Annotated in this window: 381 protein-coding genes, 11 tRNA genes, 1 other RNA gene and 35 pseudogenes (2 of these 428 running past the window's edge); 191 read left to right on the top strand and 237 right to left on the bottom strand. The window is 59.7% G+C overall.

Annotated features, from left to right (window positions below; translation table 11 throughout):
* The 3 genes and pseudogenes from AABM54_RS10905 to AABM54_RS10895 all read right to left on the bottom strand — a co-directional run.
* A pseudogene (locus AABM54_RS10905) lies at positions 1-15914 on the bottom strand (amino acid adenylation domain-containing protein) (its annotated part extends 247 nt beyond the left edge of the window); the annotation flags it as partial.
* A 75-nt stretch (positions 15915-15989) separates the two neighbouring features.
* A pseudogene (locus AABM54_RS10900) lies at positions 15990-19109 on the bottom strand (amino acid adenylation domain-containing protein); the annotation flags it as partial.
* Positions 19110-19587: 478 nt separating this feature from the next.
* Positions 19588-21291 (bottom strand): cyclic peptide export ABC transporter, encoded by a 1704-nt coding sequence (locus tag AABM54_RS10895; protein ID WP_347905412.1) that lies wholly within the window; start codon positions 21289-21291, stop codon positions 19588-19590.
* A gap of 638 nt (positions 21292-21929) precedes the next feature.
* Between AABM54_RS10895 and AABM54_RS10890 the strand changes: the two genes are divergently transcribed.
* From AABM54_RS10890 to AABM54_RS10875, 4 genes are all read left to right on the top strand, one after another.
* Positions 21930-22736 carry a helix-turn-helix transcriptional regulator gene (locus tag AABM54_RS10890; RefSeq protein ID WP_347905410.1) on the top strand — a complete coding sequence of 269 codons (807 nt, stop codon included), beginning with the start codon at positions 21930-21932 and terminating at the stop codon, positions 22734-22736.
* Between the two features lie 304 nt (positions 22737-23040).
* A complete protein-coding gene (locus AABM54_RS10885; RefSeq protein ID WP_347905408.1) occupies positions 23041-23427 on the top strand; it encodes a hypothetical protein in 387 nt (128 codons plus the stop codon).
* Entirely contained in the window at positions 23424-23843 is a 420-nt protein-coding gene (locus AABM54_RS10880; RefSeq protein WP_347905406.1) for a hypothetical protein, read from the top strand. Before AABM54_RS10885 ends, AABM54_RS10880 begins: the two co-directional genes overlap by 4 nt.
* Before the next feature lie 131 nt (positions 23844-23974).
* Complete coding sequence (locus AABM54_RS10875) at positions 23975-25120, top strand: hypothetical protein (RefSeq protein ID WP_347905405.1); 1146 nt, start codon at positions 23975-23977, stop codon at positions 25118-25120.
* 44 nt (positions 25121-25164) lie between these two features.
* Here AABM54_RS10875 and AABM54_RS10870 read toward each other — a convergent pair whose 3' ends face one another.
* From AABM54_RS10870 to AABM54_RS10850, 5 genes and pseudogenes are all read right to left on the bottom strand, one after another.
* Positions 25165-26001, bottom strand: a complete 837-nt coding sequence (locus tag AABM54_RS10870; RefSeq protein WP_347905404.1) for a VanW family protein — start codon at positions 25999-26001, stop codon at positions 25165-25167.
* Positions 26002-26425: 424 nt separating this feature from the next.
* Positions 26426-27010: a hypothetical protein gene (locus AABM54_RS10865; protein WP_347905403.1), complete on the bottom strand. Its 585-nt coding sequence runs from the start codon at positions 27008-27010 to the stop codon at positions 26426-26428.
* A 127-nt stretch (positions 27011-27137) separates the two neighbouring features.
* Positions 27138-28217 (bottom strand): lipocalin-like domain-containing protein, encoded by a 1080-nt coding sequence (locus tag AABM54_RS10860; RefSeq protein ID WP_347905402.1) that lies wholly within the window; start codon positions 28215-28217, stop codon positions 27138-27140.
* Positions 28207-30688 (bottom strand): annotated as a pseudogene (locus AABM54_RS10855) (FtsX-like permease family protein). Before AABM54_RS10855 ends, AABM54_RS10860 begins: the two are co-directional and overlap by 11 nt.
* A gap of 1 nt (position 30689) precedes the next feature.
* The gene (locus tag AABM54_RS10850; RefSeq protein WP_347905401.1) at positions 30690-31358 is read right to left on the bottom strand and encodes an ABC transporter ATP-binding protein; all 669 of its coding nucleotides are present in this window, start codon (positions 31356-31358) and stop codon (positions 30690-30692) included.
* Positions 31359-31485: 127 nt separating this feature from the next.
* Between AABM54_RS10850 and AABM54_RS10845 the strand changes: the two genes are divergently transcribed.
* The gene (locus AABM54_RS10845; RefSeq protein WP_347905400.1) at positions 31486-33384 is read left to right on the top strand and encodes a hypothetical protein; all 1899 of its coding nucleotides are present in this window, start codon (positions 31486-31488) and stop codon (positions 33382-33384) included.
* 9 nt (positions 33385-33393) lie between these two features.
* Here the strand turns inward: AABM54_RS10845 and AABM54_RS10840 are convergent, their stop codons facing one another.
* Positions 33394-35097, bottom strand: coding sequence for a sulfatase-like hydrolase/transferase (locus AABM54_RS10840; RefSeq protein WP_347906167.1), 1704 nt, complete (start codon positions 35095-35097; stop codon positions 33394-33396).
* 391 nt (positions 35098-35488) lie between these two features.
* On the opposite strand from AABM54_RS10840, the gene AABM54_RS10835 reads away from it, so the two are divergent.
* From AABM54_RS10835 to AABM54_RS10745, 19 genes and pseudogenes are all read left to right on the top strand, one after another.
* Positions 35489-36841, top strand: coding sequence for a UDP-glucose/GDP-mannose dehydrogenase family protein (locus AABM54_RS10835; RefSeq protein ID WP_347905399.1), 1353 nt, complete (start codon positions 35489-35491; stop codon positions 36839-36841).
* The gene (locus AABM54_RS10830) at positions 36838-37920 is read left to right on the top strand and encodes an NAD-dependent epimerase (protein ID WP_347905398.1); all 1083 of its coding nucleotides are present in this window, start codon (positions 36838-36840) and stop codon (positions 37918-37920) included. The genes AABM54_RS10835 and AABM54_RS10830 overlap by 4 nt, the downstream gene beginning before the upstream one ends.
* Positions 37917-38663, top strand: coding sequence for a sugar transferase (locus AABM54_RS10825; RefSeq protein WP_347905397.1), 747 nt, complete (start codon positions 37917-37919; stop codon positions 38661-38663). The genes AABM54_RS10830 and AABM54_RS10825 overlap by 4 nt, the downstream gene beginning before the upstream one ends.
* Position 38664: 1 nt before the next feature.
* Positions 38665-39312 carry a CpsD/CapB family tyrosine-protein kinase gene (locus AABM54_RS10820; RefSeq protein WP_347905396.1) on the top strand — a complete coding sequence of 216 codons (648 nt, stop codon included), beginning with the start codon at positions 38665-38667 and terminating at the stop codon, positions 39310-39312.
* A gap of 23 nt (positions 39313-39335) precedes the next feature.
* The gene (locus AABM54_RS10815; RefSeq protein ID WP_347905395.1) at positions 39336-40361 is read left to right on the top strand and encodes a polysaccharide biosynthesis/export family protein; all 1026 of its coding nucleotides are present in this window, start codon (positions 39336-39338) and stop codon (positions 40359-40361) included.
* Positions 40362-40381: 20 nt separating this feature from the next.
* Complete coding sequence (locus tag AABM54_RS10810) at positions 40382-41974, top strand: Wzz/FepE/Etk N-terminal domain-containing protein (protein ID WP_347905393.1); 1593 nt, start codon at positions 40382-40384, stop codon at positions 41972-41974.
* Positions 41959-43059 (top strand): glycosyltransferase family 4 protein, encoded by a 1101-nt coding sequence (locus AABM54_RS10805; protein ID WP_347905392.1) that lies wholly within the window; start codon positions 41959-41961, stop codon positions 43057-43059. The genes AABM54_RS10810 and AABM54_RS10805 overlap by 16 nt, the downstream gene beginning before the upstream one ends.
* Positions 43056-44426: an O-antigen ligase family protein gene (locus AABM54_RS10800; RefSeq protein ID WP_347905390.1), complete on the top strand. Its 1371-nt coding sequence runs from the start codon at positions 43056-43058 to the stop codon at positions 44424-44426. Before AABM54_RS10805 ends, AABM54_RS10800 begins: the two co-directional genes overlap by 4 nt.
* Positions 44423-45391 (top strand): glycosyltransferase, encoded by a 969-nt coding sequence (locus AABM54_RS10795; RefSeq protein WP_347905389.1) that lies wholly within the window; start codon positions 44423-44425, stop codon positions 45389-45391. The genes AABM54_RS10800 and AABM54_RS10795 overlap by 4 nt, the downstream gene beginning before the upstream one ends.
* Positions 45384-46520, top strand: a complete 1137-nt coding sequence (locus AABM54_RS10790; protein ID WP_347905388.1) for a glycosyltransferase family 2 protein — start codon at positions 45384-45386, stop codon at positions 46518-46520. The genes AABM54_RS10795 and AABM54_RS10790 overlap by 8 nt, the downstream gene beginning before the upstream one ends.
* Positions 46521-46529: 9 nt before the next feature.
* A complete protein-coding gene (locus AABM54_RS10785; protein ID WP_347905387.1) occupies positions 46530-47531 on the top strand; it encodes a polysaccharide deacetylase family protein in 1002 nt (333 codons plus the stop codon).
* The gene (locus AABM54_RS10780; RefSeq protein WP_347905385.1) at positions 47531-48835 is read left to right on the top strand and encodes a lipopolysaccharide biosynthesis protein; all 1305 of its coding nucleotides are present in this window, start codon (positions 47531-47533) and stop codon (positions 48833-48835) included. Before AABM54_RS10785 ends, AABM54_RS10780 begins: the two co-directional genes overlap by 1 nt.
* Positions 48832-50769, top strand: coding sequence for a hypothetical protein (locus tag AABM54_RS10775; protein WP_347905383.1), 1938 nt, complete (start codon positions 48832-48834; stop codon positions 50767-50769). The genes AABM54_RS10780 and AABM54_RS10775 overlap by 4 nt, the downstream gene beginning before the upstream one ends.
* Before the next feature lie 99 nt (positions 50770-50868).
* Positions 50869-51558: an N-acetyltransferase gene (locus AABM54_RS10770; RefSeq protein WP_347905382.1), complete on the top strand. Its 690-nt coding sequence runs from the start codon at positions 50869-50871 to the stop codon at positions 51556-51558.
* Positions 51559-51563: 5 nt separating this feature from the next.
* Complete coding sequence (locus AABM54_RS10765; protein ID WP_347905381.1) at positions 51564-52769, top strand: GNAT family N-acetyltransferase; 1206 nt, start codon at positions 51564-51566, stop codon at positions 52767-52769.
* Positions 52741-53532, top strand: coding sequence for a ChbG/HpnK family deacetylase (locus tag AABM54_RS10760; RefSeq protein ID WP_347905380.1), 792 nt, complete (start codon positions 52741-52743; stop codon positions 53530-53532). Before AABM54_RS10765 ends, AABM54_RS10760 begins: the two co-directional genes overlap by 29 nt.
* An 87-nt stretch (positions 53533-53619) precedes the next feature.
* A pseudogene (locus AABM54_RS10755) lies at positions 53620-54307 on the top strand (N-acetyltransferase).
* 292 nt (positions 54308-54599) lie between these two features.
* A complete protein-coding gene (locus AABM54_RS10750) occupies positions 54600-55634 on the top strand; it encodes a hypothetical protein (protein ID WP_347905378.1) in 1035 nt (344 codons plus the stop codon).
* A gap of 44 nt (positions 55635-55678) precedes the next feature.
* Positions 55679-56287: a hypothetical protein gene (locus AABM54_RS10745; RefSeq protein ID WP_347905377.1), complete on the top strand. Its 609-nt coding sequence runs from the start codon at positions 55679-55681 to the stop codon at positions 56285-56287.
* Between the two features lie 61 nt (positions 56288-56348).
* Here the strand turns inward: AABM54_RS10745 and AABM54_RS10740 are convergent, their stop codons facing one another.
* The gene (locus AABM54_RS10740) at positions 56349-57047 is read right to left on the bottom strand and encodes an alpha/beta hydrolase (protein WP_347905375.1); all 699 of its coding nucleotides are present in this window, start codon (positions 57045-57047) and stop codon (positions 56349-56351) included.
* Between the two features lie 353 nt (positions 57048-57400).
* Between AABM54_RS10740 and AABM54_RS10735 the strand changes: the two genes are divergently transcribed.
* The 13 genes and pseudogenes from AABM54_RS10735 (at position 57401) to AABM54_RS10675 (ending at position 69933) form a co-directional block, all read left to right on the top strand.
* Positions 57401-57589: a DUF1843 domain-containing protein gene (locus tag AABM54_RS10735; protein WP_347905373.1), complete on the top strand. Its 189-nt coding sequence runs from the start codon at positions 57401-57403 to the stop codon at positions 57587-57589.
* Between the two features lie 35 nt (positions 57590-57624).
* Positions 57625-58257, top strand: coding sequence for a DUF1842 domain-containing protein (locus tag AABM54_RS10730; RefSeq protein WP_347905371.1), 633 nt, complete (start codon positions 57625-57627; stop codon positions 58255-58257).
* 54 nt (positions 58258-58311) lie between these two features.
* The gene (locus tag AABM54_RS10725) at positions 58312-58893 is read left to right on the top strand and encodes a DUF1842 domain-containing protein (RefSeq protein ID WP_347905370.1); all 582 of its coding nucleotides are present in this window, start codon (positions 58312-58314) and stop codon (positions 58891-58893) included.
* 145 nt (positions 58894-59038) lie between these two features.
* Positions 59039-60499, top strand: coding sequence for a GDL motif peptide-associated radical SAM/SPASM maturase (locus AABM54_RS10720; protein WP_347905368.1), 1461 nt, complete (start codon positions 59039-59041; stop codon positions 60497-60499).
* Between the two features lie 186 nt (positions 60500-60685).
* The gene (locus AABM54_RS10715; RefSeq protein ID WP_347905366.1) at positions 60686-61099 is read left to right on the top strand and encodes a VOC family protein; all 414 of its coding nucleotides are present in this window, start codon (positions 60686-60688) and stop codon (positions 61097-61099) included.
* A 266-nt stretch (positions 61100-61365) separates the two neighbouring features.
* Complete coding sequence (locus AABM54_RS10710) at positions 61366-61515, top strand: hypothetical protein (protein ID WP_347905365.1); 150 nt, start codon at positions 61366-61368, stop codon at positions 61513-61515.
* A 56-nt stretch (positions 61516-61571) separates the two neighbouring features.
* Positions 61572-62811 (top strand): annotated as a pseudogene (locus AABM54_RS10705) (MFS transporter).
* 71 nt (positions 62812-62882) lie between these two features.
* Complete coding sequence (locus AABM54_RS10700) at positions 62883-63380, top strand: sigma-70 family RNA polymerase sigma factor (RefSeq protein ID WP_347905364.1); 498 nt, start codon at positions 62883-62885, stop codon at positions 63378-63380.
* Positions 63381-64353, top strand: a pseudogene (locus AABM54_RS10695) (FecR domain-containing protein).
* A gap of 85 nt (positions 64354-64438) precedes the next feature.
* A complete protein-coding gene (locus tag AABM54_RS10690) occupies positions 64439-66868 on the top strand; it encodes a TonB-dependent receptor (protein WP_347905362.1) in 2430 nt (809 codons plus the stop codon).
* A gap of 61 nt (positions 66869-66929) precedes the next feature.
* Complete coding sequence (locus AABM54_RS10685) at positions 66930-68126, top strand: ABC transporter substrate-binding protein (protein ID WP_347905360.1); 1197 nt, start codon at positions 66930-66932, stop codon at positions 68124-68126.
* A complete protein-coding gene (locus AABM54_RS10680) occupies positions 68123-69184 on the top strand; it encodes an iron ABC transporter permease (protein WP_347905359.1) in 1062 nt (353 codons plus the stop codon). Before AABM54_RS10685 ends, AABM54_RS10680 begins: the two co-directional genes overlap by 4 nt.
* Positions 69178-69933, top strand: a complete 756-nt coding sequence (locus AABM54_RS10675; RefSeq protein ID WP_347905358.1) for an ABC transporter ATP-binding protein — start codon at positions 69178-69180, stop codon at positions 69931-69933. Before AABM54_RS10680 ends, AABM54_RS10675 begins: the two co-directional genes overlap by 7 nt.
* Positions 69934-69983: 50 nt before the next feature.
* On the opposite strand, the gene AABM54_RS10670 is transcribed toward AABM54_RS10675, so the two are convergent.
* Positions 69984-70157: a hypothetical protein gene (locus AABM54_RS10670; RefSeq protein WP_347906316.1), complete on the bottom strand. Its 174-nt coding sequence runs from the start codon at positions 70155-70157 to the stop codon at positions 69984-69986.
* Positions 70158-70356: 199 nt separating this feature from the next.
* Between AABM54_RS10670 and AABM54_RS10665 the strand changes: the two genes are divergently transcribed.
* From AABM54_RS10665 to AABM54_RS10655, 3 genes are read left to right on the top strand one after another with little or no spacing between them, the layout of a single operon-like run.
* Entirely contained in the window at positions 70357-71373 is a 1017-nt protein-coding gene (locus AABM54_RS10665; RefSeq protein WP_347905357.1) for an iron ABC transporter substrate-binding protein, read from the top strand.
* Positions 71374-71376: 3 nt separating this feature from the next.
* On the top strand, positions 71377-72972 hold the full coding sequence (locus tag AABM54_RS10660; RefSeq protein ID WP_347905356.1) for an iron ABC transporter permease: 1596 nt from the start codon (positions 71377-71379) through the stop codon (positions 72970-72972).
* Complete coding sequence (locus AABM54_RS10655; RefSeq protein ID WP_347905355.1) at positions 72969-74066, top strand: ABC transporter ATP-binding protein; 1098 nt, start codon at positions 72969-72971, stop codon at positions 74064-74066. Before AABM54_RS10660 ends, AABM54_RS10655 begins: the two co-directional genes overlap by 4 nt.
* Positions 74067-74082: 16 nt before the next feature.
* Here the strand turns inward: AABM54_RS10655 and rtcA are convergent, their stop codons facing one another.
* The 5 genes and pseudogenes from rtcA to AABM54_RS10630 form a co-directional block, all read right to left on the bottom strand.
* Positions 74083-75111 carry an RNA 3'-terminal phosphate cyclase gene (gene rtcA / locus AABM54_RS10650; RefSeq protein WP_347905354.1) on the bottom strand — a complete coding sequence of 343 codons (1029 nt, stop codon included), beginning with the start codon at positions 75109-75111 and terminating at the stop codon, positions 74083-74085.
* A gap of 212 nt (positions 75112-75323) precedes the next feature.
* On the bottom strand, positions 75324-75563 hold the full coding sequence (locus AABM54_RS10645) for a hypothetical protein (protein ID WP_347905352.1): 240 nt from the start codon (positions 75561-75563) through the stop codon (positions 75324-75326).
* 19 nt (positions 75564-75582) lie between these two features.
* Positions 75583-76662: a PBS lyase gene (locus AABM54_RS10640; protein ID WP_347905350.1), complete on the bottom strand. Its 1080-nt coding sequence runs from the start codon at positions 76660-76662 to the stop codon at positions 75583-75585.
* Between the two features lie 4 nt (positions 76663-76666).
* A pseudogene (locus AABM54_RS10635) lies at positions 76667-77897 on the bottom strand (RtcB family protein).
* Positions 77898-78599: 702 nt separating this feature from the next.
* Positions 78600-80151 (bottom strand): annotated as a pseudogene (locus AABM54_RS10630) (RNA-binding protein).
* 203 nt (positions 80152-80354) lie between these two features.
* Here AABM54_RS10630 and rtcR point away from each other — a divergent pair.
* Positions 80355-81962 carry an RNA repair transcriptional activator RtcR gene (gene rtcR, locus AABM54_RS10625; protein WP_347905349.1) on the top strand — a complete coding sequence of 536 codons (1608 nt, stop codon included), beginning with the start codon at positions 80355-80357 and terminating at the stop codon, positions 81960-81962.
* Positions 81963-82023: 61 nt separating this feature from the next.
* On the top strand, positions 82024-82665 hold the full coding sequence (locus AABM54_RS10620; RefSeq protein WP_347905347.1) for a DUF3885 domain-containing protein: 642 nt from the start codon (positions 82024-82026) through the stop codon (positions 82663-82665).
* A 10-nt stretch (positions 82666-82675) separates the two neighbouring features.
* Here AABM54_RS10620 and AABM54_RS10615 read toward each other — a convergent pair.
* Positions 82676-84032: pseudogene (locus AABM54_RS10615) on the bottom strand (MATE family efflux transporter).
* 359 nt (positions 84033-84391) lie between these two features.
* On the opposite strand from AABM54_RS10615, the gene AABM54_RS10610 reads away from it, so the two are divergent.
* Positions 84392-85357 (top strand): class I SAM-dependent methyltransferase, encoded by a 966-nt coding sequence (locus AABM54_RS10610; RefSeq protein ID WP_347905346.1) that lies wholly within the window; start codon positions 84392-84394, stop codon positions 85355-85357.
* On the opposite strand, the gene thpR is transcribed toward AABM54_RS10610, so the two are convergent.
* Positions 85354-85905, bottom strand: a complete 552-nt coding sequence (gene thpR, locus AABM54_RS10605; protein ID WP_347905344.1) for an RNA 2',3'-cyclic phosphodiesterase — start codon at positions 85903-85905, stop codon at positions 85354-85356. The genes AABM54_RS10610 and thpR overlap by 4 nt on opposite strands.
* Positions 85906-86072: 167 nt before the next feature.
* On the opposite strand from thpR, the gene AABM54_RS10600 reads away from it, so the two are divergent.
* Positions 86073-86285: a DUF1059 domain-containing protein gene (locus tag AABM54_RS10600; protein ID WP_347905342.1), complete on the top strand. Its 213-nt coding sequence runs from the start codon at positions 86073-86075 to the stop codon at positions 86283-86285.
* A 61-nt stretch (positions 86286-86346) separates the two neighbouring features.
* On the opposite strand, the gene AABM54_RS10595 is transcribed toward AABM54_RS10600, so the two are convergent.
* Positions 86347-86919: a YceI family protein gene (locus AABM54_RS10595; protein ID WP_347905341.1), complete on the bottom strand. Its 573-nt coding sequence runs from the start codon at positions 86917-86919 to the stop codon at positions 86347-86349.
* A 137-nt stretch (positions 86920-87056) separates the two neighbouring features.
* Positions 87057-87956, bottom strand: coding sequence for a LysR family transcriptional regulator (locus tag AABM54_RS10590; protein ID WP_347905339.1), 900 nt, complete (start codon positions 87954-87956; stop codon positions 87057-87059).
* Between the two features lie 138 nt (positions 87957-88094).
* Between AABM54_RS10590 and AABM54_RS10585 the strand changes: the two genes are divergently transcribed.
* The 6 genes from AABM54_RS10585 to AABM54_RS10560 all read left to right on the top strand — a co-directional run bounded on the left by AABM54_RS10585 (position 88095) and on the right by AABM54_RS10560 (position 92991).
* Entirely contained in the window at positions 88095-89546 is a 1452-nt protein-coding gene (locus tag AABM54_RS10585) for an MFS transporter (protein ID WP_347905338.1), read from the top strand.
* 102 nt (positions 89547-89648) lie between these two features.
* On the top strand, positions 89649-90500 hold the full coding sequence (locus tag AABM54_RS10580) for a CAP domain-containing protein (protein ID WP_347905336.1): 852 nt from the start codon (positions 89649-89651) through the stop codon (positions 90498-90500).
* A gap of 97 nt (positions 90501-90597) precedes the next feature.
* The gene (locus AABM54_RS10575; RefSeq protein ID WP_347905334.1) at positions 90598-91158 is read left to right on the top strand and encodes an alpha-ketoglutarate-dependent dioxygenase AlkB; all 561 of its coding nucleotides are present in this window, start codon (positions 90598-90600) and stop codon (positions 91156-91158) included.
* A 60-nt stretch (positions 91159-91218) separates the two neighbouring features.
* Positions 91219-91719, top strand: coding sequence for a PaaI family thioesterase (locus AABM54_RS10570; protein WP_347905333.1), 501 nt, complete (start codon positions 91219-91221; stop codon positions 91717-91719).
* A gap of 36 nt (positions 91720-91755) precedes the next feature.
* Positions 91756-92154, top strand: coding sequence for a GFA family protein (locus AABM54_RS10565; protein ID WP_347905332.1), 399 nt, complete (start codon positions 91756-91758; stop codon positions 92152-92154).
* Between the two features lie 390 nt (positions 92155-92544).
* Entirely contained in the window at positions 92545-92991 is a 447-nt protein-coding gene (locus AABM54_RS10560) for a DUF3806 domain-containing protein (protein ID WP_347905330.1), read from the top strand.
* Between the two features lie 93 nt (positions 92992-93084).
* On the opposite strand, the gene AABM54_RS10555 is transcribed toward AABM54_RS10560, so the two are convergent.
* Positions 93085-93807 (bottom strand): GNAT family N-acetyltransferase, encoded by a 723-nt coding sequence (locus AABM54_RS10555; protein WP_347905328.1) that lies wholly within the window; start codon positions 93805-93807, stop codon positions 93085-93087.
* 219 nt (positions 93808-94026) lie between these two features.
* Here AABM54_RS10555 and AABM54_RS10550 point away from each other — a divergent pair, with 219 nt between their 5' ends.
* The 3 genes from AABM54_RS10550 to AABM54_RS10540 all read left to right on the top strand — a co-directional run bounded on the left by AABM54_RS10550 (position 94027) and on the right by AABM54_RS10540 (position 97538).
* Positions 94027-94737: a FadR/GntR family transcriptional regulator gene (locus AABM54_RS10550; RefSeq protein ID WP_347905327.1), complete on the top strand. Its 711-nt coding sequence runs from the start codon at positions 94027-94029 to the stop codon at positions 94735-94737.
* Between the two features lie 116 nt (positions 94738-94853).
* Positions 94854-96047, top strand: a complete 1194-nt coding sequence (gene lhgO / locus AABM54_RS10545; RefSeq protein ID WP_347905325.1) for an L-2-hydroxyglutarate oxidase — start codon at positions 94854-94856, stop codon at positions 96045-96047.
* A gap of 162 nt (positions 96048-96209) precedes the next feature.
* A complete protein-coding gene (locus AABM54_RS10540) occupies positions 96210-97538 on the top strand; it encodes an MFS transporter (RefSeq protein WP_347905323.1) in 1329 nt (442 codons plus the stop codon).
* A gap of 52 nt (positions 97539-97590) precedes the next feature.
* On the opposite strand, the gene AABM54_RS10535 is transcribed toward AABM54_RS10540, so the two are convergent.
* On the bottom strand, positions 97591-99162 hold the full coding sequence (locus AABM54_RS10535; protein WP_347905322.1) for a L,D-transpeptidase family protein: 1572 nt from the start codon (positions 99160-99162) through the stop codon (positions 97591-97593).
* A gap of 144 nt (positions 99163-99306) precedes the next feature.
* Between AABM54_RS10535 and AABM54_RS10530 the strand changes: the two genes are divergently transcribed.
* A complete protein-coding gene (locus AABM54_RS10530) occupies positions 99307-100020 on the top strand; it encodes a murein L,D-transpeptidase catalytic domain family protein (RefSeq protein ID WP_347905320.1) in 714 nt (237 codons plus the stop codon).
* Between the two features lie 2 nt (positions 100021-100022).
* Here the strand turns inward: AABM54_RS10530 and AABM54_RS10525 are convergent, their stop codons facing one another.
* Positions 100023-100634 (bottom strand): NAD(P)H-dependent oxidoreductase, encoded by a 612-nt coding sequence (locus tag AABM54_RS10525; protein ID WP_347905319.1) that lies wholly within the window; start codon positions 100632-100634, stop codon positions 100023-100025.
* 92 nt (positions 100635-100726) lie between these two features.
* Between AABM54_RS10525 and AABM54_RS10520 the strand changes: the two genes are divergently transcribed.
* Entirely contained in the window at positions 100727-101374 is a 648-nt protein-coding gene (locus AABM54_RS10520; protein ID WP_347905317.1) for a TetR/AcrR family transcriptional regulator, read from the top strand.
* Between the two features lie 112 nt (positions 101375-101486).
* On the top strand, positions 101487-102281 hold the full coding sequence (locus AABM54_RS10515; protein WP_347905316.1) for a Suppressor of fused protein (SUFU): 795 nt from the start codon (positions 101487-101489) through the stop codon (positions 102279-102281).
* Positions 102282-102377: 96 nt separating this feature from the next.
* Here the strand turns inward: AABM54_RS10515 and AABM54_RS10510 are convergent, their stop codons facing one another.
* From AABM54_RS10510 to AABM54_RS10490, 5 genes are all read right to left on the bottom strand, one after another.
* On the bottom strand, positions 102378-103013 hold the full coding sequence (locus tag AABM54_RS10510; protein WP_347905314.1) for a DUF6348 family protein: 636 nt from the start codon (positions 103011-103013) through the stop codon (positions 102378-102380).
* 315 nt (positions 103014-103328) lie between these two features.
* Positions 103329-103670 (bottom strand): DHCW motif cupin fold protein, encoded by a 342-nt coding sequence (locus tag AABM54_RS10505; RefSeq protein ID WP_347905313.1) that lies wholly within the window; start codon positions 103668-103670, stop codon positions 103329-103331.
* A gap of 221 nt (positions 103671-103891) precedes the next feature.
* The gene (locus AABM54_RS10500) at positions 103892-105238 is read right to left on the bottom strand and encodes a Wzz/FepE/Etk N-terminal domain-containing protein (protein ID WP_347905311.1); all 1347 of its coding nucleotides are present in this window, start codon (positions 105236-105238) and stop codon (positions 103892-103894) included.
* 763 nt (positions 105239-106001) lie between these two features.
* Positions 106002-106628: a LysE family translocator gene (locus AABM54_RS10495; protein WP_347905309.1), complete on the bottom strand. Its 627-nt coding sequence runs from the start codon at positions 106626-106628 to the stop codon at positions 106002-106004.
* A 1034-nt stretch (positions 106629-107662) separates the two neighbouring features.
* A complete protein-coding gene (locus AABM54_RS10490) occupies positions 107663-108097 on the bottom strand; it encodes a GNAT family N-acetyltransferase (RefSeq protein ID WP_347905307.1) in 435 nt (144 codons plus the stop codon).
* Here AABM54_RS10490 and AABM54_RS10485 point away from each other — a divergent pair.
* The 3 genes from AABM54_RS10485 to AABM54_RS10475 all read left to right on the top strand — a co-directional run bounded on the left by AABM54_RS10485 (position 108002) and on the right by AABM54_RS10475 (position 109057).
* On the top strand, positions 108002-108361 hold the full coding sequence (locus AABM54_RS10485) for a hypothetical protein (protein ID WP_347906314.1): 360 nt from the start codon (positions 108002-108004) through the stop codon (positions 108359-108361). The genes AABM54_RS10490 and AABM54_RS10485 overlap by 96 nt on opposite strands.
* A gap of 131 nt (positions 108362-108492) precedes the next feature.
* The gene (locus AABM54_RS10480; RefSeq protein ID WP_347905305.1) at positions 108493-108780 is read left to right on the top strand and encodes a type II toxin-antitoxin system Phd/YefM family antitoxin; all 288 of its coding nucleotides are present in this window, start codon (positions 108493-108495) and stop codon (positions 108778-108780) included.
* The gene (locus tag AABM54_RS10475; RefSeq protein WP_347906166.1) at positions 108776-109057 is read left to right on the top strand and encodes a type II toxin-antitoxin system RelE/ParE family toxin; all 282 of its coding nucleotides are present in this window, start codon (positions 108776-108778) and stop codon (positions 109055-109057) included. The genes AABM54_RS10480 and AABM54_RS10475 overlap by 5 nt, the downstream gene beginning before the upstream one ends.
* Here AABM54_RS10475 and AABM54_RS10470 read toward each other — a convergent pair.
* The 10 genes and pseudogenes from AABM54_RS10470 to thrS all read right to left on the bottom strand — a co-directional run bounded on the left by AABM54_RS10470 (position 109033) and on the right by thrS (position 117100).
* Positions 109033-109209 carry a hypothetical protein gene (locus AABM54_RS10470; RefSeq protein WP_347905303.1) on the bottom strand — a complete coding sequence of 59 codons (177 nt, stop codon included), beginning with the start codon at positions 109207-109209 and terminating at the stop codon, positions 109033-109035. The two genes, AABM54_RS10475 and AABM54_RS10470, sit on opposite strands and share 25 nt — an antisense overlap.
* Before the next feature lie 435 nt (positions 109210-109644).
* Positions 109645-109721: transfer RNA gene (locus AABM54_RS10465), tRNA-Pro, on the bottom strand.
* Between the two features lie 89 nt (positions 109722-109810).
* Entirely contained in the window at positions 109811-110167 is a 357-nt protein-coding gene (locus AABM54_RS10460; protein ID WP_003179985.1) for a MerR family transcriptional regulator, read from the bottom strand.
* Positions 110148-110450, bottom strand: coding sequence for an integration host factor subunit alpha (gene ihfA, locus AABM54_RS10455; RefSeq protein ID WP_002553164.1), 303 nt, complete (start codon positions 110448-110450; stop codon positions 110148-110150). Before ihfA ends, AABM54_RS10460 begins: the two co-directional genes overlap by 20 nt.
* Before the next feature lie 3 nt (positions 110451-110453).
* Positions 110454-112832 (bottom strand): phenylalanine--tRNA ligase subunit beta, encoded by a 2379-nt coding sequence (gene pheT / locus AABM54_RS10450; protein ID WP_347905301.1) that lies wholly within the window; start codon positions 112830-112832, stop codon positions 110454-110456.
* 26 nt (positions 112833-112858) lie between these two features.
* A pseudogene (gene pheS, locus AABM54_RS10445) lies at positions 112859-113876 on the bottom strand (phenylalanine--tRNA ligase subunit alpha).
* Between the two features lie 109 nt (positions 113877-113985).
* On the bottom strand, positions 113986-114342 hold the full coding sequence (gene rplT, locus AABM54_RS10440; RefSeq protein WP_007905879.1) for a 50S ribosomal protein L20: 357 nt from the start codon (positions 114340-114342) through the stop codon (positions 113986-113988).
* Positions 114343-114370: 28 nt separating this feature from the next.
* A complete protein-coding gene (gene rpmI, locus AABM54_RS10435) occupies positions 114371-114565 on the bottom strand; it encodes a 50S ribosomal protein L35 (protein WP_002553160.1) in 195 nt (64 codons plus the stop codon).
* A 60-nt stretch (positions 114566-114625) separates the two neighbouring features.
* On the bottom strand, positions 114626-115177 hold the full coding sequence (infC, locus tag AABM54_RS10430; protein ID WP_172435341.1) for a translation initiation factor IF-3: 552 nt from the start codon (positions 115175-115177) through the stop codon (positions 114626-114628).
* Positions 115177-117100: pseudogene (gene thrS / locus AABM54_RS10425) on the bottom strand (threonine--tRNA ligase). The gene infC and the pseudogene thrS overlap by 1 nt, the downstream one beginning before the upstream one ends.
* 388 nt (positions 117101-117488) lie before the next feature.
* On the opposite strand from thrS, the gene AABM54_RS10420 reads away from it, so the two are divergent.
* Together AABM54_RS10420 and AABM54_RS10415 are read left to right on the top strand one after the other, a co-directional pair.
* Positions 117489-117791 carry a hypothetical protein gene (locus AABM54_RS10420; protein WP_347905298.1) on the top strand — a complete coding sequence of 101 codons (303 nt, stop codon included), beginning with the start codon at positions 117489-117491 and terminating at the stop codon, positions 117789-117791.
* A 293-nt stretch (positions 117792-118084) separates the two neighbouring features.
* A complete protein-coding gene (locus tag AABM54_RS10415) occupies positions 118085-118297 on the top strand; it encodes a cold-shock protein (protein WP_003179963.1) in 213 nt (70 codons plus the stop codon).
* Between the two features lie 73 nt (positions 118298-118370).
* Here AABM54_RS10415 and AABM54_RS10410 read toward each other — a convergent pair whose 3' ends face one another.
* On the bottom strand, positions 118371-118685 hold the full coding sequence (locus AABM54_RS10410) for an I78 family peptidase inhibitor (protein ID WP_347905296.1): 315 nt from the start codon (positions 118683-118685) through the stop codon (positions 118371-118373).
* A 162-nt stretch (positions 118686-118847) separates the two neighbouring features.
* Positions 118848-119153, bottom strand: coding sequence for a hypothetical protein (locus AABM54_RS10405; RefSeq protein WP_347905295.1), 306 nt, complete (start codon positions 119151-119153; stop codon positions 118848-118850).
* Positions 119154-119309: 156 nt separating this feature from the next.
* Here AABM54_RS10405 and AABM54_RS10400 point away from each other — a divergent pair, with 156 nt between their 5' ends.
* The gene (locus AABM54_RS10400) at positions 119310-119522 is read left to right on the top strand and encodes a hypothetical protein (RefSeq protein ID WP_347905293.1); all 213 of its coding nucleotides are present in this window, start codon (positions 119310-119312) and stop codon (positions 119520-119522) included.
* Positions 119523-119559: 37 nt separating this feature from the next.
* On the opposite strand, the gene AABM54_RS10395 is transcribed toward AABM54_RS10400, so the two are convergent.
* The 8 genes from AABM54_RS10395 to AABM54_RS10360 all read right to left on the bottom strand — a co-directional run bounded on the left by AABM54_RS10395 (position 119560) and on the right by AABM54_RS10360 (position 127256).
* Entirely contained in the window at positions 119560-120588 is a 1029-nt protein-coding gene (locus AABM54_RS10395; RefSeq protein ID WP_347905292.1) for a nucleoside hydrolase, read from the bottom strand.
* A gap of 45 nt (positions 120589-120633) precedes the next feature.
* Positions 120634-121038 carry a D-ribose pyranase gene (gene rbsD / locus AABM54_RS10390; RefSeq protein ID WP_347905291.1) on the bottom strand — a complete coding sequence of 135 codons (405 nt, stop codon included), beginning with the start codon at positions 121036-121038 and terminating at the stop codon, positions 120634-120636.
* Positions 121035-121952 carry a ribokinase gene (rbsK, locus tag AABM54_RS10385; RefSeq protein ID WP_347905290.1) on the bottom strand — a complete coding sequence of 306 codons (918 nt, stop codon included), beginning with the start codon at positions 121950-121952 and terminating at the stop codon, positions 121035-121037. Before rbsK ends, rbsD begins: the two co-directional genes overlap by 4 nt.
* Before the next feature lie 40 nt (positions 121953-121992).
* Positions 121993-123012, bottom strand: coding sequence for a LacI family DNA-binding transcriptional regulator (locus AABM54_RS10380; protein ID WP_347905289.1), 1020 nt, complete (start codon positions 123010-123012; stop codon positions 121993-121995).
* A gap of 3 nt (positions 123013-123015) precedes the next feature.
* Positions 123016-123993 (bottom strand): ABC transporter permease, encoded by a 978-nt coding sequence (locus tag AABM54_RS10375; protein ID WP_347905287.1) that lies wholly within the window; start codon positions 123991-123993, stop codon positions 123016-123018.
* A complete protein-coding gene (locus tag AABM54_RS10370; protein ID WP_347905286.1) occupies positions 123990-125543 on the bottom strand; it encodes a sugar ABC transporter ATP-binding protein in 1554 nt (517 codons plus the stop codon). The genes AABM54_RS10375 and AABM54_RS10370 overlap by 4 nt, the downstream gene beginning before the upstream one ends.
* 62 nt (positions 125544-125605) lie before the next feature.
* Entirely contained in the window at positions 125606-126562 is a 957-nt protein-coding gene (locus AABM54_RS10365; RefSeq protein ID WP_347905285.1) for a sugar ABC transporter substrate-binding protein, read from the bottom strand.
* Positions 126563-126821: 259 nt separating this feature from the next.
* Positions 126822-127256: a hypothetical protein gene (locus AABM54_RS10360; protein WP_347905284.1), complete on the bottom strand. Its 435-nt coding sequence runs from the start codon at positions 127254-127256 to the stop codon at positions 126822-126824.
* A gap of 358 nt (positions 127257-127614) precedes the next feature.
* On the opposite strand from AABM54_RS10360, the gene AABM54_RS10355 reads away from it, so the two are divergent.
* The 3 genes from AABM54_RS10355 to AABM54_RS10345 all read left to right on the top strand — a co-directional run bounded on the left by AABM54_RS10355 (position 127615) and on the right by AABM54_RS10345 (position 129892).
* Positions 127615-128703, top strand: a complete 1089-nt coding sequence (locus tag AABM54_RS10355; RefSeq protein WP_347905283.1) for an asparaginase — start codon at positions 127615-127617, stop codon at positions 128701-128703.
* Between the two features lie 201 nt (positions 128704-128904).
* Positions 128905-129198, top strand: a complete 294-nt coding sequence (locus AABM54_RS10350; protein ID WP_347905282.1) for a DUF1654 domain-containing protein — start codon at positions 128905-128907, stop codon at positions 129196-129198.
* Between the two features lie 4 nt (positions 129199-129202).
* Positions 129203-129892, top strand: coding sequence for an endonuclease I family protein (locus AABM54_RS10345; RefSeq protein WP_347905280.1), 690 nt, complete (start codon positions 129203-129205; stop codon positions 129890-129892).
* An 80-nt stretch (positions 129893-129972) separates the two neighbouring features.
* Here the strand turns inward: AABM54_RS10345 and AABM54_RS10340 are convergent, their stop codons facing one another.
* The gene (locus AABM54_RS10340) at positions 129973-130884 is read right to left on the bottom strand and encodes a siderophore-interacting protein (RefSeq protein WP_347905279.1); all 912 of its coding nucleotides are present in this window, start codon (positions 130882-130884) and stop codon (positions 129973-129975) included.
* Between the two features lie 113 nt (positions 130885-130997).
* The gene (locus AABM54_RS10335) at positions 130998-131384 is read right to left on the bottom strand and encodes an SPOR domain-containing protein (protein WP_347905278.1); all 387 of its coding nucleotides are present in this window, start codon (positions 131382-131384) and stop codon (positions 130998-131000) included.
* 249 nt (positions 131385-131633) lie between these two features.
* On the opposite strand from AABM54_RS10335, the gene csrA reads away from it, so the two are divergent.
* On the top strand, positions 131634-131828 hold the full coding sequence (gene csrA, locus AABM54_RS10330; protein ID WP_347905277.1) for a carbon storage regulator CsrA: 195 nt from the start codon (positions 131634-131636) through the stop codon (positions 131826-131828).
* A gap of 214 nt (positions 131829-132042) precedes the next feature.
* Here csrA and AABM54_RS10325 read toward each other — a convergent pair whose 3' ends face one another.
* Positions 132043-132498, bottom strand: a complete 456-nt coding sequence (locus AABM54_RS10325) for a DUF2214 family protein (protein ID WP_347905276.1) — start codon at positions 132496-132498, stop codon at positions 132043-132045.
* Between the two features lie 175 nt (positions 132499-132673).
* Between AABM54_RS10325 and AABM54_RS10320 the strand changes: the two genes are divergently transcribed.
* Complete coding sequence (locus AABM54_RS10320; RefSeq protein ID WP_347905274.1) at positions 132674-133384, top strand: alpha/beta hydrolase; 711 nt, start codon at positions 132674-132676, stop codon at positions 133382-133384.
* A 48-nt stretch (positions 133385-133432) separates the two neighbouring features.
* On the top strand, positions 133433-133825 hold the full coding sequence (locus AABM54_RS10315) for a VOC family protein (RefSeq protein ID WP_347905273.1): 393 nt from the start codon (positions 133433-133435) through the stop codon (positions 133823-133825).
* 342 nt (positions 133826-134167) lie between these two features.
* Here AABM54_RS10315 and AABM54_RS10310 read toward each other — a convergent pair whose 3' ends face one another.
* Both AABM54_RS10310 and AABM54_RS10305 read right to left on the bottom strand, forming a co-directional pair.
* Entirely contained in the window at positions 134168-134719 is a 552-nt protein-coding gene (locus tag AABM54_RS10310) for a hypothetical protein (protein WP_347905271.1), read from the bottom strand.
* A 24-nt stretch (positions 134720-134743) separates the two neighbouring features.
* Positions 134744-134884 carry a hypothetical protein gene (locus tag AABM54_RS10305; RefSeq protein WP_347905269.1) on the bottom strand — a complete coding sequence of 47 codons (141 nt, stop codon included), beginning with the start codon at positions 134882-134884 and terminating at the stop codon, positions 134744-134746.
* A 496-nt stretch (positions 134885-135380) separates the two neighbouring features.
* Between AABM54_RS10305 and AABM54_RS10300 the strand changes: the two genes are divergently transcribed.
* Both AABM54_RS10300 and AABM54_RS10295 read left to right on the top strand, forming a co-directional pair.
* Entirely contained in the window at positions 135381-136127 is a 747-nt protein-coding gene (locus tag AABM54_RS10300; RefSeq protein WP_347905268.1) for a carbonic anhydrase, read from the top strand.
* Between the two features lie 296 nt (positions 136128-136423).
* Positions 136424-137023, top strand: coding sequence for a hypothetical protein (locus AABM54_RS10295; RefSeq protein ID WP_347905266.1), 600 nt, complete (start codon positions 136424-136426; stop codon positions 137021-137023).
* 111 nt (positions 137024-137134) lie between these two features.
* Here the strand turns inward: AABM54_RS10295 and AABM54_RS10290 are convergent, their stop codons facing one another.
* The 4 genes from AABM54_RS10290 to AABM54_RS10275 are packed head-to-tail and all read right to left on the bottom strand — an operon-like array spanning position 137135 to position 141359.
* Positions 137135-138259 carry an agmatine deiminase family protein gene (locus AABM54_RS10290; RefSeq protein ID WP_347905264.1) on the bottom strand — a complete coding sequence of 375 codons (1125 nt, stop codon included), beginning with the start codon at positions 138257-138259 and terminating at the stop codon, positions 137135-137137.
* A gap of 29 nt (positions 138260-138288) precedes the next feature.
* Entirely contained in the window at positions 138289-139392 is a 1104-nt protein-coding gene (locus AABM54_RS10285; protein WP_347905263.1) for an extracellular solute-binding protein, read from the bottom strand.
* A gap of 1 nt (position 139393) precedes the next feature.
* Positions 139394-140302, bottom strand: coding sequence for an N-carbamoylputrescine amidase (gene aguB / locus AABM54_RS10280; protein ID WP_347905261.1), 909 nt, complete (start codon positions 140300-140302; stop codon positions 139394-139396).
* Between the two features lie 4 nt (positions 140303-140306).
* Positions 140307-141359: an agmatine deiminase family protein gene (locus AABM54_RS10275; protein ID WP_347905259.1), complete on the bottom strand. Its 1053-nt coding sequence runs from the start codon at positions 141357-141359 to the stop codon at positions 140307-140309.
* Between the two features lie 147 nt (positions 141360-141506).
* Between AABM54_RS10275 and AABM54_RS10270 the strand changes: the two genes are divergently transcribed.
* The 4 genes from AABM54_RS10270 to AABM54_RS10255 all read left to right on the top strand — a co-directional run bounded on the left by AABM54_RS10270 (position 141507) and on the right by AABM54_RS10255 (position 144733).
* Positions 141507-142379: a LysR substrate-binding domain-containing protein gene (locus tag AABM54_RS10270; RefSeq protein ID WP_347905257.1), complete on the top strand. Its 873-nt coding sequence runs from the start codon at positions 141507-141509 to the stop codon at positions 142377-142379.
* A gap of 704 nt (positions 142380-143083) precedes the next feature.
* Complete coding sequence (locus AABM54_RS10265; protein ID WP_347905256.1) at positions 143084-143335, top strand: hypothetical protein; 252 nt, start codon at positions 143084-143086, stop codon at positions 143333-143335.
* 472 nt (positions 143336-143807) lie between these two features.
* The gene (locus tag AABM54_RS10260; protein ID WP_347905254.1) at positions 143808-144482 is read left to right on the top strand and encodes a DUF3313 domain-containing protein; all 675 of its coding nucleotides are present in this window, start codon (positions 143808-143810) and stop codon (positions 144480-144482) included.
* Positions 144483-144484: 2 nt separating this feature from the next.
* Positions 144485-144733, top strand: a complete 249-nt coding sequence (locus AABM54_RS10255; RefSeq protein WP_347905252.1) for a tyrosine-type recombinase/integrase — start codon at positions 144485-144487, stop codon at positions 144731-144733.
* A 113-nt stretch (positions 144734-144846) separates the two neighbouring features.
* Here the strand turns inward: AABM54_RS10255 and AABM54_RS10250 are convergent.
* A tRNA-Val gene (locus AABM54_RS10250) sits at positions 144847-144923 on the bottom strand.
* A 183-nt stretch (positions 144924-145106) separates the two neighbouring features.
* Between AABM54_RS10250 and AABM54_RS10245 the strand changes: the two genes are divergently transcribed.
* Positions 145107-146390, top strand: coding sequence for an FAD-binding oxidoreductase (locus tag AABM54_RS10245; RefSeq protein WP_347905251.1), 1284 nt, complete (start codon positions 145107-145109; stop codon positions 146388-146390).
* A 201-nt stretch (positions 146391-146591) separates the two neighbouring features.
* Here the strand turns inward: AABM54_RS10245 and AABM54_RS10240 are convergent.
* The 12 genes and pseudogenes from AABM54_RS10240 to truA form a co-directional block, all read right to left on the bottom strand.
* Positions 146592-146668: transfer RNA gene (locus AABM54_RS10240), tRNA-Asp, on the bottom strand.
* Between the two features lie 93 nt (positions 146669-146761).
* Positions 146762-146838, bottom strand: a tRNA-Asp gene (locus tag AABM54_RS10235).
* A 56-nt stretch (positions 146839-146894) separates the two neighbouring features.
* Positions 146895-146970: transfer RNA gene (locus AABM54_RS10230), tRNA-Val, on the bottom strand.
* A gap of 188 nt (positions 146971-147158) precedes the next feature.
* Positions 147159-147935 (bottom strand): SDR family oxidoreductase, encoded by a 777-nt coding sequence (locus AABM54_RS10225; RefSeq protein WP_347905249.1) that lies wholly within the window; start codon positions 147933-147935, stop codon positions 147159-147161.
* A pseudogene (locus AABM54_RS10220) lies at positions 147932-149144 on the bottom strand (O-succinylhomoserine sulfhydrylase). The gene AABM54_RS10225 and the pseudogene AABM54_RS10220 overlap by 4 nt, the downstream one beginning before the upstream one ends.
* 65 nt (positions 149145-149209) lie before the next feature.
* On the bottom strand, positions 149210-150715 hold the full coding sequence (gene purF / locus AABM54_RS10215; protein ID WP_347905247.1) for an amidophosphoribosyltransferase: 1506 nt from the start codon (positions 150713-150715) through the stop codon (positions 149210-149212).
* 41 nt (positions 150716-150756) lie between these two features.
* Entirely contained in the window at positions 150757-151317 is a 561-nt protein-coding gene (locus AABM54_RS10210) for a CvpA family protein (RefSeq protein WP_347905246.1), read from the bottom strand.
* A 98-nt stretch (positions 151318-151415) separates the two neighbouring features.
* Entirely contained in the window at positions 151416-152087 is a 672-nt protein-coding gene (locus AABM54_RS10205) for an SPOR domain-containing protein (protein WP_347905245.1), read from the bottom strand.
* Positions 152071-153378 carry a bifunctional tetrahydrofolate synthase/dihydrofolate synthase gene (folC, locus tag AABM54_RS10200; protein WP_347905244.1) on the bottom strand — a complete coding sequence of 436 codons (1308 nt, stop codon included), beginning with the start codon at positions 153376-153378 and terminating at the stop codon, positions 152071-152073. The genes AABM54_RS10205 and folC overlap by 17 nt, the downstream gene beginning before the upstream one ends.
* Positions 153375-154295 carry an acetyl-CoA carboxylase, carboxyltransferase subunit beta gene (accD, locus tag AABM54_RS10195; protein WP_347905242.1) on the bottom strand — a complete coding sequence of 307 codons (921 nt, stop codon included), beginning with the start codon at positions 154293-154295 and terminating at the stop codon, positions 153375-153377. Before accD ends, folC begins: the two co-directional genes overlap by 4 nt.
* 257 nt (positions 154296-154552) lie before the next feature.
* Positions 154553-155185: a phosphoribosylanthranilate isomerase gene (locus AABM54_RS10190; RefSeq protein WP_347905240.1), complete on the bottom strand. Its 633-nt coding sequence runs from the start codon at positions 155183-155185 to the stop codon at positions 154553-154555.
* Positions 155186-155248: 63 nt separating this feature from the next.
* Positions 155249-156073 (bottom strand): tRNA pseudouridine(38-40) synthase TruA, encoded by an 825-nt coding sequence (truA, locus tag AABM54_RS10185; RefSeq protein ID WP_347906165.1) that lies wholly within the window; start codon positions 156071-156073, stop codon positions 155249-155251.
* A 213-nt stretch (positions 156074-156286) separates the two neighbouring features.
* Here truA and AABM54_RS10180 point away from each other — a divergent pair.
* Positions 156287-156947, top strand: a pseudogene (locus AABM54_RS10180) (M24 family metallopeptidase).
* A gap of 141 nt (positions 156948-157088) precedes the next feature.
* Here the strand turns inward: AABM54_RS10180 and AABM54_RS10175 are convergent.
* The 7 genes and pseudogenes from AABM54_RS10175 to leuC all read right to left on the bottom strand — a co-directional run bounded on the left by AABM54_RS10175 (position 157089) and on the right by leuC (position 166604).
* Complete coding sequence (locus AABM54_RS10175; RefSeq protein WP_347905238.1) at positions 157089-159770, bottom strand: FimV/HubP family polar landmark protein; 2682 nt, start codon at positions 159768-159770, stop codon at positions 157089-157091.
* Positions 159771-159977: 207 nt separating this feature from the next.
* The gene (locus AABM54_RS10170; RefSeq protein WP_347905237.1) at positions 159978-160988 is read right to left on the bottom strand and encodes an aspartate-semialdehyde dehydrogenase; all 1011 of its coding nucleotides are present in this window, start codon (positions 160986-160988) and stop codon (positions 159978-159980) included.
* A gap of 242 nt (positions 160989-161230) precedes the next feature.
* Positions 161231-162343 carry an aspartate-semialdehyde dehydrogenase gene (gene asd / locus AABM54_RS10165; RefSeq protein ID WP_347905236.1) on the bottom strand — a complete coding sequence of 371 codons (1113 nt, stop codon included), beginning with the start codon at positions 162341-162343 and terminating at the stop codon, positions 161231-161233.
* Between the two features lie 111 nt (positions 162344-162454).
* The gene (gene leuB / locus AABM54_RS10160) at positions 162455-163537 is read right to left on the bottom strand and encodes a 3-isopropylmalate dehydrogenase (RefSeq protein WP_347905234.1); all 1083 of its coding nucleotides are present in this window, start codon (positions 163535-163537) and stop codon (positions 162455-162457) included.
* A 73-nt stretch (positions 163538-163610) separates the two neighbouring features.
* Complete coding sequence (locus AABM54_RS10155) at positions 163611-164378, bottom strand: class I SAM-dependent methyltransferase (protein ID WP_347905232.1); 768 nt, start codon at positions 164376-164378, stop codon at positions 163611-163613.
* Between the two features lie 147 nt (positions 164379-164525).
* Positions 164526-165170 (bottom strand): 3-isopropylmalate dehydratase small subunit, encoded by a 645-nt coding sequence (leuD, locus tag AABM54_RS10150; protein WP_347905231.1) that lies wholly within the window; start codon positions 165168-165170, stop codon positions 164526-164528.
* A 2-nt stretch (positions 165171-165172) separates the two neighbouring features.
* Positions 165173-166604, bottom strand: a pseudogene (gene leuC / locus AABM54_RS10145) (3-isopropylmalate dehydratase large subunit).
* Positions 166605-166752: 148 nt separating this feature from the next.
* On the opposite strand from leuC, the gene AABM54_RS10140 reads away from it, so the two are divergent.
* The 3 genes from AABM54_RS10140 (at position 166753) to AABM54_RS10130 (ending at position 172902) form a co-directional block, all read left to right on the top strand.
* Positions 166753-167643 (top strand): LysR family transcriptional regulator, encoded by an 891-nt coding sequence (locus AABM54_RS10140; protein WP_347905229.1) that lies wholly within the window; start codon positions 166753-166755, stop codon positions 167641-167643.
* A 69-nt stretch (positions 167644-167712) separates the two neighbouring features.
* Positions 167713-171003, top strand: a complete 3291-nt coding sequence (locus AABM54_RS10135) for an EAL domain-containing protein (RefSeq protein ID WP_347905227.1) — start codon at positions 167713-167715, stop codon at positions 171001-171003.
* 207 nt (positions 171004-171210) lie between these two features.
* Complete coding sequence (locus AABM54_RS10130) at positions 171211-172902, top strand: molecular chaperone HscC (protein WP_347905225.1); 1692 nt, start codon at positions 171211-171213, stop codon at positions 172900-172902.
* Here AABM54_RS10130 and AABM54_RS10125 read toward each other — a convergent pair.
* The 12 genes from AABM54_RS10125 to gltX form a co-directional block, all read right to left on the bottom strand.
* Entirely contained in the window at positions 172899-175580 is a 2682-nt protein-coding gene (locus AABM54_RS10125; protein WP_347905224.1) for a DUF805 domain-containing protein, read from the bottom strand. The genes AABM54_RS10130 and AABM54_RS10125 overlap by 4 nt on opposite strands.
* The gene (locus tag AABM54_RS10120; protein ID WP_347905223.1) at positions 175577-176272 is read right to left on the bottom strand and encodes a DUF1266 domain-containing protein; all 696 of its coding nucleotides are present in this window, start codon (positions 176270-176272) and stop codon (positions 175577-175579) included. Before AABM54_RS10120 ends, AABM54_RS10125 begins: the two co-directional genes overlap by 4 nt.
* Positions 176273-176435: 163 nt before the next feature.
* Positions 176436-176882 carry an Hsp20 family protein gene (locus AABM54_RS10115; RefSeq protein ID WP_347905221.1) on the bottom strand — a complete coding sequence of 149 codons (447 nt, stop codon included), beginning with the start codon at positions 176880-176882 and terminating at the stop codon, positions 176436-176438.
* 128 nt (positions 176883-177010) lie between these two features.
* Positions 177011-177970 (bottom strand): tRNA-dihydrouridine synthase, encoded by a 960-nt coding sequence (locus AABM54_RS10110; protein WP_347905219.1) that lies wholly within the window; start codon positions 177968-177970, stop codon positions 177011-177013.
* A 171-nt stretch (positions 177971-178141) separates the two neighbouring features.
* Entirely contained in the window at positions 178142-178579 is a 438-nt protein-coding gene (locus tag AABM54_RS10105; RefSeq protein WP_347905217.1) for a thioesterase family protein, read from the bottom strand.
* A 47-nt stretch (positions 178580-178626) separates the two neighbouring features.
* The gene (locus tag AABM54_RS10100) at positions 178627-179460 is read right to left on the bottom strand and encodes an alpha/beta fold hydrolase (protein ID WP_347905215.1); all 834 of its coding nucleotides are present in this window, start codon (positions 179458-179460) and stop codon (positions 178627-178629) included.
* Positions 179461-179489: 29 nt separating this feature from the next.
* Positions 179490-180029: a TetR/AcrR family transcriptional regulator gene (locus AABM54_RS10095; protein WP_347905213.1), complete on the bottom strand. Its 540-nt coding sequence runs from the start codon at positions 180027-180029 to the stop codon at positions 179490-179492.
* Between the two features lie 182 nt (positions 180030-180211).
* Positions 180212-180287 (bottom strand) — tRNA-Glu (locus AABM54_RS10090).
* A gap of 80 nt (positions 180288-180367) precedes the next feature.
* Positions 180368-180443 (bottom strand) — tRNA-Ala (locus tag AABM54_RS10085).
* A gap of 53 nt (positions 180444-180496) precedes the next feature.
* A tRNA-Glu gene (locus tag AABM54_RS10080) sits at positions 180497-180572 on the bottom strand.
* A gap of 80 nt (positions 180573-180652) precedes the next feature.
* A tRNA-Ala gene (locus AABM54_RS10075) sits at positions 180653-180728 on the bottom strand.
* A 191-nt stretch (positions 180729-180919) separates the two neighbouring features.
* Entirely contained in the window at positions 180920-182401 is a 1482-nt protein-coding gene (gene gltX, locus AABM54_RS10070; RefSeq protein ID WP_347905211.1) for a glutamate--tRNA ligase, read from the bottom strand.
* 232 nt (positions 182402-182633) lie between these two features.
* Between gltX and AABM54_RS10065 the strand changes: the two genes are divergently transcribed.
* Positions 182634-183680, top strand: coding sequence for an HlyD family secretion protein (locus AABM54_RS10065; protein WP_347905209.1), 1047 nt, complete (start codon positions 182634-182636; stop codon positions 183678-183680).
* Entirely contained in the window at positions 183670-185220 is a 1551-nt protein-coding gene (locus AABM54_RS10060) for an MDR family MFS transporter (RefSeq protein ID WP_347905207.1), read from the top strand. Before AABM54_RS10065 ends, AABM54_RS10060 begins: the two co-directional genes overlap by 11 nt.
* A 133-nt stretch (positions 185221-185353) precedes the next feature.
* Here the strand turns inward: AABM54_RS10060 and uvrB are convergent, their stop codons facing one another.
* Positions 185354-187369: an excinuclease ABC subunit UvrB gene (uvrB, locus tag AABM54_RS10055; protein ID WP_347905205.1), complete on the bottom strand. Its 2016-nt coding sequence runs from the start codon at positions 187367-187369 to the stop codon at positions 185354-185356.
* Between the two features lie 336 nt (positions 187370-187705).
* On the opposite strand from uvrB, the pseudogene AABM54_RS10050 reads away from it, so the two are divergent.
* A pseudogene (locus AABM54_RS10050) lies at positions 187706-188903 on the top strand (amino acid aminotransferase).
* Between the two features lie 132 nt (positions 188904-189035).
* The gene (locus AABM54_RS10045; protein ID WP_347905203.1) at positions 189036-189236 is read left to right on the top strand and encodes a hypothetical protein; all 201 of its coding nucleotides are present in this window, start codon (positions 189036-189038) and stop codon (positions 189234-189236) included.
* A 6-nt stretch (positions 189237-189242) separates the two neighbouring features.
* On the opposite strand, the gene AABM54_RS10040 is transcribed toward AABM54_RS10045, so the two are convergent.
* A complete protein-coding gene (locus AABM54_RS10040) occupies positions 189243-189476 on the bottom strand; it encodes a hypothetical protein (protein ID WP_347905201.1) in 234 nt (77 codons plus the stop codon).
* A gap of 232 nt (positions 189477-189708) precedes the next feature.
* Here AABM54_RS10040 and AABM54_RS10035 point away from each other — a divergent pair.
* Positions 189709-189784: transfer RNA gene (locus tag AABM54_RS10035), tRNA-Asn, on the top strand.
* Positions 189785-190707: 923 nt separating this feature from the next.
* Positions 190708-196269: a DUF5801 repeats-in-toxin domain-containing protein gene (locus AABM54_RS10030; RefSeq protein ID WP_347906163.1), complete on the top strand. Its 5562-nt coding sequence runs from the start codon at positions 190708-190710 to the stop codon at positions 196267-196269.
* Between the two features lie 121 nt (positions 196270-196390).
* Here AABM54_RS10030 and AABM54_RS10025 read toward each other — a convergent pair whose 3' ends face one another.
* The 4 genes and pseudogenes from AABM54_RS10025 to AABM54_RS10010 form a co-directional block, all read right to left on the bottom strand.
* Positions 196391-197092 (bottom strand): response regulator transcription factor, encoded by a 702-nt coding sequence (locus AABM54_RS10025; protein ID WP_347905200.1) that lies wholly within the window; start codon positions 197090-197092, stop codon positions 196391-196393.
* 770 nt (positions 197093-197862) lie between these two features.
* Positions 197863-199212 carry a TolC family outer membrane protein gene (locus tag AABM54_RS10020; protein ID WP_347905198.1) on the bottom strand — a complete coding sequence of 450 codons (1350 nt, stop codon included), beginning with the start codon at positions 199210-199212 and terminating at the stop codon, positions 197863-197865.
* Positions 199213-199250: 38 nt separating this feature from the next.
* Positions 199251-200576, bottom strand: coding sequence for an HlyD family type I secretion periplasmic adaptor subunit (locus tag AABM54_RS10015; protein ID WP_347905196.1), 1326 nt, complete (start codon positions 200574-200576; stop codon positions 199251-199253).
* Positions 200545-202327, bottom strand: a pseudogene (locus AABM54_RS10010) (type I secretion system permease/ATPase). The gene AABM54_RS10015 and the pseudogene AABM54_RS10010 overlap by 32 nt, the downstream one beginning before the upstream one ends.
* 120 nt (positions 202328-202447) lie before the next feature.
* Between AABM54_RS10010 and AABM54_RS10005 the strand changes: the two are divergent.
* Positions 202448-202677 (top strand): annotated as a pseudogene (locus AABM54_RS10005) (IS5/IS1182 family transposase); the annotation flags it as partial.
* Between the two features lie 117 nt (positions 202678-202794).
* Here AABM54_RS10005 and AABM54_RS10000 read toward each other — a convergent pair.
* Entirely contained in the window at positions 202795-204309 is a 1515-nt protein-coding gene (locus tag AABM54_RS10000) for a nucleobase:cation symporter-2 family protein (RefSeq protein ID WP_347905195.1), read from the bottom strand.
* Between the two features lie 218 nt (positions 204310-204527).
* On the opposite strand from AABM54_RS10000, the gene AABM54_RS09995 reads away from it, so the two are divergent.
* Entirely contained in the window at positions 204528-204983 is a 456-nt protein-coding gene (locus AABM54_RS09995; RefSeq protein ID WP_347905194.1) for a hypothetical protein, read from the top strand.
* Positions 204980-205432, top strand: a complete 453-nt coding sequence (locus AABM54_RS09990; protein ID WP_347905193.1) for a hypothetical protein — start codon at positions 204980-204982, stop codon at positions 205430-205432. The genes AABM54_RS09995 and AABM54_RS09990 overlap by 4 nt, the downstream gene beginning before the upstream one ends.
* Before the next feature lie 24 nt (positions 205433-205456).
* On the opposite strand, the gene AABM54_RS09985 is transcribed toward AABM54_RS09990, so the two are convergent.
* Positions 205457-206293 (bottom strand): arylamine N-acetyltransferase, encoded by an 837-nt coding sequence (locus AABM54_RS09985; protein WP_347905191.1) that lies wholly within the window; start codon positions 206291-206293, stop codon positions 205457-205459.
* A 214-nt stretch (positions 206294-206507) separates the two neighbouring features.
* On the opposite strand from AABM54_RS09985, the gene AABM54_RS09980 reads away from it, so the two are divergent.
* The gene (locus AABM54_RS09980; RefSeq protein ID WP_347905189.1) at positions 206508-207044 is read left to right on the top strand and encodes a GNAT family N-acetyltransferase; all 537 of its coding nucleotides are present in this window, start codon (positions 206508-206510) and stop codon (positions 207042-207044) included.
* A 22-nt stretch (positions 207045-207066) separates the two neighbouring features.
* Here AABM54_RS09980 and AABM54_RS09975 read toward each other — a convergent pair whose 3' ends face one another.
* Positions 207067-208638 (bottom strand): diguanylate cyclase, encoded by a 1572-nt coding sequence (locus AABM54_RS09975; protein WP_347905187.1) that lies wholly within the window; start codon positions 208636-208638, stop codon positions 207067-207069.
* A gap of 273 nt (positions 208639-208911) precedes the next feature.
* On the opposite strand from AABM54_RS09975, the gene AABM54_RS09970 reads away from it, so the two are divergent.
* Complete coding sequence (locus AABM54_RS09970) at positions 208912-209289, top strand: hypothetical protein (RefSeq protein ID WP_347905186.1); 378 nt, start codon at positions 208912-208914, stop codon at positions 209287-209289.
* 19 nt (positions 209290-209308) lie between these two features.
* On the opposite strand, the gene AABM54_RS09965 is transcribed toward AABM54_RS09970, so the two are convergent.
* From AABM54_RS09965 to AABM54_RS09955, 3 genes are all read right to left on the bottom strand, one after another.
* The gene (locus tag AABM54_RS09965; protein WP_347905184.1) at positions 209309-209974 is read right to left on the bottom strand and encodes a ribonuclease T2; all 666 of its coding nucleotides are present in this window, start codon (positions 209972-209974) and stop codon (positions 209309-209311) included.
* Positions 209975-210324: 350 nt separating this feature from the next.
* Positions 210325-210879 (bottom strand): hypothetical protein, encoded by a 555-nt coding sequence (locus tag AABM54_RS09960; protein WP_347905182.1) that lies wholly within the window; start codon positions 210877-210879, stop codon positions 210325-210327.
* An 18-nt stretch (positions 210880-210897) separates the two neighbouring features.
* Positions 210898-211296 carry a hypothetical protein gene (locus tag AABM54_RS09955; RefSeq protein ID WP_347905181.1) on the bottom strand — a complete coding sequence of 133 codons (399 nt, stop codon included), beginning with the start codon at positions 211294-211296 and terminating at the stop codon, positions 210898-210900.
* A gap of 406 nt (positions 211297-211702) precedes the next feature.
* Between AABM54_RS09955 and AABM54_RS09950 the strand changes: the two genes are divergently transcribed.
* Entirely contained in the window at positions 211703-212191 is a 489-nt protein-coding gene (locus AABM54_RS09950; protein ID WP_347905179.1) for a hypothetical protein, read from the top strand.
* 235 nt (positions 212192-212426) lie between these two features.
* Positions 212427-212897 carry an arsenate reductase ArsC gene (locus AABM54_RS09945; RefSeq protein ID WP_347905177.1) on the top strand — a complete coding sequence of 157 codons (471 nt, stop codon included), beginning with the start codon at positions 212427-212429 and terminating at the stop codon, positions 212895-212897.
* A 35-nt stretch (positions 212898-212932) separates the two neighbouring features.
* Here AABM54_RS09945 and AABM54_RS09940 read toward each other — a convergent pair whose 3' ends face one another.
* Positions 212933-213247 carry a plastocyanin/azurin family copper-binding protein gene (locus AABM54_RS09940; protein WP_347906162.1) on the bottom strand — a complete coding sequence of 105 codons (315 nt, stop codon included), beginning with the start codon at positions 213245-213247 and terminating at the stop codon, positions 212933-212935.
* Positions 213248-213262: 15 nt separating this feature from the next.
* Positions 213263-214231, bottom strand: coding sequence for a metallophosphoesterase (locus AABM54_RS09935; RefSeq protein WP_347905175.1), 969 nt, complete (start codon positions 214229-214231; stop codon positions 213263-213265).
* 151 nt (positions 214232-214382) lie between these two features.
* Between AABM54_RS09935 and AABM54_RS09930 the strand changes: the two genes are divergently transcribed.
* Entirely contained in the window at positions 214383-214895 is a 513-nt protein-coding gene (locus tag AABM54_RS09930; RefSeq protein WP_347905174.1) for a sigma-70 family RNA polymerase sigma factor, read from the top strand.
* Positions 214888-215631, top strand: coding sequence for an anti-sigma factor (locus tag AABM54_RS09925; RefSeq protein ID WP_347905172.1), 744 nt, complete (start codon positions 214888-214890; stop codon positions 215629-215631). The genes AABM54_RS09930 and AABM54_RS09925 overlap by 8 nt, the downstream gene beginning before the upstream one ends.
* A gap of 27 nt (positions 215632-215658) precedes the next feature.
* Here AABM54_RS09925 and AABM54_RS09920 read toward each other — a convergent pair whose 3' ends face one another.
* Positions 215659-216198, bottom strand: a complete 540-nt coding sequence (locus AABM54_RS09920) for a cysteine hydrolase family protein (protein ID WP_347905171.1) — start codon at positions 216196-216198, stop codon at positions 215659-215661.
* 231 nt (positions 216199-216429) lie between these two features.
* On the opposite strand from AABM54_RS09920, the gene AABM54_RS09915 reads away from it, so the two are divergent.
* On the top strand, positions 216430-216768 hold the full coding sequence (locus AABM54_RS09915; RefSeq protein ID WP_347905169.1) for a DUF6572 domain-containing protein: 339 nt from the start codon (positions 216430-216432) through the stop codon (positions 216766-216768).
* Between the two features lie 35 nt (positions 216769-216803).
* Here AABM54_RS09915 and AABM54_RS09910 read toward each other — a convergent pair whose 3' ends face one another.
* Together AABM54_RS09910 and AABM54_RS09905 are read right to left on the bottom strand one after the other, a co-directional pair.
* Positions 216804-217079 carry a hypothetical protein gene (locus AABM54_RS09910; protein ID WP_347905167.1) on the bottom strand — a complete coding sequence of 92 codons (276 nt, stop codon included), beginning with the start codon at positions 217077-217079 and terminating at the stop codon, positions 216804-216806.
* Positions 217080-217113: 34 nt separating this feature from the next.
* A complete protein-coding gene (locus AABM54_RS09905; RefSeq protein ID WP_347905166.1) occupies positions 217114-217401 on the bottom strand; it encodes a DUF6124 family protein in 288 nt (95 codons plus the stop codon).
* A gap of 628 nt (positions 217402-218029) precedes the next feature.
* Between AABM54_RS09905 and AABM54_RS09900 the strand changes: the two genes are divergently transcribed.
* The 5 genes and pseudogenes from AABM54_RS09900 to AABM54_RS09880 all read left to right on the top strand — a co-directional run bounded on the left by AABM54_RS09900 (position 218030) and on the right by AABM54_RS09880 (position 221273).
* Entirely contained in the window at positions 218030-218584 is a 555-nt protein-coding gene (locus AABM54_RS09900; protein ID WP_347905164.1) for a hypothetical protein, read from the top strand.
* Positions 218585-219010: 426 nt separating this feature from the next.
* Entirely contained in the window at positions 219011-219379 is a 369-nt protein-coding gene (locus tag AABM54_RS09895; protein WP_347905162.1) for a helix-turn-helix transcriptional regulator, read from the top strand.
* Positions 219380-219581: 202 nt separating this feature from the next.
* Positions 219582-220127 carry a PAAR domain-containing protein gene (locus tag AABM54_RS09890; protein WP_347905160.1) on the top strand — a complete coding sequence of 182 codons (546 nt, stop codon included), beginning with the start codon at positions 219582-219584 and terminating at the stop codon, positions 220125-220127.
* 10 nt (positions 220128-220137) lie between these two features.
* Positions 220138-220920, top strand: a pseudogene (locus AABM54_RS09885) (hypothetical protein).
* Positions 220905-221273, top strand: a complete 369-nt coding sequence (locus tag AABM54_RS09880) for a hypothetical protein (protein ID WP_347905159.1) — start codon at positions 220905-220907, stop codon at positions 221271-221273. The pseudogene AABM54_RS09885 and the gene AABM54_RS09880 overlap by 16 nt, the downstream one beginning before the upstream one ends.
* A 72-nt stretch (positions 221274-221345) precedes the next feature.
* Here the strand turns inward: AABM54_RS09880 and AABM54_RS09875 are convergent.
* Positions 221346-222140, bottom strand: a pseudogene (locus AABM54_RS09875) (DNA adenine methylase).
* A 304-nt stretch (positions 222141-222444) separates the two neighbouring features.
* On the opposite strand from AABM54_RS09875, the gene AABM54_RS09870 reads away from it, so the two are divergent.
* Complete coding sequence (locus AABM54_RS09870; protein WP_347905157.1) at positions 222445-222621, top strand: DUF3606 domain-containing protein; 177 nt, start codon at positions 222445-222447, stop codon at positions 222619-222621.
* Between the two features lie 58 nt (positions 222622-222679).
* On the opposite strand, the gene AABM54_RS09865 is transcribed toward AABM54_RS09870, so the two are convergent.
* Positions 222680-223027: a hypothetical protein gene (locus AABM54_RS09865; RefSeq protein WP_347905155.1), complete on the bottom strand. Its 348-nt coding sequence runs from the start codon at positions 223025-223027 to the stop codon at positions 222680-222682.
* 133 nt (positions 223028-223160) lie between these two features.
* Here AABM54_RS09865 and dusA point away from each other — a divergent pair, with 133 nt between their 5' ends.
* Entirely contained in the window at positions 223161-224162 is a 1002-nt protein-coding gene (gene dusA / locus AABM54_RS09860) for a tRNA dihydrouridine(20/20a) synthase DusA (RefSeq protein ID WP_347905152.1), read from the top strand.
* 177 nt (positions 224163-224339) lie between these two features.
* A complete protein-coding gene (tal, locus tag AABM54_RS09855; protein WP_347905146.1) occupies positions 224340-225266 on the top strand; it encodes a transaldolase in 927 nt (308 codons plus the stop codon).
* Between the two features lie 126 nt (positions 225267-225392).
* Here tal and rssC read toward each other — a convergent pair whose 3' ends face one another.
* Both rssC and rssB read right to left on the bottom strand, forming a co-directional pair.
* Positions 225393-225875: an anti-sigma factor antagonist RssC gene (gene rssC / locus AABM54_RS09850; RefSeq protein WP_347905144.1), complete on the bottom strand. Its 483-nt coding sequence runs from the start codon at positions 225873-225875 to the stop codon at positions 225393-225395.
* Positions 225875-227056, bottom strand: coding sequence for a two-component system response regulator RssB (rssB, locus tag AABM54_RS09845; protein ID WP_347905142.1), 1182 nt, complete (start codon positions 227054-227056; stop codon positions 225875-225877). Before rssB ends, rssC begins: the two co-directional genes overlap by 1 nt.
* 276 nt (positions 227057-227332) lie before the next feature.
* Between rssB and AABM54_RS09840 the strand changes: the two genes are divergently transcribed.
* Positions 227333-227632 (top strand): PilZ domain-containing protein, encoded by a 300-nt coding sequence (locus AABM54_RS09840; RefSeq protein ID WP_347905141.1) that lies wholly within the window; start codon positions 227333-227335, stop codon positions 227630-227632.
* Between the two features lie 60 nt (positions 227633-227692).
* On the opposite strand, the gene AABM54_RS09835 is transcribed toward AABM54_RS09840, so the two are convergent.
* Complete coding sequence (locus AABM54_RS09835; protein ID WP_347905140.1) at positions 227693-228382, bottom strand: VacJ family lipoprotein; 690 nt, start codon at positions 228380-228382, stop codon at positions 227693-227695.
* Between the two features lie 191 nt (positions 228383-228573).
* On the opposite strand from AABM54_RS09835, the gene AABM54_RS09830 reads away from it, so the two are divergent.
* Positions 228574-229194, top strand: a complete 621-nt coding sequence (locus AABM54_RS09830; RefSeq protein ID WP_347905139.1) for an HAD family phosphatase — start codon at positions 228574-228576, stop codon at positions 229192-229194.
* Between the two features lie 109 nt (positions 229195-229303).
* A complete protein-coding gene (locus AABM54_RS09825; protein ID WP_347905138.1) occupies positions 229304-229567 on the top strand; it encodes a DUF4404 family protein in 264 nt (87 codons plus the stop codon).
* 76 nt (positions 229568-229643) lie between these two features.
* On the opposite strand, the gene queF is transcribed toward AABM54_RS09825, so the two are convergent.
* Together queF and AABM54_RS09815 are read right to left on the bottom strand one after the other, a co-directional pair.
* Positions 229644-230474 (bottom strand): NADPH-dependent 7-cyano-7-deazaguanine reductase QueF, encoded by an 831-nt coding sequence (queF, locus tag AABM54_RS09820; protein ID WP_347905137.1) that lies wholly within the window; start codon positions 230472-230474, stop codon positions 229644-229646.
* Positions 230475-230535: 61 nt separating this feature from the next.
* Positions 230536-231090 (bottom strand): cupredoxin family protein, encoded by a 555-nt coding sequence (locus AABM54_RS09815; protein ID WP_347905136.1) that lies wholly within the window; start codon positions 231088-231090, stop codon positions 230536-230538.
* A 155-nt stretch (positions 231091-231245) separates the two neighbouring features.
* On the opposite strand from AABM54_RS09815, the gene AABM54_RS09810 reads away from it, so the two are divergent.
* The 3 genes from AABM54_RS09810 (at position 231246) to AABM54_RS09800 (ending at position 233943) form a co-directional block, all read left to right on the top strand.
* Positions 231246-231926 carry a heavy metal response regulator transcription factor gene (locus tag AABM54_RS09810; RefSeq protein ID WP_347905134.1) on the top strand — a complete coding sequence of 227 codons (681 nt, stop codon included), beginning with the start codon at positions 231246-231248 and terminating at the stop codon, positions 231924-231926.
* Positions 231926-233287: a heavy metal sensor histidine kinase gene (locus tag AABM54_RS09805; RefSeq protein WP_347905133.1), complete on the top strand. Its 1362-nt coding sequence runs from the start codon at positions 231926-231928 to the stop codon at positions 233285-233287. Before AABM54_RS09810 ends, AABM54_RS09805 begins: the two co-directional genes overlap by 1 nt.
* Before the next feature lie 209 nt (positions 233288-233496).
* On the top strand, positions 233497-233943 hold the full coding sequence (locus AABM54_RS09800; protein WP_347905132.1) for a hypothetical protein: 447 nt from the start codon (positions 233497-233499) through the stop codon (positions 233941-233943).
* A 96-nt stretch (positions 233944-234039) separates the two neighbouring features.
* Here AABM54_RS09800 and AABM54_RS09795 read toward each other — a convergent pair whose 3' ends face one another.
* From AABM54_RS09795 to AABM54_RS09785, 3 genes and pseudogenes are all read right to left on the bottom strand, one after another.
* Positions 234040-235284 carry a lipoprotein-releasing ABC transporter permease subunit gene (locus AABM54_RS09795; protein ID WP_347905131.1) on the bottom strand — a complete coding sequence of 415 codons (1245 nt, stop codon included), beginning with the start codon at positions 235282-235284 and terminating at the stop codon, positions 234040-234042.
* A gap of 63 nt (positions 235285-235347) precedes the next feature.
* Entirely contained in the window at positions 235348-236031 is a 684-nt protein-coding gene (gene lolD, locus AABM54_RS09790) for a lipoprotein-releasing ABC transporter ATP-binding protein LolD (RefSeq protein WP_347905130.1), read from the bottom strand.
* Between the two features lie 7 nt (positions 236032-236038).
* A pseudogene (locus tag AABM54_RS09785) lies at positions 236039-237290 on the bottom strand (lipoprotein-releasing ABC transporter permease subunit).
* 94 nt (positions 237291-237384) lie between these two features.
* Between AABM54_RS09785 and AABM54_RS09780 the strand changes: the two are divergent.
* Both AABM54_RS09780 and AABM54_RS09775 read left to right on the top strand, forming a co-directional pair.
* The gene (locus tag AABM54_RS09780) at positions 237385-237966 is read left to right on the top strand and encodes a PilZ domain-containing protein (RefSeq protein WP_347905129.1); all 582 of its coding nucleotides are present in this window, start codon (positions 237385-237387) and stop codon (positions 237964-237966) included.
* A gap of 13 nt (positions 237967-237979) precedes the next feature.
* Positions 237980-238702: a glycerophosphodiester phosphodiesterase gene (locus AABM54_RS09775; protein ID WP_347905128.1), complete on the top strand. Its 723-nt coding sequence runs from the start codon at positions 237980-237982 to the stop codon at positions 238700-238702.
* A gap of 42 nt (positions 238703-238744) precedes the next feature.
* On the opposite strand, the gene sthA is transcribed toward AABM54_RS09775, so the two are convergent.
* Both sthA and AABM54_RS09765 read right to left on the bottom strand, forming a co-directional pair.
* A complete protein-coding gene (gene sthA, locus AABM54_RS09770) occupies positions 238745-240139 on the bottom strand; it encodes a Si-specific NAD(P)(+) transhydrogenase (protein WP_347905127.1) in 1395 nt (464 codons plus the stop codon).
* Between the two features lie 211 nt (positions 240140-240350).
* Positions 240351-241334 carry an FAD:protein FMN transferase gene (locus AABM54_RS09765; RefSeq protein ID WP_347905126.1) on the bottom strand — a complete coding sequence of 328 codons (984 nt, stop codon included), beginning with the start codon at positions 241332-241334 and terminating at the stop codon, positions 240351-240353.
* 406 nt (positions 241335-241740) lie between these two features.
* On the opposite strand from AABM54_RS09765, the gene AABM54_RS09760 reads away from it, so the two are divergent.
* The gene (locus AABM54_RS09760; RefSeq protein WP_347905125.1) at positions 241741-243042 is read left to right on the top strand and encodes an MFS transporter; all 1302 of its coding nucleotides are present in this window, start codon (positions 241741-241743) and stop codon (positions 243040-243042) included.
* 183 nt (positions 243043-243225) lie between these two features.
* Here AABM54_RS09760 and AABM54_RS09755 read toward each other — a convergent pair whose 3' ends face one another.
* On the bottom strand, positions 243226-244689 hold the full coding sequence (locus AABM54_RS09755; protein WP_347905124.1) for a glyceraldehyde-3-phosphate dehydrogenase: 1464 nt from the start codon (positions 244687-244689) through the stop codon (positions 243226-243228).
* A gap of 363 nt (positions 244690-245052) precedes the next feature.
* On the opposite strand from AABM54_RS09755, the gene mfd reads away from it, so the two are divergent.
* Genes mfd through AABM54_RS09740 form a run of 3 tightly spaced genes read left to right on the top strand, consistent with a single transcriptional unit; the run spans position 245053 to position 251781 of the window.
* On the top strand, positions 245053-248502 hold the full coding sequence (mfd, locus tag AABM54_RS09750; RefSeq protein WP_347905123.1) for a transcription-repair coupling factor: 3450 nt from the start codon (positions 245053-245055) through the stop codon (positions 248500-248502).
* A gap of 10 nt (positions 248503-248512) precedes the next feature.
* The gene (locus AABM54_RS09745) at positions 248513-249079 is read left to right on the top strand and encodes a CsiV family protein (protein WP_347905122.1); all 567 of its coding nucleotides are present in this window, start codon (positions 248513-248515) and stop codon (positions 249077-249079) included.
* Between the two features lie 11 nt (positions 249080-249090).
* Complete coding sequence (locus AABM54_RS09740) at positions 249091-251781, top strand: DEAD/DEAH box helicase (protein ID WP_347905121.1); 2691 nt, start codon at positions 249091-249093, stop codon at positions 251779-251781.
* A 136-nt stretch (positions 251782-251917) separates the two neighbouring features.
* On the opposite strand, the gene AABM54_RS09735 is transcribed toward AABM54_RS09740, so the two are convergent.
* The 3 genes from AABM54_RS09735 to AABM54_RS09725 all read right to left on the bottom strand — a co-directional run bounded on the left by AABM54_RS09735 (position 251918) and on the right by AABM54_RS09725 (position 254583).
* Positions 251918-252655 carry an S-methyl-5'-thioinosine phosphorylase gene (locus tag AABM54_RS09735; protein ID WP_347905120.1) on the bottom strand — a complete coding sequence of 246 codons (738 nt, stop codon included), beginning with the start codon at positions 252653-252655 and terminating at the stop codon, positions 251918-251920.
* Between the two features lie 12 nt (positions 252656-252667).
* Positions 252668-253666 carry a beta-N-acetylhexosaminidase gene (gene nagZ, locus AABM54_RS09730; RefSeq protein WP_347906161.1) on the bottom strand — a complete coding sequence of 333 codons (999 nt, stop codon included), beginning with the start codon at positions 253664-253666 and terminating at the stop codon, positions 252668-252670.
* 209 nt (positions 253667-253875) lie between these two features.
* Complete coding sequence (locus AABM54_RS09725; RefSeq protein WP_347905119.1) at positions 253876-254583, bottom strand: TetR family transcriptional regulator; 708 nt, start codon at positions 254581-254583, stop codon at positions 253876-253878.
* 252 nt (positions 254584-254835) lie between these two features.
* Here AABM54_RS09725 and lexA point away from each other — a divergent pair, with 252 nt between their 5' ends.
* Both lexA and sulA read left to right on the top strand, forming a co-directional pair.
* Entirely contained in the window at positions 254836-255444 is a 609-nt protein-coding gene (lexA, locus tag AABM54_RS09720; protein WP_339544700.1) for a transcriptional repressor LexA, read from the top strand.
* Between the two features lie 10 nt (positions 255445-255454).
* A pseudogene (gene sulA / locus AABM54_RS09715) lies at positions 255455-255929 on the top strand (SOS-induced cell division inhibitor SulA).
* 105 nt (positions 255930-256034) lie between these two features.
* Here the strand turns inward: sulA and AABM54_RS09710 are convergent.
* From AABM54_RS09710 to AABM54_RS09670, 9 genes and pseudogenes are all read right to left on the bottom strand, one after another.
* On the bottom strand, positions 256035-256268 hold the full coding sequence (locus AABM54_RS09710) for a hypothetical protein (RefSeq protein WP_046041430.1): 234 nt from the start codon (positions 256266-256268) through the stop codon (positions 256035-256037).
* Positions 256269-256415: 147 nt separating this feature from the next.
* Complete coding sequence (locus AABM54_RS09705) at positions 256416-256973, bottom strand: LemA family protein (protein WP_347905118.1); 558 nt, start codon at positions 256971-256973, stop codon at positions 256416-256418.
* A 3-nt stretch (positions 256974-256976) separates the two neighbouring features.
* Positions 256977-258011 (bottom strand): hypothetical protein, encoded by a 1035-nt coding sequence (locus AABM54_RS09700; protein WP_347905117.1) that lies wholly within the window; start codon positions 258009-258011, stop codon positions 256977-256979.
* A 52-nt stretch (positions 258012-258063) separates the two neighbouring features.
* A complete protein-coding gene (locus tag AABM54_RS09695) occupies positions 258064-258585 on the bottom strand; it encodes a DUF6586 family protein (protein WP_347906160.1) in 522 nt (173 codons plus the stop codon).
* Between the two features lie 139 nt (positions 258586-258724).
* A complete protein-coding gene (gene topA, locus AABM54_RS09690; RefSeq protein WP_347905116.1) occupies positions 258725-261352 on the bottom strand; it encodes a type I DNA topoisomerase in 2628 nt (875 codons plus the stop codon).
* Between the two features lie 114 nt (positions 261353-261466).
* Positions 261467-261703: a DUF1653 domain-containing protein gene (locus tag AABM54_RS09685; protein ID WP_347905115.1), complete on the bottom strand. Its 237-nt coding sequence runs from the start codon at positions 261701-261703 to the stop codon at positions 261467-261469.
* A 98-nt stretch (positions 261704-261801) separates the two neighbouring features.
* The gene (gene fadA, locus AABM54_RS09680; RefSeq protein WP_347905114.1) at positions 261802-262977 is read right to left on the bottom strand and encodes an acetyl-CoA C-acyltransferase FadA; all 1176 of its coding nucleotides are present in this window, start codon (positions 262975-262977) and stop codon (positions 261802-261804) included.
* Between the two features lie 29 nt (positions 262978-263006).
* A pseudogene (gene fadB, locus AABM54_RS09675) lies at positions 263007-265155 on the bottom strand (fatty acid oxidation complex subunit alpha FadB).
* A gap of 550 nt (positions 265156-265705) precedes the next feature.
* Positions 265706-266143 carry a hypothetical protein gene (locus AABM54_RS09670; RefSeq protein ID WP_347905113.1) on the bottom strand — a complete coding sequence of 146 codons (438 nt, stop codon included), beginning with the start codon at positions 266141-266143 and terminating at the stop codon, positions 265706-265708.
* A 104-nt stretch (positions 266144-266247) separates the two neighbouring features.
* Between AABM54_RS09670 and AABM54_RS09665 the strand changes: the two are divergent.
* A pseudogene (locus AABM54_RS09665) lies at positions 266248-266686 on the top strand (universal stress protein).
* A 191-nt stretch (positions 266687-266877) separates the two neighbouring features.
* Here the strand turns inward: AABM54_RS09665 and AABM54_RS09660 are convergent.
* Positions 266878-268794 carry an ATP-binding cassette domain-containing protein gene (locus tag AABM54_RS09660; protein ID WP_347905111.1) on the bottom strand — a complete coding sequence of 639 codons (1917 nt, stop codon included), beginning with the start codon at positions 268792-268794 and terminating at the stop codon, positions 266878-266880.
* Between AABM54_RS09660 and AABM54_RS09655 the strand changes: the two genes are divergently transcribed.
* Both AABM54_RS09655 and AABM54_RS09650 read left to right on the top strand, forming a co-directional pair.
* Entirely contained in the window at positions 268793-268987 is a 195-nt protein-coding gene (locus AABM54_RS09655) for a hypothetical protein (protein ID WP_347905110.1), read from the top strand. The genes AABM54_RS09660 and AABM54_RS09655 overlap by 2 nt on opposite strands.
* Before the next feature lie 20 nt (positions 268988-269007).
* Positions 269008-270936 (top strand): transglycosylase SLT domain-containing protein, encoded by a 1929-nt coding sequence (locus AABM54_RS09650; RefSeq protein ID WP_347905109.1) that lies wholly within the window; start codon positions 269008-269010, stop codon positions 270934-270936.
* A gap of 126 nt (positions 270937-271062) precedes the next feature.
* On the opposite strand, the gene AABM54_RS09645 is transcribed toward AABM54_RS09650, so the two are convergent.
* Positions 271063-272856: an ABC transporter transmembrane domain-containing protein gene (locus AABM54_RS09645; protein ID WP_347906159.1), complete on the bottom strand. Its 1794-nt coding sequence runs from the start codon at positions 272854-272856 to the stop codon at positions 271063-271065.
* A 251-nt stretch (positions 272857-273107) separates the two neighbouring features.
* Here AABM54_RS09645 and AABM54_RS09640 point away from each other — a divergent pair, with 251 nt between their 5' ends.
* Positions 273108-273287, top strand: a complete 180-nt coding sequence (locus tag AABM54_RS09640) for a PA1571 family protein (RefSeq protein ID WP_347905108.1) — start codon at positions 273108-273110, stop codon at positions 273285-273287.
* Positions 273288-273378: 91 nt separating this feature from the next.
* Here the strand turns inward: AABM54_RS09640 and pdxB are convergent, their stop codons facing one another.
* A complete protein-coding gene (gene pdxB, locus AABM54_RS09635; RefSeq protein ID WP_347905107.1) occupies positions 273379-274521 on the bottom strand; it encodes a 4-phosphoerythronate dehydrogenase PdxB in 1143 nt (380 codons plus the stop codon).
* Positions 274522-274688: 167 nt separating this feature from the next.
* Here pdxB and AABM54_RS09630 point away from each other — a divergent pair, with 167 nt between their 5' ends.
* Positions 274689-276098 carry an MATE family efflux transporter gene (locus AABM54_RS09630; RefSeq protein ID WP_347905106.1) on the top strand — a complete coding sequence of 470 codons (1410 nt, stop codon included), beginning with the start codon at positions 274689-274691 and terminating at the stop codon, positions 276096-276098.
* 51 nt (positions 276099-276149) lie between these two features.
* On the opposite strand, the gene tusA is transcribed toward AABM54_RS09630, so the two are convergent.
* Together tusA and rlmM are read right to left on the bottom strand one after the other, a co-directional pair.
* Positions 276150-276401 (bottom strand): sulfurtransferase TusA, encoded by a 252-nt coding sequence (tusA, locus tag AABM54_RS09625; RefSeq protein WP_347905105.1) that lies wholly within the window; start codon positions 276399-276401, stop codon positions 276150-276152.
* Positions 276402-276632: 231 nt separating this feature from the next.
* On the bottom strand, positions 276633-277706 hold the full coding sequence (gene rlmM / locus AABM54_RS09620) for a 23S rRNA (cytidine(2498)-2'-O)-methyltransferase RlmM (RefSeq protein WP_347905104.1): 1074 nt from the start codon (positions 277704-277706) through the stop codon (positions 276633-276635).
* Positions 277707-277928: 222 nt separating this feature from the next.
* On the opposite strand from rlmM, the gene acnA reads away from it, so the two are divergent.
* From acnA to AABM54_RS09605, 3 genes are all read left to right on the top strand, one after another.
* Positions 277929-280679, top strand: coding sequence for an aconitate hydratase AcnA (gene acnA / locus AABM54_RS09615; RefSeq protein ID WP_347905103.1), 2751 nt, complete (start codon positions 277929-277931; stop codon positions 280677-280679).
* A gap of 151 nt (positions 280680-280830) precedes the next feature.
* Positions 280831-281622, top strand: coding sequence for a CPBP family intramembrane glutamic endopeptidase (locus AABM54_RS09610; protein ID WP_347905102.1), 792 nt, complete (start codon positions 280831-280833; stop codon positions 281620-281622).
* Between the two features lie 228 nt (positions 281623-281850).
* Positions 281851-283416 carry a PAS domain-containing methyl-accepting chemotaxis protein gene (locus AABM54_RS09605; RefSeq protein ID WP_347905101.1) on the top strand — a complete coding sequence of 522 codons (1566 nt, stop codon included), beginning with the start codon at positions 281851-281853 and terminating at the stop codon, positions 283414-283416.
* 171 nt (positions 283417-283587) lie between these two features.
* Here AABM54_RS09605 and AABM54_RS09600 read toward each other — a convergent pair whose 3' ends face one another.
* Positions 283588-284295 carry an alpha/beta family hydrolase gene (locus tag AABM54_RS09600; protein WP_347905100.1) on the bottom strand — a complete coding sequence of 236 codons (708 nt, stop codon included), beginning with the start codon at positions 284293-284295 and terminating at the stop codon, positions 283588-283590.
* Positions 284296-284395: 100 nt separating this feature from the next.
* On the opposite strand from AABM54_RS09600, the pseudogene ccoN (AABM54_RS09595) reads away from it, so the two are divergent.
* From ccoN (AABM54_RS09595) to ccoP (AABM54_RS09560), 8 genes and pseudogenes are all read left to right on the top strand, one after another.
* Positions 284396-285821: pseudogene (gene ccoN / locus AABM54_RS09595) on the top strand (cytochrome-c oxidase, cbb3-type subunit I).
* Positions 285822-285832: 11 nt separating this feature from the next.
* Entirely contained in the window at positions 285833-286441 is a 609-nt protein-coding gene (ccoO, locus tag AABM54_RS09590; RefSeq protein ID WP_347905099.1) for a cytochrome-c oxidase, cbb3-type subunit II, read from the top strand.
* 3 nt (positions 286442-286444) lie between these two features.
* Positions 286445-286669: a CcoQ/FixQ family Cbb3-type cytochrome c oxidase assembly chaperone gene (locus AABM54_RS09585; protein ID WP_347905098.1), complete on the top strand. Its 225-nt coding sequence runs from the start codon at positions 286445-286447 to the stop codon at positions 286667-286669.
* On the top strand, positions 286666-287619 hold the full coding sequence (ccoP, locus tag AABM54_RS09580) for a cytochrome-c oxidase, cbb3-type subunit III (RefSeq protein ID WP_347905097.1): 954 nt from the start codon (positions 286666-286668) through the stop codon (positions 287617-287619). The genes AABM54_RS09585 and ccoP (AABM54_RS09580) overlap by 4 nt, the downstream gene beginning before the upstream one ends.
* Before the next feature lie 482 nt (positions 287620-288101).
* Positions 288102-289544, top strand: coding sequence for a cytochrome-c oxidase, cbb3-type subunit I (gene ccoN / locus AABM54_RS09575; RefSeq protein WP_347905096.1), 1443 nt, complete (start codon positions 288102-288104; stop codon positions 289542-289544).
* The gene (gene ccoO, locus AABM54_RS09570; RefSeq protein WP_010456412.1) at positions 289544-290152 is read left to right on the top strand and encodes a cytochrome-c oxidase, cbb3-type subunit II; all 609 of its coding nucleotides are present in this window, start codon (positions 289544-289546) and stop codon (positions 290150-290152) included. Before ccoN (AABM54_RS09575) ends, ccoO (AABM54_RS09570) begins: the two co-directional genes overlap by 1 nt.
* 5 nt (positions 290153-290157) lie before the next feature.
* Positions 290158-290343 carry a CcoQ/FixQ family Cbb3-type cytochrome c oxidase assembly chaperone gene (locus tag AABM54_RS09565; RefSeq protein WP_003175465.1) on the top strand — a complete coding sequence of 62 codons (186 nt, stop codon included), beginning with the start codon at positions 290158-290160 and terminating at the stop codon, positions 290341-290343.
* Positions 290340-291317: a cytochrome-c oxidase, cbb3-type subunit III gene (ccoP, locus tag AABM54_RS09560; protein WP_347905095.1), complete on the top strand. Its 978-nt coding sequence runs from the start codon at positions 290340-290342 to the stop codon at positions 291315-291317. The genes AABM54_RS09565 and ccoP (AABM54_RS09560) overlap by 4 nt, the downstream gene beginning before the upstream one ends.
* Before the next feature lie 70 nt (positions 291318-291387).
* Here ccoP (AABM54_RS09560) and AABM54_RS09555 read toward each other — a convergent pair whose 3' ends face one another.
* Positions 291388-292398, bottom strand: a complete 1011-nt coding sequence (locus AABM54_RS09555; RefSeq protein ID WP_347905094.1) for a metallophosphoesterase — start codon at positions 292396-292398, stop codon at positions 291388-291390.
* A gap of 463 nt (positions 292399-292861) precedes the next feature.
* Between AABM54_RS09555 and ccoG the strand changes: the two genes are divergently transcribed.
* The 6 genes from ccoG (at position 292862) to hemN (ending at position 299937) form a co-directional block, all read left to right on the top strand.
* Positions 292862-294277, top strand: coding sequence for a cytochrome c oxidase accessory protein CcoG (gene ccoG, locus AABM54_RS09550; RefSeq protein WP_347905093.1), 1416 nt, complete (start codon positions 292862-292864; stop codon positions 294275-294277).
* An 11-nt stretch (positions 294278-294288) separates the two neighbouring features.
* Positions 294289-294828, top strand: a complete 540-nt coding sequence (locus AABM54_RS09545; RefSeq protein WP_347905091.1) for a FixH family protein — start codon at positions 294289-294291, stop codon at positions 294826-294828.
* A 212-nt stretch (positions 294829-295040) separates the two neighbouring features.
* The gene (locus tag AABM54_RS09540; protein WP_347905089.1) at positions 295041-297446 is read left to right on the top strand and encodes a heavy metal translocating P-type ATPase; all 2406 of its coding nucleotides are present in this window, start codon (positions 295041-295043) and stop codon (positions 297444-297446) included.
* A gap of 108 nt (positions 297447-297554) precedes the next feature.
* Complete coding sequence (gene ccoS / locus AABM54_RS09535; protein WP_347905087.1) at positions 297555-297785, top strand: cbb3-type cytochrome oxidase assembly protein CcoS; 231 nt, start codon at positions 297555-297557, stop codon at positions 297783-297785.
* Positions 297778-298461, top strand: coding sequence for a sulfite exporter TauE/SafE family protein (locus AABM54_RS09530; RefSeq protein WP_347905085.1), 684 nt, complete (start codon positions 297778-297780; stop codon positions 298459-298461). Before ccoS ends, AABM54_RS09530 begins: the two co-directional genes overlap by 8 nt.
* A 93-nt stretch (positions 298462-298554) precedes the next feature.
* The gene (gene hemN, locus AABM54_RS09525) at positions 298555-299937 is read left to right on the top strand and encodes an oxygen-independent coproporphyrinogen III oxidase (RefSeq protein ID WP_347905083.1); all 1383 of its coding nucleotides are present in this window, start codon (positions 298555-298557) and stop codon (positions 299935-299937) included.
* Here the strand turns inward: hemN and AABM54_RS09520 are convergent.
* Positions 299934-300413, bottom strand: a complete 480-nt coding sequence (locus tag AABM54_RS09520) for a hypothetical protein (RefSeq protein ID WP_347905081.1) — start codon at positions 300411-300413, stop codon at positions 299934-299936. The two genes, hemN and AABM54_RS09520, sit on opposite strands and share 4 nt — an antisense overlap.
* A gap of 154 nt (positions 300414-300567) precedes the next feature.
* On the opposite strand from AABM54_RS09520, the gene fnr reads away from it, so the two are divergent.
* Positions 300568-301302, top strand: coding sequence for a fumarate/nitrate reduction transcriptional regulator Fnr (gene fnr / locus AABM54_RS09515; RefSeq protein WP_347905079.1), 735 nt, complete (start codon positions 300568-300570; stop codon positions 301300-301302).
* A gap of 78 nt (positions 301303-301380) precedes the next feature.
* Positions 301381-301929 (top strand): adenine phosphoribosyltransferase, encoded by a 549-nt coding sequence (locus AABM54_RS09510; RefSeq protein ID WP_347905077.1) that lies wholly within the window; start codon positions 301381-301383, stop codon positions 301927-301929.
* Positions 301930-302066: 137 nt separating this feature from the next.
* Here AABM54_RS09510 and AABM54_RS09505 read toward each other — a convergent pair.
* From AABM54_RS09505 to dnaX, 4 genes and pseudogenes are all read right to left on the bottom strand, one after another.
* A pseudogene (locus AABM54_RS09505) lies at positions 302067-303216 on the bottom strand (acyl-CoA dehydrogenase family protein).
* Between the two features lie 188 nt (positions 303217-303404).
* Positions 303405-304007 (bottom strand): recombination mediator RecR, encoded by a 603-nt coding sequence (recR, locus tag AABM54_RS09500; RefSeq protein WP_347905075.1) that lies wholly within the window; start codon positions 304005-304007, stop codon positions 303405-303407.
* 165 nt (positions 304008-304172) lie between these two features.
* Entirely contained in the window at positions 304173-304511 is a 339-nt protein-coding gene (locus tag AABM54_RS09495) for a YbaB/EbfC family nucleoid-associated protein (protein WP_347905073.1), read from the bottom strand.
* Positions 304512-304577: 66 nt separating this feature from the next.
* A complete protein-coding gene (dnaX, locus tag AABM54_RS09490) occupies positions 304578-306683 on the bottom strand; it encodes a DNA polymerase III subunit gamma/tau (protein WP_347905071.1) in 2106 nt (701 codons plus the stop codon).
* Between the two features lie 288 nt (positions 306684-306971).
* On the opposite strand from dnaX, the gene AABM54_RS09485 reads away from it, so the two are divergent.
* A complete protein-coding gene (locus tag AABM54_RS09485; RefSeq protein ID WP_347905069.1) occupies positions 306972-307730 on the top strand; it encodes a transporter substrate-binding domain-containing protein in 759 nt (252 codons plus the stop codon).
* Here the strand turns inward: AABM54_RS09485 and AABM54_RS09480 are convergent.
* On the bottom strand, positions 307685-309421 hold the full coding sequence (locus AABM54_RS09480; RefSeq protein ID WP_347905067.1) for an EAL domain-containing protein: 1737 nt from the start codon (positions 309419-309421) through the stop codon (positions 307685-307687). The two genes, AABM54_RS09485 and AABM54_RS09480, sit on opposite strands and share 46 nt — an antisense overlap.
* A gap of 376 nt (positions 309422-309797) precedes the next feature.
* Between AABM54_RS09480 and AABM54_RS09475 the strand changes: the two genes are divergently transcribed.
* Positions 309798-310112, top strand: coding sequence for a helix-turn-helix transcriptional regulator (locus AABM54_RS09475; protein WP_347905065.1), 315 nt, complete (start codon positions 309798-309800; stop codon positions 310110-310112).
* Between the two features lie 155 nt (positions 310113-310267).
* Positions 310268-311176, top strand: coding sequence for a DUF2167 domain-containing protein (locus tag AABM54_RS09470; RefSeq protein WP_347905063.1), 909 nt, complete (start codon positions 310268-310270; stop codon positions 311174-311176).
* Between the two features lie 182 nt (positions 311177-311358).
* On the opposite strand, the gene ffs is transcribed toward AABM54_RS09470, so the two are convergent.
* From ffs to AABM54_RS09440, 6 genes are all read right to left on the bottom strand, one after another.
* Positions 311359-311455, bottom strand: an RNA gene (gene ffs, locus AABM54_RS09465) — signal recognition particle sRNA small type.
* A 111-nt stretch (positions 311456-311566) separates the two neighbouring features.
* Positions 311567-312733 (bottom strand): putative zinc-binding metallopeptidase, encoded by a 1167-nt coding sequence (locus AABM54_RS09460; RefSeq protein ID WP_347905061.1) that lies wholly within the window; start codon positions 312731-312733, stop codon positions 311567-311569.
* A 167-nt stretch (positions 312734-312900) separates the two neighbouring features.
* A complete protein-coding gene (gene ligA / locus AABM54_RS09455; protein ID WP_347905059.1) occupies positions 312901-315258 on the bottom strand; it encodes an NAD-dependent DNA ligase LigA in 2358 nt (785 codons plus the stop codon).
* A gap of 227 nt (positions 315259-315485) precedes the next feature.
* A complete protein-coding gene (gene zipA / locus AABM54_RS09450) occupies positions 315486-316337 on the bottom strand; it encodes a cell division protein ZipA (RefSeq protein ID WP_347905057.1) in 852 nt (283 codons plus the stop codon).
* Positions 316338-316594: 257 nt separating this feature from the next.
* Positions 316595-320083 carry a chromosome segregation protein SMC gene (smc, locus tag AABM54_RS09445; RefSeq protein ID WP_347905056.1) on the bottom strand — a complete coding sequence of 1163 codons (3489 nt, stop codon included), beginning with the start codon at positions 320081-320083 and terminating at the stop codon, positions 316595-316597.
* Between the two features lie 2 nt (positions 320084-320085).
* On the bottom strand, positions 320086-320745 hold the full coding sequence (locus tag AABM54_RS09440) for a GntR family transcriptional regulator (protein WP_347905054.1): 660 nt from the start codon (positions 320743-320745) through the stop codon (positions 320086-320088).
* A 266-nt stretch (positions 320746-321011) separates the two neighbouring features.
* On the opposite strand from AABM54_RS09440, the gene xdhA reads away from it, so the two are divergent.
* The 4 genes from xdhA to guaD all read left to right on the top strand — a co-directional run bounded on the left by xdhA (position 321012) and on the right by guaD (position 327116).
* Positions 321012-322481: a xanthine dehydrogenase small subunit gene (gene xdhA, locus AABM54_RS09435; RefSeq protein ID WP_347905052.1), complete on the top strand. Its 1470-nt coding sequence runs from the start codon at positions 321012-321014 to the stop codon at positions 322479-322481.
* Positions 322474-324873 (top strand): xanthine dehydrogenase molybdopterin binding subunit, encoded by a 2400-nt coding sequence (gene xdhB / locus AABM54_RS09430; protein ID WP_347905050.1) that lies wholly within the window; start codon positions 322474-322476, stop codon positions 324871-324873. The genes xdhA and xdhB overlap by 8 nt, the downstream gene beginning before the upstream one ends.
* A gap of 71 nt (positions 324874-324944) precedes the next feature.
* Positions 324945-325787 (top strand): xanthine dehydrogenase accessory protein XdhC, encoded by an 843-nt coding sequence (gene xdhC / locus AABM54_RS09425; protein ID WP_347905048.1) that lies wholly within the window; start codon positions 324945-324947, stop codon positions 325785-325787.
* 24 nt (positions 325788-325811) lie between these two features.
* A complete protein-coding gene (gene guaD / locus AABM54_RS09420) occupies positions 325812-327116 on the top strand; it encodes a guanine deaminase (RefSeq protein ID WP_347905046.1) in 1305 nt (434 codons plus the stop codon).
* A gap of 180 nt (positions 327117-327296) precedes the next feature.
* Here the strand turns inward: guaD and AABM54_RS09415 are convergent, their stop codons facing one another.
* On the bottom strand, positions 327297-328061 hold the full coding sequence (locus AABM54_RS09415) for a GntR family transcriptional regulator (protein ID WP_347905044.1): 765 nt from the start codon (positions 328059-328061) through the stop codon (positions 327297-327299).
* 398 nt (positions 328062-328459) lie between these two features.
* Between AABM54_RS09415 and AABM54_RS09410 the strand changes: the two genes are divergently transcribed.
* Positions 328460-329650 (top strand): benzoate/H(+) symporter BenE family transporter, encoded by a 1191-nt coding sequence (locus tag AABM54_RS09410; protein WP_347905042.1) that lies wholly within the window; start codon positions 328460-328462, stop codon positions 329648-329650.
* Between the two features lie 60 nt (positions 329651-329710).
* On the opposite strand, the gene AABM54_RS09405 is transcribed toward AABM54_RS09410, so the two are convergent.
* Positions 329711-330055 (bottom strand): YggL family protein, encoded by a 345-nt coding sequence (locus AABM54_RS09405; RefSeq protein WP_095082694.1) that lies wholly within the window; start codon positions 330053-330055, stop codon positions 329711-329713.
* 232 nt (positions 330056-330287) lie between these two features.
* Here AABM54_RS09405 and dacB point away from each other — a divergent pair, with 232 nt between their 5' ends.
* On the top strand, positions 330288-331748 hold the full coding sequence (gene dacB / locus AABM54_RS09400; RefSeq protein ID WP_347905040.1) for a D-alanyl-D-alanine carboxypeptidase/D-alanyl-D-alanine-endopeptidase: 1461 nt from the start codon (positions 330288-330290) through the stop codon (positions 331746-331748).
* 133 nt (positions 331749-331881) lie between these two features.
* Here the strand turns inward: dacB and AABM54_RS09395 are convergent, their stop codons facing one another.
* Both AABM54_RS09395 and rlmKL read right to left on the bottom strand, forming a co-directional pair.
* Positions 331882-334272 carry a diguanylate cyclase gene (locus AABM54_RS09395; protein ID WP_347905038.1) on the bottom strand — a complete coding sequence of 797 codons (2391 nt, stop codon included), beginning with the start codon at positions 334270-334272 and terminating at the stop codon, positions 331882-331884.
* Positions 334273-334409: 137 nt separating this feature from the next.
* The gene (gene rlmKL, locus AABM54_RS09390) at positions 334410-336680 is read right to left on the bottom strand and encodes a bifunctional 23S rRNA (guanine(2069)-N(7))-methyltransferase RlmK/23S rRNA (guanine(2445)-N(2))-methyltransferase RlmL (RefSeq protein WP_347905036.1); all 2271 of its coding nucleotides are present in this window, start codon (positions 336678-336680) and stop codon (positions 334410-334412) included.
* Positions 336681-337224: 544 nt separating this feature from the next.
* Here rlmKL and AABM54_RS09385 point away from each other — a divergent pair.
* Positions 337225-337440, top strand: a complete 216-nt coding sequence (locus AABM54_RS09385) for a ribosome modulation factor (RefSeq protein WP_003223300.1) — start codon at positions 337225-337227, stop codon at positions 337438-337440.
* Between the two features lie 291 nt (positions 337441-337731).
* Here the strand turns inward: AABM54_RS09385 and AABM54_RS09380 are convergent, their stop codons facing one another.
* Positions 337732-338751, bottom strand: a complete 1020-nt coding sequence (locus tag AABM54_RS09380) for a quinone-dependent dihydroorotate dehydrogenase (protein ID WP_347905032.1) — start codon at positions 338749-338751, stop codon at positions 337732-337734.
* 246 nt (positions 338752-338997) lie between these two features.
* On the opposite strand from AABM54_RS09380, the gene AABM54_RS09375 reads away from it, so the two are divergent.
* From AABM54_RS09375 to cobA, 8 genes and pseudogenes are all read left to right on the top strand, one after another.
* Complete coding sequence (locus AABM54_RS09375; RefSeq protein WP_347905030.1) at positions 338998-340209, top strand: CmpA/NrtA family ABC transporter substrate-binding protein; 1212 nt, start codon at positions 338998-339000, stop codon at positions 340207-340209.
* A gap of 15 nt (positions 340210-340224) precedes the next feature.
* Positions 340225-340800 carry an ANTAR domain-containing protein gene (locus AABM54_RS09370; protein WP_347905028.1) on the top strand — a complete coding sequence of 192 codons (576 nt, stop codon included), beginning with the start codon at positions 340225-340227 and terminating at the stop codon, positions 340798-340800.
* 374 nt (positions 340801-341174) lie between these two features.
* On the top strand, positions 341175-342386 hold the full coding sequence (locus AABM54_RS09365) for a nitrate/nitrite transporter (protein WP_347905026.1): 1212 nt from the start codon (positions 341175-341177) through the stop codon (positions 342384-342386).
* Between the two features lie 7 nt (positions 342387-342393).
* The gene (locus tag AABM54_RS09360; RefSeq protein ID WP_347905024.1) at positions 342394-344064 is read left to right on the top strand and encodes a bifunctional protein-serine/threonine kinase/phosphatase; all 1671 of its coding nucleotides are present in this window, start codon (positions 342394-342396) and stop codon (positions 344062-344064) included.
* Positions 344065-344587: 523 nt separating this feature from the next.
* The gene (gene nirB, locus AABM54_RS09355; protein ID WP_347905022.1) at positions 344588-347041 is read left to right on the top strand and encodes a nitrite reductase large subunit NirB; all 2454 of its coding nucleotides are present in this window, start codon (positions 344588-344590) and stop codon (positions 347039-347041) included.
* A complete protein-coding gene (gene nirD, locus AABM54_RS09350; protein ID WP_347905020.1) occupies positions 347038-347355 on the top strand; it encodes a nitrite reductase small subunit NirD in 318 nt (105 codons plus the stop codon). The genes nirB and nirD overlap by 4 nt, the downstream gene beginning before the upstream one ends.
* Positions 347355-350073 (top strand): annotated as a pseudogene (locus tag AABM54_RS09345) (molybdopterin-dependent oxidoreductase). Before nirD ends, AABM54_RS09345 begins: the two are co-directional and overlap by 1 nt.
* A 10-nt stretch (positions 350074-350083) precedes the next feature.
* Entirely contained in the window at positions 350084-350863 is a 780-nt protein-coding gene (gene cobA, locus AABM54_RS09340; protein WP_347905018.1) for a uroporphyrinogen-III C-methyltransferase, read from the top strand.
* Between the two features lie 75 nt (positions 350864-350938).
* Here the strand turns inward: cobA and AABM54_RS09335 are convergent, their stop codons facing one another.
* The 9 genes and pseudogenes from AABM54_RS09335 to ppsA all read right to left on the bottom strand — a co-directional run bounded on the left by AABM54_RS09335 (position 350939) and on the right by ppsA (position 359377).
* Positions 350939-351910 carry an OmpA family protein gene (locus AABM54_RS09335; RefSeq protein WP_347905016.1) on the bottom strand — a complete coding sequence of 324 codons (972 nt, stop codon included), beginning with the start codon at positions 351908-351910 and terminating at the stop codon, positions 350939-350941.
* Positions 351911-352017: 107 nt separating this feature from the next.
* Positions 352018-352608: an RNA polymerase sigma factor SigX gene (gene sigX, locus AABM54_RS09330; protein WP_015096065.1), complete on the bottom strand. Its 591-nt coding sequence runs from the start codon at positions 352606-352608 to the stop codon at positions 352018-352020.
* Between the two features lie 90 nt (positions 352609-352698).
* Positions 352699-353523, bottom strand: coding sequence for a mechanosensitive ion channel domain-containing protein (locus AABM54_RS09325; protein ID WP_008027407.1), 825 nt, complete (start codon positions 353521-353523; stop codon positions 352699-352701).
* Between the two features lie 2 nt (positions 353524-353525).
* Positions 353526-353771, bottom strand: coding sequence for a CrfX protein (locus AABM54_RS09320; RefSeq protein WP_347905013.1), 246 nt, complete (start codon positions 353769-353771; stop codon positions 353526-353528).
* A gap of 63 nt (positions 353772-353834) precedes the next feature.
* Positions 353835-354830 carry a zinc transporter ZntB gene (locus AABM54_RS09315; RefSeq protein WP_347905011.1) on the bottom strand — a complete coding sequence of 332 codons (996 nt, stop codon included), beginning with the start codon at positions 354828-354830 and terminating at the stop codon, positions 353835-353837.
* Positions 354831-354856: 26 nt separating this feature from the next.
* Positions 354857-355349, bottom strand: a pseudogene (rraA, locus tag AABM54_RS09310) (ribonuclease E activity regulator RraA).
* A gap of 102 nt (positions 355350-355451) precedes the next feature.
* A complete protein-coding gene (locus AABM54_RS09305; RefSeq protein WP_347905010.1) occupies positions 355452-355751 on the bottom strand; it encodes a Rieske (2Fe-2S) protein in 300 nt (99 codons plus the stop codon).
* Between the two features lie 99 nt (positions 355752-355850).
* Positions 355851-356840: an alpha/beta fold hydrolase gene (locus AABM54_RS09300; protein ID WP_347905008.1), complete on the bottom strand. Its 990-nt coding sequence runs from the start codon at positions 356838-356840 to the stop codon at positions 355851-355853.
* A 160-nt stretch (positions 356841-357000) separates the two neighbouring features.
* Positions 357001-359377 (bottom strand): annotated as a pseudogene (ppsA, locus tag AABM54_RS09295) (phosphoenolpyruvate synthase).
* Between the two features lie 334 nt (positions 359378-359711).
* On the opposite strand from ppsA, the gene AABM54_RS09290 reads away from it, so the two are divergent.
* Positions 359712-360530 (top strand): pyruvate, water dikinase regulatory protein, encoded by an 819-nt coding sequence (locus tag AABM54_RS09290; protein ID WP_347905006.1) that lies wholly within the window; start codon positions 359712-359714, stop codon positions 360528-360530.
* A gap of 166 nt (positions 360531-360696) precedes the next feature.
* On the opposite strand, the gene AABM54_RS09285 is transcribed toward AABM54_RS09290, so the two are convergent.
* Positions 360697-362115, bottom strand: a complete 1419-nt coding sequence (locus AABM54_RS09285) for a PLP-dependent aminotransferase family protein (RefSeq protein ID WP_347905004.1) — start codon at positions 362113-362115, stop codon at positions 360697-360699.
* A 144-nt stretch (positions 362116-362259) separates the two neighbouring features.
* Here AABM54_RS09285 and AABM54_RS09280 point away from each other — a divergent pair, with 144 nt between their 5' ends.
* Complete coding sequence (locus tag AABM54_RS09280; protein WP_347906158.1) at positions 362260-363147, top strand: EamA family transporter; 888 nt, start codon at positions 362260-362262, stop codon at positions 363145-363147.
* 135 nt (positions 363148-363282) lie between these two features.
* Here the strand turns inward: AABM54_RS09280 and prpD are convergent, their stop codons facing one another.
* From prpD to AABM54_RS09250, 6 genes are all read right to left on the bottom strand, one after another.
* Entirely contained in the window at positions 363283-364767 is a 1485-nt protein-coding gene (gene prpD, locus AABM54_RS09275; protein ID WP_347905002.1) for a 2-methylcitrate dehydratase, read from the bottom strand.
* A gap of 212 nt (positions 364768-364979) precedes the next feature.
* Positions 364980-366170, bottom strand: coding sequence for a 2-methylaconitate cis-trans isomerase PrpF (gene prpF, locus AABM54_RS09270; RefSeq protein WP_347905001.1), 1191 nt, complete (start codon positions 366168-366170; stop codon positions 364980-364982).
* Positions 366171-366223: 53 nt separating this feature from the next.
* Positions 366224-368818 carry a Fe/S-dependent 2-methylisocitrate dehydratase AcnD gene (gene acnD / locus AABM54_RS09265; protein ID WP_347904999.1) on the bottom strand — a complete coding sequence of 865 codons (2595 nt, stop codon included), beginning with the start codon at positions 368816-368818 and terminating at the stop codon, positions 366224-366226.
* Positions 368819-369023: 205 nt separating this feature from the next.
* The gene (gene prpC / locus AABM54_RS09260; protein WP_347904997.1) at positions 369024-370151 is read right to left on the bottom strand and encodes a 2-methylcitrate synthase; all 1128 of its coding nucleotides are present in this window, start codon (positions 370149-370151) and stop codon (positions 369024-369026) included.
* Between the two features lie 67 nt (positions 370152-370218).
* Positions 370219-371112 (bottom strand): methylisocitrate lyase, encoded by an 894-nt coding sequence (gene prpB / locus AABM54_RS09255; protein ID WP_347904995.1) that lies wholly within the window; start codon positions 371110-371112, stop codon positions 370219-370221.
* Positions 371109-371828: a GntR family transcriptional regulator gene (locus tag AABM54_RS09250; RefSeq protein WP_347906157.1), complete on the bottom strand. Its 720-nt coding sequence runs from the start codon at positions 371826-371828 to the stop codon at positions 371109-371111. The genes prpB and AABM54_RS09250 overlap by 4 nt, the downstream gene beginning before the upstream one ends.
* Before the next feature lie 273 nt (positions 371829-372101).
* On the opposite strand from AABM54_RS09250, the gene AABM54_RS09245 reads away from it, so the two are divergent.
* From AABM54_RS09245 to pabB, 4 genes are all read left to right on the top strand, one after another.
* Entirely contained in the window at positions 372102-372638 is a 537-nt protein-coding gene (locus AABM54_RS09245) for an ATP-dependent zinc protease (protein ID WP_347904994.1), read from the top strand.
* A 5-nt stretch (positions 372639-372643) separates the two neighbouring features.
* A complete protein-coding gene (locus AABM54_RS09240) occupies positions 372644-374176 on the top strand; it encodes an inactive transglutaminase family protein (protein WP_347904993.1) in 1533 nt (510 codons plus the stop codon).
* Positions 374176-375162: an alpha-L-glutamate ligase-like protein gene (locus AABM54_RS09235; protein ID WP_347904991.1), complete on the top strand. Its 987-nt coding sequence runs from the start codon at positions 374176-374178 to the stop codon at positions 375160-375162. The genes AABM54_RS09240 and AABM54_RS09235 overlap by 1 nt, the downstream gene beginning before the upstream one ends.
* A 222-nt stretch (positions 375163-375384) precedes the next feature.
* Complete coding sequence (pabB, locus tag AABM54_RS09230) at positions 375385-376728, top strand: aminodeoxychorismate synthase component I (protein ID WP_347904989.1); 1344 nt, start codon at positions 375385-375387, stop codon at positions 376726-376728.
* Between the two features lie 44 nt (positions 376729-376772).
* Here pabB and thrH read toward each other — a convergent pair whose 3' ends face one another.
* A complete protein-coding gene (gene thrH / locus AABM54_RS09225) occupies positions 376773-377390 on the bottom strand; it encodes a bifunctional phosphoserine phosphatase/homoserine phosphotransferase ThrH (RefSeq protein WP_347904988.1) in 618 nt (205 codons plus the stop codon).
* 161 nt (positions 377391-377551) lie between these two features.
* On the opposite strand from thrH, the gene AABM54_RS09220 reads away from it, so the two are divergent.
* The gene (locus AABM54_RS09220; protein WP_347904986.1) at positions 377552-378286 is read left to right on the top strand and encodes a phosphoadenylyl-sulfate reductase; all 735 of its coding nucleotides are present in this window, start codon (positions 377552-377554) and stop codon (positions 378284-378286) included.
* Between the two features lie 9 nt (positions 378287-378295).
* Here the strand turns inward: AABM54_RS09220 and AABM54_RS09215 are convergent, their stop codons facing one another.
* On the bottom strand, positions 378296-379219 hold the full coding sequence (locus AABM54_RS09215; RefSeq protein ID WP_347906156.1) for a LysR family transcriptional regulator: 924 nt from the start codon (positions 379217-379219) through the stop codon (positions 378296-378298).
* Positions 379220-379343: 124 nt separating this feature from the next.
* Here AABM54_RS09215 and AABM54_RS09210 point away from each other — a divergent pair, with 124 nt between their 5' ends.
* Positions 379344-380090, top strand: coding sequence for a 3-oxoacyl-ACP reductase family protein (locus AABM54_RS09210; protein ID WP_347904984.1), 747 nt, complete (start codon positions 379344-379346; stop codon positions 380088-380090).
* 79 nt (positions 380091-380169) lie between these two features.
* Here the strand turns inward: AABM54_RS09210 and AABM54_RS09205 are convergent, their stop codons facing one another.
* Positions 380170-380862: an HAD-IA family hydrolase gene (locus tag AABM54_RS09205; protein WP_347904982.1), complete on the bottom strand. Its 693-nt coding sequence runs from the start codon at positions 380860-380862 to the stop codon at positions 380170-380172.
* A 254-nt stretch (positions 380863-381116) separates the two neighbouring features.
* Here AABM54_RS09205 and AABM54_RS09200 point away from each other — a divergent pair, with 254 nt between their 5' ends.
* Both AABM54_RS09200 and AABM54_RS09195 read left to right on the top strand, forming a co-directional pair.
* Positions 381117-381371 (top strand): type II toxin-antitoxin system RelE/ParE family toxin, encoded by a 255-nt coding sequence (locus AABM54_RS09200; protein WP_347904981.1) that lies wholly within the window; start codon positions 381117-381119, stop codon positions 381369-381371.
* Positions 381352-381678, top strand: a complete 327-nt coding sequence (locus AABM54_RS09195) for a helix-turn-helix transcriptional regulator (RefSeq protein ID WP_347904979.1) — start codon at positions 381352-381354, stop codon at positions 381676-381678. The genes AABM54_RS09200 and AABM54_RS09195 overlap by 20 nt, the downstream gene beginning before the upstream one ends.
* 174 nt (positions 381679-381852) lie before the next feature.
* Here the strand turns inward: AABM54_RS09195 and AABM54_RS09190 are convergent, their stop codons facing one another.
* From AABM54_RS09190 to AABM54_RS09180, 3 genes are all read right to left on the bottom strand, one after another.
* Positions 381853-382224 carry a glycine zipper domain-containing protein gene (locus AABM54_RS09190; RefSeq protein WP_347904977.1) on the bottom strand — a complete coding sequence of 124 codons (372 nt, stop codon included), beginning with the start codon at positions 382222-382224 and terminating at the stop codon, positions 381853-381855.
* Between the two features lie 346 nt (positions 382225-382570).
* Positions 382571-382762 (bottom strand): hypothetical protein, encoded by a 192-nt coding sequence (locus tag AABM54_RS09185; RefSeq protein WP_347904976.1) that lies wholly within the window; start codon positions 382760-382762, stop codon positions 382571-382573.
* A 187-nt stretch (positions 382763-382949) separates the two neighbouring features.
* Positions 382950-383270: a YbjQ family protein gene (locus tag AABM54_RS09180; protein WP_347904975.1), complete on the bottom strand. Its 321-nt coding sequence runs from the start codon at positions 383268-383270 to the stop codon at positions 382950-382952.
* A 235-nt stretch (positions 383271-383505) separates the two neighbouring features.
* Here AABM54_RS09180 and AABM54_RS09175 point away from each other — a divergent pair, with 235 nt between their 5' ends.
* Together AABM54_RS09175 and AABM54_RS09170 are read left to right on the top strand one after the other, a co-directional pair.
* Positions 383506-383757: a hypothetical protein gene (locus tag AABM54_RS09175; RefSeq protein WP_347904974.1), complete on the top strand. Its 252-nt coding sequence runs from the start codon at positions 383506-383508 to the stop codon at positions 383755-383757.
* Positions 383758-383891: 134 nt separating this feature from the next.
* Positions 383892-385439 carry a sensor domain-containing diguanylate cyclase gene (locus AABM54_RS09170; protein ID WP_347904973.1) on the top strand — a complete coding sequence of 516 codons (1548 nt, stop codon included), beginning with the start codon at positions 383892-383894 and terminating at the stop codon, positions 385437-385439.
* A gap of 131 nt (positions 385440-385570) precedes the next feature.
* On the opposite strand, the gene AABM54_RS09165 is transcribed toward AABM54_RS09170, so the two are convergent.
* A complete protein-coding gene (locus AABM54_RS09165) occupies positions 385571-385906 on the bottom strand; it encodes a hypothetical protein (RefSeq protein ID WP_347904971.1) in 336 nt (111 codons plus the stop codon).
* 425 nt (positions 385907-386331) lie between these two features.
* On the opposite strand from AABM54_RS09165, the gene osmE reads away from it, so the two are divergent.
* Positions 386332-386685, top strand: coding sequence for an osmotically-inducible lipoprotein OsmE (osmE, locus tag AABM54_RS09160; RefSeq protein ID WP_347904969.1), 354 nt, complete (start codon positions 386332-386334; stop codon positions 386683-386685).
* A 440-nt stretch (positions 386686-387125) separates the two neighbouring features.
* On the opposite strand, the gene AABM54_RS09155 is transcribed toward osmE, so the two are convergent.
* On the bottom strand, positions 387126-388256 hold the full coding sequence (locus AABM54_RS09155; protein WP_347904967.1) for a hypothetical protein: 1131 nt from the start codon (positions 388254-388256) through the stop codon (positions 387126-387128).
* A 722-nt stretch (positions 388257-388978) separates the two neighbouring features.
* On the opposite strand from AABM54_RS09155, the gene AABM54_RS09150 reads away from it, so the two are divergent.
* The 3 genes and pseudogenes from AABM54_RS09150 to AABM54_RS09140 form a co-directional block, all read left to right on the top strand.
* On the top strand, positions 388979-389245 hold the full coding sequence (locus AABM54_RS09150) for a hypothetical protein (protein ID WP_347904966.1): 267 nt from the start codon (positions 388979-388981) through the stop codon (positions 389243-389245).
* A gap of 436 nt (positions 389246-389681) precedes the next feature.
* Positions 389682-390059: a c-type cytochrome gene (locus AABM54_RS09145; protein WP_347904964.1), complete on the top strand. Its 378-nt coding sequence runs from the start codon at positions 389682-389684 to the stop codon at positions 390057-390059.
* Between the two features lie 1952 nt (positions 390060-392011).
* Positions 392012-392124 (top strand): annotated as a pseudogene (locus AABM54_RS09140) (transposase); the annotation flags it as partial.
* A gap of 896 nt (positions 392125-393020) precedes the next feature.
* Here AABM54_RS09140 and AABM54_RS09135 read toward each other — a convergent pair.
* The 3 genes and pseudogenes from AABM54_RS09135 to AABM54_RS09125 form a co-directional block, all read right to left on the bottom strand.
* A pseudogene (locus tag AABM54_RS09135) lies at positions 393021-393158 on the bottom strand (recombinase family protein); the annotation flags it as partial.
* 209 nt (positions 393159-393367) lie between these two features.
* The gene (locus AABM54_RS09130; RefSeq protein ID WP_347904962.1) at positions 393368-393889 is read right to left on the bottom strand and encodes an AidA/PixA family protein; all 522 of its coding nucleotides are present in this window, start codon (positions 393887-393889) and stop codon (positions 393368-393370) included.
* 526 nt (positions 393890-394415) lie between these two features.
* Entirely contained in the window at positions 394416-395393 is a 978-nt protein-coding gene (locus AABM54_RS09125; protein WP_347906155.1) for a hypothetical protein, read from the bottom strand.
* Between AABM54_RS09125 and AABM54_RS09120 the strand changes: the two are divergent.
* The 5 genes and pseudogenes from AABM54_RS09120 to AABM54_RS09100 form a co-directional block, all read left to right on the top strand.
* Positions 395358-395945, top strand: a pseudogene (locus AABM54_RS09120) (bifunctional DNA primase/helicase); the annotation flags it as partial. The gene AABM54_RS09125 and the pseudogene AABM54_RS09120 overlap by 36 nt on opposite strands.
* Before the next feature lie 15 nt (positions 395946-395960).
* Entirely contained in the window at positions 395961-396254 is a 294-nt protein-coding gene (locus AABM54_RS09115; RefSeq protein ID WP_347904961.1) for a hypothetical protein, read from the top strand.
* A 66-nt stretch (positions 396255-396320) separates the two neighbouring features.
* Positions 396321-396569, top strand: coding sequence for a hypothetical protein (locus tag AABM54_RS09110; RefSeq protein WP_347904960.1), 249 nt, complete (start codon positions 396321-396323; stop codon positions 396567-396569).
* Positions 396570-396838: 269 nt separating this feature from the next.
* Positions 396839-398002 (top strand): DUF3596 domain-containing protein, encoded by a 1164-nt coding sequence (locus AABM54_RS09105; protein WP_347904959.1) that lies wholly within the window; start codon positions 396839-396841, stop codon positions 398000-398002.
* Between the two features lie 269 nt (positions 398003-398271).
* Positions 398272-399303, top strand: a complete 1032-nt coding sequence (locus AABM54_RS09100; RefSeq protein ID WP_347904958.1) for a DUF4062 domain-containing protein — start codon at positions 398272-398274, stop codon at positions 399301-399303.
* Positions 399304-399920: 617 nt separating this feature from the next.
* On the opposite strand, the gene AABM54_RS09095 is transcribed toward AABM54_RS09100, so the two are convergent.
* Positions 399921-400010 (bottom strand) — tRNA-Ser (locus tag AABM54_RS09095).
* 308 nt (positions 400011-400318) lie between these two features.
* Here AABM54_RS09095 and AABM54_RS09090 point away from each other — a divergent pair.
* The 3 genes from AABM54_RS09090 to AABM54_RS09080 all read left to right on the top strand — a co-directional run bounded on the left by AABM54_RS09090 (position 400319) and on the right by AABM54_RS09080 (position 403049).
* Positions 400319-401008, top strand: a complete 690-nt coding sequence (locus tag AABM54_RS09090; protein WP_347904956.1) for a crotonase/enoyl-CoA hydratase family protein — start codon at positions 400319-400321, stop codon at positions 401006-401008.
* A gap of 214 nt (positions 401009-401222) precedes the next feature.
* Complete coding sequence (locus AABM54_RS09085) at positions 401223-401945, top strand: 1-acylglycerol-3-phosphate O-acyltransferase (RefSeq protein ID WP_347904954.1); 723 nt, start codon at positions 401223-401225, stop codon at positions 401943-401945.
* 132 nt (positions 401946-402077) lie between these two features.
* Positions 402078-403049: a magnesium and cobalt transport protein CorA gene (locus AABM54_RS09080; protein ID WP_347904953.1), complete on the top strand. Its 972-nt coding sequence runs from the start codon at positions 402078-402080 to the stop codon at positions 403047-403049.
* Between the two features lie 163 nt (positions 403050-403212).
* On the opposite strand, the gene AABM54_RS09075 is transcribed toward AABM54_RS09080, so the two are convergent.
* The 3 genes from AABM54_RS09075 to AABM54_RS09065 all read right to left on the bottom strand — a co-directional run bounded on the left by AABM54_RS09075 (position 403213) and on the right by AABM54_RS09065 (position 407414).
* A complete protein-coding gene (locus AABM54_RS09075; RefSeq protein ID WP_347904952.1) occupies positions 403213-403941 on the bottom strand; it encodes an amidotransferase in 729 nt (242 codons plus the stop codon).
* A gap of 96 nt (positions 403942-404037) precedes the next feature.
* On the bottom strand, positions 404038-406182 hold the full coding sequence (locus tag AABM54_RS09070) for a 3-hydroxyacyl-CoA dehydrogenase NAD-binding domain-containing protein (protein ID WP_347904950.1): 2145 nt from the start codon (positions 406180-406182) through the stop codon (positions 404038-404040).
* 26 nt (positions 406183-406208) lie between these two features.
* Positions 406209-407414, bottom strand: coding sequence for an acetyl-CoA C-acetyltransferase (locus tag AABM54_RS09065; protein WP_347904947.1), 1206 nt, complete (start codon positions 407412-407414; stop codon positions 406209-406211).
* A gap of 601 nt (positions 407415-408015) precedes the next feature.
* Between AABM54_RS09065 and AABM54_RS09060 the strand changes: the two genes are divergently transcribed.
* Positions 408016-408828: a cytochrome c gene (locus AABM54_RS09060; protein WP_347904945.1), complete on the top strand. Its 813-nt coding sequence runs from the start codon at positions 408016-408018 to the stop codon at positions 408826-408828.
* A 151-nt stretch (positions 408829-408979) separates the two neighbouring features.
* Here AABM54_RS09060 and AABM54_RS09055 read toward each other — a convergent pair whose 3' ends face one another.
* From AABM54_RS09055 to AABM54_RS08990, 14 genes and pseudogenes are all read right to left on the bottom strand, one after another.
* Positions 408980-409783, bottom strand: coding sequence for a transglutaminase family protein (locus AABM54_RS09055; RefSeq protein ID WP_347904943.1), 804 nt, complete (start codon positions 409781-409783; stop codon positions 408980-408982).
* Positions 409780-410730, bottom strand: a complete 951-nt coding sequence (locus tag AABM54_RS09050) for an alpha-E domain-containing protein (protein ID WP_347904941.1) — start codon at positions 410728-410730, stop codon at positions 409780-409782. Before AABM54_RS09050 ends, AABM54_RS09055 begins: the two co-directional genes overlap by 4 nt.
* Positions 410731-410742: 12 nt before the next feature.
* Positions 410743-412152 carry a circularly permuted type 2 ATP-grasp protein gene (locus tag AABM54_RS09045; protein WP_347904940.1) on the bottom strand — a complete coding sequence of 470 codons (1410 nt, stop codon included), beginning with the start codon at positions 412150-412152 and terminating at the stop codon, positions 410743-410745.
* A gap of 479 nt (positions 412153-412631) precedes the next feature.
* Entirely contained in the window at positions 412632-412973 is a 342-nt protein-coding gene (locus tag AABM54_RS09040; protein ID WP_347904938.1) for a ribonuclease E inhibitor RraB, read from the bottom strand.
* A gap of 213 nt (positions 412974-413186) precedes the next feature.
* The gene (locus tag AABM54_RS09035; RefSeq protein ID WP_347904937.1) at positions 413187-413420 is read right to left on the bottom strand and encodes a hypothetical protein; all 234 of its coding nucleotides are present in this window, start codon (positions 413418-413420) and stop codon (positions 413187-413189) included.
* Positions 413421-413562: 142 nt separating this feature from the next.
* Positions 413563-414168, bottom strand: coding sequence for an START domain-containing protein (locus AABM54_RS09030; protein ID WP_347904936.1), 606 nt, complete (start codon positions 414166-414168; stop codon positions 413563-413565).
* A 41-nt stretch (positions 414169-414209) separates the two neighbouring features.
* Positions 414210-414464 (bottom strand): YkgJ family cysteine cluster protein, encoded by a 255-nt coding sequence (locus AABM54_RS09025; protein WP_347904935.1) that lies wholly within the window; start codon positions 414462-414464, stop codon positions 414210-414212.
* A 158-nt stretch (positions 414465-414622) separates the two neighbouring features.
* Positions 414623-415120: a translation initiation factor 2 gene (locus tag AABM54_RS09020; protein ID WP_347904934.1), complete on the bottom strand. Its 498-nt coding sequence runs from the start codon at positions 415118-415120 to the stop codon at positions 414623-414625.
* Between the two features lie 92 nt (positions 415121-415212).
* Positions 415213-416653: pseudogene (locus AABM54_RS09015) on the bottom strand (PLP-dependent aminotransferase family protein).
* A 200-nt stretch (positions 416654-416853) separates the two neighbouring features.
* Entirely contained in the window at positions 416854-417666 is an 813-nt protein-coding gene (locus AABM54_RS09010; protein WP_347904932.1) for an OmpA family protein, read from the bottom strand.
* Positions 417663-418019, bottom strand: a complete 357-nt coding sequence (locus AABM54_RS09005) for a DUF4398 domain-containing protein (protein ID WP_347904930.1) — start codon at positions 418017-418019, stop codon at positions 417663-417665. Before AABM54_RS09005 ends, AABM54_RS09010 begins: the two co-directional genes overlap by 4 nt.
* Positions 418020-418028: 9 nt before the next feature.
* The gene (locus AABM54_RS09000) at positions 418029-418841 is read right to left on the bottom strand and encodes a transporter substrate-binding domain-containing protein (protein ID WP_347904928.1); all 813 of its coding nucleotides are present in this window, start codon (positions 418839-418841) and stop codon (positions 418029-418031) included.
* An 81-nt stretch (positions 418842-418922) separates the two neighbouring features.
* Complete coding sequence (locus AABM54_RS08995; RefSeq protein WP_347904926.1) at positions 418923-419852, bottom strand: FAD-binding protein; 930 nt, start codon at positions 419850-419852, stop codon at positions 418923-418925.
* Positions 419853-419854: 2 nt separating this feature from the next.
* The gene (locus AABM54_RS08990; protein WP_347904925.1) at positions 419855-420604 is read right to left on the bottom strand and encodes an electron transfer flavoprotein subunit beta/FixA family protein; all 750 of its coding nucleotides are present in this window, start codon (positions 420602-420604) and stop codon (positions 419855-419857) included.
* A gap of 560 nt (positions 420605-421164) precedes the next feature.
* On the opposite strand from AABM54_RS08990, the gene AABM54_RS08985 reads away from it, so the two are divergent.
* Positions 421165-422829, top strand: coding sequence for an electron transfer flavoprotein-ubiquinone oxidoreductase (locus AABM54_RS08985; RefSeq protein ID WP_347904923.1), 1665 nt, complete (start codon positions 421165-421167; stop codon positions 422827-422829).
* A 183-nt stretch (positions 422830-423012) separates the two neighbouring features.
* On the opposite strand, the gene AABM54_RS08980 is transcribed toward AABM54_RS08985, so the two are convergent.
* A complete protein-coding gene (locus AABM54_RS08980) occupies positions 423013-423903 on the bottom strand; it encodes an AraC family transcriptional regulator (RefSeq protein WP_347904922.1) in 891 nt (296 codons plus the stop codon).
* 180 nt (positions 423904-424083) lie between these two features.
* Between AABM54_RS08980 and AABM54_RS08975 the strand changes: the two genes are divergently transcribed.
* A complete protein-coding gene (locus tag AABM54_RS08975; RefSeq protein ID WP_347904921.1) occupies positions 424084-425136 on the top strand; it encodes an NAD(P)-dependent alcohol dehydrogenase in 1053 nt (350 codons plus the stop codon).
* Between the two features lie 105 nt (positions 425137-425241).
* Here the strand turns inward: AABM54_RS08975 and AABM54_RS08970 are convergent, their stop codons facing one another.
* The 5 genes from AABM54_RS08970 to AABM54_RS08950 form a co-directional block, all read right to left on the bottom strand.
* On the bottom strand, positions 425242-426135 hold the full coding sequence (locus tag AABM54_RS08970) for a hypothetical protein (protein ID WP_347904920.1): 894 nt from the start codon (positions 426133-426135) through the stop codon (positions 425242-425244).
* An 80-nt stretch (positions 426136-426215) separates the two neighbouring features.
* A complete protein-coding gene (locus tag AABM54_RS08965) occupies positions 426216-426746 on the bottom strand; it encodes a hypothetical protein (RefSeq protein WP_347904919.1) in 531 nt (176 codons plus the stop codon).
* Positions 426743-427471, bottom strand: coding sequence for an alpha/beta hydrolase (locus tag AABM54_RS08960; protein ID WP_347904918.1), 729 nt, complete (start codon positions 427469-427471; stop codon positions 426743-426745). The genes AABM54_RS08965 and AABM54_RS08960 overlap by 4 nt, the downstream gene beginning before the upstream one ends.
* A 6-nt stretch (positions 427472-427477) precedes the next feature.
* Positions 427478-427972, bottom strand: a complete 495-nt coding sequence (locus AABM54_RS08955; protein ID WP_347904917.1) for a PAAR domain-containing protein — start codon at positions 427970-427972, stop codon at positions 427478-427480.
* A gap of 304 nt (positions 427973-428276) precedes the next feature.
* On the bottom strand, positions 428277-428759 hold the full coding sequence (locus tag AABM54_RS08950) for a GNAT family N-acetyltransferase (RefSeq protein ID WP_347904916.1): 483 nt from the start codon (positions 428757-428759) through the stop codon (positions 428277-428279).
* A 306-nt stretch (positions 428760-429065) separates the two neighbouring features.
* On the opposite strand from AABM54_RS08950, the gene AABM54_RS08945 reads away from it, so the two are divergent.
* Positions 429066-429938 (top strand): triacylglycerol lipase, encoded by an 873-nt coding sequence (locus tag AABM54_RS08945; RefSeq protein WP_347904915.1) that lies wholly within the window; start codon positions 429066-429068, stop codon positions 429936-429938.
* A gap of 219 nt (positions 429939-430157) precedes the next feature.
* Here AABM54_RS08945 and AABM54_RS08940 read toward each other — a convergent pair whose 3' ends face one another.
* From AABM54_RS08940 to AABM54_RS08925, 4 genes are all read right to left on the bottom strand, one after another.
* Positions 430158-430718: a DUF1285 domain-containing protein gene (locus AABM54_RS08940; protein ID WP_347904914.1), complete on the bottom strand. Its 561-nt coding sequence runs from the start codon at positions 430716-430718 to the stop codon at positions 430158-430160.
* Positions 430719-430735: 17 nt separating this feature from the next.
* Positions 430736-431341, bottom strand: coding sequence for a DUF4823 domain-containing protein (locus AABM54_RS08935; protein WP_347904913.1), 606 nt, complete (start codon positions 431339-431341; stop codon positions 430736-430738).
* A 245-nt stretch (positions 431342-431586) separates the two neighbouring features.
* The gene (locus AABM54_RS08930; protein ID WP_347904912.1) at positions 431587-432555 is read right to left on the bottom strand and encodes a radical SAM protein; all 969 of its coding nucleotides are present in this window, start codon (positions 432553-432555) and stop codon (positions 431587-431589) included.
* 140 nt (positions 432556-432695) lie between these two features.
* A complete protein-coding gene (locus tag AABM54_RS08925) occupies positions 432696-433334 on the bottom strand; it encodes a TetR/AcrR family transcriptional regulator (protein ID WP_019689364.1) in 639 nt (212 codons plus the stop codon).
* A 79-nt stretch (positions 433335-433413) separates the two neighbouring features.
* Here AABM54_RS08925 and AABM54_RS08920 point away from each other — a divergent pair, with 79 nt between their 5' ends.
* Positions 433414-434547, top strand: a complete 1134-nt coding sequence (locus AABM54_RS08920; protein ID WP_347904911.1) for an aminotransferase class V-fold PLP-dependent enzyme — start codon at positions 433414-433416, stop codon at positions 434545-434547.
* A 218-nt stretch (positions 434548-434765) separates the two neighbouring features.
* On the opposite strand, the gene AABM54_RS08915 is transcribed toward AABM54_RS08920, so the two are convergent.
* The 12 genes and pseudogenes from AABM54_RS08915 to AABM54_RS08860 form a co-directional block, all read right to left on the bottom strand.
* Positions 434766-435551: a TatD family hydrolase gene (locus tag AABM54_RS08915; RefSeq protein WP_347904910.1), complete on the bottom strand. Its 786-nt coding sequence runs from the start codon at positions 435549-435551 to the stop codon at positions 434766-434768.
* A 12-nt stretch (positions 435552-435563) separates the two neighbouring features.
* Entirely contained in the window at positions 435564-435920 is a 357-nt protein-coding gene (locus tag AABM54_RS08910) for a PilZ domain-containing protein (protein ID WP_347904909.1), read from the bottom strand.
* Positions 435921-435962: 42 nt separating this feature from the next.
* Positions 435963-436951 (bottom strand): annotated as a pseudogene (locus tag AABM54_RS08905) (DNA polymerase III subunit delta').
* Positions 436952-437052: 101 nt separating this feature from the next.
* Positions 437053-438156 carry an endolytic transglycosylase MltG gene (mltG, locus tag AABM54_RS08900; protein WP_347904908.1) on the bottom strand — a complete coding sequence of 368 codons (1104 nt, stop codon included), beginning with the start codon at positions 438154-438156 and terminating at the stop codon, positions 437053-437055.
* Between the two features lie 3 nt (positions 438157-438159).
* Positions 438160-438975, bottom strand: a complete 816-nt coding sequence (gene pabC, locus AABM54_RS08895) for an aminodeoxychorismate lyase (RefSeq protein WP_347904907.1) — start codon at positions 438973-438975, stop codon at positions 438160-438162.
* Complete coding sequence (gene fabF, locus AABM54_RS08890; protein ID WP_347904906.1) at positions 438975-440219, bottom strand: beta-ketoacyl-ACP synthase II; 1245 nt, start codon at positions 440217-440219, stop codon at positions 438975-438977. Before fabF ends, pabC begins: the two co-directional genes overlap by 1 nt.
* Before the next feature lie 109 nt (positions 440220-440328).
* Positions 440329-440565 (bottom strand): acyl carrier protein, encoded by a 237-nt coding sequence (gene acpP, locus AABM54_RS08885; protein ID WP_003175607.1) that lies wholly within the window; start codon positions 440563-440565, stop codon positions 440329-440331.
* 190 nt (positions 440566-440755) lie between these two features.
* Positions 440756-441499: a 3-oxoacyl-ACP reductase FabG gene (gene fabG, locus AABM54_RS08880; RefSeq protein WP_347904905.1), complete on the bottom strand. Its 744-nt coding sequence runs from the start codon at positions 441497-441499 to the stop codon at positions 440756-440758.
* Between the two features lie 16 nt (positions 441500-441515).
* Positions 441516-442454 carry an ACP S-malonyltransferase gene (gene fabD / locus AABM54_RS08875; RefSeq protein ID WP_347904904.1) on the bottom strand — a complete coding sequence of 313 codons (939 nt, stop codon included), beginning with the start codon at positions 442452-442454 and terminating at the stop codon, positions 441516-441518.
* Between the two features lie 125 nt (positions 442455-442579).
* On the bottom strand, positions 442580-443590 hold the full coding sequence (plsX, locus tag AABM54_RS08870) for a phosphate acyltransferase PlsX (RefSeq protein ID WP_347904903.1): 1011 nt from the start codon (positions 443588-443590) through the stop codon (positions 442580-442582).
* 4 nt (positions 443591-443594) lie between these two features.
* Positions 443595-443777, bottom strand: a complete 183-nt coding sequence (gene rpmF, locus AABM54_RS08865) for a 50S ribosomal protein L32 (protein ID WP_008375086.1) — start codon at positions 443775-443777, stop codon at positions 443595-443597.
* A gap of 13 nt (positions 443778-443790) precedes the next feature.
* Positions 443791-444318, bottom strand: a complete 528-nt coding sequence (locus AABM54_RS08860) for a YceD family protein (RefSeq protein ID WP_008152342.1) — start codon at positions 444316-444318, stop codon at positions 443791-443793.
* Positions 444319-444423: 105 nt separating this feature from the next.
* On the opposite strand from AABM54_RS08860, the gene AABM54_RS08855 reads away from it, so the two are divergent.
* A complete protein-coding gene (locus AABM54_RS08855; protein WP_347904902.1) occupies positions 444424-445002 on the top strand; it encodes a nucleoside triphosphate pyrophosphatase in 579 nt (192 codons plus the stop codon).
* 78 nt (positions 445003-445080) lie between these two features.
* Here AABM54_RS08855 and sppA read toward each other — a convergent pair whose 3' ends face one another.
* The 3 genes from sppA to rluC are packed head-to-tail and all read right to left on the bottom strand — an operon-like array spanning position 445081 to position 447706.
* A complete protein-coding gene (gene sppA, locus AABM54_RS08850; protein ID WP_347904901.1) occupies positions 445081-446070 on the bottom strand; it encodes a signal peptide peptidase SppA in 990 nt (329 codons plus the stop codon).
* 24 nt (positions 446071-446094) lie between these two features.
* The gene (locus AABM54_RS08845; RefSeq protein ID WP_347904900.1) at positions 446095-446757 is read right to left on the bottom strand and encodes an HAD-IA family hydrolase; all 663 of its coding nucleotides are present in this window, start codon (positions 446755-446757) and stop codon (positions 446095-446097) included.
* Positions 446744-447706 carry a 23S rRNA pseudouridine(955/2504/2580) synthase RluC gene (gene rluC, locus AABM54_RS08840; RefSeq protein ID WP_347904899.1) on the bottom strand — a complete coding sequence of 321 codons (963 nt, stop codon included), beginning with the start codon at positions 447704-447706 and terminating at the stop codon, positions 446744-446746. The genes AABM54_RS08845 and rluC overlap by 14 nt, the downstream gene beginning before the upstream one ends.
* Positions 447707-448446: 740 nt before the next feature.
* On the opposite strand from rluC, the pseudogene rne reads away from it, so the two are divergent.
* Positions 448447-450813 (top strand): annotated as a pseudogene (gene rne, locus AABM54_RS08835) (ribonuclease E); the annotation flags it as partial.
* A gap of 64 nt (positions 450814-450877) precedes the next feature.
* Entirely contained in the window at positions 450878-451627 is a 750-nt protein-coding gene (locus AABM54_RS08830; RefSeq protein WP_347904898.1) for a hypothetical protein, read from the top strand.
* 162 nt (positions 451628-451789) lie between these two features.
* Here the strand turns inward: AABM54_RS08830 and AABM54_RS08825 are convergent, their stop codons facing one another.
* The 12 genes and pseudogenes from AABM54_RS08825 to AABM54_RS08770 all read right to left on the bottom strand — a co-directional run.
* On the bottom strand, positions 451790-452380 hold the full coding sequence (locus AABM54_RS08825) for a nucleotidyltransferase family protein (protein ID WP_347904897.1): 591 nt from the start codon (positions 452378-452380) through the stop codon (positions 451790-451792).
* Positions 452377-453361, bottom strand: a pseudogene (locus AABM54_RS08820) (XdhC family protein). Before AABM54_RS08820 ends, AABM54_RS08825 begins: the two are co-directional and overlap by 4 nt.
* Positions 453361-455676 (bottom strand): xanthine dehydrogenase family protein molybdopterin-binding subunit, encoded by a 2316-nt coding sequence (locus tag AABM54_RS08815; protein WP_347904896.1) that lies wholly within the window; start codon positions 455674-455676, stop codon positions 453361-453363. Before AABM54_RS08815 ends, AABM54_RS08820 begins: the two are co-directional and overlap by 1 nt.
* Positions 455673-456143, bottom strand: a complete 471-nt coding sequence (locus AABM54_RS08810) for a (2Fe-2S)-binding protein (RefSeq protein ID WP_347906154.1) — start codon at positions 456141-456143, stop codon at positions 455673-455675. Before AABM54_RS08810 ends, AABM54_RS08815 begins: the two co-directional genes overlap by 4 nt.
* A 236-nt stretch (positions 456144-456379) precedes the next feature.
* Positions 456380-457399: a UDP-N-acetylmuramate dehydrogenase gene (gene murB / locus AABM54_RS08805; protein ID WP_347904895.1), complete on the bottom strand. Its 1020-nt coding sequence runs from the start codon at positions 457397-457399 to the stop codon at positions 456380-456382.
* Positions 457396-457860, bottom strand: a complete 465-nt coding sequence (locus AABM54_RS08800) for a low molecular weight protein-tyrosine-phosphatase (RefSeq protein WP_347904894.1) — start codon at positions 457858-457860, stop codon at positions 457396-457398. The genes murB and AABM54_RS08800 overlap by 4 nt, the downstream gene beginning before the upstream one ends.
* Positions 457860-458624, bottom strand: coding sequence for a 3-deoxy-manno-octulosonate cytidylyltransferase (gene kdsB / locus AABM54_RS08795; RefSeq protein WP_347904893.1), 765 nt, complete (start codon positions 458622-458624; stop codon positions 457860-457862). The genes AABM54_RS08800 and kdsB overlap by 1 nt, the downstream gene beginning before the upstream one ends.
* Positions 458621-458806, bottom strand: coding sequence for a Trm112 family protein (locus AABM54_RS08790; protein WP_087265487.1), 186 nt, complete (start codon positions 458804-458806; stop codon positions 458621-458623). Before AABM54_RS08790 ends, kdsB begins: the two co-directional genes overlap by 4 nt.
* 26 nt (positions 458807-458832) lie before the next feature.
* Positions 458833-459843: a tetraacyldisaccharide 4'-kinase gene (gene lpxK, locus AABM54_RS08785; RefSeq protein WP_347904892.1), complete on the bottom strand. Its 1011-nt coding sequence runs from the start codon at positions 459841-459843 to the stop codon at positions 458833-458835.
* A complete protein-coding gene (locus AABM54_RS08780; protein WP_347904891.1) occupies positions 459843-460271 on the bottom strand; it encodes a biopolymer transporter ExbD in 429 nt (142 codons plus the stop codon). The genes lpxK and AABM54_RS08780 overlap by 1 nt, the downstream gene beginning before the upstream one ends.
* Entirely contained in the window at positions 460268-460903 is a 636-nt protein-coding gene (locus tag AABM54_RS08775; RefSeq protein WP_347904890.1) for a MotA/TolQ/ExbB proton channel family protein, read from the bottom strand. Before AABM54_RS08775 ends, AABM54_RS08780 begins: the two co-directional genes overlap by 4 nt.
* 98 nt (positions 460904-461001) lie before the next feature.
* Positions 461002-461373, bottom strand: partial view of a DNA internalization-related competence protein ComEC/Rec2 gene (locus AABM54_RS08770; protein WP_347904889.1) — the 3' portion only. The gene runs 1866 nt beyond the window's last position; 372 of the gene's 2238 nt are visible here — the last part of the coding sequence; its start codon lies off the right edge, out of view; the stop codon is at positions 461002-461004.

Genomic DNA, 461373 nt, shown 5'->3' with positions numbered 1-461373 from the left:
CGAGCCAGGGTGGTTTCGGTTTCCCCCACCGGCGCTTCGTAGCCCCGGGCGATCACCGACTCTTGGCCCGGCGCTGGCAACGCCTTGCGATCCAGTTTGCCGTTGGGGCTCAGTGGCCATGCATCAAGATGCACGAACACCGATGGCACCATGTAGTCCGGCATCTGCTCCAGCAAGTGGCTGCGCAAGGTGTCGATGGCCACACTGTCTCCCGCTGTCCGGGTGGTGTAATACGCCACCAGACGCATGTCGCCCGGCATGTCCTCGCGGGCCAGCACCAGCGCTTCTTGCACCTCGGGGAACTGACTCAGGCACGCCTGGATTTCACCCGGTTCGATTCGCAAGCCACGGATTTTCACCTGATCATCGGTTCGTCCCAGGTACTCGAGGTTGCCGTCCGCGCGGTAGCGCACCCTGTCGCCGGTGCGGTACATCCGTGCCTGCGAATCCTGGCTGAACGGGTCGCTGATGAACCGCTCGGCCGTCAGTTGCGCCAACCCCACATAACCCCTCGCGACGCCGACGCCGCCGATATGCAGGTGCCCTGTCACGCCGATGGGCACCGGCACATCGTGGGCGTCCAGCACGTACAGCCGTGTGTTGGCAATCGGCCGGCCGATTGGCAACTGAACATCCGGTATCGTCGCGCCCGGTTCAAGGGTCCAGACCGTGCTGTCGACCGTAGCTTCGGTGGGGCCATAAACGTTGTGCAAACGCACCTGCGGCAAGCGTTCCTGAACCCGTCGGGCCAGCGCGGCGGTGAGTTCACCACCGCCGCAGAACACGTCGGTCAGGCTGACGCACTGACTGACTTCGTCCAGCTCCAGAAATTGTTGCAACATCGCCGGCACGAACTGAATCACCGTGATGCGCTGCTCACGGATCAACTGCGCCATATAGGCCGGTTCGCGGTGACCGTCAGGACGGGCCAGCACCAACCGCATCCCGGTGGTGAGCGACCAGAAGAACTCCCAGACCGAGGCATCAAAACTGAACGGGGTTTTCTGCAACAGCGCAGCGTCCTGCGTGCCCCCGCACACCTGGGAACTCCAGTGCACCAGGTTATTGACCCCGCGATGCTCGACCATCACGCCCTTCGGTGTGCCGGTCGAACCCGAGGTGTAGATCACGTAGGCCAGGTGCGAGGCGGTCAATCCCGGAACCTGCGGATTGCTGACGGATTGCGCCTGCCAGGTCGGGTGATCCAGATCGATCACTGGCACCGTGGTCTTATCCAGCAAATCATGAGTGGTCCCTTGCACCAACACCGCGACCGGCGCGCTGTCCTGCAACATGTAAGCAATGCGTTCGCGCGGATAGCCGGGGTCCAGCGGCACGTAAGCGCCGCCCGCCTTGAGAATCCCCAGCAAGCCGATCACCAGTTCCGGCCCGCGTTCGACGCAGATTGCTACCCGTGAATCCGGCTGAACCCCCAGTTCGCTCAAGTGATGCGCCAACTGGTTGGCACGTTTGTTGAGGTCGTGGTAGGTCAGGCGTTGTTCACCGAAAAGCACCGCAGACGCATCCGGCGTCCGCAAGACCTGCGCCTCGAACAGACCGTGAAGGGTCTGCTCAAGAGGGAAATCGACGTCGGTGACGTTGAAGTCCACCAGCAACTGATTGCGTTCCTGCGCAGGCAATACCGGCAACCCTTGCAACGACTGTTGCGGGTTGTGTTCGAGGGCTTCGAGCAGCCCCTCCAACGCGACCTGCATGTAGCCAATCACTCGTTGTGCGCCTATCTCGACGAGGGTCTGGGCGCCTAATCTGAAGTCGTCTCCCAGGTCATCCACCGACAGGATCAACGGGTAACTTGCGTTGCCGTCGCGGCCCAGTATTTCAATACCTTGCCAGGCCCGCTGCGCCTGATCACCGCTGGACTGCGCACCATGGCGATAGTTGAGCAAGGCATTGAACAACGGCGTCGGTGCCGCAACCCCACTGCACCGCTGCGCCAGCGTCAGCGGCGCATGCTCGTGAGCCAGCAAGGCACTCAAGCGCACGTGGGTCGCTTTGACCGCAGCCTGTACGTTGTGCTCGCCCGGATTGACCCGCAGCGGCAAGGTATTGATGAACATGCCCAGCGTGCGATCAGCCCCTTCACCGGCCTGCAAACGGCCCAGCAGTACCGTGCCGAAGACCACGTCGTCGCGGCCCGAGACACTTCCCAGCACGTGCGCCCAGGCCAGGTGATACAGGCTCGCCGCACTCACCCCCAATCGCCGGGCCTGCACGCGCAGGCGCCGACTGAACGAGGCATCCAGCAGGTGCTCGCGCTCCTCGTAAATGCCACTGCCGGACTGCACACCAAACGCCAGCGTCGGCTCGTCGATGTCCCCCAGCATCTCGCGGAAAAACGCCTCGTGCTCTTTCCGGTGGGTGCCCAAACGGGTTTGGGCCACGTAGTTGCGGTACGGCATCGGGGGCGCCAAGTGGTGCGCCTGCCCCAACACGTGCGCTTCGATTTCTGCGACCAGAACACCCATGGAAGTCGCATCGTTGACCAGGTGATGGAACACCAGCATGCCGACCCAGCGGTTGTTCCCTGGGTCCTGGGCATACACCATGAACATCATCGGTGCCTGACGCAGATCCAGACGGTAACGACGCGGGTCGAAGCGCTCACGCAACTGATCCACGGTATCGCCCGCCGCCGGGTCCAGCGCCACTTCCTGCATCGTTAGCTCAGCCTTGCGCCAGACCACTTGCATCGGCACTTCGAGACGGTCCCAAACCAGACTGGTGCGCAAGATGTCGTGCCGGGCAATCACCCCTTGCAACGCCCGAACAAACGCGTCCAACCGTTCACGGTTGTCAAAGGCGAACATCGCATGTTGCTGGTACGGGTCGCCCTGCTCTGCGGTGATGTGGTGGTAAAGGATGCCTTCCTGCAACGGCGCCAAGGGGTAGATGTCCTGCACGTTGGCCACACCACCGGGGACGGTGGCGACGATGCGGTCGATGGCGTCCTGATTCAGGTCTGCCAGGGGCAACAGGTCCGGGGTGATCCGTGTGCAACCGGGCGGGATCAGGTTCGCCGGAACCTGGATTTCCCGACCACTGCCCACCGCAGCGGCCAGTGCCGCCAGCGTCGGTTGGCTGAACAACACCCGCACGTCGGCGCTCAACCCGGCCTGGCGCATACACTCGATCAGGCTCACCGCCAGCAGCGAGTGCCCGCCCAGTTCAAAAAAGTGATCATGGCGCCCGACTCGCTCGACCTTGAGCACCTCGGCCCAGATCTGCGCCAGGGTGGTTTCGACCTCGCCTTGCGGCGCTTCGTAGCCACGACGGATCAACGCGTCAAGGTCCGGGTCCGGCAGGGCCTTGCGGTCCAGTTTTCCGTTGGCGGTCAGCGGCAAGTTGTCCAGCCTCACATAAGCCGAGGGCAGCATGTAGTCCGGCAATATCGCTTGCAGTTGAGCCCTGAGCTGCTCGATCTCCAACGGCGTGTGTTCGGTGAAATACGCCACCAGTCGGCCGTCACGTACCAGCACCACGGCTTCTTTCACCGCGTCCAGTGCCGCCAGTTTGGTTTCGATTTCCCCCAGTTCGATACGCACGCCACGGATTTTCACCTGATCGTCATTGCGCCCCAGGTACTCGATGGTGCCGTCCGCCAGCCAACGTGCCAAGTCGCCGGTGCGGTACATCCGCGCTTGCGGATCGCTGCTGAACGGGTCTTGGAGGAAACGCTCGGCGGTCAGTTCCGGACGGTTCAAATAACCCCGCGCCACGCCCGCGCCACCGACATACAACTCACCCGCCACGCCCACCGGTACCGGGCGCATCTGCTCGTCGAGCAGGTACACCTTGGCGTTGGCCATCGGCTTGCCGATGTGCAGCGTCTGTCCGACTTCGATGCGGCCCGAGGTCGCCACGACGGTGGCTTCGGTCGGGCCATAGTTGTTGATCAGCTCGAAACGCTGGGCCTTGCTGAACTGCCGCAGGCGATCACCGCCGACCAGCAGCGTGCGCAGGGTCGGGTGTTCCAGGTGATGACTGAAGGCATATTCAGCCACCGGGGTGGGCAGGAAACTCACGTCCAATGGTTGCGCGCGCCACCAATTCAGCAGCGCATCAATATCTTCATTGCCGTCATGTGCAGGCGGCAGGTGCAGAGTCGCGCCGACGCACAAGGCTGGCCAGACTTCCCAGGCCATGGCGTCGAAGCCGAAACCGGCCACGCTGGAAGTGTGGCTACCGTGATGCAGGTTGAAGGCATCGCAATGCCAATTCACCAGGTTTTCCAAAGTGTGATGTTCGACCATCACACCCTTGGGCAAACCGGTGGAGCCGGAGGTATAGATCACGTAGGCCAGGTGTGCGGGCGTCAACCCGGCAACTTGCGGATTCGTGATGGGTTGGTCTTGCCAACGGTTGCGGTCCAGCTCAATGACCGGCACTGCCAGCACCGGCAACCGCGCCAGCAAATCCTGCTGCGTCAGCACCGCCACCGGGCCGCTGTCGCTGAGCAAATAGCTCAGGCGTTCGGCCGGATGGGACGGATCAACCGGCACGTAGCACGCGCCGGACTTGAGAATCGCCAGCAGCCCGACCAACGTGTCCAGCCCGCGCCGGGCAACGATGGCCACCCGGTCATCCGGTTGCACACCCAGGTCGCGCAGGTAATGAGCCAGTTGATTCGCGCACTGGTTGAGTTCGCGATAAGTCAGGTGTTGCTCGCCCTGACAGACCGCAAGGGCATCAGGTATGCGCACGACCTGAGCCTCGAACACAGCGTGAACAGTCTCGCCGTGTGGGTAGTCGACACGCGTGGCGTTGAAATCCACCAGCAGTTGCCGACGTTCGGCCGGCGGCAGGATCGACAAGTGATTCAGCGCGACCTGAGGTGTCTGCTCCAGTGCGTCAATCAGGGAGGCCAACGCGGCCTGCATGTAACCGCACATGCGCTGTGCGCCCGCGTGGGGAACCGCCAGCACGGTCAGGCTGAACCCATTACCGAGGTCATCGACGCTCAACGTCAACGGGTAATTGGTGCGCTCGTCGCCGCCCAGCGACTCGATACCCTCCCACATGTCCTGGCCGTCTTGCGCCGGTTCGTCCACCACACTGTGCCGGTAATTGAGTAAGGCACTGAACAGCGGAGACGGTGCCGCCACGCCGCTGCAACGCTGCGCCAGGGCCAACGACGCATGTTCATGGCCCAGTAACGCGGTCAGCCGCGCATGTGTGGCCTTGACGCCTGCCTGCACGCCGGTCTCACCCAGATTGACACGCAACGGCAGGGTGTTGATGAACATGCCCAGTGCTCGGTCAGCCCCTTCGCCGCCCTGCATACGGCCCATCAGTACGGTGCCGAACACCACCTCCTGCCTGTTGGACACTTGGCTGAGCACCTGCGCCCACGCCAGGTGGAACACGCTCGCCGCGCTCACGCCCAATTGCCGGGCCTGCGCCCGTACACGCAGGTTCAGTGCGGCCGGTACAGGTTGGGTCGCTTCCTCGATATCGTTGCCATCGCCCTGCACATCCTGCAAACCGAACGGCAACGTCGGTTCGTCAATGTCACTGAGCATCTCGCGGAAGAACATTTCATGGTCCTGCTCGCTGACACCCAATCGGGCCTGCGCCACATAGTTGCGGTAAGGCACCGCGGGCCCCAGAGACTCTGCCTGATCGAACAGGTACGCACGCATCTCCTGGCCCACCACCTCCATGGTCGTGTGATCCAGCGCCATGTGATGGAACAACAGGACGGCGACCACACGCTGATTGGCCTGATCGCAAGCAAACATCATGCGAATCAACGGCGCCTGGGTCACCTCCAGACGGTAATGCCGGGCGTCAAAGCGTGCATGCAGTTGGCCGAGAATGTCGCCGGCCGCAGGGTCCAGCAGCACCTCCTGCACGGTCAGCTCGGCTTGGCACCAGACCACTTGCATCGGCTGCTGCAAACCTTCCCAGACCACCCCGGTACGCAGGATGTCGTGGCGCTCGATGACCTTTTGCAAGGCCTGGGCAAATGCCTGCAAACGCTCAAGGCTGTCGAAAGCCATTTTCGATTGCAGCAGGTACGGATCGCCCTGCTCTGCGGTGATGTGGTGGTAGAGGATGCCTTCTTGCAACGGCGCCAGCGGATAAATGTCCTGCACGTTTGCCGCGCCACCGGGGACGGTGGCGACGATGCGGTCGATGGCGTCCTGATTCAGGTCTGCCAGGGGCAGCAGGTCCGGGGTGATCCGTTCGCAGTCCGGCGTTATACGGTTAGCCGGTACGATGACCTCGCGATACCCACCGACCGCAGCCGCCAACGCCGCCAGTGTTGGCTGGCTGAACAACACCCGCACGTCCGCACTTAAACCAGCCTGACGCATGCGTTCGATCAGGCTCACCGCCAGCAGCGAGTGCCCGCCCAGTTCGAAGAAATGATCATGGCGCCCGACCCGCTCGACCTTGAGCACCTCGGCCCAGATCTGCGCCAGGGTGGTTTCGACCTCGCCTTGCGGCGCTTCGTAGCCACGGCTGAGCATTGACGCCTGATCCGGGGCAGGCAAAGCCTTGCGGTCCAGCTTGCCGTTGGCGGTCAGTGGCAAGAACTCCAGTTTTACGTAGGCCGACGGCAGCATGTAGTCCGGCAATGTTGCTTGCAGTTGGGTCCTTAGCTGCTCGATTTCCAACGGCGTGTGTTCGGTGAAGTACGCCACCAGTCGGCCGTCACGCACCATCACCACGGCTTCTTTCACCGACTCCAGTGCCGTCAGTTTGGCTTCGATTTCCCCCAGTTCGATGCGCATGCCACGGATTTTCACCTGATCGTCATTGCGCCCCAGGTACTCGATGTTGCCGTCCGCCAGCCAGCGCGCCAGATCACCGGTGCGGTACATCCGCGCTTGCGGATCGTCGCTGAACGGGTCCTTGAGAAAGTGCTCGGCAGTCATCTGCGGACGGTTCAAATAACCCCGCGCCACGCCCGCACCACCGACATACAACTCACCCGCCACGCCCACCGGCACCGGGCGCATCTGCTCGTCGAGCAGGTAGACCTTGGCGTTGGCCATCGGCTTGCCGATGTGCAGCGTCTGTCCAGCCTCGATGCGCCCGGAGGTTGCGACGACGGTGGCTTCGGTCGGGCCATAGTTGTTGATCAGCGCGAAACGCTGGGCCTTGCTGAACTGCCGCAGGCGATCACCGCCCACCAGCAACGTGCGCAGGGTCGGGTGTTCCAGATCCTGGCTGAAGGCATATTCGGCCACCGGGGTCGGCAGAAAACTCACGTCCAATGGTTGCGCGCGCCACCAATTCAGCAGCGCATCAATATCTTCATTGCCGTCATGTGCGGGCGGCAGGTGCAGGGTCGCGCCGACGCACAAGGCTGGCCAGACTTCCCAAGCCATGGCGTCGAAGCCGAAACCGGCCACGCTGGAGGTGTGGCTACCGTGATGCAGGTTGAAGACATCGCAATGCCAGTTCACCAGGTTTTCCAGGGTGCGGTGTTCAACCATCACGCCTTTGGGCAAACCGGTGGAGCCGGAGGTGTAGATCACGTAGGCCAGGTGTGCAGGCGTCAGCCCGGCAACCTGCGGATTCGTAATGGGTTGGTCTTGCCAGCGGTTGCGGTCCAGCTCAATGACCGGCACGTCCAGCACCGGCAACCGCGCCAGCAAATCCTGCTGCGTCAGCACCGCCACCGGACCGCTGTCGCTGAGCAAATAGCTCAGGCGCTCAGCCGGATGGGACGGATCAATCGGTACATAACACGCGCCGGACTTGAGAATCGCCAGCAGCCCGACCAACGTGTCCAGCCCACGCCGGGCAACAATCGCCACCCGATCATCCGGCTGCACACCCAGGTCGCGCAGGTGATGAGCCAACTGATTAGCCTGTTGGTTCAACTGCCCGTAGCTCAGGCTCTGCCCTTGATAAAACGCCGCCATTGCCTGCGGATGTTTGGCGGCTTGCGCCTCGACGCGCTGGTGAATGGTCAACCCTTGCGGATAGTCGACGTGGGTGGTGTTGAAGTCCACCAGCAGTTGCTGACGTTCGGCCAGTGGCAGGATCGACAAGTGATTCAGCGCGACCTGAGGTGTCTGCGCCAAGGCGTGCACCAAGTGCTCCAGCGCCGTGTGCATATAGCCGCAGATCCGCCGCGCACCAATGGACGAAACCGCCATGGCCGTCAGGCCAAAGTCTTCGCCCCGATCATCAACGCTCAACGTCAGCGGATAGTTGGTCCGCTCTTGCGCACTCAGCACCTCAATCCCTTGCCAGGCACTGCGATGTTCGGCCGAGTCGTGCGCAACCGCGCTATGCCGGTAATTGAGTAATGCGCTGAACAATGGCGCCGGCGCGGCCACCCCGCTGCAACGTTGCGCAAGAGCCAGTGAAGCATGCTCATGGCCCAACAACGCCGTGAGCCGTGCGTGTGTCGCTCTGACACCTGCCTCCACACCTGTTTCATCTATATCTACACGCAGCGGCAAGGTGTTGATGAACATCCCCAGGGCATGTTCGGCGCCTTCGCCGCCCTGCATCCGGCCCAGCAACACGGTGCCAAACACCACCGACGCCTTGCCCGACACACCGGCCAGTACCTGCGCCCACGCCAGGTGGAACAGGCTGGCGGCACTCACCCCCAACGTGCGGGCCTGGGCACGCAGACGCTGGCCCAAATCGCGCTGCACCGGTTGTGAGACTTCCTCGATGTCGCTGCCGTCGCCCTGCACATCCTGCAAACCGAACGGCAACGTCGGCTCATCGACATCGCCCAGCATCTCGCGGAAGAACGTTTCGTGTTCCTGCTCACTGATGCCCAGACGCGTCTGCGCGACATAGTTGCGGTACGCAACCGCCTCGCCCAGCCGCGCCTGCTGGCCGAGCAGAAAGGCCCGTATCTCATGTTGCAACACGTCCAGCGCGACATGGTCCATCACCAGGTGATGGAACAGCAGCATCGCGACCACCCGCTGACGGGCCTCGTCCCGGGCATGCACCAGCCGCATCAACGGTGCCTGGGTGATGTCCAGCCGATAATGCCGAGGATCAAAACGGGCATGCAGTTGGGCCAGCACATCACCCGCTTTCAGGTCCGGCTCGACCGCCTCTCGGCCCAGCGGGGCCTGACGCCAGACCACTTGCACCGGCTGATCGAGGTTTTCCCAAACCATGGCGGTCCGAAGAATGTCATGCCGCCCGATCACGGCTTGCAACGCCTGGGCAAAAGCCTCCAGACGCTGTTCATTATCGAAGGCGAACTGCACCTGCATCACGTAAGGGTCACCTTGTGTGACCGAAAGGTGGTGATAAAGGATGCCAGCCTGCAACGGTGCCAACGGGTAAATATCCTGCACATTGGCAGTGCCGCCGGGGACAGTGGCGACGATGCGGTCAATGGCCGCTTGATTCAGATCCGCCAGCGGCAACAGCTCCGGGGTGATCCTTTCACAGCCCGGCGGGATGAGGTTGGCCGGCACCCGGATTTCCCGGCCACTGCCGACTGCCGCCGCCAATGCCGCCAGCGTCGGCTGGCCAAACAGCACCCGCACATCCGCCGACAATCCGCCCCGACGCATGCGCTCGATCAGGCTGACGGCCAGCAACGAATGCCCACCCAACTCGAAGAAGTGGTCATGACGCCCCACCCGTTCGACCTTGAGCAACTCGGCCCAGATCTGCGCGAGCGTGGTTTCCACATCACCTTGCGGCGCTTCGTAACCGCGCATGATCATCGCGCCCAGACCCGGTGCCGGCAAGGCCTTGCGGTCCAGCTTGCCGTTGGGACTCAACGGCAACGCATCGAGATGGACGAACACCGACGGCACCATGTACTCCGGCAGATGCTCCAGCAGATGGCTGCGCAGCGTCTCGATATTGAGGGCTTCAGCCGAGGCCTGAGTGGTGTAATACGCCACCAGACGCTTATCGCCCGGCACGTCTTCACGGGCCAGCACTACCGCTTCCTTCACCTCGGGGAACTGGGTCAGGCGCGCCTGGATTTCACCCAGTTCGATGCGCAGACCACGGATCTTCACCTGATCGTCGTTTCGTCCCAGGTACTCGATGTTGCCGTCCGCAAGGTAACGCGCGACGTCGCCGGTGCGGTACATCCGCGCATTGTTCACGCTGCTGAACGGGTCATTCAAGAAGCGTTCGGCGGTCAGCTCCGGGCGGTGCAGGTAACCGCGCGCCACTTGCACGCCGCCGATGTACAGCTCACCGACCACGCCTTGCGGCACCGGCTGTAGCTGCCCGTCGAGCAGGTACAGGCGGGTGTTGGCAATCGGTTTGCCAATGGGCGTGTTGTCCGGGGTCAGCTCCAAAGGACCGGCGCAGTTCCAGGCCGTCACGTCCACTGCCGCTTCGGTCGGGCCGTACAGGTTATGCAATTCAGAACCCGGCAACTGAACCTTGAAACGCCGCACCAGACTGCCCGGCAACGCTTCGCCGCTGCACATCACCCGCTTCAGCCCGGCGCATTGGCTGACATCGCCATGGGCCAAGAACACGTCGAGCATCGACGGCACGAAGTGCAGCGTGGTGATCTGTTCTGCGTGAATCACCTCGCACAGGTACGCAGGGTCCTTGTGCCCTTCCGGGCGCGCCATCACCAGCCGTGCGCCGGTGAACAACGGCCAGAAGAATTCCCAGACCGACACGTCAAAACTGAACGGGGTCTTTTGCAGCACGGCATCGGCAGACGTCAGGCGGTATTCGTCCTGCATCCACAACAAGCGGTTGACCACCGCGCCATGCTCGTTGATCACGCCTTTCGGTTGACCGGTGGAACCAGAGGTGTAGATGACGTAGACCAGATGCGCCGGAGTCAGCGCCGGAACCTGCGGATTGCTGACGGATTGCGCCTGCCAGGTCGGGTGATCCAGATCGATCACCGGCACGGCCACCTCGCCCAGCAGTTCACGGGTCGTGCCTTGCACCAGCACCGCCGCCGGAGCGCTGTCATGCAGCATGTAGGCGATGCGTTCCAGCGGATACGCCGGGTCCAGCGGTACGTAACCGCCGCCCGCCTTGAGGATCGCCAGCAAGCCAACCACCATATCCAGCCCGCGTTCGACACAGATCGCCACCCGCGAATCCGGGCCGACGCCCTGCAGGCGCAGGTGATGGGCCAGTTGATTGGCGCGCTGATTGAGTTCGCGGTAGGTCAGGCGCTGCTCGCCCGCCAGCACGGCTGGCGCATCCGGCGTGCGTTGCACCTGACTCTCGAACAGACCATGAATCGTTTGATTGAGTGGGTAATCGACGTCGGTGGCGTTGAGGTCAAACACCAGATACCGACGTTCGGCAGCGGGAAGCATCGGCAAGCGGTTCAGTGCGACCGGCGAATCCTGTTCCAGCGCCTCGACCAGTGATTCCAGTGCGGTCTGCACATAGCCGCAGATCCGCTGCGCACCGATCCGGGCAACCGTCATGGCGTTCAGGTTGAACCCGTCGCCCAGGTCATCCACGTTCAGCGTCAGTGGATAGTTGGTCCGCTCTTCGGCACTCAGCAGCTCAATCCCATGCCAGGCGTGGTGGTGGTGAATCGTATCGGTCGCGCTGTGCCGGTAGTTGAGCAACGCACTGAACAACGGCGACGGCGCGACCACACCACTGCAACGTTGCGCCAGCACCAACGGGGCATGTTCATGCCCCAGCAATGCGGTGAGCCGCGCATGGATTGCCTCGACACCCGCCCGGGCGCCTTGAGCCCCTACATCGATGCGTAACGGCAAGGTATTGATAAACAAACCCAAGGCTTGCTCGGTGCCTTCACCGCCCTGCATCCGGCCCAGCATCACGGTGCCAAACACCACGTGCTCCTTGCCCGATACGCCGGCCAGTACCTGCGCCCACGCCAGATGGAACAGGCTGGCAGCACTCACCCCCAACACGCGTGCCTGGGCGCGCAAGCGCTGGCTCACATCAGCCGGCACCCGTTGCGTCGCTTCCTCGATACCGCTGCCGTCGCCCTGCACATCCTGCAAACCGAACGGCAGGGTCGGCTCATCGACATCGCCCAGCATCTCGCGAAAGAACATCTCGTGTTCCTGTTCGCTAATGCCTAGGCGGGTCTGTGCCACATAGTTACGATACGGAACCGCCTCTCCCAGCAACGACTGCTGACCCAGCAAACCGACGCCTATCTCGTGCTGTAAAACCTCCAGCGCGACATGGTCCATCACCATGTGGTGAAACAGCAGCACGGCGACTACCCGCTGATTGGCCTCGTCCCGGGCATGCACCAGGCGCATCAACGGCGCCTGGGTGATGTCCAGCCGATAATGCCGGGGATCAAAACGGGCGTGCAGTCGAGTCAACACATCACCCGCTTTCGGGTCCGACTCAACCGCCTCTCGCCCCAGTGGGGCCTGACGCCAGACCACTTGCACCGGCTCATCGAGGCTTTCCCAGGTCATCGCGGTCCGGAGAATGTCATGACGCTCGATGACGGCCTGCAACGCTTGGGCGAAAGCCTCCAGGCGCTCGTCATTGTCGAAGGCAAATTGCACCTGCAGCACGTAGGGGTCGCCTTGCGTAACCGACAAGTGGTGATAGAGGATGCCGGCCTGCAACGGTGCCAGCGGGTAGATATCCTGCACGTTGCCCACGCCACCGGGCACCGTCGCCACGATGCGGTCGATGGCTGCTTGATCCAGGTCTGCCAGCGGCAGCAGGTCCGGGGTAATGTGCGTGCAACCAAACGGTATGCGGTTGACCGGCACGTCTATCTCTCGACCACCGCCCACCGCTGCCGCCAAAGCGGCCAGCGTCGGCTGGCCAAACAGTACTCGCACATCCGCCGACAACCCGGCCTGACGCATGCGTTCGATCAGGCTCACCGCCAGCAACGAGTGCCCGCCCAGTTCAAAGAAATGGTCATGGCGCCCCACCCGCTCCACCTTGAGCACATCGGCCCAGATCTGCGCCAAGACTGTTTCCACTTCGCCCTGCGGTGCTTCGTAGCGACGAGTCATCAGCGCGTCCTGGTCCGGCGCCGGCAACGCCCTGCGATCCAGCTTGCCGTTGGGGCTCAGGGGCAGCGCGTCAAGGTGCACATAAGCAGCAGGCACCATGTGTTCCGGCAACTGCGCCAGCAGATGAGCGCGCAACGCTTCGATTGCCGGGATCTGGCCCGCGACCCGAGGGGTGAAGTACGCGACCAGGCGCTCATCCCGCGCCAGCACTACCGCCTCCCGCACCGCCGGGTGCGCCGCCAGAAGGGCTTCGATTTCGCCCAGTTCCAGGCGCACGCCTCGCAACTTCACCTGGAAGTCGTTGCGACCGAGAAATTCCAGGTTCCCGTCGGGGCGATAGCGCACCAGATCACCGGTGCGGTACAACCGGTCGCCAGCCACGAACGGACTGTCGATGAAGCGTTCCGCCGTCAATTGTGGCAAGCCCACATAGCCCCTCGTGACCCCGACGCCGCCGATATGCAGGTGTCCGCTCACACCCAGCGGCACCGGCGCGTCGTGGGCGTCCAGCACGTACAACCGTGTATTGGCAATCGGCCGGCCGATTGGCAACTGAACATCCGGTATCGTCGCGCCCGGTTCAAGGGTCCAGACCGTGCTGTCGACCGTAGCTTCGGTGGGGCCATAAACGTTGTGCAAACGCACCTGCGGCAAGCGTTCCTGAACCCGTCGGGCCAGCGCGGCGGTGAGTTCACCACCGCCACAGAACACGTCGGTCAGGCTGACGCACTGGCTGACTTCGTCCAGCTCCAGAAATTGTTGCAACATCGCCGGCACGAACTGAATCACCGTGATGCGCTGCTCACGGATCAACTGCGCCATATAGGCCGGTTCGCGGTGACCGTCAGGACGGGCCAGCACCAAGCGCATCCCGGTGGTGAGCGGCCAGAAGAACTCCCAGACCGAGGCATCGAAACTGAACGGGGTTTTCTGCAACAGCGCAGCGTCTTGCGTGCCCCCGCACACCTGGGAACTCCAGTGCACCAAGTTATTGACCCCGCGATGCTCGACCATCACGCCCTTCGGTGTGCCGGTCGAACCCGAGGTGTAGATCACGTAGGCCAGGTGCGAGACGGTCAATCCCGGAACCTGCGGATTGCTGACGGATTGCGCCTGCCAGGTCGGGTGATCCAGATCGATCACTGGCACCGTGGTCTTATCCAGCAAATCATGAGTGGTCCCTTGCACCAACACCGCGACCGGCGCGCTGTCCTGCAACATGTAAGCAATGCGTTCGCGCGGATAGCCGGGGTCCAGCGGCACGTAAGCGCCGCCCGCCTTGAGAATCCCCAGCAAGCCGATCACCAGTTCCGGCCCGCGTTCGACGCAGATTGCTACCCGTGAATCGGGCTTTACACCCAACTGACGCAGATGACGAGCCAGTTGATTGGCGCGTTCGTTGAGTTCGCGGTAGGTCAGTTGCTGTTCACCGGCCAGCAGTGCCACCGAGTCCGGGGTGCGTCGAACCTGCGCCTCGAACAACGCGTGAATCGTCTGGTCGCAGGGGTAATCCGTTTCGGTGGCATTAAGCTCAAACAGCACCTGCTGGCGCTCGGTCGCCACAAGAACCGGCACGCTGTGCAACGGTGTTTGCAGGCCATGTTCAAGGGTCTCGACCAACCCTTGCAGCGCGGTATGCAGGTAACCAAGGATCCGTTGCGCCCCGACGTCCCTGGGCGCAACGGCGCTCAACTTGAATCCTTCACCCAGGTCATCCACCGACACGATCAGCGGGTAGCTGACAACCTCCTCGCTGCCCAGCAGTTCAATGCCCTGCCAGGCCCGCAATGCGCCCCCCTCATCCGATACCCCGCCATGACGGTAGTTGAACAAGGTGTTGAACAGCGGCGTCGGCGCCGCGACACCGCTGCAACGCTGGGCCAACGCCAGGGAGGCATGTTCGTGGGCCAACAAGGCGTTCAATCGTGCGTGCGTGGCCTTCACCGCAGCTTGCACACTGTGTTCGCCCAGGTTGACCCGCAGGGGCAAGGTATTGATGAACATGCCCAGGGCGCGATCCGCCCCTTCACCGGCCTGCAAGCGCCCCAACAGCACGGTGCCGAAAACCACATCGTCGCGGCCCGCCAGGCAACCGACGACCCGAGCCCAGGCCAAGTGACACACACACGCGGCACTGACGCCCAGTTGCCGGGCCTGCCCCCGCAAGCGCTGGCTGAGCGAAGCCTCCAGCAGGGCGTGGCCTTCTTCATGATCGCCGTGATCGTGGTGCAGACCGAGCGCCAGCGTCGGCTCGTCGACATCGCTCAACTGTTGACGGAAAAACGCTTCGTGTTCCTCCTGGCTGACGCCCCACCGCGCCTGGGCCACGTAGTTGCGATACGGCACGGGTGGCGCCAGATCCTGCTCCCGGCCCTGCATGTGAGCCGCGACCTCCTCGATCAACACACCCAGCGATGTCGCATCGTTAACCAGATGATGGAACACCAGCATGCCGACCCAACGCGTGTTTGCCGGGTCTTCGGCATAGCAGACACGCATCATCGGTGCCCGGCGAATACCCAGGACGAAGTGACGCGGATCGAGACGCTCGCGCAACTGCTCGACGATATCCCCGGCCCCAGGCTCCAGTGCAATCGGATCAGCACTCAACCTGGCCTCGCGCCAGACCACTTGCATGGGCTGCGCGATCCCCTCCCAGACCAGGCTGGTACGCAGGATGTCGTGCCGCGAGACCACCGCTTGCAACGCCTGCACAAAAGCGTGCAGCCGAGCCTCATCCTCAAAGGCGAACAGTGCGTGTTGCTGATAGGGGTCGCTTTCTTCGGCACTCAGGTGGTGATAAAGCAGACCTTCCTGCAACGGCGCCAGCGGATAAATCTCCTGCACGTTAGCCGCACCGCCGGGCACCGTCGCCACGATGCAATCGATGGACGCCTGGTCCAGTTCTGCCAGTGACAGTTGATCCGGGGTAATGCGTGTGCAATCGACCGGGATGCGATTGGCCGGCACTTCGACTTCCGTGCCACCGTCGGTCGCGGCCGCCAGTGCCGCCAACGTTGGCTGAGTGAACAGCACACGCACGTCAGCACTCAGCCCGGCCCGACGCATGCGCTCGATCAGATTCACCGCCAACAGCGAGTGCCCGCCCAGCTCGAAAAAGTGGTCGTGACGCCCCACGCGCTCCACATTCAGCAGTTCGGCCCACAACCTGGCCAGCGTGATTTCCCTGATACCCACCGGGGCCTCGTATTCGCGGCAGACAAAAGCCTCGGCCTGCGGCATGGGCAGGGCTCTTCGATCAAGCTTGCCATTGGGCGACAACGGCAGTGTTTCGAGCCGCACATAGGCGGCGGGAATCATGTAGTCCGGCAACAAGCCTTGCAGGTAACGGCGTAATGCATCGACATCCGGCAACGCTTGGCCGGGGTACGCCGTAAAGTACGCCACCAATCGCTTGTCACCCGCGACCTCTTCGCGAACCACCACCGCCGCTTCGCGTACGCCTGGGTGCCGGGCCAACCGGGCTTCGACCTCGCCCGGTTCGACACGAAAACCACGGATCTTGATCTGGCCGTCGTTGCGCCCCAGGTACTCGATATCACCGTTGGCCTGGTAACACCCCAAGTCTCCGGACTGGTACAGACGCGCCGAACCTTCGCCGACAAACGGGTCGACGATGAAACGCTCGCGGGTCAGGTCTTCGCGGTTCAGGTAGCCACGGGCCACGCACGCACCGCCGATGTAGATCTCCCCGGCAACGCCTGGCGGGACCGGCTGAAGCTGCTCATCCAGCAGATGGATGCGGGTATTGGCCACTGGCTGCCCGATCGATGGCAGGACGGGCCACCCTGTCGCGTCGCCCGCAAGCGTCAGCGCCGTGGTCACGTGGGACTCGGTGGGGCCGTAGTGGTTATGCAGGCGACAACCTTGCAGACCCCGGAAGAAGGTGCGCATGGGTTCGGTGATGCGCAGTTGCTCACCGGCGGTAATCACATCGGCCAACGCACACGGCAATTGACTCAACTGCTCGTCACCGACCACCGTTTCCGTCAGCGCTTGCAGCGCGATGCACGGCAGATACAGGCGTTCGATGCGGTGCTCGCAGATATGCTGGAACAGGTGTCGGAAATTCAGCCGGATGTCGGCATGGATCATCGACAGTTCACCACCGGCACACAGGGTGCTGAACACCTCCTGGAACGCCACATCAAAACCCAGTGCGGCGAATTGCAGCGTGCGCTGTGCCCCTCGACCTTGTTGGGTCGCCTGATCAAGCTGCCATTGCATCAGATTGACCAGCGGCCCGTGAGGCATGGCCACACCCTTGGGCTGCCCCGTAGAACCCGAGGTGTAGATCACGTAGGCCAGGGCTGCGTGGGACAAACCGCCGACATCGGGATTGGAGCGTGACTGACGGCCGATTTCCTCGGCATCGCGTCCCTGGGCGTCGAGCAGCAGCACAGGGGCCGCCGTTTGGCTCAGGCGCTCAAGCAAGGCCTGTTGCGTCAGCAACACCGTGGGGGCGCTGTTTTCGATCATGTAGGTGAGTCGTTCGCTCGGGTACTCCGGGTCCAGCGGTACATAACCGGCACCCGCCTTGAGAATCCCGAGCAGGCCGACGACCATCTCAAGCCCACGCTCGACACAGATTGCCACCCGGTCATCGGGGCGAACCCCCATGGCCAACAGCCGATGAGCGACCTGGTTGGCGCGTGCATTCAATTCGCCGTAGCTCAGCGTCAGGCCGGCATACGTCACCGCCGTGGCATGAGGCCGGGCCGCGACCTGCGCCTCGATCAATTGATGAAGAGTCTGGTCGCCGGGGTAGGCCTTTTCGGTCGCGTTCCATTGACGCAGCCGCTCGGCTTCAGCAGGCGTCATCAGGGTGAAATGGCGGATAGACCCATCGGGGGCTTCCAGCCCCTGCTCCAGGACACCGGTAAAACGTTCGGCCAGCGACTCGATCTCGGTGCGCTCAAAGTACGCCTCGTTGTAGACGTAATGGGCCCATGCCTTGTCGTGGTAACTGTTGGTGCGCAAGTGCAGGGTCAGCGGCGTTTGCTCGTGGTTGTTCGAGACTTTCACCGAATGTGCCAGGGCCTGACCGTAGCGATAATCGTGGTCCTCCTGTTCATAAGAAACCGACAGATCAAACAGCTGCGCACGATCATCGCGCAGCAGCCCAAGGGCACGGTTCATCTCGCTCAAGGGGAAGCGCTGATGACGAAAGTCCTGCCTGAGCACATCGCGCACCGCACGAATCAGTTCGCCGAACGACAGGTCATTGCTGAAGCGCAATCGCACCGCACTGACCTGGGTGAACAACCCCAGGGTGGACTTGAACCCGGCGTTGGGACGATTGAGGATCGGCAGCCCCACCACCCACTCGTCGCGCTGCGTCGTGCGGGTGAAGTAGACATACAACGCGGCCAGCAACACGTGGAAAGGCGACGCCTGATACGTTTTCGCCAACTGCCCCATTCGCTCGTGCAGGACAACCGGAAACGGCCGCACGACAGTGCTGCTCGGTGCAATGCCATCGACATGGCGGTCTCGATAACGTGGCACCAACAAGGGCTCGGGGACCGTCTGGTACTTGTCCAGCCAGTAAGCCCGGTCGCGGGCGTAACGCGCAGAGTGGTGATAGCGGTGATCGTCGTGAATGAAATCGATATAAGACGCTGCCGACAGATCAGGCTCGCCTTCCTGTTCCAGTGCGCTATAGAGACTCCCCAGAGACTGCAGCATCTGGCCGAATCCCCACCCGTCGAGGATGAGGTGATGCGCCTGGGTACCCAGGAAGAAATGCTCGTCTTCAAGCTTGATCAGGAAAAAGCGGAACAAGGGGCCGGTATCCAGCGGATAGGGCAACGCCATCTGTTGCTGCATCAAGACCTGCGCGGCCGCCAGCGGATCGGGCTGCGTCGAGAAGTCGTGCAACGGAACCCGGACCGGTAGCGCGTGGGCAAAGGACTGTAGCGGTACGCCGTCGGGGCCGGAATCGGCCAGCAGCACGGTGCGCAAGGCGTCATGTTTTTCCACCAGCAACTCGACCGCATGCTGAATCACCGCAGGACACACATGCCCATTGATTTCAATGTATCCACCGATGTTGTAGAGCGGCGAGTCGCCACGGCTTACCTGATCGAGCCAGATATCGCGCTGGGCTGCGGTCAGGGAGAATGTCTGCGGGATCAGAAGCGTGTGATTCATGCCTTGTTCCCCCGAGCAGAATGACTGGCCTCTGAACGCTTCGAAATCAGGGCCGGACACGCCGACTTTTCACTACATGGATCGCTTGAAGAAGTCCCTTTCGCGATCACGTCGCCCACAACGGCTGCAGAAAAAAGTTCCATAAGATCCTTCTCGGTGATTTATTCGTGCGTTGCGCAAAGCACATCGACGTTGGCAGTTGATTCGAATTCAATGGGGTCATGCCGCGCGCCCTCCCCCCATCGGCGCGTACCTGCGCAACGGTCAGAAATGGCAAAACGGAATAACCCCGGTAGAGGTATCGACGAATTTAAACACCGGCCCTGCGGCCCGTATGACACCTGAAACCCGGACAGTAAAATCCAATGCCTTCGACTGCTCGGGCACCCAGGTCAGGAACGGATTTCAGGGCACTGCACATGACTGCGCCCGCGCCCCATCAGAAGTTGATGGGGCACGGGCGCAGGGGCGTTGAGGCTCAGGCGCGCTTGTCGCGCACGGCCAGTGTGACGTCGGAAACGATCTGGCCTTCCGACAATTTGATAATCCGGTCAGCCAACTGGAAGTACTGATCGTCGTGGGTAATGATCAAGACCGTTTTGCCGCGACGCTTGAGATCCGGCAGCAGCTCTTCGTAAAAGAAGCGCTTGAACGGTGGGTCCTGATCCGCCGCCCACTCGTCCAGCACATAGACCGAACGGTCCTCCATGTAGGCACAGACCAGCGCCAGGCGCTTTTGCTGACCATATGACAAGGCTTTGGTGGTCGAGAAGCCAAGCCCCTCGATATCAATCTTGTCCTCCAGCTCCAGGGTCGCAAGGTACTTGCGTGCCAGCACCGGACTGGCCTCGTCGCCTTCCGGGCCGATGAGCCGGTTGAACAGATGAAAGTCGCTGAAGACCGCCGAAAACAGGTCGCGGTAGTCGCTGCGCGACGCTTCGGTAATCGCTACGCCATCGAGCAATATCTGCCCCGCCTGGGCAACGTACAACCCGCAAAGCGCCTTCACCAGCGTGCTCTTGCCACTGCCGTTGCCGCCGACGATATAGATCAATTCCCCCGCACGAATGCTCAGGTCGATCGGCCCCAACGCAAAACCGCTGCGCTTATCGGCCTGCGATCCCTGATAGTTCATCACCACGCCTTTGAGTTCGATCTTGCCCCAGTGTTTTTTATGATCGAGGCGCAACACGTTGGCGGTTTCCGGCTCGTCGATATCCGGGTGATGATCGTTGATGAAGAACCCGAATTCGGCCAGGCGCTCAGCAGCAATGCGCCCTTGCGCCATGACCGGCATCGACCCGATCAGCAGGCCCAGCGGCCCCAATATGTACAACACGGTCAGCACGCTGGCGGTCATGACCTGGCTGTCGACCACCACCAGCAGCGGCAACGCGAACACGAGACAACCAATCAGCAGCGATTGAGTCATCAGCCCCACATTCTCGGCACACACGAACCACACACGCTCAATGAATTTGTAGCGCGCCACACGCGTCGAGGAGACCTGAATAGCCGCGCGACCGAACCAGCGACGACGAATGCCGTTGAGCTTCAACTCCTTCAAGCCAAACACCAGCGAATGGGTGTGTTCATTGAAGGCCGTGAACTCGTCACGTACACGATTAGTGAACTTCACGCCCCCCAGGAAAAAGAAGATGTACAACGCCACCCCCACTATCAACAAGCAGGCCGTGACGGCAAATACCATCCAGGACAAATAAGCCAGGTAGGCCAGACCGAAGATAAACACGGCCGATTCAACCAGCACCACCGGCGCCACCAGCAGCGTCATGTTCAGTTGGGGAATGTCGTTGGTCAGCAAGGTCAGGACGTTGGGGGGGCCGCGCCGGTCCACGTCTTCCAGCGACGAGGCCAGAATCTTTTGGCACAGGGCAATACGCAGACGGGTCATCAACTGCATGCTGGCATAGGCCGGAAAGAGGTTTGCACCATTGCGCAGAATCAATGCCGCCACACTCAGCCCAATAAACCAGTACAACGACTGCAAACGCGAGCCTTCTTCATAAATGGCCCGGTTGATCACATTGATCACCGAAATTGCCGCCACGCCACTGGCAATACCGGTCACGACCGTAAGGAACGCCAACCAGGGATGATGCTTCCAGAGCAGGCGCAAGACCGAGCCGGCCCTGGGCTTCTTCTCTTGCTCGTTATTCATTCATTCGTACCCTCAGAGGAACTCTGCGACCTGGCGTTTGGGTCGCGGCCTGTTACGCAAACCACGCCGTGCAAGCGTGCCAAGGCATCAAGTTTACGCAGTAGCCACGAGCCAACTGTCCCGGAAACCGGGTACAAAATGTGCGGGCATCCCAAACATCCCGGCCTCTCACGCCCACATTCCCCCTGAGGGATGCGGCGAACAACAGACGGGGCCCCAGTGAATCCCTTCCTCGGTGCCCTGACATTCGGTTCTGACGGTTACGTGTAGTAGTTTTCCAAAAGATCGCTAAGGAAACGCTTAAAGAGACGTAGGAAATCAACTACAGCGCGCTGACCACTATTTCCTTCTGACAGGCGCTACTCCCCATAAAGATAATGTTTATCAGGCCTATATCGGTGTAACTGAACGATTTTCCTGCCCCCCCAAACTCCCTGACCGCCAGAAGCGCCGGATTAATCACACCGGTTTCATGGCACGTTGTGTCCCCGGTTTCCGCTACAGACGTAGGGCAAATGCATCGGCTTAAATCAAATTCAGGGTGCCGAGTCACGTTCAAGGAGAACTGATTGCGCCCGGATTCAGACTGGCAACCGTTAACCGTTCGGCGATTTGTCTACATCAAGGATGATAGGGATATGAGTCTGACCAGCAGTATCGACAATATAGAAAGCCCGCACTTTTACTTCGAATTGGGGGAGTTGGTATCAAACACGGGCAAAGACCACTTTGCGGCAAACATGCTCCATCTGGTCGACAAACGAGTGCCGGTCAGCATGATCGACCTCAGTGAATGGACGCTGGACGAGCGCCAGGCAAGCATTCTGGATATCAAGCTGTTGGGCAGCGCCGGGTTAAAGGAAGAGGTGCCGGCGCCCTGCGTCTCAAGTCACCAGGACGATCACCCACTGCTCAAGCAAATACTTGAAATGGATGATTCACTGCTGATTCAAATGAATGCGCAAACCCACAGCAAACACACCAGAGACACGTCCCATCAGTGCAACCTGGTTTCACGCAAGTCCAATCGTCGCAACCTCATTTCGTTGTACCGTCCTCACACACAGCGTGCGTTTTCCCTGAGTGAGTTGTCGTTTTTGAAAAACCTCTCCGAGACCCTGCTGCCGCTCCTGGAGCGCCACGCCCAGATCAGCCGACAAACCACGCTGAAGAAGCTGGGAACCTGGGTGAAAGGACCGGTCGCGGCGCTCAAGCAGACACAGTTACAACGTGAGTTCTACGAGCGACTGTCGCTCAGCGACATCACCTTGTCGGCGAGAGAAAAAGAGGTCTGCCTGGGGCTGTTGACCGGGGGCACCGTGCCGGAAATGGCCGAAAAGCTCAGTGTGAAAAACAGCTCTATCGAAACCTACCTCAAACGCGCCGCAGCAAAGCTGGGGGTCAGCGGCCGGCATGGGCTGGCCAAGTGGATGGTCGGGGCCTAAGCCCCCGACTCGCGTCGCCCTTCACAGGCGGGCCGCTCAAACGCAGGCCCGCGTCTTTTTCGAGCGAGACGGGGCAATGCGCCAATTTCCCCTCTCCCTCGCTGCGCATCTCCATTCGTGCTAAAAAGCCCCCTCCTCGACAGACATCCCGCCTGGCACCCGATTTAAAACGATATGGACATCGGTTACTTCAACGAACACATAAAACCGCTGATACCCCACTTTGCCTTTGAGTACTCATCGTTTAGGGAGGGCGACTTGTGCAACGTGCGCTCACGCCACAGCACTTTGGGGCATCCCTAGAATGGCCGCCTCCTTGAAGTACGCTCTACAAGCCCTTCGCGTCCCAAGTGGCTGGACCATCACGATCAACAACCTGTTCGAGGTCGAACTCACGCCGCAAACAGCGGATTGGTTCAGCAGTTCTGTCCTGCTGGGCGGCGTCAGGCGCAGTACCGGTGACTGTTTCGACGCCAGGCTCGAACCAGAAGGCGACCCTGACGGTGAGTTCGTCGTTGATTTCCTGACCATCCGATATGACAAGGCGTGCAAGGTCATCAAGAACTCGGAGGTCTTTCTCGGCGAATTCAGGACCAGGAGCAAAGCTGAGTTCATTGAGAAAATCGAGTCTTACATGCTGGCGCGAAAAACCGCCCTGCAAGCCCTCGACCCACAGGCCCCGGCACAATGAAAGTCGTTTGCACGATAAACAACCTGAATGACCTCCAGGACCCGGACGTATCAGCCCGGCTCCGGTATTACATCCGCATGCCCGGCGGGGAGATCGACCTTGAACCGGGCAAAACGTACACGGTGTACGGCATAGAAATGTGGGACAACTGCCCCTGGTTCTATCTGTGCAATGCGCTCGACGACGAGTACCCCAAGCCCTATGCCGCAGACTTGTTCAAGGTCGTGGATGAGCGGTTCTCGACGTATTGGCGGCTCAGCTTCGATCAGGAAGCCCGTCGAGCGCCTGCAACCCGTTTTGTGTTCGATATCTGGGCCGATGACCCGTTGTTTTATGAACAACTCATCGACGGCGAACCTGGCCGTGTTTCGACTTTCGCTCGCTACCGCGCCCTGATGGAGAATGAGTACACGTGATCCCGAAAACCGGCTTGAAGTCGCCCTGGTCGGCTGCACGGTGGATCTGGAGCGGTTGCAAGGACGCCCATGCCCCTAATGCCCCTCCTCTTCACCATCGTCACTGATACCCCGACAAGGAATCGCCCCCAATGCTCATGATCAAGGTCGGTCTGCTGCTGCTTCAAATCACCGGCATGTTGATATTCGTCGGCAAGATCGCCCTGTACCGTAATGCGTTCAAATGGTTTCGCCGCAGCGAACCCTTGCGCTGTGCGACGGTGGAGCAACAACGCTTGCTGGCCAGGTACTACCCCAAGGAAACCTTTGACCGCAACGTGCATCGGCTGTCGGGCAGCTACCGTCGTGGCGGGACAATGCGTGAATGGCAAGGCATGGACCTGATCGGCGACCTGCCAGTGATGTTGCCTCCCCTGGCGAAGCCATTTCTGAAAGAGCACGGCGAGAACACCCTGGACGTGGTGTGCGGCAAGGAGCACGCCTATGTCATCCGCCTCAACGAAGGCTACGACATCGAGCGCTACGCGCAGCAGGTCGAAGACAACGAACGCCACTGGGCGCAGTGGGACTTTGGTGTTCCAGGGCCTCGGATCAATGGACAGAACATCGAGATTCTTGGCCAGCGCCGCAGCCGCAAAACCGAACGCCGCATTGACGTGTACGTCTTGTATTCCGATGTACCGGATACCCGACGCTTGCTGGGATCATTGGCCGTGGTGCTCGGCATGCTGCTGTTCTGGATGATGGCGACGAACTGGATTGAGGATAAAGGCTGGTTTGTACTCGGCACCCTGGTGGCCCTGCTGGGTTTTCTGCCGATCACCCTGGAAAAACATCACCGCCCGGAACCGATCAACCGCCTTCGCGGGATCTATAGCCAAGATCCCGAACTGACATACCCGGTGTTGATTGGCGACGAACAAGTCTGGGGCCTGCAACCCTACCGTCAACTGATGGCCGAGCACCTGCAAGCGGGCCAGGAGGTGACACTCGAGGCGACCGTCAAGGACAGGCGCATTGTCAGGATCGATGGCCTGCCCGACCCCTATATTGACTGGGACTACCGCCAGTACGAACCCTTGATCGGCAACGTACTGATGCTGACGGTCATGCTTGCATCACTGGCGCTCGGCCTCTACCACTACCCGTCAATGGAACGCACCCCGGCCCAGGCCTGGGTCATCTATTCAAGTGCCGGCTTGTGCGTTGCGTATGCCGTGAACCTGCTTCGCAGGCTGTGGCAGCGCCGGCACAGAATGCAACCTCAAGAGGATTGAGCGCGTTAACCCCGCGCTCAAATTCTGCCGAGCGGGTCATGCCGCTACCGCCCTACCGATTGCGGGTCATCCGCCAGTTGTTGATCGTCTACCGGGTACTTCACCACGACCCGGTTCTTGTACAACCGCTCACGCCGCACCAACTCGCTGTTCTGTCCCTTGCTGAGAACGTCGCGCCAGATTTCGTTCTCACGGAAAACCCGGCCGCTGTCCCGCACGAAACGGTGTTCGAGTTGATAGATGTGATAGCGAAAGTCCCTCGGCTGATCGCTCAGCAACTCACCTTCGAGTTGCTGCTCGCCGACATGCAGCTTCAGTTGGAAATGCCTGTCGGTCGGGTTGTGCAGCACCAGGTCAATGTAGTTATAGAAAATCGCCGCCCCGGACCCAAACGGCAGCACCCGGCCTTCATCGGGGAATGGATCGAAGCTGTGATTGGAGCGTTCGGTCACCACCAGCGGCGAGTGAATCGCCATCCAGTGAATCAGGTTGCTCAACTGACAGATCCCGCCGCCGACACCGCTGCGGGCTTCACCGAACGATAACTCCATGCCTTCGACAAACCCGCGCTTGCGCGTGGGCCGACCGACCAGGCGACAGAAAGAGAAGTACTCGCCCGGAGCAATGACCACCGCGTCGATGCTGCTCACGGCCAGTTTCAGGTTAATGACTTTGTTGTGCTGCAATGCCAGGTCGGAGTTACCGAGTTTCCTGATCAACTTGGAAGTGTGCTTGATGTAGCGGTAGGCCAATCGAGGTGCAGAGCCCGTCGGTTGCGCATACGTTCGGCTGGAGAACTTCCAGGCAAACTGTCGGAACATTCTTTTTTGCCGAACACGCAGCCAGTACAACATCGGGTGATAAAGCGAGAGTGGTTTCATCCGTTTCAAAACGGCCCGGATGGCCGCTTTCTTCCTTGTTCTGAAAAATGCCGCGCATCTTATCTGCAATACGCAGGATCGCTCAATGAAGTCTCATTGAAAGGAAAGGAAAGGGATGGGATGGGATGGGGCCAATACGCCGAACACCCATTGACCGGGTAAAAAGGTGTTCGCCCAGTGTTATGGCCTGGCAATCCATGCACCGGTAAAGAGCCCTCACACTGGGCGAACGAGAGGATATTAATAGAATGCGAACCATCTGTCCGCGCACAAAACCTGAATAATTCTGAACACAATATGTCTGCAAACAGGGTAGTTCATCTGAAACAGGCGAACTTTCATTCACTCACCAGATCGACCCATGAGTTCATCACCGTGTGCCAGCCAAGTTGGCACACGGTGAATCGCCGATTAGCGCCTTGAATCAACTTTCATGTTGAGTGGTGATTTCAAGAACATCGGTGTACGTCACCACGACACTCTGGCCGATTTTCAGATTTTTCAAATGGGCCTGAACTTCCGGTTTTTCCACGCTGACGGTCTTCTTCTCGCCAGCCGGGTTTTCAAATGTCAGCTGGTTCTTCTTCAGGTCGATACCGGTGATTTTCAGCTGGACCTGAACCTGACGGAAGGCTTCGCCACCCGGGTTCGGATTGTCCTTGGTCGCGCGAATTTCGCCGGTGCGTTCGGTCGCATCCGGCAGGCCTTTATCGACCGTGGTGTCGAGGTAGGCAGCAACCGAGTGGGTGACCTGAACGCTGACCTTGTCGCCCACCTTCAGGTTGCCCAGGTCCTTGGCCTTGTCGCTTAACTGGACATGCACCGGCTGGCCCTGTGCGCCCTCGAGCACGACTTGATGTTTGGCCGCGTCGACAGAAATGACTTTGGTGACCACTTGATCGGCTTCCACTGCGCGAGACAGCGGGATCTCGGCGGCATAGGCACTGAGGCTGGCAGCGGACAGCAGCGTAGCGAGCGAAATGGCTTTGGTCAGTGTATGAAGCTTCATAGCGGTACATTCCCTGTGTAATGAAATGAAGGTGCAGCGGCGACGCCCGACCGAGGCCGATTACGCCGCGTGCCGAAGGAGCATAGACGCTGATGACAACTTCACCCGCCACATTGCCCCTGACGACTCAATACCCGGTCATTTCCAGATAGCCCTGCCCCGCGTGGCTGCCACTGAACTGCACCGGGCCTTCCCAGTAAGGAATGCGCAAGTTCATCCACGCCGCGGGGTTCAGCGCCGCGCTTTGTATGTCCAGGCCCTGACCGGGGATTTTGATCGACCAGCGCGTCGGCAAGGTGCGTCCCGCCACCTCGGTCGAGGCCAGCGGCGTGAGACTGATCTCGTCGCTGGACAAGTGCTGCGGCACGCCTTGAGCATCGATCCAGGTGCCTGTGAGATAGGCACCGCCATCCTGTTGCCGAACCCGGAACAGCATGAGTTTGGTGCCGTCGTTCAGGTGCAGGGAAAACCAGTCCCAACCGGTTTGCGCAGCGCCCAGCGGTTGGCTGCTCCACTCCCGGTCCAGCCACGCGGGGCCGCTGACCTGATAGGTTTCGCCGTCGATTTGCAAGCTGCCCGAGGCCTGGAAAAACGGCTGGCTGTAGTAATAAGAAGCCTGCCCCTGCTCGGATTTCCGACTGTAGCCCTGATCGCCTTGCAGCACCGGCGCGCGATCCGAGGTGAGCTGCAACTGATAGGCGAAGCCCTTGCCGCTCGCGTGCAGGTGCATCCGGGCCAAGGGATTCGGGTTGCCGGACTCACTGACGAAGCGCCAGTCATCGATCCACGCGTCCAATGGCACCGCGCTGACCCCGGCCTGACCGACGCCACCCCGTGCGTAACGTTCGGCGGCGTGGTGAACGGTCGCGGACGTGACCGCCGCATGCCCCAGCCAGATCGTCTGGTTGCCCCAGCCGGGTTGCTCGGGAACCGCTTTGAGGGCATTACGAAACAACGTCCATTGCACACCGAATTCACGCCCCTGTCCATCCTTGAGGTTGGCGGTGACGTACCACCACTCAACGCGAAAACCCTCATGGGCGCCATGATCCTCGGGAAAACTGAAGACCCTGCCGGGCGTGACCTGGCTGAACGCTGCCGCCTGACTGCCCAGACCGGCAAATCCGTTTGGCTGATCCGCTGACTCATCGCAACCGGCCAGCGCCAATACCCACACCAGCAAGCCGATTGCCCTGTTAATCCTCATGAGCAAAGCTCCTCAGCAAATCCGCAGGTTGGGTTCGCGCCAGTTTGAACAGCGGCCACGCCGACGCCAGCAACGTCGCCAGCATCGCCAACCCCAACAGTTGCAGGAGTTGCAGCGCAAACACCCGCAACGGCAATTGCCAACCGAAAGCCTGAACGTTGATCACCGTGTTCAGGCACCAGGCCAGCGTGATGCCCAGCGGCACCGCGAGCACCAGCGTCAACACCGCCAGCAGCCAGGTCTGCCCCAGATTGAGCAACATCAGTTGCCGGCGACTCACGCCCAGCGCCCACAACGGCGCCAGTTGCCCGAGGCGGCTCTGGCTCTGGGTCAGCAGGCTGATAAACAGCGCCACACCGGCGACCCCAAGGGTCAGGCTGTTGAGGGCGGCGGTGGCCGCGAACGTGCGTTCGAAGACTTGAGTCGACCACCCCTTGAGTTGGCTCTGATCGACTATGCGGCTGTCGTCCAGGGCAAAACGTGCGTGCAACGCACTTACCAGTTGAGGTATCCGCTGTGGCGCCAGGCGCAGGTTGAAACGGTTCGGCGCCAGTGCTGGCCAGTGCTGCAACAGGTGTTGGCCATTGACCAGCAGATGCCCCTTGGGGTTGCCGTAGTCCGCGTAGATCCCGACGATCTGCGGCGACCACGCACCTGCAGGCGTCGGAATCGGCAGGTGATCGCCCAACCTGACCTTGAGCCTGCGGGCCAGTTGTTCGCTGATCATCAGCGTGTCGGCCGTGGCCAGTCGGTCCCAGGGCTTATCCCCCAGCGCTTCGAGCAACGGCCAATGTTGACGATAGTGCGGATGATCGATGATCCCGAACAGATCCACCGGCCAGCCTTGCAGGGTCATGGACGCCTGCCAGTTGGGCAGCACAGCGTTGATCTCTGCTTGCCGGGACAACCAGGCCCTGAAGCTCGGCGGCCTGTGTCGGACTCTGCGGATTGACGTACAACTCGGCGCTCAAGCGTTGGTCGAGCCAGTCGTTGAAGGTCTGGCGAAATCCGGAGGTCATGCTGCCGGCACCGATGTTCGCCGCCAACGCCAACAGCAACGCCATCAGCGCCAGGCTCAAGGCCGGCAACTGTTGGCGACAATCGGCCAGAAACCATTGCCCCAGCACCGAACGACTGCGCTGCAACACCCGGTTCAACAGGCCATTGAGCGCCACCGGCAGCGCCAATGCCGCGCCGAGCAACAGCGCCGCCATCAGCACAAAACCACTGGCCAGGCTGTCGCCCCAGCGCCACGCCATCACCGCGACCCCGGTGGCCAGCGCCGCCACCCAGGCCTGACGTCGCAACCACCGTGCATGCGCCTGATGCCACGCCTGTGGATTTGCCAAGGCCAGCAGCGGCAGCCGGGCCGCACGCAACAGGCTGTTGGCCCCGGCCAGCACCGCGCCGAACAGGCTCAGGCCAAGCCCACTGAGCCACCAGCCCGGGCTCAGGCTCAGGTGCCCCGCCACTTCTGCGCCATACAATCCTCGCAGGCTGGCCGCGACATCCGGCAGTAACAGGCTGGCCAGCAGATAACCGCTGACCACTCCGGCGACCCCACCAAGCAGCGCCAACCCGCCCAGCTCTACACTCAGGCAGGCAATCAGCATCCGCGCACTGACGCCGCAGGCACGCAAGGTCCTGAGCAGCCCGCGCCGCTGTTCCAGCGCCAAACCGATCGCGGCATGGACAATGAACAGGCCCACCACGAAGGACAGAAAACCCAGCGCGTCGAGGTTCAAGTGAAAACTTTCAGTCAGCCGCGCCAGGTTGTTTTCTTCACCGCTGCGCCTGAACTGCAACTGCCCCGCCCACTCACTGGGCAACGCCGGCTCGCGGGCGGCAAAGTCTTTGGGTAGCAACAGCCGCGACAGCTGGTCCGGCAACCCCAGCAGTTGTTGCGCCATGCCGATATCCACCAGCAACACGCCGGGCGCCATGTCCGCCTGGCTGCGAAGCGGCGGCAAGGCCTGGCCATTGAGGGTCTGCGGTTGATCACCGTCATGCAGCCCCAAGGCTTCAAGGGTTGGCGCGGCGATCCAGGTCACACCCGGCGGGCTGAAAAGCTCGACAATCTGCTGCATGCCCAAAGCGCGCCCGGCCACCGCGCTGCCGACCGGCAACGACAGCGGTTCGATCCCGATCACCTGCAAGCGCTGTTCGTCATGGCCCTTGAGCGACAACCGACCTTGCAGCATCGCAGACACCGGCCAGCCGGCACGGCGCAAATCGACGAATGCGGCTTGAGAAAAAGTCGCGCCCTGGATCGGACCGAGGCTGGCCTGGGGTTCACCGCCGATCAACTGGCTGGCGCGGGCGTAACTGTCCCGCGCGTGGCTGTTGAGAGCTTGCACACCGGTCAGCAGACTGGTGGCCAGCCACAACCCGGTCAGTACGCTGAAAAACTGCACCGGGTGGTGTCGCCAGTGGCTGAGCAAGGCGCGCAAGGTCTCCCGAAAAACCCGCACCTCAGCGCTCGTCCGCATCGGCCAGGCGCCCGCGGTGCAGCACCACTTTGTGCGCCAGCCGCGCCGCCACCCGAGGGCTGTGAGTCACCATCAACAAGCTGGTGGGGCTGTCGGCGAGCAATACCAGGAGCAAGTCCAGCACCTCGTCGCTGGTGCGCTCATCCAGGCTGCCGGTGGGTTCATCGGCCAAGAGCAATGGCGGCCGCGACGCCAAGGCCCGACCCAGCGCCACCCGTTGCTGCTGCCCACCGGAAAGCTGTTCCGGGTAGCGCCGCAGCAAATCCCCAAGGCCCAGGCGCTCCACCAATTGCGCTTGCCAAACCGGATCGAAGCGCCCGGCCAAACGCGCCTGAAACGCCAGGTTGTCCTCGACCCGCAGGCTGCTGATCAGATTGAATTGCTGGAACACCAAGCCAATGTCGGTGCGCCGCCAGTTCGCCCGTTGCCGTTCGTTCATCTGTTCCAGGCACTGGTCACCGATCCGAATGCTGCCGCGATCAACGTTGTCCAACCCGGCAATCAGGTGCAGCAAAGTACTTTTGCCGCTGCCTGACTCCCCCATCAGCGCCAGGCTGCTGCCCGACGCTAACTGCAAGTCAACGCCTTGCAACACCGTCAGGGGTCCCTGCGCAGTGGTGTAGCTCTTGAACACACCCGACACCTCAAGCATGGAAAACGCTCTTCTTATCGCCAATGCGACTGAGGATAGACTGCCTGCGCCTCAAGCAGTCACCCATGTGGCTTGTCGCGGCGGACAGGCCTGCGGTTAAATCGGTGAAACGGCCTGGACCTACCGCATGTCAACCGACCCTGGTTTCACCTCCTGCGACGACCTTCTCACCGCCCCCACGCCCTTTGACGGTGACGTGCTGGACCCGCAAATCGAGCATTTGCCGCTCCATCAGTTGCGCTGGGAAAACTTTCAGAAACTTTGCGCGCAGCTGATTCAGCATCACTACGAGCACATCACCCAAACCTTCGAATACGGCCGCTCCGGCCAGGCTCAGGAAGGCATCGACGTGACCTGGCGTTTGCCCCTGTCCAGCAAACGTCACGTGGCTCAGGTCAAGCGCTGGAAAAAAATCGGCGCGGCCGATATCGAAAATTGGGTCAGGGAATTCTGCGAAGGCGCGCTGGCCGACGACACCGAAATGTACCTGCTGTGCCTGTCGAACGACCTGCTGGACACCCAACTGGTCGAAGCCTGGGGAAGAGCCCAGCGCGTGCTGGAAGCCCGTGAAGTGCGCAGTGAAATCTGGCACAAGGAACACATCGAGACGCTGCTCAGGCATGCGCCGGACCTGGTCCGCACGTTTTTCTCCCAGGCGATCATGGAACGCTTCTGCCACCTGCCATCCATGCCTGAGCCGCAGCCTCATACTTATCGCGCGCACTTCAATGAGGTCGGCGACACCTTCGTCACCCTGGAGAACACCTCGGTACGTTTCGAACTCTGTGTCCCAACCCCCAACAACCTTAAACCGAGCGCCATCCTGACGTTTGGCCGGTCCGATCTCAACGGCATCATCCTGGGCCTGAACGGCGAAGAGCTGGTGTCATGGCTGCAATGGGCCGGCCATTATCGCAAGGGCGACAAGGTGCCTTTCTCCCACCCCAGTCACACCCGGCCACAGGCGTTTGTGCTCAACGCCCGCCAAGCGCGCCTGATCCTTGAAGCCCGCGAGCTGGAAGAGCTGATCTGGGTGTTGCAGCATGCCTGGGAACCCTATCGAAACGCCGTCGAAGCGCTCGACAGAAACTGGCAGATCCTGCGTTTCAAACGGCTGGAGCGTGACGCCGACGGCGTGTATGGGCTCTACAGCCTGTCCAAACCGCTGTGGCGGCTGATCATTGACTATGTGCGCGCCCACGACTACAGCCAGGGTGATTCGCCAGAGCATATTTTCGAAAACCCGGGCAATGGCGTTCTGAAGGTGTTCGTCCCCACGCGTACAGCCGAACTGGACCCCGGCTTTCACCTGATCACTTACGTGTACCTGGAGGGTGGTTTGACCGCCGGCCTGCATGAGGAAAACCTGACGCTGGGCTGGTCACCCGCGCGCATTGGTGGCGGTACGCCTCACTGGAGCCCGCGCAAACAATGGGACGCGGAGTTCACTCATCACTGGTTTGCCCATGTGCTGATTCCCCGCGTGCTGCGCTGGTATGAAAGCCAGGAATTCCAGCGGCTGTCGTGGCTGAACAAGGTCCGGCAAACGCTGTCAGGATCGGTGCCCCGGTATCAACTGGAAAACCACTTCTACTCCAGCGCACGGCTGCAATGCCGGGCACTGGAAGAGACCCTGACGCGAGAGCAGACCATCGCCTGCCTGCGCCAGATGCAGTCGCACTTTTACGTCGACAACCGCGAAGCGGCGATCGAGCCTGCGCTTGTCGTTGCGGTGCTCACCTGCATTGCAGAACTGGCCCAGGCGCTCCCCGAGTGTCACTACAGCTATGTGAAAAGCAACTTGAGCCTGGGGCAATCGCCCCTGATGGAAGGCATCGACCGGTTGCTCGCCAAACCCTCGAAGCTGAACACCGCCACCTGGCTGGAAATGGCACTACGCTCGCTGATCTGCTGCTGCGAAACCTCGGATTCCCTGACGGACGCTCAGTACCGCTGGCTCCGGCATCACCTTGAACCGCTGTGGGGGCGCATGCGTGAAGACCTGCTGTGCGACCAGTTCCGCTGAGCCCGGCGTTCACTGCCCAGCCGCCAACCCGGTTTGCGGCGCGGCCTCGGTGGGCGTCACGATGCTCGTGAGGTCGATATGCCGCCAGGCCGGCTTGGCGCCCAACCGTGCATTAAAACGGTAGTTGAAGGTGAACGCGTCATGCGTGGGCCGGCTCAGCGGCGTGCCGTAGACCGGTTCGATGTCCGTCACGGCGTAGCCCATCAACTGGAGCAGGGTCGGAAAGATGTTGTAGTGGCTGGAGCGATCCTTGTTCGCAGCCAGCGCTGCCTGCCAGTCGAGGGGCTGCAATGCGCGGCCCTGGATCACCACCAACGGCACCAGCCCCTCCTCTTCCACCGGGTCACCGCCACAGTGGGTGTTCAGTCCGGGGTTGCCGCGCTCGTGCAGGTCCTGGCCGTGATCGGAGGTGTAGATCAACGTGGCGTGGCTCAAGTCGGCCTTGGCGAACACCCTTGAAAAGAACTCTCCCACGTTCCACAGCAGGGTGTTTTTGTAGGCGTTGCGGTACAGCACCCAGTCATCTGGCTGACCGTTGAAACCGTCACGCTTGCCGGTGTCGGCGATCTCCAGGAACTGCCCACGCGGCAATACCGGACGGTAAACCATGAAGTCGTCGGGGTATTTATCGTGCACCGGGAAATGCGCGCCGACCTTATTGATCAGAATCAGCTCCGGCTGCCCGTCATTGAGCAACTCGATCAGTTTCTGTGCGGCCGCCATGTCGCGGTCTCGCACGCTGGTCTGGTCGAACTGGACGAACTCGTCGATGTCCTTGCGCTCAAGGTCGCTCATCAGATTCTGCAGGTTGCCGCCCGTACGCTGGGCATCGATGTACACCGTGCGCAGGCCAGCCTTTTTCGCGTACTGCCAGATCGACGGCTGGGTCGAGTTGATGCGTGTGTAATCGTTTCGAGTACCGCCGTAACGCAGGGTCACGTTAGTGTCGGCGCTGCAATTGGCAATCGAGGCCGCATAGCCATAGTTGAAAATATCCACGCCTGGACGTGGCTCTTTCAGGTTGCTGTGCACGCCGAATTCGGTGTTCAGGTCCAGGTAATTGCCGGACACGCTTTCATCGATGATCAACACAATGTCGTGATCGACCGCCACCCCGGCCCGCGCCAGGCTGACCGGCTCGCGGGCGCCCACGGTGTTGTGCAAGGCTTCGTAGGTAAACAGATTCAGATAGGCCAGCGGTGTGTACATGATCGGCAGCCCGCGCGCGCCCTCCCCGGCCCGCACGAACAGCACCGCGCTCAACAGCATGACGCCCAGCAACGGCGCCGCGACCAGCGCAAACCCTGGCAACGGCAGGCGTCGGCGAGGCTTGAGGCCAACCCCCAGCAGCAGCAAGAGGCCACTGACCATGGCGCTGAGAATGGCGGCCCGGTATTGGTAGGCGGCCTCTTGAATGAAACCGCCAGAATAGACCAGCGACACAAAACTGCTGTACGTCAGGTAGTCGGCGGTGACCCGGCCATAGACGTCAAAGAACACGGCCGAACAGAACATCGCCAGGGCAAACAGGTGGCGGACCAGGGCCTGGCGGATGCAAGCCGTCATCCATAACGCCACGACCAACGCTACGAACATCGCGCAGTACAACACCAACGGCACACCGATGCCCATCGCGGTGATGCGTTCAAGGTAGTCACCATGGTTTTTCAGCAGGTACAGAACCAGCAACAGTTCCTTGAGGTACTTGGTCATGGCGCCCTGACGCTCCCGATCATCAGCCGTTGGCGTGCCCATCAATGGCCACTTTTTGACACTAGCAGCCCGCGATCAAAGCGCAAGAAACATGAAAAAACCGTTAAAAGCGTCAAAAAACCGTTGACTCAAAACTGACACACCCAGCCCCCGTGAGGCCTTGTAATACGAGGCATGCGACCGTTTATCGCTTTCTTCAAAACCCCACCAACCTCTCAAAAGCGCACCAAAGCCGCTGCCTGACGGCGCTTGATGGCAAAGCGCCGGAATTCCGGCCCTTTCCCAACATGAAGAACATGTCAGTTTGCTGACACGGATTACCGAGGCTGGGCTATACCCATTTTGACAGTCTCAATTGAGTTACATCCACCGGTTTACGAGGCACGCCAATATGGACGTGAGCGTATTTGGTACGGGTTACGTTGGCTTGATACAAGCGGCGGCCTTGGCGGACGTTGGGCACCGGGTATTGTGTGTGGACATCGACCCCAACAAAATCCGGCAACTGCAACAGGCGGTCCCTCCGATCAGTGAACCGGGCCTTTCCGGCACGCTGGAAGAGAACATCAAGGACGGTCGCCTGCTGTTCACCACCCAGGCCAGTGATGCCGTCGCTCACGCCGAACTGATTTTCATCGCCGTCGGCACCCCCGCTGACGAGGACGGGTCGGCCGACCTCAGCCACGTCCTGGCGGTCACCCGGCAAATCGCCAGTTGCATGAACGCCGACCGGACACTGATCATCAAATCCACGGTTCCGGTCGGTACTGCCGATCAGGTCACTGCTGCTGCCCGCCATGAACTGGATCGGCGTGGCCTGGAGCAGCTCAACGTACGCGTGGTCTCCAACCCGGAGTTCCTCAAGGAAGGCAGTGCACTGGCCGATTGCATGCGCCCGGACCGGATCATCGTCGGCACCACTGACGAAGAAGCGCGCAATCAGTTGAGCGAACTCTACGCGCCGTTCTGCCGTAACCATGAAAAGCTGATGTTCATGGACAACCGCAGCGCCGAGCTGACCAAGTACGCAGCCAACGCCATGCTGGCGACCCGCATCAGTTTCATGAACGAACTGGCCAACCTCACTGAGTTGCTGGGTGCCGACATCGAGGCGGTGCGCAAAGGGATCGGCTCGGACCCGCGCATCGGTTATCACTTCATCTACCCCGGCTGTGGCTTCGGCGGCTCGTGTTTCCCCAAGGACCTGCGCGCCCTGCTGCACACCGCCGAACACAACGGCATGCCGCTGCGCCTGCTGCGCAGTGTCACCGACGTCAACGACAGCCAGCGGCACATCCTCTTCAGCAAACTGCGGGCGTATTTCCCGAACGGTTTTGCCGACAAGAAAATCGCCGTCTGGGGGCTGGCCTTCAAGCCCAACACCGACGACATGCGCGAAGCCCCGAGCCGCTACCTGATGGAAGCGCTGTGGCAGGAAGGCGCAACCGTGCATGCGTTCGACCCTGAAGCCATGTCCGAATGCCGGCGCCTCTACGGTTACCGGGATGACCTGCACCTGTGCGCGACGCGTGACGACACCCTGGAAGACGCCGACGCCCTGGTGATCTGCACCGAATGGAAAAACTTCCGGGTGGTCGATTTCGAGGTACTGGCCGACAAATTGCGCTCACGGGTGATCGTCGACGGCCGCAACCTCTACAACCCTGAGCACGTGGCCGCGGCCGGCCTGCACTACAGCGGCATCGGCCTGCGCAGGATTGCTCCCGAGGTCTCGACACAATGAAAATACTGGTCACCGGCGCGGCCGGCTTCATTGGCGCTCATTGTGTGTTGCGGCTGCTGCGCGACGGCCATCATGTGTGTGGGCTCGACAACTTCAACGATTACTACGACCCCCAGCTCAAGCACGACCGGGTGCGCTGGGTACAGGATCAAGCGGGGGATTTTGCGCTGGCACGGGTCGACCTGGCCGACAGCGTGGCAATCCATGAGCTGTTTGTGCGCGAGCAACCCGAAGTGGTCATCCACCTCGCCGCACAGGCCGGCGTGCGCTACTCGCTGGAAAACCCCAGGGCGTACCTGGACAGCAACCTCACGGGTTTCCTGAATATTCTCGAAAGCTGCCGCCACCATCCGGTGCGCCACCTGATCTATGCCTCGTCCAGTTCGGTCTACGGTGCCAACCAGCACACGCCTTACTCGGCCCATGACGGCGTGAACCATCCGCTGTCCCTGTACGCGGCCACCAAAAAAGCCAACGAGTTGATGGCCCACAGCTACAGCCACTTGTATGGCCTGCCCTGCACCGGCCTGCGATTTTTCACGGTGTACGGCCCTTGGGGACGCCCGGACATGTCCCCGATCCAGTTCGCCCGGGCAATCAGCGAGGGGCATCCGCTGAAGCTGTTCAACTACGGCGAACACCAGCGTGATTTCACCTACATCGACGACATCATCGAAAGCCTTGCACGCCTGCTCGAACGACCACCCAAAGTCGCACCGGCGTGGGACCGAGAACACCCGGACCCCTCGACCAGCATGGCGCCATGGAGGATCTACAACATCGGCGGCGAACGCCCGGTGGAACTCAAGGACTACGTGGCATTACTGGAAAAACACCTGGGGCGAAAAGCCCGGGTGGAGTTGCTGCCCTTGCAGCCGGGGGATGTTCTCAATACCTACGCCGATGTCCATGAGCTTGAACACGACACCGGCTTCCATCCCCAGGTCGAACTCGACGAAGGGCTCGGCCGCTTCATTGCCTGGTTCCGTGACTACTACCCGCTGTCCATCGCCCAGACGGCGCTCGCCAGTGAGTCGTTAGCGCACACAGAGCCAGTAAAACAGCGGAGAAGTCTATGACTGGTCATGAAAAAGGTGTGCCGCTGCAACACCTGCGCCGCGACAAACGCCTGGACCCCGAACATCGCATGCGCCTGGACACCGCGATCCACATGCAAGGACGTGGCTGGATCACCGGACGCGACGGCGGCCGTCCCTGGACGCTGTCGCGAACCAACCGGGTGGTTGCCTGTTTCGGTGCCCTGGTGTTGCTGGTGCTGTTATCGCCGGTGTTGCTGGGACTTGGCCTGGCCGTCAAGTTCAGCAGCCCGGGCCCGGTGATGTTTGTACAAAAACGCACCGGTTATCGCGGCCGCGCCTTTGGCATGTACAAGTTCCGCACCATGGTGGCCAACGCCGAGGAGCTCAAGGAGTCGCTGCGTCACCTGAACAAACACGGGGCCGACGCCATTGATTTCAAGATCGACAAGGACCCTCGAATCACCGGCATCGGCGGTTTCCTGCGCCGCAGCAGCCTCGATGAGCTGCCGAACCTGATCAACGTGGTCTGCGGCGACATGCGCCTGGTCGGCCCACGCCCAACTTCGTTCAACGCCTACCGGTACAAGGACAACCACCTGGCCCGCCTGAGCATCTACCCCGGCATGACCGGCCTGTGGCAGATCTCCGGACGCAGCAACATCGACTTCGACCAGCGCGTGGAGCTCGACCTGAGCTACATCGCGGAACAGAGCCTTCTGCTGGACCTGAAAATCCTGCTCAAGACCCCCTTCAAAGTTTTCAGCGGCCACGGAGCAAGTTGAGATGGACGGTTCAACCACCAAAAGCTTGACCATCGCAAACCCGAGCGAGACCAACCTGACCTCGACCGTGCTCGACTCGGACCTACGAACCTTGCTGCTGACCGCCGCCAACACGGACTCCGGCACCAGCACCAGTGCCCTGGCCCTGGCCCGGCAACTGTCCGAAATGAGCAGCGGCCCGGTGTTGTTGGTCGATGCGAGCTATTCGACCAACAACCTGAGCCAGCAACTGGGCCTGCAAAAGGAACGCGGGTTTTGCGACCTGCTGTTCAACACCGAAAGCCCGCCCTTGCTGCAGGACTGCATCGTGCAGGTTTCCAGCCTGCCCTTCCATGTGCTGCCCAACGGGCGTCATACCCACAACGTCGAGCGGCTGAACCCTGAAACATTACGCCCGCTGCTCAAGCAACTGGGGACGCAATACCGGTTTGTCGTGATCGACGGCGACGCTGTGTATTCGGCGGCCGACACCCTGGTCATCAGTACCCTGGTGGACGGCGTGGTGCTGGTGGTGCGCGCCGAAGAAACCCGCTGGGAAGTGGCGCAAGCCGCTACCCAACGGTTGACACAGGCAGGGGCAAAACCGGTGGGTTGCATCTTCAACCGACGCAAGTACTACATGCCAAAATGGCTCTATAACAACCTGTAAAACAGCAGCCAAAGGATGACGACATGAACGCGAAATGGTTTGCCCTGCTGTTGCTACCTCTCGCAGGTTGCTCCAACTACAACGAAACCCAAACCATGCCGGTGCAGATCCTCACGGCCCCCCCCGCCAATGCCCAGGCCACTGACATGCCCAGGGTCGAACAGACCCTGCGCCCCGGCGACAAACTGGATGTGATTTTCCATATCAGCACCAGCGGCTCGGCGGCTTACCGCGTTCAGCCTGGCGACCAGATCGGACTGAACTTCACGGCCGCCAGCCAGCTCAACGGCAACCAACTGGTGCTGCCGGACGGCACCATCCAACTGCCCGGCGCCAACACCTCAGTGAAAATTGCCGGTTTGACCAGCGAGGAGGCGCGCGATGAAATCCAGCGTGCCTATCAGCGCAAAATGCTGTTCCAGCCCAATCGCAACCAGTTGACCGTGCAGATCATCAGCCCGCTGACCAACGAGCAGAACCTCAAAAGCACATTGAATCACCCGGCCACCGGCATGAGCCGGGAGATCACCGTGGGCAACGACGGTTATGCGAGCTTCCCGGAAGTGGGGGCGGTTCCGCTGCAAGGCATGACCGTCAGCCAACTGGAAACCTTCCTCAACAAGCGTTACGAGCAACTGCCGGGACGAATGACCGTTGACGTGCTGCTCAAGTCCACGCAAGGCAACGAGGTCTATGTGCTGGGCGAAGTTGCCCAGCCCGGCGCCTACCCGGTTCGCCGGCCGATCTCGGTGCTCGAAGCCCTGACGCTGGCCCGTGGCGCCAACAACAAGGCCCGACTCGACTCGGTGGTGATCATGCGCCGTAACGGTAACCAGGTGGAGGCTCGTCACTATGACGTCGACGCCGCCTTGTCCGGCGATGCCAGCCAGATCGCCTACCTGCAACCCGAAGACATGCTGTTTGTCCCCAAGACCAGACTCGCCAGCGCCGGGGAACTGGCCAGGCAACTGGCGGATGTCGTGCTGTTCCAAGGCTTCGGCTACAGCTTCACCTATCAAGTCGACAACAAAAGCGGCAACAATAACTAACCTTATGCAGGTGCCCGACCATGAATCCAAAGGAAAACTACCTGCATGAATTCTTCAGGATCTTCTTCGCCAACAAGCAGTTGGTGAAGCGAGTCTTCCTGATCTTTGCAGTGATCACACTCTTGTTGCCACTGGTGCTCAAGCAGAGCTTCGACATCACTGCCCAAGTGATCGTGCAGTCGAAAAAGCTCTCTCAGGGCGATGCCACGACATCGCTGACCCAGGACAACGCGACATTCATTCCGCCCTCCCTGGCGGACATGGAAACCGAAGCCAATATCCTGCGTTCGCCAGCGCTGATTCGCCAGACCATCAGCCAGTTACGCGAAAAAGGCGAGTACACGCCGACACCGGGGCTGCTTGCCAGGCTGGTGACTGACCCGTTACGCAAGGTCGTCACCAACCCGCTACGCGAATACGTGATCAACCCCGTGCGCAAACTGGTGGGCCTGGAGGTCGACCCGGTACGTGACACCGCCCTGGACGAGTTCACGCAACTGGCCATCGACAACCTCAAGATCGAAACCCTGCCCGGTTCCAACGTGATTTCGATTGTCTATGCCTTTGGCGATCCGGTGCAGGGCACGCGATTCGTCGCGCAACTGTTGCAGAACTACCTGCAGAACCGTCAGGAGTTGCAGTCGATCGACCTGCCGCTGACGTTCTACGAACAGAAAAAGTCCCAGTATCAGGTGCGCCTTGATGGCCTTGAGGGCACGCGCCTGGCGCTGCTGGAGAGTATCGGCTCGTCCGATCCCAAGGAAGAAATCACCTTCCGCCTGAATGCCATCAACACCGAAGAGCAGGCTCTCAACCTGTTCCGCGATCGCTTTCTGCAAGGCCAGCGCTGGCTTGAGTACCTCAAGACCAACCTGGCCAATGCCAGCACTTCAAAACTCAACGACTACACCTTCCCCTTCACCTTCACCAATACGGTGGGCGACGTTGCCTATGAGGACCGGGAAATCAAGCAACTGGGCGAACAACTGACCACCCAGGTCAGCCGCTACATGAATGATCTGGCCGTGTTCCAGCCAGGCAGCGAACCGATGTTGCTGACGCGGGAACAAATCTCCCGAACCCGCCAGCAGTTCCTGAAAATCGTCAGCAACCGGATCCAGGAGCGTACCAACGACCTGGCGATCATCAGCTCGGTGATCGATCAGAAAACCGCGCGCATCGCCGATTACAAGAACCGCATCCACCAGTTGCAGGAAACCCAAAGCAAACTGCGGCAGATGGACACCGAGATCAACGCCCTGCACGCGGCCTTCTCCACCTACGCCCAGCGTTTTGCCGAAAGCAGCACCGCACGCCTGCTCGACAACGACCTGTCTAACGCACGGATCCTCAGCCCACCGTATGAGCCGACCGAACCCGCGTTCCCCAAACCGCTGCTGGTCATTCCGTTCGGCTTGTTCACTGGCCTGTTGCTGGCGATTGCCCTGGTCTACGTGCGTGAGTTCTTCGACCATCGCTTCAAACACCCGGCGCAAATCAGCCATGAACTGGGCCTGCCAGTACTGCTGGTGATCAACGACCAGAACACCGACAAACTTAACCCGCACCCGAACTGGTCAGTGCCAAGCTTCCTGTATTGGGTGCGCAATTGAACGGGCAACCCGCCTCTGCGCTGCCGATCATTCATCTGCTCAGCAGCGGCGGTTTCTACGGTGCCGAGCGGATGTTGCTGGACCATTGCCTGGCGACGCCGGGGCAGCATCAGGTGCTGTTCCTTGATGCCTCGCCAGCGTTGATCGCACGGTTCCGTGACGCCGGGGTTGATTGCCGTGGCTGCGCGAGCCTGAACGAGTTGTTGCAGTATTTGCATCAGCGGCGTAACGAGCGTCCACTGATCAACACCCACAACTTCAAGGGCCTGTTGTTTGGCTGGGTCGGCGCCACCTTGTTGCGCCTGCCGCTGGTGATTACCCAACACGGGTTTACCCCACGCAGTCGCAAGCAAAAGTTCTACACCTGGCTGAGCCTGCAACTGTGCCGCACGGCATCCGTGGACCGGGTGGTCTGCGTTGCCGAAAGCATTGCCGCGCTGTGTCGGCACGCCAGCGTGCGCTCGGAAAAACTGCAAGTGATCCCCAACGGCCTGCCGACTGCCAGTACGTCGTTTACCCACGTCACTGATCGTCAGCACTGGCTGGCCGGTTATGTCGGACGATTAAGCAGCGAGAAAGGTCCCGACCTGTTTCTCGATGCCCTGATTCCACTGTGTCATCAACACCCGCGACTACAGGCCGTCATGCTCGGGGACGGCCCTGAACGCGGCGCTTTAATGGCGCGAGTCAAAGCCGCCGGATTGCAGGAGCGCATCACCCTGCCGGGCTACCAGACCGACATGCGCCCCTGGTGGACCCGGCTTGATGCGCTGGTCATCAGCTCACGCACCGAGGGCACGCCGATGATTCTGCTGGAGGCGATGCAGGCTGGCGTGCCGGTGGTGGCGTTTGGCGTCGGTGGAATTCCCGATGTGCTGCAAGACCACCACAACGGCCTGCTCGCCGAACCCACCGACAGCACCGCGCTTGCGCGGCAAATCGAAACATTGCTGGACCAGCCACAACTGGTGCGCACCTTGACCGACAACGCCCGCCGCACCCAGCTCGATCGCTACGACCTGTCGGCCCTGGCTGAACGCTGGTCGCAGTTGTATGTCCGCACGGCACAGGAGGCACGCGCGTGATTTTCCCTCTGTCGGTGGTCGGTCTGCTGGGGCTGGTGTGCCTGATCCTGCTGGCCAGCCCGTGGCCTTACCTTGCCCCTGGAGTGGTGGTCGGGCTGGTCGGGTTGGCGGTGTTGTTCCGCCGCCCGGCCTGGGGCCTGCTGGGCATCGTCGCCCTTGTGCCGCTGGAAGGCCTGTTCAAGGACAGCACCCTGTCGGGTTCGAAACTCTTCGGCGCCGCGCTGGCGTTGATCCTGGCCCTGCAACTGGCCGTGCACAAATTGCCGGTTGATCGCCTGCACAGCAACCTGTGGCGATTTCTGACGTGGTTCATGGTCCTGTACTTCCTGAGCATGCTGATGACCGATGACCTGGGCATGTCCATGGGCCATTTGCGCGAGCTCAGCGTCGGTCTGGTGCTGTTCGTGATCACCTTGCTGATCGGCCGCGAGCTGAACCTGATGATGTTCTGTCGGTTGGCGACCCTGAGCGTAACCCTGACCTGCATCCTTGCGATGTTCTCCAGCAAGTACCAGGACCAGGGTCGCGCCTCTGGCCTGCTCGAAGACCCGAACGCTTTCGCCATGCTGATCGCCTTCGCCGTCCCGCTGGCGCTGCTGCTGGTACTCAAAAGCCCGAACCTGCTGCATCGGTTGTTCTGGGGGGGCTGCTGCCTGCTGTTGCTGGGCGGCATGACCAAAACCGAATCCCGTTCCGGGCTGGTGGTGCTGTTTATCAGCCTGGTTATCGGCGTTTACCACTACCGCGCACAACTGCCACGCATTCGTCCACGACACCTGGGGTTTGCCATGCTCGGGGCGGCTATCATCATTCCCCTGGCGATTTACGCGATGCCCGCCGGTTACATCGCGCGCATCCAGTCCTTGAGTGTGCTCAGTGCCGGTGCCAGTGGCCACAACGATGAATCCCTGGGACGCCGCGCCTCCTACATCGTGGTCGGCGGTCAGATGATCCGCGAGAACCCGTTGCTCGGCTCGGGCCCTGGCACCTTCCCACTGCATTACGCCACCACCGGTTACGCCAAGGCGTTCTCGGCCAACCGCAAGATCGGCGACCTGTACCGCCGCGCACACAACACCTACCTGGAAATCTTCACCGAGCTGGGCATTCCTGCGGGGCTGCTGTTTGTTGGCATGCTCGCGATGGCGCTGATGAACATCTTGCGCGCCCGCGCCGCCTGGTTGCAGCGCCATGACTGGGAGCAGGCCGACATGCTCACGCACCTGGGCATAGGACTGCTGTCGCTGACCCTGTTTTTGATGTTCCTCAGCGCCCCGGCCCAGAAGTACCTGTGGATCATGCTCGCCCTGTCCTGGGTATTGCGCCAGAAAGCCGAGCAAAGTCCGTTGTTGGAGGCCAGGCCATGAGCCGCGTCAGTATCGTGATCCCGATGTACAACGAGCACCGGCATATTGGCCGGACGCTGCAGGCCGCTCAGATGGCCGCGCGGTTCGCAGGGCTTGAATGTGAACTGATCGTGGTCGACAACGGCTCCCAGGATGAAGGCCCGCAGATCGCACGCCGCTTCGGTGCGCAAGTCCTGAGCCTGCCGGGCCTGCAAATCGGTGCGCTGCGCAATCGCGGCGCGGCCATCGCGACCGGCGAGTGGCTGGCCTTTCTGGATGCCGATATCGAGATGCCGCAAGACTGGCTGACGCTGCTGATCGACCTGGAAGCCCGCGGCGAGGCCGATGTCGCCGCCCTGGACCTGCACACCCCCGCCGAGGCGCCGTGGTTTGCTCACGCCTGGCAGCGCCGCACCTTGCGCCCGACCAGTCATGCATCACATCGGGTGCAATGGCTGACCACCGCCAACCTGCTGATGCGCCGTGAACGTTTTGTTCAGGCTGGCGGCTTCGACGAAAACCTGCGTACCAGTGAAGACAAGGACCTGACCATGCGCCTGGGCGAGGCCGGGGCGACCTTGCTGACGGTCAATGAAAGTGTCGCGTTGCATTGGGGCTACGAAGGCAGTTGGCGCGAGTGGCTGGGCAAGGAACTGTGGCGCCAGGGCAGCCATTTGCAACTGCTGCGCACCCACGGTGTGAGCCTGCGCCTGCTGCGTTTCCCGATGCTGTCGATCGGCGCCTGGGTGCTGGATTTCATGGCGATATCCGCGTTACTTGACGGTATGCCGCATGTTGCGCTGGTGATGCTGGTCGTCACCAGCCTGCCGGCGCTGGCCCTGAGCGTGCGCCAAAGCCTCAAACATCACGACCTCAAGCTGACGTTGCAACTCTGGGGGCTGCACTGGGTGCGCCTGCACCTGGCCGGGGCGGCCTTCATTCTCAGCCTGGGTCATTGGAATGCCAGGAGGCCTGCCCGTGGCTAAGTTTATTTTCTGGTTGTGCCTGTTGCTGCCGGTGTACGCCTACCTGGGTTACCCGCTGCTGCTGACGATCGCTTGGCCATTTTTTCCTCGACACCGACCAGCCCCCTTGCCTGCGCAACGGGTCAGCGTGGTGGTTGCCGCGCACAACGAGCAACGCAACATCGAGAACAAACTGCGCAATCTGCTGGCCCAGGACTATCACGCCGCCAGCTTGCAGATCATCGTCGCCAGCGACGGCTCCACCGATCAGACCGTGGCCCTGGCGCGTAGCTTCGACGACCCGCGCATCGAGGTGCTCGATCTGCCGCGCCAAGGCAAGAACAGCGTGCTCAACGCCGCAGTCAACCACTGCATAGGCGATATCCTGGTGTTTACCGATGCCGATGTTCACTGGATCGACGGCACCTTGCAGCGGCTGCTGGCGCCGTTTGCCGACCCTGAGGTCGGTGGTACCGTCGGCAACATGAACATCCCCGTCCCAGGCTCGGGCCTGAGCCTGGGCGAAAGCCTGTACCGCCACTACGAAGCCTGGCTGCGCCGGGTGGAAAGCCGCACCGGCTGCACGGTCTCGGCCGACGGTGCCTTGCAGGCGCTGCGCCGCGAGCTGTACCAACCGATTCCAGCCCTGGTCAACGACGACTTCTTTATCAACACCTGCGCCCCGGTCGCGGGCAAGCGCGTCGTCTATGTCGACGACGCCAAGGTGCTCGATCAAGGCGTGGACGAGGCCGACCGACAGTTCAGCCGCCGCCAGCGCGTCACCGTCGGCGGCCTGATCAGCCTGGCGGCCCGGCGTGAGCTGCTCAACCCGCTGCGCCATGGCCTGTATGCCATTGCATTGATCAGCCACAAGCTGATCCGCCGGCTGGCGCCGATACTGTTGCTGCCCTTGCTGGTGGCCAACCTCTGGCTGCTCGATGAGCATGGCTTCTACCGCCTGATCTTGGTCGCCCAGTTGCTCGGCTACGCCTTCGCCGTGGCCGGCCTGCTGGACGTGCGTCACCGCTTGCCCAAGCCGTTCCGCCTCGCCGCGTTCGTGCTGGTGACTCTGGCCGGCATCAGCGTCGGCCTGTGGCAGTTCCTGCGCGGGCACAGCTACAACCAATGGAACCCCGACCAGACTCGATGAGTGGCTGACATGCCGATCAAGACCAGTATCAAGCGTGCCAGCGGTTGGCTGTACCTGAACTCTCCCCTGGGCCGCCGTCAATTGCGTGGCGCCGGGGTGATCCTGATGTTGCACCGGGTGCTGGCCGACGACCGTGCGGCAGCACTGCCCCACCGCAATGAACTGTGCGTCGGCCCCCAGGCGTTCGACCACTTGCTGGGTTGGTTGAAACGCTATTTCGATTGCGTGTCGCTGATGGAGCTGTTGCAACCCGGCGCCCCGGCCTCAAGCCGCCCACGTGTGGCCCTGACTTTCGACGATGGCTGGCGCGACAACGCCTTGAACGCCTTCCCGTTGCTGCAAAAACATCAAGTGCCGGCGAGTATCTTTCTGTCCACGGACTTCATCGGCAGCCGCCAGCGCTTCTGGTGGGAAAGCCTGGGTGAAACCCTCTGGGGCAGCCACGGCGACGGCCCGCGCCAACACCTGGTCGAACAGCTGCAACGTGTCGAACGACCGTTGCCGACGACGTTTCTCGACGAGGTCGACGAACAACGCCGCAGCCTGGCATTGGCGCATTATCTTCAGCGTCTGAAGTCTCTGGCGCCCGACGTGCTCAGCGACCTCACCGACGCGTGTCCACAAGAGTCATTGCCCCAGGCGCTGGACTGGCAGCAAGTGCGCGCTCTGGAAGACTCCGGCCTGATCAGCTTCGGCCCCCACGGTGCCAGCCATGCGATCCTCACCGGCCTTGATGATGCGCGCCTGGAACAAGAACTGAGCCGCAGCCACGCGGCCTTGCAACTGGGCTGCCAGCAACCGCTGCCGGTCTATTGCTACCCCAACGGTGACCACGACCAACGGGTTCGCCAGCGCTTAGCCGCGCACCGTTATCCCTTCGCGCTGGGCACCGGCACCGGCCTCTACCGCGGCACCGGCGATCCACTGGCGTTGCCACGCTTCGGCGTCAGCCAGCGCAATGCCAGTCGCCCCGAGTTGCTGGCCTGGCGCATCAGCCAGGGGAGTCGCTGATGAACCGCAACCATTACCTCAAGCACCTGGCGTTGAGCATGGGCACCAAGCTTGCGATGATCGGCCTGCGTTTGCTGCGCAACGTATTGCTGGCGCGGATCCTCGGGCCTAGCGAGCGTGGGCTGTTCGCCCTGCTCAGCACACTGCCGGACCTGATCAGCGCGGCCACCAGCGGCGGGCTGAATTCGGCGGTCGGCTATCAGGCGGCGCAACAACGCCCGATGGGGCTGCTGCTCAGCCAAGTGCTGGTGTTCGGATGTCTGCTGGCTGCGTTGCTGACGCTGCTGGTCGTGGCGCTGGTACGCGAGTTCGGCAGTGAACTGGACATCACCACCCAACTCGGCTTGCTGGCCTGGCTGTTGCTGCTGGCCGTCCCGCTGACCGTGCTCAAGAGCGGCCTGTTGACCCTGCACAATGCCTCTGGCGGGGTGGTCGCGTTCAACGCCTTGCGGCTGATCGAATCGCTGGCACCACTGCTGTTGTTTCTGGCCCTGTTCTGGATGTGGAAAAGCGCCGCGCTGGAAGCGGCGCTGATCAGTTGGCTGGCGGGCATCAGCCTGGTGGTGCTGGCCGGTTGGGTCTGGCTGCGACGCGACAACCCGTTGCAGTTGCAATGGGACCGCGCCGGGCAAAACGAACTGCTGCGCTACAGTGCCCGCAGCCATCCGGACCTGCTGTTCCAGCAAGTCATCCTGCGTTCCGACTACTTGTTTATCGGCGCCCTGCTCGGCAGCACCGCGCTGGGTCATTACGCCATGGCCAGCGCCGCCGCCGAGTTGCTGCTGATCGTTCCGGAAGCGGTGACCACGCCCCTGATGAAACGCTTGCTGCAACAGGAACAGGGCATCGAGCGCCTGACCCCACTGGCCTTGCGCCTGACCGCCACGGTGATGCTGGGCGCCTGCCTGAGCATGGCGCTGATCGGTGAATGGCTGATCGTCACCCTGTTCGGCGTGGCCTATCAGCCCGCGTACCCGGCCTTGCTCGCGCTGCTGCCGGGGCTGTTGGGGTTGTGTTACGCGAGCATCCTGCGCCTGGACCTGCTGGGCAAAAACCGGCCCGGCAGTATTTCCTTGCTGATGGGCCTCGGGGCGCTGCTCAACCTCGCGCTGAACCTGCTGCTGATTCCTCCCTATGGCATCGTCGGGGCGGCGGCGGCCTCGTCCATTGCCTACCTGGCGGTGACCGTCGCGTTGCTGGTGTTGTATTGCCGACTCAGCGGTGTATCGGTCTGGCAAACCCTGATCGTCCTGCCCAGCGACCTGGCCCCGGTGCGCCAGATGCTCGCGCGAAAATCGGCATGAACAGCCTGACACGGCTGTTGACGCTCAGCCTGACTGCCAGCCTGGGGCTGAGCGTTCACGCCGCGCCGATGCGCTGGGCCGAGATTCGCGATGGCAGCCTCTACCTGCAACCCAGCCGTGCCGACACCCTGACGGTGAGCTGGGTGCCGGCGTGGCAGGCCGACGCCAACGAAGAACACCTGTACCTGCTCGACGGTCAGGGCGCATTACAAGGCGAACGGCTGATCAGTGCCGATGAAACCCGAGGCAGTCAAAGCTGGCCATTGGCGCCCAGCGCCGCCAGCTATCGGCTGGAGATACCCGGCTACAGTTTCCGCCGCTATCGGGTGCAACACGATGAGCAAACCGTCGCGCTGTTCGCCCCCGCCAAGGTTCACTTCAGCGCTGAAACCCACGACGGTGACGAGCTCTATTTCAAGATTGCTCCCGGTGAACACGCGGTGCTCGCCGGCAAATTCCATGGTGGGGTCGGCGCCCTGCAAGCGCAGCGCGTGGCCGATGGCAAATCACTCAGCCTGACGCTCAAGCCTTATCGCGGTTACTGGCAGTTCGATCAACTGGCGCTGCCCAGCGACGTGGTCGAGCAAGTCTGGCGCCTGCGCCTGCAAGGCAACGGCAAAGTGGCGTTCTGGCTCGACGGCACCGCGAATCTGTTCGCGCAAACGCCGCAGCAGCTCAAACCCTTGCGCCAGGACGACGGCCAGACCCGGCTCACCCTGCACAGCGAGGTCAAGGGCAACACGCCGGACCTGGGTCTCGCCCTGCCCTACGTGCTGCCGCCGCCCGCCAGTTTCCCGGTGCTCGATGCCCTTAAGCCCAAGGCCGGGAGCTATTACAGTTTTGTCGACGTGACGGCCAGAGAGCCCCACTACGAAGACCGTTTCCGTCAGCTCTATCAAGACCGTTTCGGCATCACCCAGGACATCACCCTGCTGGCCGGCACCCAGCGCAAGTCCGACCTGCGCCCCGACGCCATAAGCAACGCCGGCCTCGACGCCTGGCTCGCTGGCACCCGTGCCCTGGGCGGCAAGGGATTGCATTACATTGCCTTCGCCGATGAGCCGAACCTCAATTACCCGGACTTCGCCCAGTACCGCAGCCTCTTCACCAGCATGGCGCGTCAAGTGCGCAGCAACCCCGCCAACTTCAAGGCTGGCGTGCGCATCGCCATGCCGGCCAGTTCACGGCTGATCAACGGCCCTTTAGCCGATAACGCGTCAGACAAACGCGGCCTGGCATGGGCGAAGCGGTTGCTGGCCGAGTCCGGTGACAGCATCGATGCCCTGGCCTGGCACGATTGGATGATCCGCGACCTGCTCGCCACCCGGGTCTACCGCGACAGCGTGCGCCGCGCCGCCGAGCTGGTGGGCCTCGATTCGCAAGGCCGGCCACGCAAGGCGCTGTTGCTGGACCAGACCAATATCTCCAGCGGTTCGAGCCTGAGCCCCTACGATCAGGAAACCCATTTCGCCTCATTGTGGTGGGCGTCGGTGGCCATCAACTCGGCCCAGGACGGCCTGCTGGACATGCTCAACTGGTTCCAGGCAGCCGACGAAGCCGAATACCCCAAAGGCATGTTGCGGGTGCTGGGCGAGAACCGCTTCGAGCTCAAGCCCGTCGGACTGGCCCAGCAGTTCATTCAGCAGCACTGGCTGGACAAGGTCCTGCGCCTGGACAACGACGCATTCGAGGTCGATGTGCTGGCCATGTCGACGCTTCAGCAACGCAGCCTGCTGGGGGTGAACAAAGGCACGCGCCTGCAACACGTCAGCCTCAGCGGCGGCGATGCCGCGTGCCAACCGGGTAAAGGCACGCTGGTGTATTTCGGCGCCGACAGTCGCAGTCGGCCCGCCACCTTTCACTGTCAGCAGGGCCAACTGAGTTTTGAACTGCCCGGCGAGACCCTGTTTGCCCTGAGCTGGAGCGACTCATGAAACGCTCCACTGAACGCTTTGCCTTGCGGTCCGCTGGCCACGCCTTGCGTGAATCCGGCGTGGCTGCTCTTCCAGCGACCTGTCCCATCAGGAGGCACCATGAGCGCATTGCAGAAACTCAATGAGCACATCAAGCAAAAAGGCCTGCGTGCAACCTTCAACACGCTGTGGAAGCGCTATGTGTTTTTCCACTGGGAACTGCTCTGGATGGAGCGCGACCTGGTCAGCCCGGTGCCGCCGCATAACCTCAAGCCCTACCCGCCGCTGCGCCTGGAAACCATCACCACAAGCAACGTCGAGGCGTTCGGCAAGTACTTTGGCGATCGCATTGAAACCATGCGCGAACTGGCCGCCGAAGGTCATACCGGGCACATGTACCTGGACGATCAAGGGAACGCGGCGGCATTCATCTGGGGTAGCGCGCGCAACTACCATGACCGTCATTACTACGGCTGCTGGTTTGCGGTGAAGGCTGGCGAGTTTTTCGAATTCGGCGGCGAGCTGACGCGTGCCTACTGGGGCACCACGTTGTCGGTGGATTTGCAGCTCAACCTGTGGAAAGCCATGCAGGAACAAGGCTGCAACAAAGTGGTGGATGTCTGTGAGTTCCACAACATCCCGGCCCTCAAACTGCACATCCGCATGGGCTATCAGGAGCAAGGACGGATCATGAACGTATACGGGCTGTTCGGACGCTGGCGCTTCTACCGCGAAACCCGCTACAGCGGATCGCGGCTTGACGGGTTGCGCAAACCTGCGCAGCCACCTGTCACTGCACCGGCGGCCTGATCGTCATGGCCGTGCGATTTGAATGGCGGGCATCGCTGTGCGCCGAGGATTTTCCGGCGAACGCCTACGAGACCTTGCGCCTGGACGTGACGGACCACACGCCGTTCAACTCATTGGCCTGGCTCTGCGCGGCCGAACACGCGTTGACCGCAGACCAACGCTTGCAGGTGTTGCTGGCCTGGGAGGACGAGCGATTGAGCCTGTGCCTGCCACTGGTGGCGTCCCGCGAGCGCTTCGCCGGGCTGGCGTTTCGCGTGTTGCACCACCTCGGTTATCCCTTGGCTGATCGCATTGCATTGCTCAGTTCGCTGGACGCGGCGCACACCCGCCAGGCCCTGGGGGAGATCCGTCGACACATGCCCCACGCGCTGTTGCAACTCAACGAACTGTCGGAGCCCACCGGTGAAGAAAGTACCTTGGCCCAATGGATGCCCCTCAGCTCGACCGGCGAACGACGCCTCAGTTGTCGGGTGCCGGTGCACCTGATCAGCGACAGCGACCATCAGGAAGTCTGCGGTGATCCGCGCTACAAACTGCGCCGCGCACGCAAGCGTATTGCCGCGTGCGGTGCGCAAGTCAAACGCCTGACACCGGACGCGACGACCATGGGTCCGTTACTGCGTGCATTGAGCGAGGTTGAAGCGGTCAGCTGGAAAGGCGATGAAGGCGTCGGGATTTTTTCTGACGCCCGCCACCGACGATGGATCGAAGACGCCTTCACCGCCCTCGCTGGCCAAAACCTGGTGCGGGTGGTGGTGCTGGAGCTTGAGGGACGTTGCATCAGCTATCGCCTCGGGCTGCTGGAGCAGGGTCGGCTCTATGACTACAACCTGGCGTTTTTGCCGCAATACGCCGACCTGGGCAGCGGCCGGGTATTGCTCGAAGAGTGGATCCGCTGGGGGCTTGAAGAACACTGGCGATGGATCGACGCCTCGCGGGTCAGCCTGGAAAATTCCAGCCATCAACTGCATGAACGCATGACCGGCCAACTCGAACACTGGCGCTGGAGTTTCTATTCGTGGCGCCCTGGTGGCCTTTTTTTGGGGCTGGGCTTGCGGCTCTGGCATCACCTCAAACCACGACTGCAACGATGGCGCGCCCGACACCCGGGCCAACCGGCAGCCGTCGCGCCCGTGGCCGATGCCCGGAATGCGCCATCCACTTCCCGGCAGGAGGACGAACATGCCTCACCACGTCATAGTCAACGCTGACGACTTCGGCCTCAGCCCCAGCGAAAACGCCGTGATCCTGCGGGCGTTCCAGGCCGGGGTCATCAGTTCCGCCACCGCCATGGCCAATATGCCGGCGTTCGAAGCGGCCTGTGCGCTGGCACAACAGCCGTTGCTCAAAGGGCGAGTCGGCCTGCATTTCAACCTCACCTATGGCCGGCCGCTCAGCCAGGCAATCGTGCAACGCAGGACCTTCTGCAACAGCCAAGGTGAATTCGACTTGAACCTGCCCCGCCACCGCCTCTGGCTCAGCCGCGCCGACAGCGAGGCGGTGCGCCAGGAACTTTCGGCGCAGTGGCAACATTGCCTGGATCATGGCATGCGCCCCAGCCATCTGGACTCGCACCAACACGTCCACAACATCTGGCCCGTCGGTGAGATCGTTGCCCGGTTTGCCGCCCGGCAAGGCGTACCCGTACGCTTGGCGCGCAACCTGGGGCAAAACCTCAGCGTGCCCAAACGCCTGTTCAAAACCTTGCTCAATCGTCGACTGCGCAGCCTCGCCGGTGCCACCGCCGACTACGTCTGCACCCCGGTCGACCTGCGCAATGCCGCGCCGCCGACCGACGGTTTACTGGAGATCGTCGCCCACCCCAACAACCTCGGCGAGGACTTCGGGGATGCCTATCTGAACCACGGCGAATCCCTCAGCGCCCTGCTTGAAAGGCGTCTGGCCGGGGTATCCCGGGTGGCTTACAGCGCAGCGATCAGAGTGCCTGCAACGTCGGAGTCGGCCGTGCAGTAACCCCTCGTCAATTACCCCGCTGAGCAGCCCCGTGTGCACCGCTCACTTCGCTGCCCTCCGTACCGCCAAGCCCAATCAGGAGGCTTTATGAGCGTATTGCAGAAACTCCAGGACCGGATCAGGCAAAAAGGCTTGCGTCGTACTTTCCAGACCTTCTGGCAGCGCTATGTGTTTATCCACCGGGAACTGCTCTGGATGGAGCGCGACCTGCTCAGCCCGGTGCCCCCTCACACATTGCGACCGTACGAAGGGCTGCGTCAGGTCACCATCACCCCGGAGAACGCCGACGCATTCGCCAGACATTTTGGTGACCGGGTCGAAACCATGCGCGAACTGGCCGCCGAGGACTACACCGGTCACATGTACCTGGATGCGGAAGGCAACGCCGTAGCGTTCATCTGGGGCAGCAAACGCGACTATCACGACCGCCATTACTATGGCTGCTGGTTCCCGGTGAAGCCGGGCGAGTTCTTCGAATTCGGCGGTGAAATGGCCAGGCCCTACTTCGGCACGTGTCTGTCGGTGGATGTGCAGGTCAACCTCTGGGCGGCGATGCAGGCCCCAGGGGTGCGACAAGGTGGTGGACGTGTGCGAAACCGGCAACATCCCGGCCCTCAAGCTGCACATCCGCATGGGTTATCACGAACAGGGACGGGTCACTCACGTGTACGGGCTGTTCGGCCGCTGGCGGTTGTTTCGCGAAAGCCGCTACACCGGCTCGCGGCTCGAGCCGCTGCGTAAACCGGCTCCGGCTGTGGTCACCGCACCGTCCTGAATCCTCGACGCCGGCCCGCGCCCTGGACCTGAGCAGTCCAGGGCGCGGGCCGACACAGGTCCCTCTGAATCACGTCCCCCCACATCGCCGGTTGAGCAAGGGAACAATTCCCTTCATGCTACGCGCCCTCAAAAACCCCGATCATCAGGCCTTTCAGTCGTAGGTCTGCGCATTGAACGGCGGCTTGACTTGGTTTTCCCGGTACGCAAAAAGCGCCCTCTCCCACAGACCGCTTGATGGATCGCACCCGGTGCAGCACGTAATCCGTTTTTCTGAACAAGGATCGACATCAGTGAAATCCCCTCGTATGACCCGCCTCGGGCAACTGGCCCTGACGGGCGCGCTTCTGGCCTTGCTGAGTGGCTGTGAGGAATCACCTTCGGCCCCGCCGCCCTCCCAGGCGCCGTCAATCATCGAGTTTCCCAAAACCGGCAAGGACGGTTCGACTGTCGAGTATCGGGCCGAAATCTCGCAATTGCGCGAAACGAAAATGAGCCCTTATGGCGGCCAGTTCGCCAAGGAAGGCGCGATGGATTTTGGCCTGACACTCACGGCCCAACGCCTGCCGGATGGCCGGTGGATGCTGGAAGGTAAAATCCCCTACGTCGTGATCGCCGAAGCAGTCGGTCCCTTGATGTTCACGTTGGACACCCGCGAGCCGGTTGCCGAAATGGACGACACCGCCGACCTGGAACTCCAGCTCGTTCATCCTGGGCTGAAGTCTCCCGACCATCCGCTCAACGACACACTGAATGTACTCAAGACATTGACCCGGCAGTCCTTCCAGATTCGCCTCAAACCCGATGGAAGTTTCGACAGCCTGCACAACTACCCGCGCCTGGAGCAGTTGGACCCGTCGCTGAAAAAACTGAAGACAGACAAACGCGCGGACCGCGAGCAATACGTCGCCGAACTGCTCGATGTCCTTACCCCCCAAGACGCCGAGTTGATGTTCTGCCTGTTGTTTCCCAGCCGTGAGCAACGCCTGGTCGGGAACACCGCGAACTGGCAAGGCACCTGCCCCCTCAAAGGCGAGATGCGCCCAATGCCGTTTGATGCCACCGGGGTCATGGACTCAGCCCACGCCACCGTCCGCTATCACACCCGCGAAGGACGCCAAGATGGCGAGCACTATTACGGCTTTTCCTACTCGGCAACATTGAGCGACTGGATGGAGATGGCTGATTTCAACCTCAACCGTAGCGTCAGCACCTCCAGTGAACTCCGCGGGGCCGGGAAGACCATCACGACCCACTCTCGACGCTCCGGGGTTCAGTTACGCCGAATGGCCGAGCCTGCGCAAACCCCTCCCGCCGAACAGCCCTGAGCCTGTCGGATCAACGTTTTTTCCCCTCACGGAAGACCCACACCATGCTTCGCACCAAGGTTTCAGGATGGATATGGCTGTACTACGCGCTGAGTCTGATAGCGATAGGCGGGATCATCGCCAACCTCGGATACTATAGTTGGCAACTGATAAAACCGACGAACGCTGGCGGTATCATGTTTGCCGGGGGCTTCGATTTTCTAGTGGCTCTCATCCGCTGGGCAATCGCCGCCATCGGGCTGCTGCTGGCGATCGTGCTGCGGCTGCCAGGCTATCGGCTTGCGTGGATAGCGGCCGGCGTCTTTCCAGTGGTCATGGGCACCTGGTGGTACTTCAACTACCCGGACAATGCGCTGGGGAATTTGCTGCTCTCGCCAACGCCCGAGGACATCAGTCGCGACATACTGCTCGGGGCACTGTTGCTACTCAGCGTCATATTTATCCCCAAGCGCAAGAAACCGCCTTCGGGGGTTCGCCTTATCGTGCAGTTGAAGACAGTCGTCGCGGGCGTGTTCATCGCGCTGTTCCTGGGCTTGCCCTTGTACCTCGCGTTGCGCGAGCCCTTGCCCGACTGCGCCCACGACAAGGACGGTCGCCAGTTGACGATGTGCATTGGTGCCAATGCGTTACCCACCACTCTGGTGCCCGGTTAACGGCCAATATCCAAAAACGATCAGGCCCGGCGCAAGGCCGGGCCTGATTGATACCTGCGCGTTACGCCTTCACTGATTCCCTGGCCGCTTCATCAATGAGGGCAGCCACCTCAGGCGCTTTCGACGCCAGCGAGGCATGGCTCGCCGTCAAAGTAATAACCTTTCTGGCGTTCAACCGGGCAGACATCCGCTGCTGATTTTGCGGTGCAATCATCCGGTCCTCGCTGGAGATCTGATACCACGACGGTTTCTTCTTCCAGGCCGGGTTGCTGATCGTGTCGCCAAAGGTACTGGCCAGCGGTGCTTTCTGGGTGATGCCCATCACCTTCCCCTCGGCCTCGGGCAGATCCTGACAGAAGCTTGTGTGATACAGCTCAGGCTTGACCCACAGGTAACCATCGCTGTCCGGCAACAGGTTGGCCGCCGCTACCGGCAGATGCTCCTGCGTGATCCCGCCGGGACTCTCTCCGGCGTCCGGGGCAAATGCCGCGATGTACACCAGCCCCACTACATTGGGTTGGTCACCCGCCTCGGTAATCACCGCGCCACCATACGAGTGCCCGACCAGCAGCACCGGCCCCTGTTGCTGGGCGATCATCTTGCGCGTGCGTTCTGCGTCGTCTGCCAGCGAGGTCAGCGGCAGCTCCACCGCACGAATGGACGTGTGCCCCATCCGTACCAGCTCGCCAATCACCCTGCTCCAGTGTGCAGCCCCGCCCCAAAAACCATGTACCAATACAATCGTCGGTGTATCGCTCATCAGGTTGCTCCCAATATGACTGACAGGAAGTACGGACCACCTCTTTTTTCACCGCTTATAGTGTTTCAACCGCCGGTGATTTTACAGATAAAAATCAAACGATACCCCACTGGCAACTCAATTAGCTATAACAGCATCACTTCTTTATGAGGAATTAATTCTCACCGACATTCATAATAGCCAAACACACTATATAAACAGCCATTGAACACTTATCGAAATTGATAGCCCAACAACTAAAAAACATACGACGTTATTTGATCCGCCCATATTGCATAATTATTGATGACTGCTTAACTCCATGAACTGCTGACTCAAGCAGCGTTTTTTTTCATACCACGGAAGGGAACGTCATGAGCAATACGCCCCGCCACACCATGCCCCCTTATGGGACTGCTATTCAAAGCGCGATCTCGGCAGGCGACCTGCCGCAAATGAAAACCTTGCTGAAACAGCGCGAAGTTTCCGCCACAGAACCCAAAGAACTAAAAGCTGCTTACGAGGAGTTATCAGCGGTAGTCGCGCGTTTGGAAAAGCACTAACGCTGTATCCACTATCTATTGCAATGGAGGCAATTATGTCTGATTCCAATCAGCACGCTGTCGGTTTGTTCCCACTCTGCTATCGAATTGGCACTTCGGCTGCAGGTGCGCAAAACCTGGCACTCAATCTTTTGGTTTTCACACCCGAGCAAACGGTCAGCGGCACTGCTGCAATCACTCAGGCAACCAACCCGCCACTGGATGTACATTCCGATGTCTGGGGTGAATACACCTACCTGACCGTCATGAAACCCGGTGTCAGCAAAATCCTGATCACCGCTCAAGGTAACCAGGGCGGCTCAGGCTCGAACTCTGTCGTGAATTTCAAGTTGCATATGGTGGTCGGTAGCGACTGGAAAGAAGGCGTCGCCAACTACGAGTACTTCAATGGTCAGCGGTGGGTCAAGGTCAGTGCTCCCGCCCATCTCATCGAATCCGTGCCCTCCTACGCCCATTCACTGCCTTTGGAGCCCGGCCCGGTGATTCCGGCCTATTCGCCGATCATGCCGCTGTACGCCGCGCCGATTCAGAGTGCCATTGCCAGCGGTGACCTGGCCCAGATGAAAAGTCTGGCGAGCCTTGCCAAACAACAACTGGACCAGCAACCACAGCTACAGAGTGCGCTTGAGGCCGCCAAGGGTGAAATCAGCCGGCTGGAACGCCGCTAACCGGCAACTCAACCTGCCTGGCTTGTCCTGAATACAAATTAAGGGAGTTGCACCATGTCAATTGGACTTTTTCACACGCGCCTCAGCGTCACCAACTCGCTACTCGGCGCACCGGTTTTAACCCTGGATCTGCTGGTGGACACCGTCAACAAGAAAGTCAGCGGTGTGGCCAGCATTTTCCAAAGCACCTACCCACCGTTGAACTTCCGTGCCCGTGTATGGGGTGAGTACTCCGAGGCCAAACTGATCCCCGAGGCGGAAAACCACATCATCCTCACCCTGGATGGCAGCCCAAGCGGCCCTTACAGCCAAATCGCCCAAACCTTTGACCTGCGCGGCATCTTAGGTGCCGATTGGGCCAGCGGTTTTGCCAGCTACAAGTACTACGATCAGGACCACTGGACTACAGTGAAGCACGCAGCTGTCAGCCAGGCCCCGGCCCTGCACCCGGAGCATCCGCACCATCCTCACTTGCCGCTCTACGCCGTCGCGGTACAGCAAGCGCAAGCCAGCGGTGACCTGGCGCAACTCAAAGCCGTGGTGAGCCAGGGTGAACAGCAATTGGCCCACAGCGGTGCCTTGCGCAACGCGCTGGAGCAGCTGCACGCAGAAATCGCCCGTCTGGAAGCTCGCTAGCCCGTCATACCCGGGCTCGGCCCCCCATGGCCAGGCCCGGATTCTCTCAACACCCGAGGTCAATCCGATTGCGCCCTCGATGCCTGGAACGGCGCACACACTCCATGGATTGGTGCCGCGCCCAGCCTGCGCGCAAGGATTTCCCATGTCAGACAGTCTCCCCGCTCGCTACCTCAGTGAAAACGACCTCAAGCGCTACGTCCCCGTCCATGTGGTCTGGGAAATCACCCTGGCCTGTGACCTCAAATGCCTGCACTGCGGCTCACGCGCCGGCCATCGACGACCCGACGAGTTGAGTACCCAGGAATGCCTGGAGGTGATCGACTCACTGGCAGCCCTCGGCACCCGCGAAATCACCCTGATCGGTGGTGAAGCCTATTTGCGCAAGGACTGGACCCGACTCATCCAGGCCATCCATGACCACGGCATGTACTGCGCGATCCAGACCGGCGGACGCAACCTGACGCCTGCGAAGATGCAGGCCGCCGTGGACGCCGGACTCAATGGCGTGGGCGTCTCGCTCGATGGCCTGGCCCCGATGCACGACGCGGTACGCAACGTTCCCGGCTCGTTCGACAAGGCCGTGGACACCCTGCGGCGCGCCAAACAGGCCGGGCTGGCCATCAGCGTCAACACCCAGATTGGCGCCGCGACCCTGGCCGATTTGCCGGCGCTGATGGAGGTGATCATCGACGTCGGGGCCACGCACTGGCAGATCCAACTGACCGTCGCCATGGGCAATGCCGTGGATCACCCGGAACTGCTGCTGCAACCCTACCAATTGCTCGAAGTGATGCCCTTGCTTGCGCGCCTCTACCGCGAGGGCCTTGAACGCGGGTTGCTGATGAACGTGGGCAACAACATCGGCTACTACGGCCCTTATGAGCACATGTGGCGCGGCTTTGGTGACGAACGCGTGCACTGGACAGGCTGCGCGGCCGGGCAAACCGTGCTGGCGCTTGAAGCCGACGGCACAGTGAAAGGCTGCCCGTCATTGGCGACGGTCGGTTTCTCCGGAGGCAACGTGCGCAACATGAGCCTGCACGACATCTGGCACTACAGCGAAGGCATGCATTTTGGTCGCCTGCGAGGGGTCGATGACCTCTGGGGTTACTGCCGCAGTTGTTATTACAACGATGTCTGCCGTGGCGGTTGCACCTGGACCTCTCATTCCCTGCTCGGCAAGCCCGGCAATAATCCGTACTGCCATTACCGGGCGCTGGACCTGCAAAAACAGGGGCTGCGCGAGCGCATCCTCAAACTGGAGGACGCCGCGCCTGCCTCCTTCGCCGTCGGGCGTTTCGACCTGATCACCGAACGTATCGACACCGGCGAGAAGGTCACGAGCGTCAGCGACAGCGGGCAAGTGATCAAACTGGCCTGGCTGAACCAGGGCCAATCCTCTCCCGAGGAGGGACGGCTGCCTACGCAACTGGCGCTATGCCGTGGCTGCCTGCAATACATCCATGAACACGAAGTGATCTGCCCCCACTGCGCCGCCGATGTGGGCGAAAAAGAAGCCCTGCATCAGGCCGACCGTGCCCGGCAACTAGCCATCATGAACACCCTCAAGGGGTTGCTGGGGTTACCGCAAAACACGATGTAGTGCAGGCGCTAACCACGAGGGGCGCCCGGCGCACGCCCCTCGCACGGGACAAACGGTAGCGGCTCTCTGGCCGAGGCCAGCGATACTGAATGGGCGCTCCGCAGTGGCCGACCAACGCAACACGTCACACAATCATTCACCCGTCGTGGAGCGTAAACCCTGATCCCGGCGTTCCTGGAGTCAACCATGAAAATCAATCCCTACCTGATCTTCAACGGTGATTGCAAAGAGGCGTTCACCTTCTACGCGCAATGCCTGCACGGCACCATCGAAACCATGCTGACCTTCGGCGAAACACCTGCCCGCGACCACGTCCCGGAAGATTGCCGGGACCGAATCATCCATGTCCGCCTGCTCGTTGGAGACCAGGTGCTCATGGGCTCGGACACGACGCCCGAGCGCCCCTACAACGGCATCAGCGGCTGCTCGGTGTCGCTGAACGTCACCCGGATTGCCGAGGCCGAACGAATCTTCACCGCACTGGCAGACCGGGGCACGGTGCAAATGCCGCTGGAGGCAACCTTCTGGGCGGTACGCTTCGGCATGCTGGTGGACCGCTTTGGCGTGCCGTGGATGGTCAACTGCGAAACCGAGCAGTGAACTGACCTGCCTCGATGCATCGGGCTCTGGCCACCGGCCAGGGCCCGCCACCACTCCCTGCCCTGAACACGGGTTAGTAGCATTCTGCCTGCCCCGATGAGAAACTGCGCGCCCTCAACACGCTAAGGAACGGCATCATCAAAGCGCTCAGCTCCCTTCTCATACTCTCGGCCATTGCACTGTCCGGCTGCGGCACATTCATCGCACGGGCAAGCAGCTCGTACACCGGTTACGACTATTACAAGGGCACCCAGTCCAACATCGAATTGCTGACCACCCGAGGCGCCACCGGCTATGACGGCTACGCCACAATCTTCTGCTGGTTCTCCATTGTCTGCCCGGTCGTTGCCATCGCAACCCTCCCCGTCGACGCCGCGCTCGATACCGTATTGCTGCCCTACGACGCCATGAATTGAAACCGGCTCCAGCGGTGCTGCAGGCTTGATACCGCAAACCAGACCGAGGCTGTTCAATGTCCCATGCCGGTGCCGCTCAAGGTGAGCGAATCAGACTGCTGGTTTATCTGTTGTTTGCCATCCAACTGATCTCCATGGGTGCGATGGAAATGAGCGGCCCCTTCTGGCCGGTTCACTTGCATGAGCTGACTTCGGCACCCGGACTGTTCAGCTTTGCCAGCATTGCAGTGTATGTCGGGCCGATGCTGGGCATCATGCTGACCAGCCCATTCTGGGGGCGTATCGGCGACCGTTATGGTCATAAATGGATGATGGTCCGGGCCTTGGCGGGCCTGTCGCTGACCCAGCTCGGGCTGGCGTTTGCGACAGATGTCTGGACGATCCTGGTGTTGCGTTTCCTGCAGGGTGCCTGCGCTGGCTACATCGCGCCGGCACAGGCCTACGGGGTCAGCATCGAAGCACCGGCCCGCCGCGCGCGACTGTTCGCGATACTGCAAATTTCAACCAACGTCGGGGCCGTGCTGGGGGCGGTGCTGGGCGGGCTGATCCTCGATTACGCGACGTTTTTCTGGATCAACTTCATTGCCTCGCTGCTGTGCGCGCTGTGTACCGTGGTCGCGGCCTTGACCCTTCCGGATGTGCCGGCAGCCGCGAAAAAAGCTCCGGATGCACACGCCATGAGCAGCGCCCAACGTCGCTCAACGCTCTCCAGCCTGGCTCCCCTGCTGACCGTCATGGGCATCCTGCTGCTGGCTCGAATGCTCCCGCAAACCTCGTTTTCACTTTATCTTGGCACCCTGTTCGACGTCAGTAACGGGCTCGTCGGCCTGTGCTACGGCTTGCTGGCATTGGGGTTTATCGTCTCGGCAACCCTCTGGTCGAAGTACTTCGAATACTGCTCAGCGCCCCGAACCTTACAACGCATGACCTGGGTCGTGGGGGGATGTGTGGGAGTGACCGCGCTGACTACCGTCACCCGCGACCCGGTGCTGTTTGCCGGTGCTTATTTCATTTGGGGTGTTTTGCTGGGGGCGACCACGCCGGTGCTGATGGCCCTGATCTCCAGATCCGCCGACAGCAGCGAACAAGGGCCACGTACTGGGCATGGCGCAAAGTACCGCGCAGTTCGCCTCGATTGGCGGTATCGCAGTGGGCGGTTTGTTGAGCCAGCACGTTGGCCTGCAATACACCTATCTGTTCGTTTGCCTGGCGTACGTGGTCGCTTTGGCGGTACTGGTCGCGTTGCGCTACCGGATGAGCGTTGCGCAGCCTGGCCTGCAACCGTCCGATGATTGAACGCTTGCGCGGTCGGTTCGCTCTACACTAGCATTGGGAATACTTCTCAATTACAAACAATCGATCCCTCCATGAGCGATGCACACCACCTGCGCACTGTCGAAGCCCTCTATAGCGGCCATCACGGCTGGTTGTATGCGCGACTGCGCAAAAAGCTGGGCAACGCACTGGATGCGGCGGACTTGGCCCACGACACCTTTACCCGGATCCTCGCCTCACGGGTGGCGGTCATCGAAGAACCACGCGCCTATTTGAGTTGTGTGGCCAAGGGCATTCTTGTCAACTGGTACCAGCGCAAGGTACTGGAGCGCGCCTACCTCGAAGCCCTGGCGCTGATGCCCGAGCCCGAAGCCCCCTCGGCGGAAAAGCGTTACCTGATCCTGGAAACGCTGCACGAGATAGACGCCATGCTCGACACCCTTCCCGCCCCAGTAAAGCGGACCTTTCTGTTGTCACAGATCGCCGGGATGAAGTATGAGGACATTGCCGGGCAACTCGGGGTCTCGCTGATTACCGTCAAGCGCTACATGAAACAGGCATTCCTGCAATGCCTGGCGCTGGTGGAATAGATGTCCGCCGACCTTCGGGCACTCGACGAGGCCGCCGACTGGCTGATGCGCTTGAGCCAAAGCAATGTGAGCGAGGCTGACAAGGCCGAATGGGAACGCTGGCGCACCAGCAGCCCGGAACGGCACCGCGCCTGGGCGCGGGCGCAATTGTTACTCGGTAAATTGGGGGGGCTGCCGCCAGCACTGGCGATGTCAGCCCTGGATCGCCCCAGCAACCCGAGCCGTCGGGTCGCCGTGGCAAAACTCGCAACGTTGCTGGCGCTGCTCCCGACCGGTTGGGGGAGCTGGAAACTGCTCGAGTCGCAACACTGGACAGCCGATGTTCGCTCGGCGGTCGGCGAGCGTCGCGCCCTGACCCTGGCCGACGGCTCGCAGGTCACGCTGAACACCGACACGGCCATCGACATACGATTCGACACCGACCAGCGCCTGATCCAGCTGCGCCAGGGCGAAATCCTCGTGCAGACCGCACCGGACACCTCGCCCCGTGCCCGACCTTTTCGGGTCAGCACCCATGAAGGGCGGATGCAGGCGTTGGGCACCCGGTTTACCGTCCGCGAGTACGGCGCCCGCACCCAACTGGCCGTACTGGAAGGTGCCGTGCGGGTCGATCTGGCCAATGCAGGGCGCGAGGCACCGCTGATCGTCAACGCGGGGCAGCGCACGGACTTTTCCACCGAGCGCTTCGCACCGCTGTCCCCGGCAAACGCCTCCCTCAGTGCGTGGGGCCCAGGGCATGTTGATGGCCGACAACCTGCGCCTGATCGACTTCCTGGGTGAACTGGGGCGTTATCGCAAAGGGTTCGTGCGCTGCGACCCGGCGATCGCCGACCTGCGCATCTCCGGTGCCTTTCCCATCAGCGATACCGAGCGCACCCTGAAGATGCTGGTGCAAACCTATCCGGTGGTGGTCACCGGGCACTTGAACGGTTATTGGGTAATGCTCTCGGCGGCTGAACCCCGCGCAAAATAAATCTGTCCAGGGGTGATACTTTTTCCCATCTCGACTGGCTAGGGAAGGAAGCACTTCTCAACCTTGTCGAAAGAGTCATCACGCCATGTCTGTTGCTCGCCCCCTGCCTTCGGATCGCTCACTCAAACCGGCGTTGCGCCGTGCGCTGCTCAGCCTCGCCCTGACAGCCGCCAGCCCCTGCATCTGGGCGGCTGCGCCTGCGCAACTGGATACCGTTGCCCCGCGTACCTACCACATTGCACCCGGCCCTCTGGGTTCGACACTGTCGGGGTTTGCCATCGACGTCGGCATCGCGCTGTCGTTCCAACCCTCGCTGACAGAAGGCCTGACCAGCGCCGGGCTGTCCGGACGCTTCTCTGCACAAGAAGCCGTCAACCGATTACTGGCTGGCAGCGGCCTGGAACTGGTGGCCCGCCCCGACGGCAGTTACACCTTGGTCAAACGCCCCGCTGAAACGGCCGGCGGCCTGACCCTTTCCGAAACCACTGTCAGCGGCACCGACGGTCGCACCGACAGCCTGCCGGCGGTCTACAGCGGCGGTCAGGTGGCCCGTGGCGGGCGGCTGGGGTTACTGGGCAACAAAGACGTCATGGACGTGCCTTTCAACGTCAGCAACTACACCGCCACCCTGATCAAGGACCAACAGGCAGTCACTGTCGCCGATGTGCTGGAGCGCGACTCCTCGGTGCGTTCGACCGGGCAGACCGGGGGTGTCGTTGATTCGTTCTTCATTCGCGGGTTCCCGGTGGGCGAAGGCAACCTGGGGGAGTTGGCGTTCGACGGGGTCTACGGTGTGGCGCCCAACTACCGGGTATTCACCGAATATGCCGAGCGCGTTGAAGTGATCAAAGGTCCCGGTGCCCTGCTCTACGGCATGTCACCCAACAGCGGGGTCGGCGGCGTGATCAACATCGTTCCCAAGCGTTCGCTGGACGAAGACCTGACCCGTTTCACTGCCACCTACGCCACGGATTCGCAAGTCGGCGGGCACCTGGACCTCAGTCGGCGCTTCGGTGACGAACGCCAGTTCGGCGTGCGCATCAACGGCAGCACCCAGCAAGGTGACACCTCGATCGACAAGCAATCGAGGGATGTCGACATTGGCGCGATTTCCCTTGACTACCAGGGCGAGCGACTGCGCACCAGCCTGGACCTGATCAGTCAGCAAGAAGAGTTCGATGCGCCCTCGCGGCCATTCCTGATCGCCCGTGGCGTCGATGTCCCTTCGGCCGCCAATGGCAGCAAGAACGTGACCCAGGATTGGGGCTGGGCCGAAACCCGCGACAAGGCTGCACTGCTGAGCACCGAGTACGACCTGAACGAGACCGTGACCCTGTTTGCCCATGCCGGGGGCGGTAAATCGGACGTGGCGCGACTGTCCGACCAGACCCCGACCCTCCTCAACAGCGCGGGTGATACCTCGTCGATTCCGGGGTATTACAAATTCGAAGTCGAACGCTACACCGTCGATGCCGGCGCACGTGCCCGCTTCGATACCGGACCGGTCAGCCATGCCGCCACCGTGCAAGTCACCCGTTATCGCGACGAACTGTCCAGAGGCATACTGTCCGGCCCGGCGATCCTCTCGAACATCTATCACCCGGTGGATCGCCCCAAACCCTCCATCGCCACCCCGGATGCGTTGAAGGTGTCCGAAACCCAACTGTCCGGCGTGGCACTGGCCGACACCGTGTCGGTACTGGATGAACGCCTGCAAGTCACCTTGGGCCTGCGCAAGCAAGATATCCAGTCCGACAACTACAACGCGGCCGGTGCTGTCACCACCTCCTACGACAAGAGCGCGACAACGCCTTTATTTGGCGTGGTGGTCAAGCCCTGGGACCACGTGTCGTTCTACTACAACTACATCGAAGGCCTGAGCAAGGGCGATGTCGCCCCGTCCACGGCGTCCAACTCGGGGCAGATCTTTGCCCCGTACATCTCACGGCAACAGGAAGTCGGGGTAAAGGTCGACTACGGCACCTTCACCTCGACGCTGAGCCTGTTCCAGATCAAAAAGCCAAGCGGTGAACTGTCCGATGGCGTGTTCTCGGTCCAGGGCGAGCAGCGTAACCGCGGCGTCGAATTGAACCTGTTTGGTGAGATCGCCGAAGGCACCCGCCTGCTCGGCGGCATCACCCTGCTCGACGCCGAACTCACCAAAAGTGGTACGGCCGCCAACCGCGGCAACAAACCGGTGGGCGTGCCCGACACCCAGGCCAATCTGTGGGCCGAGTGGGACACGCCGTGGATCGAAGGCCTGACGCTGACCAGCGGCGCCATCTACACCGCCAGCCAATACGTCAACCAGGCCAATACCCAGGAACTCGACCCCTGGACCCGCATTGATGCCGGTGCCCGCTACACCACCACCCTCGACGGTCGGCCGACCACGTTGCGCGCCACCGTGCAGAACGTGTTCGACCGTGAGTCCTGGTCCGGGGTCGCCTCGTATGGCGCCTTCTCCCAAGGCTCGCCGCGCACCTTGCAACTGTCGGCCACCGTCGACTTCTGACCCCTCGGCGTGCGCAACGACGTGAGTCGTTGCCACGCTGCCCCAGGCCGAGATCTTTGCCATGGCATTTTTCCACCCGCGCCGCCGCGTACTCGCAACCCTGCTGTTTGGCGGGTTGCTTGGCGCAGTACTGTTTTGTTCCATCAGCCCGCGCCCTGTGCTTGCGGCCAGCGCAGACAACAACCCTGCGCTGACGCGTGTCACCGACCTGCTTGGCCGTGAGGTCAAGGTTCACCTGCCCGTCAGGCGCGTGATCCTGGGCGAAGGTCGCCAGTTGTACCTGGTCGCTGCGCTGGACACGCACAACCCGATCGAGCGGATTGTCGGTTGGCGCAAGGACTTGATCCAGTCCGACCCGGACACCTACAACGCCTACCTGCGGGCATTTCCCGACATCGCAAAAATCCCGGCATTCGGCGGTTTCGAAGACGGCACGTTCGACATCGAGCAAGCGATTTCCCAACAACCCGATGTGATCATCCTCAACATCGAGGCCCAACACGCCACCGAAGACGCCCGCTACATCGAGAAGCTCGACGCACTGGGAATTCCCGTGGTTTACGTCGACTTTCGCAACAACCCGATGCAGAACACTGAACCGACCGTGCGCCTGTTCGGCCAACTGTTTGGCAAGCCGCAACAGGCCGAAGCCTTCATCGCGTTTCGCAACGAGCAGATTCGTCGCGTCACCGAGGTCATTGCCGCCAACCAGCCACCGCGCCCAAAGGTGTTCATCGAACGCATCGGCGGCTACACCGACGATTGCTGCCTGAGTTTTGGCGATGAAAACTTCGGCCGGTTCGTCGACATGGCCGGTGGCGACAACATCGCCAAACACATCATTACCGGCACCTTCGGACAACTGAACCCGGAGCAGGTGATTGTCGCCAATCCCGATCAGGTGGTGGTCACCAGCGCCAACTGGGAGGCGTTCGCACCATCCGGTCACTGGGTCGGCCTCGGCCCCGGCGCCGACCTGGAAGAAGCTCAGCGCAAATTGCAGTGGTACACCCGGCGTGCGGCCTACAGCGGTATCAAGGCCCAGCGCGAGCATGAATTCCACGCGATCTGGCATCAGTTCTACAACAGCCCTTATCAGTTCGTGGCGATCCAGCAACTGGCCAAGTGGTTTCACCCCACGTTGTTCGCCGACCTTGATCCCGAAGCCGCATTGCGCGAACTGCATCAACGTTTCCTTCCCGTGCCTTACGAACCGGGTTACTTCGTCAGCCTGAAACCCTCGCAGGTCACACCATGAACACCCCGGATACGGCACACATTACCCAAGGCGATATTTACCGCCACCGCGTACTGCGAAAGCGCCTGGTGCTGGTGGCGCTGGTGCTGCTGTTGATATTCAGCGTGCTGCTCGACCTGGCGCTGGGACCGGCCCGCTACCGTTTGGGCGAAGTGCTCAATGCATTGTTGTCGCCGGACACGGCGGCAGCTCAGGTCCGTGTGGTGATGTGGGAGATCCGCCTGCCCGTGGCCCTCATGGCGGTGGCAGTCGGCGCCGCGCTGTCCCTGGCCGGCGCGCAGATGCAGACCATCCTCAACAACCCTTTGGCCAGCCCGTTCACCCTCGGCATTTCCGCCGCCGCCAGTTTCGGCGCGGCCCTGGGCCTCGCCTTCGGGGTGGCGCTGTTTCCACTGGCCGCGCAGTACATGGTGCCGATCAACGCGTTCATCATGGCGATGCTCTCGGCCCTGCTGATCCACTTCCTCAGCCTGCGCCGTGGCGTCACGGCCGAAACCATCGTCTTGCTGGGTATTGCGCTGGTGTTCACCTTCAATGGGTTGCTCGCGCTGGTGCAGTTTTTCGCCACCGAACAAGCGGTCGCCGCCGTGGTGTTCTGGACCATGGGCAGCCTGACGAAAGCCACCTGGCCCAAGCTCGCAGTGATTGGCGCCGTGATCCTGATCACCCTGCCGATCTTCGCCCACCGTGCCTGGGCCATGACCGCCCTGCGCCTGGGTGACGACAAGGCCGCGAGTTTCGGCATCAATGTGCGGCGCCTGCGATTTCAGACGCTGATCATGGTCAGCCTGCTTGCGTCATTTCCGGTAGCGTTCGTCGGCACCATCGGCTTCATCGGCCTGGTGGGGCCACACATCGCCCGGATGCTGATCGGCGAAGACCAGCGCTTCTTTCTGCCCGCGTCCCTGCTGACCGGGGCACTGATCCTCTCCGCCAGTTCGGTGGTCAGCAAGACATTAATTCCCGGGGCGATCTTCCCCATCGGTGTGGTCACCTCGCTGATCGGCGTGCCCTTTTTCATCGCATTGATTCTGGGTGGGAAGAAACAATCATGGTGACCCTTCAACTGAAGAACATCGGCGCCCATTACGGCAATCGCCCGATCCTGTCAGGCATCAGCACCGGGACCTTTACCGCCGGCCAGGTGATTGCAGTGGTAGGGCCGAACGCAGCGGGCAAATCCACCCTGTTCAAACGCATGGCCGGATTGCTCGAAGGGCCCGGCCGGGTGATCGTGCAGCACTCGCAAAAAGGCCCCGACGGCATTTGTTATATGCCTCAGGGCCTTAATGGCAGTGCCAGGCTGACGGTTTACGAATCGATCCTGCTGGCGCGCAAACAACAAAGCCCCGGCTGGGTGGTGCAGGATGACGAACTCCAGCAGGTGGATCAGGTACTCGATGCATTGGGGATCAGCATGCTGGCGTCACGCAATCTGAGTGAACTCAGCGGTGGCCAGCAACAACTGGTCTCCATTGCCCAGACCCTGGTGCGCGAACCGGAAGTCCTGCTGATGGACGAGCCAACCAGCGCATTGGACATGCACCGCCAGGTACAGGTGCTGAACTTCATGAAATCATTGGCCCGGCGTCGGCAGATCATTGTGTTTATCGCAATCCATGACTTGAATCAGGCTCTGCGGTTTGCCGATCAGGTGCTGGTGATCGCCAACGGCACCACTCAGGGCTGCGGCCCCAGTGAAGAGGTGATCACGGTCCAGATGTTGCGAGAGGTCTATCGAATCGAAACCCGGATCGAGACATGCTCCAGGGAACTGAGCCATATCCTGATCGACGATATCGTCTGAAGCATCCCGCACGCTAAAACCAGATGCGGGGAGTACTCCTCGCGGATGGTTTACAGGTCGTAACGCAGCACCAGGCCAAGGGTGCGAGGGGCGCCCACATCAATGATGTCGCCGCTGCGGTTGTGGGCGACGTATTCCTTGTCGAAGGCGATTTTCACAAAGCGGTACACGGCAACGTTTACGGCCCTGCCATTGTCCGACCCAAGCAATGCCGGGGCGAGCACCTGCGCCGTGTCGTTCGCCCAACGGAAATGACATTCGTTAACCGTTTATTTGACGTTTTTTTCTCATTCCCGGCTCTAAATTCCCCGGCAGAATTCGAATGCAAACAATTCGCATTGATTGCTCTGGTCTACGCTTAAGGCGCGGGCCTGCTTGCGGTGCGAACCCGTTGCCGAAAACCCTCCAGGAGCTGCAGACAGAATGATCACTCGTATCCCTTCTTTCCTCAAAAAGGCCCTGCTGGCCACTGCACTTGTCAGCGCCGGCCAGGCCTACGCGGCGCCAAGTGCCGACGGCATCGTGGTCTACAACGCGCAACACGAAAGCCTGACCAAGGCCTGGGTGGAGGGTTTCACTCGTGAGACCGGGATCAAGGTCACGGTTCGCAACGGTGATGACACCGAAATGGGCAACCAGATCGTGCAGGAAGGCGCGTCGTCCCCCGCCGATGTGTTCCTGACCGAAAACTCGCCGGCCATGGTGCTGGTGGACAACGCCGGCCTGTTCGCGCCAGTTGCCCCGACCACTCTGGAACAAGTCGGCTCGACCTATCGTCCGGCTCATGGCAAGTGGGTCGGCATCGCGGCGCGCTCCACAGTGTTCGTCTACAACAAAAGCAAGCTGACCGAAGCCGACCTGCCCAAATCCCTCCTCGACCTGGCGTCCCCAAGCTGGAAAGGTCGCTGGGCCGCCTCGCCTGCGGGCGCCGACTTCCAGGCCATCGTTGCCGCTGTACTGGAACTCAAAGGTGAAGCCGCCACCCTTGACTGGCTCAAGGCGATGAAGACCAATGCCTCCGTCTACCGGGGTAACAGCGCAGTGCTCAAAGCCGTCAATGCCGGCCAGGTCGACAGCGGCGTGATCTACCACTACTACAGCTTCGTCGACCAGTCCAAAACCGGCGAGAACAGCAAGAACACAGCCCTCTATTACTTCAAGCACAAAGACCCGGGCGCCTTTGTCAGCCTGTCCGGCGGTGGCGTGCTGGCGTCCAGCAAACACCAGGATGAAGCTCAGGCGTTCCTGAAGTGGGTCACTGGCAAAGAAGGCCAGGGCATTCTCAAGACCGGCAATTCGTTCGAGTACGCAGTGGGTGCAAACGCCACCTCCAACCCGAAACTGGTTCCGCTTCAACAATTGGACGCACCTGCGGTCGATGTCTCCAAGCTCAACAGTAAGAAGGCTGTCGAGCTGATGACTCAGGCCGGGCTGCTGTAATTGATGCCCGAACCAATCGCGGGAGTCGCTTCGGCGGTTCCCGTTCACCTGCGCAGGCGATCACGCGGCTCCTTTGGGAGCCGCAGCGGCGCGTGGGTGGTCGGATTATCGGTGCTGGTTTCACTGCTGGCGCTGTTGCCGCTGGTGTTCGTGATTGGCGTGTCCGTACAGACCGGATGGTCGACCCTCGTTGCGCTGGTCTTCCGGCCACGGGTTGCAGAATTGATGCTCAACACCGTGTTGCTGGTGCTGATCACGATACCGCTGTGCATCGCATTGGGTGTCGCGCTGGCCTGGTTGACCGAACGCACCAACCTGCCGGGACGTCGCGCCTGGTCATTGCTGGCAACCGCGCCGCTGGCGGTACCAGCCTTCGTTCACAGTTACGCCTGGGTCAGCCTGGTGCCACCGATTCATGGGTTGTTTGCCGGAGTGCTGGTCTCGGTGATCGCCTACTTCCCGTTCCTCTATTTACCGGTTGCCGCCACGTTGCGGCGCCTTGATCCGGCCATCGAAGATGTCGCCGAGTCGCTGGGGCTCAAGCCCTGGGCCGTGTTCTTCCGGGTTGTGTTGCCGCAATTGCGGCTGGCAATCTGCGGCGGCGCCTTGCTCGTCGGACTGCACCTGCTGGCCGAATATGGCCTGTACGCAATGATCCGTTTCGACACGTTCACCACCGCAATATTTGACCAGTTCAAATCCACCTTCAACGGCCCTGCCGCGCAAATGCTGGCCGGCGTACTTGCGCTGTGCTGCCTGGCGATGCTGACCCTTGAGTCGGCGGCCCGTGGCAAGGCGCGTTACGCGCGCGTGGGTTCTGGAAGTGCCCGCGAGCAGCGAACAGCGCGCCTGAGTCGCAAGGCTCGATGGGTGGCGCAACTGCTCATGGTCACGACCAGCGCATTGGCGCTTGGGGTGCCATTGATCACGCTCGGTAAATGGCTGATCGCGGGCGGCACGCACGTCTGGCAACTCGACGAGCTGCTACCCGCGCTGCAGCAGACGTTGTTGTTGGGCGCGGCCGGCGCGGCCCTCACCACGTGCGCGGCAATTCCGATCGCCTGGCTGTCGATCCGCTCACCGGGACGCCTGCCCCGCGTGCTCGAAAGCTGCAATTACATCACCAGTTCATTACCGGGCATCGTCGTGGCGCTGGCCTTGGTGACCATCACCATCCATTTTGCCCGGCCCATTTACCAGACCACCGTGACGGTGTTGCTGGCGTACCTGCTGATGTTTTTGCCCAGAGCCCTGGTCAGTTTGCGGGCCGGCATTGCCCAGGCCCCCGTCGAGCTGGAAAACATGGCCCGAAGCCTCGGTCGGTCACCCGCCCGTGCACTATGGCTGATCACCCTGCGTCTGGCGGCGCCGGGTGCCGCCGCTGGCGCAGCACTGGTGTTCCTGGCGATTACCAACGAACTGACAGCCACCCTGCTGCTCGCGCCCAACGGTACACGCACACTGACCACCGGGTTCTGGGCGATGACCAGCGAAATCGACTATGCCGCCGCGGCACCTTATGCGCTGATCATGATCCTGCTTTCGCTGCCACTGACCGGTCTTCTTTATCACCAATCCAAACGTACGGCAGGCCGATGAACGCTCTTGAACTGACCTCGATCTCCAAATCCTTTGGTTCGCAGCGGGCACTGGAAAATATCCATCTGTCCATCGCGACCGGCAGCCGCACCGCGATTGTCGGTCCTTCAGGGTCCGGTAAAACCACTCTGCTGCGGATGATCGCCGGCTTCGAACTGCCCGACTCGGGCAGCATCACACTCAACGGTCAGACCCTGGTCGACAACACGACAGAAGTACCGGCGCACCGACGGCTGATCGGCTACGTGCCGCAGGACGGCGCGCTGTTCCCACACATGACAGTGGCCGGCAACATCGGTTTCGGTCTTGCAGGCAACGCCGCCTCGAAACACGAACGGATTGCCGAACTCATGGACATGGTTGCGCTGCCCCCCGCCATGGGCCAGCGCTGGCCCCACGAACTGTCCGGTGGCCAACAACAGCGTGTAGCCCTGGCCCGCGCCCTGGCACAACGCCCGAGACTGATGCTGCTGGATGAACCCTTTTCCGCGCTGGACACCGGCCTGCGAGCCTCGATGCGCAAAATGGTCGCCAGGCTGCTCAGCGAGGCTGGCGTCACCACCATCCTGGTGACCCACGATCAGGCGGAAGCGCTGTCCTTTGCCGATCAATTGGCCGTCATGCGCCAGGGAAAACTAGTGCAGGCCGGTGCCCCCATGGACCTGTACCTGCAACCGCATGATGAAGAAACAGCGTTTTTCCTCGGTGACGCCGTGGTACTGCCGGCGTTGATCAAGGATGGTCGGGCCGCTTGCGACCTGGGGCACATCCACGTCAATGCCAGTTCGCCTGATGGTGCAGCGCGGATCATGTTGCGACCCGAGCAGCTCCACGTCTCCAGCCTGAACGTAAGTCACGCACCGACACAAGGGTGTTTCGGGGTGGTCACTGAACGGGACTTTGGGGGCAACACCTGCACCTTGACGGTGGAACTGACGGCGACTGATTCCACCCTCAACGGTTCTGCGGTCAACCGCTCGTTACTGGTCCGCAGTACCGGTATCAACGCCCCCGAACAAGGCAGCACGGTGCACATCAGCGCGGTGGGACATGCACATGCTTTTGCCCCGTCAACTCACCTATCACGCAGTTAAACGCCAGCCCGACTCATTACGCCAACGGACGGCACTCAACCTTCAACCTGTCGGGTCCTTCCTCACGGCATTCGATGGTGACCGGCAGAAAGCGCTCGATCACTGCGATGTTGCTGTGCAGGTGCTCGGTCATGCGCGGTGTGGTGAAACTTCCGCCACCTGCCAGCGCCATTGGCATCAACAGTTGATCGGCCAGGTGCTCGGCAACCGCCGCCTCCCCGCCGAGCCAGTCCCTGGCCTGATTGATCGCTTGATCCGCCACCGCTTCTGCACGGCGGCCTGACTGGCCGAATGCGCTGAACACTTCGGTCACATGCTCACAGACAAACTCCAGCAGCAGAACATTGCCCGGCCCACGCCCCTGATCAAGGTCCATGCGCTGCATTGAGTCTTGCGTCATCCCCAGCCGTTTGCCGACTTGCTGCAGTTCGCGCTCGGCCACATGAGGCGCGATTCCGGCGATCAGCGCCGTGGCGCGCTGTGTCAGCAAAGCACCCCGCTCCAGCAGATGCAGCGGCACAAGCCGAGATGGCTGGACAAGCACCTCCACTTCACCGCCCCCGGCCGGCACAAAGCCGTGACGCAACAACTGCAATTCGACCTTGGCCCCCATGCGCCGCAGTTGTGGCAGCCAGGCAAGCTCAAGAAAGTCAGCGGGCGGTGCCAAAGGATTGTGGGTGCCGCCGCAGACCCTCACTCGGCTGACCTCGGGCGCCAGCAGCAAGGCCGGCAACAGCGTCTGCAACACCAACGTGCAACTGCCGGCGGTACCAATGGCAAAGCTGAAGTCGCCACCGCGAATCGGCCCCGGTATGAATGACAAAACCTGCGAGCCCAACTCGGCGCCCTGCACGGTTGCCCCGCACACCTGAGCCGCCGCCAGCACGGCCGTCAGGTGCTGACGCAGCAACCCGGGGCGGCTGCGCCTGGCCCGAATATTCTTGATGCTCAATGGCCGTCCAGTGACCATCGACAGGCTCAACGCACTGCGTAACACCTGACCGCCGCCGATAGCGCCGTCCAGTTCAATAACATCCTGTTTCATGTCCATCCTTATGCGTAGTGCCTATGTGCTCCAGCTCTTCCAATACCCGCTCGCGCATCGCGCTGCTCAGCGGGTGGCGATCTTCTAATTCCATCGTTCTCTTTCCTTTCAATCCGTGGTGCTGGCAATCAATGCGCTGAGGGGCCACTGTTGCAGACTCCATCGATAACGCTCAACACCAACAGCAACTCCCTGTGCTCAATCCATCGCCCTTAACGCAGGCGCTTCATTGTGCCCGGACTCAATTCCCCGGCACCTTCCAATACTTGCAAACGTTGTAACAGCGCTTCGCGAAGAGCCCTGGGCGTCTGTGGATCGACCAAGGGATACCCGGCGTCGCACCAGCGGCCAATCCGTTCACGCCAATGGGCAACATCGGTAGTCGCCTGGTCACGGCGTCGGAGCAGGTACTCCACCTGACGCCAATACGGTTTGAGCCTCAGCAACGCCATTCGGCGATGATCCGGCAACTCATGCCATTGCGTCCTCCAATGACTCGTCCACGCTGGCCCAGGGTTGTTGTCGAAGCAGAACGACCGCACACCTGAAAACCTTGTCCGAAGGATCATCCAGTGCGTTGATCTGCTGCATCAAACCTCTTTCACCAAGGGCCTCAAGCGCCGGTATTCGAACATTCACCAACGGCGTTTCCAGCGCTTGCCGCAACAGGGCGTCCGCCTGCGGTTCATTCAGCTCTTTGGCCAATCCGATCACCCCAAGCCATTCACGCTTGGTGCTGGGGAGCGGTTCGGTGAGCCTCGCCAACAACACGCTCCGGCAATCGAGCTGCCAGCGCGGCGCCGCCCAACGGGCCAGGCAACGCATGGCCGCAGAAACATCCAGTAGCGCGACTCGCACGTGCTCACGCGGGTCTTCAACACGTGTCAGCAACGCTCGCAGTGCCTTGACCCGAACGCTGGAACCTGGCGCTTCAAAGGCGAGTTCCAACAACGCAACGGCCTTTTCTACGGGAAGTGCAGCGCAACCATCGACCGCCATCTGCCTCACCGTCATTTCACGATGAGTGAGTGCCACCGTCAGAAGTTCAACAGGATCCGCGACGCCTTCAAGCAACAACCTGAAGAGAAACCGTGCAACCTTTCCCTGAGAGGCAACAAAGGCTTTCACTACCTCCCCATGGGCCTGCGGCGCCTTCATTACATCGCGAACTCTGGCCAGCATTACCCCGTGATCAGCCCGTTGCTTGTGGGCCAGCGACATCAGCGGAGCCAGCACCTGTAAAAGCAGGCCAACGCGCTCTGGCATCAGGTAACTTTCCAGGCTGATCGCGGCCTGCTGCCGCACTTGGGGGACCCAGTCATTCAGCCGTTCGAGCAACGCGACCAAGGCATCGACCGATGCACAAACAGATAGCGCACGTACCGCGATCTCCCGCACGAAACCGTTACCAAACCGGCTGAGCACCACCCATCCGCTGCAATCACCAGAGGAGTGCAAGCTGGCACCGAGCCGCTCCAGTTGTCCGATTTCGTAGTCTGTCAGTGGGTAGGGACCACTTTGCAGACGCTCCAGCTCCTTCATGTACTTCATGGCTCTAACCCTTTACACACACCACCTGACGCAAGGTGTGCAGCACTTCCACCAACTCGCGCTGGGCGTGCATGACGTGGTCGATGTCCTTGTAGGCCATCGGTATTTCATCGATCACCGCTGCATCCTTGCGGCACTCCACGTGGGCGGTGGCGCGGATCTGGTCCTCGACGGTGAACATGCTTTTTGCCTTGGTGCGGCTCATGGTACGACCGGCGCCGTGGCTGCAGGAGCAGAACGACTCCTCATTACCCAGCCCGCGCACAATGAAACTCTTGGCCCCCATGGAGCCTGGAATAATCCCCAGCTCACCCTTCCTGGCTGACACCGCGCCTTTGCGGGTGACTAGCACGTCCTCACCAAAATGCCGCTCTTTCTGCACGTAGTTGTGGTGGCAGTTCACCGCCTCCAGCGCAACCTCGAACGGCTTGCTGATCATCTGGCGTGTCGCCTGAATCACCGCCTGCATCATCAACGCACGGTTCTGCCGGGCAAAATCCTGAGCCCAGCCCACCGCTTCGACGTAGTCATCGAAGTGCTGGCTGCCTTCTTCGAAGTAGGGCCAGGTCGCGGTCCGGCAGGTTGGCGATGTGCTGACGCATATCGTCCTGGGCCAGGTGAATGAACAGGTTGCCGATGGCGTTACCGACACCGCGAGACCCGCTGTGGAGCATGAACCAGACCCGGTTCGCCTCATCCAGACACACCTCGATGAAGTGGTTGCCGCTGCCGAGCGTGCCCAGGTGCTTGCGGTTGTTGGTGTTGATCAGCGCCGGGTACTTGTCCGTGATCGCCTTGAACCGTGGATCGAGCGCCGCCCAGGCCTGGTCAGCCTGTTGCGGGATATCCTCCCAGGCTCCCTTGTCCCGGCGACCACGGGCCAGCGTACGGCCATGAGGTACGGCTCTTTCGATGGCACTGCGCAGACCGTGCAGGTTGTCCGGCAGATCCGCGGCGGTCAGCGACGTGCACGCCGCGATCATGCCGCAACCGATGTCCACCCCGACAGCCGCCGGAATGATCGCGCCTACGGTCGGGATCACGCTGCCGATGGTCGAGCCCTTGCCCAGGTGTACATCGGGCATTACTGCCAGGTGCTTGAAGATGAACGGCATCTTCGCGGTGTTCATCAGTTGCTGTTTTGCTTCGTTTTCGACCGGAACGCCTTGCGTCCACATCTTGATCGGCTTGCCGTTGGCGACTTCGAGCAGTTGGAATGTTGTTTGTTCTTGCATGACTTCAGTTCTTTTCTGATGGCCGATCGTTCGGCGTTGTTCTTGAGCCTGCGGCGACAACAAAGGGTGAAACATGCATCGCGCTCTACCACTGAGCTACAGCCTTTCGGCTGACGGGATTCGAACCCGCGTCCACGTTGTCCTGTAGTTCCACCGGCATTCGCCGGGCAAAGCGTAAAAAGTGCAGGCCAAGGCCTGCTGGCAGCGACAAAAGAACAGGCACCCTGCTCTACCCGCTGAGCTACCCGTTACCGGGGCGGGGGTCGAACCCGCGACACGATGTAGTACCTGTGGCATTCGCTGCCTGCCCACCGAAGCGGGCCAAAAAGATGCGACGACAAGGGTGTGGTGAAACGTAGCTTTCGTATTCTGACCTTTGAACTACGGTCACTCTTTTCAGGGATGACCGGCAGGGAATCGAACCCTGCATCGCGAACCTGGAATGTAGTTCCACCGGCATTCGTCGCAAAACCGCATAAAAGGTGGCACGACAAAAGAAGTGACTGTTGCGCGTTACCGCGCACCGACTAATAGCCGGTCTATAAGATGTACAGCCACTGGCATTCGTGCCGTTCACATGTCCTGACAAGGGTTTGATGAGACGTCTCCAATGTAGTCCCGTCAGCATTCAGCACCTGTGAACATCAACTCTTGCGGCGCCCGCCGTGTCAGCGGCGGACGCATTACCTCATTCGTTCCCGATCAAAGCTCCATCGCCTCGATCGCTTTCACCCAATGCTGCGCCCCATAAGTACCCTCGGTGAACTGCTGGATCACATTGAACACCGCGTCGCTGAAACCGCCGACATTCAGAATGTCCTCACGGTCCGGCGCCTGGGTGGTTGCGCCGGGCTGCATATCGATGCACACCAGCCGCGCCTGCGGGTTGATCTGCTTGATTCGCTCCCATTGCCGCATTGTCTCGCTCGCCCCATGGCGTCGCACATCGATCCAGGACTCGTTATCCGAGACCAGGATCAGCGTATCGACCTTGGCCTTGGTATCCGCCAGTTTCGCCAGCGGTGCCGAACAGTTGGTCCCGCCACCACCGATGGCCGCCAGTTTCTGTGCATTGCTCATCACGCTGTCGCGAGGGTTGAGCTGGATGTTCACCACTTGCACTTCGAACGGCATCACCTTGGCTGCCGGCTGCTTGCGTAAAACCGCTGCGGCCACCAACGCCGCCACATCGATGCAACGGACCGCGCTGGTTGCGCCCTGCCGGTAACCGGTCACCGGGCTGTGCATCGAGCCCGAGACATCCGGGCACACCACCACCGAACCTTGCAGCATCGGCACGTTGGCCAATGACAGCTCCAACGCATCCTGCAACGCCTCACGCACCACCTGCGGCACGTCGTTGCCCGTCATCTGGTACGCCGCCAACAGCTGATAAGGATAAACCCGCGCCTTGGCGACTGCTTCTGCATCCGCCAGCCGCGCCGCGACAAACTCGGCACAACCTGGCACCAGGAACGCACCGTGGCGTGCCAGGGTGTTGAGGTTCATGCGCAGCGCCTGCCATCCCATGTTGTGTGCCTGCGCCGCCCATTGCTCCTTGCTCAGCGTTTCGTTGCTCAACAGTTGGAACGGCACCTGTGGCACGTCCTGACTGGCGCCGCTGCGAAACGCCAGCAACGAGCGTGTCAGTTCAGGCAAGGCCTGCACATCCACCGGTTTACCGATCAACCAGGCGAAAAACGCTTCACGCCAGGCTTCATTCGGCTTGGGGTGAACCATCTTCACCACATCGGCCAGCGAAGGCTGGTTACCGACCGAGGCCCTGCAACAACTGACGCTCGCTGGCGTTGTTCAACCAGTTCTGCACCAGGCGCTTGGGCTGCGAACCGAGGGACTTGCGCCCCGTCACACCACTGCGCAGGATCTGCACGAAGTTGCGCAACATCTTGCCATTGTCCACCACCTGCTCGAACACCTGAGGCACCAGCATCGAACGCTGGGCCGTCAAGGCCGCGAGCATCAGAGCCGGCATGTCCTTCATATGGCCTTTCTGCCGAGCATACAGAGCGGCCTTGGCGACATAACCGCTGTCGAGTTCCGCCACCCGCTTCAACACCTCTTCCAGCTGACTCTCGGCCGAGGCGTAAAAGGTCTGGTTCAGGCAACCGGTCACGGCCAATTGGGCCAGCTTGTGTTTGGCGGTGTAGGCATAGGCCGGAACCTGGGCCGCGTTCAGCGTGTCGCAGGCTGGCAGTGTTGCCTCTCGGGTGTTGAACAGCTTGAAGTTGGCCATCGTGGCGTCTCGCTCTGTTGTCTCGTTCGTTGCAATAGGTATTGCAGCCGACGTGCCAGGTTTTATTTTTCGAGCTGAATTATTTTTATCTTATTGATTTATATAGATATTTTTTAAATTTAGATTTCCTGAGAGTTAGGGCAAGACAGAGTGCTCGATATTTATCTATCCTTTGATATCGTTTTTTATCTTTAGGTATAAATATGCAGGCCAAGCGCACCGTCGCCATCGGTTTTATCGGCTCCACCCTCGATCGCGTCGGCAAAGGCGCCAATCGCTGGAGCCATTGGCGTCCGAGCGTGGGCCTGTGCCAACAGCCGGACGTGCTGATCAACCGCCTGGAGCTGATTCACGGTGTCGACGCACGGGACATCAGCCTGGCCGAGCGGATTCGCGAAGACATCCGCCAGGTCTCGCCGGAAACCGAAGTGCGCCTGCACCCCATGCCCCTGCGCAACCCCTGGGACTTCGAAGAGGTGTACGGCGCGCTGCATGACTTCACCACCGACTACCGTTTCGACACCGAACACGAGGACTACCTGGTTCACATCACCACCGGGACCCACGTGGCGCAGATCTGCTGGTTCCTGCTCACCGAAGCACGCTACCTGCCCGCAAGGCTGATTCAGACGTCCCCGGCGCGACGCAACAACGAAGAAGAGCGCGCCACCGGCACTCACGCACTGATCGATCTCGACCTGTCGCGCTACGACCGCATCGCCTCACGCTTCGCCCACAAACGCCTGGAGGGCCTGGCCTTTCTGAAAGCCGGGATCGTCACACTCAACGCTGCGTTCAATCGCTCCATCGAGCAGATCGAGCGGGTGGCCGTGCGCTCTCGGGCGCCCATGCTGTTGATCGGGCCGACCGGTGCCGGCAAGTCGTTTCTGGCCCGACGCATCTATGAACTCAAGCGCAGCCGCCATCAGATCCAGGGCCGCTTCGTCGAAGTCAACTGCGCCACCTTGCGCGGCGACGGCGCCATGTCCACGCTGTTCGGGCACATCAAAGGCGCCTTCACCGGCGCACAAAATGCCCGCGACGGCCTGCTGCGCGCAGCCGATGGCGGCATGCTGTTTCTTGATGAAATCGGCGAACTGGGCGCGGATGAACAGGCGATGCTGCTCAAGGCCATTGAAGAGAAGCGCTTCTTTCCTCTGGGCTCGGACACCGAGGTGGAGAGCGACTTCCTGATCATCGCCGGCACTCACCGCGACCTACGCAGCCGCGTAGCCGAAGGGCTGTTTCGCGAAGACCTGTACGCGCGTATCAACCTCTGGACTTTCGACCTGCCGGGCCTCGCCGGACGCCGCGAGGACATCGAGCCGAACATCGACTTCGAACTGGAACGCCATGCCCGCGAGCAAGGCCAACTGGTGCGTTTCAACCTGGAAGCGCGGCGCCGTTACCTGGCCTTCGCCAGCTCCAGCGAGGCAGTCTGGCTGGGTAACTTCCGCGAGCTGTCGGCCTCGATCACGCGCATGGCCACCCTGGCAGACAGTGGCCGCATCGATGAAGCGCAGACCCTGGAAGAAATCGACCGACTGCGCTACGCCTGGGGCCTGACACAACCGGAAGATGACCTGGATTCACTGCTGGGCGACAACGCCGAGATAGACCTGTTCGATCACCTGCAACTCAAGGCGGTGATCGACGTCTGCCGCGAGTCCGACAGCCTGTCCGATGCCGGGCGACGATTGTTTGGCGTATCCCGCCAGGCAAAGGCCCAACCCAATGACGCCGATCGTTTGCGCAAATACCTGGCACGCTTCGCTATTGACTGGAAGCAAGTGGCCGATACAAAACAATAGGATGCCGTGATCAACCGGTGCAGCCCCCACCAACGATTCAGAAGTGTGTTTAGAGGTCGAAGTGAGTTTCAGGAATCAGATTGAAGAAATCTTTCAAGGAAAGGCATTTGCAAGACCGCTTTTTTACTCCTACCCCGCAGGCTTGCGATTTGAGCTGTCCGAGTCGGGCACGGCCATTGAAATGTTCCTCCTGGCCCTGCAAAAGGCCCGACTGATATGCGATGACCTATTCCCCGAAGAGGGGTCGCTGGTGGTTTGCCTTCGCGGATACTCGGATGCCCTTCCCTCTGCCTACCGCCCCCTTTACTCGGAACTGAAAGCGGCGGGCATCAAGATCCCCAAGGACCGATGCTATTGGGTCGAGCCGGCACCTCGAGAGGAGTGGTTTGACGAAAACGTTCCTCAGTGCTGGTCGAGCGTGGCTTTCCACGCCCCCTTGTCGCAACTTCAGAACTTGCTCTGGTGCGCCATGGCACATGATTTCGGATACATCCAGCCACATCTGAGTTGCGCCATTTACCTGTTCAATCTGGAACAACAGGTAATGGCGCTCCCCTACGACGACCGTGGCATGGACGTGGTCGGCCCGAACCGGGAAGTGCTCTTGGGGCTGTATCAGAAGTACCCGCAGTACCTGCTGGACCATGACCGCCCCGAGATGGATGAAACCTTTGGAACACCAGCAGACGACCCTTCGTGCTGACAGCGACCACTCACACCAACCGCTGAATCTTCTGATGCTGCCAGACCAGTTTGTAGTAGGCGGTCTGCAACGCCAGCATGCTCAGGTAAGCCACCGGGAACGCCATCCACACCCCTTCAAGGCCAAAGCGCGCACTGAGCAGATACGCCACGGGCAGTTCGATCCCGAGGATGCAGAAAATCGAAATCGCCACCGGCATCAGCACCGTCCCGCTGGCGCGCATGATGCCACCCACCACCGCCTGAAACCCGAACACCAGCATGCTCCACAGCATGATCTGCAACAGGTATTCGGCCTGTATGCGGGCCGCCTGATCAGTGATGAACAGCCCCAAAAGCCAATGGGACAGCAGGTAGCCCAGCACCACCAGGCCACCGGTCAGCCCGACATTGATCAGCAACCCGGTGCGCAGGATCGGCCCGATGCGCTCCAGGCGTCCGGCACCAATGGCTTGCGCCCCGAGGATCGACGCCGTAATGGCGATCGACAGCGCCGGGAACTGCACGTAGTTGACGATCTGCGTCACCGCGCCGTAAGCCGCCGTGGCCCTGGGAGCCGTGCTGGTTGACCAGCGACAGAATCACCAACTCGGAGAGTGAAATCACCACCATCTGCAAGCCCGTGGGCAAACCGATGCGCAGCACTTTGCCGAGGATGCTCATGTCCAGCCGCATCGCCGCGAACAATGCCCGATCTGGCGCCAACACGTGCTGCCTGCGCAACAGGCGCCATGCCAGAAAAGCCATGGCCATGGCATTCCCCACCACGCCCGCAATTGCCGCACTTTGAATGCCCATGACCGGCAAGCCCAGCCAGCCACGAATCAACGCCGGCGTCAGTAACAGACCTGCACTCGCCGACACCAGCAATGCCAACAATGGCGACACCGTATCGCTCACGCCCCGCAACAACTGCGTGAACAGTACAAACACCAACAGCAGCGGCATGATCCACATCATCACCCGCGCATAGGCCACTGCATCCTCGAGCACATCCGCCGGCGTCCCTAACCCCACCAGCGCCTGGCGCGCAAACACGCTGCCGAGCACCGCCGCCACGACGCCAATGATCACCCCCAGCAACAAGGTCGCCCCGGCAATCGCCTTGACCATCCCCGGCTCGCGCGCGCCCCACGCTTGCCCGATCAACACCCCCGCGCCCGCGCCCAGCCCGATCACCAGTGCGATGAAGAAAAACACGATGGGGAACATCCCCGACACCGCCGCCAGCGCATGCGTGCCGAGCAGTTGGCCGATGTAGATGCTATTGAGCGTGCCCGACATGGACTGCAGGAAGTTGGAGAGCACCATGGGAGCCAGGAAGGCCAGATAGACCTTCCAGAGGGAGCGTTGGGCAGGATTTTGCATGAATGGAAACGGTCTCGGCAGGCGCAGGCGTATGGGAAAGGCTTCCAGGTGACGAAAAATCAACCATGCAGGCGCGAGGCGAAACAGGACCGCCTCTGATCATCCATTTCCCGAAGCTGGCGCAGACTATAACAGTGCGAAAAATCGTAGGGTGTGAAGTTATTTCAATAATGCCGAGGGCGAGTCGTCAAACATTTCACAGCGTTCGCTCCTTCGAATGAATTGACGCTGCCAATGGTACAGAAGTGGCTCAAGTGCCGACACCGACTCACTGCCTGTTTCAGCAATCGGCCTTCCCGACGCGCCAGCACCGCAATTGTGGTTAAAATGCCGCCCCTCGACACTGCTGGCCCTGCCCGATGAACCCTGACGCTCTCCACACCCTGCACGACCTTTTGCTGACAGCCCTGGCCAGCGCGCCGGAAGAAACCCGGCGCCTGTTTCATGGCCGTGGCCGACGCTGGCCGGGGCTGGAACAACTGACGGTCGACTGGATGCAAGGCGTGGTGCTGGTTGCGTTGTTCAAGGAGCCTGAACACGCGCAACTGGAAGCGTTGAAGCAGATGCTGATGGAGCTGACCGAGTCGCCCACCTGGGCAACATCCGGCGCCCATACGCTGTTGCTGCAACTGCGCTACCTGCCGCAAAGCACCACCGAATGGCTGCTGGGGGAAGCGATCGACGAATGGACGCTGACCGAAGGAGGCCTGCGTTATCGGGTGGACCTGGGCAAGAAGCAGAACAACGGCCTGTTTCTCGACATGCGCTATGGCCGCGACTGGGTGCGGGCCAATGCCCAGGGCAAACGCGTGCTGAACCTGTTCGCCTACACCTGCGGGTTCTCGGTGGCGGCCATCGAAGGGGGCGCCGAGCACGTGGTCAACCTGGACATGTCCCGTGCGGCGCTGAGCCGTGGTCGCGACAATCACCGACTCAATGGGCACGACCTTTCCAGGGTGACCTTCCTGGGCCATGACCTGTTCAAGTCCTGGGGCAAGGTGATCAACAGCGGCCCTTATGATCTGGTGATCATCGACCCGCCCTCGTTTCAGAAAGGCAGTTTTCTACTGACCAAGGACTACCAGCGCGTATTGCGCCGCCTGCCGGAGCTGCTCAGCAGCCATGGCACCGTGCTGGCCTGCATGAACGACCCGGCCTTCGGCCCGGACTTCCTCATCGATGGCGTGACGCGCGAAGCGCCCGGCCTGCGTTTCGTACAGCGCCTGGAAAACCCGCCCGAGTTCCCCGACACCGACCTCGAAAGCGGCCTGAAGGCCTTGGTGTTCACACTTGATGCGCAGCGGGAAAATGACGCTGACCACTAGGTGATCAGCGGCCACTGGGCCAACGCCCGATAACGGCCTTTATGCGATTCGAACAGACTGAAGTGGTTGGCTACCAGATGAAAATCCGGCGGGATTGCCGCTTCAGGAACCGGCGCCCGGTAGTTGCGCATCAAGGTCAAATGCGGCCGAAACTCCCGGGGCGTCTCCACAATCCCATAAGGCAGCAATGCCTGCTGCAAGGCATAAACCAATTGGCTTAATGCCTGCGGCGTCTGCTCCGGTGCCAGTAACAGGATGCCGGCGCGGCGCCATACATCGAGACGATCGAGAGGTACATTCAAGGCCTCGCCCGGCACTCGAACACCCGCGACGGCCGCGCAGATACCCGGAATCTGCGCCACCGCCACCGTCCCCAGAAACATCAGCGTCAAATGAAAATTGACCGCTGGCACTGCCCGCCCGTCACTCAACTCAAGCGCGCTGCGCCACCGGGCGATGGCACGTCGTTGCGCATCGCTGCACGGCAAGGCAAAAAACAAGCGCTTGAACGGCTCCCCCGGCTCGCGGGGCTCGCACCTATCGCTCATGCCTCGACCCTCCAGCGCATTGCGTTTTGAATCCCGCCAACGCCATCTTTGACCTCCCGGGCGACCTATACTTCAGGGATCATCCCGCTCGACACGCTGCCCACGTGCAGTGTGTCGAGCGGCCGTTCACCCAGGTGCAAGCCTGGCTTCGTTGCGAGGAGAACACCATGACGCGCAAATACATCGACTGCCGCGAATTCCCAAGCGACACCCATTGCTCTGTCGCCCTGTGCGCAGACTCTGAAAATGAACTGCTGGATGCCGCCGCGCAGCATGCAGTCTCCGTGCACAAGCACATCGATTCGCCGCAACTGCGGGAGCAACTCAAGACCCTGTTCCACGATGGCACACCCCCTCTTGAAGCTCCGCGGCTTGCGTGACACCGCCGCCCTGACCGCTTGCGGGACTCCGCGACAGAGTCCCGCGACGGACGCGTGAGCATTACCGTTCGGGAGCCACTACCCGGAACATGATGTTGATGTCGTTGGAAATAACCCCGAAATCTGCCCACTCGCCTTCACCGACCTTGAAGTCGGCGCGCTTGAGTATGAATTCACCCTTGAACACGCCGATACCGTTCTGGGGCTTCAGCGTGACCTGCGCCCTGACCACGCGGGTCATGCCCTTGAGCGTGAGCTTGCCGGTGACCGCATAACGGTTGTTGCCGAGCGCCGTCACGCGGGTCGATTCAAACCGCGCCACCGGGTAGACCGCCGTGTTGAACCAGGCCGGTTTTTGCAGCTCGCTGTTGGAGTCGCTGGAACCCACGTCGATACTATTGAGTTCAATGGTCAGTGTGGCATGGGCGGCAGTCGGGTTCGCCGAGTCAAAATCGAGCGCAGCCTCAAACGTGCCGAATGTGCCATACACCCTCGCCCCCATCTGGCCGTAGGTGAAACTGATCTGGCTGGCCGCCGCGTTCACTTGCGTGTACTCAACCCCGTGGGCGCCAGTCAAGGGGCCGACAGTGAGCACTGCGGCCAGTGCGATGGATTGCGCAAATCGATCGTTCATATGGCTCCCCGGTCAGGGCTCCGGCACATGAAATGAGGCTTGTCGGACCAAGCCCACCCATTGAAAGAAGTATGGGCGAAAGTCTGTCGCTGCAATCAATGAAATGAGGCATCGGTTATGGCCGCATGATCACAGCCTCAGCCCTCCTGTTGCGCGCACACCTCCCGCAGGCAGCCTCGCAACCAGCGATGTGCCAGGTCGGCATCCAGCCGTGGATGCCAGAGCATGGCGACGGTGAACGTCGGCAAGGAGAGCCCAAGTGCAAAGCTGTGCATCCCGGCACGCAGGTTCGCGGTGTGCCGTTCGGGGACACTGGCGATCAGGTCGGTGGTCCGCGCGAGTGCCAATGCAGTCGAAAAACCTGCAACGATCGTCACGATCTCCCGCTCAAGTTCGAGCGCCATCAGGGCCTCATCGATAGGCCCCTTGTCGAGCCCTCGCCGGGAAACGCTGATGTGCCTGCCGGCGGCGTAACGCGAGGGCGTGATCTCGCCCTGGCTCAGCGGGTGTCCCGCACGCACGACGCCGATGAAACGGTCCCGGAACAACGCCTGCGTGCGCACCTCCGGGCCGGCAGTCTTGCCCACGACCCCTGTCTCCAGATCGACGCTGCCGTCGCGCAGTGACGTGCTGTCTTTATCCGGCTTATGCACGAAGCGCAGCCGCACGCCTGGCGCCTCCTCGCTGATACGCGCAATGAGATCCGCGGCGAAGTTCTCCACGAAACCTTCGCTGGTGCGCAGCGTGAAGGTTCGGACCAGCCGCTTGAGATCAAGCGCTTGCACAGGACGCAGCACCGCTTCTGCGTCCTGCACCAGTTGACTGACCTGCTCGCGCAGTTCAAGCGCTCGCGGGGTCGGAACGAGGCCGCGTCCGGCTCTGACCAACAATGGGTCCCCCGTCGCCTCACGCAACCGTGCCAGTGCCCGGCTCATGGCCGATGGGCTCAGCCTGAGCCGCTGTGCTGCACGCGCAACACTGCCTTCGGCAAGCAACACATCAAGGGTGACCAGCAAATTCAAATCAGGCGTCGACATGCATCGCTCCCGGCACGGCATTATTGTGATACGGCGTTCAACGCACGAATTAAGTGCAAGTGGTGCGCCTTCCGCCATGTTAGGCGCGGGCGTAGATTTCTGACAGCTCCATTTCGGGAGCCGTCAGGAAGGGGCAAGATGAAACCGATCAACACAACACCCGATGAGGCAGTCTCCACACCACCCGCACTTTCGGCTCGCGGGGTGCTCGCCAGTCTGTCGCTGTCCATGTTGCTGTCCTCGTTGGGCACCAGCATCGCCAATGTGGGCCTGCCGACCCTGGCCCAGGCGTTCGATGTGTCTTTTCAGGCTGTCCAGTGGATCGTGCTGGCCTACCTTCTCGCCATCACCACGCTGATTGTCAGCGTCGGGCGGCTCGGCGACCTCACCGGCCGTCGGCGACTGCTGCTGGCCGGCATCTCGGTGTTCACCGTCGCCTCGGCCCTGTGTGGCTTCGCGCCCACGCTCGGATTACTGATTGCGGCTCGGGCGTTACAGGGGCTCGGCGCGGCGACCATGATGGCCCTCACCCTGGCCTTTGTCGGCGAGACCGTTGCGAAGGCAAAAACCGGGCGCGCCATGGGGTTGCTGGGGATGATGTCCGCAATCGGTACCGCCCTGGGCCCATCGCTCGGCGGGGTGCTGATCGCCGGGCTCGGTTGGCGAGCCCTCTTTCTCTTCACGGTGCCGCTGGGCGTTTTGGCGTTGCTGCTTGCGTATCGCTACCTGCCCACCGATTACCCAAAGCCGACGTCCCGCAGGGTCGGCTTCGATTTCACCGGTACGCTGTTGCTGGCCCTGACGCTCGCAGCTTATGCACTTGCCATGACGATGGGCCGAGGCCATTTCGGCCCCCTCAACATAGCCTTGCTGCTGGCGGCTTTCGTCGGTGCCGGCCTGTTCATCCTCGCCGAGGCGAAAGCCGTGTCGCCGCTGATTCAACTCACAACGCTCCGCGATCCAGTGCTGAGCGCAAGCCTGGCCATGAGCGCACTCGTTTCGACGGTGATGATGGCAACGCTGGTGGTCGGGCCCTTCTATCTAGACCATGCGCTCGGACTGGATCCCGCGCAGGTCGGGCTGACCTTATCGGTCGGGCCGTGTTTCGCTGCGCTGACGGGTATCCCCGCCGGTCGCCTGACAGACCGCTTTGGTGCCTGGCGCACGACCCTCGCCGGGCTTATCGCCGTGGCGCTCGGCTGCCTGTCGCTGGCGCTGCTGCCACAGCGTTTCGGGGCTTACGGCTACCTCGCCCCCATCGTGGTAATCACGGTTGGCTACGCACTGTTCCAGACAGCCAACAACACCGCCGTCATGGCCGATGTTCACCCTGGCCAGCGCGGTGTCATCGCCGGCATGCTCAACCTGTCACGTAACCTGGGGCTCATCACCGGTGCGTCCGCGTTGGGCGCAGTGTTTGTGCTTGCATCAGCGGCAAACGACATCACCACGGCACCCGCCGACGCAGTTGGCAGCGGTATGCGGATCACGTTCGCGGTGGCGTTGGTGCTAATCATCACGGCACTTGCCATCGCCCTGAGCAATCGAGCACTGGCTGCACGTCCACCGCTCACTGAAAACCTTTCATGACGCAGAAAAGACGCCACGCGGGTGGTTTTCCGCACGCTAAACATTAGTCTGCGCAGGGCCAAATCGCGCATCATGGGCGCAGTCAGTTCAAGGGAGACTTACATGTTTGTCAGATCATTGGTTAAGCGTCTGGGCGCGTTATCGCTGGGGCTGGCGCTCGCCGCCACGGCCATGGCAAGTGAGGAATCGCAACTGGTCGAGTCCATCAACGCCTACCGCAGCCAGGTCCAGCGCTGTGCAGGCCAGGCGTCTCACGAGTTGCCACCGCTGGCGTCCGACTCGCGCCTGATTTTATCCGCCGGCAACATTGGCGACTTGCAGCAGGCGATGGCGCGAGCGGCTTATCCGATGGTCAACGTGCAAGCGATCAGCCTCTCGGGGCCACGTGATGCCCAGTCAGCCATGAAGGCGGTGCAAGAGAGTTTTTGCCAGGTTGTACTGGACCCGCAATTCGTCGATGTCGGCGTCAGCCGGGAGGGCCGCGAATGGCGCATCGTGCTGGCGCGACCGCTATTGACTGCTCGCCTGGGCGACTGGCAGGCGGAAGGCCAGAAACTGCTCGACCTGATCAACACCGCCCGCTCGCAACCGCACCAATGCGGCAACCAAGCCTTTGCCGCCACCACACCGCTGGCCTGGAATGCCACGCTGGCGAGCGCGGCTCAAGGTCATGCCCGGGGCATGGCCAATAACAACTTCTTCGATCACAAAGACCGCGAGGGTCACACCCCCGGTGACCGGGCCGAACTGGCCGGCTACATCGCCCAGCAGATCGGCGAGAACATCGCCGCCGGGCAGGACACCGGGCGCAAGGTGATCGATGGCTGGCTGGCCAGCGCCGGCCACTGCGCCAACCTGATGAACCCGCAGTTTCGCGAACTGGGTGCGGCCTATGCGGTTGATCCAAAGAGCGATGCCGGGATTTACTGGACAGCGATGTTGGGTACGCAGTGAGTGCGTTTGCGACCGAGCAGTCGTCCGACGACATCCTTCAGCGTCCAGCCTGGCTAGACGTGTTTCTGAACCCATCCCAAGCAAGAGCAGCAACCACATGAATCCACCGTCGATCAGCCTGTTCCCTGACTTCATTTCAGTTCCACAACCGTTGTTCGACAGTCTGAAGGATTCGGTTCAATGGGACGAACGCATGCGGGCCAGGAAGACCGCGAGTTTCGGTGCGCCTTACGACTACTCGCAGATCACCTACCCTGCGATCCCGATGCCCGCCGCGCTGGATGAGCTCTGTTCACGCATCGAAGCACAACTGGGGTTTCGTCCGAACAATTGCCTGCTCAACTACTACCCGGACGGCCGCTCATCCATGGGGTTTCACTCGGACGCGAGGGAGCAGTTCGTTGAAGGCACAGGCGTCGCGATTGTTTCACTGGGCCACCCCCGCTCAATCCTGTATCGGCACAAGCAAGAGCACACTGCAGAGTTCGGCTACACACTCGCCAGCGGCTCGCTGCTCTACATGTCCGACGCCGTTCAAGAGCAATGGCTGCATGCGATTCCAAAAGAGCTGGATGCGGGAGAACGCATCAGTCTCTCCTTTCGATTGCTCAAGGATGAATCGCTGCAACAGCCTCTTGAACCCAAACCAAGCGAGTGATTTCAGCTCCCGGGTGAAATCCGTTAGGCTTGGGGTTTTATTTTCCAGGATGGACCCCGCATGCCCACGCTTGATACCTCACTGCAAGACGCCGCCGCGCCGGATGGCGTCTGTTACGGCTGCGGCGGCAGCAACCCACATGGATTGCACATCAAGAGCGCGTGGCACGAGGATGGGGTGCATGTCATGGCCGAGCATCTGCCAGATGCCAAGTATTGCGGCTGGCCCGATCTGGTGTACGGCGGGCTGATCGCGATGCTGGTCGATTGCCACTCGAACTGGACGGCAATGGCCTATCACTACCGAGCGGAACAGCGCACGGTTGGCAGCCTTCCGCGCATCGACTGCGTGACCGGCAACCTGGGCATCAAGTTCATCAAACCGACACCGATGGGTGTGCCGCTCACCTTGCGGGCGAAAGTCGAGGGTGAGGTTGGACGCAAGTGCCGCGTCATCTGCGAGGTGTACGCCGGCGACGTGCTCACTGCCATGGGCGATTCCATTTTTGTTCGCGTCGATACCGTGCAGTTGGCGGCGGCGGCGCATGGCCGTGAGGTTTGAGGTCTGATCACATCAAGTCAGAGGGAGCACGCGCACATGGACGGGCTTCACCACGGTAGCTGCCTGTGTGGCGCTGTAAAATATCGCGTATCAACGGAACTGAAAGCCGTTACCCATTGCCATTGCCGCATGTGCCAAAAGGGCCATGGCGCGGCGTTCGCAACTTACGCGAGTGCTCCCAGGTCAGCGGTTTCCATCATCACAAACGCGCAGGCGCTCAAGGGTTATGAGTCGTCAGAAGGCGTTACCCGTCAGTTCTGCTCCCACTGCGGATCGTCACTGTTCTGGTCTGATTCCAAGGGACCTTACTCGGAGTGGATTTCTATAGCCCTGGGTACGCTGGATACAGCGCTGCCGGCGCTAAAGCAGAAACACGCCTGCATTGACTCGAAAGCGTGCTGGTATGAACTCGGGGGGCAACAGGCTCTCGTGTAGGGAGGTGTGTTTAAAGCGGAGAAATGGTGGCAAGGGCACCAATCGCGATGGTCAAGATCAGAAAACCACCCAGAAAAACCGACATCTTCAACATTTGGCCTCCAAAATTATAAGTCTGCGGTCGCGGCGTCATTGTGAGGCGACAACTGAGTCGGTTACAGAAGCAGATAACGAAGAAAAATACGGATCAGTTAAGCAAGTCCGCACCGGCTCATCGCCACCCGACCTCAATGAGGGCCATCGGCTGCACTCAATCTAAAGCGGCCAACCGACCTCTGACTCCGGTCGCTGTTCTTGCGCTTTTCAGCGGAGAAACCAGAGAATGGCGCTTCTTCTCGAGAGCAAAAATCGAGAGCGCAGTCAGTCACTTTGTCAAAAAGGAGCCCCACCATGACGGATACCCAACCTGCAAAACCAGTCTACGAACCCATCCCAAGTGAACTGCTGACCAGTATGCAGCGCCTGAGGACACAGCTCGGCGAGCTGATTTCCAGCGAGTTCCCGGGAAAGTCGCTGACGGGTACGCCAGGCGATTTCACGCTGTTGCAGGACGTCGTGGATGCGCAGATCCTGGCTGATTCCGACATCAAGGCCTGGGAGGCCATGGGCATCGTGTTCGGTGATGCACTGAGCATCGAAATTCCGGGCCTCTCGTGGGTTCAGGTCACCGATGAGTATGGCGTCGACCCGGTCCTCAGGTATCAGGAGACGACGGTTCAGATCGGGGTAGCCACCATGCTGCTCAAACGGGTTGAACAAGGCGAAGAAATCAACATTAAACACATGGTCCACTGGCTCCAGGCGTTCATCGAGACCCGGGCACACGAGTATCAGTGAGACTTATGGGTTGGAGCGGTTTCGCTCCTGCCGCCCCCCTTTTTCACGTGATGCCTCCAGTGAACAGGGGCCGCGCGGGCCTAACCTCGCCAACTAGAGCAACCGTGGCATGCGCCCGGGGTTCAGCGTTGCAGCCTCGCCGAGACGCTCCTGCACAAACACTTTTGCATGGTGCGTCATCTGATCGAGGTGCCGGTCTCGCTTCTTCTCCGCATCCACCATCGCTCTTTTTCCGTGTTGCTGAAGCAGATACGTGTGAATCTGCTGCACCTCCAGCGAGCGGTAGATCGGGGCAACATCCAGCACGGCCAACAGACCGTCGGTGCCGTGATCGCGTGTATTCATGAGCACCTGAGGCCCGCGAGCGCCCACCACCTGAAACCCCATCGCCTCGAAATACGGCACCTTGCCGACCACGCAGGCCAGTTCAGCGTGCGGGTATCGACCGACCATTTTTTGCAGCATCGCACGCGCTACGCCCTGACGCCGGTGGCTGACATGCACGCCCATGTAAGCCACGGCGCACGCTTCAGGGTCATCCTTCACCGGCAAATACAGCAGGAAGCCGACAACCTGGTCAGGGTCCTGCGCATCCAGCGCCACGATTAACTCGACCGGGATGCCCTTGGAGCCATCCATGGCGTCCAGGTAGAGATGAACCTCGAACCCGATGCCGTACTGATACAGGTTGTACAGCGGATTGCTCGGCGCGATGGCGACCATGCTGATGTCGGTGACGTAGTCGACAACCATCTGCAATATCTGGCTTTTGATGGACTCGGGTGGTGGGGTTTCAAAGAGGGTGATGCTCGACATCGCGTTTCAGACTCCAGGGCTTAAGGCGTGCCCGCGACGTGAAGAATCGGCGCCGGGCGGGGCCATCATACCCCGTCTTCACACGTGCAACGTACGACGCGGTTTGTCTGCCGCCCTTCCCCCTGGCGTCACGCCGGGAGGGTTGGCGAAGCGCCTGTGTCTTGACAACCGAAAATCAGACCGACTATTGTCTGACAACCTGATCACCAAGGTTTTCTTATGTTTGAGCTTCAGCGCCCCGACTCTCTCGTAGTGCGTGTTGTCAGCGCCATTCGCGCCGAGATCGACTCCGGGCAGCTTGCTCCTGAGTCGCGCTTGCCGACCGAGCAACAGTTGGCGGAACAGTTGAACGTCAGCCGTTCAGTGATTCGCGAGGCCATCGCCCAGCTCAAGGCTGACGGTGTACTGATTGCTCGGCGCGGCCTTGGTTCGTTTATCTCCCAGACGCCCGCCGGGACGGTGTTCCGTTTCCCGAAGAAAGACGGCCGCCGGCCGGACCTGACGCAGATGTTCGAAATGCGCCTGTGGATCGAAACCCAGGCGGCCTCGATTGCCGCGCAGCGCCGAGACGAAGCCGACCTGCAACGCATGAAAGAAGCGTTGCAGGAAATGCACGACAAGCGCACCGACTTCGAAGCCGCAGCCCTGGCGGACGTTGAGTTTCACCGGGCCATCGCTGAAGCCACCAAGAATGACTACTTCGTGGCCTTTCATGACTTCCTGCGGAGTCAGTTGGCGGCTGCACGCAAAACCGCCTGGGAAAACTCGGCATCACGTTTTGTCGGGGGTTCGGCAGACGCCGCCCAGGAACATGAAACGTTGTACCAGGCCATCGTCGCGGGTGATCGCCATGCGGCGGCGGCCTGCGCCGACGCTCACTTGCGAGCATCGGCCAAACGCCTGCAACTCGAGCTTCCTGCCACCGACTAAACCCATCAACACCTGACACCCTGAAAGCGTGCTACTGCACGCACGCTTTTAACCGATTCATTAGTCTGACAACCTGATAACTAGACCGACAATCACTGATCCAAGGTAACCCCACAATGATTTATGACTTTTGCATCATCGGCGGCGGAATCGTCGGCCTTGCCACCGCGATGGAGTTACTCAAACGCCAGCCCAACGCATCACTGGTGATTCTGGAAAAGGAAAACGTCCTGGCCAAACACCAGACGGGTCATAACAGCGGCGTGATTCATGCCGGTATCTATTACGCGCCGGGCAGCCTCAAGGCTGACTTGTGCAAGCGCGGCGCCGAGGCGACCAAGCAGTTCTGCACCGAACACAAAATCAAGTTCGACGTCTGCGGCAAATTGCTCGTGGCCTCCACCGCCCTTGAGGTCGAGCGAATGGAGGCGCTGTATGCGCGCTCACAACTCAACGGCATGAAAGTCGAGCGTCTTGATGCTGATGAACTGCGTCGCCGCGAGCCGAACATCATCGGGCTCGGCGGTCTGTTTCTCAACGCCACCGGCATTGTCGATTACCGCGAAATATGTGAAACCATGGCCCGCGTCATCAGCCGCAGCGGCGGTGAGATCTGCCTGGAAAAGACCGTCACCGCTATCGAGGAAAACGGCGACAACGTGACGGTCAGCACCCATGACGGTGTCTGGCGCGCGAAGAAACTGGTGGTCTGCGCCGGCCTTCAATCCGATCGGCTGGCGACACTTGCCGGTGTCAAAATCGACCACCAGATCATTCCGTTTCGCGGCGAATACTTCCGCCTGCCCGCGTCGAAAAACAACATCGTCAATCACCTGATCTACCCCATCCCCGACCCGGAGCTGCCGTTTCTGGGCGTGCACCTGACCCGCATGATTGATGGCAGCGTCACCGTAGGCCCGAATGCCGTGCTGGGGCTGGGCCGTGAAAACTACAAGAAGTTTTCGGTCAACTGGCGAGATGTGGCCCAGTACGCAAGCTTCCCGGGCTTTTGGAAAACCATCTGGCAAAACCTCGGCTCCGGCAGCGTTGAAATGAAGAACTCATTGTTCAAATCCGGCTACCTGGAGCAATGCCGCAAGTATTGCCCGTCACTGAACATCGACGACCTGCTGCCGTATGAAGCGGGCATCCGCGCCCAGGCCGTGATGCGCGACGGCACCTTGGTCCACGATTTTCTGTTCGCCGAAACGCCCCGCATGCTTCACGTGTGTAACGCGCCCTCTCCCGCCGCCACTTCAGCCATCCCGATTGGCGCAATGATCGCCGACCGGATTTTCAAACCCCGCTAGCCCCGCCGCCAGCAATCGCTTGCGCTGCATCGGTGATGGCTGTTGGCAGACCGACGAACAGGCACAAGACAAGACAAGACAACACTCCATTCGCCCGACGGCGAATAGAGAGCACTACGCGTCACCTTGACAATAAATATAAAGACTTAAAGGAAGTACAAAATGACGGTAATTGAAAAGACCCAATCCTCAGCGGAAACCCCGGAACAAACCAAAAAACGCCTGCGTAAAGTGGCAGCGGCTACCATCTTTGGTTCCATGCTGGAGTGGTACGACTTCTACTTGTACGCCACGATGGCGGCGATCGTTTTTTCGAAAATCTTCTTTGATAACAGCGACCCGAAAACCGCGACGCTTCTGGCCTTTTCCACGTTCGCCATCGGGTTTATTGCCCGTCCGTTTGGCGGGGTGCTGTTCGGCTACCTGGGCGACAAGTTCGGCCGCAAACAAGTGCTGGTGGTGACGTTCTGCATGATGGGCGTGTGCACCACCCTGATCGGCCTGATCCCCAGCTACGCCTCGATCGGCATTTGGGCGCCGATTGTCCTCGTCGCCGTCAGGATCATTCAGGGGTTGGGGGCCGGGGCCGAATTGTCCGGGGCAGCCGTCACCTCCTACGAGCACGCCAGCGAAGGCAAACGCGGAAGCCAGGGCGCATGGCCTGCACTGGGCTTGAACCTGGGCCTGCTGCTTTCATCGTTGACGGTGTATCTGCTGACCATCAACGGCAATGACTTCCTGCTGGCAGGCGGATGGCGCATCCCGTTCATTTGCAGCATTGCGCTGGTCGGTGTCGGTCTGTGGGTACGCAACAGCATTCCCGAAACACCTGAGTTCAAAGAGCTGAGCAAGGAAACGAAAAAAGCCCAGGCGTCGCCGTTGAAAGCGTTGTTCAAAAACGACCTCAAAGGCTTGGCAGTCGTGTTCTTCGTGGCGGTTGGCTACAACGCGCTGAGCTACATTTTCAAAACCTTCTCGCTGGCCTACCTGACCCAGTTCAAAGGCGTTGATGTTCACGTCACGTCGCTGTCGGTCACGATCGCCAGCCTGGTCGCCATTGTGGCCGTGCCCTTCTTCGGCTGGCTGTGTGACAAATGGAGCAGCAAGACCGTACTGATGCTCGGCGGCGTGTTTTCCCTGCTGTTTGCCTACCCGTTCCTGGCGCTGCTCAACACCGGTGAAAGCCTGATGATCTACATCGCCATCGGCGTGGGCACCGGTATCCTTGCGCCCATGATGTTCGCTCCGCAGGGGTCCTTCCTGAGCCGCCAGTTCCCGACCCAGACCCGCTCTTCAGGCTTTGGCACCGGGCGCGAAATCGGTACGGCAATTGCCGGTGGCCTGGCACCGCTGGGTGCCTTGTCCCTGGTGTCCGCGTCCGCAACGCATTCCACCGATGGCGTGGTTATCATTCTGGCGATTGCGTCGGTACTGGTAGTGGTTTTCGCCTTGTGCGACCAGGGGCGCAAGCACTCGGCGTTCAAGAACTGACAGGCAACATGATGGGGGCATCAACTGCCCCCATTCACCCGCGGCCGGACACTCAGTGCCGAGTGCCCAACGCCGTCAGCAATGCGGCATCACGCCCATAAATGTCCGGGGCATAGAGCAACTGCCCCTGGCTATCGACCTGCACGGTCCAGTAAGTGAGGAGGATCGGCACCGGCGCCGCCAACCGGAATTCGTGCGTCAGCCCCGTGGCCAACAACACGTCGGTCCGTGCACGCTCGGCCGGGCTCAACAACAGATCCCGTAACTGCAACGCATGCTCGACCCTGACACAGCCGGAACTGAAGGCGCGCGGCCCCTTTTGGAACAGCGCCTGGCTGGGGGTGTCATGCAGGTAAACGGAGTACGGGTTAGGGAAGCGGATAGCCATCTGCCCCAGCGGGTTCTTCGGCCCGGCGTTTTGGCGCAGGAGGATGTTGCCAGGGTTTTCCCAATCGATCTCGTCCACCGCCAATGGATGGCCATCGCTATCGAGCACCTGCAAATTTTGTCTGTTGAGGAACGTCTGGTCCCGACGAATTTCCGGCAGTTTGTCCTCCCGCATAATGGTGGGCGGTACCGTCCAGGTCGGGTTCAGGGTCAACCGCGTGACCGAAGATTTCAGCATCGGCGTCTGCCGCTCCGCACGCCCCACCTGGGTGCGTGTCTGCCAGACCGGCCTGCCACCCTGATAAACCGTCAACTGCGCTGCCGCAATGTTGACCAGCAGGCTATCGGGCTCCAGATCCTGTGCCAGCCAACGAAAGCGTTCGAGGTTGATGCGCAACTGCTCGCGTCGTACTGCCGGGCTGACGTTCAACTCAGTCAAGGTGCCCGGCCCGATCACGCCATCCGCTTGCAGCGAATGGCTTTGCTGGAAGCTCTTCACCGCCCCCACCAGCTCTGTGTCGTACGTGTTGCCATCACGGGCAGAGACGCTCGTCAGGTATCCCTCGCTGAACAGTCGCTGTGCGAGTTCCGGAACGCGTTTGTCCTGCATGTCCGGGCGCAGCAAAGGACCACTGGCGAGGGTAGTCCACTGAGGCAGCACCCGCTGGCGCTGCTGGGAATAGAGGCGACGCAACGTCTGATACTGCTCCAGGTCAGGACGGGCCTGGGTAAAGGCCGATGCAATGTCCTGCAAGCCCGGCCCGGCAATCGCAAGCACCTCGGCGTTTCGATCATGCTGCAATTGCTGGGCATGCCACAACGGTTCGAAGCGGGCTTGCAGCAGGCGGCCATAACGCAGGTCCTGCAAGGCTTGCAGATAATGCTGACTGATCGTGATGTCGGTGCACGTCGCATTGCCTACGGCCGGGCCGGCGACCAGGTTGTAGCGCGCAGGGTCCAGGCCATCATCGGCCAACTGTTGGAATTGTGCCTGCAAGGCCGGTAAACGCCCGTCGACGGACCAGATCAGGACGTTGTTCTGTTGCAGGTAAAACGCCTGTAACAGCGTCTGAGCCGGCCCGTCGAGACGCGCGGCAAGGGTCGGGCAATCGACCGACAGTTGCATTAAAGCGGCCTGCACCGGGCTTGCCAGTTCGGCCAACTCATCCTGGCCGGTTGCGACCAATGGCGCAGCGAGCAGGCAAATGCTCAAGTAACATGCGTGTTTTTTGAACAACTGCTTTACTCCATTCGATGGCCGTCGTATTGACGGTCAACCTCTGCTGCAGGGGCGGCAAGTAATCTGGCCAGAGGACAATCAGGCCCGCCGGGGGAGCGACAGGACGTCGGGAGCCAAAACTACAGTGGGGACCCTTTACGCATGCTTACCTTTTTGCGCCGGCTCTGTCTGGCCGCCATGACCTTGGGTGCCATGTGCACGCCTGCGCTCGCCGCCAGCACCAACCAACAGACGTTGTACAACAGCCTCGCGCACGCCGCTCCGGAACTCAATCCCCAGGCACTAAAAAGTGCCCTCTCTGCCATGCAATGCGCCGTCAATGGTGGCGCCCGGCAAGCCCAGCACCTGGCGGTGATCGACTACTCCCAACCCTCCACGGAACGACGCCTGTGGATTTTCGACCTGCGCACGAAGTCTTTGGTGCTGCGTGACCTGGTCGCCCATGGGCAAAAGTCCGGGGAAAACTTCGCCACACAATTCTCCAATAACATGGGCAGCCACCAGTCCAGCCTGGGCCTGTTCCGCACCCAGGAAAGCTATGAGGGCAGCCACGGTTACTCGCTGCGCATGGACGGTCTGGAGCCAGGCTTCAATGACCGTGCCCGCGACCGTGACATTGTGATTCACGCCGCCGACTACGTGACCCCGTTGTGGAGTCAGCGCCAGGGCCGCATCGGACGCAGCCAGGGTTGCCCGGCCGTGCGGCCGCAAGTGGCGCGCAAAGTCATCGACAAACTCAAGGATGGCCAGTTCATGTTTTCCTGGTATCCCGACCAGCGCTGGCTTAAATCCTCCGCCTACCTCAACTGCCGACCCCATCAGGTCGCCAGCATCCTCAGCACCAACAACGGCTAACGTCAGGCGCGGTGTTGACAGGGCTGCGCCGTGAAGAGCGTGCGGCCCAAATCTCGCGCCGCGTTCAGATGACCCGCCGGGGCCCGGGTTTCCGACTCAAGCAGCAGCTCGGACGTCACGACGCTAGCGCCGCAGTAGTCGAAAACCCCATGGTCAATCTGCGTCTTCATGGCGGCGGCATAACCGTGCCGCTCATAGGTTTCCCCGTCAGCACCCCCAACGCCAACCAGGTGAACGTGCAGGTGATGCAGCTTCTTCACCAGTTTGGCATCCGAACTGAAATCAAACGCCCAGCCGTTGGCGAACACCCGATCGATCCATCCCTTCATGAGCGCCGGCATCGACCACCAGTAAACGGGATAGACCAGCACCAGGGCATCCGCCCGGTCGACCCTCGCCTGCTCGGCGGCGACATCGGCGGGAGGCGCCGTCTCCCTGTGGTGGACGGCGGTGTCGGCTGCGGTGAACCGCGGATCAAAACCCTCTGTGAAAAGGTCCGCGATTTCAAAAGAATGGGAAGGATTGGTCTGGACCAGCCCCTCAGCGATTTGCCCCGCGAGGCTATGGGTCAGGGAGCCGGGATCGTGATGAGCGACAACAATGAGTGCGTGCATGCCAAAGACTCCAGCGACGGTTTGAGGGCAACAGGCAAAGCCTATATACTCTTGGTAAGTTATGGTCAGTAAGTTACTTTCGGTATATTGCCATGTCAAGCATCGACACCAGAGCGTCAGACGACGCCGCGCCACCGCGCCGCCGCCTGTCGAGGGAAGACCGCCAACGTCAGTTGCTGGACGTCGCGTGGCGGCTGATCCGGGAAGAAGGCACGGAGGCGTTGACGCTGGGACGGCTCGCCGAGCAGGCGGGCGTGACAAAACCCGTTGTCTATGACCACTTCAACACGCGGCCCGGACTGCTGGCGGCGCTGTATCAGGAATTCGACGCACGCCAGACCGCGCTCATGGACGCCGCGCTTGAAACCAGCGAACCGACCCTGCCCAGCACGGCCATGGTGATCGCATCGTCTTATGTCACCTGCGTGCTGCTTCAGGGCAACGAGATACCCGGCGTGATCGCAGCGCTCGCCAGTTCGCCCGAACTGGAAAAAATCAAACGCGAGTACGAGGTCATCTTCCTGAACAAATGTCGGGTTGCCCTCTCCCCCTTCACCAGTGAAGGTGCCATCGCGCCCGCCGGCCTTCGGGCGATGCTCGGTGCCGCAGAGGCACTTTCCCATGCCGCCGCCACCGGAGAAATCACCCCCGGACAGGCGCAGGACGAACTCTTCGAAACGATCGTCGCCATGGTCGACAGAAGCGCACGTGACACGCCTGAGCTTGTTGCGGGCGGTTAGTTTAAGCAGTCCTAGTCGCCACCTGAGCACCCCGCGCAGAGCGGCACATTGTCCATCCAGAAACCCATCGGTTCGATCAGGTCAGAACACTTCCACGCAGCAAGGAATGCGAATGAACTTCTTCAAAAAACTGCTCCACGCATTGAAAAAACCCTCAAGCCCGGGCACCGGGCTTCCCGCTCAAACCGTGACTATTGATCCCGCTCACGCAGCGCGGGAAAGCACCCACGCCTGCCTGGATCATCATTGGCAATCCGTGGGTACGATGGAACAGGATGTCTTGGGATACGCCATCAGCCCAGCGTTTACAGGCGGCTCCGCCTGGCCCTCGACGCGCCAGGCTTATCGGGTTGTTCGACGCGGCGAATCCGTCATTCTCGCAACCGATGGCATGTCCGATCCGTTTGAGGATGCTGAAGGTTTGGGCAATGGTTTCGAGATGGAGTTGTTCCTTGAAACGCCAGATCTGCCGGCCGCGTTTCGAGGCACATTGGGAAACATAGGCCCTCTCCAAGACAGTTGGGCGTTTGAGCTGCTCGAACATGTCGGGAAAACGGTAGCAGAAGCCGGCGGCATCACGGCCCAACTGGACCAGTACGGTGCACTGTCTCTGGAGCTTCCCGGTTTCAGTCAGTCGAACCGGTTGAGCACCCAACTGCCCGCACAGTTTGTGACCGATGACGACGCTATCGGCGTACTGCTGGGTGGTCCCGCCCCCGACTTCCCTACCCGCCTGGATGACATGCCATTGTCCCCGGTCAGGCTGGTTCCGGTTCAGTTGCTAACGGCTTCGGAACTTGAATACATCCGCTGTGGAGGAGGCAAGGCGCGCTCCGATCTGGTCGCCAGGCTGGAGGCCGCTGGTGTTAAGCACTTGAGCAGCCTTAAACGCACGAGTCTCATCTAGCTGTTTAGCTGTGGAGATTTTCAAACATTGCCTCCCCCCCAACCTCCCGGACGGTTGATTCGGCGTGTCGCCCAAAAAGAAGATCAACACGGCCGGTCATGCAGCCACACAGACACAGAAGTGACGAAAGCTGTAAAAGCCGTCGGTCTCAGGCCATTGAATCTTCTGCAATGCGTCCACGCCGCGCGGCCAGACTTCATTATTCAGGAGCGCCTCGTAGGTGTAGGAGCCCTTGACGTTACCGCAGTACGTCCGGCACCAATTGACTCTGTCGCTGGTCGTTTCTCTTTCGAGAACCGTCTTGATCAAGCCAAATACCTCACTGGGGGGCGATACATCAACGCCCGCCGAGGATCTGATCCCGATGTTGCCGAAATAAGCGACGTACTTTTTTTCACCGATATAAAGATTCTCGATCAACACCTGATCATCGTCTGTCTTGCCCCAAAAGGCTGAGAGAAAGACATGAAGCGAGTTGTCCATGAAACGCCGTAATGCATCGCCAAAGGCTTCATCACCCTCTCCAAAACCCGCAAAGCACTCCTCAATGATCACGTTCGGCTCGATAAAAACCTGAATATCCAAACGCCCCAATGCCTCTCCTGGATACCAGTACGCCCGGATGGCAGGTAACCGTCCTTCCGGCAGGAGCCAGTCATCCTCCACACCGCAATCAAGACCATGTTCAGTCATGATATTGCGCAAGACATCCTGAGTATTTATTTCAGTCATTCGCACTCCGATTGCTTGCCGCATAACGTTCGATAGCCCAAACAGGCTGCCGGCAGCACGTTGTTAAACTGCTGCCGCCTCAAGAGCACAGGAAGTGCTCCGAAATCCGGGTCATGCGGATTTTAATATCTCGACCAGAGCGCAGAACGCTCTCTGGCTTACCGGCCAACAGCCATACATTGGATCATACGAATCCTCAGCGGTGAAGTGCTGCGACATGCGAAGAGCCCGGGCTCAGCGTCGTAGAGCTTGTGGCGTTTCTCTGTTTTTTGAATGACCTGCAGTGCCGCGAGCCACTCAGAAACTCATCTCCCTTCAATCGACAATGAAGAGCTTGGCTCCAGATCGGCTGTAAGACTGGTGCGCCTCTGCATTGTCCCCTACCTGATAACTCATGCCGGACGTCAGAACGAACTTTCGACCATCATCGAGAGTCGTCTCCAACTCGCCTTCCATGCAGAACAACACATGCCCTTTATGACACCAATGGTCAGCACGATAGCCGGGTGTGTACTCCACCCAGCGCACGCGAATTTGATTGGGGTAGTTTCCAAAATACCGGGTTCGCCAATAGGCCATCCCCGTCTCGCCCTGGTGCTCCGTCCTGTCAATTTCCGCCCAGTTCGTAATACCGAAAGCAAAAGCATCCATTTTCATCAAACCGCTCCCTACAGGTTATTGGGAAGTAATGGCTGGAAGTATATTTCAGACATGAAAAAGCCCAACCTGAAAAGGTTGGGCCTACTCGCTGAAAAGCAGGGGCAGGACGGCGTGCTTCGCCGTGGCCTCCAGCGGTGGTTTTGCGCGCAACGTTTCTCCGGCGTCCTGTCGACCGAAAATTCCTGCCGCTATCACGCTATAAAAAAAGATCAAATCGCTCAGCGATAAACGCTATTCATCCCTACAGGCCGTGCCTTTACAAAATAACGGATCAACGCCACACCCAGACCCGTGAGCAACCCCAGCACGAGGCCGAACAGAAGGATCATTACTTTGTTTGGCTTGACTGGGCCTGATGGCTGCAACGCCATCTGATCAACCGTTACCAGCTTAAGATTGCTCACATCAACATTCAGCGCCTGCAAACGGGCTATTTCAGAACGCAGAGGCTCAACATCGCTCAGGAAAATATTTTCATTTACGCGCTGATTCAAGACTTCCGCTTCTCGATTAACCTGGAGCAACTGCAACTCTTTAGCGATCTGTCTGATACGGTTCTCGGTAAAATCATCCGACTTTCGCTGCTGTAAAACTGAGCGCTCGGCTTCAAGTGCTTCAGTACCCATGAAGTAGAGCGGGATTTGCTGACTGTTGACCTCGGTGCGCACCACGCTGCCTGAGCCGGTTCGCTGAGTGTCTGCCAAAGATGATGGAGTGGCGGGCTTCTTAATACCTAACGTACTAGCAATACTGATAGCTTCACTCAACTCAGCTATCCGATCGCTACGCTCCGCTTTCAATTGAAGCCGCAGAGCCTTCAACTCATCTTGCAACTGAGCACGCTTTAGCTTATCCGCCTCAAGCAGAGAGGCGATTTTTGCTGACTTCTCGGTATCGTAGTGAGCACGCGCCGCGACCAGTTTGCCATTTAGTTCACGCAACCGGTTTTCGACGATAACCTCCAAGTCAGTGGTAACCCGCTTACGTTCAGTAGCGACCGCATACTTAACAAATTCATTGACAATTTCTACACCATTAACGCCCACAGGATAAATCAAACCCATACGAACAAATGCATTTAAATCGTCAGCTTTTTTTTGATCAGAGACAACGAGCGAACTAAAATCAGCTTCAAACTCTTCGAAGTTTTGCTCCAGCGTCCGGCCGGGCACTATAAAAGCTTTGAAGAGCGCCTCATTTTCGCGAAAAAAGCCTAATCGCGTATCGTAAGACTGAAGCGCTGCGCCTACCTTTAATAGCGCTTCACCTGGAGGCAACTTATAGATGCCTGAATGATTGATAGCATCGAATTCGTTAATCGATACCGGACGCAGCACACTGCTTACCTGATACTGGCGAGGCGCAAAGTAGGCATAAACAAATGCCACCAGCAAAAACAGAGCCACTACACTCAGTATCAAAAATTTTTGCATCCACAGTGAGCGAAAAACTTCGGCCAGATCAATTTCATCTGAGTGCATCATCTTAGGGGCGTTCACAAAATCATTCATCAACCAACTTGCTCCATAATCAAAACTTGGATTCCATCTCAGAACAATATACATGCGTGAAATTGCTTGATATTCAGACTAATCCACCACAAGTGGGAGGCGATGAACGCGCTCAAGAGTCTCTTGCCAGGCCTTTACATCATGGCAAAATGATTACACATTTTATTGCCCACCGCATGTACTTTGGCAAAAAACCTCTCTAACGCGGGCTTGACGTTCGGCCACTGCGATCAGTCCTTGCTCGCCCTCGCCGGGAATTTCGACAATTCGTTAAACATACGCTGGGGCAAGTCGGGCTCGCCCCAGCTCAGGCCGAGAAAAACCTTAACGTCGTGTCCGGGATTAGTTGACCGCTACAAAGCCGATATTCAAACAAATAAGGTGATTCTTACTCTTGGCTTTGTGTCCACAAAGCAGTGCACCATAAATCAGTGATCCCGGATGTGCGCCGGGACCGCAGATACTGCGTTGGTAAGTTGCGCACAGCCCGGGAAAATATCTTCGGCCTGGCCGAGATGCAGACAAGACCGAGGCTGAACGGAATACCTACACGGTGCTGAGGTGGAAGCCATGCACGGGAAGATTGTCGTGCTTTCAACCTCGGAAAGAGTCTGCAAGCGCGAAACAGAAGGGCTTTGAGGAATGCTGGCAACGGGTCCACCAGACGCGCCCAGAAGAACAGCGTGGCCCCGGCCGTCAGATCCTGCATCCGCTAATCGCTTTGCGGGTACGGCAGATCAGTCAGCTTAATTACACACACTCGACTTTTACCGTGCGGCTCAGCGAGGCGAGTCCCTTGCCCCGTGCGCGCCCTGTACTATTTTTGGCTGAGCGCCGCGATGGATACCCCCGACGCCACAAACGTCAGCCCTGCTCCCACGTTCAGACCATTCACGAGCCGTGGTCGCCGGCGTAAAAAACCGGAGAGTGCAGTGGCGAAGACACCCATGAGTGCGAATCCAACTGCCGTCAGTACGGCAAACCACACGCCGTACACCAGCATCTGGATACTCACCGAGCCGCGGTGTGGGTCGACAAACTGCGGGATGAATGCCAACACGAAAAAGCCCGGCTTGGGGTTCAGAGCTGCAGATAAGAAGCCTGTCAGGAAAATGCTCGGCAGGGATTGTCGAGTTGCCGGATGAAAGCTAAGCAGGTTACGAGAGCGCAGTACCTTGATACCTAGCCAGAGCAAGTAGCCGGCACCGATAAGCTTGACGATCCAGAACGCTGCTGCGGAGGTCTGCATAAGTAGCGTCAGCCCTAACGAAGCGGCCGTCACATGAAAGAGAATTCCTGCACCGGATGCCAGTCCCGATAATATCGCGGCTGTTTTCCCCTGGCTGAGTCCGCGGCCCACGGCCAACAAATTGTCCGGACCTGGTGCGATGACCAAAAGCAGGCACGCTGCGGTGTAGGCAAGCCAGATATCGATTGGAAACACGGCGTTTATCCCCGAGCGTGATTGAGGCATCCAGCCTCACATAGCGCAAACTGTAGCCCCTCCTCTCTTGCAAAGGCAAACTTGTGCGCGGCGCAGCGATCACAGAGCAATACCCGCGGCTACGGCGTAGAGGTGCGGCGACTCCCTGGCACCCGCATGCGAGAAATCTACCCGGGCATTTGCTCCGCCCACGGTGCGATGCGTGAGTTCGAGTACACCTATGAATTTGCTCCGATTATCAATGGGTTCGAGAGCACAGCACTGCCCTCAAAAAAGTTGGCTGGTCGTTGATCTATGCCTGAATGCCTTGAGATCTTTATTCAACAGGACTTAGGCCATTTAGCTTCTGCTTGATGCGCCGGTTGTCATAGATCGCTCGATGAATGGCCATTGCCTAGATGGCTCATTGATATCAAAATGGACAAAAGGCTGACATTGGAATGCTGCATGTACGACTTACCAAATCTCATCATCGCAGACAGCCGCTTCGGCCCTGGCCGTCTTGCAAGTCACAGCGGACGTCGTTGCCAGCGCTCTTGAGGATCTGATTGCAAGGTCCGCGGCGGGTTTTGACATCACGCATCAACTGGACTATTCACAACTAGCACTCTACGAAGACAGGCTTCAGGCTGCTCTCAACATTAAGTAGCCACAGTGCCTCATTCACCCGCCGCGCACCTACCCTTCCCCCCTTCAAAATCACATCAATCAGCTTCCGCTCACCCAATCAGAACAGAGCAACGACTGCATGTGTAAAGCGTATGTCATGGTAAAACGGCACTCCCTGTCCAGCGTCCAAAGAAAGGAAACGCGCCTAAACTCACTCCTGCGCGCACATTCTTATTTTTGATGTGCTGCATAGGGATGCATGCTGGTCGACGCCTCTTCAGCCAGGGACTGAGCACGCAAAGCAGTTACATCGCCGGGGTAATGTTCTGCGGACACGCTCCCCATGAAGAGCAGCCTGACATCACTCTATGGGCAATCAATCAATTCTTGACGACTTAACCAAACAGAGGAGACAGCGCTGACCACTACTCCAAAAATTTCACAAAAATCAGCTCTGGATCACCGGCGTCAAGATTCTCTATTCTACCGCTGTCTTGATAACCGAGCTGTCTCAGTAACTGCCGCATCGGCGCATTAGATGTGTTCGTTGAGGTGAAAATCTTTTGCGCAGTAGAACACCGCTCCAGATAAGTAACGATTTGTCGACCTACACCAGAACGTCTAAATGTGCTTGAAACCACCACAAGGGAAATAAACCACTCCCCGAAAAAGCTTCGATCCAAGCAGCCATATCCGATCGGGACGCCAAGATCGTTCGCTGCGCAGGCAACCCAACATCCAAGTGAACCTACGTCTCTTTCGATTTGTTCCCGACGACCGCTATCTGTTTTGGCTATAGGGTCAATATCAACCAAAAATCCGATGTCGCTCAAGACGGCCTGTCTGATTTTCCAACTCATTATCTTGCCCTACCGGTTTCATTAGACCACTACAAGACTCGCGATGAAGCTCAAGAGATCGCAGCTCAGTTCACCTATGACGCTGACTTCGAAGCTCCAGAGATAGGTAGAGCCGAAGGAAGCGATTTGCTTTCCCTGCTTGGGCTGGTGGACATCGTGGAGGCGCGTGGTGAACAACTGGCTTTGACACATTCCGGATCATCTTATCTGGAAAAAGACATTGCTTCGCTAGATGAACTGATCGCCGTCCTCCCATCATCCTGAAACGAAAAGGTCCGGCGCCAGGCCTAGCCTTTCTGTGTATTGGCTGGACCTGAGCGTGGAATGGAGGTGGCGCACGCTTGCCTGCACAGCAATAAAAGACCAAAATAAAGCACTATATAGGAGTCTTATCTATGCAAAATATTCTGGCTGATGTGGCCGTCAGCGTATCCGAACTCAAAAAGAACCCGTCATCCGTCTTGAACGGCGCCAACGGATCGCCAGTGGCTGTGTTGAACCACAACCGCGTTATCGGCTACATGGTCCCGGCAAATGTCTATGAGGCGATGGTTGAACGCCTGGATGAACTGGAGTTGGTACAAATGGTTAAAGCGCGGCTCGACGCTGATGAGAAACCTGTCCGTGTGTCTCTCGACGATCTAATTGGCGAGGCTGAGGCAGATATCGCCAATGGGCATTGAGTACGGGGTCGAGTGGGATCCGAAAGCGCTGAAGGAGCTTCGAAAGCTCGACGGTGCTATCCGCCTGCAGCTACTGCGAAAGCTTCAGGAACGCCAGAGCCATCCGAGAGTACCAGGCGATGCGCTTCATGGAATGAGGGATTGCTACAAGATCAAATTGCGCGGGGCCGGGTATCGACTGGTGTACCGCGTTGAGGACGAGCGGATTGTCATCCTGGTGATAGCGATCGGTAAGCGAGAGCGCGGCAACGTTTACGATTCGGCGAAGAGTCGGTAGGCAGATACAACAAGCCAGGCGCTGGGCCGGGCCTTGTCGCGCTGTTGAAAATGACGGCAAAGATAAACCGATACGCCGGCAAAGCCTGCAACGGCCAAGATGATGTATTCGAAGCTATCCCCGTAGACGCCTGCGAGCGCCAGTGCGAGCATCGTCGACACATCCCCAGCCCTCCCCAGCCATCGCTCCAAGGATAGAATCCCTGATCTCCGTCGGTTCCGGCCTCGGCCCTTTGATAGATGTAATAAACCTCTCCGCTTCCTTGTCGCGAGCCCAGTAGGTTTCCCTGCGCTCTTGCTCATCCATGAAACCTCCTAAAAATCCCCGCCGCGCCAGATGACCAAGCGCAATTAATGCGCAAAATTTAGCAACATTACTTCGCCACTACGAGCCAAGAAAAATCCTCGCGAAAAATTAGCAAAAGACAAATAGCAAAAACAATTTGCTAATTTGTTTAACTGACTCTCACGGGCCAGTGCTGACCATTTTGCAGAGGAGGAAGGCATGAAAAACCGACGAGTCACGCAAAAGTCACGCACGTAAAAAAGGCCAATACTCTGAATATTGGCCTAAGTTACTGATAAATATGGTCGGGACGGAGTGATTCGAACACTCGACCCCTAGCACCCCATGCTAGTGCGCTACCGGACTGCGCTACGCCCCGACTAGGCGTGTAACTTGCTCCTCACCTCGAGGAGCGATCAAGAATATATCGCAAGCTTTTGAAAACTGGAAGTATTTAAAAGCAGGAATTTATTTCTTGAGTACCACCAGTACATCTTCAAGCTCAGCGATCATCTGGCGAATCATTTGTTTGTATTGGGTCGTATCGTCTTTGGCTTCATCGCCGGAAAGGCGCAGGCGCGCTCCACCGATGGTGAACCCTTGGTCATAGAGTAACGCACGGATTTGCCGGATCATCAGGACATCCTGACGCTGATAATACCGGCGGTTTCCGCGGCGTTTGACGGGGTTGAGTTGAGGAAACTCCTGCTCCCAGTAACGCAGCACGTGCGGTTTTACCGCACAGAGCTCGCTGACTTCACCAATGGTGAAGTAGCGTTTGCCTGGGATGACGGGGAGCTCGTCGTTATGACTTGGTTCCAGCATAAGCCTCAACTCGGGCCTTCAACTTCTGCCCTGGACGAAAGGTGACCACACGGCGAGCCGTGATCGGGATTTCTTCTCCCGTTTTCGGATTGCGGCCAGGCCGCTGGCGTTTGTCCCGAAGGTCAAAATTGCCAAAACCGGACAATTTCACCTGTTCGTTGTCTTCAAGAGCGTGCCTGATTTCTTCAAAGAACAGTTCGACCAATTCCTTGGCCTCCCGTTTATTCAGGCCCAGCTCTTCATACAGACGTTCCGCCATTTCAGCCTTCGTCAGAGCCCCCATACGTCACTTCCTTAACGTGGCGTTCAACCTTTGTTCGAGCGAGGTGAGGATGTTTTGCGTCGTGGTATTCACCTCATCGTCATTAAGAGTGCGCGATGGATGCTGCCAGGTCAAGCCGACGGCAAGGCTTTTTCTATCAGGATCAATGCCTTTACCCTGATAAACGTCAAAGAGCCTGAGGTCCGTGAGCCACTCGCCTGCATTTTCACGGATTACGTCCAGTACAGCACTGGCCGCAACACCCTTATCGGCCAACAATGCCAGGTCACGACGCACTTCAGGAAAGCGCGATAACTCGTGGAATTTAGGCATTTTGCCCAACGCCACTTCGGCCAGAACCAGCTCAAAAACGAATACTGGACGATCCAGGCCGAGGGCCTTCGACAATTCAGGGTGGATTGCGCCGACAAAACCGACTTCGCGACCATCACGCTCGATGCGTGCGGTTTGCCCCGGATGCAACGCAGGATGGCTACCTGGCACAAAGGTGAACGAGTCCAGTGCACCCGCAAAGCCCAGCACCGCTTCTACATCGGCCTTGACGTCAAAGAAGTCCACGACATCGCGACCTTGCGCCCAGCCTTCCGGCAGGCGGCTGCCGCATACCACACCGGCCAGCATCGGCTCTTGCTTCAGACCTTCCAACTGACCGACGAAGCGCAGGCCGCTTTCAAACAGGCGGACACGATCCTGCTGACGGTTCAGGTTGTGCTGAAGCGCCTTGACCAGGCCTGGCCACAAGGACGAACGCATGGCAGCCATGTCGTTGGAAATTGGGTTGGCCAGCAAGAGCGGCTCGACACCCGGGTTGAACAGCTCGAATTGCTTCGGGTCGATGAAGCTGTAAGTGATCGCTTCCTGATAACCACGAGCGACCAACAGACGGCGCAGTTCAGGCAGATCGCTACGCGCTTCAGCCTTGGCTTGCGGCGCCAGGCGCGCTTGCGGATAGCGGACCGGAAGACGGTTGTAACCGTACAGACGGGCCAGCTCTTCGATCAGGTCGACTTCCAGGCTGATGTCGAAGCGATGGCTTGGCACTTCTACGCGCCACTGCCCTGCTCCATCGGCAGAAATCGACAAACCCAAGGCGCTGAGCAAACGCTCGACTTCGGCCGAATCCATTTCCATACCCAGCATCTGCGTGATGCGCTGGGCACGTAACGTGATTGGCGCAACCGACGGCAAGTGCTGCTCGCTGACGGTTTCGATAATCGGGCCGGCTTCACCGCCGGTGATTTCCAGTAGCAGGCCAGTGGCGCGCTCCATGGCTTCACGGGCCAACTGCCAGTCCACGCCACGCTCATAGCGGTGCGAGGCGTCAGTGTGCAGGCCATAGGAACGGGCTTTGCCCGCGACCGCGATCTGGTCGAAGAAAGCACTTTCCAGGAAAACATCACGGGTAGTGGCAGAGACACCGCTGTGCTCGCCGCCCATCACGCCAGCAATAGCCAGAGCACGGGTATGGTCGGCAATCACCAGCGTATCGCTACGCAGGCTGACTTCCTGACCGTCGAGCAACACCAGCTTCTCGCCTTCCTCCGCCATACGCACGCGGATACCGCCATTGATTTCGGCGAGATCGAATGCGTGCAACGGCTGGCCCAGTTCAAGCATCACGTAGTTGGTGATATCGACAGCCGCGTCGATGCTGCGCACGTCAGCGCGACGCAGACGTTCGACCATCCACAGCGGCGTTGGCCTGGACAGGTCGACGTTACGGATCACACGACCCAGGTAACGCGGGCAAGCCGCCGGGGCCAGCACTTCAACTGGACGCACTTCGTCGTGCGCGGCAGGCACGACAGCCACGACAGGGCGCGAGACTTGGGCGGCGTACAACGCGCCCACTTCACGGGCCAAGCCGGCCAGGGACAAGCAATCGCCGCGGTTCGGGGTCAGGTCGACCTCGATGCTGGCGTCTTCCAGGTCCAGGTAAACACGGAAGTCTTCACCGACCGGTGCATCGACCGGCAACTCCATCAGACCGTCGTTGCCTTCGCCAACCTGCAACTCGGATTGCGAGCACAGCATGCCGTTCGACTCAACGCCGCGCAGCTTGGCTTTCTTGATTTTGAAGTCGCCCGGCAATTCTGCACCGATCATCGCGAACGGGATCTTCAGGCCCGGACGCACGTTGGGCGCACCGCACACGACCTGAAAAGTCTCCGAGCCATTGCTGACCTGGCAAACACGCAGCTTGTCGGCGTCGGGATGCTGTTCGGTGCTCAGTACCTCACCCACGACCACACCACTGAATACACCGGCGGCCGGCGTAACGCTATCGACCTCAAGACCGGCCATCGACAGGCGAGCAACCAGCTCGTCGCGACTTACCTGCGGGCTTACCCAGCCACGCAGCCATTGTTCACTGAATTTCATCCTGCTCTCCTAAAAGTTCGTTACGACTAGCGAAATTGCGCGAGGAACCGCAAGTCGTTGTCGAAGAACAGACGCAAGTCGTTCACGCCGTAACGCAGCATGGCCAGACGCTCAACGCCCATGCCGAAGGCAAAGCCCGAGAACTCTTCCGGATCGATGCCGGACATACGCAGCACATTCGGGTGAACCATGCCGCAGCCCATGACTTCCAGCCAACCAGTCTGCTTGCAGACACGGCAGCCTTTACCGCTGCACATCACGCATTCCATGTCGACTTCGGCGGATGGCTCGGTGAACGGAAAATAAGAAGGACGGAAACGCACGGCCAGTTCTTTTTCGAAGAACACGCGCAGGAACTCTTCGATGGTCCCTTTCAGGTCGGCGAAATTGATGTCGCGATCAACCAGCAAGCCTTCGACCTGGTGGAACATCGGCGAATGGGTGATATCGGAGTCGCTACGGTACACACGGCCTGGGCAGACGATGCGGATCGGCGGCTGTTTCGATTCCATGGTGCGGACCTGTACCGGCGAGGTATGGGTGCGCAGCAACATGTTGGCATTGAAATAGAAGGTGTCGTGCATCGACCGGGGCCGGGTGATGGCCTGGGATGTTGAGCGCCTCGAAGTTGTGATAATCGTCTTCGACCTCAGGGCCTTCGGCGATGCCGTAGCCGATATGGGTGAAGAACTGTTCGATACGTTCCAGAGTGCGGGTAACCGGATGCAGACCACCCGAGGTCTGACCACGGCCAGGCAGGGTCACGTCAATGGACTCGGCGGAGAGTTTGGCGGCTAGATCAGCCTCTTCAAACAACGCCTTGCGCGCATTGAGAACCTCTGTGACACGCTCCTTGGCAACGTTGATCAGCGCACCGACTTGCGGACGCTCTTCTGCCGGCAAATTCCCCAGGGTCTTCATCACCTGAGTCAACTCACCCTTCTTGCCAAGGTAGTGAACCCGGATTTGCTCCAGGGCATTGATATCTTCAGCGCTTTGCACAGCCTCTAGTGCTTGAGAGACGAGCGCATCCAGGTTTTCCATGTACAGACTCCAGATACAAAATAGGGGAAGAGCTTGAAGGCTCTTCCCCTATTTATGACGTTTAACACCTGGGCCCACAGAGGTGAACCCGGGTGACTGTCGGGGGTACTTAAGCCAAGGTGGCTTTAGCTTTCTCGACAATCGCAGCAAACGCCGCTTTTTCGTTCACTGCCAGATCAGCCAGAACCTTACGGTCGATCTCGATGGACGCTTTTTTCAGGCCGGCGATGAAACGGCTGTAGGACAGACCGTTGATACGAGCACCAGCGTTGATACGAGCGATCCACAGAGCGCGGAACTGACGTTTTTTCTGACGACGGTCACGGTAGGCGTATTGGCCTGCCTTGATTACCGCTTGCTTGGCAACACGGAATACGCGCGAGCGAGCGCCGTAGTAGCCTTTAGCAAGTTTCAGAATTTTTTTGTGACGTTTACGGGCAATGACGCCACGCTTTACACGAGCCATGAGTTACTTCCTCTATTCTTGACTAAAATTAACGAAGGCGCAGCATGCGCTCGACTTTTGCCACGTCAGACGGATGCAGCAAGCTGCTACCGCGCAGTTGACGCTTACGCTTGGTCGACATTTTAGTCAGGATGTGGCTCTTGAAAGCGTGCTTGTGCTTGATACCGTTAGCAGTTTTCAGAAACCGCTTAGCAGCACCACTTTTCGTTTTCATTTTTGGCATGTTCGGATACTCCGCATTCAGTTGATAAACATAATCAGAAGGCCTGCCGTGCCCTGTTGATTACTTCTTCTTTTTCGGGGCGATGACCATGATCAGCTGGCGTCCTTCCATCTTAGGATGCTGTTCGACCGAACCGTACTCGAGCAGGTCACCTTCAACCCGCTTGAGGAGTTCCATCCCCAGCTCCTGGTGGGCCATCTCACGGCCGCGGAATCGCAAGGATACCTTGGCCCTGTCCCCATCACTCAGGAAACGTACCAGGTTGCGCAGTTTTACCTGGTAATCCCCTTCCTCCGTCCCTGGACGAAACTTGATTTCTTTAACCTGAATTTGCTTCTGGTTCTTTTTCGCGGCAGCAATCTGCTTCTTCTTCTCGAAGATCGATTTGCCGTAGTCCATCAGCTTGCAAACAGGAGGTACTGCATCGGCGGAAATTTCCACCAAATCGAGCTTGGCTTCTTCAGCCTTAAGAAGCGCGTCTTCAATTGACACAATCCCAAGCTGCTCGCCTTCAGCCCCAATTAACCGAACCTCGCGTGCCGAGATATTCTCGTTGATCGGGGCTTTCGGTGCAGCTCGTTTATCTTGTCTCATTTCACGCTTAATAATAATTACTCCGAATCTGGGCGACCACGCCGGGAAACCGCTTGCGCGAGAAACTCAGCGAACTGGGCGACGGGCATCGAGCCCAGGTCAGCACCTTCACGAGTACGCACAGCGACAGTCTGCATCTCGACTTCCCGATCTCCAATAACCAAGAGATAGGGAACCTTGAGCAAAGTATGCTCGCGGATTTTAAAGCCGATCTTTTCATTTCTCAAGTCGGACTTGGCACGAAAACCGCTTTGATTGAGAGTTTTTTCAACTTCAGCGGCAAAATCTGCCTGTTTATCAGTGATATTCATGATCACTGCCTGAGTCGGAGCCAGCCACGCAGGGAACGCGCCCTCGTAGTGCTCGATCAGAATCCCGACGAAACGCTCGAAGGAACCCAGGATCGCCCGGTGCAACATAACCGGGTGCTTGCGACTGTTGTCTTCGGAGACGTATTCGGCTCCCAGACGGATTGGCAGGTTAAAATCGAGCTGCAAGGTACCACATTGCCACACACGACCAAGGCAATCTTTTAGCGAGAACTCGATTTTCGGACCATAGAAAGCACCCTCGCCCGGCTGCAGATCGTACGGCAGGCCCGCGCTATCAAGGGCGGCGGCCAATGCGGATTCTGCGCGATCCCACAGCTCATCGGAACCCACACGTTTTTCCGGACGAGTGGACAGCTTCATTTCGACGTCTTTAAAGCCGAAGTCGGCGTAGACGTCCATTGTCAGCTTGATGAATGCTGCGGACTCGGCCCTGCATCTGCTCTTCGGTACAGAAGATGTGTGCGTCGTCCTGAGTGAACGCACGCACGCGCATGATGCCGTGCAACGCACCGGACGGCTCGTTACGGTGGCAGGCACCGAACTCGGCCAGACGCATCGGCAACTCGCGGTAGCTTTTCAGGCCCTGATTGAACACCTGCACGTGGCAAGGGCAGTTCATCGGCTTGATGGCGTAGTCGCGACTTTCCGACTCGGTGGTGAACATGTTGTCGGCGTAGTTGGCCCAGTGCCCGGATTTCTCCCACAGGCTACGGTCTACGACTTGCGGCGTCTTGATCTCCAGGTAGCCGTTTTCACGCTGCACCTTGCGCATGTACTGCTCGAGCACCTGGTACAACGTCCAGCCATTCGGGTGCCAGAACACCATGCCTGGCGCTTCTTCCTGGGTATGGAACAAACCGAGGCGCTTGCCGATCTTGCGATGGTCGCGCTTTTCAGCTTCTTCGATACGCTGGATGTACGCTGCCAGTTGCTTCTTGTCGGCCCAGGCTGTGCCGTAAACGCGTTGCAATTGCTCGTTTTTAGCATCGCCACGCCAGTAGGCGCCGGACAGCTTGGTCAGCTTGAAGGACTTCAGGAAGCGGGTGTTCGGCACGTGCGGGCCACGGCACATGTCGACGTATTCTTCGTGATAGTACAGACCCATGGCCTGTTCATTCGGCATGTCCTCGACCAGGCGCAACTTGTAGTCTTCGCCGCGGGAGGTAAACACGTCGATCACTTCGGCACGCGGAGTGACTTTCTTGATGACATCGTAATCTTTCTCGATCAGCAGGTTCATCCGCTGCTCGATAGCCACAAGATCGTCCGGAGTAAAAGGACGCTCGTAGGCGATATCGTAATAGAAGCCTTCATCGATGACCGGACCGATCACCATTTTTGCCGTTGGGTACAGCTGCTTGACCGCATGGCCAATCAGGTGGGCGCAAGAGTGGCGAATGATCTCCAGCCCCTCTTGATCCTTGGGCGTGATGATTTGCAGGGTTGCGTCGCTGTCGATGACATCGCAGGCGTCAACCAGCTTGCCGTTGACCTTGCCGGCCACAGTGGCCTTGGCCAGGCCTGCACCAATGGATGCGGCGACCTCGGCTACGGAAACCGGATGATCGAAGGAACGTTGACTGCCGTCGGGAAGAGTAATGGTGGGCATGGCGCCTCCTCTCCTAGTGGTGACCCCTACCAAAGGTCACGTGGGTTGGGATGAGCAGCCAGTACGCGATTCAGTTCAGGCCATTCAATGATGAACGCCTGCCTTACAGCGGCAGGAGCCTTGCGGCCAACCGGAAACCGAACCAGAGTGACTGGAGATCAAATCAGGGTTATTCAGGTATTGACTGCCACTGACGAACGGATCGCCCGGAGCCTGAAAAATACCCAAGCGTTGGATCCTAGCACAGATGAACGGTCATCGCCGCGACCTTGTTTCGGCCGTATCGAATTCGCAGCTTTATGCACCTCAAAGTGAACTTGATATGTACGACCTGCCTCAAACAGGCTAAGAATTACCACAACCCTATAAAGTTCAAGGAGTTCCCGTCATGCGTCGTATCCACCTTTTCGCCCTTGCCTCCTCGTTGGCAGCGCTGCTCCCTCTGAGCGCGCACGCCGCCTGGCCTGCCGGAGCTCGTGAAAGCTATATGAAGGATTGCGTGGCTGCCGCCAGCCAAAGCATCGACCAGAGGTCCGCCGAGATGCATTGCGCATGCGGTGCAGACAAACTGAACGAGAAGTTCACGACTGCCGAAATCGGCGAGCTGATGAGCAAGACGAAACAGCCGAGCGCGGAGCTGCGAACCAAGGCACTGGACGCCATTCAAGCATGCAGAGCCACTGCCAAATAAGCCGTCACAGGGTTAAAAAATAGCGCCCTCGCGAGCAAAAAGCAGCCTGAAAATCACTATTTCAGACAATTTACGCAGCTTTTACAGCTTTTTTTACAGGACGTTTATTTGCCTGAAAGCCCCTGAAACCGGGGCTTTCAGCCATTCAAAGAGACAAACAACACACGGCTCGGATGCAAACAGCACGTCCGGGGGGCTCCCAAACCGAACATTTCGACTATGATACTCCGGTGTGCCCAGTTGGCCTGAGCAGCACAGTACTACTGAAAATATATGTTTCTTGGAGATACACCATGTCTAATCGCCAAACCGGCACCGTTAAATGGTTCAACGATGAAAAAGGCTTCGGCTTCATCACTCCTCAAGGTGGCGGTGACGACCTGTTCGTACACTTCAAAGCTATCGAAAGCGACGGTTTCAAAAGCCTGAAAGAAGGCCAAACCGTTTCCTTCGTGGCTGAGAAAGGCCAAAAGGGTATGCAAGCTGCACAAGTTCGCCCAGAGTAATTTCCTGGCGCACTAAAAAAACCCCGTCCATGTGACGGGGTTTTTTATGCGCGGGCAAAAAAGCCTGAAGCGATCAGCCGCAGTTGACGCGCACAACTACCAGATGGGTGTCGGTGTTGAGATTGAGACGGTCAGAACGGTACTCCAGCGTCACCATGTCGTCTGGCTGGAGGAATCGCGCACTCTGCGCACCGGAGCGCGTACGCGCCTGTTCCAGGAGCTCGGGTGAAGCTTTCTTGCCAATGGTGAATTCGGCGGCTTTTGCTTCACAGCGACTGTGACCGGTCTCGGTCACCCCAGTATCCTTTGCCGACTCGGTGGTACTGCTGCAACCCGTCAACATGACTGCGGCCAACAAAGTACCCAATGACGCGAGCTTCCAAGGCATGACGCCTCCTTTCAATAGTTAAGCTGAGATCGTGCGACAACGGATCGGGCGTTTGGTTTCATGGCCAGCGCCATCACCTTGCCCTCCCCTCTGAGAACGAAGCAGTTTGCCTGAGCGCTACACGCCGTTCAGCCCACAATCGTGACTGAATATGAGCAACACTCAGTAGATGTCTATGTAATCAAAGGGTGGGGTCGGCCAGTTCTGCTGCAATGCATTGAAAATCTGCATGACCCAGACCGCATCACTGGCGGCCACCGCCCCTACGTAACCCGAGCCCTTGGCCCAGGTTTCCAGACGAAACAACAGCCCTTCGATGTTCGAGCCACCCACAACGCCCGATGAGATGTACGCGAAACCGGTCTTGGTGACCCGCAGTTGGGTGTGCTCATCGTCGCTGGCCGATGCCAGCAACTGGCGTACCGACTCAAGCGTCAGGCCATCAGGGGTGTTCAAATCGATCTGCACCACACGCTTCCTTGAAAATCAGCAAAGCCCAAGTGTCGCATAGCCTTGCGTTCATGCCTAAGTCGGAGTGCCAAAAACGCCGCAAGGTGCTTTACTCGGCAGACTCCAAAACATATGGACGAGGCGCTCTGCCCCTCCCGACTTCACGAGACGCTCATGACCACTGTGACTATCGACGCCGACATCAAAGCCAGTTGGCCCCAAGGCCACTGCTCTTACAGCCCCGGCAGCCCGGAAGAGCTCGCCATTATCGGTATAGACCTGTTGGTCAAGGAACTGGGAACCCAAGCGGCCCAAGTCTTTATCGAACGGGTATTTGAAAAGTACCCGGCCAACCACATGGGCGCACTGCATACAGAGAGGGAATAAGAACCCGCAGGCGAGCGCCTGCGGGTGGGGATAACACTTACTTGAGGCGAGCCAGGCGCTCGGTCAGCAAGTCAAAGAAACCCTGGGCATCACCATTCTCGACCCAGAATGCGTTCTTCGGTTGTTTCAGGCCGTCGTACCAGTCGACGACGGTCTGGCCGAAGGTCGGCCCTTCACGGCTGTCGACCACGACATTGACCTGACGACCGGTGAACAGCTGCGGCTTGAGCAGGTAAGCAATCACTGTCGCGTCATGCACCGGGCCACCAGGAATACCGTAGTGCTCCATGTCGCCCTTGACGTACTCATTAAGAATATCGCCCACCAGTTTGCTGGCATTGTTCTTCAACGCCGCGATCTGTTTCAGGCGAGCGTCACTGGTCAGGATCTTGTGAGTCACGTCCAATGGCAGGTAGGTCAGCTTCACGCCACTCTTGAGAACCACCTCCGCTGCTTGCGGATCGGCAAACAGGTTGAATTCAGCGACCGGGGTGATATTGCCCCCGTTGAAATGCGCGCCACCCATGATCACCACTTCCTTGATGCCCTGGGTAATTTCCGGGTCCTGGATCAACGCCAGTGCCAGGTTGGTCTGCGGGCCGAGCATGGCAATGGTAATGCTGTGAGGCTTGGCAGCACGCAGCGTCTGGATCAAGTAATCGACCGCATTGCCTTTGGCCAGCCCCGCCTTGGGTTCGTGCACTGTGACACCCGACAGGCCTTCCTTGCCATGGATGTTTTCAGCGTAGATCGGCGTACGCATCAAGGGTCTCGGCGCACCGGCATACACCGGTACTTCTTCGCGCTCTGCCCACTCGCGGGCCAATCGCGCGTTGCGTGAAGTCTTGTCCAGACGCACGTTGCCGGCCACAGTGGTCAGTGCGCGAATGTTCAGTTCTTCCGGTGAGGCCAATGCAAACAGCAAAGCCACCACATCGTCGGCACCTGGGTCGGTGTCGATGATCAGATCAATTTTTTCTGCCGCATGAGCGGTTGTTGCCGTGAGGAAGGACAAAAGCAGCAGACTCCGAATGAGGTATTGCAGTCTCTGAGCATAGCGTTGCATAGCGCACTCCTTGTGCGTGGTAAAACAGGATTGGGATACTGCGAACTAGAACGTTACCCCGGCGACCAACACGATGTTGCAGTACGGCTGACATTCCCCCGTACGAACAATCGCCCGCGCCTGCCGGCTGAGGAGTTTAAATTCGTCATGGCTGAGCAGTTCACGCCGACCCAGTTCGCCCGCCGCCGATAACGCGTCGAGCCGTGGTAGCGCGGAAGGCTGCTTGACGAGGATCTCTTGCGCCAGCACATGGCTTTCCACCTGCATTTCGCTAAGTACGACCTGCACAGTGCTGACAAAATCCGGAATGCCGTGGGTCAAGGCCAGGTCGATCAATTCAACCCCTGGCGGGACTGGCAGGCCAGCATCACCAATGACGACCATGTCGCCATGGCCCAGGGAGGCAATCAGTCGCGACAGCGCGACGTTGAGCAAGGGCGTTTTTTTCATGATGCGGCAAAGGCCTGTACGTCGGACAACAAAGGAATGGAAGGTTGCGCACCCGCGCGGGTGACCGACAGTGCGGCCGCTACCTGACCAAAACGAATGGCATCGGCCTCGCTTTTACCCGCCGCCAGCGCTGCGGCAAAACCGCCCACGAAGGTGTCACCGGCAGCCGTGGTGTCGACTGCCTTGACCTTGGGCGCCGGGAAGTGCTCGAAACTTTGCCCATGGGCAAACAGCGAGCCTTGCGCCCCCAAGGTGATGATGACTTTGCCCGCACCGACAGCCATCAATTGACTGGCCGCCCGCTCGGCGCTCTCCAGCGAATCCACTGGCACGCCGCTCAAGGCAGAGACTTCACTTTCGTTGGGGATCAAATAGTCGATGGCCGAATACCACTCCGCCGGCAAGGGACCGGTGGCCGGCGCCGGGTTGAGAATGACTGTCTTGCCTAACTCCCGGCCACGCTTGAGTGCATAACCAACCGTTTGCATCGGCACTTCGAGCTGGCAGACGATCACATCAGCCGCCTGCAACACCGCATCGAACGAAGCCAGCACCTCAGGCGTCAACAGGCCATTGGCCCCCGCGACAATGACGATTGCGTTCTGACTGTTATCGTCGACCACAATCAGCGCCACGCCACTGGAGCCCTCGACTGCCGTCACAGCCTGACAGTCGATCTGCTCGGCGAGCAGAGCCCCCCGCAACTGCTCCCCGTAAGCATCGCTGCCCACACAACCGACCATCGACACCTGCGCGCCGAGCCTGGCCGACGCAACAGCCTGGTTCGCACCCTTGCCGCCCGATACCGTGGCAAACGACTCGCCGATCAGCGTCTCACCGGCTCGCGGCAGCCGTGGCGCCCGGGTGACCAGGTCCATGTTCAGGCTGCCTATAACCACTATTTTTGCTGGCATACATCAATACTCGTCAATTCGGTTCAGCGGTGCTTTTGGGTTAGCGAAATTGGGCAAACACACCGGCCAGCGGTGCCGTCGACTCTCGCAAGACAATACTTGGCGTCACGATCCGCTGATCGGTCGCCCGTTCAGGTGCCGCGATCCGTCGCAAGAGGACTTCTGCCGCCATTTCCCCCAGTTGCAGAATCGACTGGCCGACCGTGGTCAACGCGGGATAGACGTACCGGCTCATCTGGATATCGTCAAAGCCGATGACCGACAACTCGCTCGGCACGCGAATGTTTCGCTCGGCAGCAGCACGCAGCACCCCGATCCCCAGCAGGTCGTTACCGGCAAAGATTGCGCTGGGCGGCGTGTGCGCAAGCAAGGTTGCCGCTGCGCTGTAGCCACCCGTGCTGGTGAAGTCGCTCTCGAGCATTCGCCCGTGCGGCACTTCGACACCCGCCTCCTTGAGCGCACGGCAGTAACCCGCCAGCCGCATCTGCGCCACACTGGTATGCGCCGGGCCACCTATATAGGCAATATCCCGATGCCCCAGCTCAAGCAAATGCCGGGTCGCAAGATAGGCGCCGTACTCATGATCGATGCGCACCAGATCCGCATCGACCCCTTCCAGGCTACGGTCGACAATCACCATCGGTGTGCGCACGGCAGCCAGACCCGCAGCCAGACCACTGTCGCCACCGGCCGAGGCGACAATCAGCCCGTCGATGCGTTTTTCCAGTAGCACGCGAAGGTAGCTGCGCTGCTTGTCCGGGTTGTCGTCGGAGTTGCACAGGATCACGCAGTAGCCATTTCGCTCACAGTAGTCCTCGATCCCCCGCGCCAGTTCGGCGAAGTACGGATTGAGGCTGTTGGGCACCAGCAGACCGATGGTCGCGGTGGTCTTGGCTTTCAGCGAACGCGCAACGGCGCTGGGCACGTAGTCCAGGCTTTTGATCGCTGCCTCGACTTTGACCCGCACCTCTTCGCTGACCGGTCGCGTCTTGTTCACCACATGGGACACCGTGGTGTAGGAAATTCCGGCAAGCGCCGCCACATCCTTGATCGTTGCCATGGTTCAGGCCCGCCGACTTGCGCGCTGACTGCGATAGGTATCAAGCACCACCGCCACGACAATCACCGCGCCGGTAATGATGCGTTTGGTCGGCTCGGTTGCACCGATCTGCGCCAAACCTGCCGCCAGCACCGAAATAATCAACACGCCGAAAAATGTACTGATGACCGAACCACGGCCGCCCATCAGGCTGGTCCCGCCAATGACCACCGCAGCGATGACTTGCAGCTCAAGCCCGGAACCGGCATTCGGGTCCGCCGCCTCCAGGCGTGAAATCTGGAACAGTGCCGCCACACCGGCCAACAGGCCCATCAGGCTGAACACCAGAACCTTGTAGGGTTTTGGATTGATCCCCGCCAACCGCACCGCCTCTTCGTTGGTGCCGATACCGATCAGGTAACGACCGAACACCGTGCGTGTCAGCACCGCCTGGGCGACGAAGATAATCAGCAGCGCGATGATGAACGACGGCGAAATGCCAAAGGCAATCGGGTTCGACAGCCAGGCAAAGGCATCGCCGATATACGCGGTGCGCGAGCCGGTCATCTGGTAGGCCACGCCACGCGCCATTTCCAGCACGCCCAGCGAAACGATAAACGACGGAATCCGCCAGGCCACGGTGATCGACCCCGTGATGGTCCCGGCCAGTGCGGCGACCGCCATGCCCAACAGCGCGGCCGGCAGTACGCTCCAGCCCCACCCGAGAATCGCCACGCTGACCGCCGACGCCGCCAACGCCAACACCGAGCCGACCGACAGGTCGATACCGCCGATGATCAGTACGAACGTCATGCCGACCGCCAACACCATCAAATCGGGAATCTGGTTGGCCAGGGTGCTGAACGTGTCGTACGACAGGAAATGGCTGCTCAGGACGGAGAACAGCGCAATCATTGCCAGCAAGGCACCGGCCAGCCCCAGATAGGTGCCCAGGCCGTAAAAATTGCCACTACGTTTGCCGGCAGAAGAAGCAGTTTTCATGGGAGATCCCTAGGCGCTGCTTCATTGAGCAGCGCATCACGTTTTTGATAGCCGGCAAACGCGGCGGCAAGCAACTCATCCTGGGTCCAGCTGTCGCGCTCGAAGGTGTCGATCAAACGTCCGGCCGACAACACACCGATGCGGTCGCAGATCAGCATCAACTCACGCAAGTCGCTGGACACCACCACCAGCGCCTTGCCCTGGCGCGTCAACTCGCCGAGCAAGGCGTAGATGTCGAACTTGGCACCGACATCGATCCCACGGGTCGGCTCGTCGAACAACAACACCGAACACTCGCGCTCCAGCCAACGGCCGATCACGACTTTCTGCTGATTGCCGCCCGACAACTCGCTGACCAGTTGCGTCGGGCTGGAGCTGCGGATACGCATGGCATCAATCTGACGCTGTGCCAGCGCCGCCTCATCGGTCGCATTGACAAGGCCGCCACTGGAAATCTCCGGCATGTTGCCCAAGGCGATGTTGGCACTGATCGACTGGGTCAGTAGCAGACCTTCACCCTTGCGGTCCTCGGTGATCAGCGCGATCCCGTGCCCCACCGCATCAGCGGGCGAGCGGATGCTCACGACCTGCGCCGGCGAGCCCAGGGCAACCGTGCCGCTGTCTGCGGTATCGGCACCGAAAATCAGCCGCAACAACTCGGTACGCCCTGCCCCGATCAGCCCCGAGATGCCGAAAATCTCGCCGCTGCGCACCTCGAAGGACACGTCACGAACCTTGTCCGAGCGCGTCAGCCCTTTGACCGTCAAGGCCGCAGAGCCGATCTGGCGAACCCCAAGGTCAATGTGCTCGCCCAGTTCGCGGCCCACCATCAGGTTGACCAATTGCTCGCTGTTGTAATTGGCCATGGGTTCGACGCAGACCAGGTTGCCATCGCGCAACACCGCAATACGCTGAGCAACCCGCGCCAGCTCTTCAAGCCGATGGGAAATGTAAATAATCGCCACGCCACGCGCCTGCAAGCGCGTGATCTGTTCGAACAACATCTCGACTTCCCGGGCCGTCAGCATTGCCGTCGGCTCGTCGAGAATCAGTACGTGGCAATCGCCAATCAGGTTGCGGGCGATTTCGACCATTTGCTGGTGCCCGATCCCCAGCTCCCCGACCAGCGTGTCCGGATCAATCGCGTCAAGCCCCACCTGGGCCATCGCCTGGATCGCCGCTTTGCGCAACTGCTTGCGGTTGATCCAGCCTCCCAGGCTTGGCAGGTTATCCAGGAACAGGTTTTCCGCAACTGACAGCGTCGGCAGCAGGTTGAGTTCCTGCATGACCATGCGGATACCCAGCTCTTCCGCCTGGGTTCGGCTGCCGGGACGGTAATCCTGCCCCTGGTATTGCATCTGGCCGGCGGTCGGCGTGACCAGTCCGCCGATGATTTTCGACAACGTGCTTTTGCCGGCGCCGTTCTCGCCGGTCAACGCCAACACTTCACCGCGCATCAGGGTCAGGTCGATGCCGGTCAACACCGGCTGGGCATACGTCTTGCCGATACCGCTGACCGAGAGGACAGCGTTCGGAGCACAAACTGACATAAGAAACTCTCCATGCCCTCGCCCGAATGATCAGGCGAGGCCGTTTTGTGCAGCCAGAAGGACTACTGGGTCACCAGCTCAACCGGCGTTTCGATCACGCCGTTGGTGCCGCTGTCGACTTTCTCGCCTTTGAGGATTTTCAGCGCGGTTTCGATGCCGAACACCGCCTGCTTGGCGGCGAACTGGTCTGCGGTCGCCAGAACACGACCGTCCTTGAGCATCGGCTTGATGGCATTGATGTTGTCATAACCGACCACTTGAACCTTGCCAGCCTTGCCTGCCGCGCGAACGGCAGACACCGCGCCGACCGCCATGCTGTCATTGCCAGCCAGCAAGGCCTTGAGGTTCGGGTACTCGCTCAACATTGCCGCGGCAACGCGGTTGCCGGCGTCGATTTCCCAATCACCCGATTGCAGGGACACCACTTTGATCTGCGCGGCCTCCATCGCATCCTTGAACCCGGCGGTACGCTGCTGGGCATTGGTGGTGGTGGAAACGCCTTCGATGATGCCGACTTCATCACCGGCCTTCAGTTGCTTGGCCAGGTATTCGCCGACCAGTCGGGCACCTTTGCGGTTGTCCGGACCAACGAAAGGCACGCTGATGTTCTTGCTTTTGAGGACGGTCGGGTCTAGCTGATTGTCGATGTTGATGACCGTGATGCCCGCGTCGACGGCTTTCTTGATCACCGGCACCATGGCTTTCGAATCAGCCGGTGCAATCACCAGCGCATTGACCTTGGAGACGATCATCTGCTCGACAATACGAATCTGGTTCGCGGTGTCGGTTTCGTCCTTGATGCCGTTGGACACCAGGTCGAAATCGGCGGTGTGTTCTTTCTGATAAGCCTTGGCGCCATCTTCCATGGTCAGGAAGAATTCATTGGCCAGGGATTTCATGACCAGGGCGACTTTAGGTTTTTCCGGGGTGTCGGCGAAAGCCGAAGAGAGAGGCAGCGCGGCGGATGCGGTAGCCAGCATAGCGACAGCGAGAAGACGTCCAGCGAATGGCAGCTTCATGGGTTCACTCCGATCTTATGATTATTGTGAGCAACGCTTGCGCTGGAACCTGCCTTGAACTCACCCGCCAGGCGAACGCGATTTCAGGCATTCCCGACCACCGGCCACGACCATCATCGATGGTCGCGCAAACGTTTGCGTAGAACGAACTATGGGAACCCGGATGCTATTTGTCAACGCTCAACCCGGCCAATGTTGAGCAGTGGTTCTCAACACATGACAATAACGCCAGCGAGAACCTCGAGCGTAAACCGCCTGATCAAACCGTGGTATTGATCACCGCTCCAGCGCCGGAATCCTTGGTCAATTCTTTCACCAGCGCGGCAGAAACCTCCTGCACCGCAGCATTGGTGTTGCCAATCTGCCCTTGAATCGCCATCACTGCCGTGGTCTTGGCTTCAGGCGTTGGATAGGGTGCCGCTTGGGCCGCGACCAGTTGTTGCTGTTGCTGCTTCAAGAGTTCCTGCAATTCCTGGAGACGCTTGAGCAGGATTTGCACCACAACGTTTTCGTGCCCCGCGCTTCCACTCTTGCCGTCCGCACCTTGTGCGCTCGAATCGGCCTTGACCTCTTTGGCCTCAACCCCATCTTGCGATGGATCATCGACAGCCAGCGCCGCGTCTTCAGCCGGTGTCGCTGGTTTCAGGCCGACGGTGATTGCACTCGCGTTTGGAAAGCCAATGGTGAAAGACATTTGAGCTCCTGAAATGAAAGATCCTTGAAAGAACATCGACCTTCACGCGGTTTTCTTTAACCCGGCCCGTTACTCCTGCTTGATTCCTGCTTGAAGGATCTTTCCTGTTGCAAAGTAGGAATTTTCGGACAGCCGAACGCACCACCTCCTCATGTTCGGAAACCCGGACACACCCTCAGGCTCGCGCCTCATAAATCCGAAAATAAGTTGATATAAATCATCAGGTTAAAAGAGTTTTGAGGTCAAAGTAGGACTGGTATGGATCCTGCTCTTCTATAGGTGCCCCTGCATTCAGATCTGCTCGGGTGTTTCTAGATGAACCTGCATCAGCACCGTTGTCATTACTAGAGAGAGAATAATGAAATCTGCCTTCAAGACCTTTGTCCCGGGCGCTTTGGCCCTCCTGCTGCTCCTCCCGACTGCACTGCAAGCAAAAGAAGTCGAAAACAAACAAAAACTGGCTAACGTGGTGATCCTGGCCACCGGCGGCACCATTGCCGGCGCTGGCGCCAGTGCAGCAAACAGCGCGACCTACCAGGCTGCCAAGGTGGGTATCGAGCAACTGATCGCCGGCGTCCCTGAACTGAGCCAGCTGGCTAACGTTCGTGGCGAACAGGTCATGCAAATTGCCTCGGAAAGCATCACTAACGACAATCTGCTGCAGCTGGGTCGCCGCGTCGCCGAACTGGCCGACAGCAAAGATGTCGATGGCATCGTCATCACTCACGGCACCGACACCCTGGAAGAAACCGCTTACTTCCTGAACCTGGTGGAAAAAACCGACAAGCCGATCGTTGTTGTCGGTTCCATGCGTCCGGGCACCGCAATGTCGGCTGACGGCATGCTCAACCTGTACAACGCCGTTGCCGTTGCCAGCAGCAAAGAATCACGCGGTAAAGGCGTGCTCGTGACCATGAACGATGAAATCCAGTCGGGTCGCGATGTCAGCAAGATGATCAACATCAAGACCGAGGCGTTCAAAAGCGCATGGGGCCCAATGGGCATGGTCGTTGAAGGCAAATCCTACTGGTTCCGCTTGCCAGCCAAGCGCCACACCATGGATTCGGAATTCGACATCAAAACCATCAAGAGCCTGCCTGACGTCGAAATCGCCTACTCCTACGGCAATGTCAGCGACACCGCTTACAAAGCCCTGGCTCAAGCCGGCGCCAAAGCCATCATCCACGTGGGGACTGGCAACGGTTCCGTCTCCTCGCGCGTTGTTCCAACCCTGCAAGCCCTGCGCAAGGATGGCGTGCAGATCATTCGCTCGTCCCACGTCAACGCTGGCGGCTTTGTCCTGCGTAACGCCGAACAGCCTGACGACAAGTACGACTGGGTTGTTGCTCACGACCTGAACCCGCAAAAGGCTCGCATCCTGGCAATGGTCGCCCTGACCAAGACCCAAGACAGCAAAGAGCTGCAACGCATGTTCTGGGAATACTGAGTCCCGTTGCCCGACCGCTCAGGTCGGGCACTTGCTACAACCACTCGCCCGCTCGGGCGAGTGTCTTACACGGTCCTACCGCTGATTCTTGAGCAAGATGTTTTGGCGCTCGAAACCCTGCCGAAAAAAATCGAATCGACTTACACCAAATCGAAAAAGTCGTTGTCAGACGAACTTCTTGAATTTTAAGCAGTTGCGAAAATGCTTACAGTTAAATACTGTATGCACGTACAGCTTATTAAGGATCGCTTCGTGGCCACTACTTCGACTACCCCTCCAGGCTCCTATGAACGTCTCGGTTTACGCGTTCAGAAAATCATCAACTCCCCCACCGCCCAAAAAGCCAAGGCAGCACTGATATTCCGCCTTCCCGACGAACCGGTCGATGAGTGGGAGCGTTTGCTCGAGGAAATTGCCGAGAACGATAACGTCACACTCGCCTACCGCGACGATGGCGGTGTGCAGATTTTCTGGGTAGTACCGAAGGAAGACTGAGTCGATGAGTGTTCGCTGTTTAGCTTTGCTGTTGCTCTTCGTTGCAGTCACCGCCCAGGCCGACCCACCCCGCACCTTCAACGAGGCCAAGAAGGTCGCCTGGAAACTGTACGCCCCACAGTCCACCGAGTTCTATTGTGGCTGCAAGTACACCGGCAACCGCGTAAACCTGGCCGCCTGCGGCTACGTCCCGCGTAAAAACGCCAAGCGTGCCGCGCGCATTGAATGGGAGCACATCGTGCCTGCCTGGCAGATCGGCCACCAACGCCAATGCTGGCAACAGGGCGGGCGCCAGAACTGCACACGTCACGACCCCACCTACCAGCGCGCCGAAGCTGACCTGCACAACCTGGTGCCGAGCATCGGCGAAGTGAATGGCGACCGCAGCAACTTCAGTTTTGGCTGGCTCCCGGTACAGACTGGCCAATATGGTTCGTGCCTGACCCAGGTCGACTTCAAGGCAAAGAAGGTCATGCCCCGCCCCTCCATTCGCGGGATGATCGCGCGGACATACTTCTACATGAGCAAACAGTACGGCTTGCGCCTGTCCAAACAGGACCGACAGCTCTACGAAGCCTGGAACAAGACGTACCCGGTGCAGGACTGGGAACGCCAGCGCAATCAAAGCGTGGCGTGCGTGATGGGTCGCGGCAATGAGTTCGTCGGCCCGGTGAACATGAAGTCGTGCAGCTAACCACATAGCCCTCACTCAAAGGCCTCGGATTCAACCCCGAGGCCTTTGTTTATGACGAGTCTGCAATGCGCCCGCTACCGCTAACCGCCGACCCTGTTGTAACGCCAATACCCCATCAAATTGAGCATCTCATGAGGGATGCCGCACTCCTTGATCAGGTACTTACGCACGTCCATCACCGCCGCTGTCTCCCCGGCGATCCAGCCATAAAAACCGTTGCCGTTCGGCCTTGGCGTTTCCCAGAGCAGTTCTTCGTCAATATTGACCTCAGCCAGCGCCGCTTGCGCCGCAGCATCCACAGCGAACGCCGACAAGTCGAGCGCTCGCAGCGCTGCCGCCATCAAGGTTCCCGCCTGCGCGCCCGGTGCCTGATCACGAATCAGCCATTGCAACGACAAGCCCTGCCAGATCGGTGTCGGCAGCTTGTCGTCAGCACTTTCGATCTCAAAAAGGACTTGAGCCCTGGGCGGCTCGGCCAACGCCGCCAGCTCATCAAGAATACCCAAGGCAGCCGGCAAAGCCGTCGGATCAGCCATCAGCAACAAATACTTGAGGGCGCGTGGCGGCTTCCATTCGAAACCGCCGGTTTCCACCGCAGTGAATTGTCGGTCAGGCGCAACAATCTGAATGCCGGCTCCTGGCTTGGCATGAATCGCCCAATACGAGGCGGGCCCCGTTTCGCCATGCAAAACGAAATCGATGTCCACCTCGCAGCGCTCGGTGCGCAGATGACGAATGGTATAAGTGCGCATCGCCGGACGCTGGGCGACGGGAATCGAACGATAGTCTGCATGCCAGTTGTCATTACGGGGGAGATTCGCAGGCGTACCATCGGCAGCCGGAAAAAACAGCTTCACTCGCTGATCCGGTGCCCAGGTGGCCATGTCAGCAACCCTCGGGCCCGCGAGGGTGACACGCATCAGATGAGGGCTCAGCAGTTGCTTTCGCTGTAGAACAGCATCAAACACGGTGTACGGCGCGGCGCGGGCCATAAGGAGATCCTTTTGATGATGGACAGTCACTCCTTATGAAACGGATCACGACTCACACCATTTAAGGTCTCGCGCCAACCTGCTGCGCCTGCAGCGCCGTCACTGTGAAGCAATTACCGAGCTACGGCATGCTCGACAACCTTCGACTCGATGTTTTGCTTCTTCGCCTTGGTCAGCGCCTCGGTCAGCTGGACTTGCCTGGCCTCTGCCTCGGCTTTTGAGTCGAATGGCCCGAGCAATATCCGGTCCTTGCCATCCTGCTTGACGACATAAGCGATGAAACCATGCTCGATCAACCAGCCTGCGAGGTCACTGACAGCCTGCACCGTGCCCCCCTGAACAAGGACATCCCATTGCTGCGCCGCTGCAACCGGTGCCGTGGCTGTTGCAGCCGGGGCCTGGACCTTCGGCGCGTCAGGACTCTTCGCTTCACCGCAGCCCGCCAATGCCAATACCGCAATTACCGCAATTACCGCAATTACCGTTGCCACTTTGCGCACAGATTTGCCCTCTGGATGTCAAAAGCCGCGATTTTACCACCCGCGAACGCTTCATGACGCCCGCAAAACAGGCTTAAAACAACGAGAATCAAAGTTCGCGGCTCTGTATAGTTGCACCTTGGGAATTAATACCTCGCCTGCGCGTCAGAAAGAGACCCCTACCGCGTCACTTCGCACTAATCTATACGTACTACCGACATCTGCATTGTCTGAAATCAGGTGCCCTACGAAGAATTCAAGGAGAAGCTCATGCTGATACTCACCCGCAAAGTCGGTGAAAGCATAAACATCGGTGATGACATTACGATCACCATTCTGGGCGTTAGCGGCCAACAAGTCAGGATTGGCATCAATGCCCCGAAAGACGTTGCGGTGCATCGCGAAGAGATCTACCAGCGCATCCAGGCAGGCCTGACCGCGCCCGACAAGAACGACACGCCCTAAGCGACACCCGTAATCAGTAGCCAGCCCTTTCCCTTAAGTCATGGCTGGCTAAAGATCGCTCTCGGTGCCTCCGGATGCTGAGCGCAGACGCAAGACTGCAACGTATGTAAAGCTTTGGTCACCATGGAAGGTGAAGCCGATACTAACGGCAATCCACTCGCCAACGCTGTCAGACGCTTCGCTTTAACCTCAACGAAACCTCCCCCCAAACGGGCTAGCCGAGCATCACCCCGCGCGCCATGCCTGTAGCCGCCACCACCATCAAAACCATCAGTAGCGCTTCAACATGGCTGATCCTGGCAAATGCACCTGCACGCCCAGTGTCAACCAGCGCACCGCGACTCAAGGCAATCCGCCACTTGATCAAAGTGACCATTGGCAAGATCTCAAGCAGCAGAATGATGACGAACAGTGTCATTTTGAGATGGAACAATGGCTGATGCAGGTAGTAGTCCGCCCCCTTCTCGTACCCACCAAAAGCGCGAACACCTCCGCTGATCAACAGAATCGCCGCTGAAATCCCCCAGCAGTTATCCGCCAGCAGCACACGGGACACCTCGGATGTATTCGCGACCACCCGACGCAGGGCCGCCCCACGGGCAAGTACTGCCCAAAACGCCATGGCAAAGGCCAGGAGGTGGACGGCCGCCAGCATCCAACGAACGAGCATAAAGCTGCCCTCCATTCATATGAAAAAATCAGGACCCCGTCAGTAATAGCCCAGATTTCTCTCTTTGCCCGTACGAACAACCACCGCCAGCAACGCGGAAAAATGTTCCTGCCACGCAGCTTACGAAGTCAGGCAAACATCGGCGAGAATGCCCACACCAGGGAGAGGCGACAGCATGAATCAACCCAACACATTCACACTCGTTTTACTTCCAGGGATGGATGGAACAGGCGAACTGTTCCTGCCATTCATTACGGCCATCGGGGGAGCGTTCGACACCCTGGTCGTTGACTACCCAACCGACCAGCCCCTGAGCTACGCCGCGCTTGAAACACTCGTGCGCAAAGCGCTGCCCACCGACCGCCCCTACATCGTGCTGGGGGAATCTTTCTCCGGGCCGATTGCTGTTTCCCTGGCCGCATCACAACCCGCTCAACTCAAGGGGCTGGTGCTGTGCAGCACGTTTGTCAAAAACCCTCGCCCGGTGTTTCGCAAGATGGGGTTGCTGGTTAATGCGCTGCCGCTCGGCCAAGCCCCGATCCGCTGGATCAGCCGCTTGTTGCTGGGCCGGTTTTCCACCGCCGCATTGCGTTCTGCCTTGAATCAGGCGATCTCCCGGGTTACACCCCAGGTGATGCGCGCACGACTACGCGCCGTGCTGGCAGTGGATGTCTCCACGGAGCTGACGCAGGTCAGCGTGCCGGCCCTGTACTTGCGCGCGACCCGTGACTGGGTCGTTCCTGCAACCGCCTCAGCGTTGGTCCTGCAACTGAACCCGAACGTGCAGATCGCCGATGTAGACGCTCCCCACTGCTTGCTCCAGGCAAAACCCGACGCGGCTGCCCGGCACATCAGTGCATTCGCAAGGACGCTGAAAGACGCCTGAAGGGTTCGTGATAATGTCTACCCTTTCTTATGACAAGGATGGTTACTCATGAAATTTGGCTACACCATTATCTACGTGCCAGACGTCGCTGCCTCTGTGCAGTTCTTTGAAGACGCTTTCGGCCTGCGCCGCCGCTTCGTGCATGAGTCCGGTACCTACGGCGAACTCGAAACCGGTGAAACCACCCTTGCCTTTGCCGCCCATGAACTGGCCGAGATGAACTTCAGTGCGGGCCATGTCGCCGCTCATGCGTCGCCGCAGCCGCTGGGCATGGAGATTGGCTTTGTCACCGAGGACGTACAGGCCGCACACGCAAAAGCGCTAGCCTGTGGTGCATCGCAACTGTCACCGCCCACCTCGAAACCCTGGGGGCAGACCGTGTCATACGTTCGCTGCCCTGACGGAACACTGGTTGAGCTGTGCAGCCCGGTTCACCCCTGAAGAGACGCGAGTCCGATACCGAGGCTTTGCGGCACTCCCATCACAGGCTCGGCAAAGACGTCAGCGCAAGTTGACAGCGGATATTTTCGCAGCCGGTCGCATGACCGGGATCTTCTCTGGATGGCGGGAGCCGCAGTAAATGCGGGGTCTGTCTACATGAAGGTAAGTCCAAGCGCTATAAACGCATAGCACACCTTGTTTACTTAACCAGCCCATAATAAACACATAACATTCAGATCAAAGAGCCTACGGATATCAGCCACTGCCACGCAAAGAGACACACTTCCAAAACAAATAAGGCCCCAGCCAGTGGGGCCTTACTTCATGGCTCAACTCAGTTGATTACAGCGACTGCAGGGAAATAGATGCATTTTGAGAGTCTTGCTGACTGTCGGCATCCATCCACACCCACTGCGTACCGTCACCTTGCAGGTTATTGCTGATACTTTGAATACCCGAAGACACAATAACAACGGCACCACTTTCAGACGCGGTAGGCCCCATCGTCGTGACCTGGTTTGAAAGCAAGCCGTTCGAGGTTTCATTCACAACAAATACGGTTGCCTTACTTTCGCGGAACTGAGTGATTTTGCTGGCGATCGTCAGGTTCATCCACTTCGACGGCGGCACTGCATAGTAACGGCTGTATTTATTGAACGGATACTGATCGCCGTTGGCCTGGAGTGCATTGTTCGACAGGCCACTGGTGTTGGTTGGCATACCAACACTTCCAAGCCACACTTCGACCTGCGAACCACCGCTGTTGCTGGACAGCGAAACCGAGATGGTTTGCGTATCCGTACCCGAGACAAACCCCAGTGATGCCAGGCCCGCATTGGCCGTGGTGCCTGGAACGGTAATCGTCTTGGGCGGCTGGCTGTTGCTCCAGACCACGTTTACATCAGCATTATTGTCATTCTAAGCAGAGTTATAGATAAAAATCCCATACAACTGGCCCGTTTGAAGCGTTGTGCAAGTGGCTGTATCTCCTGCACGAAGGGTAATACGTTGACCACCATTCCAGTTGGTCTGAGTTGCCGTGAGGGCGATGCTTTCCATGTGAGGGTTCCTTTCCTTGGTGGGACATAGGGAAATCGTGCAGCTACTGCTGCGCTACCGCCGCACGTGCATAGCATGCTAGTCGTCCTTTTAATCTCGAAATATAAAAACTCTAGACTCTTTGGCGATAACCCTGACTCGTCATTACTTCGTATATTTGTCTCACTTCTGAAACACTCAACCCGATTAAATCTGACAAATTATTACGACCCGAAGAGCCCCTACGGTCCTGCACGCGTGAAATCAGCGGGCGGACACATCAGCACTGGGGAACTCACCCTGAAACTGAACAATCACTTTACGACCACAAGGATGCAGTACACGAAACGGCCACCAAAAATCATGGACCACTTACCGAGTCAACGGCCAAAAAAATACGACCCAATACGAAATGTAACGTTACATTCCGTCTAGAATCCCACATTGAAGTCTCTTGTAAGTACCCCCCTTAATATAGCGATTTGTTCCCGCTAATATGACCTGAGTACAAAAGACCATGTGTAAATCATGCGACTCAAGCCCTGTACAAAACCCGCGCCGTCGGTTTCTTCGGCTCGCCGGGCTAGGAGCCGGCGCCCTGCTGCTGGCCAGCGCGCTGCCCGACAAGATCGTCCAGGCCGCAGAGAAAGCGGCACTCCCCCCAAAACCGCAAAACTCAATCAGTCCGGACATGGCCCTTAAAAGGCTGATCGAGGGCAATGAACGATACTTCACGGGCACGTCCAAAACACATGACTTCAAAGCCGAACGAGAAGCCCTGGTGTCCGGCCAAAACCCGTTCGTGGCGGTACTGGGCTGCTCGGACTCTCGCATCGCCCCCGAGTACGCTTTTGATACGGCACGAGGCGACCTGTTCGCCATACGCGTCGCTGGCAACTTCGTGACGGATGAAGGCTTGGCGAGCCTTGAATACGCCGTGGCAGTACTCGGCGCGCCCCTGATTCTTGTACTGGGACATGAGAGCTGTGGCGCTATCTCGGCCGGTATCAAAGCAACCAAAGATAATGTGGTTTTCCCTGGCCACATCCCCAAACTGACTGATGCACTGAAACCCTCTATCGAGAAGGTTCTCAATGAACCAGGAAGCCTCATCGAAAACGCGACGGCGCAAAACGTCAAAGACTCGGTCAACCGCCTCAAGAATGCCTCACCCTTACTGACCGATGCACTTGCCAAAGGCACGCTGAAAGTGGTCGGAGGCATCTATCGCCTGGCCGACGGCAAAGTCGACCTGATCGCCTGAGTCGCAAGGTCCAACGGCCTAATGAGTCGCCCCCCCATTCCAGCGAGAATCCTCGCCGGAGTGAGGTGCTTGACCCTCATCAATGTTGTTTCTTTGCGCCAAACTAACGCGAGGCCCCACCCAGGCCTCGTGTTGTACGAGCCAGCCGCTTGCTTGAGACGGTCAATTGCGGGTTGCGCCTGCGCGTTATCGGATGCAACGGTAGACTGGCGCCCATTCAGGCAGAAACAACTAACACCCCGCCTGGATCCGTTGCCCCTCCCGACAAAACCAGACCTTATTCAGGCGCCAAGAACATGCTCAACGTCAACACAGCCATGACGGCTTTCCTAGCGTTACTGGCCTTTACAGGCCAAAGCTCAGGAGCAGGCTTGCAACCGCCCAACGTCAATGTGTTGGCATGGCCACGCATGTCCTCAAGTGAGTTTGGCTGCTACATGGAGCAGACGCTTGGGCATCAGGACAAGCGCTTTAACTGCTCTTTGAAAAACTACGAAAACCAAGGCGATCCGTGCACAAACACCGACGCCTACTATGAAGGCCCAATACTCCCCGCAAACCTGGCCACCAGGGTTCACCCGCTCGCCAGGGAGATAGAGCTCAGTTGGGAGCATGGGGAGCTGCAACAGGTCACGGTTACGCTTGAGGGAACATTGAGTGAGGCCGAGGTCCGCAATGCGTTTGAATTACCACTCGCCACAAACCATCCATCGCCCGAAACCGCGCAGCGGCTGCCGGAGAATGTCATGGACGCCCAAGTCGAGTATCCGCTGGAACCGATTAACAGCTCGCCGGGCAAACTCCCTGGCACGCCTTCCCCAGGGCTTACCTCGATCGTGCTGACCGGTTTCGACCATATGGGCGCGGGCGACGTCGACTGCGACGCCGAGCAGTGACTGTCCGATTGAGCGGCTCCAACGCATGCCCCAGAGACCGCCGCGAATGATTCCGCACCGGGTCGAACAGCACGGATCCCGCTGACACGCGCCCCCACGCGTTGATTCAGGCTAAACCAACGGTTGGTGACTGGTCACGCAGTGGATGCCACCTCCACCGGCGGCGATGGCGTCGATGTTGAGCTGCACCACCTCACGGTCCGGGTAGAGTTCAGACAACAGCTCAAAGGCTCGGGCATCTGCCGCCCGGTCACCGAACTCGGGGGCAATGACCGCGCCATTGATCACGAAGTAGTTGATGTAGCCGGCCGCAAAGTCCGGGTTGTTGCGACTGAACGGGCTCTTTCGTGGGTTGAGCGGTGGCGACACGGTATGCACCTGCAGCTTGCGACCATCGGCGTCGGTGGCCTGCTTGAGAATCTCCAGGTGGGCCAGCGTCACGTTGTGATCGTAGGACCCAGGGTCGTTGTCGAGGTTGGCAATCACCACGCCCGGCGTGACAAAACGAGCGTAGAAGTCGACATGGGCGTCCGTGATGTCCTTGCCCTTGATACCCGGCAGCCAGATGATTTTGCGCAAGCCCAAGCGGGCCTTCAGTTCCTCTTCAACCTCAGCCTTGCTCCAGTCGGGGTTGCGGTTGGAATTGACCCAACTGCTTTCGGTCATGATCCCCGTGCCGTGACCATCGACTTCGATACCACCGCCCTCGCCCACCGACTCGCTGCGGATGTAACGGGCACCCACGGTGCTGGCAACCCGTTCGGCCACCTGCGCATCCGCTTTATGCTGCTGCTTGTTGCCCCAGCCGTTGAAATTGAAACCCACGGCACCGATCCCGCCTTTCCCATCAATGACAAAGTTGGCCCCGGTATCGCGCATCCAGATGTCGTCGAGCTCGGTGATCACGTAGGTGATGTTGGCAGTACCGCAGTGCTCTTCGGCCAGGTCCCGCTCGCTCTCGCGACAAAACACAGTCACTGGCTCGTAGCCGGCGATGGTACGAGCAATCAGGCCAATGGCCTCCTGCACGTCAGGGGTGGAGTCCTCCCAGATGGCCTCTTGTGCGCCAAAAGCGACGAAGGCCTGTCGGTGTTTATCGCCCTCATCCGGCATGCGCCAACCGCCCGGTGCCGCCGCTTGCACGGGCAAGGGCGTCAGGCCCAGTCCGATGGACACCGCGGCACCCAGTCCGGCGACAACCGATACCTGCTTGATGAACTCGCGACGAGTCGACATGTGCTGATTCCTGAATGTTTTTTCTGAAGTCATTTCAACGTGGCCGTCTTGAACTTGGTCCAGGCCCGCATGCGCGCCCGCATATCGGATTGGGGAATGTCCTTGCCAGGAATCAGCCGCTCATAAGTGGCCTCATCGAGGTAAATATCCGGGTTGTTGCGCATCATCGCATCGACACCCGAACGCGCCTTGGCATTGGAGGTGGGGTAACCGGTGAAGTTGCTGATGGCCGCCATATTCTCGGGACGCATGACGAAGTTGATGAACGCATAGGCGTACTCCGGGTGTCTGGCGTCGACAGGTATCGCCATGGTGTCCATCCAGACTGTCGTGCCTTCACGGGGAACGCGGTACTGGAACGTGGTTTTCTTGCCAGCGGTATCCGCCGTCCGCTGCGCCTGCGTCATGTCCCCGCTGTAACCCAGCGACAGGCACAAGTTACCGTTTACCAGATCGGTCACCGGCTGCGACTGGAACTTGCGGATGTACGGTCGCAGCTTGAGCAACAGCTCACTCGCCGCAGCCAGGTCCTCAGGCTTTGCACTGCGCGGCTCGCGACCGAGGTAGTTGAGCACCACCGCCAGCACTTCATCGGGCGAGTCGATCATCGAGATTCCACACTCGGCAAACCTCGCAGCCAGCTCCGGTTTGAACAGCATGTCCAGGCTATTGACCGGGGCATCCGGCATACGCTGTTTGATCTGCTCGGCATTGTAGGTCAGGCCGATGGTGCCCCAGGTGTAAGGGACGGTGGCCTGGCTCGAATGTACATAATGGGTACGCAGCTTCTGCAAACCGGGTTCGATGTCATCCAGGGCCGTGAGTTTTGTACGGTCCAGCGGCAGCAGGCTGCCGGCGCGCATCAAGCGCTCGGCAACGGTGTCACCCGGGAAGATCAGGTCATAACCGCTTCCACCGGCCAGCATCTTGGCTTCGAGCGTCTCACTGCCATCCATGACGTCGTAGATCACGTTGATCCCGGTTTCGGCGGTGAATCGAGTCAGGGTGTCCTCGGCAAAATAGTCAGCCCAGTTGTACAGCCTGAGGGTTTTCTCCTGCGCGTGCAGCGACGGCAAGGTAGCGCTCAGCGCCAATCCCAAGGCACCGCTCAACAGCTTGTGGGAAATGCGCATGTCAAACCCCTTGAGTGTTCCAGCGTGCATTGATGTGACGACCATCCTGGCTCAACAGCGCCCCGTACATGTCCGGACGGCGGTCGCGATAGATGCCCCAGCTCAGGCGCTCTTCGCGCATGGCGGTCAAGTCCAGGCTGTGCACCCACACGCCGGTGCTGTCGCGGTCGGCCTCGGCGAGCAATGTGCCCTTGTGGTTGCAGATAAACGACGAGCCATAGAAGCTCATCTGCAAGGCTGGATCGGTGGTCGCCACTTCTCGCCCCACGCGGTTGGCCGCCACGACCGGCAAGAGGTTGGCGGCGGCATGGCCACGCATGGTCATCTGCCAGTGGTCACGTGAATCCAGGGCTGCGCAGCCAGGCTCAGAGCCAATGGCAGTGGGGAACAGCAAGACTTCGGCACCCATCAGCGCCAGGCAGCGTGCCGTTTCGGGGAACCACTGGTCCCAGCAAATCCCCACGCCGATGCGCCCAAACGCCGTGTCCCAGACTCGAAAACCCGTATCGCCGGGGCTGAAGTATTCCTTCTCCTGGTAACCGATGGCGTTGGGGATGTGGGTCTTGCGGTACACTCCCAGCAGGCGCCCGTCGGCATCGGCCACACTCAAGGAGTTGAAGTAGGCATTGCCCGCCTTCTCGAACCAACTCAGCGGCAGTACCACCCCCAACTCCTTGGCCAGCGCGGCAAAACGCTTGAGAACAGGGCTGTCTTTGTACACTTCGGCCAACGCCAGGTGTTTGTGACTTTGCTCGATGCAGAAATACGGCGTGGCAAACAGCTCCTGCAACAGGATGACCTGGGCGCCCTTGGCCGCCGCCTCACGCACACACTGTTCAGCCTGATCGAGGTTGTGTGACAAGTCCCAGGTGCAGGGCATCTGGGTGGTCGCAATCGTCAATAGCGTCATGGCATCAGCCCTCCACCGGCCAGGCAGGCTGTTGCTGCGTGATGCAATGCACACCGCCACCGCCATGGGCCAGATGATTGATTCGCACCGGTACCACTTCATGCTCGGGGAAGGTCTGAGCCAACACGTTCGCCGCCGCGTTGTCGGCCTCGACGCCATAGGCCGGCATGATGATCGCGTTGTTGGCGATGTAGAAGTTGGTGTAGGAGGCGCAAAACACTTCAGCGTCGGTGTCCACGGCATCAGTGGCTTCATACAACTCGATCAGGTCGAACTGTCGGCCCCGGGCATCGGTGGCCAATTCCAGCGCGCGACGGTTTTCCCGCACCACCTCGGCGTACACCGAACGCTTGTCGTGAGTGGCGTCCACCAGCAACACGCCGGGGCGCGCGAAGGCGCATACGCCATCGACATGGCCGTCCGTCATGTCGCCGGTGACATAGTCCGGATCGCCCGGCAGCCAAATGGTCTTCTTCACACCCAGCAGACGCGTGAAAATGTCCTCCATCTCAGCCTTGCTCATGCCTGGGTTGCGATTGGGGTTGAGCAGCACAGACTCGGTGGTGATCAGCGTGCCCTCGCCGTCCACATGAATGGCCCCGCCTTCGTTACTCAGCGGGGTTGCAAAGCACTGCACGCCCAGATGATTGAGTGCGCGGCGTGCCAGGCTTTCGTCCAGATCATGGGCCGACTTGCCGCCCCACGCGTTGAAGCGCCAGCTCACACCCGCCAACCCTTGTTGCGGGTGACAGACGAAGCTCGGGCCGGAGTCCCGGCACCAACTGTCGTTGACGGCCAGTTCGATCAATTCAATGTTGGCCCCACACAACGCTTTGGCACTGGCGACAGCGGACGGGTCGACGACCATTTTCACCGGTTCGAAACGGGCAATGGCTTTGGCCACGCGAGCGAAGTCCTGCTGCACCAGCGGCAACGTGACGCCCCAACCCGACTCCCAAAGTGCCTGGTTATGCGGCCAGACCATCCAGGTCGCGGCGTGCCGAACCCACTCTGCCGGCATCCACCAACCCCTGTTTAGAATTTCATTCTGCTGCATGACATGCTGCATGATACAAAGCCCTTTTAGTTAAGCCATTGTGTTCAACAAAACTGCCTTGGCGGTCTTGGCATGCATGCTACGGCTGTAAAAACGGGCAAACAAACGATGGATTTTGCAGAAAAGTGATTAGGAAAACTTATCAATATGCTCAAGCACTGGCCACCCCTCAGCACCCTTCGCGGCTTTGAAGCCGCCGCCCGGCTGGGCAGTTTCCACAAGGCCGCTGCCGAGCTGCACCTCACCCAATCGGCCATCAGCCAGCAAATCCGCAGCCTTGAGGCGTACCTTGAGCAGCCTCTGTTCTTTCGCAGCGGACGCAGCGTCAGCCTGACGGATGCCGGCCACGACCTGCTCAGCACCACCCAGGCGCTGCTGCAACAACTGGCCGTCGGCATACGTCGTCTCGGGCAGTATCAGAAACCCAACCAACTGGTGCTCAACACCACCCCGGCGTTCGCCCGTCACTGGCTGCTGCCACGCCTGGGGGATTTCCGTCGTCAGCATCCGGAAGTCGATCTGTGGATTTTCAGCACCGATGAAGTCCCGGACATGACCAGCGAAACCATTGACCTCGCCGTGCGGGATGACATCAGCTCCCAAGCCGAGTGCAGCTTCAAGGTGCTGCACGCAGACCGCCTCTACCCAGCTTGCCACCCGAGCCTGTTGACGGTGCCCCTTGAGCAGCGCACAACCCTTCACGGCGAGCGGGAAATGGACTGGAGCCACTGGGCCGTGGAGGCTGGCATTGATGTCGGCCAGAAAGATCAGGGGTTGAACTTCTCCGACCCCGGCCTGCTGCTGGACGCCGCGTGCGCGGGACTCGGGATCGCCCTGGTCAGCCAACTACTGAGTCGGCAGGCGCGCGCCAACGGCCTGCTGCAACCCTTGGTGGAGCAAACCATTCGCGGTCCGAACTGGGCCTTGTTGACCCATCGCGACAGCGAGAACAATGTGCTGGCGCGAAGCTTCAGCGAATGGCTGCTGAACAATCTGGAAGCAGCAAGCCCGACAACCTGACAGTTCCAGGCCCGGCCTTTGGCCCCTTGCTCGATAGAGGGCGCGTTGACATACGCACTGCGTAATAACTCCTGAACGCCGCGGGGAATGTTGATGCAGTTACGTATATTGAGATCGTCCAGGGCTGCCATGAACTAGGCCGGACTGCCTGGACGGCATTGATGATCGTGAAGACCCCGGCAGCGCTATCTCCCATCGATACCGATGCTCTGGGTTCGAAAGGATCAATCTGCGCAAGAGAAAGGGGATCAATGAGCCCATTGCGCTTGTGCGCGAGCAGTTGGCCAAAGTCGCAGCTACGTATCCCTGTATCGGCAATCAGACTCATTGATCATTGCCCAGCTCAATGTTGGGCGTTTTCCATTTAAACAAATGGAGATGCATTGGCATGCAAGCAGCAGCCATGCACTAGTTTTTTTATCAAAACAATTTCTGCGCGTCTAATAACCTTTTTCTCCGGCCTTATAGGTCCGGGAAATAACCCTCCCCCGTCAAGGTCAGCCGCTGTAGCAACATGCGCATACGCCTATGAAAACGCATGACATCACGCCTTGAAGACCTGTGAAAACACTGCACTTGTGCTGCCCATGACACCGTAAGTCGTTTCCTGCCGACAGCTCATCGGTATTCCCTCATCCAGACGAATACCATCAGCAACCCGGTCATTGCTCGTCTAAGCTTCAAATCCCAAAAGGAGCACAGCCATGGAAGACAAGGATCAAGTCTATTTCGCGCTCTATAACCTGAATCTGACTCAGCTCGCCATCAGTGCAGCCCTTGAAGACTTGACGGCATTAGTCGAAGAGTTTGGCCGCCTCGAGCCAGAGACCTCCAGATCACTGAAGCGTCATCTATCGACTATCGAGAGAAACTCCGACCGCTCCTGTGAAGCGATCTATGCGCTAGTCAGCTCACACGCCACACCTGAATCTCTCTGGTCGCCGCCTCCCCGCTGACCCCTCTTCAGCTTGGCGCTTGAGTAATGGATTCCAGGTACGCTTGCGCCAACGCTGCATCGCCCACCATTAACGCCTCAAGCCCCCTCAATCCAAGCCAGACACTCTTCAGGCCATACATTTCAATTGAGTAACATTTCTACTCTATAGAAATAAGTCGGACATCTTCCAGCAAAGGACGCAGGGCACTCTATGCAAACCCCTCACAAGGAAACCAGTGTGCTGGTATTCGCCCTGCACCCTATTACCGCCGTCGGCTCCGCTTTACTCAGTCCGTGTTCAATCGACACCTCTAATCGCCCCCTGCCCGACGAAGAAAGACGAGACCCAAACCGGTCAGTCGCGACATGCAGAAAACAGCCACATCCAGGCAGTTCGACAGCGCCTGGATTCAAGCCGTGACCGGCAATATGACCTGGCGCTTCTGACGCCCGGCCACCGAATAAAATGATATTACCCATGGAGTAAGAATATGAGCCTGACCAGGAAATTATTTGTCGGCGTTGCCTTGACCAGCCTGCTGCTCGGCGGTTGCACCTCAAGAGTCACGGAGAAGGAACAGTACTCAGGGTTTCTTCCCAACTACAACAACCTGCAAGAATTCACCACACCCAGCGGCGAGAAGACCATGCGCTGGGTGACCCCATCCTGGAACCCGAACGCTTATGACACGGTAGCCTTCAAGCGACTGGAACTGTACCCGACGCCGCAACCCAATGAACGGGTCAACCGTCAGACCCTGGACCAGTTGCAAACCTACATGACGAATAATGCCAAGAGTGTACTGGGCCAAAAGTACCGCATGGTGCCGAACCTCCAGTCGGCCCCCGCCGGTTCGCGAACCCTGGTCGTACGCGCTGCGATTACTGGGGTCAGCGCGTCCAACGAAGGCATGAAATGGTATGAAGTGGTTCCGGTTGCGGCCGCGATAGGCGCGACTCAGGCGGCCACCGGCCACCGCGATCAAGAGACCGAGTTGTACATCGAGGCTGAGATGATCGACGCGAGTAACGGCCAGACCGTGGCCAAAGTAGTGCGCAAGGTCTTCGGTGAACAATTGAGAAATGCGAGCCAGCAGGTTACCGCCAACGACTTCAAAGCCGCGATCAAAAAGCTGAACAGCGATATGCAGGCATTCATCAAATAGCAATGACCAAGTCATTCACCCAGGCGCGGGACGACTCGAAGGCTTACGAAAACGTATCGGCTGGCGAGCGCCCCACCTTTCACGAGATTCGAGCGCTCGGCGCATGGCTGTACGAGCAGCAGGGTTTTGCACAGGAGTACATTCAGGGTTTGATGGGTCACGCAGATGTGAAGATGACCGAGCACTATCAGGCTGGGCACGGTGATGACGCGGTGGTTTACATGAAGGTGAAAGCCGACCTGAAAGTGTAGCGCGGTGGTCGTTTGCCCAAAGTATTCCCAAAGTTTGCCCAAACGCCAGACAACAAAAAAGGGCCCACCTTTCGGTGAGCCCTTCTAGACCGCCCAGCAGAGCGGATTTTGTTTGGTAGGCGCGATTGGACTCGAACCAACGACCCCCACCATGTCAAGGTGGTGCTCTAACCAACTGAGCTACGTGCCTGCTGTGAGGCGGCATTCTACGGAATTCCGGAAGGGTGTCAACACCTTTTTTTCACCTAACCCTATGAATATGCAAAATATTTAATTTCGGGCCCCTGAAGAAGCGTTTCCGGTGGCTGGTAGCTGTTTTTTAACTCAGGTAGGATCAACACACTCGTAAAAAATATAAAACAGAGGTTGCAGAATGGCGAACACGCCCTACCCAGAGTCCTATTACGCGGCATCCGCCAATGCGACCCCGCCACGGCCGTTGCTGCAGGATGATGTAGAAACTGACGTCTGCGTAATCGGTGCCGGCTATACCGGCCTCTCCAGCGCACTGTTCCTGCTGGAGAGCGGTTTTCGGGTGACCGTGCTGGAAGCTGCCGGGGTGGGGTTCGGGGCGTCGGGCCGCAACGGCGGCCAGATCGTCAACAGTTACAGCCGTGACATCGACGTCATCGAACGCAGCGTAGGCCCCAAGCAGGCGCAACTGCTTGGGCAGATGGCATTCGAAGGCGCCAAGATTATTCGCGACCGGGTTGCCAGGTATCAGATCCAGTGCGACCTGAAGGACGGCGGCGTATTCGCCGCCATCACCCAGAAACAGATGAACCACCTCGAATCACAGAAGCGCCTGTGGGAGCGTTTCGGCCACACGCAACTGGAACTGCTGGATCAGCGCCGTATACGCGACGTCGTGGCCTGCGAGCAGTACGTGGGCGGCATGCTCGACATGAGCGGCGGCCACATCCACCCCCTGAACCTTGCACTGGGTGAAGCGGCAGCTGTCGAATCACTGGGGGGCACCCTTTACGAGCAGTCGCCCGCCGTGCGCATTGAGCGCGGTGCCAATCCGGTAGTACACACCCCAAAAGGCAGAGTCAGGGCCAAGTTCATCATCGTCGCCGGCAACGCCTACCTGGGCAATCTGGTGCCTGAACTCGCCGCCAAGTCGATGCCCTGCGGCACACAGGTCATTACGACCGAACCGCTGGGCGATGAGCTGGCAAGAACCCTGCTACCTCAAGACTACTGCGTCGAAGACTGCAACTACCTGCTCGACTATTACCGACTGTCCGGCGACAAACGCCTGATCTTCGGTGGCGGCGTGGTGTATGGGGCACGGGATCCGGCCAACATCGAAGCGATCATTCGACCGAAGATGCTCAAGGCCTTTCCACAACTTGAAAAAGTGAAGATTGATTACGCCTGGACCGGCAACTTTCTGCTGACCTTGTCCCGGCTACCGCAGGTAGGACGCCTGGGCGATAACATCTACTACTCACAGGGCTGTAGCGGCCATGGCGTGACGTACACCCACCTGGCGGGCAAAGTACTGGCCGAAGCGCTACGCGGCCAGGCAGAGCGCTTTGACGCCTTTGCCGACCTTGCGCACTACCCCTTCCCTGGCGGCCAGTTGCTGCGCACGCCATTCGCCGCGCTGGGCGCCTGGTATTACGGCCTGCGCGACAAGTACGATTTCTGATTCAGCTTTAGCGCAGAAACAAAAAAACCGCCAACAGGCGGTTTTTTCGATTCGGGACTTAAGCGGCGCCTTGACAGGCTGGAAGCTAAATCCCGAAAACAAAAAACCCCGGTCTTTCGACCAGGGTCTTTGCTATCGACTCGAAGTAGCCATCGGCTCTCTTCGTAGCATCAAGGCGTTCAGTGGGCCTTGGTGCAGATATGGCGCAGCGGACGGGACTCGAACCCGCGACCCCCGGCGTGACAGGCCGGTATTCTAACCGACTGAACTACCGCTGCGTATCGCTTTGGACTTTCGCCCAATTAACTCGTCTGATTGCAAAGCTTCGAGGCTTTTCAATCTCGAACCAGGAATACCTGACTCGGAAAATATGGCGCAGCGGACGGGACTCGAACCCGCGACCCCCGGCGTGACAGGCCGGTATTCTAACCGACTGAACTACCGCTGCGCGTCGGTGGAGGCTTTTGACAGCTTCCATCTTGCTTTCGCAAGACTCTCAAGAAGTGGTGGGTGATGACGGGATCGAACCGCCGACATTCTGCTTGTAAGGCAGACGCTCTCCCAGCTGAGCTAATCACCCGTTTGCTTCTCCGAGGCCGCGAAATTTACGCAGATACCGAAGCTAAGTCAATAGCAGCGTTAGAGTTTTTTTCAAAAACAGCTTTTGGCGACAAGCTTCCAGCGAGAAGCAAAAGCACTTCGCGCAGGCAAGCAAGACACCCACCTGCTTTTACTGACCGTTTGCAGCTTGCAGCGTGAAGCGACCTTTCACTGCGCGTAGACCATTTTCTTGGTCATGCCACCATCAACCACAAATTCCTGCCCGGTGACAAACCCGGCATTCCTGGACAGCAGCCAAGCCACCATCGCCGCCACATCCTCGACCGCCCCTACCCTGCCCGCCGGGTGCTGAGCATGATCGGCCTCGCTCAAGGGTTCGGCACGCCGCGCCGAAGGATCACGCGCATCGATCCAGCCCGGGCTGACGGCATTGACCCTGATCTCCGGCCCCAGACTGATCGCCAAGGCGTGGGTCAGGGCTAACAACCCGCCCTTGCTCGCCGCATAGGCCTCGGTATCGGGCTCCGACTGACCGGCACGAGTCGAAGCCAAATTGACGATGGCACCGCCATGAGCGCGCAAATAAGGTGCGCAGTGCTTGGCCAGCAACATAGGACCACTGAGGTTCACCGCCAGCACGCGATTCCAGTAAGCCAGGTCGAGACTTTCCAGTGTGATGTTGTGCGGATCAGCGACCGCCGCGTTACACACCAGCGCATCAAGACGCCCGAACTGCCCGAGCACCTCGGCAATCCCGAGGGTAACCTGCTGTTCGTCCGCAACATCCATGGTGATGAACCAGGCGTTCTCGCCAAGCGCCTTCGCCACTTTCGAGCCACGCAAGCGATCAAGGTCGGTCAACACAACCTGCCAACCTTCCGTGATCAGCCAGGCCGCAATACCCAAACCAATGCCGCGAGCGGCACCCGTGACCAATGCAACGCGGCCATTGGCGCCGGATGTCGGCGTGGACAGCTCGATCACAACGCCGCCAACCCGCGCGCCAGATCGGCTTGCAGGTCTGCCACGTCTTCGAGGGCCGACCGCAATGCGAATCAAGCTGTCACGAATCCCAGCCGCTTCACGCTCTTGCGGCGCCAGGCGACCGTGGGAAGTGGTGCTTGGGTGAGTGATGGTGGTTTTGCTGTCGCCCAGGTTGGCAGTGATGGAAATCAGGCGGGTCGCATCGATAAAGCGCCAGGCGCCTGCTTTGCCGCCCCTGACCTCGAAACTCACCACCGCACCGAAACCTTTTTGCTGACGCTGGGCCAGTTCGTGCTGCGGATGACTCTTGAGACCGGCGTAATGCACTGCCTCGATGCCATCCTGCTGCTCCAGCCACTCAGCCAACTGCTGAGCATTGGCGCAGTGCGCCTTCATGCGCAGATTCAAGGTTTCCAGACCCTTGAGGAAGATCCAGGCATTGAACGGACTCAGGGTCGGCCCGGCGGTGCGCAAGAAGCCAACAACTTCTTTCATCTGCTCACTGCGACCCGCCACCACACCGCCCAGGCAACGACCCTGACCATCAATGAACTTGGTCGCCGAATGCACCACGATGTCCGCGCCCAGCTTCAACGGCTGCTGCAAGGCCGGCGTGCAGAAGCAGTTGTCGACCACCAGCATCGCACCCTTGGCGTGCGCCACCTGCGACAACGCTGCGATATCCACCAGCTCGGCCAGAGGATTGGACGGCGACTCAACGAACAACAATTTGGTGTTGGCCTTGATCGCAGCGTCCCAGCCAGAGAGGTCAGCCAGCGGCACGTAGTCGACTTCAACGCCAAAGCGCTTGAAGTACTTCTCGAACAGGCTGATGGTCGAGCCGAACACACTGCGCGATACCAGCACATGGTCGCCAGCGCTGCACAGGCTCATGACCACCGCCAGAATGGCTGCCATGCCCGTCGCGGTTGCAACCGCCTGCTCAGCGCCTTCCAGCGCCGCAATACGCTCTTCGAAAGCACGCACGGTCGGGTTGGTGTAACGCGAGTAGACGTTGCCCGGCACTTCGCCGGCAAAGCGCGCAGCAGCGTCGGCAGCGGTACGGAACACATAGCTTGAGGTGAAGAACATCGGATCACCGTGCTCGCCTTCTGGCGTACGGTGCTGACCGGCACGTACGGCCAGGGTGTCGAACGCTACGCCCTCGAGGTCGCTGTCCAGCCGACCGGCATCCCAATCCTGACTCATGCTGCCCACTCCTTGCTTTTTCTCTGGATATATACGCAAACCGGCCCATAAGGGCCGGTGATTACTCAGTTGTTGTACAGATCAATGATCGCGCTGACTGCCTGCGTCTTGACCTTGGAGGCATCGTTACGCGCCTGCTCGATCTTGTTCAGGTAAGCCTCGTCGATGTCGCCGGTCACGTATTTGCCGTCGAACACTGCACAGTCGAAGTTTTCGATCTTGATCTTGCCGCCGCCGACCGCTTCGATCAGGTCCGGCAGGTCCTGATAAATCAGCCAGTCTGCACCAATCAGATCAGCCACATCCTGGGTCGAACGATTGTGAGCGATCAACTCATGAGCGCTCGGCATGTCGATGCCATACACGTTCGGGTAACGTACCGCTGGTGCCGCCGAGCAGAAGTAAACGTTCTTGGCGCCGGCTTCGCGTGCCATTTGAATGATCTGCTTGCAGGTGGTGCCGCGAACGATGGAGTCGTCCACCAGCATCACGTTCTTGCCGCGGAATTCCAGCTCGATGGCGTTGAGCTTCTGGCGTACGGATTTTTTCCGCGCAGCCTGGCCCGGCATGATGAAGGTGCGGCCGATGTAGCGGTTCTTCACGAACCCTTCGCGGAACTTCACGCCCAGGTGATTCGCCAGTTCCAGCGCCGCAGTGCGGCTGGTGTCCGGAATCGGGATGACCACGTCGATGTCGTGCTCTGGACGCTCGCGCAGGATCTTCTCGGCGAGCTTCTCACCCATGCGCAGACGCGCCTTGTACACCGAAACGCCGTCGATGATCGAATCCGGACGCGCCAGGTAGACGTGTTCAAAGATGCAAGGCGTGAGTTTCGGGTTGGTCGCGCACTGACGGGTATGCAGCTTGCCCTCTTCAGTGATGTAGACCGCTTCGCCCGGCGCCAGGTCGCGGATCAGGGTGAAGCCGAGCACGTCCAGGGACACGCTTTCAGAGGCGATCATGTACTCGACACCTTCGTCGGTATGACGCTGGCCGAACACAATGGGGCGAATGCCGTTCGGGTCGCGGAAACCGACGATGCCGTAACCGGTCACCATCGCCACGACTGCGTAACCACCCCGGCAACGGTTGTGCACGTCGGTGACGGCAGCGAACACGTCTTCTTCAGTCGGCTGCAACTTGCCGCGCTGGGCCAGCTCGTGAGCAAACACGTTGAGCAGTACTTCGGAATCGGAATTGGTGTTGACGTGGCGCAGGTCAGATTCGTAAATCTCCTTGGCCAGTTGCTCAACATTGGTCAGGTTGCCGTTGTGTGCCAGCGTGATGCCGTACGGCGAGTTGACGTAAAACGGCTGGGCCTCGGCCGAGGTCGAGCTGCCCGCAGTCGGGTAACGCACATGGCCAATGCCCATGTGGCCGACCAGGCGCTGCATGTGACGCTGCTGAAACACGTCACGAACCAGGCCGTTATCCTTGCGCAGGAACAACCGGCCATCATGGCTGGTCACGATACCGGCAGCGTCCTGGCCGCGGTGCTGGAGGACGGTTAGCGCGTCATACAGCGCCTGATTGACGTTCGACTTACCGACGATACCGACGATGCCACACATGCGACGCAACCCCTACTTAATGGATCTGAACTGAACACATCTCACTGAGGCGTTTTGGCCGTCGGCAAGAGATGCTCCTTGAACGGTATATCAGCGGGTACGCTGATACCGCTGGCAAGCCACTGACTGCTCCAACCCAGAATCAGGTTTTTGGACCAATCTGCAACCAATAGAAATTTTGGCACGAGCTGTGAGTCTTTCCACCACCCGTCCTGCTGTACCGGCCCCAGGCTCAACAGCCCGACCGCCACGACCACCAGCAACACGCCACGCGCGGCGCCAAAGGCCATGCCGAGGAATCGATCGGTCCCGGATAGCCCGGTAACGCGAACCAACTCGCCGATAAGATAATTGATCATTGCGCCTACCACTAAGGTGGCGACAAACATGATGGCACAGCCCGCGATCACGCGAGCCGACGGTGTTTCGATGTATCCGGCGAGGTACTCGGACAATGAGCCACCGAACATCCAGGCGACGACTCCTGCGATGATCCAGGTCACCAGCGATAGTGCTTCCTTGACGAAGCCGCGGCTCAGACTGATCAAAGCAGAGATGGCGACGATAGCAACGATCGCCCAGTCAACCCAGGTAAATGGCACAGTGCAGCCTACAGACGGATAAGGCGGCGCATTTTAGCAGAGCCCATGGCTGTCGGTAAGCTGCGATTGTCAGTGCTTTTGAAATCAATCGCTTGGGATTAACCGCGCTCAGGCTGAAAGCGCACGACAAAGCCCTTAAGGTTTTGCTGACGACCCAGCAAATCACGCAGGCGATCTGCTTCGGCGCGCTCGATCAGCGGCCCGACAAACACCCGATTCTTGCCTTCAGCCGAGCGAATATAGGCGTTGTAGCCTTGGCTGCGCAGGGTCTTTTGCAAGCTTTCGGCGCTTTCGCGGCTCGACAGACTCGCCAACTGCACCGACCAACTGACCGACAAACCATTGGCATCGACACGACGCTGAGTCACGTCCGGCTTGCTCGGCGCCACTGCAACCGGTTGCACCGGTGCAGGCTTGGGAGCAGGAGGTGGCGCAACCGGCTTGCTGACAACCACCGGCGCCGGGACAGGGACAGGGACCGGAGCAACCGGCACACTCGGCGCAACAGGTGCGGCCGGCACTACTTGCTGAGCAACTTCGTCATCGCTGGGAATTGGCTCCTGAGGCAAGGCTTGCGGCTCGGGCACGATCACCGGTTCAACCTGAACTTGCGCCATCGCCGGCGCTTGTGGCGCGGCAGGTGCCTGGACACTGATCTGGCGCTGCTCATCCTCACGGGTAAACAGCATCGGCAGGAAAATCACCGCCAACGCCACCAGAACCAGAGCCCCGACCATGCGCTGCTTGTACGCGTTATCCAGCAAAGCCATTTGCAGCCTCCTCCGTGGAGCGCCGAGCCAACCACTCGAGCGCCTCGGCAACACAATAAAATGATCCGAACAGCAGGATTTCATCCTCGGCTGTCGCCAGCACGCACTGCCCTTCAAGGGCCGCCGCAACGCTTGCATAGGACGTCACCGACGCCCCAAGGTTCTGCAAGGCACCCTGCAAATCAGCTACCGGACGAGCGCGAGCGGAATCGAGCGGGGCAACCGCCCAGTGCTGGACACTAGCACTCAACTCAGCCACCACACCGCCTAAATCCTTGTCGGCCAGCAAACCGAACACCGCCAGGCGCTTGCCCACCAGCGGCCGGTGCGCCAGACGCTGCGCCAAATACTGCGCAGCATGGGGGTTATGCCCCACATCCAGCATCAGGTTCAGACGCTTGCCCTGCCAGTTGAACTGACGACGATCAAGACGCCCGACCACGGCGGTCGCTTTCAAGGCCTCGACAATCGTATCGGCCTGCCACGGCAAGCCCAGCAGCGCATAAGCCTGAAGGGCCAGGGAAGCGTTTTCCATCGGCAGATCGAGCAACGGCAAATCGTGCAGCTCAAGCTCGCGCCCTTGCCCATCGACTCCGCGCCATTGCCAGTTCTGCTCGGTGATGCCCAAATCGAAATCGCGACCGCGCAGGAAGAACGGACAATTGAGCTCGCGAGCCTTGTCCAGCAGCGGTTGCGGGGGATTGAGATCACCGCAGAGCGCGGGCGCGCCCTGACGGAAAATACCGGCTTTTTCGTAGGCCACGGACTCACGGGTATCACCCAGGTAATCCGCGTGATCGACTCCAATGCTGGTGACCAGCGCCATGTCGGCATCGACCACGTTGACCGTGTCCAGGCGCCCACCCAGCCCGACTTCCAGCACCACCGCATCGAGCCCGGACTGCTGAAACAGCCAGAACGCCGCAAGCGTGCCCATTTCGAAGTAGGTCAAGGACGTGTCGCCACGGCCGACTTCAACCGCGATAAAGGCGTCACACAGCTCGGCGTCGGTCGCCTCGACACCATTGACCTGCACTCGCTCGTTGTAACGCAGCAAGTGCGGAGAACTGTAGACACCCACCTTGAGCCCTTGCGCCCGCAGCAACGAAGCCACGAACGCACAGGTAGAACCCTTGCCGTTGGTGCCGGTGACCGTAATCACCCGAGGCGCCGGCTTGCCCAGCCCCATACGGGACGCTACCTGTTGCGAACGCTCCAGCCCCATGTCGATGGCCGATGGATGCAACTGTTCCAGGTAGGCGAGCCACTCGCCAAGGGTGCGCTCGGTCATAGGTTTGCAGGGACCGGCGGAACCACGATCGGCTCGATTGGCGCAGCCACGAACTCAGGCGTCGGCAACCCCATCAGTTGAGCCAGCAGGTTACCCAGGCGCGGACGCAGCTCATGACGTGCAATGATCATGTCGATCGCACCGTGCTCCAGCAGGAACTCGCTGCGCTGGAAGCCTTCCGGCAGTTTTTCACGCACGGTCTGCTCGATCACACGCGGACCTGCAAAACCGATCAGAGCCTTTGGCTCGCCAACGATCACGTCACCCAGCATCGCCAGACTGGCGGAAACGCCGCCGTAGACCGGGTCGGTCAGCACGGAGATGAACGGAATGCCTTCTTCGCGCAAACGCGCCAGCACCGCAGAGGTCTTGGCCATTTGCATCAGCGAGATCAGCGCTTCCTGCATCCGCGCACCACCGGAAGCAGCGAAGCAGATCATCGGGCAGCGATTTTCCAGGGCGTAGTTGGCGGCGCGCACGAAGCGCTCACCGACGATTGCACCCATCGAACCACCCATGAAGGAGAACTCGAACGCCGACACCACGACCGGCATACCCAACAGGGTGCCACTCATGGAGATCAGGGCGTCTTTTTCGCCAGTCTGCTTCTGCGCGGCGGTCAGGCGGTCCTTGTACTTCTTGCCGTCACGGAATTTCAGACGGTCAACCGGCTCCAGGTCTGCGCCCAGCTCGGCACGGCCTTCAGCGTCAAGGAAGATGTCGATCCGCGCACGCGCGCCGATGCGCATGTGGTGGTTGCACTTGGGGCAAACATCCAGGGTTTTTTCCAGTTCCGGACGATAGAGCACAGCCTCACAGGAAGGGCATTTGTGCCACAGACCTTCAGGCACCGAGCTCTTCTTCACCTCGGAACGCATGATCGAAGGGATCAGTTTGTCTACTAACCAGTTGCTCATGCTTTCTTTCTCCAGTACCGGCGGCCCGGACACTCTGGTCCCAGGCCCCGCGTATGCCCTTGAGCTAAATTCATGTGTGCGGCGATGAGAGTTCGCTGCCGCGGTCGGCACGGGGCCGTGACCTGCCTGCAACGCAACCCATCCTCAGCCATCCCGACACCCGCACAGAGCGGTTGTCACTTAGGTTTCGGCCGTCCGAAGGCGGCGCCAGCCTGCTGTGTACAGTGAACTTATGGACGGCGGCAGACTGCCAGCCGTCACATCGACGATGCAGCGCCGCGTACAGCTTGCATAAACGCGCGAATCTTCGCGTGATCCTTGATGCCCTTGCTCTGCTCTACCCCGCCACTGACGTCAACCGCATAGGGGCGAACCCGGGCGATGGCATCGGCCACGTTGTCCGCAGACAGACCGCCCGCCAGGATAATCGGCTTGCTCAACCCTTGCGGAATCAGTGACCAGTCGAACGCTTCACCCGTACCACCGGGAACACCCTCGACATACGTGTCGAGCAGAATCCCGCTGGCGCTGGCGTAGGCCTTGCAACTGGCGGCGATATCGTCACCGGCCTTGACCCGCAGTGCCTTGATATACGGACGATGGTAACCCTCGCACTCGGCAGGGCTTTCATCGCCATGAAACTGCAACAGATCCAGCGGTACCGCATCGAGGATCTCACCCAGCTCGCAACGGCTGGCGTTGACGAACAACCCCACGGTGGTCACGAACGGCGGCAACGCCTTGATGATCGCGCGCGCCTGCTGCACGGTCACCGCTCGCGGGCTTTTGGCATAAAACACAAAACCAATCGCATCCGCCCCCGCTTCGACCGCAGCCAGCGCATCCTCTATGCGGGTAATCCCACAAATTTTGCTGCGAACGGCTGGCATGTCGTTTGAACCTCAGGGCAAATCCGGGAAAGTCCCGGATGGTAACAAAAGCGTTCGAAGGCGTCAGCCGTCAAGTTCCGTGAACCCTGTCAGGAAATGCGGACCGACATAACGCTCCGGCAACTGGAATTCGTCATGGTACTCGACCTGCACCAGGTACAAGCCAAACGGATGGGCCGTCACCCCGCCCGAGCGGCGAGCCCGGCTCTCCAGCACGTCCCTGGCCCACTCCACCGGACGCTCGCCCGCACCGATGGTCATCAACACCCCGGCGATGTTGCGCACCATGTGGTGCAGGAACGCACTGGCACGAATATCCAGCACGATCATCTTGCCGTGCCGGGTGACGCGCAGGTGGTGGATTTCCTTGATCGGCGACTTGGCCTGGCACTGACCGGCGCGGAATGCACTGAAATCGTGAGTGCCCAGCAAGTGCTGGGCCGCCTCGGACATGCGTTGCACGTCGAGGGGGCGATGATTCCAGGTCACTTCTTCGTTGAGGTGCGCAGGACGGATCTGATCGTTGTAGATCACGTAACGATAGCGCCGGGCGATGGCCTTGAAACGCGCATGGAAATGCGCGGGCATGACCTTGGCCCAACTGACGCTGATGTCATGGGGCAAGTTGATATTGGCGCCCATGACCCAGGCCTTGAGCGAGCGGTCGACCTGGGTGTCGAAATGCACCACCTGGCCGCACGCATGCACGCCCGCATCGGTGCGGCCCGCGCAATGCACGGACACCGGCGAATCGGCCACTTTGGACAAGGCTTGCTCAAGGGTTTGCTGCACGGTTGGCACGCCGGACGCCTGACGTTGCCAGCCGCAGTAGCGCGAGCCTTTGTATTCAACGCCCAGAGCGACCCGAAAAAAGCCGTCGGCCGCCATTTCGGCGGCCGGGTTATCTATATTTGCCAAGGAGTAACAGCCTGCTGATCAACGCAAAGGCAGGCATTATAAGGCCGCAAGACCGGGACGCCATGTTCGCCGCACTTTTTGTTTCACGCACAGCGCAGCACACAACGATTGCATCCGGCCACCCTTCATCGCTATATAGATAGCTACATAGCGAAGCTCATGAAAACCACCGAGACCTGATGAATGAGTGTCATACAAAAAGAAGCGGTCGGATTGGCCTACAGCCTGGAAGGCATGCTCCACGCCAAACACAAAACCTGGGAAGCCATCGACGAAATGGCCCAGCGCATCAAACCCGGGCAACTGGAGTCCGAAGCCCGCGCCATGGGCCCTGGAGGTCCTCAATGAACTGGGCATGGACCGCATCTGGCATCCTGCGCTGATCCGCTTCGGCGAAAACACCCTGAAAACCTTCAAGGAACGTTCCGACGGCGACCCGATGCTGGGCGAGAACGATATTTTCTTTATCGACCTGGGCGTGGTCTGGGACCGTCATGAAGGGGATTGCGGTGCAACCTACACCACCGGTCACGACCCGGAGATGATCGCATGCGCAGCGGCGGCAAAAACCCTGTTTGATCGCGTCCATGATTACTGGCGCACCCATCAGGTTGCCGGCCCCGACCTGTATCGCTACGCCGACGAACAGGCGAAAGCGCTGGGCTGGGTGCTTAACCTGGATATCAAGGGCCACCGGGTCAGCGACTTCCCGCACGCGATCTACCGTGCAGGCGACCTGGGCAACTTCGAGGCATGCCCGAACGTTGGCTTGTGGATCCTCGAAATCCAGATCGCCCACCCTACCCGTCCGTTCGGTGCGTTTTATGAGGATTTGTTGGCTTAATCAGCCGCAACATCAACGTTGAATGTCATGACCTCATCGCGAGCAGGCTCGCGATGGCGATTGACCAGGCGCCACTACTCATCGCACAAACAAAAACGGCAGCCTTAATGGGCTGCCGTTTTGTTTACCACCTGCCGCTCATCACGCCAGACGCGTCAGCATCTCCTTGGCTTCGTTCTTCTGACCGGCATCCCCCTCGCTCAGGACTTCACTGAGAATGTCCCGAGCACCGTCGTTGTCACCCATGTCGATGTAGGCTTGCGCCAGATCGAGCTTGGTGGCGACTTCGTCAGTACCTGCCAGGAAGTCGAACTCCGGCTCACCGATATCGATCGCTGCGTCTTCGGCCGTGTAGCTCGGTGTCGCCGCTGGCTGCTCCAGGCTCTGGGACAAGCGCTCCAGCTCCGCATTGACATCATCGAGCTCGGCGGCAAACGCGTCCGGCTCGGCATGGGCGTCCATCTCATCGGCCAGCGACAGATCGAAATCCGCTGGCAGCTCCAGATCGTCAGCCAGGCCTTCGGAAAGCGTTGGCACGTCGGCCACCGGCAAATCCTTCAGGTCATCGTCCAGATTCAGCAGGAAATCATCATCGCTCAAGGTCGGGACGGCGGTACCGGCGGCACCCAGATCCAGATCGAAGTCCGACAGGTCGTCCAGGTTTTCCGTGGCGTCAGTCTGCTGTTGCAGAACCGACTCGAAACTCAAGTCGTCGTCCAGCGGGAACTCATCCAGCTCGGGCTCAGGCTCGACTTCAGCAGCAACAGGCTCAGGCTCAGACACCGGAGCAGTCACGGCCACAGCCGGTTTTTCCAGGTCATCCAGGCTCAGGTCGAAAGCCGCATCCAGCTCAGCATGCTCTGCCGGCGCCTCAGGCTCAGGCTCAGGCTCAGGCTCGTCGAGCAACAGCTCCTTGACGTACTGGGCGTCCAGCTCGGCTGCGATTGCAGCCGCCGCGATACCTGCAACAGCCACCACAGCCATCGCCGGGAAACGCTTCTTGAGCTGCTCGACTTCTGCGTAGTTCTTGCCGTTAGCCACCAGTTGGCGCTCTTGCGCGATAAACGCGTCACGATCGCCCTGCCCGCCGTAGACTTCCATCAACTTCAAGCGCAGGTCGCTGCGTTGCGGCTCCTGCTTGATCGCCTCTTCAAGAATCGCGGCAGCCTGGTTCAGGCGACCGTTCTCGATATGCGACTGGGCTTGTGCCAGCACATCATCCGAACGCTCGGCGGCGGGAGCCACCAGCGGAGCGGCGATAGGCTCGGCCATGACTACCGGCGCAACTACCGGCGCCGGCTCAGGAGCTGGAGCTGGAGCTGGAGCTGGAGCTGGAGCTGGAGCAAGCTTGACGCTCGGCGGCGGAACTTCCAGGCCTTCGAAGCTGCTTTCCGGCAGGTCCAGGTCGGCGGAGAAATCAGTTTCCTCAGCCAGTGCCCGCGCCATGCGCACATGCTTCTCGGCTTCCTGCTGAGCCTTGCGACGACGCGCCAGCAGCAACAGCAAAAGCAACATCGCCACCGCGCCACCGCCCACCAGGCCCAACAACACCGGATTGGTCAGCAGCTCGTTGAATTTCTGATCGTCGCCCGCCACCGGTGCCGGAGTTTCTACTGGCGCAGGGGCCGGGGCCACCTCCGGCACGACGGCCGGGATAACCGGTGCCGGCGCGACCTCGACCACTGGCGCTGCCGGCGCGGCAACCAGCTCAGCCGCCATCGGTGCCGCAGGCTGAGCAGCAGCCAGAGTCGGAGCCGCCGGGGCTGCGCCTTCGGCCTGCAACTTGGCCAGTTGATTGTTTTTCAGCTCAATCAGACGTTCCAGCTTGTCGAGCTGGCTTTGCAGGTCGGTCATGCGGCTTTTCAGCTCGGCATTGTCGCGCCGGGTCGTATCGAGGCTTTCCTGGGTCACTGCCAACTTGTTGCTGATGGCTTTGCTGTCGCCCGCCGCGCCCTTGCCATGCGCCTTGCCAGACTCCGCAGAGACCAGGCTCAGGTTGTCCTTGGCGGCAACTGGCGAAGGTGCCACGTCAGTGCGAGCACGCTTGGTCGCATCCAACTGCCGGGGCTGGGTGCGTGTTGCCGTGCGGCGACCCTGACGCCAGGCTGCGTTCTGTGCGGCAACTTCGGCGATCGCCTTGGGTTGCGCCAGGGTGGTGCTCTGCACAGCGTCCGGCAGGCGCAGGACCTTGCCGGTTTTCAGTCGATTGATGTTGCCATCAATAAAGGCATCCGGGTTCAGCGCCTGAATCGCCAGCATGGTTTGCTGGATCGAGCCGCCATTACGCGCCTTGGCAGCGATTTCCCAGAGGGTATCGCGCGGCGTGGTGGTGTAACGGGCAGCCTTGGTGGCGCCGGTCACCGGCGCGGTAACTGCCTGGGCCGGCGCAGGTTGCGCGGCCGCATCGGCGGTTTGCGGCGAGAATTTGGACGGATCGAGCAACACGCTGTAATCGCGCAGCAGTCGACCGTTAGGCCACATCACTTGCACCAGGAATTTCACCATGGGCTCGGAGAGTGGCTGACTCGATGTCACGCGCAGGATGCTCTTGCCGTTGGCATTGAGCATCGGGGTAAACGTCAGGTCATTGAGGAACGCCTGACGATCAACGCCAGCCTTTGCGAAATCATCGACCGATGCCAGGCTCGGGACCACTTCGGCCGCCGTGAGATCCTTGACATCGAGCAACTCGATTTCCGCAACCAGGGGCTGGTTCAGCGTCGACTTCAGGGTCAGTTCCCCAAGCCCAAGGGCATGCGCCATACCGGAGGACAGCGCCGAGGCGGCCGCTATTGCTAACGCCAGTTTGCGAACTTGAACCATAGCCTCATCCTTTCTTTGAACATTCCTCGGCCAGCGAGAAGGTGTTAATAGCCGCTGCCGTAAGGCATTGCGCGCCGCTTCGAGATGTCGTTGCGCGCGATTATTTCACTTATGCCTTGGAAGCCCCAGATGGCGGCTCGCCTCAAGCGTTCAGGCCAAGCATAGCGCTCGGCTAGAATCATTCTGTAAATTGTTGCCAAGTATCTTTTACGCAAGGCCTTTTATCAACAGCTCAGCCACCTGCACAGCATTGAGTGCAGCGCCTTTGCGTACGTTATCCGACGTCAACCACAGATTAAGCTCCGCCGGATCATCGACACCGGTCCGTACCCGGCCGACATAGACCACATCCTGCCCTACCGCATCGCCAACCGGCGTCGGGTAATCACCGGCCTCGACCAGCTCGACCCCCGGTGCCGATTCCAGCGCCGCGTTGACCGCGGCAAGGTCAATCGCCTTGGCTGACTGCAAGGTCACGCTAAAGCTATCGCCAAAAAACACCGGGGCTTGAATGCAAGTGACGGAAATCTTTAATAAAGGCTGCGCCATGACCTCACGCAGCTCGCGCACCAGACGCTTTTCCAGCAGCGTGTGGCCTTGCGCATCCGGCGTACCGACTTGAGCCAACAGGTTAAACGCCATCTGCCGATCGAAAAATTTCGGCTCCAGCGGACGCACGTTGAGCAATTCGGCGGTCTGGCGCGCCAGCTCGGTCACGGCTTCGCGACCTTGTGCGGACACGGCCAGGCTGGCCGTCAGGTTGACCCGTTGCAGATCCAGCAAACCGCGCAACGGCGCCAACACCACCGCCAGGGTCGTGGCCGAGGCGCTTGGGCTGCTGACCTGGAACGGTTTTTTCAGGCTCGCCAACACCTCGCCATTGGCTTCGGGCACGACCTGCGGCGCTTGCTCTGACGGCAGCGCGCCGGACAGGTCGATCACCATGCAGCCGGCAGCGCTGGCACGCGGCGCGAAACTCAGGGTTACCGCTGGCCCCGCCGCGAAAAACACCAGTTGAACCTTGCTGAAGTCGAATTCGTCGACTTCACGCACGCGCACATTCTTGCCACGAAACGGCACTGAATGCCCGGCCGACTCACTGCTGGCCAGCAGGTGCAGATTGGCGACCGGAAAGTCGCGTTCTTCGAGAATCTGGACGAGTGTTTCGCCGACAGTACCGGTGGCGCCGACGACGGCGATATCAAAGGACTGGTTCATGGTTCTACCTCAGGCGAAACGGGGGGAGCGGCACTTTACCGGGTGGCTGGCGGTGAGGCAATTCTGCTTGGAATATGGGGTGTGCGTGCCAACGCCATCGCGAGCAAGCTCGCTCCCACAGGGTTCAGTGATTTCCTTGTGGGAGCGAGCCTGCTCGCGATGGTGGCTTGCCTGACAATACAACGTCCATAAAAAAACCCGCGCCTCTTTCAAGGCGCGGGTTCTTTCATTGCATCAGCGGATCAACGCTCCAGCAGAATCCGCAGCATGCGACGCAGCGGTTCGGCCGCGCCCCACAGCAGTTGGTCGCCCACAGTGAAGGCGCCGAGGTATTGCGTACCCATGTTCAGCTTGCGCAGACGGCCAACCGGCACGTTCAGGGTACCGGTGACTTTCGTCGGGCTCAGCTCCTGCATGCTGATGTCACGCTGGTTCGGCACCAGTTTGACCCACGGGTTGTGCTGGCTGATCAGCCCTTCGATGTCGGCAATCGGCACGTCTTTGTTCAGCTTGATGGTCAGCGCCTGGCTGTGGCAGCGCATGGCGCCGATGCGCACGCAGATGCCGTCCACCGGGATCGGGCTCTTGAAGCGACCGAGGATCTTGTTGGTCTCGGCCTGGGCCTTCCACTCTTCGCGGCTTTGACCGTTCGGCAGCTCTTTGTCGATCCACGGGATCAGGCTGCCGGCCAGTGGCACGCCGAAGTTTTCAGTCGGGTAGGCATCACTGCGCATGGCTTCGGCGACACGGCGGTCGATGTCGAGGATGGCGCTGGCCGGATCGGCCAGTTGATCGGCGACAGCGGCGTGGGTTGCGCCCATTTGCTTGATCAGTTCGCGCATGTTCTGCGCGCCGGCACCGGAGGCCGCCTGATAGGTCATGGCGCTCATCCACTCCACCAGACCGGCTTCGAACAGACCGCCCAGGCCCATCAGCATCAGGCTGACGGTGCAGTTGCCGCCGATGTAGTTCTTGGTGCCCGCGTCGAGCTGCTGGTCGATGACCTTGCGGTTCACCGGGTCCAGCACGATCACCGCGTCATCCTGCATGCGCAGGCTGGAGGCGGCGTCGATCCAGTAACCCTGCCAGCCGGCTTCACGCAGTTTCGGGAAGACTTCGCTGGTGTAGTCGCCACCCTGGCAGGTCAGAATCACGTCGAGGGTTTTCAGCTCTTCAATGCTGTAAGCGTCCTTGAGCGGAGCAATGTCCTTGCCCACGGACGGGCCTTGGCCACCGACATTGGAAGTGGTGAAAAACACCGGCTCGATAAGATCGAAATCCTGCTCTTCCAGCATCCGCTGCATGAGCACGGAACCGACCATACCGCGCCAACCGATCAGACCTACACGTTTCATCGCAACTACACCCCTAACAAAAAGTGGGCCGCCTTCCGTCAGGCTGAGTAAAAACTACTGCACTCGGCAACGTTTCAACTCAGCCCGGTAATGAAAGCGGGGCCCGAGAGATTACAGATTCCGCAGCGCTGCGACTACTGCGTCGCCCATTTCCTGCGTTCCGACTTTCGCGCAACCTGGCGACCAGATGTCACCCGTGCGCAGCCCTTGATCCAACACCAGGCTGACCGCTTTTTCAATCGCATCGGCGGCAGACTGCTGATTGAAACTGTAACGCAGCATCATCGACACCGACAAAATCGTCGCCAGCGGGTTGGCAATGCCTTTACCTGCGATGTCCGGCGCCGAACCGTGGCACGGCTCGTACATGCCTTTGTTATTGGCATCCAGCGAGGCCGACGGCAGCATGCCGATGGAACCGGTGAGCATCGAGGCCTCGTCGGACAGGATGTCACCGAACAGGTTGTCGGTGACAATCACGTCGAACTGCTTCGGTGCGCGCACCAGTTGCATGGCCGCGTTATCCACGTACATGTGGCTCAGTTCGACATCCGGGTAGTCCTTGGCCACTTGTTCGACTATTTCGCGCCACAGTTGGCTGGACGCCAGCACGTTGGCCTTGTCCACCGAGCACAGTTTCTTGCCGCGAACACGCGCCATGTCGAAGCCGACACGGGCGATACGGCGGATCTCGCTTTCGCTGTACGGCAGGGTGTCGTACGCCTGACGCTCGCCGTTTTCCAACTCGCGAGTGCCGCGCGGGGCGCCGAAGTAGATACCGCCCGTCAGCTCACGAACGATCAGGATGTCCAGGCCAGAAACGATTTCCGGCTTCAGGCTCGACGCCTCGGCCAGTTGCGGGTACAGGATCGCCGGACGCAGGTTACCGAACAGACCCAGTTGCGCACGAATCTTCAGCAGGCCGCGTTCCGGGCGGATGTCACGTTCGATGGTGTCCCATTTCGGACCGCCCACCGCGCCCAGCAGCACCGCATCGGCAGCGCGAGCGCGAGCCAGGGTTTCGTCCGCCAGGGGCACGCCGTGCTTGTCGATGGCCGCGCCGCCGATCACATCAAAGCTCAGCTCGAAGCCCAGCGAATACTTGTCGTTGGCCAGCTCCAGCACCTTGACCGCTTCGGCCATGATTTCCGGGCCAATACCGTCACCTGGGAGAATCAGAATCTGCTTGCTCATGCTTTCCTCATGTCTTCAGTCGGCGCGCCCGCAGGCTCGCGGGGGCACCGGGAAAAATGCTATCGCTCGGCGCTTATCGTTCAGCCATCAGTACCAGTACATCTGTACTGAACGAACCATCGGCCTCAATCTCAAAATAATCGCGTACTTCACTGCCCATGGACTGCTGCAACTCACGAATCGCGGCGCGCATCACCTCGGGCGTGCGCATGCGCTCGACCCATGAAGTGTATTCCAGACGCAAGCGCTGACGCGTGGTGCTGCGGGTGTGCAACCCCGCCTCGCTGACCTGACGCAACCACTCGCCCGCCGAATAATCACGCACGTGGCTGGTGTCGCGCAGCACCTCGACACTTTGCAGGTACGTGTCGAACAACGGACTGCCCGGCGACAACACATCAATGAACGCCGCCACGCCGCCCGGTTTCAGTACCCGGCGCACTTCACGCAGGGCCTGCCCGAGATCGCTCCAATGGTGCGCCGAATAGCGGCTGAGCACGAAGTCGAATTCGCCATCGGCGAACGGCAGGCGCTCAGCGGCGCCGTTGACCGTGGTGACATTGCTGAAGCCGCGATCAATCGAAGCCGCGGCCACCACGTCGAGCATTTGCTGGGACAGGTCGTAGGCCACCACTTCTTTCACCAACGACGCCACATGGAAACTCACGTGACCGGCGCCGCAACCCAGGTCCAGCACGCGGGCGTCGCCGCGCCCCGCCAGTTCGGCCTGTAGCAGCGCGAATTCGGTGCCTTGAGCATGTACGGCGCTGCTCAGGTAGGCCGAGGCCTGTTCACCGAATTGCTTTTGTACAACCTGACTGTGCTGGGCGGTGCGGGTCATGGGGACTTCCTTTTTGGGGTTAAGCCTTGTGGTGTTTATCCGGGCCTCATCGCGAGCAAGCTCGCTCCCACAGGGGTTTTGTGAACAACGCAAATCCAATGTGGGAGCGAGCTTGCTCACGATGGCGTCATGTCGCCTTACACAAAATCAAGCGTCGCGAAACAACCACGGCTGGCTCGCACGGTGCTTGGCTTCGAACGTCGCAATCGCATCGCCGTCCTGCAAGGTCAGGCCAATGTCATCCAGGCCGTTGAGCAGGCAGTGTTTGCGGAAAGCGTCGATTTCAAAACTCAGCACCTTGCCGTCAGGACGGGTCACGGTCTGGGCCTGCAAGTCGACCTGCAACTGGTAGCCAGGGTTCGCCTCGACCTGTGCAAACAGTTCATCGACCTCAGCGTCGCTCAAGATGATCGGCAGCAAGCCGTTCTTGAAGCTGTTGTTGAAGAAGATGTCGGCATAGCTCGGTGCGATGATGCTGCGAAAACCGTACTCTTCCAGCGCCCACGGCGCGTGCTCGCGGCTCGAACCGCAGCCGAAGTTCTCACGGGCCAGCAACACGCTGGCGCCTTGATAACGCTCGGCGTTGAGCACGAAATCCTTGTTCAACGGCCGCTTGGAGTTGTCCTGATACGGCTGGCCCACGTCCAGGTAACGCCACTCATCGAACAGGTTCGGACCGAAACCGGTGCGCTTGATCGATTTCAGGAATTGCTTGGGAATGATCTGATCGGTGTCGACGTTGGCACGATCCAAAGGCGCGACAAGCCCCGTGTGCTGAGTGAAAGCTTTCATGATTACTGCGCTCCCTGGATCAATTCGCGGACGTCGATGAAACGACCGTTAACGGCCGCAGCGGCTGCCATGGCCGGGCTGACGAGGTGCGTACGACCACCAGCGCCCTGCCGCCCTTCAAAGTTACGATTGGAGGTCGAGGCGCAATGCTCGCCGGACTCCAAACGATCCGGGTTCATCGCCAGGCACATCGAGCACCCTGGCTCGCGCCATTCAAAACCGGCTTCGAGGAAAATCTTGTCCAGCCCTTCCGACTCGGCCTGCGCTTTCACCAGGCCCGAACCCGGCACCACGATGGCCTGCTTGATGGTCGAGGCCACTTTGCGGCCCTTGGCGATCACGGCCGCCGCGCGCAAGTCTTCGATGCGCGAGTTGGTGCAGGAACCAATGAACACACGATCCAACTGAATGTCGGTGATCGCCTGGTTGGCGGTCAAACCCATGTACTTCAGGGCGCGAACGATGGAGTCGCGCTTGACCAGGTCCATTTCCTTGGCCGGGTCCGGCACGTTCTGATCCACGGCAAGGACCATTTCCGGGGACGTACCCCAACTGACCTGCGGTTTGATCTGCGCCGCGTCGAGCTCAACCACGGTATCGAATGTGGCATCGGCGTCGGACACCAGGTCTTTCCAGGCTTCGACCGCCAACGCCCATTCCGCGCCTTTCGGGGCAAACGGGCGACCTTTGACGTAGGCCACGGTCTTTTCGTCGGCAGCCACCAGGCCCACACGGGCGCCCGCTTCAATGGACATGTTGCAGATGGTCATGCGGCCTTCGACCGACAACTCACGAATCGCGCTCCCGGCAAACTCGATGGCGTGGCCATTGCCACCCGCGGTGCCGATCTTGCCGATCACGGCAAGGACGATGTCCTTGGCCGTCACGCCGAACGGCAAAGTGCCTTCGACGGACACCAGCATGTTTTTCATTTTCTTGGCGACCAGGCACTGGGTGGCAAGCACGTGCTCGACCTCGGAGGTGCCGATCCCGTGGGCCAGCGCGCCGAACGCACCGTGGGTCGAGGTGTGGGAGTCGCCGCAGACCACGGTCATGCCCGGCAAGGTGGCGCCCTGCTCCGGGGCCGATGACGTGGACGATGCCTTGACGCACGTCATTCATCTTGAATTCGACGATGCCATATTCATCACAGTTGTCATCGAGGGTCTGAACCTGCAAACGCGAGACTTCGTCGGCGATGGCGGCAATGCCGCCCTTGCGCTCTGGAGTGGTCGGTACGTTGTGGTCCGGGGTCGCGATGTTGGCATCGATGCGCCACGGCTTGCGCCCGGCCAGACGCAGGCCTTCAAAGGCTTGCGGCGAGGTCACTTCGTGAATGATGTGACGGTCGATGTAGATCAGCGCCGAACCATCGTCGCGCTGCTTGACCAAATGCGAATCCCAGAGCTTGTCGTAGAGCGTTTTGCCGGCCATCAGACGTTTCCTCATCAGCGTATTTCTATGCCCTGGGTTCTGAAGCGATTCAATAACCCCTTGGCTTGTGAGGTCGATCCTATGGGGTTACATTAAATAACTCAAATTCATATTTTTCATGCTTTGGATAACCAACTGGAATACGACCATGGACCTGGCCAACCTCAATGCCTTTATCGCGATTGCCGAAACCGGCAGCTTCTCCGGCGCCGGTGAGCGCCTGCACCTGACGCAACCGGCCATCAGCAAACGCATCGCCGGCCTGGAGCAGCAATTGAAGGTGCGGCTGTTCGACCGGCTGGGCCGTGAAGTCAGCCTGACCGAGGCCGGACGCGCCCTGCTGCCACGCGCTTATCAGATTCTCAACGTACTCGACGACACACGCCGCGCCTTGACCAACCTCAATGGCGAGGTGACCGGCCGTCTGACACTGGCGACCAGTCATCACATCGGCCTGCACCGCTTGCCACCGCTGTTGCGCGCCTTCACCCGACGCTACCCCGAGGTGGCACTGGATATTCAGTTCCTGGATTCGGAAGTAGCCTACGAAGAAATCCTCCATGGCCGGGCCGAGCTGGCCGTCATCACCCTGGCACCCGAGCCCCATACGCTGGTCAAGGCCACACCCGTGTGGGATGACCCCCTGGATTTCGTGGTCGCCCCGGAACACGCCCTGATCAGCAACGGCGCGGTCACCCTGGCCGATATCGCCCGCCATCCGGCGGTGTTCCCCGGTGGCAACACCTTTACCCATCACATCGTGCAACGACTGTTCGAGGCCCAGGGCTTGACGCCGAACATCGCCATGAGCACTAACTATCTGGAAACCATCAAGATGATGGTGTCCATCGGTCTGGCCTGGAGTGTGTTACCGCGCACCATGCTTGACGATCAGGTGTCGCGCATTCCTTTGCCGGGCATACAACTCACTCGCCAGCTAGGCTATATCGTGCACACCGAACGGACGCTGTCGAATGCTGCGCGGGCGTTTATGGCCTTGCTGGATGCACAAATCGATTTGCCACGGATTGATGGCTGACTTGTGCTAATCCTTCAAGGCTGCAACACCTCGTGCCCAATGCTCAATTCAGCCTAAGGCCTGCTGCCAATGCCCAAATCTGTTGACCGCTCTCGTCCACGTACGCCTCCAATGCCGCGTATTCAGGCGCTCGACCCTCGCAGGTCGGAGCAGAGCTGGGAGAGCGCGCCCCAACTGCTCGCCGCCTTGAATGGTGCGCGCCTGGGTGCCTGGTATTGGGACATCGAGCGCGGGGAAATCAGTTGGTCGCGAGGGACGCAGGCACTGTTCGGCTTCGACCCCAAGCAGCCGCTGCCCAGCGACCTGGAATACCTCGACCTGCTGCCGATCGAAGACCGGGCCAAAACCATTCGGGCCTTTAATGCCGTGGTGGCCGGCGCGCCGCTGGAACAGGCGATGCATCACCGCATTCGCTGGCCCGATGGCAGCCTGCACTGGCTGGAGATCAACGGCAGCCTGCTGCCGGACAAGAACGGCCGGCCACGGATGATCGGGGTGATCCGCGAGATCACCCATCAACGCCAGCGCGAACAGGCCCTGAGCAGCTCGGAAAAACGCTTCGCGACCCTGTTTCACCTGTGCCCGAACATGGTCCTGCTGACCCGTCAGGAAGATGGCCTGATCAGCGAAGCCAACCAATATTTCGAAAGCCTGTTCGGCTGGCCGGTGCTCGACGCCATTGGCCGTACCACCCTGGAGCTGGGCCTGTGGGTCGACCCGGAACAACGGGCGCAACTGATCAAGGCCACCCAGGCCAAGGGCGAGCTGATCAGCATGGAAGTGCAGTTTCGCGCCAGCAACGGGCAGGTCCATGACGGCATTCTCAGCGCCCAGAAGGTCGAACTCGAAGGCCAGCCGTACCTGCTCAGTACCTTTCTGGACACCACCGAACGCAAACTCGCCGAACAGGCCCTGAAGGACAGCCAGGAACGCCTCGATCTGGCGCTGGAGTCGGCACAGCTCGGCACGTGGGACTGGCACATTCCCAGCGGCATGCTCTATGGCTCGGCCCGCGCCGCTCAATTGCACGGCCTGGACCCGGTGCCCTTCCACGAATCCTTTGATGCATTCTTCGAAGGCGTGCCCGGCGAAGAGCGCGACAGCATGCGCAATGCCTATCGCAGCCTGCGTGAAGGCCCGGCCGGCAATTATCAGTTGACCTACCGCGTGCAACTGGCCGATGGCAGTTCGCGCTACCTGGAAAGCCGTGCTCGGCTCTATCGCGATGAGCAAGGTGCCCCATTGCGCATGGCCGGCACCCTGCTGGACATCACCGAGCAGGTCGAACGCGAGCAACGCCTGATCGCCTCCGAAGAGAAGTTCGCCAGCCTCTTTCAGGTCAGCCCCGACCCGATCTGCGTGACACGCCAGGACACGGGCCAATTCATCGAGATCAACTCCAGTTTTACCCAGACCTTCGGCTGGACCACCGCCGACGTGATCGGCCGCAGTGCCGACCAGGTCGGCCTGTGGGACGCGTCAGCCAAACGCCAGCAACGCATCGAGCAGGTCATCCGCGAACAGGCGCTGAACAATGTCGCGATCATCGCTCACCACAAGGACGGCCAGGCCCTGACCTGCGTGATCTCCAGCCGGCAGATCAGCGTCGGCAACGAGCCCTGCATCGTCACGACATTGCGCGACATTACCCAGCAGCAACGCTCCGAAGCCGCGCTCAAGGCCAGCGAAGAGAAGTTCGCCAAGGCATTCCACTTCAGCCCGGACGCAATCACCATTGCCGAGCGCGACACCGGGCGTTATCTGGAGGTCAACGACGGGTTCTGCCGACTTACTGGTTACCGGGCCGATGAAGTCGTCGGGCGCACCGTGTACCAGGTCGGCATCTGGGCCGAGGAAAAACAACGCTCGGCGCTTCTGGCCGAACTCCAGATCAAGGGCCGGGTGCACCACCAGGAAATGCTCGGGCGCAACAAGCGCGGCGATCTGCTCACCGTCGAGGTCTCGATCGAACCCATTACCCTGAACGAAACCGCGTGCCTGCTGATGACCGCCCGGGACGTCAGCCTGCTGAAAAACGCCGAGGCGCAGATCCGTCACCTGGCCTACCACGACCCCCTGACCAACCTGCCCAACCGCGCCCTGCTGATGGACCGCCTGAGCCAGCAGATCGCCCTGCTCAAGCGCCACAGCCTGCGCGGTGCCCTGCTGTTTCTGGACCTCGATCACTTCAAGCACATCAACGATTCCCTCGGGCACCCCGTGGGCGACACCGTGCTGAAAATCGTCACCGCACGTCTGGAGGCCAGCGTGCGCATGGAGGACACCGTGGCGCGGCTGGGCGGCGACGAGTTCGTGGTGCTGCTCAGCGGGCTGGAGGGTACACGCAGCCAAGTCAGTGCCCAGGTCCGGGAACTGGCCGACACCTTGCGTGAGCTGCTGTCCGAGCCGATGTTCCTCGATGGCCAGCGCCTGCAAGTCACCCCGAGCATCGGCGTGGCCCTGATCCCCGATCACGGCTCAACCCCGACCGACCTGCTCAAACGCGCCGACATCGCGCTGTATCGGGCCAAGGATTCGGGTCGCAACACCACGCAGATGTTCCACAGCACCATGCAAAAAGCCGCCAGTGAGCGCATGCGCATGGAAACCGACCTGCGCCTGGCCTTGTCCCGTGGTGAATTCAGCGTGCATTACCAGCCGCAGGTGGATGCCCGGGATAACCGCATCGTCGGCGCCGAAGCCCTGGTGCGTTGGCACCACCCGGAACTGGGTGCACAGTCACCCGCCGAGTTCATCAAGGTGCTGGAAGACAGCGGGCTGATTCTGGAAGTCGGCACCTGGATTCTCGACGAGGCGTGCCTGGCCTTTAAACACCTGATTGCCAAGGGCCGGGTGGACCCGTTCAACTTCAGCCTGTGCGTGAACATCAGCCCACGGCAGTTCCGCCAGAACGATTTTGTCGAACGGATCGAACACAGCCTGGGCAGCCATGGCTTGCCCTGCTCGATCCTCAAGCTGGAAATCACCGAAGGCATCGTGATCCAGAACCTCGAAGACACCATCAGCAAGATGCGCCGCCTGAAAAAGCTCGGGGTGAGTTTTGCCATGGACGATTTCGGCACCGGTTATTCCTCGCTGACGTACCTCAAACGCCTGCCGGTGGACACGCTGAAAATCGACCAGTCCTTCATCCGCGATGCCACCAGCGACCCGAACGATGCGGAAATCATCCGCGCCATTGTCGCCATGGCCCGCAGCCTCGAATTGATGGTCATCGCCGAAGGCGTCGAAACCACCGAGCAACTGGCGTTCTTGCAGGGGCTGGGCTGCCATTTGTATCAGGGCTATCTGCACAGCCGACCGATGCCGCTCGAGGACTTTGAAACATGGTTGGCGTGATGGCCAGCGCTTGCGCTACCGGGCAGCGGGAACCTGATGCCTGAACCCCATGGCCTTCTCGAGAGCCCCCCGATTGCCAGGATTTATCACAACCTGTAGGGTCGCGTTTTTTTTCGCTGTGCGGGCATATTCCGCCCACTCACCGTGCCCATGGCGGGCACCGAACACCCCGCCAAGGGCAGCGCCGGACTTTGCAGGAGATCCACGATGCAGGACGCAGTCACCCCACGGGCACCTTTGCTGGGTATCGACCTGGGCACCACCAACAGCCTGATTGCGGTATGGCAGGAAGGCCGAGCCCTACTGATCCCCAACGCCCTCGGTGACATGCTCACCCCATCGGTCGTGAGTGTCGACGAAGACGGCAGCATGCTGATCGGCAAGGCCGCCCGCGCCCGCCTGACCACCCACCCCGAGCGCACCGTGGCGGCGTTCAAGCGCTACATGGGCAGCGACAAGCGTTTTGATCTCGGCAGCCATCAATCCTTCAGCCCCGAAGAACTCTCGGCACTGGTGCTCGGTTCACTCAAGCAGGACGCAGAGGCCTGGCTGGGCTGCGAAGTCCGCGAGGCGGTGATTTCGGTGCCGGCGTACTTCAGCGACGAGCAGCGCAAACGTACCTGTTTTGCGGCCGAGCTGGCCGGGCTGAAGGTCCAGCGCCTGATCAACGAACCCACTGCCGCCGCCATGGCTTACGGTCTGCATGAGCAGAAGTTCGAACGGACGCTGATTTTCGACCTGGGCGGCGGCACCTTCGACGTCACGGTGCTGGAATACGCGTTGCCGCTGATCGAAGTGCATGCCTCCACCGGCGACAACTTCCTCGGTGGCGAAGACTTCACCGCCGCGCTGCTGCAAGCCTGCCTCAAGGAGTGGCAACTGAACCCGGCCGCGCTGGAACCCCAGGCGCTGGCTAGCCTGGGCGACGCCCTTGAACAGCTCAAGTGCAAACTGGGCGAAGGCCCGCAGCAACTGAGCTGGAACGGTGCCGGTGAAACCCGCGAGTGGGCGCTGGATGAAACACGCGCGCAGAAGATCTGGGAGCCGCTGCTGGCGCGCCTGCGAGCGCCCATCGAACAAGCGCTGCGCGATGCCCGCCTGCGCCCGCGCGACCTCGACAGCCTGGTGCTGGTGGGGGGCGCCACGCGGATGCCGGCCGTTCAACAGATGGTCGCAACGCTGTTCGGACGCCTGCCTTACCGTCATCTCGACCCGGACACCATCGTCGCCCTCGGTGCCGCGACCCAGGCCGCGTGCAAGGCCCGCGAGCAGGCCGTCGAAGAGCTGATCCTGACCGACGTCTGCCCTTACACCCTGGGCATCGCCACCACACGCGGCGAAGAAATCAGCGACGCCTTTTCGCCGATCATCGAACGCAACACCATCATCCCGACGTCCCGCGAACAGCGTTTCTACAGCACCCATCCCGATCAGAAGGCGATTCGCATCGCGGTCTATCAGGGCGAACGCCCGTGGGTGCGCGATAACATCTTCATCGAAGAATTCAGGGTGCCACTGCCGCACACCGGTGCCCTGCATGCCCTGGACGTACGGTTCAGCTACGACATCAATGGCCTGCTGGAAGTGGACGTGACCCTGGCAAGCGGCGAGCGCCATAGCCACAGCATCGACCGCAGCCCTACCGGCCTGGACCCGCAGGCGTGCGCGGCCAGCCATGAACGGCTCGCCGCCCTGAAAATCCACCCGCGCGATGCGCTGCCCAATCGCACCCTGCTCGCCCGCCTCGAACGCGCCTGGATGCAGAGCCTGGGCGAAGAACGCGAGCAAATTCGCTACTGGCTGGACGAGTTCAACAACGTCCTCGGTGGCCAGCACCCTTCAACGATTGCCAGCCACCGCAAACAGCTCAACGAAGCGCTGGACGAGCTGCGCTTCTAACCGTTCAACCGCCGCAGAGTGGCTTGCAGGCCACCGGACAGCGTGTTCGTCGTACCGCTGTCCGGCGGAACCCCGTAACAGTTGGGCAGTTTTTCGCCGGGCAGAAAAAACAGCACCCCCGGCAAGAACGGCAGCACCGGGGTCAAGCAGGCCCCCACAACCATCATCGGCAACCCGCGGCCCAGGTCATGCAGACGGCGCAACACCGCGCCGAGCAGAATGCCCAGGCCAAGCACCAACACCGCAATACCCATCACCGAGCTGCCGCTGAGTAATGCAATCAGGGGCGTCAGCACCAGGCACGCAAGCGCCTGGCCGAAGAATGCCTTGCGACCCAGCCGACTGCCCAGCTTCCAGAAGGCCCGAGGTGACACAGGCTCACTGTCGGCCTTGGCCAGCAGCAACCGCTCACTCCAGGACAGCAAGGCACTCAAGGCCAAACGCAGCCCGGGCCCGTGCGCCGGGTTGTCCTTTTCACGCTGCATCTGTTGCAGCGCCTTGCTGCGCGGCACGCCAAAACCGCCATAGCGCACCAACCCTTTGAGTGCATCGAGCGCAAGGTAAAACGTACTGCTGTCGGTGCTGTCCCCCTCTTCGAGCGATTGACGAGGCGGACGCGGCGGCTCGCCCTTGAGCAAACCGTCCCGAAAGGACTCGAACCAGTCGACGGGGCTGGTGATGCGGGCAATCTTGCTCAGCAAATAGCGGTGCTGTTCGGTGTCGAGCAACGGGTCGCGATACAACACGCCACACAACAGCATCAGCCCCAGTGCGTCATCGTCAAACACATCCGGCTCGCTGCACATGCACGCATACAAACGGTCATTGCCCAGCAGTTTTGCGCTATCGAGCGCCTGCTGCACGCCGAGGAACCGGCGCGCCAGCAAGGCATGCACCGGATCAGCGTCTTGCAGCCAGCCGAGCAGGCTCGACAGCCCGCCCTGCTCCCGGCCCAATCGACGCAACAGCGGCTGCAACCGGGCCAGAGGATGGTCCCGATCAACATTCATCTGCTCCAGAGACTGCACGTTGGCCGGCGTCAACCAGCGCCGCGGGTCGTCGAGCAGCGACTGCAAAAATACGGTCTGGCGATGCCACTCCCAAACAGCCTCGCCCTCGCCAATGGCCGGCAGCACCACGCCTTGCTCAGCCAATTGCGCCATCAGGCACACACCACGATGAAACTCATCGTGCTTGCCCAGGGAAAACGCCTGATCAAGTCGGGCCAGAGCGCTTTGATCATAGGGCCGCAGACGTCGCAACCACAGCAGAGCGATATCGCAGGGTTCGCCCTTTTGCAGCTCAGGCGCCAGCACCGGTTGTGCAGAATGGCTGTCGACAAAGGACTTCAGTGCCAGAGGAATCGGCGCCTGCGTCAGCCAGCAGATCTGTTGTTCGGCCTGATACTTGAACCCTTCCAGCAGCAAGGCGTCGAGTACATCGTCACTGTCAGGCTCGTTCATGACCTGCTGCAACAGCGCCACATCACCACGATGCAACGCCCAGGCATGGCGGTAGAGCCTGCACAGGTACGGGTCTGCGTGTTCGCCGATCAGCCACGCCAGCAACGGCAACTCATCGCCACCGATCCGCCATAAGACGAAAGCCTCCGCGATCCCGGACAGATCGAGTTGTCGGGCATGGAACCAGCGCCCCAACGTCTCCGGGCGCTGGGACGGGCTGCCGTACGCCTGGGAAACGTGTGCGAGGTCGTGCGACCAGTCGCGGAAGTTTTCCAGCCGGTCGAACGCCTGGATCAACAGCGGCAAGCGCTTGGGCTGACGCTCGGCGCACAGTTTCAGCAACCAGGCCGCAGCCTTCGGATACCGGTGCTCGCGCCACAGTTTTACCCAGCATTGCAGGGCCAGCTCTTCAAGCCCCAACAGGCCGCGCTGACAGGCCAGCAGGTAGAGCCAGTCGAGGTCCTGCGGCGCCAGGCGATGCTGCTCGGTGCAGAGCTCGAGCAACCCCTTGCTGCCAATGCCCGCCTGGCTGAATTGCTCTGCCCAACGACGCGACAGGCTGTCGCCGGCCGGCAGCGGCAGGCAGGTGTAAAGACTGGCGAACCGCTTGAATTCGTCCAGTGAGTGATGCTGATAGAGGTAGTCCAGCGTGCGCGTGTACCAGAGGGTTTCCAGTTGCGCCTGCGCCGACCAGTGCGTCATCAACGCGGTGTCGAACGGGTCCGGTTCTTCGATGCGCTGGAGAAACTCGTCGATCTGCCGGGCGCTGTCGAACTCAACGTCGAGTAGCCGGCCCGACCAACCCAACCGCTGGGCCAACAGCCGCGCGCAATGGTTGGAGATCGGCCCGGCGGATATCAGCTCGTATAGCAGGCCCCAACTGACTTCTTCCATTGCTTCCAGGGGCAGTTGATCGAGTTCGCCCATGAACGCTAGCCATGCATCGGAATTGAAACGTCGTGTTGGGTCGCTGAGCAAAGCTTCGAAGCCGACCAGGGTTTGCCGGGCAGCCGTTGGCTCGTCGTCGGCCGGCGCCTCGTCCTCAATGTCTTCCTGCCGGGCGAAGCGCAACGCGGCGTCATACGCCGCACGCAGGGCCTGAAAACCTTGCGGGTCGGTTTCCGGGTGGTGCTCCGGCAAACGGCTGCGGTAGGCGCTGCGAATGATGTCGTGGTCTTTGGTGGGCTCGATGCCCAGGCGTATCCAGCAGGTCATGACCAGTTGAACTCCGCCAAGGACGCCGGGCGCTCCGGCAGGTTTAGGGCCATGTCCCACGGCAACTGGGCAAAGAGCTGCGAGGCGTCGCGATCAATTCGTTCAAGGATAACGGTGTTCATGGGAAAGTCGCCCTTGCGGTCCAGTTCGTGCGCCAGATCCTCGTCGCTGTTGCCCATGCAATTCCAAATGGATCTGCCGACGACGAAACCATTGAAGTAGCTGGCCCAGCTGTCGTAGTAATGCCGTGCGCGCAGGGCCAGGCCACCGTGCAGCCAAAGGCTTTCGTCGAGGTTGATCCAGCCATGAAGCACGGCGGCGCGCAGCAAAAACCCCATGCGCCCAAGGTCCCAGGCGCGGATCCCGCCCGAACCGCACTCACTGAACGTGCGGCTGGCCAATTCGTACAGCACACGGTCGCGAGCGCCCAGGCGCGCCAACAGCGCTTGCCATTGGCTGGGCAGGCAACGTTCCCACTGGTGGTAGGCGTCTTCGAGCTGAACGGCATGGCCGTTGTCGGCGAACCTGAGCATTTCCAGGAGTTGCTGGCGATTGGTGATACCCCAACCGCCCTCCACGTCAACGAACTTCAAGTCGGAGCAGTAGCCGGGGTCGGTGTAACTGGCGTTGGGATTGAGGGCAACTGAAGGTGCAGAAAGGGCGTACAGCCAGCGCTGTTCTATCTCTTCCATGAAAAAAATGCTCCGGGGCCAGCAGGAAATGGACGGGGCTGGCCGTTTGGGCGCCGATTGTAGAGAGGCCGATGGAACGCAGCAAACAAAAAAGGCCCCGACACGTCGGGGCCTTTTCGAGAGCGTTTGAGCCGCTGATGACCTCAGCGGTCTCATGAACCACTCAGTGTTGCAGTGCCGGTTTTTGCGTTCCGCTGATCGGGATACGCTTGGCTTTCGCTTCTTCCGGTACCACCCGCAGCAGGTCGATGCTCAACAGACCGTTGCTCAGGCCGGCCGCCTTGACCTCGATATGGTCCGCCAGGCGGAACGACAGCTTGAACGCACGCTGGGCAATGCCTTGGTGCAGGAAGGTCACGCCTTCATTCGCATCGCGCTTGCCACCACTGACGGTCAACACGCCTTTCTCGACTTGCAGCTCCAGGTCTTCTTCCTGGAAACCGGCGGCGGCTACGACAATGCGGTACTGGTCGTCACCGTGTTTTTCAACGTTGTAAGGCGGGTAAGTGCTGCCCGGTTCGTTGCGCAAAGCGGTTTCGAACAGGTCGTTGAAACGATCGAAGCCCACCGAAGAACGGAACAGAGGTGCGAGGGAAAATGCAGTGCTCATGAATAAATCTCCTGAAATGTCAGCAAGGTTTTTTGTCTCCGCGACCCGAATTCGGCATCGCGTAATCCTTAGATAAGGATCGCCAAGTGCATTTCAAGAGATTATTTTCTGTTTTTTTAAAAAAGGTTTCAGGCCGCCTCAGCCACCTGCAGCCCCAGCAAACGCGAAACCTGATCCAGTTCGGTCTCCCGACGCAGGACCGTGAACAGTTCCACCGCTTCGGGATAATTGCGGGTCAGCATTGCCAGCCACTGCTTCAAGCGACCCGGCGATTGGCGGGGCGTCATCTGCACCTTGGCTTGCAGCCAGAACGCCTGAATCAGCGGCAACAGTTCGGCCCAAGTCATCTCGACCACGTCTTCACCGGCACGCGCCGCTGCGATCTGCCGCGCCAGGTCCGGGCGCGAGACGAGGCCGCGGCCGAGCATGATGTCCTCGACACCGCTGATCTCGCGGCAACGGCGCCAGTCTTCGACGCTCCAGATATCGCCGTTGGCGAACACCGGCACCTTGACCACTTCCTGCACCCGCGGGATCCATTCCCAATGCGCCGGCGGCTTGTAGCCATCGGTCTTGGTTCGCGCATGTACCACGATGTGTTCCGCGCCGCCTTCGGCCAACGCCGTGGCGCACACCAGCGCGCCGTCAGGGCTGTCGAAGCCCAAGCGCATCTTGGCTGTCACCGGGATGTGCGCCGGCACTGCACGGCGTACGTGCTCGACGATCTGGTTGAGCAGTTCCGGCTCTTTGAGCAGCACCGCACCGCCACGGGACTTGTTGACGGTCTTGGCCGGGCAGCCGAAGTTCAGGTCGATAACCTGCGACCCCAACTCGCAGGCCAGCGCAGCGTTCTCCGCCAGGCACACCGGGTCGGAACCCAACAGTTGCACACGCAACGGCACGCCGGCAGCGGTCTTGGCACCGGTCAGCAACTCTGGCGCGAACTTGTGGAAATAGGCAGGCGTGAGCAGTTGGTCGTTGATCCGGATGAACTCGGTCACGCACCAATCGATACCGCCAACACGGGTCAACACGTCCCGCAGGATGTCGTCGACCAACCCCTCCATGGGCGCCAAAGCAATTTGCATGAAAAACACTCAACGAAAAACGTGCGGCAGTTTACTGGATTCTCTGCCGAAAGACTTGCGCATACCTTTGTGGCGAGGGAGCTTGCTCCCGCTGGAGCTCGAAGCGCCCCCCCCTGCAATGGAGCGTGCTGCGCACTCTAACGGGAGCAAGCTCCCTCGCCACAGGATAGGTCAGGTCAGGACTTGCAACGCCTGGCCGTAGCCTTCGATGAACTCTGCCGGCATGCGCCGAGGCTTGCCGCTGGACAGCTCGATGCAGACAAACGTGGTTTGTGCCCGCAGCAGCGTGGTGTTATCGCGGGGGCGGACGAGCTGGAAGTGCCGGGTCATTTTCAGGCGCTGATCCCAGTCAACGATCCAGGTCGCCAACTGCAACTCATCGTCTTCATAAGCCGCCGCCAGGTAATCGATCTCGTGGCGCACCACGGCCATCGCCCGGTCCAGCCGTCGATACTCGGTCAGGTCCAGCCCCAGGCGCTGCGAATGGCGCCAGGCACACCGTTCGAGCCAGGTGACGTACACCGCGTTATTGGCGTGCCCCAGCCCATCGATGTCCTCGGCGGCCACTTGCAGGTCAATGATAAATGGCGTTGCCCGATCCCAGCCCATGTCCCACTCCCGGTCAGATTATTCGACCGGGGCAGTGTAACGGATGATCAGGCGGATTGGCGCGCCTGCAGACTGCGACCCGCCAGCAGCGCGAGCACGCCTTCGATCAGCCGCGGGTCCGCCAGCACACGCTGGTGACCGCCCTCCTCCAGCCGCAACAAACGGCTGTCGAACCAGGCGTCGTGGATCAGCTGCGACTCCTTGACCGGGACAAAGTTGTCATCCTCGGCGTGGACGATCAGCCCTGGCATGTCCAACTGATAGTGCGCCACGTCGAGCTTCGACGCCTGGATACCGACATCCTGCTCGATCTGCCGGATGAACGCCGACCGTGCCCTGGGCGGCATGCGCACGTGATGGGCAAACCCGCGCAACACCCCGAGAATTCGCGCCGGCGCCGCGATGCTCACCAGCGTTTCAGTGCGCAAGCCCAACTGAATGGCAAGCATCGCACTGGCGCCGCCCATGGAGTGACCAATGACCGCTTGCAGTGGCGGCAGCTCGGCGGCCGCCTCAAGCATGGCGCGGGCGAAGAGCACCACATTGGCCTCGCGCCCCGGGGAACGACCGTGAGCCGGACCGTCGAGGGAAACAACGGTGTAACCCGCTTCCACCAACGCCGTGATCAGGCTGGCGAACTGCGTGGGCCGACCTTCCCAGCCGTGCATCAGCAACACCGTCGGCCCCTGCCCCCAGCGCAGCGCCGAGAGGCCGAAGCGCAAAGTGATCCGCTCGGCGCTCGCCAACAGCGGCAACTCCCAATCCCGTGGCGGCAACTCGCGCGGCGTCATGAATGCCAGCCGCATCTTGCTCGCGATCAGACGCGGCGCAAACCAGCCCAGGGTGCCATTAACGCCACGAACCCAGCTCAACGTGTTCATCGCTCATCTCCAAAGGCTAACGCTTCAGGTCACAAGACCGCCGACTTGGCGGCACGCAGCAATCGATCCGACAACTCACCGGCACCCAGCGCACGCGCCAGGGCCAAACCACCGACCATCAACGCCATGTCAGCCAGCGCCTTGTCGATGTCTTCGGGGCTGCTGGCCAGTTGCGCGACCATCAGCTCCACATGCTCATTCAGCGCCTGCCGGAAATCGTCCGGCAAACGGCCCAGTTCACCGACCGATGCCGGGATCGGACAGGCGTGCTCAGTGGAATCACGGTGCTTGCGCGACAGGTAGAAGGCCGCGACCAATGCCCGGCGCTCCTCGCCCGTCAGCCCCGCGTCCATATCGGCGATCAAGGCCCGACGCTGGCCAAGCAACTGCGTGAAAACCTCCAGCATCATCGCGTCCTTGCTGTCGAAGTGAGCGTAAAAGCCGCCAACGGTCAGGCCGGCCGCGCCCATCACTTCGCCCACGCTCGGCTCGGCCGGGCCACGCTGGATCAGCGCAGCGCTGGCGGCCTGGAGAATGCGTTCGCGGGTTTGAGCTTTTTTATCGTTCATCGTTGCCTCCGAATATTACGATTGAAATATTATTCTCGTAATAAAAAATTGCAAGCCGTTAATTCGACCATTGGTCAGAAGAGCCGTGTTGAGAGAATAAGAGGATTGGCCAAACGCCAGACAAACAAAAGGGCCATTCAATAATTGAATGACCCTTATAAATCCCGCAGAGCGGGTAATCGTGGCGTCCCCTAGGGGACTCGAACCCCTGTTACCGCCGTGAAAGGGCGGTGTCCTAGGCCACTAGACGAAGGGGACACAAACCCTTCTATACAACTGACCAGTGCTGAGTACTGATCGATTCAAGGCCGGTGTGGCCAGACCTTGAACTGTAAAATTGGTGGAGCTAGACGGGATCGAACCGTCGACCTCTTGCATGCCATGCAAGCGCTCTCCCAGCTGAGCTATAGCCCCGGATTTTTCGCCTCGCGGCGGAGCGACGTTTTGCAACATCACTTCTGTAAAACTGGCGTCCCCTAGGGGACTCGAACCCCTGTTACCGCCGTGAAAGGGCGGTGTCCTAGGCCACTAGACGAAGGGGACGCAAACCCTTCTATACAACTGATCAACGCTGAGTGTTGATCGCTTCAAGGCCGGTGTGGCCAGACCTTGAACTGTAAAATTGGTGGAGCTAGACGGGATCGAACCGTCGACCTCTTGCATGCCATGCAAGCGCTCTCCCAGCTGAGCTATAGCCCCTCATCGCTGAGGACGGGGCGAATCTTAAGGGCGTATCGAAAGTCTGTCAAACTTATTTTTCAAAAATTTTAAAATTTTTTGCCGACATAACAATCACTTACCGCCCTCCCCCCGAAAATCCGGGGGCCTGACAGCCACTGTGCACCCAACGACAGGTGTGCACAGTGGCCATCAGTCCTTCATGCAGCGTCTCAGGCAATCGCGCCCAGGAGCTTTTCCCACTCTTTGTTTTCTTTCTTCGACACGCCGCCGAGCAGGTCGATGGCCTGGCGCAGACGGAAACGGGTCAGGTCCGGCCCGAGGATTTCCATCGCATCAAGCACCGAGACCGAACTCGCCTGCCCCGTGATCGCCGCGAACATCAACGGCATGGCGTCACGCAGCTTCAGCTCAAGGGATTCGACCACCGCTTGAATTGTCGCGGTGATGCTGTCCTTCTCCCACTGACGCAGGCTTTCGAGCTTCCACAGGATCAGTTGCATCAGTTGACGAACCTGATCGCCCGAGAGTTTCTTGGACTCGAACAGCTTGGCATCCGGGTTCACGCCACCGGCAAAGAAGAACCCGGCCAGCGGTGCGACCTGGCTGAAGGTTTCAACCCGACCCTGCACGTGCGGTGCGATCTTCATCATGTACTCAGGGTTCAGCGCCCAGGTCTGCAAGCGGCTGGCGAACTCTTCCACCGGCAGGTCACGCAGCCACTGGCCGTTGAGCCACGACAGTTTTTCGATGTCGAAAATCGGCCCGCCCAGGGACACACGCTTGAGGTCGAAGTTGTCGACCATTTCCTGCAACGAGAACTTCTCGCGCTCGTCCGGCATCGACCAGCCCATGCGGCCCAGGTAGTTGAGCATCGCTTCCGGCATGAAGCCCATGCGCTCGTAGAAGGTCACCGAGGTCGGGTTCTTGCGCTTGGACAGCTTGCTCTTGTCCGGGTTACGCAGCAGCGGCATGTAGCACAGTTCTGGTTGTTCCCAGCCGAAGTATTCGTAAAGCAGGATCAGCTTCGGCGCCGATGGCAGCCATTCTTCACCGCGCAGTACGTGAGTGATGCCCATCAGGTGATCGTCGACCACATTGGCGAGGAAGTACGTCGGCAGGCCGTCGGTCTTCATCAGCACTTGCATGTCCATGCGATCCCACGGGATCTCGACGTCGCCACGCAGCATGTCCGGCACCACGCAGACGCCTTCGGTCGGCACTTTCATGCGGATCACGTGCGGCTCGCCAGCGGCCAGGCGGCGCGCGACTTCTTCTTTGGAGAGCAACAGCGCCCGGCCGTCATAACGCGGGGTTTCGCCCTTGGCCATTTGCTCGGCGCGCATCTGGTCAAGCTCGTCGCTAGTGCAGAAGCACGGGAAGGCATGACCCAGGTCGACCAGTTGCTGGCAGTACTTCTGGTAGATATCGCCGCGCTCGCTCTGGCGATACGGACCGTGCGGGCCACCCACATCCGGGCCTTCGCTCCAGTTGATGCCCAACCAGCGCAGGGCATCGAAAATCTGCTGCTCGGACTCGCGGGTCGAACGCAATTGGTCGGTGTCTTCAATCCGCAGGATGAACTCACCGCCATGCTGCTTGGCAAAGCAATAGTTGAACAAAGCGATGTAAGCGGTGCCGACATGGGGATCGCCGGTAGGCGATGGCGCGATGCGAGTGCGGACGGTGGTCATGGCGTGTCTCGAAAAGAATATAAAAAGCGGAGATGAAACAAGGGGCGAATGGTAACAGGCGATACCCGCCCCACTCCAGTCAGCAGGGCATTTAAGCCAACGTTGGGGCTACAAACCGCTCTAATGCCGCTCGATAGCCGATTATCCGGAAGTGGCATTTACCGTTTGTCGGTCGTGTGCCAGATTTGCGCCCTGATATATCTCCTTACACTTTTCCGACTACAGTCTGCCCATGCCAGCCCAACTCAAGCATCGCCTGTTTACGTTCCTGTTTATCGTCCTGCTGATCGCCGGAGGGTTCTTTGCCCACTGGTTTTTCAAGGGACGTTTTTATGAGAGCACCGATAACGCCTACGTCCAGGGTGAAATCACCCGCGTCTCCAGCCAACTCGGCGCACGGATTGATGACGTTCTGGTGCAGGACAACCAGCACGTCGAAAAAGGCCAGCTGCTGATCAGGCTCGAAAGCGATGACTTCCACCTCGCCGTCGACCGCGCCAACGCCAGCCTCGCTACCCGCGAAGCCGAACGGCTGCAAGCCCAAAGCAAGCTGACCCAACAGGCCAGCCTGATTGCCGCCAGCGAAGCCCAGGTCGCCTCGAGCCAAGCCACCCTTGGCCGTTCGCAAATCGATTTGTCCCGCGCCGAAACCTTGCGCAAACCCGGTTACGTTTCGGAAGAACGGGTCACCACCCTCTCTGCCGACACCCACATTGCCCGCTCGCAAGTCGCCAAGGCCCAGGCCGACGCCCAGGCGCAACACCAGCAGGTCAACGCCCTGGCGGCTGAAATCAAACGCCTCGACGCGCAAATCGCCAATGCCCGCACCGACCTGGCCCAGGCCGAACTGAACCTGACCCGCAGCGAGATCCACGCCCCGATCAGCGGGCTGATCGGCCAACGCGCCGCCCGCAACGGCCAATACGTGCAAGCCGGCGCCTATCTGCTGTCGATCGTCCCGGACCAGGACATCTGGATTCAGGCCAACTTCAAGGAAACCCAGATCGGCCACATGCAACCCGGGCAGAAAGCCGAGTTGGTTTTCGATGCCTACGGCGACACGCCCATCGAGGCAAGGGTCGACAGCCTGTTCGCTGCCTCGGGCGCGCAATTCAGCCTGTTGCCTCCAGACAATGCCACCGGCAACTTCACCAAAGTCGTACAGCGGATTCCGGTGAAACTGACGTTTGCTGCCGACAATCCGCTGCACGGAAAGATCCGTCCCGGCATGTCGGTGACCGTCAAAGTCAACATCAAAGACCCTGTCGATGGCCGGTGATCAACTGCTCCGCCCGGTCGGCGAACCGACCCGGCGGGACTGGATTGCGGTCATGAGCGTCATGCTCGGTGCCTTCATGGCAGTGCTCGACATCCAGATCACCAACGCCTCGCTCAAGGACATTCAGGGCGCGCTGTCGGCAACCCTGGAAGAAGGCTCGTGGATTTCCACTTCCTACCTGGTCGCGGAAATCATCATGATCCCGCTCACCGCGTGGTTGGTGCAGTTGCTCTCGGCGCGCCGTTTGGCGGTGTGGGTTTCGCTGGGGTTTCTTGCCGCCTCCCTGCTCTGCTCCATGGCCTGGAGCCTGGAGAGCATGATCGTGTTCCGCGCCTTGCAGGGTTTTACCGGCGGCGCGCTGATCCCGCTGGCGTTCACCCTGACGCTGATCAAGCTCCCCGAACATCACCGCGCCAAGGGCATGGCGATGTTTGCGATGACCGCCACTTTCGCCCCGTCCATCGGCCCGACGCTCGGCGGTTGGCTGACGGAAAACTGGGGCTGGGAATACATCTTCTACATCAACATCCCGCCCGGACTGATCATGATCGCCGGCCTCATGTACGGCCTGGAGAAGAAGGAAGCCCACTGGGAGCTGCTGAAAAGCACCGACTACGCCGGCATTCTCACGCTCGGTGTTGGCCTGGGCTGTTTGCAGGTGTTTCTTGAGGAAGGTCATCGCAAGGACTGGCTGGAATCGAACCTGATCGTGACCTTGGGCAGCATTGCGCTGATCAGCCTGATCACCTTTGTCATCGTGCAGGTGTCCAGACCCAATCCGCTGATCAACCTCGGCATCCTGCGCAACCGCAACTTCGGGTTATCGAGCATTTCCAGCCTCGGCATGGGCGTCGGCTTGTACGGTTCGATTTACCTGCTGCCGCTGTACCTGGCGCAGATCCAGAACTACAACGCCTTGCAGATCGGCGAAGTGATCATGTGGATGGGCGTGCCGCAGCTGTTCCTGATTCCGCTGGTGCCCAAGCTGATGAAATTCGTCTCGCCCAAGTGGCTGTGCGCCCTGGGCTTTGCCCTGTTTGGCATGGCGAGTTTTTCTTCCGGGGTGCTCAACCCGGACTTTGCCGGGCCGCAGTTCAATCAGATCCAGCTCGTCCGGGCGCTGGGCCAACCGCTGATCATGGTGACCATCTCGTTGATCGCCACCGCCTACATCCTGCCCCAGGACGCGGGGTCGGCTTCAAGCCTGTTCAACATCCTGCGTAACCTCGGCGGCGCGATTGGTATCGCCCTCCTCGCCACGCTGCTGGATGCACGGACCAAGACCTACTTCGATTATTTGCGCGAGTCGATTGTGCCGAGCAACCCGCAGGTGGCCGAGCGTATGGCGTCAATGACGGACCGGTTTGGCAGCGAGACCGTCGCGCTGGGTAAACTCAGTGAGATCGCCCATCAACAGGCGTCGATCATGGCTTACAACGATGCGTTCCATGCTGTCGGGATTGCACTGGGGGTGAGCATGCTGGCGGTCTTGCTGACCAAGGCGCTGCCGGCAGGGTTGAAGGCCGGCGAGGCGCACTAACTGACTGTTGCGCTGTGACGACTGACCCCATCGCGAGCAAGCTCGCTCCCACAGTTGAGCGCATTGTCCTGACAGGTCCGGACCAATGTGGGAGCGAGCTTGCTCGCGAAGAGGCCCTGTCAGGCACTAAGGATCAAACAGTCAGCAACCGCTCGCGCAGCTTGCCGATCTCGTCGCGCATCTGCGCGGCAGCCTCGAACTCCAGGTCGCGGGCAAGTTGGTACATTTTCTCTTCCAGCAGACGAATGCGCTTGGTGATTTCGCTCGGCGAGCGCAGTTCGTTTTCGTACTTGGCGCTTTCTTCGGCAGCCTTGGCCATGCCTTTGCGCTTCTTGCTGCGCGAGCCCGGCACGACGGCGCCTTCCATGATGTCCGCGACGTCCTTGAACACGCCTTTGGGGGTGATGCCGTTGGCCAGGTTGAAGGCGATCTGTTTGTCGCGACGACGCTCGGTTTCGCCAATCGCCCGCTCCATCGAACCAGTGATCCGGTCCGCATAGAGAATCGCCCGGCCATTGAGGTTCCGCGCCGCACGACCGATGGTCTGGATCAGCGAGCGCTCAGAGCGCAGGAAGCCTTCCTTGTCGGCATCGAGAATCGCCACCAGCGACACTTCCGGCATGTCCAGGCCTTCACGCAGCAGGTTGATCCCCACCAGTACATCGAAGGTGCCCAGGCGCAAATCGCGGATAATCTCGACCCGCTCCACGGTGTCGATGTCCGAGTGCAGATAGCGTACGCGCACACCGTGATCGGCGAGGTAATCGGTCAAATCCTCGGACATGCGCTTGGTCAGCGTGGTGACCAGCACCCGCTCCTCCAGCGCCACACGCTTGGTGATTTCCGAGAGCAGGTCGTCGACCTGAGTCAACGCCGGGCGAATCTCGATTTGCGGGTCCACCAGGCCGGTCGGCCGCACCAGTTGCTCGACCACGCGACCGGCGTGTTCCGCCTCGTAATTGCCCGGCGTGGCCGAGACGAAAATCGTCTGCGGGCTGATGTTTTCGAACTCGTCGAAACGCATCGGCCGGTTATCCAGTGCGGACGGCAGGCGGAAACCGTATTCCACCAGCGTCTCTTTACGCGAGCGGTCGCCCTTATACATGGCGCCGACCTGCGGCACGCTGACGTGGGATTCATCGATCACCAGCAAGGCGTCGGCAGGCAAGTAATCAAACAGCGTGGGTGGCGCCTCGCCGGAGGCACGACCCGAGAGGTAGCGCGAGTAGTTCTCGATGCCGTTGCAGTAGCCCAGCTCGAGAATCATCTCCAGATCGAAGCGAGTGCGCTGTTCGAGACGCTGCGCTTCCACCAGTTTGTTGTTGGAGCGCAGGTAGTCCAGACGCTCCTGCAACTCGACCTTGATCCCTTCGATGGCGCCCAGCAGTGTTTCCCGCGGGGTTACGTAGTGGCTTTTCGGATAGAACGTGAAACGCGGCAGCTTGCGGATCACTTCGCCGGTCAACGGATCGAACGCCGACAGGCTCTCGACCTCGTCATCGAACAGTTCGATGCGGATCGCTTCGAAATCGGATTCTGCCGGGTGGATATCGATCACGTCGCCGCGCACCCGGAAGGTCGCGCGGGCAAAATCCATGTCGTTGCGGGTGTACTGCAAGTCGGCCAGACGGCGCAGCAAGGCACGCTGATCGAGCTTGTCGCCGCGATCCACGTGCAACACCATTTTCAAATAGGTTTCCGGACTGCCCAGGCCGTAAATGCACGACACCGTGGTGACGATGATCGCGTCCTTGCGTTCCAGCAATGCCTTGGTCGCCGACAGCCGCATCTGCTCGATGTGGTCGTTGATCGAGGCGTCTTTCTCGATGAAGGTGTCCGACGACGGCACATAGGCTTCGGGCTGATAGTAGTCGTAGTAGGAAACGAAGTACTCCACCGCGTTGTTCGGGAAGAACGCCTTGAACTCACCGTACAACTGCGCGGCCAGGGTCTTGTTCGGCGCCAGCACCAGGGTCGGCCGCTGAACCTGGGCGATCACGTTGGCAATGCTGAACGTCTTGCCTGAACCGGTCACACCCAGCAGCGTCTGGTGCGCCAGCCCGGCCTCGATGCCTTCGACCATCAAACGGATGGCTTCCGGCTGATCGCCGGCAGGTTCGAAGCGGGTGACAAGCTGAAATTCAGACATAACGTACCTCTGGGTTCACTCCTGCCCGGGCGATGCCTGACAGGAACGGTGAAGACCGCGAACGACGAATGTCGTTGGGAAAAAGCATGATAACCGTAGATGTGGAGCCAATTGCTTCGGGTTTCAAGGTAAACGCCCTACCCGCACCTACACTCTTGATGTGGCAATAAGACTAACGGTGCAAAAATAAACCGAAAAACTTACCCGAAAAACCGAAACGGCTGTCGCCGCGCTCGGTGATGGCCTCTATACTAGCTCCCCGTTTGTGCACCGCTCTAGTGCATTCGGCTGGAGCGCTACACGTCCCTCCACCTCCCATTCAGAGCCGCCGCAATAATGAGCCTGTTCTCCGCTGTCGAAATGGCACCACGCGATCCAATCCTGGGCCTCAACGAAGCATTCAACGCCGATACTCGTACCGACAAGGTCAACCTGGGGGTCGGTGTTTACTGCAACGAGGAGGGGAAAATTCCACTCCTGCGCGCCGTTGTCGAAGCCGAGACGATTCGCGTCGCTCAACACGCCTCCCGCGGCTACCTGCCGATCGACGGCATCGCCGCCTACGACCAGGCCGTGCAAAAGCTGCTGTTCGGCAATGATTCGCCACTGATCGCCGCTGGCCGCGTGATCACCACGCAAGCCGTCGGCGGCACAGGCGCACTGAAAATCGGTGCCGACTTCCTCAAGCAACTGCTGCCCAACGCCGTCGTCGCGATCAGCGACCCGAGCTGGGAAAACCACCGTGCGCTGTTCGAAACCGCCGGTTTCCCGGTGCAGAACTATCGCTACTACGACGCCGCCACCCACGACGTGAACCGCACAGGCCCTGCTCGAAGACCTGAACGCGCTGCCGTCTGGCTCCATCGTCGTGCTGCACGCGTGCTGCCATAACCCGACCGGCGTCGACCTGAGCCCGGCGGACTGGAAAAACGTGCTGGCCGTGGTCAAGGCGAAAAATCACGTGCCGTTCCTCGACATGGCCTATCAAGGCTTTGGCGACGGCATCGACGAAGACGCCGCTGCTGTGCGCCTGTTCGCCGAATCGGGCCTGACCTTCTTCGTCTCCAGCTCGTTCTCCAAGTCGTTCTCGCTGTACGGTGAACGCGTGGGCGCGCTGTCGATCGTCAGCGAGTCGAAGGAAGAAAGCGCGCGCGTGCTGTCGCAGGTCAAACGCGTGATCCGCACCAACTACTCCAACCCGCCGACCCACGGCGCAAGCATCGTTGCCGCCGTGCTGAACAGCCCTGAGCTGCGCGCCCAGTGGGAGCAGGAACTGGCCGAAATGCGCTTGCGCATTCGTGGCATGCGCATGCAAATGGTCGACATGCTGGCCAAACAAGCGCCTGACCACGACTTCAGCTTCGTCGCTCGTCAGTGCGGCATGTTCTCCTACTCCGGCCTGACCGCCCCACAAGTGACCCGCCTGCGCAACGAATTCGGCATCTACGCCCTGGACACCGGCCGTATCTGCGTCGCCGCGCTGAACCAGCGCAACATCGACGCCGTGACCAAGGCCATCCTTCAGGTGATCTAAGCCACACGCGCAACAGAAAAGGGGGAAGCCATGAGGCTTCCCCTTTTCGTTGCTGCCCGGAAAATCCACAGCACGATGGTGCACATGCACTCTAGACTGTGGGTTTAGCGCCCTTCCCTTTCGAGAGACCTTATGAAGAACGATGATTTGCGCGCTGACCGCGACGAACTGGATCACTTTGTGCCACGCAACCAGACCAAGCGCAGCAGTGGACTGGTCGGGCAAGTCGCCTTGGGCGTCTTCCTGGGCGGCCTGGCGCTGTGGATCGTGCAACTGATCGCGATGTCGCTCTACGCCAAGTTCCTGATGGGCACCTTCAGCTTCGGCGGCTAAACGGGCTCAGCCGGCGAGTTCGGTGGCGCGCTGGCTGGCGGCATCGTCGTAGGCCACATAGAGCGATTCGGCGACCTGGCTCTTGATCGCCTTGGTGCTTTCCAGCCCCAGCACGAAACCTTCGGCCTTGCCGCCAGCGCGGTTCAGTTCATCAGCGGTGCTGGCCTGAGTGATCGCGTCGAACAGTTTTTCGGCGTGCGGGCCGACGCCTTTGGGCAAGCTGATCTGGGCGATGCTCATGCAAACACCTCGCGCAGCGACGAACGAATGAACAGTGATGAGTGAGTCATGACGCGTACCTTTTCGGCGAATGGCCGGTAGCGCGTGAAACCACTTCCGGGGCGCCATGGTAGACCGCCGCCACGATTCTGGTAACCGCCAATAGTCCAACCACCCTCGCTCACCCGGAAAACGCACTATTTTTTCAAGCCGCGCTTGACTTGTTCTTTTTAATCAGTAACATACGGCGAATTCCGCGATAGCTCAGTTGGTAGAGCAAGTGACTGTTAATCACTGGGTCCCTGGTTCGAGTCCAGGTCGTGGAGCCAGACAAGGTTCCAGAGAAGGCTTCAATAATCTCTGCAACCCGAAAAACCGCCTTATCAGCCTGCGTGAAAACCTGGCAATCTGCGCGGTAATCAAAAAATGCTCCGTATCGAAAGATACGGAGCATTTTTCGTTATGGCTTACAGCCAATGAAAGTCCCTCAGCCAGACCAGCCTGTTTATGATCCCGTCGATCAGCTAAAGCTATCTCTCTACCATTTCTTTTTAAAGCCCGGATCGCCTTGAGTACCGGCGGCATGCCCTCGTTCACAAACGGAACAGGCGGCACCGCGCCTTCGCGCCCTCATCCCGCCCCCCAAAAAGTAGCCCGAAACTCCCACCTCGCCTGGGAGTAACGGCCGATGCGCGATCCCCGGCGCTTATCCATAGTTGCAGCCTACTTAAGAAAAAGGTCCACGGTCAGGCCCTCAATGACCGCAATTGCTTAGGAGAAGGCCATGGCTATTCGCAAGCAACATTCATCGCTAACGAGCAACGCGGCCGGTAACATTGATACCGATCTGTTACCTGTCAGCCAGGGCGTCAACGCGAGCGATGACAGGTCTTATACCTTCGCGAGCGATACAGCCCCCCAATACACTCCAACCGTCACCACCGAACTGAAAGACTACGCCCCCGGCAGCACCGCCACCGTCACGGCCAACGGCTTCGCTGCCGGCAGCACAGTGGCGTTCGAAGTGGAGCACGCCACCGGCGCCGGCGCGGATAACGTGTGGGGCACACCCGATGACGTGCTCGACACTGACACCGGCGAGGGACACGACCCTTGGTACGTGGTCGACGGCAGCACCGGCGATCTTGATGGCCAAGTCAACGGCAGCGTCACCACCTCGTGGTACGTGAATCCTGACGACTCGGCAGGCGCGACGTTTCTGCTCACCGCGACCTCTGCGGGCGCCGATGGCATGTTCGGCAGCAGGGACGATTCCGTGGCGACAACGTCGTTTACCGACAGCGGTCCGGGCGTCGTGGCGACCGGCGTGAACGTTACGCTGGACGAAACGGCCGGGCTGCAGAACGCCACTGCCACTGCAAGCCCTGCGGGAGACGCTGACGACAACGACATTCTGGTGGCGTCCCTGCCCTCGACCCTCTCTACCCGTTTGACCGCACTTGGGGCCGGTACCGCAACGGGTGCTGCCTTGAGTGGCTACACCGGTGCGGCGGGCAACACAGGCAGCAACGCGTTCACCATCACCGCTGCGCCCGGAGCAAGCATTACCGATATCAGCTTTGTCGACAGCACTGGCGCACCGCTCAATGGCGTGGACAGCGGACTGGATACCCTCGATAACATCAGCATCCTTCTCTATACGGATACGAACAACAACATCGTTCTGGGCCGGGCTGGAGGCCCAACCGGCGCTATCGTGTTCGCTGCCTACATTGAAGAAACCGGATCGCCACCTACAGGTGGCAAGATCTGGACCGTGGAATACGCACCGCTCAAGCATCCAGATACGACGAACCCCGATGACCAGGTCAACCTGCTGGACAAGGTTTTCGTCGGCGCCAGTCAGGACGCGGAATTCAGTCTGGCCAATGCGCCCTCCGGCCAGAACCTTTTCCTGATGTTCACGACGGCGAACCCGACCGTTGTCAATGACGGTGGCGTCTTGCGGATCACGGACCCCACCATCATCGCCACTGGCAAGAATCCCGCCGACCAGTCAAGCGGCGCCAACATAACGACTGGCGACACGATCAATACCAGCCAGGCGGGTGGCCCGACCACCTTCGGCACCAACAATCAGATGATTACGGAACAGGAAGGCATCCGTTTTTCGTTCGTCACAGGTGCCAGGCAGAATGTGACCATTCCCAACCTTGATCAGAACGAAGCGGATGTCGAATCCAACATCGACTTTACCGGCGTCTTCAATGCAAGGTCGGCCAATTTCGACGTCGTGCAGTTGCAAAGCGGCAAGAGTGCTGTCGTCACGGTCAGCGCATTCAACACCGCTGCTGAACCTGGCGTGAATTTCATCAACGGCTATGCGGGTGATACGCCGGTTGCCATCACCAATGTTCGCGTCATCAACATTAGCACCGGGCTGGTGATCGAGAATTCAAACGGATCCGCGAATGATCCGGCCATTACCATCAGCTTTACGGCTGCCGGGGTTGCAACCATCACCGGCGTTAAAGCCGGCTACCAGATTGAATACACCACAACCTCTGATCACAACCGCGTGCTCATCGAGAACGGGGCGGCCCTCGACGCCAAGGGCAATAACCACGCCGATTTTGATATCGGTGGCTTCACGCTGCTCCAAGCCTCTGTTACGAAAACCGAAATCGGCTCCAAGATCATCTTCGAAGACGATGGGCCGAGCATCAGCACCACCGGCACCGAGCCAGTGCTGACCGTGGACGAAACCGTCCTGGCGACCAACGCCACCCAGAACTTTGCCGCCAACTTCAGTTCGGCGTTTGGCGCCGATGGCGCCGGCACACTGACCTATGCACTGGGCGTGGTCGCGGGTGCCTCCGGGCTCACGGATACCGCCACGGGCGAGGTGGTGAACCTGTCACTCAACGGCACAGTGGTCGAAGGCCGCACCGCCACCACCAACCTGCTGGTGTTCACGGTCAGCACGGCCGCCAATGGCGACGTCACGCTCGACCAGATCCGGGCGGTGGTGCATCCCGACACCACCAATCCCGATGACGCGAAGAGCCTGACTTCGGACAACCTGGTAACGCTGACGGCAACCAAGACCGACAAGGACGGCGACAGTGCCCAGGCGACCCTTAACATCGGGCAGAACCTGACGTTCAAGGACGACGGGCCGAGCATCAGCACCACCGGCACCGAGCCGGTGCTGACCGTGGACGAAACCGTCCTGGCGACCAACGCCACCCAGAACTTTGCCGCCAACTTCAGTTCGGCGTATGGCGCCGATGGCGCCGGCACACTGACCTATGCACTGGGCGTGGTCGCGGGTGCCTCCGGGCTCACGGATACCGCCACGGGTGAGGCAGTGAACCTGTCACTCAACGGCACAGTGGTCGAAGGCCGCACCGCCACCACCAACCTGCTGGTGTTCACGGTCAGCGCAGCCGCCAATGGCGACGTCACGCTCGACCAGATCCGGGCGGTGGTGCATCCCGACACCACCAATCCCGATGACGCGAAGAGCCTGACTTCGGACAACCTGGTAACGCTGACGGCAACCAAGACCGACAAGGACGGCGACAGTGCCCAGGCGACCCTTAACATCGGGCAGAACCTGACGTTCAAGGACGATGGGCCGAGCATCAGCACCACCGGCACCGAGCCAGTGCTGACCGTGGACGAAACCGTCCTGGCGACCAACGCCACCCAGAACTTTGCCGCCAACTTCAGTTCGGCGTTTGGCGCCGATGGCGCCGGCACACTGACCTATGCACTGGGCGTGGTCGCGGGTGCCTCCGGGCTCACGGATACCGCCACGGGCGAGGTGGTGAACCTGTCACTCAACGGCACAGTGGTCGAAGGCCGCACCGCCACCACCAACCTGCTGGTGTTCACGGTCAGCACGGCCGCCAATGGCGACGTCACGCTCGACCAGATCCGGGCGGTGGTGCATCCCGACACCACCAATCCCGATGACGCGAAGAGCCTGACTTCGGACAACCTGGTAACGCTGACGGCAACCAAGACCGACAAGGACGGCGACAGTGCCCAGGCGACCCTTAACATCGGGCAGAACCTGACGTTCAAGGACGACGGGCCGAGCATCAGCACCACCGGCACCGAGCCGGTGCTGACCGTGGACGAAACCGTCCTGGCGACCAACGCCACCCAGAACTTTGCCGCCAACTTCAGTTCGGCGTATGGCGCCGATGGCGCCGGCACACTGACCTATGCACTGGGCGTGGTCGCGGGTGCCTCCGGGCTCACGGATACCGCCACGGGTGAGGCAGTGAACCTGTCACTCAACGGCACAGTGGTCGAAGGCCGCACCGCCACCACCAACCTGCTGGTGTTCACGGTCAGCGCGGCCGCCAATGGCGACGTCACGCTCGATCAAATCCGGGCAATCGTGCATCCCGATGCCAGCAATCCCGATGACGCGAAGAGCCTGACTTCGGACAACCTGGTAACGCTGACGGCAACCAAGACCGACAAGGACGGCGACAGTGCCCAGGCGACCCTTAACATCGGGCAGAACCTGACGTTCAAGGACGACGGACCGAGCATCAGCACCACCGGCACCGAGCCGGTGCTGACCGTGGACGAGACCGTCCTGGCGACCAACGCCACCCAGAACTTTGCCGCCAACTTCAGTTCGGCGTTTGGCGCCGATGGCGCCGGCACACTGACCTATGCACTGGGCGTGGTCGCGGGTGCCTCCGGGCTCACGGACACCGCCACCGGTGAGGTGGTGAACCTGTCACTCAACGGCACAGTGGTCGAAGGCCGCACCACCACCACCAACCTGCTGGTGTTCACGGTCAGCGCGGCCGCCAATGGCGACGTCACGCTCGACCAGATCCGGGCGGTGGTGCATCCCGACACCACCAATCCCGATGACGCGAAGAGCCTGACTTCGGACAACCTGGTAACGCTGACGGCAACCAAGACCGACAAGGACGGCGACAGTGCCCAGGCGACCCTTAACATCGGGCAGAACCTGACGTTCAAGGACGACGGGCCGAGCATCAGCACCACCGGCACCGAGCCGGTGCTGACCGTGGACGAAACCGTCCTGGCGACCAACGCCACCCAGAACTTTGCCGCCAACTTCAGTTCGGCGTTTGGCGCCGATGGCGCCGGCACACTGACCTATGCACTGGGCGTGGTCGCGGGTGCCTCCGGGCTCACGGATACCGCCACGGGTGAGGCAGTGAACCTGTCACTCAACGGCACAGTGGTCGAAGGCCGCACCGCCACCACCAACCTGCTGGTGTTCACGGTCAGCGCAGCCGCCAATGGCGACGTCACGCTCGACCAGATCCGGGCCTTGATACATCCCGACGCAACCAATCCAGATGACTCAACGAGCCTGACCTCAGACAACCTGGTGACGCTGACGGCGACCAAGACCGACAAGGACGGCGACAGCGCCCATGCGACGCTCAACATCGGGCAGAACCTGGTGTTCCACGACGACGGCCCATCACTTGCGTTCGGCAACCTGGTCGGAACCGGTAGCGTCCTTCCCCAATACGGGTTCTGGGATCATACGAACGGAGCCGATGGGCTGGGTGCGACCGGCCTGGATATCTCGTTGGTAAATGGCCAGTTCACCCTTGTCAGGCCAGACAACACGACCACGACCGGGGTCGGCACGCTCATCGAGCAAGGGTCCTCGCCGGACGCCAGTGGCGCGTACCATTTCGCAGGGACATTGACCGGCGATTTCGACAACAACGCCGCAACGGCGAATACCAGCGTCGACTACACGCTGACTGCCTTTGCCAACGGCAGCTATGCACTGGATCTGGTGCAAGGCTTCAGTTCGACGATCGTGCGCAGCAGTGCCGACGGCTCGCTCGATGCCGGTGGCCCGGATCCCGTGCGCACATTGTTAATTCCGACGACGAATGACCCGACGATTCCTTCGGCATCCGAGGAGATTGTCTTTTTTGGTGTGAACGCGACCACTACCTCAGCCGATATATTTTCCGCCATCACGCCGGGAGCGCCCGACCTCACCGAAGCGCAGATAGAAGCCAGCGGGTTTTCATTCATCGGCACCGCGAACATGAACGTCAGCACGTCCGGCATCGGCATTGCCAACAACAACCTGGATGGAAACGGAACGGCAGGCATCAATGCCGGTGACGAGAGTTTCGTCATCAATCCCGAGACCTTGTTGACGGGCATGAAAGTTTTCATCGACAACTCGGTGCAGGGGTACAACCCGGCAACGGAAGAGCTGTACTACACGATCTTCTACGATGACGGCACTACTTCGGGTCCGCCGACGAAGGTTCTTGCCGCTGATCTGACCTCGGAGAATGGAGGACAGACATCCTTCCTCATCGAGAGAGCGGACTCGAAGCTCATTGACGCGGTTCAGCTCACGATGGGCCTGGGCGTGATCAAGATCCCGGTGATTCAGTTCATTCAGGAGAGCGAAAACCTGGCCAGCGATGTCAAGCTGTCGTTCAACGCGACGCTGACGGACAAGGATGGGGACTCGTCAACGAGTACGTTCAACGCCAACCTGTTCGCCAATGACCCGAACGACGCACTCTTCGACTACACGCTGGTTGGCACGGCCGGCGTGCCTGATGCCTTCAACGTCGATTTGTCAGCCTCCGAGAACCTGTACCAGATCATTGGCTTCGATGTGAACCCAGGCCAGCGAGACACCCTGGTGCTCAACGGCGACCACAACGCGTCGGTCCAATCGATCGACAACACCGGCGCAAACAGCATCGTGACGGTTGCCGAGGCTGGCGGACAAACAACGACCATCACCTTGGTCGGGGTTGATCTTCTGGCCAGCGACGTTGTATTCGGCGGCGCCTGATACATCGCGCGCGTGAAAGCATGCGAGGGTGGCATAGCAACCACCCTCGCATTGCTTCTTGCAGTGCTTAAAAGGGATGTCAGACCGTCGTGTTTTGAGATGAATTTCAATCCAACCCCACTTAAGTGGACTCGGGCGGCTCGTCATTGTGGGTGAGCCCGTGATTCATCGCGTACATCAGCAAGTCGATGCGGTTGATGAGATTAAGCTTTTGATAGATGTTGCTGAGGTGGTTGTGCACAGTGTGCTCGCTGATGCCCAGATGCCCGGCGATGCACGTATATTTAGCGGACGGATTCCCCACAATGGCGCGAATCAGTTCCCTCTCGCGCAGCGTTAGCCGCGCCTGTTTCGCCTGTTCCAAATTGCATTTCCAGGGAATATGCCCGGTTGCGGCATAGTCGGAAAGCCCACCGGCCCAGGCTCTATCCAGTCCGATGTCGCGATAGTAGACCTTGATGATGGCTCGGATGATCGATTCCGCCGGGTCTTCCGCCAGCACGATGCCGCGGGCGCCCGCCTCTATCGCCTGGGCAACAGGGACGACTTCGTACAGCCCCTTGAGCACCAGCACTTTCATTTCGGCGCTGCGCGCGAGCCCCGCGACGACCGCCAGCGGGTTCAGCGCATCGGGAAAGAAACTGAAAAAAATGACATCGGGACGCAACTGATCGGCAAGATCCAGCGCCTTGGTATAGGTGGTGGCCTGGCCGCTCACTTCCATTTGAGGCTTGCGGGCATTGATCAAGTCGTGAAGGCCGATGAGAACGAGGGGGCGACAATCGACCAGCATCACGCGTATCGGCTTTCTACGGGCCGGCATTACCCTCCTGCCTCCCTTGAACAATGAACGATGGCCTTCGCCCGCCGACCTTCCTGAATCAGCCGCTCGCTCACCTGGCCATCGTGATTGAAGGACAGATGCGAGCGTCGGCAGGCTTTGACAGTGCCCGCTCGGGTATTGGCAACCAGGGTTCCTGTCGTTCCCGGGGACACTTGTGCCCACTGCACCGGCAGAGGTTGGGGTCGCCCCCAAAAGCCGAGCGAAGGCATCGAAACAACACAAATAGGAATTATTAACAAAGACTTACGCATGATGATGGGCTCCCTCGAACGCTCAACTGAGTCTAGGCCAGCCCGACGCGCTGCCCGCCCGCTCGTCCGCCAGGCATAGACGCAAGCCTCATGCAGGTGGCCCTGGCTGATGTTCCAGCGGGGCGCCCTCAGCCTTCGAAAATCAAGGTCTTAGGGGCGTGGCGGGCGATCTGCGACCACAGTCTGACTTCGATCAAAATCGTCAATTAATCGACGAGCGGTGTGCAGTTAAGTACAGCAGAAATTATTTCGTCAACTTACCGGCGCCAACCTTCATTTACGAGCCCACCAAACCTTCATAAATTGCAGGCGTCGGTCACGCAGCTCTCGAGATTATTGTGATGATTCGCGTCGACTCGGTCTGGCTCACCACCGACTCGCTGGACATGTGCGCCGGGATGGAAATCGTATGAGTAAGCGAGCGAGTGCAGCGGTTAACTTTCGCCGCGGGGCTGCCGCCATGCAAACGCGGCTCACCGCTGGTTTTACCTTGCAGGATCAGGGAGATGTGAGGTTTTGGCTAACGCTGCCGGGGTTCAACCAGGCATTGACATTCTCGACACTCTCGGCAGGCGGTTTTCCCGCCCAGCGATTGAGCGTCAATACATTGGTGACGAAGTCGTATTGCGTCTTGAGCAGATCACGACGAGCCCGGAACTCGTTGCGTACGCTGGTCAGTACATCGACAGCATTGACCATTCCGTAACTGAGCGCTTTCTCTACCGCCACTCTGGACAGCTGTGCCGAGTCCAGGGCATGACGGCTGGCACTGATCTTTTCTCCGCTCGAATTGGCGGTCAGGTAAGCGCTCGTGATCTCCTTGACCACCCGGCGCCGCACCGATTCCAGTTGCTGCTCGGCCGAAACCTGATCCTGGTAGAGCCCCCGCACCCGCGCCGAGGTTGCGCCGCCGCTGTACAGCGGCACTTGCACGCCAATACCGGCGACATAACTGTCGGTGCGTGGCACCAAGGAATTGTTGTAGCCCTCGTTGGTCTGCTGCGCGCTCAGCGTAAGGCTCAGGGTCGGATAGTGCCCGCCCTTCCCGCCTCGCAACGCAGCGCCTGCCGCTTCGACACCACTTTCGTTGGCCTTGAGTGCCGGGTTTTGCGCTACACCCTCGCGAACCCACGCTTCAAGACTCTGCGCTGAGATCCGTAATTGAACATCGTCGCGAACGCGGCTGAGCTTCTCCTTGACGGGACGGCCGACGATCTCCGCCAGCGCCTCACGACTGACACTGACCTGGTTCCGGGCATCCAGTTCCTGCGCTGTCAGCCCATCGACTCTCGCTTTGAGGTCGAGCTGATCGGTAATCAATGCCAACTGCTTTTCGTACAATGCATTGACTCTATCCAGACTCTTTTGCGTGGTCCGAAGCTCGGCCCGGGTCAGCTCCAGTTCGTCCTCGGCCGCCAACGCAGTGAAGTAACGCTGGGCCAGCTCCACCGTGGCTTCGGCCCGAGCTTCCAGCGCTTCGGAGTCGGATTGTTTGGCCAAGCTCTTGAGTTTCTGGTAGTTCTCCCACGCGGCCTTGTTGTAGAGGTACTGACGCAACACTAGGCTGTAGTTTTCGCTATCAAAACTGCGCTGCACCAGTTCGTTTTCCTGGTGAATCCGATTAGCCCCTGCATTGAGCGAGACTTGCGGTAACAGCGCTCCCATCGCTTCCCTCTGGTACTCCTTGCCCGCCTGCGCTCGCGCATACGAGGCCAATACTCGCGGGTCCTCCAGCCGGGCCTCACGGTACAGCTGCATCAGATCGGTGGAAAACGCCGAGGCACTGACCCCGGTCGGCGCGGGCGCAGCGGCTTGCGCCAACGCAATATCGGTGCCCAGTACAAGCATGAGCAGACCGCCTGGCAGAACTGCAAGCACTCGCACGGTCATTCCTCGATCATCGATTGAGAGAAGGCATTGCGGGCCGGCTGCATCAGGTAGTGCAACAGCGTGCGTTGCCCCGTGATGATCAACACATCCGCGGGCATCCCCGGCAGTAATTTGCGCTCACCCAAGGTGTGCGCACCGGCTTCGGTGACCCGGACCCGGGCCAGGTAATAGGGTGTACCTGACTTTTCGTTGATCAGCCGGTCCGCCGAGACACTGCTGACCACGCCTTCGATCACCGGTGTGGTCGAACTATTGAATGCGCCGAAACGGATATCGGCACGCTTGCCGATGGCGATGCGATCGATATCGACCGGCGCCACCTGGGCCTCTATGACCAGTTCTGAAACCGAGGGGACAATGTCCAGCAGCGGTGTCGCCGAGCGCACGATGCCCCCGACCGTATGCACGGTCATGCCAATTACCATACCGGCCTCGGGTGCGCGGATGATGATATGGCTGAGCCGGTCCTCCAAGGCGGAAGTTTTCTCTTGCAGGTCGTAGATCCTGGTCTGAACCTCGGCCAATTGCTTGGCGACGTCGGCATTGAAATCTTTATCGATTTGTAGAATTTGCAGCTGTGTTTCGTTGATCTGCAGGCGAGTCCTGGTAATGGTGGAACGGTGGTCGACCACTTCGGTCCTGAGCATTTCGAGCTTGCGCTGTTGCTCAAGCAGACGTTGTTTGTCAACGAACCCTTGAGACAACAGGTCGGTCAATTCAACTATTTCACCGCTGTAGGATTTATCCAGATGGCCCTTGGCACCGATCATCGCCTCCATCCCCTTGATCTGTTGATTCAACTGACCAATGCGCTCTTGCAACACCGCTATCTGGCCCAGCCGTGATCCCCGTCGCGCGTTGAATACCTGGGTTTCGCCCTGGCGCGCTTCGGCACCTCGCAGGCTGTCGGGATCGGGCATGATGCCAAAGCCGATCACCGACAGATTGTCCCGCTCAGCTTTGAGCCTTGCCTCCATGGCTCTGGCTGCAACGAGCTGGCTTCGGGTCATCTCGTACTCGAATCGCAACTGGGCATCATCGAGAATAATCAGCGGGTCATCACGCTTGACGATGTCACCGTCATGGACCAATACCTCTTTGACGATGCCACCTTCGAGGTGTTGTACCGTTTTTCGGTAAGCCTGCACGGTGACCACGCCAGGCGCGTAAGCAGCGCCATCGAGTGGTGCGATCGCCGCCCAGGTGCCAAACAGGCCGAAGGTCACCAATACAATGCCAAAACCCAGGCGACGTACTTTTCGATCAGATACCGCCAGGTCGGCGAAGCTATCAATTTGATGACTGGGAGTCGTACGGTTCATCGACATCGTCCTTGCCGGTAGCGACCGAAGCAGTACTTGCGCCTGCTTGCGCGGCGTGCTTTTGCGCCTGCTGCTGCGCATTGAGTTCGTCCAGCACGTTCTTGCGCGGCCCATAGAGACTGATAGCACCACCGCTCATCACCATCAGCCGGTCAAGTTGGGACACGATGTTGGTTCGGTGGGTGATCACAAAAAGGGTTGCACCGGTCAGCTTGAGCTGCTGGATGGCCGCCGCCAGGGCACGATCACCGACATCGTCGAGATTGGAATTGGGCTCATCGAGGATAATCAGCCGCGGGTTGCCATACAGGGCACGGGCCAGGGCCTATGCGTTGGCGCTGCCCTCCCGAAAGCATGACGCCTTCGCTGCCAATGACAGTGTCGTAGCCATCGGGCAACAGCAAAATCATTTCGTGAACGCCAGCAGACCTGGCAGCCTGGACGACCTTCTCGGAATCGACTTCGGCGAAGCGGGCAATGTTCTCGCTGATGCTGCCTTCGAACAATTCAATGTCCTGGGGCAAGTAACCTATATACGGCCCAAGCTCATGCTTGTCCCACGCACTGATGTCCGCGCCATCGAGCCGGACCACGCCATGCAGCGGCACCCATATCCCCATCAGCGCTCTGGCCAGGGTGGACTTGCCCGCAGCACTTGGGCCGATGATTCCGACAACGCAACCGGCAGGCACGCTGAAACTTATGTTTCTGATGATCGGAGTTTTCGAGCCCGGTGCCGCGACGATTAAGTTCTCTACCTGCACATGCCCCTGAGGCGCAGGCAATGACATACGCTCGGGCTGGGCCTGTTGTTTGTCGAGGATGTCCTTGAGACGGCTGTACTGCGAGCGGGCCGCAATAAAGCCCTTCCAGCTGCCGATGATCAAATCTATGGGGGCCAGTGCGCGCCCCAGCAGCACGGACCCGGCAAACACCATGCCTGCCCCCACCTGATGATCCACGGCCAGGTACGCCCCCAGACCCAGGACCAGTGATTGCACCAGGATCCGGAAGGACCTGGAAAGCGTACTGACGATGGCACCTCTATCGCTCGCCCAGGACTGCAGCAACAGGACGTTTCTTTGCCGACGCCCCCAACGGTCCATAAGGGTTTCAAGCATGCCCATGGACTCGATGACTTCAGCGTTGCGCAGATTTTTCGTGGTGTAGAGCGTCGCGCCAATATGTTCCTTGTTAGCCTGGGCGAGTGCCGGCCCCGTCAGCCTCTCATTGATAAACGCGAGCAATAGCAACAACAGCGCACTGCCCGTCGCTACCCAGCCAAACCAGGGGTGAAACAGGAACATTACAGCAATATAGATAGGCAACCAGGGCGCATCAAAAAAGGCGAACAATCCATTACCGGAGAGAAACTGTCTCAAGCCCGTCAAGTCGTTGAGCGGCTGGGCCGAGGCGTCCATGCCGCCACTTTCCAGAGCCCGTCTGAAACTGGCCTTATAGACCTGGCGACTCAGCAACACATCCAGCCGGGTACTGACCCGGACCATGATGCGCGACCGAATCCATTCCAAGGAGCCGAGCGTGACCACCAGCCCGGTCATGATGAGCGTCAGCATTGCCAGGGTCGTCAAGCTTCCGCTGGTTATCACTCGCCCATACACCTGAAGCATATAGAAGGTAGGAACGAGCATTAATGCGTTGATGAACAAGCTAAAAAAGCCAACAGAAACAAAGCTGTTTCTACAGGCTTTCAACGCATTTTGCAGACTGTTTTCAGGTGTGCTTCGCATTGAAATTCCTGATCGAAAAGCCATCCTTCGTGGAGACTAGATCATGCCGAGCGACTGTGCGTAGCAATTGGCGATATCACCTCAGGCAACGAGCATTCCCCCTACAGTGGCCCGACGGAGGAGAAAAGAGACATCGAGCCGCATGTGCCCGCGCGGGACAAAACCGAGCGCAAGAACGACGGTTTATCGAGGCCGCGATTTCCACTGGAATGAAGGGGCTGAGGCATAGCTCGGTCGGCAACGCATTGCACAGCGAATGGCGAGCCTTCAAGAACAAGCGTTCGCAGGTCACCAAAGCCAACACCCCCCACTTCCGATCAAGGCAGACCGACTGCGTAGCGTGTCCGATGAGTTCACGCTGGCCACCGCGGTGCAGACCCCGCGACGGCTGGCCGAATTTACATCTCAAGGGCCACCAATCACGGGATCTGTGCACCTGCACGAAGCAAAAACCTCAAGGATGCGGGTCAGGCCCCCGTGGCTTCGGGGTTGGCCGCCGTACTTGGCGCCCGCTGGGCTGCCACCGACGCGTCGCTGACCAGCGGGATCTCATTGCCGTCGCAGTCGTGCAACTTGCCGCCGCTGAAGTAATCCCCTTCACGCAGCGCCGCCAGGTCCTGGAAGCGCAGCGTGCGCTCGGTCCCGGCCGCAAACACCGATTGCTGGTCCGAGTTGCCGGTTGTGAAGTGGTTGAACGTCAGGTTCAGGACGATGGCCATGATGGCCGACGAACTGATGCCGGAATGGAAGATCGTCGCAAACCAGCTCGGGAAGTGATCGTAGAAATTCGGTGCCGCGATGGGAATCATGCCGAACCCGATGGACGTGGCGACGATGATCAGGTTGACGTTGTTGCGGTAATCGACCTTGGACAGCGTCCGAATGCCGCTGGCTGCCACGGTGCCGAACAGCACGATACCGGCACCGCCCAGCACGGACGTCGGGACCGCCGCGATCACCCGCCCCATCACTGGTAACAGGCCGAGCACCACCAGGAACAGTCCGCCCGTGGCCACCACGTAACGGCTCTTGATCCCGGTGACCGCCACCAGCCCGACGTTCTGGGCAAAGGCGCTTTGGGTGAACGAACCGAAGATCGGCGCGATCATGCTCGACAGCATGTCAGCCCGCAAACCGTTGCCCAGACGCTTGGAATCGACCTTGGTGCCGATGATTTCACCGACCGCCAGGATGTCCGCCGAGGTTTCCACCAACGTCACCATCACCACGATGCACATCGACAGGATGGCGGCGAAATGAAAGGTCGGCATGCCGAAATGGAATGGCGCCGGGAAACCGAACATCGGCCCCTGGGTCACCGTCGAGAAGTCCGCCATGCCGAGGAACACCGCTATCACCGTACCGATGACCATGGCCAACAGAATCGACAGTCGCGAGATCGTCGCACTGCCGATTTTGCTCAGCAACAACACCAGCACCAGGGTCAGCGCCGCCAGCCCGATGTTCGCCATGCTGCCGAAGCTTTCGGCGTGGCTATTGCCACCCATCGCCCAGCGTGCGGCCACCGGCATCAGCGTCAGGCCGATGGTGGTAATGACGATGCCAGTGACCAGCGGCGGAAAGAACTTGGTGATCCGGGAGAACACCGGGGTGATCAGCAGCCCGATCAATGAGGCGGCGATCACCGCCCCCAGAATCGACTGAAAGCCACCCTCGCCGCCGCTGCTGACAATCGCCACCATGGTCGCCACGCCTGAGAACGACACACCCTGCACCAGTGGCAGTTGACAACCGAAAAACGGTAACCCGAGGGTTTGCAGTAATGTCGCCAAGCCCCCCGCAAACAGTGACGCCGCAATCAACAGACCAATGTCCGCCGGGGAAAGCCCGGCTGCCTGGCCGATAATCAACGGCACCGCAACGATACCGCCGTACATGGTCAGAACGTGTTGCAGGCCGTAAGCCATATTCGCGCCGACACCGAGGTTTTCGTCCTCGGGCCGCTGGAGTGACGTTTTCATGGTTGGGGGGTTCCCTGGTTTTTGTTATGCGCACACTGTATGCAAGAGACAGGACAAATGTCTATATAATTGTATACAGTTTATCCGCCAATCATCTCCCGCTATTGCGCCAATACTGCCGGGGCTCAACCTTGAGTACAGGGTCGACCAGCCCTGCTAGAATCGCCCCCCGCACGGACCGCTACGCTCACTCCCCTCAAGACATGGAAGCCCCCGCTTTGAACCGCAACGACCCTCTTGAACACTTCTGGAACATCTTTTTCCTGGCCATCGGCTGCTTCTTCAAAGTGGTGTTCCTTCAGGCGCTGGTCCTCAGCCTGCTCTTTGGAGGCTTCTTTGCGGACGGACAAGACAGCATTTACCTGGGGCTGATGTCGTTCGTCGTCTTTGCCGTGAGCGGGATGTTTTTTGGTGTGGTACCGATGTCGTTGGGGTTCGCCCCGCTGTACGCCCTGCTGAGCGCCAAAGGCTACGCCAACTGGCTGACCGCCATACTCGCCAGCCTGATCGTGGCGGGCGTGCTGTGCCTTTACCCGTCGCTGCGCAAGCTGGGGGTTTTCTGGGTAGTGGACGGTATCCTGGTCGCACTGTTCACCCATTGGGCGTACCAACGCTGGTTGAAGCTGACCGGAACCGGCGCCCCCACCCTCGACGAACAACCCACGCCACCATGAAACCCGTCGAACGCTTCGCCTTCGCCCCCTGGCTTGGGACAGTGCAAAGCCAGCCCTCGGAAAGCGCCGTCCTCGTCGACGGCCAGCCTTCGACGCTGACCATTTCCGGCCGCAGGTTATGCCGACAGTACGAAACCCCGGCCGGGTATGTGCTGATCACAGAACTCGACTTCTGGGTCGAAGAACAGGTGTTCGTCGTCCTGATCAGCAAAGACCTGCGCACCGTGCTCGGCGAGCATGTCCTCGGTCACTGGTACAGCTCGTACTACCTGAAGGAGGTCGAGTGGCTGGATGAAACGCATTTTTTCGTAACCCTTGAAGGCCTGGAGGAGTACCGCTTTTATTTCACCCTTCGCCCACGCCATATCCCGCTGATCTACCCACGACTGGGCGTGGCTTGCCAGCGCCTGGACACCCGGCGCGGCACCTGGAAGCGTCAATTTTTCTAGACGCTCGCACCCGGCAACGCCCCGTCAGAGCATGGGCTGCGGCGCAATCACTTGCCCGACAACCTGCCTGAATTCGGGATGGTGCGGTACACGGATCTCGAATTCACGCTCCAGCAATTCGATGAGTTCATCGACGGCGGTGATCTGCCGACGCACGCTCTCCAATCCCGTCCGGTGCACCGCGTAGCTGCCGTTATTCAGCGTCCTGCGCAGCCCTTCGCCCGTGCGCGCCACCATCAGTTGCCCCATGAACGGTGATTGCGGATGAGTGCAGACGTACCAGTTGCCGATCTGATAATCGATGTCCGATTGCATCTGCAGATCGAACACGTACATCGGCCGCCATTCACCCGCGACCTTCGCTCGAAGGATGTAACTGCTGTCCTGATGAACAATGCGATAGGGCTCATGCCCGGTCGGCTGTTCTTCTTCAGTGTCGAGCCGCAGCGGCGCGGTCGGCACCATGCCACCAAAACCGACATCGGCGATGTAGCGCACCCCGCTCACCGTCACCAGGCACAGGCGATGGGTGCGCGCCACCAGAGCATCCTCAGGCCCGCCCATGACCACCCGCCCGGTAATCCCGCGCGCCTCGAACCCCAGGTGCAGCAACAACGCGAGAAACATATTGTTCAGTTCGTAGCAGTAGCCGCCACGCCCCGCATACAGAATCTTGCGCTCCACCGAGGCGAGGTCGATCGGCACCGGCAGACGCAACATCGTCGACAGGGTTTCAAAGGGGAACACGCACGTGTGGCGCGACTGCAGTTCGCGCAGGCTCTCCAGCGTCGGCGGTGGCGGACTGTCAAAGCCCAGGCGCTGCAAGTAGAGGTCGACGTTGCTCAGTTCGGTCTGGCTCATGGGGTAATCCTTGCGCATGAGGTGTCGCCTGCGTCACACCTCTGAAAGCAGAGGCGCCCGGCGTGTGGGCGTAATGTATAAGCCAACACGGTGCCGGCCCGAAATTGATTTCACTAATGGCCCGCAACCGAATATTGAACACCGCTCACCAGCGCGCTAACCTCGCGCACAGCAAGCCAAAACGACTCCCTCAAGCGATAAGGACATCGTAGAAATGCCGACCGCCCACGACACCCACTTCCGACTCGGCCAACCGTCCGACGCCTTGTGCATCAGCGGCCTCGCCACCCAGGTGTTCCTCGACACCTACGCCACCGACGGCATGCGCGCCGATCTGGCCGAAGAAGCCTTGACGGTCTATGCGCCGGCGCAGTTTGAACGCCGCCTGAGCGACCCGCAGACCCGCTTCGTCCTCGCCGAGCGCAACGGCCATCTCCTGGGTTTCGCCGAAATCGTCGCGCGGCCCGATGGGCCTGTGCCGGCGCTGCTGGATGGCACCGAACTGGTTCGGCTTTACGTGCAACGCCACGCCCATCGGCAAGGGTTGGGGCGCGCACTGCTCGACAGAGCCGAAGCCCTGGCCAGAGAAAGCGCTCGCGCCTGCCTGTGGCTCACCGCCTGGTCTGAAAACCATCGCGCACGGGAGTTTTACCTGGCGCTGGGTTATGACGATGTGGGCGGTACGCACTATGAATTCGGTGGCAATGCCTACGAGAACCGGGTGTTTTGCAAAGGTTTTAACGTGCCCTGATTCAAGCCACGCACTCATCGCCTCAGCGATCGGAACGCATGAGCGCGTCGACGCCACCTTCCAGCGAGAGCACCGCCACCCGGTTACGCCCCGAGTGCTTGGCCTGATACAGCGCCGCGTCTGCGCGCTCAATGAACACTTCGATGCTGTCGCGGCCGTTGGGCACGAATGAGTAACAGCCCAGGCTGACCGTGACGTACCCCGAAGGCGAGCCTGAGTGAGTGATGTTTTTGTCCATCACGGCGCGGCGGATCTGCTCGGCGATGGCCATGGCGCCTTGCAGGTCGGTGTCGGGCAGCAACACCGCGAACTCTTCCCCGCCGTAGCGCACGGCCAGATCCGCCTTGCGGTGGCAGCAATGCTTGAGCGCTCGCGCCACTTCGGCCAGGCAATGATCCCCCGCGACATGACCATAAGCGTCGTTGTAGCGCTTGAAAAAATCGATATCGAGCATGATCAGGCTCAGCGGGCTGACCTGACGGGCGCCCCGGGCAAACTCAATCTCCAGCGCCCGCTCGAACAGCCGACGATTGGCCAGCCCGGTCAGGCTGTCGTGGGTCGCAATCAGCTCCAGCGCTTCCTGCGCGGCACGCAGATCCGCCTCGATACGCTCGCCATTGCGCACCTGATGAATGAACACCCAACCGAACAGGCCAACACCCAGCAGCACCATGGCCACGATCACACTGGACTGATAGGCCGTGCCATACCAACCTTTGAGAATCTCGTCCTCGGACGTCGCAGCCGCCACCACCAGCGGATATGCACTCAACTGACGATAGCCATACAGCCTGACCACATCATCAATCACCGAACTGATCATCGCGTTGCCGGACGGCGCATTGGGCAAGTACCGCTGGAAAATCTCTCCCCGGGCCAGGGTGGTGCCGATGCGCTGGTCCTCGAACGGTCGCCGCGCCAGCAATGTCCCATCCGACAGCGCCAGAAACATCACGCCGTTGTCATCAATGCTGAAGCTTTTGAAGAACCGGTCGAAGTACGACATCTTGATCCCGGCCATCAACACACCCTGAAAACGGCCATTGCTGTCGTTGACCCTGCGGGAGATCGGAATAATCCACTCGCCGTTCTCCCGGCAGCGAATCGCCGGCCCGATGTGCGCGACCGATGACGGGTTCTGCTGGTGAAACTTGAAATACTCGCGCTCTGTTGCCCCCGAACCACGGGGCAACTCCTCGAACGAAGTCACCACCCACTGCCCATTCTTGTCGAACAGAAACAACCCGTGCAGCTGCGTCAGCGCCTGAACCCGCCGCGCAAACGTGCGTTGCAAACGAGGTGTTTTCGTCACCCCGAAACCGTCAGCCTCAATCCAGTCCACCAGGCTTGTGATCACCAGATCCGCCTGGGTGAACGTATCTTCGGCCTGCTGCGCCATGGCGCGGGTCAGGTTCGCCGACGCCACCTGCGCCAACTCCAGATCATGGCGCCGGGACTGTTCCAGTTGCAGGTAAAGCAGACCGCAGAGACTCAGGCCTACGGTCGCAATAAACGCCACCGCAGCCTTGAGCAACGGCAAGCGTTTCAGAGGACCGCCGGGGGCGTAATGGGGGTCGTGAAGTGGGGTAGGCAAAAGCGCAATCCTGGAAGGATAAGGCAAGGACGAAGGCCCGAACCCCTTAATTTCGGCGAGCTTAGCCTACGCAATGATGCCCGGCAATTGGGGCTTGAGGCCCGGAATCGACTCGATCGCCGGCGGCTCAAGTTTCACGATTTGCGGCCGTTATCGCTGGCGAAGCTATAGGCAAACATCATCTCTGCGGCAATCACCTCTCAGGGTTGCGTGCATTTTTCAGGTAGGGTGCCCACGACCGTGACTCGACGACGCACTGGAGGACATTGAGCCTTGAAATCCGTTCTGACCGCCCAGGAAAAGGCACGCCTCCAGGTGGCGCTGGCTGAGGCGTTTGTCGACAACGACGTCGACTACGCCGCCATTGCGCGCTGCATTCAGGGGTTCGACTTGCTCACCGTGAAAGACATCCTCTACTCGCAAGTCGCCCCCGCGTGCTTCGGCAACCTGGAAACACCCATCCCGCCGGTCTGGGCCGGATTCCGGGACGATTGGTTGTTCGATGAGATCGAAAAATCACTCAAGGCCCGCAACGACAGCTGGCTGCGACGCAACCTGCATCACCTGTTAGTGGCCTGGCTGCGATACAGCTACGGTTACATCTGGAAAGAAATCATGAAGGCCTACGATCAGCAGACCGCAGGCCGTTGACTCAGCGCTCAACCAAGGCTCAACGCGACGGTGGCACGCGAATATCACCCGCACGGCACTGCGTCTTGACGCCTTTGCCGCAGGAGCCGAACGCCAGGTCCTTGCCCATGCACACCCGAACTTCCGACAACTCGGGGCCTTTGCAAATCACCGCGATGCCGTCGACAGGAATGCCAGGGTTGCTCTGGCGGAACATCCGCGCAATCTCTTGCGCTTCAAAGTAATACGAGGTGCTGAACGGTTGCAGTTGCTCCGGAATCTGCACCGCGGCAACCGCTTTGTCCGCCGCATCCAGATAACCCGAGGCACCGAGGCCGCTGCACGTGCCATGCTTGGACCATTCATGCTCAAGCAGTTTTTGTGTCGGGAACAGCGTCAGCCCCTGCTCCCTTTGCGCAGGCGACAACGCCACCATCGGCGGGCAAGACTCAGGCCATCCGCCCTTGGCATATTGTGGCCAGAGCCCATGAAGCACAAAGCCGTAGCCTTTGCCCGAGCACTGTTCGTTGTCCTTGTGTGTCAGGCAAAAGGTCGGCGACCACGAAAGTGTCAGTAGGTAGTAATCAAACACCCCCGCCACCGACTCTGCCTTTAGTTTGCCGCTTTGCGACTCGCGAGCAGCACTCATGCCCACGCTTCCCAGCGTCAACGCAATCAGCGCAACCCATACGTACAATTTTTTCATTGACCCTCTCCTTGGGACCGGATCGTCCGGCAGTTTCATTGTTTTAACCGGCCTATCAAGGCCCGCCACGATTCTGGTCACACAGACGTTTCAACCACATGACGCTCATAACAGGCTGTGCAGGTTGTGCATATAGAAAAGCACACTGCCACGGAATACGGAGGGTACTTGATGCATCGAGGCGTAACGCATCGGCCATGAGCCGGTGAATATCCACCCGTGATGCTGAAGAGAGATACAAAGAGTCAGGGCCCGGCTGGTTATGTTGCACACAACATAACCAGCCGGGCCCTTGTTTTATGACGTACACACCATGAAGTGCTCAGGTAAGTCGAATCACCTGGCTGGCATTAACGGTCATTGTCCAAGGCGTGTAGCCGGGCGCTCTTTTCATTCATGCGCTCGGGCGTTGCATTGAGTTCCTGGTCGAACTGGCGATCGACGGCCGTTTGATCGTAGAAACACCCCACCCAATAGTTATCCGGCTCGCCCGTGGCCATTGCCTGGAGCGTTCGGTCGTCCATGACCTTACGGAAATCGTTGGGCTCATCGCTGCTGCTGGTATTGACCAGTTGCAACTGTTGAGCGGTCGTGCGGATATCCACAGCAGGTTGAGTGGACGACACCCGCAGGAAAAAACTGCGACGGTCATTCATTACCACCACCGGCGAACTTACTTTGCCGAACGACAACGCAGGCTCAACAGTCCAGGCCGAACCACCCCACGGCTGGAACTCCGAGGCAACGGGCAGCGTCAGTGCTTCGCGCTCAATCAGGTCATTGAACAGCACGACGTCATGCAGGGAAGCGGTGCAGTGCGTCAAACGCTCGATCAAATCGCGTTGATCCAGCGGCTGGGCGCTGACCGCCAGGTTCGCGAAGGCGGTGACCGCCAACGCTACCAAAGAGGCTCTAACGCGCACTTACTGTTTGAACACGCAATCAGAAAGCGCCATGAAATCCGAGCCCATGGTCATCCCCAGCACACAGACCGCGTTGAAGTCTGTGCCGACGGCCATCGCTTCCATCTTTTTCGACTCATCTGCGTCAAACCCCGTCAGCCTTGCCAGCTCTTCATCAGAGTCCGCAACACCGGCGTTCATGACAGGATCGCCAGAGAAGTTCTTCGAAACACCCAGAACAGTCCCGGAAACCAGGATTTCCTGCTTGAACTGCGGCATGTTCATCGAAGACTGATTGTGTTCAACGTAGCTGTCATACAACGCCCCCAAATCAACCTTCTCAGGGGCCGCGGCACAGGCCAGGCTCGCTGCCAATACCAACCCGACGGACACAACAGACTTAATGCTTTGCTTGAACATATTAAAGTTTCACACGTATGTTAACCGACGACGTCGGCAGGCCAGATATCATTCCTTGAGCTGGATACGAACAACTATCCAGTGGCTCACTAACAATACCAATAACCCTGTTCATGACTCGGTTTTCAGCGCGCACAGAACGGGCAACTTTAAAAACCCAAAACAACTATGAACAGAGTGTTAGTTCAGCTCTTGAGAAAGCCGAGCGCGGAGCTTACAGCACAGCCACAACCGCCTTCAACTAAACATCTGACAAGAAAATAGGACAAAGGCCATAGCTTTACACCGCAAAAACGCAGCGTAATCGCGACTTTTCGCCTCCAGTTTTTCGCTCTGGCCTTCATACGTCCAACTGAAGTACCTTGGTGTGGCAGCGCTAACATTCACACCACGATAGGGAATCGAAATGAGCAAGGCAGATGAACTCGCCGCGAGCCTCAAGCAAAAACAGCACAGCCGTGCTGATGCAGAGGCGTCCGCAGACCTGGCGATTGAACATTGGCCTACGCAGGTCTATGACATGTATCGCCAGCTTGAAACATGGCTGGAACCGCTGATTGAAGCAGGCTTGAACATCCGACGCGTCCCCACGCGAGTGTTCGAAAGCCTCCCCACCGGCGAGACGTTCAATTACGCCATCGACCAGTTGCTGATTGAGGGTAACCATCACAGCATCATCCTCAACCCCATCGCCCGCTTCATAACGGGCGGCACGGGCCGTGTCGACATCCAGGCCAAAGGCAAAGAGATACAGATGCTGCGAACCGAGACCGATCACGGCGAGCCGCAATGGCTGATCCAGGCAAATACTGCCCCTGGACAGCCACACGCGGAGCCGGTTGAACTCAGCGAGAGCACCTTTCTCACGGTGATCCAAAAAGGCTTGGCGCTCTAAAACCCGGAGCAACAAGGGTAAGCAGGGTGGTGGGCCGACCTTCCCCGCCACCCCACAAAACGGGCGACCTCCAGGGTCGCCCTTCTTCGTTAAGGGCGACGAGACATCTCCCACCAACATCGCCTCGCAACAGCCTGCCAATCACACCGATGGCACACCGTGCTTTACCTGACATCCGACAATTCGTATATTCGAAATTCCATATGTACAGGCCTGATGCCTGACGGAGAAACCGATGAAAGTCCTGTTCATGTGCACGGCCAACAGCTGCCGCAGCATCCTGTCCGAAGCCATGTTCAACCACCTCGCCCCGGCAGGCTTCGAAGCAGTGAGCGCCGGCAGCTTCCCCAAAGGCCAGGTCCTGCCACGCAGCCTGACCACCTTGCAGGCCGCCGGCATTGCCACGGACGGCTTGAGCAGCAAGGGCAACGATGCCTTTGCGAGCAGCCCACCGGACATTGTCATCACCGTGTGCGACAAGGCCGCCGGCGAAGCCTGCCCAGTGTATTTCGGTCCCGCGCTCAAGACCCATTGGGGGCTTGAAGACCCGTCCGACGTCACCGGCAGCGAGGCTCACATCAACACGGCCTTCAACGCCACGCTGACCACCATCGAAACCCGCTGCCGCGCCTTTTTCCAACTGCCCTTCGAACGCCTCGATGCCGCTGCCCTCAAGCGCGAACTCGACCGCATCGGCACTCTCTAGCCCCAGATACACCCCGCCGAGAACCTGCCCAAGCCTTACTGACTGACCACAATCTTGCCCACCATCTGCGGGTGCAACACGCAAAAATACTCAAACTCTCCCGGCGTGGTGAACACGTAGGAAAAGCTGTCATGGGTATCCAGCGCCCCCGAGCGGAACACCTTGTGGGTTTCGGCCACCGTGTGGGGTATCTGATCGTCATTCACCCAGGTCACTTTCGTCCCCACGGTGACGGTCAAATCCTTCGGTCCGAACATGAACTCCTTAATGTCGACTTTCACCTCTTGGGCCCACACCGGCATCACCATTGCCAGACTGATCAGGGCCAAGGCATTGAGCAGGATTTTCATCGCCATGCCCTCCCCCTAAACCAGCGTCGAATCAATCAGCGCCAACGGGTGATCGCCCTGCGTGGCCTTGACGTCGGTGATCCCCAGGTAATTGCGCAACTGGTCGGCGGCAACCGTCATCGGCCCCGGGTTCGGCGCCGCGCCAGGAGCCGGTTGCGGGTAGGCCGTCCCGCGTGCGGTGTGAAACGTGATGTTGCCTTCGACCTTCTGGATGACCTGATGGATGTGACCGTTGAGCACCGTCACCGAACCGTAGGGCCGCAGCATGGCGATAGCCTGGTCGCCGTCCTCCGTGCCCCAGCCCCAGGGCTGATAGATCGTCCATAACGGAATATGAGTGAACACCACAATCGGCGTGCTTGTTGTGACGGCGCGCAGGTCGTCGGCCAGCCAGGCGAGTTGATCAGCACCCAGCGTCGCTTCACGGCCAGCCTGGAAGTTGAAGACATTCACCAGCGCAATGAAATGCACCCCATGGTCGTCGAAGCTGTACCAGCCATTGCCTTTGGTGCCCTTGCCGTAACGCTCGAGATAGAGCTTGCCGCCTCCCTCGTCGAGGGTGTCGTGCTCGCCCGGCACGTAATGCACCGTCGCGGGCAAACCTTTGAGCAGGTGGGCTGCGGCGTCGAACTCTTCCGGCTTGGAAAGGTGAGTAATGTCGCCCGTGTGGAGGATCAGCGACGGCCGTTTGGGCAGCGCGATGACCTTGTCGATGGCCACTTGCAGGGTCTTCAGCGGTTCGGGGTTGGCTTCTTTATTGAAACCGATATGAGAGTCACTGATCTGCACAAAATGGAAAGTGCTGGCCAGTGCCTTGGGGTCCGACACATTGCCGGCGTCATCCAGCGCAAAGGCCCGTGGAATGCCGCCACTCAAGGCCCAGATAACGCCGGCACCGGCCCAGGCCGAGCATTTGAGCAACGTTCGGCGGTCAGGGCTCAGGGGGCCGTCGGTACGCCGTTCGTGTTTTGAATGAATGTCCATCGGTACGCCCTCGGTAGCGGTCTACAGTGATGTAGCTGACACGAGGTAAACCGGATGGCGCGGGTTTTTATTCCGAGCCATCCATCATTTTTTTGCGGGAATAAAAGCGGCAGTTTCACGGTTATAGGGGTGGCAAGGTGCGGGAACCACAATGAAGCGATTTGAGGCACTGTTTGCGCCCCACATGGACGCAGCCTACAACCTCGCGCGATGGCTGACGGGTAACGACGCCGCAGCACGCGATGTCGTACAGGAAAGTGCGCTGCGGGCCTTCAGATTTCTCGACCGCTATACCGACGACAATCCCAAGGCCTGGCTCCTGACCATCGTGCGTAACGAAAGCTACACCTGGCTCAAGGCCTCGGCAGGCCAGCGCTGGGTTGCCATCGGCGATGAACTGCCAGAGGACGACCTTGCCCTGAGCCACAACCAGACCCCGGAACTGCTGGCCATCCACAGCGAAAACGCGGTACTGATCCAGCAAGCCCTGAGCGCCCTGCCCCCGGCCTTTCGTGAGGTGATTGTTCTGAAGGAGTTGGAAGACATGTCCTACAAGGACATCGCCCTGGTGGTCGACATCCCCCTTGGCACCGTCATGTCCAGACTGGCCCGCGCCCGCGCCCAGCTCAAGCTAGAACTATTGAAGTTGCACGACCATGAATGACCTCGACTGCACCGCTTGCCAGACGCTGATTCACGGCTACCTGGACCAGGAACTGGACACCGCAACCGCTGCGAATGTGGCTCGGCACCTGACGGGCTGCGCCGAATGCAAACGCCTGCACGATGAAGTGCAACTGCTGATGGCCAGCATGAAAAGGCATGCGTTGTACTACACGGCGCCGCCGTCATTAACCCACAGCGTTTTTGCCAGTGTTTCACCACCGCACAGCGCGTTCAGCCGGCTGCGCCAGTGGCTCGCTCCGGCATTTTCAGCCACCGCACTGGCCCTCGCGGCGGTGCTTTACATCGCCACGCCCTCCAGCGAACAACCGCTGTTGGAAGAGGCCGTGTCCAGCCATGTCCGCTCGCTGATGGGCGACCACCTCAACGACGTCGTTTCCTCCGACCGTCACACCGTCAAACCCTGGTTCACCGGCAAACTCGACTTCGCCCCCCCGGTGTTTGACTACTCGGCGCAAGGCTATCCGCTGCTGGGCGGGCGACTGGACTACCTGCAACACCAGACCACCGCCGCCCTGGCCTATGGACGGGCGAAACACATCATCAACGTGTTCATCTTGCCTACGGCACACGCAGATACAGCCCGACAGGTTGAGTCAATTCGCGGCTACAACATCGTGTCGTGGGAACGGGGCCACATGCAGTTCATCGTGGTGTCGGATCTGGAGAAAAGTGAGCTGGAAGCGTTCAGTGAACTGGTTGGGAAAGGGAGTTGAGCGCGCCAACTCCCAAACGGCCTCCGGTCAGTGCTTGATGCGCACAGCGGCGGCCGGTATCACCTCGATCCGCGCCGCGGCACTGGTCATGTGGCCTAGCGTCACGTTGTGGTGCGCCGTGATCTGCGCCGCCGAGAGCACCTCATTCGCAATCGTCGAGTGCGCATCCGCGACAAGGGTCACGTCATAACCCAACGTCAAGGCACGCCGGACAGTCGAGTCGACACAAAAATCACTTTGCATGCCACACACCACCAACTGCGTGATGCCCTTCTCCTTCAGCAGTCCGCTCAGCGTCGTCTGATGAAACGCATCTGGCGTGGTCTTGCGCACCCGAAGATCTTCCGGTGACACCTCCAGCCCCTCGGCCAGTTGCCAACCTTCGGTATCAAACGCAAGAGGCCCGCCCTCTTCTTCATGCTGAATCAAGATCACCGGCGCCCCGGCAGCACGCGCCTGCGCACTCACGGCATTGATCTTTTCAAGCACCCGCCCGATCTCGAAAACCGCATATTCGCCCGTACAAAGCACGTGTTGAACATCAATAATCAGAAGCGCTGTGGTCATGGGGATCTACCTTGAAAGAGGGACGATGCAGTCTTACGGCCGGGATATCGAACACACTGAAAGCGGCGCAAGGCATAAATCATAGAACAGGTTTTTCCGAAATCCAGCGGGCGCATTTCGCGCCGCTTGCATGTAACGGGTCGGACAGCGGTTAAAGTAACCGTGACCCGCCATAATCCCGAACTCCACCGCCGAACGTGAAACCTGCGACCGCCCCCTGAAGGAACAGGCATGTCCATCACAGATCCCACCGTTATTGATTTCTATGTCATCCCCAAACAAAACCCGGACACGATATTACTGGTGATCACCGACCACCTGGAATGGGGCGATAAGGCCGAACAAGGTGAACACCTGCTGATGCTGCAGGACAAACTCAATATCTACATTGCCTTCATCGAAAGCGGTGAGATCTACACTGAAATTCCCGGAGCGCTCGGCAAATCCCCCATTATCCGGGTAACCGCCCTGTACGAACTGCCGGAGCAGGGAGAGTACTTTTACAATCGTGTGACTGAAGTACTGTATGAAGTCGGCATCGGCCTTGAGTTTGAACTAAGCGATTATTAAGCCAATGGGCGACCTCCTGAGGTCGCCCATTTTCGTTACAGCGCCGAAACCCGCGCCTGCAAGCGCCGCCCCACCACATCCATCAAATCACAGCCATCGCGCAGTGGAATCGCCAACACCCGCGCGAAATCCTGCAACAGCAATTCATCACGGCTGACACCCTCACCCAGGGAAAGGGTTTCCAACAACTGCGTCACACAGCGAATACGGTACTCCGCCGTGTCGTGCAACACATCGACCGGCGCTTCGGTGTCAATCAACAAGCACGGGATGGTGCAGTCAATGCCGGTAATCGGCATGTATCGAGCCATGGCAAACCTCCATTGAATGAACGAACGCGAACACTCAGTGCCGCGTGGCGGGCGCAACGTCGGGAACATCAAGATGCTCCAGCGCCCGGTTCACCAACAACTCACCGAGCACCACCAACTGCTGCATGGCCAACGCCACATGACGGCGCGACCCTTCAAGCTCGAAGGCCAGGTCTGTGGTAATGGCGTTCAGGGAGGCGAGGGTTTCGGAAGCGTGGACCAACAGGGTTTCGGTGTCGATATTGGGGGCAATGGTGAAGATGTGGCTGATGGGGGCGGAAACGGCTGGGGTTTCGGGGGGATTTGGGGTGGTCTTTTTCATGAGTGAAGCTCCTTTAGCAATTCAGTGAACCGCCAAACTCACTTCCACATGAGGGTGGCAGCTGTACGCAGGTGTGGAAGACCGGGGCTAAAGGAACCCGGCGCACTCGGGAGTGCCCCGCGCACAGCCGCCATAACACGCCAATGTTGGCATAAAAAAACGCCAACCGGTGTTTATGGGCGCTTGGGCGCCTTTAGCTAGAAAACGGACTTCCACATCCGGCCGCTGATTTTGCAGCGACGGGAGAAGGTTATCTGGTGAGGTGACTGGCAGCAAAGCGGCTAAAACCGATGCAAGTTGCAGGAAACTTCCGGTGCTGGTGTGGTGCGTTTGGAATTAAATTCGCTCGATAAACACGCTCTATTACCTCACCGCCCGCCCGGTGATAGATTGGCCGCACTAATAGCCTTCCCCTTACAAACAAGAGTCTTCAACCCTACCTACAATCCTCCGTACCACTTTCGTACCAATACGATTCGCACTCGCTCAGATCCCAGAACCTTTCCATGCGCTGTAGCAAATTTTAAGCAACCGGTTTCGGCTCCAATCGCGAGCACTATCGCTGCTATGCTTGGACTTTCTCGATTAGAGTTCAGAGGTGCCTGTGGACCCAGGAGCGTGGAACTGGTTGGAAGTCGCGAAGCTCACTGCTAGCTTCATGGTACCGGTTGCCTTGGCTGCTTTTGGCGTCTATGTCCATCGTGTCACGAAGCAATTCGAGCATCTCCAGTGGCGCAGCCAGAAGCTTATAGAGAAGCGACTTGCCGTCTATGACGATCTAGCCCCCCAGTTCAATGATCTTCTTTGCTACTACACGTACGTAGGTAGTTGGCGAGATGTCACCCCACCTTACGTAATTGAAATGAAGCGCGTCATTGACAAGAAAATCTATCTTGCCGCCCCTTTATTCAGCGAGGAGTTCTTTGCCTCCTGCCTCGAACTTCAGAGCCTCTGCTTCGAAACGTATACTGGCTGGGGCCGCGACACCTGTCTTCGTACTAAGTACGAGCCTCGCAGAGAAAGTTGGCTCAAAGACTGGAATCCCGAGTGGGAGAGTTGCTTTAGCAAAGAAGCAGTTGATCCGGCACACGTGCGCAAATCGTATCAGCGTGTGATGGAGGCGTTTTCGCAGGATATTGGCGTGCACTCGATATCGGGCTATCGTCTGTTTCGGAGCAGGTGACTGCCCCTTCAGGTCGAATGCAGTCGTTCCATCCAGAACCGAATCAAAACCTGCTTAGATCCGCCCCTCTTGAACAGGTCACTATCTCATTATCAGCTTCCCAAGCTGATAACGAGGGTTCGATTCCCTTCACCCGCTCCACTATTTTCAAGGCCTCCAGCCTTCCTCGCTTCAACCAGGTGTCTGTTAAGGTGTCTGTTTCTGCTTTTCGCAGACTCCGGACGAATTGAAACAGACACCAGCGCCTAGACACTCCGCCTTTTCTGAATCATCCCCACAGCCTACCGGCCGATCACCACATAATTAACTTCACGCCCCTCCCACTTCTGAACCACGGCGATTCGTCCAGGTTCAACGTGACGCACTATCATCGTCTTACACTCCGTGCTTTACTGTATAAATAAACAGTAATCAGGAGATTGTGCAATGCCGGGGAAAATTATCGACCTGCAGCAGATCAGAGCGCTGAAGCAAGCGGGAATCGAATGGGGCTCTGATTTCTCCATCGATGACATTCCGCTGGCCTTTTCGCGGAGCCACTGCGCCGCCGCTCGGACCATGCTCGACTGGTCAGTAGAAGCACTATCCTTCCGCTCTGGTGTTTCAGTTGGGGCTATTAGAGACCTTGAAGCCGGAAACCGAACATTGCGTTCAGTCACCATGCAGGCCCTGTCATTCGCGCTCGAAGCTGAGGGTCTGGTATTTCTGCCCAGGCTGAATCCTATGCGAGGCCATAATTGCCGCGGTGGTACTACAGATCCCAAGAAACGTAAGGACTACGATCTGATCGAGTAGCTGGGAGTTCAGGTCAGTAACCGAACCGAGACTCTCGGTGGCTGCCAGGAACCCTAACGATGGACAATCTACAATCTGAAATCCATCTATGCCGGATGATAAATTTGCCACCAAGCAAAGCTGGCCTGCTGACGGGCTGCGATAGCGCACTAATCTGGTACAGTCGGACACTCTACTGAGTGTTCTTGACAGGAAGTCAACCATGGCGAAGCCAGCCGCGCGTCAATCCGACCCAACCAACTGCCCTATTCCTGGGCATGGCACTAACCCAATTGCCGTGGGTTCCCCTAACGTATTTTTCGATGGGCTGCCAGCTGCTCGCCAAGGTGACACCTGCAGCTGCGGCAGTGCTTTGGTGTCTGGTCTTGCCGCGACAGTGTTCATAAACGGCAAAAACGCAGCGACCATTGACAGCGGTGGTACTCACAGCAACATCGTGATCGGCGGCTCAGGCACTGTGATTATTGGTGACTCCCATACGCCCGCTCCATTCACTGCCCCCTCTTTCATGGGTACGCATGCAAGCTGGATCGGCTTTCGGATTCCCGCATCTGAGAGCTATGAAGGATTCCCCTGCACAGCCCATTTTGACGATGGGACTTCAGCAACTGGTGTCTTCGACTCAAACAATACGATCAAGTTTTCTAATTTGTCGGGGCAGTCTTGCCAGAAGCTGGAGTTCGCACACACTGAGGACACCTGCACTAGTTCAAGCATTGATGGAATACTGAAGCATATCTTGGGATAAGGACTTTCTCATAATGGAACCGAACCTGGTAACCGGAAGCTACATTATTTAACGTGAACATACGCTATCCCGATCTCCCCTTGAAATGGCGATTGCGGCCATGGAAGGTGCTGCAATTCGATTTTCAGTTGACGCTATATCCGATGAACGAGTCCGTGCAAATTATCAAAAAAATATTCAACGAATGTCGGCGCAAGTGTTTGAGGATGTGAAGGCAGGAAAAATAGGCTTAGAAGACGCTACAAAGTTTACCAACGAAATGCGTAACAAGATCTTGTACGAGCATCGAACATTTACGTCAGCACAAGGTCTAGCCGTTGTGCAAAAAAGAAAAAAAACAGGCAGAACCTACATAGAAATTCTCGACGAAAAATCTCAAACTCAATTCAAGAAAAACTACGACAAACTCTCAAAAACAGAACGAACAAAAGTACTTTACACAGCATTGGAGCGCTCTGGAAAGGACAACGCAAAGTTTACAGCCGGCACAAAACTAATGACCCTAATGGGGAAAGTAGGTGTAATTATGACGGCAGCACTAGCAGGTTACGAAATACTTAACGCTGAAAACAAACTCAAGGAGACGACTCGCCAAGCGACGATCATAGGCGGGGGAGCTGCTGGGGGACTTCTTGCAGGGTTAGGCGTTTCCACTATCTGCGGCCCGGCTGCTCCCGCATGCGCCATAGCCGTTGTACTGATAGGCAGCGTTACCGGTGGCGTCGTAGGTGGAATGACTGTTGACACCTTTGATGACGAACTAGAGGAGCTTTCACATTGGGACATATTCTAACTCCTGAAGAGAAAGCAAATATCCAGATAGCGTTAGCTGAGACTTTCGTAGACAACGAAATCGACTACGCGTCTATCGCAGAGCGAATCCGGGGCTACGACTTAAAGACTGTCGAGGACATACTTTATACGGAAGTGGCACCCGTCTGCTTCGGCAATCTTGAAGTGCCTACTCCCCCCGTCTGGGAAGGCTTCAAGAACGATTGGTTGCTGGGTGCCATTGAAGAGGAACTCAAAGCCAGAGAGAGAAGTTCGTTTCGCCGTACATTCGACAAACTGAAAGTCGCTTGGCTGCGATACAGCTACGGCTACATCTGGAAAGAAATCATGGAGTTCTACAACCTCAAGAAATAGAGGTCGCAGAACAGACTGATATGCAGGAGTGAGCGGACGGAAAAGGACTGGCGCAATGATCTACGTACCGTGCTAGAACAGTCCGCCTAGCTCCGCTGGCTCCCAGTTCATGATCACCAGCTCACCGCTCACTTGGGGCTTCCCCTGCCGCTGATTGGCGGTACTGTAACGGATATCCAGCGTCTCAAAGTGGAAGCCCTCGAACACCCGCCGGATATCTGGATGGTCGTTGATACTGACCATCACCTTGCCTTTGCAGCGCCGCATAAAGTCGGCCATGCGTTCGTAGTTCTCAAACGGAAAGTCGACCCCATAGCCGGCGGTCTGCCAGTAAGGCGGGTCCATGTAGTGGAAGGTGTGGGCACGGTCGTAGCGTTCGGCGCAGTCAAGCCAGGGGAGATTTTCGACGTAGGTGCCGGACAAGCGCTGCCAGGCGGCCGAGAGGTTTTCCTCGATCCGCAGCAGGTTGATGGCCGGGCCGGTGGTGGCGGTGCCGAATGTCTGCCCGGTGACCTTGCCGGCGAAGGCATGGTGCTGCAGGTAGAAGAATCAGGCGGCACGCTGGATGTCGGTGAGGGTTTCGGGGCGGGTCATCTTCTGCCACTCGAAGACCTGCCGCGAGCTGAGCGCCCATTTGAACTGGCGCACGAACTCTTCGAGGTGGTTCTGCACGACGCGGTACAGCGTCACCAGATCGCCGTTGATGTCGTTGAGGACTTCGACCGGCGCTGCCTGGGGCCGCATAAAGTAGAGCGCGGCACCGCCAGCAAAGACTTCGACATAGCATTCGTGGGGTGGGAAGAGAGAGATGAGGCGGTCGGCCAGACGGCGTTTGCCGCCCATCCAAGGGATGATGGGGGTGGACATGAAGAGCAAGCCTTTACTGTGTGTTATGACAGAAGCTTGACTCGCCGCGCTTTGTGCGCAGAGCGGGGGCTTTGGCTGGACTTGCAGGTCTGTTCTACGGGTTCGGCGGTCGGACTGGGTGTTGATGCACCCAGACCGGCCGCCCCCTTTACTGTGCTGCGATCATCTAGAAATGATCTGTAACAAGGTATCTAACAACCCTCCCCCAAAATGCTGGACAGTTCTTCGGTCTCTGCTTAGCTGGATGGTTCTGGCTGAGTTAGCCAAACCTGTCAGAGGCACTCTGACAATGAGGAGCAGGGAAATGACTGACAATCTGAACAAGACTGGTAAAGCAGATCGCGACAAGATCAACGTCAATCAATCGCATGAACTGCGCGACTGGTCCAAAAAGTTTGGCGTCACAGAGACGGAGCTAAAGACCGCTGTAAAAGCGGTTGGCGTGTATGCTGACGACGTCAAGAAACACCTGAAAAAGTAAGTCGTCATTCCAGCCCCGACGCAGTCAGTTCGGGGCACTCTTCCGACCACGGCAATCATCACCTCGATTTCACCACTTCCCGAACGTAGCTTTGGCACACTGCCAGGGCGATCAGTCCCGCCGGTAATTCGTTGGGCATGCGCTGGGTCAAGTCGGGCATGTGTGGCGCCATGAACCACGCCTCCGGTGGTGGGGTGGCAGGCACTGCACCGCCAAGGGCAGGACCTGTGGTGTCGAGTAGGACTGATAACCGCAGATCAGCAGTGGCCAGACGATCACGCAAGCGCGCTTGAGTGTGTTGGGCATCGGCCAGTCCTCGGTAACGGGTTTTGTCGTTGGCTTGCCGAGGACACTCCAGCACCACACATCCATCCTGATCATCACGCCGTTGCACATCAGGGGCCAAAAACAATTCATTTAATGCTCTGCTGAGCACGACTTCCGAATCTGCCCTCAGCGGGACATAAGCCTCACACCCTCGCCCTCTCATCCCTGATAAACTCTCCCCCCGCCTCGCTTTCTTCTGATTTAGATACCCAATGCCCCAATCGACCGTACCCACCACAGCCCAAGCCCTGTCCCGCCGCTTCAGCGTTGCGCCGATGATGGACTGGACTGACCGTCATTGCCGTTTCTTCCTGCGCCTGCTCTCCAAGCACGCGCTGCTCTACACCGAAATGGTTACCACCGGCGCGCTGCTCAACGGCGATCACGAGCGCTTCCTGCGCCATAACGACGCCGAGCATCCGTTGGCGTTGCAGTTGGGCGGCAGTGTTCCGGCCGATTTGGCCGCGTGCGCGCGTATGGCGCAGGAACACGGTTACGACGAGGTGAACCTCAACGTGGGCTGTCCGAGTGATCGGGTACAGAACAATATGATTGGCGCGTGCCTGATGGCGCATCCGGTGTTGGTGGCCGATTGTGTGAAGGCGATGCGTGATGCGGTGTCGATTCCGGTGACGGTGAAGCATCGTATCGGCATCAATGGGCGGGACAGTTACGCGGAACTGTGTGATTTCGTCGGCACGGTTCGGGATGCAGGGTGCACCAGCTTTACGGTGCATGCGCGGATTGCGATTCTGGAAGGGTTGTCGCCGAAGGAGAATCGGGACATTCCGCCGCTGCGCTATGACGTGGCGGCGCAGTTGAAGACCGATTTTCCGGAGCTGGAGATTATTCTCAACGGCGGGATCAAGACGCTGGAGGCTTGCCGCGAGCATTTACAGACCTTTGACGGTGTGATGCTGGGGCGTGAGGCGTATCACAACCCTTATGTGATGGCGGAGGTGGATCAGCAATTGTTCGGCAGCACGGCGCCGGTAATTTCGCGGGCTGAGGCGTTGGCGCAGTTGCGGCCTTACATCGCTGCGCACTTGGACGCTGGCGGCTCGATGCACCATATCACTCGGCATGTGCTGGGCTTGGGCACCGGTTTTCCGGGGGCGCGCAAGTTCCGGCAGTTGTTGTCGGTGGATATTCACAAGGCCAAGGAACCCTTGGCGTTGCTGGATCAGGCGGCGGAGTTGCTGGAAGGTCGTTAACCGTCAGTTGCGTTGAACCTGCGGGGTGTTTTGGCATCGTATTTAGCGGATAGCGCCGGGCCTTTCAAACGACTGTTCTCTGGTTGTTGCCGCCCCGGCTGTTGTTACGCATTTGCGCCCTTGAGTGGCTGTCAGCGCTCGGGTAATGTCAACAGACCCACAGGATAGAGCACGCTCATGACTTCCAAGCTGGAACAACTCAAACAATTCACCACCGTCGTGGCCGATACCGGCGACTTCGAGGCAATCGCTCGCGTTAAACCGGTGGATGCCACCACCAACCCTTCCCTGCTGCTCAAAGCTGCAGCCATTCCTGCTTATGCCGAGTTGCTGAACGCCAGTGTCCGTGACTGCAAGGGTGATGTCGGCCTGGCCAGCGACCGTTTTGGCGTCGCGGTGGGTCAGGAAATTCTGAAAGTGATTCCGGGACGCATCTCCACCGAAGTGGATGCGCGCCTGTCGTTTAACACCGATGCGATGTTGAAACGTGCGCATCGTCTGATTGAGCTGTACGACAAGGCCGGCATTGGCCGCGAACGCGTGCTGATCAAGATCGCTTCCACTTGGGAAGGCATCCGCGCCGCCGAGCAACTGGAACGCGAAGGCATCCAGACCAACCTGACCCTGCTGTTCTCTTTCGCCCAGGCCGTGGCCTGTGCCGAGGCCGGGGTGTTCCTGATTTCGCCGTTCGTGGGCCGCATCTACGACTGGTACAAGAAGGCCAACGGCAACGACTACACCGGTTCCGATGATCCGGGTGTGCAGTCGGTGACGCGCATCTACAACTATTACAAAGCCAATGACTACAAAACCGTGGTCATGGGTGCGAGCTTCCGTAATCTCAATCAGATCGAACAACTGGCCGGTTGTGATCGCCTGACCATCAGCCCGGACCTGATCGAGAAACTGGCGGCCGACACCGGTACGCTGGAACGCAAACTGGCGCCAGGCCATACCGGCGAAGCGCGTCAGAGCCTGAACGAAGCGCAGTTCCGCTGGGCCTCGAACGAGGACGCCATGGCCACCGAGAAACTGGCCGAAGGTATTCGCCAGTTCGCTCGCGACCAGGAGAAGCTGGAAGCGTTGTTGCAAGCCAAGTTGTGATTTGATTCTGCGTGATGCAAAAAGGGCGAACCCAAATGGGTTCGCCCTTTTTTATGCGGTTGGTGGCGGGAATTGAATGAGCTTCGCGCCAGAGCAACGGGTGGTAGATCTGGGCCCATCGTCGGATCAGTGACGCTCCAGGGCGTTGACCAAGTCGTGGAACGCTTCGCGATTGGAGTCGTTCAGGCCCATGAGGATCTTGTGCGCTTCGAGCACTTTGATCCGCACCACTTCTTCGGACTGATCCTGATCTGGCAGGTCGGTCAGGCATTCCGGGCACGGAACCGGGCGATCAACGATGTTGAACACCTGCTCAAAGCCCATGGACTCCAACAGACGGGTGATGTCTTCGTGGGTGGTGACGACGGTCGGCAGCAGGCCGACCTTTTGCCGCGACAGGATCGACAGCTTGGCCAGCAGGCCAAGGGTGGTGCTGTCGATGCTGCGGGTTTCGGTCAGATCGATCACGATCGCGTTGAAGTTCAGCGCGCTGAAGATCTTGTCTATAGTCGCATCCAATGCCGAACACAGGGTCAGGCGAACTTCACCGACGAATTTCAGAACGAAGGTGCCGTCCTGTTCGGCGAACTGGATTCTACCGGTACTCATTAAAGATTCCTGCTCAACACCAACAGGGCGATATCATCCGGCATCTCCCCTAGCGTGGCCAATCCAAAAACCTGCCGCAGACCATCCAGGCTGCCGCCCGCCGACTTGACCCGTTCAGGCAAGGCAGCTTCTTTTTCTTTGAGTGTGGGTTCTGGCAAAAGGTCCAGAATGCCATCGGACATCAGCGTCAGGCTGAACACCGGCGGCAACTCCAGTACGTGGTCTTCGTAGGTGGCTTCATTGAACAAGCCTACCGGTAAACCGCGCCCTTCCAGGTAACGCACACTGTCTGGCGTGTACAACACAGGCAACGGCAGGTGACCGCCGATGCTATAGGTCAACAAACCTGTCTCCTCGTCGATGACTCCACCGACCATCGTGACGTGTTTGCCCAGCTTACAGCTGATAAGGCCCCGGTTGATATGACCAAGGACTTCTGAAGGCTTGAATTCCGGCAAGGTGCCGTTGCGCTTGGACTCGAATAGCAAGCGCGTGGTCATGAACTTCAACAATACCGTGACGAAGGCCGAGGACGCACCATGTCCCGAAACGTCAGCCAGGTAAAAGGCTACCCGACGCTCATCGACCCGAAAATAGTCCACAAAATCACCCGACAGGTACAACGACGGGATGATTTGGTGCGCAAACTGGAACTCGTCGATGGTCCATGGGCTGACCGGCAGCATGTTCATCTGCACCTGGCGACCGGCGTTTTGGTCTTCCTGGAGCAGGTTCAGGCTGGCTTCGAGTTCGCGGTTGGCGGTTTCGAGCTTCTCGCGGTAACGCTGGTTTTCCAGCAGCAGGCGTGCGCGGTCCAGAGCCCGGCGCACCGAGTGCTCCAGCACGGCCAGGTCTTCAAGAGGCTTGATCAGGTAGTCCGCCGCGCCCAGGCGCAAGGCCTCGACCGCGTCGTTCATCACGCCCGCACCCGACACCACGATCACCGGTGTTTGTGGCGAAAGGTCGGTCACCTGGCGAATAAGTTCGAGCCCGCCCATCTGCGGCATGCGCAGATCGCAGATCACCAAGTCGGGCTGGTTTTGCTCGAATACCTGAAGACCCTGTTGGCCATTGCTGGCCTGCAGGACGCTGAAGCCACTGTCTTCCAAATAGGCCGCGAGGCTCGCGCGCACTACTTCGTCGTCATCGATTATCAGCAGCGTGGCACTGGTTTTTTGCATGTGGGCAAACGGCGCCAGAATTAGGTTGGCGTAGCTGGCTGGGCGTTTGGCCCGGCGCACACTACTGGATTCGCTTTCTAGCCTCTCTGTTGCACTGCTTTCGAGCATTTGCCCTACACACAAGTTCATCAGAGGTGCCCTTCTAAGGCGCAGACGGTACTCCCATCCGCGGGGCGTTTCAAGCTCACGCCGATGGTCGCCTGACGTCTTTACATCGCAAATCACCGGGAGTTATAAGAACAGGCAAAACCGCAACACAATGGAAGGATCGAGCCCATGAGCCAAACCGATCGTGACTACAGTGAAAAGCGCGATTACATCCGCATGCGGGTTGATGCGGACGTCACGTTGATCCACGCCGGCGATTTGATTCCAGCTGTCTGCATCGACCTTTCCAGCAGCGGCATGCAGGTCCGGGCCACCCGCGCCTTCCAGGTTGGCGACCGCCTCAGTGTCCGCATCGACTCCGAGCATGCCGCCCTCAAGGGGCTGGAAGCCGAGACCGAAGTGGTGTGGATCCATCAGCAGAACGGTGGCGACCAGAAACTTGGGCTTACAATCCTGAAGATGAATTGAAGACAATCAGAAACAAAGAAGGCGGCCCATGGGCCGCCTTCTTGTCATGCCGGTAACGGTTTAAAAATCGTCTTCGACCTTGCCGTCCTTGACCTTGAATTCGCGGTTTTGCAGGTAAGCATTGCGAATGAAGGTGTATTTGTCGCCGGTGATCAGCTTCTCGCTCGACAACAGGCTGGCACGGGTGTCGATCACGTCCATGCCGATGGCCATGTTGCGCGCCGGGATGTCGTTCATGTAACGGTAGGGTTCGGCATAGCTGTCGATGTACTTGGACGGCGCGTCACGCACGGTGCTCGGGCCGAAGAATGGCAGCATCACGTAAGGACCACTCGGCATGCCCCAGTAACCCAGGGTCTGGCCAAAGTCTTCGTCGTTGCGGTGCAGGCCCATTTTGGTGCCTACATCAAAGAAGCCTGCCACGCCGAGGGTGGTGTTCATCAACAGACGCGCAGTGTCTACGCCAGCCGCACGAGGCTTGGCCTGCAGAATGTCGTTGGCCAGGTTGCCGACATCACCGATGTTGCGGAACATGTTGTGAATGCCATCCGAAAGAAACGTCGGCGTAATGAACTGATAGCCCTGCGCGATGGGTTTCAAGGCGTAGGTGTCCAGCACGTCGTTGAACTTGTAGATCGGGCGGTTGACGCTTTCCCAAGGGTCTTCTTCCGAAGCCGCCTGAGCTGCAAACGGAACCAGCAGTACGCTGGCACACAGACTTAGTCGAGCTAGACGATTGCTCCAGCGCATTGCACAAACTCCTTGGGTTGTACTGGCACGGGCTTCGGGGCCCGGGCGATTAGACCGCTAGTATAAGACGGATAAGCAATTTTAGGCAGCATCCCCGGAAACGCCCTACGACAAATCAGCCGCAAACGAAGCGGTTCACTCAACTGTCATCAGCAAGCCCTAGTCTCTTGGACTATTTCAGGGACGTTGAAATGCCCCAGGCCCAAGCGCTACACGACACTATGCCCGCACCGACCGCCGTGCTCTTCGGCCTGAGTGGCTGCCTGGTGGATTTCGGCGCTCGCACCCGCCACAACAGTCACGAATCCGCTGAACACGCCCACCTCACACCGGGCGCTCTTGAGGCCCTCCATCAGTTACGGCATCAGGACATTCCCTGCGCCTGGCTGGACGAGTTGCCCCACGCGCAAAGCCAGGCGCTGGCGGCGTCATTGCCAGGCTGGATCACCGCCGCGCCCACCTCACTTGGCACCGAGCACTGGCCCTCACCCCATGCTTGCTGGCAGGCGTTGATGGCACTGAAGGTCAATCGCCTGGACGGTTGCGTGCTGGTCAGCGGCGAACCGCGACTGCTGCAATCGGGCCTCAACGCCGGGCTCTGGACCATTGGCCTGGCGTCTTGCGGCTCACTGTGTGGGCTGCCCCCCGCCGAGTGGCTGGCCCTGAGCCAACAAGAACGGGAACACAAACGCGGCAAGGCAACCCTGCAACTGTTCAGCCTTGGCGTGCACTCAGTGATCGATCACCTGGGCGAATTGACGACGTGCCTGGCCGATATCGACCTGCGACGGCGCAAGGGCGAAAAGCCCTGATCGAGATCATGCACAGTGCCCGAGAGTGGATTAATCTAAAGACCAGTCGTAGACCTTTGGTGCACCGCTGCGGTCTATGCCAGTGCCTCTTGATAAAAGGAAGAACGCCATGCCTGCCCGCGAACTGCAAGAACAGCTCAACACCCTGCGCGAGCAACTGGAGCAGAACCCACCGCTCTCGCAGGAAGAACGTGATCACCTGCAAGAACTGATGCAAAAGATCGACGCGCAAATCAAACTGGAAACCGCGACCCAGAACACCAGCCTCGCCGACGGTGTGAACCTGGCCGTAGAGCGCTTTGAAGTGGAACACCCGGCCCTGGCCGGCACATTGCGCAACATTGTTCAGACCCTGGGCAACATCGGGATCTGACCCCAAAATGCAAAAAAGCCCTGCTAGCGGGGCTTTTTCGTTTTTTCAGCCTGAAATACGATCCCACATTAGAGATTTACTGGCGCACCAACCGGTGGTTCGGCAGTTGCACCGTTTCGGTGCTGCGATACGGGTTGATGTCCAGCCCGCCACGGCGCACGTAACGCGCATACACCGTCAGTTTTTCCGGTTTCAGCAAACGTTGCAGGTCGAGGAAGATCCGCTCTACGCACTGCTCATGGAAATCGGAGTGCTGACGGAAGCTCACCAGATACGCCAGCAGGCTGGCATGATCCAGCGCCGCGCCACGGTACTCGACCGCGACACTGCCCCAATCCGGCTGGCTGGTGACCGGGCAGTTGGATTTGAGCAAATGACTGTGCACGCTTTCTTCAACGATTCGCGAGTCGTCGCAACGCAGCAGTTCCGGGCGCGGATGCTCGTAGTTGCTGACGCTGATGTCCAGGTCATCAATACACACGCCGGGCAACGCCACCACACCTTCGGCCTGCACCTCGCTCAAACTGCGAATACGCACGCCCACCGGTTTGCCCGCAGCGGCCGACAGGTCTTTCACCAGTGTGGCTTCCAGGGTCTGGGTGTCGGCAAACGGCGTCTGGTTCAGCGAGTTCAGGTACAGCTTGAACGACTTCGATTCGATGATATTCGGCGAATCTGCCGGAATGCTGAACTCACCGATAGCCACCACTGGCTTGCCCGACGGCAGCAACCAGGACAGTTCGAAGCAGTTCCAGAAGTCCACGCCCGTATAGGGCAGCGTGTCGGCCGTCAGGCCCAATTCGGCCCATTTCGCGGTGCGCGGAATCGGGAACAGCAAGGAAGGCGTGTACGTGGCGATGTATTCGCTGGATTTGCCCAGCGGCGAATGTTCGGCTGCGGGATGCATGGCGGAAACCTGACTGAAGAATCAGCGGATTCTATCAGCCTTTGTCCCAGCCTTTGAGTGCTTACTGACTGACAGTCAATTTGCCGACCATCCCCGCCTGATAGTGACCCGGGATGTTGCAGGCAAACTCCAGGTTGCTGGCCTGCTTGAAGGTCCAGGTCAGTTCGGCGGTTTTACCCGGCTCCACCAATACGCTGTTCGGGTCATCGTGCTTCATGCTGGCGCCGTGGTCCATGCCCGCCATCGAGCCGTGGCCCATCGCCGCATGATCCATCGGCGCTGCGGCGGTTCTCATGCCGGTCGGCGTCAGCATGCCGCTCTCTTGCATCTTGAGCATCTCTTGCTGGTGTTCGGCGTGCATTTTCGCGTCACCCAGGTTGAACTCATGCAGCAACTGGCCTTTATTGATCAGGACAAAACGCACGGTCTCGCCAGCCTTGATCTCCAGTGCCTTGGGCGTGAACGACATATCGCCCATCACAATCTCGACCGTGCGCGTCGCCTTGGCCGCCGGCGCGGGTTGACCGAAAGCGTAGGTCTGCGCAGGGGACGCCCACACGGGAAAGTTCAGCGCCAACAAACAACCTGCAAGTACCAGTCGATTACGCAAAAACATGATCACACTCCAACAAGATGAGGTTCAGCCTGTGGGAAACTCTAGTGTCGCGCCGCTGCCAACGAGCTGACGGCCAGATTACAACTTTGTAAGGTTGAGCCGCATGGCCACCCGCCACGGTATAACGCATCTGTTCCACTCACCTCGAGTTGCCCATGAAACTGCTGATCGTCGAAGACCAACCGAAAACCGGCCACTATTTGCGCCAGGGCCTGACCGAGGCCGGCTTCAATGCCGAGTTGGTGGCCGACGGCAGCACCGGCCAGCATCTGGCGCTGACGGGTGATTATGCGCTGTTGATTCTCGACGTCATGCTCCCCGGCCGTGACGGCTGGCAGATCCTGCAAGCCGTGCGTGGCGCCGGCCTGGATATCCCGGTGCTGTTTCTCACGGCCCGCGATGCCGTTGAAGACCGGGTCCACGGCCTGGAACTGGGCGCCGACGATTACCTGGTCAAACCTTTCGCCTTCTCCGAACTCCTCGCCCGCGTGCGCAGCCTGTTACGGCGCGGCAGTGCGACACCGCAGGAGACCAGCCTGCAACTGGCCGATTTGCGCCTGGACCTGATCCGCCGCCGGGTCGAGCGTGGCGGCCAGCGCATCGACCTGACCGCCAAGGAGTTTGCGTTGCTGGAAATGCTCCTGCGCCGCCAAGGCGAAGTGTTGCCCAAATCGCTGATCGCATCGCAAGTCTGGGACATGAATTTCGACAGCGACACCAATGTCATTGAAGTGGCGATCCGCCGTTTGCGGCTGAAGATCGACGATGACTTCCCGAACAAGCTGATTCACACCGTGCGCGGCATGGGTTACGTGCTCGAAGAGCGTGCCGCCTGATGCGCCGAATGTCCCTGGGCAGCCGTCTGGCGTTGCTGTTCGCCGCCTGCACGGCGGTGGTTTCTTTGTTCGCCGGGGTGCTGTTCAGTCGCGCCAGCGAAGCGCACTTCATCGAGCTCGACCAGCAATTGCTCGAGAGCAAGCTGATCGCACTGCGCAGCGCATTGGCCGGGGCCGACAACCCGCAGTTATTCGCTGAACGCAAAGCGCGGTTGCAGGATGAAATGAATCATCAAACGGATTTGGCATTGCGGGTACGCGGCGCCGACGGTCGTATCTGGTTCGACAGTGCTGCGAACCTGCCCGCCGACTTGCCCACCCTGCCCGGCCTCTACAGCGTGCAGAGCGCAGGCATCGCGTATCGGGTTTACAGCGCCAGGCTTGAGCCCGCAAAAAGCGATTCCACGCAGTTGGTGCTGATGCTCGACATCACTCACCATCAGCACTTTTTACAGCGCATGCAGCATTTGATCTGGTTGACGGTCGGCTTGTCGGCATTGGCCACCGCGCTACTCGGGGCGTGGGCGGCGCGCAGCGGTTTGCGGCCGCTGCGGCGCATGAGCGAGGTCGCCGCCGGGGTGTCTGCCAACTCCCTGACGCAGCGCTTGCCTGAAGATCAAATGCCCGCCGAGCTCACTGAACTGGCCCACACCTTCAACGCTATGCTCGGACGCCTGGACGATTCGTTTCAACGGCTTTCAGCTTTTTCCGCCGACATCGCCCACGAACTGCGCACCCCGCTGTCGAACCTGCTGACCCACACCCAAGTCACCCTCACCCGCCCACGAGACCTGGAAGACTACCGCGAGGCACTGCACAGCAACCTGGAGGAACTGCAATGGATGGCGCAGTTGGTGAACGACATGCTCTATCTGGCCAAGGCCGACCATGGATTACTGGCCCCTAAACGCGAACCTTTGAACCTGGCGGACGAGGCGGATCTGCTGCTGGAGTTTTTCGCCCCACTGGCTGAAGACGTTCAGGTCAAACTGGCTCGGGAAGGCAGCGCCCGCCTCAGCGGCGACCGCAGCATGTTGCGCCGCGCCCTCTCCAACCTGCTGGATAACGCCCTTCGATTTACCCCGCCTGATGGCGAAGTCCGCGTGCAGATTGTCGATCAGGAAAGTCGTGTGAGCCTGGCGATAGAAAACACCGGCGAAGGGATTGATCAGGCGTTGCTACCGCGCTTGTTCGACCGATTCTACCGGGCCGATCCGGCACGCCGCGAAGGCAGCAGCGAACATGCCGGGCTGGGCCTCGCCATTACCCAGTCGATCATCCGCGCCCATGGCGGGCAAATTCGCTGCGAGTCGGGCCCGACGTGGACACGATTTGTGATCGAGCTGCCGATAACAGCGTAAACCTCTTACTTACCGAAAGAACAGAAACCGACAACATCAATATACATAAGAACAGATTGCCTGCAACATTGATAAACATCGTAACTTACACATAGCCCATCAACTAATTTTAAATATACCATTACAACTTTCCCTCTTGAAATAAAACCACCCTCGCCCGATCCCTGATAACGTCCAAAACTCCTTCACACACTAAATGGGTAATTATCATGGATGATAATGTTCTGCTTAACCCTGCGGTATTTGCCGTGGATGATGATGTGTTCACCGCCCATCTTGGTGCACGCGGCACATTCGCCGATGACCGACCGCGCCTCTTTTTGAATGTCGGCAAAGAGCTGCTGCTGACCGCCACTCAACACAACACGCAGCCCCCCCATTCCCGACAGTTCTACATCAGCCTTATTCCCAACATCGAAAGCGGCACACACCAGATCCCCGGGCCAACGGTCAAAGCTTTCGTCTATCAAGAGCGCCACAGAGAGGCTCCGCCGGGAAAAGAGTGGATGGCGTTCTCTGCAGCAAGCGGCCAACTCACACTGACCTGGGATCGGAAAAGAAAGCGCTTTAAAGCCACCTGCGCATTTATTGCCAGCAACCTCGAAAAGCTGTCATTCAGCGGCACTGCAGCCATCGATGTTTTTTACAGCCAGTAACCCACGATCAAACACCCCTTCATTACTTTCTGGCACTCAAAAAAAAGGACTTGTTTTCAACAAGTCCTTTTTCATATCGCCAAGTACGGGCGTCTGTCAGGAGTAGCGCAACGCGTGCGCCGGCTCTATCTTCGCGGCACGCCAGGCCGGGTAAACAGTGGCCAGGAAACTCAGGACAAACCCTGCCGAACAGATCAACAGCACGTCACCGCTTTGCAGTTCGGACGGCAAGTTGCTGACGAAGTACACGTCGGAACTGAAGATATGTTGCCCGCTGACGCGCTCCAGCCACCCCACCAGCTCACTCACGTTGAGCGCCGCAATCACGCCAAGGATGCCGCCGATCAGCGTGCCGACGATGCCGATCACCGTGCCCTGGACCATGAAGATCGCCATGATCTCCCGAGGCGAGGCGCCGATAGTGCGCAGGATCGCGATGTCCGCGCCCTTGTCGTTCACCACCATGATCAGGGTCGCGATGATGTTGAACGCGGCCACTGCCACGATCATCAGCAGCAACAGGCCGATCATGGTTTTCTCCATCTTCATCGCGCTGAACAGACTGCCCTGGGTATGGGTCCAGTCGTCGGCCTTGAAGTCGGCACCGAGGCCGGTGGCGATGTCGTTCGACACCTTTGGCGCGGCGTAAAGGTCCTTCACTGCCAGACGCACGCTTTGCACCTGGTTCGGCTCCCAGTGCTGCATCTCCGCCGCGTCGCCGACGTGAATCAGGGCCATGGAGCCATCAAGCTCAGCACCGACCTTGAACACAGCGACCACGTTCAAGCGCTGCATCCGCGGCGTAATACCGCCCGGCGCGGTGCTGACTTCCGGCACGATGAGGGTGAGTTTGTCGCCCACATTCAAGCGGAAGCGTCGCGCCGTGATCTCGCCGATCACCACGCCGAACTCACCCGGTTTCAGGTCGTCCAGGCGCCCCTGCACGATGTGCTGGGCGACGATTGAGACTTTGCCTTCCTGCGCCGGATCAACGCCGCTGATCTGGATCGGTTGCATCAGCCCCTTGTAGGAGAGCATGCCTTCCATTTCGGTGAACGGCACGGCCGCCGTCACTTCAGGATTTTTCATGGCCGCTGCCACCACGGGCTGCCAATCGTCAATCGGCTTGACGCCAACGATGGTCGCGTGAGGCACCATACCAAGGATGCGCGAGCTCATTTCGCGCTGAAACCCGTTCATCACCGACAACACCACGATCATCGCCAGCACGCCCAGGGCGAGGCCGATCATCGAGGTCATCGAGATAAAGGAAACAAAGCGATTGCGGCGCTTGGCGCGGGTATAGCGCATGCCGATAAAGATCGATAACGGTCTGAACATTCGCTGGGGCACCGTATAAAAATAAAAGACCCGACGCCTTTTCAGGCATCGGGTTTCAAGCCGTCAGATAGGCGTGAGGCAACCTTCCTGCAGATGCAGGACGCGGTCCATCTGGCGGGCCAGGTTCATGTCGTGGGTCACCACCAGGAACGCGGTGCGCATCGAGGTGCTGAGTTCCAGCATCAAGTCCTGAATGCCCTGGGCGGTGTGGGAGTCGAGGTTGCCGGTCGGCTCGTCGAGCATCACCAGCCCTGGCTTGTTGACCAGAGCGCGGGCGATAGCCACACGCTGACGTTCGCCACCGGACAGCTCGGCCGGCTTGTGTTCCAGGCGATGGCCCAGACCGACTCGCTCCAGCAATGCGGTGGCGCGCTGACGGGCTTCCGGGATCGCGGTGCGACCAATCAGCAGCGGCATGCAGACGTTTTCCAGCGCAGTGAACTCAGGCAGCAAATGGTGGAACTGGTACACAAAACCCAGCGAACGGTTGCGCAACTGGCCACGGGCCTTTTCGTTGAGTGCCGACAGTTGTTCACCGGCCAGCCAGACGCTGCCCTTGGTTGGCGTGTCGAGACCACCCAGCAGGTTGAGCAAGGTACTTTTGCCCGAACCTGAAGTGCCGACAATCGCCACCCGCTCACCCGGATGCAACTCGAGTTGCAGACCGGCCAACACTTCCACCGACTCCGGGCCTTCCTCGTAGGATTTTCCCAGGTCACGGCAACTCAGGATTGCTTTATTACTCATGCCCAACTCACTCATAACGTAGCGCCTCCGCAGGCTGGGTGCGCGCGGCACGCCAGGCTGGATACAGGGTGGCGAGGAAACTCAGGACCAACGCGGCGCCGCAGACCATCAACACATCCTGGGCCTGCAATTGCGAGGGCAGGTAGTCGATGAAGTACACGTCGGCGTTAAGGAATTTGTGCCCGATCAGGCCTTCGAGACCGGAAATCGCAGCACTGACATTCAGCGCGGCGAACATCCCGACCACCGCGCCAATCGCCGTGCCCACGACACCAATCACCGTGCCCTGGACCATGAAGATCGCCATGATGGTCCCCGGCGTAGCGCCAAGGGTGCGCAAGATCGCGATGTCGCCCTTCTTGTCGTTCACCACCATCACCAGCGTGGAAATGATGTTGAACGCAGCAACGGCGACGATCAGCAGCAACAGCAGGCCGATCATGGCTTTTTCCATGCGGATCGCCTGATACAGGTTGCCGTGGGTGCGGGTCCAGTCGCGGGCGTAGTAGTGGTCTTCGCCGAGTTGCTGGGCGATGTTCCACGCAGTGCGCGGTGCCTGGAACAGGTCATCGAACTTGAGCCGCAGGCCCTTGAACCTGATCCGGCTTCCAGCGGTGCAGTTTCGCCAGATCCTGCAGGTTGGTGACGCCCAGGTAGCCGTCCAGTTCACCCGCGCCGACATGGAAAATGCCGACCACGGTGAAGCGCTTCATGCGCGGGAACATGCCGGCCGGCGTCACGGTGACTTCCGGGGCCACGAAGGTCAGCTTGTCGCCGATCCCCACGCCGAGCTTGGTCGCGGCCTTGTCACCGATCACGATGCCGAAGCTGCCGGGCGACAAGTCGTCCAGTTTGCCCTGCTTCATGAAGTTGTCGATGATCGAGACCTGCCGCTCCTGGGCCGGGTCGATGGCATTGAGCAGGACCTTCTGCACCTGGCCGTTGTTGGTCAACAGCCCCTGCATCTGGGTGAATGGCGCAACGGCCACCACCTGCGGGTTCTGCTTGACCTTGGCGGCTAGGCTTTGCCAGTCGCTGATGGCTTCACCGGATTCGATGGTCGCGTGGGGCACCATGCCCAGCACGCGGGTGCGCATCTCATGATCGAAGCCATTCATGACCGACAGCACCACGATCATCACGACCACGCCAAGGGCGAGCCCGATCATCGAGGTCAGGGAAATGAATGACACAAAATGATTGCGACGCTTTGCACGGGTATAACGCGTGCCGATAAATACGAAGAGAGGTCTGAACATGTCGGGGCTTGTTCGGAGGGAAAAGGAACGTCCTTGTGGCGGGGGTCGATAACCAGCTTTACACTCAGACCACCGCCGCTACCATGGGTTCGCCATGTCGACATTAGATGAAGAAGATCGCCGCGAATACTACCGTATCGAGGACACGATCGCACTGGAAATTAGGCCCCTGTCCGCCCCCGAAGCCGCAGGCCAGGATGTGTTACAGGATGCTTCGCCGCTGTTCAATCTGCTCAGCGAACTGCACCTGAGCGAATTCGAATCGCAGCACTTGCTGCGCCAGATCAGTGAACGCGACCGAAACACGGCCGCCTACCTGAAAGTACTCAACAAACGCATCGACCTGCTCAGTCAGGTCGTCGCCCTGACCGTGCTCGGCCAGATCGGTGAGCCGCAACCGGTGATTCTGTCCGAGGGCGGGATCGACTTCCAGCATCCGGCCCCCATCGCTGCCGGCGCTCACCTGTCGATCAAACTGGTGCTGATGCCGCAGGCTCTCGGCCTGCTGTTGCGGGCTCGCGTGACCCATTGCGACCGCAAGGGTGACGGCTACGACGTCGGCACCGAGTTCGAATACATGGCCGACGCCCAACGGCAATTGCTGGCCCGCTACATCTTGCAGAAACAGGCACAAGAACGACGCCTGGCCCGCGAGCAAAACGAATCAGGCAATTAATTAAGGAAGAACCGTGACCCTCATCTACGGCCATCGCGGCGCCAAAGGCGAAGCACCGGAAAACACCCTGACCAGTTTCCAGCAATGCCTCAAGCATGGGGTGCGTCGCTGTGAACTGGACCTGCACCTGTCCATGGACGGCGAGCTGATGGTCATCCATGACCCGACACTCAAGCGCACCACCGAACGTCGCGGCAAGGTAGTCGAACATTCAGCGGTGGACCTCGCCACCTACGACGCCCGCAAGGGTGGCCCGGGCTGGATCACGCCCTGCCCGATTCCGCGCCTGGAAGAATTGTTCGAGAAGTGCGATTTCGATCACTGGCAGCTTGAGGTCAAGAGCGCCTCACGGATGCGGGCAGCGACAACCGTGCTGGCAATCCGGGAAATGGCCCAACGCTTCGGTGTAATGGACAAGATCACCATCACCTCAAGCTCGAGGGAGGTCCTGAAAGCCGCGCTGGACCTGGTGCCGGACGTGTCTCGCGGACTGGTCGCCGAATACGCCTGGCTCGACCCGTTGAAAGTCGCGCAAAGTTATGGCTGTGGGATTCTGGCGCTGAACTGGACCCTGTGTACGCCGGAACGCCTGCAGAAGGCGCAGCGTCAAGGGCTGCATGTGTCGGTGTGGACAGTCAACGAGCCCGCGCTGATGCGCAGGCTCGCTGATTTCGGCGTTGACAGCCTGATTACAGACTTTCCCGGTTTGGCCACTGCCACCCTCGAGAATTGCTGAAATCGGTCTCCCCGGCCGGCTCAGGCCACCGGCCGGAGCCGCTCAAAAAAGCCGGTTGAGGCCGTCGTAGGCCGCGACCCGATAGGCTTCGGCCATGGTCGGGTAGTTGAACGTGGTGTTGACGAAGTACTTCAACGTGTTCAGCTCACCCGGCTGGTTCATGATGGCCTGGCCAATGTGAACGATTTCCGAGGCTTGATAGCCGAAGCAATGCACGCCCAGGACCGCCAGCGTTTCGCGGTGAAACAGGATCTTCAGCATGCCTTGCGGCTCGCCGGCAATCTGCGCCCGCGCCATGCTCTTGAAGAACGCCTTGCCGACTTCATACGGCACTTTGGCCTGGGTCAGCTCTTGTTCGTTCTTGCCGATCGAACTGATCTCCGGAATGGTGTAGATCCCGGTCGGTACGTCATTGACGAAGCGCCAACTGCCATTATCGACGATGCTGCCAGCAGCCGAACGGCCCTGGTCGTGGGCGGCACTCGCCAGGCTCGGCCAGCCAATCACGTCACCGGCACCGTAGATGTTCGGTACGCAGGTGCGGTAGTTCTCGTCGACTTCGATCTGGCCACGGCTGTTGACCTTCACGCCGATGTTTTCCAGACCCAGAGCGTCGGTGTTACCGGTACGGCCGTTGCACCAGAGCAAGGCATCGGCCTTGATCTTCTTGCCGGACTTGAGGTGCAGGATCACGCCGTTGTCCACGCCTTCCACCCGATCGTAATCTTCGTTGTGGCGCACAGTGATGTTGTTGTTGCTGAAGTGATAACTCAGCGCCTGGGAGATTTCCGAGTCGAGGAAACTCAGCAACTGACCACGGTTGTCCACCAGTTCCACCAGCACACCCAGGCCACTGAAGATCGAGGCGTACTCGCAACCGATCACGCCAGCGCCGTAAACGATCAGTTTGCGCGGGGTGTGGCCGAGGCTGAGGATGGTGTCGCTATCGTAGATACGCGGGTGGTGGAAATCGATGTCGGCCGGGCGATACGGACGCGAGCCGGTGGCGATGATGATGTGCTTGGCCACCAGTTTTTCGACCACGCCGTTGGCGCAGACCACTTCGACGGTTTGCTCGTCTGCAAAGCTGCCGGTGCCGAAGAACACGTCAACGCGGTTACGGGCGTAATAGCCGGTACGCGAGGCGACTTGTTTGGAAATGACTTTTTCTGCGCTTTTCAGCACGTCCGGGAACGAGAACCAGCGCGGTTCACCAATGGCCCGGAACATCGGGTTGGTGTTGAACTGCATGATCTGCCGGACCGAGTGACGCAAGGCCTTGGACGGGATGGTGCCCAGGTGGGTGCAGTTGCCGCCGACCTGACGACGACTATCGACCATCGCCACCTTGCGCCCTGCTTTGGCGGCGTTCATTGCCGCGCCTTCTCCCGCCGGGCCGGAACCCAATACCACCACGTCGTAGTTGTAGACAGCCATGCGTACTCCTCAGAACAGGCCACGGCACCCCGTTGGCACCTGCGGCTAAATCATGCCGGCCTTGCGGCATGAAGGAACAATTTTGGGGTCAGTCGAAAACCCAGGAACAGTCTATAGAAGCGTCAACGCCGCGCACATTAACCCTTGGTCGCGTCGTAGGCTAGTTTTGCCTGCACTACAGCGCCAGCAATCTTTGCCAATGACCCTGTGTTCACTTGGTTTTTCCGGCGCTCAAGCGCTCAAACGCCGGGCTGGTTCGTGTGACGAAGCCTGTATCGGCACGCATCACAAAAAACGCACCGACGTCGTGTTGCTCTGCGTAGTCCCAGCCGCGTTCCGGGCCAAGAATCAGCAACAGCGTCGATAAGCCATCAGCCATCAGCGTCGAAGGATGAATCACCGTGACTGACGCCAGAGTGTGTGAGACCGGCGCACCAGTGCGTGCATCGAAGGTGTGGGAAAAGCGCTGGCCGCCCTGCTCGAAATAGTTACGGTAGTCGCCGGACGTGGACACGCCGTAGCCATCGACGGTGATGATGCGCTCGGCTACTTGCCGGTCATCACGCGGCTCTTCCAGCGCGATGCGCCATGCAGAGCCGTCGAGTTTCTTGCCAACTGCCTTGAGTTCACCAGTGGCTTCAGCGAGGTAGTTGTGGATACCCAATGCTTCGAGTTTTGCGGCAATCGTGTCGACAGCGTAACCGGCGGCGATGCTGTTGAAGTCGACTTCGACGGCGGCATCCTTGCACAGCTGATCACCTTCGATACGCAGGTGCCCATGACCAACCCGCTGCCGCACCTCGGCGAGCGCTTCGGCGGTCGGGACCTTTTCCTCACGAGCCTGAGGGCCAAAACCCCATAGGTTGAGCAACGGTTCTACCGTCAAGTCGTAGGAACCGTCGCTTTGTACTGAGAGTTGCTCACCAACCCGAATCAATTCGAGGACCGGCGCGGGCATTGCCTGACAACGGTTGGCGGGTAAATCGTTGAAGCGCTCGATGTCCGAGTCACTGCGATAAGTGGACATCTGCCGGTCGACGTCAGCAAGGATCTTTTCAACCTGGACGCGGACGTCGGCGGGTGCGGGAAGACCGGCATGGCGCACGTATTGGATGGAATAGCTGCTGCCCATAGTCGGGCCGCCGAAGCTTTCCATGGAGTCGCCGTTGCCGCAGCCGAAGAGGCTGCCTATCAATACAACAAGACTCCACAACCGCCACCTCAACAAATCCTGCCCCCTCAGAACAATCCCCCTGACACAACGCCAAGGCCAGCCATTATGCGATAGAACGGTGGGAGCGAGCTTGCTCGCAATGAGGCCGGTACATTCAACATTGATGTCGCCTGTCAGCCAGTTGTCGCGAGCAAGCTCGCCCCCACATTTGGCCAGCGTTGCCCCGACCTCTAATTCGCTCCGCCCCGCAATCCATACTTCGTAATAGAAAAAACGTTTAAGAAGCAACCTAACAAGTTGTTGCCTACCGTTCTACATACACATATTGTTACAACTACGTTTGCCGAGGGAGCCTGCCCTCATGGTCGGCGAGGACGCGTCTAAATCATGGATTTCCAACAAGACAGCTAAAAGTGAGTACGTTCAAATGTCCTCGAGCACGGGCAAAGGCAAGGCAATCTTTCGCGTTGTCAGCGGTAACTTTCTGGAGATGTTCGACTTCATGGTCTATGGCTTCTACGCCACGGCCATCGCCAAGACCTTCTTTCCTGCCGACAGTGCATTCGCTTCCCTGATGCTGGCGCTGGCCACCTTTGGTGCCGGCTTCCTGATGCGCCCGCTGGGTGCAATCTTTCTCGGCGCCTACATCGATCGTCACGGTCGCCGTAAAGGCTTGATTATCACCCTCGCCTTGATGGCAGCCGGCACGGTGCTGATTGCCTGCGTGCCGGGCTATGCAAGCCTGGGCGTCGCGGCGCCGCTGATCGTACTGTTCGGCCGCTTGCTGCAAGGCTTCTCTGCTGGCGTGGAGCTGGGCGGTGTTTCCGTCTATCTGGCCGAAATCGCGACGCCTGGCCGCAAGGGCTTCTTCGTCAGTTGGCAGTCCGCGAGCCAACAAGCCGCCGTAGTGTTTGCCGGGTTGCTCGGTGTGGGCCTCAACCATTGGCTGAGCCCGGAACAAATGGGCGACTGGGGCTGGCGCGTACCGTTCCTGATCGGCTGCATGATCGTGCCAGTGATTTTCGTGATTCGGCGTTCGCTGGAAGAAACCCCCGAATTCCAGGCCCGTAAACACCGCCCGAGCCTGCGGGACATTGTCCGCTCGATCACTCAGAACTTCGGCATTGTCCTGGCCGGCATGGCGCTGGTGGTGATGACCACCGTGTCGTTCTACCTGATCACGGCCTACACCCCGACCTTCGGCAAAGCCGAACTGCACCTGTCGGACTTCGACGCGCTGCTGGTGACGGTATGCATTGGCCTGTCGAACTTCTTCTGGCTGCCGGTGATGGGGTCGCTGTCCGACAAAATAGGCCGTAAACCCCTGTTGCTGGCGGCGGCCATCCTGGCAATCCTGACGGCTTACCCGGCGCTGTCGTGGCTGGTGGCCAACCCGAGCTTCAGCCATCTGCTGATCGTCGAGTTGTGGCTGTCGTTCCTCTACGGCTCGTACAACGGTGCCATGGTCGTGGCCCTGACCGAAATCATGCCGATTGAAGTGCGCACCACCGGTTTCTCCCTGGCCTACAGCCTGGCGACCGCGACCTTCGGCGGCTTTACGCCGGCGGCCTGTACGTTCCTGATCCACGTGCTGGACAACAAGGCTGCACCGGGGATCTGGCTCAGCGGTGCGGCGGTGCTGGGGTTGATTGCGACACTGGTGCTGTTCCGGGGCAATAAGCATGAACTGCGTACGGCGCAAGCGGCGGTGGTTGGCGGCGTCCGGTAGATCGCATTCGCGGGCAAGTCGGACGCCGCACGGCTCGCTCTACAGGTCGTGTGCGATTTAAATATTGGCGCATAGAGGCTTGCCTGCGAAGAGGCCCATCCAGGCCACACACCCACACCAGATAAACCGCACAAACAAAAACGCCCCGACCAAAGTCGGGGCGTTTTCATGTGCGGCTAAGGCTTAGCGCGGGAATGCTGGCGGGTTTACACCGGCCATGTCTTCCATCACGCGAACTACCTGGCAGCTGTAACCGAATTCGTTGTCGTACCAAACGTACAGAACAACGCGGTTGTCTTGGCAGATGGTTGCTTCAGCATCCACGACGCCTGCGTGGCGCGAGCCAACGAAGTCGGTGGAAACCACTTCCTGCGAGTTGACGAAGTCGATTTGCTTATGCAGATCGGAGTGCAGCGCCATGTAGCGCAGGTACTCGTTCATCTCTTCACGGGTGGCGGCTTTCTCAAGGTTCAGGTTGAGAATGGCCATCGACACGTTAGGCGTCGGAACGCGGATCGCGTTACCGGTCAGCTTGCCGGCCAACTCAGGCAGGGCCTTGGCAGCAGCGGTGGCAGCACCGGTCTCGGTGATCACCATGTTCAGCGCGGCGCTACGGCCACGGCGGTCGCCCTTGTGGAAGTTGTCGATCAGGTTCTGGTCGTTGGTGTACGAGTGAACCGTTTCAACGTGGCCGTTGACGATACCGAACTTGTCATTGACAGCCTTGAGCACCGGCACGATGGCGTTGGTGGTGCAAGAAGCCGCGGACACGATCTTGTCGTCAGCCGTGATTTCGCCGTGGTTGATGCCGTGAACGATGTTCTTCAGCTTGCCCTTGCCAGGCGCGGTCAGAACAACGCGGTCGATACCCGGGCAGGCCAGGTGCTGACCCAGGCCGTCGGCGTCACGCCATACACCGGTGTTGTCCACCAGCAGTGCGTTTTTGATGCCGTACTGGGTGTAGTCCACCTCGGTCGGGTTCTTCGCGTAGATCACCTGGATCAGGTTACCGTTGGCGGTGATGGTGTTGTTTTCTTCGTCGATGGTGATGGTGCCGTTGAAAGAACCATGTACCGAGTCGCGGCGCAGCAGGCTGGCGCGCTTGGTCAGGTCGTTCTCGGCGCCTTTGCGCACCACGATGGCGCGCAGACGCAGGCCGTCGCCACCACCGGTTTTTTCGATCAGGATGCGCGCCAGCAGACGGCCGATACGACCGAAGCCGTACAGGACAACGTCGGTGCCTTTGCGAGCGGAAGCGTTTTGCTGGCCAACCACGTCAGCCATTTCTTCACGGACGAACTGCTCGGCAGTGCGGCCATTGCCTTCGACGCGGAATTTGTACGCCAACTTGCCCAAGTCTACCGAAGCCGCGCCGAGCTTGAGCTCGCTCATGGCTTTAAGCAGAGGGAATGTTTCGTGGACGGAGAGTTCGCTATCGTCGGAAGAACGATGGCGAGCAAAGCGGTGCGCTTTGAGAATCGCGATGACAGACTGGTTGATCAGGCTGCGGCCATAGATCGAGCTCACCACGTTGTTATTGCGGTAGAGCTGACCGATAAGCGGAATCATCGCTTCTGCGAGTGCTTCACGGTCGATCCATTCACCAAGACACTGGTCGGGCTTCTGAGTCACGGGAACCTTCCACATGTAGGGGCAGAAAAAAGGGGCTACATTATGCCGCCGAGTGCCTCCCGTAGCAATGCGCGCCTGTCGTGCGGGCCGTAACAAAATCCCCTTAAAAAAAATCACCCCCCTCTAAAGCCCACTGAAACCGGGGCCTCCAGCGCAGCCTGATTTTCGGACCTGACACCGACTTGTCCGTAACCATCCGTAATACCCACCCGTTTTGGCACTACATAATCAGCAAAAAACCCGAAAAAACCGCCGGTTTTTGTCTTTACCACTACATTTCGCCAAACCCGCGTAATAGACACAGTCTGCAACTGACAGCCGGCACCCGGGGCCGTTACAATCACCGACTTTGTCGCAACGCTTGGAGCTCAACCTTCCGTGCCCGTTCTGCGTCTACCGCTTCTCCCTGCCGCGGCAGGTAAACAGCACTGGGGCAACCTGCCCGGTGCCGCCCTGAGCCTGGCCATTGCCGAGGCCGCCAGCGCTGCCAAGCGCTTTACCCTGCTGCTGACCGCCGACAGCCAAAGTGCCGAACGGCTGGAACAGGAGCTGAGTTTCTTCGCCCCGGATTTGCCCGTGCTGCATTTCCCGGACTGGGAAACCCTGCCTTACGACCTGTTTTCGCCGCACCAGGACATCATTTCCCAGCGCATCGCCAGCCTCTACCGGCTACCCGAGCTGAGCCATGGCGTTTTGGTCGTGCCGATCACCACCGCCCTGCATCGCCTGGCGCCGACCAAGTTCCTGCTCGGCAGCAGCCTGGTGCTGGACATCGGCCAGAAGCTCGACGTCGAGCAAATGCGCACGCGGCTGGAAGCCACCGGCTATCGTTGCGTCGACACTGTTTATGAGCACGGCGAATTCGCGGTGCGCGGCGCGCTGATCGATTTGTTCCCGATGGGCAGCAAACTGCCCTACCGCATCGATCTGTTCGATGACGAAATCGAAACCCTGCGCACCTTCGACCCGGAAAACCAGCGCTCCATCGACAAGGTCGAGTCGGTTCGGCTGTTGCCTGCCAAAGAATTCCCACTGCAAAAAGAAGCCGTCACCCGCTTCAAGGCCCGCTTCCGCGAGCGCTTCGATGTCGACTTCCGTCGCTGCCCGATCTTCCAGGACCTGAGCAGCGGCATTACCCCGGCCGGCATCGAGTACTACCTGCCGCTGTTCTTCGAAGAAACCTCCACGCTGTTCGACTACCTGCCCCAGGACACCCAAGTGTTCTCTTTGCCGGGCATCGAGCAAGCGGCGGAAAACTTCTGGAACGACGTGCGCAACCGTTATGAAGAGCGGCGCATCGACCCGTCACGGCCATTGCTGCCCCCGGCAGAATTGTTCCTCCCGGTAGAAGACTGCTTTGCGCGCCTCAAGAGTTGGCCGCGCGTGGTTGCCAGCCAACAGGACGTCGAAACCGGCGTCGGTCGTGAACGCTTTCCGGCCAAACCATTGCCGAACCTGGCCATCGAAGCCAAGGCCACCGCGCCACTGGCCGCATTGTCGGGCTTCCTCGACGAGTTCCCCGGCCGCGTGCTGTTCACCGCCGAATCGGCCGGTCGCCGCGAAGTGCTGCTGGAACTGCTGGAACGCCTGAAGCTGCGACCGAAAACCGTCGACAGCTGGCCAGACTTCGTCGCCAGCAAGGAGCGCCTGGCGATCACCATTGCGCCGCTGGACGAAGGCCTGGTGCTCGACGATCCCGCACTGGCGCTGATCGCCGAAAGCCCGCTGTTCGGTCAGCGCGTGATGCAGCGTCGCCGCCGCGAGAAACGCGCCGACGCCAACAACGACGCCGTCATCAAGAACCTTACCGAACTGCGCGAAGGCGCGCCGGTAGTGCATATCGATCATGGCGTTGGGCGTTATCTGGGCCTCGCCACGCTGGAAATCGAAAACCAGGCCGCCGAGTTCCTGACCCTTGAATACGCCGAGGGCGCCAAGCTGTATGTGCCGGTGGCCAACCTGCACCTGATCGCCCGCTATACCGGCAGCGACGATGCGCTCGCGCCGCTGCACCGCCTCGGCTCCGAGACCTGGCAAAAAGCCAAGCGCAAAGCCGCCGAACAGGTACGGGACGTCGCCGCCGAACTGCTCGACATCTATGCCCGCCGCGCCGCCCGCGAAGGGTACGCCTTCGCCGACCCGAAAGCCGATTACGCCACCTTCAGCGCCGGTTTCCCGTTCGAAGAAACCCCGGACCAGCAAACCACCATCGAAGCCGTGCGCGAAGACATGCTCGCGCCCAAACCGATGGACCGACTGGTCTGCGGCGATGTGGGCTTCGGCAAGACCGAAGTGGCCATGCGTGCCGCGTTCATTGCGGTCCATGGCGGTCGCCAGGTGGCAATCCTGGTGCCGACCACCCTGCTCGCCCAGCAGCACTACAACAGCTTCCGCGACCGCTTCGCCGACTGGCCGGTGACTGTGGAAGTGATGAGCCGCTTCAAGTCGACCAAAGAAGTGAATGCTGCCGTGGCGGATCTCGCCGAAGGCAAGATCGACATCGTCATCGGCACCCACAAGCTGCTGCAAGACGACGTAAAAATCAAAAACCTCGGGCTGGTGATCATCGACGAAGAACACCGCTTCGGTGTCCGCCAGAAAGAACAGCTCAAGGCTTTGCGCAGTGAAGTCGACATCCTGACCCTGACCGCCACGCCGATTCCGCGCACGCTGAACATGGCTGTGTCGGGCATGCGCGACCTGTCGATCATTGCCACGCCACCGGCGCGCCGGCTGTCGGTGCGCACCTTCGTCATGGAGCAGAACAAAAGCACGGTCAAGGAAGCCCTGCTGCGTGAGCTGCTGCGGGGCGGCCAGGTCTACTACCTGCACAACGATGTGAAGACCATCGAGAAATGCGCCGCCGACCTCGCCGAACTGGTCCCGGAAGCACGGATCGGCATCGGCCACGGACAGATGCGCGAACGCGAACTCGAACAGGTGATGAGCGACTTCTATCACAAGCGCTTCAACGTGCTGATCGCCTCGACCATCATCGAGACCGGCATCGACGTGCCGAGCGCCAACACCATCATCATCGAACGTGCCGACAAGTTCGGCCTGGCGCAATTGCACCAGTTGCGCGGTCGCGTGGGTCGCAGTCACCACCAGGCGTACGCCTACCTGCTGACCCCGCCGCGCCAACAGATCACCCCGGACGCGGAAAAGCGCCTGGAAGCCATCGCCAACACCCAGGACCTCGGCGCCGGTTTTGTGCTGGCCACCAACGACCTGGAAATCCGTGGCGCCGGCGAACTGCTGGGCGACGGCCAGAGCGGGCAGATTCAGGCCGTCGGCTTCACGCTGTACATGGAAATGCTTGAGCGCGCCGTGAAATCGATCCGCAAGGGCGAACAACCGAACCTCGACCAACCGCTGGGCGGCGGCCCGGAAATCAACCTGCGCTTGCCGGCATTGATTCCGGAAGACTACCTGCCGGACGTCCATGCGCGGTTGATCCTCTATAAACGCATCGCCTCGGCCATCGACGAGGACGGCCTCAAGGACCTGCAAGTGGAGATGATCGACCGCTTCGGCCTGTTGCCGGAGCCGACCAAGAACCTGGTGCGCATGACCCTGCTGAAATTGCAGGCCGAGCAACTGGGTATCAAGAAGGTCGACGGTGGCCCGCAAGGCGGTCGTGTCGAGTTCGGCGCGCAAACGCCGGTCGACCCACTGGTACTGATCAAACTGATTCAAGGCCAGCCCAACCGCTACAAATTCGAAGGCGCCACGGTGTTCAAGTTCATGGTGCCGATGGAGCGCCCGGAAGAACGCTTTAATACTGTTGAGGCACTGTTTGAACGCCTCACCCCAAAAACTGCTTGAAGGACGCCGAATGCGCCTGTTTCGCTCACTGACCTTGCTCCTGACCCTGGTCGCCCCCGCGGCATTTGCCGACAGCCTGTATCAGGTTGAAATGATTCTGGTCCGGCAAAATGCCGTGCCTGCCATCGTCAGCCGCGCCGCGCCGGAAGACTGGGCCGCGGGTGCACGCCCGGTCACCGCCGACAGCCTGCGCACGCCAAGCCTCAACGCCGAAGCGCAGAAACTGCGCGCCAACCCCGATTACACGGTGTTGCTGCACAAGGCCTGGCAACAGAACCTGGGGGAAGACGCCAGCAAAGTGTCGATCAGTGAAGGCCTGGAGCAATTCGGCCAGTTCCCGATCGAGGGCACGCTGAACCTGAAACTGGGTCGCTTCACCGACGTCGACGCCGACTTCTGGGTCAATCAGCTCAACAGCAACGGTTTGGTCACGGCCAGCGAACGCCTGAAACAGCAAAGCCACACCAAGAACGGTCAGCTGAACTTCCTCGACAACGGCCACCTGGGCCTGCTGATCAAGATCACCTCGTTGACCGCCCCCGCGCCGCGCCAAGCCCCCGATGTCATACCGGACTGAATGAAGTCCCTATGCCCTCTCGCTTAAGCAAACCCCTGGCACCTTCCTGGGTCAGCCGATTCAAGGAACAGAGCCTGGAGCGTGGCCGTCGCTACGCACTGGAAAACCGCGTCAGGATCGTCGAAGCCGGCGACAGCACCATCACCGCCAGTTGCGAAGGCTCTGGCGGGAATGTTTACCGTCAGACCCTTCACTTGCGCGAGTCCGCCAAAGGCACTCTGCTGCTGGTCGACGCCACGTGCAGTTGCCCCGTGCGCAGCAATTGCAAGCACTGCGCCGCCGTGTTGCTGCACGTTCAGGAAACCCTCGAGTTCCCGGCCGCCGCGAAAGACGCCGAGCTACTGGAAAAACTGCAAGCCGTGCTGGAAAACCGTCGCCCTGCCCCATTACCGCAATTGCTGGTGGATAATGTGCAACCGGTGCCGCGCCTGTGGCTCGCCAGTATTGAGTTCAGCGCCTTCGAACCGCGCAACGGCAAGATGCAACGCTACATTCAGCACCGTGCCGCGCTGTCCTTCAGCTACATGGACGAGTACGTCAGCGGCCAGAAAAACGCCGACATCCTGATTCGCCAGGAGACACAGACGCTTCGGATCAAACGACAGCTGGAAGTCGAAAAGTCCTACCGCGAGCAGTTGCGAATGCTCGGTTTCAAGATTGCCACCCGCCAGAGCAAGGCCCTGCCGGAAAGCGCTGGCGAGCTGTTTGAAATGGTCAACGACAGCGCCTGGCTGACGTTTACGCTCAATGAGCTGCCCAAGCTGCGCGCCCAGGGCTGGGAACTGCAAATCGACGAGGACTTCGGCTTCGACCTGACGGCCGTCGATGACTGGTACGCCACGGTCGAAGAAGCACCCGAGCGCGACTGGTTCGACCTGGAGCTGGGGATCATCGTCAACGGCGAACGCCTCAGCCTGCTGCCGATCCTGCTGAACCTGATGCGCTCGCACACGGAACTCCTCAACCCGGAACGCCTGGCCAAACGTCGCGACGACGAGCTGATTCTGGTGAACATCCCGAACCGCCCGAACTCCGAACACGGCCCGTTGCAAGTCGCACTGCCGTTTGGGCGCCTGAAACCCGTGCTGGCAACTCTGGGGGAGTTCTATCTGCAAGAGCCCGGTGAGACCACGCTGCGCTTGAGCAAGGCCGATGCCACACGCCTGAATCCGCTGGAAGGCTTCCCGCTGCTGTGGGAGGGCGGCGAGCAGATCCGCACCTTCGCCCAGCGCCTGCGCGACATCAAGGACTACACCGCCGAGGCACCCGAAGGCCTGAATGCAACGCTACGGCCTTATCAACTTGAAGGCTTGAGCTGGATGCAGTCGCTGCGGCAGCTGGAAGTCGGCGGCATTCTCGCGGATGACATGGGACTGGGTAAAACCCTACAGACTCTGGCGCATGTGCTGACCGAGAAAAATGCCGGACGCCTCGACCGCCCATGCATGGTGGTGATGCCCACCAGCCTGATCCCCAACTGGCTCGACGAGGCGGCGCATTTTGCCCCACAGCTCAAAGTGCTTGCACTGTATGGCGCCGGGCGCAAAAAACACTTCGAGCACCTGGCCGACTACGACCTGATTCTCACCACCTACGCATTGCTGCCCAAGGATGTCGAACGCCTCGCGGCGCAGCCATTGCACGTGCTGGTACTCGACGAAGCGCAATACATCAAGAACCCCACCAGCAAGGCCGCCCAGGCAGCGCGCGAGCTTAACGCCCGCCAGCGCCTGTGCCTGAGCGGCACACCGCTGGAAAATCACCTGGGTGAGTTGTGGTCGCTGTTTCACTTCCTGCTGCCCGGCTGGCTCGGCGATGTAAAAAGCTTCAACCGCGACTACCGCGTGCCCATCGAAAAACGCGCCAGCGAAGTGCGATTGCAGCACCTGAACGGTCGGATCAAACCCTTCCTGTTGCGCCGGACCAAGGAGCAGGTCGCCACCGAGTTGCCGCCCAAGACCGAAATCATCCACTGGGTCGACCTTAACGAAGCGCAGCGCGACGTGTATGAAACCATGCGCCTGGCGATGGACAAGAAAGTCCGCGACGAGATCACGCGCAAAGGCGTAGCACGCAGCCAGATCATCATTCTGGAGGCGCTGCTCAAGCTGCGTCAGGTGTGTTGCGACCTGCGACTGGTCAACGAAGCAACCCTGCCCACGCGCGGCAGCACGTCCGGCAAGCTCGACAGCCTGATGGAAATGCTTGAGGAGCTGTTTGAGGAAGGTCGCAAAATCCTGCTGTTTTCACAGTTCACCTCGATGCTGTCGCTGATCGAAGATGAGCTGAACAAACGCGGCGTCGCCTATTCATTGTTGACCGGACAAACCCGGGACCGGCGAACACCAGTGAAAGACTTCCAGAGCGGTAAACGGCAGATTTTTCTGATCAGCCTGAAGGCTGGTGGCGTAGGCCTGAACCTGACAGAAGCCGACACGGTGATTCACTACGATCCGTGGTGGAACCCGGCGACGGAAAACCAGGCCACTGACCGTGCCTATCGGATCGGTCAGGAGAAACCGGTGTTCGTCTACAAGATGATCGCCCGCGGAACGGTCGAAGAGAAAATCCAGCATTTGCAGAAGGAAAAATCCGACTTGGCGGCGGGCGTGCTGGATGGGCGCAAGGCCGGAGACTGGAAGCTGCAGAGCGACGACATTGAAGCGCTGTTTGCGCCACTGCCGGATAAATCGAAGATTTAGCGGCGGCTGCGAGATCGCCATCGCGAGCAAGCTCGCTCCCACAGTAGTTTTATGATGTCCCACCCTAGTGGGCAAACATAGATCCAATGTGGGAGCGAGCCTGCTCGCGATGGGGTCACTCGATGTAAAGCCTGGCTCAGCCTTTAAGCACCCGCGCCAAGGTCGACTTCACCTTACCCATCCCGTCATGCAGCGCCTGCTCGATCTCGGCCATGGTGATCACCGCCGTCGACTTGCCCGCCGCCGGGTTCACCACCAGCGCCAGACAGGCGTAATCCAGCTCCAACTCTCGGGCCAGCGCGGCTTCCGGCATACCGGTCATGCCGACAATGTCGCAACCGTCACGCTCCAGACGGGCGATTTCCGCTACGGTTTCCAGGCGCGGCCCTTGCGTACAGGCGTACACCCCATGGCTGCTGTAAGCGCAGCCTTCGGCTGCCAGCGCGGCAATCAACTGCTCGCGCAACGGTTCGCTGTACGGATAGCTGAAGTCGATGTGGGTGACGTGCTCCAGGTCATCGGCAAAATAGGTGTGCTGACGACCGCTGGTGTAGTCAATCAGTTGATGAGGCACGCAGAAATGCCCGGTACCCATGGCGGCATGAATGCCGCCGACCGCATTGACCGCCAGAATTGCTTCGGCGCCCACCTGCTTCAAAGCCCACAGGTTGGCCCGATAGTTCACCTGATGCGGTGGAAAACGGTGCGGATGACCGTGACGCGCCAGGAACAACACTTCACGCCCGGCGTACTCGCCGACCTGAATCTCGGCCGACGGCGCGCCGTACGGCGTGTCCAATGCCAACGACTGGCGAATGCTCAAGCCTTCGAGCTGCGTCAGGCCGGTGCCACCGATAATCGCGTAAACCGTCATTGTAAAAAGTCCTTAATCAATCAGTTGGGCATCTTTGAGCGCACCGAGGGCAGTGAGCCAACGCGGGTCCTGGCGGTATTCGGTGTTGGCAAATGCCTGGCCACGCATCCGCGCAATACGCGGCGACGGCTTGACCTTCAAGCGCTGGGCCGCGCTCAGGGCCAGTTCGGCCGCCGCCCGGTCGTTGCACACCAGGCCCATGTCGCAACCGGCCGACAGCGCCACCTCGATTCGACTGGCCGCATCGCCGACCACATGGGCACCGGCCATCGACAGATCATCGCTGAAGATCACGCCGTCAAACTGCAACTCGCCACGCAGAATCTCCTGCAACCAGCGGCGCGAAAAACCGGCCGGCCGGGAGTCGACCTGCGGATAGATCACGTGAGCCGGCATGACGGCCGCCAACTGCTTGCTCAAACGAGCGAACGGCACCAGATCATTGGCACGGATCTCGTCGAGGCTACGCTCGTCATTGGGTATCGCGACGTGGGAGTCTGCCTCTGCCCAGCCGTGGCCGGGAAAATGCTTGCCTGTGGCCGCCATGCCGGCACTGTTCATGCCACGGATAAAGGCCCCCGCCAGCAGCGCGGCGCGCTCGGGGTCACCTTCAAATGCGCGACTGCCCACCACCGCACTGCGCTGATAATCGAGGTCCAGCACCGGGGCGAAGCTCAGGTCCAGACCGACCGCCAGCACTTCAGTCGCCATGATCCAGCCACACTGCTCGGCCAGGTACTCGGCGTTCGGGTTATCGGCGATTGCACGCATTGCCGGCAAACGCACGAAGCCCTGACGCAAGCGCTGAACGCGACCGCCCTCCTGGTCTACTGCCAGCAGCAGATCCGGTCGAACAGCACGGATCGATGCACTCAACTCCCGAACCTGACGCGGATGCTCAATGTTGCGTGCAAAGATGATCAAGCCGCCCACTTCGGGCTGGCGCAACAATTGGCGATCTTCAGCCGTCAGCCAGGTACCGGCGACGTCCACCATCAACGAGCCTTGCAGGCCAGCAGTCATAGAGATTCCTTGATTACGAAAAGCGCGCGCGGCGCATCTTTGAAGAACCCGGCCCGGCGCAGACGCACGACTTCGCCACCAAGGGCAATGCCCGGTGGGACGTGGTCTGCAAAAGGAAATTGGAGCGGGTCTGAAACGAGAGTCGGCATGGGCGGCTAGCTTAGCGGATGTAAGCTGCCGCGCCCACCCGTGTGCCACTAAACCTTGGCGGCCACCGGCGCCGACTTGCTGCGAGGGCGCAACTGGGCGGCGGCCATGGCGTCGTCAGTGACGCCGGTTTCGGCGCGCATGCCAGCCGCCAGAAACGGCACCATCAGGCGCATCACCTGCTCAATGGAAGTATTCACACCGAAGTCAGTCTCGGCGATAGCACGCAAGGCCTTGATCCCCGACATGCTGAACGCGGCCGCGCCGAGCATGAAATGCACGCGCCAGAACAGTTCGATAGGCGGAATACGCGGTGCCGCGTCGTTGACCAGCAGCATGTAACGACGGAAAACCTTGCCGTACATGTCTTCCAGGTAACGCCGCAAATGGCCTTGGCTCTGGCTGAACGCCAACCCCAGCAAACGCATGAATATGGAAAGATCGTTGCCACTGCGGGGCTGCACGACCAGCGCTTGCTCTACAAGAATTTCCAGCAGGTCTTCCAGCGAAGGCTTGTTGTCAGGCTTGGCCTGACGACGCTCCAGCTCACGATCGAGGCTGATGCAGAACGGCCCGAGAAAACGCGAAAACACCGCCTGGATCAGCGCTTTTTTCGAGCCGAAGTGATAGTTCACCGCCGCCAGATTGACACCGGCCTTGCTGGTGATCAGCCGCAATGAAGTTTCAGCAAACCCTTTTTCCGCGAACAACTGCTCGGCAGCATCAAGAATGCGTTCTACGGTTTCCGACTGGGCCATGGCTACTCCGCCTGACAAACACTTGTTTGAAACATACGTTTCAGCTTGTGTCTTGTCAAGGCTGGCAGTTCGTTTTGCGAATGGTCGGTCAGCTATTTAACCATACCTGTTGAAAGCTGTAGTCAGTCCTACAGACGCTGGACCGACGATCTGCAGGACGACCGTCCAGCGGACGGCAAAAAATCGAGGATTGCCAAGAATTCTTCACTGTATATAATCCCAGTCACTGTATAAAAAGACAGAGCGATCGACATGCTAAAACTGACGCCCCGCCAAGCTGAGATTCTGGCTTTTATCAAACGCTGCCTCGAAGACAACGGCTATCCGCCAACCCGCGCGGAAATCGCCTTGGAACTGGGTTTTAAATCGCCCAACGCGGCGGAAGAACACCTCAAGGCGCTGGCCCGCAAGGGCGCTATCGAAATGACGCCCGGCGCGTCTCGTGGCATTCGCATTCCGGGTTTTGAAGCCAAGGCTGACGAATCCACCTTGCCGATCATTGGCCGGGTGGCCGCGGGCGCGCCGATTCTGGCCCAGCAACACATCGAAGAATCCTGCAACATCAACCCTGCCTTCTTCCACCCTCGCGCTGATTATTTGTTGCGCGTGCATGGCATGAGCATGAAGGACGTCGGCATTTTTGATGGCGACCTGCTGGCTGTCCATACCACCCGCGAAGCCCGCAATGGCCAAATCGTTGTGGCACGGATCGGTGATGAGGTGACGGTAAAACGCTTCAAGCGCGACGGCAGCAAAGTCTGGCTGATTGCCGAAAACCCTGAGTTCGCGCCTATCGAGGTGAATCTGAAAGATCAGGATCTGGTGATCGAAGGCTTGAGCGTCGGCGTCATCCGCCGTTAAAGGAGGCTTTATGCAGTTCCCACATCTACCACAGCAGGCACAACTGACCTTGTTCGAAGCCTTCATGGTTCAACCGTTGGCGCCAACCCTGAAAGAGACAGTGCAGTCCCCCTGGATCGCCGAGCCCGAAGTATTCAGCGAACTGTCTTTGCGTGGTGCCGCCGGGAACTGCCTGAGCCTGCTGGCGCCCATCCTCAGAGAGCTGAGCCAGGAGCAGGACGCTCGCTGGCTGACACTGATTGCACCACCGGCGAGCCTGACTCAAACCTGGTTGCGTGACGCCGGCCCTGAACCGCGAGCGCATCCTGCTTTTGCAACCGCGCGGCACACAAAGCGCTCTGCAACTGACCTGCGAAGCGTTACGCCTGGGGCGCAGTCACACCGTCGTCAGCTGGTTGAACCCACTAAACAGCGCCTCCCGGCAACAGTTGATCAGCGCCGCCCGTATCGGAGAGGCACAAAGTCTGAATATTCGACTGGGTTAAGTGTCACGTAATGTGCACTTGAAGACACAGGGCTTCTCCAGGACAGAGAAGCCGATCTGAAAAACCGAGCAGCGATAATCTCTTACCAAAAACCGACAAACGGAATCAGTGAAGAACCCGCGACCCTTCTTCTTTGTCGAATTCACCTTCAACCAGGCGTCCCGCCATCTGCACTCCAACGCTCAACATCGCCTTGGCGACTTCAACGTGCTGGCCCTGCAAGAAAGCCTTGGCATCCTCGGAGAAATCCAAAGTAACCAGAGAACCCTCGTCCTCGGCCCTGCGCAGCTCGATACGGCCGTCTGGTAACTCGACAATTTCTAGAAAGGACGTTGGCATAAAGGTCTGTTCTCCACGAAAGGCCGGGATTATATAGGCATCGGCCAGGCTTCGCTCGGGATCTTGAGGAACGGTCATCAGCCAACCGTTCCGAAAAGTCTCTTGCAGCCGGTCATTCCCGCCGATCGCCCTCTAATGCCCCCGCCTTCAAAAATTCGGCTTGTACTCAAAAGCCGCTGAAGCCTGGGAGTCAGAAAATGGCACGATCACCGACTTTTTATTGAGGAAGCCATTAACAATGGAGCCGGGGAACATCTGGATCGAATTGTTGAAAACCTCTACCGCACTGTTGAAGAGGGTAATCGCCGCACCAATATTTTCTTGCTGCTCGGTGATTTCCCGCATGAAGCTGTTAACCAATTCATTGGCTTTGAGTTCTGGATAAGCCTCAAATGCCACGTTCAATCCTGCCAACAATTCCCGCGTACCCAGCTGAACGGGCAATAGAGCCCCACCATTGGCCTCCTGCGGCAACCTGCCAATGGCCGAGCGCAAACCCGTGATCTTTTCCAACAGCGCGCCTTCGTACTCCTTGAAACTCACAACCTGCTGTTCAAGCAGATCAAGCACCCTGGTTTTCTGCCGCTCATACACCAGGACATCAGCCCAGGCGCGCTGCGCACGGTTATGCCGGCCAATGATTCGGTTGGAACAGGTCCAGAAGGTAATCCCGACCACGACCGCGATAATCAATAACAAACCCATCGTCTAATACTCCATGTTTTTTACGGTTTTCGCGGAAGGCGCAAAATTGTCGTCGTGTAACTCGGCCAATCGATGAACCCACAACAGCAGTAAGTCCAGACGAGGGAATCGGATGCCCGTCTCGATAAGCCGATTAAAGCCCTGTAAATTCTTCAGACCCTGTGATGCCTCCGCCTCAAGCACACCCGTATCGCTGAAACTCAGGCACAGCCGCCCCTGACCCGAAAACTCCAGGTTGACGTCGCTCAACTGCTCAGTGAGCTGCATCATGTGCAATACCGTGGCCGGCTTGGCAAAGAGGGCACAGGCCATCTGCGTTTTGCCTGTCAGGTGAAACGCACGGTTGAATTCACTGGATGTTGTATCCAGTGTTTCTTCAAGGTCCAGCGCCCCGAACCGGTCACCGCGTACACGTACGTTCGCGATCCATGGAAAGTTCAGTACCAGACTATGCCGTGCATACTTGCTATCAATCGTCTTGGTTTCAACCTTGGTGCCGCCCGCGCCATCTGGCACCTTGGTTTCGCGGGTTTCGCGATCTACATACTGAAAGTGCTGGTAAGTGAAGGGCAGTTCATGAAGCGCGCCGAGGTAAGTGCCCTGAACCGTTTTCATTAATTGGCGACTGTAGGAGCCTCGATGAAACTCCTTGAACTCTGCGCGCAGACTCTCGAGAACGCTCACATCGGGATTGAACCGTTCATTCAACCCATGGGTAAACATCGCCGACTTTTGAGCGATTGTTTTGGAAAGTGCATCCACCAGACCTGAGCGGTTATCCATTACCAGCCAACTGCCAAGCAAGAATCCAAGCCCGAACAACAGCAACGGTATGAAAAACACCGTGGCCGCGATCAGCGCGAAACCGATGTTGCGAAACAACTTGGGCGTGGCGTTATCAAACTCTAATGGTCCACCAAATGCTTCGATCCGCCTGATCACATCAAGCAAATCCGAGGGGCTGGCGGCTGCTTCAACGTCTGCATTCGACTGTTCGAAGAGCTGACGCAGTTTCTTGTTATGCAATACAGAAGACATGCTTCATCCCTGAAAAGACCAACGGCACACGGTGCCCGATCCGGTTATGTGCCTAGCACTCGTTAAGACCTTCGCGAAAGCGGATCGCCAACCCTTTCAGGTTCTGACGCCAGCTCTCAAGCTCCTCACGACTCAACTCCGGCGCCTGCTCTTCGTCAAGATTGACCGCCACAATCAATGGCTGCGTCACATCGCCCTTGGGTTTGTGGGGCGCGCGCGGCGGCTGGAACATCGCTGCGTGGGCAGCGAGCAGTTTCGCCAGCCAGGTTTCGGGGTTATGTGCCAACTCAACCATCTCCGCCATCTCGGGGATGGCAATGGCTTCGAGGATTTCACGCGTCAGCAGCATCTCCGCCCGTGGCGCATTGGCCTGCGGCAAACGGTAGAAACCGGCGATTTCATGGCACAGCCCCAGCAGCGCACCGTACAGGTGAAACAGCGTAGATTCGCGACCCGCCTGAATCAGCGCCAGGGAATTCATCGCCCGCCCCTCTTCCGCCCGGGCCAGCGCCTCAAGCGATAGACCAGCGAAGTAAATTTTCTGATTGGTACGGGTATAGAGTTCGTGGGCCATGACGGCAATCTCCACAACGAAATAGACTTCACGCAGGCCGGACAGTGTCATGGATCACCTCCGCTTCCCGCAAGCACAAAACAAAAGGCCGCATGAAAACCCGAAGGTTGTCATGCGGCCTTTTCAGTGCAGTGACGTTTTAAGCCTTTGCGGGGGTACGCTTGTCTTCAACCGTCCACTTGCCGCCGTCGTAGAACGCTTTCCAGCCAGTAGGCTTGCCGTCGACTTCGGTCTGCACGTACTGCTCTTTGGTCTTGCGGCTGTAACGGATCACCGCTGGACGACCGTCCGGGTCCTTCTTCGGCGCTTCGCAGAGGAAGTGATACTTCGGATCGATCTCATCCTTGTGCGGCACGATCTCGATCACCAGCGGAGCACGGGTCTCGCGATTTTTCGGGAACTGACTGGCCGCCAGGAACAGGCCGGAAGCACCGTCACGCAGGATGTAGGTGTCGTTGACCTTTTCGCACTTGAGCTCCGGCATCTTCACCGGGTCCATCTTCGGCGGCGCCGCGTCACCGCTCTTCAGCAGTTTGCGGGTGTTCTTGCAGGTTGCATTGGTGCACCCGAAGAACTTGCCGAAACGACCCGTCTTGAGCTGCATCTCGCTGCCGCACTTGTCGCATTCCAGGCTTGGACCTTCATAGCCCTTGATGCGATAGCTGCCCTCTTCGATCTCATAACCCGAGCAATCCGGGTTATTACCGCAGATGTGCAGCTTGCGCTTCTCATCCAGCAGGTACGCATCCATTGCGGTGCTGCAGATCGGGCAACGGTGTTTACCACGCAGCACCAGCGACTCCGATTCACCCTCGTCGTCCGCCGCGATTTCATCGCCCGGCACGAGGTTGACGGTGGCCTTGCAGCGTTCTTTCGGCGGCAGGCTGTAGCCCGAGCAACCGAGGAACACGCCGGTCGATGCGGTACGAATCTGCATCGGGCGACCGCAGGTCACACACGGAATATCGGTCATGACCGGTTGGTTGGCGCGCATGCCGCTTTCCGGGCTCTCGGCGACTTCGAGTTTTTTCTTGAAGTCACCGTAGAACTCGTCGAGCACGCTTTTCCAGTCACGTTCGCCCTGGGCGACGTCATCGAGATTCTCTTCCATGCCGGCAGTGAAGCCGTAGTCCATCAGATTGGAGAAGCTCTCGGACAGGCGCTCGGTGACGATGTCACCCATCTTCTCCGAGTAGAAGCGACGGTTGTGCAGCGCAACGTAACCGCGGTCCTGAATGGTCGAAATGATCGCCGCGTAGGTCGAAGGACGACCGATACCGCGTTTTTCCATTTCTTTAACCAGGCTCGCTTCCGAGTAACGTGCTGGCGGCTTGGTGAAGTGCTGGGTGGGATCAAGCTTGATCAGCTTCATCGCATCGCCCTGGGCCATGTCTGGCAACACATCATCGTCGCCCGGCTTGGCGATTTGCGGCATGACGCGGGTGTAGCCGTCGAATTTCAGGATGCGGCCCTTGGCGCGCAACTCGAAGTCACCGGCACCCACGGTGACCGTGGTCGACAGGTATTGGGCCGGCAGCATCTGGCAAGCCAGGAACTGGCGCCAGATCAGCTCGTAGAGCCGCTCTGCATCACGCTCCATGCCCGACAGCTTGCTTGGCTCGGTATTGGCGTCAGACGGACGAATCGCTTCGTGAGCCTCTTGTGCGCCTTCCTTGCTGCTGTAGACGTTCGGGTTTTCCGGCAGGTACTTCTTGCCGAACTCGTCTTCAATATAAGTACGCGCCATCGTCACGGCATCAGCCGAGAGGTTAGTGGAGTCGGTACGCATATAAGTGATGTAGCCGGCTTCGTACAAGCGCTGGGCCATCATCATGGTTTTCTTCACGCCGAAACCCAGACGGTTGCTCGCGGCCTGTTGCAGGGTCGACGTGATGAACGGCGCCGATGGCTTGCTGCTGGTCGGCTTGTCTTCGCGCTTGACGATGCTGTAGCTGGAGGCCTTGAGCTTTTCCAGCGCAGCCATGGCCTGGGTTTCGTTCAGCGGTTTGAAGGCTTCGCCTTTCTCGCGGGCCACGTCAAAGCGCACGGTAGCACCCTTGGCGGTACCGAGGTCGGCGTGTACTTCCCAGTATTCTTCCGGGTTGAACGCGCGAATTTCACGTTCACGCTCCACCACCAGTTTCACGGCAACCGATTGCACGCGACCTGCGGACAGACCACGAGCAATCTTGGCCCACAACAGTGGCGAAACCATGTAACCCACCACGCGGTCGAGGAAGCGACGCGCCTGCTGAGCGTTAACCCGATCAATGTCCAGCTCGCCCGGCTGGGAGAAGGCTTCCTGAATCGCCTTCTTGGTGATTTCGTTGAACACCACGCGCTTGTAGCGGCTGTCATCACCACCGATGGCTTCGCGCAGGTGCCAGGCAATGGCTTCCCCCTCGCGATCCAAGTCCGTTGCGAGATAGATGGTGTCAGCATCCTTGGCGAGCCGGCGCAGCTCTTCGATGACTTTCTCCTTGCCCGGGAGGATCTCGTACTTGGCTTTCCAGCCATGGTCCGGATCAACCCCCATGCGCGAGACCAGCTGCTTGCGCGCTTTCTCTTTCGGCGACAGCGCCGGCACTTCACCTGCAGCGGCCTTGCCGCGCTTGGCGGCAGGCTCTTTGCTGGCGCTAGCCGAACCGCTGGTGGGCAGGTCTCGGATATGGCCGATACTCGACTTCACCACGTATTGGTTACCCAGATACTTGTTGATGGTCTTGGCCTTAGCCGGGGATTCCACAATGACCAGCGATTTGCCCATGGATCAGAAAATTCCTGAATTCTAGAAGTGAAAGGCGGTTGGCGCCTGACGCGGCACCGCTATATATAGTGGCAACAAGGTGAGGTCAAGCGCAGGGTTCTGCGCGCTCTCAGCTTATGGCCTTGAAAAAAGGCTCGGTTCAGCCTGCACCAAAGCAAAGCGCGGGACCTGTTCGCCGTCAACTTCGACCGACTCCAGGAACATGCTCAAGGGACGCACCCAAAAGCCGTAATCGCCATACAGTGCTTGGTAAAACACCACTTCTTCTTCGGTCTCGGAATGCCGCGCAACGCTGAAAACGCGGTACTGCGGCCCCTTGTAATGCTGATAGAGCCCAGGTTCGACTTTCATGCTTTGGCCCTCTCACAACGCTCATAAAAATAAAGACAAAAAATCTTCGGAAAAACAAAAACCGGGGCACTTGGCCCCGGCTTCCCTCAACGAGACGCTTAAACGCGTTCGAAGACGGTGGCAATGCCCTGGCCGAGGCCAATGCACATGGTCGACACACCGAAGGTGCCGCCATTTTGCTTCATCACATTGAGCAAGGTGCCGGAGATACGCGCACCGGAACAACCGAATGGGTGACCCAGGGCGATCGCGCCGCCGTGCAGGTTAACCTTCTCGTTCATCTTGTCGAGTACTTTCAAATCTTTCAGTACAGGCAAGGCCTGTGCGGCGAAAGCTTCGTTGAGCTCGAAGAAGTCGATATCGGCAATGCTCAGACCCGCGCGCTTCAGTGCTTTTTGTGTAGCCGGTACTGGACCATAGCCCATGATCGCCGGATCCACACCCGCCACTGCCATCGAACGGATCACCGCCATTGGCGCAATGCCCAGGTCCTGAGCACGCTGCGCCGACATCACGATCATGCACGAAGCACCATCAGTGATCTGCGACGAAGTACCCGCCGTCACGGTGCCGCCCTTTGGATTGAAGGCCGGCTTCAACGCCGCCAGGCTTTCCAGGGTAGTTTCCGGACGAATGGTTTCGTCGTAGTCAAACAGTTTCAGGAAACCGTTCTCGTCATAGCCCTGCATCGGGATGATTTCGTCTTTGAACTTGCCTTCCAGGGTCGCTTTATGGGCGAGCTGGTGGGAGCGCACGCCGAAGGCATCCTGCTGCTCACGGGTGATGCCGTGCATCTTGCCGAGCATTTCTGCGGTCAAACCCATCATGCCCGAGGCTTTTGCCGCGTACAGCGACATGTGCGGGTTCGGATCGACACCGTGCATCATGCTCACGTGACCCATATGCTCGACGCCGCCCACCACGAAAACGTCACCGTTACCGGTCATGATCGCTTGCGCAGCAGTGTGCAGGGCACTCATGGACGAGCCACACAGACGGCTGACGGTCTGGCCGGCAGCGGTGTGCGGGATCTGGGTCATCAGGGACGCCATGCGGGCGATGTTCCAGCCCTGCTCCAGGGTCTGGTTCACGCAGCCCCAGATGACGTCTTCGACTTCGCTCGGATCGACCTTGACGTTACGTTCCAGCAGTTTGCTGATCAGGTGCGCCGACATGTCTTCGGCGCGGGTGTTGCGGTGCATGCCGCCCTTGGAGCGGCCCATCGGAGTACGACCGAAGTCGACAATCACGACGTCTCTTGGATTCAAGCTCATAAATATTCTCGCTCTAGTCGATTGGGCGCTTAACCGAAGAAGCTCTGGCCGTTTTTGGCCATCTCGCGCAGCTTCTCAGTCGGGTGGTACAGCGCGCCCAAATCAGCGTACTGGTCAGCCAGGGCAACGAACGCTGCCACACCGATCGAATCGATGTAGCGCAGCGCGCCGCCACGGAATGGAGGGAAACCAATACCGTAGACCAGACCCATGTCGGCTTCGGCGGCGGTTTCGACAATGCCGTCTTCCAGGCAACGCACGGTTTCCATGCACAGCGGGATCATCATCCAGTTGATGATGTCTTCGTCAGACACTTCACGCTGTTCAAAGACGATTGGCTTGAGCACTTCGAGTACCGACGGATCGGCGACTTTCTTCTGCTTGCCCTTCTTGTCGGTCTCGTAGGCGTAGAAGCCCTTGCCGTTCTTCTGACCCAGGCGCTTGGCTTCGTAGAGCACGTCGATGGCCGAACGACGGTCATCCTTCATGCGGTCCGGGAAGCCTTCAGCCATCACGTCACGACCGTGGTGGCCGGTGTCGATGCCGACCACGTCCATCAGGTATGCCGGGCCCATTGGCCAGCCGAATTTTTCCATGATCTTGTCGATACGGACGAAGTCCACGCCGGCGCTGACCAGCTTGGCGAAACCGCCGAAGTACGGGAACAGCACGCGGTTGACCAGGAAGCCCGGGCAGTCGTTGACGACGATCGGGTTCTTGCCCATTTTCTTGGCGTAGGCAACGGTGGTGGCAACGGCCAGTTCGCTGGACTTCTCGCCACGAATCACTTCCACCAGCGGCATCATGTGCACCGGGTTGAAGAAGTGCATGCCGACGAAGTTTTCCGGACGCTTGAGGGCCTTGGCCAGCAAGGTGATGGAAATGGTCGAGGTGTTGGATGCGAGGATGGTGTCCTCTTTGACCTTGTCTTCGACTTCGGCCAATACGGCTTGCTTGACCTTAGGGTTCTCAACGACCGCTTCAACCACCAGATCCACGTGACCGAAGTCACCGTAGGACAGGGTCGGACGAATGCCGTTCAGTACTTCAGCCATTTTGGCCGGGGTCATGCGACCTTTATCAACGCGGCCCGACCAGCAGCTTGGCGGCTTCAGCCAGACCCTGCTCGATACCGTGCTCGTTGATGTCCTTCATCAGGATCGGCGTGCCTTTGGAGGCCGACTGATAAGCGATACCGCCACCCATGATGCCGGCGCCGAGTACGGCAGCCTGCTTCACGTCTTTGGCGATTTCGTCGTAGGCCTTGGCTTTTTTCTTCAGTTCCTGATCGTTCAGGAACAGACCGATCAAGCTCTGCGCGGCAGAGGTCTTGGCCAGTTTGACGAAACCTGCGGCTTCAACTTCCAGCGCTTTGTCGCGACCGAAGTTCGCGGCTTTCTGGATGGTCTTGATCGCTTCAACCGGCGCCGGGTAGTTCGGGCCCGCTTGACCAGCCACAAAACCTTTGGCGGTTTCGAAAGCCATCATTTGCTCGATGGCGTTCAGCTTGAGCTTTTCCAGCTTCGGCTGACGCTTGGCCTTGAAATCGAACTCGCCTGCGATGACGCGCTTGATCAGCTCCAGGGCCGCTTCCTGCAGTTTCTCTGGAGCGACCACAGCGTCGACTGCGCCGACTTTCAGCGCGTCTTCAGGACGGTTTTCCTTGCCAGCGGCAATCCACTCGATGGCGTTGTCGGCACCGATGATGCGCGGCAGGCGAACAGTACCGCCGAAGCCTGGGTAGATGCCCAGTTTGACTTCCGGCAGACCGATCTTGGCCTTGGTGGACATGACGCGGTAGTCCGCCGCCAGGCACATTTCCAGACCACCACCCAAAGCGATGCCGTTGATCGCGGCTACGGTCGGGACATTGAGGTCTTCGAAATCGCTGAAAATCCTGTTGGCTTCGAGGTTGCCTGCAACAAGCTCTGCATCAGGCAGCTTGAAGTTCTCGACAAATTCGGTGATGTCGGCGCCGACGATGAACACGTCCTTGCCACTGCTGACGATCACACCCTTGATCGAAGCATCTGCCTTGATGGTGTCTACGGCCTGACGCAATTCGTTCAGGGTTAGACGGTTGAACTTGTTGACGGACTCACCCTTGAGATCGAATTTCAATTCGACGATGCCACTTTCAAGAGCCTTAACCGTGATGGCTTTACCTTCGTAAATCATCAACTGATCTCCACGATATGGAAGCTGAACAGTACACGTCGGACGCTGACGTTCTGGCTCGGCATGGACGTTACCGTCGATGCTAACGCCATTCCACCAGGCACACCCGCCAACGCGATAGTCGGGATTCTGTAGGAGCTGTCTGTAATACAAACGCTCAATTCATACGCCCGTTTGATTTGGGTACGCCACCTTCACGGAATTTCCGACAATTGTCAATCGCCCAAAATGCGGGTTTAAACACGACTTTACGGTCACTTCCGTACCACGAAGATCTGCAACATGCGGGTGCATGTGCAGCTATTCATAGAATCAATTGTTAGAAACGTCGCCCTAATTCGCGGCAGACCCGATTTTCACCGGCTACGCTTGAGGCATCTTGAAAGTAAAAAAACAGGAGCGCCATCAGCGAACGCTTGACGCAAGCACGGCACCACGCCTCGGCGGACGTGATGGTTTGAACAGTTTACCGGCCTGCCTGGCCAGTCTCAGCCCGATGATTATGTCGGGTTTTTTATGCCCAGGCGAAAGGCAACTCCCATACAAGCACTCAGGCCAGGGCTTTGAGTACGCTGGCAATTTCCTGCAAAACACTCGCCTCGCCCTTCTCGCCCCAATACAAGGCAATCATTTGTTTGTCTGCTTCAATCTTGTAGACGTTAGCGGGCAATTTCCCGAAATGAACCAGCAAGGACTCATCCTGACAAACTTCTCGCCACTGATTGACCCACACACCCGGCGCCGTCTGCCAGTAGCTCCAGCAATCGGGTCGGGAGCTACGGCGCGGCCGATGGTATTGCGCACACGGATTCGGCGCGTCCTGACCGAGCCAGTGCGGCCATTCCTGTGGCGCCAACTGCATGGCCAGGCCAATGCGACGGGCCTCCATGCGCAGGTTCATCCGCCCGCTCTGGCCACGGGACGGACGCAGCCACGCCAAAGGGCTGAGGACCACCGCCAGGATTGACACCACTATCCAGACCGTCATATCTGTACTCCCGATTCTTGATGGGCGCATTGATCCACGTCGGAACCAATCCGCTTGAAACCAGCCATACTTACCGTTATCGCAATCCTCAGGAGGAGCACCTCATGCCCTACCACCACATCCTGGTCGCCGTAGATCTAACCGAAGAGTGCGATCCTGTGATTCACCGCGCCCGCGAATTATCGGTCAGCAACGGCGCCAAACTGTCCCTGGTTCACATTGTCGAACCGATGGCCATGGCCTTTGGTGGTGACGTGCCGATGGACCTGTCGCAATTGCAGCAGCAACAGTTCGATCAGGCCAAGGAGCGACTTCATCGATTGATCCTCAAGTACCCTGAACTGACTCAGGAGTGCAGCCACCTGACTTACGGCCAGCCCCGACAGGAAATCCATCACCTGGCCAAGGAGCAGACCTGCGACCTGATCGTCGTCGGCAGCCACGGCCGCCACGGCCCTGGCGCTGCTGCTGGGCTCCACCGCCAATGACGTGCTGCACGGTGCGCCCTGCGATGTGCTGGCCGTGCGCCTGATCAAAAGCTGACAACACGGACAATGTGGGAGCGGGCTTGCTCGCGAAGACGGTGTATCAGTCAGCATATTTGTTGAATGTTAAGCAGCCTTCGCGAGCAAGCCCGCTCCCACATTGGATCTATGCCAGCTCAGTAGATCGTATTCCATATGAAAAGCCCGGCGTTCATCACTGAACGCCGGGCTTTTTCATTGCAGGATCAATCAGGCATCCAGCTCGGCCCAACGCTCCACCAATACATCCAGCTCAGCCTGCAATTGCTCGACCTGAGCGATCACCTTGGCAGTCTCCGCAGCCGGGCGCTGATAGAAACCGGCATCAGCCATTTCGGCTTGCACCGCAGCAATCTGCTGTTCCTTGGCGTCGATGTCACCCGGCAATGCTTCCAGCTCGCGCTGCAGCTTGTAGCTGAGTTTCTTCTTGGCCACCGGCGCGTCTACTGCCGCTACGGGCGCAGGTGCGGCAGCGACCACTGCAGAGTTCAGCTCGGCCTTGCCGGATTTGTTCTCGGTCACGCCCAACAGGCGCGGCGAGCCGCCCTGACGCAGCCAGTCCTGGTAGCCACCGACGTACTCGCGCACCTTGCCTTCACCTTCGAAGACCAGCGTGCTGGTGACCACGTTGTCGAGGAATGCCCGGTCGTGGCTGACCATCAGCACAGTACCGTTGAAGGTCAGCAGGACCTCTTCCAGCAGCTCGAGGGTTTCCACATCGAGGTCGTTGGTCGGTTCGTCGAGGACCAGCAAGTTAGCCGGTTTGCTGAACAGCTTGGCCAGCAACAGACGAGCACGCTCGCCACCCGACAACGCCTTGACCGGCGTACGGGCACGCTGCGGGCTGAACAGGAAGTCGCCGAGGTAGCTCAACACGTGGCGGCTCTGACCGTCGATGTCGATGAAATCACGACCTTCAGCGACGTTGTCGATCACGGTCTTTTCCAGGTCCAACTGATGGCGCAACTGGTCGAAATAGGCCACGTCGATCCGGGTGCCCTCTTCAACCGTGCCGCTGGTTGGCTGCAAACCGCTGAGCATGAGCTTCAGCAACGTGGTTTTGCCGGTACCGTTGGCGCCCAGCAGACCGATACGGTCGCCACGCTGCAAGACCATGGAGAAATCCTTGATCAGGAACGGGCCATCCGGGTGAGCGAAGCTCACGTTCTCGAGGACCATTACCTGCTTGCCGGACTTGTCAGCGGTATCCAGCTGAATGTTGGCCTTGCCGGTGCGCTCACGACGCTCGCTACGCTCGACGCGCAACGCCTTGAGGGCGCGAACGCGACCTTCGTTACGGGTACGACGAGCCTTGATGCCCTGGCGGATCCAGACTTCTTCCTGGGCCAGTTTCTTGTCGAACAACGCGTTGGCGGTCTCTTCAGCCGCCAGCGTGGCTTCCTTGTGAACGAGGAAGCTGGCGTAGTCGCCGTTCCAGTCGATCAGGCCGCCGCGATCCAGTTCCAGGATGCGGGTAGCAAGGTTTTGCAGGAAGGAACGGTCGTGCGTGATGAACAGCACGGCGCCCTGGAAATCTTTCAACGCCTCTTCCAGCCAGGCGATGGCACCGATGTCCAGGTGGTTGGTCGGTTCGTCGAGCAGCAACAGATCCGGTTCGGACACCAGGGCCTGAGCCAGCAGGACGCGACGACGCCAGCCGCCGGACAACTCGGCGAGGGTCTTGTCGGCTGGCAATTGCAGGCGGCTGAGAGTGCTGTCGACCAATTGCTGCAAACGCCAGCCATCACGGGCTTCGAGGTCATGCTGGACATGCATCAGCTTGTCCAGGTCGGCGTCGGTGACGATGTTCTGGCTCAGGTGGTGGTACTGCGCGAGCAACTCGCCCACACCGTCCAGACCTTCGGCCACCACGTCGAACACGGTCCGCTCGTCGGCCACCGGCAGTTCTTGCGGCAATTCGCCGATCTTGAGGCCTGGTGCGCGCCAAACGGAGCCGTCATCAGGCTTCTGATCGCCTTTGACGAGCTTCATCATGCTGGACTTGCCAGTGCCGTTGCGGCCGATGATGCACACCCGCTCACCACGGGCGATCTGCCAGGACACCTTGTCCAACAACGGCATAGCGCCGAAAGCAAGGGACACATCGCTGAATTTGAGCAGGGTCATGAGCTTCTCCAAAAACCGGGCGCGCATTCTACCTGACTTGGGGCTTCAGAAGGCCGGCATTTTCATCTTCGAAGCACTCTGCACCACAATTGTTGCGAACTTGTGCCGACAGGCCGGCAAAGCTTTCGCCGGTTACTGGCAAAAGGCTAAGCTACAGGCAATCAGTGCTGGCACCTGCTGGCACTTGTCATGATTTCTCTGCCCGGATGTCTCATGCGCAGTCGCCTTTTCAGCTTTTTATCTTGTCTGCTTCTCTCGGCCACTGCCGTTCAGTCCGCCCAGGCCGTGGACCTGTCCACCCAGCGCCAGTATTACGATGAGGCCAAGCGTGCCTTGGCCAAGGGTGATACCGGCCCGTATTTTCGCTACGGCCAGGCCCTCAGCGATTACCCGCTGGAGCCGTACCTGGCCTATGACGAACTGACCGCGCGCCTGAAAACCGCGAGCAACGCCGAAATCGAGAAGTTTCTCGCCGAGCACGGCGACCTGCCCCAGGCCAACTGGATGAAACTGCGCTGGTTGCGCTGGCTGGCGGATCGTGGCGAATGGGCGACCTTCGTCAAGTATTACGACCCCAAGCTCAACTTCACTGAGCTGGACTGCCTCAATGCCCAGTACCAGATCAGCCACAACCTGAAGTCCGAAGGCTACGCCAATACCGAAAAGCTCTGGCTGACCGGCAAGTCCCAGCCAGCCGCGTGTGACGCGCTATTCACGCAATGGGCCGCCGAAGGCCAACTGACCGAGAAAAAACGCTGGGAGCGGGTCAAGCTGGCGGCTCAGGCACGTAACTACGCACTGGCCAGCAGCCTGACCAATGGCCTGAGCACCCTCGCCCCACGCGGCCGGTTGCTGGTCGACGTCGCGCAGAAACCCGAACTGCTCAGCCAGCCTTCACGCTTTACCCCGGCCGACGAGGCCATGTCTGATGTGGTCAGCCTTGGCCTGCGGCGCCTGGCGCGCCAGGACCCGGACAAGGCGATGGACCTGCTCGACAGCTATGCCAGCAGCATGCACTTCTCCCGCGACGAAAAAGTCGCCATTGCCCGGGAAATCGGCCTCACCCTGGCCCGACGTTTCGACAGTCGCGCCCTCGACGTGATGACCAAGTACGACCCGGAGCTGCGCGACAACACCGTGTCCGAATGGCGCCTGCGCCTGTTGCTGCGCCTGGCACGCTGGGACGACGCGTATCAACTGACCCGTCGCTTGCCGCAAGACCTCGCCACCACCAACCGCTGGCGCTACTGGCAGGCCCGCAGCCTCGAACTGGCCCAGCCGCAAAACCCGGAAGCCCAAACCCTGTACAAAAACCTCGCTCGCGAGCGTGACTTCTACGGATTCCTGGCCGCTGACCGTTCCAAATCGGCTTACTCGCTGACCAACAAACCGCTGGTGCTGAGCCAGACACTGGTCAATAAGGTCCGCAATACGCCGGGCGTGCGCCGCGCGCTGGAGTTCCACGCTCGCGGGCAGATCGTCGATGGCCGTCGCGAGTGGTATCACGTCAGCCGCCACTTCAGCCGTGACGAAATGGTTGCCCAAGCCAAACTGGCCTACGACCTGAAATGGTACTTCCCGGCCATCCGCACCATCAGTCAGGCGCAATACTGGGACGACCTGGATATCCGCTTCCCGATGGCCCACCGCGACACACTCGTGCGTGAAGCCAAGGTCCGTGGCCTGCATTCGAGCTGGGTGTTCGCCATCACCCGCCAGGAAAGCGCCTTCATGGACGACGCCCGCTCCGGCGTCGGCGCCAGCGGCCTGATGCAGTTAATGCCGGGCACCGCCAAGGAAACCGCGCGCAAGTTCAGCATTCCCCTGGCCTCGCCGCAGCAAGTGCTCGACCCGGACAAAAACATTCAGCTCGGCGCCGCTTACCTGAGCCAGGTTCACAGCCAGTTCAATGGCAACCGCGTGCTCGCTTCGGCAGCCTACAACGCCGGCCCCGGCCGCGTGCGCCAATGGTTGCGCGGTGCCGATCACTTGAGCTTCGACGTCTGGGTGGAAAGCATCCCGTTCGACGAAACCCGCCAGTACGTGCAGAACGTGTTGTCCTACTCGGTGATCTACGGCCAGAAGCTCAACTCGCCACAGCCGCTGGTGGACTGGCATGAGCGGTACTTTGATGATCAGTAACAGCGGCAAGCGTTAAGCCACACGCTGCAAGCGGTTCAATTGGGATCGCAAGAAAAATGCCCGCATCTCTCGATGCGGGCATTTTTATGGGCGTCGCCTTTCGCAGGCGCCAGGCATGCCGGGCGCTTAGTGGCTGACCGAATCGGTCGAGACGTCTCGCCCATCGTTGAACTGCAACGCCGCCAGCCGTGCATACAGCGCATTGCTGGCGATCAGCTCCTGATGGGTGCCCACTGCGACGAGCTTGCCCTGGTCCATCACTGCGATCCGGTCGGCGTTCTTTACCGTGGCCAACCGATGAGCGATGACCAGCGTGGTGCGGTTCTTCATCAGGCTCGGCAAGGCTTGCTGGATCAGGTGTTCGCTCTGGGCATCAAGGGCGCTGGTGGCTTCGTCCAGCAGCAAAATCGGCGCATCCACCAGCAACGCACGAGCAATGGCCAGGCGTTGACGCTGACCACCCGAAAGGCCGAGACCGCCGTCACCCAGGTGAGTCTGGTAGCCGTCGGGCATTTTTTCGATGAAGTCGTGGGCGTAGGCAATCTTCGCCGCGTCCTTGACCTGCTCCAGCGTCGCGGTCGGGTTGCCGTAGCGGATGTTCTCTTCGACACTGCCAAAAAACAACGCAGGGCTTTGCGAAACCAAGGCAAAACAGCGGCGCAGGTCCAGCGGATCGAGTTGGGTCAACGGCACGCCATCGATCAGAATTGCGCCTTCGGCCGGATCGTAGAAACGCAGCAACAGGTCATAGACCGTCGACTTGCCCGCGCCCGAAGGCCCGACCAGTGCCAGGGTTTCACCGGCCTTGATGCTCAAGCTCAAACCGTCGACGGCATAGCTTTCAGGACGCGAGGGATAGGAAAACCGCACAGCCTGCAACTGCAACTCACCACGCACCCGCTCAGGCAAGGTCACAAGACCGGTTGCCGGCGGCTGAATGATGTTTTCCGAACGCAACAGTTCGGCAATCCGCTCGGCCGCGCCGGCCGCTCGCTGCAACTCACCGATCACTTCGCTCAGGGTCCCGAAGGCGCTGCCAACGATCAGGCTGTAGAAGACGAACGCCGCCAGTTCGCCACCGGAGATCCGCCCGGCGATCACGTCCATGCCGCCGACCCAGAGCATCACCCCGACCGCACCGAGCACCAGCATGATCACCAGCGTAATCAGCCACGCGCGCTGGACGATGCGCTTGCGTGCAGTGTTGAACGCCTCTTCCACCGTGACCGCGAAACGCTGCTCGTCCTGCACCTGATGGTTGTAAGCCTGCACGGTCTTGATCTGGCCAAGGGTTTCGGAGACGTAGCTGCCGACATCGGCAATCCGGTCCTGGCTCAAGCGCGACAGGCCGCGCACCCGCCGGCCGAAAATCAGAATCGGCGCCAGCACCAGCGGCAATGCCACCACCACGATGCTGGTGAGTTTGGGGTTGGTGATGAACAGCAGGACAATCCCGCCGATCACCATCAGGGCATTGCGCAAGAACAGCGACAGCGAGGAGCCGATGACCGATTGCAGCAACGTGGTGTCGGCGGTCAGGCGCGACTGGATTTCGGAGCTGCGGTTGTTCTCGTAAAAACCCGGATGCAGGTAGATCAGGTGGTTGAACACCTGACGACGAATGTCCGCCACGCAGCGCTCGCCGATCCATGACACCAGATAGAACCGCGCAAATGTGCCGATGGCCAGGCCCAGCACCAGCAGCATGAACAGGCCAATGGACTGGTTCAGCAGGTGCGGCGACTGGGTCATGAAACCCTGATCCACCAACAGGCGAATGCCCTGCCCCATGGACAAGGTGATGCCGGCCGTGACGATCAGGGCCAGCAAGGCACCCAGCGCCGGCCAACGGTAGGGCGCAATGAAATGACTGGCCAGGCGAATGGCGCGACGGTGACGGGCAGAAAGCATCAGGATCATCCGGTAGAACACTCTGAAAGATTCAAACGTGATCAAGCCTGCATCGCTCAACCCGCGGTAAATCACAATGAGTCAGGTTAATTATGACCACTGACACTAGAGCCTAGATGTTAATGGTCTAAAGTCCGACTGGCAGGGCACCAGGATTTCTGGTGGACTGAAGAAGACGTCATGGAGCAGGCCCGCAACTGTCACAGCCTGTTCATGTGGCGCATTTAAAGTAACAGCACCCCCTGATGAGGAGACAGGCCATGTCCTTGCAACACCGCAGCGATGACAAGATTCAAGTGATCCGCACTCAGCCGCACCAGTCTCTGGGGTGCGCCATTATCGACGCTCAAGGGCGCGAAGTACCGATCACTGAAGACATGATCCGGAACGCGTGCCGCGAACTGGAACAGCGATTGGTCAAGCCTGCCGAACAAAAGTGATATAGCCACCGTCTTCTTGACCCGGCCCTGATTGGCCGGGTTTTTTATGGGCGCTTGTCCGCAAGTGCTCGCGATTGGGCCAACTCGATTTTCAGACAGTCGAAGCACCCAAGGCCGCCACGATCTGCTGCAACTCAGGTGAATCCCCGTCAATCCGCACCTTCAACCCGTCGATCTCGCGGCGCTCCGGGTAATGCTTGCGCAGCAGGTCGAAGGCCTTGCGCTGCTCGGCGCCGCTCACCACCAGGCTACGGCGGAAGTCCGCATCGTCGCGGCGCGGGTCGTACACCGCACGGCAAATCATCGCCAGTGCCCAGGCCGGATCGCTGCTGGCGTTCAAGTGAACCTGGGCCAGCCAGGGTGCCGGCAACAACGAATCCAGGCTGACGCGAGGGGCCTGACCGAGGAACTGGCAAAACGCCTGATAGATCTGCGCCGTACCGCGCTGTTTGCCATCGAGGCTGTACCCGGCGATGTGCGGCGTGGCGATCACGCAGAGTTCGGCCAGGCCGATATCGACACTCGGCTCGCCTTCCCAGACATCCAGCACCGCTTGCAGGTCTTCGCGCTCCAGCAATACTTCGCGCAGGGCAGTATTGTCCACTACCGGCCCGCGGCTGGCGTTGATCAGCCACGCGCCCGGCTTGAGCTGGTTCAAACGCGGCTTGTCGAACAGGTGCCAGGTCGGCGAGTCACCGGTTTTGCTCAGCGGCGTGTGCAGGCTGATGACATCGCATTGCTCGATGATCTGTTGCAGGCTGACGTAGCCGTCGTTTTCCGCACGCTGACGTGGCGGATCGCAGACCAGCACATTCCAGCCCAGGCCACGCAAGACCTTGACCAGCCGCCCACCGACTTCACCGGCACCGACTACGCCGTAGGTGCGCTGAAGCAATTCGACGCCTTCGATTTCCGCCAGTGTCAGCAGGCTGCCCAGAACGTAGTCGACCACGCCTCGTGCATTGCAACCCGGCGCGCTGGACCAGGTGATGCCGGCCTCCTGGAAGTAATCCAGGTCCAGGTGATCCGTGCCAATGGTGCAGGTGCCGACAAAACGCACCTTGCTGCCTTCAAGCAACGTGCGGTCGACGTTCGTCACCGAACGCACCAGCAACACGTCGGCCTGCTCGACCGTCGCGCGGTCAATGGAACGCCCCGGCACACGGCGGATTTCGCCGAAACCTTCGAAGAAGGCATCGAGCAACGGAATATTTTCGTCGGCAACAATCAGCATGGCAGGCTCCTTTCGCGGAGCCGCAGTGTAGGCGTTGTGCAGCGTAATGGGCCAGCGGTGCGTCATTGCGTCGCTTACAAATCCCCAACACGGGAATTTTCCTGACCACTGTGTCAACGCGTAGAATGCGCCGCCCCGCGCATCACCTTTCCCTGGACACTTTGCTTGTGAATTCCGTAACTCAATGCCCCGCCGACCTCTCCCCCACCCGCCCGGACAAGGTTCGCCTGGAGCTCAAGGGCCTGCTCAACCTGGCCTTTCCCATCATGATTGCGCAACTGGCCACCACGGCCATGGGCTTCGTCGATGCGGTGATGGCCGGCCGGGTCAGCCCGCGGGACCTGGCCGCCGTGGCGCTGGGCAACTCGATCTGGATCCCGATCTACCTGCTGATGTCCGGCATTCTGCTGGGGACCACCCCCAAAATCGCCCAACGCTTTGGCGGTGACAAACACACAGAGATCGGGCCGCTGGTGCGCCAGGCATTGTGGCTGGCGCTCTGTGTCGGATTGATCGCCAGCGGCCTGCTGCTCAGCGCCGAGCCCATCCTGCACTGGATGAAAGTCGATCCACAATTGATCGAACCCAGCATGGGTTACCTGCAAGGTATCGCCTTCGGCTTCCCGGGCATTGCCTTCTACTACGTGTTTCGTTGCTACAGCGATGGCATGGGCCGCACACGTCCGAGCATGGTCATTGGCCTGTGCGGCCTGCTGCTCAACATCCCGCTGAACTATGCGCTGATCTATGGCCATTTCGGCCTGCCGGCCCTCGGCGGCGTCGGTTGCGGCTGGGCCAGCGGTATCGTCATGTGGTTCATGGCGCTGAGCATGGCCGGTTGGACCCGTTGGGCGCCCTTCTATGCCCGCACCCGGGTGCTGGTGCGTTTCGATCGCCCGCAGTGGGCCGTGATCAAACGCCTGATCGGCATCGGCCTGCCAATCGGCATCGCGGTGTTCGCCGAGTCCAGCATCTTCGCCGTCATCGCCCTGCTGATCGGCAGCCTCGGGTCGACCGTCGTGGCCGGGCACCAGATCGCCCTGAACATCAGCTCGCTGCTGTTCATGATTCCGTATTCCCTGGGGATGGCGGTTACCGTACGGGTCGGTCAGGCGCTGGGGGCCGGCGACCCTTATCAGGCGCGCTTTGCGGCGAAGGTCGGGCTGGGCGCGGCGCTGGTGTTTGCCGCGTTCTCGGCAAGCCTGATTCTGCTTCTACGCGAGCCGATCGCCTCGATCTACACCGCCGACAAGACCGTGATCCAGATCGCTTCGATGCTGATTGTGTATGCCGCGCTGTACCAGTTCTCCGATGCTATCCAGGTGATCTGTGCAGGCGCCCTGCGCGGCTACCAGGACACGCGGGTGACGATGATCCTGACGCTGTTCGCCTACTGGGGGATTGGTTTGCCGGTGGGTTACGTGCTGGGGCTGACCGACTGGTTCGGCCCGGCCAGCGGCCCGAGCGGGCTGTGGGAAGGTTTGATCGCGGGCTTGAGCTGCGCGGCGCTGATGCTGTCGATTCGACTGACACGCAGTGCGCGCAAGCGGATTCGCCTCAGTCAGCGGACGCGTTAATCGACCGTAAAAAAGAAGGCCTGCCTATGCAGGCCTTCTTTTTGAGGTCCATTAATCGGACTTCTTGCGAATCCAGTACAGGTAGGTGCCGGACTCTTCACGCTGCTCGACCAGCTCATGGTCCAGGAACACGCAAAACTTGGGGATGTCGCGACGGGTCGAAGGGTCCGTGGCGATCACCTTGAGCAGACCGCCGGGCGGCAGGTCGCGGATGTGCTGGTGCAGCATCATCACCGGCTCCGGGCAATTGAGCCCGGTGGCGTCGAGGGTGCCGTCAACCGGCGTGTCGATCAGTTCACTCATGATTCACTCCTGAAACTGGCCGGCATTGTCGCGCAATGCCGGGGCTCTTAACAGATCGTACAGCCCGCAACTGTGGCGAGGGAGCTTGCTCCCGCTCGGCGGCGAAGCCGTCGCAAAACCTGTGCACGCAGTTTGCGTGCCTGTTGATACTGAGTTGCTGGTATCAGGGCTGCTTCGCAGCCCAGCGGGAGCAAGCTCCCTCGCCACAGAGACCAACGCCTACACCATGGTTCAGCGCTTTTTAGGCTTACTTACATCATGCCGGCGCAAGTGGCAGGTCACTTCTTCGCGGTCGTGGTACAGCTGCTTGCAGCCGATGTCGACCTTGATGCCGCGCTCCTTGAAACCGTCGGCAATGCGCTCCAGCAGGCGCTTCACTTCAGCGTAGCGCTGCTTCATCGGCAACTTCAGGTTGACCACCGCCTCGCGGCAATGACCTTCGCCGATCCACTCTTCCAGCATCGCGGCGTTACGCGCCGGCTTCTCGACGATGTCGCAGACCATCCAGTCCACCGGCTGCCTGGGCTTGAAGGTAAAACCGTCAGCCATCAAGTGCTGCACCAGGCCGGTGTCCATCAGGCTCTCGGCCATCGGGCCGTTGTCGATGGCGGTCACCAGCATGCCTCGGTTGACCAGTTGCCAGGTCCAGCCACCGGGGGCCGCGCCCAGGTCGACGCCGGTCATGTCGCTGTGCAGGCGCTCGTCCCACTGGTCGCGAGGGATGAAATGGTGCCACGCCTCTTCCAGCTTGAGGGTCGAACGGCTAGGCGCTTCGCGGGGGAACTTCAGACGCGGAATGCCCATCGGCCACATCGCCGAGTTGTTGGCCTCGGCCAGGCCCATGAACACTTCGCGACCGCTTTTGAAGGTCAGCAGCAAACGCGGCTTGTTGGCGTCTTCCACCAGTTTGCCGGCCGCCATCAGCGCCTTGCGCAGGTGGACTTCGAATTTCTTGCAGAAGTTCGACAGCTCTTTGCCGTCGTTGGTATCAACCATTTCCAGCCACAGGCTGCCGCATGTCGGGAAGTCTGCAATGTGGGCCAGGATCACACTGATGCGATCGGTTTCCGGCAGGTCGATGAACATGCCCCGCGCCCATTGCCGCGGGAAGATCAGTTCGGCAAACCGCTGGCCGCGCATCAGGCGTTCGGCGCCGTTTTCTTCGGTGCAGACAAACTCAGCGCAGGCGCTGCTGGTCTTGGCCTTGGCATAACCGGCCACATTCAACCGCGCGGCGTGCTCGGAAATTTCCGAGCAGACTTCGCCTTCGAAGCCGGGCCGGCAATGCATAAATAGGATGTTCATTCTTACTCCTGGGCAGATGGCGAGACATTCAGCCACTGCGCGATGCCCAGGCTTGCGTTGAAGCAAAGCCTGTCACGAAAACCGGCGCATGATAGCCGAGTTCGCACCCTTGAACTTGTCTATAGAGTCCAGTTATTAGCCAGCTACTTAAAACAGGGCTAGGTTTAAAGCTCTGCCCGCCCCGTCAGTCCGTAGCCGTGCGGACTTAAAGGAGTCATTTCAATGCCGTCCCTCGATAGCCTGAAAACCCTTAAAACCTTACAAATCGACGACAAGACCTACCACTACTTCAGCCTGCCGGAAGCCGCCAGGCACCTGGGCGATCTGGACACGCTGCCGATGTCGCTCAAAGTCCTGCTGGAAAACCTGCTGCGCTGGGAAGACGAGAAAACCGTCACCGGCGCCGACCTCAAGGCCCTCGCCGCCTGGCTCAAGGAGCGCCGTTCCGACCGCGAGATTCAATACCGCCCGGCGCGGGTGCTGATGCAGGATTTCACCGGCGTGCCCGCCGTGGTCGACCTCGCGGCCATGCGCGCCGCCATGGCCAAGGCCGGTGGCGATCCGCAGCGCATCAATCCGTTGTCCCCGGTGGACCTGGTGATCGACCACTCGGTGATGGTCGACAAGTTCGCCAGCAGCACCGCTTTCACGCAGAACGTCGACATCGAAATGCAGCGCAACGGCGAGCGTTACGCCTTTCTGCGCTGGGGCCAGAGCGCCTTCGACAACTTCAGCGTCGTGCCACCGGGCACCGGCATCTGCCATCAGGTCAACCTGGAATACCTGGGCCGCACGGTCTGGACCAAGGACGAAGATGGCCGCACCTATGCCTTCCCGGACACACTGGTGGGCACCGACTCCCACACCACCATGATCAACGGCCTCGGCGTACTCGGCTGGGGCGTGGGCGGCATCGAGGCAGAAGCGGCGATGCTCGGCCAACCGGTGTCGATGCTGATCCCTGAAGTGATCGGCTTCAAGCTCACCGGCAAACTCAAGGAAGGCATCACCGCCACCGACCTGGTGCTGACCGTCACCCAGATGCTGCGCAAGAAAGGCGTGGTCGGCAAATTCGTCGAGTTCTACGGTGACGGCCTCGCCGAGTTGCCGCTGGCGGACCGCGCGACCATCGCCAACATGGCCCCGGAATATGGCGCCACCTGCGGATTTTTCCCGGTGGACGACGTCACGCTGGAGTACCTGCGCCTGTCCGGTCGCCCAACCGCAACCGTGAAACTGGTCGAGGCCTACAGCAAGGCCCAGGGCCTGTGGCGCCTGCCGGGCAAGGAACCGGTGTTCACCGACAGCCTGGCGCTGGACATGGGCAGCGTCGAAGCCAGCCTTGCCGGACCGAAGCGCCCACAAGACCGGGTGTCACTGCCGAATGTCGCTCAGGCGTTCACTGACTTCCTCGGCCTGCAGGTCAAGCCCACCCGCCCCACCAGCAAGGAAGAAGGCCGCCTTGAAAGCGAAGGTGGCGGCGGGGTTGCCGTCGGCAATGCCGATCTCATCGGCGAAACGGACTACGAGTATGAAGGCCAGACCTATCGCCTGAAAAACGGTGCCGTGGTGATTGCCGCCATTACCTCTTGCACCAACACCTCCAACCCGAGCGTGATGATGGCTGCCGGGCTGGTGGCGAAAAAAGCCGTGGAGAAAGGCCTCAAACGCAAACCCTGGGTGAAGAGTTCTCTGGCGCCTGGCTCCAAAGTGGTCACCGACTACTACAAGGCCGCCGGCCTGACCCAGTATCTGGATCAACTGGGGTTTTCCTTGGTCGGCTACGGCTGCACCACCTGCATCGGTAACTCCGGGCCGTTGCTGGAGCCCATCGAGAAAGCCATTCAAAGCTGCGACCTGACCGTCGCCTCGGTGCTGTCCGGCAACCGCAACTTCGAAGGCCGCGTGCATCCCCTGGTGAAAACCAACTGGCTCGCGTCCCCGCCGCTGGTTGTCGCTTATGCCTTGGCCGGCAGCGTGCGGCTGGACATCAGCAGCGAGCCCCTCGGTATCGGCAGCGACGGCAACCCTGTCTATTTGCGCGATATCTGGCCCAGCAGCAAGGAGATCGCCGACGCCGTGGCGCAAGTCGACACCGCCATGTTCCACAAGGAATACGCCGAGGTGTTTGCCGGTGACGCACAGTGGCAAGCGATTGAAGTGCCGCAAGCGGCGACATACGTGTGGCAGAAGGACTCGACCTACATCCAGCATCCGCCGTTTTTCGACGACATCGCCGGCCCGCTGCCGGTGATCAAGGATGTGAGCGGTGCCCGGGTACTGGCCCTGCTGGGTGACTCGGTGACCACCGACCACATTTCCCCCGCCGGCAACATCAAGGCTGACAGCCCCGCCGGACGTTACCTGCGCGAGCAGGGTGTGGAACCGCGCGACTTCAACTCCTACGGCTCACGCCGTGGCAACCACGAAGTGATGATGCGCGGTACCTTCGCCAACATCCGTATTCGCAACGAAATGCTCGGTGGCGAAGAAGGTGGCAACACGATCTATATTCCGACCGACGAGAAACTGCCGATCTACGACGCCGCCATGCGTTACCAGGCATCGGGCACGCCGCTGGTGGTGATCGCCGGCCAGGAATATGGCACCGGCTCCAGCCGCGACTGGGCCGCCAAGGGCACCAACCTGCTGGGGGTCAAAGCGGTGATCGCCGAGAGCTTCGAACGGATTCACCGCTCCAACCTGGTGGGCATGGGCGTGCTGCCGTTGCAGTTCAAACTCGACCAGAACCGCAAGAGCCTGAACCTGACCGGCAAGGAAACCCTGAGCATTCAGGGCCTGACCGGGGTCGAGTTGACGCCGCGCATGAACCTGCCACTGGTGATCACCCGGGAGGACGGCAGCCGCGAGAAAATCGAGGTGCTGTGCCGCATCGATACGCTCAACGAAGTCGAATACTTCAAGGCCGGAGGGATTCTGCATTACGTGCTGCGACAGTTGATTGCGTCCTGACTTTACACGGAAAAAAACACCGCCTTCGGGCGGTGTTTTCTTGTTGGGCTGTCCTACAAGACACATGCCGTTATAATCATGCCCCGCGATTCGCCTCGACGGCGATGCTTCCCTGCTTTTACGCAAAACCCCGCACCACAAGGATTCTCGAATGCCCGCACTGCCATGGACCTATCTGGCACTCCTCTGCATCGGCTACGGCTGGGCGCTCATCTATGGCCAACTGGGTTGGCTGGCGGCAATTCCCGTCGCACTGCTGGTGGGTGCCGGCATTGCCGTACGCCAGCAGCAACACCCTTATGCCCGCTATTTCGGCCACGCGCTGTTCGTGGTCCTGGCGCTCGCGCTGGCCATGCACTGGCTGCCCGGTTTCTACAATGGTCGCGCCATCGCCCCGCAACGTTTCACCGACGATGCCGTGCCGTTTTCCATGTACCTGAATCAGGACAAACCGCTGATTGGCTTTTGGCTGTTGCTGGCCTGCCCATGGATTGTCGGCCGTCGCTCCCTGCGCCTGTCATTGTCTGCCACCGCGATGGCGCTGACCCTGAGCGTCATTGCCGTCCTGGGCGGTGCGATGCTGCTGGGCATGATCGGCTGGGCCCCCAAATGGCCCGACCAGGCCTGGCTCTGGGTGCTGAACAATGTGTTGTTGGTGACGCTGGTCGAGGAAACGCTGTTTCGCGGTTACATCCAGGGTGGCTTGAGCCGCCACTGGAAACACCTGCGCCATGGCGAACACCTGGCCCTGCTGTGCGCCGCCCTGCTGTTCGGCCTCGTTCACGCGGGCGCTGGCTGGCAATGGGTGCTCTTGGCAAGCATTGCCGGGGTCGGCTATGGTCTGGCGTACCGCTTTGGCGGCCTAAGCGCAGCCATCGCCACCCACTTTGGCTTGAACCTGCTGCACTTCGGTCTGTTTACCTACCCGATGCTGGCCCGATAATTTTTCACTCTACCGGCGCTGAAGGCCTCACGGCCGAGATCAGCTCCGCCACCGTTCAGGATGAACAACGTGCCCCTCCCCAGTCTGATTTGCCCTTCACCGCCTACGTTAATCACCGCCCGACGCCAAGCGCGCCAGTGAGACACCGCGCTCAAATATTGAAAAATTATTTCAATATATTCATGTCGCCGCCGACAACCTTTCAAAGCCTTGCGGATTGAAAAAGCCATGCGTAATAACCAGCCCATAACACAACGCGAACGGACCTTCCCGGCTCAGCAACGGTTGATCTCGACAACCGACGCAAAAGGCGTGATCACTTACTGCAACGACGCTTTCGTCGAAATCAGCGGGTTTTCTCGTGAGGACCTGATCCGTGCGCCGCACAACCTGGTTCGTCACCCCGACGTCCCGGCTGCGGTCTTCGCGCACATGTGGGGCACATTGAAACAAGGCTTGCCATGGATGGGCATTGTCAAGAATCGCTGCAAGACCGGTGACCACTACTGGGTTAACGCCTACGTGACACCGGTGTTCGACGGCAACCAGGTGATCGGTTACGAGTCGGTGCGGGTCAAGCCCACCGCCGAGCAGATCCGCCGCGCCGAAGCACTCTACCAACGCATCAACCAGGGCAAGTCCGCCATTCCAAAAACCGATAAATGGCTGCCCGTGCTTCAAGACTGGCTGCCGTTCATTCTGGTCAGCCAACTGAGCTTCATGATCGGCGCCTCCCTGAATTCCCATTGGGGGTTCGCCCTGGCCGCCGGCCTTTCCGTGCCGCTGGGCCTGATGGGCCTGAGCTGGCAACAACGCGGCCTCAAACGCCTGCTGCGCCTGGCCGAGCAGACCACTTCCGACCCGCTGATCGCCCAGATGTACACCGACAGCCGTGGCGCTCAGGCGCGTCTGGAAATGTCCATTCTCAGCCAGGAAGCACGCCTCAAAACCTGCCTGACCCGTCTGCAGGACACCGCCGAACACCTGACCGAGCAAGCGAAACAGTCCGATACCCTGGCGCACAACAGCTCCAACGGCCTGGAGCGTCAGCGCGTCGAGACCGAGCAAGTGGCCACCGCCGTCAACCAGATGGCCGCCACCACTCAGGAAGTCGCCAGCCACGTGCAGCGCACCGCCGACGCCACTCAGGAAGCCAATCGCCTGACTGGTCGCGGCCGCGACATTGCCGGTGAAACCCGCGAAGCCATTCAGCGCCTGTCGGAAGTGGTCGGTGAAACCGGCCTGACCGTGACCCAACTGGCCAAGGACAGCGACGAAATCGGCGGCGTGGTCGATGTGATCAAAGGCATCGCCGACCAGACCAACCTGCTGGCCCTCAACGCCGCCATCGAAGCGGCCCGCGCCGGTGAAATGGGCCGGGGTTTTGCGGTGGTTGCCGACGAAGTCCGGCAATTGGCGCAACGCACCAGCGAATCCACCGGGCAGATCCACACCCTGATCGCCAAGCTCCAGCAAACCGCCAGCTCTGCGGTGCAAACCATGGAAGCCGGCCATCGTCAGGCCGAAGAAGGCGTAGCGCGCGTGCTTGAAGCCGACCAGGCATTGGTGGGCATCAGCGAAGCGGTGGCCAACATCACCGACATGACCACCCAGATCGCCGCCGCGACCGAGGAGCAAAGCTCGGTGGCCGAGGAAATCAGCCGCAACATCAGCACCATCGCCGCCCTCGCCGACCAGACCTCGGAACAGGCCCAGCACTCGGCAAAACTGAGTGAAGAACTGACCCGCACGGCCCACACGCAGTACTCGTTGGTGGAACGCTTTAACCGCTGACTGGTGCCAGGGGTTGATACCTGGACTGCAACTTCAAGATCTACCCATCACCCCAGCCCTCTCCCAAATAGGGAGAGGGGAAAGGGAGCCGATCTCTGGCGCTTTCAACGCCTGAGTTCAACTCGAAATCGCAGGTTGCAGTTTCTCCTACAAACAACGCGATCAGCCCCCTCACCCTCTGGGAGAGGGCTGGCCCTGAAGAAATGCAGCCACTTTCTGCGCCGCAACCGCCAAATGTTGATCATGGTTAAAACCGGACGCCTTCAATGGCTTCAAATCATGATCCCCCGCCACCAGCCAGATCACTTCAATGCTCGGGGATAGACTGTACCCCTCGACCGCCTCCCGATTGCCCAACGCATCCCGCTCACCCTGAACGATCAACGTCGGCGTCTTCAACCCGGCCAAGTGCTCGACCCGAGGTTTCTCCGGCTTGCCCACCGCATAGAACGGATAGCCCAGACACACCAACCTGTCGGCACCCAGCTCATCCGCCAGCAAACTGGCCATGCGCCCACCCATGGACTTGCCGCCGATGGCCAGACGCCCAGTGACATGGCGTCGCACCTGGGCGTACACCTCGCGCCAGCATTCGAGCAGTTTCGGGGCCGGGTTGGGCGGACGCTTGCCACCGTCCAGACGTCGTTGCGCCATGTACGGGAACTCGAAACGCAGCACGTTGACGCCTTGTACGGCAAGGCGTGCGGCGATGTCGCTCATGAAGCCGCTGTCCATCGGCGCGCCCGCGCCATGGGCAAGAATCAAGGTCACAGGCGTGGCCGAAACCGCCGACGAAGCTTCATCCCACAGCCATCCGTGATCCTGCACGCACTGCGCCCATTGATCCCCGTCAATACTGGCATTGTGCTCTTTGTCCATGCTTGCCTCGCTTTTTAGTCTGCCTATAACTCCAGGCGAAGGAAGCGTCTTGCCTCGCGCAAGCGCGCATTGATTTCGCCTGAACCGTGGATGGGGAACCATGAACACTTCTGTAAGTACCGCCTATAACTACAAGGTGGTCCGCCAATTCGCCATTATGACGGTGGTGTGGGGCATCGTCGGCATGGGGCTCGGGGTTTTTCTCGCTGCTCAATTGGTCTGGCCCGAACTCAACTTCAACCTGCCGTGGACCAGCTTCGGTCGCCTGCGCCCGCTGCACACCAACGCGGTGATCTTCGCGTTCGGTGGTTGCGCACTGTTCGCCTGCTCCTTCTACTCCGTGCAACGCACCTGTCAGGCCCAGCTGTTCGCGCCGAAAATCGCCGCGTTCACCTTCTGGGGCTGGCAACTGGTGATCCTGCTGGCGGCCATCAGCCTGCCACTGGGCTACACCAGCACCAAGGAATACGCCGAACTGGAATGGCCGATCGACATTCTGATCACCATCGTCTGGGTCGCCTACGCCATCGTGTTCTTCGGCACGCTGATGAAGCGCAAGACCAAGCACATCTACGTGGGCAACTGGTTCTTCGGCGCGTTCATCATCACCGTGGCGATTCTGCACATCGTCAACAACCTGGAACTGCCGGTCAGCCTGACCAAGTCCTACTCGGTGTACGCCGGTGCGACCGACGCCATGGTTCAGTGGTGGTACGGCCATAACGCGGTAGGTTTCTTCCTCACTGCCGGCTTCCTGGGGATGATGTACTACTTCGTGCCGAAACAGGCCGAACGTCCGGTGTATTCGTATCGCCTGTCGATCGTGCACTTCTGGGCACTGATCACCCTGTACATCTGGGCCGGCCCGCACCACTTGCACTACACCGCGCTGCCCGACTGGGGCCCAGTCGCTGGGCATGGTGATGTCGCTGGTACTGCTGGCACCAAGCTGGGGCGGCATGATCAACGGCATGATGACGCTCTCGGGGGCCTGGCATAAGTTGCGCAGCGACCCGATCCTGCGCTTCCTGGTCGTCTCCCTGGCGTTCTACGGCATGTCGACCTTCGAAGGCCCGATGATGGCCATCAAGACCGTCAACGCCCTCTCCCACTACACCGACTGGACCATCGGCCACGTACACGCCGGCGCTTTGGGTTGGGTCGCGATGATTTCGATCGGTGCGCTGTATCACATGATCCCGAAAATCTTCGGTCGCCCGCAGATGCACAGCATCGGCCTGATCAACGCGCACTTCTGGCTCGCGACCATCGGCACCGTGCTCTACATCGCCTCGATGTGGGTCAACGGTATCGCCCAAGGCCTGATGTGGCGCGCAGTCAACGAAGACGGCACCCTGACCTACTCCTTCGTCGAAACCCTGGTGGCCAGCCACCCAGGCTTCGTCGTGCGGCTGATAGGCGGTGCGATCTTCCTCACCGGCATGTTGCTGATGGCCTACAACGTCTGGCGCACCGTGCAGTCCGCCAAGCCCGCTGAAGTCGCCGCCGCTGCGCAGATGGCCTGAGGAGTCCCGCCATGAGACACGAAACAATTGAAAAAAACGTCGGCCTGCTGATGCTGCTGATGGTCTTCGCCGTCAGCATCGGCGGCCTGACCCAGATCGTTCCGCTGTTCTTCCAGGACGTCACCAACAAGCCGGTCGAGGGCATGAAGCCCTACACCGCCTTGCAACTGGAAGGCCGTGACATCTACATCCGCGAAGGTTGCGTGGGTTGCCATACCCAAATGATCCGCCCGTTCCGCGCCGAGACCGAACGCTACGGCCACTACTCGGTTGCCGGTGAAAGCGTCTGGGACCACCCGCACCTGTGGGGTTCCAAGCGTACCGGTCCGGACCTGGCCCGTGTGGGCGCACGCTACTCGGACGACTGGCACCGTGCTCACCTGTTCAACCCGCGCAACGTCGTGCCGGAATCGAAAATGCCCGCCTACCCATGGCTGGTCACCCGGCCGCTGGACAGCAGCCTGACCGAAACCAAGATCCGGGCCATGCGCACCCTCGGCGTGCCGTACACCGATGCCGACATCGAGGGCGCCACGGCCTCGCTCAAGGGCAAGACCGAAATGGACGCGCTGGTCGCCTACCTGCAAGTGCTCGGCACCGTTATCAAGAGCAAGAGGTGAGCCATGGGTTTTGAACTCAGTACTGGAATGATCCGTGGCCTGGGCACGCTGGTGGTGATGATCGCCTTCATCGGCCTGTCGATATGGGTCTTCAATGCCAAACGCAACCCGGAGTTCGCCCAGGCACGGCTGCTGCCGTTCGCCGACGAACCGTTGCCCGGCGCCGCCGGGACTCAACCTGATGACTCGCAATCCCAAGAGCCTGCAACAAGGAGCATTCGGCCATGACCACCTTCTGGAGTACGTGGATCTGCGTACTGACCATTGGCAGCCTGATCGGCCTGACCTGGCTGCTGGTCGGCACCCGCAAGGGCGAGACCAAGGGCAGCGTCGACCAGACCATGGGCCACAGCTTCGACGGCATCGAGGAGTACGACAACCCATTGCCACAATGGTGGTTCATGCTGTTCGCCGGCACGCTGGTGTTTTCCGTCGGTTACCTGATCCTCTATCCGGGCCTGGGTAACTGGAAAGGCATCCTGCCTGGCTATGAAAACGGCTGGACCGGCGTGCATGAATGGGAAAAGGAAATGGCCAAGGCCGACGCCAAGTTTGGGCCGATCTTCGCCAAATTCTCAGCCATGTCCGTAGAAGAAGTTGCTAAAGACCCGCAAGCGTTGAAAATGGGCGGCCGCCTGTTTGCTTCCAACTGCTCGGTCTGCCACGGCTCGGATGCCAAGGGCGCGTTCGGCTTCCCGAACCTGGCCGACAGCAGCTGGCGCTGGGGCGGCAGTGCCGACACCATCAAGGCCACCATCATGGGCGGGCGCGTTGCGGCGATGCCGGCCTGGGGTGATGCACTCGGTGAAACCGGCGTGAAAAACGTCGCGGCCTATGTTCGTCACAGTCTGGCCGGCCTGCCACTGCCAGCCGACAACGACGCCGACCTGCAAGCCGGGCAACAGACGTTCAGCACCACCTGCGCGGCCTGTCACGGCCCAGCGGGCCAGGGCCTGGAAATCATGGGCGCTCCCAACCTGACCAAACCGGCAGCGTTCATCTACGGCACCAGCCTGGCGCAGTTGCAACAGACTATCCGCCATGGTCGCCAAGGCCATATGCCCGCACAAAGTGAACTGCTCGGCGCCGACAAAGTGCAACTGTTGGCCGCTTACGTGTACAGCCTGTCGCAAGGCGCTTCCGCCAAACCTGCACAGGCTCAGGCCAAAAACGAGTAAATCCTCAGCGCTTCACTGCCGCATCCGCTCGGATGCGGCAGTTCCCTGCCTCTGCGCGACCAAGTGTCGCACCCTCCGATGGTCCGCCTTTCAACTCTCAAGTTTCGGGTCTAAGCTTGCCCGGAAGCGGACTGGTAACAGCCGGTCACAGGCCACGCGTATCCGAAGCGTTCGACGATTGTGCAGGGTGACAGGCCGCAAAGGCTGGTAGATACCGGCTGTCGCGCAAATTGCCATCCGTCACCTGCCCTCCTCGTTTGAACACACCCAGTTACAACTGACCCGACCCCCTCGCCTTTTTCGTCCGCCGGGACATTTTGCCACAGGGCAATTTTGTCCCTACGCGGCGCATGGAAAGGCCGCAGAATCAGCTTTTGAAAGCATTGACCCAGGTCATGGCGCGTTGCAATGACCCCCCGCTTTCTCCATACTTGCGGCCGATTTTTATCCCTAATAAAACACCCAAACCGTGGAACCTTAGAATGAGCACAGCAATCAGTCCGACTGCTTATAACTATAAGGTAGTCCGCCAGTTCGCCATCATGACGGTGGTCTGGGGGATCCTTGGCATGGGGCTCGGTGTCTTCATCGCCTCGCAACTGGTCTGGCCGGAATTGAATTTCGGCCTGCCATGGACGAGCTTTGGACGCCTGCGCCCACTGCACACCAACCTGGTGATTTTCGCCTTCGGTGGTTGTGCATTGTTTGCCACTTCTTACTACGTCGTGCAGCGAACCTGCCAAACGCGACTGATTTCCGACAGCCTCGCGGCCTTCACCTTCTGGGGATGGCAAGCGGTGATTATCGGCGCGATCATTACCTTGCCGCTGGGTTACACCACCACCAAGGAATACGCGGAACTGGAATGGCCCCTGGCTATCCTGCTGGCTATCGTCTGGGTCACCTACGGTCTGGTGTTCTTCGGCACCATCACCAAGCGCAAGACCAAGCACATCTACGTGGGCAACTGGTTCTACGGCGCCTTCATCGTCGTGACGGCGATGCTGCACATCGTCAACCACGCCTCGCTGCCGGTCACGTTCTTCAAGTCCTACTCGGCCTACGCCGGTGCGACTGACGCAATGATCCAGTGGTGGTACGGCCACAACGCGGTAGGTTTCTTCCTGACCACCGGCTTCCTGGGGATGATGTACTACTTCGTTCCGAAGCAGGCCGAGCGTCCGATCTACTCGTATCGCCTGTCGATCGTGCACTTCTGGGCACTGATCACCCTGTACATCTGGGCCGGCCCGCACCACCTGCACTACACCGCACTGCCGGACTGGGCTCAGTCGCTGGGCATGGCGATGTCGATCATCCTGCTGGCACCGAGCTGGGGCGGCATGATCAACGGCATGATGACCCTGTCGGGCGCCTGGCATAAGCTGCGCACCGACCCGATCCTGCGTTTCCTGGTCGTGTCCCTGGCGTTCTACGGCATGTCGACCTTCGAAGGCCCGATGATGGCCATCAAGACCGTCAACTCGCTGTCGCACTACACCGACTGGACCATCGGCCACGTACACGCCGGTGCCTTGGGCTGGGTTGCGATGATTTCGATCGGCGCCCTGTACCACATGATCCCGAAAATCTTCGGCCGCCCGCAGATGCACAGCATCGGCCTGATCAACACCCACTTCTGGCTCGCGACCATCGGCACCGTGCTCTACATCGCTTCGATGTGGGTCAACGGCATCACCCAGGGCCTGATGTGGCGTGCAATCAACGACGACGGCACCCTGACCTACTCGTTCGTTGAAGCGCTGCAAGCCAGCCACCCTGGTTTCATCGTTCGCGCCCTGGGCGGTGCGTTCTTCGCCAGCGGCATGCTGTTCATGGCCTACAACGTGTTCCGTACCGTTCGCGCCTCGAACCCGGCTGAAGCCGAAGCCGCCGCCAAGATTGCTGTAGTTGGAGCTCACTGATGAAGCATGAAGCAGTCGAGAAGAATATTGGCCTGCTGGCCTTCTTCATGGTCATCGCCGTCAGCGTCGGCGGCCTGACCCAGATCGTTCCGCTGTTTTTCCAGGACGTCACCAACAAGCCGGTCGAAGGCATGAAGCCTCGCACCGCCCTTGAACTGGAAGGCCGCGACATTTACATCGCCAACGGTTGTGTCGGCTGCCACTCGCAGATGATCCGTCCGTTCCGCGCTGAAACCGAACGTTACGGCCACTACTCGGTAGCTGGTGAAAGCGTCTGGGACCACCCGTTCCTGTGGGGTTCCAAGCGTACCGGTCCGGACCTGGCCCGTGTCGGCGGTCGTTACTCCGATGACTGGCAGCGTGCGCACTTGTACAACCCGCGCAACGTAGTGCCTGAGTCGAAAATGCCGGCGTACCCGTTCCTCGTGGAAAACAAGCTCGACGGCAAGGACACCGCGAAGAAAATGGAAGTCTTGCGCACGCTCGGCGTTCCTTACACCGACGAAGACATCGCCGGTGCCAAGGATGCCGTGAAGGGCAAAACCGAAATGGACGCGCTGGTGGCCTATCTGCAAGGCCTGGGCACCATCATCAAAAGCAAACGGTGATTTAGATGGATATCGGGATGATTCGTGGCCTGGGCACCGTCGTCGTGATGGTGGCCTTTATCGGTCTGGCGTTGTGGGTGTTCAGCCCCAAGCGCAAGTCGGAGTTTGAAGACGCGACCTTGCTGCCTTTCGCGGATGATCCCGAAGCCATCAAGCACGTCGAGCAAGCTTCTAGGAGTAACAAAGAATGACTACGTTCTGGAGTCTGTACGTCACAGTCCTCAGTCTGGGTACCATCTTCGCCCTGACCTGGCTGCTGCTGTCGACCCGCAAGGGCCAGCGCGCCGAACAGACAGACGAGACGGTTGGCCACTCCTTCGACGGGATCGAGGAGTACGACAACCCACTGCCGAAATGGTGGTTCATGCTGTTCGTCGGCACCATCGTGTTCGCCCTCGGCTACCTGGTGCTCTACCCGGGCCTGGGTAACTGGAAAGGCCTGCTGCCGGGTTATGCCTACCTGGATAACGACAAGAAAGTCGAGTTTGCCAACAAGGAATCCGGCTGGACGGGCGTTCACGAGTGGGAAAAGGAAATGGCCAAGTCGGACGCCAAGTTCGGCCCGATCTTCGCCAAATTCGCTTCCATGCCGATTGAAGAAGTCGCCAAGGACCCGCAAGCCCTGAAGATGGGTGGCCGCCTGTTCGCCTCCAACTGCTCGGTTTGCCACGGTTCCGACGCCAAAGGCGCTTATGGCTTCCCTAACCTGACCGACGCCGACTGGCGCTGGGGCGGCGAACCGGAAACCATCAAGGCCACCATCATGGGCGGTCGCCACGCCATCATGCCGGCATGGCTCGACATCCTGAAGGAACAAGGCGTCAGCGACGTAGCCGCTTACGTACTGAGCAACCTTGATGGCCGCAAACTGCCAGAAGGCGCGAAGGCCGACCCGGTCAATGGCCAGAAGCTGTTTGCCGCCAACTGCGCGGTCTGCCACGGTCCGGAAGGCAAAGGCACCCCAGCGATGGGCGCACCTAACCTGACGCACCCGGCAGCGTTCATCTACGGTTCGAGCTTCGCTCAACTGCAGCAGACCATCCGTTACGGCCGTCAGGGCCAGATGCCTGCGCAAGAACAGATGCAAGGCAACGACAAGGTTCACCTGCTGGCCGCTTACGTCTACAGCCTCTCCCACGGTGAGAAAGCTGCCGACGCCGAGTAAGGCAGACGCCTGAAGCAACACCCGAACGGCCCCGCCAGTGAGAACTGGCGGGGCCGTTTTCATTTCAGGCTTACCTCAGGATAGGGATAACCTTGTCGACTTTGCGACTGGGCCAGTTACTGTTTCGAACAACACTGACCGACAACGACTTTTTGTCAGCGGAGAAACTGGTAATCAAGTAGGTTTGCTGAGAAGCAGACCCGCTCATGAATACCGGCACATCACCAAAATACTTCCGCTTGTCCCAATCAAAGTAAGTCCCCGCGCCCCAATGATCATGCCCACCAAAAGCGGCCGTCACCTTGTATTTCTCAATCATCTGCCGGAATCTCGAAATCTGCTCGTCCCCACCGTCCCACAAGTAAACCTTGTGCATATTGAGAATGATGACTTTGCCCTGCTCGCGAGCCCTCTTTAAATCCTGCTCCAACCAGTCGAGTGCCGAGGTGATTTCAAACACTGTCGACGCAAGCGGATTTCCAGCGGTAAATCTCACCGTGTAAGTCGGCTCATTATTCAACTGAACCATGTGCACATCACCGTAACTTTTCGAATAGGCGAGGCTGCCATAGTAAACCGTTCCAAGACCGGAACTTCTCGCCGCCAGATCCATGGAGCCGACCTTCCCCCAGTAGCGATCCTTAAGATCATTGACACTTCCAGCTGCACAGTTATTCAGGAAACAGTCATCCACATTATTGGCATAGTCATGATTGCCCAAGCCGTAGTCATAAAGCCCCTCCAACTTATCCTCAAAGACCGACTTCATGTATGAGCGCTCGCCACCATGACCGAAGGCGGTTATGTCACCGTTAATCATCACCGGTATACCGGCCGCACCACCATTGAGTTTCCTGAAGCTCGATATATCGGAATACTGCAAGCCGATCAGCTCTTTTGAGCGCGCCTCCTTGTTTGGATCAGGGAGACCCTCATCAGTCAGATCGCTCCAGGGGTATTGCGAGTCCGACACAAACACCATGTGGTGCGGTGTCCCCACTGACGAAGCTCCATAGACCCCGGGAACAACCAGCAGCAATGAAAGACACGCCAACAGTTTGCTTTTCTCATATAACTTCATAGAAATCCATTTCCATCAATATTTAACAGCAACCCAACGACAGCTGCAAAATATACCGCCAACCGGCAATTAACAAACCATCAGCTTCCACAGATCAACAGAAGATATTTCCAGCACTTCCTGACACTTATAAGTTTAAAAAAAACACGCCCTGTTCATTCCAACTTATACGAACGTAAAGACCGGGAAAGGCATGTAGCAGAAAACCCAAATTCGTTACACCCCTTGCGGGCGCACTGTCGCCCCCCTTGCTGGGCGGGGAGCTATACTCAACAAGTCAATTGACCTGCATCATGATTTGTTACATTTGCTACACCATCCACGATTTTTCCCCAACGCGACCAAAGGTCGCACCCTTGCCCTAGAGCGACAGGCGTATCATTACGCCACTGCAACACCCCTTTTTGACCGCGGTCGGCACGTACTGACCGAGGCATTTTTCCACTGCCGTGGGATGCAATAGATGAGCAACCAGATTCCGGTACACGACGTCACCCCCCCATCCAAGAACGCGAACAACAGCGTCGACCTTTACGCCTCTCGGGAAAAAATCTACACCCGCGCCTTCACCGGCCTGTTTCGCAACCTGCGGATGATGGGCGGCGCCGGGTTGTTTCTGCTGTATTTCGGCACGGTCTGGCTTAACTGGGGCGGCCATCAGGCCGTCTGGTGGAACCTGCCGGAGCGCAAATTCTTCATTTTCGGCGCGACCTTCTGGCCGCAGGATTTCATCCTGCTCTCGGGCCTGCTGATCATCAGTGCCTTCGGTCTGTTCTTCATTACGGTGTATGCCGGACGCGTCTGGTGCGGCTATACCTGCCCGCAAAGTGTCTGGACCTGGATTTTCATGTGGTGCGAAAAGGTCACCGAAGGCGACCGCAACCAGCGCATCAAGCTCGACAAGGCGCCGATGAGCGCCAACAAATTCCTGCGCAAGTTCAGCAAGCACAGCTTGTGGCTGCTGATCGGTTTCGTCACCGGCATGACCTTCGTCGGCTACTTCTCGCCGATTCGCGAACTGGTGATCGACTTCTTCACCGGGCAAGCCGATGGCTGGTCGTACTTCTGGGTCGGTTTCTTCACCTTCGCCACGTATGGCAACGCCGGTTGGTTGCGCGAACAAGTCTGCATCTACATGTGCCCTTATGCGCGCTTCCAGAGCGTGATGTTCGACAAGGACACCCTGATCGTCTCCTACGACCCGCGTCGCGGCGAAAGCCGTGGCCCGCGCAAGAAAGGCGCCGACTACAAGGCCCAGGGCCTGGGCGACTGCATCGACTGCACCATGTGCGTCCAGGTGTGCCCGACCGGTATCGACATCCGCGACGGCTTGCAGATCGAGTGCATCGGCTGCGCCGCGTGTATTGATGCCTGCGACAGCATCATGGACAAAATGGAGTACCCGCGCGGGCTCATCAGCTACACCACCGAACACAACCTGTCCGGGCAGAAAACCCATAAACTGCGCCCGCGCCTGGTGGGTTACGCCCTGGTGCTGCTGGCGATGATCAGCTTGTTGATTACCGCGTTCTTCATGCGTTCGCTGGTGGGTTTCGACGTCAGTAAGGACCGCGTGCTGTACCGCGAGAACGCCGAAGGCCGGATCGAAAACGTCTACAGCCTCAAAGTCATGAACAAAGACCAGCACGACCACACTTACTTGCTCGAAGCCTCCGGCCTGCCGGACCTCAAGCTGCAAGGCAAGCGAGAAATCAAAGTCGCCGCCGGGGAGATTTTCAGCATGCCGGTCGAGTTGTCGAGCGCACCGGAACAACTGCCGTCGAGTACCAACGAGGTGAAATTCATCCTCAAGGATGCCGATGACGACAGCGTCCACGTTGAAGCCAAGAGCCGATTCATCGGCCCACAAATCCGTTGAGAGAGATCATCATGCCCGCAGCAACTGCCATCAGCCCTTGGTACAAGCACCTTTGGCCCTGGATCATCATCGGGATCCTGGCCTGCTCGGTGACCCTGACCTTGTCCATGGTGACAATCGCCGTGAACAACCCGGACAACCTGGTCAACGACAATTACTACGAGGCCGGCAAAGGCATCAACCGCTCGCTGGACCGTGAACTGCTGGCCCAGACCCTGCAATTGCGCGCCAAGGTCCACCTGGACGAACTCACCGGTGAAGTCGAACTGCACCTGACCGGCAACAGCATGCCCGCGACCCTGGAACTGAACCTGATCTCGCCGACCCAGCCGGAGAAGGATCGCAAGATCGCCCTGGCCCTTAGCGGCACCGAACAGGGCCGCTACGTGGGCCAACTGGGCGACAAGGTCGAGGGCCGTCGTTTCGTCGAGCTGCTGGGCAGCCAGGACGACCACGTGTGGCGCATGTTTGAAGAAGAACAAGTCAGCCACGACAAGAACCTGCTGCTCGGTGATGAACCGCTGCAGGGTGCGGAAGACCTGAAAAAATAATCACCTTCAGAAGCCCCCTCACCCTAACCCTCTCCCTCAGGAGAGGGGACTGATCTCGAGCGCTTGCATGCTTTGTGTATGGCAGTGACGATATCGGCGACTGAACCTGTTTTTCCGGCTCACATCAATCGGCTCCCTCTCCCTCTGGGAGAGGGCTGGGGTGAGGGCAAGCGGACCACCCAAATACAAGGGTTCACCCCCTCAACGATGCCATGACCACGCCAACGCCCTGCTACCACTGCGCCCTGCCCGTCCCGGCCGGCAGCCGGTTCACCGCCGTCGTACTCGGCGACACCCGCGAGCTCTGCTGCCCGGGCTGCCAGGCCGTGGCCGAAGCCATCGTCGCAGGCGGGCTTGAGCACTATTACAGCCACCGCAGCGAAGCCTCGGCCAACCCCGAAGCCTTGCCGGTGCAACTGATGGACGAGTTGGCGCTGTACGACCGCGCCGACGTCCAGCAACCCTTTGTCCGTCACGACGGCGACCTCGCCGAAGCCACGCTGCTGATGGAAGGCATCAGTTGCGCCGCCTGCGGCTGGCTGATCGAGAAACACCTGCGCAGCCTGCCGGCCGTGGCCGAGGCGCGACTGAACCTGTCCAACCATCGCCTGCATGTGCGCTGGGCCGACAGCCAGTTGCAGCTGAGCCAGGTGCTCAACGAACTGCGCCACATCGGCTACGCCGCCCACCCTTATCAAGCCGACCGCGCCAGTGAACAACTGGCCAGTGAAAACCGCCTGGCCCTGCGCCAGCTCGGCCTTGCCGGGCTGCTGTGGTTTCAGGCGATGATGGCGACCATGGCCACCTGGCCCGAATTCAACATCGACCTCAGCCCCGAGCTGCACACCATCCTGCGCTGGGTCGCGCTGTTCCTCACCACGCCTATCGTGTTCTACAGCTGCGCGCCATTTTTCAAGGGTGCCATGCGCGACCTGCGCACCCGCCACCTGACCATGGACGTGTCGGTTTCCCTGGCGATTGGCGGCGCTTATCTCGCCGGCATCTGGACTTCAATCACCGGAGTCGGCGAGCTGTATTTCGACGCCGTGGGCATGTTCGCCCTGTTCCTGTTGGCCGGCCGGTATCTGGAACGCCGTGCCCGCGAGCGCACTGCGGCCGCCACCGCGCAGCTTGTAAATCTATTGCCGGCGTCATGCCTGCGCCTCAGCGCAGACGGCCAGAGCGAGCGGATCCTGCTCAGTGAATTGCGCCAGGGTGACTGCGTGCTGGTCCATCCCGGCGCCATCCTCCCGGCCGACGGCAAGATTCTCGACGGTCAGTCGAGCATCGACGAATCCCTGCTGACCGGCGAGTACCTGCCTCAACCTCGGGCAGTGGGCGATGCGGTCACCGCCGGCACCCTGAACGTCGAAGGCGCACTGACCGTCGAAGTGCTGGCGCTGGGTCAGGACACTCGCCTGTCAGCCATCGTCCGCTTGCTCGACCGCGCCCAAGCTGAAAAACCGCGGCTGGCCGAAATCGCCGACCGCGCTGCGCAATGGTTTTTGCTGCTGTCGCTGATTGCCGCAGCGGCCATCGGCTTGCTGTGGTGGGAACTGGATTCGTCCCGTGCATTCTGGATCGTCCTCGCGATGCTGGTCGCGACCTGCCCTTGCGCACTGTCGCTGGCGACACCGACCGCGCTGACCGCCGCCACCGGCACCCTGCACAAACTCGGCCTGCTACTGACCCGCGGGCACGTGCTCGAAGGCCTGAACCAGATCGACACGGTGATTTTCGACAAGACCGGCACTCTCACCGAAGGGCGCCTGGCCTTGCGCTCAATTCGCCCGCTGGGCGCGCTCGACAGCGATCAGTGCCTGGGGCTGGCCGCCGCGCTGGAAAACCGCTCCGAACACCCGATTGCCCGCGCCTTTGGCCGGGCGCCCGTGGCGGCCGAAGAAGTGCTCAGCTCACCGGGGCTGGGCCTCGAGGGCCTCGTCGGCGAACAGCGCTTGCGCATCGGTCAGCCGGCGTTTGTCTGCGCACTCAGCGGCTGCGCCGTACCACCAATGCCGGACGAAGCCGGGCAATGGCTGCTGCTGGGCGACAACGCTGGCGCGCTGGCATGGTTCGTACTCGATGACCGTCTGCGTGCCGATGCCCCTGCCCTGCTGGCGGCGTGCAAAGCACGCGGCTGGCGCACGCTGTTGTTGTCCGGCGACAGCTCGCCGATGGTGGCCAGCGTTGCCCTTGAGCTGGGCATTGACGAGGCCCGTGGCGGCTTGCGGCCGGACGACAAGTTGCAGGTCTTGTGGCAGTTGCATAAGGAAGGTCGCAAGGTGTTGATGCTCGGCGACGGAGTCAACGACGTGCCGGTACTGGCCGCCGCCGATATCAGCGTCGCCATGGGTTCAGCCACCGACCTTGCGAAAACCAGCGCCGACGCCGTCCTGCTGTCCAACCGCCTCGACGCCCTGGTGCAAGCCTTCAGCCTGGCGCGGCGTACACGCCGGGTCATCATCGAGAACCTGCTCTGGGCGGCGCTGTACAATGGCCTCATGTTGCCGTTCGCCGCCCTCGGCTGGATCACTCCGGTGTGGGCGGCGATCGGTATGTCCATCAGTTCGTTGATCGTGGTGCTGAATGCCCTGCGCCTGACACGCCAGATCACGTGAAAACTACTGCGCTCGCTACGTTTTCACGCGACCTGGAAACAGACGATTGACAGGAAAAGCAAAATCAACGTCCGCTACCGGTTTGCACCGGGCGGGCATGGAGTCCAGATGCCAGCTCTTTACGTGATGATCCCGGCCGCACTGCTGATCGTGGCCATCGCCATTTACATCTTCTTCTGGGCGGTCGACAGCGGCCAGTACGACGACCTCGACGGCCCGGCCCATAGCATTCTGTTCGACGATCAGGACCCTCAGCACCAGGCCGCCATCGACGAAGCAACCGGCAAACAGCCAACCGATCCGACCCCGCCCACCGACAAGGCCCCACCTCATGTTTGAACTGGCACCCTTGCTGGTTTCCGCTGTCATCCTCGGCCTGCTGGGCGGTGGCCATTGCCTGGGCATGTGCGGCGGCTTGATGGGCGCACTGACCCTGGCGATCCCCAAGGAACAACGCAGTCGGCGGTTCCAGTTGTTGCTGGCGTACAACCTGGGGCGGATTCTCAGCTACGCCACGGCGGGCCTGCTGATCGGTCTCGCCGGCTGGGCGGTGGCCAACAGCCCGATGGCCATGTTCATGCGGATTCTGGCCGGGTTGCTGCTGATATCCATGGGTTTGTACCTGGCCGGTTGGTGGAGCGGGCTGACCCGTATCGAAAGCCTGGGTCGCGGCCTGTGGCGGCATGTGCAGCCGGTTGCCACCCGCTTGCTGCCGGTCTCCAGCCTGCCGCGCGCCTTGCTGCTGGGCGCGCTCTGGGGCTGGCTGCCATGCGGCCTGGTTTACAGCACGCTGCTGTGGGCGGCGAGCCAGGGCAACGCCATCGATAGCGCGCTGCTGATGCTCGCTTTCGGCCTCGGCACCTGGCCGGTGCTGCTCGCCACTGGCCTGGCCGCCGAACGGGTCACCGCGCTACTGCGCAAACGCAGCGTGCGCATGACCGGCGGCATTCTGGTGATGCTGTTTGGCATCTGGACCCTGCCGGGGCCGCATCAGCATTGGTTGATGGGGCACTAACCCTCCCAACCGGCCTTGATGCAAATCAAGATGCCCAAGGCGCCAACCCCCTAGACTCGCCACCACTGCAAGCCTATCCGGGGGAATGCCCGCATGCTCGACGCCATTCGTTGGGACACAGATCTGATCCGCCGCTATGACTTGGCGGGACCTCGTTACACCTCCTACCCGACCGCGGTGCAATTCAACAGCCAGGTCGGCACCTTCGATTTGCTGCACGCCCTGCGCGACAGCCGCAAGGCCCTCAGGCCGTTGTCGCTGTACGTGCATGTGCCGTTCTGCGCGAACATTTGCTACTACTGCGCCTGCAACAAAGTCATCACCAAGGACCGTGGCCGCGCCCAGCCCTACTTGCAGCGCCTGGAGCAGGAAATCCAGTTGATCGCCTGCCACCTCGACCCGAACCAGAAAGTCGAGCAACTGCACTTTGGCGGCGGCACCCCGACCTTTCTCAGCCACGATGAACTGCGCCAGTTGATGGCCCAGTTGCGCAAGCACTTCAACTTGCTGGACGACGATTCGGGTGACTACGGCATCGAAATCGACCCGCGTGAAGCCGACTGGTCGACCATGGGCCTGTTGCGCGAACTGGGCTTCAATCGGGTCAGCATCGGCCTGCAAGACCTCGACCCGGCCGTGCAGCGTGCGGTCAACCGCCTGCAAAGCCTGGAAGAAACCCGCGCGGTGATTGAAGCCGCCCGCACCTTGCAGTTTCGCTCGATCAACATCGACCTGATCTATGGCCTGCCCAAGCAGACGCCGGAAAACTTCGCCCGCACCGTGGACGAAGTCATCAGCCTGCAACCGGACCGGCTCTCGGTGTTCAATTACGCGCACTTGCCGGAACGCTTCATGCCGCAACGGCGCATCAACGGCAACGAACTGCCGGCGCCTGCCGACAAACTGAAAATGCTCCAGAACACCATCGAACAACTGACCGCGGCCGGGTATCGCTACATCGGCATGGACCACTTCGCCCTGCCCGACGACGAACTGGCCATCGCCCAGGAAGAGTCGACGTTGCAGCGTAATTTCCAGGGCTACACCACCCACGGCCATTGCGACCTGATCGGGCTGGGCGTGTCGGCCATCAGCCAGATTGGCGACCTGTACTGCCAGAACAGCAGCGACCTCAACCAGTACCAGAACGCCCTGGCCAGCGCGCAACTGGGCACCAGCCGTGGCCTGGTGTGCAACCAGGACGACCGCCTGCGCCGGGAAGTGATTCAACAATTGATTTGCAACTTCAGCCTGGAGTTCACCGTGATCGAGAAAGCGTTCAACATCGACTTTCGCGGTTACTTCGGCGAGCTTTGGCCACAGTTGCAGGCCATGGCCGACGATGGCCTGATCGATCTCGACAGCGAGAAAATCACTGTGCTGCCCGCCGGCCGGTTGCTGGTGCGTTCGGTGTGCATGGTGTTCGATGCGTACCTGGAACAGCAGAACCGCCAGCGTTTCTCTCGGGTGATTTAAGGCTTCATCAACAAAGAGGCCGCCTTCATCACCTGGTCAGCGCTCAAACCCGCCTGCTTCATGGCTTTGGCCAATGAAGCATTGGCGGTAATCAAGCCGCCACTGATCCCGGTGATGGCCGATTGCAAGGCACCCACCTTGGCACGCATCTGCTCCGGCGACAGGCTCTTGTCCGCCATCACCGCTTGCAGCTCGGCCATTTTTTCAGCGAGTTGGCGCTGCAACTTACGAATCATTTTCAGGATCTGCTGAATGTTGTCCGGCAACCCGCTTTCTTCGATGTCGCTGTCGGCGCCCCCGGCTCCGGACGATTTATTCAAACCGGTACCGGACAACGAAACTTTAATTCCCTCGGCCAGGACCGGCGCTTCAAACAGCGGCGGCGGGACGACTTCATCGTCAGCGCCGTTTTTCAACAGCTCGTTCAACGGCTGCAAGCCGCTGTTGCCGCTGGTGGGAGCACCAATGGAGGACATGAACACGGTTCCTTGTGGGGTATCGAATAACAGGTTATCGGTCAGCGCACCGGGAGCTTTATGGCCCTGCGCCATTACGGCACAGGCTGGCTTCAAGGTCCTTGGGTGGGTTACCCTTACGGCTTATGTGTGATTTCCCACAAGGATTTAAGAAATGTCCGAGCCAGTAAAACTGCGCGCTCATAACCAGGCCCATTGCAAGGATTGCAGCCTGGCCCCTCTTTGCCTGCCACTTTCGCTGAATCTGGAAGACATGGAAGCGCTGGACGAAATCGTCAAACGTGGTCGCCCGCTGAAAAAGGGCGAGTTTCTGTTTCGCCAGGGTGACCAGTTCGATTCCGTCTTTGCAGTACGCTCCGGCGCCTTGAAAACCTTCAGCCTGAGCGACAGCGGCGAAGAACAGATCACCGGCTTCCACCTGCCGAGCGAACTCGTCGGGTTGTCGGGCATGGACACCGAAAGCCATCCAGTGTCGGCCCAGGCGCTGGAAACCACCTCGGTCTGTGAAATCCCTTTCGAACGCCTTGATGAACTGGCCCTGCAATTGCCGCAGTTGCGCCGTCAATTGATGCGGGTAATGAGTCGCGAAATTCGTGATGATCAGCAGATGATGCTGCTGCTCTCCAAGAAGACCGCCGATGAACGCATCGCGACCTTCCTGGTCAACCTCTCCGCCCGTTTCCGCGCGCGCGGCTTCTCGGCCAATCAGTTCCGCCTGAGCATGTCGCGCAACGAAATCGGCAACTACCTGGGGCTGGCGGTGGAAACCGTCTCCCGCGTCTTCACGCGCTTCCAGCAAAACGAGCTGATCGCCGCCGAAGGCAAGGAGGTGCACATTCTGGACCCGATCCAGCTCTGCGCACTGGCTGGCGGTTCGGTCGAAGGCTGACCGTGCGAATGCGGCTGAGCGAACCTGCTCAGCCGCCGTTATACTGCGGCGTTTGCAGCCCGCCAGGACACTTCGACGATGCTCATCGACGCCTTCGACATCAAATCCCTGATCCGCCCCGTGATCGACTTCCCCAAGCCGGGCGTGATCTTTCGCGACATCACCCCGCTGTTTCAGTCGCCCAAGGCCCTGCGCCTGGTGATGGACAGCTTTGCCCACCGCTATGTCGAGGCTGACTTCACCCACATCGGCGCGATGGATGCCCGTGGCTTTCTGATTGGCTCCGTCCTCGCCTATCAACTGAACAAGCCGCTGGTGCTGTTCCGCAAGCAAGGCAAACTGCCGGCCGACGTGTTGGCCGAGGGTTACCAGACCGAATACGGCGAAGCCTTTCTGGAAGTCCACGCCGACAGCCTGTGCGAAGGCGATTCGGTGCTGATGTTCGATGACCTGATTGCCACGGGCGGGACGCTGATTGCTGCGGCCAACCTGGCTCGGCGCATGGGCGCGCGGATTTTCGAAGCCGCGGCGATTATCGACCTGCCGGAACTGGGCGGCTCCCAACGCCTGGAAGACATGGGCATCCCGACGTTCTGCCTGACGCAGTTTGCGCTGACCGACAAGTAACGCGGCACCTGGGCTGACGCCATCGCGAAGAAGCTCGCTCCCACATTTAATCTTTGTCATGCACAAGATTTGTGTACACCGAAGATCCATGTGGGAGCGAGCTTGCTCGCGATGGCGTCAGCCGGTACACCACTGTTTCAAAACCCCATCTGCTTGGCGATGATTTCATTCATCACTTCCCGCGTACCGCCACCAATCGACAATATCCGGTTATCGCGGTACAGCCGCTCCACCAGGCTTTCACGCATGTAACCCAACCCGCCAAGAATCTGTACTGCGTCGGTGGTGATGCGATCAGCCGTGTCGGTGGCAACATTCTTGGCCATTGAAATTTCCTTGATCACGCTCTGCCCCGCGGCCATTTTCGCGGCCTGCCGATAGGTGAACTCCCGAGAAACCTCCAGCGCCGTGGCCATTTCTGCCAACCGATGCTTGATCACCTGGAACTTGCCAATCGGCTTGCCGAACGCTTCGCGCTGCCGCGCCCACTTCAGGCTCTCTTCCAATGCCAGTTGCGCCGTCATGTTGGCCATGAGCGCCAGCGCCAGGCGTTCGCTCTGGAAGTTGCCCATGATGCAGGCAAACCCCATGTTTTCGGCACCGATCAAGTTTCCGAGCGGCACCCGGCAATCGTCGAAGAACAATTCGGCCGTGTCCGACGCCCACCAGCCCATTTTCTTCAGCTGACGCCCTACGGTGAAACCCGGCGTGCCTTTCTCGATCATCAACAGGCTGATGCCGCCAAAACCCGGCTCGCCGGTACGCACCGCGACGGTGTAGAAATCTGCACGTACGCCGCTGGTGATAAAGGTTTTGCTGCCGCTGACGCGATAACAGTCGCCGTCTCGCACGGCACGGGTTTGCAGGTTGGCCACGTCGGAGCCACCGCTGGGCTCGGTAATCGCCAGGGCGCTGATTTTTTCGCCGCTGAGCACCTGAGGCACCACCCGCTCGCGAACCGCTGGCGTGGCCCACTTGAGGATCGGTGGGAGGCCGATGTCCAGCGACCCGAGCCCCGCGACCACGCCACCGGAACCACTGCGCATCAGTTCTTCGCTGGCGGCAATCTTGGCGAACAGGTCACCTTCGTGGCTGCCGCCCAGTGCTTCGGGGTAGCCGATGCCCAGAATACCCGCGGCGCCGGCCCTTGAGGTACAGCTCACGGGGAAAGCTCTCGACTTCTTCCCACTGGTCAATGTCCGGCAAGATCTCGCGCTCGACGAAACGTCTGACGCTGTCGCGGACCAATTGGTGGCTGGGGTCGAAGTATTCCTGGCAAGCGGGCATCGGCGATCTCCACTGAAGGTTCAGTGAAGCTACCGAGCGCTTGCTTGGTTTTCAACAGGAATGCGTGAATCAGATAGACCGAGGCGCCTGCATCGCGAGCAAGCTCGCTCCCACAGTTGACCGAATTGTCCTGTCGAATGCGGTCTAATGTGGGAGCGAGCTTGCTCGCGATGGCGTCAGTTCACACGCTACAAAGCGATCGGTTTACGCCCTGCGAAGGAGTGAGCCAATGTCCCGCCGTCCACCAGTTCCAGTTCGCCCCCCAACGGCACGCCGTGGGCGATGCGCGAGGCAATCAGGCCTTTATTGCTCAGCAGCTGGGCGATGTAATGCGCCGTGGCTTCACCTTCAACCGTCGGGTTGGTGGCCAGGATGACTTCAGTGAAAGTACCCGCCTCTTCGATCCGTGCCAGCAACTGCGGGATGCCGATGGCTTCAGGCCCCAAGCCATCGAGCGGCGACAAATGGCCCTTGAGCACGAAATAGCGCCCACGAAAACCGGTCTGCTCCACGGCGTAGACGTCCATCGGACCTTCCACCACGCAAAGCAACGTGTCATCGCGGCGGGTGTCCGAGCATTGCGGGCACAAATCGTCTTCGGTCAGCGTGCGGCACAGTCGGCAATGCCCCACCCCTTCCATGGCCTGGCTCAACGCCTGGGCCAGTCGCAAACCACCGCTGCGATCACGCTCAAGCAGTTGCAGTGCCATGCGCTGGGCGGTTTTCTGACCCACACCGGGCAAAGTGCGCAGGGCGTCGATCAGTTGGCGAATCAGGGGGCTGAAGCTCATGGGGGAAAGGTCCGACAAATCAACGAGACGCGGTTTATACCCGCGCCTCTCACTAGCGTCAAATACTCAGGGAAGGTGGTCTGGCAGACAACACCTTTGCAGCGGACAAAAAAATGCCAGGCGCGATGCCTGGCATTTTTAGTCCTTCCAACCCGCTTCAGCGGATCAGAATGGCAGCTTCATGCCCGGTGGCAGTTGCATGCCAGCGGTCATGCCGGACATTTTGTCCTGGCTGTTGGCTTCGATCTTGCGCACGGCGTCGTTGACGGCAGCGGCGAACAAGGCTTCCAGCATCTCCTTGTCGTCTTCGCTCAGGCCTTCAACCAGGCTTGGGTCCACGGTCACGCGCTTGACGTCGTGACGACCGGTCATCACCACGGTGACCATATCGCCACCCGCCTTGCCGGTGACTTCGGCGTTGGCCAGTTCTTCCTGCATCTTGGCCATTTTTTCCTGCATCTGCTGCGCCTGCTTCATCAGGCCGGCCATGCCACCTTTCATCATGGGAATCACCTCAAAGTACTTGGATAAAAACAGCGCCCGGCCACACAGGCCAGGCGCCTTCAGTTATTAGCCCTGGCTGACCAGAGCCTCGACAGGTTCAATAGTATCGTTACGGATCACCGCACCGAACTGCTGGATCATTTGCTGGATGAACGGATCGCCATGGATCGAGTCCTCCGCTTCACGCTGGCGGTCGGCGCGACGGCGCGAAGCGGCCTGCGCCGGGGTTTCCTGCTCGGGCTTGATCAACTCGATGCTCACCGTCAGGGTGCGCTGGTGAAACTGGTTCAGGGCATCGTTCAGGCGACGCTGCTGGGTCGGGTTGAACAGCGCGCTGTGGGCCGGGTCCAGGTGCAGCGACCAGTGGTCGCCTTCGACCGAAATCAGCGTGCAGTTGGCGGCGATGCTGCCGGTCATGCCGGAAATCGACAGTTTCGGGAACAACTCCAGCCATTGCAGCGCCAGGCCGGTGGCCGGCATCGCGGCCGGTTCAGGCTCGGGTTCCGGCGCAGGTTCAGCGGTATGTTCGCTGGCCAGATCGTCCAGGTAGCTGTAGGCCGAATCCATGTCCGGCTCGATGTAGTCTTCGTCCAGCGGTGGTTCGTCGTCCAGGTCCATGCCCGGCGTCGCCGCATCAACATCGGCCACTGAGGGCTCGGGGATCGGCGCAGCGGCCCACTCCGGTGCCTCGGGCACCACGCTGTCCGGCACAGGCGCGGGCATCGGCGTCAGGTCGGGCTGCTCGGCAATCGTCTCCAGCACTGGCTCGACGGCTGGCTGCTGAACGACTTCGGCTTCAACCGGATCGTTCCAGGGCAGGTCGATGACTTCTTCAACGACCGCCACCGGCTCAATCACTGGCTCTGGCACGACCACCGGCGCCACCGGTTCAGGCGTCGGCGCTGGCGCTGGCGCAACCACTTCGGCGATCGGCTGAACTGGCGCATCCGCCACAGGCTCGGCCACAACAGGAGCGGGAGCGACTACCGGCGCCACACGAGGTGCGACAGCCACGGAGTTTGCGGAATCAACTGTGGCCTGGCTGATCCCCACTGGCTTTAGCGGCTGCCTCGGCGCGTCGGCGGTATCCGCCGGCCGGAACGCGAGCATGCGCAGCAACACCATTTCGAAACCGCCACGCGGGTCGGGGGCCAGCGGCAAATCGCGGCGACCAATCAGGCCCATCTGGTAATAGAACTGCACGTCTTCGGCAGGCAGGGCCTGGGCCAGTGCCAACACCCGGTCGCGGTCGCCGTGGCCATTGTCGACGCCTTCCGGCAGGGCCTGGGCGATGGCGACGCGGTGCAGCACATTGAGAATTTCCGACAGCACGCCATTCCAGTCCGGGCCTTGCTCGGCCAAGTGCCGCACGGCTTCAAGCAACGCCTTGGCGTCACCTTCGATCAGCGCATGCAGCACGTCGTAGACCTGACCATGATCGAGCGTGCCGAGCATGGCACGCACGTCGGCCGCCATGACTTTGCCTTCACCGAAGGCAATGGCCTGGTCGGTGAGGCTCATGGCGTCACGCATGGAACCGTCGGCAGCACGGCCCAACAGCCACAACGCGTCGTCTTCGAACGGTACGTTCTCGACCCCCAACACGTGGGTCAAATGCTCGACCACGCGCTCCGGGGTCATGTTTTTCAGGGAGAACTGCAAGCACCGCGACAGAATCGTTGCAGGAAGCTTCTGCGGATCGGTGGTCGCCAGGATGAACTTGACGTAGGGCGGCGGCTCTTCGAGGGTTTTCAACAGCGCATTGAAGGAGTGGCTGGAAAGCATGTGCACTTCGTCGATCAGGTAGACCTTGAAGCGCCCACGACTCGGCGCGTACTGCACGTTGTCGAGCAGTTCGCGGGTGTCCTCGACCTTGGTGCGGCTCGCGGCGTCGATCTCGATCAGGTCGACAAAACGCCCCTCGTCGATTTCACGGCACACCGAGCACTCGCCACACGGCGTCGAAGTGATACCTGTTTCACAGTTCAGGCATTTGGCAATGATCCGCGCAATAGTGGTCTTGCCCACCCCGCGCGTGCCGGTAAATAAATAGGCATGGTGCAGCCGCTGGCTGTCCAAGGCATTGATCAGAGCCTTGAGCACATGGGTCTGGCCGACCATTTCGCGGAACGAGCGCGGACGCCATTTACGTGCAAGAACCTGATAACTCATCGAAAACCGTCGCGACTGGGAAGCGGAAGCCGGTAATGCTAGCGGAGCAAGGGCGAAATTGCATCCGGTGTCCTCGTCTAATCTGGCTAAGCTGCCTCATACAGGTTGTGTGAAAACTACTGCGCTCGACAACCCTGCGTTAAAAACAGGCTCGGAATGCTCATTTACAACCCGTAAATTCCGCTTCCTCGCCTGTTTTGGCCTTGTCTTGCCTTCGCTCGTTACATTTTCACACAGCCTGCATGGGCGGCTTTTTCTCGACCTCGCAGTGTTCTCGCCGGAGCGTTTATGCGTTCAACCCTGGGGGCTTTGCTGTTGATCTGCGCCAATGGCGTTGCCAGCGAGGCGCCCTTGCGTTTCTCGATAGCCGACAGCTGGGCCATGCCCATGGTGCAAATCGAACGTGGCCGACCGGTCCAGGGCATCTTGCACGACGTGATGCTCAGCCTGGCCACCCAGGTGGGTCGCCCCGCCGAATTCCATGTGCTGGCCCGCGCGCGGGTGCAAAGCGCGATGGAGCACGGTGAAATTGATATTCGCTGTTACACCGCACAATCCTGGCTGCCGAATCAGTCCGGCGACTACCTCTGGAGCGTCCCGTTGTGGTTTCAGCGCGACCTGCTGATCAGCAGCGATCCCGCGCCGGTAACCCTCGCCAACCTGACGACGCAACCGGTCGGCACCGTGCTCAGCTACCGCTACCCGACCCTGCAACCGTTGTTCGACAACGGCCGATTGCAACGCGACGATGCACGCAGTCAGGATCAGGTGCTGCAAAAGCTCCTGGCCGGCCGCTATCGTTATGCCGTCAGCAATCAATGGACACTGGACTGGCTCAACCATCAATTGCTGCCCGAGCGGCAATTGCATGCCGTTGCGGTGTTGCAGGAGCAAAACGTCGGTTGCTACGTGCGCAATGACCCCACACTGCCGGTGCAACTGATTTTGCAGACCCTGTTGAAGATGAAAATGTCAGGCGAGATCGGCGACATCATCAAGCTCTACACCGGCACCGACGACGCCTCGCACACTGCGCCTGCGCCCTGAACCGCCTGCGCCAGCCACTGGGCAGGCGCCACAAACGCTGCAACCCAGCCAGGCACCTCGCTGGCCGGCATCGGCCGGGCAATGAAGTAGCCCTGCGCCACCTCACAACCCAGGCGCAGCAGCAATTGGCCGTGCTCAAGACTTTCCAGGCCCTCGGCAATCACTTCCCGGCCAAACGCCCGGGCCAGTCCGATCACCGCCGTGGTCAGGGCCAGGTCGTCGCGATCATGCAGAATGTCGCGCACGAATGATTTGTCGATCTTGATGGTTTGCGTGCGCAGCCGTTTCAAGTAGCTGAGCGACGAGTAACCCGTACCGAAGTCCCCCAGGGAGAATTTCACGCCCAACGCCTGACACGCCTGCAAACAGGCGCTGACGTGCTGGATATTCTCCACCGCCACCGACTCGACAATCTCCAGGTCGAGCAACTGCGGCGCAACGTGCGGGTGACGCTCAAGCACACCTTTGAGGCGCTCGACAAAATCGGTCCGCTGAAAATGCCGCGCCGCGATGTTCACACTGACCGGCCAGCTCTGCCCCGCTGCCTGCCAGCGTTCGAGCAGCGCCATGACCTGCTCCATCACCCATTCGCCGATATCGACAATCAGGTCCGTCTCTTCCACCAGCGGCAGAAACTCCTTGGGAGGCACCACGCCGTTGTGCGGGTGCTCCCAGCGCAGCAACGCCTCGAACCCCACCACCTCGCCGCAGCGCATATTGACCTTAGGTTGAAAGTGCAGGCACAACTCACCACCGACCAGCGCCTGTCGCACGCGCTCGACGGTTTGATGAGTCGCCTTGACCTCGCGGTCGCGCAGCACATCGAATAAATGAAAACGGTTGCGCCCACCCTGCTTCGCCACATACATGGCCTGGTCCGCATGGCGCAGCAAGGTTTGCGCGTCTTCGTTATCCAGCGGAAACAAGGTGACGCCAATGCTGGCAAACACATTGATGTCCTTGCCCAGGATCGAGTACGGCGTGGAAATCACCCCCAGCACCCGGTGCAGCGCCGCACGCAGTTCGGGGAGGTCACGCACATAACGCAGGATCAGCACGAACTCGTCACCGGCCAACCGCGCCACCACGTCTTCACCCCGCACGATGCCGCGCAAGCGCTTGGCCACTTCCACCAGCAACATATCGCCGCTGGCGTGGCCGTAACCGTCATTCACTGCCTTGAAGCCGTCGAGATCGAGCATGCACACCGCCAGCGGAATGTTCTCCTTGCGGGAGAACTCCAGGGCCTGGTCGAGCAACTCGGAAAGGAACGCCCGGTTGGGCAGGCCGGTCAGCACATCATGGCCGACCCGCCATTGCAGAGACTGCAACACCCGGCGCTTTTCGCTGATGTCGAAGCGAATCGACAGGTAGCGGCTCACCCGTCCGGTGGCCTCATCAAGGATCGGCACCATGGTGCTGTCGACCCAGTACAGGCTGCCGTCCTTGGCGCGGTTGCAGATTTCACCCTTCCAGACTTTTCCCTGGGCGATGGTGCGCCACATGGTCGCGAAGAAGTCTGCGGCATGCAGGCCGGAATTGAGGATTCGGTGATTGGCGCCCAACAACTCTTCACGGCTGTAGCCCGACACCGTGCAAAACAGGTCGTTGGCGTAGGTGATCCGGCCGGCCAGGTCGGTTTCGGAAAAGATGGCGGCGGCATCCACGGCCCTACGGTACTTCTCATCCATGAGTCAGGCTCACTGTGGCTAGCGGGTACACCGCTCGACCAGGGCATAACGCCCGGAAGAGATGTACGGAACGGCTTCGCAACGACAAAGATCAACTAGGATCAAATAAGGCATCAGGTCACACTGAAAGACGCGGCGTTGGCGTCGATAAATGCATTGATGGCACCACGGCCAATCTTCGGCCTGCATCAGTGTGCAAAACGCAATGAATTCCTGTTTCGCAGACCCCGGCTTCTGAAACCAGGTCACCAAATGCCCGTCCGAAGCGCCGATTCTACGAAATACATCACATTTTGCAAAGCAAGGTGATGAATCATGCAGTTGTCTAATGCAAAAATCTATCGTTAAGTTCTTGATTCTAAATGGGAATTGAGCGATGCAAATTTCAAGTTTGGGTGCAGCCATCAGACGCTATCGCAAGGTAGCGGGGCTTACTCAGGCTGAACTCGGTGAAAAAACCGGTTTTGACCCTAAAACCATCAGCCGCTTCGAAACCGGCACCTACACCCCCAGCGTTGAAGCCCTGTTCCTGTTTGCCGATGCACTGGGGGTAAAGCTGAAAGCCTTCTTCGCGGATCTGGGCGACGAAGATGAACAGCGGGCGTATTTGTTCGGTGTCATACACAAAGCGACCCCGAAGGATCTGGGAAAGCTGATCGCAGCGGTAGACCAGGCCTTGTCCAAGCCTTAGTGCCATTAATAAAAAGGCAGATCTGTCGAATCGACACATCTGCCTTTTGCTTGCAAGCGCCTTAAAAATACCCGACCCAGCATTGAAGATCGTGCATCGATAGTGGCCATCCGATATTCTCCGCGCGAAATTAATTCAAAATGTAAGGGAATACGATGAAACACCTTCGCCCAATCCTCTTGGCAGCACTGCTGTGCGCACTTCACGCCCCCGCGCAGGCGGCCAGCAACCCTGCGCCGGCAACCGCTGAAGCGGCCCAGGTGCAGCAAACGCCCCAGCAGTTTCTCGCCACCTTGAAGCAACAACACGGCACCATCACCCTGCCCACCGGCATTGCGACGCTGAAACTCAATGACGAGTTTTACTACCTGGACCCGAAGGACGCCGAACGCTTGCTGACCGAGGGCTGGGGTAACCCGCCCGGCCACAAGACCTTGGGCATGATCATTCCAAAAGCCGTGAACCCACTGACCGCCAGCGGTTGGGGCGTGATCGTCAGCTACAAGGACGACGGGCATGTTTCTGACGAAGATGCGGCAAAAATCGACTATGCCGACCTGCTAAAACAAATGCAGGAAGAGGACGAGGAAGACAACAAGGAGCGTCAGAAGCAGGGCTACGCCGGCCTGCACTTGCTGGGCTGGGCCGAGCAACCGCATTACGACGAAACCAGCCACAAAATGTACTGGGCCCGGGAATTGAAATCCGACGATGCCGAAGACAGTACGCTGAACTACAGCATTCGGGTGCTCGGCCGCAAAGGCGTCCTGGAATTGAACGCCGTGGCCGCCATGGCGGACCTGCCGACCATCAAAAAAGAACTGCCTAAAGTCATCGCCTTCACCAACTTTACCGACGGCAACCTGTACACCGACTACAGCCCTGGCACCGACAAACTGGCGTCTTATGGCCTGGCGGCATTGGTGGGCGGCGGTCTCGCGGCGAAGGCTGGATTGTTTGCCAAGATCGGCATCTTCCTGCTGGCAGCGAAGAAATTCCTGATCGTTGGGCTGGTAGTGATCGCAGGCTTCGTGCGCAAGCTGTTCAGCCGCAAGTCGTCTTAAGGCCATCGACCTTCTGCACTGCCGGTGACGCCGGCAGCGCAGGACAAGCAAAACCCACGCACGACAAATCCGCTGCATGACAGCGCAGCAGATAACAAAGAATTAGATTTTAGAACGAGACGTATCAGAGGGTGTTGCGCGCGCAAGCCTCGAATCGGAGGGCTTGGCGATTATGGAGGCAACCCCACCAGCCACACCCCGGCACACAATGTTCCCGCTGTGGCTGCTGCCTTCCGGCTCTGACCAGGTTCACGGGTAATCGTTGCGGGGGGACCGATGGGGTCACCATAACGACGCTCACCTGTCGGTGAGCCGCGCCATTGTACCTATCTGAGGAGAACTTACAACCGTTGGTTCAGGATTAAAAATATGAGAGGGTTCAAGCACTTGCTACTGTGCCTGGACGACCTCATCCACCCGCCCGCCTTCCTGCTGGATAACCAGGTGAATGAAATGCAGCTTGGCGATCACGGCTGATGGCAGCACGAACGGATAAAAATCCGGCTGACCCATGCTGCGCGACAACTCGTTGAGCATGCCGGCCAGTTCGATCCAGGCATTCACGAACGCAAGAAACGCAACGCCACCGGGATGCTGCGAATCGTAGAGCGTGCCGAGGGGAAACGGCTGATAGTCGAAATCCATCTCCCGTGCGCTCATGCCAAATCCAAGGGCGGTATCTACCGCATCCATCATGTGCAGGTAATGCGCCCAGGTTTCCGCCCAATCCTCCCAAGGATGCATGGTCGCGTAGGCGCTCACGTGGCTTTGCTGCCAGCCCGTTGGCGCACCCTCCTGGTAATGCCGCGCCAGCGCCTCGGCGTAACTGGCGCGCTCGTCACCGAACACACCGCGAAACGGCTCCAGCCAAGGGCCTTTGGCAATCAGGCGATCCCAATAGTAATGCCCCACCTCATGGCGAAAATGCCCGAGCAAGGTTCGATACGGCTCATGCATTTGCAGGCGTACCCGCTCACGATGAGCATCATCGGCTTCTTTGATGTCCAGGGTAATCAGTCCATTGGCATGGCCGGTGATTGGCGCCCTGCCCTCAAGGTCGACACCGACAAAATCAAACGCCAGGCCGCAGCTTTCATCGACCGACTTGGGGATCACCTGCAAACCCAGGCTGACCAATTGCGCGACCAGACGACGCTTGGCAATTTCGACTTTGCGCCAACGCTCAAGGTTGTCGGGGATCGACAGGTCGGGAATGGTCCTATTCAGGCTGCACGCAATGCACTGCGCACCCGGCGCATCGACCGCAAGCAGCCAGTTGCACGCCGCTGGCGTATCGAGATTGGCACAGCGCCGAAACAGCCTCGCCTCGGGCTCGGCATCGAGCTGCCAGGTTCCGGGGGCAAATCCAGGGGTGAGTGATGACAAACGACTGCGCTCGGGCTGATAACCCAAGAATGCCGAGCACGCCAGGCACTGACTGTTACGAAAGAACAGCGACTGCCCGCAACGGCAATGCCACGCCTTGCCGCTGCGTGAGCTTTCGTGGGTAGAAGGCGCGGTGATGCGGGCGCTGAGCTGCTCGAAATAGCGAAACATGGCGATCTCTCCCTGAGACCTGCCAAGACTAGATCATCCTCACACCACCATCGTTCCCACATTGTGGCGAAGGAGCTTGCTCCCGTTCGTCTGCGTAGCAGGCGCCCGTACCAAGGGGATCGCTGCGCGCTCCAGCGGGAGCAAGCTCCCTCGCCACATACTCGGTGTCAGACCGGAATATCGTGATCCTTCAGAAACGCGACAAACGCTTCTTCGTCCAACACCTTCAACCCCAGCTCATTGGCCTTGGCCAACTTGGAGCCGGCGCCGGGACCTGCCACCACACAGTGGGTCTTCGCCGAAACAGAACCGGCAACCTTCGCACCCAGACTTTCGAGTTTGTCCTTGGCCACATCGCGACTCATCAGCTCCAGCGAGCCCGTCAGGACCCACGTCTGACCGGCCAGCGGCAGGCCTTCGACGACTTTCTTCTCGCTGTGCCAATGCATGCCGAAATCACGCAATTGCTGCTCGGCCCCCAGCGCCAGTTGCCGGTTTTGCTCGACGGCGAAGAACTCCCGAACCGCATTGGCCTGCTTTTCCGGCAGCGCTTGACGCATGTCCAGCCAATCGGCCTCGATGACCGCTTGCAGCGAGCCGAACTTGTCGGCGAGCTTCTGTGCCCCGCCCGGCCCGACCGACGGAATGTGCAGCTTGTCGATCATCCCGCCCAATGTGGTGCTGGCCGCAAACTCGGCGCCCAGTTCACCCTGATCCTGAATCTGGAGACCATGCGTGAGCAGCTCTTCGATCACCTGCTGGTTATGCGCATCCGTAAAGAAGCTATGAATCTCGTAGGCGACTTCCAGCCCGACATCCGGCAAGTACGTCAGTACTTCGGGCAACGCCTGCTGAACCCGCTCCAGCGACGCCAACGAGCGCGCCAGGACCTTGGCTGTCTCTTCACCGACATCCGGAATACCGAGGGCGTAGATGAACCGGGCCAGGCCCGGCTTTTTACTGTCGGCGATGGCACTCAGCAGGTTCTTGCTCGACAACTCGGCAAAACCTTCCAGGTCGACGATTTGCTCGAAGGTCAAGGCGTAGAGGTCTGCCGGCGAGTTCACCAGACCTTCATCGACCAGTTGCTCGACAATCTTCTCCCCCAGCCCTTCGATGTCCAGCGCCCGGCGCGAAACGAAATGAATGATCGCCTGCTTGAGCTGCGCACCACACGCCAGACGCCCGACGCAGCGATACACCGCGCCCTCGCTGACGGTTTCGCGGCCCTTGCTGCGCTTGACCAGTTGCGTGCGCTCGACATGGGAACCACAGACCGGGCAGCTCTCGGGAATCTGCACCGCCCGGGCGTCCTCCGGGCGACGCTCGATGACCACTTGCACCACTTGCGGGATCACGTCACCGGCGCGACGGATGATCACCGTGTCGCCGATCATCAAGCCCAGACGCGCCACTTCGTCCATGTTGTGCAAGGTGGCATTGGACACGGTGACACCCGCGACCTTGACCGGTTTCAGGCGTGCGACCGGCGTCACCGCACCGGTTCGGCCGACCTGGAATTCCACATCGAGCAGCTCGGTGAGCTCTTCCATCGCCGGGAATTTATGAGCAATTGCCCAGCGCGGCTCGCGAGCGCGGAAACCCAGTTCACGCTGGGAAGCAATGCTGTTGACCTTGAACACCACACCGTCGATTTCATACGCGAGCCCATTGCGGCGCTCGCCAATGTCACGGTAATAGTCCAGGCATTCGTCGATTCCGCGGGCCAGTTTCAGCTCACGGCTGACTGGCATCCCCCATACTTTGAGTTGCTGCAAATTACCGATGTGGGTGTCGGCAATGTCCGCCGAGACCTGACCGATGCCATAGCAACAGAACTCCAGCGGACGACTGGCGGTAATCTTCGAGTCCAGTTGGCGCAGACTGCCCGCCGCCGCGTTGCGCGGGTTGGCGAAGGTCTTGCCACCAACTTCCAGCTGCGTCGCGTTGAGCCGCTCGAAACCGGCCTTGGACATGAACACTTCGCCACGCACTTCCAGCGTCGCCGGCCAGCCACTGCCTTGCAGCTTGAGCGGAATGTTGCGCACCGTGCGCACATTGACGCTGATGTCTTCACCGGTGGTGCCGTCGCCGCGCGTGGCGCCGCGTACCAGCACGCCGTCCTGATACAACAGGCTCACCGCCAGGCCATCGAGTTTTGGCTCGCAGCTGTACTCAACCGCCGCGCCACCGCCAAACAAATCGCCCGCCGGCAGGTCCAGACCTTCGGTGACCCGACGATCGAACTCGCGCATGTCGGTTTCTTCGAACGCGTTGCCGAGACTGAGCATCGGCACTTCGTGCCTGACCTGAGTGAACGCCGACAGCGCCGCGCTGCCCACGCGCTGGGTCGGTGAATCAGAGGTGACCAGCTCGGGGTTGGCCGCTTCCAGCGCCTTGAGCTCGTGGAACAACCGGTCGTACTCGGCGTCTGGAATGCTCGGCTCGTCGAGTACGTGGTAACGGTAGTTGTGCTGATCCAGCTCAGCACGCAGCGCTAGGATGCGGTTTTCGGCGGCGGTCATGGGTGTTCTCTCATAAAGCAAAAGAGCAGCCGAGGCTGCTCAATTTTTTAAATACAGTAGCTCACAGCTAAAGACACTGTGGCGAGGGAGCTTGCTCCCGCTTGGCTGCGAAGCAGTCGTAAATCCTGTAATCGTGTTTTATCTGACACAACGGGCTGGCTTAGGGGCTGCTCGCAGCCCAACGGGAGCAAGCTCCCTCGCCACAAGGGCCCGCTCAAGCCTTTGAATCAACGCTTCTGGGTCAGGGCGCGACGTTCGAATTCAACGATGCGTTGACGGTAGTGCTCGATAGTCTGGGCGGTCAGCACGCTGCGCTGATCGTCCTTGAGTTCGCCATTGAGCTCCTGGGACAGTTTGCGTGCAGCGGCGACCATCACGTCGAACGCCTGCTTCGGATGACGCGGGCCTGGCAAGCCGAGGAAGAAGCTCACGGCCGGGGTGCTGAAGTGGTCGATGTCGTCCAGATCAAAAATACCTGGCTTGACCGCATTGGCCATCGAGAACAGCACTTCGCCATTGCCCGCCATGCTTTCATGACGATGGAAAATATCCATCTCGCCGAACCGCAGACCGCTTTCCAGAATGTTCTGCAACAGCGCCGGGCCTTTGAAGCCAGCAGCGTCACGGCAGATCACGCTGATGACCAACACTTCTTCAGCTTGCGGTTGATCCTTGTCCACGGCCGGGCTCGACGCTTTGCCCTCGTCCGGGAAATCATCATCGCGGCTGTTGAAGCTCGGGCCACCGTCCAGGTCCAGGTTCAGGTTCAAATCGCCCTGGGCCGGCTCACCACTGCGCTTGCCACGCTTGGAGCCCGACTCACGCGGCTCTCTGGCCGGCATGCTGACCGACGGCAGATCGTGCTCGTCGAGCAACGGTTCTTTATGGGTGTCCAGCACACGGGGCGGGCCCAGCAGCTCGGCGCCGGCGTCTTCTTCCGGCAGGTTCGACAGGCTTCGGTCCAGACGGAACTTGAGCTTGCCCTTGCCGCCGCGCATGCGCCGCCAGCCATCAAAAAGAATACCGGCAATAACAATAATGCCGATGACGATCAGCCACTCGCGCAGACCGATTTCCATGTAATCCCGTGCCTCTATAAAAAATGCTGATAAATAAGGGGTTTAGCAACGTGCAAACCGCTTTAAAACGTGGCGCCAACTCTATGTTCTGACTGGCGTTTTGCCACGCACACGAAAAATTGACATTAAACTAGCACGACCAAAGATAACTTTACACCGTCCGTCACAATAGCTTGGGCCAATATGTCGATTGGCCAGCATTCTTCACAGGTAAAAAGCCTTACTTCCTGCCAATACATGCCTTGTTCGCCATGAACTCAGGCGTCCACCATCGCCATCGCCTCCTCGACATCCACCGCCACCAGACGCGAACAACCCGGCTCGTGCATCGTGACCCCCATCAACTGGTCAGCCATTTCCATGGCGATCTTGTTGTGGGTGATATAGATGAACTGCACCGTCTGCGACATCTCTTTAACCAGCCTTGCATAACGTCCAACGTTAGCGTCATCCAGCGGTGCGTCAACTTCGTCGAGCATGCAGAACGGCGCCGGATTCAACTTGAAGATGGCAAATACCAGCGCCAACGCCGTCAGGGCTTTTTCGCCACCGGACAACAAATGAATGGTGCTGTTCTTCTTCCCGGGCGGACGCGCCATGATCGTTACCCCTGTATCGAGTAGATCTTCGCCCGTCAGTTCCAAATAAGCGCTGCCGCCACCGAAAACTTTTGGAAACAAGGCCTGCAAGCCACCGTTGATCTGATCAAAGGTGTCCTTGAAGCGATTGCGGGTTTCCTTGTCGATCTTGCGGATAACGTTTTCCAGCGTATCGAGGGCCTCTACCAGGTCGGCGTCCTGCGCATCCAGATACCGCTTGCGCTCGGACTGCTGCTGATACTCGTCGATGGCCGCGAGGTTGATCGCGCCCAGTCGCTGAATGCGTGCCGCAATGCGTTCGAGTTCTTCTTCGGCTTCTTTTTCATTAGCCTCGGCCACCAGCGTGGCAAGCACACCGTGCAGATCGTAGCCGTCTTCGAGCAACTGGTCCTGCAAGGTTTTGCGACGCACGGTCAGGGCTTGCCATTCCATACGCTGCTGTTCGAGCTGGCCACGAATCAACTGGGATTGCTGTTCGGCCTGACTGCGACGCTTCTCGGCGTCACGCAGTTCGCGGTCAGCATCTTCCAGGGCGATCTGTGCAGTTCTCAATTCCTCATCAACGCTCATGCGCTTGTCGAGCAACTCTTCAAGCTTGAGCCGCAACTCTTCAAGCGGCGCTTCGCCCTCTTCCAGGTTGAGGCTCAGTTGTTCGCGTTTTTCGGTCAGGCGCTCGGACTGCAATTCCAGCCGTTCCAGCGCCTGACGGGTTGAATCGTGTTGTGCCTTGAGCGAGCCCAGGCGCACCGCCAATTGGTGCGCGTGGTCTTTATGCTGGCGGGCTTCCTGTCGCACCCGATCCAGGCGCTCGCGCAAGCTGTCGCGCTGGGCCAGCAGCAACTCGCGCTGCTCGGTGTCGAGCGCCATGCTGTCGAGAGCTTCCTGCAACTGCAGGCGCGATTCGCCGACCTGTTCGTGTTCCAGCGCACGCTGCTCGCTCAATTCACCCAGTTCTTCGTCGAGACGGGTGCGACGCAGCGTCAGTTGTTCGGCCTTGGCCTTGCCGGCAGACAACTGGGCTTTCAATTCACCCTGCTGACGCGCTTCGTCTTGCAGCAAACGGCGCAGATGTTCGCGACCGTTATCTTGCTGACGCTGCTGGGCACGCAGGTTCTGCAAGGTGGTTTCCAGGGTTTCGACGGTCGCTTCGCGCTCTTCGCGCTCAAGCCCCAGACGCTGGATTTCCTGCCCGCGCGCCAGCACGCCGCTCTCGGCTTCACTGGCCCGGCGCACGCGCAAAAAGTGCCGACCGACCCAATAACCGTCGCGGCTGATCAGGCTTTCGCCGAACGCCAACTGACCGCGCAAGGCCAACGCCTGCTCAAGACTGTCTACCGGTTTGATCTGCCCCAGCCACGGCGACAGATCCATCTGCGCCTCGACCTTGTCGAGCAGGCTGCCGGGAATCCGCACGCCGTCACTGACCGGGCTGATCAGGCGCAGATCGCCCTGGGCAAACCCGGACAGATCGAAACCGCCAAAGTCATCCACCAACACCGCTTGCAGGTCGGCGCCGAGCACGGTTTCCACCGCCAGCTCCCAACCTGCTTCAACCTTCAAGCCTTCAGCCAGACGCGGGCGCTCGGCCAGGTTCTGCTCGCGCAACCACTCGGCGGTGCCGGTGCCCGGATCCAGCGCTGCTTGCTGCAAGGCTTCCAGCGAAGCCAGGCGGCCATTGAGTCGCTGCAAATCGCCCTGGGCCTGCTGCTGGTTTTGCAGGGCCAACTGCAACTCTTGGCGTAATTGCTCAAGCCGCTCGACCTGGGCCTCTTCACTCGCCTGCAAATCTTCCAGGGTGGCTTCACTGGCCGCGAGCTGCTCGCTGAGGTCGAGGATCGCCGCGTCTTCCGGGTCCGCCGACAACAAGTCGCGTTCCTCGGTCAAGCGACGCTGACGCTCAGCCAGACGCTCCATGCTGGTTTCCAACTGCTGGATGCGCGACTGCTGCACCTCCGCCTGACGGCGCGGCTCGGCGGCGGTCAGGTTGAACGTGTCCCACTGCTCCTGCCAGCCGTGCATGGTGGTTTCGGATTCTTCCAGGGCGGCGGCGGCTTCTTCGGCAGCGGCGCTGGTGACCTCCTGCTCGGGCGTGAGCATGTCCAGCTCTTCGCCCAAGGTCAGCAGCAAGGTGCGGTCATGGCCCAAATGGGATTCGGTTTCCAGCCGTGCCCGCTCGGCTTCTTTCAGGTCGTCCTGCAATTGGCGCAACCGCTGCTGGCCGTGCTGGATGCTCTGCTCGACCCGAGCGATGTCGCCGCCGACCGAATAGAAACGTCCTTGCACCAGGTTGAAGCGCTCGGACAAGTCGTGATGCCCGTCACGCAGCCGTTCGATGCTCGCGTCGGCGTTGCGCTGCTCGGCCACCAGCGCTTCGAAGCTGATTTCCTGGTTGCCAATGATCGCTTCGCGCTGGCCGACCTGCTCGTTCAACGCCTGCCAGCGCAATGCCGACAGTTGAGCCTTGAGCTGGCGCTCTTCGGCCTTGTACTCCTGATACTTCTCGGCGGCCTGGGCCTGGCGGTGCAGGCGTTCGAGCTGACGCTCCAGCTCTTCACGCAGGTCGGTCAGGCGCGCCAGGTTTTCATGGGTGCGGCGGATGCGGTTTTCAGTCTCGCGCCGACGCTCCTTGTACTTGGAGATCCCCGCCGCTTCTTCGATGAAGTTGCGCAGGTCTTCGGGTTTGGCTTCGATCAGCTTGGAGATCATCCCCTGCTCGATGATCGAGTAGCTGCGCGGCCCCAGGCCGGTGCCGAGGAAGATGTCGGTAATGTCGCGACGACGGCATTTGGTGCCGTTGAGAAAGTAGGTGTTCTGGCTGTCGCGGGTGACTTTTCGACGAATGGAGATTTCCGCGTAGGCAGCGTACTCGCCGATCAACGTGCCGTCGGAGTTATCGAACACCAGCTCGATACTCGCCTGGCTCACTGGTTTGCGACTGGTGGAGCCGTTGAAGATGACGTCGGTCATCGACTCGCCACGCAGGTTTTTTGCCGAACTCTCGCCCATCACCCAGCGTACGGCGTCGATGATGTTCGACTTGCCGCAACCATTGGGCCCGACCACCGCCGCCATGTTACTGGGGAAGTTCACCGTGGTCGGGTCGACGAAGGATTTGAACCCCGCCAGTTTGATGCACTTGAGCCGCACGCTCAGGCAGCCGGCAACGCAGACAGCACCAGGTCGCAGCTGCGCTGGGCATACGCCGAGAGCACCGTACGGATCTGCGGCAGATCACGGGCAATCACGGCGGCGAGCAACCGTTCAAACAGTTCGAGGAACTCGCTCATCTCGGCCTTGCGCTGTTCCAGGGCGAGGAAATACGCACGGCTCATGGCCGGCTGCAAGTTCTCGACGGTTTCCTGCAAGTACGGGTTGTTGGCGAATGGATACGCAGCGCGCATCACGTTGAAGCTGTCTTCGACAAACGCACGGATGTCCTGACGCTCATAGCTGGCGCCCAGCCGCTGCTGGATATGCAGGAACGGCGCCATGTCCGCCTGAAGCGCCCAGCCGCTGGCCACCGCATTACCGAGCAGGATGTACAACTCGCTCATCAGCGTGCACAGGCTGCGCACCTTGTGCGCGGTGAGTTCGGTCACGTGGGCGCCACGGCGCGGCAGGATCGCGATCAGGTGCCGGCGCTCGAGGATCAGCAAGGCTTCGCGGACCGAGCCGCGGCTGACATTGAGGGCCAGCGTGACCTTCTGTTCCTGGATGCGCTCTCCCGGCTTGAGGTCGCCGCGAATGATGCGTTCGGCGAGGTGGTGAGCGATTTGCTCGGCGAGGCTGTCCGGCGCCTTGAACGTCATGGTTTTCCTTCAAACTCTTCGATCTGCACAAGCGGCGCAGTGTAGCGCACTTGCCGGGTCATGGCCGAGTGCCCACGGGGTGGTTTTTGGCACGATTCAAGCAAAAAGCGAGGTATCCCGAGAGGGTCAATAATGAAAGGAACGGTTGTTGATCGACAAAACCGAACTTCCTGACCTTTAAGTCAGAAAATCATTGACCGAAAAGTCAGACCTGATAAATTCGGCCCACGTCGCTTAACAACAATAATGAGTCTGCGAGGCCTTCCGTGATCCAGTTTTTACTTAACCAGGAACTCCGTAGCGAGCACGCCCTGGACCCGAACCTGACCGTGTTGAACTACCTGCGCGAACATGTGGGCAAGCCCGGCACCAAAGAAGGCTGCGCCAGCGGTGACTGTGGTGCCTGCACCGTGGTGGTGGGCGAATTGCAGACCGATGAAGCCGGCGGCGAACACATTCGCTATCGCAGCCTCAACTCATGCCTGACATTTGTGTCGTCGTTGCACGGCAAACAGCTGATCAGCGTCGAAGACCTCAAGCACCAAGGCCAACTGCACAGCGTGCAAAAAGCCATGGTCGAGTGTCATGGTTCGCAATGCGGCTTTTGCACTCCGGGTTTTGTCATGTCGCTATTCGCGCTGCAAAAAAACAGCGATCAACCCGATTCCCATAAAGCCCACGAAGCCCTCGCCGGCAACCTCTGCCGATGCACCGGCTATCGGCCGATCCTCGCCGCCGCCGAACAGGCGTGCTGCGGCAAGCAACCCGACCAGTTCGATGCGCGGGTCGCCGACACCATCGCGCAGCTAAAAGCCATCGCGCCGACCGAAACCGGCGAGCTGAACAGTGGCGACAAGCGTTGCCTGGTGCCGCTGACCGTCGCTGATCTTGCCGACCTGTATGACGCCTATCCGCAAGCACGACTGCTGGCGGGCGGCACTGACCTGGCGCTGGAAGTCACGCAGTTCCACCGCACGCTGCCGGTGATGATTTACGTCGGCAACGTTGCCGAAATGAAGCGCATCGAGCGCTTCGACGATCGCCTGGAAATCGGCGCCGCCACCGCCCTCTCCGACTGCTACGACGCCCTCAAGGCCGAGTACCCGGACTTCGGCGAGTTGCTGCAACGTTTCGCCTCCTTGCAGATTCGCAACCAGGGCACGCTGGGCGGCAACATTGGCAACGCCTCGCCGATTGGTGACTCGCCACCGCTGCTGATCGCGCTCGGTGCACAGATCGTGCTGTGCAAGGGCGAAACCCGTCGCACGATGGCGCTGGAAGACTATTTCATCGACTACCGGGTGACAGCACGCCAGGAAAGCGAGTTCATCGAAAAGATCATTGTGCCGCGTGCCAGCGCTGCACAACTGTTTCGCGCCTACAAGGTTTCCAAGCGTCTGGACGATGATATTTCTGCGGTCTGCGCGGCATTCAACCTGCGCATCGAAAACGGTGTGATCGCCGATGTCCGCGTCGCCTTCGGCGGCATGGCCGCCACACCCAAACGCGCAAAAAGCTGCGAGGCCGCACTGCTCGGCGCGCAGTGGGGTTCACTTTCTCAAGGGCAGGCCACCGTCGAACGCGCCTGCGCCGCCCTGGCCGAAGATTTCACGCCGCTCTCGGACTTCCGGGCGAGCAAGGAATACCGCCTGCTGAGCGCGCAAAACCTGCTGCGTAAATACTTCATCGAACTGCAAACACCGCACATCGAGACTCGGGTGACCGCTTATGTCTAACCATCACACCGTCGAGAAGACCCAGGCCGAACTGGCCGAACTGTTTGCCAGGGACCTGACCACCGGCGTGGGCCGCAGCGTCAAGCACGACAGCGCCGACAAACATGTGTCCGGTGAAGCGCAGTACATCGATGACCGACTGGAATTCCCGAACCAGTTGCACGTTTACGCCCGGCTGTCGGACCGCGCCCACGCGAAAATCATCAGCATCGATACCCAGCCCTGCTACGCCTTTGAAGGCGTGCGCATCGCCATTACCCACGAGGATGTACCGGGTCTGAAAGACATCGGCCCGCTGCTGCCGGGCGATCCGTTGCTGGCTATCGACGACGTACAATTCGTCGGCCAACCGGTGCTCGCCGTCGCGGCAAAAGATTTGGAAACCGCACGCAAAGCGGCGATGGCGGCGATCATCGAATACGAAGACCTGGAACCGGTGCTCGACGTGGTCGAAGCCTTGCGCAAGCGCCACTTCGTGCTCGACAGCCACACCCACAAGCGCGGTGATTCGGGGACTGCGCTGGCCACCGCCGAACACCGGATTCAGGGCACGCTGCACATCGGCGGCCAGGAACACTTCTACCTGGAAACCCAGATCTCGTCGGTGATGCCGACCGAAGATGGCGGGATGATCGTCTACTGCTCGACCCAGAACCCCACCGAAGTGCAAAAACTGGTGGCCGAAGTGCTGGACGTGTCGATGAACAAAATCGTCGTCGACATGCGCCGCATGGGCGGCGGTTTTGGCGGCAAGGAAACCCAGGCTGCGAGCCCGGCGTGCCTGTGTGCGGTGATCGCACACCTGACCGGCCAGCCGACCAAAATGCGCTTGCCCCGGGTCGAAGACATGCTGATGACCGGCAAGCGCCACCCGTTCTACATTGAGTACGACGTGGGCTTCGACGACACCGGACGCCTGCACGGCATCCAGCTGGAACTGGCCGGCAACTGTGGTTGTTCGCCGGACCTGTCAGCCTCGATTGTTGACCGGGCGATGTTTCACTCGGACAACTCGTACTACCTGGGCGATGCGACCATCAACGGTCACCGCTGCAAGACCAACACGGCGTCGAACACCGCTTACCGTGGCTTCGGCGGCCCACAAGGAATGGTCGCTATCGAAGAGGTGATGGACGCCATCGCCCGTCACTTGGGCCTGGACCCGCTGGCCGTGCGCAAGGCCAACTACTACGGCAAGACCGAGCGCAACGTCACCCATTACTACCAGACTGTCGAGCACAACATGCTCGAGGAAATGACTGCCGAACTGGAAGAAAGCAGCCAGTACTTTGAGCGCCGCGAAGCGATCCGGCGCTACAACGCCAACAGCCCGATCCTGAAAAAAGGCCTGGCGCTGACCCCGGTCAAATTCGGCATTTCCTTCACCGCCAGCTTCCTCAACCAGGCCGGTGCGCTGATTCACGTCTACACCGACGGCAGCATTCACCTGAACCATGGCGGCACCGAAATGGGCCAGGGCCTGAACACCAAGGTCGCGCAAGTCGTGGCTGAAGTGTTCCAGGTGGAAATGGACCGCGTGCAGATCACCGCGACCAACACCGACAAAGTGCCGAACACCTCGCCGACCGCCGCCTCCAGCGGTGCCGACCTGAACGGCAAAGCCGCGCAGAACGCCGCTGAAATCATCAAGCAACGGCTGGTGGAGTTCGCTGCGCGCAAGTTTGAGGTCAGCGAGGAAGACGTGGAGTTCCACAACGGCCACGTGCGGGTTCGCGACCACATCCTGACCTTCGAAGCGCTGATCCAGCAGGCCTATTTCGCGCAGGTGTCGTTGTCCAGCACCGGGTTCTACAAAACCCCGAAAATCTACTACGACCGCAGCCAGGCACGTGGCCGACCGTTCTACTACTTCGCCTTTGGCGCGGCCTGCTGCGAGGTGATCGTCGACACCCTGACCGGGGAGTACAAAATGCTGCGTACCGACATCCTGCATGACGTCGGCGCCTCGCTGAACCCGGCCATCGACATGGGTCAGGTCGAAGGTGGTTTCATCCAGGGCATGGGCTGGCTGACCATGGAGGAACTGGTGTGGAACGCCAAGGGCAAACTGATGACCAACGGCCCGGCCAGCTACAAGATCCCGGCCGTCGCCGACATGCCGCTGGACCTGCGCGTGAAGCTGGTGGAAAACCGCAAGAACCCGGAAGACACGGTGTTCCATTCCAAAGCCGTGGGCGAACCGCCCTTCATGCTCGGGATCGCCGCCTGGTGCGCGATCAAGGACGCAGTGGCGAGCCTGGGCGACTACAAGCATCAACCGAAAATCGACGCCCCGGCCACACCGGAGCGGGTCTTGTGGGGCTGTGAGCAGATGCGCCAGTTGAAGGCGGTGAAAGCCGCGCAAACCGAAGTCGAGCCAGCTTCGCTGTAAGACCGAGGCGCGGCCATCGCGAGCAAGCTCGCGATGACGGCCGAACAGACAACACAGATGTTGAGGTGAACATGTACAACTGGATCAGCGCCCTCGCCGACCTGCAAACCCAGGGCGAGCCCTGCGTGTTGGTGACCATCATCGAGGAGCTCGGCTCGACGCCGCGCAATGCCGGCTCGAAAATGGTCGTCAGCGCCGCGCAGAGTTTCGACACGATTGGTGGCGGGCACCTGGAATACAAAGCCATGCAGGTCGCCCGGGACATGCTTGCCAGCGGCAAACAGGACACCCACCTGGAGCGCTTCACCCTCGGCGCCAGCCTCGGCCAATGTTGCGGCGGCGTGACCGTGTTGCTGTTCGAACCCATGGGCCAGGTCCAGGCGCAAATTGCCGTGTTCGGTGCCGGCCACGTCGGCCGCGCACTGGTGCCGCTGCTGGCCAGCCTGCCCTGCCGGGTGCGCTGGATCGACTCGCGGGAAGCCGAGTTTCCCGAACACATCCCCGACGGCGTGCGTAAAATCATCGCCGAAGAGCCGGTGGACGAAATCAACAGCCTGCCCGTCGGCAGCTACTGCATCGTCATGACTCACAATCACCAGCTCGACCTCGAACTCACCGCCGCGATCCTCAAGCGTAACGACTTTGCCTACTTCGGCCTGATCGGTTCGAAGACCAAACGGGTCAAGTTCGAACATCGCCTGCGTGATCGCGGTTTCGACAGCGCCGTGCTGCAACGCATGCGCTGTCCGATGGGCCTTGGCGAGGTCAAAGGCAAATTGCCTGTGGAAATCGCCATCTCCATCGCCGGCGAAATCATCGCCACCTATAACGCGAATTTCGGCCAACACACCGCGAAAGCCGAACCGATTGCCAAACTGCTGCCCGCTTCACGCCGCAGCCACGCTTCGAACTAAAAAGCCACACACTGAGAACACCTCATGCCTTTGACACGCAAAGCCTACCGCGCCGCCATCCTGCACAGCATCGCCGATCCGGCCGAAGTCGGGATCGAAGCCTCCTACGAGTATTTCGAGGATGGCCTGCTGGTGATTGAAAATGGCCAGATCAGTGCCCTTGGCCCGGCCAGCGAACTGCTCGCCAGCCTGCCAGCCGACATCCAAGTCACCCATTATCAGGACGCGCTGATCACCCCCGGCCTGATCGACACCCACATTCACCTGCCGCAAACCGGCATGGTCGGGGCTTACGGCGAACAACTGCTGGACTGGCTCAACACCTACACCTTCCCGTGCGAAAGCCAGTTTGCCGACAAGGCCCACGCCGAAGAAGTCGCGGATATCTTCATCAAGGAACTGCTGCGCAACGGCACCACTACCGCACTGGTATTCGGCAGCGTGCACCCGCAATCGGTGGACTCGTTCTTCGAAGCCGCGCAGAAGCTCGACCTGCGCATGATCGCCGGCAAAGTGATGATGGACCGCAACGCCCCGGACTACCTGACCGACACCGCCGAATCCGGCTACGTCGAAAGTAAGGCGCTGATCGAGCGCTGGCACGGCAAGGGTCGCCTGCACTACGCGGTGACGCCACGCTTTGCACCGACCAGCACCCCGGAGCAACTGACCCTCGCCGGCCAACTGCTGACCGAGTACCCCGACCTGTACATGCAGACCCACATCAGTGAAAACCTGCAGGAAATCGAATGGGTCAAGGCACTGTTCCCGGAGCGCAAGGGCTACCTGGATGTCTACGATCACTATCAGTTGCTGGGCGAGCGTTCGGTGTTCGCTCACGGCGTGCACCTGTGTGACGACGAGTGCGCACGCCTGGCCGAAACCGGCTCGGCCATCGCATTCTGCCCGACTTCGAACTTCTTCCTCGGTAGCGGCCTGTTCAACCTGCCGATGGCCGAGAAGCACAAAGTCAACGTCGGCCTGGGCACGGACGTCGGCGGCGGCACCAGTTTCTCGCTGCTGCACACCCTGAACGAAGCCTACAAAGTGATGCAGCTGCAAGGCGCACGCCTGAGTCCGTTCAAATCGCTGTACCTGGCCACCCTGGGCGGCGCCCGCGCACTGCGCCTGGAAGACAAGATCGGCACCCTGCAACCGGGCACCGACGCTGACTTCCTGGTGCTGGACTACAACGCCACCCCGCTGCTCAGCTATCGCCTGAAACAAGCCAACAACATCGCCGAAACGTTGTTTGTATTGATGACATTGGGGGATGACCGCACGGTGTTGCAGACCTATGCCGCGGGGAACCTGGTGCATCAGCGCTAAGTTTCCCCAGACAAAAAAATCCCCCGCCGCCATCAGGTTGCGAGGGATTTTTTATTGCCTGTCAGACCGCTATCGCGAGCAAGCTCGCTCCCACAGTTGATCTTCAGTGTTTACAGGATTCGCATTCAACACAAAACCCTGTGGGAGCGGGCTTGCTCGCGATGGGCGCGACTCGGTGTCTCAGAGTTTGGCGGTTGATCGCCCTGGCTTCTTGGTTTGCAACAGGTGCGAGAACACGGCGTGCAAATCGTCCGAGGCGCTTTCTTCGTCGAGGTTGAGCTTGCTGTCGATGTGATCCATGTGATGCATCATCAGGCTCACCGCCAGTGTCACGTCGCGGGCCTCGATAGCATCGATCAACTGGGTGTGCTCATCGTAGGAACAATGCGAGCGGTTGCCGCTTTCGTACTGGGCGATGATCAAGGACGTCTGCGACACCAGGCTGCGCTGGAAGCTGATCAGCGGGGTGTTTTTCGCCGCCTCGGCCAGTTTCAGGTGGAATTCGCCCGAAAGTCGGATACCGGCACCGCGATCGCCACGGGAGAAGCTGTCGCGCTCGTCGTTGACCATCTGCCGCAGCTCGGCCAGTTGTTCCGCTGTCGCGTGCTCGACCGCCAACTCGGTGATCGCCCGCTCAACCAGACGCCGCGCCATGAACACCTGACGCGCTTCATCGACACTCGGGCTGGCAACCACGGCGCCACGGTTGGGCCGCAACAGCACGACACCTTCATGGGCCAGACGCGATAATGCGCGGCGAATGATGGTGCGGCTGACCCCGAAAATCTCCCCCAGCGCCTCTTCGCTCAGCTTTGTACCGGGCGCCAGGCGCTGTTCGAGGATGGCCTCGAAGATATGCGCATAAACGATATCGTCCTGGGTTCCGCTGCGGCCGGCTTTGCCTGCTCGCGGTTGTTTCTTGAGGGGCTGCAACTGTTCGTTCATGGGCACTCGAGTCGGGAGAACGGCGGCGAATTGACCGTGACTGTCAGACAGCACAGTGGGTCGCTGGCAAGTATCGCGTAAAAAACAGGGCACATTGTACACAACCGGTGGTGGCAACACGACTGTACGGCTGTTTGTCGCCTCGGCTGTATCGCAATGGTCCGTTACATTTGAGTTTAGGCTTGATCACATGAATCTGTGGTCAGTACCGCTTTTGTGGCGAGGGAGCTTGCTCCCGTCCGGCGGCGAAGCCGTCGTAAATGCTACGAACGCATTTTAACTGAATCACTGCTTTGCCTACGTGGGTAGGGGCCGCTTCGCAGCCCAGCGGGAGCGAGCTCCCTCGCCACACAAGCGCCTCGTCACATTTGCTCCCATAAACAAGGAACACCGTTGTCATGAACGACGCCACGCACACGCAGCTCCGCCCCTTGGCCGACACCTCGCCCTCGGCCATCGTCGCCGGTTTCATTGCGATGATGACCGGCTACACCAGTTCACTGGTGCTGATGTTCCAGGCCGGACAGGCTGCGGGCCTGACCAGCGGGCAGATTTCGTCGTGGATCTGGGCGATCTCGATCGGCATGGCGGTGTGCTCGATCGGCTTGTCGCTGCGCTATCGCACCCCCATCACCATCGCCTGGTCCACCCCCGGCGCGGCGCTGCTGATCACCAGCCTGTCGGGCGTGACCTACGGCGAAGCCATCGGCGCCTACATCACCTGCGCTGTCCTGGTAACGATCTGTGGCATGACCGGCAGCTTCGAGCGCCTGGTCAAACGCATCCCGGCGTCGCTGGCAGCGGCATTGCTGGCGGGCATCCTGTTCAAGATCGGCAGCGAGATCTTTGTCGCCGCCCAGCACCGCACAGGCCTGGTGCTGGGGATGTTCTTCACTTACCTGGTCGTCAAACGCCTGTCACCCCGCTATGCGGTGCTCTGCGCGCTGCTGATCGGTACGGCGCTCGCCGGGTTCATGGGTTTGCTGGACTTCAGCGGTTTCCACCTGGAAGTCGCAACGCCTGTCTGGACCACGCCGCACTTCTCGCTGGCGGCGACCATCAGCATCGGCATTCCGCTGTTCGTGGTGGCCATGACCTCGCAGAACATGCCCGGCATCGCCGTGCTGCGCGCCGACGGCTACAACGTACCGGCCTCGCCGCTGATCACCACCACCGGCATCGCCTCATTGTTGCTGGCGCCGTTCGGCTCCCACGGGATCAACCTCGCGGCGATCAGCGCCGCCATCTGCACCGGGCCGCACGCCCACGAAGACCGCAACAAGCGCTACACGGCTGCCGTCTGGTGCGGGATTTTCTACGGGATTGCCGGGGTTTTCGGCGCGACGCTGGCAGCATTGTTTGCGGCGCTGCCCAAGGAACTGGTGCTGTCGATTGCCGCGCTGGCGCTGTTCGGTTCGATCATCAATGGCTTGAGCATTGCCATGGCGCAAGTGCAGGAACGGGAAGCAGCGCTGATTACCTTTATGGTGACGGCATCGGGGCTGACGCTGTTTTCCATCGGTTCGGCGTTCTGGGGGATTGTGGCGGGGGTGTTGACTTTGCTGATCCTGAACTGGCGCAAGGCCTGAGGCTCCGCAGGAGCGAGCATAAAAAAAACGGCGACCCTTGGGTCGCCGTTTTTTATGACATCAGGCTACCGGATTGATTGGCTTTTCCGGGTACCAGACGTCCAGCAACGGGCTGACTTCAACGCTGGTCAGCTCGGTGCGGCCTTTCAGCCAGGCTTCTACGGCGGCGCGCTGTTCTGCGCTGACCGAGCCACGCTTTTGCAGGCAAACCAGACCGAAGTCGTCGCCGCCAACATAGCCCAGGCCGTTTGCTTCCATGGCTTCTTTCAGGAACGCATCGAGGAAAGCGTCAATGGCTTCGTCAGCCAAATCTTCTTTGAAATCCAGGTTCAGTTCGAAACCCAGCTCTTGAAATTCATCGACGCACAGTTTTTTGCGCAGACGCTGGGAACGGTTAGTCGCCATTGGAACAATCCTCATAAGTAATAACGGGCGGCACTTTAGCAGTTTAAGCCGCTGTTTGCCCGACTCTCTGGCCGCTCGCGCCTACCACTGGTAAAAAAATAACGGATTAGCCACTGCACCTGAAGCACAAGGCGCTATACCTTGGGCATAATGCCGACACTTTCATGACCACTGAGGGAACTTTTCAACATGCCCTCGTCTTTTTCCCCTCGGCTGTAGGGTTTTATTTCAGATGATCAAATCTTTGCGTCCATTGTTCCTGGCCAGCCTTCTTCTGCCCCTGGCCCTGCCCCTTTCTGCCGCCCCGATCAACACCGCGTTGTCACCCAAGGTTCAACAGGCCCTCAAGGCCAGCAAGCTGCAGGACAGCGCCCTGTCGCTGGTGATGATCCCGCTCAACGGCCCCGGCACCCCGACCATTTTCAACGCGGACGTGTCGGTCAACCCGGCCTCCACGATGAAGCTGGTCACCACCTACGCGGCGCTGGAAATGCTCGGTCCCAATCACCAGTGGAAAACCGAGTTCTACACCGACGGCACCCTCAGCGGCGGCATCCTGAACGGCAACCTGTACCTCAAGGGCGGCGGCGACCCCAAGCTGAACATGGAAAAACTCTGGCTGCTGATGCGTGACCTGCGGGCCAATGGCGTGCGCCAGGTCACCGGCGACCTGATGCTGGACCGCAACTTCTTCGTGCAACCGCAACTGCCCGAGTTCAATGACGACGGCAATGACGAGAACAAACCCTTCCTGGTCAAACCCGACTCGCTGATGGTCAACCTCAAGGCCCTGCGCTTTGTGGCGCGCAACGATTCGGGTCGAGTGCTGGTATCGGTCGAGCCGCCGATCGCCAGCATCCACATCGATAACCAGGTCAAGGCCATCAACTCCAAGCAATGCGCCGGCGATGTTCGCTACAACCCGGTGACCCAGGCCGATGGCGGCGTGACCGTGACGGTCAACGGCCAATTGGGCGATGGTTGCAGCTCCCAGACCTACCTGTCGCTGCTCGATCACGCCACCTACACCGCCGGTGCCGTGCGTGCAATCTGGCAGGAACTGGGCGGCAGCATCCAGGGCAAGGACCGACTGGCCAGCGTGCCGAAAGACGCCAAGGTCCTGGCCCGCGCCTTCTCGCCAGACCTGGCGGAAGTCATCCGCGACATCAACAAGTACAGCAACAACACCATGGCCCAGCAGTTGTTCCTGAGCCTGGGCGCGCAGTACCGCAATGACGCCGACGGCGACGACGCCAAAGCCGCGCAGCGCGTGGTGCGCCAGTGGCTGGCGAAGAAAGGCATCACCTCGCCTCACCTGGTGATGGAGAACGGCTCCGGCCTGTCGCGCGCCGAACGCGTCAGCGCCCGTGAAATGGCCGGCCTGCTGCAAGCGGCCTGGAGAAGCCCGTACTCGGCCGAGTTCGTCAGCTCGATGCCGATTGCCGGCATGGACGGCACCATGCGCAAGCGCCTCAAGCGCACCGCCATGGCCGGTGAAGCCCACATCAAGACCGGCACCCTGAACACCGTGCGCGCCATCGCAGGCTACAGTCGCGACAGCAACGGCAACACATGGGCGGTGGTAGCGATCCTCAACGATCCAAAACCGTTTGGCGCGTCCTCGGTACTCGATCAGGTGCTGCTGGACCTGTATCGCCAGCCGAAACTGGCGGCAACCGCTTCGGCGCTGTAAGCCGAACGTCCAGACACCGAAGATCCAATGTGGGAGCGGGCCGGGCGGCGCTCCGATGCTCGCGATGACGGCGGCACATCCAGCAATGATGTGACTGACCGCTATCGCGAGCGGGCTCGCTCCCACAAGGAACCTAGTTCAGTTGCGCCTCGACCCGATCCCGGCCCGCCTGTTTCGCCGCGTACACCCCGGAATCCGCCCGTAGCAACAGCCCGTCCGCGCCCTCCCCGGCACGCCAGCCAGCGATCCCGAAACTGGCCGTAACGATCCCGACCTCGTCAATCGGCGCACTGCGCAGCCCCTGCCACAACTCTGTCGCGAGGGTATGCGCCTGCTGTGCGTCGCTGTCCGGGCACAGCACCATGAACTCCTCGCCGCCCAGACGACAGAACACATCGGTACGCCGCAGACGATGGCCAATGCGCTCGCAAACAGCCTTGAGCACCCGGTCGCCCACCGCGTGACCATGCTGGTCGTTGATGCGTTTGAAGTGATCGATGTCGAGCATGATCACCGCCAGCTCACCGCCCGCGCGCTCGACCCGGGCCATTTCGGTGGTCAGGCGCTCCTGGAAATAACGCCGATTGTGAATGCCGGTCAGGGCGTCGGTCACCGACAAGGCGCGCAGCTCCTCCTCGACCCGCTTCAAATCGGAAATGTCGGAAATATAGCCATGCCACAACACGCCACCGCCCGGCAGTTCCTCCGGCGTGGCCTCACCCCGCACCCAGCGCAAACCGCGCTGCGGCAATTGCACGCGGTACTCCTCGCGCCAAGGGCTGAGCGTGTTTGCCGAGGTGCGAATCGAGGCGCGCACGCGGGACACATCTTGCGGGTGAATACGGGCGAAGATCGCTTCGGCGTTCATCAGCAACACATCCGGCTCAAGTTCGTAGATTTCACGAATACCGTCGCTGGCGTAAATCACGCTGAAACGACCGCCGAACTCCATCTTGCATTGATAGATCCCGCCGGGCACATGGGCACTGAGTTTCTTGAGCAGCAGGTCACGCGCTGCCAGCGCCTCGTGCACCCGCTTGCGCTCGGTGATGTCGATACAGATCGCCAGGTGCCCGACCCACAAACCATGCTCATCCAGCACCGGCGTGGTCAGCATGTTCACCGCCAGATGACTGCCGTCATGCCGAACCAACGTCCATTCCCGCGCCTCATGGCCGTCCTGCTCACCTTCTTCGACCAGCATGGCCTGAGCGCTCGAAATCGGCTTGCCGTAGCGTTCGCTCAGCTCTCTGGCCCGTGCTTCGAGCTCTCTGGGCAGGTGCAGGTTTTCCAGTGTCATGTGCCCCAGCACTTCGCCAGTGCGGTAGCCCAGCATCTGCTCGGCGCCGGCGTTGAAAGTGCTGATCACGCCGTGCAGGTCCGTCGCGATGATCGCCACCTGGGTCGCCGCATCCAGCACGCTGCGCAATTGCCCGTGGGTGCCACGCAGTTCTTGCTCACGGGCGCGCAGCTCCTGGGTGCGTTGCTCCACCAGCTTCAACGCTCGCTGACGCTGGCTGACCAGCACATAGAGCAACACGCTGAGCAGCAGGCTCAAGAGCGCGCCGAGCACTACCAGGCTGGCCACCGAAGAATGGTTGGTCTGCATGAATGCAGCGCTCGGGCGGATATCCACTTGATAATCGTGATCGCCCAAGCGCAACAAGCGCGCCGTCAGCAAACTGCTGGAGGCTGGCGGATTGACCGACGCGTACAGCACTTCGTGCTGTTCCCCGGTGGACAGGTCCAGGATGCGCACCGAGAGGTTGTCGTGACTCTGCTCAGGCAAGCCGTCGGCCACCAATTGCCGCAGGCTGATGACCGCGATGACATAGCCATACGGCGCGGTTGTCGCCGCCTCACGCGCACTGACCGGCGCCACCAGCAGCACACCGCGGGCGTAGGCCTGATCGACACCCACCAGGTGCATGGGCTGCGAGACCGCGAGACTGCCGTGGGAACGCGCCCGCTCGAGCGTCGAACGGCGCTGGGGTTGGGCAAGCAGGTCGTAACCCAAAGGAGAACCAAGGTGGCTTTGCGTCTGGCTGAAGAGCACAGGGACGTACTCATCGCGCTCACCGGCCACTTGCAACTCGCCGGCGACGTTCAAGTCACGAATGCTGAAGTCCCCCAAACCCTGTTCCCGCACCCTCGCCTCGAATGCCGGTCGCTCGGTGCGACTGACCCGAGGAGCCCAGGCATAGGCCTGAGTGCGGCGCAGCAGCGGTTTGGCGTAACCATCGAATTCCTGACGTGTGACCACACCTGAATTGACAAAGAAACGCCGCAGGCTGTCCAGGCGTTGCTCCTGGTCCTGAAAGCGTTCTTCGATACGGCTGTAGCGTTCGCTGGCAAGCAGTTGAAAGCGTTGTCGCAACTGGTGCTGGAACAGATTGAGGGTCGCCCAGGCGAGCAACCCCGTGAGAATGCCCCCGGCCAGCAATACCAACAGAGCGACCAGCCAGGCCGAAACATCTTCGCTGATAAAGCCCAGGATCTTCGGGCGGACGGCTTGCAACGACATAGGCGCAACTCATAAACGCCAGCGAGCGTAGGCCACACTCAGGCTGTGCCTGAGTTATAGCTATTAGCCATTAATTTAACCAGCGTTATGAATCCAAGAGCCTTTGAAAATCAAGGCTCTGTGGGTCCATTGGGCGCTTAGCGCAGGGTGATTTTCCAGGCGCGGTGGATTTTGCCGTTACGGGCGAAGTCCGGGTCGATGGTCTGCGCGGTGATTTCTTCCACGGCGTAACGCTCGGCGAGGTTTTCCTCGAGCTGGAACTTGCGGAAGTTGTTGGAGAAATACAGCACGCCGCCTGGTGCCAGGCGCGCCATCGCCAGGTCGAGCAACTGCACGTGGTCACGCTGGACGTCGAAAATCCCTTCCATGCGCTTGGAGTTGGAGAAGGTCGGCGGATCGATGAAGATCATGTCGAACTCGTCACGACTGGCTTCCAGCCACGCCATCACATCGCCCTGCTCCAGACGGTTCTTGTCCGAGAAGCCATTGAGCGACAGGTTGCGTCGCGCCCAGTCCAGGTAAGTTTTCGACAGGTCGACACTGGTAGTGCTGCGCGCACCGCCCTTGGCAGCGTGTACGCTGGCGGTCGCGGTGTAGCAATACAGGTTGAGGAAGCGCTTGCCGGCCGCCTCTTTCTGAATCCGCAGACGCATTGGACGGTGGTCCAGGAACAGCCCGGTATCGAGGTAGTCGGTGAGGTTGACCAGCAACTTCACGCCGCCTTCGTTCACCTCGGTGAACTTGCCCTGGGCGCTCTGGCGCTCGTACTGCTTGGTGCCGCTCTGACGCTCGCGACGCTTGACCACCACACGGCTCTTGTCGATGTTCAAGGCCTGCGGAATGGCCGCCAGGGCATCGAACATCCGCGCCGAGGCTTTTTCCGGATCGATGGATTTTGGCGCGGCGTATTCCTGAACGTGGACCCAGTCTTGGTACAGGTCGATGGCCATGGAGTATTCCGGCATGTCGGCATCGTAGACGCGGTAGCAGTCGATGCCTTCACGCTTGACCCACTTGCCGAGGGCCTTGAGGTTCTTTTGCAGGCGGTTGGCAAACATCTGCCCGCCTTCGCTCAGGCGCGCCTGTTCAACCACGGGGGCCGGGGCCGGAACTGGCTTGATCGGGTTGCCGTTCTTGTTGTACTGACGCTCTTGCGGCTCGACCGGCGCCTGATCGTAGGCCGCCTGTTCACGCTCGGCCTGACGCTGTTCCGGGGTACGACGCTCGCCGGTGACGAACTGGTCCGGCAGGACTTTGATCAGCAGCAGCTTGCACGGCAAGGCGCCGTTCCAGAACGAATACTGTTTATGGCTGCGGATGCCCATGCGCTTGCCCAGGTCCGGCGCGCCGGTGAACACCGCCGCTTCCCAGTTCAGACAGGCCTGACGCAGACGCTCGCCGAGGTTCTGGTAGAGGTAGAGCAAGCTCGCCTCGTCGCCCAGGCGCTCGCCGTACGGAGGGTTGCAGATCACCAGACCTTTCTGGTTCTGGTCCGGACGCGGTTCGAACGTCGCGACTTCACCCTGGTAGATCTTGATCCACTCGCTCAGGCCGGCGCGCTCAACGTTGTTGCGGCCCGGTTGAATCAGGCGCGGGTCAGCTTCGTAGCCGCGAATCCACAGCGGAGGCTTGGCCAGGCCGGCAGCAGCGCGGGCGGTGGCCTCCTCGTGAAGTTTTTTCCACAGTGCAGGGACGTGACCGAGCCAGGCAGTGAAGCCCCACTGCTCGCGACGCAGGTTCGGCGCCATGTCGGCGGCGATCATCGCGGCTTCGACCAGGAACGTACCAACACCGCACATCGGGTCAGCCAGCGCGCCACCTTCAGCCGCGATGCGCGGCCAGCCGGAACGGATCAGAATTGCTGCCGCGAGGTTTTCCTTCAACGGTGCCGCACCTTGCTGCAGACGGTAGCCGCGCTGGTGCAGGCTGTGACCGGACAGGTCGAGGGACAGGATCGCTTCGCCACGGTCCAGACGCAGGTGAATGCGCAGGTCCGGGTTGAGCTTGTCGATGGATGGACGCTCGCCCGACGGGGTACGCAGTTTGTCGACAATGGCGTCCTTCACTTTCAGGGCGCCGAAGTGTGTGTTGTCGATGCCCGAACCGTGACCGCTGAACTCGACAGCCAGGGTGCCGTCGCTGAGCATATGGTCCTGCCACTCGACATCCAGCACGCCGTGGTACAGGTCTTCGGCGTCCTTCATCGGGAAGCGTTTCATGACCAGCAGCACCCGGTTCGCCAGACGCGACCACAGGCACAGGCGATAGGCTGTTTCCATGTCGGCCATGCCGCGCACGGCCGAGGTGTGCTCGCGCGCTTCCTCAAGGCCAAGCCCGACGGCTTCCTCGATGAGCAGGCCTTCGAGACCTTTAGGGCAAGTGAGGAAGAGTTCGTAACGTTCCGACATGGGAATTCCAGGGCCTTTAGCAATAAGTGAACGGGCAACGCATCGACCGTCCGGTTTTCAATCAAGCGCTTTTCTTGAAGAGCGCTCGCGTGGCACGAAGGTGTGCCGTTCCACCCCTGCGACTCAAAACCCGAAGGTTAAAAAGAGCTTAGATGCAGGGGCAGATAAAAAATTCGTTGCAACAAAATGTCATAACTCGACCCTTCGTCGAATAGTACCCGAGTGCAACGGGTGGACATTCTCACTAAAGCATTAACCCCATCATTTACTGGGAGCCCGATCATACCGGGCTTTGCTTATCAAACCGGTTACAAACGAGATGTTTCTTATGGCCATAGCACCTAGATGGTTACGTGCTTATGACAAAACGATCATTCCCTCGATGTGACGCTTTGGTTAGAACTCACTACAGGTTGACGTCGCAACGGCGTCAACACCTTGGCTCGCGACGCCGGCAGCGAGCCGCCAACGGCAGGAAATTTTCTGCCAGACCTCAATAGAGGTCGACGCGAAAAATACAGTCAACAAGTGAGGGAAACACCCTATGAGAAGACTTAAGCGTGATCCGTTGGAAAGAGCATTTTTGCGCGGATATCAATATGGCGTTGGTGGTAAATCCCGTGAGCTTTGCCCATTTACTCTACCGTCGGTACGCCAAGCCTGGATCAACGGCTGGCGAGAAGGACGCGGCGACAACTGGGACGGTATGACCGGCACTGCGGGAATCCATAGACTCAACGAACTTCACGCCGTCGGCTAAACGGGGCACACATTCCGACACGACAATCTGAATACGCAACACCTTAACCACGCACGTCCCATCCGGACGGCGGGCTTCGGCCCAGGGGCTCCTTCGAGGAGCCCTTTTTTATGCCTGTAAAAATTGCGGTGGGGCTTTTGTGGCGAGGGAGCTTGCTCCCGCTGGGTTGCGAAGCGGCCCCAAAACCAATCAACTCGGTGTATCAGGTAAAGCGCGATTGCAGGATTTACGACTGCCTCGCAGCCGAACGGGAGCAAGCTCCCTCGCCACAAAAGCCCTTACCCATAGGCTTCAGCGCAGGGCCGCGATCGCGTCGACAGACTCACGAATCAGCGCCGGGCCCTTATAGATGAAGCCAGAGTAGAGCTGCACCAGACTCGCACCTGCGGCGATCTTCTCAGCCGCATGCTTGCCTTCGGTAATACCGCCCACCGCAATGATCGGCAAACGTCCAGTCAACTCGGCGGCCAGCACCTTCACAGTGTGGGTGCTCTTGTCGCGCACGGGGGCACCCGACAAACCACCCATCTCGTCACCGTGCTCCAGGCCTTCAACGCCGACGCGGCTCAGCGTGGTGTTGGTGGCAATCACCGCGTCCATGCCGGTTTCAACCAGCGCCTGTGCAACCTGAGCGGTTTCTTCGTCGGTCATGTCCGGGGCGATCTTGATCGCCAGTGGGACATGTTTGCCGTGGCGCAGCGCCAGTGCGGCCCGACGCGTGGCCAGGTCCGCCAGCAGTTGCTTGAGCGAATCACCAAATTGCAGGCTGCGCAGGCCCGGGGTGTTCGGCGAACTGACGTTGACCGTCACATAGCTGGCGTGGGCGTACACCTTGTCCAGGCAGATCAGGTAGTCGTCGACGGCACGCTCGACCGGCGTGTCGAAGTTCTTGCCGATGTTGATCCCCAGCACGCCCTTGTACTTGGCAGCGGCCACGCGGGCCAACAGATGATCGACGCCCTGGTTGTTGAAACCCATGCGATTGATGATCGCCTCGGCCTGCGGCAAGCGGAAAATCCGTGGCTTGGGGTTACCGGGCTGTGGACGCGGGGTGATGGTGCCGATTTCAACGAAGCCAAAACCCAATTGGGCAAACCCGTCGATGGCCGCTCCGTTCTTGTCCAGCCCCGCCGCCAACCCCACCGGGTTGGGAAAGTCCAGCCCCATGACGTTCACCGGCAACTGCGCCGGCGCCTTGCACAGCAAGCCGTTGAGGCCCACACGCCCGCCTGCACCGATCAAGTCCAGGGACAGGTCGTGGGAGGTTTCCGGGGAGAGTTTGAACAGCAGTTGGCGGGCCAGGGTATACATGGGCGGGTTTGACTCGGTTGGCGGCGAAATTAGGCGGCGATTATAGCCGGGCATCGGGGTCGCACGCGAGGCGCACGATGAAATCAGCAGCCAGTGGCATATGCCTTGCACTTGTTAACGCATCAGCACTCATGCCAACGACGGGATGAGCCCCACAGGGCTGATGGAAAGGACAACGGCGTCGTCATCCGGCCTGATTTTCACGGTGGTCGGGTACGGCGCTTTTTCATGCAAGGTGCTTATGCGATGACTGAACCTCAAGCAGCCCCTCTGGCCTGGGTCAACGGCAGCGATGCCCCGGAAAAAACCGAGATCAACCTGGGCTTCATGGCCCTGAGCGACTGCGCCTCGGTGGTCGTTGCCGCGACCCAGGGCTTCGCTCAGCCCTATGGCCTGACGCTGAACCTCAAGCGCCAGTCGTCCTGGGCCAACCTGCGGGACAAACTGGTCAGCGGCGAACTGGATGCCGCCCACAGCCTGTACGGCTTGATCTACGCCGTGCACCTGGGGATCGGCGGCGTGGCGGCAACGGACATGGCGGTGCTCATGGGCCTGAACCAGAACGGCCAGAGCATCAACCTCTCCCACGGCCTGCAAGCCTTGGGCGTGACCCGTCCTGAAGCGCTGGATGCCTATGTGCACCAACGTCGCCCAAAACTCACCTTTGCCCAGACGTTCCCCACCGGCACTCACGCCATGTGGTTGTATTACTGGCTGGCGAGCCAGGGCATTCATCCATTGCTGGATGTCGACAGCGTCGTGGTCCCGCCGCCGCAAATGGTCGCGCACTTGCAGGCCGGGCGTATCGACGGCTTCTGCGTCGGCGAACCCTGGAGCGCCAGCGCGGTACGGCAGAACCTCGGTTTCACGCTTGCGACGAGCCAGAGCATTTGGCCCGATCACCCGGAAAAAGTCCTCGGCTGCACCCGTGCCTTCGTCGAACACTACCCGAACACCGCCCGCGCCCTGGTCATGGCCATTCTGGAAGCCAGCCGTTTCATCGAGCAAAGCCCGGAAAATCGCCGGAGCACCGCACAGCTGTTGAGCGCTCCCGAGTACCTCGACGCGCCGCTGGACTGTATCGAACCGCGCCTGCTGGGCGACTATGCCGACGGCCTCGGCCATCGCTGGCAGGACCCGCACACGTTGCGCTTTCATCACGGCGGTGAGGTGAACATTCCGTACCTGAGCGATGGTATGTGGTTCATGACCCAGTTCCGGCGCTGGGGTTTGCTGCGCGAAGACCCGGACTATCTGGGCGTGGCGCGGCAGGTCCAGCAACTGGGCGTCTACCGCGACGCCGCCACGGCGCTGGGTATCGCAGCCTGGGGCCAGGAGATGCGCAGCAGTCAGTTGATCGACGGCAAAACCTGGGACGGCTCGGACCCGGCGACGTACGCCCGCAGCTTCAAGCTGCACGCCATGGCCGACACTCCCACCCTTCTCGCCCGCCGCTGACAGGAAGCCATGACCATGTTGCGTATCCTGCTGATCAACGACACCGCGAAAAAAGTCGGGCGACTCAAAGCCGCGCTGACAGAGGCAGGCTTTGAGGTGATCGACGAGTCCGGCCTGACCATCGACCTGCCCGCACGCGTCGAAACGGTGCGCCCGGACGTAATCCTGATCGATACCGAGTCACCGAGCCGCGACGTGCTGGAGCAAGTGGTGCTGGTCAGTCGCGACCAGCCACGGCCGATTGTGATGTTCACCGACGAGCACGACCCGGGGGTGATGCGCCAGGCGATCAAGTCCGGCGTCAGCGCCTACATCGTCGAAGGCATTCATGCCGCGCGCCTGCAACCGATCCTCGACGTGGCGATGGCGCGTTTTGAAAGCGATCAGGCGCTGCGCGCCCAACTCCAGGCCCGCGACCAGCAACTGGCCGAGCGCAAGCGCATTGAACTGGCCAAGGGCTTGCTGATGAACATGAAAGACTGCAACGAGGAACAGGCCTACACCCTGATGCGGCGCCAGGCCATGAGCCGCCAGCAGAAGCTGATCCAGGTGGCGGAGCAAATCATTGCCATGAGTGAGTTGCTGGGCTGACCCGATCGTTGTGGCGAGGGAGCTTGCTCCCGTTGGGGTGCGAAGCGCCCCAAAACCTGCCAGCGCATCGTGTCAGATAAGACCCATCAGCCAGATCACGACTGCTCCGCAGCCGAACGGGAGCGAGCTTGCTCGCGATTGGCCACAACTCGGTCTTAACCTGTTGGCACAATTCTCGCTATGTAATCGGCACAGGTAACCAACGGCGGTTGCCCCACCTACGACAAAGACGTCGCACACCCTGTTCGCGCAAGCGCAGCGGGTGGCGACGTTTTTTCGTTTTGGCCCCATAGCCCGGGGCCGGTGGTGCGGCCGTTGCGGCGCCCCACCGCAAAGCTCACGACTCCTTCGAGACTCTTCACCTGAGGTGCGCGATGAATTCAAGCTTCTGGAAATCCGGCCATACCCCAACCCTGTTCGCGGCCTTCCTGTATTTCGACCTGAGCTTCATGGTCTGGTACCTGCTCGGCCCCTTGGCGGTGCAAATCGCTGCCGACCTGCACCTGACCACCCAGCAACGCGGGCTGGTGGTGGCCACGCCGATTCTGGCCGGGGCCATCCTGCGTTTCGTGATGGGCTTGCTGGCGGATCGTCTGTCACCCAAAACCGCCGGGGTGATCGGCCAGGTGATCGTGATCTGCGCGCTGTTCGGCGCCTGGAAACTCGGCATCCACAGCTACGAGCAAGCCCTGTTGCTCGGCGTATTCCTCGGCATGGCCGGGGCGTCGTTCGCCGTCGCCCTGCCCTTGGCCTCGCAGTGGTATCCGCCGCAGCATCAGGGCAAAGCCATGGGCATCGCGGGCGCGGGCAATTCGGGTACGGTGCTCGCGGCGCTGATCGCCCCGGTGCTCGCGGCAGCATTTGGCTGGAGCAACGTCTTCGGTTTCGCCTTGATCCCGCTGATCCTGACCCTGATCGTCTTTGCCTGGCTGGCGAAAAACGCCCCTGAACGGCCGAAAGCCAAAGCCATGAGCGACTATTTCAAGGCCCTGGGTGACCGCGACAGTTGGTGGTTCATGTTCTTCTACAGCGTGACCTTCGGCGGCTTCATCGGCCTGGCCAGCGCCCTGCCTGGCTACTTCAACGATCAGTACGCCTTGAGTCCGGTCACCGCGGGCTACTACACCGCCGCGTGCGTGTTTGGCGGCAGTTTGATGCGACCACTCGGGGGCGCGTTGGCGGACCGTTTCGGCGGTATTCGCACCCTGCTGGCGATGTACACCCTCGCCGCAGTCTGCATCGCCGCCGTGGGCTTCAACCTTCCCAGTTCCTACGCGGCACTGGCGCTGTTCGTCTGCACCATGCTCGGCCTGGGAGCAGGTAATGGCGCAGTGTTCCAACTGGTACCGCAGCGCTTTCGCCGTGAGATCGGCGTCATGACCGGGTTGATCGGCATGGCGGGCGGCATCGGCGGTTTTGCCCTGGCGGCGGGCATGGGTGCGATCAAACAAAGCACCGGCAGCTATCAACTGGCCTTGTGGTTGTTTGCCAGCCTCGGGGTGCTGGCCTGGTTCGGCCTGCACGGCGTCAAGCGTCGCTGGAGAACCACTTGGGGTTCGGCTGCCGTGACGGCGGCGCGGGTCTGAGTTGTCGATGAGCCTGCAACTGAGCTTCGCCGAGGCTAGCGCCATCGGCCCCCGGGACGAAAATCAGGACGCCCTGCGCCTGGTCACACCGGCCGCCGAACTGGCGGCCAGCAAGGGGTTTCTGTTCGCCATCGCCGACGGTGTCAGCCAATGCGCCGATGGTGGTCTCGCCGCCCGGACAACCTTGCAGGCACTGGCCCTGGACTACTACGCCACGCCGCAAACCTGGGGCGTGGCCCAAGCGCTGGATCGCTTGCTGCTGGCGCAAAATCGCTGGTTGCAGGCCAACGGTGGCGGCTTGCCGTTGCTCACCACCGTCAGCGCCCTGGTCTTACGGGGTCGACGCTTCACCCTGGCACATGTCGGCGACTGCCGGGTGTATCGCTGGCATGCCGATCAACTCCTGCGCATCAGCGAAGATCACGTCTGGGAGCAACCGGGCATGCAGCATGTGCTCAAGCGTGCATTGGGGCTGGACCAGCATCTGGTGCTGGACTTCCTCGATGGTGAATTGCGCGTGGGCGAGAGTTTCGTCCTGCTCAGCGACGGGGTTTGGGCGACGCTGGGTGACACGGCCATCGCGGCCATTCTGCGCGACCAGCCCGACCTGCAAAGCGCCGCGCAAACCCTGGTCCACGCCGCACACCTGGCCGGTAGCCAGGACAACGCCAGCGCACTGCTGGTGCGGGTCGACGCCCTCGGTGAAGCGAGCATCGGTGACGCGCTGATTCACCTGCAGCAATGGCCGCTGCCGCCGACGCTCAAATCCGGGCAATCCTTCGAAGGCTGGCAGGTCGAGACGCTGCTTGGGCACAGCCAGCAGTCGCTGATCTATCGCGTGCGCGATGGGCAGCAACAGCCGTGGCTGCTGAAAACCCTACCCTTGCCGTTGAGCAACGACACCGCCGCCGCACAAGCCCTGCTGTCCGAAGAATGGTTTCTCAAGCGCGTTGCCGGGCGCAGTTTTCCCGAAGTGCACCCGGCGATTCAGCGTCAGCACCTGTACTACGTGATGCGCGAGTATCCGGGGAAAACCCTGGCCGATCTGTTCGCACAGAACGGCCCGCTGCCACTGGCCCAATGGCAACCACTGGCCGAACGCCTGTTACGGGCGGTGGGCATGCTGCATCGACGGCAGATTTTCCATCGCGACATCAAACCGGAAAACCTGCTGCTGAGTGAGGACGGTGAACTGCGGCTGCTGGATTTCGGATTGGCGTATTGCCGTGGATTGTCCGAGGACCAGGCAAACGCACTGCCGGGCACGCCGAGCTACATCGCCCCGGAAGCGTTCAAAGGTGATGCGCCGACGCCGCAACAGGATTTGTATGCGGTCGGTGTAACGCTCTATTACCTGGCCACCGGGCATTATCCCTACGGAGAAATCGAAGCCTTCCAACGTCCGCGTTTTGGCCTGCCGGTCAACGCCAACCGTTATCGGCCGGACTGGCCGGACTGGCTGGGCCAAAGCCTTGCGCGCGCGGTGTGCGCCGACCCGGCGCAACGGTATGAAACGGCGGAAGAATGGTTGCTGCTGCTGGAGCAAGGGGAACGGCGCAGTTTGAGCGTGCGGCCCAGACCGTTGCTGGAGCGTGAACCGCTGAAGGTCTGGCGGACGTTGGCGCTGGTGGTGTTGCTGATCAATGTGGTGCTGGTGTTCCTGCTACTCCATTCCTGAGTCAAACACCGCTCCCCGTGGCGAGGGGGCTTGCCCTAATGCCGGTAAGTTAACGGAAACCTATCGCCTGGTGGTCAATTGTGGCGAGGGAGCTTGCTCCCGCTCGGCCGCGAAGCGGTCGTAATCCGTCAATCGCATTCCATCTGAATACTCGCGGTGGCTGATTTTAGGGTCGCTTCGCAACCCAGCGGGAGCAAGCTCTCTCGCCACAGGCCCTCTCCGCGCCATGACTGTGCAGAACGCCTTGAATCGGTGCAAAAAACCCAAGACGCCCACTGATTTTCAGCTCGCCCCCCAATAGAACCGCGCCCTCCCCCAACTTGGCACAACCACTGCATTACCCGTTTCACCCTACATAAAGCCCAGCCTTCAACGACGAAGGCTGAGCTTCCCGACAGAACGGGACCAGGACAAAGGCGTCCTCGCTAGATAACTAGCGGGACGCCTTTTTTTGTTTGCGCAAAATACCTTGAGCCAGCCTGACCGCCCTGATGAGGCACGCCTGAGCTCCCCGGAGAACCTGATGAAAAAACTAAAACTGGTGATGATCGGCAACGGCATGGCCGGGGTTCGTACCCTGGAAGAGCTGCTCAAACTGAGCAGCGAACTGTACGACATCACGGTCTTCGGCGCCGAACCGCACACCAACTACAACCGCATCCTGCTGTCGCCGGTGCTGGCGGGTGAGCAGACCTTCGAAGACATTGTGCTCAACGACCTGGGCTGGTATCTGGATAACAACATCACGCTGCTGCTCAACCGCAAAGTGGTAGAGATCGACCGGGTCAAACGCCGCGTCATTGCCGAAGACGGCAGCGAAGCCGAGTACGACCGCCTGCTGATCGCCACCGGTTCAACACCGTTCATCCTGCCAATCCCCGGCAACACCTTGCAGGGCGTGATCGGCTACCGCGACATCGCCGACACCCAGGCCATGATCGACACCGCCAAAACCCACACACACGCGGTGGTGATCGGCGGCGGCCTGCTGGGCCTTGAAGCCGCCAACGGCCTGATGCTGCGCGGCATGCACGTGACCGTGGTGCACATCGGCGAATGGCTGCTGGAACGGCAACTGGATAAAACCAGCGGCGAGTTGCTGCAAACCGCCCTGGAAGGTCGCGGCTTGCACTTTCGTTTGTGCGAACAGACCCAGGCCCTGCACGACGCGGGCAATGGCCGGGTCGGCTCGGTGCAGTTCAAGAACGGCGACATCATCCCCGCTGATCTGGTGGTGATGGCGGCCGGCATTCGCCCCAACACCGAACTCGCGGAAAAGTCCGGCATCCCGTGCAACCGCGGGATTCTGGTCAACGACACCCTGCAAACCTACGACCCGCGCATCTACGCCATCGGCGAATGCGCCAGCCACCGTGGCATTGCCTATGGCCTGGTGGCGCCGCTGTTCGAACAGGCCAAGGTCTGCGCCAATCACCTCGCTCAGTTGGGTTTCGCCCGCTATCAAGGCTCGGTGACCTCGACCAAGTTGAAAGTCACCGGCATCGACCTGTTCTCCGCGGGCGACTTCATGGGCGGCGAAGGTACCGAGACCATCACGCTTTCCGACCCCATCGGCGGGGTCTACAAAAAACTGGTGATCAAGGACGACGTGCTGGTCGGTGCCTGTCTGTACGGCGATACGGCGGATGGCGGCTGGTATTTCCGGCAGATTCGTGAGAACCACGCCATCGGCGAAATCCGCGATCACCTGATGTTCGGTGAAAACGCTCTAGGCGATGTAGGCCACCAAGGCCAGGACAAAGCCATGAGCATGGCCGACAACGCCGAAGTCTGTGGCTGTAACGGCGTGTGCAAGGGCACCATCGTCAAGGCTATTCAGGAACACGGGCTGTTCAGCGTCGACGAAGTCAAGAAACACACCAAGGCCGCCAGCTCCTGCGGTTCCTGCGCGGGGTTGGTGGAACAGATCCTGATCAACACCGTCGGCGGCGCGGCAGACGTCAAACCGAAAAGCGAAAAAGCCATCTGTGGTTGCAGCGACCTGAACCACGGGCAAATCCGCCAGGCGATCCGCGAACAACACCTGCTGACCATCGCTGGAACCATGAGTTACCTGAACTGGCGCACGCCCAATGGCTGCGCCACTTGCCGCCCGGCGCTCAACTACTACCTGATTTCCACGTGGCCGGGCGAAGCCAGGGACGATCCGCAATCGCGGCTGATCAACGAACGCGCCCATGCCAACATTCAAAAAGATGGCACTTATTCGGTAGTCCCACGGATGTGGGGCGGTGTGACCAATCCTTCAGAACTGCGGCGCATTGCCGACGTCGCCGACAAATACAACGTGCCGATGGTCAAGGTCACCGGCGGCCAGCGCATCGACCTGCTGGGGATCAAGAAACAGGACCTGCCCGGCGTCTGGAAGGATCTGGACATGCCGTCCGGCCATGCCTACGGCAAATCGATTCGCACGGTCAAAACCTGCGTTGGCAGTGAGTTCTGCCGCTTCGGCACGCAGAACTCCACGCAACTGGGCATCGAGCTGGAACATGACCTGTTCAACATGTGGTCGCCGCACAAGGTCAAGCTCGCGGTCTCCGGTTGCCCACGCAACTGCTCGGAAGCGGGCATCAAGGACGTCGGAATTATCGGCGTGGATTCGGGCTGGGAGATGTACATCGGCGGCAATGGCGGGATCAAAACCGAGGTCGCGGAGTTCTTCGTCAAACTGAAAACCGCCGAGGAAGTGCGCGAATACAACGGCGCATTCCTGCAGCTGTACCGCGAAGAGGCCTTCTACCTCGAACGCACCGTGCACTACCTGCAGCGGGTCGGCATGGAACACATCAAGAAAGCCGTATTGGAAGACCCGGCGCGCCGCAAGGCACTCAATGATCGGCTGCAATTCTCCCTGTCGTTCGAACAGGACCCGTGGAAAGAACGCCTTGAGCAGCCGCTGTTGAAAAAGGAATTCGATGTCATCCCCGTGAAAAACCTGGAGGTGCCAGCATGAACTGGCTGGATATCTGCGCACTGGAAGAAATCAACGCCTTGGGCTCACGCATTGTCAGCGGGCCGAAAGGTGACATCGCGATTTTTCGTACCAGCGACGATGAGGTTTTCGCCCTCGATGACCGCTGCCCGCACAAGGGTGGACCGCTGTCCCAAGGCCTGATCTACGGCAAACGGGTGGCCTGCCCGCTGCACAACTGGCAGATCGACCTGGCATCCGGCGAGGCCCAGGCACCGGACGTCGGCTGCGCCCATCACCATCCGGCGCGGGTAGAGAACGGCCGGGTCATGCTGGCCCTGAGGGAAGCAGGCTGATGAACCGCCAGACAACCGCCTCGACCTGCTGTTATTGCGGGGTGGGCTGCGGCGTGCTGATCGAGCATGACGGCGAGCAGATTCTCGGTGTCAGCGGCGACCCGACGCACCCGGCCAACTTCGGCAAACTGTGCAGCAAAGGCTCGACGCTGCACCTCACCGGCGACCTGACAGCCCGGGCGCTTTACCCCGAACTGCGGTTGAGCAAGGGTTTGGCTCGCGGACGGACCGATTGGGAGACGGCCCTCGACCACGCCGCCCATGTGTTTGCCGAAACCATCGCCGAGCACGGCCCGGACAGCGTGGCGTTCTATATCTCGGGCCAGTTGTTGACCGAGGACTACTACGCCTTCAACAAACTGGCGCGGGCGCTGGTGGGCACCAACAACATCGACAGCAATTCGCGGCTGTGCATGTCATCAGCCGTGGTCGGCTACAAACGTAGCCTGGGCGCCGACGCCCCGCCGTGCAGCTATGAAGACCTGGAGCTGAGCGATTGCGTGATGATCGTCGGCAGCAACATGGCCTACGCCCACCCGGTACTGTTTCGTCGACTGGAAGAAGCCAAATCCCGCCGGCCACAGATGAAAGTCATCGTCATCGACCCGCGTCGGACTGACACCTGCGACTTGGCTGACTTGCATCTGGCAATTCTGCCGGGCACCGATGTCGCGTTGTTCCATGGGATCTTGCACCTGCTGCTGTGGGAAGACTGGGTCGACCGTGAATTCATCAAGGCTCACACCGAAGGCCTGGCCGAGCTGAAAGCCCTGGTGCGCGATTACACCCCGCATATGGTTTCGCAGCTCTGCGGGATCAGTGTTGAACAGTTGCAGCAATGCGCCGAATGGGTCGGCACTTCACCGAGTTTCCTGTCGCTGTGGTGCATGGGGTTGAATCAATCCACAGCCGGCAGCGCGAAAAACAGCGCACTGATCAACCTGCACCTGGCCACCGGGCAAATTGGCCGACCTGGCGCAGGCCCCTTCTCCCTCACGGGTCAGCCGAATGCCATGGGCGGGCGCGAAACCGGCAGTTTGTCGAACTTGCTGCCCGGACATCGCGAAGCGGCCAATGCCGAGCATCGCGCCGAAGTGGCGGCGTACTGGGGTGTCGAAAAGCTGCCCGATACCACTGGGCTGACCGCCATCGAACTGTTCGAACAGGTCCGGAGCGGCAAGATCAAAGCACTGTGGATCGCCTGCACCAACCCGGCACAATCACTGCCGGATCAACAAACCGTGCGCGCGGCGTTGCAGGCTTGCCCCTTCGTGGTACTGCAAGAGGCCTTTCGTACCACCGAAACCGCGCCCTTCGCCGACCTGCTGCTGCCTGCCGCCAGTTGGGGCGAGAAGGAAGGGACGGTGACCAACTCTGAGCGGCGAATTTCCCACGTTCGCCGCGCCATTAACGCACCGGGTGAAGCGCGTCCGGACTGGGCGATCACCGTGGATTTCGCACAACGCCTGGAGCAACGCCTGCGCCCGGGACTGCCCAGCCTGTTTGCCTTTGAACAACCGGCGCAGGTCTTTGACGAATTCAAACACCTGACACGCGGGCGAGACCTGGACCTGTCCGGCATCAGCCACACCCTGCTCGACCGCCTCGGCCCCGCAGCAATGGCCCTTTCCGGAAGGCGCCTTGAGCGGTACGCCCCGGCTCTACGTGGACGGGATGTTCCCCACCGAAAGCGGTCGAGCGCAGTTCGTCGCCGACCCTTATCGCGCCGCCAAAGAGCAACGCGATGTGCGCTTTCCGCTGACCCTGATCACCGGACGCCTGCGCGACCAATGGCACGGCATGAGCCGCACCGGCACCGCCGCGCAACTGTTCGGGCATGTCAGCGAGGCAGTCTTGAGCCTGCATCCTGACGAGCTGCGCCGGCATCGGTTGCAAAGCGGTGACCTGGTCAACCTGAAAAGCCGTCGTGGCGGTGTAATCGTTGCGGTCGGCAGTGACGACAGCGTGCGTCCGGGTCAGGCCTTTCTGCCGATGCACTGGGGCGACCGTTTCCTCAAGGGTGGCGTGAATGCCGTCACGCAATCGGCATTCGACCCTCTGTCGAAACAACCCGAACTCAAACACAGCGGCGTGCGTATCGAACCGGTAACGCTGCCATGGCAGTTGTTCGCATTGGTTGAGGGCGATGTTCAACAGCATTTCGAGACCTTACGGCCGCTTTGCGAGGACTTTGCCTACGTCAGCCTCAGCCTGACCGGGCGTGAACGCCCTGCACTGCTGATTCGTGCGGCCAGCGGCCAGGCACCCGATCCACAACAACTGCATGATATTGATCAACAACTGGGGCTCAACGATGGCCCAGTCTTGGCCTACGACGACCCACGCCGAGCAATTGGCAAACGGGTGCGCATCGAAAACGGACGAATCATCGCCATTCGTCTGGCCGGCGAAACCCTTGCACAGCATTGGCTGCAAAGCCTGTGGCTGGAAGGTCGTGCCGACGAGCAGCTACGGCGCTGGCTACTGGCCCCGCTGAGCACACCCCCTGGCAGTGCAGGCTTATCCGTCAGCGCCAACAAAACCCTGTGCAACTGCAAGAACGTCAGCGAAGGCGCGGTGTGTGCCGGCATTCGCAACGGGCTGGACTTGCACGGCCTGAAACAACAACTGGGATGCGGCACGCAATGCGGCTCCTGTGTCCCGGAAATCAAGCGTCTGTTGGCGGCCAGTGAGCAGCCAATCGCAATCACCTCGTGAGGAAGTAAACATGAGCGCAAAAGTCTGGTTGGTGGGCGCAGGCCCCGGCGACCCTGAATTGCTGACCCTTAAAGCCGTACGGGCGCTGAACGAAGCCGACGTGGTGCTGATCGATGACCTGGTTAACGAAGCGGTGCTGGAACATTGCCCGCAGGCGCGCATCATCGCAGTGGGTAAACGCGGTGGCTGTCGCTCTACTCCGCAGGCGTTCATTCATCGCTTGATGCTGCGTTACGCCCGCCAAGGCAAATGCGTGGTGCGGCTCAAGGGGGGTGACCCGTGCATTTTCGGGCGCGGTGGTGAAGAAGCACAGTGGTTGCGCGGGCACGGCGTCGACGTCGAGCTGGTCAACGGCATCACGGCGGGCCTGGCGGGAGCCACCCAATGCGATATATCCCTGACCCTGCGCGGTGTTGCCCGGGGTGTGACACTGGTCACCGCTCACACTCAGGACGACAGCGAGCTCAACTGGCACGCCCTTGCGCAAAGCGGCACCACGCTGGTGATCTACATGGGCGTGGCAAAACTGGGCGACATTCGTCGACAACTTCTGGCGGGTGGCCTGGCGGCGGATACGCCAGTGGCGATGATTGAAAATGCGTCATTGCCCCAGCAGCGTGAATGTCGGAGTGACCTGACAGCCATGCAGGAAGACGCCCACGAGTTTCAACTGAAAAGCCCGGCTATCCTGGTGATCGGTGCCGTGGCAGCCTGTGCAACGGATGAGATGCAGGCAGCCGCTCTTTGGAAACGCGGCGTGGGCACACAGGAGATCGAACAATCTGCCTAGGGCGGGTTCGCTTCGTTAAATCGCAGGCAAAGAAAAGCCCGGCCTAAGCCGGGCTTTTCTGAGCTGCGAAGCTAATTACTTAGCTTGAGCTTCAACCTGCGCTTCTACGCGACGGTTAACAGCGCGGCCAGCTTCAGTTGCGTTGTCAGCAACTGGGCGGGATTCGCCGTAACCAACCGAGCGAACGCGGTTAGCTTCGATGCCGTCTTTGACCAGAACTTGTTTCACAGCGTCAGCACGACGCTGGGACAGCTTCTGGTTGTAAGCGTCAGGACCGACGGAGTCAGTGTGACCTTCAACAACGGTAGTGGTCTGTGGGTACTGCTTCATGAAGTCAGCCAGGTTCTTCACGTCGCCGTAGCTGTTTGGCTTAACAACAGCTTTGTCGAAGTCAAACTTGACGTCCAGCTCAACACGTACCACTTCAGCAACTGGAGCTTCTGGCTCTGGCTCTGGAGCCGGTGCTGGAGCTACTGGAGCTGGAGCAGGCTTGGAGCCGCCACCGAAGTTAACACCCAGACCTACGGTCGGAGCGTAGTCCCACTTGCCGTTGTCGAGCTTGTAGTCAGCTTCAACGCCAGCACGGGCGAACAGGTTGTCGGTGAAGTAGTACTTCACGCCAGCGCCTGCAGTCAGGAAGGTCGACTGGTCACGGCCAGTGTGGCCAGTGGCAGCAACGTTGGTCATGCTCTTGTGAGCAACGCCACCGGAAACGTATGGACGCAGAGCGTCACCCACAGTACCAAAGTGGTACTGAGCGTTCAGGCCGAAGTTGTCGCCCTTGATTTTCTGGTTGCCAGTGCCGTCGTTCGAACGGGTGTGGTTCGTCTTGTCGTAAGTAGCGTTCAACGACAGGTCGTCGGTCAAGAAGTAACCGATGGAGGCGCCAGGGTTGAAGCCGTCTTCGACGTGATTAACGCTGTCGTTGTACTGCTTCTTGTAGAACAGCTCGCCTTCAACTGCGCCTTGGCCTTGTGCCAGTGCGCCGAACGAAGTAGCGGCAATAAGAGAACCAATGGCCAAGCCCAAGGTGTTTTTCAGTTTCATCCGTTAAATCCCCATCTGGTGATTGTGAAGCAGTCCCGCAAACCGGGGGACAACTCGGCGGCAAGTCTATCAGAACTTGCCTACACGTAAGAGATATTTGCGCCGAACTAAGTTTCAGCAATGCCTGCAAATTTCTCACGCAATTTATCTAGAGCGCGCTTGTAGCGCATTTTTGTCGCACTCAAACCCATGTGCATTATGTCTGCGATCTCCTGAAATTCCAGTTCTGCGACAAAGCGTAGCACCAGAATTTCCCGGTCAATCGGGTTCACATACACCAACCAGCGATCAAGTCCACCCTTCTCCTCGGGTTTTGGCGTCTTCTCTTCAGACGCTTCCTCGAGGGGGTCCAGACTCAATGCGTCCATCAAGCGACGCTTACGCCGTTCCTTCCGATACTGTGTGATGCACTCGTTGTACGTGATGCTATATAGCCATGTCTTGAACTTCGATTTCCCCTCGAAGTTCTTCAGACCATAGAGCACCTTCAACATCACTTCCTGACAGACATCATCTGCGTCACGATCGTTCCCCAAATAACGTGCACACACGTTAAATAAGGTCCTCTGGTAACGCCGCATCAATTCTTCATAGGCGCGCGTGACGTGAAACAGCTCCGTGTGCGAGCGCGCGACCAACTCCTCATCAGAGAGCTCGCGGGGGTCGTAGCGCATGGATAGCGATTGGGCTTTATTCAAAACAAGTCGGGCCGACAGTCAGGTCAATGTCCGCCGCAGCCCGTGTTCTCGGACATTTTGCGGCGGCATACATTAGCAGGGTTTGCCGGGTTAGCGGCTACTTACATGCTGTTCCAGGAGGATCCGATTGGAGAGTGAGACTAGCTCACCCTCGTCGGTCAGCAATGTAGTTTTAACCGTGCCGATCTCTTCGATCTGGCCTTCGACCTCACCAACACGCACTTGTTGCCCAACCTGATACAACTCACGCACATAGATTCCAGCAAGAATCTGACCGGCAATTTCCCGGCTTCCCAACCCCATGGCCAAGGCAACAGCCAGACCAACGGTAATCAAAACGATGACAATTACATGGTTCAGCAGGTCGGTTTTGACTTCCAGCTGACTGATCGCCACCGAAATACTGATGATGATCACCAGGCCCTGGGCAATACGGCCCAGGCCAGCAGCGTAGTCAAGCCCTACACCTTCAGCCGCGCCGCGCACCAGCCCATTGGCCAGTTGCGCCAGCAAAACCCCGACCAACAACACCAGCGCGGCACCGAAGACCTTCGGCAAATACAACGCTAGCATATCGAGCGTAGCCGAAACCCGCTCCAAGCCAAGGGATTCAGCAGCAGAAACCAGAAAAATAAGCAGAACGAACCAATAGACGATCTTGCCGATCAGGGTCGAGATCGGCACTTGCAAGCCTGCACGCGAGAGCAGTTTGGTCAGACCGGTACCGCCCATCAGGCGATCCAGCCCCAGCTTGGCCAGCAGTTTGGAGAGCAAGGTGTCGAGCAGCTTGGCCACGACAAAACCCAACAGCAGCACCACCAGGGCGCCAAATAGGTTCGGAATGAAGTTCGCTACCTTGGTCCACAACGCGGTCATCGCAGTGACGAGGCTCTGAGTCCAGAGATCAAGTTCCATATTCAATCAGCCTTATCAGCAGTGCGAGCAGTAGGTTTAAGACGGGAAACCGGCGAGACGTGGGCCGAACCGTTGTTCAAGGCGATCATCAGCGCCGGCAGCCAGCGCCCCAGCAAGCTGAACAGATCACCGGCACCGACCTGGCGGTTGGCGGTTTTCAACACGCGACCCAGGCAGGCATCGTCGTCCCGGGTGGACGGCGAGGCTTTCAGCATGTCACGCAAAGACTGTTCAAACGGATCGTGCATACGCACCTCTCGTGATGTCTGTGAAAGACGCGATCAAAATTCTCCGGGTCACATGGCTCATCACTAGACCCAACGCAAACGTCGGTACAACCACCACTGCCCCAGTGCCACCGCCACAATCATCAGGCAGGCAATCAGGAAGCCGTAGGGGTTGGCGGAAAACGGAATTCCACCGACATTGATACCCAGCAAACCGGTGAGAAAACTCATCGGCAAAAAAATCCCGGTGATAATCCCGAAGCGGTACATGGTGCGATTCATGCGCACGCTCAAACGCCGGTCTTCGGCCTCAAGCACCAGCCCCACGCGCTCTCGGGTCAATTCAAGCTCTTCCAGATAGCGCGTCAGGCTGTTGTTCAATTCGTTCCAGTAATCGCCGTCACCCTCGACGAACCACGGCAGCTTGATCCGTGTCAGCTGACCAAAAATATCTCGCTGCGGGGCAAGGAACCGCTTGAGCCCGGCAGCCCTGCGACGGATCTGCAAAATAGCGCCATGTTCCGGAGTATACCGTTCGTCGGTATCCAGTTTTTCTTCTTCATCATCGACCACTTCAGAGAGGTCGCTGACCAGATCCTGCACTTTATTGGTGAGGTACTGAGCCATATAAAGGACAAGCTCGGAGGTGGTTTTCGGCCCCTTCCCTTCGGCCAGTTGCACCAGCAGTTCATCAGTGGCCCGCAAAGGGCGCAAACGCAGGGAAATGACCCGCTGGGCGGACCCGAAGATGCGCACCGACACCATGTCTTCGGGTTCGGCACCAGGGTTGAGGTTGACTCCGCGCAAAAACAGCAACAGCTCGGAGCCCGGCAGCGCCAGAAGGCGCGGCCGGGTATTCTCTTCGAGCAGGAGATCACAGTTGAACTCACTCAAACCGCTGGATTGACGCAGCCAGGTCTGGGTTTGCGGATGACTTCGATCCCAATGCAGCCAAAGACTTTCATGGGCTTGCAGTTGCAGGTCATCGAGTTCAGTCCGGGCAATCGAACGCGCACCGCCTTCACCATCCAGCACCAGGGCATGTACCAGCCCCCACTGCGCGTTTTCTTCCTCGAACATCCTCACCCCTTGGTTGACTCGACTGTTTATTCAGGCATTTTCAGCGGGCTTGGCGAAATGATCACGCCGTTGTTGTCGGCATAGATATATTCACCCGGACGGAAAGTCACGCCAGCAAAGGTCACTGCAATATTCAGCTCACCGATACCTCGCCGGGTGGACTTCTTGGGATGGCTGGCCAGGGGCCTGCACCCCCAGATCAGTCTGGGCAATGATATCGACGTCGCGGATGCAGCCGTAGACCACCAGCCCTTCCCACCCGTTTTTCACAGCTTTCTCGGCCAGCATGTCACCCAGCAGCGCACAACGCAGCGAGCCGCCGCCATCGACCACCAACACCTTGCCATTCCCTTTGAGTTCTACCTGTTCCTTGACCACCGAATTGTCTTCGAAGCACTTGATCGTGACGATTTCGCCGCCAAAGGAATCACGGCCACCGAAGTTGCTGAACATCGGCTCCAGCACTTGCACCAGTTCCGGGTAGGCGTCGCACAGATCGGGAGTGAGGTAATGGTTCATCGAGAAACTCCTGTAAGGGAAAGCACACGATTGAGAAAGGTGACAGTCGTCAAAGCCACTTTGATGAAACGAGCCCAGCACACTGCGGTTTAACCACCGGCCCTAGATGTCGACACCGATGCGGTCACCCTCATAGGCCGGTTTCAGCAGGTTCAAGCCCGGGCAGGACGGTTGCAAGGACTGGCCGCCCGGTAGCTGAAACTCGATGCCGTGACGCTGACAACGCAAAATACCGTTTGTCAGTGTGCCTCTGGACAAGGGCGCGCCCTGATGAGGACAACGGTCCTCGATCAGCAACGGCTGATTATCCAGCACCAACAACAGCACGCTACGCCCACCGACCTGAAAAGTCTGTCGGTAACCTTCCTCCAGATTGATCAAGCGCTCTAACGGCACGAACATAATGCTGACTCAGCAACCCAAAGTGACCAGCGCAACGTAATTCGTCATATCTTATCCGCAAGCCGTTGAGAACGAAATATTCTTGTGGGCGCGCACGCCTCAACCAGCCGCCGCGATTTTCGGTTTCTCGCCCAGCAACGGTGCTTGCTGATCCTTCAACCAACGCTCCACCATTGGCCAGACTTCAGCCTGAGCGGCTTTGCTGATCAGCATTTCCACATGACCGAAATGGTCGCTGAAACCCTGTTCGCGCCCCAGACAGACGAACTGTTTGTGCTCGGAGCCGATGTGATCAAACAGTTTCTGACAGGCCCAGGTCGGGTCCTGATGATCGCCGGAGGCGCTGACCGCCAACACCGGCACCTGTACGTCGGCCAACCCGGCCCACCAGTCTTTGTCGGCATCACCGAAGCGCCCGAACAGGCCATACCAGCGCATGCTTTCCAGGGCCAGGCCAATTGGCTCGTCCTCCGGGCCACGCTTGAGGCGCGAGCCCGACAGTTGAGCGAACCGCTTGAGAATGAAGCGCCCGCTCCATTCCACCGGTGGAATTTTCAGCGGCCAGTAAGTACGACTGACCTGAGTGCCGAAAAACGCCGCCGACGCGACCGCTGGCTCGCCCAGGTATTGCCCGCCCAATGCGGCCGCCAAGGTGATGCCGCCCAGGGAATGGCCCAGCCAATGCGGCACCTGGTCGCTTTGCTCGCGCACAAACGCAGCGATGGCCGGAAGGTCATAGCGGGCATAGTCGGCGACGCGGTTTTTGCGGTAGTTCTGGTTGCGCCGGGACAGGCCGTGACCGCGCATTTCCGGGATCCACACGTCATAGCCGGCACGCGCCAGGTAAGCCCCAAGGCCCAGGCCTTTGGGCGAAAACCAGAAACGCCGATTGGAAAAACTGCCATGAAGCAGGATCACCGGGACGCCACGGGACTCTGGCGCATCAGCCATGCCCAGGCGCGTCACCGCCAGTTCGACGCTGCTGTCGGGGCTATTGCCCGGTTTCAAGCGATAGACGTCCTCGCTCAGATCGCCGCGACGCTCGGCGCTGATCAAGGCCACAGGAAATAGATTGCTGCTGCTTTGCATAATGCTCTTGCACAAAAAAAGGGCGGCTTCCAGAGGAGCTCGCCCAGTGTGTGCCCCATGCTGGTAATGACCGTGCAAATGACGACGTCTTTACCTGCCTGGAACACGGAATCTTAAAGCCCCGGCCAGCAGTGTAGCCGACCGGAGCTTGCTTCACCGATCAGACCGCAGCCTGACCCTCTGCCAGGAAGAACCAGGTTTCCAGCACGGAATCAGGGTTCAGGGACACGCTTTCGATGCCCTGCTCCATCAGCCACTTGGCCAGGTCCGGGTGATCCGAAGGGCCCTGACCGCAAATACCGATGTATTTGCCAGCCTTGTTACAGGCCTGAATCGCGTTGGCCAGCAGCTTCTTGACCGCCGGATTACGCTCATCGAACAGGTGCGCGATGATCCCGGAGTCACGGTCCAGGCCCAGGGTCAGCTGGGTCAGGTCGTTGGAACCGATGGAGAAACCGTCGAAGAACTCCAGGAACTCTTCGGCCAGGATCGCATTGGAAGGCAGTTCGCACATCATGATCACACGCAGACCGTTCTCGCCGCGCTTCAAGCCGTTCTCGGCCAACAGATCCACCACCTGGCTGGCTTCGCCCAAAGTACGGACGAACGGCACCATGATTTCAACGTTGGTCAGGCCCATCTCGTTGCGCACGCGCTTGAGCGCACGGCATTCGAGTTCGAAGCAGTCGCGGAACGATTCGCTGATGTAACGCGACGCACCACGGAAGCCCAGCATCGGGTTTTCTTCTTCCGGCTCGTAGAGCTTGCCGCCGATCAGGTTGGCGTATTCGTTGGACTTGAAGTCCGACAGGCGCACGATGACCTTTTTCGGCCAGAACGCGGCGGCCAGGGTGCTGATGCCCTCGACCAGTTTTTCGACGTAGAAGCCGACCGGGTCGTTGTAACCGGCGATGCGCTTGTCGACGCTGTCCTTGATTTCCGTCGGCAGGCCGTCGTAGTTCAGCAGCGCTTTAGGGTGCACGCCGATCATGCGGTTGATGATGAACTCCAGACGGGCCAGGCCCACACCGGCGTTCGGCAACTGCGCGAAGTCGAAGGCACGATCCGGGTTGCCGACGTTCATCATGATTTTGAACGGCAGTTCCGGCATGGCGTCGACGGAGTTTTTCTTCACGTCGAAGCCCAACTCGCCTTCGAAGATGAAACCGGTGTCGCCTTCAGCACAGGAAACGGTCACACCCTGGCCGTCCTTCAACAGTTGGGTAGCGTTACCGCAACCAACTACCGCCGGAATCCCCAGCTCACGGGCGATGATCGCCGCGTGGCAGGTACGGCCGCCTCGGTTGGTGACGATGGCGCTGGCGCGTTTCATGACCGGTTCCCAGTCCGGGTCGGTCATGTCGGACACCAGCACGTCGCCCGGCTGGACTTTGTCCATCTCGGAAACGTCTTTGATGATGCGAACTTTACCGGCGCCGATGCGCTGGCCGATGGCGCGGCCTTCTACCAGCACAGTGCCGGTTTCTTTCAGCAGGTAACGTTCCATGACGTTGGCCCTGGGTGCGGCTCTTCACGGTTTCAGGACGAGCCTGCACGATGTACAGCTTGCCGTCGTCGCCGTCCTTGGCCCATTCGATGTCCATCGGGCACTTGTAGTGCTGCTCGATGATCATCGCCTGCTTGGCCAGTTCGCTGACTTCGGCGTCGGACAGGCAGAAACGCGCGCGCTCGGCCTTGTCGACGTCGACAGTCTTGACCGAGCGACCGGCCTTGGCTTCGTCGCCGTAAATCATCTTGATGGCTTTGCTGCCCAGGTTGCGGCGCAGGATCGCCGGGCGACCCGCTGCCAGCGTGCCTTTGTGGACATAGAACTCATCCGGGTTCACCGCGCCTTGTACGACGGTTTCGCCCAGGCCGTAGGCGCCGGTGATGAACACTACGTCACGGAAACCCGACTCGGTGTCCAGGGTGAACATCACACCGGCGGTACCGGTTTCCGAGCGCACCATGCGCTGCACGCCGGCAGACAAGGCGACCAGTTTGTGGTCGAAGCCCTGGTGCACGCGGTAGGAAATGGCACGGTCGTTGAACAGGGAAGCGAAGACTTCCTTGGCCGCGCGGATGACGTTTTCGACGCCACGGATGTTCAGGAAGGTTTCCTGCTGACCGGCGAACGAGGCGTCCGGCAGGTCTTCGGCGGTGGCCGAGGAACGCACGGCCACGGCCATGTCAGGGTTACCGGCCGACAGCGCGGCGAACGCAGTGCGGATTTCGGCGTTGAGCTTCTCCGGGAACTCGGCTTCCATGATCCACTGACGGATTTGCGCACCGGTTTTCGCCAGGGCGTTCACGTCATCGACGTCCAGCGCATCGAGGGCTGCGTGGATCTGGTCGTTCAGACCGCTTAATTCGAGAAAATCACGATAAGCCTGAGCCGTCGTGGCGAAGCCACCCGGGACCGATACACCGGCGCCCGCAAGGTTACTGATCATCTCGCCCAGGGATGCGTTCTTGCCCCCCACATGCTCTACATCATGAACGCCGAGCTTATCGAGGGAAACTACGTACTCTACCAAGGTGATCTCTCCACTAACTGTGTTGGAAAAGCTCAGGGCACCGGCGGCTCAGGGGAGCATTTGCCAGCGTTATGGCCTGGACCTGGAAAATAAGTGAGAATGCGGGCCGTTCCAGGCCGGCAAATCGCGCCTATCATATCCAAGAATCGTCACAAGTGTCCTGTGTCGCAAATGCCTGCCTTTTTGACGAGTGACGGTTGTTGCCAGACAAGGCGCCGCGACAAGTCATCGCTGGCTATGGCGAGGAGCGGCAACGTAGTATGGCGACAACAGGCGCCGCCAAAAAAGGTACGCTTTTGTGGCACAGGACACTCACTTAAGGCCCAAGGTGCAAATGAAACGATCTGCTTTCTTTATCTCCGATGGCACCGGCATTACCGCCGAAACCCTCGGCCAAAGCCTGCTGGCGCAGTTCGAAAACATTACCTTCAGCAAAGTCATACGGCCCTATATCGACAACGTTGATAAAGCGCGGGCCATGGTACAACAAATCAACAAAGCCGCTGAAACCGACGGCTTTCGCCCGATAATCTTCGACACCATCGTCAACCAGGACATTCGTGAGATCCTCGCGACGTCCAATGGTTTCATGATCGACATCTTCTCGACCTTCCTCGCGCCCCTGGAACAAGAGCTGAGCGAACACTCCTCGTATTCGGTCGGCAAGTCCCATTCCATTGGCCACAACTCCAATTACATGGAGCGCATCGAGGCGGTGAACTTCGCCCTCGACAACGACGATGGTGCCCGTACGCACTATTACGATAAGGCCGACCTGATTCTGGTGGGCGTGTCACGCTGCGGCAAAACCCCGACCTGCCTGTACATGGCCATGCAATTCGGGATTCGCGCGGCCAACTACCCGCTGACCGAGGACGACATGGAGCGCCTGCAACTGCCAGCGGCCCTGCGCGCCCATCAGCACAAGCTGTTCGGCCTGACCATCGACCCGGACCGCCTCACCGCGATCCGCAATGAACGCAAGCCCAACAGCCGTTATTCGAGCTACGCCCAGTGCGAGTTCGAAGTGCGTGAAGTCGAGAACCTGTTCCGCCGCGAGAACATTGCGCACATCAATTCCACGCATTTCTCCGTGGAAGAGATTTCAGCGAAAATCCTGGTGGAGAAAGGTGTGGAGCGGCGATTCAAGTAAGTTCACCGCGTGCATTGTGGCGAGGGGGCTTGCCCCCGCTCGGCTGCGTAGCAGTCGTAAACCCAGCGAATGCGTTTTTTCTGAACAGTCGCAATTGCAGTTTTTGGGGCCGCTTTGCGGCCCAGCGGGGGCAAGCCCCCTCGCCACAAATACCCGCGCGGATGAATCACAAACTAGCTCCTCGCTGCTCCAACGCCTTCGCCACCGCCTCAAACCCTTCACACAGCAGCCTGTCATCCCCAGACGTATTGCAGACACTCACCCGAATAAACTGCGGCACCGCGGCGTGCCCGACAGCAAACGCTTCGGCAGTAGAGATCAGGTAACCGTTCTGTTTGAGCTCAGCCTCGATCTGTGACGCGCGCCAGGGGTCGGGCACTTCGATCCAGAAATGCGGGCTGTTAGGGTGGGTTTTGTACGCAAGCCCGTTGAGTAACCCGGCGACCAAGGCTTTACGGCGACTGATTTCTACTCTTTGTTGCCCCAGCAACTGCTCGGCGACACCGCGTTCAATCCATGAAGTGGCCAGTTCCAGTGTCAACGGCGTGGCCATCCAGCACGTACCCCGCACGGCTGCCGACAAGCGACTGACCAAGGGTAGCGGCGCGTGCAGATAACCGACGCGCAATCCGGCCGAGACGGTCTTGCTCAAGCTGCCAATCAGGATCGTGCGCTCCGGGGCAAAAAAACTCAGGGGTAACGGACGCTCGTGCGCCAGCACAGCATGAGCTTCGTCCTCCAGGATCAGCAGATTGTGCGCTCGACAGACCTCAGCAATTGCCTCGCGCCGCGCCGCAGACATCACCGCCGCCGTGGGATTCTGGATCGTCGGCGTGCAATACAGCGCACTTACCCGGTGATTGCGGCAGGCCTCATCCAGCGTGGAAGGCAACAATCCTTCGTCATCCATCCCCAGCCCCATGAGTTTTATCCCGAGCATGCGGGTCGCGCTGATCAACCCCGGATACGTCAATTGCTCGGTCACCAGCGTATCGCCCGCCTTGAGCAATGCCATCAGTGCACACAACAACCCGTGCTGGCCGCCATTAACGCAAATCACCTGCTCCGCACCCGGCGCAAACTCCCTGTGACTCAGCCACTGCGCCCCCGCAGCCCGATAACGCAGCAACCCGGCATCGACGGTATAACCGCTGATCCCCTGCAACGCCTCTGGATCACAGGCCAACGCTTGCAAGCTCTGACTCAGGAACAGCGTCTCCTGCCCGGGAATCGGCTGGTTCCGACTCATGTCAAAACCAGTCTGTGGCTCATCGCTGACATTGCGAAAACCGCCGTCACGCGGGCGTTCCATCCCGCGCTGACGCACATAAGTGCCGTCTCCTACGCGTGCCACCACCCGCCCTACACGCTCCAGTTCGGCGTAGGCGCGGCTGATGGTGCCGACGGTAACGCCCAGGCTGTCGGCCAGCAGTCGATGAGGCGGCAACTTGCAGCCGGGTTCGATCGAACCGTCTTGAATGCCCTGCTCGACCGCGTCGGCAAGACGCTTGTACTTCATTCCCGAACCGTCCCTGAGCGCAGTGCGCAGGATTGACACCATGGCAATACTTACTTTGACAGCCATTATCTTCCCTAATAGCGTGCTGAAAACGGGTTCAATCAGGGATAGGCCTTTTCATCAAAGAGGTCAATTCCCGCTCACGAAAGGAGTTCGGCCATGTCCGCATCCATTGCCCTCGATGCCGCGCAAAAGACTCACAAACCCTGGCTGACGGGCCTGATCACCAGCGCACTGTTTCTCATCGTTTGCCTGAGTTGGGGCACCACCTGGCTCGGGATCAAGATTGCAGTCGAAAGCGTGCCGCCCCTGACGGCTGCGGGCCTGCGCTTTCTGATTGCCTTTCCACTGTTCCTGACGTTTGCGAAGCTACGTCGGGAACCGCTGTTGTTTCCCAGGGAAAGCCGCTGGTTCTTCGTTTTCGTCACGCTGTCGTACTTCAGCCTGCCGTACTACCTGCTGAACTACGGCGAGATGCACGTTTCGTCCGGCCTGACCGCGTTGCTGTTCAGTTGCATGCCGGTGTTCATCCTGATTTTCTCTGCGGTATTCCTACGGGAAAAAATCTACGCCTCACAGGTGCTCGGTATCGCAATCGGTTTTGGCAGTCTGTTCATGATCATCCGCAGCCAAGGGTTGCACTTGGACCACGCTGAATTGCTCGGCGTGCTGGCGATTCTCGCCGCCGCGATCATGCATGCGCTGTGTTACGTGGTGACCAAGAAACAAGGCCGCGCCATCAGCGTTATCACCTACAACACCCTGCCCATCGGCATTGCCGGGCTGATGCTGGCGGGTGCAGGGCTGGCGGTCGAAGCACCGGCGGTCGACACCATCAGCCTGCGGTCCTGGGGCGCCTTGCTCTACTTGGGGCTGGTCGCGTCCGTCGGCGGGTTCATTGTGTATTTCATGCTGCTCAAACGGTTGAGCCCGATCATCCTGTCCTTTGTGTTCATTATTTTTCCGGTGTTCGCGGTGATCATCGGCGCCTGGTACGAAGGACAAACGATTTCAGCCGAGTTGATGGCTTACTCGGCGGTGCTGTTGACGGGGTTTGCGATCACCAAGCTTCCCCTGGAGAAGTGGCTTAAAGGCTGATAGCCGAGCCCGACGGCGTTCCGTTTGCCGGCGATGGCGCTCGTGAAATCGCCATCGCCGACAAGCCGTGCTCGGGTTACACGCCCTTGCAGGAGCAAGGCTAGCGGCGCGACGAAGAACGATCGTGCGGTCTGGCTAGATCACGAAAAGGTCGACGAATCGGTTGACCGGCGTGGCCTCAAGCTTCGCCTGATCCTTGCACAAGGCAAAAATCTGCGCTGACCGCTGCGCGGTAAACCGGGTGGCCAGGTTGGCCTTGAACTTGTCTTCCAGCAACGGGATGCCGTCGGCGCGACGGCGACGATGGCCGATCGGGTACTCGACCGCCACTGGCTCGGTGCTTGTCCCGTCTTTGAAGAACACCTGCACCGCGTTGGCAATCGAGCGCTTGTCGGCCTCCAGGTATTCGCGGGTGTAGCGCGGGTCTTCGACGATGACCATTTTCTCGCGCAGCACATCAATGATCGGGTGCGCCGCGTGAAACTCGTTTTCGTACTGTTCGGCCACCAGATTGCCGAACGCCAGCGGCACGGCGGTCATGTACTGGAGGCAGTGGTCGCGGTCGGCGGCGTTGGCCAGTCGCCCGACCTTGGAGATGATGCGGATCGCCGACTCGTGGGTGGTGATGACGATTTTGTCGATTTCATGCAAGCGATTGCGCACCTGCGGGTGCAGCGTCACGGCAGCTTCGCAGGCGGTTTGCGCGTGGAACTCGGCCGGGAAGCTGATCTTGAACAGCACGTTTTCCATCACGTAAGTGCCGTATGGCTGCGAAAGGCTGAAAGCACGCTTGTCGTCAGGCTTAAGCGCCAGATCCTTGTTGGTGTGGCTGAACAGCACGTCGTAGAAGCCCCACTGTGTGGCCGTCAGCACACCGGGAATGCCCATTTCGCCACGCAGGGCGATGTCCGCCAGGCGTACACCACGACTGGACGCATCCCCCGCGGCCCAGGATTTACGCGAACCGGCGTTCGGCGCGTGCCGATAGGTGCGCAGTGCCTGGCCATCGACAAACGCGTGGGACAGCGCCGACAGCAACTGCTCGCGGTTGGCACCCATCAGTTTTGCGGCGACGGCGGTCGTGGCGACCTTGACCAGCAGCACATGATCCAGGCCAACCCGGTTGAACGAGTTTTCCAGGGCAATCACGCCCTGAATTTCGTGCGCCATGATCATCCCGTCCAGCACCGCCCGTACGGTCAGCGGCGCCTCGCCATTGGCCACGCGTTTTTGCGACAGGTGATCGGCCACCGCCAGAATCCCGCCAAGGTTGTCGGACGGATGCCCCCATTCGGCGGCGAGCCAGGTGTCGTTGTAGTCGAGCCAGCGAACGATGCAGCCAATGTCCCACGCGGCTTTCACCGGGTCGAGGCGAAAGCTTGTGCCGGGAACCCGAGCACCAAAGGGAACGACCGTGCCTTCGACAATGGGTCCAAGGTGCTTGGTGCATTCGGGGAAGCGCAAGGCCAGCAGGCCACAGCCGAGGGTGTCCATCAGGCAATGGCGGGCCGTGTCGAGGGCCTCCGGGGATTCGATCCTGAAGTTCAGGACGTAGTCGGCAATGTCTTGCAGGACGCGGTCGTAGTCAGGGCGGTTGTTCAGGTCAACGTTGGCGCTCATGCTCGATTCACTCTGTCAGTGGTTCGTTGATGGGACCTCGGTTCAGGATCAATCTCAGTCGGGTACTGCTTTCTTATAATTGAAATGCAATGAACTGTGGGAGCGAGCTTGCTCGCAATAGCGGTGTTTCAGTCGACATCAATGTTGGATGCCAGTCCGTCATCGCGAGCAAGCTCGCTCCCACAGGGTTGGTGTTTACCTGCAAATCCGTGTCAAAACGCATCCCCCGGCACACGCACCCAGCCTTCCATCAGCACCCGCGCACTGCGGCTCATGATGGCTTTGGTCACGGTCCAGTCACCGTCGACCTGATGGGCCTCGGCGCCGACGCGCAAGGTGCCCGACGGGTGCCCGAAGCGCACCGCGCTGCGTGGGTTGCCACCCGCCGCCAGGTTGACCAGCGTGCCGTTAATGGCTGCCGCCGTGCCAATGGCCACCGCCGCCGTGCCCATCATCGCGTGATGCAGCTTGCCCATGGACATGGCTCGCACCAGCAGGTCGATGTCGCTGGCCGCCACCGGTTTACCGCTGGAGGAAATGTAATCGGCCGGCCGCGCAACGAACGCCACCTTCGGCGTGTGCTGACGCTTGGCCGCTTCATCGAGGCTGGTGATCAACCCCATACGCAACGCACCGTGGGCCCGGATGGTTTCGAACATCGCCTGCGCTTTCGGGTCGCTGTTGATATCGCCCTGCAACTCGGTGCCGGTGTAGCCGATCGCCTGCGCGTTGACGAAAATCGTCGGGATGCCGGCGTTGATCATGGTCACCTTGAGAGTGCCAAGACCGGGCACTTCCAGGTCATCGACCAGGTTGCCGGTGGGGAACATCGAACCGCCCGCGCCCTCTTCTTCCGCCGCCGGATTGATGAATTCGAGCTGCACTTCGGCCGCCGGAAAGGTCACGCCGTCGAGTTCGAAATCACCGGTTTCCTGCACCGCGCCGTCGGTGATCGGCACGTGGGCGATGATGGTCTTGCCGATGTTGGCCTGCCAGATACGCACCACGGCCACACCGTTGTGCGGAATGCGACCGGCATCGACCAGCCCGCTGCTGATGGCAAACGAACCGACCGCTGCCGAGAGGTTGCCGCAGTTGCCGCTCCAGTCGACAAAAGGCTTGTCGATGGAGACCTGGCCAAACAGGTAATCCACGTCGTGGTCAGCCTTGATGCTCTTGGACAGGATCACCGTTTTGCTGGTGCTGGAGGTCGCAGCGCCCATGCCGTCGATTTGCTTTTCATACGGGTCGGGGCTGCCGATCACCCGCAACAACAGCGCATCGCGGGCCGGGCCTGGAACCTGCGCCGCTTCAGGCAAATCCTGCAGGCTGAAGAACACGCCTTTGCTGGTGCCGCCGCGCATGTAGGTCGAGGGAATCTTGATCTGAGGTATGTGGGCCATGGGGGTCCTTAGTTGGCCAGCGCGGGACTTAAAATCCCGCGCGGCGAGTCGCGTTAGACGGCAACTGCCGATTCAAGGAAGTCCTGGGCAAAACGCTGCAACACGCCGCCCGCCTCGTAAATCAACACTTCTTCGGCGGTGTCGAGGCGGCAAGTGACCGGCACCGACAGTTGTTCGCCATTTTTGCGGGTGATCACCAGGGTCAGCGTGGTACGCGGCGTACGCTCGCCCACCACGTCAAAGGTTTCAGTGCCGTCGATACCCAGGGTCTTGCGGTCGGTGCCCGGTTTGAACTCCAGCGGCAACACGCCCATGCCCACCAGGTTGGTGCGGTGGATACGCTCGAAACCTTCGGCGGCAATGGCCTCGACACCGGCCAGACGCACACCCTTGGCCGCCCAGTCACGGGAGGAACCCTGACCGTAGTCGGCACCGGCAATGATGATCAACGGCTGCTTGCGCTCCATGTAGGTTTCGATGGCTTCCCACATGCGCTTGACCTGGCCTTCCGGCTCCACGCGAGCGAGCGAACCCTGCTTGACCTTGCCGTTTTCCAGGACCATTTCGTTGAACAGTTTCGGGTTGGCGAAAGTCGCACGCTGCGCGGTCAGGTGATCCCCGCGGTGGGTCGCGTAAGAGTTGAAGTCCTCTTCCGGCAGGCCCATTTTCGCCAGGTATTCACCTGCGGCGCTGTCGAGCATGATGGCGTTGGACGGCGACAGGTGATCGGTGGTGATGTTGTCCGGCAGCACCGCCAGCGGGCGCATGCCCTTAAGCGGACGCGCCCCGGCCAGCGCACCTTCCCAGTACGGCGGACGGCGAATGTAGGTACTCATTTCACGCCAGTCATACAGCGGCTCGACTTTCGGGCCGGTGTCTTCGTGGATGGCGAACATCGGGATGTAGACCTGGCGGAACTGCTCCGGCTTGACCGACGCCTTGACCACCGCGTCGATTTCCTCGTCGCTTGGCCAGATGTCCTTGAGGCGGATTTCCTTGCCGTCAGCCGTCAGGCCCAGCACGTCTTTCTCGATGTCGAAACGGATGGTCCCGGCAATCGCATAAGCCACCACCAGCGGCGGCGATGCAAGGAACGCCTGCTTGGCGTACGGGTGGATACGGCCGTCGAAATTGCGATTACCCGACAGCACGGCCGTGGCGTACAAGTCACGGTCGATGATTTCCTGCTGGATCGCCGGGTCGAGTGCGCCCGACATGCCGTTGCAAGTAGTGCACGCAAACGCCACCACGCCGAAGCCCAGTTGCTCCAGCTCTTGGGTCAGGCCGGCTTCATCGAGGTACAGCGCAACGGTTTTCGAACCCGGCGCCAGCGAGGACTTGACCCACGGCTTGCGGGTCAGCCCCAGTTTGTTGGCGTTGCGCGCCATCAGGCCGGCGGCGATGACGTTGCGCGGGTTGCTGGTGTTGGTGCAACTGGTGATGGCAGCAATGATCACGGCGCCATCGGGCATTTGCCCCGGCACATCGTCCCACTGACCGGCAATGCCCTTGGCCGCGAGGTCGGTGGTCGCCACCCGCGCATGAGGGTTGCTCGGCCCTGCCATGTTGCGCACCACCGAGGACAGATCGAAACTCAGCCCACGCTCGTATTCGGCGTTTTTCAGGCTGTCGGCCCACAGGCCGGACTGCTTGGCGTACAACTCGACCAATTGCACTTGCGGGTCTTCGCGGCCAGTGAGTTTCAGGTAGTCGATGGTCTGCCGGTCGATGTAGAACATCGCAGCGGTGGCGCCGTATTCCGGGGCCATGTTGGAAATGGTCGCGCGGTCGCCCAGGGTCAGTTTTGATGCACCTTCACCGAAGAACTCCAGCCAGGCACCGACGACTTTTTGCTGGCGCAGGAACTCCGTCAGCGCCAGCACCATGTCGGTGGCAGTGATGCCCGGTTGCAGCTTGCCGGTCAGTTCGACGCCGACGCTTTCCGGAAGACGCATCCAGGAGGCGCGGCCGAGCATCACGCTTTCAGCTTCGAGGCCGCCGACACCAATGGCGATCACGCCCAAGGCATCCACGTGCGGGGTATGGCTGTCAGTGCCGACGCACGTGTCGGGGAACGCCACGCCATCGCGCACCTGAATCACCGGCGACATTTTCTCCAGGTTGATCTGGTGCATGATCCCGTTGCCCGGCGGGATCACGTCGACGTTCTTGAAGGCCTTCTTGGTCCACTCGATGAAGTGGAAGCGGTCCTCGTTGCGACGGTCTTCGATGGCGCGGTTCTTGGTGAACGCATCAGGGTCGAAACCGCCGCATTCCACGGCCAGGGAGTGATCGACAATCAGCTGGGTCGGCACCACCGGGTTGACTTGCGCCGGGTCGCCGCCTTGCAGGGCGATGGCGTCACGCAGGCCGGCGAGGTCCACCAACGCGGTCTGGCCCAAAATGTCGTGGCAGACCACACGGGCCGGGAACCACGGAAAGTCGAGGTCGCGCTTGCGCTCGATCAGTTGTTTCAGGGAATCGGTAAGGGTCGCCGGATCGCAGCGACGCACCAGGTTTTCCGCCAGCACGCGCGAGGTGTACGGCAGCGTGTCGTAGGCGCCGGCCTGGATGGCATCGACCGCCTCACGGACGTCGTAATAGTCCAGCTGAGTGCCGGGGAGCGGTTTACGGAATTGAGTGTTCATCGTCAGGACTCGGTCACGGTGATTACAAAAGGTGGGGCCTGGCGCCGGAACTGAAGCAACACCCAACCACTGTGGGAGCGAGCTTGCTCGCGATGACTGAGTCACACCCAACATTGATGTCGACTGACCCACCGCTATCGCGAGCAAGCTCGCTCCCACAGGGTTCTGGGTTTTATCCAGTAACCGGCGTTTAAGCAGCCACCATTCAGCGTTGTTCGATTGGCACGAACTTGCGCTGTTCGACGCCGATGTACTCGGCGCTCGGGCGGATGATGCGGTTGTTGGCACGCTGTTCGAACACATGCGCCGCCCAGCCGGTCAGGCGCGAGCAGACGAAAATCGGCGTAAACAGCTTGGTCGGGATGCCCATGAAGTGGTACGCCGAGGCATGGTAGAAGTCGGCGTTGGGGAACAGTTTTTTCTGCTCCCACATGGTTTTGTCGATGGCTTCCGAGACCGGAAACAACACCTTGTCGCCCACTTCGTCGGCGAGTTTTTTCGACCAGCCCTTGATCACTTCATTGCGCGGATCGTTGTCTTTGTAGATCGCGTGGCCGAAGCCCATGATCTTGTCCTTGCGCGCCAGCATGCCGAGGGTGCCCTTGATGGCGTCCTCCGGCGAGGCGAAGCGCTCGATCATTTCCATCGCCGCTTCGTTGGCACCGCCGTGCAGCGGGCCGCGCAGGGAGCCAATCGCGGCGGTCACACAGGAAAACAGGTCGGACAACGTCGACGCGCATACGCGGGCCGTAAAGGTCGATGCATTGAACTCGTGTTCCGCGTAGAGGATCAGCGAAACGTTCATGACCTTGATGTGCAACTCGCTCGGCTTCTTGTCATGCAGCAAGTGCAGGAAATGCCCGCCAATGGACGGTTCGTCGGTCACGCAGTGGATGCGCTTGCCCTCGTGGCTGAAGCGATACCAGTAGCACATGATCGCCGGGAACGCGGCCAGCAGCCGGTCGGTGGCATCGTGCTGCTCGGCGAAGCTTTTCTCCGGTTCCAGGTTGCCCAGGAACGAGCAACCGGTGCGCATCACGTCCATCGGGTGGGCGTCGGCAGGAATGCGCTCAAGCACTTCTTTCAGCGCTTGCGGCAAGTCCCGCAACTGACCCAGTTTGTCCATGTAGTTGGCCAGTTGCGACTGATTCGGCAGCGTGCCGTACAGCAGCAGGTAGGCCACTTCTTCAAAACGTGCTTCGGCGGCCAGTTCGCGAACGTCATAGCCACGATACGTCAGGCCTGCGCCTTCTTGCCCCACGGTGGACAAGGCGGTTTGCCCGGCGACCTGGCCACGCAGCCCGGCGCCACTCAATACTTTTGCTTCGGCCATTGCTCTCTCCAATCTTGAATTTGTTAGGGAATCGGCAACTTCTAAACGACTGATCCGGGGTTGCCGATCAGCTTTTCTTCTGGGCAAACAACGCATCGAGCTTCTGCTCGAAGGTGTGGTAATCGATGCGGTCGTACAGTTCCATGCGAGTCTGCATGGTGTCGATGACATTCTGTTGCGTGCCGTCGCGGCGGATCGCGGTGTAGACGTTTTCCGCAGCCTTGTTCATCGCCCGGAAGGCCGACAACGGGTACAGCACCAGCGAAACATCGGCGGCTTTCAATTGTTCGACGGTGTACAGCGGCGTCGAGCCGAATTCGGTGATGTTGGCCAGGATCGGCGCTTTCACGCGGCTGGCGAACAGCTTGTACATCTCAAGCTCGGTAATGGCTTCCGGGAACACCATGTCGGCACCGGCCTCGATGCAGGCTGCGGCGCGATCAAGCGCAGACTCCAGGCCTTCCACCGCCAGGGCGTCGGTACGGGCCATGATCACGAAGCTGTCATCGGTGCGCGCATCGACGGCGGCCTTGATGCGGTCGACCATTTCCTGTTGGGACACGATTTCTTTGTTCGGACGGTGGCCGCAGCGCTTGGCGCCGACCTGGTCTTCGATGTGAATCGCCGCCGCGCCGAACTTGATCATCGACTTGACAGTGCGCGCCACGTTGAACGCCGAGGAACCGAAGCCGGTGTCCACGTCCACCAGCAACGGCAGGTCGCAGACGTCGGTGATGCGGCGCACGTCGGTCAACACGTCATCCAGACCGGTAATGCCCAGGTCCGGGACGCCGAGAGAACCGGCAGCGACCCCGCCACCGGACAGATAAATAGCCTTGAAACCGGCGCGCTTGGCCAGCAGCGCGTGGTTGGCGTTGATCGCGCCGACCACCTGCAAAGGTTGCTCGCTGGCAACCGCATCGCGGAAACGCTGGCCTGGTGTGCTCTTGTTGGAACTCATGACTCACCTCGTGGAGTGGCTGTCTGATGGGCGCCGTCCTGATAGTGACGGGCGATATTGCGTTTTGAAGCGCCGATGTGACGACGCATCAACAACTCGGCCAATTCACCGTCACGGTCGGCGATGGCATCGAGAATCCGGTGGTGCTCGGCGAACGCCTGGCGTGGCCGATTGGGCGTGGCGGAGAACTGGATGCGGTACATGCGCACCAATTGATAGAGCTCGCCGCAGAGCATTTGCGTCAGCGTACGGTTGCCGCTGCCCTGGATGATCCGGTAGTGGAAGTCGAAATCGCCTTCCTGCTGGTAGTAACCGACGCCCGCCTGAAACGCGGCGTCGCGCTCATGGGTTTCGAGGACCCGGCGCAGTTCGTCGATTTCTTCGGTGGTCATGCGTTCGGCCGCCAGACGGCAGGCCATGCCTTCCAGGGATTCGCGGATTTCGTAGAGTTCCAGCAGTTCTGCGTGACTCAGCGACACCACACGGGCACCGACATGGGGAACGCGAACCAGCAAGCGCTGGCCTTCCAGGCGATGGATCGCCTCACGCAACGGCCCGCGACTGATGCCGTAGGTACGCGCCAGTTCCGGCTCGGAAATCTTGCTGCCCGGGGCGATCTCGCCCTTGACGATGGCCGCCTGGATGCGCCGGAAGACGTTCTCGGAGAGGGTCTCCGTATCGTCCTGGGCCAGGACCGGGGGATCGAGTTGATCCAGCATATTGTCGACACCTTGAAAGCCAATGCCGCAAAAATTAGCCAATAGCGCGTCATCAGTCAAAGGAAATATAGCTATTGTCGACAATCGTCTAATAACCGTCGTAGGTAAACCCTGAGTAAAGGACGCCCCCGGCGCTGGCGCCATAAAACCACCGTGCTAGAATGCCGCCCGCATTTGCCTGAGACCTTTTATAAGGCAGGCCTACGAGGGAGCTTGCGCAGCGATGCCAGTGCCTTGAACTGAAGAACGGACGGCAACGCGCCAGGATTTATGAGACTCAAGCCCTTCCCCCTACTGCTGTGGCTACTTTGCCTCCCGGGCCTCGCGATGGCGGGCGAAAAGACCGTGTACGGCCTCAACGAATACGCGCAACTGGCCGGCATTGACCTGGAAGTTGCCGCCAAGCTCGACACCGGGGCCAAAACCGCGTCCCTCAGCGCCCGTGACATCAAGCGTTTCAAACGCAACGGCGAGTCCTGGGTGCGCTTCTATCTGGCCATCGACACCGCGCATTCGCACCCGATCGAACGCCCTCTGGCGCGGGTGAGCAAGATCAAGCGCCGCGCCGGCGACTTCGATCCGGAGGAAGGCAAGAAGTACACGGCCCGTCCGGTGATCGAACTGGAGATTTGCATGGGCGCGGCGATGCGCAGCATCGAAGTGAACCTGACCGACCGAAGTGCATTCCAATACCCGTTATTGATCGGCTCCGAAGCCCTGAAACGCTTCGATGCGCTGGTCGACCCCAGTCTTAAATACGCTGCTGGCAAACCCGCCTGCGCCACCGACGCTCATACCGCAGAGTAATTCCAATGCGCTCTCTTACCCTTCATCTGAAAATCCTGATCGCCATCCTGGTGGCGCTGGGTATTTCAGTCACGGCCTATCAGATTTTCGTGCTCGGCATTCCGGTCACCGAAGACGCCACCGACGACTTGTGGAACATCGACGCCAAGGTCGAGTTCGTCGCCAGTGCCAAAGACCCGGTCAAGATCCAGATGTTCGTGCCACCGCTGAGCCGTGACTACGTCAGCCTCAACGAGAGCTTCATCTCCAACAATTACGGCGTGGCCGTCAACCGTGTCGACGGCAACCGCAAGGTCACCTGGTCGGCACGCCGGGCCAAGGGCAATCAGACGCTGTATTACCGCCTGGTGCTGACCAAGCGCTACACCGGTGAGAAATCCAAGATCAAAGGCCCGACCTTCCGCGACAGCATCGCGGTCGAAGGCCCGGAAAAAGTCGCCGCCGAAGCCCTGCTCGCGCCGATTCGCCAGCACTCGGCAGACGTTGAAACCTTCATCAGCGAAGCCATCAAACGGGTCAACAACACCAACGACGACAACGCCAAAATGCTCCTGGCGGGCGATCCGTCGCCGGCGCACAAGGCAAAAATCGTCGAGTTGCTGCTGTCCATCGCCCACGTGCCGATGGAAAAGGTCCACACCATTCGCCTGGTTGCCGATCAGCCGCAAACCCCGGAACTGTGGCTGCGCAGCTTCAACGGCACCGACTGGCTGTACTTCAACCCGGAAACCGGCGAACAGGGCCTGCCGACCGACCGTCTGCTGTGGTGGACCGGCGATGACAACCTGATCACCGTCGATGGCGGCAAGAAAGCCAACGTTACGTTCAGCCTCAACAACAGCGAAATGAACGCCATTCGCCTGGCCAAGCTGACCGACGAAAACACCGACGCCAACTTCCTCGAATACTCGCTGTACGGCTTGCCGCTGGAAACCCAGCAAACCTTCATGATCATGGTGATGATCCCGATCGGCGTGCTGGTGATCCTGATCCTGCGCAACCTGATAGGCCTGCAGACGCTGGGCACCTTTACGCCAGTGCTGATCGCCCTGGCCTTCCGCGAAACCCAACTGGGCTTCGGCATCGCGCTGTTTACGGTGATCACCGCGCTGGGGCTGTCATTGCGCTCCTACCTTGAACACCTGAAGCTGCAAATGCTGCCCCGCCTGTCGGTGGTGCTAACCTTCGTGGTGGTGCTGATTGCGGCCATCAGCCTGTTCAGCCACAAACTGGGCCTGGAGCGCGGCTTGTCGGTGGCGCTGTTCCCGATGGTGATTCTGACCATGACCATCGAACGCCTGTCGATCACCTGGGAAGAACGTGGCTCGGGCCATGCCTTGAAGGTCGCCATCGGCACGCTGTTCGCCGCCTCCCTGGCACACCTGATCATGAGCGTGCCGGAACTGATCTACTTCGTGTTCACCTTCCCGGCGGTGCTGCTGATTCTGGTGGGCTTCATGCTGGCCATGGGTCGCTATCGCGGCTACCGCCTGACCGAGCTGATGCGTTTCAAAGCCTTCGTGAAGGCTGACTCGTAATGTTCGGTTTATGGAAGACCTGGAAGGCGCTGGAGGCCAAGGGCGTCATGGGCATCAACCGGCGTAACGCCGACTACGTGCTCAAGTACAACAAGCGCAGCCTGTACCCGATTGTCGATGACAAGATCATCACCAAGGAACGGGCGATCAAGGCCGGCATCCACGTACCGGAAATGTATGGGGTGATTTCCACCGAGAAGGAAATCGACAAGCTCGACCAGATCATTGGCGGGCGCAACGACTTCGTGATCAAGCCGGCCCAGGGCGCGGGCGGTGACGGCATTGTGGTGATCGCCGACCGCTTCGAAGGCCGCTATCGCACAGTGTCGGGGAAAATCCTGAGCCATGAGGAGCTTGAACATCAGATTTCCAGCATCCTCACTGGCCTGTATTCGCTGGGCGGTCACCGCGACCGCGCCCTGATCGAGTACCGGGTGACCCCGGACCAGATTTTCAAAAGCATCAGTTACGAAGGCGTGCCGGATATCCGCATCATCGTGCTGATGGGCTACCCGGTCATGGCCATGTTGCGCTTGCCGACCCGTCAGTCGAGCGGCAAGGCCAACCTGCACCAGGGCGCCATCGGCGTGGGGGTCGACCTCGCGACCGGCCTGACCCTGCGTGGCACCTGGCTGAACAACTTCATCAGCAAACACCCGGATACCACCAACGCGGTGGACGGTGTGCAACTGCCCTACTGGGACGGTTTCATGAAGCTCGCCGCTGGCTGCTATGAGCTGTGCGGCCTGGGTTACATCGGTGTGGACATGGTGCTTGACCAGGACAAGGGCCCGCTGATTCTGGAGCTCAACGCCCGACCGGGGTTGAACATTCAGATCGCCAACGATTGTGGCCTGACCCTGCGCACCCACGCCGTTGAAGCCCGGCTGGAAGAGCTTAAGGCCAGAGGCATCAAGGAAACCCCGCAAGAACGCGTCGAGTTTGCCCAAGAGCTGTTCGGGCATATTCCAGCGGTCGAGGGCTGACTCAGGACGAGTCACCCCCCTCATGAACACACCTCGCCCCCACGTGACGCTTCGGCCACGCCACCCTTGTGACGGGGTAAGGTTCGCCCGCGATGGCGCCATCTCCAGCAGTCATGCCATTGGCTCTGCCGCTAATCCGCCATTCGCCGCCGCCCCCTCTAGGAGCCGATCCTGTGGGGAACTACAATCGCCACCCCGTCTCAAGGATGATACTTACCGCCCATGTTGACTTGCTCTGTACACCCGCTGCCTTACCACGCCAATCCCGCCGAATACTTCGCGGCGATCCGTCACGCCCCGGGCGCAGTGCTGCTCGACAGCGGCCGGCCCACTGCCGAGCGGGGGCGCTATGACCTGCTCAGTGCCTGGCCGCTGGCTACGCTGGCGGTGGCGCCCGACGAAAATGGCAAAGAGTTCCTGCAACGCCTGCGGGACAACCTCGCTCGATTGGGCACGGCAAGGCTGCCAGCTCCCTACGAGTTACCCTTTGTCGGCGGCTTGATCGGCTACCTCAGTTACGACTTCGGCCGCCATCTGGAGGCCCTGCCCACCCAGGCCCGCGATGATCTGCACCTGCCCGACGCGCGTTTTGGGCTGTACGACTGGGCGCTGGTCAGCGATCACCAGAACGGCACCAGCCAACTGGTGTTCCATCCGAGCGTGGCCGAACACGAGCGTGGGCGCCTGATCGAAGTGTTCAGCCATCCGGCATCGGTCGCGCCTGAAGCCTTCACGCTCAACGGCCCCATGCGTGCCGACCTCAGCGCCAGCGACTATCAGCGCGCGCTGGAGCGCATTCAGCAGTACATCCAGGCCGGCGACTGCTATCAAGTCAACTTCGCGCAGCGCTTTCGCGCCGAATGCCAAGGCGATCCATGGACGGCCTATTGCGCGTTGCGGGCGGCATGCCCGACGCCGTTCTCCGGTTTCCAGAACCTGCCTGACGGCGGCGCGGTGCTGAGCCTGTCGCCAGAGCGCTTCGTCAAGGTCAGCGATGGCCACGTCGAAACCCGCCCGATCAAAGGCACCCGCCCTCGCGGCCGCGATGCTGCCGAAGACGCCGCCAACGCCGCCGAGCTGTTGGCCAGCCCCAAGGATCGGGCGGAAAACCTGATGATCGTCGACTTGCTGCGCAACGACATGGGCCGTACATGCCGGATCGGCTCAGTGAAAGTGCCCGAACTGTTCAGCCTGGAAAGCTACCCGAACGTGCACCACCTGGTGAGCAGCGTGACCGGCGAGCTGGCTGACGACAAGGACGCCCTGGACCTGATCGCCGGCAGCTTCCCCGGCGGCTCGATCACCGGCGCGCCGAAAATCCGCGCCATGCAGATCATCGACGAACTGGAGCCGACACGCCGTGGCTTGTACTGTGGCTCGTTGCTGTATTTGGACGTACGCGGGGAAATGGACAGCTCGATCGCCATCCGCAGCCTGCTGGTCAAGGATGGACAAGTCTGCTGCTGGGGCGGTGGCGGGATCGTCGCCGATTCTGAATGGCAGTCCGAGTACCAGGAATCCATCACCAAGGTGAAGGTGCTGCTCGAAACCCTTCAGAACCTCTAGCTTTTTGTGGCGAGGGAGCTTGCTCCCTCGCCACAGGATTGGGTTTACACGCTCAAATCGCGGTTCGACGCCTTGAGGAATTCCTGTTTCAGCTCGGCAAAGTCGTGCACTGCCGGGAACTGCGGGAACTCACGGATCACGTTGTCCGGCGCGTGGAACAGAATCCCGACATCAGCCTCGCCCAGCATGCTGGTGTCGTTGTACGAATCACCGGCCGCGATCACCCGATAGTAGAGGCTCTTGAACGCCAGCACCGACTGGCGCTTGGGGTCCTTCTGACGCAGTTGATAACCCGTCACCCGCCCCGTCTCGTCCGTCACCAGCCGATGGCACAACAAAGTCGGGAACCCCAACTGACGCATCAGCGGCTGGGAAAACTCATAGAACGTGTCCGATAGGATCACCACCTGAAAGCGTTCACGCAGCCAGTTGACGAACTCGACAGCGCCGTCCAGCGGCTTGAGCGTGGCGATCACTTCCTGGATGTCGCCAAGCTTGAGACCCTGCTCGTCGAGAATGCGCAGGCGCTGTTTCATCAGCACGTCGTAATCGGGAATCTCGCGGGTTGTAGCCCTGAGGGATTCAATCCCGGTTTTATCAGCAAAGGCGATCCAGATTTCCGGGACCAGCACCCCTTCCAGATCGAGGCAGGCAATCTCCACACGACGCTCCTATTGATATTGTTCGAATAAAGGACTGCCGAACTCTAGCGAGTCATACCGGGTAGCGCAACGCAGAGGAGCGCGCCAGCCGCCGCAGGATTTTGTTACCATCTGCCATATATAGAGCGCCCAGCGCCACCGACCTGTAGGAAACCGCCCTGATGAGCCCATCGTTCAACGTCGCTGAACTCGCCGCGACCTATGCCACCCAATCCGCCCAGGACATTCTCAAACTGGCCTTTGCCGAGTTCGGCGACGACTTGTGGATTTCCTTCAGCGGCGCTGAAGACGTGGTGCTGGTGGACATGGCCTGGAAGCTCAACAAGAACGTCAAAGTCTTCAGCCTCGACACCGGACGCCTGCACCCGGAAACCTATCGCTTCATCGAACAGGTGCGCGAGCACTACAAGATCCAGATCGAACTGGTCTCGCCGGACCAAAGCAAACTCGAACCGTTCGTCAAGGAAAAGGGCCTGTTCAGCTTCTATAAGGATGGCCACGGCGAATGCTGCGCGATTCGCAAGATCGAACCGCTGCGCCGCAAACTCTCCACCGTCCGCGCCTGGGCGACCGGCCAGCGCCGCGACCAGAGCCCGGGCACCCGCAGCCAGGTTGCCGTGCTGGAAATCGACGGCGCGTTCTCGACGCCCGAGCGCCCGCTGTACAAGTTCAACCCGCTGGCACAAATGACCAGTGAAGAGATCTGGGGCTACATCCGCATGTTGGAGTTGCCATACAACAGCCTGCACGAACGCGGCTTCATCAGCATCGGTTGCGAACCCTGCACCCGCCCTGTACTGCCGAACCAGCACGAACGCGAAGGCCGCTGGTGGTGGGAAGAAGCCACGCAGAAAGAATGCGGGCTGCATGCCGGGAACATCATCAGCAAAGGCTGATGCCCCCGCTCATACCGCGCTGAAACGCTGCGCCCACTGCTGCTCGGCAAATTGCTCGATGATGAAGTCGACGAAAGCCCGGGTCTTGCCGGGCAGCAGCTTGTGCTCGGCGTAATAAATCGAAATGTTGCCGTCGTCGACGTACCAGTCCGGCAACACGCGCTGCAATGTGCCGGCCTTCAGGTAGCTGACGGCGAACGGCATACTCACCAGCGCGATGCCCAGGCCTTGCGCCGCCGTAGCGCAAGCGGCTTCGGAATCACTCATGGTCATCCGCGCCTTGAGGTTCAAAGGGCTGTGCTCCTGACGAAGACTCGTCAACTGCCAGGAACGCACACGGCCGGTTTGCGGTGAGCGGATCAGGATGCCGTCGCAGTGACGCAGGTCATCCGGCGTCAGAATCGCCTCGCGCTGCGCCAGGTACTCGGCCGACGCCACCAGCACACGATGGGCCGGCGTCAATTTGCGCGCCACCACCCCTTGGGGCAACTCAAAACCACCGCCAATCGCCGCATCGAATCCTTGGCCGATCAGGTCGACCTGGCGGTTATCGAAATGCCAATCCGGGTTGATTGCCGGAAAACGCCGCAAGAACTCCCCCAGCAACGGCACCACATACAGCCGCCCGAACACCGTGCCCATGCTGACTTTGAGCGTACCGGCAGGTTGCCCTTCGGCACTGGCCAGATTGGCCACCGCGTTCTGGATCGTGTGCAGGCTGGCGCTGACTTCGCTCAGAAACAGCTGACCGGCCTCGGTCAGTGCCAGGCTGCGCGTGCTGCGCTGGAACAGTCGCACACCCAACCGCGCTTCCAGTTTGGCGACACTTTTGCCCACCGCTGCGGGAGTCAGACTCAGACGGCGCGCCGCCTCGGCGAAGCTGCCGACCTCGGCGCTGCGCACAAAACATTCGATACTGCTGAAGGTTTCCATCGTCGCCACTATCAACTTCTGGTTTACACAGACTATAGCAATCACCCTCTACTCAGCCGGTAATCCGAGGTCGATACTCGACTCCAACCCCAAGGCGGCCTGCCTTGCACACCTGGAGAACAGCATGACCACGCAAAACCTCAGCGGCAAAGTAGCGCTCGTTCAGGGCGGCTCACGCGGCATTGGCGCCGCCATCGTCAAACGCCTGGCAGCCCAGGGCGCGGCGGTTGCCTTCACCTACGTCAGTTCCACCATCAAGGCTGAAGCACTGCAATACAGCATCACTGCCAGCGGCGGCAAGGCCCTGGCGATCAAGGCCGACAGTGCCGACGCCGTGGCCATCCGTAACGCTGTCGCAAGCACCGTCGAAGCCTTTGGCCGGCTCGATATCCTGGTCAATAACGCCGGCGTGCTGGCCGTCGCCCCCTTGGAAGACTTCACACTGGAAGACTTCGACCAAACACTGGCAATCAACGTACGCAGTGTGTTCATCGCCACTCAGGAAGCGGCCAGACACATGACCGAGGGCGGTCGGATCATCAACATCGGCAGCACCAACGCCGACCGCATGCCCTTCGCCGGCGGCGGTCCGTACGCCATGAGCAAAGCCGCGCTGGTGGGCCTGACCAAAGGCCTGGCCCGCGACCTCGGCCCACGGGGCATCACCATCAACAACGTCCAACCCGGCCCGGTGGACACCGACATGAACCCGGCCGACAGCGACTTTGCCGAAACCCTGATGGGCTACATGGCGATCGGCCGTTACGGCAAGGTCGAAGAAATCGCCAGTTTCGTGGCCTACCTCGCCGGGCCGGAAGCCGGTTACATCACCGGCGCCAGCCTGACCATCGACGGTGGCTTTGGCGCCTGATCACTGGCCACACAAAAACGCCGGGCAACCTTTGATCAGGTTGCCCGGCGTTTTTGTGTGGGGCTGGACGGGTGACGGGTTACGCCAGCTCCAGCACCGGCAGACCGCACGCACCTGGCTGGAACGCCTTCAACGAGCGAAGGATTCCATCGGCATGTGCATATTTTTCATCGGCCATCGCCGCATCAGGCACCGCAATCGCGGTCATCCCCGCCGCTTTCGCCGCAGTGACGCCGAACGGTGAGTCCTCGAACACCAGACAGTCCTCAGGCGCCACGCCCAGACGTTGCGCCGCCACCAGGAAAATGTCCGGCGCCGGTTTGGCAGCACCTACTTGCGGGTCGTCGGCCGTGACGATGGTGTCAAACAGCGCAAACCACTCGCCATGCAGGGTGGTTTTCTGGCCGAACGACTCGCGTGACGAACTGGTGCCCACGGCAATCGGAATGTTGTTGGCCTTGAGGTGGCGCACCAACGCCTCGGCGCCCGGCATCGCCAGCGCACGGGGAAAGCGCTCGCGCATCAAGGGCTCGCGAACCACCAGGAACTCCTCGGCAGTGATCGGCAGGTCCAGCGCTTCGACAATGTAGCGCGCCAGGTCCGCCGCGCCACGGCCGATGATGTTCTGCTTGACGCTCCAGTCGAAGGTTCGGCCATAGCGCTGGGCAATGATCGACGTGACCTCGGTGTAAATGCCCTCCGTGTCGAGCAACAAACCATCCATATCGAAAATCACGGCCTTGATCGGGCCGAAGTCGAGCTGTGCATTCATCGCATCTGATCCGTTATCAACACTACATTCCGGGAAGCGGCTCAGGTACGGCCAGTGCCTTGTTCGATCACCCAGGATCAAAGAAAGGGTTCAGCAGAATAACGAGAGCGGTTCACATCCAGCAACTGTTTGCGAGCACGGCGGTTAGGTTGCAGACCTAGGGTTTGTGAGGGAGGCGCATGGAAAGCGCCAATAAAGACTTATTAATACATAAGAATTTAATTGCATACCTTATGGAAAGCTTATTAACATCCATGAATGAAATCTACTGGACCCGAAAAGCGGTCAAGCAACTGCTCAGAGTACACGCCCTGCACCGGACTCAGATTCGCGATGCCGTGACCTGCCTGGAACGCATGCCCGACGTGATCAACGTCAAGGCGCTGAGCCTCCACGATTACGGGTATCGCCTACGGGTCGGTAACTACCGAGTCCTGTTCGATTGGAACGGTTCGATCCAGGTCATCAGCATTCAAGAGGTCAAGAAACGTGACGAACGTACCTACTGACGTACAAATCATCAATGGCCCGGACGGCAAACCAGCGTTCGTGGTGATTCCCTATGAGCAATATCTCGCTGAACACGGTGACCGCGACCTGATCCCGCACGCAGTGGTCAGTCGCATGGTCGACGGTGCCACGCCGATCCGCGCCTGGCGTGAACATTTGAACCTGACTCAGGAAGAAGTGGCGAAACGCATGGGGATTTCACAACCGGCCTTTGCTCAGCAAGAAGCGGTAAACAAACCACGCCGGGCGACTCGGGAGAAAATTGCACTGGCCTTTGGGATCAGGTCCGATCAGTTGGAGTTGTGATTTGCGTGTCATTGGACACACTGGATTCAGGCTCCAGTGTGGCAAGGGGTTAGAGTTTGAGTCTCTCCGTCAGCCCGCCACTCAACTAGCGCACTAGCATGGGGTGCCAGGGGTTGGGTGATCCGGAATGCAAAAGCCCAGCAGTGAGCCGGGCTTTTGTGTCAACCGTCGGGATCAGTGCCCCTTGTGCTTCTTGCCCATGCTGCTGCCTACCGCGCCGCCCGCTGCGCCGCCCAGGCCTGCGCCGATGGTGGCGCCGGTCTTGCCGCCCAGCGAGTTGCCAATCACGGAGCCACCGGCCGCGCCGACACCACCACCGATGGCCGCTTTGGTTCGGCTGCCCTTGCGCGCCGCTACTGCACTGCCCGCCGCGCCCGCAACGCCAGCACCAATCGCCGCGCCTGTGCTGCCGCCCATTTTCTGACCGACCACATTACCCAGCGCACCACCCAGGCCACCGCCCAATGCTGCGGTGCCATCACCGGCAGCCATTGCACCTTGAGCGACCAGAAGCCCCAGAACCAGAGCAGGCAGAGTTAAACGCATGACATGAACCTCAAAAGGAGTACTGAACAGTAAGAAATCGGGTGCTTGAACGCGGCAAGGATAAACCAATACGTGTGCCCACACCGCTGATCGCGACTGTTGGACAGCAATTACGCAAAGAGTTTAATCGCGAGCAAAAAAAAGCCCGCTGGGGAGACGGGCCAATGGAATTGCTTTCTAACGGATGAGCTGAGACTACGTCTGCACTTGTGAAAGAAGCGTGAAAAAATCCATCACTCCCGTTCAAAAGCCCACACACCGTGCAGGAACGTTCGCCACCCTTGTCAGCCAAACGACACGCACAAAAAACCCCGCGCTAAATGGCGGGGTTTGATCGACCTTAGGGTTACTTCCTGACAGGAGCGGCGACCTTGGGCATGAACGGCTTGGCCGTTGTTTTGGCGACCACTGGCAACCTGGCCTGCCCCGGCTTGGTCGGTGTCTCACCAAACCCTGCAACGTAATCCGTCTGACCACACTGCACACAGTTGTTGACCGGATACTCCGCACCGTCATCTTCAATGTATCGGTTGTTCATCTCTTGGCCCCTTCCAACAGGGCGGCATCGGCAAACAATGGATTACCTGGAAAATACCGCCCCTCAAGGCTTTTGAGACTAGCCGGTCATTCCCAGACCGATCATTCAAAATCAAAGGGCCCGACGAATGGCCCTACAGAATGTACGCAGCACTCGCGCCCTTCTGACAGACGCTAACCCGTCAGTCTTACTTGAGCTTCACCGCCGTTCCGGTCACAAACACCACGACCATTCCGCCTTTGCCGGAAGGCATGCTGATCTCGAAATCCAGGCCCACCACAGCGTCCGCCTGAAGGCCACGCGCCCGCTCCTTGATCTCATCGGTGGCCTGGGCCCGCGCCTCTTTCAATGCCCGCTCCAGGGTCTGGGAACGTCCGCCGAAAAAGTCCCGCATCCCGGCGAACACATCCCGAACGACGTTGATGCCCTGCACGGATTCGGCGCTGACGATGTCCAGGTAGGCCGCGATCTGACGACCCTCGATGGCGTGGGTGGTGGTGACAATCATGAAAACATTCCTTCAGTTGCTGGGTATCGGCAGCCATGAATCCTTGGGAGTTGGCTGACGAAAAAACGCGATGTTACCAGCACAACGACGACCCTGCGGCGCGGGTGGCACCTTCCTTTGACGTAATGAACGCCACGCGGCTGGCCGAAGCTGAAGGGACGCCCATACTTAGTCATATTCCGATCCGGGTTAAGCCAGCCGTCATGGCCATGAGCAAATTCCGACAGGAGGTTTCATGACCGTCTTCTTGCTGCTTTATCTGTGCACCGACGCCTCCCGCGCAGACTGCCAGGTGATCCTCATCGAGCACTGGAAGGCACCTGACGCGTATGAGCAGTGCTCCTCGGCCGCGAAACAGCTGACCGTGGACCTCACCGCCAAAAACCGGCAACGTGACCACTTCGTGTGTGAAATCCAGGCCAGCGGCCAGCGCAGTCCAAATCCATCGGCCAGACCCGACTTCTCCCCCCTGGCATCACAGCGGTGACTGAAAACAGGCCCCTCTGAAAACACTCCATACCGCTTGCGCCCACCCTGTCTCGACTGCCGCCAAAACACGCTCCGGGCCCCGAAAAGCAACTATGCTCATTCCCAATTATTCGAGTCCAGGACCGGTACTCAATGCTGACCAAAGGATCGTCGCTGTTTGCCACGGAGTGGGCAGACGCCAAGCTTAAAGTGGGCCACGTCATTCTGTTCATTGCCGCCGTGTGCCTGTCACTGATTGTTGTCAGCATCTGGGGGATTTTCACCTCCCTGGAGTATCACCTCCATGACAAAGAAACCGAGATGTCAAACCTGGCCCGGACCTTGTCTTCCAATATAGAGGGCACGCTAACCCAGGCCGACACGGTGCTCGTCAGCGTCAAGGATCGGCTGGAAACCGAAGGTGCAGCTCCAGAAAGCCTGAAAAAACTGGGGGAGCTGCTCAAAGTTCAACAAAAGCGACTGCCGCAAATACATGGCTTTTTCATCTATGACGAACAGGGCCGCTGGCTACTGAACTCCAACGGGATAATCCCTGCTGGCGCCAACAACTCGGACCGTGATTACTTTATTTATCATCGCGACCATCCCGATGCGGGACCTTACCTGGGGCCCTCGATACGTAGCCGCTCAACCAATGATTGGGTGATGACCGTATCGCGTCGAATCAATCATCCCGATGGCAGCTTTGCCGGAGTGACGATTGCGACCCTCTACCTGAACTACTTCCTGGGCCTGTACAACGGCGTTGACATGGGCACCAATGGCATCATCAACCTGATCAATACCAATGGAACGATCCTGGTACGTCGCCCCTTCCGTGACACGGATATCGGCACGAACATCGCAAAAGGCGAAGTATTTGCCTTGTTGACTCCCGACGTCGAATTCGGGACTGCGACCATCAGATCATTTATTGACGGGGTAAAACGGGTGATCGGCTTTCGTCGAATCCAGGGCTACCCGCTGGTTGTGATCGCAGCTTTTGACAGAAACGAAATATTGACCGACTGGCGCAGAGAGTCGTTTGCCAGTTTTGTCATATCCGCCACGCTGCTGCTCATTCTCAGTTTTCTCGGTTATCGCCTGATCAAGGCCATGAGCCTGCAAATCCAGGTGCAACGAGAACTGCAGAACTCTCAGAAAAGCTACATCGAAGCCAATAAAAACCTCGAGCTGCTGGCCTTGCAGGATGGCCTGACGGGCCTGTCCAACCGACGCCAGTTCGACCTGTTCCTGGAGGCAGAAATCGGTCGGGCAAAACGCAAGCTCGATGGCGTGGCCCTGATCATGATCGACATCGACTTGTTCAAGAGCTACAACGACCATTACGGCCATGTGAAAGGTGATAGCTGCCTCAAGGCCGTCGGCGCAATCATCCGAGACTGCGTCAATCGATCCGGCGACCTGGCCGCTCGATACGGTGGAGAGGAGTTTGCCGTTGTGTTGACCAACACGGACTATGTCGGGGCCTTTCTGCTGGCCGAAAAAATTCGCCGCACACTTGAAGAAGCCGAGCTGGAACATAACCTGTCGCCCCTCGGCAAGGTCACCGCAAGCTTCGGCGTGAGCGCTTCGCCGGGAGCGGATATTGATACCCCCGACAGCCTGGTCATTGCCGCTGACAAGGCGCTGTACATCGCCAAGACCAGCGGACGAAACAGGACCGTCATTTCAAATTGATGACCTTGCCGATTGGCGGGGCGGTTTACAAAATGATCCGCAGCGAACAGAAGAGCGTCTGCCCTGCCTGCGGATCGAGCCTTTCACCTGGGCCCCCTGCTGATTACTCGCCGCAATACAGGATGTATGAGCTACAAACAGTCGTTCACTGACTTCTTCAGGGCGCCTGTCTTGGCCCATGGTGCCCGCTGATAAAGCGAAACCCGGCTGCCGTTTTTCGACTTCACGATATCCAGGACCTCATCGGAGGTGACGATGCCCGGCGCCGTGATCCGGTACCCGTTGGTAATCGAGACTTGAGTCGTCTTGGGAATCTCGCGCTGCCAGGCAGGCAGAACACACAAGGCATACTCCTTTGGCGCCTTGGCAGTGAGCTTGCTGACATTGGGCTCACCCGGCACCAGCGATGCTGGCAAAGAACACCCCGCCAGCATGAAAACAGCAAGCGTCCCGATCAAAATCCGCATATTTGTTCCTTGCCCTGAAAACACGGAATGTAACGCGACCATTGGCAGCAATCCAGTATCAGCGCAACACCAACTCAGCCTATAACGGCCTGAATGATCAGCGGCCGTCCCCGCAAAATAGAAAGCTTGGCGCTCAACGGCCTGTCACTCCCTCTCCGTTCGTCAGCCCCGCATCCAGGCCCGGCGTTTCGTCGCCTCGTCGTTGCTTGCGCCGAGGCCGCGGAGCACACTCTAGACCGCTGACGGAACCAGCGCCCCAAACAAACAGCCCACTCAACGTGGGCTTTTTGTTGCCCGCCCCCCGGACACGCCGACACCTCTCACAACGGCTCATAGATTAATCGGCGCGTGCCGCCGAACTCGACTTTAATTCTATTGATGCACCCAAGAGTCTCTTCACGACACTCACTCACGGGAGCCTAGTCATGAGCACCGCTCTATTTACACTGATCGCCATGTTGTGCGCACTAACTGGATGCAGCTCAAACTCGCAGGTCTATCGAGACCAACCGCTGGTCGCAAAAGTCGAGACGGGCATGAGCAAGGATCAGGTCCAACAAATCGGCGGCAAACCTCTGGCAATCAGTGATCGCACGGTCGAACTCGGCACCTGCTTTGACTACATGCTCACGCAGGCCGGGCAAAAGCAGACCTTTAATGTCAGCTTCGATGGCAATGGCAAAGTGGATCACAAAAGCTTCATGACCTGCGCGGAATGGAGTCGCATCCAACAGAAGGCCAGGGAGCCTTCGAGCGGCGGGGGTGGCGGCGGTTACTAGGCTCTGTACGAAAACTGCCTGCGTGTCGATCATGCTGCGTTAAAAACAGGCTCGGAATGCTCATTTACAACCCGTAAACTCCGCTTCCTCGCCTGTTTTTGCCTTGCCTGATCGCCACTCGGCGACTTTTCGTACAGACCCTAGCACAGGTCTCATGGTGCTAAAGGATGAAAAATCCCCCCCTGTTACCAAGCAGGCTTACCACGCACGCCTTTAATTGCAAGGATCGTAAACGCCTATCAGAGCGCTACTGAATGGCTTGACGGCTGCCGTTCAATCAACGCCTCGACAGGGTCACCGGCAAAAGACTCGAGGCCAGCATCAAAACCGAGTTTCCACTACACCAGAGCGCCCTGCTGCTCGTCGCCAACACACTGAACATTGCCACCGTGGACCGGTTGCGGAACTGGTCAGTGGCGTTTAGAAAACGTCTAATCACATCAGATGTTGCTCAATCTCAAACCGTCGCAAGTCATAACACCACAGCAGTCTTCCAACACATCATCGTCATCCGGCTGGAAAGCATCTTCATCTCTTGGGCTCATGGGATGAGGACCACTGGAGGGACGCAAGTTTGCGAGGTCAAGTGGGACCGGATCATCGTCAAACCAAACCAATCCACCACGAGCAATCAGATCCAGATGGAGCCGACAGTCATAACCAACCTGCTCAGGATCCTGATTATGCTGACCAAACCCAAGGTGCACGCCAGGGCAACGCTCATTGATATGCGAGTTCAGAGGTAGGCTGGAGGTGATACCAATGTTGGTACCCAGCCCCAGCTCACCCACATTCCGAACGCAGGGCTGACCAAAACATTCATCCAGGAAACGCTGAACGTCCAGACTTCGACAAGTCCAGCTCACGGCCTGTCGACCTTTGATTTGCACAGTGACCGGGTGAGATACCAACCTGGCATCTTGGGAAGTAATGGCGTTGACGTTGAACGCGAAGTCGGCGACAAGCACGCCCTCGATCGAAGCCGGAAAGGTAGCCACTTCTCCCGCAGGAAGTACCACCGTACCGCCTGGACGGGCGATACCCCGATTGCTCACCCACCTGTAAAGATCATTATCCAGCGTTATCCGCAAGTCTGTGCCCGCGGGAGATGTAATTCTCATTCGACTTGCTAAAAGCGCTCGCTCCAGAATAGCGGTATTACGTGCCGACAACGCTTCTGGCCCTTCTTGCAGCGCTGTCGAAAACAACGCTTCGCAAGCGTTGATAATCCGAAACACCAGCCGGCGCGAGCGCTCGAACGGAGCCAGCGCGACGAGTAGTTTTTCATGATGGGAGAGTGTGTCGCGCTCCAACGTAATCACGACAATGCGTCCTGTGAACGAATCCGGTGACGGTATCGAACGTGTTAGTCGCTCCTGAAATCCCGTGTCGTACAGGGGCTGCATCCAGACTCTGTGAAAAGAGATTTTTCGACACTCCAAGGCGACACTTACCCAAGCCGCCTGCTCTTCACTATCGCTGGCATAGATCACTATCACACGGTCGTCTGGTCCTACTTTTACGTAGTCATCCACCAACCTTTGTACACCCTGCCAAGTCTCAGCTTTCATATATCACTCCCTGGATACATGTGCCCATGAACAACAAACAGCCCGCCCCTAAACCAGAGCCGGGCCGTACCGAGCGCTATTGATTTTGATCTTTACTCCTTGTAGTCCAGGTAATCTGCCAAGGCGGCCCGTCATCTCGATTGGTGTAGCGCAGAACGTTTGTGACCTGTCGACTGGACTCCTGTCGTACCTGAGTGGTAGCCCGGTCCAGCAACTGTTGCACTGCCTCCGTGAGTTCAAGCATCTTGTTCTCCCTTGATGATCTACGTCCATTTAAATGCGGACAATTTGACTGTAGGCACGCAGGTAAAAAGTGCGCATCAGAACTCACCTAAAACTCACAGGGAATCCGGAGTTTTGTACGTAGGAACTTTCTAAATACTCAGGCTAGTCGTGAAAACAGCCACAGATTTATCTAACTCGCATCTTATGTGCGACGGGCTACCGAATTCGTGCCGTCACTCAAGATCTGGAAAACCTCACGATGCGTGGCGAAATAGCCAGCGACTCAGTGCCCTTAACGATTTCGCACTGCTTTGCGCTCTCCCCTTGCGCGACGGCTGCGATGTGCTCGACGTCATTGGACGGCGCTTGGACAGCGCTGCCTGTCTTAACGAAAAAAGACGACTTGGGGTCACCTTTCTAACGGACAAACGAAAGGGGAAGATGATTAAGTCTTCCCCTTCCTGTGATTCCACGATGCACTCTAAACGCAGTTTCGTATGGTGCAGGAATATTCGCTCGCTGATGTGCTTGAGAGAATTTATGAAAATCAGCCGGCCCTAGAAACCGCTGTGATAGAGCTCACTCTTCGTATGGAGCAACAAGGCTCAGTAGGCACCCGTGATAATGTGCGTGGGGGCATTAGCGACCATCGGGAAGACGCGGGGCGCATCAAGCAAGGCTTAGGGTCTGTACGAAAAGTCGCCGAGTGGCGATCAGGCAAGGCAAAAACAGGCGAGGAAGCGGAGTTTACGGGTTGTAAATGAGCATTCCGAGCCTGTTTTTAACGCAGCATGATCGACACGCAGGCAGTTTTCGTACAGAGCCTAGTTCGTCTCAGGCGGTTAGAGAATGAATAGGCTGACCCCACGACTTCTCACCTTGCGCGGCAACGCCTTTGACTTTTTCAAGCATCCCTGTCAGCGAATCAAACATCTGAACCATATGGTTCATATCACTGGCTTTAGAATTCAAGGGCTCGTCTATACACTAGACAACCGTATAGCCCTCGCGCGAAAACGAAGACCGTGGTTTGAGGGCCCGTGGGGCAATGCGGGTGAGCCAATCGACCCTCGCGGGTGCGAACACATTGCTAATGAGCAATCTCGGCTCAAATGTTATCGAGAGTATTGAGTGTTGCAGTGGTACCTGCGGGGTTTGCCTTCGATTCAGATCTGACTTATACAACAAGGCCATATAAAAATGAAAATATTATTCATCGCTTCGCTAGGAATTTTATCGCTCATTCAAACATCACTGTCCTTCGCGGATAATGCCAATGGGAAAAATCTCTATTTACAGAGATGTGCCATGTGCCACGGAACAGATATCAAAGGAACAGGACCACTGGCTAATAAAAGCAATCCGCCTACACCTAATCTTACAACATCCACTTTCAAGAAACGACTAAATGATTATCCGGGCGTTATTGTATCATCGATAATACTTCGTCCAAATGGAAACTTGATTCCAAGAACGCTGCAAGAGAATGGTGTAAAGCTATCGCCGCACCCTTGGAGCGTTAAGGATTTTCGCGATTTAAATCAATACATGAGTGGTGTGATTTCAAAAACTCGATGAGTTTTAGATAAGAGACGGGAACAGAAACCTAAGCGTCACTTCAGCGTTGGCTACAAACAAATTATTCAGCGAAGAGCCGATGAGATATCAGGCATGATCAGTGGCTCCCGCTGAACCTTCTTCAAACTTTATAAATTAGAGGAATAAACTCATGCGGACAAAGGTTGCAATCGTTGGATTGCTGACCCAGCTGGATTAATGTTGGGGCAACTTTTTTCTCTTATGAATATAAGCAACGTGGTTATTGAGAATTGATTTCTGGGCCACGGAGGCAGCGCTGGCCGTGGCGATGCTCGCTTACAACCTGATGAAGCGTGTTTCGCCATGCAGTGATGCGTCAGAAGGTGCATCACACCCTCCCCCCGCTTCACCATCAGGTACTGCCCGTGGGCGCCCTGCAGGATGACGATACAAGAACCGTCATGCCAGTCTTGCGCCTGCCCGTCGCACGAAAATGAAGACCGTGGTTTGAGGGCCTGTAGGGCAATGCCGGTGAGCCAGTCGACCTCTCACGGACACATCGCTAATGAACAATCTCGGCTCAATAGAAACCATATGGTGCCGCTCCTTGGGAGATGGCCAATTGTGATCACAGAGAACACCTAAAGGTGCTCCTTTCTAGGCTAGAAACCTCCCTGTAGCCCCATATTGGTCCCATATGGCCGTTTTTCAGACACCAAAAACCACAAACCCCCGACTTTCTCTAGGAAAATCAGGGGTTGGCGTTTGTAGAATGTGGCGGTGAAGGAGAGATTCGAAACTACCCGTGAGCGATTCTCGGAACCTACCCCCCCGGTTTACAAGGGCTGCAGCCTGGTGGTGCGCGTAGGATCTGTCCCAGCGTGGTCCCAGAGGTTAAATGCACCAGAGTGCAGAACACGGCCGCAACAGGCGTTGTCCGCGTTTTATGTTGAGGCATGGGAAAAAGGTAATTTTGGTAATGAACTGTCGAAAACCGGACAAAAGCCAATAGAATCAGATAGTTGATATAGTTATATAGAGGTAATAATAAGGTAAGTAAATGGTTATAAAATTACTTTCAGTGCAAGTAATGCCAATCCGCTACCAAGCCCAGTAAAATGGGGCCTTGAACAAAATATTACCCCTCCCCTTACCTTAAATTACCCTCTGAGGTAATGGACGAAAGCCACGATCTATAAGGGCTCTAGCCCGTTTTGATCCCTCACTTACTAAAATTACCCTTTTCCCGCCCCACGTCTGAAAAATGGCTGTGCGCCATCGATTTTTGTGTTTCTTTCACGCCCTCTAATTCGGCACTAACAGCCACGAAATTCGTGGTGATGCTGTGCAATGCCACAGAACACCGGAGAGCCGCACGGGCTGGGCCTCACAGCTGTTTTTCTATTGAGCTGGGCAGTGACTAATTCGCATCAGGTGCGAACGGTCCCGAAAACGAAAACTCCGCCTGCAGCTGGTTTTCGCAAGCGTAGCCCCTGCAAACCGGGCGTCTCACTCCCCCCTGATCAATTCGTCGCCATCCCATACTGTTGTGCAAGGCTTGCTGCACTTCTTTGCAAAACCTTGCACTCCGTGCAATTGCGAAACACCCCACAGCCCCCGTAGCGGGCCTAGGCTGCAGCACTGATTGCACCACCCGGACCCTTTGCACAAAAAAGGGACGCAAAGCCCGTCGGCGGGAGGGGGATAAGTGCTTTTTCAGAGATTTTTTTATTATCGCCAATATTTTTTCAATCTCAGCATTCTCCGCTCACTGCCGTGGCGTCAAACGGCAAGTAGCATTTTACTGAGGTGATTGATTGCGCTGACCTTAGCGATCTTCTGGAACAGGCGGATGGCGCTTTAGCGTATGCCGTGGAAGCGATGCTAGACCGCCAAAACTGCGAATAGACAGGGGAATGTTGTGCACCTACTAGGTTCTGTACGAAAAGTCCGAACGGGTAGAATTGCTGACATAACAGGCTGGCGGCCGCATGGCAAAGCGTTACGAACTCCCGGATGCAGCTTGGGAACTGGTCGCTGATCTGATTTCCCCGTACAGAAAATGGGGCGACCTCGCAGTGATGACCGCCTGATGCTCAGAGGCGGAGCAAGGCAGCTACAGGCAAGCCCTTGATCGATGACCTCAGGGCCTAAGGCTCACCGAGCGCCCGTCCCGATCAGCCCGAGCATCTTCGGTACAGTATTGAAGGTGTCGGTGGAAACGAACTAGCTGCTGCATCAGGACAAGCTGTTCCGAATGGTTCAGGGTCGGCACTACGGTAGGTCGATCCTGAGCATCATCGACCCTGCCCAGAGGCTTGCCAGATCGACCGTTGGCTGGCAGCCATGCCGCCACCAAAGGCAAAAAATCCGGAGCTCCCGAAGAGGCTCCGGATCGCCAGGGCATGCCGGGCTGTGGATCGGCAACTCTTCGCACTCACTACTCACAGGTGGCGTGGTACTTCTTCCCCTTCGGATCTTTGAATGAGTAGGCGTGACAGCTCCAGAGACGGTTTTTGAGGTCCGTGGTCTTGTAGATGTAGACAGTCAGATGCTGCTCACCAGCGAAGGGGTCGCCCTTGGGGTCTAGGTGCCACAAACTATTTTTCAGGTAGAGATTGGTGCTGGCTTTGTTCATGTAGCCGTTGGTGATTGAATCGTTCGCCGAGTTCTTGAGGGCCTCCTCAATAGTGGTTTTCTCTCTATCGGTGGACTTGATCGCACGCTGTTCCGTGGTGAGGCGCTTCGGATCCCAGCTCGTGCAAGGGTCAGCCGTGCAAAGGTACACCTCCGCCAGGGCATGGCTGGAAAGCGCAGCCAGGGCCTAGCGTCGAAACCAGGGGAAGCAGGCAGGCTCTGAGTGTTTTCATTGGAATCCCTCCCAATCGGAATTTGATAGATACAACGGTGAATGACGATCAGCCCTTGGCCCTGTACCGACGGCCTCCTGGCAGACAGGGGCAGGAATTGTGATAGACCTTAGTCCCGCCTCGGCGACTTTCAAGGTAGTGACCGCGTTTCCTGACTGCGCAGAGCCCGGTAAAGAGTTGCTCGATGAACGCCCAGCAGCTCGGTGACTTCGGCCGAGCTTCGATTTTCATTACTAATCAAGTGGCGTGCGTGCTCGATTTGTGTGGGCATTTGTACTCCCCATGCGCTGCCAAGGCGTCGCAATGGCGCGCCGTTCAAAACAGAGGGGAGAAGAATTACTGCTGGGGCTTGAATTCAACGGTTAAGTCAGCTTGCGAGTGAAATCGAGCAGGTCCTGCGACCAGCCCTAGCCGGCGCTATCGTCGAAGGCGATAGCATACCGGCCAAGGCTGTGTGCAACATCTCAGCTGTTTCAGCTACTGACTATTGACGGTGATATACGGGTCCCAAGTGTAACTTGGGCCGATCTGGTTCAGGCCACGATCCAGCAGGACGAAAGTGAAGGCGTACCAGAGTTTCCCCGGATTTTTGGCGGTGGACTGCCAAAGAGTGTAGGTCGCATCGGTTTTGGAGATGCCTCTAGGGGTGCTGTAGTCCAGATAAGGCACCGGGATATTAGGGATATTAAAGTGGACTGGGTCCGACATAGAGCCCGGGAAGTTCGTGCTAATTGAGCTCTCCCTCATCTGGGTGATCAGTGCGCTGCGGTCGAAGTTACGCGACAGGGTAGTGGCACTCCAGCGGATGATGTCTCCGGCTTTAACGTCGATCCACAAATTGGCGCCGCCATCACCAGTGTCACCGGAAGCATGGGGGTCAATCGAAGCGCGACGCGTTACCATGGCGATCGCGTTTTCTACACGCCCATTGGGATTGTTGATCAGGTAGTCGGCATCAACAGTTAAAAGTACATCAATGACTTGAGTCGCTCCAGACATTGTGCTGCTCCTTGGCTATGACCGCGACCTCAAAGGGCGTCCGGGTTACCCGGTCCTTGAGTGCAGTCGCAGGGAAGAATGGACGACAGCCTTGTGGTGTCAAATTTCAGTTTTTGGCGCTGACAACACGGTGGCGAAAGACAGCCGAAGTATCCTTTTGATTTGTTTCAGCCCCCCGGCAATCTCCTACTTGACTCCAGGAGTTTCTCTGGCGGCGTCAATGGGGAAAAACAGACAACAGGTGTCAGCAATCACTTTCAATTTGTGTTGCCTCTCCACGGATTCCTGCCGGGAATTAACGATGGTTCACTCATGATCTGTTTCGGTAGCTGTTTGTCTGTAGAGTAAAAAAATCTACGTTGCAGCTATAGCTGTCAAAAATACTGCCAATTAGTAATTAACTGGTCAACGCCATGTGGCAGACCATTCGTACTTGGGAAAACCGGTGTCGCCATGCTGATTACTGGCCCAGCCATAGCGCTAGGCTTTCCGGCGTGTCTAAATAGCGAGCAAACGAGTTTTCTGTTTACAGAGTAATAGGCTTTAACTTCGCTGAAAGTGTGGCTGCTTGCACTGCCTTCGCCGTGAATGCCGCCGCATCAGTCGGGCTTGGCGTTGGCCCTGGTAAATGGGTGTGCACCGCCAGTTGCGTGTTCATCTGCTGCAACAGATCGAGCGTATCGCAGACAACCTGGAACAGGTTCACGCTCTCGGACCCGATCCAGTTCTTTGGTGCCTGTAGCCGCTGCCCGATCCCCGCCACGCTCTTGCGCAGCCCCTGAATCTTCTCCTGCATGTCACCACCCACCGTGGCGTTGTGCGTCCGCCCCACCACCAGGTTCAAGTCGCGGCCCGTGGCCAGGTGCAAGTCATCCACCGCCGCCAGGCTCGCCGATCCGCCCGACAGCAGCTTCAACGCGCCCAGGGCTTCAATCTTTTTGATCCCACCCACTGACTCGGTCGAATGGTCGTCGACGGTCCGGGTGTGGCTCTGAAACCGCTCGCTGTTCTCCAGGGCCTCCACGTCGCGCTCGATGGCCTTGTCGGTGATCTTGCCGTCGGTCTGGCGCAACCAGTTGCCGTCTGCGTCGACGCGCTGCTGGACCGCCTCGCTGTGCTGCCACACCTGATCGCCCTTCGGCACTTTGGGCATGCTCAGGCCGTGGGGCAGGATCGTCTGGATGTAGGGCTTGTTCGGCAGGCCGTAGGCAAAGCACACCACCACCTGGGTGCCCTCCTCCGGAAAGGCATACATGCCCATTTCTTCGCCACCAGTGGGCAGTGGCAGCGGCACGCCGGTCAGTTGCGGTAGCACGGGATCGGGTTCACCGTCCGGCCCCAAGACCTCGATGTCGACCGCGTAACGCGGCCGGAAGTCGTCGCAGATCCCGGCGCTGGCGGGCGCGTCGGCCACGGCGATAACCCGGGCGAAGCGCGGCAGGTGGTAACCACCGGTGAGTTCGGGGAATTGCCCGAACACGAAGCGAAGCTGCGCCGCCTGCATACCCATTGCTTCGCCTGTAGCGCCGCCTATGTCAGCGACCAGGGCAACTGCAGCAGCTGCGGCTATGACTTGCGCGGCTACATACGTGTCGAGCGGATCAGTAAGAACCACGCACAACTGCTTTCGCTGCTGGATGGCCTACGCCTGGTCCTGAAATTGAGTGATCCCCAGGTCGCTGCCACCCAGCGCCAGATCGTGCGGATGGCCATCGAGCGCCAGGCCTCGATCAGCTCCGACCATGCGGCCGTGGCCGAGTTTTGGGAGGTTTACGACTACCTCGAGTCCTTGAGTGAGGATCCCGTGGTCGACCACAGCAGCGACCCCACCGTGATCGCTATCAACCTCAACGAATTCTGCGAGCGCGCCGCCGAACACAAGCAGAAGTTGGCCGACGTGGCCACGTTGCGCGACCTGCTCAAAGAGTCCCGTTCCCGCAAGTTTCTTGACAGTAATAAGGCTGTGCACAGCGCCGTACGCGCCGCATTCAACAGCCGTAACCCGTGTTCACAACCCCGACCGACAACAGTCAAGTGCTGGACATTCAAGGCGTAAAGGAGAGCAAGACCGATGCAAATCCAAGTGTTTATGGGCAGCGCCGGCGACGGCAAAACGAGCAAGCTCCAGTCAGTTCAGGACCGACTGGACTTCACGGGAGAAAGCGCGCCAATCATCCAGGCCGGTGCTTATGGGGAGGATGGCTTGTTAGAAATCCTGGAAGTCCGGGCAGCAGGCGGCCAGCGCGAAATCCTGGTGGACGACTGCAGCAGACAACAGATTTTGAGGGTTTTGGAGTGGCAATCATGTGTTGAGCATGAACCGAATTTTGACAGCCTGGTAATCCACCTGGCCCGCAAGGACTGACCTTAAAAGAAGCAGTGCCGAGGAGTTGCAGCTCCTCGACACCTAACCGCAACAGAGGGCTATACCATGCAAGCACAGAACCTAAGCAGCAGCGGCACGAAGGCTACCACACCGGCGCGGCACCTGGTGGCCACCGCGATTATCGGCGCGGCAGTCATCGGCTACCTGGTGCATAAAACCCCTGAATCACGAACACGCCTCGAAAGCCTCAGCCAGATGGCCAGCACCTTGGGTGAACTGAGCGAAACGGATGCGGCCATGGTTGCGCAGTTGCTCGCCAACTCGGCAACCCGGGGCGAATCACACAATGTCTAACAGTCCTGCAGCAGCGCGTGTACGACGCTTTCCCTGGAACATTGATTACACCAGCGTTTGCGACCAATGCGGCAAGTGGCGCGCCCAGGGCGATCATCTGAAATGCAGTCGGCGACGCCAGTTGCAGAATGCCCATCTACGCAACCACAAGCCCAAGCCATAAGCCGCGTCCACCAGAAGATGCGCTTCCAGATACTTGGCCCGGAAACGGGCCTTTTTGTTTCCGATCGTCAGACTGTCGATATACGAGTACAGCTTTAGGGGTTTACATGAGTGGGGTCGAAGCTCGCGGGAAATCCGTGAGAATCTATTTTCAACACAACGGGGAAAAATGCCGGGAAGCAATCCCGGGTGGCAACACGCCTGCCATCGTGGCCCAGGCAAGGCGCCTGGTCGACATCATCGAGTACGAGATTCAGACCGGCACATTTGATTACGCTCGGCACTTCCCCAACTCTTCCAAGCTGGTCGAAAACACCTTTGGTCACTATCTTGATCTGTGGTTGAAGATCAAGGCCAACAGCGTGGCCGCATCGAGCTATCGAGGTTACGCCAACAAGGCCGAGGTCCATGTGCGGCCGCGCTGGGGAACGGTACAGATCAACAAGATTGATCATCTTGACCTGCAGGAGTGGATCCAGGGAACGCTTTCTAAAACCCTCAAAAACAAGACCATCCGCGACATCATCAGCAACGTGCGGCAGGTGTTCAGGCTGTATCGCACCAGGATGAAAGTCGCGCATGACCCAACCGAGGGTTTGATGGTGCGCCTACCAGATCCCGAGGCACCGGACCCGTTCACCCGGGCGGAAATCAAACAGATCCTGGAAACCCACACCAGCCGCACGCAAGAGCTGTTAATGGTTCAGTTCATGATATGGGCCGGCCCCCGGGTATCCGAGACCATCGCCCTAGCCTGGGAGGATGTCGACCTGGAGCAAGGCACCGTGACCTTCCGCAGATCCAAGGTGCGCGGGGCTTACCGGGTGACGAAAAACCGGCGGTCAACGCGCAAGGTTCGCCTACTCGCCCCCGCCTGGGATGCACTCCAGAAGATCGACGCGTTGAACCGGAGTAGGAAGGCGGAAACTGTTGATATCGTCGAGCGGGACAACAAGACGATACGACAACATAAGCTGCACTTTGTCTTCCTGAATACGAAAAGCGGCCTGCCACACGTCAACGACTTCGTAGTGCGCGACAGGTTCTTCAAGGCTCATTTGCTCTCGGCCGGAGTTCGCTATCGTGGGCCTGGCCAGTGCCGGCATACGTACGCCAGCCAGTTGCTGACCACCGGTGTAGTTTCGATCGACTGGATAGCCGAACAGATGGGGCATACCAACGGGAACATGATCCGTCAGCATTACGGAACGTGGATCAATGAAGACGGACCGGATGTCGTTGGAATGTTGCAGCTAGCATTGAAGCTTTAGAGGTCGAAACTCTACACCGAAACGACCAGCCATCGGGTAATAGCACTCAGGAAGGGGGATTGTAAAACGATGCCCTCCCAAGCTAGCCTTGGACAAGCCTGAACACTGTCAGCTAGCGAACCCCCAGGATTGACGCACTTCATCGACGGCTTCAAATTCTTGCCCAATCTTCCAGCGCAGCCAACTGGATTAACATTTCGCTCATTGATCAGCACATGAGTTCACTTCCATTTACTCAATAATTAACTATTAGTCTCTAAGGATTAGTAATGACTAAGAAATACCAGATTTTCATCAGCTCTACTTATCAGGATCTCATAGAGGAGCGTGATCAGGTAATAAAAGCTGTTTTGGAGATGGGTCATATTCCTGTAGGAATGGAAATGTTCAGCGCAGCAGATGAAGAACAATGGAAAATCATCGCCAGACAAATTGACGAGATTGATTACTACGCAGTAATCGTCGCTCACCGCTACGGCTCCGTCACCACTGAAGGAGTTGGATACACCGAAAAAGAATACGACTACGCGATAGAAAGGGGCGTACCTATTCTAGGTTTCGTTATAGACGATTCGGCCCCATGGCCTAAAACCCGGTGTGAGACTGAAACGAAGTCTCAGTTACGCTTAACAAAATTCAAGACAAAAGTTAAATCACGACTAGTGAATTTTTGGACATCAAAAGATGACCTACACGGAAAATTTTCAATTTCTTTAATGAAGGCGATCACCGGAAATCCACGTACTGGATGGATTCGAGCAGACCAAGTCACAGGCGCTGAAGTTACAAAAGAGCTGACACGACTAAGCAGTGAAAATGCCGTTCTTAGAGAGCAAGTTGAAAAAATCAAGAAAGCAGAGGACATGCAACATGATGAAGTTCGGTCGGTAATACGAATTCTTAACGCCAACAAAAGAAGACTCGGAGCAAGAACTAAAGACAAGCCCACCTGGGAGGATGTCACATACCAAACAGTAACGCTTGCAGACGTATTCCATTGGGTTGCGAAGAATATGATAGTCGAGAATTCTAGCGAAAACGTCGGTCAAAACGTTGCTCTTCACCTAGAGGGATCGAGTTACCTTTTAAACTTCCCAATTGGGAGGAATGTCGTAACCGACATACTTGCCGACCTTGCGGCTCTTGAGCTTATAGAGCCATCAAAGAGAAAGCACTCCGTAAGCGACACCGCCAGTTATTGGTCTCTTACCAAACTAGGCAAGCAGGTACTTAAAGAATTTCGTCGTGTACTACTGGAAGAGGGCATCCAAACATCTGAGGCAAAAATCGAAGAAGAGTAAAAATCATTTGAATCGAACACAAGAAACGAAATCAGCTTAAGTTCATACTTAATATCATCGCCATACAAAAAACCGAATCGACCACAGACTACCGAATACATAAAGACCTAGGAAGGACTCAATTAGATTCATTTTAGTTCCCACGAGACATTTCACTAACTGATTCTTGTGAAAAACGGTCGGCCTATAACGCATTAGAACCGACCGTTATCCACCAGTTTTGCCACAAGCAACCCAACAAGATGGGAGGTTAGGCTGTTTCTGTGAAAATCGGCCGAAAGCCGCATCGCTATACTAGAACGCTAGGCCTTCTTTCGTAATGACATTGGTGATGACCCGGCGTGCCTTCATACAACCCTCAGCAATTTTGCCAATACTCAAACGGTGAACACGTCATGGCTTCCATCTAGCTCGTGTTGCCCAGTCAGGGACCATTACTTTTGATTCATGTGGTGTCCTAATCAAAATAGCAGAAACTGAAGATGGATGAAGGCAGCCCTTCAAGCGAAAGGAGCTCATCTGTCCCAGATCTGTCCCATATGGCCATTTTTCAGACGCCAAAAACCACAAACCCCCGACTTTCTCTAGGAAAATCAGGGGTTTGCGTTTGTAGAATGTGGCGGTGAAGGAGAGATTCGAACTCTCGATACAGTTTCCTGTATACACACTTTCCAGGCGTGCTCCTTAAGCCACTCGGACACTTCACCGTATCTCTTCAAACAAGTTCTGTCTGTCGAGGCGCGCTAATGTAGTCGAAAGCTTTTCTGATGGCAAACTTTTTTTTCAGAATTTTCATGCGCTTAAGCGATTCGCAGATTCTGGTGCGGTTGGAGGCAGGGCAAACCGGCCAATCTTCGGCCGGGTGAATGCCTCTATATAGAGGGCAATGCGTGGTGCGTATGGCCGGCTACGCTTGGCAGGGGCGAATTGGCTGACTGGCCGGTCAGTCACGGCGCTTTACCTGGCCTACGGCGGTGGGTAACGTCTGCCCCACTTCAATACAAGGAATAGCGTCATGAGTGAGTTGATTTCGTACCACCTCGAAGACGGTATCGCGACCCTGACCTTGAGCAACGGTAAGGTCAATGCCATCTCTCCGGACGTGATTGCCGCGTTTAATGCTGCACTGGATCGCGCGGTGACGGATCGTGCGGTGGTGATCATCACCGGTCAGCCGGGCATTCTGTCCGGCGGTTATGACTTGAAGGTGATGACGGCCGGTCCTAAAGAAGCGGTGAGCCTGGTGACCGCCGGTTCGACCCTCGCCCGTCGCCTGTTGTCGCACTCCTTCCCGGTGATCGTGGCGTGCCCTGGGCATGCAGTGGCCAAGGGTGCGTTTATTCTGCTGTCCGCGGATTACCGGATTGGTGTAGACGGCCCGTTCAGCATTGGCCTGAACGAAGTACAGATCGGCATGACCATGCACTACGCCGGTATCGAACTGGCCCGTGATCGTCTGCGCAAGTCGGCGTTCCACCGTTCGGTCATCAACGGCGAGATGTTCGACCCGCAAAGCGCAGTGGATGCCGGTTTCCTCGACAAGGTCGTTGCTGCCGAAGAACTGCAAGGTGCCGCGTTGGCCGCAGCGCGTCAGTTGAAGAAGATCAACATGACCGCGCACAAGAATACCAAGCTCAAGGTACGCAAGGCCCTGTTGGAAACGCTGGACAACGCGATCATCCAGGACCAGGAACACCTGGGTTAACCCCAAAAACACCGCAACGAAAAGCCCGACCCGCGAGTCGGGCTTTTTCTTACCTGACCGGTTTGTAGCCCTTCCGCCGCTCTAGATCGCTTCTGACGCTACATGTCGGAAACATGCGCTTAAACATCGCCTATCTCCTACCTCTATAGCGGCAATTGCCGAAAACAGTGCACATCCGTACACTGCGCCACCTTTTGTCCCGGTGGGCCTGTAAATGCTGTATCTGTTTCGCATGTTATTGATGGGTCTGCATTTTGCGATAGCAGGCGTACTTGGTGTGCTGCTGGGCCTGTGCCGGCCGTTCAATCCGGATAACAGCCGTTTGTGCGCGCGCCTTTATGCGTGGCCGGCGATGTGCATTTTGCGTTTGCGGGTGAAGACCGATGTCGACGCGCTGACGAACAAGACGCAAAGCTGCGTAGTGATTGCCAACCACCAGTCCAACTACGATTTGTTCGTGCTCGGCAACGTCGTGCCACGACGCACCGTGTGCATCGGCAAGAAAAGCCTGAAGTGGGTGCCGCTGTTCGGGCAGTTGTTCTGGCTGGCGGGCAATGTGCTGATCGACCGTGGCAACGCCCACAAGGCGCGGCAGTCGATGCTCACCACCACCAAGACCTTGCAGCACAAGGACACCTCGATCTGGGTGTTCCCGGAAGGTACGCGCAATCTGGGTAAAGAATTACTGCCGTTCAAGAAAGGCGCGTTCCAGATGGCGATCGCCGCGGGTGTGCCGATCGTGCCGGTGTGCGTCAGCAGCTACATCAACCACATGCGCCTGAACCGCTGGCGCAGTGGCAAGATCCTGATCCGCTCGCTGCCAGCCATTCCCACCGCTGGCTTGACCCTGGACGACATGCCGATGCTGATCGCCCAGTGCCGCGAGCAGATGCGCGAATGCATCGAGTCGCTGGACCGGCAGTTGCAAACCGCCTGAATGAAGCCCGCCCCGTGCGGGCTTCTTTTTGCCGGCGAACTTCGCCGATTCTGCTGACTCTCAAGCCTCAGGGCAGGCTAAGCTGCACGTTGCTTGTCACTGCCATTTGCCAAGAAGAAGTGAATAAGAATTATGGGTAGAGTCGTTGCGGCTGCGGTCTACAGCGCCGGTAAGAGAATCACCAATATCACCCTTGATGAAGGCGCCGCGTGGGCGGCCAAACCTGGCCACTTCGTCTGGATCGGCCTCGAAGAGCCGAACGCACTGGAACTGGCCAACCTCCAACGCCAGTTCAACCTGCACGAACTGGCCATTGAAGACGCCCTGGAAAAGCACAGCCGACCGAAGCTGGAAACCTTCGGCGATGCGTTGTTTATCGTCACTTACTCGCCGGTACGGCACGAAGGCAAGCTGGAGTTCATCGAAACCCACATCTTTGCCGGCAAGGGCTACATCATCACTTGCCGCAATGGTCACTCGGCGTCCTACGCCCATGTGCGCCAGCGCTGTGAGGCGCGTCCGCTATTGCTGGAGCACGGCGAAGATTTCGTACTCTACGCCCTGCTCGACTTCGTGATTGAAAACTACCAGCCAATGGGCGAAGCGATTCATGCCGAGATCGATGAGCTGGAACGTAACGTGCTGTGCAGCGCATTGAACGAACGGGACATCCAGAACCTGCACGGCTTGCGGCGCGACGTGTTGCGCCTGCGCCGTTACGCAGCGCCGATGGTGGAAATCAGTGAAGAATTGCAGAAGCTGAGCTTCCCGTTTATCGACAAGAACATGCGCCCGTACTTTCGGGACGTACAGATCCATGTCACGCGGCAGATGGAAGACCTTTCAACCCTGCGCGATATCGCCAGCCAGACCATCGAGATCGGCGTGCTGCTGGAGGCCTCGCGGCAAAGTGTGGTGCAACGCAAGTTCGCGGCCTGGGCGGCGATTCTGGCGTTTCCGACGGCGGTGGCCGGGATCTACGGGATGAACTTCCAGAACATGCCCGAGTTGAGCTGGCACTACGGCTACTTCTCGGTGCTGGGGTTTATAACCGTAGGCTGTGTCGGGTTGTGGGCAAGCTTCAAGCGCTCGGGCTGGCTTTGAAAAGCTGTTGTGGCGAGGGGGCAAGCCCCGGCTCGGCTGCGAAGCAGTCGTAAAACCGGCAGATGCATTCTCCTTGACGCAATACGATCATCGATTTCAGGGCCGCTTCGCGACCCAGCGGGGGCAAGCCCCCTCACCACAGGTTCCTCGTCGGCCTTACACCTTAAGCCGACTTGGCCTGCGGCTTATGGGCGACGAAGCGCATCATCCATTCGGCCACGGTGGCGCCGTGATGCTGATGTTCCAGGCTCGCCACGCCCTTTTGGTAGACCTGCTCGCCGAGGTGCTGCTGACGGATTTCCAGCAACGCTCGCGAATAATCGTGAATGAACTCCGGGTGACCCTGGAAGCACAGCACCTGGTCGTTGATGTGGTACGCGGCGTAAGGGCAGAAATCGCTGGAAGCAATGACCGTGGCGTTTTCCGGCAACTCAGTGACCTGGTCCTGGTGACTGATCAACAACGTCAGCTCTTCCATCACCGGGCTCATCCACGGCGCCTTGGCGTCCAGTCTGTAGTTGTGGGTGCCGACGCCCCAGCCCTGGGTGGCACGCTCGCTCTTGCCGCCCAGCAGCAGCGCCAGCAGTTGATGACCGAAACAGACGCCCAGCAGTTTGTCGCCCCGCTCATAGCGGGCCAACAAGTAAGTCTTGAGGGTTTGAATCCACGAATCGGTGCCGAACGAATCCGCCTTGCTGCCCGTGACGAGATACGCATCGAAGGTCAGCTCATCGCCGGGATAGTCGCCTTGCATCACGTTGTAGACGGTGAACTCGGCAGCGATGGGTTGCTGCGAGAACAGACGCTGAAACATCTGCCCATAGCCCTGATATTGATCGACCAGTTCTGGACGCAGGATGTCGGTTTCCAGAATGCAGATGCGTAGCGACATAAAAAATACCTGACACTGTGATGGGAATAATGAACACCCCAGAGCCTGCCTTGAAACACCGGTACAAGGCAAGCCCCGGAATGCATCACCCGGCCCTTAAAACAGCTCAGCCTTCGCCGCTTTCTCCAGCAACAGCGCGGGCGGCGAAAACCGTTCGCCGTACTGCTCGGCCAGGTACTGGGCGCGGGCAACGAAATCCTTCACGCCATACTGATTGATGAACTGCAATGCCCCGCCGGTCCAGGCCGCGAAACCGATACCGAAGATCGACCCGACATTCGCATCGGCGGTCGAGGTCAACACCCCCTCCTCCACGCACCGCACGGTTTCGATGGCCTGCACGAACAGCAGACGATCACGCACATCCTTCGGTGAAATCTGCCCGTCGGTCTTCTCGAAACGGGTTTTCAACGCTGGCCACAGGTGTTTCTGGCCGCCGGCCGGATAGTCATAGAAACCGCCTCCTGCGGCTTTACCGGGACGCTTGTATTCGTTGAGCAGCAAGTCAATCACGGCAAATGCCGGGTGCTCAATCAGCGGTTTTCCTTCGGCCTGCAAGTCTTTGATGGTTTGCTGGCGGATGTGGCTCATGAGGCTGAGGGAAACTTCGTCGGAAATCGCCAAGGGCCCAATCGGCATCCCGGCCTTGCGCGCCTCGGTTTCAATCATCGGTGCCGAGATACCCTCGCCGAGCATGGCAATGCCTTCGTTGGTGAAGGTGCCGAACACTCGCGAGGTAAAGAAACCCCGACTGTCGTTGACCACAATCGGGGTTTTCTTGATTTGCAGGACGAAATCGAAACCACGGGCCAGCGTCTCATCACTGGTCCTGGCGCCCTTGATGATTTCCACCAACGGCATTTTTTCCACCGGGCTGAAGAAGTGCAGGCCGATGAATTTCGATTGGTCCGGCACCGCCGTGGCGAGGCCGCTGATGGGCAAGGTCGAGGTGTTGGACGCAATCACCGCCTGCGCACCGACGATTTTTTGTGCAGCAGACGAGACCTTGGCCTTGAGCTCGCGGTCTTCAAACACCGCCTCAATGATCAGGTCGCAACCGGCCAGATCGGCATCCGATTCTGTGGTCTTGATCCGCGCCAGGGTCGCCTCGCGCTGTTCGGCGCTCAACTGGCCGCGAGCGACCTTCTTGTCCAGCAACGCCACTGAATGCGCCTTGCCCTTTTCGGCCGCCGCCAGGCTGATGTCCTTGAGCACCACATCGATACCGGCCGCCGCGCTGACGTAGGCTATCCCGGCGCCCATCATGCCGGCGCCGAGCACCCCGAGTTTTTTCGTCACCTGAGGCGCAAAGCCTGAAGGTCGCGAGCCACCGGCATTGATTTCGTTGAGCTGGAACCAGAAGGTGCCAATCATGTTCTTCGCCACCTGGCCGGTGGTCAGCTCGGTGAAGTAGCGGGTTTCGATCAACTGCGCAGTGTCGAAATCGACCTGGGCGCCTTCCACCGCCGCGCACAGGATTTTCTCCGGCGCCGGCATGCAGCCCTGGGTTTTGCTGCGCAGGATCGACGGCGCGATGGCCAGCATCTGCGCGACTTTGGGGTGGGACGGCGTGCCTCCGGGAATCTGATAACCGCTCACGTCCCAGGGTTGTTTGGCCGCCGGGTTGGCCACAATCCACGCGCGCGCCTTAGCCAACAGCTCATTGCGATCCACCGCCAGTTCATCAATCAGCCCGGCTTGCAGCGCCTGCTGCGGCCGAACCCTTTTGCCCTCAAGCAAATACGGCAGCGCTTTCTCCAGCCCCAGCATGCGCACCATGCGCACCACTCCGCCGCCGCCCGGCAACAGGCCCAGAGTGACTTCCGGCAAACCGACCTGCACCGACGAATCGTCCAGCGCAACACGGTGATGGCAGGCCAGGCAGATTTCCCAGCCGCCGCCCAGCGCCGCCCCATTGATGGCCGCGACCACCGGTTTGCCCAGTGTCTCCAAGGTTCGAAGCTGGCTTTTGAGCAACAGCACCATGTCGTAGAACACCTTGGCTTGCGGCTTGCCCACACTGATCAACTCATTGAGGTCACCGCCGGCGAAGAAGCTTTTCTTCGCGGACGTGATGATCACCCCGGCAATCGAGTCCTTGTCGGCCACCAGCCGCGCAACGCAGTCAGCCATGGCATCGCGGTACACCGCGTTCATAGTGTTGGCGCTCTGGCCCGGCATGTCGACGGTCAGGACGACAATCTGGTCCGACCCTTTTTCGTAACGAATGGCATCAGTCATGGCAATTTTCCTTGAAGTCGGGGGGCTCAGAGGCGTTCGATGATGGTGGCGATACCCATGCCGCCGCCGACGCACAGCGTCGCCAGGCCATAACGCAACTGCCGTGCTTCCAGCTCATCGAGCAACGTGCCAAGGATCGCGCACCCGGTAGCGCCGAGCGGATGGCCCATGGCGATGGAGCCGCCGTTGACGTTGACCCTGGCCGGGTCGACAGCCATGTCCTTGATGAACTTGAGCACCACCGAGGCGAAGGCTTCGTTGACCTCGAACAGGTCGATGTCCTCGACCCGCAGCCCGGCCTTGGCCAGGGCCTTGCGAGTCGCCGGCGCAGGGCCGGTGAGCATGATGGTCGGGTCGGTACTGGTGACGGCGGTGGCAACGATCCGCGCTCGCGGCTGCAACCCCAGCGCCCGGCCCTTGGCTTCGGAGCCGATCAGCATCAACGCCGCACCGTCGACAATCCCCGAGCTGTTGCCCGGCGTGTGAACGTGGTTGATGCGCTCGATGTGGCTGTAAACCCGCAGTGCGGTGGCGTCGAAGCCCATTTGCCCGATCATCTCGAAGCTCGGCTTGAGCTTGCCCAGGCCTTCAAGCGTTGAATCGCCACGAATGAACTCATCATGGTCGAGCAGCACGATGCCGTTCTGGTCCTGCACCGGCACCAGTGACTTGTTGAATGAACCGTCAGCCCGCGCCCGCGCGGCTTTCTGCTGGGAGTGCAATGCGTAGGCGTCGACATCCTGACGGCTGAAACCTTCGATCGTGGCGATCAGGTCGGCCCCCACCCCTTGCGGCGTGAAATGACTGTGCAGGTTGGTCTGCGGGTCGAGCGCCCAGGCACCGCCATCGCTGCCCATCGGCACCCGCGACATGGACTCGACGCCACCGACCACCACCAGGTCTTCAAAACCGGAGCGCACCTTCATCGCGCCCAGGTTCACCGCTTCAAGCCCCGAGGCGCAAAAACGATTGATTTGCACACCGGCCACGCTGACGTCCCAATCCGCGACCAACGCGGCGGTCTTGGCAATATCGGCACCTTGGTCGCCAATCGGCGTCACGCAACCGAGCACGATGTCGTCGACTTCACGGGTATCAAGCTGCGTGCGCTGTTGCAGGGCCGTGAGCAGCCCGGCCATCAGGTTCACCGGTTTGACGCTGTGCAAGGCGCCATCTGCCTTGCCACGGCCACGGGGCGTACGCAGCGCATCGAAAATCAAAGCTTGGGTCATGACGTCCTCGAACCGTTGTGCGGGTGAGTAAAACAGGAGTTCTCACCTTAGGCGCCACAGCGCCGGATTCAATGACCGATGCGCTCAGCGACCTTGACGGTCACGCTCAGACGAACGGTAGCGAGCTATCGGGTTAACCGTTTCAGGTCACCGAACTGTCTAGCAAACGGGCGGCAAAGCAGCTGGCAATAAGCCTCATGCCTTTTTAAGTGCTGATAGCTACTGGCTGAGATGAAATGGATCTAAGCCAAGCGTTACGTGGCCCCTAAGGTGAACTTACGGAAGAGTCGTCGGGTTTTGCCGAGGCCTCCGTCATACAGGAAGTGCAGCGCTTTGCCGTCATGGAGATGCAGGCAAGCATTCGACGCTCAGGAAATAACAAAAAAGGCAGTCAGCCATGTTCAAACACTCGAAAGTACGTCAGGCCGGGCTCATTTTATTCGCTACCACGCTGCTACTGATCTTGCCGAATCTCACGAAAGTGATCGGTTAATCAGGCGTGACGGGGGACAGCGCCGCCTCAAAAAACTGACTCGCGCACTACCCGGGTCAGCGCGGCTGTGCCAACCTTTGCGGCACACCCACTCATGACGGCGATCACGTGAAAGCTCTAATTCTGTTGGGGGCTTTGCTGCTCAGCACGCCCTTGTATGCCGCGCAGTTGGTGCTCGACCTGGGCAGCAACCACCGAACCTGGCAGACCGAGGAGTTGCTCAAGCATCCTCAGGCCCGGACCATCACCGTTCCTGACGACGTTTCCTATAAACGGGAAATGCATTATCGCGCTGTGCCGCTGGCGGCGTTGTTGACGGGTGTAAGTGCCGAGGATCACTTGCAAGCCGTGGCGCTGGACGGTTTTGCGGCCGAACTGGCAGCGGCGCCGTTGTTCAACACATCGGGCTCACAGGCGTGGCTGGCAATCGAAGACCCGGCCCAGCCCTGGCCTGCGCTGGCGAAGGACAAACCGAGCGCCGGACCGTTTTACCTGGTGTGGACCCACCCGCAGGCCGGCCACATCAGCCCCGAGCAGTGGCCCTTTCAAGTCGCCGGCATCAAGCGTCTGGCGGCCGTTGCCGAGCGCTTCCCTGCCCTGCGGCCAGACCCGGCACTGGCGGCCGATGACCCGGTGAATCAGGGGTTTGCGCTATTCCAGAAAAACTGCCTGGCGTGTCACCGCCTCAACGGCGCGGGGGATGCTCAGTTTGGGCCGGACCTGAACATTCCCTTCAGCCCCACCGAGTACTTCGGCACAGACTTCCTCAAGCGCTACATCCGCGACCCGCAAAGCCTGCGCCAGTGGCCACAGGCGAAAATGCCCGGGTTCTCGACAACAGTGTTGCCGGATGAAGAACTGACGATGCTGGTGGGCTATTTGAAGCACATGGCGGGGCGCAAGCAGATTTCAGCCAAGTAGAGCGAACCTGTGGCGAGGGAGCTTGCTCCCACTCGGCTGCGCAGTAGACGCAAAACCAGCGCACGCGGTTTTCCTGAAAAAATGCGTCGGTTGATTTAAGGGCCGCTTCGCGCCCCAGCGGGAGCAAGCTCCCTCGCCACAGTGAATTGCGTTACTGCTGCTGAACAGAAATCACCGGCGTCGGCGAGACGAACACCTTGGCATGCATTTGTTCGCACCCACCGCCCCGGCGCATGCCGCGCACCGGGCAGGCATCCAGATAATCGAGCCCTACTGCCAGTTTCAGATGACGCTCAGGCCTGGCCAGCTCATTGGTCACATCAAAGCTGTACCACGCGTCGTCCAGCCACGCTTCGGCCCAGGCGTGGCTGGCCAGATGTTCGCTGTTCTCGCTGTAGAGATAACCCGACACATAACGCGCAGGAATGCCCAGGCTGCGCGCGCAGGCGAGAAACGCGTGAGCGTGATCCTGGCAAACCCCTGCCCGCCCGGCGAACGCTTGAGCGGCGCTGGTTTCAACCTCAGTGGAACCCGGCGTGTACGTCATGTGCTGGTTGAGGCCGTGCATCAAGTCAATCAGCGCCGTGCGATCACGGCGTTGCCGGCACTGCTTGTCGGCAAACGCGCGCAAGGCCTCGTCCGCCTCGGTTAACCGGGTAAAACGCAAGAAGGGCAACGCAGACTGGCTCTCATGCTCGGCCTCACGCAACTCGTCGATGTCTACCTGCCCCCGGGCGCCAATGATGATCGCCGCGTGAGGCTCGTCCATGGTCAGCACGTGCAGGATGTTGCCAAACGGGTCGAGTTGCGCCCGCACCGGCCGTGGCAGGTCAAGCTGCCAACTGAGTACGTGCTGACGCTCGCTGTCGTGGGGCGTCAGACGCAAATACTGGATGCTCGCCCGCACCTGATCTTCGTAGTGATAGGTGGTCTCGTGGCTGATGGAAAGTCTCATGCGGCCTCCAGGTAGGAACGGTGAATGGCATTGCCCAACTGGCGCACCAACGGGATGAATTCGGTCAGCCAGATATGCAGGCCTTCGTCGAGAATTTCGTTGATGCCGGTGTAACGCAGGCGTGCGTCCATTTCCGCCGCCAGGCGTTGCGCGGGCCGGCCATTGGCCCCCGGCAGGCTGGCGAGGATCTGGTCGATTTCTTCCGTGCAGGCGCGCAACGAACGTGGCACGTCGGCACGCAGCAGTAACAGTTCAGCGACATGCCGGGCGCCGGGGGCATCGCGGTAGATCTCGGTGTACGCCTCGAACGACGACAAGGCCCGCAACAACGCACTCCACTGGTAATAGGCATGAGCGGTGCCATCGCTGACCGCTTCGGCCTGGTCGCCGGCCATTTCGTACCGGGCGTCGAGCAGGCGCAACGTATTGTCAGCCCTTTCGATGAACGTCCCCAGGCGAATGAAGCGGAACGCATCGTTACGCATGATGGTGCCGTAGGACGCGCCCCGGAACAGGTGGGAACGTTCCTTGATCCACTCGCAAAAACGGCTCATGCCGTAACGACTCAAGCCCTGATCGGCAATCCCGCGAATCTCCAGCCAGGTCGCGTTGATGTTTTCCCACATGTCTGCGGTAATTCGCCCACGCACCGCGTGGGCACTGGCCCGCGCGGCACCGAGGCAGCTGTAGATGCTGGCCGGGTTGGCCGCATCCAGGGCGAAAAAGTGCAGCAAGCGTTCGGCGTGCAGCTCACCGTGGCGCTCCAGGTAATCCTCGAGGGTGCCGGTGATCAACAACGGCATCGCCAGTTCATGCAGGCCATCACCGCGACCGTCCTGGGGCATCAATGACAGCGAGTAACTGATGTCCAGCATCCGTGCGAGGTTTTCCGCCCGCTCCAGGTAACGCGACATCCAATACAAATCCGAGGCAGTTCTACTTAGCATGGCAGGCTTCCTTCAATCCTCGACCACCCAGGTGTCCTTGGTTCCGCCCCCCTGGGACGAGTTCACCACCAGGGATCCTTCGCGCAGGGCCACACGGGTGAGGCCACCGGGTACGACACGGGTTTCGCGACCAGACAAGACAAACGGACGCAGGTCGATGTGGCGCGGGGCGATGCCGTTTTCGACAAACGTCGGACAGGTCGACAGCGACAGAGTCGGTTGTGCGATGTAGGCGTGGGGCTTGGCCTTGAGCCTCGCCCGGAAGGACTCGATCTCCGCCGCGCTGGCCGCAGGTCCCACCAGCATTCCGTAACCACCGGAGCCCTGGGTTTCCTTGACCACCAGCTCCGGCAGGTTCGCCAGAACATGGGAAAGCTCTGACGGATTGCGACACTGCCAGGTCGGCACGTTTTTCAGGATCGGCTCTTCGTCCAGATAGAAGCGGATCATGTCGGTAACAAACGGGTAAACCGACTTGTCGTCCGCCACGCCGGTGCCAATGGCATTGGCCAGCACCACATTGCCCGAACGGTAGGACGACAACAGGCCGGGCACGCCGAGCATCGAATCCGGGTTGAACGCCAACGGATCGAGGAAAGCATCGTCGAGGCGACGGTAAATCACGTCGACGGCTTTCGGCCCATCGGTGGTGCGCATAAACACCCGGTCATCACGCACGAACAGGTCCGCGCCCTCGACCAGTTCCACACCCATTTCCCGGGCCAGAAACGCATGTTCGAAGAATGCGTTGTTGAAACGGCCAGGGGTCAGCACCACCACGCTGGGGTCATCCAGCGGGCTGGAGCTTTTCAGGGTGTCGAGCAACAGGTTCGGGTAATGATCGATGGGCGCGATGCGCTGGGCGGCAAACAACTCCGGGAATAAACGCATCATCATCTTGCGATCTTCCAGCATGTAGCTCACGCCGCTGGGCGTACGCAGATTGTCTTCAAGCACGTAGTACGTTCCATCCCCATCACGCACCAGATCGACGCCGCAGATGTGGGAATAGATATCGCGGTGCAGATCCAGTCCTTGCATCGCCAACTGATACTGCTCGTTCGCCAGCACCTGTTCGGCCGGGATGATGCCGGCCTTGATGATGCGCTGTTCGTGGTAGAGGTCGGCGAGGAACATGTTCAGTGCCTTGACCCGCTGGATACAGCCACGTTCGACGACCCGCCATTCACTGGCGGGGATGCTGCGGGGGATGGTGTCGAAGGGAATCAGACGCTCTGTCCCCTGCTCATCACCATAGAGCGTGAAAGTAATCCCGGCGCGATGAAACAACAGATCGGCCTCGCGTCGCCGTTGTGCCAAAAGCTCGTCAGGCGTTTCGGACAGCCAACGGGCGAACTCCCGATAATGCGGGCGGACCTGGCCACCGGCATCGTACATCTCATCAAAATAGGTGCGGATCATGCCGTACTCCTTGTCACCCGGACACTGGGACTTCGCAAGGCCCGTGCCATCGGCATAAACGCTTTAATATCAACCGGTTGGATATTCACCTCGCACACACCGCACCAATCCTGTGCAACAAACGCTCCAACCTGACCGCCCCTGCTTCATTGCAAAGCAACGCTATCGGCTATCACCAGCATAGCCAGAGTTGATTTCACTGCCCGTCTGCGCCTGCGGATAATCCGCCCCATCGCGCAAAACGCTTCGCTCGACAGACTCAGGTGAAGCCCACGCACCAGGCTCATGGCGGCCCGGTCCGGTGTGTTCCGACCGGTTTCCTCTCCTTACCGGTCTTCCCTTTTGGCCACCCTCACGGGTGGCTTTTTTTTGCGCTGAATTCTTGTTTCAGGGTTTTGCCGTTCGCGGCGTCCCCGCCACCAATGAAAACGGCCGACCCGAAGGTCAGCCGTCGCTGAGTGTTGTCGCTGTTCATAGTGTTATGCGAGTGGCCCTCGTACCTCCTGCTTGACGCCCCAGCCTTCGATAATCCCACCCAGCGGCTCGACCACCGCTTCGAAGTCCTGCTCGAAGTCCCCGATACCGCCGTAAGTGGCGTACATCACCTTGCTCAACTCCAGATGCCAGGCACCGTCATCGCGTGCACTGACCTGAGCATTCAAACTCTCTCCACGAAATTGCCCCGCCGCTCGGCGTGCCCGCTCCTCGTCCGGAAAAATGGCGTAGAACTCGATGGGATGGAACCGTGAAAAATCAAAACCGCCTTCTTTCATGCGGCGCAGCACGCTGCTGCTGATGTCTTCTTGATAGGCTGTGCTCATGAAACGTCCTCCTCAAACCGATGGATAGACTTTCCGTACTCCCTGCGCCCGCAACCGAATGGTGAGAGCGATACGGCAATCAGATTGCCGCCGGGAAACAAGCATGTAGCTGACAAGACCAGACCTTAGCGATTCATTCGCTGATCTCGATTGCAGAGTAGCCGCAACAGAGATCCCCTGCCAAGACCTGGTTTCGGATCATCGCTGCGCTTATCAAACTGGAGTAATGCTGAGGATCTGAATGCTGTTTTGATCCTTCAGGCTTTTGACCGTCGGATCGTCGGTACGCCCTTCCAGATCATTGAGATCCAGTTCGGCCGGAACAGGGAGGAGTTTTGAGCGAATCAGTTGCGCCGCGCGCTCCATCGTGGGTTTCTGCTCGCAATCGAATTGCTCCACCGTCTGGACGCCGTGATCATCAACGAAGGTGACTTCCCACTTTTGCATCGGTGCCTCCTCGATAAACCCATGGATGGGCCTACATCCATCTCGACCCCGTACGCCCGGCAATCGTTCCCCCCAGCCGCTGGATCACACACCACGGAAAAGGCCGCCAGATCGGCGGCCTTGTAGCAACACAACAGCGGGCTTACTTCTCGGCACGCTCTTTGAGTGCTTTCAACGTATTGAACGGTGCGTCGACCACAAATTTGTTGGCCAACCACGACGGTACACTGCCGCCTGGCTCGGTGTGGACCTGGTAAGTCACCTCGACCTGGTCAGCGCCTTTGGGCACCAGTTTCCAGAAACCCTGGACTTGCGCTACACGTACAAAGCCTTTTTCTTCCGGAAGGTACGTCGGTACGCCTTCGAGTTTGCGGGTCAGGCTGCCATCGGCGCCCTCGACCGTGGTGACGTGCAGCACCGAATCACGCGCTGTAACAGGCCAAGGCGTATTGAATTGGGTGTAAGTCCAGGTCTGATCGCCTTCATGCTTGAGCAACTTCTGCGATTTGCACTCATGAATCCAGGCGCAAGCGCCCACTACGTCTTCCTGCAAACCGCGCAACTTGGCCATGGATGTCTTCATGACGGTCACACCCCGGTAAGCCTTGTACTGGGAGCCTGCGACCTCACTCAAGGACACCTTGATACCGTCCTCGTCCTTGGCCGTTTTCCAGTCTTCGGCCTGGGCTGTGGCGGCCAGCAGAACCGTCAAACCACACAACACAGCAATACGATGCAGCGAACCCATAGTCTTATTCCTTATTGTTGAAGTTCCGTTCGTTTAACACACTACGCCGCCGTCATTTGCTCCCACCAACCGAGCAGCTTGATGGCCTCTTCACGGCTGCTGCCACACACCTCGACATCCGCATGAAACGCCGAGCAGACAGGTGGCCGCTCCGGCCTGCCGAAAATGCTGCACAGATTATCGACAGACAGTTGCACACAACGTTCTCCCGCAGCCTTGCCGTCGGGCATGCCGGGAATCGGTGTCGTGATGGAAGGGGCAATGCAACAGGCGCCACAGCCTTCTCGGCAGTTCATGACGTCAGCTCCTCGCGGCAAGCAGTGTGTTGAACAACGGAGCGTAGAGTAACCGCTAAAACAGCCGTTTGAAATTGGCCGTTCAGCGGTTTGTCCCTACAAATACGTGTGACTGACCAGTCTGCGACAAAGCGTCTGGCCCGGCGGTCACGAAAGATTTATTGCTTGAATTCGAAATCGAGCGCCGCGCCTTCAACTTCGCGGCGTTCCTCGTTGCGCAGTTGCAACTTCATTTCATTGCTCAGCAACCGGCCGTTGAGCTGAAACGGGCTGTCCGCCTTGGGCCTCTCACCAAACATCGGCGGCAACAACGGTGCTCGCGTGGTGGGAGGGACGCTGCCAATAGGCTGCAATTGCCTGACCATCTCGGGTGGAAGGCTCAAGTCCAGGTTCGTCGGGGTCAAGCGGGTATTCTTGACGGCTTCGCTGGCCTTTTTTGACTTCGAAACCTTTGACGAAGACTTCTTCGACGAGGATGTTTTCTTTGCCGTCGCAGTCGTTTTGGCCGATGACGCTTTGTTCCCTGAAACAGCCGTGTGTGCCTGTCCAGTGGCTGCACTGGACGCAGGTTTGTCTGGCGCGGCAGCCGCCACGCCGCCTGAAATGAGCACGCTCAACAGGCAGATCGATAAACCAGCATAAAAAGTCGCTTTCATAAACACTACAACGCTAACGGCAGAGGGCCATATGCTCGCTTGTTGGACGATCCCTGACAAGCTCGCAGATCAATTCAGCCCTCTATCTGGCGCTAAAAACCGCCTGCCGTCTCGTGGCACAGCTGAGTTGCCAGCATGCCCAACGTCATCAGTGCGCGTTCGGCCTCACGGTTCCAGGGAGTGCCACAGTTCAAGCGAATGCAGTGATTGAACTGTTCGGTGTTGCTGAAGATCAGCCCCGGCGCAATGCTGATGCCCTGCTGCAACGCACGCACATGCAGTTCTTGCGTGTTGACCCGCCCCGGCAAGCTGACCCAGAGGATGAAGCCGCCCGTCGGTCGGGTCATCTGCGTGCCTTCGGGGAAATACTGCTGCACCGCCAACTGGAAAGCGCTGAGGTTTTTGCGGTACTCCTGCCGGATGTAGCGCAGGTGGCGGTCATACCCGCCGTTCTCCAGATACGCCGCAATCCCCATTTGGGTGACACTGCACGCCGAATGCGTGCTGAAGGTCTGCAAACGCTGGATTTCCTGCTGATACTTGCCGGCGATCATCCAGCCGATTCGAACCCCAGGCGATAACGTCTTGGAAAAGCTCGAGCAGTAAATCACCCGGTCCAGCCTGTCGTAGGCCCTTGAGGGATTTGGTCCGCCCTTGCTCGAACATCAGTTCGCCGTAAATATCATCTTCAACTACTTGGATATCGAAGTCCGAGGCCAGGCGCAGCAATTGTTTCTGGCGCTCTTCGGGCATGGTCCCGCCCAGCGGATTGCTCAGGCGCGTAGTCAGCACCAATGCCTTGATCGACCATTGGTTGGCGGCCAGTTGCAGCGCCTCAAGGCTCATGCCGGTCGCGGGATCACTGGGGATCTCGATGACTTTCAGGCCCAGCAGGTCTGCCAGTTGCAGCAGACCATAGTAGGTCGGTGATTCGGCGGCAATCAGGTCGCCTGGCCGGGTCAGGACGCGCAACGACATTTGCAGCGCATCGACACAGCCGTGGGTGATGACCACCTCGGACGGATCGACCACCACACCCGCGTCGCGCATGCGAATCGCCACCTGGCGACGCAGCGGCTCGAATCCGGGGCTGAACATGTAACTGAACGCCCGCGGACTGTGAAACCGCGTGACCTTGGCCAATTGCTGATGCAGCGCGCGCACCGGAAGATAATCGACACTCGGCACCGCTGCACCCAGCGGAAACACCCCTTCGCGACGCGATTCGACCAACACTTGCTGGATGATGCTGCTGCGCGTCACCAGGCCTGGCCGCTCGACCCGAGCGATATCGGGCGTCGGCGCCGTCAGGGCGGGCGTCTGGTGTACGTAATATCCGGACTGCGGACGCGCCCGGATCAACCCCTGGTCTTCGAGGTTGGCATACGCCTGAAGCACCGTCGCGTGGCTGACGTTGAGCTGCGAACTCATCTTGCGCACAGAAGGCACACGCTCGCCGGGCTGATAAACACCCCGACGGATATCTTCAGCCAGTTGCTGAGCAATACGTTGATAGAGCAAGAGATTGGTCATGACGCAGCACTCGATTTCACGGGCATTTTATTCTTGTGTGAAACAATACCGGAACAGTTTATAATTGTACTGGGACAGTTGTCACAATAGTCGACCGTACAGTGCAGTGTCAGCAAAAACTGTACTGTTTTGCGCGCTATTTCGCAGGCGTAAAAAAACCCGGCACCTCTGGGGGGCCGGGCTTTCCAGTGACGCGAACCCTAGCGGGACGCGCCGAGCTGGCCTTTTTCGTCGGAGAACACAATTTCTACCCGGCGGTTTTGCGCACGGCCACGCTCGGAAGCGTTGACCTCGACCGGGTACTCATCGCCATAACCTTCGACTTGAATACGTTTATCGTCGATCCCCAGATCGATCAGCATGTCGGCAACGGCCTGGGCACGATCGCGGGACAGTTTGAGGTTGTCCTGCTTGCCGCCGGTGCTGTCGGTGTAACCTTCGATACGCACCACTCGCTTGGGGTTGAGTTGCAGGAACTGGACGATTTTCAACACGGTGCGGTTGGCCGAGTTTTTCAGCTCCGCTTCACCGGTATCGAACAACACGTCACCCAGGGTCATCACCAGGCCACGGTCGGTCTGGGTCGTCGCAAGGCTGATGATCTGCTCTTCAAGCCACTTGCCTTGTTGCTGAACGCTGACCAGTTTGGCCTCTCGCAAGGCCAGTTGCAGACGTTGGCGCTCCAGCTCGAGTTTCGCTGCGCGCTCCTCGTTCAAGACCTGATTGCTGTGTTCGCGAGCAATTTCGCTGTAGCGCTGGCTCAGATACGCATAGTGACGCACATCCTCACCGCTGCCCCAGTAGCTGGACAACCGGTCGGCACGCGCCAGCGATTCGCCGGCACGAATCACATCCTTGGGTGCGATACGCAGCACATTCGAATCTTCCTTGACCTTCTGGAAGTCGGTGCCGGCCTGCTGCAACGCGGCTTCACTGCCCTGACCGGCGCAGCCGTACAGGCCGGCACACGCGGTGAGCAAAAGCGCACTCAAAACGGGAGTCTTCAGGCTCATTGGGCATCTCCCAGTTGCTTGCGCAGGCGAGCGATGCGGGTGTTGAGCACGTTCAGTTGCTCCTGGCTTTTCTGCGTCATGACCTTGGCCACGGCCAGGCGCGCATCCAGTTCGGCCTGTTCGGCCTGCATGCGCGCATCCTTGAACGATTGGTCAGCCATGTCGGCCTTGGCCTGGGTGAACTTGCCTTCGGCTAGCTTCAACTCTGGCACGTCATCGGTCGTGGCACCCACAGCCTTGGCCTGCTCCAGCGCCTGCTCGGTCAGACGCAATTGTTCATTCGGCGCCGGATCGGCTGCACACCCCACCAAAGCCATGACGGCCAGGGCAGCGAAAAGAGGTCGAATACTCACTAAAAATCCCTACTGTTTTGTGCCGACAGGTTGCTGTAATTGTGCTTTCCAACGCTCTAGATTGCGCTGCAACACGGCTTCCGTCAGACCGGACGCGGGCAATTCTGTCATCTTTTTAGCCAACTGTCCGCGTAACCATGGGTCGTTGCAGGCAGAGTTGTGGGAAACCGCGAGAAACAGCCCTGGTTTATCGATGGGCTGGGCACGGGCCACCAGATCATTGGCCATGCCCAGCGTCTGCGCCATGGCCATGCCGCTGTAACGCCCCGCCAGAACGAACTCGACTTCGCCCATCAACAGTTTCTGGAACGCCTGGGTCAAATTGGGTGTACGCACAAGGGTCAATTGCTGCTCGGCAAAGGTGCCAAAAGCCACCGTCAAACGCGCTTTTTCCGAGACTGCGCCGGGATGACCGTGCAGGTCTTGTGCCTCGTTGTAGGTCAGCGCCGAGTCCTTGCGGGTCCAGACCAGATAGTCGTTTTCCACCAGTGGCGGGTGGATGTAGTCCAGCGACTCCAGTTCGGTGACCGTCAGAGGCGCATCGGCCAGCATGTCCATGCGACCGCTGCGCACTTCGTCCAGGGCTTGCGAGCGTTTGCCGGCGTAAAGCAGTTCGACCTTGATGCCCAACTGCCCCGCCACTTGCTGCAACAGATCGGCACTGACCCCGATCAGGTGTTTAGGGTCTTGCGGGTCTTGCCACAGATACGGTGGCGCATCCGGACTGCCCGTGACGACCAGGCGTTCGCATTTGCCCGCGGCCAACGAAAGCATGGGCAGTACCGACAGGCCCAGCAGCAATGACACGCGACGCAGATCCATGGCGCATTCCCCCAGACTCAAATCAAGAACAATAAAAAACCCGGCCAAAAGGCCGGGCTCTTTATAAGTGAAGCGACTGGATTAGACCAGCTTCTCCAACTCAGGGATGGCTTCGAACAAGTCCGCAACCAGACCGTAATCGGCTACCTGGAAGATTGGTGCTTCTTCGTCCTTGTTGATCGCAACGATCACCTTGGAGTCTTTCATACCGGCCAGGTGCTGGATCGCGCCGGAGATACCGACGGCGATGTACAACTGTGGCGCAACGATCTTGCCGGTCTGACCGACCTGCATGTCGTTCGGTACGAAACCTGCGTCAACCGCGGCGCGCGAAGCACCCACGGCAGCGCCCAGCTTGTCGGCCAGTGCGTACAGGTGCTTGAAGTTGTCACCGTTCTGCATGCCACGGCCGCCGGAAATGACGATCTTGGCAGCGGTCAGCTCTGGACGATCGGACTTGGCCAGCTCTTCGCCAACAAAGCTCGAAGTACCCGCGTTGTGCGCAGCAGCAACCGATTCAACGGCAGCCGAACCACCTTCAGCAGCCACTGGGTCGAAACCGGTGGCGCGTACAGTGATCACTTTGATCGCAGCGGTCGACTGGACGGTAGCGATGGCGTTACCGGCGTAGATCGGACGCTTGAAGGTGTCAGCGCTTTCAACCGAGATGATCTCGGAGATCTGGTCAACGTCCAACTGGGCGGCAACCCGCGGCAGGATGTTTTTGCCGTTGGAAGTAGCGGCAGCCAGGATGTGGCTGTAACCCGCGCCCAGCTCGGCTACCAGCGGAGCAACGTTTTCCGGCAACTGATGCGCGTAAGCGGCATTGTCAGCGTTCAGGACTTTGCTCACACCAGCGATTTTCGCAGCAGCTTCAGCCACGGCGCCAGCGCCTTGGCCTGCGACCAGAACGTGGATGTCGCCGCCGATTTTGGCAGCAGCAGCCACGGTGTTCAGTGTGGCCGGGGCCAGCACTTTATTGTCGTGTTCAGCGATTACCAAGATAGTCATGATCAGATTACCTTCGCTTCGTTTTTCAGTTTCTCGACCAGTTCAGCCACCGACTTGACCTTGATACCCGCGCTGCGTGCAGCCGGCGCTTCGACTTTCAGGGTCTTGTTGGTGGAGGCGGTGGAAACGCCCAAAGCGTCAGGAGTCAGCACTTCAAGCGGCTTCTTCTTGGCTTTCATGATGTTTGGCAGGGACGCGTAGCGCGGCTCGTTCAAACGCAGGTCGGTGGTCACGATGGCCGGCAGTTTCAGGGAAACGGTCTGTGCGCCGCCGTCGATTTCGCGGGTCACGGCAACGCTGTTGCCGCTGACTTCGACTTTCGAAGCGAAGGTGCCCTGACCGTAACCGCTCAGTGCAGCCAACATCTGGCCAGTCTGGTTGTTGTCGCTGTCGATGGCTTGTTTGCCAAGGATCACCAGCGAAGGCTGTTCCTTGTCGACAACAGCTTTCAACAGTTTGGCAACGGCCAGGGAAGTCAGGTCTTCGGCGGATTCGACGAGGATGGCGCGGTCGGCACCCAGAGCCAGCGCGGTGCGCAGTTGCTCTTGAGCGGTGGACGGGCCGATGGAGACGACGACGATTTCAGTCGCAACACCTTTCTCTTTCAGGCGTACGGCTTCTTCCACTGCGATTTCGCAGAAAGGGTTCATCGACATCTTGACGTTAGCGAGATCGACGCCGGAGTTGTCCGCTTTGACGCGAACCTTGACGTTATAGTCGACCACTCGTTTGACAGCTACAAGAACCTTCATGGATTCCTCGTTACTCTCCGGTGAAAAGAAAGTCGCCTAGGCGAACCTGGCGGTTGATGCTCATCGGGCACAAGGGCACCTCTAAAAACGTCGGCGCGGACTCTTTTAACGGCAAACAGGTGTCTTGCTCACGGGACTGATGACCGTTCGTCAGTGGTGACTGGCGAGTCATTCATTATCGCGGCGTGTAAACTTCGCGCCTGACCCATACTGCGCGTCACCTTGTACTGCCTTCGCCCTGTCTTTAGAGGTGCTCTTGAAACCAACAGTCAGCCTACGGCGAGCGCAAAACCGCCCGTATCTTGACCGGAACGCCTATTCTGGTCAATACAGCAAAATGCTCCGTTATACGCCGCGCTTCTTTGATTTCTCTGGCTTCCAGCAAATTCAAACAAACGTTTGTATTGGACGCTGAGAGTGGTGTAGATATAATGCGCCCCCTAGAGAGAAAGGTGGGTCATCCATTGTCCCCTTCGGCCCTTTTGCGAAGGAAATAATGGATGCAACGCCAAACCTCCAATTAGAAAAAAAACTGTTGAGCCTTGAGTAGGAGATAGCCTGTGGAACGCGAATACATGGAATTCGACGTGGTCATCGTCGGTGCCGGCCCCGCTGGCCTGTCCGCCGCCTGCCGATTGAAGCAGAAGGCCGCCGAAGCCGGTAAGGAAATCAGCGTCTGCGTGGTCGAAAAAGGCTCCGAAGTCGGCGCTCATATTCTATCCGGTGCCGTGTTCGAACCACGCGCCCTGAACGAACTGTTCCCTGACTGGAAAGAACTCGGCGCACCGCTGAACACGCCAGTCAAGCGCGACGACATCTTCGTCCTCAAGAACGCCGACAACGCGATCAAGATTCCTGACCTCTTTGTGCCCAAGACCATGCACAACGAAGGCAACTACATCATCTCCTTGGGTAACCTGTGCCGCTGGCTGGCCCAGCAGGCCGAGAACCTGGGTGTGGAAATCTACCCGGGCTTCGCCGCTCAGGAAGCGCTGTTCGATGAGAACGGCGTGGTTCGCGGGATCATCACCGGCGACCTGGGTGTCGACCGTGAAGGCAACCCGAAAGAAGGCCTGTACACCCCAGGCATGGAACTGCGTGGCAAATACACGCTGTTCGCCGAGGGCTGCCGTGGCCACATCGGCAAGCAACTGATCAAACGCTTCAATCTGGACAGCGATGCCGACGCCCAGCACTACGGCATCGGCCTGAAAGAAATCTGGGAAATCGACGAGGCCAAGCATCAACCTGGCCTGGTGGTGCACACCGCCGGTTGGCCGCTGGACATCATGGGCACCGAGAACACCGGTGGCTCGTTCCTCTATCACCTGGAAAACAACCAGGTTGTCGTCGGCCTGATCGTTGACCTTTCCTACAGCAACACTTACCTGTCGCCGTTCGACGAGTTCCAGCGCCTCAAGCATCACCCGGTGCTCAAGCAATACCTGGAAGGCGGAAAACGCATCAGCTACGGCGCCCGCGCCATCTGCAAGGGTGGCCTGAACTCGCTGCCGAAGATGGTCTTCAAGGGCGGCGCGCTGATCGGTTGCGACCTCGGCACCCTGAACTTCGCCAAGATCAAAGGCAGCCACACCGCCATGAAGTCCGGCATGCTCGCCGCTGACGCCGTGGCGGATGCGCTGTTCGCCGGCTCCGAAGGCGCGGACGAACTGAACAGCTACGTTGACTCGTTCAAAAAGAGCTGGCTCTACGACGAACTGTTCGCCAGCCGTAACTTCGGCCCGGCGATCCACAAGTTCGGCGCCATTGTTGGCGGCGGTTTCAACTGGGTCGACCAGAACATCTTCGGCGGCAAACTGCCGTTCACCCTGCGTGACACCAAACCGGACTACGCGTGCCTGAAACTGGCAGCCGACTGCAAGAAAATCGACTACCCGAAACCGGATGGCAAACTCAGCTTCGACAAACTCAGCTCGGTGTTCATTTCGGGGACCAACCACGAAGAAGAACAGCCGTGCCACCTGAAGCTGGCGGACGCGAGCATCCCGATCAGCAAAAACCTGCCGCTGTACGATGAGCCTGCTCAGCGCTACTGCCCGGCCGGCGTGTATGAAGTGATCACCCAGGAAGACGGCGAAAAGCGCTTCCAGATCAACGCCCAGAACTGCGTGCACTGCAAGACCTGCGACATCAAGGACCCTGCGCAGAACATCACCTGGGTGACACCGGAAGGCTCCGGCGGCCCGACTTACCCGAACATGTAAGCCAAACGGCTAAACATCAAGGCTCCCGAATGGGGGCCTTTTTGTTGCCCGAAATTTGTGAGCCGCTGCCGTTCAAATGTGGGAGCGAGCTTGCTCGCGAAGGCGCTTTATCATCCAACATTGATGTCGTCTGACCCACCACTATCGCGAGCAAGCCCGCTCCCACAAGGGATTCGCGATGTATCACGCCACCCGCTCATCCCCCGGACTGCGCTCGAAGTAGCGCTTGTACTCTCGGCTGAACTGCGACGTGCTCTGATACCCCACCCGGTGCGCGACCTGCGCCACGCCCAACCCTTCGGACAGCAACAACTGCTGGGCCTTGAGCAGGCGCAGGCGTTTCAAATACTGCACCGGCGACAGCAACGTGCTGCGCTTGAAATGCTCGTGAAAGGTCGACGCACTCATGTTCGCGCAACTGGCCAGGGTCTCGACATTCAACGGCTCGGTGTAGTGCGCATGCAGGTGGCTCAAGGATGCAGCAACCCGGGCGAACTGCCCCTGCTGCTCCACCAGGGCTCGCAACACATCCGCCTGCGGACCCCGCAATGCCACGAACAACAACTCACGCAGTCGCGCCTGTCCCATGATCTGACATTCCAGCGGATCGTGCAGACAGTGCAGCAAGCGCTCGACGCAACCGCGCATGGTGTCGTCGAGCACCGCCGAGGTCATGGATTCCGGCGTCTGCGCCGGCGTATTACGTCCAGGCGCCAGGCCCATGGCCAGTACCAGTTCGCCCAACAGCGCCCGGTCAATGCCGATGGAAACACCCAACAGAGGCGCATTCGGCATGGCGAAAGTCTCACACTCAAACGGCACCGGCAGCGCCTGAATCAGATAGTGCCCGGCGCCGTACTCCAGGGTTCGCGACCCCAAATACGCCAACTTGCTGCCCTGCACGATAATCATCAAGCTCGGTTCATAAATCTGCGGTCCACGGGCCACATCGCAACTGGCACGCAGCACCTGAACACCCGGCAGCCGGGTCGGGATAAAGCCGTCACGGGTCGCGAGCGGTTCAATCAACGCAACCAGCGCGGCATTGGCGTCGAGATGACGGGTCAACAACATGGCAAAAACTTCACGAAAAATGGGATGAAAGCATCATCGCAGGTCTGAGCGCCAATGCGACCGATCCGCCCCCGATACCGGAGGAATAGGCATGACACGCGGAGGAATCGCCATGGCCGCGCCCGAGGGCGGCGCGGAAAATGGCCCGCCTCACCCGTCACTGCTTTTGCGAGGTTCATCATGTACACCGCCATCGGTTACGCCGCCCAGTCGGCCGCCACTCCCCTCGCCCCCATGACTTTCGAGCGTCGCAGCCCACGTGCCGACGACGTAGCGATCGAGATTCTGTACTGCGGCGTATGCCACTCCGACATCCACCAGGCACGCAACGAGTGGGGCATCGCTGTGTACCCGCTGATGCCGGGCCATGAAATTGTCGGCAAAGTCACCGCCGTCGGTGCGAGCGTCACCGCCCACAAAGTCGGCGACCTGGTTGGTGTCGGCTGCATGGTCGACTCATGCCGTCATTGCGAAGCCTGCCAGGCTGACCTGGAACAATATTGTCTCGAAGGTCCGACCATGACCTACGCGACCCCGGACCGGGTCGACGGCAGCAACACCATGGGCGGCTACTCCGACAGCATCGTCGTCAGTGAACACTTCGTCGTGCGCATCCCGGAGAAACTCGACCTGGCCAGCGCCGCGCCAATCCTCTGCGCCGGCATTACCACCTACTCGCCACTCAAGCACTACGGCGTGAAGGCTGGCGACAAGGTCGGCATTCTCGGCATGGGCGGTCTCGGCCACATGGGCATCAAGTTCGCCAAGGCCATGGGCGCCGAAGTGACGCTGTTCACCCGCTCGGCGAGCAAGGCTGAAGAAGGTCGGCGCCAGGGCGCGGATCATGTGATCGTGTCAACCGATGCCGAGCAGATGAAGGCCGCGGCCGGGCAATTCGATTTCCTGCTCGACACCATTCCGGTGCAGCACGACCTCAATCCCTACCTCGATACGCTGCGCTTCGACGGCGTGCATATCCTGGTCGGCCTGATCGAACCGATCGATCCACCGGTCCACGCCGCCAAACTGGTGTTGGGGCGTCGGGTGCTGGCCGGCTCGCTGATTGGCGGCATTGCCGAAACCCAGGAGGTGCTGGACTTCTGCGCCGAGCACAACATCACTTGCGACATCGAAATGCTCGACATCCGCCAGATCAATGAAGCCTACAGCCGCATGATCGCGGGCGACGTGAAATACCGTTTCGTCATCGACATGGCGACGCTCAAAGCCTGAGTCCGGCCCTGTCGCTTAACGGCGTAAACCACCGGGCTGCAAGCTCTTTGACCCAAGAGCCCCGCCCGGTTTTTTTCATGTGGGCCAGCCAAGCCACCCGGGGGGTCAGTACCCTTCGCTAGGAGTATAGATCTGTACTGTTTCAGGCCCATACGACCCCACTTGGTGGGTGTAACCCGAACTGTCGCTCAGCCCCTCCTCCTGACGCCCATCCTCGCGCACAATAATGTAGAGAACGCCCGGTATCGGAAAGCCGGTTTCATCGTCAACCAAGCGGTACTTGTCGTTATAGGGCGCAAACGAACTCAACAGTCCACTGAAAGGCAAGCTGCTGCATGCACCGCCGTGGACGATGACCATACCGGCATTCCAAGTCCACTCGTTGATACAAACGGGCTCGAACAGCAACCAGGAAAACGGACGATCCTCTGGCGGCAGAATCACAAAGGCGTGTGAAAGTATCTCTTTATCCACCTCGGCAATGATGCGTGAGGTCGGGATATACATGATTTTTGAAAAGTACGGGTTGAAAAACCACGCGACATTCACGGTTTTGCAGGGAATGTATTCCTGGGATTTCAATAACGTGAGCAGCACTTCCTTCCTGATCTCACGCTGAGAGGTGTGACGGTCGCTATCCTCGGCAAACCTGACCGAGGTCCGGAACTCGTAACGACGATCACCCTCAACAAGATGAGCATCTTCCAGAAAACCATGCATCGACAAGCGGATAGTATGGTCGTTCGAAAAGTTCCTATCACCGTCCAGTGAACAAGTGATCCACGCATTGCCACCTGCGTTGATACCGTTGGACTTGTAGATATTTCCCAAGTCCCGATCGGACCTGAAACGTAACTCATACCGACCCACGCCTTCGTAATTGATCGAAGTAAACTCAATCCGCGCGTCAGGCACGTGCAACTGCATGCACGACGAACATAAAACAACCATCAACACCAACAGCAGCCGTACCATTTTAATTCCCGAGATGGCGTTCAACGCCTGAAAACCTGCTGACCTGCTTCACGACCGAAACGGGCTTACGCCCCGCACCCACACAACAAACATGGAATCAAACGTCAGCCGTCCTTACGCTTGTGCATTTCCTCAAGGATTTGCCCCGTAGGGATATAGAGAGACTCGGTGTAGTAAGGTTTGTACCCACTCGCCGTGGCTACCACCTTGCACGGGATCGCCTTCTTGCTCGCCAACAATCCGGCCAACACTTTCTTGTCGAGATAAACAGATGTCGTCCTCTTGTTCCTTGTCTCCTCAAAGCTTATGTCTGCAACATAACCAAACCCATCGCGCCCTGCGTACTCTTCATCACGCCTGACCAGGCCCACGCCAAATTGGGCAATCGTATGCTCGACGGAGAAATCCGTGTCATCCGCCAAGGCACAAATAAAAATCTGACCAGAGCGCCCCGCACCTTTCTCGCGCCAATACAACTCAAGCAACTCAATATCGGACGTGAACCTGACTTCATAGAAAACACCACGTTCTCTATTTTCAATCGATACAAATTCCAAATGAGCAGGCTTGAAGTCATGAGACCTGACGCATGACGCGCACAACAGAAAAGCGATCATGATCGATAGCAGCTTCACTCTTTGATTCCCAGATAGCTGATGATCGATTCATATGAAATGTCGCAGGCAGACTTCCCGCCTTCCAGGTACGTGTTATAGAGAGGCTCGGCGGCCCAATGATTGACTCTGACGACACCTTTTATATTCGGGCCGGATTCCACAATCCATTTCTCACCCAGCCAGGCCACCGTATCTGTACGGTCACGGTTGATCGGATCCGCCAACACATTGATCCAGTATTCCGCCTTGGGCTCCGGTTCGCTCCAATAGATATCGGAGATGAGCGCAACAAAAAAACCCTCACCCACAGGGTCCAATGTCACCAGCATCTTCACCAAGTAGCCTTTATCACTTAAGAGGGAAGAAAGGTGTGCGCCGTTCCAGCCACCCAGACTATGCCCAACGATATAAACATGTACTGATTTATGATCAATCTCGGAATAGACATAGTTCTCTATATCCGAATCACCCTTGACTTCGTTGTAGCCCAAGTAAACAGCCTTGAACTTGCCTTTGTGTTTACCCGCCACTTTTCTTTCCAGGGCCCTCTGTGCTTCATAGGTATGGCCACTTGGGCCATCGCCATAGTAGCTCTCCTTGTCACCCGCCCCACCAATGAAAAATACAACGACCTCCCTCTCCATGGTTACCGGTTTAGGCGTCGTGTCTTCCGTGCATGTCAAACCGTGGGAACCCAACAATCTGCCAGTGCAAGGTTGATCCAATGCTGCTTGCCCACCCATTACTGGCTACTCCGCATACAACTTGATCGTTTCAGCGACATGCGAGTTAACCGCATGAGTAAAACCCGAGGCGTCAGTTACCCCTCGCTCCAGCGTTCCATCGCCTCGTTGAATGGTGTAAGCCAGGTTCGCAATCGGCTCGCCGCTGGTTTCATCAACCACCCGCATCTTGTCCGTGAAGTGCACCGGCATCGGCAACAACGCACCGACCGGAGCGCCACCGCCACTTTGACCGATGATCACCGTGCCCGAACCGCCCACCACGACATTGCCGTGGCCACCGGTGCTGTCGAGCGTGGCGGCGTTGAGGCCGTTGATGAACACCGTACCGGAGACGCCGCCAGTGATCGGGCTGCCGCAAGCGCTAGGGTCGGATTTGCGGGCAGCGGCCAGGCCGTCAAAAAACACGTCGGGCGAGCCGGAGGCAATCGGGTTGTTGCCATGGCCCGGCAACGGGCACGCGGTAGGGTCGGTTACGCGCGCAGCGGGTTTTCCACTCAAGTTAAAGCTCCTTGCTTCTGAATCCAGGGGTCATGACGCAAATTCATGACGACACTCATCGCGCCGAACAACGCGTGAGGGGCAACATGAAAGCAGAGATGACGAGGCAGATGTCCGGACACCAAACACAAAGCGCGGGGTCAGACGGTCCAAGCGGTCCACGGACGTGGAAAAAAGGTGCCAAAGGCATTGCAGGTGTCGTCCGTGAGCGCGCAAAGGGCCCACAGAATGCCGGACTGAAGCGGTGCCGACAACTGATAAACGCGGCATTACGCCATCGCCGTCACCACAGCACCGCGTGCGCTCATTTCCCTTCGGCAAACTCGCGCAGCACCTCGCCGTCCATGCGATAGCGCACCCACTCCTCCTGTGGCTGTGCACCCAGGGATTTGTAGAACTCGATAGCCGCCGTATTCCAGTCCAGCACACTCCATTCGAACCGGCCGCAGTCATTGGCGCAGGCGATTTTCGCCAGATGCCGCAGCAGCTGTTTGCCGGCGCCGCCGCCCCGTTGTTCGGGCGTGATGTAAAGGTCTTCGAGGTACAGGCAGTTGCTGCCCAGCCATGTCGAATAGCTGAAAAAGAACACCGCAAAACCGATTGCCACGCCATCACGCAGGCAGATCAGACCATGGGCCGTGGCACCTTCGCTGAACAGGCTGCGCTGAATATCGGCGACGCTGGCGATGACTTCATGCCGCGCGCGCTCGTAGTCGGCGAGTTCGGTGATGAAGCCGAGGATCTGCGGCGCGTCGCTGGGTTGTGCGGGGCGAATTTCGAGGGACACAGGCTCGGCTCCTGAAGGCGTTAAGGACGCCATACTAAGTCGACTTCGTGCACCGCTGCACGGCAATTTTCGTCGCCGTTTCTCCGCTGCCGACCGGCAAGTGCATCGCGGAACAAGGCTTGCCCACCCTGCCGATGACGGTGCTGGCACTGGCCGTGTTGAACGGGATGATGACGCTGGCGCGAGTGCTCGGATACCGGGCGAAGCGATTTGTATCAACTCGCTTTGTAAACTACGGTTAGCCGCAACAGATCGAGCAGTCAATAGCATCTGTTCCACTTCAATCCGCTATGGACAGGTACAAGCATGAACATGGATGCGTCTACGCAATACCCGATTGTCTTGGTTCACGGTCTTTTCGGCTTCGATAAAATCGCCGGTTATCCCTACTTCTTCGAAATCAAGGCAGCCCTGGAGCGTGCCGGTGCCCGGGTGTTTGCCGTCAACATTCCAGCCGTCAACGGTAATGAGGAGCGCGGTGAAAAACTGCTTGAACACGTCAACCGCATTTTGCGTGAAACGGGAGCCGCCAAGGTCAATCTGATCGGCCATAGCCAAGGCCCGCTGGCAGCACGCTACGTAGCGGCGCTGCATCCGGAAAAGGTCGCGTCGGTCACCTCGGTCAGTTGCCCCAATCATGGTTCCGAGATTGCTGACCAATTGCAAAAGGCACTGACACCCGGAGAGTTGCCCGAAGCGTTCGTACTGGCCCTGGTGAGCGCAGTCGGGACGTTCATTTCGTTGATCAGCGGCCATCCGGAAAACCCGGTTGACCCGCAAGCGGCGTTCGAATCGCTGACCAGCGCAGGCCTGGCTGCCTTCAACCGCAAGTACCCGCAAGGGGTGCCGAAACACTGGGGCGGTGAAGGCAACGAAGTCGAGAACGGCGTGTATTACTACTCCTGGAGCGGGATCGTGCAGAACTTTCAAAGCCTGCAACCACTCGATCCGACCCATATGAATTGCATCGTACTGTCGAAGTTGTTTTATAAAGAGAAAGACGCCAACGACGGACTGGTCGGCCAATACAGCTCGCACCTGGGAAAAGTAATTCGCTCAGACTATCCCATGGACCATTTCGACGCAGTCAACCAAATGGCCGGGATCACCAGTTGGAACGTGAACCCTGTCGGGCTCTATCTTGAACATGCCGCCCGACTCAAGAGCAAGGGCTTGTAAGCTCACCGCCTCGCAGGTTGAGGCGGCGCGCAAACCGCACGTTTAGAACGCCCTCCATCGCCACCTGCCGGCCCTGGCCGCAGGTGGCGACATTCAACCATCCTTTTCTGCCCAGGCGCATTGTGCGGTTTTCTTACGCGATGGCAAATTCGGTGACTGAACAGTCCTGTTCAACACCCGAACCCTCGGCGCAACGTATGACAGGTGTTACGTCAAGGCCTAAGGCTCAAGCCCGATGGGGAAGAACTCGCCGCCGCTCCACACGCCCAGCCAGCGCTGGCCGTCGATTTCGCGGCTGACGGCCAGTTCCACCAACTGATAGAACACGTTGCGGTGGATCAATGCTTCAAGGTTGGTTCGTACATGCACATAAGGTGCAGGTTCCTGCGTCACAGGGTCGATCACCACACGCAACAGGTGCTCGGCACCTGCCTCGGCCTGCTCATCGACGTTGGTGGTGAAGCGCAGTAACTGAGCTTCGCCCTCGCCTTCGACCTCAAGCGCCACCGCCACGAACGGCGCGTCGTCGACCCGAATGCGGACCTTTTCGACCGGGGTAATCAGGAAATACTCATCGCCGTCGCGGCGGATGATGGTGGAGAACAGCTTGACCATCGGTTTGCGACCGATCGGCGTCCCAAGGTAATACCAGGTGCCGTCACGGGCGATTCGCATGTCGATATCGCCACAGAAATCAGGGTTCCAGAGGTGGACCGGCGGCAAGCCTTTGGACGCGGGGATTTGTCCCAACAGATCGTTGGCTTTGCCTGGATCACTCATGCTGCTCTCCTGGTGAATTACTGGTCGCTGAGGCCCAGCAGGCTGCGCGCGTATTCTTCAAGCGGCGGGCCTAGCAGGTCTTCAGGCTTGTTGTCGTGGAACGTCAGTAAACCGCCACGACTTTTGATCCGTGCAGTATCAATCAAATACTGGGTGCTGGTCTCGATCAGCATGATCTGAATCACGCCGCTGTCTATCCCCAGGCGATCCACGGCTTCCTGATCGAGCCACTCGTCCGAGTTGCCGATACGGTCGTCAGCCTTGGCGAAACGGGCGTAAAGCAGGTAGTGCGCACCCGCGGCACGCGCCTCGCCCATCGCCTCGTCCAGGCCTGCCGGCGCACGGGCACGGCGGACCATCGGGAAGTATTCGATAAAACCTTTGAAGGCTTCTTCGGCCACCACGTTCGGCCGTGGGTAGGCACTGCCCGGCGGCGCAAACGCACCCTGGGCGATGTAGATGAACGAGTCTGGCTGAATGCGCAGGTTGTTTACGCGACGGCTGTCGCTGTGATCGAGCAGACCCGCGTCGCTCATGTGATAACGAACGCCCTCGCCCATATCGCTGACATTCATGCAGCCACCAAGCGCCAAAAAGGCCAGCAGCAAAACCAGGCTACGCATCCTATCCTCCAGATAGCCGGTGACGGAAAACCGGCGAATGTCCGCAGGATGCAGCTTCCGCGCCAGTCTTTGAGCACATGAACATTTCCAGATTGAGAATGCCGGCCTGTGGCGAGGGAGCTTGCTCCCGCTGGGTCGCGAAGCGGCCCAAAAAATCCCCCCGATCCGCCAGTGATATCGCATTTGCCTGTTTTACGGCGGCTTCGCCGCCGAGCGGGAGCAAGCTCCCTCGCCACAGAGGCTTGTCAGCCGCCGATGATCTTCATCACGGTCGCGCCGCCGGAGAACGCGACTTCCTGCTTGTCGCCCAAGGCTTTCACCAACAGACGCTGAAGGGCCGGCAAGGCCTGATGGCGGGGCTTGTCCAGCAAGTCGCCGACATAGTGACGATTGCTCGACGAAAGACAGCCGTGCAGCCATCCGGTCGACGACAAGCGCAGGCGCGAGCAGGTTCGGCAGAACGGCACGCTTTCGTTGGCGATCACGCCGAAATGGCCTTGCCCCGGAATTTCGTAACGCACAGCGGTGGCGTCCACCGGCGCATCGGCCTGCAGGTATTCGTAACGCTCGCCAATCAGGCCCAGCAGTTGCTGAAGGCTGACGAACTGTTGCAAGAAAGCATTCGAATCGCTGGCCAGATGGCCCATGCGCATCAGCTCGATGAATCGCAACTCATAGCCTCGTTCCAGGCAGTAATCGAGCAGCGGCATCACCTGATCGAGGTTTTGCCCGCGCAACGGCACCATGTTGACCTTGATCTTCATGCCCGCTGCGTTGGCCTGCTCCATGCCATCGAGCACCGTCGCCAGATCGCCGCCACGCGCAATACCGCGGAACGCAGCAGCGTCCAGGGTATCGAGGGAAACGTTGATTCGACGAATGCCGGCATCCACCAGCAACGGCAGTTTGCGCGCCAGCAGCTGGCCATTGGTGGTCAGGCTGATGTCGGCAAGGCCCATCTGGCCCACCGCGCTCATGAACGCCTCAAGCTTGGGGCTGACCAGCGGCTCGCCGCCAGTGATGCGCAAACGCTCGATGCCGGCGGCTTCGATCAAATAGGCAACACCCCGGGCCATGGCCTCGGCCGACAATTCATCCTGCGCAGCCACCAGCCGCTTGCCATTGGGCACGCAGTAAGTACAGGCGTAGTTGCAGGCGGAAGTCAGGCTGACACGCAAATTGCGAAAACGTCTGCCTTGTCGGTCAACGATCATGGATCACTCCGGCGAAAAGATTGTAGAACGCGCCAAAACTTGACTCACAAATCAAGTTTTGGCAAGCCCTATGCCTGAGTATATTCCTGGGGCACTGCGCCATGTAGGGAAATCATGGCGCAATAAGGCAGCTGAATGAATCAGCTGCTCGGAGTGTCGGTGTCGCGCTTGCGCTTGTTGCCCATGCGCACGCCAATGTCCATCAGGAATTGGAAGAAGCCTTCCTGATCTTCCAGCACATTGCTCCAGAATGGCGAGTGATACAGCGCCACCGCGCCGTGCACCAGTGCCCAGGACGCACAGTAGTGGAAGTACGGCGGCACGTCTTCAAGCTTGCCTTCGCTGATGCGGCCCTTGATCAACAGGGTCAGGCGCTCGAAGTTGGAGGCGCGAATCTTGTGCAGCTCCTCGACCATCTCCGGTACCTGGTTGCCCTTGACCACCTTCTCTTCCAGGCGATCGAACAAACGGTAGCGCTGCGGGTCGCGCATGCGGAATTCGAAGTAGGCCCGGGACAGGGCTTCCTTATCCTTGTCGACATCGGCAGAGTGCAGCAGCTCGTTCAAGTCACGCTCGTAATCGAGCATCAGGCGCAGGTAAATCTCCGCCTTGGACTTGAAGTGCTTGTAGATCGTGCCTTTGCCGATACCCACGGCATCAGCGATCATCTCGACGGTGACGCTGTCTTCACCTTGTTCGAGGAACAGCTTGAGCGCGGTATCGAGAATTTCTTGCTCGCGGCGACGAAACTCACGGACCTTACGAGGTTCTTTGTGCATAAGAAAAGGTCTGTAGGGGTCAAAATTCGAAGCCGCGTATTATGCCTAACTTGCGCCAAATTGCACGGATCATCCGACCATGACTACGTTTCTTGATGAATTTGTACAGGCTCCGGGCCTGCGTTATTTGAATCATGCGGCCGTCGCACCCTGGCCAAATCGCGCCGCCACGGCGGTAGCGCGCTTCGCCCAGGAGAACGTTTTGCTGGGCGCGCGGGACTATTCGGACTGGATGGCGCTTGAGCAACGCCTGCGTGAACGGCTGATGCGCCTGCTCAATGCGCCGTCGACGGATGACGTGGCACTGGTCAAAAATACTTCTGAAGCCCTGTCATTTGTCGCCTTCGGACTGTCCTGGGAAAGCGGTGACCAGATCGTCATCAGCGATGAAGAATTCCCGTCCAACCGAATCGTCTGGGAAGCACTCGCCTCTCAGGGTGTTGAAGTGGTCCAGGTCAGCCTCAAGGGCGACGACCCGGAAGGCGCCTTGCTGGGTGCCTGCGGACCCCGCACCCGATTGATGTCGGTGAGCGCGGTGCAATTTGCCAGCGGCCTGCGCCTGGACCTGCAACGCCTTGGCGCCGGGTGCAAGCAGGCCAATGTGTTGTTCTGCATCGACGCCATCCAGCAACTCGGCGCCCTGCCCTTCGACGTCCAGACCTATCAGTGCGACTTCGCCATGGCCGACGGTCACAAATGGCTGCTCGGGCCGGAAGGCCTGGGGGTGTTCTATGTGCGCAGCGAACTGCGCGAACAGCTCAAGCTTCACGAATTCGGCTGGCACATGCTTGAACACATGGGCGACTACGACCGCACCGGATGGGAACCCGCCAAGAGCGCCCGACGGTTTGAATGCGGCAGCCCGAACATGCTCGGCGCGATGGCGCTGGAGGCCAGCCTGTCGTTACTGGAAGAGGTGGGAATGGAATGCGTCGCCACGCTGATTGCCGAGCGCGTGCAATGGCTGCAGGACGGCTTGAACGCCATTCCCGGCGTGCGCCTGCACAGTCCGCTGAACCCGGCGCGGCGCGGCGGGATTTTCTCGTTCAGTATTGACGGTATCGACAACCAGACCGTTTACGAAGCACTCAAGGCGCAAAACGTGGTGTGCATTCCTCGCGGTCCAGGCGTGCGTTTTTCTCCGCATTTTTATACCGAAAAACGCGTAATCGACGAAACTCTGGCCATTGTGGCGGCGATTGCAAGAAGGTGAGAACTCATCCGAAGCGCGCGTATTCCAAATACGTTTAAGAAACGGTCGGGGCAAACTGGACTCGGCGCCAGAGTGATCAATACTTGAACTGTCAGCGCGGCATCTCCCCCAAGTGGCGCGCTGATAAAGGTACCAACGGACCGCGTGCCTTTTGTTTTACTCCTAATGGTCTTAACCCGGATTCACCCCCCAGAACCCGGGTTTTTTTTGCGCAAGATTCAGCGTTTGACGTGAGCCAGCGGAAACAGACGCTGGAAATTCTCCGTAGTCTGCTCGGCAAAACGCTCGTAGGACTCACCACGCAACATTGCCAAGAATTCCGCCACTTCCCGCACGTACTGCGGCAGGTTCGGCTTGCCGCGATAAGGAATCGGCGCCAGGTACGGCGAGTCGGTTTCCACCAGCAGCCGATCGGCCGGCACCTGGCGTGCTACGTCGCGCAGGGCGTCGGCATTGCGGAAGGTCACGATCCCCGACAGCGAAATGTAGAAACCCAGGTCCAGCGCAGCCTTGGCCATGTCCCAGTCTTCGGTGAAGCAATGCAGCACACCGGCCTGCGGCAGCGCAGCTTCGCGCAACAAGCTCAAGGTATCGGTGCGAGCGCCACGGGTGTGGACGATCACCGGCTTGCCGGTTTGCTGAGCGGCTTGCAGGTGCAGGCGGAAAGACTCCTGCTGTAACTCGGCCGCTTGCGGCTCGTAGTGATAATCCAGACCGGTTTCGCCAATCGCGACTACCCGCGGATGATTGAGCTCTTGCAGCAACCAGTCCAGCGCCGGTGCGGCACCTGGCTGGACATCGAGCGGGTGGACGCCGACCGAGCAATCGACATCAGCGTAACGCTCGGCCAGGGCCTTGACGTCGGCCGCGTTGTCGACGCTGACACCAATACACAGAAAGTGCCCTACCCCGCGTTGGCGGGCCGCGTCCAGCGCGGCATCAAGGGAACCGTCGTGTGCGGCGAGGTCGAGGCGATCAAGGTGACAATGGGAATCTACGAGCATAAAGGGCTGCAACTACATCGTATGAGTGGGACGGTCGGACTTGAGGGCTCCGGCCAAATGGGTTTCGATTCGACTGCGCGCGGAGTCGTCGCCGTCGTTGAACTGCACGCCGACACCCGCCGCGCGGTTGCCTTGCGCACCTTTGGGGGTGATCCAGGCAACCTTGCCGGCGACCGGAATCTTGTCCGGTTCATCCATCAGGCTCAGCAGCATGAACACCTCGTCACCCAACTTGTAGCTTTTGTTGGTCGGGATGAACAAGCCACCGTTCTTGATGAAGGGCATGTAGGCCGCGTAAAGCACAGACTTGTCCTTGATACTCAAGGACAAAATGCCGTTGCGCGGCCCTGGATTGACAGGTTCGTTCATGCTGACCTCCGCTGTTGAGAGCTTGAGTCTAGGCGCAGCCGATTATCTCTGCGCGGGCAAACCCGCCCATTGCACCAGCAAGGCCTCGAGCAACAGCACGCGGTTGAGGTTGGCTTTGCTCAGCACTTTCTGGCGCTGGGCGAGGATCCAGTCCTGAATATCCAGGACCTTGCCCTGAGACGTCTTCTGCGCCAGGTACTGCACGACTTTTTGCATGTCGCCCAGCCCAAGCCCGGCCTCATCCTGAGTCAACTGATAACGCAGGATCAGGCTCGACCAATCACAGAACCAGTCGAACAACAGCAGCAATGGAATCGCATTCCAGCCTTCAGCGAGCTGCGTCGGCGACTGCTGTTGCTTGAGCAGTTTTTTCACCCCGTCAACCACCAGCGCGCGCTGTTCGCGCACGCCCTGGGCTTGCAGCGCAACTGCCGCCAGCGGCGAACCGGCGGCCAGGGTCAGCAGTTCGACACGCTCCTCTTCCGTGCAATCAGGCAAGGCCTTGGCCAACCACGCCAGGCTCATGGCCTCGCTCGGCAGCGGACAGGGCCCTGCTGCACGCAGCGGCTCTTGATGGTCGGCAGCAGGCGACTGGTCTGGTGACTGACCAGCAACAACACTGTATCGCCGGACGGCTCTTCAAGGCTTTTGAGCAAGGCGTTGGCGGCGTTGATGTTCATCGACTCGACCGGCTCGATCAACACCACTTTGCGCCCACCCAACTGGGCGGTCTGAACCACGAAACTGACCAGTTCACGGACCTGATCGACCTTGATCGCCTTGTCCGCCTCTTCCGGTTCCAGCACGTAGTTATCCGGATGGCTGCCGGCCTTGAGCAACAGGCATGACTTGCACTGTCCACACGCATCCAGGCCTTCCGGGCGCTGGCACAGCAAGCGCGCCATCAGGCGCTCGGCCAAGGCCCGCTTGCCAATGCCCATCTGGCCATGGAGCAAATAAGCATGGGCGTGCTGCGTACGGCCCGCTAGTTGCTGCCAGAGGCTGTCCTGCCACGGATAGGCCTCAGCCACGGGACAGCTCCAGCCACGGCGCAACCGCATCAAGTCGCAGCGTCCGCACGGGTGCGGCTTCCAGAATCATCAGGCCAGTCACAAGCAGTCCTTAATCAGTGTCATTGCAGCTCGGTAGCGGCAGGCTCGGGGGCCGTTTCAGGCGATGCCGGGGCATTTGCATCAGGCGTTACAGGCGCCGGGCTTGAACGGTAGTCTGCACGCCGCTTGAGCTGAAACTCGCGCACCGCACTGTTGTGAGCATCCAAATCATCGGAAAACACATGGCTGCCGTCACCCCGGGCGACGAAATACAGGCTGTTGCCAGACACCGGATTGAGCGCCGCATGGATGGCTTCGCGACCGACCATGGCAATCGGTGTGGGCGGCAAGCCGGCGATCACATAAGTGTTGTAAGGCGTGGCCTCCTTGAGGTGCGCCCGGGTCAGTTTGCCGGTATAGCGTTCGCCCAGGCCATAGATCACCGTCGGGTCGGTTTGCAGCAACATGCCGATCTGCATGCGTCGCACAAACACCCCGGCAATCTGCCCGCGCTCCTGAGGCACACCGGTTTCCTTCTCCACCAGCGAAGCCATGATCAGCGCTTGATACGGCTCGGTGTACGGCACATCGGCGGCGCGCTTGTTCCACTCTTTGGCCAGCACTTCATCGAGGCGTTCATACGCCTTCTCCAGCAGCTCGGCGTCGCTCATGCCACGCACGAAACGATAGGTATCCGGGAAGAACCGCCCTTCCGGAAAGACCCCGGCGTGACCAAGCTTGTCCATGACCTGGCTGTCGCTCAAACCCGTCAGGGTCTGTTCCAGTTTTTCATTTTTTACCAACGCCGCACGAACCTGGCGGAAATTCCAGCCTTCGACCAGCGTCAGGCTGTATTGCACCACTTCGCCTTTCTGCCAAAGGCCGATCAAGCCTTGCACATTCATGCCTGGCAGCATTCGGTACTCACCGCTGTGCAGCGGCTGGCCAGCGAGATTGAAACGCCAATAAACACGCAACCAGAAAGCGTCCTGCAGGACACCGTCAGCCTCGAGGCGGTTGAACGTACCGGACGGCGTCGAGCCGGTCGGCACATCGAGCAACTCTTCCTGAGTAATGTTGAGTGGCTGCTCCAGCGCCGAATTGATTTTCCAGGCCGAAGCACCCAATAGCAGCCCCGCCAGAACCAGTCCGGTCTCCAGCAGCAGCAAGAATTTACGTCTCACGAATCAAGCATCCAGTAGCGCGCGGGCAATGCCTTGCAGTTTACGGGTGAGCGGCCCAACCGGCCAGCTCAGCGCTGCATAGGCGCGTACCGGCCAAACGCCGTATACGCTGTTGCAGACAAAGATTTCATCAGCCTGTTGCAGTTGATCAAGGCTGATGTCGGTGATGTGCGTGGCAATCCCCAATTGTCGAGCCTGGAACAGCAGCTCGGCGCGCATGACCCCGGCCACGCCACAACGGCTCAAGTCTGCGGTCAGCAGCTCGCCATCACGGACCAGGAACAGATTACTGAACACGCCCTCGATCACGCGCCCGTGAAGGTCCAGCATCAACCCTTCGGCGTACTCGGCATCCTGCCACTCGGAACGAGCCAAAACCTGCTCAAGGCGATTCAGATGCTTGAGGCCGGCCAGCAGGGGCTGCTCGGACAGTCGCGTGGCACAGGGAAACAGCCGAATGCCTTGCTGACCATGAACAGCCGGATAAGCAGCGGGAGGATTACCTTGCAGAATTCGGTGCGGTTGCGCCGCAGGATCGGGCGCGTAACCACGCAAGCTGTCGCCTCGGGTGAGGATCAGCTTGAGCACGCCCTCGCCCAGAGCGGCGGCGTAGGCCAACACTTCACGGTGAATCAACGAGTGATCCGCCGTGATCGCCAGCCGGGAACAGCCATCGGCCAAACGGCACAAGTGCCGCTCCAGCAGCACAGGCTGCCCACCTCTGACGGCAATGGTCTCGAACAGACCATCACCGTAGGCCAGGCCGCGGTCTTTTAGTGACAGAGCGTCAGCCGGTTGACCATCGACCCAGCTCTCCATCAGTCAGCGAACCGACGGAACACCAGCGAGCCATTGGTGCCACCAAAACCGAAGGAGTTGGACAGCACCACGTCGATGTCCATATTGCGCGCAGTGTGCGGCACAAAATCGAGGTCGCAGCCTTCATCCGGCTCATCGAGGTTGATAGTCGGCGGCGCAACCTGGCTGTTGATCGCCAGCACGCTGAAGATCGCCTCGATGGCGCCCGCCGCACCCAGCAAGTGACCGGTCATCGACTTGGTCGAGCTGACGGCCATCTTGTAGGCGTGATCGCCGAAGACGGTCTTGATGGCTTCAGCTTCTGCCAGGTCACCGGCCGAGGTCGAGGTACCGTGGGCGTTGATGTACTGCACCTGTTCGACATTCAGCTTGGCGTCACGCAGCGCGTTGGCGATGCAACGTGCGGCGCCCGCGCCATCGGCCGGCGGCGAAGTCATGTGGTACGCATCGCCACTCATGCCGAAGCCAATCAGCTCGGCGTAAATGGTCGCGCCACGCGCCTTGGCGTGCTCCAGCTCTTCGAGAACCAATGCACCGGCACCGTCGGAGAGCACGAAGCCATCACGGCCCTTGTCCCACGGACGGCTGGCACGGGTGGGTTCGTCATTGCGGGTCGACAATGCACGGGCAGCACCAAAGCCACCCATGCCCAGGCCGCAAGCCGCCATTTCGGCGCCACCGGCAATCATCACATCGGCTTCGCCGTATGCGATGTTGCGTGCAGCCATCCCGATGCAGTGCGTACCGGTGGTACACGCTGTCGAGATGGCGTAGTTAGGCCCCTGCACACCCAGGTGGATGGACAGAAAACCGGAAATCATGTTGATGATCGAGCCAGGCACGAAGAACGGAGAAATCCGTCGTGGGCCGGAATCATGCAATGTGCGGCTGGTTTCTTCGATATTGGTCAATCCGCCAATACCCGAACCCATGGCCACGCCGATGCGTTCACGGTTGGCGTCGGTGACTTCCAGGCCGCAATTGCGCATGGCCTGAAAACCGGCCGCCAGGCCGTACTGAATGAACAGATCGAGTTTGCGAGCCTCTTTGACCGACAGGTATTCCTCGACATTGAAGCCCTTTACCGAGCCGCCAAAACGGGTGGAATAGGCAGAAAGGTCGGTGTGTTCGATCAGACCAATGCCACTACGGCCAGCCAGAATGCCCTGCCAACTGCTCGGCACATCCGTGCCCAGTGGCGACAACATACCCATACCGGTGACTACGACGCGTCTACGCGACACAGCACTCTCCTTTTTTCAAATGACGACTTTGCATCAGGCCTAAAGAAAAAACCGCACGCCATGATGGCAGTGCGGTTTTTCCATGACAGCAAGCAACGATTACAAACTATTACGCCTGGTGGCTAGTAACGTAGTCGATTGCAGCTTGTACAGTAGTGATCTTCTCAGCTTCTTCGTCAGGGATTTCGGTCTCGAATTCCTCTTCCAGAGCCATCACCAGCTCAACGGTGTCAAGGGAGTCGGCACCCAGGTCTTCAACGAAGGAAGCAGTGTTCACAACTTCTTCTTCTTTAACGCCCAGTTGCTCAGCAACGATTTTCTTGACGCGCTCTTCGATGGTGCTCATACCTTGTTTTCACTCCTAATGGACAAATTCAGGCAGCTGGCCAGTGGTAAGTGTATAGAAAGGCTTTTCAGCTTTTCAACTGAAAGCTTCACTCCTCAAACCCTTTGGCCCGCCGCCTATAAATAGATTGCAGCTTTATAACGGATTTTAGACAGCTCGTATGACATTTTTTTGAAGCAACCCGTCACATTTAACTCATGTACATCCCGCCGTTCACCGGGATTGTAGCCCCAGTAACGTAAGCCGCACCGTCCGACGCAAGAAAAGCGACCACAGACGCGATCTCTTGAGCTTGCCCCAGACGGCCCAGCGGAATTTGCACCTGCAAGGCTTCACGTTGTGCCTCTGGCAGTTCGCGGGTCATATCGGTATCGATGAACCCAGGGGCCACCGAATTGACCGTAATCGACCGCGAACCAACTTCACGCGCCAGAGCACGGCTGAAACCTTCCAGACCTGCCTTGGCGGCCGCGTAGTTTACTTGGCCTGCGTTGCCCATGGCACCCACAACCGAACCAATACTGATAATTCGGCCCCAACGCGCCTTGGTCATGCCGCGCAAAACACCCTTGGTCAGGCGAAACAGACTGTTCAGGTTGGTATCGACGACATCATGCCATTCGTCATCTTTCATGCGCATCATCAGGCTATCGCGGGTGATGCCGGCGTTATTTACCAGAATCGCCGGCGCACCGAACTGCTCCTGAATGGTCGCCAGAACGGCCGCTACGGACTCGTCACTGGTGACATTGAGTTCCAGACCTGTGCCCTGGATACCCTGTTCCTTGAAGGTTGCAGCAATACGCTCGGCACCCGACGCAGTCGTCGCCGTGCCGATAACGGTAGCACCTTGACGCCCTAATTCCAGTGCGATGGCCTGGCCAATGCCACGGCTCGCACCGGTCACCAATGCAACTTTACCTTGCAGACTCATGCAGGCTTCTCCTAATTCAGACCAACGCTGCGCGGGCGGCAGCGAAGGTATCTGGTGTATTCAGGTTAGAGGTCGACACGCCATCGGCGCAGCGTTTGTTCAGACCAGCCAGGACTTTGCCCGGACCGCACTCGACCAGTTGAGTGGCGCCCTTGGCAGCCAACACCTGGACTGACTCGACCCAGCGAACCGGCTTGTACAGTTGCTCCAGCAGATCGCGCTTGAGGGTCTCCAGATCGGCAGCCACATTAGCGCTGACGTTCTGCACAACAGGAATCTGCGGCACCTGCCAGTCGATCGCAGCAATCGATTCAGCGAAGCGCTCGGCAGCCGGGCGCATCAGCTCGCAGTGCGACGGCACGCTGACCGGCAGCGGCATAGCGCGCTTGGCACCACGGGCCTTGCAGCCTTCAATGGCGCGCTCGACAGCAGCCTTGGCGCCCGCGATAACCACTTGGCCCGGGGAATTGAAGTTCACCGCACTGACGACTTCGCCTTGCGCGGCTTCGGCGCAGGCGGCCAGCACATCAGCATCTTCCAGACCCAAGATGGCAGCCATGCCGCCCTGCCCGGCCGGAACCGCTTCCTGCATCAGTTGGCCACGACGCTCGACCAGCTTGACCGCATCGCCCAGGCTCAGGCTGCCAGCCGCGACCAGCGCGCTGTACTCACCCAGACTGTGACCGGCAACGTAAGCCGGACGCGCACCGCCCTCAGCCAGCCACAGACGCCACAGAGCGATCGAGGCGGTGAGAATGGCCGGTTGGGTTTTGTCGGTTTGATTGAGTTGCTCTTCCGGCCCTTGCTGGGTCAGTGCCCACAGGTCGTAACCCAGAGCATCGGAAGCTTCTTTGAAAGTGTCGAGGATCAGTGGATGTTGCGCGCCCAACTCGGCCAGCATGCCGAGGGACTGCGAACCCTGTCCTGGGAAGACGAATGCGAGGGAAGCAGACATGTAACAAGCCCCTAATGATCTTGTCGTCGGATAATTGACGCCCCATGCGAGGGACGCCAGAAACTGACAGTTGGATGGCCAATTGAACTGAGCGGTCACATTTAAGCATTGTCGGACGAAAATGCCTAAAGCAACAAATCCTCCAGCCGCCCGTGCAAGCGCTGCGGCAGGTTCTCTTGAATTTCGATCAAAGCCCGCTGTATGGCGCTTTGAAACCCCTGAACACCGGCCGATCCATGACTTTTGACGACGATACCCTGCAAGCCAAGAAAGCTTGCGCCATTGTGTCGCGCAGGCGCCAGATCCGCCTGCAAGCGCTTCATCAAGGGCAACGCCAGAGCCCCCACCATCCTTGAAGCCAGGTTTTTCTTGAACAAGGCCTCGATCCGCCCGGCGATCATCGTCGCCAGACCCTCACTGGACTTGAGCAGGATATTACCGACAAAACCGTCACACACCACCACGTCAGCCTCGCCGCGATACACACCATCGCCTTCGACAAAACCGATGTAGTTCAGGCCTCGCGCATTTTGCAGCAACGTCGCCGCCAGCTTGACCTGCTGATTACCCTTGATGTCTTCAGTACCGATATTCAGCAGTGCGACCCGTGGACGCGTGATGCCCAACGCCTCCGCCGCGACCGACCCCATGACTGCAAACTGAAACAGGTGCTCGGCACTGCAATCGACATTGGCGCCCAGGTCGAGCAACTGGCAATAGCCACGCTGAGTCGGAATCGCCGCCACCATCGCCGGCCGGTCGATACCCGGCAAGGTCTTGAGCACATAACGCGACAGCGCCATGAGCGCACCTGTATTGCCGGCACTGACACACGCCTGGACCTTGCCGTCACGCAATAATTCAAGCGCCACCCGCATCGACGAGTCAGGCTTGCCGCGCAGGGCTTGCGAAGGTTTTTCATCCATGCCGATGACATCGGCGGCCGGCGTAATCGTCAGGCGCGCGCGATCCGCAACCGAATGGCTGGCAATCAAGTCTTCTAGTAAGGAGGGTTGACCGACGAGGGTCAGGTGCAGCGAGGGCGTAGCAGACAGGCAAGCAAGGCTGGCCTGAACAATGCTGCGGGGACCGAAGTCCCCGCCCATTGCGTCAATCGCGATGACTTGAGCGGACAAGTGATTACTCGTCAGCGCCCTTGTCGATCACTTTACGGCCACGGTATACGCCTTCTGGCGATACGTGGTGACGCAGGTGAACTTCACCGGTGGTTTTTTCTACAGACAGGGTGCTAGCCGAAAGAGCATCGTGCGAACGACGCATGTCACGGGCAGAGCGGGATTTTTTGTTCTGCTGAACAGCCATAATTGATTAACTCCTAAACGTTTGGGTCACGCTTTAACTGCGCCAATACACTGAACGGGTTGGACCGCGTTACCTCGTCCTCGCTCGGTTCGGGCTCATCGAGACCCGCCGGCTGCTGGCATTCTTCCGGATGATGAGCAGGCACAATGGGCAAGGCGAGCAAAAGCTCCTCCTCGATCAGTGACTGCAGATCCAAAGGATCTTCGCCCAGTTCCAGCACGTCATAACCTTTCGGCAACGACTGGGTATTCGCACCCTCCTTCACCACAGCATAACTGCATTCGCTGTGAATCGGCAGGGTGACCAGCTCAAGACAACGCTGGCAAACCATTTTGACCTCGGTGTCGATAAAACTGTGGATGACCACAGATTTACGTTCATCTCGTTCAAAAACGAATTTAGCCTGCACCGTACCGACAGTGTCGGAAAGCGGGTCGCAGAGTCTCTCCAAATCGGCCAGCAGCATTTCACCTTGAAGGGTGGTGCCACGATCAGCCAATTTGCGCGGGTCAACGTGAGGTGGAATCGGGTCATTCAACATAGGCGCAGCATTATAGGGATGCACCCAGCCATGTCAAAGGAAATTCAGCCCTGTCCGTCACTTGCAAGCCTCGTTAGAATTTACAACTGACTTTTGGAGAGCTGCATGCTGCCTTTATTACTCGCTTCAAGCTCGGTTTATCGCCGGGAATTGCTGGCCCGCCTGCAATTGCCATTCACTTGCAGCAGCCCGGATATCGACGAAAGCCATCAGCACGGCGAATCGGCAATTGATCTGGTAAAACGCCTTGCCATGGAGAAATCCCAGGCCTTGTCAGGCAGCCACCCTGCACACCTGATCATCGGCTCGGACCAGGTCGCCGTCCTCAACAACCAGATCATCGGCAAGCCCTACACCTTCGAGAAAGCCCGCGAGCAGCTCCTGGCGGCCAGCGGCACCCGTGTGACCTTCCTGACCGGCCTGGCGCTGCTCAACAGCCAGACTGGCCACTGCCAGGTCGATTGCGTTCCTTTCACGGTACACATGCGCACACTGGACCAGGCAACCATCGAACGCTACCTGCACGCCGAACAACCCTACGACTGCGCTGGCAGCTTCAAGGCCGAAGGATTGGGCGTAAGCCTGTTTCAAAGCACCGAAGGGCCGGACGCCACCAGCCTCGTCGGCCTGCCGTTGATTCGCCTGATAGACATGCTGCTGGCCGAAGGCATGCAAATCCCATAAGACCTCCGCAAACCACCAACAATATGCGACTCATAAAAAACCGGCCACAAGGGCCGGTTCTTTTGTACAGCGGAACACTTAACGCAACGCTGGCCCCTGAAAGCCCATCCACATGGCCAACTGTGCAGCCACGCTGGCGCCGAGCTTCTTGGAGAAGCGATCGAACGGCGACTCCTGGATCGTGAAGTCGACCAGCTCTTTTTCACCAATCACATCACGCGCCACCGAACTGGCACTGCCCAAGCCATCGATCAAGCCCAGCGGCAACGCCTGCTCACCCGACCAGACCAGCCCGGAGAACAGCTCTGGATGCTCCCTGTCCTTCAGGCGATCACCCCGGCCCTTCTTGACGCTGGCAATGAACTGCTGATGCGTCGTATCCAGCACACCCTGCCAGAACTGTGTTTCTTCAGGCTTTTGCGGCTGGAACGGATCCAGGAACGACTTGTGCTCGCCCGACGTGTAGGTGCGACGCTCGACGCCAAGCTTCTCCATCGTGCCGACAAAACCATAACCAGCCGCCGTCACGCCAATGGAGCCTACCAGGCTCGCCTTGTCGGCATAGATCTGATCCGCCGCACTGGCGATGTAATAGGCACCCGAGGCACCCAGATCGGAAATCACCGCATAAACCTTGATAGTCGGGTGCAGCGCACGCAGTCGGCCAATTTCGTCATACACGTAACCCGACTGTACCGGGCTGCCGCCTGGGCTGTTGATGCGCAGCACAATACCCTTGACCTTCGGATCCTCGAACGCAGCCCGCAGGCTGCCGACGATGTTGTCGGCACTGGCCGACTCTTTGTCGGCGATCATGCCCGTAATCTCGATCAACGCCGTGTAGCCTGGCCCGCGAGTCGCGCTTTTTTCGATATCCATCAGCGGCGTAAAGAGGATCAGTGCGACGAACAGATAAACAAAGGTCAGCAGCTTGAAAAAAATCCCCCAGCGTCGCGAGCGCCGCTGCTCCTGAACACCTGCCAGCAGCGTCTTTTCCAGCAGCTTCCAGCTCTTGTCGTCACCGCTCTCGGCACTGGCCTTCACGGGCTCCTTCCATTCGTCGGTCATGCCATCTTCCCCAGCAAAAATCGTTTAGGCCCGCTGGCTCAGCCAAGCGTGCAATTGCGAAAAATGATCAATGGCCAGCCGCGGCTCGAATGCGCGCAAGGCTTCCATCGATTGAGCACCATAGCTGACCGCCACCGAGTCCATCCCGGCATTGCGCGCCATCTGCAAATCGAAGGACGAGTCACCCACCATCAACGCCTGCTGCGCACTGACACCACAATGCGCGAGAATTTCTTCCAGCATCAGTGGGTGCGGCTTACTCGCGGTTTCGTCGGCGGCACGGGTGATATCGAAAAAATCTTCCCAGCCATGAGACTTCAGCACCCGGTCAAGACCGCGACGCGCCTTGCCGGTAGCCACTGCCAGACGATACCCCTCGGCACGAAATGCCTCCAGAGACTCCAGCACCCCCTCGAACAGCGGCGAAGGCACAGCTTCGGATGCGATGTAGTGATCCGCGTAATGCTGACGGAACGCCACCAGCTCGGCATCGCCGATCTGCGGATACAGCGTGCGGATCGCTTCCGGCAAGCCCAGGCCGATAATGCCCTTGACCGCCAGATCATCGCGCAATGCAAAACCCGAGCGCTCAGAGGCGACATGCATCGCCTCGACAATCCGACCAATGGAATCGGCCAGCGTGCCATCCCAATCGAAAATCAGCAGCTTGTAATCAGATGGGTGCACTCAGGCGCTCCACAGTCTTGGCCCACATTTCATCCACAGGCGCCTGCAACTTCAGCTCACCACCATCCGGCAGCGGCACGGTCAGCATGTAGGCATGCAGGAACAGCCGCTTACCGCCCAGATCGCGGATTTCCTTGCTGAAATCGTCATCGCCGTACTTGGTGTCGCCCGCAATGCAATGGCCGACGTGCAAGGTATGAACACGAATCTGGTGAGTCCGACCGGTAATCGGTTTGGCTTCGATCATGGTGGCAAAGTCACCAAAGCGACGCAGGACCTTGAACACGGTCACAGACTCCTTGCCCTCCTCCTCGTCGACCTCGACCATACGCTCGCCGGAGCGCAGGTTGCTCTTGCCCAGCGGCGCACGGACTTGCTTGATCGATGCCGCCCAGTTACCGCGGACCAGCGCCATGTAGCGCTTGTCGACGCCGTCACCGCGCAATGCCGTGTGCAAGTGCCGCAGCATGCTGCGCTTTTTGGCGATCATCAGCAGGCCGGAGGTGTCACGATCGAGACGGTGAACCAGCTCAAGCTCCTTGCAATCCGGACGCAACTGACGAAAGGCTTCGATCACGCCGTAATTCAAGCCACTGCCGCCATGAACGGCAATGCCACAAGGCTTGTTGATCACAATCAGTGCCTTGTCTTCGAAGACAATCGAAGCTTCGAGGCGCTGGAGCAGGCCTTGTGCCAGTGGCACCGGCTCGTCGCGCTCAGGCACGCGAACCGGCGGTACGCGCACGATATCGCCCGCCTGCAGCTTGTATTCGGGCTTGATCCGACCTTTGTTCACTCGCACTTCGCCTTTACGCAAAATGCGGTAAATCAAGGTCTTGGGCACGCCTTTGAGCCGAGCGAGAAGGAAGTTATCAATACGTTGGCCGGCATATTCCGGCGAGACCTCAAGCAGTTGGACGCCTGGGGTCGAGGGGGCAGTAGTCGTCATGCCGCGAATGATAACAATTTTTTATGGAATTGAAGCACTTAATCATTGCTGCTATAGTCGCGAACGCCGCCAAAAGCGGCCTGGACAGAGGATCAACGGCAAACAGCCGGCCCTGACCAACGCAATTCATCAGGACGCGAGGCCGTCCTACGGGGCTTTCGCTACCTATGGAAGGTTCGTGATTGTAACGAGCGCAGGTGACATGAGGCCTGAAGCGAGTGCAGCAAACTGAGTTACCGCTCGTCTGTTGCGCCGATATTTACGGCCAGTTCACAAAGTGCAGTCAGTCTCGAATCAAGCCTTGAGCGAATGCTTCGGAAACAACGCCTGTTACAAGCCGGGTGATGTGCAACACCCCTCACCCGGTCTTGATTAGCCATGAGCGTGAACTCCCCTTTGGAGAACACGGTAAATGCCAACCCGCTGCGGATTCTGCGCGCGGCAGCACCCGAATTATCAGGGATACGTGTAGGGTGGAGACGCACAACCGTCGGACTGTGTAGCACTAGGCTTGTATTTAGACGCTTCATCTCGTCCACAGTCGCCGGTTGATTCCTCCTCCTGACTGAGTGCTTAAGTAGCCACAGCAAGCAGGACGCGTACGTCGCGAGTTCGCCCCCATTGGTCGAACCTCGCTAGACACTGGAGTGGCCAACCACTTCTGACGCACCTGACACCGACCGTGAGAAGTCGTGTGTGCCGAACGCCGTTTCCGGCAGCCCGGAAACCGACGGTACTACATGAAAAGAATGCTGATTAACGCAACTCAACCCGAAGAGTTGCGTGTTGCACTGGTAGATGGCCAGCGCCTCTACGACCTGGACATCGAATCCGGTGCGCGCGAGCAGAAGAAGGCCAACATCTATAAAGGCCGGATTACTCGTATCGAACCAAGCCTTGAGGCTGCCTTTGTCGATTTCGGCTCTGAGCGCCACGGCTTCCTGCCACTCAAAGAAATCTCCCGCGAATACTTCAAGAAAGCCCCTGAAGGCCGCGTCAACATCAAGGACGTCCTGAGCGAAGGCCAGGAAGTCATCGTTCAGGTCGAAAAAGAAGAACGTGGCAACAAGGGCGCCGCCCTGACCACTTTCATCAGCCTGGCCGGTCGTTACCTGGTGCTGATGCCGAACAACCCGCGTGCCGGCGGTATCTCCCGTCGCATCGAAGGTGAAGAGCGCAACGAACTGCGTGAAGCCCTGAACGGTCTGGTTGCACCTGCCGACATGGGCCTGATCGTTCGCACTGCCGGCCTGGGCCGCAGCAGCGAAGAAATGCAGTGGGACCTCGACTACCTGCTGCAACTCTGGACCGCCATCAAAGAAGCCTCGCTGGATCGCTCCGCGCCTTTCCTGATCTACCAGGAAAGCAACGTGATCATCCGCGCGATCCGCGATTACCTGCGCCAAGACATCGGCGAAGTGCTGATCGACAGCGTTGAAGCCCAGGACGAAGCCCTGACCTTCATCCGCCAGGTGATGCCGCAGTACGCCAGCAAGATCAAGCTGTACGAAGACAGCGTGCCGCTGTTCAACCGTTTCCAGATCGAAAGCCAGATCGAGACCGCTTTCCAGCGCGTCGTTGAACTGCCTTCCGGCGGCTCCATCGTTATCGATCCGACCGAAGCCCTGGTGTCCATCGACATCAACTCGGCGCGCGCCACCAAAGGCAGCGACATCGAAGAAACCGCCCTGCAGACCAACCTTGAAGCGGCCGAAGAAATTGCCCGTCAGTTGCGCCTGCGCGACATCGGCGGCCTGATCGTCATCGACTTCATCGACATGACCCCTGCCAAGAACCAGCGCGCCGTGGAAGAGAAAGTCCGCGAATGCCTGGAAGCCGACCGTGCTCGCGTGCAAGTCGGTCGCATCTCGCGCTTCGGCCTGCTGGAAATGTCCCGTCAGCGCCTGCGTCCATCCCTGGGCGAGAGCAGCGGCATCGTCTGCCCACGCTGCAACGGCACCGGCATCATCCGTGACGTTGAATCGCTGTCGCTGGCGATCCTGCGCCTGATCGAAGAAGAAGCCCTGAAAGACCGCACCGCCGAAGTTCGCGCCCAAGTGCCGATCCCGGTTGCCGCGTTCCTGCTCAACGAAAAACGCAACTCGATCACCAAGATCGAACTGCGCACCCGTGCCCGCATCGTCATTCTGCCGAACGATCACCTCGAAACGCCGCACTTCGAAGTTCAGCGTCTGCGCGATGACAGCCCGGAAGCCCACACCAACCAGTCCAGCTACGAAATCGCTGCTGCCGCTGCTGAAGTGGAAGAAGTGCAACCGGCTGCCGCCACTCGCACCCTGGTTCGCCAGGAAGCTGCGGTGAAAACCGCGCCAGCCCGCGCCAACGCTCCGGTTCCAACCGAAGCAGTTGCTGCCGTTCCGGTTGCCGCACCGGCCGTCGTGCCAGAGCCAAGCCTGTTCAAAGGCCTGGTGAAGTCGCTGGTCAGCCTGTTCGCCACCAAGGAAGAGCCTGCCGCTCCAGTTGTGGTTGAAAAGCCTGCCACCGAGCGTCCGGCCCGTAACGAAGAGCGTCGCAATGGTCGCCAGCAGAGCCGCAACCGTAACGGTCGCCGCGACGAAGAGCGCAAGCCACGCGAAGAACGTGCACCTCGTGAAGAGCGCGCACCACGCGAGCCTCGCGAAGAGCGCCAACCACGCGAAGCCCGTGAAGAAACCCCGGCAGTAGCTCGCGAAGAACGCGCGCCACGCCCACCACGTGAAGAACGTGCGCCACGCGCCCCTCGCGAAGATCGCAAGCCACGTGGCGAGCGTGAAGAGCGTCCAGTGCGCGAACTGCGCGAACCTCTGGATGCTGCTCCAGCCGCTGCCGCAGCGACTGAAGAGCGCCCGGCTCGCCAGCCACGTGAAGAACGCGCGCCACGCCCACCGCGTGAAGAGCGTCAACCACGTGCAGAACAGGCTGCCGCCGCTGTCGCAGAAGAAGAACTGCCGAACGAAGAGCAACTGTCGGAAGATGGTCAGGACAACGCCGAAGGCGATCGTCCACGCCGCCGCTCCCGCGGCCAGCGTCGTCGCAGCAACCGTCGCGAGCGTCAACGCGATGCCAACGGCAACGTGATCGAAGGCTCGGAAGAGTCCGAAACCAGCGAAGAGCCAACGGGCGCTGAACTGGCTGCCGGCCCTGGCTGTTACCGCTGCTGTTGCCAGCACCGTGATCAGCGCGCCTGCCGAAGCTCAGGCTCACGAGCAAGCTGAACGCGCCACTGCCGTGGTTCAGGAAGCCGCTCCGGAAGTCGCTCAGGTTGAAGCGCCCGTCGTGGAAGCGACGACTCCGTTCGAAGCGCCAGTCGCACCTGCCGTTGAAGTGGCTGCTGTTCGCGAAGTACAGCCTGAAGTTCAAGCGGTCGTTGAGCCGGTTGTTGTCGCTCAAGAGCCGATTGTCGTTGCAGAGCCTGTGATTGAAGCGCCAGTTGCTGAAACAGCACCCGAAGCTCGCGAAGAGCAAACCGCGTTCAACTGGGTTGCAGAGCCTGTAGCGGTTGAAGCTCCGGCACCTGTGGCTGAAGCGGTTGTCGCACCAGTGGTTGTGGCTGCCGAGCCGGCTCCAGTAGAAGCGCCTGTGGTTGCCGAAGTGGCTGCACCGGTGGTTGAAGCTGCACCTGTCAGCGCGCTGACCGAAAATGGCCGTGCGCCGAACGACCCACGTGAAGTGCGTCGCCGCAAGCGTGAAGCCGAGCGCCTGCAGAAGGAAGCCGAACTGGCTGCCGCTGCTGCACCGGTTGCTGCCGAGCCTGCTCCGGTTGTCGCTGAAGTGATCGAGGCAGCCCCTGCCCCGGTGACTGAAGTTGCCGCCGAACCTGCTGCCCCGACCATCGACGAGAACCTGCGTTCCGTTGACGAAGTGGCAGAGCAACACCCTGAGGCCCTGGAAAAAGAACACGAGCCTAAACCCCTCGCCTGATTCCATCAGCCACTAAAAAACCCCGCCTGGTTACCCAGGCGGGGTTTTTTATGCCTTTGAATATCAGCCTGCTCGCGATAGCGGTGGGTCAGCTTGCATCAATGTTGAATGTTCAATTGCCATCGCGAGCAAGCCCGCTCACACAGGGGAACTGTGCCCGGACTACCTGAATCCCAGCGCCGCTGGCACGTCCACATCCCACAACACACCCGGATCATCCACCACCACCTCAACAACCTTTGCCGACGCAAACAACAGCTTTGCCCCGCGATCACCGGACAACGCCATCAACCGCACACCAAACGAACGCCCAAACCCCACCGGATGCCCAAACTCGCCGTCCTGCACGGGCACACGGATGGTATCGACTGCTATCCCCTCAACAATCCGTTCAATACTCGACGGCAAGATAAACGGCATATCCCCCAACACCACCAGCCAACCATCAAGCTGAGGACACGCCGCCACCCCAGCGGCAATGCTGTCCCCCATGCCTGTCGATTTGATCAACACAGTCTCGCAACCGTAAGCCTTGGCCATGCGAATCACCTGAGGGCGATCTTCGGTGGTAACCAGTACGCGCCTTTCAAGGCTGGCCGGCAGATTCACCAGCACCTGCTCGATCACCGAACGCACGGCACCGTCGCGCCCCACACAGTCCGCCAGCAGTTTGTCCTTCTCGACACCCGTCACTGCTCGAAACCGACTGCCCTGCCCCGCCGCCAGCACGATGACGCCAACAGGCCCACTCATGCGCCCGCCTGCAACGGTTTTTTCTGCTTCAACTCGACGCCGTTCTTGATCGCCACAATCTCGGCCATTAACGACAACGCGATTTCAGCCGGAGTATGGCTGCCGATGTACACGCCGATAGGCCCGTGCAGCCGTTCGATGACCTGAGCGGACAAGCCCAGCGCCGCGAGGTTTCCCCGACGCTTTTGACTGTTCGCCCGCGACCCCAGCGCCCCCACGTAAAATGCCTTCGAATCGAGCGCCGTAAGCAACGCCATGTCGTCCAGCCGTGGATCGTGGGTCAGCGCGACAATCGCCGTGCGCTCATCGGTCTGGATATTCAGCACGGCCTCATCGGGCATGCCTGGCACGAAACGCCCATGTTGTGCTTCCCAGCCATGAACAAACTCTTTGCGCGGATCGCAAATCAGCACTTCGAAATCCAGCAGCCGCGCCATCTCGGCCACATACCGCGATAACTGCCCTGCGCCGATCAGCAACAGCCGCCAGCGCGGACCGTAAATGGCGCGCAACGTATGGCCGTCAAAGGTCAGGGCATCGCTCTTGCTGGCCACCTGCAACACCACTGCTCCGGTGTCGAGGTTCAGTTCGCGAGCGACAATCTCATGGGCTTCGCAGCGCGCCAGCAGTTCGGCGACCCAGGCCGGATCGCCCACCCGCTCTTCGGTCAGGCGCAGGGTGCCGCCGCATGGCAAACCGAACCGCGCCGCCTCCTCACGGGTGACACCATAAGTCATCAGTTGCACCGGTGGCCCTTGCTCCGAAATGCGACCGTCGTGCAAACGGGTAATCAGGTCGTCCTCAATGCAACCACCGGATACCGAGCCGATCACCACGCCGTCCTCACGCAGCGCCAGCATCGCACCCGCAGGGCCTGGGCGCACTGCCCCAGGTCTGGACCACGCTGTAGAGCATCACGCGATGCCCGACACGGCGCCACTCCAACACGCTGCGCAGGACGTTCAGGTCGACGCTGTCCATCAGGCGTTGGCCTGCTGCCAGCCTTGCAACTGATAACGCACCGGCAGGTTACGGATACGCTTGCCGGTGGCGGCGAAGATCGCGTTGCACAGCGCTGGCGCAATAGGCGGCACACCCGGCTCACCGACACCGCCCAATGGCACATCACCCGATGGGGTCACCAGATGCACCGCGATTTCCTTCGGCGCCAAAGACATGCGCGCCACTTCGTACATGTGGAAGTTGTCCTGCTGGACCTTGCCGTCCTTGAAACTGATTTCCCCCAGCACCGCGTTGCCCAGGCCCATCACACAAGCGCCTTCAAACTGCGAGCGGATGCGCTCCGGGTTGATCTGCGGGCCGCAATCCACCGCAATGTCAGCCTTGTGCACGATCAGCGTGCCATCGTCTTTGACTTCAACTTCGATCACCGCCGCCACGTAAGTCACAAAGCTGTAATGCACCGCCAGCCCCAAGCCACGACCCCTGGGCAACTCACGCCCCCAACCGGCGGCCTTGGCGGCGGTTTCCAGCACGCCTCGCAGCCGCGCCGTATCAATCGGATACCGCTCTGGCGATTCACCGTAGTTCCACTCTTCGCTCAACGTGCGCGGATCAATCTGACGATCCGGCCCAAGCAGTTTGATCTGGTATTTGAGCGGGTCCTGCCCGGCCTTGTGCGCCAACTCATCGACGAAGCTCTGGATCGCAAAACCGTGAGGAATGTTCGACACCGAGCGATACCACCCCACCCGTGTATGCGCCGCCGCTTCAGGGTTTTCCAGACGCACATTGGGAATCGCATAAGCCATGTTGGTAAAGCCCATGCCCAGCTCGAATGCACCTTCGTGGTTCATGCCTGGCGCGAACAACGCGGTGATGCTCGGCGCCACCGTGCGGTGCAGCCAGCCGGACGGCATTCCGTCGGCATTCAGGCTGGCCTTGAGGTACTCCGCCGACACAGTGTGGAAATAGGAACAGTGAATGTCGTCTTCTCGGGTCCATTGCACCCGCACCGCTTTGCCGGGGAACGCCTTGGCCAGAATCGCCGCTTCAAGAATGAAGTCAGGCTTGGACTTGCGCCCGAAACCTCCACCCAGCAGCGTGACGTTGACCGTGACTTTTTCGAAGGTAATGCCCAAACGTTCGGCGATGCGCTCACGGGTGACTTGTGGGGCCTGACTCGGTGCCCAGGCTTCGCACCGGCCATTATTGAAGCGCGCGATGGCGACCATCGGCTCCATCGGCGACTGTGCCAGGTGCGGCAGGTAATAAGCGGCTTCCAGACTGCTGTCGGCGCTGCTCATGGCTTCTTCGATACTGCCAGTGCTGCGCACCACTTTGCCCGGCTTCAAGGCGGCGGCTTCCAGCTCACTGCGGTAGGCAATCGAGTTGTAACCGGCGTTGACACCATCGTCCCACTCGATCTTCAGCGCTTCACGCCCCTTGATCGCCGCCCAGGTGTTGCTGGCCACCACCGCCACACCGCCCAAGGGCTGAAACTCCGACGGCAGCGGGCGACTTTCAATCGCAATGACCTTGATCACACCGGGGACCTTCATCGTTGCGCTGGCATCGAAGGATTTGACCTTGCCGCCATACACCGCCGGGCGCGCCACGGTGGCGAACAGCATGCCGTCGAAATGCACGTCCGCGCCGTAGATCGCACGGCCATTGACGATGTCCGCACCGTCGATGGCGCGCACGCCGTCTTTACCGATGTAGCGAAACTCAGACGGCTGCTTGAGCCGCAAACTGTCGCGGGCCGGTACCACCAATGCACCGGCAGCCACGGCCAGGGCGCCGTAACCCAGTTCACGGCCGGACGGCTGGTGAACCACTTTATGCAACTGCGCACGGCACTCGCTCACCGGGACTTTCCACTGCCCGGCGGCGGCCTGCTCAAGCATGGTTCTGGCCGAGGCGCCGCAACGGCGCATCGGTTCGAACCAGTGCCGCATGCTGCGCGAGCCGTCGGTGTCCTGATTGCCAAATCGTACTTCGTCGCCCGGTGCCTGCTGCACGCTGACCATGGCCCAATCGGCGTCCAACTCATCGGCCACCACCATGCTCAAACTGGTGCGCACGCCCTGGCCCATTTCCGAACGGTTGCAAACCACCGTCACACGCCCGTCGGCGGCAATGCTGACGTAGACCTTCGGGTCGTCGATCCAGCCATTGGGCATGCCGTCGGCGCCAAATTTCTTGTCGTCGGCAAAGGCCTCCTGCCAGCCCCAACTCGCCGCCAGCACCAGGGCTCCCGTGGCACCGACACCCTTGAGAAAGCCACGCCGACTGAGGTTGCTCAGGGCGAAATCATCGGGCATCTGGCTCATGCCTTGGCCTCCTGCAAATGCGTGGCGGCCTGGCGAATCGCCGTTTTGATGCGGTTGTAAGTACCGCAGCGGCAGATGTTGCCGACCATCGCCTCTTCGATCTGTTCATCGCTGGGGCTGGGATTGATTTTGAGGAGCGCAGTGGCCGACATGATCTGCCCACCCTGGCAAAAGCCGCACTGCGCAACCGCCGTATCCAGCCACGCTTGCTGGACCACCTGCCCGACCGGGTCGCTGTGCAGGTTGTCGATGGTGCTGACATCCTGCCCCTTCACTGAACCAATCGGCGTGATGCAACTGCGCGCCGGTGCGCCATCGATGTGAATGGTGCAAGCGCCGCACAGGCCCAGCCCGCAACCAAACTTGGTGCCGCTGTAGCCGACCACGTCGCGGATAGCCCAAAGCAGCGGCATGTCCTCGCTGACATCGAGTTGATGGTCTTGACCATTGAGCTTCAGGGTAATCATGGGCACGCCCGCATCGTTCGGTGGTTATGGGGTCGAGCAATCTGCCGCGCTGTTGCAACGGTTCGGAACACGCAGATCGGCTCAAGCTAATGGGCTCTCTTGTGACGAAGGATCGTCACCGGGCCTTGTGTGAAGCAAACACCGGCATCGTTAGCAGGCCAAGTTAACGCCGCATTAACAAAAAAGCCCTGCAACCGAGGGTATGCAGGGCTCTGGATGACGCACTGAAGCTTAGCTCAATACTGGTTTGGCTCCATTTCCAGCTCGACATTGAAACGTTCGGCAATGTCTTTCTGGATGCGCTGCGCCAGGTTCAACAACTGCAGCCCGGTCGCCGCGCCGTAGTTGACCAGCACCAGCGACTGCAAGCGATGTACGCCGGCGTCACCGTCACGGAAGCCCTTCCAGCCGGCCTGCTCGATCAACCAGCCCGCCGCCAGCTTGACGGTGCCATCCGGTTGCGGATAGCCGATCAACCCTGGGTGGGCGAGCCTGATCTCAGCCGCCAGCACTGCCGACACCAACGGGTTCTTGAAGAAACTGCCGGCATTGCCGAGCACGGCAGGGTCCGGAAGTTTTTCGCTGCGGATGCTGCATATCGCCCGGCTGACATCTGTCGCCGTCGGATGATCGATGCCTTGCTCGGTCAGGCGCTGACGCACCGGGCCGTATTCCAGGTGCAAATGCTCGACGCGGTCGAGGGCAAAGCGCACCCGCAGAATCAACCAGCGACCCACCTGCTGCTTGAACACGCTGTCACGGTAGGCGAAGTTGCAGTCAGCCAACGTGAAGTCCCGCAGCTCGCCGGTCTGGCGATCCAGCGCGGTCAGCCCGACAAACACATCCTTGATTTCGACCCCGTAGGCGCCGATGTTCTGCATCGGTGCCGCACCCACAGTGCCGGGGATCAGGCTGAGGTTCTCAAGGCCCGACAGACCCTGCGCCAACGTCCACTGGACGAATGGATGCCAGGTTTCCCCGGCCTCGGCCTCGATCACCACCTGGTGGCCATCGTCACTGATCACCCGAATGCCCCGCGTGGCCATACGCAGTACCAGTGCCGGGATATCCGCTGTCAGCAGCAGGTTGCTGCCACCACCGATCACCAGCAACGGCACGGCGTGCGCGGCCGAGTAAGCCAGCGCCTCGCGCACATCGGCATCGCTGTGGGCCTCGGCGAACAGCTGAGCACGAACATCCACACCAAAGCTGTTGAACGGCTTGAGTGAAACCTGCGAGTGCAGGTGCAAAGTCATAAGCGTCCCTTCAATTCAATCACCAGCAGATCGCTGGCGCGCTCGATCAGGTCCAGCACCTGCTCAAAACCTTGATCGCCGTCGTAGTACGGGTCCGGAACTTCATCCACAACCGACTCATAGCGGCGCAGGAACAGGTCCAGCTCTGCCCTGCCCTTGGCCGGCTGCAACGCCTTGAGATTGCGCAGGTTGCTCTGGTCCATGGCGAGGATCAGGTCGTAGCTTGAAAAGTCGGCACGACTCACTTGTTGGGCACGTTGGGCCGACAAGTCGTAGCCCCGGCGCAGCGCGGCCGCCTGGCTGCGTTTGTCCGGTGCCTTGCCGACGTGCCAGTCGCCAGTGCCTGCGGAAGCGACTTCGACCTGATCGGCCAACCCTGCTTCACGCAGCTTGTGACGCAACACGCCTTCGGCCGTGGGCGAGCGGCAAATGTTGCCCAGGCAGACGAACAGAACCCGCATCAGGCCTCCAGCAGGCGACGGACGCGCTCAAGGTCTTCAAAGGTATCAACGCCGGCTGGCGGCGCGATCACCGCGTCGGCAACGTGAATCCGCACGCCGTGCCACAACGCACGCAGTTGCTCCAGGCATTCGGTGTTTTCCAGCCAGCACGGGCCCCAGCTGACGAAGTCATGCAGGAAACCGGCACGGTAGGCGTAGATCCCGATGTGGCGGCGATACGGCACGCCGGCCGGCAATTGTTCGCGGCTCTTGGCGAAATCGTCCCGCGCCCACGGCAAGGTGGCGCGGCTGAAGGTCAGCGCCAGCCCGTTCAGGTCGCTGACGACCTTGACCACGTTGGGATTGAACAGGCTTTCAACGTCTTCGATCGGCTCAGCCAGGGTGGCCATGCGCGCTTCGGCATGGGCGGCCAGGTTCGCGGCCACCTGATCGATCACCACCGGCGGAATCAACGGCTCGTCACCCTGCACGTTGACCACAATGGCGTCCGGCGCCAGGCCCAATTGAGCAGCGACTTCAGCCAGACGGTCGGTACCGGAGTTGTGATCAACCCGGGTCATCACCACTTGCGCGCCAAACGCCTGGCAAGCCTCGACGATGCGCGCATCATCGGTGGCCACGACCACACGCTCGGCGCTGCTTTTGCAGGCCTGTTCCCAGACGTGCTGGATCATCGGCTTGCCGGCAATCATTTGCAGCGGCTTGCCCGGCAAACGTGTGGAAGCAAAGCGCGAGGGAATAACGACGGTGAAGGCTGTGGTCATTTATCCAGACGCTCGTCAGTGGTCAGGGTACGGGCTTCGCTTTCGAGCATGACCGGGATGCCATCGCGAATCGGAAACGCCAGGCCAGCGCCTTTGCTGATCAGCTCGGTTTTGTCGGCGCTGAGCTTGAGCGGGCCTTTGCAGATCGGGCAGGCGAGGATGTCGAGCAATTTGGTGTCCATGAGAATTCCCTGGATAAAAAGCGTTGTTAAGGCAAAAGCCGTGCAGGCAACAGGCGCATCAACTGCGTATCGAACCAGGCCACGAAGGCCGGTGATGGCGTCGCGTCGACCGCCAGATACCACCAGTGCGCCATCGCGAAGGCACGGCACTTCACCGCGTCTTTCTCGGTCATCACCAAGGGCAATGCCGGCGTAAAATTCAAGGCCGCCGCGCTGTACTCGGCGTGGTCGGCAAAAGCATGGGGAACAGGTCGCCAGTGTAGCGTTTCAAGGGTAGTGAAGAAACGTTGCGGGTTGCCGATCCCGGCCACCGCGTGCAAGGCCTGGCCGGCTGGGAAGTGGTCCAGGGGGCAGCGTTCGCCGGTCAGCAGATTGACCAGCGCGGTGGGCTGTAGCTGGAAGGCAAACCCGTCGTCGCGATCCGCCGTGGCGCCGTTGTACAGCACCGCATCGACGCTTTGCAGGCGCTCGACCGGCTCACGCAAGGGCCCTGCCGGCAAACAGCGCCGATTGCCCAGACCGCGCGCGGCGTCGATCAGCACCAGTTCGAGGTCCCGCGCCAAGCGGTAGTGCTGCATGCCATCGTCGGAGAGGATCAGGTCCAGCGGCTCAGCCTCAAGCAAGGCTTGCACCGCACGGCTGCGATCCGGGTCGATCATCAACGACACCCCCGTGCGCTGGACGATCAGCAGCGGCTCGTCACCCGTCGTGTCGGCTGTTTGATCCGCCTCGACTCGCCACGGCAATTGCAGCGGTTTGGCGCCGTAACCCCGACTGACCACCCCGACCCGCAGGCCGCTACGCTGGCAATGTTCGATCATCCACAGGATCAGCGGCGTCTTGCCGGTGCCGCCCACGGTGATGTTACCCACCACGATCAACGGCACCGCAGGCTGGTAGATCTCACCTTCGCCCGCCAGGAAACGCTCACGCTTGCGCGTGACCACGCGCCGGTACAGCCACTCCAGCGGCTGCAACAGCTTCAACGCCGGATGACCGGCGTACCAGGCGGCGAGCAATCGATCGGACATGGCCATCAGGGTGCCGGCGCCGCCTCGACCGTGGTCATGCGCAAGTGCGTAAACCCGAGCTTGCCCGCGGCGTCCATCGCGGTGATAACCGCCTGGTGCTGGGTCTTGCCGTCAGCGCTGATGGACAACGGCAGATTGGTGTCGCCGCCGGATTCTTTCTGCAACGCGTCGATCAGGCTGGCCAGGTCACTCTTGGGCAACAACTGGTTATTCACCGAAAACACACCTTCGGCGCTGATGGCAATGTCCATCTGTTTGACCTGCTGGTCTTCGGCGGGCGAGCCGCTGACCGCTTCCGGCAAGTCAACACGCAGCTGGGTTTCACGGGTGAAGGTGGTCGTCACGACGAAAAACAGCAGCAGGATAAACACCACGTCGATCAACGACGCGAGGTTGATATCCACGTTCTCCCGTTGCTTACGGCGGAATTTCACGCTTTGCCCTCGGCCAGATCAACGTCACGGTCGCCCTGCACCACTTCGACCAGCTTGATCGCTTCCTGCTCCATGCCCACGACGAGTTCATCGATGCGCCGTTGCAGGAACCGGTGGAAGAACACCGACGGAATACCGACCATCAGGCCCGCCGCCGTGGTGATCAGGGCTTTGGAAATACCACCGGCCAGTACGGCCGCGTTGGTACTCATGCCCGACCCCATGAACGCACTGAAGATATCGATCATGCCCAGCACCGTGCCCAGCAAGCCAAGCAACGGCGCCATGGCCGCAATGGTGCCCAGCGCGTTGATGTAGCGTTCGAGCTCGTGGATCACCCGGGCCGCAGCCTCTTCAATGCACTCTTTCATGATCTCGCGACCATGCTTGGAGTTCGCAAGGCCCGCCGCCAGGATCTCGCCCAACGGTGAGTTGGCACGCAGTTCCTTGAGCTTGTCTTTATTGAGCTGCTTGTCCTTGATCCATACCCAGACCTGCCCGAGCAAGTGCTCCGGGGTCACACGACTGGCTCGCAGGGTCCAGAGACGCTCGGCGACAATCGCCATTGCCGCGATGGAACTCAGAATGATCGGCAGCATCATCCAGCCGCCGGATTTGACCAATTCCCACACAGTGACAGTCCCCTCGAAAAAGTGCGCCACTCTAACATAGGGGGTCGGCGCACCGAAGAGCGTGATGTCGCATGTCGTCCGGCTTTAATAGCCCTCGGTTATGGATCCACGCCGGGGCGCTCACGCCAGAACCGTGCCTGCTCGCGCAGGGCTTCGGGCCTGTGCAGGTAGTCGCCTAATTGCAGACGCAAGGCACCGTGTTCGGCGCTGTCATAAATCGCCATCCCCAACCGCCGATAACGCGCCATGACCTGCGGATGGGGATGCCCGAAAGCGTTGCCGTGCCCACGGGAAATCAGCACGACCCTGGGCGCGAGCGCCACCAGCATGGGCATCGATGACGAACTGCGACTGCCGTGGTGCGGTGCCTGCAACCAGTGCGTGGTCACCGCCAACGGACTGTCGAGCAATTCCCGCTCAGCGAAAGCATCGATGTCGCCGGTCAGCAGCAAGCGTTCTCCATTGGCCTC

The sequence above is a fragment of the Pseudomonas purpurea genome (assembly GCF_039908635.1).
Classification (GTDB): domain Bacteria; phylum Pseudomonadota; class Gammaproteobacteria; order Pseudomonadales; family Pseudomonadaceae; genus Aquipseudomonas; species Aquipseudomonas purpurea.
Note: the sequence above shows the minus strand (reverse complement) of the source record. Positions and strands in the feature narration are given on the sequence as shown.

Bases quoted from the DNA above. Each gene is read 5' to 3' on its own strand.
- AABM54_RS10895 (WP_347905412.1), bottom strand. From the start codon at position 21,291: ATGAATAACGAGCAAGAGAAGAAGCCCAGGGCCGGCTCGGTCTTGCGC.
- AABM54_RS10890 (WP_347905410.1), top strand. From the start codon at position 21,930: ATGAGTCTGACCAGCAGTATCGACAATATAGAAAGCCCGCACTTTTAC.
- AABM54_RS10885 (WP_347905408.1), top strand. From the start codon at position 23,041: ATGGCCGCCTCCTTGAAGTACGCTCTACAAGCCCTTCGCGTCCCAAGT.
- AABM54_RS10880 (WP_347905406.1), top strand. From the start codon at position 23,424: ATGAAAGTCGTTTGCACGATAAACAACCTGAATGACCTCCAGGACCCG.
- AABM54_RS10875 (WP_347905405.1), top strand. From the start codon at position 23,975: ATGCTCATGATCAAGGTCGGTCTGCTGCTGCTTCAAATCACCGGCATG.
- AABM54_RS10870 (WP_347905404.1), bottom strand. From the start codon at position 26,001: ATGAAACCACTCTCGCTTTATCACCCGATGTTGTACTGGCTGCGTGTT.
- AABM54_RS10865 (WP_347905403.1), bottom strand. From the start codon at position 27,010: ATGAAGCTTCATACACTGACCAAAGCCATTTCGCTCGCTACGCTGCTG.
- AABM54_RS10860 (WP_347905402.1), bottom strand. From the start codon at position 28,217: ATGAGGATTAACAGGGCAATCGGCTTGCTGGTGTGGGTATTGGCGCTG.
- AABM54_RS10850 (WP_347905401.1), bottom strand. From the start codon at position 31,358: ATGCTTGAGGTGTCGGGTGTGTTCAAGAGCTACACCACTGCGCAGGGA.
- AABM54_RS10845 (WP_347905400.1), top strand. From the start codon at position 31,486: ATGTCAACCGACCCTGGTTTCACCTCCTGCGACGACCTTCTCACCGCC.
- AABM54_RS10840 (WP_347906167.1), bottom strand. From the start codon at position 35,097: ATGACCAAGTACCTCAAGGAACTGTTGCTGGTTCTGTACCTGCTGAAA.
- AABM54_RS10835 (WP_347905399.1), top strand. From the start codon at position 35,489: ATGGACGTGAGCGTATTTGGTACGGGTTACGTTGGCTTGATACAAGCG.
- AABM54_RS10830 (WP_347905398.1), top strand. From the start codon at position 36,838: ATGAAAATACTGGTCACCGGCGCGGCCGGCTTCATTGGCGCTCATTGT.
- AABM54_RS10825 (WP_347905397.1), top strand. From the start codon at position 37,917: ATGACTGGTCATGAAAAAGGTGTGCCGCTGCAACACCTGCGCCGCGAC.
- AABM54_RS10820 (WP_347905396.1), top strand. From the start codon at position 38,665: ATGGACGGTTCAACCACCAAAAGCTTGACCATCGCAAACCCGAGCGAG.
- AABM54_RS10815 (WP_347905395.1), top strand. From the start codon at position 39,336: ATGAACGCGAAATGGTTTGCCCTGCTGTTGCTACCTCTCGCAGGTTGC.
- AABM54_RS10810 (WP_347905393.1), top strand. From the start codon at position 40,382: ATGAATCCAAAGGAAAACTACCTGCATGAATTCTTCAGGATCTTCTTC.
- AABM54_RS10795 (WP_347905389.1), top strand. From the start codon at position 44,423: ATGAGCCGCGTCAGTATCGTGATCCCGATGTACAACGAGCACCGGCAT.
- AABM54_RS10785 (WP_347905387.1), top strand. From the start codon at position 46,530: ATGCCGATCAAGACCAGTATCAAGCGTGCCAGCGGTTGGCTGTACCTG.
- AABM54_RS10780 (WP_347905385.1), top strand. From the start codon at position 47,531: ATGAACCGCAACCATTACCTCAAGCACCTGGCGTTGAGCATGGGCACC.
- AABM54_RS10775 (WP_347905383.1), top strand. From the start codon at position 48,832: ATGAACAGCCTGACACGGCTGTTGACGCTCAGCCTGACTGCCAGCCTG.
- AABM54_RS10770 (WP_347905382.1), top strand. From the start codon at position 50,869: ATGAGCGCATTGCAGAAACTCAATGAGCACATCAAGCAAAAAGGCCTG.
- AABM54_RS10765 (WP_347905381.1), top strand. From the start codon at position 51,564: ATGGCCGTGCGATTTGAATGGCGGGCATCGCTGTGCGCCGAGGATTTT.
- AABM54_RS10760 (WP_347905380.1), top strand. From the start codon at position 52,741: ATGCCTCACCACGTCATAGTCAACGCTGACGACTTCGGCCTCAGCCCC.
- AABM54_RS10745 (WP_347905377.1), top strand. From the start codon at position 55,679: ATGCTTCGCACCAAGGTTTCAGGATGGATATGGCTGTACTACGCGCTG.
- AABM54_RS10740 (WP_347905375.1), bottom strand. From the start codon at position 57,047: ATGAGCGATACACCGACGATTGTATTGGTACATGGTTTTTGGGGCGGG.
- AABM54_RS10735 (WP_347905373.1), top strand. From the start codon at position 57,401: ATGAGCAATACGCCCCGCCACACCATGCCCCCTTATGGGACTGCTATT.
- AABM54_RS10730 (WP_347905371.1), top strand. From the start codon at position 57,625: ATGTCTGATTCCAATCAGCACGCTGTCGGTTTGTTCCCACTCTGCTAT.
- AABM54_RS10725 (WP_347905370.1), top strand. From the start codon at position 58,312: ATGTCAATTGGACTTTTTCACACGCGCCTCAGCGTCACCAACTCGCTA.
- AABM54_RS10720 (WP_347905368.1), top strand. From the start codon at position 59,039: ATGTCAGACAGTCTCCCCGCTCGCTACCTCAGTGAAAACGACCTCAAG.
- AABM54_RS10715 (WP_347905366.1), top strand. From the start codon at position 60,686: ATGAAAATCAATCCCTACCTGATCTTCAACGGTGATTGCAAAGAGGCG.
- AABM54_RS10700 (WP_347905364.1), top strand. From the start codon at position 62,883: ATGAGCGATGCACACCACCTGCGCACTGTCGAAGCCCTCTATAGCGGC.
- AABM54_RS10690 (WP_347905362.1), top strand. From the start codon at position 64,439: ATGTCTGTTGCTCGCCCCCTGCCTTCGGATCGCTCACTCAAACCGGCG.
- AABM54_RS10685 (WP_347905360.1), top strand. From the start codon at position 66,930: ATGGCATTTTTCCACCCGCGCCGCCGCGTACTCGCAACCCTGCTGTTT.
- AABM54_RS10680 (WP_347905359.1), top strand. From the start codon at position 68,123: ATGAACACCCCGGATACGGCACACATTACCCAAGGCGATATTTACCGC.
- AABM54_RS10675 (WP_347905358.1), top strand. From the start codon at position 69,178: ATGGTGACCCTTCAACTGAAGAACATCGGCGCCCATTACGGCAATCGC.
- AABM54_RS10665 (WP_347905357.1), top strand. From the start codon at position 70,357: ATGATCACTCGTATCCCTTCTTTCCTCAAAAAGGCCCTGCTGGCCACT.
- AABM54_RS10660 (WP_347905356.1), top strand. From the start codon at position 71,377: ATGCCCGAACCAATCGCGGGAGTCGCTTCGGCGGTTCCCGTTCACCTG.
- AABM54_RS10655 (WP_347905355.1), top strand. From the start codon at position 72,969: ATGAACGCTCTTGAACTGACCTCGATCTCCAAATCCTTTGGTTCGCAG.
- rtcA (WP_347905354.1), bottom strand. From the start codon at position 75,111: ATGAAACAGGATGTTATTGAACTGGACGGCGCTATCGGCGGCGGTCAG.
- AABM54_RS10645 (WP_347905352.1), bottom strand. From the start codon at position 75,563: ATGGCGTTGCTGAGGCTCAAACCGTATTGGCGTCAGGTGGAGTACCTG.
- AABM54_RS10640 (WP_347905350.1), bottom strand. From the start codon at position 76,662: ATGAAGTACATGAAGGAGCTGGAGCGTCTGCAAAGTGGTCCCTACCCA.
- rtcR (WP_347905349.1), top strand. From the start codon at position 80,355: ATGCAGGCCAAGCGCACCGTCGCCATCGGTTTTATCGGCTCCACCCTC.
- AABM54_RS10610 (WP_347905346.1), top strand. From the start codon at position 84,392: ATGAACCCTGACGCTCTCCACACCCTGCACGACCTTTTGCTGACAGCC.
- thpR (WP_347905344.1), bottom strand. From the start codon at position 85,905: ATGAGCGATAGGTGCGAGCCCCGCGAGCCGGGGGAGCCGTTCAAGCGC.
- AABM54_RS10600 (WP_347905342.1), top strand. From the start codon at position 86,073: ATGACGCGCAAATACATCGACTGCCGCGAATTCCCAAGCGACACCCAT.
- AABM54_RS10595 (WP_347905341.1), bottom strand. From the start codon at position 86,919: ATGAACGATCGATTTGCGCAATCCATCGCACTGGCCGCAGTGCTCACT.
- AABM54_RS10590 (WP_347905339.1), bottom strand. From the start codon at position 87,956: ATGTCGACGCCTGATTTGAATTTGCTGGTCACCCTTGATGTGTTGCTT.
- AABM54_RS10585 (WP_347905338.1), top strand. From the start codon at position 88,095: ATGAAACCGATCAACACAACACCCGATGAGGCAGTCTCCACACCACCC.
- AABM54_RS10580 (WP_347905336.1), top strand. From the start codon at position 89,649: ATGTTTGTCAGATCATTGGTTAAGCGTCTGGGCGCGTTATCGCTGGGG.
- AABM54_RS10575 (WP_347905334.1), top strand. From the start codon at position 90,598: ATGAATCCACCGTCGATCAGCCTGTTCCCTGACTTCATTTCAGTTCCA.
- AABM54_RS10570 (WP_347905333.1), top strand. From the start codon at position 91,219: ATGCCCACGCTTGATACCTCACTGCAAGACGCCGCCGCGCCGGATGGC.
- AABM54_RS10565 (WP_347905332.1), top strand. From the start codon at position 91,756: ATGGACGGGCTTCACCACGGTAGCTGCCTGTGTGGCGCTGTAAAATAT.
- AABM54_RS10560 (WP_347905330.1), top strand. From the start codon at position 92,545: ATGACGGATACCCAACCTGCAAAACCAGTCTACGAACCCATCCCAAGT.
- AABM54_RS10555 (WP_347905328.1), bottom strand. From the start codon at position 93,807: ATGTCGAGCATCACCCTCTTTGAAACCCCACCACCCGAGTCCATCAAA.
- AABM54_RS10550 (WP_347905327.1), top strand. From the start codon at position 94,027: ATGTTTGAGCTTCAGCGCCCCGACTCTCTCGTAGTGCGTGTTGTCAGC.
- lhgO (WP_347905325.1), top strand. From the start codon at position 94,854: ATGATTTATGACTTTTGCATCATCGGCGGCGGAATCGTCGGCCTTGCC.
- AABM54_RS10540 (WP_347905323.1), top strand. From the start codon at position 96,210: ATGACGGTAATTGAAAAGACCCAATCCTCAGCGGAAACCCCGGAACAA.
- AABM54_RS10530 (WP_347905320.1), top strand. From the start codon at position 99,307: ATGCTTACCTTTTTGCGCCGGCTCTGTCTGGCCGCCATGACCTTGGGT.
- AABM54_RS10525 (WP_347905319.1), bottom strand. From the start codon at position 100,634: ATGCACGCACTCATTGTTGTCGCTCATCACGATCCCGGCTCCCTGACC.
- AABM54_RS10520 (WP_347905317.1), top strand. From the start codon at position 100,727: ATGTCAAGCATCGACACCAGAGCGTCAGACGACGCCGCGCCACCGCGC.
- AABM54_RS10515 (WP_347905316.1), top strand. From the start codon at position 101,487: ATGAACTTCTTCAAAAAACTGCTCCACGCATTGAAAAAACCCTCAAGC.
- AABM54_RS10510 (WP_347905314.1), bottom strand. From the start codon at position 103,013: ATGACTGAAATAAATACTCAGGATGTCTTGCGCAATATCATGACTGAA.
- AABM54_RS10505 (WP_347905313.1), bottom strand. From the start codon at position 103,670: ATGAAAATGGATGCTTTTGCTTTCGGTATTACGAACTGGGCGGAAATT.
- AABM54_RS10500 (WP_347905311.1), bottom strand. From the start codon at position 105,238: ATGTATATTGTTCTGAGATGGAATCCAAGTTTTGATTATGGAGCAAGT.
- AABM54_RS10490 (WP_347905307.1), bottom strand. From the start codon at position 108,097: ATGAGTTGGAAAATCAGACAGGCCGTCTTGAGCGACATCGGATTTTTG.
- AABM54_RS10480 (WP_347905305.1), top strand. From the start codon at position 108,493: ATGCAAAATATTCTGGCTGATGTGGCCGTCAGCGTATCCGAACTCAAA.
- AABM54_RS10470 (WP_347905303.1), bottom strand. From the start codon at position 109,209: ATGCTCGCACTGGCGCTCGCAGGCGTCTACGGGGATAGCTTCGAATAC.
- AABM54_RS10460 (WP_003179985.1), bottom strand. From the start codon at position 110,167: ATGCTGGAACCAAGTCATAACGACGAGCTCCCCGTCATCCCAGGCAAA.
- ihfA (WP_002553164.1), bottom strand. From the start codon at position 110,450: ATGGGGGCTCTGACGAAGGCTGAAATGGCGGAACGTCTGTATGAAGAG.
- pheT (WP_347905301.1), bottom strand. From the start codon at position 112,832: ATGAAATTCAGTGAACAATGGCTGCGTGGCTGGGTAAGCCCGCAGGTA.
- rplT (WP_007905879.1), bottom strand. From the start codon at position 114,342: ATGGCTCGTGTAAAGCGTGGCGTCATTGCCCGTAAACGTCACAAAAAA.
- rpmI (WP_002553160.1), bottom strand. From the start codon at position 114,565: ATGCCAAAAATGAAAACGAAAAGTGGTGCTGCTAAGCGGTTTCTGAAA.
- AABM54_RS10420 (WP_347905298.1), top strand. From the start codon at position 117,489: ATGCGTCGTATCCACCTTTTCGCCCTTGCCTCCTCGTTGGCAGCGCTG.
- AABM54_RS10415 (WP_003179963.1), top strand. From the start codon at position 118,085: ATGTCTAATCGCCAAACCGGCACCGTTAAATGGTTCAACGATGAAAAA.
- AABM54_RS10410 (WP_347905296.1), bottom strand. From the start codon at position 118,685: ATGCCTTGGAAGCTCGCGTCATTGGGTACTTTGTTGGCCGCAGTCATG.
- AABM54_RS10400 (WP_347905293.1), top strand. From the start codon at position 119,310: ATGACCACTGTGACTATCGACGCCGACATCAAAGCCAGTTGGCCCCAA.
- AABM54_RS10395 (WP_347905292.1), bottom strand. From the start codon at position 120,588: ATGCAACGCTATGCTCAGAGACTGCAATACCTCATTCGGAGTCTGCTG.
- rbsD (WP_347905291.1), bottom strand. From the start codon at position 121,038: ATGAAAAAAACGCCCTTGCTCAACGTCGCGCTGTCGCGACTGATTGCC.
- rbsK (WP_347905290.1), bottom strand. From the start codon at position 121,952: ATGCCAGCAAAAATAGTGGTTATAGGCAGCCTGAACATGGACCTGGTC.
- AABM54_RS10380 (WP_347905289.1), bottom strand. From the start codon at position 123,012: ATGGCAACGATCAAGGATGTGGCGGCGCTTGCCGGAATTTCCTACACC.
- AABM54_RS10375 (WP_347905287.1), bottom strand. From the start codon at position 123,993: ATGAAAACTGCTTCTTCTGCCGGCAAACGTAGTGGCAATTTTTACGGC.
- AABM54_RS10370 (WP_347905286.1), bottom strand. From the start codon at position 125,543: ATGTCAGTTTGTGCTCCGAACGCTGTCCTCTCGGTCAGCGGTATCGGC.
- AABM54_RS10365 (WP_347905285.1), bottom strand. From the start codon at position 126,562: ATGAAGCTGCCATTCGCTGGACGTCTTCTCGCTGTCGCTATGCTGGCT.
- AABM54_RS10360 (WP_347905284.1), bottom strand. From the start codon at position 127,256: ATGTCTTTCACCATTGGCTTTCCAAACGCGAGTGCAATCACCGTCGGC.
- AABM54_RS10355 (WP_347905283.1), top strand. From the start codon at position 127,615: ATGAAATCTGCCTTCAAGACCTTTGTCCCGGGCGCTTTGGCCCTCCTG.
- AABM54_RS10350 (WP_347905282.1), top strand. From the start codon at position 128,905: ATGCTTACAGTTAAATACTGTATGCACGTACAGCTTATTAAGGATCGC.
- AABM54_RS10345 (WP_347905280.1), top strand. From the start codon at position 129,203: ATGAGTGTTCGCTGTTTAGCTTTGCTGTTGCTCTTCGTTGCAGTCACC.
- AABM54_RS10340 (WP_347905279.1), bottom strand. From the start codon at position 130,884: ATGGCCCGCGCCGCGCCGTACACCGTGTTTGATGCTGTTCTACAGCGA.
- csrA (WP_347905277.1), top strand. From the start codon at position 131,634: ATGCTGATACTCACCCGCAAAGTCGGTGAAAGCATAAACATCGGTGAT.
- AABM54_RS10325 (WP_347905276.1), bottom strand. From the start codon at position 132,498: ATGCTCGTTCGTTGGATGCTGGCGGCCGTCCACCTCCTGGCCTTTGCC.
- AABM54_RS10320 (WP_347905274.1), top strand. From the start codon at position 132,674: ATGAATCAACCCAACACATTCACACTCGTTTTACTTCCAGGGATGGAT.
- AABM54_RS10315 (WP_347905273.1), top strand. From the start codon at position 133,433: ATGAAATTTGGCTACACCATTATCTACGTGCCAGACGTCGCTGCCTCT.
- AABM54_RS10305 (WP_347905269.1), bottom strand. From the start codon at position 134,884: ATGGAAAGCATCGCCCTCACGGCAACTCAGACCAACTGGAATGGTGGT.
- AABM54_RS10300 (WP_347905268.1), top strand. From the start codon at position 135,381: ATGTGTAAATCATGCGACTCAAGCCCTGTACAAAACCCGCGCCGTCGG.
- AABM54_RS10295 (WP_347905266.1), top strand. From the start codon at position 136,424: ATGCTCAACGTCAACACAGCCATGACGGCTTTCCTAGCGTTACTGGCC.
- AABM54_RS10290 (WP_347905264.1), bottom strand. From the start codon at position 138,259: ATGTCGACTCGTCGCGAGTTCATCAAGCAGGTATCGGTTGTCGCCGGA.
- AABM54_RS10285 (WP_347905263.1), bottom strand. From the start codon at position 139,392: ATGCGCATTTCCCACAAGCTGTTGAGCGGTGCCTTGGGATTGGCGCTG.
- aguB (WP_347905261.1), bottom strand. From the start codon at position 140,302: ATGACGCTATTGACGATTGCGACCACCCAGATGCCCTGCACCTGGGAC.
- AABM54_RS10275 (WP_347905259.1), bottom strand. From the start codon at position 141,359: ATGCAGCAGAATGAAATTCTAAACAGGGGTTGGTGGATGCCGGCAGAG.
- AABM54_RS10270 (WP_347905257.1), top strand. From the start codon at position 141,507: ATGCTCAAGCACTGGCCACCCCTCAGCACCCTTCGCGGCTTTGAAGCC.
- AABM54_RS10265 (WP_347905256.1), top strand. From the start codon at position 143,084: ATGGAAGACAAGGATCAAGTCTATTTCGCGCTCTATAACCTGAATCTG.
- AABM54_RS10260 (WP_347905254.1), top strand. From the start codon at position 143,808: ATGAGCCTGACCAGGAAATTATTTGTCGGCGTTGCCTTGACCAGCCTG.
- AABM54_RS10255 (WP_347905252.1), top strand. From the start codon at position 144,485: ATGACCAAGTCATTCACCCAGGCGCGGGACGACTCGAAGGCTTACGAA.
- AABM54_RS10245 (WP_347905251.1), top strand. From the start codon at position 145,107: ATGGCGAACACGCCCTACCCAGAGTCCTATTACGCGGCATCCGCCAAT.
- purF (WP_347905247.1), bottom strand. From the start codon at position 150,715: ATGTGTGGCATCGTCGGTATCGTCGGTAAGTCGAACGTCAATCAGGCG.
- AABM54_RS10205 (WP_347905245.1), bottom strand. From the start codon at position 152,087: ATGGCTTTGCTGGATAACGCGTACAAGCAGCGCATGGTCGGGGCTCTG.
- folC (WP_347905244.1), bottom strand. From the start codon at position 153,378: ATGACCGAGCGCACCCTTGGCGAGTGGCTCGCCTACCTGGAACAGTTG.
- accD (WP_347905242.1), bottom strand. From the start codon at position 154,295: ATGAGCAACTGGTTAGTAGACAAACTGATCCCTTCGATCATGCGTTCC.
- AABM54_RS10190 (WP_347905240.1), bottom strand. From the start codon at position 155,185: ATGCCAGCCGTTCGCAGCAAAATTTGTGGGATTACCCGCATAGAGGAT.
- truA (WP_347906165.1), bottom strand. From the start codon at position 156,073: ATGGCGGCCGACGGCTTTTTTCGGGTCGCTCTGGGCGTTGAATACAAA.
- AABM54_RS10175 (WP_347905238.1), bottom strand. From the start codon at position 159,770: ATGGTTCAAGTTCGCAAACTGGCGTTAGCAATAGCGGCCGCCTCGGCG.
- AABM54_RS10170 (WP_347905237.1), bottom strand. From the start codon at position 160,988: ATGAACCAGTCCTTTGATATCGCCGTCGTCGGCGCCACCGGTACTGTC.
- asd (WP_347905236.1), bottom strand. From the start codon at position 162,343: ATGAAACGTGTAGGTCTGATCGGTTGGCGCGGTATGGTCGGTTCCGTG.
- leuB (WP_347905234.1), bottom strand. From the start codon at position 163,537: ATGAGCAAGCAGATTCTGATTCTCCCAGGTGACGGTATTGGCCCGGAA.
- AABM54_RS10155 (WP_347905232.1), bottom strand. From the start codon at position 164,378: ATGACCCGCACCGCCCAGCACAGTCAGGTTGTACAAAAGCAATTCGGT.
- leuD (WP_347905231.1), bottom strand. From the start codon at position 165,170: ATGAAAGCTTTCACTCAGCACACGGGGCTTGTCGCGCCTTTGGATCGT.
- AABM54_RS10140 (WP_347905229.1), top strand. From the start codon at position 166,753: ATGGACCTGGCCAACCTCAATGCCTTTATCGCGATTGCCGAAACCGGC.
- AABM54_RS10135 (WP_347905227.1), top strand. From the start codon at position 167,713: ATGCCCAAATCTGTTGACCGCTCTCGTCCACGTACGCCTCCAATGCCG.
- AABM54_RS10130 (WP_347905225.1), top strand. From the start codon at position 171,211: ATGCAGGACGCAGTCACCCCACGGGCACCTTTGCTGGGTATCGACCTG.
- AABM54_RS10125 (WP_347905224.1), bottom strand. From the start codon at position 175,580: ATGACCTGCTGGATACGCCTGGGCATCGAGCCCACCAAAGACCACGAC.
- AABM54_RS10120 (WP_347905223.1), bottom strand. From the start codon at position 176,272: ATGGAAGAGATAGAACAGCGCTGGCTGTACGCCCTTTCTGCACCTTCA.
- AABM54_RS10115 (WP_347905221.1), bottom strand. From the start codon at position 176,882: ATGAGCACTGCATTTTCCCTCGCACCTCTGTTCCGTTCTTCGGTGGGC.
- AABM54_RS10110 (WP_347905219.1), bottom strand. From the start codon at position 177,970: ATGCAAATTGCTTTGGCGCCCATGGAGGGGTTGGTCGACGACATCCTG.
- AABM54_RS10105 (WP_347905217.1), bottom strand. From the start codon at position 178,579: ATGGGCTGGGATCGGGCAACGCCATTTATCATTGACCTGCAAGTGGCC.
- AABM54_RS10100 (WP_347905215.1), bottom strand. From the start codon at position 179,460: ATGAACACGTTGAGCTGGGTTCGTGGCGTTAATGGCACCCTGGGCTGG.
- AABM54_RS10095 (WP_347905213.1), bottom strand. From the start codon at position 180,029: ATGAACGATAAAAAAGCTCAAACCCGCGAACGCATTCTCCAGGCCGCC.
- gltX (WP_347905211.1), bottom strand. From the start codon at position 182,401: ATGACCACCGTCCGCACTCGCATCGCGCCATCGCCTACCGGCGATCCC.
- AABM54_RS10065 (WP_347905209.1), top strand. From the start codon at position 182,634: ATGCCAGCCCAACTCAAGCATCGCCTGTTTACGTTCCTGTTTATCGTC.
- AABM54_RS10060 (WP_347905207.1), top strand. From the start codon at position 183,670: ATGGCCGGTGATCAACTGCTCCGCCCGGTCGGCGAACCGACCCGGCGG.
- uvrB (WP_347905205.1), bottom strand. From the start codon at position 187,369: ATGTCTGAATTTCAGCTTGTCACCCGCTTCGAACCTGCCGGCGATCAG.
- AABM54_RS10045 (WP_347905203.1), top strand. From the start codon at position 189,036: ATGAAGAACGATGATTTGCGCGCTGACCGCGACGAACTGGATCACTTT.
- AABM54_RS10040 (WP_347905201.1), bottom strand. From the start codon at position 189,476: ATGAGCATCGCCCAGATCAGCTTGCCCAAAGGCGTCGGCCCGCACGCC.
- AABM54_RS10030 (WP_347906163.1), top strand. From the start codon at position 190,708: ATGTTCGGCAGCAGGGACGATTCCGTGGCGACAACGTCGTTTACCGAC.
- AABM54_RS10025 (WP_347905200.1), bottom strand. From the start codon at position 197,092: ATGCCGGCCCGTAGAAAGCCGATACGCGTGATGCTGGTCGATTGTCGC.
- AABM54_RS10020 (WP_347905198.1), bottom strand. From the start codon at position 199,212: ATGCTTGTACTGGGCACCGATATTGCGTTGGCGCAAGCCGCTGCGCCC.
- AABM54_RS10015 (WP_347905196.1), bottom strand. From the start codon at position 200,576: ATGAACCGTACGACTCCCAGTCATCAAATTGATAGCTTCGCCGACCTG.
- AABM54_RS10000 (WP_347905195.1), bottom strand. From the start codon at position 204,309: ATGAAAACGTCACTCCAGCGGCCCGAGGACGAAAACCTCGGTGTCGGC.
- AABM54_RS09990 (WP_347905193.1), top strand. From the start codon at position 204,980: ATGAAACCCGTCGAACGCTTCGCCTTCGCCCCCTGGCTTGGGACAGTG.
- AABM54_RS09985 (WP_347905191.1), bottom strand. From the start codon at position 206,293: ATGAGCCAGACCGAACTGAGCAACGTCGACCTCTACTTGCAGCGCCTG.
- AABM54_RS09980 (WP_347905189.1), top strand. From the start codon at position 206,508: ATGCCGACCGCCCACGACACCCACTTCCGACTCGGCCAACCGTCCGAC.
- AABM54_RS09965 (WP_347905184.1), bottom strand. From the start codon at position 209,974: ATGAAAAAATTGTACGTATGGGTTGCGCTGATTGCGTTGACGCTGGGA.
- AABM54_RS09955 (WP_347905181.1), bottom strand. From the start codon at position 211,296: ATGTTCAAGCAAAGCATTAAGTCTGTTGTGTCCGTCGGGTTGGTATTG.
- AABM54_RS09950 (WP_347905179.1), top strand. From the start codon at position 211,703: ATGAGCAAGGCAGATGAACTCGCCGCGAGCCTCAAGCAAAAACAGCAC.
- AABM54_RS09945 (WP_347905177.1), top strand. From the start codon at position 212,427: ATGAAAGTCCTGTTCATGTGCACGGCCAACAGCTGCCGCAGCATCCTG.
- AABM54_RS09940 (WP_347906162.1), bottom strand. From the start codon at position 213,247: ATGAAAATCCTGCTCAATGCCTTGGCCCTGATCAGTCTGGCAATGGTG.
- AABM54_RS09935 (WP_347905175.1), bottom strand. From the start codon at position 214,231: ATGGACATTCATTCAAAACACGAACGGCGTACCGACGGCCCCCTGAGC.
- AABM54_RS09930 (WP_347905174.1), top strand. From the start codon at position 214,383: ATGAAGCGATTTGAGGCACTGTTTGCGCCCCACATGGACGCAGCCTAC.
- AABM54_RS09925 (WP_347905172.1), top strand. From the start codon at position 214,888: ATGAATGACCTCGACTGCACCGCTTGCCAGACGCTGATTCACGGCTAC.
- AABM54_RS09920 (WP_347905171.1), bottom strand. From the start codon at position 216,198: ATGACCACAGCGCTTCTGATTATTGATGTTCAACACGTGCTTTGTACG.
- AABM54_RS09915 (WP_347905169.1), top strand. From the start codon at position 216,430: ATGTCCATCACAGATCCCACCGTTATTGATTTCTATGTCATCCCCAAA.
- AABM54_RS09910 (WP_347905167.1), bottom strand. From the start codon at position 217,079: ATGGCTCGATACATGCCGATTACCGGCATTGACTGCACCATCCCGTGC.
- AABM54_RS09905 (WP_347905166.1), bottom strand. From the start codon at position 217,401: ATGAAAAAGACCACCCCAAATCCCCCCGAAACCCCAGCCGTTTCCGCC.
- AABM54_RS09895 (WP_347905162.1), top strand. From the start codon at position 219,011: ATGCCGGGGAAAATTATCGACCTGCAGCAGATCAGAGCGCTGAAGCAA.
- AABM54_RS09890 (WP_347905160.1), top strand. From the start codon at position 219,582: ATGGCGAAGCCAGCCGCGCGTCAATCCGACCCAACCAACTGCCCTATT.
- AABM54_RS09870 (WP_347905157.1), top strand. From the start codon at position 222,445: ATGACTGACAATCTGAACAAGACTGGTAAAGCAGATCGCGACAAGATC.
- dusA (WP_347905152.1), top strand. From the start codon at position 223,161: ATGCCCCAATCGACCGTACCCACCACAGCCCAAGCCCTGTCCCGCCGC.
- tal (WP_347905146.1), top strand. From the start codon at position 224,340: ATGACTTCCAAGCTGGAACAACTCAAACAATTCACCACCGTCGTGGCC.
- rssC (WP_347905144.1), bottom strand. From the start codon at position 225,875: ATGAGTACCGGTAGAATCCAGTTCGCCGAACAGGACGGCACCTTCGTT.
- rssB (WP_347905142.1), bottom strand. From the start codon at position 227,056: ATGCAAAAAACCAGTGCCACGCTGCTGATAATCGATGACGACGAAGTA.
- AABM54_RS09840 (WP_347905141.1), top strand. From the start codon at position 227,333: ATGAGCCAAACCGATCGTGACTACAGTGAAAAGCGCGATTACATCCGC.
- AABM54_RS09835 (WP_347905140.1), bottom strand. From the start codon at position 228,382: ATGCGCTGGAGCAATCGTCTAGCTCGACTAAGTCTGTGTGCCAGCGTA.
- AABM54_RS09830 (WP_347905139.1), top strand. From the start codon at position 228,574: ATGCCCCAGGCCCAAGCGCTACACGACACTATGCCCGCACCGACCGCC.
- AABM54_RS09825 (WP_347905138.1), top strand. From the start codon at position 229,304: ATGCCTGCCCGCGAACTGCAAGAACAGCTCAACACCCTGCGCGAGCAA.
- queF (WP_347905137.1), bottom strand. From the start codon at position 230,474: ATGCATCCCGCAGCCGAACATTCGCCGCTGGGCAAATCCAGCGAATAC.
- AABM54_RS09815 (WP_347905136.1), bottom strand. From the start codon at position 231,090: ATGTTTTTGCGTAATCGACTGGTACTTGCAGGTTGTTTGTTGGCGCTG.
- AABM54_RS09810 (WP_347905134.1), top strand. From the start codon at position 231,246: ATGAAACTGCTGATCGTCGAAGACCAACCGAAAACCGGCCACTATTTG.
- AABM54_RS09805 (WP_347905133.1), top strand. From the start codon at position 231,926: ATGCGCCGAATGTCCCTGGGCAGCCGTCTGGCGTTGCTGTTCGCCGCC.
- AABM54_RS09800 (WP_347905132.1), top strand. From the start codon at position 233,497: ATGGATGATAATGTTCTGCTTAACCCTGCGGTATTTGCCGTGGATGAT.
- AABM54_RS09795 (WP_347905131.1), bottom strand. From the start codon at position 235,284: ATGTTCAGACCGTTATCGATCTTTATCGGCATGCGCTATACCCGCGCC.
- lolD (WP_347905130.1), bottom strand. From the start codon at position 236,031: ATGAGTAATAAAGCAATCCTGAGTTGCCGTGACCTGGGAAAATCCTAC.
- AABM54_RS09780 (WP_347905129.1), top strand. From the start codon at position 237,385: ATGTCGACATTAGATGAAGAAGATCGCCGCGAATACTACCGTATCGAG.
- sthA (WP_347905127.1), bottom strand. From the start codon at position 240,139: ATGGCTGTCTACAACTACGACGTGGTGGTATTGGGTTCCGGCCCGGCG.
- AABM54_RS09760 (WP_347905125.1), top strand. From the start codon at position 241,741: ATGTCCTCGAGCACGGGCAAAGGCAAGGCAATCTTTCGCGTTGTCAGC.
- AABM54_RS09755 (WP_347905124.1), bottom strand. From the start codon at position 244,689: ATGTGGAAGGTTCCCGTGACTCAGAAGCCCGACCAGTGTCTTGGTGAA.
- AABM54_RS09745 (WP_347905122.1), top strand. From the start codon at position 248,513: ATGCGCCTGTTTCGCTCACTGACCTTGCTCCTGACCCTGGTCGCCCCC.
- AABM54_RS09740 (WP_347905121.1), top strand. From the start codon at position 249,091: ATGCCCTCTCGCTTAAGCAAACCCCTGGCACCTTCCTGGGTCAGCCGA.
- AABM54_RS09735 (WP_347905120.1), bottom strand. From the start codon at position 252,655: ATGACGGTTTACGCGATTATCGGTGGCACCGGCCTGACGCAGCTCGAA.
- AABM54_RS09725 (WP_347905119.1), bottom strand. From the start codon at position 254,583: ATGGCCCAGTCGGAAACCGTAGAACGCATTCTTGATGCTGCCGAGCAG.
- lexA (WP_339544700.1), top strand. From the start codon at position 254,836: ATGCTAAAACTGACGCCCCGCCAAGCTGAGATTCTGGCTTTTATCAAA.
- AABM54_RS09710 (WP_046041430.1), bottom strand. From the start codon at position 256,268: ATGCCAACGTCCTTTCTAGAAATTGTCGAGTTACCAGACGGCCGTATC.
- AABM54_RS09705 (WP_347905118.1), bottom strand. From the start codon at position 256,973: ATGGGTTTGTTATTGATTATCGCGGTCGTGGTCGGGATTACCTTCTGG.
- AABM54_RS09700 (WP_347905117.1), bottom strand. From the start codon at position 258,011: ATGTCTTCTGTATTGCATAACAAGAAACTGCGTCAGCTCTTCGAACAG.
- AABM54_RS09695 (WP_347906160.1), bottom strand. From the start codon at position 258,585: ATGGCCCACGAACTCTATACCCGTACCAATCAGAAAATTTACTTCGCT.
- topA (WP_347905116.1), bottom strand. From the start codon at position 261,352: ATGGGCAAATCGCTGGTCATTGTGGAATCCCCGGCTAAGGCCAAGACC.
- AABM54_RS09685 (WP_347905115.1), bottom strand. From the start codon at position 261,703: ATGAAAGTCGAACCTGGGCTCTATCAGCATTACAAGGGGCCGCAGTAC.
- fadA (WP_347905114.1), bottom strand. From the start codon at position 262,977: ATGAGCTTGAATCCAAGAGACGTCGTGATTGTCGACTTCGGTCGTACT.
- AABM54_RS09670 (WP_347905113.1), bottom strand. From the start codon at position 266,143: ATGACGGTCTGGATAGTGGTGTCAATCCTGGCGGTGGTCCTCAGCCCT.
- AABM54_RS09655 (WP_347905110.1), top strand. From the start codon at position 268,793: ATGAGCTTCTCCAAAAACCGGGCGCGCATTCTACCTGACTTGGGGCTT.
- AABM54_RS09660 (WP_347905111.1), bottom strand. From the start codon at position 268,794: ATGACCCTGCTCAAATTCAGCGATGTGTCCCTTGCTTTCGGCGCTATG.
- AABM54_RS09650 (WP_347905109.1), top strand. From the start codon at position 269,008: ATGCGCAGTCGCCTTTTCAGCTTTTTATCTTGTCTGCTTCTCTCGGCC.
- AABM54_RS09645 (WP_347906159.1), bottom strand. From the start codon at position 272,856: ATGATCCTGATGCTTTCTGCCCGTCACCGTCGCGCCATTCGCCTGGCC.
- AABM54_RS09640 (WP_347905108.1), top strand. From the start codon at position 273,108: ATGTCCTTGCAACACCGCAGCGATGACAAGATTCAAGTGATCCGCACT.
- pdxB (WP_347905107.1), bottom strand. From the start codon at position 274,521: ATGCTGATTGTTGCCGACGAAAATATTCCGTTGCTCGATGCCTTCTTC.
- tusA (WP_347905105.1), bottom strand. From the start codon at position 276,401: ATGAGTGAACTGATCGACACGCCGGTTGACGGCACCCTCGACGCCACC.
- rlmM (WP_347905104.1), bottom strand. From the start codon at position 277,706: ATGAACATCCTATTTATGCATTGCCGGCCCGGCTTCGAAGGCGAAGTC.
- acnA (WP_347905103.1), top strand. From the start codon at position 277,929: ATGCCGTCCCTCGATAGCCTGAAAACCCTTAAAACCTTACAAATCGAC.
- AABM54_RS09610 (WP_347905102.1), top strand. From the start codon at position 280,831: ATGCCCGCACTGCCATGGACCTATCTGGCACTCCTCTGCATCGGCTAC.
- AABM54_RS09605 (WP_347905101.1), top strand. From the start codon at position 281,851: ATGCGTAATAACCAGCCCATAACACAACGCGAACGGACCTTCCCGGCT.
- AABM54_RS09600 (WP_347905100.1), bottom strand. From the start codon at position 284,295: ATGGACAAAGAGCACAATGCCAGTATTGACGGGGATCAATGGGCGCAG.
- ccoO (WP_347905099.1), top strand. From the start codon at position 285,833: ATGAGACACGAAACAATTGAAAAAAACGTCGGCCTGCTGATGCTGCTG.
- AABM54_RS09585 (WP_347905098.1), top strand. From the start codon at position 286,445: ATGGGTTTTGAACTCAGTACTGGAATGATCCGTGGCCTGGGCACGCTG.
- ccoP (WP_347905097.1), top strand. From the start codon at position 286,666: ATGACCACCTTCTGGAGTACGTGGATCTGCGTACTGACCATTGGCAGC.
- ccoN (WP_347905096.1), top strand. From the start codon at position 288,102: ATGAGCACAGCAATCAGTCCGACTGCTTATAACTATAAGGTAGTCCGC.
- ccoO (WP_010456412.1), top strand. From the start codon at position 289,544: ATGAAGCATGAAGCAGTCGAGAAGAATATTGGCCTGCTGGCCTTCTTC.
- AABM54_RS09565 (WP_003175465.1), top strand. From the start codon at position 290,158: ATGGATATCGGGATGATTCGTGGCCTGGGCACCGTCGTCGTGATGGTG.
- ccoP (WP_347905095.1), top strand. From the start codon at position 290,340: ATGACTACGTTCTGGAGTCTGTACGTCACAGTCCTCAGTCTGGGTACC.
- AABM54_RS09555 (WP_347905094.1), bottom strand. From the start codon at position 292,398: ATGAAGTTATATGAGAAAAGCAAACTGTTGGCGTGTCTTTCATTGCTG.
- ccoG (WP_347905093.1), top strand. From the start codon at position 292,862: ATGAGCAACCAGATTCCGGTACACGACGTCACCCCCCCATCCAAGAAC.
- AABM54_RS09545 (WP_347905091.1), top strand. From the start codon at position 294,289: ATGCCCGCAGCAACTGCCATCAGCCCTTGGTACAAGCACCTTTGGCCC.
- AABM54_RS09540 (WP_347905089.1), top strand. From the start codon at position 295,041: ATGACCACGCCAACGCCCTGCTACCACTGCGCCCTGCCCGTCCCGGCC.
- ccoS (WP_347905087.1), top strand. From the start codon at position 297,555: ATGCCAGCTCTTTACGTGATGATCCCGGCCGCACTGCTGATCGTGGCC.
- AABM54_RS09530 (WP_347905085.1), top strand. From the start codon at position 297,778: ATGTTTGAACTGGCACCCTTGCTGGTTTCCGCTGTCATCCTCGGCCTG.
- hemN (WP_347905083.1), top strand. From the start codon at position 298,555: ATGCTCGACGCCATTCGTTGGGACACAGATCTGATCCGCCGCTATGAC.
- AABM54_RS09520 (WP_347905081.1), bottom strand. From the start codon at position 300,413: ATGTCCTCCATTGGTGCTCCCACCAGCGGCAACAGCGGCTTGCAGCCG.
- fnr (WP_347905079.1), top strand. From the start codon at position 300,568: ATGTCCGAGCCAGTAAAACTGCGCGCTCATAACCAGGCCCATTGCAAG.
- AABM54_RS09510 (WP_347905077.1), top strand. From the start codon at position 301,381: ATGCTCATCGACGCCTTCGACATCAAATCCCTGATCCGCCCCGTGATC.
- recR (WP_347905075.1), bottom strand. From the start codon at position 304,007: ATGAGCTTCAGCCCCCTGATTCGCCAACTGATCGACGCCCTGCGCACT.
- AABM54_RS09495 (WP_347905073.1), bottom strand. From the start codon at position 304,511: ATGATGAAAGGTGGCATGGCCGGCCTGATGAAGCAGGCGCAGCAGATG.
- dnaX (WP_347905071.1), bottom strand. From the start codon at position 306,683: ATGAGTTATCAGGTTCTTGCACGTAAATGGCGTCCGCGCTCGTTCCGC.
- AABM54_RS09485 (WP_347905069.1), top strand. From the start codon at position 306,972: ATGCGTTCAACCCTGGGGGCTTTGCTGTTGATCTGCGCCAATGGCGTT.
- AABM54_RS09480 (WP_347905067.1), bottom strand. From the start codon at position 309,421: ATGGATGAGAAGTACCGTAGGGCCGTGGATGCCGCCGCCATCTTTTCC.
- AABM54_RS09475 (WP_347905065.1), top strand. From the start codon at position 309,798: ATGCAAATTTCAAGTTTGGGTGCAGCCATCAGACGCTATCGCAAGGTA.
- AABM54_RS09470 (WP_347905063.1), top strand. From the start codon at position 310,268: ATGAAACACCTTCGCCCAATCCTCTTGGCAGCACTGCTGTGCGCACTT.
- AABM54_RS09460 (WP_347905061.1), bottom strand. From the start codon at position 312,733: ATGTTTCGCTATTTCGAGCAGCTCAGCGCCCGCATCACCGCGCCTTCT.
- ligA (WP_347905059.1), bottom strand. From the start codon at position 315,258: ATGACCGCCGCCGAAAACCGCATCCTAGCGCTGCGTGCTGAGCTGGAT.
- zipA (WP_347905057.1), bottom strand. From the start codon at position 316,337: ATGGAAATCGGTCTGCGCGAGTGGCTGATCGTCATCGGCATTATTGTT.
- AABM54_RS09440 (WP_347905054.1), bottom strand. From the start codon at position 320,745: ATGACGTTCAAGGCGCCGGACAGCCTCGCCGAGCAAATCGCTCACCAC.
- xdhB (WP_347905050.1), top strand. From the start codon at position 322,474: ATGTCTAACCATCACACCGTCGAGAAGACCCAGGCCGAACTGGCCGAA.
- xdhC (WP_347905048.1), top strand. From the start codon at position 324,945: ATGTACAACTGGATCAGCGCCCTCGCCGACCTGCAAACCCAGGGCGAG.
- guaD (WP_347905046.1), top strand. From the start codon at position 325,812: ATGCCTTTGACACGCAAAGCCTACCGCGCCGCCATCCTGCACAGCATC.
- AABM54_RS09415 (WP_347905044.1), bottom strand. From the start codon at position 328,061: ATGAACGAACAGTTGCAGCCCCTCAAGAAACAACCGCGAGCAGGCAAA.
- AABM54_RS09410 (WP_347905042.1), top strand. From the start codon at position 328,460: ATGAACGACGCCACGCACACGCAGCTCCGCCCCTTGGCCGACACCTCG.
- AABM54_RS09405 (WP_095082694.1), bottom strand. From the start codon at position 330,055: ATGGCGACTAACCGTTCCCAGCGTCTGCGCAAAAAACTGTGCGTCGAT.
- dacB (WP_347905040.1), top strand. From the start codon at position 330,288: ATGATCAAATCTTTGCGTCCATTGTTCCTGGCCAGCCTTCTTCTGCCC.
- AABM54_RS09395 (WP_347905038.1), bottom strand. From the start codon at position 334,272: ATGTCGTTGCAAGCCGTCCGCCCGAAGATCCTGGGCTTTATCAGCGAA.
- rlmKL (WP_347905036.1), bottom strand. From the start codon at position 336,680: ATGTCGGAACGTTACGAACTCTTCCTCACTTGCCCTAAAGGTCTCGAA.
- AABM54_RS09385 (WP_003223300.1), top strand. From the start codon at position 337,225: ATGAGAAGACTTAAGCGTGATCCGTTGGAAAGAGCATTTTTGCGCGGA.
- AABM54_RS09380 (WP_347905032.1), bottom strand. From the start codon at position 338,751: ATGTATACCCTGGCCCGCCAACTGCTGTTCAAACTCTCCCCGGAAACC.
- AABM54_RS09375 (WP_347905030.1), top strand. From the start codon at position 338,998: ATGACTGAACCTCAAGCAGCCCCTCTGGCCTGGGTCAACGGCAGCGAT.
- AABM54_RS09370 (WP_347905028.1), top strand. From the start codon at position 340,225: ATGTTGCGTATCCTGCTGATCAACGACACCGCGAAAAAAGTCGGGCGA.
- AABM54_RS09365 (WP_347905026.1), top strand. From the start codon at position 341,175: ATGAATTCAAGCTTCTGGAAATCCGGCCATACCCCAACCCTGTTCGCG.
- AABM54_RS09360 (WP_347905024.1), top strand. From the start codon at position 342,394: ATGAGCCTGCAACTGAGCTTCGCCGAGGCTAGCGCCATCGGCCCCCGG.
- nirB (WP_347905022.1), top strand. From the start codon at position 344,588: ATGAAAAAACTAAAACTGGTGATGATCGGCAACGGCATGGCCGGGGTT.
- nirD (WP_347905020.1), top strand. From the start codon at position 347,038: ATGAACTGGCTGGATATCTGCGCACTGGAAGAAATCAACGCCTTGGGC.
- cobA (WP_347905018.1), top strand. From the start codon at position 350,084: ATGAGCGCAAAAGTCTGGTTGGTGGGCGCAGGCCCCGGCGACCCTGAA.
- AABM54_RS09335 (WP_347905016.1), bottom strand. From the start codon at position 351,910: ATGAAACTGAAAAACACCTTGGGCTTGGCCATTGGTTCTCTTATTGCC.
- AABM54_RS09325 (WP_008027407.1), bottom strand. From the start codon at position 353,523: ATGGAACTTGATCTCTGGACTCAGAGCCTCGTCACTGCGATGACCGCG.
- AABM54_RS09320 (WP_347905013.1), bottom strand. From the start codon at position 353,771: ATGCACGATCCGTTTGAACAGTCTTTGCGTGACATGCTGAAAGCCTCG.
- AABM54_RS09315 (WP_347905011.1), bottom strand. From the start codon at position 354,830: ATGTTCGAGGAAGAAAACGCGCAGTGGGGGCTGGTACATGCCCTGGTG.
- AABM54_RS09305 (WP_347905010.1), bottom strand. From the start codon at position 355,751: ATGTTCGTGCCGTTAGAGCGCTTGATCAATCTGGAGGAAGGTTACCGA.
- AABM54_RS09300 (WP_347905008.1), bottom strand. From the start codon at position 356,840: ATGCAAAGCAGCAGCAATCTATTTCCTGTGGCCTTGATCAGCGCCGAG.
- AABM54_RS09290 (WP_347905006.1), top strand. From the start codon at position 359,712: ATGAAACGATCTGCTTTCTTTATCTCCGATGGCACCGGCATTACCGCC.
- AABM54_RS09285 (WP_347905004.1), bottom strand. From the start codon at position 362,115: ATGGCTGTCAAAGTAAGTATTGCCATGGTGTCAATCCTGCGCACTGCG.
- prpD (WP_347905002.1), bottom strand. From the start codon at position 364,767: ATGAGCGCCAACGTTGACCTGAACAACCGCCCTGACTACGACCGCGTC.
- prpF (WP_347905001.1), bottom strand. From the start codon at position 366,170: ATGGCCCACATACCTCAGATCAAGATTCCCTCGACCTACATGCGCGGC.
- acnD (WP_347904999.1), bottom strand. From the start codon at position 368,818: ATGAACACTCAATTCCGTAAACCGCTCCCCGGCACTCAGCTGGACTAT.
- prpC (WP_347904997.1), bottom strand. From the start codon at position 370,151: ATGGCCGAAGCAAAAGTATTGAGTGGCGCCGGGCTGCGTGGCCAGGTC.
- prpB (WP_347904995.1), bottom strand. From the start codon at position 371,112: ATGAGTTCCAACAAGAGCACACCAGGCCAGCGTTTCCGCGATGCGGTT.
- AABM54_RS09245 (WP_347904994.1), top strand. From the start codon at position 372,102: ATGAGACTCAAGCCCTTCCCCCTACTGCTGTGGCTACTTTGCCTCCCG.
- AABM54_RS09240 (WP_347904993.1), top strand. From the start codon at position 372,644: ATGCGCTCTCTTACCCTTCATCTGAAAATCCTGATCGCCATCCTGGTG.
- AABM54_RS09235 (WP_347904991.1), top strand. From the start codon at position 374,176: ATGTTCGGTTTATGGAAGACCTGGAAGGCGCTGGAGGCCAAGGGCGTC.
- pabB (WP_347904989.1), top strand. From the start codon at position 375,385: ATGTTGACTTGCTCTGTACACCCGCTGCCTTACCACGCCAATCCCGCC.
- AABM54_RS09220 (WP_347904986.1), top strand. From the start codon at position 377,552: ATGAGCCCATCGTTCAACGTCGCTGAACTCGCCGCGACCTATGCCACC.
- AABM54_RS09215 (WP_347906156.1), bottom strand. From the start codon at position 379,219: ATGGAAACCTTCAGCAGTATCGAATGTTTTGTGCGCAGCGCCGAGGTC.
- AABM54_RS09210 (WP_347904984.1), top strand. From the start codon at position 379,344: ATGACCACGCAAAACCTCAGCGGCAAAGTAGCGCTCGTTCAGGGCGGC.
- AABM54_RS09205 (WP_347904982.1), bottom strand. From the start codon at position 380,862: ATGAATGCACAGCTCGACTTCGGCCCGATCAAGGCCGTGATTTTCGAT.
- AABM54_RS09200 (WP_347904981.1), top strand. From the start codon at position 381,117: ATGAATGAAATCTACTGGACCCGAAAAGCGGTCAAGCAACTGCTCAGA.
- AABM54_RS09190 (WP_347904977.1), bottom strand. From the start codon at position 382,224: ATGCGTTTAACTCTGCCTGCTCTGGTTCTGGGGCTTCTGGTCGCTCAA.
- AABM54_RS09185 (WP_347904976.1), bottom strand. From the start codon at position 382,762: ATGAACAACCGATACATTGAAGATGACGGTGCGGAGTATCCGGTCAAC.
- AABM54_RS09180 (WP_347904975.1), bottom strand. From the start codon at position 383,270: ATGATTGTCACCACCACCCACGCCATCGAGGGTCGTCAGATCGCGGCC.
- AABM54_RS09175 (WP_347904974.1), top strand. From the start codon at position 383,506: ATGACCGTCTTCTTGCTGCTTTATCTGTGCACCGACGCCTCCCGCGCA.
- AABM54_RS09170 (WP_347904973.1), top strand. From the start codon at position 383,892: ATGCTGACCAAAGGATCGTCGCTGTTTGCCACGGAGTGGGCAGACGCC.
- AABM54_RS09165 (WP_347904971.1), bottom strand. From the start codon at position 385,906: ATGCGGATTTTGATCGGGACGCTTGCTGTTTTCATGCTGGCGGGGTGT.
- osmE (WP_347904969.1), top strand. From the start codon at position 386,332: ATGAGCACCGCTCTATTTACACTGATCGCCATGTTGTGCGCACTAACT.
- AABM54_RS09155 (WP_347904967.1), bottom strand. From the start codon at position 388,256: ATGAAAGCTGAGACTTGGCAGGGTGTACAAAGGTTGGTGGATGACTAC.
- AABM54_RS09150 (WP_347904966.1), top strand. From the start codon at position 388,979: ATGGTGCAGGAATATTCGCTCGCTGATGTGCTTGAGAGAATTTATGAA.
- AABM54_RS09145 (WP_347904964.1), top strand. From the start codon at position 389,682: ATGAAAATATTATTCATCGCTTCGCTAGGAATTTTATCGCTCATTCAA.
- AABM54_RS09130 (WP_347904962.1), bottom strand. From the start codon at position 393,889: ATGTCTGGAGCGACTCAAGTCATTGATGTACTTTTAACTGTTGATGCC.
- AABM54_RS09125 (WP_347906155.1), bottom strand. From the start codon at position 395,393: ATGCAGGCGGCGCAGCTTCGCTTCGTGTTCGGGCAATTCCCCGAACTC.
- AABM54_RS09115 (WP_347904961.1), top strand. From the start codon at position 395,961: ATGCAAATCCAAGTGTTTATGGGCAGCGCCGGCGACGGCAAAACGAGC.
- AABM54_RS09110 (WP_347904960.1), top strand. From the start codon at position 396,321: ATGCAAGCACAGAACCTAAGCAGCAGCGGCACGAAGGCTACCACACCG.
- AABM54_RS09105 (WP_347904959.1), top strand. From the start codon at position 396,839: ATGAGTGGGGTCGAAGCTCGCGGGAAATCCGTGAGAATCTATTTTCAA.
- AABM54_RS09100 (WP_347904958.1), top strand. From the start codon at position 398,272: ATGACTAAGAAATACCAGATTTTCATCAGCTCTACTTATCAGGATCTC.
- AABM54_RS09090 (WP_347904956.1), top strand. From the start codon at position 400,319: ATGAGTGAGTTGATTTCGTACCACCTCGAAGACGGTATCGCGACCCTG.
- AABM54_RS09085 (WP_347904954.1), top strand. From the start codon at position 401,223: ATGCTGTATCTGTTTCGCATGTTATTGATGGGTCTGCATTTTGCGATA.
- AABM54_RS09080 (WP_347904953.1), top strand. From the start codon at position 402,078: ATGGGTAGAGTCGTTGCGGCTGCGGTCTACAGCGCCGGTAAGAGAATC.
- AABM54_RS09075 (WP_347904952.1), bottom strand. From the start codon at position 403,941: ATGTCGCTACGCATCTGCATTCTGGAAACCGACATCCTGCGTCCAGAA.
- AABM54_RS09070 (WP_347904950.1), bottom strand. From the start codon at position 406,182: ATGACTGATGCCATTCGTTACGAAAAAGGGTCGGACCAGATTGTCGTC.
- AABM54_RS09065 (WP_347904947.1), bottom strand. From the start codon at position 407,414: ATGACCCAAGCTTTGATTTTCGATGCGCTGCGTACGCCCCGTGGCCGT.
- AABM54_RS09055 (WP_347904943.1), bottom strand. From the start codon at position 409,783: ATGAGACTTTCCATCAGCCACGAGACCACCTATCACTACGAAGATCAG.
- AABM54_RS09050 (WP_347904941.1), bottom strand. From the start codon at position 410,730: ATGCTAAGTAGAACTGCCTCGGATTTGTATTGGATGTCGCGTTACCTG.
- AABM54_RS09045 (WP_347904940.1), bottom strand. From the start codon at position 412,152: ATGATCCGCACCTATTTTGATGAGATGTACGATGCCGGTGGCCAGGTC.
- AABM54_RS09040 (WP_347904938.1), bottom strand. From the start codon at position 412,973: ATGAGCACAGCCTATCAAGAAGACATCAGCAGCAGCGTGCTGCGCCGC.
- AABM54_RS09035 (WP_347904937.1), bottom strand. From the start codon at position 413,420: ATGCAAAAGTGGGAAGTCACCTTCGTTGATGATCACGGCGTCCAGACG.
- AABM54_RS09030 (WP_347904936.1), bottom strand. From the start codon at position 414,168: ATGGGTTCGCTGCATCGTATTGCTGTGTTGTGTGGTTTGACGGTTCTG.
- AABM54_RS09025 (WP_347904935.1), bottom strand. From the start codon at position 414,464: ATGAACTGCCGAGAAGGCTGTGGCGCCTGTTGCATTGCCCCTTCCATC.
- AABM54_RS09020 (WP_347904934.1), bottom strand. From the start codon at position 415,120: ATGAAAGCGACTTTTTATGCTGGTTTATCGATCTGCCTGTTGAGCGTG.
- AABM54_RS09010 (WP_347904932.1), bottom strand. From the start codon at position 417,666: ATGAGCCTGAAGACTCCCGTTTTGAGTGCGCTTTTGCTCACCGCGTGT.
- AABM54_RS09000 (WP_347904928.1), bottom strand. From the start codon at position 418,841: ATGGATCTGCGTCGCGTGTCATTGCTGCTGGGCCTGTCGGTACTGCCC.
- AABM54_RS08995 (WP_347904926.1), bottom strand. From the start codon at position 419,852: ATGACTATCTTGGTAATCGCTGAACACGACAATAAAGTGCTGGCCCCG.
- AABM54_RS08990 (WP_347904925.1), bottom strand. From the start codon at position 420,604: ATGAAGGTTCTTGTAGCTGTCAAACGAGTGGTCGACTATAACGTCAAG.
- AABM54_RS08980 (WP_347904922.1), bottom strand. From the start codon at position 423,903: ATGTTGTTGACCCGTCATCTCGACGCCAATGCCGCGCTGGTTGCGTTG.
- AABM54_RS08975 (WP_347904921.1), top strand. From the start codon at position 424,084: ATGTACACCGCCATCGGTTACGCCGCCCAGTCGGCCGCCACTCCCCTC.
- AABM54_RS08960 (WP_347904918.1), bottom strand. From the start codon at position 427,471: ATGGGTGGGCAAGCAGCATTGGATCAACCTTGCACTGGCAGATTGTTG.
- AABM54_RS08945 (WP_347904915.1), top strand. From the start codon at position 429,066: ATGAACATGGATGCGTCTACGCAATACCCGATTGTCTTGGTTCACGGT.
- AABM54_RS08940 (WP_347904914.1), bottom strand. From the start codon at position 430,718: ATGAGTGATCCAGGCAAAGCCAACGATCTGTTGGGACAAATCCCCGCG.
- AABM54_RS08935 (WP_347904913.1), bottom strand. From the start codon at position 431,341: ATGCGTAGCCTGGTTTTGCTGCTGGCCTTTTTGGCGCTTGGTGGCTGC.
- AABM54_RS08930 (WP_347904912.1), bottom strand. From the start codon at position 432,555: ATGATCGTTGACCGACAAGGCAGACGTTTTCGCAATTTGCGTGTCAGC.
- AABM54_RS08925 (WP_019689364.1), bottom strand. From the start codon at position 433,334: ATGCACAAAGAACCTCGTAAGGTCCGTGAGTTTCGTCGCCGCGAGCAA.
- AABM54_RS08920 (WP_347904911.1), top strand. From the start codon at position 433,414: ATGACTACGTTTCTTGATGAATTTGTACAGGCTCCGGGCCTGCGTTAT.
- AABM54_RS08915 (WP_347904910.1), bottom strand. From the start codon at position 435,551: ATGCTCGTAGATTCCCATTGTCACCTTGATCGCCTCGACCTCGCCGCA.
- AABM54_RS08910 (WP_347904909.1), bottom strand. From the start codon at position 435,920: ATGAACGAACCTGTCAATCCAGGGCCGCGCAACGGCATTTTGTCCTTG.
- pabC (WP_347904907.1), bottom strand. From the start codon at position 438,975: ATGGAGAGCTGGGTCGATGGTCAACCGGCTGACGCTCTGTCACTAAAA.
- acpP (WP_003175607.1), bottom strand. From the start codon at position 440,565: ATGAGCACCATCGAAGAGCGCGTCAAGAAAATCGTTGCTGAGCAACTG.
- fabG (WP_347904905.1), bottom strand. From the start codon at position 441,499: ATGAGTCTGCAAGGTAAAGTTGCATTGGTGACCGGTGCGAGCCGTGGC.
- fabD (WP_347904904.1), bottom strand. From the start codon at position 442,454: ATGTCTGCTTCCCTCGCATTCGTCTTCCCAGGACAGGGTTCGCAGTCC.
- rpmF (WP_008375086.1), bottom strand. From the start codon at position 443,777: ATGGCTGTTCAGCAGAACAAAAAATCCCGCTCTGCCCGTGACATGCGT.
- AABM54_RS08860 (WP_008152342.1), bottom strand. From the start codon at position 444,318: ATGTTGAATGACCCGATTCCACCTCACGTTGACCCGCGCAAATTGGCT.
- AABM54_RS08855 (WP_347904902.1), top strand. From the start codon at position 444,424: ATGCTGCCTTTATTACTCGCTTCAAGCTCGGTTTATCGCCGGGAATTG.
- sppA (WP_347904901.1), bottom strand. From the start codon at position 446,070: ATGACCGACGAATGGAAGGAGCCCGTGAAGGCCAGTGCCGAGAGCGGT.
- rluC (WP_347904899.1), bottom strand. From the start codon at position 447,706: ATGACGACTACTGCCCCCTCGACCCCAGGCGTCCAACTGCTTGAGGTC.
- AABM54_RS08825 (WP_347904897.1), bottom strand. From the start codon at position 452,380: ATGAGTGGGCCTGTTGGCGTCATCGTGCTGGCGGCGGGGCAGGGCAGT.
- AABM54_RS08815 (WP_347904896.1), bottom strand. From the start codon at position 455,676: ATGAGCCAGATGCCCGATGATTTCGCCCTGAGCAACCTCAGTCGGCGT.
- AABM54_RS08810 (WP_347906154.1), bottom strand. From the start codon at position 456,143: ATGATTACCCTGAAGCTCAATGGTCAAGACCATCAACTCGATGTCAGC.
- murB (WP_347904895.1), bottom strand. From the start codon at position 457,399: ATGACTTTGCACCTGCACTCGCAGGTTTCACTCAAGCCGTTCAACAGC.
- AABM54_RS08800 (WP_347904894.1), bottom strand. From the start codon at position 457,860: ATGCGGGTTCTGTTCGTCTGCCTGGGCAACATTTGCCGCTCGCCCACG.
- kdsB (WP_347904893.1), bottom strand. From the start codon at position 458,624: ATGACCACAGCCTTCACCGTCGTTATTCCCTCGCGCTTTGCTTCCACA.
- AABM54_RS08790 (WP_087265487.1), bottom strand. From the start codon at position 458,806: ATGGACACCAAATTGCTCGACATCCTCGCCTGCCCGATCTGCAAAGGC.
- lpxK (WP_347904892.1), bottom strand. From the start codon at position 459,843: ATGGCCATGTCCGATCGATTGCTCGCCGCCTGGTACGCCGGTCATCCG.